Below are 458,678 nucleotides of genomic sequence, written 5' to 3'. Positions count from 1 at the left end.
GAAACTCGGTCATTTTGTCCGTGTATCCGGCGACAATCACCACAAGATCATCGCGCCGGTCTTCCATCAGCTTTAGAAGAGTTTCGATGGCCTCCGACCCGTAATCATTCTCGGAACGGCTAGTAAGCGCGTAGGCTTCATCGACAAATAAAATTCCTCCAGTTGCATTGTCGACGACACCACGCACTTTAACAGCAGTTTGGCCGACGAAACCGGCAACGAGCCCGGATCGGTCAACTTCAACCAGATGGCCTTTGGATACCAGTCCCAAGTGCTGATATATCCTCGAAATCAAACGTGCGACTGTCGTTTTCCCTGTTCCCGGGTTGCCGGTAAAGACCAAATGAAAGGTCACGTTTGGAATAGGCAACATCTTATTCCGGCGAAGGGATATGATCTTTGCAAGATTGATGAGGTTTTCGATTTCCATCTTGACGTTTTGCAATCCGACAAGGCCGTGCAATTCTTGTAGGCACGTTTCCAAGTTGTCTTCGCCATTGCTTCTGATCGTCTTATTGCCGCTAGCGCTGGTGGGAGCATTTGAAGGGGTAGGGAAATTCGTAGCAGCGGGGAGCTCTAATGCCGTCCTCTTTGCTTTCAGTTCGGCTTCCATTCCCTGGGCAATGCTTCGAAGTGGTCCAGTAATCTTGGAAAGCTCGTTGAGTTCCTGCTGATCTATGGTGTTGTCAGCAAGAAAAAGTGCATATGCCATCTTTTCCACAGTAGGAACAACGAGATCGTTCGCTGCGGCATAGTCGCCTGTCTGAGAAATCTGCCAGTTTGCTGCTAGCTGCATCATGGGTGTGAATAGGGAAATGACAGTATTATGCAGGGAATCTCGACTTTTCGCGTTATTCAAAATATTGTTGTAGTATTCCGTCGTATTTTCTGTCCGGAGGATTGTGTTGATTAAGACTGATTCAATGCCGCCGACGGGGCCATTTGCAGAACAAATTAAGCTCAGGAGAACGCCGGCTCCAAGCTCCATTGCGCGGTCAAAGTTCTCCAAATTGGGATCTTGTGCTAATGTCGGCGTTTCCATCTTAAACTGAATAATTGTTCGAGTAAGTATATTCCAAGCTGTCAATGCGTCCGATGTGGAGCTCATAATATATAAATGACCCTCATATCCGTGTAGTGATGGTGCATCTCTACCTATTATATTAATTGTCTTTATGTTGCACGCATCAGATGCATCTCGTCAATGGCTTTCATCGTTTGTCATTAGCCGTCGATTGCTTCCGCTTCTTGTCTTAGTCGATGGGCTGGACGACCACAAAAAGTCGACGCCATCGAATGTGAGCCCCGTTTCAAAGCGCAGCTTTAATCGTAGCTCCAAGCCGACAGCCATTTTTCCAGCGCATTTCCGAGAAAGCTTATAGCCGCGACAGCGTGGGATTCGACAAAGGGAGAGGGTGGTCGTGGACGCAAGGGTGACGCGAAAGGTTCCGTATTTCAGCCAGTGGGAAACGCCCGATATGACGCTGGCGGTCGTGGCGGAGGGGGCGCATACGGCCTTGCTGAAGGACCCGCTCTGGGCGTCTTCCGGAGCCGGCAGCGTCGAGGACTATGCGCGCTGGGCCGGCAACCTCTGCGGCATGGCCTGCCTGAAGGTGGTGCTTGCCGCCCGAACGGGCAAGGCGGTGCCGATCATGGATCTCGCCATGGTTTGCCGGGATTATGGCGGCTATGTCGAGGAGGCGGATGGTCGGATCAAAGGCTTGATCTACGCGCCCTTCGTTCCCTTCGTGCGGGATCGCTACGATCTGAATGCAAGGGTTTTAACCGGCGTTTCCGCCTTTGATATCGCAGATATCCTCGTGCAATCGGAGTTTTTCATCGCGTCGGTGCACCATTCGATCCGTTGGCCCGAGACCGAGCCGCCGGCCAAGGGCGGCCATCTCGTGCTGGTGACGGCCGTCGACGGAAAGAATATCCGCTTCCACAATCCGTCCGGTCACATCGATGCGACGCGCGAGAATGTGGAGATGCCGCTGGAGACATTCGAGAAGTTCTTTGCAGGCCGCGGGATCGCCATTGATCGCTAAGCATTTCCAGGCACAGCGGCGGAAACGCTCTAAAAATCAGTCTTCAATGGCGATCCCTTTAAAGGCCGGCATCAGGCCAGAGCCTGCAGGTAGCGCATACCGGTGACCGGACGCGGCTTGAAATCCATGTTTTCGTAGAAGCGGTGGGCCTGGAAGTTGCCTGTCGCGGCGCCGACTGAAAGGTAGCTGCAGCCGGCCTTGCGGGCGATATCGCGGGCGCGGTCGACAAGATGCTGTCCGACGCCGTGGCCGCGGTGGCCGTCGCGCACGAAGAGATGGTGCAGATCCATGCCGCGCTGGCCTTCCTGCGCCTTGTAGAGCGGCACGAGGATGGCGTAGCCAAGCAGACCATGTTCGCCTTCGGCAACGAGCGCCGTGATCCACGGTACCGGGCCGAAAAGATCGCGCTCGAGCTGCTCGGGCGTCGTGCCGGAGGGGTCGCCGTGATGGTCGGCGAGAAGCCGGATCATGTCGTTGAGCTCAGGCAGGTCGCGCGGCTGTGCGTTGCGAATGGTCAGAACAGGCGGTCGAAGAAGTGAGATGTCGCTATCGTCTAGCATGGCATTTGCGTCCTTGTTTTTCAGATGAGCCGTCAGGACGCTGCCGATACAACAAAGCCGCCTGACGGCGGCTTGTTGACATATGATCTGTCTTGGCCGCCCCTTACAGGTACAGCCAAAAATACGAGCAGTTGTGGAGCGCGTGCGTGATCATGGGCGCATCAATGATCCGCTTCAGCGGATTTGTCAATGGGGGCTTAGTGCTCGTGTTCGCATAGCCCGTGATCGGAGAGCGCACGGATCACATAGCAGTCTTCGATGCTGTGGCCGTCGCAATGCGAGACGATGCGTTCGAGCTCATGCTCCAGCCTCTTCAGCTGTGCGATCTTGATGCGCACATCTTCCAGGTGCTCCTTGGCGATGCGGTCGGCGCCGACGCAGGGACGGTCCGGATGCTGGCTGAGCGAGATCAGCTCCTTGATGGCATCGATGGTCAGGCCCAGATCGCGGCCATGGCGGATGAAGGCGAGGCGCTCCAGATCCGTCTTGGAATAGCGCCGCTGATTACCCTCACTGCGCTCGGGCTCCGAGATCAGCCCCATCTGCTCGTAATAACGGATCGTCGGCACTTTCACGCCGGTCCGCTTGGATAGATCGCCGATCGTCAGCATCGCTTGGCCTCCAACACCTCTAGTCTCTATAGCAATATATGCGGTCGTCGGTGAGAATTGCAAGGCCAGGTGGCCGCGGTAGCTGGCCGGGATACTTCGCCGACCACCTCATCGCCCGGTCATCGCCGCAAGAAGAAGAGGCTTTCAATCCATCGTCATAAATAGTATACCCCCCTATATTATAATAGAGGTCGCAATGTCCCATACCATTCGTCAGCAAGCCAAGCTCCTCTCCCGCATTCGCCGCCTCAAGGGGCAGATGGAAGCGGTGGAGCGGGCGCTCGAGGCAGAGCGTCCCTGCGGGGAAATCCTGCAGCTGCTTGCCTCCATTCGCGGCGCCCTGACGGGGCTGACCGGTGAAGTGCTGGAAGACCATCTGCATGAGCATGTGCTCCATGCGGAAAGCGAAGAAGCCCGCCGGCAGGCGGTCGATGAGATAGCCGACGTGCTGAAGACGTATCTGCGGTGACAGGTTTCAGGCGTTCAACGAGAGAGTGATGTCATGAGTATTTCCTCCGAAATGGGCCACAGCCATGTCTTTCTGGGCTCCGATCACCAGCGCAACGAACGCCGCATCTGGCTCGTCATTGCGCTGACTGCCGTCATGATGGTGATCGAGATCGGTGCAGGCACGATCTATGGCTCGATGGCGCTGGTGGCTGATGGCTGGCACATGTCGACCCATGCCAGTGCCATGCTCATCTCGGCTCTCGCCTATCTCTATGCGCGCCGGCATGCGCACAATGCGCGCTTTACCTTCGGCACCGGCAAGCTCGGCGATCTCGCAGGCTTTGCCAGCGCCATCGTGCTGGCGGGGATCGCACTGATCATGGGCTGGGAGAGCATTCTGAGATTACTTGATCCGGTGGCGATCAATTTCCGCGAGGCGATCGCGATTGCCGTGCTCGGCCTTGGCGTCAATCTGGTCAGCGCCTGGTTGCTGCGCGACGATCATAGCCATCATCACCACGGTCATTCCGGCCACGGGCACAGCCATGGCCACGCACATGATCATGACCATCATCACGATCATGACGACGGCCATCATCACGACCATGGCCAAAAGGGTGGCAGGGATAACAATCTGCGCTCCGTATATGTCCACGTCATCGCCGATGCGATGACCTCGGTTCTGGCTATCGCTGCGTTGCTGCTGGGCAGTCAGTTTGGCTGGACCTTCCTCGATCCGCTGATGGGTATTGTTGGCGGCCTGGTGATCCTGCAATGGGCCTGGAGCCTGCTGCGCGCCTCCGGCGCCGTTCTTCTTGATTTCATTCCAGCGGGCGAGGATCTGCCGGGTGAGATCCGCGAGGCCATCGAGACCGCCGAAGACCATATTACCGATCTCCATGTCTGGCAGGTCGGCCCCGGGCATCACGCCGCCATCGTCGCAATCGCAACACCCGTGTCGCGCGAGCCTTCCTTCTACAAGGAGCGGCTTGCCGATATTCACGAACTCTCGCACGTGACGATCGAAGTTACCGTCGACAAGGCGGCATAAAATCCGCTAGCAATCGGTGCGGACAGAGGCTTGCCATATTCCTCGCATAGCCCAAAATCTGCCCGATTCTGCTGGAGGCCCCTCGCATGCCCACATTGCTCACCCGCCGCCGCCTCATGGCAGGCTCGGCGCTGCTTCTCCCCGCCCTGACGCTCGGCCCCGATGCGCTTTTTGCTCAGGATAGCGGTGCCACGCCGCAGACGCCGCCCGCAACGGATAGCTCGCCGGCACCCGATACCAGTGGGCAGGGAACGGAAGGTGGAGCGCAGGACAATTCACAGCTCTCCGACGATGTCGACAAGCAGCTTGCTGATCTCGAAAAGAGGACCGGCGGCCGCCTCGGCGTCTCCGTGCTGGACACCGAAACCAATATTTCGCTCGGCCATCGCGAGGAGGAGCGGTTTCCCCTGTGTAGCACCTATAAGGCGCTTGCCGTCGGCTTCGTGCTGGCGCGCGTCGATCAGGGGGTGGAAAAGCTCGACCGTCGCGTCACATACGGCAAGGACAAGGTGGTCACCTATTCGCCGGCAACCGAAAAGCACGCCGATGCCGATGGGATGACCATTGCCGAGCTTTGCGGAGCCGCGATCACCTTGAGCGATAATACGGCCGGCAATCTGCTGCTCGACAGCTTCGGTGGCCCGGCGGCGCTGACCTCTTGGCTGCGCACGACAGGCGATACCGAAACGCGCCTCGACCGCAACGAGCCCGATGTCAACCAGGCGGTAAAGGACGACCCGCGCGATACGACGACGCCGGATGCTATACTGGATACGATCGGGCTGCTGACGCTCGGCAACACGCTGTCGGAAACCTCCCGGGATCAGTTTGTGAACTGGCTGGTCGCTAACACCACGGGCAATAATCGCCTGCGCGCGGGCCTGCCGAACGAATGGAAGGTCGGAGACAAGACCGGCACCGGCAACAACGGCTCCTATGCCGATATCGCCGTCATCTGGCCGCCGGAGCGTGGCGCGATCCTCGTCACGACCTTCGTTGCGGAGGCAACCGCACCTGCAAAAGATGTCGAATCCGTTTTCGCCGAGGTCAGCAAGATCGTTGTCGGCATGATCGGCCAATAGCGAGATATTGATAAAGAAAACAAGACGATACGAACGAGATGTGAATCAGCTTCGTATCGTCTTCATCCAACCTGGCAATTTGCTTAGACGAGCGCCAATGCCGAAGCCGCGCTGTCCGTTTCCTGATCGCTATCACCATCGGCGTTGCCGGCGCCCAGCTTCTGCTTGATCTCGTCGGCAATCTGGTCGTTGATCGCCTTCTGGTCGTCGGCCGACAGCGATTTGAAGGAATCTTCCGTCAGGCCGTGCGCCTCCAGATATTGCGCCCGGATCTTCTGGGCAGGCGTCATGTTCGCCCATTTGGCAAATTCGTCCAGAATATCCTGATCGGACTGCTCGCTTGACGATGTCGAGCCGCTTCCGCCCGACGCCGTCGCGCTATTCTGATCGCTGCCGTCGTCCGAGGTCGAGGACGCATCGCTACCGAACTGGCTGAGCCATAGGCCGGATGAAATGGAGGAGGGGACGCCGCTGGACGAGATGGAGGGCCCTTGCGAATCGTCCTGCTGGCCGTCGCTGTCGCCCGGCAGCGAGAAGGGCGTGCTATCGTCGCCGTCGCTGCTCTGCGAGCTGCGGATCGGCGTGCTGAAATAGTTTTGGGTGCTGCTGTGCACTTTCATCGTCATATCTCCCTATGGGTTGCGGAGACGATGACTCTGCAAGCCTGTCTGAGGCTTATGCGCTCAAGCTTCCTCAGGTGCCGCAGAAGGTCTGTAGCACCCGTTCCGCCGGCAATGGCGGCTCGCCATAGGGCGCAAAGGCGGGCTGATCCTCGTAAGGGGTCGCGAGCACCTTCAGCAGGGCTTCGAACAGTGAGAAATCACCATCGTCGACCGCAGCTTCGATGGCTTGTTCGATTCGGTGATTGCGGGGAATGAAGGCCGGATTGACTTTGCGCATCGCCGCCGTCCGTGCTGCTGGCGTCTGCGGATCGCGTGCGAGCCGCTCACGCCAGCGTTCGAGCCAAGGTGCCGCTGCTTGTGGGTCGTTGAACGTGGCGGCAAAATCGGTCACGTCCTCGTCTGCGGCGAGGGCGGCAAGCCGGCGAAAGGTGAGCGTGAAATCCGCTTCCTGCTGTTGCATCGTCGCCAGCAGCGACTGGATCAGCTCGAGATCGCCATCTTCCTCGTTAGTAAGCCCAATCTTGGCGCGCATGCCGGAAAGCCAATAGGCCTGAAAGCGTTCGCCATAGGCCTTGATGATGACATTCGCCAGCTCGATCGCCGTATCGACGGACGGATCGATCAGCGGAATCAGCGTTTCCCCGAGGCGCGCCAGATTCCATTGGCCGATTGCCGGCTGGTTGGCATAGGCATAGCGGCCGTTGCGGTCGATGGATGAGAAGACGGTGGCCGGATCATAGGTATCCATGAAGGCGCAGGGACCGAAATCGATCGTCTCGCCCGACACGGTCATGTTGTCTGTGTTCATCACGCCGTGGATGAAGCCGACATGCAGCCAGCGCGCGATCAGTGCCGCCTGCCGATCCGCCACGGCTTCCAGCAGTGAGAGATAAGGGTTCTCGCGATCTCTGATCTCCGGATAGTGGCGGGCGATGACATGATCCGCCAGCACCCTGACACTCTCGGTATCGCCCCGCGCGGCAAAGAACTGGAAGGTGCCGACGCGGATATGGCTTGCCGCCACGCGCGTAAAGATCGCGCCGGGCAGCACTTCCTCGCGGTATACGGGCTCTCCGGTGATCACGGCCGCAAGCGCCCGCGTCGTCGGGATGCCGAGCGCATGCATGGCCTCGCTGACGACATATTCGCGCAGAACCGGGCCGAGAGCGGCGCGCCCGTCACCGCGCCGGGAAAATGGCGTCGGTCCCGAGCCCTTGAGCTGGATGTCTCGACGCCCGCCGTTGCCGTCCTTGACCTCGCCAAGTAGGATGGCACGGCCATCGCCGAGCTGCGGCACGAAATTGCCGAACTGATGCCCGGCATAGGCCATGGCAATCGGCTGAGATCCCGGCAACAGCTCATTCCCGGAAAAGATCGCCGCCGCATTTTGCCTCAACGCTTCCACGTCGAGCCCCAGTTCACGTGCCAGCGCCTCGTTGAATTTGATCAGCTGCGGCGCGGTAACCGGTGTCGGCGCCTGGTCTGCGAAAAACTGCGGCGGCAGGCGCACGTAGCTGTTGTCGAAGGCGACCGGCGTCGCCCGAAGCGCGGTATCATCGTGAAGAGGAGAGCTCATATGCCTAAGGTAGGGCCGACAGGGAGGCGGCGCAAGGCGGTTGTTCAAGGAGGAGGATCACCCTTATAACTGGGAGAGGGCTTAGAGGGGGGAAATCATGCGCCTAAATCAAGTGACCGTGACGATGCCGAATCTCGATGCCGGGTGGAGCTTCTACCGCACCCTCGGCCTCAAGCCTATCGTCGATGCGCGCCCTCGATATGCACGTTTCGTCTGCCCTGACGGGGAAAGTACATTCTCGTTGCATCAGGGTGAAATGGGTGGCGGCGGGACGACCGTATATTTCGAATGCGACAATTTGGACGAGATGGTTGAAGAGTTAAAGGCGGCCGATATCAGCTTTACGAGCGGCCCGGAGGACAAAAGCTGGCTCTGGCGCGAAGCCGAACTTTTTGATCCAGGCGGAAACCGGATCATTCTTTACTTAGCAGGATCGAATCGTGTTGATCCTCCATGGCGAGTGAAAGAGCGATAGTGAAGGCGCCCTTAGCCCTTCTCCAGATCCCGCGCCATCTCCGCAAGCTTGCGCACCGTATTGAGATTTCTTGAGGTTCCCGCCTTCAGCGCCGGCAGCTTCAGTTTCGAGCGTCCGGAGCCATCGGGATAATGCACGTAGATTTCGCGGCCGGCGATATGCACTTCCTCGCCGCCCGGCGCGACGAGTTTGGCGAGGGCATCTTTTGGTGCCTCGTCCTGCAGGAAGGTCACCAGCAGGTAGTTCGGCTTGGCGTCGGGAAAGGGCGAGCCTTCCGCCACCCTTTCCAGAGTCTCGCGGCTGCGCAGGATCACGCCCGGGGATTTGCCCATCTTGGCGGCCAACGCCTCTTCAAGCCGGGCCTGCACCGTTGCCTCGTCTTCCCCGGTGCGGAAGACCACATTGCCGCTCTGGATGTAGGTGCGCACGTCTATGAAGCCGATCTCCTCGCAGAGCGCCTTGAGATCGACCATGGATAGCATGCCGGTGCCGCCGACATTGACGGCACGCAATAGAGCAACGAAGACGGTCATTCCTGCCTCCCGTCGTTGGCCTACATCTTTCCCGCGACCTTGACGGCGAAGGAATATTCGAACGCGACTTCCTCCAGGCGCTGGAAGCGGCCGGAAGCGCCGCCATGGCCGGCATCCATGTTCGTCTTCAGGAGAATGGGGGCTTCGCTCGTCGTCTTCTCACGCAGCCTGGCGACCCACTTTGCCGGTTCCCAATAGGTGACGCGCGGGTCGGTGAGGCCACCGAGCGCCAGGATCGGCGGATAGGGCTTTTCGCCGACATTGTCATAGGGGCTATAGGCGGCGATCTGCTCGTACTCTTCCTTGCTGTCGATCGGGTTACCCCATTCCGGCCATTCCGGCGGGGTCAGCGGCAGAGTGTCGTCAAGCATGGTGTTGAGCACGTCGACGAAGGGCACGGCGGCGATGATGCCGGCGAATTTCTCCGGCGCCATGTTGGCGACGGCACCCATCAGCATACCGCCGGCCGATCCGCCCTCGGCGATGATCTTCGCGTAAGAGGTGAACTTCTCCTGATTCAGATAGTCGGCAGCGGCGATGAAGTCCTTGAAGGTATTGGTCTTCTTTTCCATCTTGCCGTCTTCGTACCAGGCAAAGCCCTTGTCCTTGCCGCCGCGGATATGGGCGATGGCATAGACGAAGCCGCGATCGGCGAGTGACAGGCAATTGGTGTTGAAGCCGGCCGGAATGGTGACGCCATAGGCGCCGTAACCATAGAGCAGGCAGGGCGCGGAGCCGTCGAGCGGCGTGTCCTTGCGATAAAGCAGCGTCACCGGCACCGTCTCGCCATCCCAGGCGGGTGCGAAGACGCGGCGCGTCACGTAGTCCGCCGGATTGTGGCCCGAAGGCACTTCCTGCGTCTTCAAGAGGGTGCGTTCGCGCGTCACCATGTTGTAGTCATAGAGCTGGCTCGGCGTCGTCATCGAGGAATAGGAGAAGCGGATGACATCCGTGTCGTATTCCGCCGCGCCCTGCAGGCCGAGCGCATAGGCCTCCTCTTTGAAGGCGATGGCATGTTCCTCGCCGGTACGACGGTCGCGGATGATGATGCGCGGCAGGCCGTCTTTGCGCTCCAGCCAGAGGAGATGGCGGGCATAGGCGAGGTGGCTGAGGATCAGTGTACCCGGCTTGTGCGGCACGACCTCGCGCCAGTTCTCCTTGCCCGGCTCCTTCGCCGGCGCTTCCATGATCTTGAAATCCTTAGCGTCGCCGTCATTGGTGAGGATGTAGAAGGTGTCGCCGCCCTCGGTGATCTCATATTCGATCTCGGTTTCGCGCTCGGCTACGATCTTCGGCTCGGCGGTGAGGTCCGAGGTCGGGATGATGCGATATTCGCTGGTTTCGTGGTCGTGGATGTCGATGAAGATGTAGTCGTCGAGCAGTGAGCCGCCGACGCCCATGAAGAAGCCCGGATCTTCCTCTTCATAGACGAGCCGGTCGTCCGATTGCGGCGTGCCGATGATGTGATGGAAGATCTTCGAGGGGCGGTGGTTCTCGTCCTGCAGCGTGTAGAAGAAGCTCTTGCCGTCGGGTGCCCAGACTGCATCGCCGCCGGTGTTCTCGATCACGTCGGCAAGGTCCTCGCCGGTCTCGAAATTGCGGATCTTCAGCGTGAAATATTCAGAGCCCTTGTCGTCATAGCCCCAGATGCCATGGCTGTGGTCGGAGGAATGGTCGAGACCGGAAAGGCGGAAATAGGATTTTCCTTCGTTCTCCTTGTCGCCGTTCAAAAGCAGCTTGCGCTCGCCACCGTTGCGCGGCTCGCGGAAGAAGCGGGGCTGTTCGCCGCCGGTGACGAAAAACGTGCCATAGGCATAGGGGCCGTCCTTCATCGGTATCGAGCTGTCGTCTTCCTTGATGCGGCCCTTCATCTCGCCGAAGAGAACCTTCTGCAGTTCCTTCGTGTCCGCCATCGCAGCGTTCATGTAGGTGTTCTCGGCTTCCAGATGCGACCGGATTTCCGGCGCCAGGATCGACGGGTCCTTGAACATTGCCTGCCAGTTGTCGGCGCGCAGCCACGCATAGTCGTCGGTGCGGGTAATGCCGTGACGCGTGTCCGTGAGGGGCTTTTTCGGGGCGGCGGGCGGAGTGGGGAGATTCTTGAAAACTGACACGAGGAGCGCTTTCTCTGGAGTGAAAGTCGGATGTGAGGTGAAGAGAGAAATAGAGGGCGGCAGCGCGAGGTTCAAGCGGCAAGTCCATTCCTCAAGCTTCATGCAAGCGGTCGATATTAATGTTCCCCGAATAGGCAGGCTGCGGGAGACCGGATTGGGGCGCTGCCTTGATGAGACCACATTCTTTACCGAAGTCGGCATACAGTGCGTCGACACGAAGGCGGTCAAGGCCTTCCCTGATGGAACGAGCGCACTCAAATCCAAAACAATGCAAGGGACCGGTCTTCATGCTGAAACTCTTCGCCATCCTGATTCCATTGGCTTCTGTTGCCAGCTCCGCCTACGCCGTCGATCCGGCCATGAAGAAGCAATTGGAAAAGCTCGACCCATCGGAACGGATGGAGCAGGCATGCGATGCCGAAGCCATGAAACGGATCGGCACGGACAAGACCGGTTTCAAGCCGGACAAGGTGATTGCCTACACCTTCGGCGACCCCGCCATGAACCCGGATTCGATGAACGCGCCCGGCGCGGTCTTCCGCAGCAAGGGTGATTGGTACCATCTCTCCTACAGCTGCGTTACCGGGCCGAAACATATCCATGTCCGCGATCTGAGCTATCAGATCGGCGACAAGGTGCCGCGTGACGCCTGGCAGGAGCATTATCTCTACGATTGAGTTTTTCGGGACCGCCCGACGGATTACGCGGCGGCCACAGTCGGTCGTGCCCTCGTCCGGCAGCCTATCGCCGTCTCAACGCTTCCACGCGGGTGAGTTCCGATAGGATGTGATCCTGCACGTCGGACGGCTGCCGGCAGACGGCATCTGTCAGGTCGCGCAGCGTCGCTCTGATGCTGTGCAACTGATCGACCAGATCCATGACGACATCGACACCCGGTTCATTGACGCCCATCGCGCTGCTAAGGTCGAGGATAAGCCGGCCGCGCGCAATATCGGCGTCGCGGAAGCTACGCCCCTGATCCGTGACTTCGGGCACGACCCAGCCCTGGGATATCCAGACTTCCAGCACTGTGGTTTCGATCCGGAGGTGCAGTCGAAAGTCGCTCTCGTTCATCGCTTATCCTCCCATCGTCTTTCGGGGATCTTGCGTCTTGCCTGCTTCCCAATCGGAAACGAAGCGCGTCAGCTCGGGGTCCGGCGTATCCGGCAGGACTATTTTCAGCGAGACATATGCATCGCCATTGTCCTTGCCGCGCACCGGCGCGCCCTTGCCCTTCAAGCGCAGCACTTTGCCCGTATTGGAGTTCGGCGGCAGCGTCACGGTAACAGCGCCGGAGGGTGTGGGAACCCGGATCTTGCCGCCGAGCACGGCCTCGGTCAGCGAAATCGGCACTTCCATCCGGATGTCGTCGCCATCGCGGGTATAGAAGCGGTGCGGGCGCACATGCACGGCAATCAGCGCGTCTCCGGGCTTCCCGCCATTGAAGCCGGGGTCGCCCTTGCCCTTCAGGCGCAGCGTCTGCCCGTCGCGCGTGCCCGGCGGAATTTGAACGTCCAGCGCCGGCCCCTCGGGTAGGCTGATCTGCTTCTTTGCGCCGTTGATGGCGTCCAGAAAGTCGACCTCCATCGTATAGTGACGGTCTTGACCCTGCATCTGGGATTGGCCTCGGCTGCGCCGCGAAAAGAAGCTGGAAAACATGTCGTCGGCATCGCCGAAATCGGCAAAGCCGCCCGCGTTCTGATAGGGGCCACGCTGGCCCTCCTGCGCTGCATAATCGCGATAATAATTGCGCGGCGCCTGCTCGGCGCCGCTGCTGTCGATCTCGCCGCGGTCGAACCGCCCGCGCTTCTCCTCGTCGCCGAGAATGCCGTAGGCGGCCGAGACCTCCTTGAACTTTTCCTCGGCCTGCTTGTCCCCTGGGTTGAGGTCAGGGTGCAGTTTCTTGGCAAGCTTGCGATAGGCGCTTTGAATGTCCTTTTGCGGGGCGTCTCGCTTTACGCCCAAAACTTCGTAGGGATCGCGACTCATACATGTCTCTCTTCAGGAGCACGGAAAAATACGCAGATAGTGTTACGCCAATCTCATATCAATCGTAGCATAGACTGATCCGGCACGCTGACAATGTCCGCGATTACCACCTAAGTCATTGATTGTACGTCGATCTATCCCGCGAAATGCACCTAAAACCTGAGTTTCGCACCTGTAACGATAGCCCGGTTTCTTAGAGCTATCTGTTAACAAGACAAACAAAAACCCGCCGGTGAGGGCGGGTTTTGATAAGGCTGGCTTTCTCGGATCTTATTGATCGACGTCGTGTCGATAGTAAATTCTCGATTGGCAACTTTTGGCGTCTATGGCCGGAACGATGTTGCGGTTGTTGAGCTTGCGGAACATTTCGGTCGGCTTTTTCCCATTAAGTTTTGCAAGTGCTGTGAGTGAAATATGGCGGCGATTAAAGTCCGTCAGCAGCTCCTTCGTCGTAAGCAAGTGTGTCTGCTTCCGATGCTGAACGGGCTGAGACTTCAGAAACCCTTTTCTCATCAGCGCCATCGCGTCCGCTTCGCAGACGTCGATCTCTTCGGCCACGTCGTAGCAAGATACCCAACCTTGATCTGGCCCGTCAGCTTTGGCGCGCAGCTCCTTTGTCGAGACGTGAATCCCTTCGAAGAATTGATCAGGCACGAAGAACACCTGTTCGAGTTTGCCGTCGGCGAGCATTTCGATAACATCGTCGACAAAGCACAAGCCTGGACCCGCTGCTTCGCAAATACGACGCATGTCCGGCGTCTTGGTCTCACTTGCAATGCGAGTGAGTTTCGCAAGCAGGTTCTCCGCCTCGGTGATCGAGTAGAGGCGATTGATACCTGCGGGGTCCGGACGCGGCTTCAATGCATTCGGGCCTTGCTTTGCGAAGATCGCAGTATTCCGCAACCGCTCCAATCGCATGCGCTTCACTAGATCCATACGTGGCAGCAACTCCTGGCGTGGGAATGCGCGCTCGGCCAGTTCTGCATCAAAAACGATCCTGCTGTGAGCTTCACGGTGAAAGCCGCTCTGCGGAGGAATGAAGCCCTCTCGGGTAAGGTTACCTTCGGCCACGAGTGGGCTGATGCCGTACTCGCGTGCGAAAGAAATAACGCTATGCCACCGCCGCTTTTTCGGTGATCCCAAGAACGAATCCGTTGGACCGATAGGCAAGGCGTCAGTGGCGACGTCCCGAAGTAGATCGCGCAGACCTTTGTGGTCGTCGTCCTGATGGTTGTCCAGATAGCGGTAGAGGTTCCCAAATAGATGCTGGGCGCCTTTGGGACGCGACGAATGCCAGAACGCACTTGTCAGATTTTCGAGGTGCCACCGAAGACTGCCTGCGGTGTCCCCGATCAGATTAAATCCGCGTTCACGGACGACCGCCAATTCTTCAACAGAGGTGGGAACATGCGCATCGGGACCGCTCGCATCGAGGACCCCTAACCGTTCGCAAAGCTGCTTGGCCACGTAGTAGGGAAGCGCATCGAGATCAGGAACGGGGTCGGCCTCGTGATCGAGACGGGCCGCGAAGTAGCGGTCTGACTTGGAAAGTTCAAGCGGCTCAACGCGACTGGCTTTGAACTCGACCATCGAAATTCGCTCGGAAACAGCCTTCACGAACTCGCGGCGCAGTTCATCCGGACCGCTGGCATGGTCCAAGACGACTCCATGCTTGTGGCAGCCCGCAACGTCCCTGATTGTCCAAGAGAAACGTTCGAACGGACGAACGACCGGACGGCCGGTGCGCTTATCAATATCTTCCATAACGCAGAGCGAGCAGAAGCGAGGTGCAGATCGTGATACTGTGCGGCCGCTGACAACCGAACCCCCAACGTTGATGCTGAACTTGTCATGCCGGTGGATCGACGCTTTTGCGAATGTGTCCGCCGACATGCCCGTATAGGCGCTGAGAGTTTCGTACACGGGATCGCTCGGCCGGTCGAAGCCCATGTAAGAGATCCCAAGATGCCGGACCATGGCTCGGGCATTGCCCGAGCCATTGATCGCAGCAAGACGAGCGATGATGCTGAAGATCGTTTCGGAGGATGCGACCTCCACAGGCTTCAACATCATTTGCCACCTCGTTTACGGTTGCGCTCACCGGCTTCGATACGCGCATCGGCGACAGCCTGGCGCGCAACCAGTTCCGCAAGCGGCACTACAGGCGTCAGGTCCTTCCAGTCGGCAGCCAGGAAGATGTTGTGATGCGGCTGGCATCCTGTCAGGAAATCGTAGCACTCAACGAAGTGCGCGAGACCGACAACGTCCGATCCGACTTCGATCGCAAAATCACAGGCCGTACGAACCAAGTCGATGATGGTGCCGAAGCCACCTTCGGAAGCGTGGATCAGGCGGTGCACGAGATCCTCGGTCAAAGCCTTGCGAACCTTCTTGACCTTGCGCCCCCCTACAACATCTTCCACCTCCATGTCCTGCAGAAGCGCCCCGTCGACCTTCATGCCGGCGTGAGTTTCGATAATGCCCTGTGCAATGACGCGAATGCGTTCGAGGTCACCGGGGAAGGTGACGCGCTCGAGTTCCACGACCAGGCTGCGGTTGCGGAGCTGGGGTTCGTGCTCGATGAACTTGGCTAGGGCGGGTACGCCGGCCAAGACGAGGTGGAGCGGCCAGTCTTCGATCTGCAGCAAGCTCTTGAGGATGTCGGCAAGGTTGCGGATGGTCGCCTTGTCGGTCTCCTTCAGAGCATGCTGAGCCTCATCGATGAAGAGCACCAGCACCGAGTACTCCTTGAGCACACGCTTCGCCAATTCGAAGAGATCGTACTCAGGAATGCGATCAGCATTGATGAGCGGATAGCCGGTCGCCTTGATGATCTTGGTCGCAAGCAGACGCAGCTTTAGCGGCTTGGGCATGTCGAAGTAGATCATGGGGCTGATCATTTCACCCTCATCGTTGCGATAAGGCTGAAGCTCCGCGCGTTTGAGGAGCGTGTTCTGAAGAGCCGTCGATTTACCGGAGCCGCTTTCGCCAATGACAAAGAGCGCGCGGCGACGACCAGAGGTGCCGTGCACGGATGCCGCAGCGTTCTCGACGATCTTGGAGACGGCACGCTCGACACGCTGGTGGCGGTCGGAAGTAATGTAGGCCGAGTAGAGACCGCCGCGCTTCTTGGCGCGATCGGCGGCTTCTGGAGTGAGGACCGACAGCAAACGCGCGGCGGCCTTGTTGAAGAAGTTCTTGGCGTCAAAATTGGTCATAGCGTAGCCCTCCTTTAGAGCTGGATGTCGCTGGCAGACTTGATAGTGACCGGGGCCGCGGAGGCGGCAGCGATCGGCGCGGGGGAGACGTAGCCGGCGATGCCGGTGATCGGATCGACGGTGAGGATTTCATCGTTGACACCGGGGATGCCGTGCATCAGCGGATCTTCGGCGACGATGAGCGGCACCAGGATCGGATCGCGGTCCTCCAGATCATCGATGAGCGTGATCGGGTCGAAGTAGCGGAGCTGGAGCTCTTTCATCTTGACCGCATCCATCGAAACGGTCGCAAGGTTGGCGCGAGCGCGGGCCGCATCGCCGGCGAGACGCAGGCGGTTGACTGCGTCGAGCATCGTGGAGAGATGAAGCTTGCGGTTTTCCGCATTCTCCAGTGCGACTTCGCGGCATGCACCCGTCCACTCCCAGATCGACAGGTCGTTCGGGATGGCGGCGGTCGCATCGACGCTCAGCCAGCCGGTGCCGTTCCAGACGCTGATCGTTTTCAGGTCGTACGGATCGACACGGATATCGACCGTGGCCTTGGTCTTCATACGCAACGCCTGGAGTTCGCGGGACTGATAGTAGATCCCGAAGCTTTCGACGCCGTGGTCGGTAACGATGCGCGTAACCTTGGAGCCGAAAATATGGCGGCGAATGCGCGACGGAGGCGGCGGCATGACGCCGTACACCTTGGCCAGACGCATCCAGGCGTTATGCGGCGTCTCACCGGAGAGACCCTCGTGCGGGACATGATGATAGATATCGATGATTGCCTGGCCGAGGAGCGTGTTGACCTCGTCCATAGCCAGCGTCACGCGCTTCGTGGGATCAAGATCGCCCTTCTCGAAGATGTCGCCAAAGGTGCGGCCTTCGAACCAGTGCATGAACTGCTTCGAGAAGGTTTTGAGAACCGACTCGATGGCACCACGCATCTGGGGGCGGCCGGCCTGCGGGAACATGTGCATCATGCCCATGGCGCGGGTGACCGAACGAACACGGTAGTTGTTGAAGGCGCCGCCGTTATCGGTCACCAACAGCTCGGGCGTAAGATGATACGGCCACAGCGAGGTCGCACCACAAAGCTTGGCGAGATAAGCCTTGTCCGTCACCATCATCTCGATGGCATCGATGGCATGCTGTCCGTCAGCAGCGCCCTGCACAAAGCGTAGAGCAAGGATGCAGCGGGTCGCCACGTCAATTGCCACAATGACACGCATACGCGTCGATTTCAGCTTCGCGCGCTGCTCGGCAGTGAGATGGGCGACCATGCCGAGCCAGCCGACCCACTGGAGCAGATCGATCGTCCACTCGTCCATTTCGACGCGTTCGCCGGGGCGCTGGACATCGACCCCCTTGGAGCTGATCTGGTACTTGCGCAAAGCAACATCCATACCCTCGCGGGCCTGGCAGACATGGAAGCCGTCCATGTCCTTGATAAGCTTTTCGAAGACCTTGCGGGTCGGCATCTTGTGCGGCAGGAGAGCGTTGGCTGCGCGGGCCGCGTTGAGCTCGTGGAGCTTAGCTTCGAGCTCGCGATAGAGCACTGCCATCGTCGGTTTGCGCGGATCCGCAAACTCAGCAGCCTTCTCCATCCAGACCAGCATGTCGCCCGCATCATGCACGCTGGGGCGACCCTTGGAGCCGCTGCAGCGTTTCACGAGAGACATGGGTTCGTAGCCGCCTTCGATGTAGCGCTTATAGATACGACGGAAATGACGCTTGCCAGGCAAGGTGATAGTGGTGCGCTTGCCGGCACGCTGCTTGCCGTCCAGCTCGGCCTGGATGAGCGGCATGATGCGGTCAAGCGATTCGTCGCTGAGCGAGACGCGCGGCAACTTGCGGTCGGCGCGGGCTTCTTCCTTCATGCGAAGTACGATGTCGCATGCCGCCGCGTAGTAGGTAACACGGGCCTGCTCGTCGTCTGAGAGATCGACGACGCGTGCTTCATCGAAGCGTGCGCGAGACTTTGCGCGACCTTCGGCGAAGTGATCCTGGTCGAAGTCCAACTTGCCGGAGTGGACGAGATCGTAGATCTGGTCGTGCGTGAAGAACTCGCGCATGGCCGTGTTCTCGCATGGGACGAACACCTGCCCGATATCCGTCACCTGGTATGTGCGGTATTTGGTCTTGTCGATGATGATGAGCGCCGTCGGTGCGAAGTAGTAACGCTTGCTGGCGTCGACGAAATTGCGGGTAAAATTGGTCATGTCTGATCTCCTTTCGATCAGTTGATGTTCAGGGAAAGAGCTGGGTGGGCGGTGGCCGCGAACGGCATGCAGGCGTTGTCCAAGAAGGGCTTGCGACCGCGGCCGTGGTAATCGCCGAAAGCGTTGCGTCCGACCGGCGAAGTGAGCGAGCGCAATTCCTCCTCTGCTTCCTCGAATAGGTGCGGCCAGATCGAACGGCGGCGGCGTTTCAAGTTCTTGGAACGGGGGCGGGGCGTTTGGGCGCGCAAACTCTCCCAAAATTCTTCCAGGCTCTTCTGATCACGCATTGCTTTTGTCATCCCGTCAGCCTCCGCGTCGGTCATGCCGGACGAGCGGTATTCAACGCCGCCTTCGATGGTGCGGATCGCGGTCGAAGCAGCGTAGCTGGACGGAGAAACCGTAGGCAGGCTGGCAGTTTCGATGAGCAGATTCGTCATGTCTGATCTCCTTTCGATCAGTGAATGTTGATGATGAACTCGAGCGACTGAGCCGCCTTGGCGCGGGCGCGCTCGTATTCGCGCAGAGCGCGGCGGAAACCATGCGGGCCGGGCAAATCGTCGTTCGCGGTCGTGAAGCCGGAATTGAGGAGCACCGTCTTGACCTTCTTCAGAAAGTCTTCGAGCAGATCGTCGCAGCGGAATCCCTTCGGACGATTTGGGTCGTCCATCACCGAGCTTTCGAGCGTCAGGTAGATGCGGCACGCCTGGGCGAGGATCTTCGTGCTGCGTGTGAACGAGGCCTTGGTCTGAGCGCCGTGACCGACGCCACGCATCTGTTCAAGCATGCGAAGAACGGCGGTGCCGTGGATGAAGTCGGCCGAGCTGATGGAGTGCGTAGGCGTAGTCATGGAAGGATTCTCCTGTCCGATGGGGGAATTGGTTTCCGAAGCCGCCGGAGCGGCTGCGGACTTGTTCGGGGCGGCGCCAGCGAGGCGACGAAGCAGGCGGGAAAAAGCGGTCATTGGGAGCACCTGTTAGTTGGAGGTTGCGCGGCGGAGGAAGGAGAGGTCGTCGATGCGGCCTGTACCGACGGGAACCAGGACGGCTTCGTCGATGAGGTTCCAGAGCGCGATACGGCGGCCGGCAGAGCACTTCGCGCCCTGGAGAAGATCGTGGAAGCGGACCGAGCCATTGGTTGCGGAGACCAGTCCGAACGCCTCGAGGTATTCGGACTGATTGCGCATGCGTCGGGCATGCAGCTTCCAGCCGGCATTGAACGCTGCGTCGTGGTTCGCGTAGACTTCGGTGACGAGAGCGACGCGATCAGCGAAACCGCCGATGCCCTGGGCCTGCACCGCCGCCAACGTGTCAAGAATGCCGGAGCTGCGCACTTTCGACACGGGCTTGACTGCGACGGCGATACACGTTCCGTCGGCAAGGCGGATCCAGAAGTCGAACGTGGTCTCGTGAACCTCGCCGTGCTGATCCACCCATTCGACGCGTGGCCACTGGTCACGGATTTCAACGATGTCGCGGCGGCTCATCGCGATGACGATGAAGCGGCCCTCGATCGTGCTTTCCATCACGAGCTGGCGGTTGAAGTCGGCATAGTTCATCGCGCCGCGGAAACTTGCGGTGCTCACGAAATCTACGTCGCGGGTGCCGGTCGTCGAGCCGGGCTCGATCCACACCTCACCGGTGGGGGAGCCGTCCTTGGGCATCTGAATGACGCCGAAGTGGTTGCGGTCCGGTACGAGGTACGTGGTCGTATCGGGAATGGTGTTGTCCATAGTGACACCGGCACGGGTGTAGAGCACGCGCTTGAGCGCGGCTTTGGCCTTACGCATCAGGTTCTCCATCAAAGTGGCGAAGGAATTGAGGATGGTCGTCGAGCGGAGGCCGCCAATTGGCAGGCGTCCCTCTCCGGGATTGCGCTCCGCACTCGGCGCGAGCGGTTTTCCCGGACTGCGTTTCGCTCCGGTCGCGAGACCGTGGTCTAGGGTGGTGCCAAGGGCGGTTTTGGTCGTCGTGTTCATTTCGTGCTCCTTTCGAGGGCGCAGTTCTCCCGTCGCCGGAGTGGGCCGGACGCTTGAGGGGAGGTTTTGAATGGGGAGGAGATCTAGCCGGGGTCGGCTAGCAGTTGCGGCGAAGGCGTATCGTGCGATCCGGCATCATCTCGAAGGCGGCGAGTACAGCCTGCATGACGACAGCCTCGAGCTCCTTGGAGCGGATCGAACGCTTTCCACCCTTCGTCGCTGCGGTCTGCGCCGCGCCCGCGCTTTTCACGCGCCGACGGAAGGTGGTCTCCGACGGAACGATCGCGATGCCGAGACCTTCCTTTAAAGCCGTCCATTGGAGCTGGCGATGATAGTCACGCACGGACTGGCGACGGGCATTCGTCAGGCATTCCGAGACTGCCTCGTTGAGAAGCGCCAGCATCTTCTCGCGCGTCTTCTCGACGTTACGACGCTCCAGACGAAGGCATGCACGAGCAATGCGGCGATGAACTTCGGGCGGGGTCGGCTTTGCGAAGGGAACATCGGCATTGGCGAGGTTTAGGTGCGTAGTCATTGGCGCTCCTTTCAGGACGACCGTGGTATTCAGATGGAAACCGTCCCCGTCAGGCAGGCACGGCAAAGGGCATGCGTGTTCGTTCTGCGACACGGCAGTTCTCCTTGCAGGATTGGGATCGGGGTAAGTTAGAGGACGTGCAGGCTACCGAGCGGGGCGCGGGAGACCGTGCCAACTATTCGATCCGCCTTTGCAGCCAGTTCATGAGCGAAAATCGCCTTGACGAATTTCGGATTGCGAGGATCCGCGACGAGTGGTTCGCCACCGACGCGTGAGGCAGCAACATTGCGGATCTCCACCGCGAAGTTGGACCATTCCCGGAAAGTGGGAACGCGTTGGGGACGACGGCTGAGACTTGCAATGAGGCGGATCCGCATCACCACTTCCTGGTGGCGCTTCGCCGACGTCATATTGCGTTTCGTTAGTAACTGCGAAATCTCGGTCAGCATGAGGACGTGCGTGCCACTCACACGGCGCCCAAACCGTGCTTTCAGGAACTCGACAAGCGCTGGCTTGAACGTGTCCAGTTCAGTGATATCGAACATCTTCATCTGCGTACTCCTTACAAACCGCGATGAGCGTGTTGCTCAGCGTTGAGGGATTGGTAGCAGTGCATTTGCCTGCTCGTCTACAAGGAAAAAGCCAGCAAATTCCGGTCTTTAACACCTGTTGCATTGAGCGATGCAACAGGTTTTCGGGCCCAACGAATCCATGTTCGTTTCTGGGTTTGTTCTTTTTTGCGCAGGAGTTTAGGAATTTATTCCTTTGCCGGTTTCTTGGCTCAGGACGAGGGGGTTTTTACCCGCGACCGCGCGATCAGTTGGCCTGTGAGCCTATCGCCCGAAACGGGCTATGTATTCGCGCTATCTTCATCGGAAGGATCCGTGTGTTGAAGAACTCGCGTATATAAGGACGCCGACTGTCGCGGGCGTCAATGTCCGCATTTTAGTAAAATTTTAACTATGGTTAACGCGGCGATTTCCCGGCAACCCGATCAGGGGCTGTTCGCCGCTTTGGCTCGGCGGAGCGATAGACAGCTCTAACTCTTGATACACGCCGAATCCGTTTGTCTCATGCGAAGCACCCGGCGACGATTCTCGGATATCCAATCGAGACGAGGGCTTACGCAATGTACATCGAGAACAGATTCCGCGAGATTGAAGATGCACTTCGGCCGCTGCTGAAGGTGCTCCGCCTGGTGCCAGTACGCGACGAGTACGGACCGTATCATCGGATTTCGTTTCATCGACCGGGCGAGGGCGATTGGCGATCGCCGGTCATGATCATGTTCCCGAACGAGTATCAGACGCAAAAGGCCGAAGCGGAGTGGGAGGATGCCTATGGGGGGATCCAAGACTTCTCCGTCTACGACATCGGAACGAACGGCTGGCAGGCGTATAGATCTCACGGTATCGCCCACGGTCCGATCCTTGGCGGCAAGGACGCAGTTTTGAACCGCACCGCTACGGACCTTCGTGACTACGATCTGCGGCCGTTTGCGAAGGAAGTGCCATTCGTGATCGACAACTCGTACCTAATCGAGGGCTGGGAGAAGCTCAATCAATCCATCTATAACTTTGGTGTCACGGAGATGGAATGCGCCCGAGACGAGACCGGCGAATCCTTGACCTTTGAGTATGCGGGGCATGAGTTCGTTCTTGCTTATCCGGAAGATGGGAACAAGGTTATTCTAACCGTGGACGGCGAACTCGCCGGCGACCCATTGAAGCGTGACCAGAATGCCATCCGAATGTTGTTGGTTTCGACATTCATGGACATCGATCGACGGTCTCGCCCGACTATCTAATCGATATCGTGGTCATCAAAATCGGAGTCATATGGGCCGTATGGGCTTGGGAGGCCGAACTCCCTGGCCCACGCTTCTCTTAACTCGATCGCTGGATGCACGACCTGTCGAAGCGTCTTGCGTGGCTTGATTGGAACTAGCCGGGGATGAATGCCATAATATGAGTTCCCGAGTTTGTATCCGGCTGGAATCTCCGGAAGCAAAGGCTCCGACAGTGCTTTGGCGAAGTCGACCGGCCTGCCGGTCAGAGACGAGTAAATCGCGAGACCTATCATCTTGGCAACTGCTGGCGGCATCGACGAGGTCCCATTGAGTTCCTGTTCCAACGTCGCCCCTTGAATTGCCCAGCCGTGAGGATGCCCTTGGATCGTTTGCATCATTTTGATGGTGAGAGGAATTAGCTCGCCCGTTTTAACTCGAGGGTCGCTTGAGAAGCCCAATCCAAGTTTGGCCCACTCCTCAACGTTCCTTTCGTCGTCCGGTCCTTTGAAAAAGGGAGGCGCGATCTGGCCGGCGCAAAGGCTCAGCCACGTTGAATACCGTCGCGCCGCCGATGTGCGACCAAAGTGAGAGAGCTCCTTTTCGACCAGCTCGCCGATTACCTCGGGAAGAAAGCGGCGCGGAGCATCGGAGAAGGCTGGAAGGATAGGTTTGTCTATACCGCTGCGCACGCCGGTGATCACGCCGATCGTTCTGGACTGGGCAAGTCCGAAGTGGGCGGTATCAAGTGCGTGCCATGCTACGTCGAATCCTTCCCCGGCAAGATCGCGCTCGATTTCCGCACGGCAATGCACGGCTTTGTCTTCCAACATTGATGAGTGGACTTCGAAGAAAAACGCCTTTGGTCGCACTGCCGCGGTGGCAGCCAGGGAGCGCTGATAAAAAGAGCGTTGGTAGTCTTCAGACGTGGAAAATGGGCGCCAGACCGGAAGCGCAGTTATCAAATCGACTTGTTCTGTACAAAGTTTCTTTAGGTGCCATGCAGCGGGTTCTGATGCCAACGGCCACGATGGCCGATTTATCTGCACTGTCGCGAACGCACTACGCCAGCTCTCGTACAACGCCACGGTTCTGTATCCCGCGCTTTGCAAGCCAAGCGCTGCGCAACCGATGCCCGCTCCGAAATCGATGAACGTCAGATCGGCGTTTGCACGGCTAACTGGCGCTCTCTCGGTCGAAAGTGGGACGGCGACTGAGCGGCGGCCTGCGAGAAATTCGATCGCGGGCCGGACATTGTGCAAGTGGCCGGCTGAATTCTCGATATCCTCCCGATACAGCGGCGAGGTTTCAAGCTTCCGCAGAGCATACCAAGCGAACGCGATCGACGCCTGAACGTCGTTGACGAGAGCCAGATCGATCATGCTCGCCAAATCGGCATGTTGGTCGCCAAACAAAATCACAAACAGGGTTCGGGTGACGTTTGCACTGGAACGTATTGGCTCTAACAGGGAAGCTTCAGAGCACGGCTCTTCACAATCCATCGATGGGAGATAAACCACCACCTCATCAAGGCACTTTAGCAACTTCGAAGCGGCGTCCTCGAGTGCCGCAGTGAGGTCCGGCCCCGCAATGCGTCCAGCCGTCTCGAGCGTTTGACTCCGCCGTACGTCGCGCGCTTCTCCAACGGGAAGCCGGGAAAGGAAAGTATCCTGGCCGAGTTTTTCAACAAGCTCGGCATCGACACTTCGGCCCGATTGAAGGCGTGAGAAGAAGTCGCACCTAACTTCCTCGTCGCTATCAACCAAGCGATCGAGCACTTCGGATTGTAGGCCGGCATCCACAGTCGCCTGGGCGTTGTCACCTAAGCATGCTTTGAGCGATATGGCGGTGGTGGCCTCGCGCGGCGACATCCCGATCTCCGATACCAGCCATTCCTTGGTTCGCTCTTTCGTCCATTCCTGAGTTGTTTTCGTGGACTCTACAAGTTCTGCGGTTTCAACAAGGCACCGGGTCAGGTTCGATCGTGCCTTGAGCAGCGCCGCTTTAGCTCTCGTAAGGCGTCTCAGCCGGGCGTCGGCTTCTTTTCTCTCTGCTTTCGCCCTGGACTTCTCATCAGATGGTGCGGTCATTGCGGTCTCCTGTTGGAGACCTCTTACAAAAATCACATTGCGCTTCTCCCAAAAGAAAAGCTCAAGTTGTAGTCGTCAAGGTCAAGGTTCGGTAAGTGGCAAGGGACTTGATCGTGCTGCGCGAAATCCGCGGCGCCGGATTCCTACTGTCTTCGTGCATCGCTGAAAGAGGTCCACGTATGTCTTCGGCCTCGAATTCCGCGACAACGCCCGCGGTGGATGGGACTTGACCTCCTATAACGCAATTTCGATATATGGTCCGCGCCGGCCGGCTGCATCCCTTCCTCTTTAACAGCGAGCTTCGATGGACTATCAGATTGATGTGGCAGATGACGTTCGCATGGCCGAAATCGAGGCATGGTTGGATGCGGAACAGGTGGCATACGATATTGCCGCGCGCAAATGGAATGAAAGCGATTGGCAGGAGCCTCATCCGGTCGAGGGGTTCCGATGCAATTGGGACTCCGTCAAGAGGGCTTGGCAGGAAGGTTCGTCAACAATCCATGTACTCATCGTCAACGACGCGGCGGTTGGGTTCCTCGATGGAACCAACATCCTCGAAATCAGGCCAGACGTGCGCGACAAAGGTTACGGCCGCATTCTAGCTGGTTTCATGGAAGGGTGCGCGCGTGCGGAGGGGCGCTCCGTCCTCGAGATCGAAATTGCGCCGAGAAGCGCCAAACCATTCTGGAAGCGCATGGGCTTCATCCCTGTTGAAGAAAGCCGCGTTGTGAACGGACTCTATGCGTTCAAAGTCTTGCAACGCAATTTCGCTCTGGGTCGTGGCGATCGCGTGCCGTACTCGATCTCGTTCTTTGAGCAGGAAGAGCGGTTTAAGGAAAATCCGACGCCTTTATCCGAACACGTGGGTGAGGGTGAGCGTCTGCCCGATGGTACGATTCAGTTGCCTGAGCGCGTCTTCTGCTTCAACCCGCTGAACCCGCGATACATCGACTACTTCGTGAAGGTTGAGGTGCACGGCGCGGAAATCCTCTACGACAAAGCCAAGTATCCGGAGAGCAAGAAAATCGGAGTGGAGTGCGATCTGGGAGGGATCTTCTTCATTGAGCGGATCGACCTGTGACGACCTAGTCTGATAGCTCCTCCCGCGTAGCGAGCATCAAGTTCGACTGTCGGCGACTTACTTCCGGACCGATTTCGTGCCGTTTCGGTCGGTCGGTCGCAGAGAGCACGTTGTCATCGTTCGCATTGTTGTCCATTCCCCAGCCGACGGGAGGGCCGAGTACCCATTCGTCTATCTGAGGGTTGTAGAGACCGGGCAAGGGGAAGTGGCGATCGATGAGCACGAAGTCCTTCACGTTCATCGAAGCAATTGGCAGGCCGTAGGCAATAGACATCGCCGCGATCATCGCGTCCGCGCCGAGCTTGATCTTCTCATTTTTGAGGTGTTCGCCCCATTTGTTTATTTTTGGTTGCGTTTCGAACAATTGCCTGAGGTGAGAGCAGGCGGCCATTTCTCCCAATATCCGCGATGCTGGCAAGTTCATCTCAAGGAAGTACATGCGCGTGTTCAAAAGCTTCTCAAACCAATCCAGAACAAAACATGCGGTCTCGGAATTCGAGCGCTCGCACAACCGTATTCCATACTCTATCTCGTAGACCGTCACCCACGATATGGCGACGGCTTCTGGCCCCAGGCGGCGGAACCAATTGATCAGCCACGTTGGCGGCTCGGGTAGATGCGCGATGCTGACAACGTTGGTATCGAGTATGACTGCGCCCATGATTTGCCGGGTCCCGCGTGGGTCGATCGATATGGACCTAGGCTAAGGCGTCGGCATTTGCTAAGTGTTTAATTATTGAGTCCTTGGAGACACTCGATGGAATCTCGGAAAATCTGGACCGCAAAAGACGCGCAAGGAGACTTCGAGCGACTGCTTGACGCTGCCAGAAAAGTTGGACCTCAAGAAATTCAGCATGATACAGGCGTTTATGAGCTTCGAGTGAGGCTCGATAGAACCAAAGGCGAAGCGGCCGACTTCCTTGCTCGGCGTTCCTAGCCACGGATTTTCTGCGCGTTCTGGTAAGGATTCGTTAAGCATGAAACCCGTTTCATCCTGAAATACGATACCTACGAGTTCATAAACCGACCGGTCGGTCAGTCCGCCCCCTTCAGCTTCAAATTCCATCTTATGCTTCGAATAGACCACAGAGCACCGTCCGGCGCCTGCCTGGTGGAAGATCAGTACGCCTGCCTAGTCTCCCGGCTTTATGGCAGGGGTGCGGCCAGCGCGACGGCTTTTGATGAAGGTAGCGATCAGCTCGGCGGTCAGATTGGTGGCCTGGTCAAACGAGTCAATCAAGTCGAAAAACCATTCGTCGGGGCGGGAGGCATCCGTTCCTAGCAAGTGAAAAAAGAGTGTAGGGGTGTCAGCGCGAGACCACAGGCCTGTTTTGATGTGCAGCGCGGAAAGATGTACGTATGACGAACCATCCTCATACGCTTCCGTCAGACCCGGATATTGTTCGTTGAGCTTGCGATGAAGAAAAGCGTCGGTGAGGGGGTGGTTGTCCCGTGATCGAAGCTTGAGGTAGCTTTGGTCATTCATCAGCCAAGTGCCCGCGGCCTCTACATCGGCAACCAGCGATAGCCCGAAGATGCGCATGGCGGTGTCGAGTTGAAGCCTTACCAGAGCGGCAGCGGCTAACGTGTTCCGTGTTCGTACAAGGGCGCAGAAAGCGTGGCTCAGCGACGCCGTCTTCTTGATTGCCCCAAGCGCGTACCATTCCACGTCTGCAATAACGGTACCTTGAGGGCCAAGATAGTCTGTAGGAAGGTCCGACAGAGCTCGTGCGACACTCTCAATCCTAGAAAGGCGTTTATCAAGGCCGACAGTGTCGGAAATCGTCGCGTCCACTTGGATCGCCTCCAGCGCTACGCCGCGCACATTATTCAAAAAAGTGTGACGAGAAAGCTCGATGCACAATGCATCTCGGTTCAACACGGCTTCAGTGTAAATTCAAGGCAGAACTTCTGTTGGCCGGTTGTGTGGCATGATCTCACCGCACAACATATTATCGCCGCTCTATTTTAAAATTCCAATTGACGCCAAGAATTTTGTTCGTATTTTGTTCACCATGATGATCGCTCTCCTACGAATACGTCGAATACGTTGAGTCCTTAGCGCCGCATGACGCGGCTAGGGTCAATCATTGTTCGGGTATCGTTATGAGCCACCAGCATTTTGAAATGCCGCAGGCGCTCCATGCTGCGTACAAGCATGCCATTTCCCAAAAATTCTACCCGCTCGGCACCGTGAGGTGTTCCGGCGACGTGATGTTCCGAACTCAGGGGGCACGCGATCTTGGTTGCCTTTTAGATGTCGACGACGACATCGTTGCGTGGCTGTGCCTCCCGATCGAGTTCCCGACGTGCGATGGCGTCCACGTCCCGGATTTCATGGTCGACTACAGAAACGGTAGGCGCGAGTTCCTCGATGCCTGCGATCTGGATGGAGACGCTGCTGTTTCCGAAGGCGCCGCCTGCAGTCACATCCACCACCGTTTCATTTCTCGCGGGGAAATTGAAGAAGGATGGCGGTTGGCGAACGCGAAAGACATGCTGCGCTACGCACATTATCGAACGCCCTTGAACGACAGGCTCCGCATGCTAGCCGTCTTGGACGAGGTGGGCTCGATGGCTATCGGTGATTGCATGAACCTCTTCAGGGAGGTTCAGCCGATGACCGGGATTTCGTGGATGATCCTCAATCGCCTGATCTCTGTAGATCTCGACGAGCGCATGCTTGGACCCGAGACGGTGCTCCGGCGTTTCGTTGCGGGAGGTCCAAGATGATCGACCACCGCAGGGGACCAAGCATGCAGCCAACTTTGGAGCGCCTTGCCTATGGTGTCGCTCTTAAGCACGCCGTCCGCCTCGGCGGAGGCGTCAAGGTGCCCGATCACCGGCAGCATGTCGTCGTGCTACGCCTCCCAATCGGGGCGAACTGCAAGGAGTACGAGAGGGCCGCGCTTGATCTCGTGTGGCGGACCACCGAGCTATCGAACGTCGACGCGGTCTGGCCACGGGTCGATCGACGCGGCAAGCTCCAACTTGATTTGGTGCTTGATGCCATGAACGGCCGAGGGTCATTTGTGATCATTTGGCCGCCGGGCCACGATCTGCCCGAAGAGTTCGACGTTGCGGCTGATCAAATCATCGACGTCGATCCCGTCAGGCCCTATCACCTCGTTGCGGCTGCAAAGTCATTGTCAGGGCAGGTTCTCGGACTCGCCGACGCCAAGGCTCTCCTTGATTTTCCTCTCACTTCGATGTTTGCGGCGCTGCGATTTGGCAGGCCAGCCGAGGATGCGCTCGCGCGATTGCGGCGGATGTCGCAACTTTCTGTCCCGAACACTGAGAAACCAAATCTGGAGAATTTGGTCGGATATGGCGACGCCAAAGTTTGGGGGCTCTCGCTTGCCAAGGATATTCGCGACTGGACAGAAGGTCGTCTTTCCTGGAGCGACATCGACCGCGGTTTACTTCTGAGCGGGCCGCCGGGCACTGGCAAAACTATGTTCGCCGCGGCGCTCGCGACATCTTGCGGCGCCCATCTCGTCGCGACTTCGGCTGCACGCTGGCAATCTGCGGGCTATTTGAGCGATACGCTGACAGCCATGCGCCGAAGCTTCGACGAGGCTATCTCCAACAAGCCGTCGATCCTTTTTCTTGACGAACTCGATGCCATCGGGGATCGCGCTCGGTTGGGGAGCGATGGGCACGAGCTCTACTGGACGCAATGCATCAACCTGCTTCTCGAACTGATGGACGGTCACACCAAGCTGGAAGGGGTGGTGGTCGTCGGCGCGACCAATCATCCTGAGGCGATCGACGCGGCGTTGTTGAGACCCGGACGACTAGATCGGCATTTGAGGATCGGGCTACCCGACCTTGGCGAGCGAAAGCATCTCGCACGGACCTATTTTGGTAAACATCTCTCGGCCAAAGATGTAGATAGCATCGCCGCGGTTACGGCGGGTTTTACCGGGGCGACATTCGAGCAGGCCGGGCGCCAGGTAAGGCGCGAAGCGCGGCGTTTGAAATCTGAAGTCAGCATCGAGATGATCATGCGTGCCCTGCCGCCGGCGCGAAGGCTTGAGGGCCCGCGACGAAGGCTGATCGCTGTGCACGAAGCGGCTCACGCCATTCTAGCCCTGCACTTGCAGCTCGGCACGCTGGACCATGTTGTCGTGCTAGACGCTGCCAGTGGTCCACAGCCGGTTGGTTTCGCCAGGCTGATGGTCAAGGACGACAACGAAATGGATAGGCAGCTCCATCTCGATCGAATTGCGTTCTATCTTGCAGGAAGAGCAGCCGAAGAAGAGCTGCTGGGGACGGCATACGTCGGAGCCGGCGGAGGTCAGGGATCGGATCTCCAGATCGCAACCGACATCGCCACTGAAATGGAAATCTCTTTCGGCATGGGCGAGGGGCTGTCCTATTTCGAGGCTGGCACGCCTCTGCTCCGAGATCGCCTCCGTAGCAGCAATCCGGATATCGCCCTACGCGTCGAGCGGGTGCTCGTACGAGAAATGGCACGAGCCCGCGAGATCGTGAGGCGACGCCGCGCGGCGATCGAGGTGCTCGCTGAGCTCCTGGAAAGGCGGGGACATGCCGAAGGCATGGAGGTAGCGAAAATCTTGGCTGAAACGGAGGATCTTGCAGCATGAGACCGCCGTGGAAGATGATCGTTCGCACTCTAAAGCAGAAACCACCTCCGGTAGCCCGTCCCGCAGTGGCCGCTGCAATCTTGGAAGCTGGAGGGGTGCCACTCAAACTAAGACTAGCAAGGCGCAGCCTCTACCTTCTGTCGGTAACAGCCGAAAATGGGTCCCCGGTCGTTATCGAGACAGAAGGTGGTTTTGTCTGTCTCATTTCTCTCGATGATCTAGCTGAAGTCATTGTGGAGCCGTCCCCGTCCTTAAAGGAGGTGATGGAAGGAGCTGGCGTCACGAGGCGGGCACGACGCAAGATGTCTGAGCGGCGCGGTACCCGGCCACCTTGATGAATTTCTTCAGTCGAGACCGACCAAGCGGAACGCGTGGATATCTAGCTGCGTGGACAACTCTGGCCGTGATCTGTCTGGCCGGCTGTTCCCAGATCACATTTTATTGTCGTCGCCGCGCCGTAACAAAACGAGCTCTTCTCGCGTAGAGCTGAGTATCGCTATATTCACGACGATATAGCGATCCAGAGTTAAACACCCTCAACGCGTCCTACGTCCGGGCGCAGTGGGCTACGCGAGGAGATCACGACTATGGTCAACAGACGTCACGTTCTTACCGGTGCGGGGCTCGGCATCCTCGCACTTCGCTTCGGTTTCACAGGCAGGGCCATAGCCGCGGAAAGCTTTGCCGTGTCGCATACGGATGCGGAATGGCAAAAACTGTTGTCCGCGGATCAATATTCCGTTCTCCGCAAGGAAGGAACCGAATACCCGTTCACCAGCCCGCTCCTCAAGGAACACCGCAAGGGCAACTTCGCCTGCGCGGGCTGCGAGCAGGACGCATTTTCATCGACCACGAAATTCGAAAGCGGCACGGGCTGGCCCAGTTTCTGGGTGCCGCTCGATGGTGCGGTGGCAACGACGACGGATACCTCGTTCGGCATGGCCCGCACCGAGGTTCACTGCAGTCGGTGCGGCGGTCATCTCGGCCATGTCTTCGATGACGGTCCGAAGCCTACCGGTCTTCGCTACTGCATGAACGGCGTCGCCATGACTTTTCATCCGGCTTCGGCCTGATCGCACAGAGACCATTCCATGATCCTCTTCATCCTTGCATATCTCGGCGGCGTCCTGACGATCGTCAGTCCTTGCATTCTTCCGGTGCTGCCGTTCGTTTTCGCCCGCGCTGGGCAGCCTTTCATGCGTAGCACCCTGCCCATGCTCGTGGGCATGGCGGCGACATTTGCCGCTGTCGCAACGCTTGCCGCCTTGGGCGGCGGATGGGCGGTACGGGCGAACGAATATGGTCGCTACGCGGCAATGGCTTTGCTTGCGGCATTTGGCATTGTCCTGCTGTTCCCAGCACTCTCCGACCGTTTGACGCGCCCCATCGTTTCGCTGGGCGCGCGTCTTTCGCAGTCTGCCGACAAGGATGCCCGGACGAGTGGATCGACAATCGTCTCGTCGCTTCTTCTCGGTATTGCCACGGGTCTCTTGTGGGCGCCTTGCGCCGGCCCGGTTCTCGGCCTCATCCTCACCGGCGCTGCTTTGCAAGGCGCAAGTGTCGGCACCACGCTGCTCCTGCTTTTCTATGCACTCGGCGCGGCGACCTCACTTGCCCTGGCACTGCTCGTCGGCGGCAGGGTGTACCAGGTCATGAAACGGTCCCTCGGCGTCGGCGAGTGGCTGCGGCGCGGCGTAGGCATTGCCGTCTTGGTCGCTGTCGTCGCCATCGGACTGGGCCTGGACACCGGATTTCTGACGCGGGCCTCCGTTGCAAGTACGGCGTCGCTGGAGCAACGCCTGATCGACAGTCTCCAGCCGCGGCATCCATCCTCGGTCGTCATGAGCAAGAATGATACAGGCGCCATGATGATGAGCGGCAACCCGGCCATGATGAGCGGGTCGAATGCGATGATGATGCAGGCAAAACCGAAGGCTGGCGCCGACGTCCTCCCTGTCGAAGGCACCATGCCGTCGCTCGACGGTGCCGTTCAGTGGTTGAACTCGCAACCGCTTTCTGTCTCCGCGTTAAAGGGCAAGGTCATCCTCGTTGATTTCTGGACCTATTCCTGCATCAACTGCATCCGCGCCATCCCGTACGTTAAAGCTTGGGCTGAGAAGTACAAGGATCAGGGACTGGTCGTGATCGGCGTGCATGCGCCGGAGTTCGCTTTCGAGAAGAACGTCGACAACGTGAAGAAGGCGGTCGGCGATCTCGGCATCGCCTATCCGGTGGCGATCGACAACGACTACGCCATTTGGCGCGCTTTCGACAATCAGTACTGGCCGGCGCATTATTTCATCGATGCTCAAGGGCGCGTGCGGCATCACCATTTTGGGGAAGGCGAGTATGACCAGTCCGAGAGGGTCATCCAGCAGCTCCTTGCGGAGGCCGGCAAGTCAAACGTGGCCGGCGATGTCGTTGACGTGATAGCGACGGGTGCCGAAGCAGCCTCCAACGCGAGCGATGTCCAGTCTCCTGAAACCTATGTCGGCTGGCAGCGCTCGGAGCACTTCGTCGATGCCAAGGGCACCACCAACGACGCGCCGCACGTCTATACCGCCGCCGAACCTCGCCTGAACGAATGGGGACTGACGGGGAACTGGACCGTCGGCGCTGAGAACGCGGATCTGAACGACAAGGACGGCAGCGTGTACTTTCGTTTCCACGCCCGCGATCTGCACCTTGTCCTCGGCCCCGGCGTCGATGGCAGGCCCGTGCGCTTCAAGGTCACGGTCGATGGGAAGGCGCCGGGCGACAGCCATGGTGTCGATACCGATGCGGATGGGAACGGCACGGTGACCGGGCAGCGACTTTATCAGCTTTTGCGCCAGCGCGGGCCAGTAGCCGATCATACGTTCGAGATTCGCTTCCTCGATCCCGGCGTACAAGCCTACGCCTTTACCTTCGGCTGACGGAGACTGCGCATTGGGCGCTCGCAAGGGCGGGGACAGGCTCACGAGGACTAAGCCTGATCCCGTCAAACTTAGATTTGTTATCGCGCACAGATCAAAGACGTGAGCGAGCCGGCGGACCCATCGAATCCTTCAACTAGCCCTGCCATTGCATCATCCATGAACCCTGACCGACGGCGCAGTCCCTTGGCTATTCCAAGACGATCTTCGACATTCTGCTCTTGACTGAGCTTGGCGGTCAAATCGGCTGTTTCGATCCTGACGCGAAACCCGCGAATGAGTGCAGACCACGCCGCATAGGTTTCGGTAGCGATTTCGTGGAACTGCCAGCCGCCACCCGGTTCGAGCTTTTGGACCAGGTCTCTTATCTGGTCTCGAAGCTCGGTCGTGTTCAATGGCGTCACGCGCCCGGTCACGACGAGGTTCAGGTAGTTGTATGTCGGTGCGGTCCGGCTCCGGTCGGCGTCCCTGGTGGGGAAGCGGCCCTCGTACCAACTGGGCGAGATCGCTGTCGATGGCCCGTGAAAACATACGGTGACGAAAGGATCCGTCTGCATCGTCTCGAACGCCGGATTTGCCACGGCAATATGAAACTCCAGGCTCTCAGAGCCATCGGCGCCAGTGCTCAAGGTTGCCGGCGCGTGCACAGCGAGCGGAGAGGTCGGGCCGTTGACCATGATGGTCGCAAAGGGGAAGGCTGAAACCATGGCTGGGATCAGGTCGGGCTCGTTGAGCTTGAATTCGGCGTAGTGCATGAATCACCTCGATCCGAGCAATGGTGATATCGCATCGATCAGGACGCCGAGCGCGGATGCATCCTTATCGTCATCGCCAGATGCCTCGAACTCGGCGAGTTCAATGCCGACGATCTGCTGTGCCGGAATTTTCTCGAATATGGTGCGCAGCGTCTTCGGCAGCAGGCCATCCCGCACGGCGTAGGCGGCAGGTACGAAGCCAGGTTCCATTGAATCCCAATCGATATGGATCCATACAGGGCGATCGCCGATAATCGACAGGATCGAGTCCGGATTAGTTTGCGTCGGTGAAAGGGATCGGACACCAGCGCGCTCGAGCAGTCTAGCTTCCACAGGATCGATATCTCTTGCTCCTGCAATTACGATCCTGGTGGGATCCACGCCTTGGCCAAAGCCGCTTTCCCAGAAACCACACACCGCGGCGAGGACCATGCCACCCAGGTATCCGCTCTCGGTGGTGTCCGGCGTATTGAAGTCACCATGCGCATCGATCCAGAGGATTGTCGCTTCGGGAAATAGACGCGCAACAACCGGCAATGTCGCCAAGCTCGCGGAGCAGGTGTTCATGGCCATCAATGGCGTGTTGCCGCGGCCGAAGATATCGACCACCTCGGTCTGGAGCTTGGACAGACTGTCGCGCGCGTCCGGCAGGCTGTTCGACCAGTCGTCCTGTTTGGCCGGTGACGGCGTTCCGATGGAGCACGCAGACAGTCCGGTTAGATCCTGAAGGGCCTTCGCCGTCTTGGCCGCGCCCGTGATGGCACCAGGTGTTCGGTCGGCGATGCGTCCCTGCGAAACAATTATCTCGAACGTCAAATCCATACTCCCTGCTTAAGCCTGCCGGCGGCCAGCCGCTGTTGCGCCGCTAAGGTGATCGCTATATTCCAACGGATATATCGACCAGCACGGCGGTTGCAACTCAGAAGTTTTCGGCCGCAAGCACATAGAGGCGTTCATGTCCGACCCGAAGATCCACCTTTTTTCCTACGGCACTTTGCAGTTGGAAAACGTCCAGATGTCGTCGTTTGGGCGGCTCCTCACCGGGCGACCTGACGCCATGCCGGGTTTCCGCAAAGAGATGGTAGAAATCACCGACCCTGATGTGCTCGCGAAGAGCGGCGAGCGGTTTCACCCGATTGTTATTCTGTCGGACAGCTACGGCGACGCGATCGCCGGCACAGTCTTCGATATCACGGCTGCTGAGCTCGAGGCTGCGGACGCTTACGAGGTGTCCGACTACAAGCGGATCGAAGTTGTGCTCGCCTCGGGCACAAAAGCCTGGGTCTACGTAAAGGCGTGAAGCGACACCGCCTCAGACTGCTCCCTCGCGGCCGGCGCCCGGCAGTTCCATCGTCATCAGGGCTTGTTCGACACAGATCAGATCGAGCGAGGACAACGTGAGAGCGGGACACCGGTTACGATCCACTTTTTGGATCGATAGAACCAAAAAGTGGATCGATAAACGCAAAGTTTTCGTCCCTTCAGCTCGACGCTCCTCCGTGCGGATAATGAAACCTTCTATAGCGTGGCGACATTAGGCATTTCTCTGCGCAGAGACACTTGAACGAGGAGGATATTTCTCTCCAGACGGGTGCCGAGACACGTCCAACACGACTACATCTATGAACGCTCGCAGTTCCGCCGGCATCGTTTCCTCAATCCGCGTGCGAAGATCACTCGCGGTTCGCAGATCGTGGCCGACGCGATCGGCGACTTTGACGTCAGGTCCAAACCAGAAAACCAAATACACGCCTTGGGACTCAGCATCGTGATGGGTGGCGTAGCGTTCGTTTAATTGCTCCGCGGCGGCCGAAAATAGTTTAGGGTGCCACTGCCCCTTTGCTTCAACCACGAGAAGACGGCGCCGTCCCTCGATCATTGCGGATGCTGTGAAATCACATCGATTACTGTCCGCCATGTGATGCTCGATCACGATTGGCATGTTCATGGCCGTCATACGGTGCCTCAGTACGTCCACAACGCGATTGCGCGCAGTGTTTTCGTCGACGTGCAAGTCGTCACGGTAATAAGTTTCGAGCGCGTCAGTCTCCGCAGTACGAAGCCAATCCTGAAGATTTTCCAGCTCTTCCACCATGAGTGCCCGCAAATCTTCCACGCTTGCGACGCCTGCGACGTCGAACAGCGATGAAATCTCCCTGGCAGTCGGTGCAGTAAAGCCTGAAAGCGCCAATTTTTTGAGAGTTTCCGCACGCATCGTCGATAGTGCCTCGTCGAAACCGGCGAACCGCCGATCGGCAATTAGTCGATCAAGCACCGGTAACGCGCGATCAGGAGCGTCGCGACTTATCCTCCAAACCTCGTCTCGCAGGAAGCGGTAGGCGCGCTGTTCATCTGGATCTCCTGTGCCCCAGGTATTGGGAAGGTGAACCTCTGGCCACTCCTCGACGAAAGCGTCGAGGATCTTGTAAATCTTTTCTGCAGAAAGGCCTGGCCAGCCCTTGTTCCCGTCGCTTAGGCGCCCGGCTTTGTCATCGATGGCGAAAATTGATTTAGGGTCGAACCTAAGATCGTCCCATCCGTCGTTATCCTCACTTTCAAAGAAAAACCTCCTGATCCTCCAGAAGCGCCTGTCCAAATGGCGATCGTTAGCTTCGGCAGCCATTTCGCCATCCGACCATGCCTCAGCACGCGCGCGCTCGCCAATCAGTGCCAGAAGGCTATGGCGATCTTTCGTCATTATAGCCAAGTTGAACAGTGTCTCCTGAGCAGAGGCGGGCATGTCTGGGAATCTCCACAACCATTCCCGCGCCAGTTCCGAACGAAACGTCGAGCACAATTGCGTTCTGACGAGCCACCAGACGTGCGTGAATCCTTCCCTCGGCCCCATCAGCCCAGGTTCTATGTAGCCCCGAGCAAAGGCCTCCACGTCGCTGACGGTTTTGAAAAGACGTTTTTCGAGCTCATGCTCGAATCCTTTGAATTCGCTTTCGTCCATCCAGCCAGATCTGTTCGCTTCCACATAAGCGGCAAGCAGAAACGGCGTGTCGATCCGGTCCAAAGCCCCTCCCTCACAGGAGTGGATCCAAGTCGATGCAAAAGCAGCGCGTGCGCCTCGAAGATTTCGCCCAACAGCGAGCTGGGCCAATGATGGCACGGCGAGATGGTGGAGACAGTTTTTTAGACAATTCTCGGCAATCACTTTTTCTCCGTTTGAATCGGAGAGGCTCGCTCGGTCGGAGAGATATCGGTTGGTGAAATAGTTGACCCATCCCCAGTCTCGACCGCTTTCTATAAGTTCACGTTCTTGAAATAGCTTCGCCTGATACTGAAGCTCTTGCTGCCTGTCTTTCCTCTCCCTCCGACGGAGACGTCTGCTTTTCGTCGACCGATCCTCTGCGAACTGCAGTCGGAAGCGCCTCTCTCGCCGCGCCCATTCCGCCGCGAAAGTCGGCTTTTGTGCTGCTTGCTCTCGCAGACGCCGACGGCGCTCATCCGGGCCTTGGTTCTCGCCTGAGGAGCGCGGCCGATGCCATAGGACAGCCCAGACATGCACGTTGTTGATTTCGAACGCGTAGTCAGTCAGCAATCGGTCATCGTCGCTCCTCAGCAACAATCCACTGTGGTGATGACCATCCCAAAGGCTCCATCGAATATCCCATGCTGTGTCAATGCTGTCGGCATTGATGAACGCTAGCCTATGTACATAGTGGCGAAGTCCGTCGTCGTTCACGAGTAACCGAATTGCGGCGTTGGTCTTGGCGTCTCCCTGATGTTCATACCAAAGCGCCCGGATCCACTTCCAAACATTTTGCGGATGGTGTGGACCCACTATGTCCGTGAAATAGCGGTCGAGCAGTCGTCCAGCGACAATGCTCACGCCGCGCCTGCATTGACAATCGTGGTTTGGTCGACCGCAAGAACAAGCGAGGTTCTCTGTTAGTCTATCTAGTTGAAGAGCTATCCGTTGGGGTGCGAACTTCGCCAGGACATTCTTGAGCTCGAATGAAGCCATCCATATGGCGTCGTCACGAATGCGACGTGGCGGCTGCAGGTGGAGAATGAGGACATCGAGAAACTTCGCGAACAGTGTGTCAGAAAACGCATCTGCTCCCGCTTCATGAACCATATCAACAGCCACGCCTAACGCCGCGGCTGTTCCTTCGTCGAGGAGTCTTTGAAAATCTGCTTCAGGCTCTTGTCCGGAAATTTTGATAAGTGCACGCGACGCCCAGACGCGCGTGTGCTGCGCTGCGGAGACGTCATGGAGTATTTTGCTAACTTCACCAACCAGCACTGTCGGACCACCGGCCACCACCAGGAGTTCCAAAAGCAAGTCGGTAAGAGGCGAGTTCACAGACAACCTGCGTAGAAGGCAGACCACATCCTCTGCCACCTCGTTGCAAAAGAACCCGTTGACGCTGAACTTTCGAACGTAATCGCCGCGCCGAAAGCCGGGGTTCATCGACGCCGCTTTTTCCAGCGCTTGGAGCAGGCGTCTTTTCGAAGAAGTAGCAAGTCGCGAAGGATCGCCGTTGCCCAGCACTGCGTAAGGATCCAACTCCACCGCTTTCCACTGGATAGCCTCAGAACCTACCGTTGCTAACCATCCTACCAGCCCCCTCAGTTCGTCGCGCACGAAGCCATTGGGTGCGATCACGGCGAGAATTCTTCGAAGTGGTAGTGGATTTCGAGCGTCCGATACCCGACCAACGATGTACCGCGCCGCGCAATATTCGGCGACGATCCGGTGGGCCGGTTCGTGATGGTCGGAGTGGGCGGTAGGCTTGAATAGTTTCGTATCCAGCGCTGCGAATGACTCAGTTACCTTGGAGTTCAACAGCAGCGGGAGGTAGGGAAACTCCGAGGTTGCTTGCTGCTCTTTCGTGGCTGTGCCCGATGTCCCCGAGAGTAGGAGCTTCGCCATGATTTCGGACGCGGCAGCGACGATGTCTTTCGTGGGCGCGCGCCTTTGACCAGCGATCGGTCCTAGCTCGAGCGCAAGCCTGTCGACAGCATCCTCGAATATTTGAGTTCTGGAACTGAAGCGCCGACCACCCTGAACAAATGCATCTGCGAGAAGCTTGAGAAACTGCGGATTGCCCAGCAAATCTGAAAGCCCGAAACGCTCGACCTCTTTCGAAAAGTCACTAAAGGATTCGCCATGCAGATGTGTGTCAAAAAGCCGCTTCTGCTCCTCGTCAGAAAACGCCTCGATTCTAACGATTATCGGGTCAGTGCCGAAGCAATCCCTGACCAAGCGTGTACGGTCTTCCGCCCATTCCGACGATCTACTGGCGAATACGACGCGACCGTCACATGCCTCCCGTGCCCGAACAATTATTTGGTCTACTGCCGACTGATCGATCCTCGCCGCTTCGTCCACGGCGTCAACAATCAAGGGTGTTGTCTGCGCGGTCCTAGAGCTATGGCGAAACAGGCTTGCCCGGACCGGTTTCACGCCCCAGATTCGACCCAGCTCGCCTAGCAGCTCGGTCTTACCCGCTCCTGGTTCAGCTAGGACGACAAACACCGAGCCGCGATCCAAAACCTCCTGCTCTGACAGGTGTTCGAGATCAATGACTAGGCGGCGGTTAATGTAGAAATCGACCATTGAATATCGATAGCCAATCGGCGGGCGCAGATCCATGCCGACCGAGCTGTCGGCCATGCCAATCAACAGAGCTTTTCAACTAAGAGTTCGAACGCAAGACCCCGTTAAGTCCGGGCCCCTTTTGTTGATTGTCTGTCGTTCCACCAGGTGAATCAGAGTGCGTCCCCACAAAGTGCGCTTCATCGGATTTCCCGAACTGTTATTCGGATCCTCCGAACAATCGACTGACCGTCTGCTTTCTCATCACGGCTCGGATTCGATGCCCACTCAGATATCCGCGGGGAAGGCGCCTGCTAGTGCAAATCTATTGGTCGCGCAATCCGCACTGCGCTGCTTTATTGTTCCGACTCCCCGAATAATCTCCCGTTCCGGCTCAAACTTGCTCGAATTCTAGTGAAGTTCTGTCTAAAAGTAGTGAAGTAAATTTTCATCGGCGTAAATTACGTATATTTTTCAATTGCTTGCGCGGGTTCCCGAAATTGCGAATATAGGAATCATATAACACGCATGTCCGCCCGAGCGGCTGCCTATAGGGCGCGAGCGGATTAAACCTGTTGTGAAGTTGAAATCGGCGCGCCATCCTCGATTAAATCGAAATGGAGGCGCGACGAGTGGCGGAAACACAACATGCGGTGCAGCAGCACAACCCTCGACAGATGTCGATCCATCGCCGGTTCGGTTCATTCAAACAGAGCCGACCCCATCGAGTCTTTGGGAGGTCAGATAGGCCTGATCACGATCAGCAAATACATCGTCAGGCTTCCACTTCCTCTCGAAGCGCGACAGAGGGTTCCAATGGTGGTGGGTCGATAATCGGACGTTTTCGGCGGACGTCCTCAGGCCACAGCATGGCTTCGATATCAAATTCGACATGTTCCAGCGCGGAATACAGAGCCAGTCCGAATGCCTGTGCCATCCTGGGAGCGACAGCATTGCCAATCTGCTTTGCGACCGATTCTTTTCCGCCGACAAACTCGAATTCGGTCGGGAAGTTTTGGAGAACTGCCCTCATGCGGATCGTCAAGCCCGGCACAAAGTCCGGTCCATTTCTGCGGGCGAGCTCATCGGTCGGGGCCGCGTCAGGAACGCCGGACGGATCGAGACCACTGCGCTTCCAGCGGAGTGCCTCCAATTTTCGCGCTTTACCCTTTCTGCCAAGAAGTGTGAACGCCTGCGCACCTTGGACGACGGCGCCGTCGTCGAGTTCAAAGGTGGCGGTTCGGCAATATTCGGCCCAATTTTTCGCTTCGCTCCAACCATTGGCGGACATCAGATCGTAAAGAGTCTCGCCGACATTGGCACGGCGCTCTGGGAACCGGCTAGGCATTTCAAAGTGGCGGCGGTCGCGCGTCCGAAGTCCAATGAACAAAATACGAGGGCGGTTCTGCGCGATCCCGTAGTCTTGCGTGTTTACTTCGACGATCTGGACATCGTATCCCGCTTCGTTCAACTCCTTCAGAAAGCGCGCTATCTGGTCGGAATGTTTTGCGAAAAGAGCACCACGGACATTTTCAAAGAGAAATGCTTTGGGCTGGATCTCACGTACGGCGCGGGCGCCCTCAAGCAGTAGATCTCTCTCGTCCGCATGTCCCTTGCCTTCGCCTTCTTCGGAGTAGGGTTGACATGGTAGACCTCCGCAAACGAGGTCAATCTGGCCGGCATATTGGGTGAAGTCGATCGTCGTTAGATCCTTTTCGACAACGGGCCAGTTAGGACGATTGCGTCTCATTGTAGCCGCTGCGTTTTTATCAAACTCGATAAGGGCTACGTGTTCAAAGCCGGCGGCTTCCAACCCAATCGCCATACCTCCGGCCCCCGCGCACAGTTCCAGGGTCCGAAGGCGCTTTGTCGGCAGCTTCGTCAGCGGTTGCCTGGGCGGCGGCAAAATCCCTGACATGAAGTGGTCGTTTCCGGTAAATCGGGCCAAGGTCCCAAGGGGGCCAGTCGCGAGCGTGGAAAGCATGTGCGACCGGATTTTCTGCGACCGTGGCGATCCTTCGGCCGCCGATGCGAGGTTGCCCAATGCGCGATGGGTTGTCGCGACCTCGCGGGCTGCGGGCTTGAGCGATCGCCATTCGGCGTCGCCGTGGCGGGCGTGCGATGATCCGAAGGCTGCTTCAAACTTCGGCATTAGCTTTTGAGCTTTGTCGGCGATGGAGGCAGCCGAACTGGAAGGTGAGCCGTCTACAGTCGACGGGTTCAAGCCAGCTATTTCGTGCATCAGGTCTGTTGCACCGGTTTCGAATTCAGCAATCACGGTCTTCGCGTGTCGCTTTGCAAAAGCGTGCATCATGCGTTTGCGCATCGAGACCGAAATTTCGCGCGCGGACATTGCGTCGTCCGCGATCCGCTTTCGCAGTACGCGAAAGTCGGACAGGTCGAAACGTGCACCGGAGGCGATCGATGCCAGTGCGCGGCCTCGCACGCTTTCGCGCGCTGAAGCCAAGCTCCTGATCATGTCGTAGGAGACACCGTTGTTCCTGAGCACATCGGTGTATGGCGCAAGCCTTCTCGTCACTTTTCCGTAAAAGGCAATTTCTGATCGCGATAAATTGCATCGGGCGACGAGGAATTCCCGTGCATCAGCAGGGGCGATCTGGCTCTCAAGTTCAGAGATCTTCGTCGCGAGTTCCAATGCCTTGTCGACCATTGCCTTGCGGAGCTTGATGATCTCTGATCTCGTTTTGCTGAGAGCTGCAGCCGTCTCGTGCATCGCGCCATTCCGTTGTGTCAGTTTGATACGCACATATCGCACCACAGCTTTCCAGATCTGCAAGGCAATTGCTAAAACTTGAGTCGAGACGTGCCAGCGATGATCCCCCGTTCAAACAAATTCAACCGATCAAACAAGTGATCGCTAATACGGCGCGGAAGGTGGCGGTGTGTGGAGGCTCAGACGAACGGGGTCGGGTGGTGAGTGTTCGGGCGGAGATGGTCACAAGGCTCAACGAGCTTTTTCGAAAGCCGCACTACCTCATGGTGTGCCGGCAAGATGATAGAGCACAGTATTTCGCGACGCTGATCTCGGCTCAGCTCAACAAGATCGCCCTAAAATCGTTGACATTCGTCCCGGTCGGACCTGTTTCGAATAAGTCGCCAATGGCGTTGAAGGCCGTGAAACTGTCGTTGGCATCAAGAATGCGTCGCGCGTCCAGCGCCGTCAAACGCAGTCGCTTGACGGTCGTGCCATCGGCAAAGGCGCCGGCGTTGGCCTCCGAGCCGTCGATGCCATCGGTGTCGGCGGCGATGAGGTGAAAATCGTACCCGTCGAGCGCAATCGCCGCCGCCAACGCGAACTCGCCATTTCGCCCACCTTTGCCGCCCATTTTTCGAATGGTGACCGTCGTCTCGCCACCGGAGAGGATCACAACAGGTTTGGAAAACGGCCGATTGCGGGCAAGGATCTCCTTGGCGATGGCTGCGTGCACGAGTGCCACCTCGCGAGCTTCCCCCTCTACGGCATCCGACAGGATCGCCGCCTCTATGCCGTTCGCTCTAGCGAGTTGCGCGGCAGCCTCGAGAGAAACGCCGGCCGAGGCGATAACGTGGTGACTGTTGCGTACGACCGCAGGATCGTCGGGCCGCGGCGCGTCGGCTGCCGCCGAGTTTAGGTGGTCGATTGCCGCCAGCGGCAATGTGAGGCCGTATCGGGCAATGATCTCAAGAGCATCGTGTCGGGTTGAGTAATCCGGCACAGTAGGGCCCGATGCAACATGGGCGGGATTGTCGCCCGGAATGTCAGAGACTATGAGGCTCACGACGCGCGCTTTAGTCGCCGTCGCCAGGCGGCCGCCCTTGATAGTTGACAGATGTTTACGCACGACATTCATCGCGGAGATGGGCGCGCCCGAAGACAGCAGTGTCTCGTTCAAAGAAATTTCGTCCTCAAGCGACAGACCTTGAGGCGGAGATGGGAGCAGAGCGGAGCCGCCGCCACAGATGAGAGCGATGACGAGGTCATCGGCGGATAGATCCTTGACCGTCTCGATCAGGCGCTTCGACGCGGCGAGCCCCGCAGAGTCTGGTACTGGATGCGAAGCTTCGATGACTTCCACATGTCTGGTCTCACAGCCATAGCCATATCTGGTGACGACGACGCCTTCCAGTGGGCCGTCCCAAATGCTCTCCAGTGCGCGCGCCATCTGAGCCGCGCCTTTGCCCGCGCCGACGACCACCGTCTTGCCTTTCGGCCTTTCCGGAAGATGCCGCACAACACCGTTCAGTGGGTCGGCAGCCGTTACAGCCGCCTTGAAAAGGGAGGTTAAGAAGCTCCGTGCTTCAAAATCCATATCGTGTATTCCCTAGGTAAGTGCCGCATGGGGTTGAGCTCGCATGCCGGACTTGCATTGCTCGATGTGGCTGGCGGCCAAGGCCGTGCTGGCTCGCCAATGAAAACGTGGTAGTCTGTCGCTCCGGCACGCGGCGATGCGAAGGCAACCACCGCCGCATCGCCCTTCGTCGACTACTTCAGGCCCACAAAGCCCTCAGGAGTTTTAACCTCCACAATCGTGAAGCCGTCCGAGGTCTTCTTCGCTGCCGGCCTTGCATCCAGAGGTTTTCCGGTCTCGATAAAGGAAACGATATCCTTTGCTACCGCCTCGGGTGCTCCCCATTGCACATTATGTCCGACATCGCTCTCCTGCGCGCCTGACGCAGGCAGGGGGATCATTCCATACTGCTTCCAGAAGTTTTGGCCGCCCCTACGCTTGGCCGCTTCTGTGAGAAGCTGCCTCACCTGCTCTTGGTCTGAAGCAGGGAAAATGTTGTCCTGAGAACCCCAAATCACGAACGTCGGAACGGACAGCTTTTTCAAGCGCTCAGTATGATCAGTTGCAAGCAGGGCCATGGTGGCGCCGATCCAGGTACCGAGTCGCACATGGGCTGTCTCGGGAAGATAGGGCCGCAAGAAGCTATCAGGAGCTAGTGGATCGACATCCCAGTTCGCGGCCAACCACTTCTCCACGTCCTTATCGGCGCTCGCTGGAATTTCGTCATAGAAGTCGATAGGGTATCTCTTACCCCTTGCTTCAAGGGCCTTCTTCCAACTTCCCTCTACCGGCTCATTGAGCACGTAGTCGCGCAGCACAGCATTGTCGGTGGCCTTCGCGGCTGTCGCAACGAGAACGGCGCCTCGGACCATCGAAGGACTGTCGAGCGCGATTTCCTGAGTGACGAAGGTGCCGAGCGAGTGACCTACCAAGAAAGTGCTGTTGATTTTTTTCGCTTTCATGAACGCGGTTACGTCGTCTGCGAAATCTTTCACTTCAAAGCACGATTCAGGCTCGGTCGCGCAGAGCCTACGCGGCGGCATCGTGCTGCCGCCGTGACCGCGCAGATCGACAGCAAAGATATGCAGCTTACGGTCAAATCGGAGGAGAAAGGGAATCGTCGTCGACCATGAGCGAACACTATCCGTCAGGCCATGTATCAAAATGACGGGCGTACCGCTTTTCGGCCCGAACTCCATGTACGACATTGTGATGCCGGTAGAGAGCGGCTGCTTGCATCGATTATCTATGTCGTCACAGGAACTCTTCGCCTCAGCGCCTGTCGCGATCGTGAGTGCGGTTAGAACTGCCAGCATTGCTGCAGTCTTTCGAAGCATTCTCATGAACTCGATCCCCTTTTTTATGTTTGAATCCGAGCTACGCACGGTGGCTTGTGCGTGCGACAACATCTTAGCTCCTTCCCGTTTCCTACGGGTCATGTGATTGCGCCAAACTCTGGTGGATTCAATCTCCCGCAACTACCTGTCCCATCTCCATTCGGGTCCGGACGGATCACACTGCCGAGGCCACAACACCTTCGCTTATCGCGTTTCGAACTTTTACGACACTATAAGAACCACATTTTGTGCAATATAACTGTGGCTATATGTGGCTTTATGTGCCATTTGGCAAATTCATGGCTCAACGGAAGTTTGGACTGCGAACCATGCAACATGCGCCAAAACTTGATAGCCCTTTGGTATATGATTCCGTGCGACCTCGTCACCGCGCGTGCATCATTGTCGCCGATGGATTCAACCTGTTTTCCTTCACCGCTGTCCTCGAGGCATTGAGGATCGCAAACCAATGCTCCTCCGAGCCGGCATACGGGTGGTGGGTCATGTCGCTGAACTCGGCCGATGTAGTCAGCGACGCGGGCGTGAAAATCGCCGCGGACTCTACTTTTTTGCATAGGTCCGGCGAAGGACGGGGGAATTTTTTCGAAAGTGTCTATGTCATTTCCTCAAGCGTCAGTCCCCAGACTTCCAAACTGCTCGGGCGTTTTCTCAATAAGGAACGGACTTTAGGCGCGAGAATTGTCGGTATTGAACGGGGCGTGTTCGAACTCGCCCGTGCCGGTCTGGTCACTGAGGCCGCCCTTCATTGGGGCCACGCATCGGAGTTTCTCGCCGAGTTCGGCGCGGCGGTCCCTGCGAGATGGGAGCTGTTCGTGGAAAATCAAGATGTTGCCACCTGCGCAGGTGGTTCTGCCGTTGTGGATATGATGGCCCACTTGGTGGGATCTGCTGGCGGTCAAGCCGTAGCTGCTCATTTCTGCCAAGCTGCAATTGTCGAGCGTGTGAGGCCAAGTGGCGAATTGCAGTCGAGACCATTCGCAAGCAGGCATCCAGCGTCGCACCCAACCGTCGTGGCAGCGATCAAGCTGATGGAGACCCACGTTCTGCCGATGCTTACGCTAAAGGAGATCGCCTTCAACGTCGGGATCTCCCGGCGCCAGTTGGAGAGACTCTTTCAAACACATGCCCAATGCACCCCGGCTCGGTATTATCAAAGCGTGCGTTTGGAGCTTTCGAGATATCTGCTGTCGAGCAAGAACATCCCGATTGGCGAGATCGCCAGCCAATGCGGCTTCATCTCGTCCTCTCATTTTTCGAGAGCTTATTTCGAACACTTTGGTCTGAACCCTCGCGCGACAAGGCTTAGGTCGCTTGGATATGCCGAATTTCCACACCAAGGCGTGACAAACGCTCGAATATCCACACTATAGTGCGGTTATGTGTGGGTTTGCGTTGACATCTGCGGAGTTTGTAGGTAGTAAAACACCAATTCGAACACCCGGTTGTGATGAGGATGCCGGCGTGGTGGTTCAAAGGAGAGGCGCTTCAATGAAGGTATTGGTTCCGGTCAAAAGGGTCGCGGATTTCAACGTGAAGATCCGGGTGAAGTCCGACGGATCGGACGTCGATCTCGCCAATGTAAAAATGGCGATGAATCCCTTCGACGAAATATCGGTTGAGGAGGCTCTGCGCCTGCGTGAGGCTGGAACGGCCTCTGAGGTCGTTGTGGTATCGATCGGAGCGTCAAAGACCGAGGAGACTCTTCGTACGGCTCTGGCCATGGGCGCCGACCGCGCGATCCTAATCGAAACCGATGATGTTACGGAGCCGCTCGCAGTCGCGAAAATCCTCAAGGGCGTGGTCGCTGAGGAGCAGCCGGGGCTGATCATTGTCGGCAAGCAGGCGATCGACGATGACGCAAACCAGACGGGTCAGATGCTTTCGGCATTGCTCGGCTGCGCCCAGGCGACATTCGCTTCAAAAATTGAAATCAATGCCGACTACGCCATGGTCACCCGCGAGGTTGATGGCGGCCTGCAGACAATCAAGGTCAAGCTGCCTGCCGTCGTCACTTCAGATCTCCGGCTGAACGAACCGAGATATGCGTCGCTTCCCAACATCATGAAGGCGAAGAAGAAGCCGTTGGACAAGAAGACGCCGGCCGACTTCGGCGTCGATACCAAAGCGCGTTTGAAGGTGCTCAAGGTCGAGGAGCCTGCTGGACGCAAGGCCGGCGTCAAGGTCAAGTCCGTCGCGGAACTGATCGAAAAGCTCAAGACCGAAGCGCGCGTTCTCTAAACGGATATCGGAGTATCTCTTATGTCAATTCTCTTGCTTGCTGATCATGACAACAACACCATGTCGGACCAATCGGCTCGCGCGCTCGTCGCAGCCACGAAGATCGGCGGACCCGTCCACGTACTTGTAGCGGGAAACGGCGCGCGCGCTGCGGCGGACGAGGCTTCGAAGTTCGCGGGCGTCGACAAGGTCCTTTTCGCTGAAAGCCCAAGCCTGGCAAACGAGCTGGCAGAGCCACTCGCCGACCTCATCGTCGGGCTTGCCGCAAACTACGACGTCGTTATTTCGGCAGCGAATTCTGTCGGCAAGAGCGTCCTGCCTCGCGTCGCCGCCCTCCTCGACGTGCCGCAGATCTCGGAAATCATCGAGGTTGTTTCGTCCGACACGTTCAAGCGCCCGATTTATGCTGGAAATGCCATCCAGACAGTCCAGTCCGTCGATCCGAAAAAGGTCATAACCGTACGCACGGCGTCGTTTCCCCAGCCCGCTCAGGGCAACTCGGCTGCCGTCGAGGCCATCTCGACGGCAGCTCTTTCCTCCGAGCTTTCATCCTTTGTCTCGGAAGCGATTTCTTCCTCGGATCGTCCAGAACTGACCTCGGCGAAGATCATCGTCTCAGGTGGCCGCGCCCTTGGCTCCTCGGATAAGTTCCAGGAGGTGATCCTACCGGTCGCCGACAAGCTCGGGGCCGCTGTCGGCGCCTCGCGTGCCGCTGTCGATGCCGGTTATGCTCCGAACGATTGGCAGGTTGGCCAAACCGGAAAGGTCGTTGCACCGGACCTGTACATCGCGTGTGGCATTTCGGGTGCGATCCAGCATCTCGCAGGCATGAAGGACTCAAAGGTCATCGTCGCTATCAACAAAGACGAAGATGCACCGATTTTCCAGGTTGCCGACTACGGCCTTGTGGCGGATCTTTTCGAGGTACTTCCCGAGTTCCAAAAAGCGATCTAGGGAGCGCTATGGTGTCGGCAGCGGGAGGATGGTCAGTGAGAAGTAACGCCGACCTCTTGGTCGCTGACACGATAGCGCCGAGCCAGGAAACTGCCCAGGCGGGCGGCCTTAGGGGCCGTCCGCCGTGCCTGCAGGAAGCGCTCGACTGCATTTACAACATCATGTTGGCGAGCGAGAGTACGATGATGGCGAAATTCACCGCCGCAAAAGTCGTCCATAATCTCTCCAAGCCAGGTAGATCGAGGGCGGCGTCGGCGGCTATCGCAACTTCCCTGACCGAACCTTTTGCGCAGGCATTATCTGAACTTTCCGAACTTGGTACTCGGTTCAAGGGCCTAGCCGAATCTCTCCGGCATATCTCTTCCAAAGTGGACTGGTATCCGTGCAAAACCGGCCTTTTCGCCAGTGTGAACTTCGAGCACGCGAATGCGCAGGCAATCCTTGTCGGTCCTGGTGGAATGGAGGAAAGAGGCGACGTAAGGATCGGTATCATGCTGATGGCGCCTTACACCCGCTTCCCGGACCACACGCAATCGCGCGCCAGAACGTTTCTTGCCTTGTCAGACGGAGAATTTCGGATCGGAGAAGGGCACTGGACGCGCATGGGTATCGGCTCGATGGCTTTCAACGATGCGGGACGCGGCCTCGCGATCAGATGCACCGCAAAGCCTTTCCTCGCTGTCTGGTGTCAGTTGGAGCGATAGGGCGACTGGAGAGCTCCAGCCAGATGCAGCGAGCCTGTCACCAAGACCCATGAGTTCAATTCTGCCGCAGCCTCGACTGCTTTCTGATACGCGGCCTGAGGGTTTTCTTGGGCAACGAAGCTGATATTCAGTTCAGCGCAAATGCCTTGGAGGTCAGATAGTGGGCGCGAGCTTCTGTTGACAATTGTTCCCACAACCAATGTGGGACAAATGACCGCAAGGGTTGCCAACAGACCGTCTGCATCCTTGTCAGACGCGATTGAGATAACGACGACGGGCCGGGTGCTGCATTCCGGTCGAACCTGCAGGTCTTGCAGAACGGCAGCCAGGTTGAATGGCACGTGGGCACCATCGACGATTACAGGCACCGACGTTAGCCGGTCTCGTGCGCGGAAACGTTCGGTAAAGGCTTCCAGCCGCCCCGGCAGCCTTACTGAGTTTGCTGTGTCTTTGTCGATAAGCCAGCCTCCGACGGAAAGGCGGGGAAGGGCGCTTCCAAGGGCGTCAAGTGTCGTGCATGCCACGGATCTGTTCCTGTCCGCGATTGTTTGCCCAGCGTCTACTTCTGCTAAAAAGAGCCTGCAGCCAAGCGAATGGGCTCGAGCATGTACTATGCTCCCCGCTTCGTCATCGCTGGCCAGCGTCGTGACCACGACTGAGGCCGGCTTTATGATGCCGGCTTTTTCAAATGCGATAGCTGACCTCGTATTGCCCAGAACTTCCGTGTGTTCAAGGTGCACGTTCGTGATGACGGCGACGTCAGCGCGCGCGATGTTGGTAGAGTCCAGCCTTCCACCAAGCCCAGTCTCAACTACGGCGACGTCGATACAAGACTGTGCAAATGTGAGGTATGCAGCAATGGTCATGAGGTCAAACCACGTAGCATGCCGACCTAGCGTTCCGTCTTCGACCGCGGCGGAGTGGGCACGAAGCGCTGCGTTCAACGCGACACCTAGCGTGGTGTTGTCGATGGTCGCCCCGTTCAAGGAAATTCGCTCGTTGACCCGATGGACATGAGGCGAGCCATATCGACCTACGGAAAGACCCGCTCGGAGAAGCCCCGCCTCGATCAGCGCGCAGGTCGACCCCTTTCCTTTTGTGCCGGTCACGTGGACGATCGGGTAGCCGCGATGCGGATTGCCGAGGCGATCCGCCAGATCCTCTATTGCGGAAAGGCCAACGCGCATGTCTCCACGTGGCCGCTGTTCCCAGTTCGTGAGCTCGTCCATCCTTTGCAGGGCCAAAGCCAGCGGTAGTGGAGATGACATCGCAAGTTCACCGTCTTACATGTTCGGATAAACCGGCCCCTCGCCACCCTGCGGCGGCACCCAGTTGATGTTCTGATTGGGATCCTTGATATCGCAGGTCTTGCAGTGGACGCAGTTCTGGGCGTTGATGACGTAGGTCTCCCGTCCATCCTTTTCCACCCACTCGTAGACGCCTGCCGGACAAAACCGCGTCGACGGGCCGGCATAAACTCCTAGCTCTGAGTATTCCTGCAGCCCTATATCCTTGACCTTCAGATGCACCGGCTCGTTCTCCTCGTGGTTGGTGTTCGACAGGAACACCGAGGAGAGACGGTCGAAGGTCAGCACGCCGTCGGGCTTCGGATAATCGATCTCCTTATGCTTGGAAGCCGGCTCCAGCGACTGGGCGTCGGTCTTGTCGTGGCCGAGCGTGCCGAAGAAGGAGAAGCCGAAGAGCTGGTTGGTCCACATGTCGAGACCGCCGAGCGCCACGCCAACAGCCGTGCCGAACTTCGACCACAGCGGCTTGACGTTGCGGACCCGCTTCAGGTCCTTGCCGATGTCGCTCGAACGCCAGTCGTTCTCGATCTCGACCACTTCGTCATTGGCGCGACCTGCGGCAATCGCTGCCGCGATCCGATCCGCCGCCATCATCCCTGACAGCACCGCATTGTGGCTGCCCTTGATGCGGGGGACGTTGACGAAGCCGGCGGAGCAGCCGATCAGCGCGCCGCCTGGGAAGGTCAGTTTCGGCACCGATTGGTAACCGCCTTCGGTGATGGCGCGAGCGCCGTAGGACAGCCGCTTGCCGCCCTCGAAGGTGCGGCGAATAGCGGGGTGAGTCTTGAAGCGCTGGAACTCCTCGAACGGAGAAAGGTAGGGGTTCTTGTAGTTCAGGTGAACCACGAAGCCGACTGCGACGAGATTGTCTTCCAGATGATACAGGAACGAGCCGCCGCCGGTCTTCATGCCGAGCGGCCAGCCGAAGGAGTGCTGGACGAGACCCTGTTTGTGGTTCTCCGGCTTGACCTGCCAGAGCTCCTTGATGCCGATGCCGAACTTTTGCGGCTGGCGCCCCTTGGAAAGACCAAACTTCCCGATTAATTGCTTGGCCAGCGAGCCGCGCACGCCTTCGCCGATCAGCACATACTTGCCTAGCAGTTCCATGCCGCGGGTGAAGTTGGGGCCGGGCTCGCCGTTCTTCTCGACGCCCATGTCGCCGGTGGCGACACCGATGACGGCGCCCTCGACGTTGTAGAGCACTTCGGTGGCGGCGAAGCCTGGATAGATCTCGACGCCCAAGGCTTCCGCGTGGCCCGCCAGCCAGCGACAGACGTTGCCGAGCGAGACGATGTAGTTGCCGTGGTTGTTCATCAGCGGCGGCATGGCAAAATTCGGAAGGCGGATCGAGCCGGCGGGGCCAAGCAGCAGGAAGTGGTCGTCTTTCACCTCGGTCTTGAAAGGGTGATCTGCCTCCTCGCGCCAATCGGGCAGCAGGCGATCGATACCGATGGGGTCGACGACCGCGCCCGAGAGGATATGCGCGCCGACTTCGGCACCCTTTTCCAGGACGACGACGGAGAGATCCGGATTGACCTGCTTCAGCCTGATCGCCGCCGAAAGGCCGGCAGGACCGCCGCCGACGATCACTACGTCGAATTCCATGCTTTCGCGTTCGGGCACATCAGTCATCGTGTTGTTCCATTAACGTGTTTCGTCATATGCTGCGTGCGCACGGACCGTTTGAAGTCTGACAGTCTTTCCGACAGCATGAACGCGAGTTCGACGGACTGGCTTGCATTGAGGCGCGGATCGCATTTGGTTTCATACATAAGCGGCAAATCCTCGTGTGAAAGCGCGTGCGCTCCGCCAAGGCACTCGGTGACGTCGCGGCTCGTCATTTCGATGTGAACGCCGCCAGGATATGTTCCTTCGGCCTCGTGAATATCGAAAAAGGATCCGATCTCGCCCACGACGCGGTCGAACGCGCGTGTCTTGTAGCCGCCGGCCTCGATGGTGTTACCGTGCATCGGATCACAGGACCAAACGACCTCACGGCCTTCGCGCCGTACATGTTTTACGAGCTCGGGCAGTCGATCCTCGATGCGGTCCGTGCCCATTCTGGCGATGAGGACGATACGGCCGGGCTCGTTCAGCGGATTCAGTATGTCGAGGAGACGGATCAGTTCGTCGGCGCTGATCGAGGGGCCGCACTTCAACCCGATCGGATTTTGAACTCCCCGACAAAACTCGACATGTGCATGGTCGAGCTGTCGTGTTCGGTCTCCGATCCAAAGCATATGACCGGAGGTCGCGTACCAGTTGCCCGAAGTGGAGTCTGTCCTTGTCAGCGACTGCTCGTACCCCAGGAGCAGGGCCTCGTGCGAGGTGTAGAATTCTGTACTGCGGAGAGCGGTGGCATTCTCCGCGTCGATACCGCACGCTGCCATGAATCCCAATGCTTCCGATACACGGTGGGCAAGGCTTGCGAAGCGTTCGCTGGCCGGTGTTCCGGCTACAAACTCCAACGTCCATTTGTGGATGTTTTCATAGTTTGCGAAGCCACCGGACGCAAAGGCACGCAAAAGGTTAAGGCTTGCGGCGGACTGCCTGTAAGCTGCTTCCTGTCTTTCTGGATCCGGCGTTCGCTGCTCCAGTGTGAAATCGTATCCGTTGACAATGTCGCCCCTGTAAACGGGCAGTTCAATACCTTGGCGGCGTTCGCTCGTGGAGGAACGAGGCTTTGCGAACTGGCCCGCGATGCGGCCCACCTTTACCACTGGCTTTGAGGCCCCGAAGGTGACGATAGACGCCATCTGCAGGAAGACGCGGAAGAAATCGCGGATCGTGTTGGCGCCATGATCGTCGAAGCTTTCGGCGCAGTCTCCACCCTGGAGAAGAAAGGCCTCACCTTTGCAAACCGTAGCAAGCCGCTGCCTGAGCTGACGAACTTCCCCGGCGAAAACTAGCGGCGGATAACCGGCGATGCGGTTCTCGACGGCAGCAAGGCTTTCGACGTCCGGATAGTCGGGTATCTGCTTTGCAGGTAAGCCGCGCCATGTTGCAGGTGTCCAAGTCGACATGTTCCATTCCCTCCCAAGATGCGCCGCCTTACGAGGCGACGCATCCGTCTGGTCAGCTCTACAGGCGACCCGCCAGAGCATCCTTGTAAAGCTTGCCCAGATTTTCTGCGTTCACGGCTATCGGATTTCCGCCGCAAGACGGGTCGTTTTCTGCCATCTTCGCAAGTTCGGCGATGTGTTCTTCCTTCACGCCCACAGCATCGAGAGTATGAGGGATGCCGATCTGCTCGCGGAGCGAGAGTATCCAATTGAGGACCGCGTCGAACGAGGGATTGGGGAGATTCAAATAACGGGCCAGAGCGACGATGCGATCCTCAACCGCCGAGCGGTTGAACTTCAGCACGTAAGGCATGACGATTGCGATCGTCAGGCCGTGATGAGTGTTGAGAAGCGCGCCGCATGGATGCGACAGCGAATGCATGGCGCCAAGCCCCTTCTGGAAGGCCGTGGCCCCCATGCTGGAGGCGACCATCATTTGCGAACGCGCCTCAATATTCTTGCCGTCTTGCACCGCTGTCGGAAGGTAGTTTTTCACCAGGCGGATGGATTCGAGAGCAATACCCTGAGCCATAGGGTGGTAGAAGGGGCTGCAATATGCTTCCAGGCTATGCGAAAGCGCATCCATTCCCACCGCCGCCGTAATCTTGGGAGGAAGATCGACCGTTAGGCCGGGATCTGCGATGACGACGGCAGGCATCATCTTGGGATGGAAGATAATCTTCTTCGTGTGATCGCTTTCGTCGGTGATTACCGACGCACGACCGACCTCCGAGCCTGTCCCGGACGTTGTTGGAACAGCCACCACTGGCGCCATACCCTCGGGATCGACACGAGTGAACCAATCCTCACGATCTTCAAAGTCGAACAGCGGTCGCGTCTGGCCGACCATAAGTGCGATTGCCTTCGCCGCATCCAGGCCGCTGCCTCCTCCGAAGGCGATCACGCCGTCATGGCCGCCCTTCTTGTAGATCGAGACGCCGTCTTCCACGTTCTTGCCGACTGGGTTTGCCTGAATCTCTGAAAATAGACCGCATGGAAGTCCGTCACGAGCGAGAAGGGCCAACGTGTCGGTGACGACCGGAAGCTTTGCAAGGCCGGCATCGGTGATGAAAAGAGGATTCGACATCCCCAACGAGCGGCATGTCTCGGCGAGTTCGCTGATGCGGCCGGCGCCGAACCGGATCGAGGTTGGGTAATTCCAGTTGCCACGGAGGTTTGTAGGCTCGCTCATTTTTCCATCTTTCGGGTTCGCAAGAAGAACGACTTTGAGAGGCGAAGCAGCGGTGACGAAAATCTGCGCGTTGCAGGCGGTTTAAAGCCGCCGAGCATTCCGTTCCCACCGCTTTCTTGATGTGGATTTACGTTTCGAAAGCCTCGTCTGTCAACACAAAACCACGGAAAGTGATCAATTATCGTTGGATATTGTTGCTTTTAGTCGTTCTTGGTGTAACAAGTTTGCCCGTCATCGGATCGGCAAATAAGAATCTGGGAACTGAAAACATGGCCAAGGACGACCTGCAGGGAGCAGTCGAACGAATTGAATCCCTGAAAATATGGAATGGCAACATCGACGTCAGCCCCCTTGCGGGAGGGCTTACCAATAGGAACTATCGCGTGGTGGACGGCCCCGACACCTACGTTGTCAGGTTCGGCGACGACATTCCGGTGCATGGAGTGATGCGATTCAACGAGGCGGCGGCGGCGACCGCTGCCTATCATGCTGGTGTCTCGCCGGAAGTCGTGCACGCCGTGCCGGGCATGATGGTGAGCCGCTTCGTTACAGGAGCGACTCTCACTCCTTCGGATGTCCGCAACAGCGGGCGGATCGAGCGTATCGTCGGACTGATAAAACAGTACCACACGGGCATCGGCGACCATTACACCGGTCCGGTTCTGGCATTCTGGGTTTTCCAGGTCGTGCGGTCCTACATTGCGCGCCTTAGACGGGAAGGCAGCCGACTGGTGCCACGACTCGAGAAGCTTGCTGCTCACTGCCGAATGCTCGAGTCGTCAGTCGGGCCTGTCGACATTGTGTTTAGCCACAACGACCTGCTTGCGGCGAACTTCATCGACGACGGGAAGCGGCTTTGGGTCCTTGACTGGGACTATGCGGGATTGAACACCCCACTCTTCGATCTCGCCAACTTGTCCTCGAACAACGAATTCGATGCGTCGCAGGACGTGCTCATGCTTGAAACATACTATGGCGAGAAGCCGGACGGGGCGCGGGTGAGGGCGCTTCATGCCATGAAGTGCGCGTCGTTGCTCCGTGAGGCGCTGTGGAGCGCGATCTCGGAGCATCACTCCGAAATATCGTTCGACTACGAAACCTATACCGAGGACTACCTACAGCGCCTTGAAAAAGCGATGGCGAGACTTTCGGCTTAGGTAGAGAAGTCGGATGGCGGCGCTCGCGGGTAATCCCGCGAGCGCTTTTTTGTTAGCGCGCTAGCGCCTTGAGCGCTTCATCGTGCAGCCAGGGACTTGCTGCCGCGACCACGTGTTCTCCGGAATCAACTGTAAGAGGCTTGCCATCCCAATCGGTAATGCGGCCGCCCGCGTTTTCAATTACCGGAACCAAGGCGAGAAAGTCGTATGGCATGAGCGACGCCTCGACCACCAGGTCGCAGAATCCGGACGCCAGCAGAGCGTACTGGTAGCAATCCCCGCCAAAGCGCCGGATAGCAGCCAACCGGCTCATTCGATCGTACCGCTCCCAATCTTCCGCCGAAGGGAAGAAATCAGGCGATGAGGTGTAGACTCTGGCATCCGCCAGAACCTTGCAGTTGCTTACGACTGCTGGATCGCCGTTGAGCGTTGTCCCGCCCTTTTTGCCGACCCACCGTTCGCCCAGCGCTGGCATTTCGATTACACCGACCGATGGCTCTCCATTTTGCAGAAGCGCGATAAGTGCGCCGAATAACGGCATTCCCGTCAGGAAGCTCTTGGTGCCGTCTATCGGATCCAAAACCCACAGCTCCTTGCCGCCTTCCGTTTTGCCAGTTTCTTCGCCAAAAACGCCATGCGTTGGATAGCGCCGCTCGATTGCTTCCCTCATGGCGCGCTCGATCGCCTTGTCCGCGATAGTCACTGGGCTTTCATCCTCCTTGCGTTCGAACTTCACCGTCTTCCTGAAGTGCTGAAGTGCCAGCGAACGGGCGAGATCCGCCAATTCCTCCGCGAATTCCGAATAGTCTTCCATTCCGTTTGAAAGCATTGCCGTCTCCATTGTGCTTATTGTGGGTTTGTACAAAGGTTTGCCTACATAAACCACGTATATGCACAATTGTCGCTCAAAAAATGTGGATACATGTTGACTTTCCAACCGTAACGGGGCACCAATCTCCACAAGATGTTGCACGACTTAGCGCTGCATCCGTACAAGAAAGCCATATGCGCAACGCGCGAGAGACGGGGGAACCCAAATGACGAATTTTCCAACGCAGGCCAGAGCCGTCATCATTGGCGGCGGTATCATCGGCACGTCGACGGCGTATCATCTGGCCAAGCTTGGCTGGACTGACGTGGTGCTCCTGGAGCGCAAGAAGCTGACATCGGGCAGCACGTGGCATGCGGCAGGTCTGGTTGGCCAGCTTCGCTCGAGCGCCAACATCACGCAGTTGCTTGGCGAGTCCGTCAAGCTTTACAAGACCCTGGAAGCCGAGACCGGACTGGCGACCGGCTGGAAAATGAACGGTGGCCTACGCCTTGCATGTAATGAAGAGCGCTGGACGGAAGTAAAACGTCAGGCAACCACCGCGCGGTCGTTCGGCCTGGAAATGCATCTGCTCACCCCGAAGGAAGCGCAGGACCTTTGGCCTCTGATGGACATCTCCGACGTCATCGGCGCAGCGTTCCTGCCGACCGACGGTCAGGCAAGCCCATCTGATATCACCCAGTCGCTCGCCAAGGGCGCGCGCAGCAACGGCGCCCGGATCATCGAAGACACCGACGTGACTGAGATCGTTGTGGAAAAGGGGCGGGTGAAGGCGGTCGTTACGAACCGCGGCCGGATCGAGTGCGAGTATGTAATCAACTGCGCCGGCCAGTGGGCGCGCGAGGTTGGCAAACTCGCAGGCGTTAATGTTCCTCTGGTGTCGGTCGAGCATCAGTACATGGTTACAGAGCGCATTGAAGGGGTCGCATCAAATCTCCCGACGCTACGCGACCCCGATCGCCTTACCTACTACAAGGAGGAGGTCGGCGGGCTTGTCATGGGCGGTTACGAGCCCAATCCGATCCCGTGGGCCGTCAAGGGGCTGCCGCGCAACTTCGAGTTCCAGCTTCTTGAGTCCAACTTTGGCCATTTCGAGCAGCTCATGGAGCTCGCGCTCGGACGCGTTCCGGCGCTCGAGACGGCAGGCGTCAAGCAGCTTATCAACGGGCCCGAAAGCTTCACTCCGGACGGCAACTTCATCCTGGGCGAGGCGCCCGAGGTGGATGGATTCTTCGTTGGCGCAGGCTTTAACGCTTTCGGCATCGCCTCCGGCGGTGGAGCGGGGAAGGTGCTTGCGGATTGGGTCGCCGGCGGCGAGCCTCCTTACGACTTGTGGCCGGTCGATATTCGCCGGTTCGGCCGCAATGCCCAGGATATTGGCTGGGTTCGCGAGAGAACGCTCGAAGCCTACGGCAAGCACTACACGATCGCCTGGCCGAACGAAGAGCACAAAAGCGGGCGTCCAGCTCGCCGCTCTCCTCTCTACGATCGCCTCAAGTCGCAGGGCGCTTGCTTCGGAGAGAAGCTCGGCTGGGAGCGCCCGAACTGGTTCGCGCAAGAGGGTGAAGAGCCAGTCGACCAGCACACGTTCCAGCGTCCGAACTGGTTCGGCGCGGTGGGCCGCGAGCACAGGGCGACCCGCGAATCCGTCGCCGTCTTCGATCAGAGCTCGTTCTCGAAGTTTCTCATGGTCGGCAAGGACGCCGAGGAGGCGCTCTCCTGGATCTGCGCCAACGACGTCGCCAAGCCGGTCGGCAGCTTGATCTACACCCAGATGCTCAACAGCAAGGGTGGCATCGAGTGCGACCTGACTATCGGGCGCATTGCCGAGAACCAATTCTACATCGTCACCGGCACCGGCTTCGCGACCCACGACTTCGACTGGATCCGTCGTCATATTCCAAAGGGCTTGGACGCGAACCTGATCGACGTGACGTCTGGCTACGCCGTTCTCAGCCTAATGGGGCCGAACGCCCGTAAGGTCATCGAGAAGCTGACGGAGGATGACGTTTCGCATGCCGGCTTCCCCTTCGGCAAGGTCCGAACGATCCATGTGGCGGGTGCTCCGCTGATGGCGCTTCGCGTCACCTACGTCGGCGAACTGGGTTGGGAGTTTCACTTCCCGGTCGAATTCGGGGCGACGGTCTACGACGCGATCATGCAAGCCGGCGCCGAATTCAACATCATCAACGGCGGCTATCGCTCAATCGAGAGCATGCGTCTCGAAAAGGGCTATCGCGCTTGGGGGTCGGACATCGGTCCGGACTACACGCCTCTCGAGGCGGGTCTCGGCTGGGCCGTGAAGCTGAAGAAGAACACTCCGTTTCTTGGACGCGAGGCGCTCGAAAAGCAGCGTGACGGCAAGCTCAAGCGTATCCTGGCAACCTTCACCGTCGACGATCCCAAGGTCATCTTGCTTGGCCGCGAGACGGTCTACCGTAATGGTGAGCGTGTCGGCTGGCTGAGCAGCGGCGGCTTTGGGCACACGATCGGAAAGTCGATCGGCATGGGTTATGTCCGCCAGCCGCAGACGGGTCTCGACGAAGAGTTTGTGAAAACGGGTTCCTACGAGCTCGAGGTGGCGGGGGAACGGGTGAAATGCTCGGTCCATCTGGAACCGCTCTTCGATCCGCGCATGGAACGCATCAAGGTGTAATTCCGTCTTCTCACCATTGCCAGCGGGACCTGCCCCCTGCAGGTGGCGCGAGGCGACCACCGGTGTCTGGCCGCGACACCGGTGGTCTTTTCACAGGCCTATTCACCATATGCTGCAAGACGACGACTTTGCTTACTTCCAATCTCTCATGGCTGATTTCGCAGAGTTCGGCTCGACCCCTCGCGGCGGCGTCTGTCGATTGGCGGGATCTGATGCCGACCGTGAGGCCAGGGATTTCCTGGCCGCGAGGTTCAGGGTCGACCTGGGGGTGGAACCGATCATCGACGGGATTGGCAACATGCTGGGCATCGTCAAAACCGCGCCGGGAGCGGAGACCGTCGTTCTCGCCGGGTCGCATCTCGACAGCCAGGTCACGGGCGGTCGCTTCGATGGAACCTATGGTGTCGCGGCGGCGATGACCGCGGTCCGAGCGCTGCTTCGCAACGCTCACGGCATATCCTTCCGGCACAATATCGCGGTCGCGAATTGGACCAACGAAGAGGGTGCAAGATTTCAGCCCAGCTTACTAGGAAGTTCGGTCTTTGCCGGCAAGATAACGATGATCGATGCATTGAGGATCCGCGACGACGCCGGATGTTCCGTAGCAGAGGCGTTGGATCGAATTGGATATCTCGGACGGGGCCGGATGTCGCTCAGACCAGTCCGAGCACTCGAACTTCATATCGAACAGGGCGACGTTCTCGAACGGGCGGGCAGGCTTGTCGCGGTTGTCGACGGTGCTTGGGCCGCAAGGAAGACTACCCTGGAGTTCATCGGCGAAGCCGCCCATACTGGACCGACCCCAAACCGTCGGCGCCGCGACGCTCTCAGGGCGGCCGCGCGATGCATCACCGAGTTTCATGAGCTGTGCGGCGGCGAAAGTGAAATACATTCTTCCGCCGCCTCAATTCGGGTCTTCCCAAACTCACCCAACGTCATTCCATCGTTGGCGGCCGTCACGTTCGAGATCCGAATGAGAGAGGCGCCGGCCTGCAACGATTTGGGCGACCGTTTCATTGCTGCAGCATCCGAGTTGTGTTTGCCGCTTGGTGTAGAATTGAAAGTGGCAGGCGACAATCTCCGCCCACCAGTTGGCCTGTGCCCGGATGGTGTTAAGTTCGCAAAGAGTGCCGCCGCCGATCTGGGGATGCGTCTTCCTGTTATGAAGACCGTAGCCGGTCATGACGCGCTTGCCCTCCAGCACAGCGTGCCCTCGACACTTCTCTTCGTGCAGACGCGCGACGGCTTAAGTCACAACGAGGCCGAAGACGCCAGCCCCGAATCCGTGAGGGCAGGGCTCAAGGTTTTCTATCAGACCCTGAGGGGCTTCGTGGCATGAATGGTCAGCTTGCCTTTTCGGTGAGGTGGTCTGCGGCGGTGAGCAGACGCACCTCCGCCTCGCGGCACTTTCGTTGAAACTCAACAGGAGGCAAGTCGTCGCATACGATCGTATCGACGACAGAAAGCTCACATACCTTGACGGGAGCGGCCCTGCCGAACTTGCTGTGGTCCGCGATAACCCAGGTCTCCTGTGCCTGTTTCATCGCTGCACGGCTGAATTCAGCCTCGAATAAATGAAAATCTACGAGTTCCCCGCGATTATTGATGCCCCCGACGGAAATGAACGCGTAACGGACCTCGAACTGCTGGACGAACTCGATCGTTGACGGTCCAAAGGCTGAAGCGTCGTCGCCGCTCAGTTCTCCGCCCGTGATAAACACCCTGTTTCCGTTACGCGAAGCAAGGCGGCAGGCAATCTCCGCAGAGTTGGTAACGACGGTCAGGTTGGAATGATGAGACAGGGCTTCGGCGACGTAGGTGGTGGTGGTTCCGTTGTCGAGGATGAGGCTGTCGCCATCCTTAACGACTTCGGCGATCATTCCTGCGACGCTACGCTTCGCGTCCTTGTTGACTTGCATTCGACGCTGGAATGGCGGTTCGTCGACGTGATCGGGGTCCATGATGCCACCATGAAACCTAATGAGGCTTCCACTGTCGATCAGCGGCTTGATATTGCGCCGAATGGTCTCGGTCGATACGTGAAGCTTGTCTGCGAGCTCCGAAATGCTGTAGCTCCCGACATCGCGTACGGCCTGCAAGATATCCGTCTGTCGTTTGAATGACATTACTATGTCCCTTTGAAGGTCGGACCGTGAAAACCACAATCGCTTGAGTCGATATTTCATGGTTCTTTGTGGGATTGCAAGGATCCGAATCCCACATTTTGTTCGCTATTGCACAAAAGTCACGCATTTTGAGCATTTATTAGTATCAGCCTGATGAATGCCCCCTCAAGGCGGCCTTAAGGGCTGTGGGAAATGTTGGATTTTGGGTATGTATTCAACTGAGATAATGTGGGCAATTCAGCCAAAGATAGTCTTATTCGCAACAAATAACCACAAAAATCGGCATGTGGTGGCAACAAGATGTCGCAGATATGACTGCGATTGACCCTGACCTGACGTTAGGATTGCCCCGAATTGAACAGATTGGATCAGGCTAATGACCGAAGAATTGAAAACGCAGAGGCTTCAAGCGATCGCCCTGACCGAGAATGGCGCTCCGGCCGCGCCTTCCAATCCGTTTTTCGGCGTCGGGCCGATCACAGACGCGACGACGGACGAGCTCGACGCGCGTCTGCGTAGGCTTGAATTTGATCATTGGCTCGAGGCGAACTACCGCAAGTTCGACGACATGGGGCACGAGATCGGCGGCTTTACCACCTCGGAGATGAGCCGGAGCATGCATCGCGGCTACCCGGCCGACAAGGTGCTGGTCGACATGATGCGCACCATCCATCGGTATTTTGAGTTCCCCAAGCAAAATCGGCTCGCGGTTGGTCTTGGCGGCGGCCATAGCGGCTTCACCGTGTCCGTGCAGCACCTTCTGAACGCCAACGACCCGAACCAGCGGGTCTACATGGACACCCCGCGTCCAGAAAGTGATCTCGCTGGTGGTGCGGGCTTTTTCCGCCAGTCTTGGGCAACGCAGGTTATCGAGATGCATCGGTTCGCCAAAGCCGGCGACGAAACCCGTCTGCATTTTGCTACGACCGAGGGCGCGATCCCAACCGCAAACGAACTCGAACAGCTCGGTATATCCATCTTCATCGGAGTTGGTCACGAAACGACTGGAGCGAACGCCTACAAGACCGAGGAAATCGTCGAGCTTCTCAAGTGGCTCGATGGCGACCCGCAAAACCGGCATGCGGTCTTCGACGCGACGTCGATGCTCGGTGCGATGCCGTGGGGCCACAGTCTAGTGCGCGCCGCGGTCGCGAAATGCTGCCTGTTCATGCCCTTCCAGAAAGCCATCGGCGGAATCTCCGGCTACTTCGTGAACTCGTTCACTCCGTCGGCTTTGAGCCTTATCGAGCAGAACCAGCAAAACCCGTCCTGGGCAATTCCCCGCCAGCTCAAGATCGCTCCGCCAATCGACGCCAAGCAACCATTGAGCGCCAAGCGCTCTGTCGATGTGGGCCCTTTCTACGACGCGACCGAGGACAAGATGCTAGGGGGTGTCATCAACACATTCAGCACGCTCGCGTTCGCGGAAACGACATTCAATCTGCTTCAGATGGAGGCGGCGATTGGACCGGTCGCCGAGCTCAATCGGCGCTCGGCGGAAAACCGGGATGTCGTTGATCGTTGGGTGGAAAATAACAGCCTTCTGTCGCTTGTGGTTCCCGACAAGGATCGCCGCGGCGCTGCAGTGACCTTGCTGAAGGTAAACGACGCTGGCGTAACCGATCCGGCGATGCACGCGAGGATCATTGCAAAGTCCAAGCAGCTACTCGGCTATGAAGGACTAACTCATCCAAATGGCGAGTACGAAAAGGGCCTAGACGCAGCGCGTTACGTCAATGCGTTTCCTGGAACGCCAGGGGATTACCGGGCGTGGGTCGGCGGCATTCGCGAGCCGTCCGACGTCGTCGCGCTGCTGGAAAACCTCAGCTACGCCTATCTTCGCGCGAAGATCGTCGTCCTCGAGGAGGAACTTCATGCGAAGGGCGTCAATTTCGCAACCAGCAACGCGGGAGCCTCCGAGGACAGCACTGGAGAAACGTACACCGTTCTCGTCGTTGATCCGGTCGGATTGCGCCTGCGGCCAGATGGAACACAGGACTATAGCGAGGCCGCGGCTTATATCGCGGAAAAGGGCGGCCAGCTCCATGCCGGTCCGCTCGACGAGGGGACGGAGCTCGAAAGCGGAAAGACGCATTTCTTCTATCAGCCGCACCTTAGCACTGCCGACGAAATTCTGGCGCAGACTGCCGATGGCCGCTATGATGCGGTGGTCGCCGCAGCGACTTTCATTCCCGCGGAGTCGAAATTTCGCCTGGGTGGCGTCCGCATCGGCGCCGGTACAGGGAACATGGCTTCGAATTCGTGGGGTGGCCCGAACGGCGACGGCGGCGAGGCAGCCCTCATGAACACGCCGGGCATCAACAGCCGCGCCACCGCTCAGATGGCAATGAAGGCCCTATTGAAGGTAATGCCAGACCTTCCAGTGGACGAACTGCACGCGCGGGTCTCTTCGGGCGACTTCGATACCGGAAAAAACCTCGCCGAATATCCCACCGAGAAGCTCGAAGGCAAACGCGTCGCCATTCTCGGCTATGGTAACATTGGCCGGGAATTCGCCAAGCTCGCGAAGGCGTTCCACATGAACGTCGTCGTTTATGCTCGGTCGACCCATAGGGCCAATGTCGTGGCAGAAGGATATGAATTTGCAGAGACCGTGATCGAAGCGGCGAAAGGCGCTGACGTGTTGTCGGTACATCTTGGTCTGGGGCGCAAGGACGAGGTCACTGGCCGGTTCTCCAACTTCGACGTAGTCGATGCCAAAGTCCTGAACGCGCTCAATGACCGAGCCGTGCTCATCAACTACGATCGCGGCGAACTTGTGGATGTCGTCGCCCTCGAACAAGCGCTGTCGGTCGGAAAGGTTCGGCATGCGGCGATAGACGCCGATATCTTCCAGGGAGACGCCGGCCCAACAGGACCGCTCAAGCCATACCTGCCGCTCCTCGAGAAGCATGGATCCAAGCTGGAGCTACTTCCACACGCTGCCGCCGACACCGATCACCCGACCAGAGTGGCAGGCGCCAAGCAGGCGGTCGATCAAATTCTCGCTCTCCTGCACCGCAAGACGGTGGTCAACCGCAAGGGGGATCTTCCCGCAGGATATGTCTGTGGAGGCACCCAAAAGCCCAACGGAGTTGGTACCGTTTCCGGAGAGGACCTTCTTTCGGTCGCGCAACATGATGGTCTTATCGGAGAGCTTCGCGAAGTTTCCGAACGCATCAGTTCCATCATAGGCGCGCTCGACGCCGTGTCGGGTGAGCATGCCACCACTGCAATCGTTCAGCGCTACGTCGGATTGTTAACTCAGACCGCTATGCGCCAGAACAATCTCCTTCGCGCCGCGGGCCTTCTCGCGCCATCGGCATAGATGGCATTGCGGCTCCCCAAAATGGGGGGCCGGCTTGCTTTCAAGTTCGAGACGGGTCAGCTACGGTGTTCAGTACACATTGAGACGCTGTCGTGACCCGAACCGCCAATCCCACTGCGATAAGCAAACAAATCAAGAGTAGCCGCTGGGGCCCGACAGGCGTGATCCTGTCGGGCCTCTATGCGTTAGCACTTTGCCTCAACGAGCTGGGAGACATGCTCGCGGGGGTTTTCGCGCCGCTAGCGTTTCTTTGGCTTTTTTCCCGACGATGATCCAAGGCCAGGAGCTTCAGCATTCCCGCAGGGTGATGAGCGAACAGGTGGGAGCGGCGGCGCGCCAGGCAGATGCCGCGCACGAGCAGGTTCTGTTTCTCGAACGACAGATGCAGGCAATGCAACTGCAGAATGAGATCGCCAGACATTCAGCAGGCGCGAACTACCAGTTCGCCTTGTTTGACAAGCGGGTCGCGATTTACGGCCTGCTCGACGCGATCGGATTCAAAATCATCAGCGACGGCACGGTCACCACGGTAACCCATCGTGACGTGATCAGGACGGTACAGGCGGCGAAATGGATCTTCGACGAAGCGGTACGCGAGTGGCTGAGCGAAATAGCAAACCGTTCGTTCGAAGGTCTGAGGGCGCAGGGCAGGGTAGATCGCCTAAACGAAAACATGCTAGCAAGGGCCTGACGGCGGAGGACGACGCCAGGCACGTGCAGCTTGTCGAACGGGTGGAAGAGATCAGTGACTGGCTGGAAAAGGAGCTTCAACCACAGTCGATCGATGCCCGGTTAGGTCACTTTCTCTCACTACCGGCTGCCATCGGACCTAATAGTGCTCCCGGAGGTGGAACTTGAGCTAACGTCGAAGAGACGCCGCCCTCACCGTATTTGCCATAAGCATCGCTATTGTCATGGGTCCAACGCCGCCGGGGACTGGCGTAATCGCTCCGGCGACCTTGGAGCAATCTTCGAAGTCGACGTCTCCAGTCATCCGGTTCTTCCCATCCGCTTCCACGATGCGATTGATCCCCACGTCGATGATCGTTGCACCCGGCTTGATCCACTCCGCTTTAACCATTCGAGTCGAGCCTACGGCGGCGACAACGATATCCGCGTTGCGAGTGAGCGATGCGATGTCCTTCGTGCGGGAGTGTGCAGTGGTCACTGTGGCGTTGGAAGCCAGGAGAAGCGTTGCCATCGGTTTTCCGAACAGGTTCGACCGACCGATGACCACGGCCTGAAGGCCTGATAAGTCGGGTCCGTGCATCTGCCTGACCAACGCCATGGCTCCGGCAGGAGTGCACGGGACCAGTCCGGTGTCGAGATCGCCCGTCGCGATCTTTCCCGCGTTGACGACGTTGAGGCCATCCACGTCCTTGGACGGATCGATGGATTGAATGATGGGGTCGGACTTCAGGTGGCGCGGAAGCGGCAACTGGACCAAAATGCCGTCGATCGAGGGGTCGCCGTTCAATCGCGCGACGAGTTGGGCGAGTTCTTCCTGTGACGTTTCGGCGGGCAATGTGGCCTGAACCGAATGAAATCCACATTCCTTGGCCATACGGGATTTGGCGGCCACATATGCGTGGCTCGCCGGGTCGTCCCCGACGATAACGACCGCGAGACCTGGTTTCCTACCAGTTGCTACAAGACCGGCGCTCAATCGCTTGACTTCCTCGACGACGATTGCAGCGGCGGCCTTCCCGTCAATGATCGTCGCCATGTTCAACCCATCCTTTCAGACACGTAAGAGCCTGGGCTTGCAGGGAAGACGATCGTCTTGTTGCCGTTCATGAAAACGCGGTGATGAATATGCGCGTGGATCGCGCGTGCAAGGACCTGGCTTTCGACGTCGCGACCGATGGAAACGTAGTCGGCGGAGGACTGGGCGTGGGTGATACGCGCAACATCCTGCTCGATGATCGGTCCTTCGTCGAGGTGTTCTGTGACATAGTGGGCAGTCGCGCCGATCAGCTTGACGCCGCGCTCGAAGGCTTGCTTGTAGGGATTGGCACCCTTGAAGGACGGAAGGAAGGAATGGTGGATGTTGATGATGCGGCCTGACATCTTCTTGCACACCTCGTCGGACAGCACCTGCATGTATCGGGCGAGCACAATCAGCTCCGCACCGGAAGTCTCCACGATTTCCATGAGACTAGCCTCGGCACGAGGCTTGTTCTCCTTCGTCACTACGACATGATAGAAAGGTATGTCGTGGTTCACGACCACCTTCTGGTAGTCGAAATGGTTCGACACCACGCCTACGATGTCGATCGGAAGGGCGCCAATCTTCCAGCGATAAAGCAAGTCGTTCAGGCAGTGGCCGAACCGAGAGACCATCAGGAGCACCTTCGTGCGCCGACCGGCGTCGTGGAGTTCGTACGACATGTCTCCTTCGGACGCGAGCGCCGCCAAATCGCTGACGATCTTCTCGTCCGCGCCGGTCGTCGACGTGAAGCTCACCCGCATGAAAGACTTGTCGCATTCGCGGTCGACGAACTGCGATGTATCGATGATTTCGCTGTTCGCGCCGGCTAGGATGGCCGTAATCTTCGATATGATGCCAACGTTAGCGTCGCTCGTGACGTTTAGCACGTAGTTTGTCATTTCGTTCACCTCCATATTGGTTTTTTTAGCGCGACAGCGGCCGTTTGCTCGGCCCCTGTAGTAGATGTCAGCACTCGGGAAGGTTTACCGCCAAACCTCCCAGGCTGGTTTCCTTGAACTTGGAATTCATTTCTTCGCCGGTCTGCCGCATCGCGCGGATGCAGTTGTCGAGGGGCATGAAGTGCGTTCCGTCGCCGCGAAGGGCCAGCGACGCGGCCGAAACGGCTTTCATCGCGCCCATTCCGTTCCGCTCGATGCAAGGAACCTGTACGAGGCCTGCGACGGGATCGCAGGTGAGGCCGAGATGATGTTCAAGAGCTATCTCGGCAGCGTTCTCGACCTGCGCGGGGGTGCCGCCCAGCACGGCGCATAGGCCCGCTGCAGCCATCGCCGCAGCGGACCCGACCTCGCCTTGACAGCCGGCCTCGGCGCCAGAAATCGATGCGTTATGCTTGATCAGTCCGCCGATGGCCGCCGCAGTCAGCAGGAACTCGTGAATCTTTTGGCGATCGTCGCCGCCACAATGGCTAATGAAGTATTTCAACACGGCTGGCACGACGCCGGCCGCGCCGTTCGTGGGCGCGGTCACCACTCGTCCGCCTCCAGCGTTTTCCTCGTTAACCGCCATCGCATAGACGCTCAGCCAGTCCGCTACCACGTGTGGATGAGCCTGGTTGGAGCCGCGTTCGCTCAACAACTGGCGATAAATGGCACTGGCGCGACGCTTTACCTTGAGACCTCCGGGCAATTCGCCGCTGGTGCGCAATCCTCTTTCGATGCAGTCATCCATGACGCGCCAAAGGCGGTCGAGCCCGTCGTCGAGATCCCTGGCTGTGGCCGAGACCAGCTCGTTCGCACGTTTCATCTGAGCGACGGAAATGCCTGCAATGCTTGCCATCGCTAGCATGGAAGCCGCTGAGTGGAAGGGAAAGGGGCGGTCGCTGGCAGCCAAAGACTCCTTAGTCGTTAACGCCTTTTCGGACGCGGTGACCACGAACCCCCCGCCGATGGAATAGTAGGTTTCTGAAAAGATCGTTTCACCCGCGCGACCGCACAAGTCGAACGTGAGCCCGTTCGCATGGCCGGGAAGCGGATCGCCGTAGTCGAATACCACATCCGTCTCCGGATCAAATGTGATCGGCGGAAGACCGGGCGATCGCAGGGTCTTACCGTCCTGAAGGTCCTCAAGGAGAAATCCGGCTTCGTCGATATCCAGGTCGGCGGGTAGCAAGCCGAGCAAGCCAAGTGCCACTGCGCGATCGGTGGCGTGTCCACGGCCGGTAAACGCGAGCGATCCGTAAAGCTTCACGCGAATACGAGTTCCAAACGGCACTTTCTGGTCGCGGATCGCGGCTAGAAATCGCACGGCGGCGGTCATCGGACCCATCGTGTGGGAAGAAGAGGGACCAACACCGATCTTGAAAACGTCGAAAACGCTTAGAAACATGGACTATCGCCCCAACCCATGGCCGGTTGCGCTACAAATCCGGCCATGGTTTCGCACCTTCCCACTAACCGTAGATCGGGAAGCGTTCACAGAGTACCTGCACTTCCTTCAAGACAGCCTGTTCAACCGTCGGGTCGCCTTCGCTCCCCTTCGTCGCAAGCGCTTCTATGACCTGAAGGATGAGTTCGCCGACTTTCTTGAACTCAGCGACCTTGAAGCCGCGGGTCGTCCCGGCTGACGTCCCAAGCCTCACGCCCGAGGTGATCGCCGGCTTCTCCGGGTCGAACGGAATGGCGTTTTTGTTGCAGGTGAGCCCGGCCCGCTCAAGCGCGTATTCCGCATCACGGCCCTTCACGCCCTTCGGTCTCAGGTCCACGAGTACCATGTGGCAATCCGTTCCGCCGGAGACGATATCGAGTCCACCGGCGACCAGGACTTCGCTCAGCGCTCGGGCGTTGTCGACGACGTCCTTGGCGTATTCACGGAACTCCGGCTGCAGTGCCTCGCCGAACGCTACCGCCTTTGCAGCGATCACATGCATCAACGGACCGCCTTGGTTTCCAGGGAAGACCGCCGAGTTGATCTTTTTCGCGAGTGCCTCGTCATTGGTCAGGATCATGCCGCCACGCGGACCACGCAACGTCTTGTGCGTCGTCGTCGTGACGATGTGCGCGTGGGGCAGCGGATCCGGATAGACACCGGCAGCGATGAGGCCCGCATAGTGCGCCATGTCCACCATCAGGTATGCGCCAACTTCATCCGCAATTGTGCGGAACGCGGCGAAGTCGATGGCGCGCGGGTACGCGGAGGCGCCGGCGACGATCAGCTTGGGCCTGGTTTCGAGCGCACGCGCACGAAGGCTTTCGTAATCGATCTGCTGATCAGTTTCACGAACCTCGTAGCTGACGATGTCGAACCATTTTCCAGACATCGTTACGGGCGAGCCGTGCGTCAGATGTCCCCCGTGGGCGAGCGACATCCCCATTACGCGATCACCAGGTGTCAGGAGAGCTAGGAAGACCGCCTGGTTGGCCTGGGCGCCGGAGTGAGGCTGGACGTTCACGAACGAGGCGCCGAAGAGTTCCTTTGCACGGTCGATCGCGAGGGTCTCTACCTCGTCTACGAATTCGCAACCGCCGTAGTAGCGCTTGCCGGGATAGCCTTCGGCGTACTTATTGGTGAGCACCGATCCCTGTGCGGCGAGGACGTTAGGCGAGACGATGTTCTCCGACGCAATCAGTTCAATCTGAAAACGCTGGCGGTCGAGTTCGCGTGCGACTGCAGCCGCAACGGCGCTGTCGCCGATCTCGGACTTGGGAAGTATCTGAAGCATGTTGTCTCCTTCAGGACGTGTTGTGGTTGTTCCCTGGCGCGGACGTGAGGGAAGAATTCTATTCAGTGTTTAGCCGGAAATGATGCGACTTCGGACGCGTCAGATGATCGAACCCGAGCACGCTCAGGGTTACGCCACGACCGCTGTCTTTCACTCCCGTCCAAGCAAGCGAAGGATCGAGATGGTCGCAGCGGTTCAGGAACACGGTGCCGGTCTCGATCTTGTCAGCCAGGTCTTCGGCCGCCGCAACGTCGCTCGTCCAGATCGATGCCGTGAGGCCGAAGTCGCTATCGTTCATGAGATTGACAGCCTCTTCGTCGGTTCCCACGCGCATGATGCCAACGACAGGTCCAAAGGTTTCCTCTGTCATGAGGCGCATGCCGTGGTCGACATTGGAAAGGATTCGAGGCGACACGAAAGCGCTCTCAGGGCGATCCTTCTCGAAGGTCGTAATGGGAACGAGATCCTTCGCGCCCTTGGCAATAGCGTCATCGACCTGTCCGCGAATGAACTTGGCGGCGGAAGCGCTGACAACAGGCCCGAGATTTGTGCTCGGATCCATGGGGTCGCCCAGCCTGTATTCCTTCGCGATTTCCACCGCGCGTTCCACGAACTTGTCGTAGACGCTTGCGTGAACGTAGATTCGTTCGATCCCGCAGCACGACTGGCCGCTGTTGAAGAACGCGCCGTCGACCAGATTCTCCGCTGCAAACGCGATGTCGGCGTCAGCGCGGACGTATGCTGGGTCCTTGCCTCCGAGTTCAAGGCCCACGCTGATGAACCTTTCGGCCGCTGCTTTCTGGACGAGGTGGCCAGTGCGAACCGAACCGGTAAAGGCAACATGGTTGATCCGTCGATCACCGACGATGCGCTCCGCGTCGGCGTGGTCAACCACCAGCGCCTGAAACACGTTTTTCGGAAGACCGGCGCTTTCGAACGCCTTGGCGAAAGCGTCGCCGCAGAGAGGCGTCTGGGCCGCATGCTTGAGGACGACCGCGTTGCCTGCCAAGATTGCAGGAACGATCGTGTTGATTGCGGTGAGAAGAGGATAGTTCCAAGGTGCAATCACGTAAACGACACCGACGGGAGCGCGCCGGATGAATCGGTCAAAGCCGTCGCGCGCCTTTGGGCGGACGTCGGCGAGCCCTTCAGGTGCGAGCTCGATCATGGTACGCGCGCGATCCACGCAACCACGTACTTCACCTGGCGTTTGGGAAATAGGACGGCCCATCTGACGCGTGATGTCGAGCGCTATTTCTTCCTGATGATCGAGCAGATACTGGGCGAACCTCTCGCAGATCTCAACTCGTTCAGCTAGAGTTGTAGCCTTCCACGATTTTTGCGCCCAAACGGCAGCGTCCAAGACAGCGTTGATTTCCTGCGAGGCAGCATATTTTCGTTCGACGACGACTGTCCCGTCGACAGGGGAAATAGTGCGCTGGGTATCGGTCATTTCATGGTCCTCAGATAATTTCGAAGTAGCGGGAAAGCTCCCAGTCGGTGACTTGCTTCCGGAACTCGCGGTCTTCCCAGTCGCGGGTTGCTGCATAATGCTCGACGAAAGTCTTTCCAAAGATCTCCTTCGCCTCCTCGGAATTGTTGAGCGCCGCAGCCGCGTCGGTCAGCGTCCGCGGGAGTTGCTGATGCTCCGGGGTGGGGATCTGGTATGCGTTGCCCGAAAGCTCCGTCTCCGGCTTGATGCGGTTTTCGATGCCCCAGAGGCCTGCGCCAAGTGCGGCCGCCAACGTCAGATACGAATTGGTGTCCGCGCCGGGAATTCTGAATTCGACGCGCTGCGACTTCGAGCTTCCGGTGATCGCGCGAATTGCGACGGTCCGGTTGTCCACGCCCCAGGTCGCCGCCGTCGGAGCCCAGTACCCCGGCACGAGCCGTCGGTATGAGTTGACCGTTGGCGCGGCGAATGCTGCGAGGGCGGGCGCCAGTCTCTGGAGGCCGCCGATGAAGTGCAACATGGTCTCGCTGATGGCACGATCCGCACTGGGGTCGTGGAATACACCTTTGCCGTTCTTGTCGACGAGCGATACGTGGACGTGCCCGCCCTGACCTGGGAACGAGCTGTCCCACTTGGCCATGAAGCTTGTGAAAAGGCCGTTCCGCTGCGCGAAGATCTTGGCAAAAGTCTTGAAGAGGTTTCCCTTGTCCGCGGCGGACAGGGCGTCGTCTACGCCGATCGCTGCTTCAAGCGCTCCCGGACCGGTCTCTTCGTGGAGTCCCTCGATTGGGATGCGCATGTCCTCGAAGAGATCCAGCATGCCATGATAGAATGGTGTGTTGACTGAATTGCGGATAACGGAATAGCCGAAGTTTCCGACGCCGAGCGGCGATAAGTTGCGGTAACGCTTGTCGGAAAGGGACTTTGCCGTTTCTTCGACGACAAGGAATTCGAACTCGCATGCCGCCTTGGCTTGAAAGCCTAGTTCTTCGGCCTTTTTCAATACACGTTTGAGAACGCCGCGGGGGCAGAGCGGTTCAAGTTTGCCCGCGAACTCGCCCAATACGAAGAGGGTGTCGGGCTCGAAGGGTATTTCCCGTGCAGTTTCGGGGAGGATCCTGACCTGCGCGTCACCATAGCCGGTATGCCAACCGGTGAGCTTCGTGTTGTCGTAGAGTTGGTCGCTCGAATCCCATCCGAGAACGACGTCGCAAAATCCGAACCCATTTTCGATGGAAGAAAGGAACTTGTCAGGCGACATGTACTTTCCGCGCAGCACGCCGTCGATGTCGAACACGCCGACCTTGATGTGCCTATAGGGCCGCTCCTGCAGCAACTGCTTCAAGCCCGCAGCATCTTTGACGTCTGAAAATTCCATGGGGTTCCCTCGAGATTTTGTTGGGCGTCGCCGGAGCCTCGCCGCATCCCGATCGCGGTGCTGGTCGAAGCAAAAGCGATGAGGGAATGTGTTGAGGTGTCGATCGTTGAATCGCAGCTAAAACCCCAAAGCCTCGCATGTCAATACAAATCCACATAATGCCACATTATATGATGGTAATAGTGACTTTAAGGCGCGCTTTTTGAGGTTATCTCTTTGCATTGGAGACGCATGCGACGCGTAAGGGGCGCCGCATGCAATGAGCGTCAGGGTGCTAAAGGGACGCTTCGAGTACCTTGGATAGATACTCTGCCATGGCGAGCTGTCCGGCATCGTCGGTTATGAGATCATTCCGGATTTCGATCATTACGTTTTCCAGCCCCGTCGCGATGCCGTGGATTTGTAGCGTGTGGGTGACGCCGTCCTGAGGTCCGTAAGGAGCATTTCGCTGAGTGTTGAATTGCTTGGAGTCCTTGGTTGCATCCAGCATTCGGTCGGCGAGGCGTGCGTCCGCATCGTGAAGAATACCGAGTTCAACGTCTCTGACCGCGCCGTTGTACACTTTCGTGAAGCTATGAATTGTCACGATCACAACTTCGCGCCCCTCGGACGCGCGGCGTGCGATCACGTCGGACACCGCGTGATGAAACGGCCAGTAGATTTCGCTGGTCCGGGCGAACCGCTCGGCGGCGGAGAGGTTTGCGTTCCCCGGAATGCTGTGAACTTCGCTTTTTGCTGGCATGGCCGTTGCCGACGTCGGCGGGCGGTTGCAGTCGTATACAAGCCTCGAGAAGCGCTGTTGTACCAAGGTCGCATCGAGCTTTTCGGACATCTTAAGCGCCGTTTGGAGGGCTCCGGGATCCCAGGCCGCATGGCTCGACATCGTCTCGGATGAAGCGCCCAATTGCTTCAAGCTTTTTGGCAAGCTGTTCGACGCGTGTTCACAAAGAAGGATAATCGGGCTCCCCCCGTCGGGGCGATGCACGGAAAAGGCAGGCCCGTCGTCTGGTCCCAGCAGTTGAGACTGGCTTATTTGAGACATTGTCTTCTCCGGTATTTGAGAGGGGTAATTAGTCGTCATGCTGCCTGCTGGGTCGCGACGTCACCCTCGGCACGCACGGATGGTTGCTCGTCGCTCTCCGAAGAGGACAACTGCTTGACCGCAGGGCCGGCTAGTGTCTTGGCAAGCAGGAAGCCGGTTGCGCCGCCGCCAAGCTTGCCTAGGAGGATGAACGGGATCAGCGCCGGCTGGAAGTTCGCCGCAAAGGCGAGGTGGTCGCCGAACGAAAACGCCGCACAGACCGCGAATGCGATGCAAAGGACCTTGTCCATCGGCTTCATCGAGGCAATCAGCCGATAAAGTGCAAGAATGTTCGCTGCGCCCGCAATCAGGCCCGCAGCGCCTGCAGCTCCCAGGCCGATGCGTCCGCCGATCGCTTCCATCGGCGCCGAAAGATACCGCTTGATCAAATAGACCATCGGAAACGCGCCAGCGAGCATGATACCAATGTAGCCCGCTATCTCCAACGCGCGGAACTGGTCGGCGCTATCCGCAATGATCGGATCGAAGCCCCAGCCGCCAAAGATCTTTTCTGGCAATCCGGTGAAGTACTGGACCACCGAAAGAACAAGGACGATGGTGATTGCGGCGTACATCATCCGGCCAAAGAGGAGGAATGCCGCCACGACGATACGAGGCGCCAGGCGAAGGAGCATCGCGAGCAAGATGCAGAAAACCGCAAGTGGAGCGAGGTTTGCCAACACCGTCGGCATGTCCAGCAAGATGGGCTGAGTCGCGCCGGTAATGCCTATCTCGGCCCTCATCGGAGGCTGAAACACGAGTATCGCCAGGCAGGAGAGGAATACGCCGACGGGAATGCTCAAGAGGCCGTACATCACGCCGAGCGCCATGTAACGGTGGTCTTTTCTTTCCAACATCGCCAAACCGACCGGAATTGAAAACACAATGGTTGGTCCAGCCATGAAGCCGATGACCGTAGCGACAACCCATCCATTCGGGCTTGTGGCCAGCGCGTGGGCGAGCTGGTAGCCGCCCATGTCATTAGCGATCACGCTCGTAGCGGCGATCGCCGGATCGGCGCCGACCGCTTGCATCAACGGACCGACGTATTCTCGCACGAACGCCGAGAGGTAAGGCGCAGATGCCATAATACCGGCCACCGGAACGAAGATAGGTCCAATGCTGTGGAGTCCTTCGAGAAACTCCTTTCCAAGTCCGTCCTGGTCGTTGCGAATTGCTGCCAACGCCCCCAGTACCGCGCAGAACATGATGACGTAGATCACATAGGTTCCGATTTGATCCACCTTATTTCCTCCAACTGATCTTCGCTTAAAGCGAATTGACCAGCTTTAGTGTAAAGTGAAGCCACACAACACCACATGATTTTGACGACTTCAATCGTATTTGCGCACATTTTATGAGGCTAAGAGTGGGAGTTAGTGATTTTGTAAAGGTAAATTGACTAGTTTGCGGCTCGCGGGCCGTCGGGGGCCTGGGTTGTTTGGAGGAAGCAATGTTTGTCAGGACCGCAACTGCAAGGAATATGGTGGGGATCGTCGCTGCCGGAGTCGTAACAACGGTCGCCACCGCCGGAGTTCTACTGGGACTGTCCTACAAGGCGCTTGAAAGGCACTCTATTTCCGAAATGACGACGGTCGCCCATGAGAGCGCCGGAAGGGTACAGGCGGTCTTTGCGCGAGCGGAAAGTCTAGCGAATCAGGCGAGTTCGGCGATTGCTGCCATTCAAGACGGTCCTGAGCCGAATCGGGAGTTGGTGACCCGAGTGTTCTCTCGAATGATCGCGGAAAATGAATTCGCACTCGGTTTGAGCACTTGTTGGGAGCCAGGCGCTTTTGACGGCAGAGATAAAGCCTTTGTCGGCACGACGACCTCCGACGGGACCGGCCGGTTTATCCCCTATTTCGTGCGGGCAAAGGGAGAGGTGAGCGTGACGCCGCTTGTCGATTACGACAAGCCTGGCGCGGGCGACTGGTATCTAGTGCCCAAAAGCACCAAGCAGCGGCTCCTTATGGAGCCGTATACCTATTCTATCGACGGGGCGGACGTCCTGATGACGTCGTTTATGGTCCCACTCGTCAAGGGTGACCAATTTCTTGGTACGGTTGGGGTAGATTTGGCGCTGGACGCGCTTGCGAGCGATCTCTCAACTCTTCGTCCACTAGGAAGCGGACACGTCGCGCTTGTTTCGGCTAGTGGGATGATCATCAGTCACTCCAATCCTGCCGCGCGCGGCAAGAGCCTTGAGGCAGCGGGTCTGGACGCGCAGGGTTGGCGCGAAATAATCGCCCACCCTGGCGTGACTGGCGTCCTGCCGGGCGCGGATGGCAGCGGTCCTGACGTGGCCCTGGCCGTTCCTGTCGATCTTCTGCCTGGGACGACTTGGTACGCCGTCGTCGTGGTGCCAAACGCCGTACTTTATGCGAGCGTTCAGACCCTGGCCATTACGTCGTTTGCCATAATCGCCATCGCGGCCGTGCTGCTTGTTACGATCGCAGCGGTGCTGGCAGGCCGGTTCCATCGGCGTTTGAGCCGGGTAATCGCCGCGACCGCCGACATTGCCGCAGGGCGAACGGTTGGGGAGCTGGCTGATTCCCTTTCGCAAGACGAAATCGGTGAAATGGCTCGAGCGCTCGGCGTTTTGGAAAGCGCTGCACGCGCGAAAGATTCTCTGGAACGGCAAGCAGAGCAGAACCTCGCAAGAGAGGATGAAGAGCGGCAGGCGCGGAGCGCGGAAGCGGAAATGCGGGAGAAGCAAACGCGCTCGGCGGTGACCCTGCTTGGTGATGCGCTTCACGCACTGGCTGGGGGCGACACGACATGCCGGATTGGTGAGCCATTTGCGGGAAGCCTCGACGAAGTGCGGCAGAGTTTCAATGCATCTGCGGAGAAGCTCCAGGCCGCGCTAAATTCGGTGGGAAAGAACGCCCACGCGATCGCCGCGGGCACTTCGCAAATCAGCAGCGCTGCGGACGACCTCGCGAAACGCACTGAACAGCAGGCAGCCTCGGTCGAGCAGACGGCTGCTGCTGTCGAGGAAATCACCTCTTCGGTCCGTGACACGACAAAACGTGCGGAGGAGGCTGGCATGCTTGTCGAAACCGCACGCGCTAGCGCCGAGCGATCCGGGGCGATAGTTCAGCGAGCCGTCTCGGCGATGGGCGAAATCGAAACGTCGTCTCGCGAGATATCGAACATTATCGGCGTAATTGACGATATCGCGTTCCAGACGAATCTCCTTGCATTGAACGCGGGCGTTGAAGCGGCGCGGGCCGGCGAAGCTGGAAAAGGGTTCGCCGTAGTAGCTCAGGAAGTCCGGGAACTCGCACAACGTTCTGCCTTGGCAGCACGCGAGATCAAGGCGCTGATCGCCCGCTCGAGCGATCAGGTTAGCGCCGGCGTCGATTTCGTCGGTGAAACCGGCGCTGCGCTGACAGACATTGCCAGCCAGGTGCAAGAGATAGATCGTCACGTCGCAGCGATCGTGCTCGCGGCGAGGGAGCAATCGACATCGCTCCACGAGATCAGCACATCAGTGAATTCGATCGATCAAGGGACGCAACGCAACGCTGCCATGGTGGAAGAACAGAACGCTGCGGCTCATTCTCTGATGTCTGAGGTCAGATCGCTGAACGACCTGCTCGCACAGTTCAGACTTGATCGCCTTCCTACGTCAACCGCACTGCGTTTCGTGGCATAGTTCAATGACCGAGCGCGCCGCTCCGTTGCACGAACTCCACCGACGATTTCGGATCGCCGGTGGAGCAAATTTCCCACAGATAGCCACGAAACCCTGCGACTTTGATAGGTGTTGACCTCGTAAATTTGCAGAATTTGCCACAACGTTCCCACAAAATACGTTGACATCCGTGGAGATCGGCCACAAAGTCCCCCTCAAGAGCGCGACAAGCGCCGATTTAGGTAGCCAACCAATAAAGGGGTTCGATATGTCAAACTGGAGAAGAGTCTTTCAGGTGGTCGGTTTTGGAGCTGCATTGCTCACGGCCACGCATTCCTACGCTGTGGAATCGCCCGATCCGATCAAGCTCACGCTTAACGACTGGTCGGGCCAGCTTCTTTCAACCAAGATAATGGGCGGCGTGCTCAAAGCGGCCGGCTACAATGTTGAGTATGTTCAAGCCGACTACCTCGCTCAGTTGACCGGCATGCAGTCGGGAGACCTGGACGTCGCTATGGAAATCTGGGCCACCACGGCTCGTGACGCGCTGGAGGCCGCCGTCGCGACTGGCAAGGTGGTCAACCTGGGCGAGACCGGAATGGTTGCCAAGGAAGAGTGGTGGGTTCCGGAATACATGATTGCCAAGTGCCCCGGCCTTCCGGACTGGAAGGCTTTGGACAAGTGCGCTGACCAGTTTTCGACCCCGGAAACCGCGCCCAAGGGCCGCTATCTCGGCGGGCCGGTGACTTGGGGTGGATACGATGAGGAACGGATCGCCAATCTGCCGATCAACTTCGACGTGATTCACGCAGGTACCGATGCGGCGCTTTACGCCGAGTTGGACGCCGCATATGCCAAGGAGGAACCGATCGTCCTGTGGGTCTACTCGCCGCACTGGGTGCCAATCAAGTACAAGGGCGAATGGATCAAGTTCCCGCCGTACACGCCGGACTGCTATGCCAGCAAGTCCTACGCGTGCGCGAAGCCGAGCGGGCCGGTTTGGAAGGCTGCCTGGGTCGGACTGGAGAAAAAGTGGCCGGGCGCGGCAAAGGCTGTGAAAGCGTTCCATATCACCAATGAGGACATGGGCGAGCTTATCAAGCGCGTGGACGTCGATGGCGAGAACCTCGATACAGTGGCTGCGGATTGGCTGAAGACCCACGAAGACACGTGGAAGCAGTGGCTTAACTAAGCCCGACGCGCGTGCGCGTTCACGCGCACGCGCCCCCGAATCCATCCTAAAATTATTTTAAACCGGGAGTCTGTCATGGCCGGTTCGATGATCACCTGTGAGAACGTGTGGAAGGTCTACGGGCCGCCCTACGTTCCGGGAGAAGAGCCCACCGACGCGCACGTCGTAGCCCTCAAAGCCGCGAACTTTACGATCAAAAAAGGCGAATGCTTCGTCATTATGGGCCTTTCCGGATCGGGGAAATCGACCCTGGTTCGGTGTCTCACCCGGCTGATAGAGCCGAGCGAAGGCCGCATTAACGTCGCGGACAACGACGTCACCGGTGCGAGCCCGAAACAGCTCATGGAAATCCGCCGCAAGGTGATGGGCATGGTCTTTCAGAACTTCGCTCTACTGCCGCATCTTACCGTTCTGGAAAACGTGGCGTTTCCGCTTTCGGTTCGCGGCGTCGATATGAAAACCAGAACCTCGAAAGCACGCGAACTTGTAAAGACCGTCGGACTTGCCGGCCGCGAGAACCACTTTCCGTCCGAACTGTCGGGAGGCCAGCAGCAGCGCGTCGGCATCGCCCGCGCACTATCCTCTGAACCTGAAGTCCTTTTCATGGATGAGCCGTTCTCGGCGCTGGATCCGCTTCTGAGACGTGAACTGCAAGATGAATTCATCCGCCTCAGGCACGAGTTGAAGAAGACCATCGTCTTCATCACACACGACTTCGATGAGGCGATCCGACTGGCAGATCGCATCGCGATCATGCGCAATGGAGAAATTCTGGAGATAGGGACGCCAGAGCAGCTCGTGATCCACTCCAAGCACCCTTACGTCACGGAATTCACCCGGCATTGCGACAGATCAAGCGTGCTGAGGGCAAGGACACTTGCACGACCGCTCCGGGCGAATTTCGAACCATCGGTCAGCGTCGATGGAAACGAGCTGGTCGCGGATGTCGCCGCGAAGGTTCTAGGGGGGCGTGAGGACGCCGGCGTCCTGGTTGACGGTAAGCTGACAGGGATCCTGACCAAGGGCGACGTAATCGCCTCCCTTACTGGCAAGCCAATTGAGCTTGAGGCGGTCTGATGACGATGGCAGTTAATTCATCCGCCCCGGAGGGGCGGGTCCTACGGGTCCCGCTTGCGACCATCTCGTTCTTGCTGTTGGCAGGCTCGTTCTTTCTTCCTGCCGCGATAAAAACCTATCCTCGCGAGTACGTCGTGCCGTTTTCCGGATGGATCCAGTCGGCAATGGCCTGGCTTACGCAGGATGCTCCACAGATTTCCGGTTTGCCGCCGATACGCGTGATGACACGTGCGATCGCCGCGATGCTCGACGCCCTACTCAATGCCGTACAGGGCATTATCGCTACGGGTTTCCGCTTTACACCCGGCGACGGAGCGCCGGACATCGCGCCTCTACCCTGGTTCGCCGTCACGACGATTTTCCTTGTAGTCGCATATCGGCTCCGCGGTCGCCCGCTGGCGCTCGTCACGGCGCTTGGCCTGGGATTCATCCTGATCACCGGAAACTGGGCGTCGTCTATGGTGACTTTGTCGTCGGTACTCGTCGCAGCGTTCATTTCGGTCGTTTTCGGGCTCCTGCTCGGTATCGTCGCTTACCGTGTCCAATGGTTTGCGCGGCTCATTTCACCGGTGCTCGACCTGATGCAGACAGTACCCGTCTTCGCATATCTGGTTCCGGTTCTGATCTTGCTCGGCTTTGGTCCGGCGTCGGCGTTGGCAGCGACCATAATCTATTCGATGCCACCGATGATCCGAAACACCGTTCTGGGGCTGGGGCGCGTTCCACCGGAAATCTCGGAGTTTGGGTCGATTGCAGGCTGCACTGAGAGGCAGCTCATCTTCAAGGTTCTTGTTCCATCGGCGATGCCATCGATCATGGTTGGCGTAAATCAGGTTGTGATGATGACGCTCAACATGGTCATCATCGCGTCCATGATTGGGGCCGGCGGCCTGGGCTTCGACGTGCTTACCTCGCTGCGCCGACTGGATATCGGTACGGGCATGGAAGCGGGCCTTGCAATCGTCGCACTCGCCATCCTGCTCGACCGGTTTTGCCAGGCGTTCGTCACAAGAGCTCGTGAACATCACCACGATGATCAACGCTCCTTTTGGGTCAACAATTGGGGCTGGGTCATCGTCACTGCCGTGGCAATCGTCGGCTACATCATCGCCGTCGCACTACCGAGCGCGACCTCATTCCCTGTGTCTTGGGTGTTCACCGCAAAGCAGCCACTCAACGAGTTTGCTCGCTGGCTCACCTTCAACCTGTCTACACCACTCGACGCGTTGAAGAATGCGATACTCCTCAACGTGATGGTTCCTGTGCGCATCTTCATGCTCGGGCTCCCATGGTTTGCACTTCCGCTGCTCGCCGGGGTTGCCGCATGGCGCCTGTCCGGACCCACGCTTTCCGCGCTCGTGTTCGTTCTGATGTCCGCGATTTTCATGGCTGGTCTTCAGCAGCCGGCGATGATGACAATCTACCTCTGCGGAATAGGAACGGTCCTCTCTTTGCTTATCGGCTTCCCACTGGGAGTGCTGGCCGCTGTAAACGAGAGAGCTCATCAAGTGTTGAACGTCGTCTGTGACACGCTCCAGACGCTGCCGACCTTCGTGTACCTGATACCCGTCGTGATGCTCTTCAAAGTCGGAGACTTCTCCGCGCTGGTGGCGATCGTCGCTTTCGCTATCGTGCCGGCCATTCGATATACGGATTTCGGCATACGGCATGTGAAAGAGCATTTCGTCGAAGCGGCGGTCATGAGCGGCTGCACGCCGACCCAGACTTTGTTCAAAGTCAAGATTCCTCTGGCCGTGCCGGAAATGCTGCTTGGTTTGAGCCAGACGATTGTCATGGCGCTTTCGATGCTCGTCATCACTGCATTGGTGGGTACCCGAGACCTTGGTCAAGAGACCTATATCGCACTGACCAAGGCCGACGCCGGACGTGGCGTGGTGGCGGGGCTGGCCATCGCTTTCATCGCGATCGTCGCGGAGCGGCTCATAGTCGCTTGGCGGCTGAAATTTTCCAAACGGCACGCGGCCTGAACCGCCTTGCCTGAACACCATCGACATCTCATTGGAGGCTAATCATGTCGAAAACCTTTGACCAGCACTATCGGATCGTCATCATCGGCGGCGGTGCTATTGGTTGCTCGCTTGCGTACAATCTTTCTCGCCGCGGTGAGAAGGACGTGATCGTTCTTGAGAAATCGCAGATCACCAACGGCTGCACCTGGCACGCGGCAGGTCTCGTCGGCCAGCTCCGCGGCAAGAAGAATCTCACCAAGTTGATGCAGAACTCTGTAGCGGTCTATGATCGTCTTGAGGAAGAGTCCGGTCTGACCATCGACTGGAAGAAGGTTGGCTCCCTCCGCCTTGCCTCCTCGGAAGCCCGTTGGAGCGAAATTCGCCGTTCGATGACGCTCGCAAAGAGCTTCGATTTCGAATGCCACTCGCTTTCTGCCAAAGAGGCCCAGGAACTCTTCCCATACATCGATCCGGAAGGCGTGGTCGGCGCCGCCTTCATTCCGTCGGACGGCTACATCGACCCCTACGCGTTGACGCACGCTTACGCGGCCACGGCTCGTAAGAACGGCGTCAAGATCCAGGAAGGTGTCACGGTCACCGAATTCATCAAGGAAGGACGCCGCGTTGTCGGCGTCGCGACCGACCATGGTACGATCGGCTGCGACATCATCGTCAACTGCGCCGGTCTGTGGGCCAAACGCATCGGCGACATGGCCGGTGTTCCGCTCGCCGCCGGCGTCGTTGAGCACCAGTATTTCCTGACTGAAAAAAAGCTCGACCTACCGAAGAACCTTCCAACTCTGCGCGATCCGGACAAGAACTTCTACCTCAAGCCGGATGTCGCCGCCTTTGCGATCGGCGGATGGGAGGACGGCACGAAGGGATGCTGGCGCTCCAAACCACCGTTCGAATTTGGACGTGAACTCTTCCCGGAAAACATGGATCGATTGGAACTGTTCGCGCTGCCTTGCGCCGAGCGTCTTCCTGTCCTCAACGAGGTTGGCATCCAGACCGTCATTAACGGCCCGATTCCGGCCTCGGCCGACGGCGAGCCGATCATGGGCCTGGCTCCGGAACTCGACAACTTCTTCGTCGCATGCGGCTTCACCGCCGGGATCGCGGCCTCCGGTGGCGCCGGTGAGGCAATGGCGAATTGGATACTTGACGGCGATCCGGGGATGGATCTGTGGTCCTTCGACGTGCGCCGCTTCGGCGCTCCGCACAGCCAGGGTCGCTACCTCGAGGAACGTGCAATCGAAGCCTACGGAAATTACTACAAGATCCATTGGCCGGCCGAAGAAAACCAGGCCGTGCGCAATCTGCGCCTCTCGCCGTTCAAGGCTCAGCTTGAAGCGTCCGGTGCAATCTTCGGAAGCCGCTTTGGTTGGGAGCGAGCCAACTGGTTCTCCCGTCCATCCGACGACAAGTTTGACAAGCCGAGCTTCGAAGGAAAGCCGAACTGGTTCGATGCGGTTGGAGCCGAGTGCGAAGCTATTCGCAACCGCGTCGTCCTGATCGACCAGTCGTCGTTCTCGAAGTTCGAAATCACTGGAAAGGGCGCGCAGGCAGCACTTCAGCGCATCGCTGCAGCCGACATTTCCGGGGCGCCGGGCAAAGCCGTCTACACCCAGCTTTGTAACGAAAACGGCGGAATCGAATCCGACGTCACCTTCATGCATCTGGACGACGAGAAGTTCTTGCTAGTGACCGGCTCGGCGTTCGGCGTGCGCGACAGCGCCTGGGTGCGCCAGCATCTGCCCGAAGGCGTGACCATCCGCGACGTGACCGGCAGCTACGCCGTTCTCAACATCTGCGGTCCGAAGTCGCGCGAGGTGCTTCAGAAGGTCACGGACGACGACGTTTCCAACGACGCGTTGCCATTCTTCGCGGTTCGCACGATCGAAATCGGCTATACCCGCGCTATCGCGGCCCGTGTCGGCTACGTCGGCGAGCTCGGCTATGAACTCTACATTCCGATCGAATACGGCGCGCATGTCTACGACACGCTTTGGACGGCGGGCCAGGAGTTCGGCATTCAGAACGCCGGCTATCGCGCCATCGACTCTTGCCGCATGGAGAAGGGCTATCTCTACTGGTCCGGCGACATCACGCCCGACTACAACCCTTACGAAGCGGGTTTGGGCTTCTGCGTGGCGTTGGACAAGCCGGATTTCATCGGGAAGCAGGCGCTGGAAAGGATCAAGGCTGAAGGTGTCACGAAGCGCCTGTGCTCGTTCACCGTCGAAGGCTTCGCACCATTCCATGGAGGCGAGGCGATCATCCTCGATGGCAAAGTCGTGGGACGGACCACAAGTACGGCCTATGGCCATTCGATGAAGAAGACTATCGCTTTCGGCTACCTCGATCTCGAGAATGCCTCCGCTAAGTCCTTCGAAATCGAAGCTTTTGGAAACAGCTACGATGCAGAGCGAGGCCCTCGTTGCCTTTATGATGCAAAGATGGAGCGTCTCAAGGCCTAAGCCACGCGGGAGGAGGTTCTATGAAAATGAAAGGGGAACAACCGGACATGGAACGAGTGCAAAAAATCGTCGAAGGCCTTCCGGAAAAGTTTCGCGTACAGACGGTCACCCGCTTGGGAGGCATGACCAATGTCGTCTACCACGTCGAGACCGACAAGGACGAACTATGCGTGAGAATACCGGGGGTCGGCACCGAGGCCTACATCAATCGACGTTACGAGGCTCGCGCGGCAAGGGAGTCCGCGCGAGTAGGGGTTAGCGCCCCGGTGCTCTTCTTCAACGAAGTAAGCGGTGAGAGCGTCACGGCCTTCATAAAGGGTGCTGTGACGATGTCGCCGGAAGAGTTCGCCAGTCGCGAGGGTTCGGCGTTTCGGGCGGGCGAGGCATTCAAACGCCTGCATAGCAGCGACGCCACGTTTGAAAATCGATTCGACGTCTTTACGCTCATTGACGAGTACATGGCCTACCTTGCGACCAAGGATTCCACTGTGCCCGACGGATATCGCGAGGCCCTGGCCTCGGCCGAGCAGGCACGTTCAGCCCTCAACGCTAAGCCACTGCCGCTGGCGCCCTGCCACTGCGACCCTCTCAGTGAAAACTTCCTCGACGTCGGTGATCGGATGTGGATCGTCGACTGGGAATACTCGGGCATGAACGATCCCTTGTGGGACCTGGGAGATTTCATAGTCGAGGCCAGCCTCTCGGAGGAGAAGGAAGGCGAGCTGCTCAACGCCTATTTCGGCCGTCTCCCAACCGACGCGGAGTATGGACGGATAGTCATCTACAAGGCCTTGTGTGACTTGGTCTGGACCTTATGGGGCCTCATCCAGCATGCAAACGACAACCCGGCGGAGGACTTCTGGGCCTACGCGATGCATCGCTTCCAACGATGCACCGCGTTGATGGCCACCGCCAACTATAGCTCCGCAGTCGCGGCGGTGGCCCAGGCTTGATGCTCAGACGGCGCCCCGATCAGCGAAAGGCGATCGGGGCGAGAGCTTTAATTTATTCGCCGGCGTTGCTTCCTACCAACCTTGGACCGTTGCCCGCACGCGCGACGGCGGGAATGCGTCCGCGCGGGCATCAGTTGTGGGACGCGTGCGCGTGTCATTGAAAGCCGTCGATGATCCTATTCGGCATACATGAGATCGCGAAGCTTTTCGCGTCGCTTGGCGCTGAAGGATTCGGCACATCTTTACGAGAGCTTATCGCCAGCAGAGTAGATGTTGGTCACTGCCTGCTTGTGACCTCATCCTTCATCGGCGATCTGACGGTTCTCTATCGCGGCCCGGAGGGTACGCCCGGCGTGTCCTCGGGCGACCTGAATGAATTGCTTGATCTCGCTCGCACCAGGGGTGAGGGAGATCGAGTCATTTCGCGCCCAGACAGCGGAATCCTTATTTTGGAAACGTCGCCTCAGTGCACCGTCGTCCGGTTCAAACCCTCCGACCCCCCTCCGGAATATATTGCCTATACGATGTCGCTGTCAGCGCAGTCGACGGCGACCCTCATTTTAGGTTTGGACGAAAGTCTCGTCGGGATCGAGGCTTGCCTTGCCTGCGCGCCAATCGTGGGCGAGGCTGTGCGATCGCATCTCGAAAAGCTCGAAATGTCCAAACCCGATCAAGTCCGATCCGTGGATTTCGATCAGACGGAAGGCAGTTTTGATGACCTCTTCGCCGACAGCCTTACGCCTGCACAACGAGGTATCGTTCGACTCATCTTGCGAGGTCACGGCAGTGCATCGATCGCGTTGCATCTGGGGGTGTCGGAAGGCACGGTGAAAGTCCATCGTGCGAACATCTACCGAAGGCTCTCCATCAGCAGTCAAGCTGAACTTTTCAAAATGTACATAGACAGAATGCTGAGGCCATGAAGGACCGGCGGGGTCTGTTTTCGGTCGGGGGAAAGCAGGGAAAAGCACGCGCTGTATCGCTCACCGTGGTTGACTGCGTCGCCCTGAACACACAACTTACAGGATATTTTCGAGATGTGATTCGCAGTTTGGGAAGTGCGCTGAATGTCAGTAACGGATAAGCTTGCCTGCGTCCGAGAAATCGTAGACGCCAACAAATCCAGAGACCGCAACGAAGCGGAGACGAGACACAAAATTATCGATGGCATCATTCATGACTGCCTATCTTGGCCACGCAATCGTGTCTCAGTCGAAGAGTATATCGCGCCGGGATTTGCCGACTATGTGCTGAAGAAGGCAAATGGCGATCATCTTCTGTTCATCGAAGCCAAAAAAGCTGGCGTCTATTTCGACCTGCCTTTCCCATATGTCGACAGCGAGACGCACTGCTACATGTCGATGTCGAAGCTGATGTCGAACGAAAACATCAAAGCGGCGATCAACCAGGTCAAAGGCTATTGCTTCGACACCGGCTGTGAATACGCCTGCATCACCAATGGTCACGAATGGATCTTCTTTAAGACGTTCGAAAAGGGGAAACGCTTTGAAAACCTGCAGGCCTTCGTCATTCGGAGCCTGGCGTTCTTCGACAAGGATTTCACAAAAAGCCAAAACATGTTTTCCTTCGGGGCGATCTTCGATCGCGCTTCGCTCAACGAAGCCCTTTCAAGCTCGCCTCCCAAGGACAGACATATCTTCTTTCCGAAGGAGAAAATCCCTTCGTACGGCCACAAGATCAATTCGAACAGGCTTGCCGGTACGCTCCGGCCGATCGTTAATCATTACTTCGGCGTGATCGGGGACGACGACACGGAGTTCATGGAGCGTTGCTACGTCTCGCAGAGCGACTACACGCAAATGTCCGAGGGGATCAACGTTCTCATCGAGGATTCCTTGAGCCCCTATTTCAAGGGCTACGGCGTCAATCAGTTAGAGAACACCGGAAGGGGCGGGCAGCTTGGAGGTCGTCTCACCAAGAACATCAAGCGTGGCAGGAGGGGCGAGGTCCTCGTACTTTTCGGCGGCAAGGGCGCCGGCAAATCGACTTTCGTGAAGCGGGTCCTACGGCACAATCCGCCAAGGTGGCTTCGCGAGCATTCGGTCATCGCTATCGTAGATCTCCTCAAAGTTCCGGAAGACCAAAGCGTTATCCGTGAAACGATATGGTCGAGCTTGGTCGAATCCTTAGATGTCGACGGATTGCTTCAGTCGGCACGTGATAATCTGTTGAAGGAGCTGTTCGCCGACCGCTTCGAGATTGCACGAAAGCAGGATCTGGAAGGATTCGACAGAAAGTCCGAAATTTACAATTCCCGTCTGAACGCACTCGCCGCCGAATGGAAGCAGGACAAGCCGTACTGTGCCGCCAGGCTCGCGTCTTATTGGGCGTCGAAGGGAAAAGGCGTGATCGTCGTTGTCGACAACACCGACCAGTATTCCCCGGAACTTCAGGACTTTTGCTTCACATCAGCCCAGGAGATCAGCAACCTGCTGAATTGCGTCACTCTGATCTCGATGCGCGAGGAACGCTTCTACAACTCAAAGATTCACGGACTTCTGGACGCATTCCAGAATTCGGGGTTTCACATCAGCTCCCCCAAGCCCTCGACTGTGTTCAAGAAGCGAATAAGCTACGTGAATTCGCTGCTTAACGAACCGCAGCGCCGTCACAAGATCGGCCTCGAGGATACAAATGGGAAGATCATCGATGATTCGATGAACTATCTGTCGATCATTTTTAGGGACTTCAACAGCGAGCAGTCGCCGTTGAACGCTTTCTTGACAGCGTGCGCCCATGGCGACACCCGGTTGTCTCTCGACCTCTTCAGAAGCTTTCTGCTATCCGGCTACACCAACGTCGACGAAATGTTGAGTTCGGGAAATTGGGTCTTCAAGATCCACCAGATCATCAAGCCGGTGATGATCCCAAACCGCTACTTTTACGATGAGGCTCTGTCGGACATCCCGAACGCCTATCAGGTTAGGAATTCCCGGCATGGCTCGCATTTCACCGCGCTTCGGATCATGCGGAAACTGGCCAAGAGCATAGAGCGCACGACTCCTTCCTACGTCTCAGTCGCGGAGCTCAAATCTTATTTCGTGAACACCTTCAACATGGGTGACGACTTCACAGCGAATCTCGACGTTCTCCTGAAGCACGGCTTTGTCGAATCCAACAATCGATTGGACCAGTACTCAGACCAGGTCGACAGCGTTAAGATCACGACCTACGGGCTCTACATGGTCCGCGAACTCGCATACTTCTTTTCATATCTCGATCTCGTGTGCACCGATTGCGGCATCTTCAGCGAGCAGGTTAGCAACTATCTGGTCGACGCCGCCAGACAGGAATTCGATCTGTTTTCGAAGGGAGAGCGTCTCGAGCGCGTCAAAATCAGGCTCGATCGCGTTGAGAAATTCATCGAGTACCTTGCGGAAGAGGAAATGAGGGAGCGAGAGCTTTATTCGCTTGGGATGAAGGAAGAAGACATGTTCACACATACCTTGCGGAAATCGTTCGAGGAAGAAAAGCGCGTCGTAGCGAAAAGCGCCAAGCGCAACTCGGCACAGCGCTCCAACAAGCACTGGTCGCGCGGCCGCCGCTGACAGCGCCTCGTATTACCTTGGTGATATAGACCGGCCATCCGCCCGATAGCTAGTTTCCTTATCACGGACTTCGCCGGCAAGTGGTTGGCCGTCCGAGCGAAAGGAAACACATGACCTCTCTGCTCCCCCCAAGACCCAGTCGGGTACTCCGCCCCGCGCACCGTGCGCTTCCGATCGGGACGGAGCGCTACCTGGCGAAGGGTGGCGGCTCCCTTGCGGTCACCGTGAAAGCTGGCGACGCCGTCAAGATCATTGATAGAGAAGGGCTGCAGCGCGCGGAGGTCAGGCCGACCGACTTCGAGGGGCGTGATGACATTTCCATTCTTGGCCTTTCAGGCGGCGAAGGAACGTTTTGCATTTTCGGATCTGGTCGAGCCGGGGAAAGCGCCGAATTTATCGTGCAGCGCGACGCAACCCTGCATATCTCAGCCCCGGCGGACCAGATGGAGGTGACAGGACAAAACACGGCGACCGATCTGGAGGTGTTTATCCAACGCGCAAACCCAACTGCCGTGAAGGCGGGCGGGGCGCCGCTTCCGAATCCGCTTCGCGATCCGCTGCAGGAAATACGCATTCGCGCGGCGTCTGCTCAGGCTTTTCTTGTCAAGGCGGGCGAGTACATCCAGGTGCTTGACATCGATGGTCGTCAGATGACCGACTTTCAGTGTTTCTCTGCCCGCAAGTTAGATGCAGGGATCGAACACGCGCTCGACGCGACCGTCACGCGCACGCTTACCCATCGTGCGATGCCCATTCCGGGCTTGCCGTCCAAGGCATTTGCGTTCGATTTCGAGCCACTCGTTGAGATCGTTCGGGACACAGTCGGTAGACACGACGCCTTCGCGACGGCCTGCAACTCTCGCCAGTATGACGACATGGGCTATCCAGGCCATATCAATTGCACGGACAATTTCAACGGCGCTCTCGATCCCTACGGCATCGCCGCGCGCAAGGGGTGGGAGGCTTTGAACTTCTTTTACAACTCGAGAATCGACGCGCACGATCAGATCATTTCGGACGAAGCTTGGTCTCGTCCCGGCGACTACGTGCTGATGAAGGCGTTGACCGACATCGTGTGTGTCAGCTCCTCGTGCCCGGACGACATCGATTCAGGAAATGGATGGAATCCCACTGACATTCTCGTCCGCACTTATGCTGCCGACAACAAGTTTTCACGCGCGATCGCCTATCGCCCGACCCCAGATGCGGAACCACAGATGACTAAAGAAACGGCTTTTCATCCGCGCCTCTCCGCGCTTACCCGCCATCATACGGAGTATCGCGGATTCTGGCTTCCAACTCGCTTCAACAACGAGGGTCCGACGGCCGAGTACTGGGCATGCCGTGAGCAATGTGCCGTGATAGATCTCTCGGCGTTGCGGAAATTTGAGGTAACGGGGCCGGACGCCGAGGCCTTGCTTCAGTACTGCCTGACCAGGGACATCCGCAAGCTGGCTGTGGGCCATGTGGTCTACACGGCGATGTGCTACCCGAATGGCGGGATGATCGACGACGGAACAGTCTTCAAGCTCGGTCCCAACAACTTTCGTTGGATCTGCGGTGACGATTACAGCGGCGTCTGGCTTCGCGAGCAGGCGCAGAAGATCGGATACGAAGTCTGGGTCAGATCCTCGACAGATCAGATGCACAACATCGCTGTCCAGGGACCAAAAAGCCGCGATTTGCTGAAGGAGGTCATCTGGACCGCACCCGGCCAGCCGGCACTAGGAGAGTTGGAGTGGTTTCGCTTCAGTGTTGGAAGGATCGGTCATTTCGAGGGCGTGCCCGTGGTGGTCTCGCGCACAGGTTACTCTGGTGAAATCGGCTACGAGATATTCTGTCACCCCAAACACGCACTTGAGGTGTTCGACGCTGTTTGGGAGGTCGGAAAGAACTTTGGTCTGAAGCCAATGGGGCTGGAAGCGCTCGACATGCTTCGCATCGAGGCCGGATTGATTTTCGCCGACCATGAGTTCACGTCCGAGACCGATCCGTTCGAGGCGGGTATTGGATTTACCGTTCCTCTGAAGTCTAAGGCTGACGACTTCATTGGTCGGGAGGCACTTCTTCAACGTAAGGAGCATCCTCGTTACAAGCTCGTCGGGCTCGACTTAGATTCAAACGACGAGGTTGGCCACGGCGATGCCGTCTTTATCGGAAAAGCCCAGGTCGGCGTTGTGACGAGCAGTACTCGGTCGCCAATCCTTCGCAAAAACATCGCTCTTGCACGCATCGACGCACTCTCGTCGGCGATAGGTACTCAAGTCGAGATCGGCAAGCTCGATGGGCACGCGAAGCGGCTGCCTGCGACGGTAGCAAGATTCGCGCACTACGATCCTGAGAAACTGCGGCCCCGCTCGTGAGCGGTAACAAACTTCATGGGCGATGCCGCGAACCGACGTTAAGGCCATGTGTCGCTGCGGCGATCAATGGGCCGAACCTCGCTTCGAACGCCTCCCATAGTAGGTCGTACACGCCATCAAGCTGCCGTTCCAGCGAGCGTACCTGCGTATTGAACTCGCGCTGCATGGTTACGAGACCGGCGCGGAAAGCAATGTCGAGATCAAGTTTGCGGCCGTGTCGGTCGCGGCCGCGCGTTCCGTTGTAGCGATCTATGAAAAGTGAGGCGGTCTCGAACGTCGCATCGTCGTCGGTGAGCTCTAGTTCGACACCGCGGTGAACGCGACTATTTCGCTCAGAACGAACCAGTTCCTGGCTATCTGCGATCGCCTTGAGTTGCCGCCGTAGTTCGGTCGGGATGTCCGCCTTGGCAACTCGTTCGATCGTGCAGGCGCGTTGCGGGAGCCCCATCTCGAAAACCTCGTTGATCAAAAGCAGCGCGCAGTCGACGACGGATACATACCTGACAAGGAAAACATCCTTGGTGATCTGAAGCCACTGGTATCTTGTGAGAGGCATTTTTCTGAAGTTTGGTGGCACTGGGTCGAGCCACAACATGTCGCCAACGATGTTCAGGGATTCCACGCGCCGGGTTAGTGTCTTCATCCACCGCCCAGTGTCATAGGCATATTTGCAGTCAGGATGGCGGCAGAGCTCCTCGTAGCTGTCGAAGTGGTAGGCAACGATGCCCAGCTCCGACAGACGCGTGATGAAACTATGATGGTCGGAGGTCGCGATATGACGTTTCAGAAAGCGTGTTTGGCGACGCGGAGGTCTACTGCGAACGGCAGGTGAGGCCCGATCATTCATTGAGGCAATGGACCACCAGTTCCGCGAACGTGTCCCACAGCGCCGCGAGATGCTCCGATGTTGGAGCAAGGTTTGACGAGTGCACATACTTGTTGAGGGTGTCGACGGATATGATGGCGTCCATGGTCCGAGCCTTACGCACGACCTCGAGATACCGCTTGTCGACCTTCTCCCGCGAACGAAGGTCTTCCGCAACGGCAACGATCTTTTTGACGAGCGGGTCGTTTTCCACCGCCGTAGCGAGCGTGGTTTGCTTGAGGTAATTGTCGACCGACAACTCGATCAACACGCGGCATAGGACGGCGATTGCATTGGGGTGCTCTTCAAGGTCGAGCTTGAACTGAAGCTCCTCCCATATTGCTCGCTGTCGTTGCAGGCGGCCCGTCCACGCGACCCCGGAATCATGTTGAAGGATCAGCGCCGTACGCTTGGTCGGCCGAGGTGCGGTGGTGATCGAAACGACGGTAGCGACGCCACTATTTGTGGCCGCACTTGGCGAGGCGCCGGTCACTGGTTTGGCCGGCTTTGTCCCTCTGGACCCAGGAGAAGGCAAAGCGTCTGCTGCGGTCGGGAGCACTCCCTCCCGTTCCAACGCGTCGAGATAGGCGAGCTTTCGGTCAACGTCCCAAACGTCGTCCAGGGTTTTGCGCTTGGATACGAGATCTTCCGCGATCCGCGATAAAGCCTTCAGCGAAGCCTCTTCGTTGCGAATAAATTCGAAGCGGCCTCTCGCCATCGAAATGCCTACGCGGTTCCGGAATGCTTCTGCGGAAAGAAGGCGACTGAGATTGCTGCGCGGTATCTGACCTGATTTCGGAAGCAGGTCTGCAGCCCTCAATCTGGTTTCAATTTCGTCCGCGATGTTGAACTTACCGCCCTTACCCGTCCGGTTGACGAACGTCGTCTTCATCCGGCCTGTCCACGTGCTCTGTCCGACGCCGGACTGGCTTCCCGTATGACGGCGGTAGAGGATTTCATCGATCACGTCCCTATCGGGTTCAACCCGGCAAAGGATTCGATCGGGAAAATGTCCGACCCACTGGGATCGAAGTTTTTCAAAATACTCTCGAAGCTCGGCGTTCGGCGCACGCTTTGGATCCGCCAACACCTTGAGGCAAGTCGTCCGGCGGTTCCCATCGAATACGATGAACTGACGCCCTTCCTGATAGACCAGAGGCGGCTCGAAGAGCCCTTTGGACTTCACGATGTCTTCGGCAAGTTTTCGCATCTGCCCAAGATGATTGGAGAAAAGCCAGCCTATGGCTGCAGTCTCGTTCTCTAATTCACCGTGACGATCGTTCGAACGATTAACAAGTAGCTCGCTAAGTGCGATAGTACGATATGCCATGTCACCCCCGCCCATGTCGATAAACTTGGAGTATATTCACGCTATAGATGCAAGATCTTTCCGTGAATTGCATCTCATCGACATGGTGTTGTTCACTGAAAAGCGGAGGCAAGGATTCGAAGCGATGTTTGAAAGCTGTGACTTCGCATTGGGAGGCGCTGATCGAGACATCGTCTCCCGCTGCGAGTGCTTCGAATGATTCAGCGACAGTTTAGGCGGTTCGCGTCTCCCTTCCGGTGACGCTGCGCATTTTCCCTGCAGCCAGACCGATTACCCTGTTAGCGACTATTCCGATGATCGCGATCGACAGCCCAGCAAGGAGTCCCCGACCAGTGTCGACCTCGGGGAGCGCCTTGAGGATTTCCTGTCCAAGATCTCGGGATCCAATGAGCGCGGTGATGGAGGTCATGGCGAGAGCCATAAGGATCGTCTGGTTCAGGCCAAGCAGGATTGCTGGCATCGCCAAGGGCAGTTCAACGTATCTGAAGCGCTGTCTTCGGGTTGTCCCACTGGAGATCGCCGCTTCGATGATGGTGGGGGAAACCCCGGAAATGCCTAGATACGTCAGTCTTACAATTGGAACTGTTGCGTACCCTATAATCGCGATGATCGATGCCAGGTCTCCCACACGGAACAACATCACTACCGGGATGAGGTAGATGAACGACGGAAAGGTCTGGAGGGTATCGCAGATGGCCAGCACGCCGCGTGCTAAGCGCGGACTGTGCGCCGCGGCGACGCCGATCGGTACGCCGATCACGATGCAGATGATCACGGAGATGGTCGTGAGATACAGCGTCAACATCGCGGGCACCCATAACCCGGCGACGCCGACGACGGCCACCATGGCGATGTTCGGCAGCGCGAAGTTCAGCCCGCCCATACGATACGACAACCAGCCAAGCAGAAACAAGGTCGCCGGCCATGGTGCGGCGACAAATGCCTTTCGAACCGGAATGAGCACATAAATCGTCGCAAGGTCGCGAAACTCGCCCAACGGGTTGGCAAGCGTGATCGAAAGCCACCGAACGAACGTGTCCCAAACGGGAGCGGTGGTTACCGTCATTGTCCTGGGGAGAACTTGGACCGCGGGGAAGAATTGAGCGAGGGTTACCGCCACGATCAGCGCGCACATAACAATGAGCAGGTGCCCGTGTCGCACGAAAAGGTTCGTTGGCTTCACGTGGTAGTCCGCGGCTTTTCGTGCCCAGGCGCGGGTCAATCTATCCAGAGTGATCGCGATTATTACGATTGCGACCCCACTTTCCAAGGCTCGGCCAATTTGAAGTTGCTGCAGTGCCACCAAGAGGCGATGGCCCAAGCCCGTCGCGCCAACGAGTGCCGAGATCACGGTCATAGCCAACGTCTGCATAACCACCTGGTTGAGGCCCACAAGGATCTCAGGCAGGGAGCTTGGCACTCGGACACGCCAGAGCAGTTGCCACTCTCGACAACCTGCGACGCGGGCGGCTTCGATGGCACTCTCCGGAACGCCGCGCATCCCAAGCAGCGCGCAGCGCGCCATCGGCGGGAAGGCGAAAATCGAGCTTGCGATCATCGCAGGCACAGGGCCGAAGCCGAAGAAGACCGCGATGGGCGCTAGGTATGCGAGATGAGGCGTCGCCTGCATCGCGTCCATGACCACGCTCGCACCTCGTTCCACGCGCTTGTTGCCGAACATCGCAATGCCGAGCATCAGGCCAAAGAATGCCGAACTTGGAACTGCCATAAGAATGAGTGAAAAGGTCCGCATGGCATCTTCCCACAGGCCGAAAACCGCTAAGTATAGGACGCTCGAGCCACCAAGCAGCGCTAACGCTCTTCCGCCTAGCTTGTGACCGATCACCGCGACAGCTATAGCTACGAACGCCCATGGCAGAGGCGGGATGGAATAGGGACGGAAGCCGCGATATAGAAGTCCTTCGAGCAGCCCCAGAGGCGCAGAAATTCCCGCAGCCACAAGGCGGGTCACATCTCGCACGGTCACGCCGTAAACGCTGATGTCGCGCGCGACCCAATTCACGCCCTGCGTCACGTAACGGCCTAGTGGAAATGTCATGATCTCCGGCCATGCCGCGAGTGACTGCGAAAATCGCGAGGCGAGGAGGAGTAGCAGCGAAACAACCACTGCCGGGATCCAATACGGCAGTCGCATTCCCGGAGAAAGCTGCAGGCTCAAATCTGGTTGAAGCATCTTCATTGCGCCATCTCCTCTGGGAAGAGGGCAGCGATCATGCCCTGGCGCGTGATGCGGCCGACCGGCTGGTTTCGGTCGTCCACGACGGTGACGTCGAACTCCGATCGCAAAACACGCGGTGCGGCTTCCTCGATAGAAGTGGACGCCGAAATCGATAAACCATGCGGTACGCCGACGCCCGGCAGCATGATCTTCCCGACAGTCACCAGCTTTTGTCGAGGCGCCGTCTTGGTAAACGCTCTGACGTAGTCGGTCGCCGGGTTCGTGATCAACTCCTCCGGCGTGTCCAACTGGACGAGGACGCCGTCTTTCATTATCCCGATCCGGCTTGCCACTCTCACCGCTTCGTCGAAGTCATGAGTAATGAACACGATCGTCTTCTTGAGGAGGCGCTGCAATCGCAAAAACTCGTCTTGCATCTCACGTCTGATCAGCGGATCGAGAGCAGAGAACGGCTCGTCAAGAAACCAAAGCTCCGGGTCGCCGGCCAGCGAACGAGCGATGCCGACGCGTTGTTGCTGGCCTCCCGACAGTTCATGGGGAAAATAGCTTTCTCGCCCATTGAGCCCGACGAGCTTGAGAAGGTTATGCGCCTTGGTCATTGCCTCCTCAATTGAAAGACCTCGTATTTCCAGTGGGAACGAAACGTTACGTGCCGCGGTTCGGTGGGGTAGAAGCCCAAAATTTTGGAACACCATTCCAAGCTGCCGGCGACGCATGTCTATGAGACGCGACTCGTTAGCCTCGGTGATGTCTTCGCCATTGAATTTGACGGCCCCCGCCGTCGGGTCAATCAATCTGGACAGACACCTTATGAGCGTTGATTTTCCCGAGCCGGAAAGGCCCATGATCACCAGGATTTCCCCCTGTTCGACAGTGAAGGACACGTCGCGGCACGCTCCAACATATCCTTCGCCCGCAAAATCGGCCTCGGACGGATTGTTTTCATGACGGCGCAGGAATTCCTTGGGATCGGCCCCATAGATCTTCCAGATATTTTCGCATGACAGTTTGGGCGTCATCGTTGTCTCCTGAGATTAGGAGTGGGGTCCCTCGTTCGGGACCCCACAGCTTCATTTCATCCAGGCAGTCCATACGGACTCGTTCTCAGCGACCCATTTGGCGGCCGCGTCCTCCGAGGTAAGCCCACTGACATCGACCATCGCCGAAGCGGCTGCGATTTGCTCGTTCGTGAAGTTGATCTGCTTCAGCACCTGAGAAGCGGCTGGCCATTTCGTCTCCAGACCTTTCCACGCGGCCTTTTTGAGGTAGCCGTTGGCTGGCGCGCCGCAGTCATACACGGCGTCAGGGTTGCTTCCCCATTTGGGGTCAGAGAGGCATTCGGCAGAGTATTGCGGGAATTCTACGAATTCGCCTTTGAAGCGAGCTTCAATGAAGTTCGGCGTCCAGTTGAAAAGGACGATAGGCTCTTTGCGATCGTAAGCCGCCTGTAATTCCGCCCAAAGCGTCGCTGCTTGTCCTACAGGCACTTCCTCGAAATTCATCTTCAAGGCCGCAATTCGTTCCGCATAGTGCTTGCCCCAATCGGCAGGGGGTCCGACAAAACGGCCCCTATCGCCGGTTTCTGCCGTGGCGAACAGTTTTGCGCATTTGTTCAACGCCTCCCAGCTCGGAAGGCCGGGGCAAACGCCCTTGACGTATTCCGGATACCACCAGTCTTCTCGGGTGGTCGCAGCGTGGGTCCCGTAGTCCACCAGATTGCCGGTGGCCAGGGCATTGTTGAATGCGGTCAGATGCGAGCCTTCCCACACCTCAATCTGGAAGTCGAGGTCGCCGTCGGCAATGGCCTGAAACTGAAGCTGACCGTCTGACGGGATGTATTCGACCTCGAAACCCTTCTTCTCAAGAAGAATGCCTGCGACATGGGACAGCACATTCTGGCTGGTCCAGTTATTCATGGAGATTTTGATAGGTTCATCTGCCCGAACGAGGCTAGCGGCTGTCATCACTAGCGAAACCGCAATAAGGCCTGCTTTTACCAATGTTGTCATGTTGCTCCCCTTTTTTGAGTTTGGCGCCGCCCTGGGTTCCCATGGGTTCAGAGCGTAGCGGGGAGGCTAGGCGTCAACATGCGGGAGGCACATATGCCTAAATATATAGGCATTTTTGTGCGACATCCCGCTATAAAACCTCAAAAAACTTTGATATATGTGGTTTTGTGTTGGCATCTCGACGCATTCTGAGGTAATGAAATGTCGCAGCCGCAATTAGTGCACTGGGAGGATTCAAATGGACCGTTTTTTTCTCGGGCAAAGTCCCTCGATCGACGCCGGGGCGGTAACCTCCATCTCTTTCCTGATTACCGACCGCTTCTCAATCCTGAGTTTTTCGGCTGCTACGCAGGTTCTGAAGACTGCAAACGATGTGCTGGGCAGAAAGGCCTACGAGTTTGACATCGTCGGATCGGATACGCTCGAGGTAACGAGCGACAGTGGCGTAGTGGTCAGGGCGGACTATTCTTTGAGCGACCTGAGAGTGGAGCCGAGACGGCGACAGCCTGATATTATCTACCTTTTCGCCGGAGCGATCGTCGATAGCACCGACCGTAGGCAGGTGAGCGCTTGGCTGCGAGAACTCGTACGTCGAGGCGGAAGAATCGTAGGCTTCGACACCGCAGCGTTCTGGATCGCAAGCGCCGGACTGCTAACCGGGAAAGTCTGCACGCTGCACTGGGAGTCCATCCCGATTTTCGAGGAGCGTTTCGGCATGCACGTTGAAGTCAGTCGCGACGTCATCGTCGAGAGCGGCATGATTACCACATGCGCCGGTCAGGCGTCAGCCATCGACTACGTCCTTCATCTCATCGCCCGTGACCATGGAGAGCTCGTTGCAACGCGCGTTTCGGAGGCAGCGCTGGTCGACCGTGTCCGGGCGTGCAACGAACCACAACGCGTCCCACTCCAAATCAAACTTGGAATTGCTAACGACCGGCTGGTTCACGCAATAGAATGCATGATGAAAAGCCTAGACCGCCTCGTCGTCATCGATGACATTGCAGACGCCGTCCACGTCTCGCGAAGACAATTGGAGCGCCTGTTCAGGGCGGAGTTCGGGTTGTCCCCATCTCGATACCATATGGTTCTTAGAATGGAGCGGGCACATCTTTTGCTGAGCAGGTCGAATCTTTCGGTCTTGGAAATCGCAGCGAGCTGCGGCTTTGGTTCCCCGCCGCACTTTTCCAAGACCTACAAAGGGATTTATGGCGTGCCGCCACAACAGACGCGTCAGTTAGCGCGCGGCGCCGCGTCCGTCAGCGAGACAACTCAGTCCAAACTGGGCCTTCAACGGCCGATTGGCGCGGCACCCGACGAAATTCCCGAACCCCAAGAGCGGATGCTGGCTCAAGCATCTTAGGACAGGAGAGAAAAGTGTACGACGATTGCAAGTTGGCAATTTTCGACATCGATGGCACCCTTACAGACACTGTAGCGGTTCACCAGGCGTCGTTGCTGGAGACATTATCAGCGTACAATTTCAGCGAATTGAATACCGATTGGGGATCTTACCGTCATCATACCGACAGTGCCATTTTCTATGATGCTTGGAGGGACGGTACGGCCTCGCCTCCCTCCGCTGAAGACAGCAGCGTCTTCTTCGATACTCACGTGGCCTGCTTTAGACGGTTGGCTGAAGCAGGTATCGAAGAGATAGCCGGAGCCAGCGCATTCGTGGACGCTCTCGCTCGCAACGGGTGGGCGGTAGTGTTCGCCACGGGCAGCATACGTCCGTTGGCGATTGACAAGCTCTCCAAAGCAAACATTCCGTTTGACTCCGACGCGCTGGTGACAGCGTCGGAGTTCTATTCCAGGACTGATCTGGTCAGGGAGGCAATCAAGACCGCGGATAGGCTGTTCGGAAAACGCGAATGGCGCGCGGTGTCGATTGGCGACGGTGCGTGGGACCTGAAAACGGCCCGACTTCTCGACATCCCGTTCGTGGGGATCGGCTCGGGCCTGGGCTGCCAAGGGGGCGATTTCCCGGTCCTCGATGATTTTACCAGCATTGACGCCGCGGTACGCGCGGTGGAGGGCGCCGTCAGCAGGAATTCACTCTTGATTTGACAACTCGAACCACAACTCGAAATCGGCATATGACCTGAAAGTGAGGGGCATACTGTGAGACACTCCAATTTCGCCTTCATCAAAGCGGCCTGGCATTCCGAAGTCGTCGATCGTGCGCTGGATGGTTTTCTCGAGGTGGTGAGCGAGAGGCAGGTGGAAGTGTTCACCGTTCCCGGTGCATTGGAACTTCCGCTTCTCGCGCGCGACCTTGCTGCAACGAAGCGCTTCGACGCAGTGGTCGCAACTGCGTTCGTTGTCGATGGAGGAATATATCGTCACGACTTCGTCGCGCAGGCGGTGATCGATGGGCTCGTGCGTGCCGGCCTTGAGACGGGCGTACCGGTGCTGTCGGTATCGCTCACCCCTCACAACTACCAAGAGACGGAGTTTCACACGGCGATCTATAGAGAGCATTTCGTCACTAAGGGGCGAGAGGCCGCCGAGGCGGCGCTGAAAATAACAAGGCTTCGAGCCGAATGCGGGCTTCCGCCCGCTTCGACGGGCAAAAAAGACGAGGTCCGATATGCATGACCACTCTCAGGATAACCTTTCCGGCGCATTTGCCGCGCGAGCTGCAGCCGATCTCGTGAACACCTATGCCAATTGGTCCAGCACCTACGATGACGAGGCGATGAGGCTCGGCTACTGTCTGCCGTTTGTCATAACGGCATGGGTTGCCCGATATGCTGAAAGCCTCGAAAGCAAGATTCTCGATGCTGGCTGCGGTACCGGACTGACTGGCCCATATCTTGCGGCGCTGGGCTACGGCGACTTGCATGGTCTGGATTTTTCTCCTGAGATGCTTGAGCGCGCGGGTCGCCGGGGAGTGTATCGATCACTCACAAGAGGGGAGCTTGGAAAGGCGCTCGACTGGCAAGATGCCACGTTCGATCTGATCCTTTCTGCTGGCGTTTTCACACAGGGGCATGCGCCGGCAAGCAGCTTCGACGAACTTCTTCGGATTTTGAAACCGGGCGGCTATCTTACGTTCACAATCCGAGACATCACACTGGAAACTCACGAGTTCGATGGTGCTTTAAAAGCGATGCTCCACCAACGGCGGGCGAGTCTTGTCGAGAAAAGCCCGCCGTTCAGATCGTTCACGACATCGAACCCAGACATTGCCGTGAATGTCATGGTCCTCCAAAAGTTATAGTGCGCGTGCGTTGATCTTTGTTCCTCGCGAGCGGTGGAAAACATGACCCCGCCATTGTCCCCAGCGAAGTTGACCTCTGCGATCGGCGTCTGCGGCCTCTGACATCTGCAGGGCCTACCCGATACTGGACGAGGTTCTGTTGCGCCGGCCAAGGATGTGTAAAATATTGATCTGCATATCCGGCCTGAAATCTCCAAAAGCGGGAACTCAGGGAAACGGTTCGGCGTTCCCCCCGCAACTGTAATTGACAAGATTTCATTAGTCGTTTGAAGGAATTGCACCGAAATGAGGAAAACCTATATTAAAGCTTGAACGTAACCGCGATACGTCAATCAAGCGTTGACACTTGTGGTGGTAGTTTCTAGGAGTTGGTCAATGAAGCGGAAGGAGTCGACCATGACATTCGTTCACAACATGCGTATCGTGGCGTCCGCCGCTCTCCTCGGCGCTGTTTTGGTCGGGGCGGTTTTGAGCGGTGCCGACGATGGACACTTTCAGGATATGTTGAAGTATGGCGGCGCGTTTATAGGTGCCGCCCTCGCATTGATCGTTCGGTTTAGTCGCTGAGTTTGCATCGGGGACGGGTCGCGGTCGGATATGCCTTTACTTGACGCCGTCAACCGTTTTGCGGACGGAAGCTGGTTCGACATAGTGTCACTTGTCGTGGCGATCGTGTACGCCGTTCTTCGTTGGACGAAATGTAGCGGGGCTTACAACCTGGTCTCGAGGACAACAGGCTTCGACGTCCTCAATGGCGTCAGTATATTTCCTTTGTTCATGCTTGCTTTGTCGGTCGTTTCTTGAAGCGTTCTTGCATCGATCCTCACATCGAATAAGCTCATACTTTCCACCGCGGGCTTAGTCGCGCTCTTCGCCGTTCTGGAAGATGTCAATCCCAGCAAGAGCGAACGTTAGGCCAGCCTATCGTCGTCGGTGTGAGCATCGGCGAAGAAGCTCCGCCTTTAAAGCGGAGCTTCTTGTAGTCCTACTACTTCAGGAATGCGTCGATGAGTTCAGCGGCACGCTTGGGCTCTTCCCAAAACATGTTGTGGCCGTTTGACTTGAACGTCTCGAATTTAGCTTCTGGGAAAGCGGCCTTGAGCCTCTCTTGGTGAGGTCCGTCGAACATGGGATCCTGGTCGCCCCAAAATATCATCAAGGGCGCTTTAAGTAGAGAGGCGGTGCTCCGCATGTTGCCCACGGAGACATCCCAGAGAGTTTCCTTCCACACTCTGAGTGGAACCGCAGTGCTCTCAGCGCGCATGTGCTTCAGAAATTCCTCATCGACCGGATGCGGGCTCCAGTACCAGTCGAGCATGAATTTACTGTCAGGATCGAATGGCTCTTTCACAGGCATCACGTTGTCCCACAGCCAGGTTCCAGGGCCGCCCGCGATGTCAAACGTCGAGGAAACAAGCACGGCTTTGTTGACCTTTTCCGGATAGCGCTCAGCGAGGGCCTGCGTGGTGAACGAGCCGAGCGAATGGCCCACAACGTCTGCTTTGTCTATGTGGACGGCATCCAGAAATAATTTCGCGTCCGTCGCGAAATCGATAAAGGAATAGCAGCATTCAGGTGCACTGGTCTTTCCATGGCCTCGAAGATCGATCGCGTAGATGTGATAGTCGCCTTTCAGATAAGGAATCATAAGCGACCAGGTGCGCGCGTTGTCAGTAAATCCGTGGATCAACAAGAGCGGTTTCCCAGTCGTATCCCCGATCTCGTTGTAGGCCATCATAACACCGTTTGGCAGTGCGATGGTCTTTTTTGCTCCAGCCCATTCGCTCTGGGTTGGGATGGGAAGTTGTTGAGCGGAAGACATTGTCGGTGCGAGTGCCAGACCGATAAGAACAGACAATAGTTTAACTATTTTCATTGAGTTCCCCTTCGTTGCTAGGTTGACGATTCAGCGGTCGATTTTGCGGGGGAGGCGCGTACAGAGTCTGGTGGGGTTGATTTGCGGCCCCACCAAGGCGATGGCGAAAAATCTTTCAGCTTTTCCGGCGGTCTGGGCGGCCGCGCCAATTGAAATCGCGAAACTCCAGTCGACGGCGCCATCGTGAATATCGCGAAGCGTGCTCGGCCGATATCGGGCGTCTCAGCGATGTGTATGATCGGGTCCGGCGCTGCGCTTGCGGCTCTGCTCGAAAGAAGTTGATTATGGATAACGACGACAAGCTCGATCTTAAGAGGATTCTGTTCGACGTTTTCGTCGGCACGTGGTCGGTCAGGCGCGTCATTCTGGACAGGCTTGGCATGGGGCGTGTCATGTTCACTGGGTTGGCGACGATCGCAACCGATGACTTCGAGGAGCGCGGCGAGACGTTGCTCGGTGGCGGTTATCGCTCACAAAGCAGTCGGCATTACCGTCTACTGCTCTCTGGAGCCAAGCTCGTTGTCTCGTTTCCCGATGGACGCGAGTTTGTTGAAATCGGTGGCCAGCCGGCGCAGTATGTTCGGCACGAGTGCGGCGAAGATACCTATCTCGGCAGGTTCTTTTTCCCTGCGCCAACGGCCTGGGTCGAGGCCTGGTCCGTCAGCGGGCCACGCAAAAATTATCGTAGCTTGGCAAAATATACGCGGCTCGACGATTCATCAACGGCGATGGAAAATACTTAAAGCCTCGAGAGTGCTCAGCGTGGTTGCAGCTTCTTTCGCGGCGTCCGCCGGATCTGCTGCTTTGCCGACCCGTTAAAGTGCTGTCGGTGTTTTAGATTCGTACTGCCACGTCGGCTGTTGGTTGGCCTTTTAGCGGGCGCCCATCAACGCCGCGACGTCCAGCATCCTCGTCGAAAATCCGAATTCGTTGTCATACCATCCGAAGACACGTAACAGACCACCGGGTGCCACCGAAATCTCGGGCCCACAGATAACCAAAGATTCCGGGCGGGCCCGCAAATCTACCGATACTAGCGGGCGGTCGGTCCAGCCCAACACCGAAGAAGCTTCCGCTGCCTGACACAACTCCATCCGAACCTGATCGAGGCTCGGCCCAATTCGAGTTGATACGGTTAGATCGATTGCAGATACGCTCGCCGTTGGCACTCTGATCGCTCGTGCCTCGATCTTGCCCGCCAACCGGGGCAAAACTTTTCCCAAGAGCTTGTGAGCACTCGTGCTTGTCGGCACCATCGACAGCGCTGCGGCGCGACTTCTCGCAAAATCATCGCGTGGCTGGTCAACTGTCGGCTGACTGCCGGTGTAGCAGTGAACGGTCGTCATCTGTCCTCCTGCAATTCCGTAGGCGTCGTCGATGATCTTTAACAGTGGCGCAAGTGCGTTAGTCGTGCATGAAGCATTCGAGACGATCTTGTGGTCACCGATAGCTTCCTCGTTGGCTCCCAGGACAACCGTAACGTCTGCGGCTTCGGCGGGCCCGGCAATGAGAACCCTGGATGCACCCGCCTGAAGCGCACGAGATACAAAATCCCGGCTAGAAGGTTGCCCCGTACATTCAAGGAAAATGTCGACGTCGGTTAGGTCCAAGCCCCGGACGTCGAGTTCTCGGTGGAAGGGTATGAGGCGGGACCCGATCGTCAATGCGCCTTCGAAGCTGCCAACCGGTTGCGGCCACGGTCCGAAGACGCTGTCGTACTGAAACAGGTAGGCGCAACTCTCCAGCGGCGCGACGTCGTTTATCATCACAAGCTGAAACTCGGTTCTTGAATTCAGCAGTATGCGAAGAATGGTGCGGCCTATTCGGCCGAAACCGTTGATCGCAATCCTAATAGGCTTTGTCATTCCACTCGCTCCCCTTTGGCAATCCCCGTTGTGTCGGCTCCTGCCATCTTTTTCAATTCACGCCCGCGCCAGCCCGTTACTCCAACACGCCTGTGCCGCTCCTGATGTCGAGTCCCCGACGAAAATTGATCCAGGCTGGTGGCGCGCGAGCCGCGTCGACCCAGTCTGATGGCTTCGCTAGAACATTCGAGCGCCCCCAGTCCCTAGTTCAAAGGAGCTTGTCGCGCCAAGGGAATAGCTGTGCCGCAGGCATCAACGCCAACCGATTTGGAGGAGCCGCAAACGAGTTATCCAACTGCAGGGAACCTTGCGGTGGTCAGGGAATGGACCGCTCAAATCCGTATGCACGCCGTAGCTCTTAATTTCGGTGTGTGGCCGGCTTGCATCCTCGACAGAAGGGTCGGCAGCATTTATCTATGAATAATGACCGCTGCCACCGAAGACACGCTCGCCAACCGCATCAGCCGCGTTCTCGCGGAGCGTATCGTCACCGGCGCGCTCGAGGCGGGCAGCAAGCTGAGGCAGGACCACATCGCCGACGAGTTCGACACCAGCCACGTACCGGTGCGGGAAGCATTCCGTCGCCTGGAGGCTCAGGGTCTGGCGATCAGCGAAAGTCGAAGGGGGGTTCGTGTTTCCAGCTTTTCGAGGGCCTCTGTCGAAGAGGTCGCGCTCATGCGCTCGGTTCTCGAAGGGCTGGCATTGCGGCAAGCCGCGCCGCATCTGACGGCGTCCATGCTCGACGAGGCAATGTCGGCGGTGGTCGCCGGCGACACGGCGCCGGACGCGCGAGCATGGGATGAGGCGAACCGTCGCTTTCATCAACTGTTGCTCGCACCATGCAAAATGCCGCGACTGCTCACGACGATCGATGATCTGCAGATGGTCGGCTCGCGTTACGTGTTCGCAGCCTATGGTGCTGACTGGACCCCGCGGATAGACTTTGACCATCACTCTATTCTTGATCATCTGCGGCGAGGTGAGGTCAACCACGCCGTGGTGGCTCTTGAACGACATGTGCAGCGGATCGGTCCGATCCAGCGCTGATCGGCGTTTCCGTAAGCGCAAGCTGCGGTCGCGCTGACTCCCGCCGCACTTGCACAAATCTTATCCCTTGTTTCGCCTCATGATTGATTTCCTGCCTCGGTAATTCCCCGGCAGGTTTGTTGCACAACTGCCCCGTTGTCAATTTTATAGATAATTATAGATTCTATCTATCATAAATGACTGGAGGCAAGACATGATGCAGGCGCCTGAGGTGATGGAAGCCCGGATGAGCGATAGTGATGCGACAATTATCTATAATCTTCCGTTCAATGATCTTCTGTATCGGGCCCAGCAGGTCCACCGCGAGACTTTCGATCCGAACGTTGTTCAGATGAGCCGCCTCTTGTCGATCAAGACTGGCGGCTGCGCAGAGGATTGTGGCTATTGCAGCCAGTCCGCTCACTATCCGACCGGTCTCAAAGCTTCGAAGTTGACAGAGATCGAACGAGTCGTCGCCGAGGCTCGCCACGCGCGCGACGGTGGCGCGACGCGCTACTGCATGGGTGCTGCATGGCGTAGCCCCAAGGACCGCGACATGGATACGCTTGTCGCAATGGTTGAGGGCGTCAAGGCGCTTGGCATGGAAACCTGCATGACGCTGGGAATGCTGACACCAAAGCACTCCGAGCGTCTCGCCGATGCGGGTTTGGACTACTACAATCACAACATCGATACCTCTGAACGCTATTATCCAGAGATAATCACTACCCGCACTTTTGGGGAGCGTCTGGAAACCCTCGCCAACGTCCGCAGCGCCGGAATCAAGGTCTGTGCGGGCGGCATTCTTGGAATGGGGGAGACCGTCGGCGACAGGATATCCATGCTGGTGACATTGGCCAACCTGCCAGAGCCGCCAGAGAGCGTACCAATTAACATGCTGATCCCGATCCCCGGATCGAAGCTCGCCGATGCCGAGCCGATCGATCCGATCGAGTTCGTCCGAACCGTGGCGCTGGCCCGCATCCTGATGCCAAAGTCGCATGTCCGCTTGTCAGCCGGGCGCACCGACATGAGCGACGAGATGCAGGCGCTCTGTTTCTTTGCTGGCGCCAATTCTATCTTCGTGGGCGACACACTACTCACGGCTGACAATCCCGGCGAGGACAAAGATGCTATGCTGTTTCGACGCCTTGGCCTTGAGCCTATGGCGTTGGAGCGCCAGCTTTGAGCGTGGTCGCGCTTGCCCGTGTAGAGAAGACGCTCGCCGGCCTTGAGCGAAAGTCTCGTTTCCGTTCCGTGGCCTTGGGATCGGGCATCGATTTCGCCTCCAATGATTATCTTGGCCTCGCTAGCTCGCCGCGTCTCAAGACAGCGATCAACACCGCGATCAAACGAGGCGTGCCCGTCGGGGCGGGCGGCTCGCGGCTCCTGCGCGGTCACCATATCGAGCATGAAATGCTCGAAAACGAGGCAGCGCAATTCTTCGGGGCGGAGAGGGTGCTCTACTTCGCAAACGGATATGCCGCGAACTCTGCGCTCTTCTCGACCCTACCACAGCGCGAGGACCTGATCGTCTACGATGCGCTGATCCATGCGAGCGCATTGGAGGGGATCCTGGCCAGCAAGGCAACGGCGACAGCCGTGCCACACAACGATGTCGACGCCTGCGAGCTCGCGGTCCGGAAATGGCGCCGCCAGGGAGGAAAGGGCGTGCCATGGATCGGGGTCGAAAGCCTCTATTCGATGGACGGCGATAAGGCGCCTCTCGTCGGACTGGCCGAAATCGCCGAACGACATGACGGCTTCCTTGTCATTGATGAAGCGCATGCGACCGGTGTCTTTGGCAAAGATGGTCGCGGGCTCGCCGCCGACCTCCCGACGAGAAATAACATCCTTACACTGCATACCTGCGGCAAGGCGCTCGGGGCCAGCGGTGCGTTGCTGGGCGGCCCAGCCATCATCATCAATTACCTCGTCAACCGCGCCCGCAACTTCATTTACTCAACGGCACCGTCGCCATTGATGGCCGCTGCGGTGCGCGAGGCGCTCCACATTCTGGCCGACGAGCCGGAGAGGCGGGACCATCTGGAGAGGCTGATGGCTCATGCAGGCGACCGACTACAATTGCAGTTGGCCAAGACGCCGAGCGGGTCACAAATTCTTCCCGTGTTGATCGGCGACAACGGTCGCGCGGTTTCAATCGCCCGCCGGATGCAGGCCGAAGGATTCGACGTCCGTGCAATCCGCCCTCCGACCGTTCCCGAGGGAACTGCGCGGTTGCGGGTCTCCGTTACGCTGAACGTCGATGAGGAAAAGATTTCAGCGATGTTCGAACGGCTTTCATTAGCACTTATGGAATCTACACCATGATGGCTCGCTTTGTTGTCAGCGGTACCGACACTGGAATTGGCAAGACAGTCTTCTCGGCGGCCCTCGCCAACGCTCTGTGCGGCTACTATTGGAAACCTGTGCAATCCGGCCTTGATGAGGAAACGGACACGCAAACAGTGCGACGGTTGGGCGATGTGCCAGAGGAGCGCATTGTGTCTGAGGCCTACAGGCTCGCTACCCCTGTTTCGCCGCATCTCTCGGCCCGAATTGACGGCACCTCGATTGACGCGCAAAGGCTGGTCCCGCCGCAAGTCGATGGGCCGCTCGTCATCGAAGGCGCAGGGGGGCTGATGGTTCCGCTGGCAGAGAACCTTGTATTTGCCGATGTGTTTGCTCAATGGCAGATCCCTGTCATCCTTTGCGCAAGAACTACCCTCGGCACGATCAATCACACTCTGCTTTCTATTGAGGCCATGCATCATCGCGCGATCCCGATTTTTGGCATCGCATTCATCGGGGAGGCGAATCCAGAAACCGAGACCGTCATCGCCCGCTTGAGCGGCGTACGGCCGCTCGGTCGACTGCCAATCCTTGCAAGCCTGAAGGCGTCGACCGTGAGCAAGGCTTTTCATGAGAATTTCGATCTCAATAGTTTCGCGGACGCCCGCCCATGACAAATTCGATCATTTGGCATCCATTCACCCAACATGCGTTGGAACCACCAATGAAGCGGATCGCCTCTACGGACGGCGCCTACCTCGTCGATGAGGAAGGAAATCGAATTCTCGACGCAATATCGTCATGGTGGGTCATCACCCACGGCCATCGCCATCCAGTCATCATGGAGGCCATACGCTCGGCGACGGAATCCTACGACCAGATCATCTTTGCAGAGTATTCGCACGAACCGGCAGAACGTCTGGCAGAAGGACTGCTTCATGTCGCTCCAGCAGGGTTGAGGCATGTCTTCTTCTCGGACAGCGGCTCGACCTGCGTCGAAGTCGGCTTGAAGATGGCACTCGGCTATTTCCACAACGTTGGCGAAATGCGTGATCGCATCGTCGTGATGGAGCACGGCTACCATGGAGACACCATCGGCACCATGTCCGCCGGTGAACGTGGCGTGTTCAATGCCGCATACGCTCCAATGCTCTTCGGTGTCGACCGTATTCCCTTTCCCGAACAAGGTCGCGAGCAGCAGACGCTGGACGCCTTCGAAGTCTACTGCCGGACAGGTCGGGTCGCGGCCATCTTGGTGGAGCCGCTTGTTCTGGGTGCAGGTGGTATGAAGATTTACTCCGCTGACGTCCTCAGGTCAGTTCGGACAATCGCGGACCGTTACGGGTGCCTTGTCATAGCCGACGAGGTGATGACCGGATGGGGCCGGACAGGAACCATGTTCGCGTGCGAGCAGGCGGGGGTCTCGCCAGATATCCTATGCACATCGAAGGGCCTTACGGGGGGCGCACTCCCCCTAGCGGCAACACTTTGCACGTCCGACATATTCGACGCGCACCTGTCGAGAGAACGGAGCAAGACGTTCTTCCATTCCAGCTCATACACAGCGAACCCCATTGCGTGCGCCGCGGGCGTTGCGAACCTGGCGGTGTGGAAGCATGAAGACGTAAACGCACGGATCAGGAGCTTGGGCACGCTCCATTGCGAGCACTTGCGAGAATTTGAGGATGACGACCGGTTTTCCAATGTCAGGCAGATGGGAACCATCGCAGCGCTCGATCTGAACGTGACCGCAAGCGGTTATCTGGCCGATGTCGGTCCGCGTATGCGCAAGCTATTTCGTGAACGTGGCTTGCTCATCCGCCCGCTCGGCAATGTGATTTACCTCATGCCGCCTTATTGCGTCAGCGCCTCCGAGCTCGCTCATGCCTATGATGCCATCGACGAGGTTTCCTCCATTGTTCTCGGGAGATCGCGATGAAACAAGCCGCTTCCTCGCGCATGGTCGGGTTCGGGCATGCCGTGCCCGGTCGCCGTGTGTACAATGGTGAGATCGAGAGCTCGTTAGGTCTCGAATCTGGGTGGATAGAACGCAGGACAGGTATTCTAAGCCGCTATTGGGCAGGCGACGGCGATACTCTCAGCGCGCTTGCGGCAGAAGCGGGCCGGATGGCAATCGACAATTCGGGTGTAGCGCCTGACGACGTAGCGTTGACCTTGCTCGCTACGTCGACTCCAGATCATCTGCTTCCGCCGTCGGCGCCGCTGCTCGCCCATCACCTGGGCCTTGTCCGATCAGGCGCGATCGATCTCGCAGGCGCATGCTCGGGCTTTCTCTATGCACTCGCTTTGGCGGACGCCTTCGTCCGCCTGCACGGACGCCCGGTACTGGTGGTGGCGGCGAATATCTTATCACGTCGTATCAACCCCAATGAACGCGCCACCGCCGTGCTGTTTGCCGACGCAGCGGGCGCCGTGCTGCTCGCTCCATCCGACGAGTCAAACGTCGGCTTGATGGCGGTCGAACTCGCCTCCGATGGCAGTGGATACGACTTCATCACCATTCCGGCTGGCGGTAGCAATAGGCCCTTTACCGCCGAGTTGGCCGGCGAAGAATTTCTGATGTCCATGAAGGACGGGCGAGAGGTGTTTTCACGTGCCGTCGAAATGATGTCTAACTGTTCGCGGCGGGCGCTTGTGAGCTCTGGAATTTTGGCATCTCAACTAGATCGGTTTATTCCGCACCAGGCTAACACGCGGATTTTCGATGCCGTCTGTGGAGAACTCGGCATCGAGCCCTCCAGGACAGCGCGAACGATCGAGGCGTTTGGGAATTCGTCTGCTGCGACGATCCCGCTCTCTCTTTCCGTCGCCAATGCGACCGCCCCATTTGTACTCGGTGAACGATTGCTGCTTGCTTCAGCCGGTGCAGGAATGATTGGCGGAGCTTGTGTATGGGTTACATAGTCTACGACGGCTGGTCCGCGCCGTTCACTGGTTGAGTTCCTATGGCCACTGTTGACGCCGAAGCGCATTTTATGGCCGCATATCGAAATGGACAGTGATGATGGGCGGGCGCAACCCATGATGCGTCGGGAGATTTTACACTCCGACGTGAGCGTTTCGCAATTGTTCAGGACGACGGCCGACCGCTTTCGATGCCGAACACCACCGTCATGGCGTTTCGCTGAATATCTTCAGAGTAGTCTCCTTCATAGACTGTCCACTCATGCCAAGATAGTCTCCTACGGCCTCCCAGGTCTCGTCATCGTTGTCGAGTGGCGATCGGAGTTTTTTGCCTATGACAAGATATGTGCGAAGCTCGAACAAGGTTTCCATATGCTCTTTTTCGAAGGGGAGACGGGAGCAACTTGCGGCGAAATGGAATCCTTTACGTATATCGAACAGAACGTCGACGACAGCGCTTCGTAGGTCACCGAATGACTCGAGCATCACGTCTCGTGCCTTGATGACCTCAAGTTGCCAGGCCGATCGGAACTCTTCCACCGGGATGCTAGAGACTATCGTCGCCAGTCCGCTGTCGCCCTCCGCTTCGAGCCATTTCTCGGTTGTACGAGTGAAATAGAAGATCTTAATGGCGTCGCTGCCGTGAATCCTGCTGGCCCTCATTCCGATGCCTGTCACAACAATGTCCTCTTCAGAAATCAACTTTAGTGTCAGTGATCTCTATAGGCCGTGATTGTGAATTCGAACTTGTGAAGATCAACGGCTTTTGACAGATCGTGAGATTGTGTCACGTGAAGGTCGGTTTCGGAGGCGTTTGGCGAGATAGGGCCGTGACGTGATCGAAGATTGAAACTTCTTGCAGGACGGGCCGCTTTTGAGCGTTGCGGCAGGCAGTATGTTCGGTTGTAACGTTTTCGCGAAAACGTTACAACCGAATGAAATCATACTGTTATAAGCGCTGTAGGGCTCCTGTAACCGGAAATAGCTCAACCTTGACTTTGGGTCTGGGGGTGGACCGAAGTGCCGCGCAAAAGCCACTCAGACACCATGCGAACGATTTTGAGCGCGCGATCATCAAAGCGTCACCGCCACATGGGATCGGGCAACCCGTAGGTCGTTAGAGGTTTCGCTGCCGCAGATTAGTCAAATCCGACCTCCAAACCCGCATCCGCAGCTCCCTCAATCTTCGTAGAGCTAAGGCCTAAGCCAAGATATTAACTTCAACGGCAGCGTCCTGGAAGGCTTGACGCGCCTCCGCAAGTGAACCGTAATGCTCGACTGCCAGCCTGCAGGACACTTTGGCGATCTCGAATTTTGGGCCGCGCTCAGCCGGCCATCGATTCCAAAGATAGTCCAGGGCCTCCTTAGGACCATCGATCGGCTCGGTCATACCTCGCCCGATCCGTACGAACACGGGCGTCTCCCACAGTATGACTTCCGAAAAATGATCTTCACGCTCGCTCATTTTCTCCTCCGATCTTCAGTTTTCGGAGCGTAATTTTAGGGCAGCGCGATCGCTCAGCAATAAAAAATGACAAGCGAACCGCTACCTTTTTTTGGGGGTTCATCGACGTCGGGTGACGCCCCTTGTCAGCCGCTCGGTCCTAGACGTCTACGACGCGTTTCCCGATGCTCATTGTCGTCATGATAGGATGGCCGGGGGCCGAACATGCGCTTCATCATCCAACGAGACATGATGGGAACCGCCTTTATTGGGCGGTCGTCGAGCACAGAATAGACATGGTCGCGCAACAATTCGGCGTTCGCCTCGAGGTCAATTGCCACCACGAATTCGACCAGGATATCCGCCCTTTCGAAATACCTCATAAGCCGGGCTCGCAAGCCGGTCGTCAAAGCCGCAGCACAGATAATAAGGCGGTGAATTTGCACTTCCATCTGTAAGCGCGAGATAATAGTCTGCACTTCGAATTCATCCGCTATTACTGATTGGCAGAACGCAATGGTCGGCCTGAGCGGAAGGGGCTCAATCACCTCTTGCGTTACGCAAAAGTTTCGGAACTCATTCGCAACACGATGAGGGAAGATGTGCGTCCATATACCTGCGGCGCCGATCAGTTGGGCTCCAAGTTTATCGGCCACCTTTGCACCGAACTGATCCAGGTCGGGGCCGGAACCAACCACGTATGCTGGCTGCCCGTCCAGCCTTGCGATGAGTTCGTTCGCCGCGAGTTCCGCATGCATCTTTAGCTCAAGCGCAGCGCTTTTTCGATCGGTCAAGGCAAACAAACGATCAATCGACTCCGTCATAGTATTCATCTTCGAGTTCCGTCTCACTTCCGAAGCCACTGATCTTGTTCCAAAATTCATATGGATCACGTGGAAAGTCGTCCCAAAAATCGTCTTCAACCGACGATAGGAGTATGGCAAGCGGGAGGTAAGTCCTTCCTCTTCTCCCGGTAATGACCAGGGTCTGACCGTCGGCGGCAAAATACAAACTCGCACCTAGCGCCTCGTTAAGGGACCATACGAGCTCATTGGTCTCCTGTGTGGACGGCGTGAGCGAACTTATAATATGGCCAGATGAACGACTGAGGTCCTCGAACAGCTCATGTAGTGTGCCCGTCCGCTCCCAATCATGAATCCAGACCGAGTATATGTGATGCCAGATTGCGGCGAAGAACGTTGCGTAGGGTGGCACCAAGCTCAACGCGTCGATATGCCGACATATTTCACGGTCGTGATGAGGCCGCCGGCGAAGCGACATGTCAACGTGCTCAACGGTTACGAAAGAGAGCTCGTAATTGTGTCGCTCAATCTCGAGTTTTTCTGCGAGGTTCGACCGGTGAACTGTTAATCGCAAGTCAGCACGTGGATTCTTTCTGTGCTCGACGATGAACTGCAGTTGCAAATCGGTGTCCCAACCAAGATTCTCTACTGCTTTGATTTGGTGCCGGCGTGAATGGGAGTTCTCCGGCCAATCCATGTGTAAATCATCTGTTTTTGATCCACGTTTCTCTTGAGTGATAAATGGATCATCGGATGGGCCAAGGCAGGTCGAAGCGCTCTCGAGTATCCTAATTACGGCAACCATATCTTGGAAGTGGTAGCCTTTTCCGCCTGCAACGCCACCAATATGCTGTCTCTCTGAGGCAGAGACGATCTCAGCCAGTATTTCATCTTCTGTCGGTCTGCTGCGCATTGTGCCCCCGATAACAAAAATTCGGGGCCGGGATAATGCTACTAGATTAATGAAATCCACCTACGCCGTTCGGGTTGTAACCATCCTTTTTACTGCGGCGCGAGTGCATGTCGGAATGCTTTTGCTGTAGCAAATAACCAGCACCGGTCACTCACAGCGAGGAAACCTCTCAAACGGGTACAATACTGGAAGGCTAACTTCCGGCAATGAATATAATTAAACACAATCATACACTTAGGGCGCAGGTGATATTTTTCCTTCGATTCCGGGCCATCGTTTCAGGTGCAATAGAACCCTTTCGGAGGTTCGTACGGCCATTGTGGGCGACCCGGATCATAGACGCGGTCAGGTTGAAGCCCGCACTTTACAGCTTTCATGCCTGGTGCATTTGTGACGTGAAAAGGGTACGCCGCCGCAGGTTTGCCATATTTCCGGCGTGTTGCCGGATAAAGGCGAGCGTTGCGGCAGGGATGACGATCCTTGCCCACGAGTTTTCGTTTGTTTGATTGAACCGGTGGCTGCCCGATGAAACGCCTGTTGCTGACATCCATGATCCTGCTCGCTGCAAGCGTTGCCTTTGCCGCCCAGCCGGAACAGCCGCCCGCGGGTTGGCCGCAACTGCCGCCGAAGGCGCCGGTTTCGAAGATAAAGCTTGTCGAGCCGCATCTGCATGTCGACCGCGCAGGCAAGGGCGCGCCCCGCATCGCGCTCACCTTCGATGCGTGCATGGGCAAAACCGATCCGCGCATCCTAAGCACCCTGGTCGATCAGCGTATTCCCGCGACGATCTTCGTCACCGCGCGCTGGCTGCGCACCAATCCCGATGCGCTGAAGGTCTTCCTCGCCCATCCCGATCTTTTCGAGCTGGAAAATCACGGCCAAAATCATATCCCCGCCGTCGATGTCCCGACCAAGGTTTACGGTATCGCTGCAGCCGGTTCGCCGCAGGCGGTCGCCCAGGAAGTCAAGGGCGGTGCCGATGCTATGGTTGCGGCCGGCATTCCGCAGCCGCGCTGGTTCCGCGGCGCGACCGCGAAATACACGCCCGCCGCCATCATGCAGATCCGCGGCATGGGCTACCGGATCGCCGGCTATTCGGTGAATGGCGACAGCGGCTCGCTTTTGCCGGCCAAGATGGTGGAAAAGCAATATGCCTCCGCCAAGGACGGCGACGTCATCATCTCCCACATCAATCAGCCGACGCACGCGGCAGGCGAGGGGGTCGCGGCCAGCATCCTCGCGCTGAAGGCAAAGGGCGTCAACTTCGTTCGCCTGCAGGATATCGCCGAAAAGGGCGACGACGACACCACGAACTGAACGACGGGCCAGCTGCAGCATTTTCAGGAAAAATGCGCAGCGGCTTCCCATTCCGAATGCGTGAGGACAAACCGATCTAGCCCGGCAATTGCGGCTGGGCTTTTTCTTCGATGAAAAGCTCGTCGATGACGGTCATGACGATCAGCGACAGCGGCAGGGCGAGCATGGCGCCGACCGCGCCCCACATCCATGTCCAGAAGATGATGGCAAGGAAGACCACAAAGGGATTGAGCTCCCATTGGCGGCCCATGACCGCCGGAAAGACGAGGTTTTCCACGGTCATATGTACCGCGAAGAAGGCGACGGCGGGTGCGAGCCCGAAAATGATGTCCGAATGGGTGATGATGCCGGCGATCGCCAGCGCGATCGTCATCATCGCCACGCCGAGGAACGGAATGAAGCTGGATACGAAGGCGAAGACGCCCCAAAGCACCGGCACGCTCATGCCGCCGACATAGGCGATCACGGTCATCGCGACACCGATTCCGGCATAGATCAGCGAAGCCGTGGCAAAATAGAAGCCGAGCACTCGCTCCACCGCATTGATGATGCGGATCGCGGTCAGTCGGGATGGCCTGCTGGAAAAAGCCATGATGATCGTCTTGCGCAGGCTCATTCTGCCGGCAAGAAAGAGCAGCAAGGCCGCAAAGAAGATCAGGATCTGCACGATGGCCGGCGTCAGGCTGGTGGATACGACATGCAGCACATTGCCGCTGTTTTCGAGCAGCGTGCTGATCGAGATCGGGCTGCCCTGAAAGGTCTCGGAAGAAATGTGCAGCCATTTGAACCGATCGAGATAGGGCATCAGCCGGTCGGAGGTCCGCTGGAAGAAGTCGGGCGCCTGCTGCGCCAGTTTTGCCACGGGCCCGGCGAGCGCATTGATGATGAGGAAGATCACCAGCGCAACGCCGGATGAGAGAATGACGGCATTCAGGACGCGGGGAACGCCGAGCTTGCTGAGCTTCTCCGCCGCCAGACCAAGGATCATGCCGACGACGACGGCAAGCGTCACCGGAATGAGGATCAACGACATCGTATAGACGGCGGCGAGGGCCAGCAGGAGGAAAATGCCGATCGTGGCCCAGGAGGCCGCGCTTTCGAGCTTGTCTCGTCCTTGCTCGTCGGCAAGGTGGGCAATTTCCGCGTCACCACTCTGTCCGCGCGATGTGTCGCTGCGGGCGCTCGAACCAGCGCCCTGCGCTGCTGTCGCATCCGATCGGCCGGCGGCCACTTTGTCGAATTCCATGCGCCGAAAATTCCCGAAGGCAGGATCGCCTCACCACCCAAACGCGAAAAGCCCGCTGCGGTTCCGCAACGGGCTTTTTTCGGAAGGATATTCCGGGCCGGCGTCAGGCGACGAGATTGAGGCCGATGCCCCATGGGTCGCGCAGCGATACGCCGCCGTCGCGCTTTTCAGTCTTGATTTCGTGCTGCTCCAGGGCAGCGACGGCCTTGTCGAGGGCAGCCTTGTCATTGAAGCGCAGCGTATAGTCGGAAAGGCCGGTCATATGCTCGGTGCGCACGCCGGCGCCACGGCTGTTCCAGGTATTGGCGCCGAGATGATGGTGGTAGCCGCCGGTGGCCAGGAACGTGGCGCCGGGATAGCGCGCCGCCATGACGTTCATGCCGAGCACGTCGCGATAGAAGGCATTGGCTTCGGCGACATCGCCGACCTGCAGGTGGATATGGCCGATAGCCGATCCCTCGGCCATGCCGTCCCAGCGATCCTGCGGGGCGCTTTCGTAAAGCTTCTGCAGATCGAGCCGGAGCGTGGCCATCTCGACTGTTCCGTCGTTGTGAAAGGTCCATTCCTCATGCGGACGGTCGGCATAGATCTCGATGCCGTTGCCTTCCGGATCGGAGAGGTAGATCGCTTCGCTGACGATGTGATCGGACGCGCCTTCCAGCACGACATTGTTTTGCGCTGCATGGCGGAGCCAGCGCGCAAGCTCAACGCGGCTCGGCAGCAGGAATGCCGTATGAAACAGGCCGGCGGCCGTTCTCGGCGCTCGCGTTGCGGCCCGATCCGTCGTCAGCGTCAGAAGAGGGCGGCCGGCAACGCCTAGGACTTCGCCGCTCGCGGTCTTCTCGATCACCTTCAGCCCCAGCATGTCCTGATAGAAGCGCGATACCAGCGGCAGGTCTGTCACGACGAGATGGGATGCGCCGACATAGGCGGGGCGGGTCAGGGCGTAGGAGGGGGCGGTTTCGGTCATGGGATCAGTTCCAACCTCGATGGTCTTTGAAAGGGCAACCGGCGTCGGCGGCAATGGCCGCCAGCGGCGGGCAGGAGGGTTTCGCCGGTTGATATGCCTCTTCGGTCCCCTGGCCCGCTGTACTTATACATCCATATGGCGGATTCTGATTGTTCACAGAAGGCCAGAAATTGCGGATTAAGCGTTCGCTTTCCGTTGACGGCCGTCGACGCGGAGAGCGAGGGGCATTCACGAAGATTTATCGATGTGCTCGTCTGGCGCGGTTGCTTCCTCGTCTCTCAGGTGCAAGGATCGCCCCGGACGGAAACGGAACCGCATGCGATGACAGAATATAGAGGCATCCGTTGGGCCTATGATCGTTATGAGATCATCGCGGACGGCATCGTCAACGGTGTCGGCGTGGTTTTCGCGCTGATTGGCGCCACCGTCCTGATTTTTTATGCGACTGTCTGGAGTTCCTATGGCGCAATTGCCGCCGCCTGGATCTATGGCGTTGGTCTGGTGCTGACGCTCGGAATGTCCTTCACCTACAATCTGTGGCCTGTCTCCCGAACGAAATGGTTTCTTCGACGCTTCGATCATTCCTTCATTTACGTTTTGATCGCCGCCACCTACACACCCTTTCTCCAGCGAGGGGCGGAAGATCCGTTGCTGCTTGGCGTGCTGATTGCCGTCTGGGTTTTCGCCGCATTCGGCATCGTCCTGAAATGTCTCTTCCCAGGCCGTTTCGATCGACTCGCCATCCTGCTCTATCTGGCGATGGGCTGGAGCGGCATCCTCGTCGCCAGGCCGATTTCGGATTATATCCCGTTTGCCTCGCTGCTGCTGATCGTCATTGGCGGAGTGATCTACTCGCTCGGCGTCATCTTTCACGTCTGGGAAAAGCTGCGCTTCCAGAACGCCATCTGGCACGGCTTCGTCGTGGCCGCCGCCGCCGTGCATTATTCGGCTGTCCTGACCTGTTTCAGCCTGTCGCCGGAAAACTTTTGACGATCTCGGCCGTCGGCGTACACTTTTTGGTCGAGCGCAGGCTGCGCACCAGACGCATGACGACGGCGTCGTAGCGCTGCATGTCCGTCTTGGAATAGTCCATCTGGAAGAAGGCTGCGGCCCCATTGCAGAGCGCGACCCCGCGCACGTAGACGATGCGCCCCTGCCTGGTGCCCGAAAAGCTGATGCCGCGCGAGTTCGATTTGGCGTAGGAAATCTTCCAGCCTTCGTCCCTGGCAAGCGCCACGCGCCCATTCGCTTCCGTGGCAAAATCACCGTTGGCGATCATCGTGCCGAAGACCTGCAGCGAGGCGGAGCGGTCCGCGGGCGATAGCGATAACCGGTCGCTATCCTCGGGGGTGATCGAGAGATGGAATTCCGATGGCAGCTCGATTGCGTAGCCGAAACCTGCATTGTCATAGGACCACCAGTCCGCGGCAAGGGCTGAGGCGGGAGAAAGAAGCAAGAGGATGATCAGGCGGGCGAGCATTGCGGTTTCCGAGGGGCAGGATCTGCAAACCGATCAAGATTAGCGCATTTTCCAGCGCAACTTCCATAGCGATTCAATAAATGCGCGTAATTTAGCGTCAATTCATTACAGCTTCATTGCGAGCCATGCAGAATTGGCAATGTGGTCTACACATCAGGTGACACGCAGGCGGATATCATGAGTTTCCGAGCAGGCCGGGCCATCCTGCAACCCTTGCGAAGACCCGCATGGATAACGATTTCGGTGGTTTATGCCCGGTTTTCCCTCCCCAGGGCTTGAGGCGGTGTGCTCTTTCGCCTATCCCTTCGACACGCTCCGGCTTTGCCGGATTCCGCATGAACGTTCAGTAAGGGGGGGACATGGCCGCTGCCGCTGCGGGCCTGACATTCCTGGCTCTTTGCCTGCCCTTTATCGGTGCGCTGATCGCGCCCGTTGTTGTTTGGCGGTTGGGCCATAATGCGGCGTGGCCCCTGGCGCTGCTTCCCGCTCTCGCCTTTCTGCATTTTTCGGGCTTCCTTCCGGCCGTGGCGGATGGGCGTACCGAACTCGGCGGATTCGATTGGGTGCCGAGCCTTGATCTCAGGTTTTCCTGGCTGATCGACGGCCTGTCGCTGACTTTCGCCCTGCTGATCACCGGCATCGGCACGCTGATTGTCCTCTATGCTGGTGGTTATTTGAAGGGGCATGTCGATCTCGGACGTTTCTTCTCTTTCATCTTCCTGTTCATGGGCTCGATGCTCGGCCTCGTCGTCTCGGACAGCTTCCTGACGCTATTCGTCTTCTGGGAGCTGACCTCGATCACCTCCTTCCTGCTGATCGGTTTCGACCATCGCCGGGAAGCGTCGCGCCGGGCGGCGCTGCAGGCGTTGGTCGTGACAGGCGGTGGCGGATTGCTGTTGCTGGCGGGCCTGCTGCTGATCTGGCAGGTGACCGGCATCGGCTCGATGTCCGATCTCCTGAAGGCCGGCGACGTCCTGCGTGGGAGCCCGCTTTATCTTGCCGCCCTCATTCTTGTACTGGGCGGGGCCTTCACCAAATCGGCGCAGTTCCCGTTTCATTTCTGGCTGCCGAACGCCATGGAGGCGCCGACGCCCGTTTCCGCCTACCTCCACTCGGCGACGATGGTGAAGGCCGGGGTTTACCTGCTGATGCGGCTCAATCCGGTGATGGGCGGTACTATGGCCTGGCAGACGATCCTGCCGATCTTCGGCGCGGCGACTTTGCTTGTCGGAACTCTGCTCGCGATCCGCCAGACCGACCTGAAGTTGAAGCTTGCCTATACGACGGTTTCCTCGCTTGGCCTGCTGGTGATGCTGACCGGCTTCGGCACGGATTATGCCATCGAGGCCGCCGTCCTCTATCTGGTGGCGCATTCGCTGTTCAAGGGCGCCCTGTTCATGGTGGCCGGCATCGTCGACCACGAGACGGGGACGCGCGATATCACCCGGCTCGGCGGTTTGCGCTCCGCCATGCCGCTGACCTTTGCCGCCGCTCTGGTCGCTGCCGTGTCGATGGGCGGCCTGCCGCCCGCCTTTGGGTTCCTGGCCAAGGAAGAGATCTACGCCGCGCTCGCGCAGGCATCGCCGGCCGCGATCGCCCTGACGGTCATCGCTATCGCTGGCAATGCGCTGATGTTCGCCATCGCCTTTGCCGTCGCTTTGAAGCCCTTCATCGGGCCGCTTGTCGAGACGCCACGCCATCCGCACGAAGCGCCGCCGCTGCTCTGGCTCGGGCCGGTGCTGCTTGCTCTGCTGGGCCTGCTGGCGGCTTTGTTCTCAGGTCCGTGGCATGATTACCTTTCCTCGCCGATGGCAAGCGCCGTCGGGGGGAAGACGCTAGAAATATCGGTTTCACTTGTCCCGCATATCGGCGTGCCCCTGGCGCTGTCGGTTATCACCGTGCTGATCGGTGTCGCCGTTTACTGGCAGCTCGATCGAGCCCGTTTCGCGATGTCCGTTATCCTGCGTGCCCTCGGGCCCGGGCCGGATCGCGGCTTTGACGGCTTCATGTCTGGCCTGGTGCGGCTATCGCATGGGATCTCGCGTCTGCTGCAGCCTGGCCGGCTGGAAATCTACGTGACCGTCACCTTTCTCTGCCTGGCGGCGATGCTGCTGATCCCTCTCGTTGTTCATGGCGAACTGCCGGTCATGCCAGCCTGGCCGGACCTGCAATGGCATGAGGCGACCATCTTCCTGATCGCCGTCATCGGCGTTGCCGCGGTCGTCTTTGCGCGAGACCGGCTGACGGCCATCGTGTCGCTCGGCATCCAGGGTTTTGCCGTCGCGGTCATTTTCCTGCTGTTCGGCGCCCCGGATCTGTCCTTTACCCAATTCATGGTCGAGACGCTTTCGGTCGTGATCCTGGCGCTTGTAATGACGCGGCTGCGGCTTTCGCCTTCGGATCGCCGCCCGCCGCTCGCAAGGATCGGCCACGCCGCGCTCTCCGTTGCCTGCGGCACCGGTTTCGCGCTTCTTCTGCTCAAGGCAACTCAGGCGCCGTTCGACCTGACGCTGACCGCCTTTTTCAATCAATATTCGAAGCTGATTGCGCATGGCGACAATGTGGTCAACGTCATCATCGTCGACTTCCGCGGCACGGATACGCTCGGCGAGATCGCCGTCGTTGCCATGACCGGCCTTGCGATCCTGGCGCTGATCCGCATTCGCGCCGGCGGCGAGCGCAAGCTTGCGGCCAACGATCCTGATCTTGAGGAGAAGCCGGATCTTGGCGACAGAATGAAGGCCGAGCGCTCATGAATACGCTGATCTTCCGCACCGCCGCGCCGTTTCTGACGGCTTTGATGCTGCTCTTCTCCGTTTTCGTGCTGCTGCGTGGCCACAATGAGCCGGGTGGCGGCTTCATCGGCGGCCTGATCGCTGCCTCGGCCTTTGCGATCTACGGGATCGCCTGTGGCGTCACGGCGGTCCGGCGCGCAATCATCTTTCATCCGCTGGCGATTGCGGGTTTCGGCCTGCTTGCCTCGACACTTGCAGGGTTCATTTCCATCTTTGCAGGCGTTCCATTCATGACCGGGCTGTGGATCTACCCGCATCTCTTCGGCATCGAAGTGCCGCTTTCCACCGTCACGCTCTTCGATATCGGTGTCTATTTCGTCGTCCTTGGAGCTTTCACCTCGATCGCGCTTGCGCTCGAAGAGCGGGAGGTGGATTGATGGAGGCTGTGTTTGCCGTCGTCGTCGGCCTGTTCTTCTCCGCCGCCATCTATCTGATGCTGTCGCGATACTCGATCCGCATCATGCTTGGCATCGCCATCCTCGGCAATGCCGTGAATCTTCTCCTGTTCACCACCGGCCGTGTGACTCCGGATGTGCCGGCCATCATCCAGAAGGGGGCGAGCACGCTCGATAATGCGGCCGCCAATCCGCTGCCGCAGGCGCTGATCCTGACGGCGATCGTCATCTCCTTCTCGTTCCTCGCATTTCTGCTTGTCCTGACCTATCGGGCCTATCAGGACCTCAAGACCGATAACACCGGCGAGATGCAGCTTGCCGAACCGGACGAGCGGCCGCTGCCGCCCTTGGGGTACTGACGCAATGGCTGGACCCACGGACACCGCAGTCGACCTCTCCCATGCGCTCGTTGCCGCGCCGATACCGATGGGGCATTGGCTGGTCGTCTTGCCGGTCGCCTTGTGCATCGGGCTCGGCGCGATCCTTCTGATGCTGCGCAACCGGACGGAGTGGCACGCCGCGATCGCCATTCCAGGCTTGGCGCTGCTGGTGCTGATCGATGCGGCCTTGCTCTATCGGGTCGCAAGCGAGGGAGCCGTGACCATGGTCATGGGACGATGGCTGCCGCCCTTCGGCATCGCCTTCAGCGTCGATATTTTCGGCGCGCTCATGGCCTTGACGGCGGCGATCGCAGCACTTGCGGCAAGTGTCTATTCGCTCGGTGAAATCACCGCGAGCGGTCGGCGATACGGCTTCTTCCCCTTCCTGTTGTTGCTGTTGGCCGGTGTCAGCGGTGCCTTCCTGACGGGCGATGTCTTCAACCTCTATGTCTGGTTCGAGGTGCTACTGATTTCGTCCTTCGGTCTGCTGATCCTTGGTTCGGAGCCGGAACAGATCGATGGCGCGCTGAAATATGCCGTGTTGAACCTGATCGCCACCACGCTCTTTCTCGTCTCCGTCGGCTATCTCTATGCCGTCTTCGGCACGCTCAACATGGCCGATATCGCCATGAAGGCGAAGGCGGGCGACGGCCATGCGCCGTTGATGACGCTGGCCGGCTTGTTCCTGCTCGCCTTCGGCATGAAGGCGGCGGCCTTCCCGGTCAATTTCTGGCTCCCGGCCTCCTATCATACGCCGCGCATTACCGTTTCGGCCCTCTTTGCCGGCCTGCTGACCAAGGTCGGCGTCTACGCGCTTATCCGGATTCTGGTCATGCTGTTGCCGGTCGAGCGGGCGGGGCTTGGCCCGCTCATCACCGTCATTGCTATCGCAACCATGCTTGTCGGCGTGGTGGGGGCGCTGGGCGCAAGCGATATACGCCGCATGCTCGGCTATATCGTCATATCGGGTATCGGCACGATGCTCGCCGGCGTGGCGCTCGGCAGCGCCGATGGCCTCAGCGGCGCGATCTTCTATGCGCTGCATTCGATGGTGCTGATGACCGCGCTCTATCTGATCGCCGGGCAGGCGGCTCGCCTTGGCGGCAGCTTTTCGCTTGCCGCCCTTGGCGGGCTTTATCGCCGCAGCGGCTGGTTTGCCGTACTTTCGCTGGTGCTGTTCTTCGCCATCAGCGGCTTACCGCCCTTTTCCGGCTTCTGGCCCAAGGTGGTACTGGTCAAGGCGGCGCTGGCAACGGGCGCGTGGTGGCTCGCCGCAACAATCCTTTTGGCCGGTTTCCTGACGACGATTGTTTTCGGGCGGTTGTTCCTGCTCGCCTATTGGCGCCCGGCGCCAGCCGATGCCGCTGCCGCTGCCGCGATGGCGGAACCGATCGGCTGGCGGGCAGCGGTGCCGCTTCTGGCTCTTTCGCTGCTCGTCGTCGGCTTCGGCCTGTTTCCGGAAGGGCTTCTCCACTTGACGCGGGCCGCCGCCCTCGGCCTCGAACAGCCATCGGCCTACCTGCAGTCCGTCTTCCCCGTAGCGGGAGGCGCCGAATGATCCTGTTCGTCTTCAATCTGGTGCTCGCCATCGTCTGGGTTGCCATTACAGGCAGCGCCTCCTTCATCAATCTCGTGTTCGGTTTCGTGCTGGCGGCGATAGCGCTTGCGATCGTTCGATCTTCCTATGGCGGCGTGCTTTATCTCAGCCGTGTCAGGCGAATCCTCGTGCTTCTGCTGGTGTTCATATGCGAACTCACCAAGTCAGTCTGGGCGGTTGCCGTCGCTGTCATGAGCCCGAGGATGGATGTGAAGCCGGGGATCTTCGCCTTTCCGCTGACCGTCGACCGCGATTTCGAAATCACGCTGCTTGCCAATCTCATTACCCTGACGCCGGGAACACTGTCCGTCGACGTCTCCGATGATCGCAAGACGCTCTATGTTCACGCGCTCGACTGCTCCGATCCGGATATCCTCAGACGCGGTATTGCCGAGGGTTTCGAGCGACGCATCATGGAGGCTTTCCGATGATCGCGGCATCCATCGTTTCGGCCGCCGCCATGGTGGCGCTCGGCATCTTAAGTATAGCCTTCCTCTTTACCGTCTATCGCGTGGTGGCCGGCCCGACCTTGCCGGACCGGGTTCTGGCGCTCGATATGCTGGTCGCGATCGCCATCGGCTTCATTGCCGTCATCGCCATCAAGACGGGCTTCACGCTCTATATCGATATCGCCATTTCGCTTGGTCTCGTCGGCTTTCTCGCCACTGTCGCCTTCGCTCGTTTCATTCTGACGCAGGCACAATCGAATGCTGCGGAACGGAGCGATCCTCGACGGAATGACGGCGTCGCTGCCGGGGGCCGCAAGACGTCCAAGCACGACCGGCGCAAGAAGGGAGGGCGGTAGTGGATCTGCTTTGGGCCATTATAGTAACGGCACTTCTACTTTCAGGCGCGCTGTTCTCGCTCATAGCCGCCATCGGCATCGTGCGTTTCCCCGATCTCTACAGCCGGATGCACGCCGCGTCGAAGGCGGGCACGGTTGGCTCCGGTCTGTTGCTACTTGCAGTCGGTATCCACTCTCAGGACATGTCGATCCTGGCTCGAGCGCTGGCCGGGTTCGTTTTCTTCGTGCTGACGGCGCCGATTGCAGCACATCTTCTCGCGCGCGCGTCACACAAAGCCGGCTATCGGCTGACACCGCCTTCAGTACGGGATGAACTGTTAACACAGGAGCAGATCACGAAACGCGCGTATAGAAAGAAGGGCTAACAAACGCGGAGATTGTTCATGAAGGAATAGCTGTTCGCGTTATTAGTTATCTATTTTTTAGTAGATGAATTTTTTGCGAAGAAATGTCGGGATTAAAAACTGGACATTTGGGTAAAGAGTGCTAATTCAGATTCAAGTAGAGTTCTGATGTTGAGTTAGTCTCGACCGGGTTTAAGCTCTCAATGCTTTTATCTTTCTTTGATGAAAAGCTGAGCAAAACTTTCTTCCGGTAAGCGATTAAAGATCGCTATCGCGGTCGCTAATTACGATATCAGGCGGCAAGGGGCGGTTTTCTCTCGCATGAGGTCTAGGGGTGGATTTCATGCGGTACGAAATTTGGCTTTATCCACCGTTTTCTTGCTGGTGACTGCTACGAATACGAGCAATGCGTTCGCGCGGATTGTTCGGCGCTGGGACATAGCGAAATCAACAGATTTCCGTAGCCAAGCGCAAATCATATAGCAACGTTGTGCCTTGCGGACTCTTTGGAGGCGTGGGTGCAGCAGGCAAGCCGATGAACAGGAGAACACAATGACAGATGCGGCCCTTGGCAACGGGCAGGAGTTACTGGTTGAACTGACTGCCGACATCGTCGCGGCTTATGTCAGCAACCATGTCGTACCGGTCAGCGACCTTCCGAATTTGATTTCCGACGTACATTCCGCCTTGAGCAACACCTCGGCTCCGGCACCTGCCGTAACCGTGGTCGAAAAGCAGAAGCCGGCCGTATCCGTTCGTAAATCCGTGCAGGATGATCAGATCACTTGCCTGGAATGTGGTGGCAGCTTCAAATCGCTGAAGCGTCACCTCATGACCCATCATGGCCTCTCGCCGGAAGAATACCGCGAGAAGTGGGATCTGGCAGCCGATTATCCGATGGTGGCGCCCGCCTATGCGGAAGCACGTTCGCGCCTTGCAAAGGAAATGGGTCTCGGTCAGCGTCGCAAGCGCGGCTCCCGCTGAAGATTCCATGGTGAACTGAAGAAGACCCGGCCTGGGGCCGGGTTTTCTCGATATCTGCCGTGAAACCGGCCTATGCCGCGGCCCTGAGCCGGGCCTCTTCGCGAATGCGCTTGATCATGGAGCGCAAGCCGTTAGCGCGCTGCGAAGAAAGATGCTCCACCAGCCCGATCTTGCCGAAGACGTCGAGCGCGTCGAGAGCCGCAATCTCCGAGGCCGGCTTGCCGGAATAGGTGGCGAGTACGATCGCCACCAGCCCGCGTACGATATGCGCGTCTGAATCGCCTTCAAAGGTCAATATGGGGTTGTCCGGATCGCCCGAGGCGTGCGTGACGAGCCAGACCTGACTTGCGCAGCCCTGCACCTTGTTCTCCAGCGTCCGCTTTTCCTCCGGCAGATCGGGCAGTGCCTTGCCGAGCTCGATCACAAAGCGATAGCGATCCTCCCATTCGTCCAGGAAGGAAAAGTCTTCGATGATCTTGTCGAGCGGTGTCATTGCAGCAGTCCATATTGTCCGATGTCTTGGATATAGGCGAAACAGCCGATGATTTGAACCCAGGACAATAAAGAACGCCGCCGACCATCGAAGGTCAGCGGCGCTGGAGTTGGGGCCAATGTAAGATACGTCAGATGCGCGGGCGCGGCATCGGCAGTGGAATGGAAGACGGCAGCTTGACGGTGCCGGTAACGACGACGTCGGCCGTTTCGGTGCCGGAGATGCGCTTGGCCGGCATTGGCTGGGCAATGGCGGCAAGCTGATCGGCGTTTGCGTGTACGGTCGCGGTGCCGGCCTGAGCCTGGGCGGTTGACGCCTGATCCTTGAAATGGCGGCCGAGCATATCGTAGGCGACGCGGGCGCCGTCACCGACCTGATAACCGAGGGCCGTCAGCGTTTCGCCGCCCTTGAGGCAGACATCCGGCTTCTCGGTGCACATGGCGCCGACATATTGGACGACACCCGACGCAGCCGAAATCGCATCGGAGACCTGCACCGTCGGTTCGCCGCCCGGCCGGGGGGCACCCTCGGGTTTTGCAAAGATCGGCAGGAACATAAGGACCAGCGAAAACCAGAACCCTGCTCTAATCAGAAACCACATAGCCTAGCCCATCCTCTCTGTCGCTCGGTTCGAGCGCCGATTCGGACTGACCCGTCCGATCTGGTTCGAACCCTATCCGGCAGAGGACAACAGTGCTTTTCAAAACTCGGCAGCATTTTCTGCAATTTTGATTCAAATTTTAGCTTTCCAGCTTTGAGCAGCATTTGGTTCAAATTGTAGCGATTGATGTTAAGCATGTCTCGCCGGATGCTGTTGATATGCAGGGCTTTGCGCATATGCTGCTTGTTACAAAAGTTAACGCGCAGCGGAAATACGAATAAAATCCGTTGCTTACCCGCTGTTAACCACAAAGAATAAAGGTCCCGCATTCTGCGCCAAAACGGGATCTTGAGCCTCTTTCGGCCGCTCGGCGCGTTCCTTCTTTATTCTTTCTTTAAGTCGGCGAGGCCTATTGTGCAGTCCAATAAGTGACCGTTTTGACGGGTTGTAGTGTGCGCGTATTGAGTGACATTTCTGTCGGGGCTGTAGCTCTCGTGGACCGGGTAGGCCGAAGCTGGCTGTCCCGGACGAGCGGGAGTGGTGAAGTCCGTGGGCAGGAGCTGGCGATCCTGCGCCGGCTTGCGCTTGCTTCTTCCGTCGCGCTCCTTGCCGTTCCGGCGGGCCTGTCCTTCGTCACCAGCCCGGCCGTGGCTCTGCCCGCCGGTGTGGCCACGGTCTGCGCCGCCTTCCTCTTTTCTGCCGTCGGCAGCATCGCGCTCTCACGCCAGCGGCCTGCCATCCTTCCGGCAGAGGCTGTCGTCGTCGAGCACCGCGATCTGATGCTGGAGTCGGCGTTCGGTCTCATCCTGCTGCTCGACCCGCAGGGTAATGTCACCACGGTCGGTGGCCGCGATCGAACGGAATTCCTCAGCTGGATGCGCGACCCCACCGGGCGCGGCTTCATCGAGCAGATCCATGTTTCCGATCGGATCGTCTTCCTGCAGGCGATCGATGTCCTTCGCCAGGGCAGGGATGCGCATGGTGCGGATCTGCGTCTGGAGCGCTCCGCGGTTGCCGGCGGTGACGAGCAGTTCGTTTACGTGCGCATGGAACTGACAGCGCGCCGTGACGTGGACGGCCGCCTGACCGCGATTGTCAGCCAGCTGCGCGATATCTCCCAGGATCAGCAGCTTCGCGAGGATGCGGCGCGCAAGACCGCCGAGGCGGAATCGGCAAATGACGCCAAGTCGCGATTTCTGGCCGCCGTCAGCCATGAGCTGCGCACGCCGCTCAACGCCATTCTCGGCTTTTCGGATATTCTCAGCGGCGAATATTTCGGCAAGCTGGAAAACGACCGTCAGCGCGAATATGTTGGCCTGATCCGCCAGTCGGGCGCGCATCTGCTGTCGGTGGTCAATACAATGCTCGACATGAGCAAGATCGAGGCCGGCCGCTATGAATTGCTGCTCGAATCCTTCGCGATCGAAGACACGATTGCGACATGTGAGGCAATGCTCGGGCTGCAGGCGAAGGAAAAGGGGCTGACGCTTACGAGCCGCATTCAGCGCGGTCTCGGCGAGATCGTCGCCGACCAGCGTGCGATCCAGCAGATTCTCATCAACCTCGTCGGCAATGCCATCAAATTCACCGATGCGGGCGGCGCGATCACCATCGACGCGGCCCTGACGGATGGGATGCTGAAGCTGTCGATCGGCGATACGGGTATCGGCATTGCCAGCGAGCGGCTGGCGTCGCTCGGCCAACCTTTCGTCCAGATCCAGAACGATTACACACGCCGTTATGCCGGGACCGGCCTCGGCCTGTCGCTGGTCAAGGGCCTTGTCGGCCTGCACGGCGGAAGCTTCTCGATTGCGAGCGCGCCGGGTGAGGGCACGGTCATCACCATCCTCATTCCGTTTGACGGCTCGGGCGCCGTGACGATGCAACTGCCTGTGGATGTCAATCGCCCGGTCGATTTTCCGCCGCGCCTGAAACATACTGTGGAGATAGATGAAGGGCGAAACAAGGAACTGATGAATGGCCCCGCAAAAGCGAAAATCGCCTAAGGGAAGAGGAAAGGGCAAGCGCAAGCAGCCCGGTCTCGCTTCCCGTGGGGCGGTTGCCCTTGGCAGCCTGAGCCTGCGCGGCAGCACCGCGCTGGGCGGCCTTGGTCTTCGCGGCGCGGGTGCGCTCGGTTCTCTGATCGGTAGTGCGGTTGGCCGTCATCCGGCGATTGCCGGTGGTGTCGCGCTCTTCTTCGGAGTTTTCGGTTTCGTCACCGCCAACGCGCTCTGGTATCAGACGGGCGCACATCCGTCTCCCATATTGCGCACCCGTGATCCGGCTTCTCCCTATCAGATCCCCGGCCGCAAGTCCTTCCTGCACGCGCAGCAGGCCGATGCCGGCAATGTCACGACGTTCCGGATCGAACGGCAGGATTCGGTTTCCGATCCCGCCGCGTCATCGCCAAACGGGCAGGCGGCAAGCTCTGCCACGGCTCAGCCGTCCTCCGCACCGTCGAAGCTGATTGCTAACATCCAGGCCGAACTGATCCGTCACGGCCTCTATGACGGCGCTGCCGATGGAAAGCCGGGGTCGCGCACGACGTCGGCCATTCTCTTCTTCCAGGAAGCGTCCGGCCTGGCGCAGACAGGCGCGCCGACGCCGGAGCTTCTGGCCGCTCTCAAGGCCAGCAATGCCGCCAATACGCCGCCAGCAGGCGGCGGGACGATTGCTGCGGCGGCTGTGCCTGCCCAGCGCCCCATCAATGTTTCCGCGACGGCGGCTGCGATCGACCCGGTCGCCGCCGCCATCCAGAATGCCGAGACAAACATGAAGACCGGCGCCGTCGTTGCCAAGGCGACGCCGGGCGATGCGGTCAACAAGGTCAATATGGTCATGCAGATCCAGAAGGGTCTGAGCAACATCGCCTACAGCAATGTCAGCATCGACGGCGTTGCCGGAGAGCAGACGAAGGCCGCGATCCGCCGTTTCCAGAAACATTATCGCCTGCCGGAAACCGGGGAGCCGAACATGGCTGTTCTCAAGAAGCTGCAGGATATCGGCGCGCTTTGAAGCCTGCCGTGTAAACGATGGTGAATTATACCCGAGGGCGGCTTCAATTGCCTTGGCGGGTCTCTCCCGCTATAGCTCGCCCATGAGATTGCGCAGCGACATATTTGTTTCCGCTCTTGTCCGCCGCCTGTTCGCTCGCGGCGATTTTGCCGCCGTCGAGCGCAAGGGGGAGGAGCATGCGGGCGCGATCTTCATCCGACAGCGTTTCCGCGACGGATCGGAAACCCTCTATGCGCCCGCTCCGCAAAGCCTGTTCGATGAGGAGGAGAGCGGAACGCGGCTCTTCGAAATCCGCATCGACCGCAAGGAGCCGCAGGAAATCCGCGAGACCCTCGATCGCGAGCTGAAGTTTGATCCTGATCTGTGGGTGGTCGAGCTGGAGACGGACGATATTGCGGATATCGTCCCTTTGGCCGGTTTGCGCGCCAATCCGCTGGATTGACCCGTCTCTAGCGCCGGTTTGCCACGCGCAATTCGCGGATCGTACCGGATTTTGCGCCGAACAGGGGTGCTGCAGGACGCTGCGCGGGTGCGGGCTTTTCCCGCGGCAGATAGGTATAGCTGTCGGCGCGGCGCCATGCCTCGACGCGCGCCTGGCTTTCTTCCGAGTCGATGTCGTCGAGCACCAGCCACGCGCGGCTGACGCTGCCATGCCGTTCGGCCAGATGCGGATAGAAGCGCTCGAGCGAGTATACGGCGTCGGCAATGCCCATGCCGAGGCTGGTGAGGGTAACGGCGAGCTGCTGGCCCGATGTGTCGAGCAGAATGCGTTCCGCGAGCCAGTAGCTGGAGGAAAGGGCGTCGGCGAGCGTCGTTGCAAATTGCAGCGCATCGCGTTCCCTGGCAAAGCGGACCAGCAGTGCTTCCTGTGTCTCGTTGAGACTGCGTAGGCCGAGCCGGTCGTTATCGTCGCGAGCCAGATGACGGGCGGCCTGTTTGATCTGCTGGCGCAAGATCTCTTCGCGCGACTGCCGCTCGGTTTCCGCCACCTCCGCTCCGGATGATGCGACATTGGTCGGCTGCTCGATCATGGTCATGCCGCGTTCCGGCTCGGCCTGATGCAAGCCGACGAGGGCATCGATAACCTTCGGCGAGAGAGATGGCCTGCGCACGATTGCCCGGGCATGGGCGGCTCCCTGCGTGCGGGCGATGGTGATGAGCGTATCGTCATCGATTGCCGGAGAGCTCGTCAGGAAGGGAGCGGCGATGGCGATCGGCTGACAGCCGATGAACAGGGCGACTGCTTGGGGCACGGTTTCACATTGGGAGAGGGCAGCGACCGCCTGCCGCTTCGCTTCATCCGACGACGCCTGGAAAACCGGGGTAAAGAGTTCGGCGAACTGGCGGAGCTCCGATTTGGACGGATGGCCCATGCCCTCGAAACTGGTGATCGTCGCCATCAGAACCACGTCCTTCTTACGGACAGTCGCAGGCTCTTCCAGGTCTCGAAACCGATCACGCACGCCAACACCCATACTGATACGCTGAACAAAAAAGCAGGGAGCCCGATGGTCGACCAAGCGTTTCGTCTCGCCTCGCTCCAGTCGTGCCGGACAACCCTTTCGATGAAGAAAGTGTGTTCGGCAGCAATTGTCGAAACGGGTTTGGACACGGTCGTCCTTATCTGGCTTTCGCGAAAGACTAAGGCCGCCAAGGTTAATGGTTGGTGAAAACTTTATTAAAATCCGAATAAAAATTGCGCGTTAAGCTTGCGCTTGGGCGGCATCGGGATTTTGACCGTGTCAACGGCAGTTCGGCGCGCATCGCAGCCTGTGGAAAACCTTTTCCGACACGCGCACCGGAAATTGCACTCAACTTATTGGTGTTTGTGCTGGAAAGGTATCGGGACGTTCAATCACCCTGTTGTCGGACGGCAACCGGGCTTCAGTCAGTCCTTTAGCGTGAATGGGGGATGTCTTCAGATGCCCTTATGCTCGCGCAGGGCTTCAAGCAGCTTTTCCGAGGTATTGTAGCCGGATTGAAAAAGGCCGATTGCCGCCGTGGCGGCGAACTGGGCTTCCGTACTTTTTATATCGATCCGCTTTTCCAGACACCATCCATCCAGCGCATTGCGCAGGACGATGACATCCTCCGGAGAAAAGACGGAACTGCCCGTCGCAAACATTGATCGCCCTCGAATTTCGGCCCTACATTACGTTAATTTTTGATGAGCGCAAATAATATTTGCGTGACGCTTTTCTGCAACGCAGCCGGTGTTCCTTCCATTTGCCTGCGATACCATCCGTTTATCTAAGAATATGATATTATTCGACTTCGCGGTCAAAACGGCTCCCGCAATTTTTCCTCGGCCTATGAAACCAAAGCCCTCGTCGCAGCGTTAATAGAGTATGACGAGCGATGCCAGGGACGACGAGCGACAAGAATTAGCATTCTGTTAACTGCGATATGTCTGAATTCCGGTTGAAAGCAGCCATTGGCAGAATGTGATCAAGTGTAATGACAGCATGGAAGCCGAAATCGGTGCCCATGCCACGGTGTAAGGGAAAGGCCGTGAGAAGGCGCGGATGCCTCCATTGAAGCCAGCAGGACAAGGCTGGAATGGAGGGAAGCGCTAGCCCGCTTCAGCGGCGGGCAGGGTGAAATCAAGTCGCAGGTTCATCCGTCTCGAGACGTAAATGGAGACGAGAATGGCAAAGATCATATCTTTTTCGGATTGGCGATTACGCCAGCCGCCCCGCGCTCAGAAAGAGCCAGTAGAGGCGAAGATACTTCTGTTTACCGGCGTGCGGTACGAGCATCTCGATACGCCCACACATCGTCCCGGGACGGGATCGAAGCGGGCAAAGGGAAAGTAACGTCGCCTTGAAGATGCGTATCGGGACGTGTGCCTGTGCGCGCCCCTCGGTCGCCACCGCAATCCGGTCGGACACCGCTTGTTACGGCTCCCTCCGTGGAGTAGCGCTGGCGCCGTCGTCCCAGACTCAATTCCGTATTTCAGTCCCCGTACTCAGCCGGCACATTCAGCCATTGTCGAATTCGTCGCAGCCCGCCTCCGAGAGAAATTCTCTGGCCGCGTCGTCGAAGCTTGCCTGGGGCGCCATCGTGTGCAGCACGGCATATCCCTGTGCTCTAGGCACTTCCACCAGGATCGACTGGGCGAGGGCGGGTGGCAGCGCCTTGCGGATGCCGGTCAGTTGCACGGGCGATGCCAGCAGCAGATCGAGCGTGCCGCCGACCGACGTACGGTCGCTCATGCTGAACACCTCATTGGATGCCGCGTCATAAATGGCCAGCGACCAGAACGGCACCTTGCCCTTTGCAGTCAGGTGAACGGGTGTGTCCTCGATGTCGAAGGCACAGACGGCGGTGCGGATATACGGATCGGTGTTGGAAAGCCCCGCTTCGTCATCCTTGTTGTCGAGCATGTAGAAATGGTTCTCGTCGCCCTCATCGGAGACGCGCGTATAAGCATCACGGTCGGAGAAATGCGGCAGCGACAGGATGATGATGATGTGCAGCAGTGCGGCACCGAACAGGCCGGTCAGGATCGCGAAGACGAATCTAAACATTGCCGCACCCGATCTTCTCGAGTTTCGGCATGCCGAGATCGATCAGCCCGGAATTGCTGGCGGCCGGCGAATCCAGCAATGTCCATACCAGGCGGAAATTGCCGGACGGTGGCAGGGCGAGCCAGTTGCCCGCCTGCGCATTGGGTGAGACCACGATGTTGAACGTCGAATCCGGCTTGCGCAGCACGACCCAGGAGTTGATGGTGGAAGGGCGGCCGGCCGCGTCTTCGATCGGCTGGCCGTCATTGCCGGCGATGAAGAGGGTCCATAGCCGCGCCGGCGGCGTCTGGCCGCTGATGCGATAGCTGCAGCTCGCCGTCAGGCGCGCGCCGCCATCGTCGTCGGAAGCGGTAAAGACCAGCCCCTCGGCCGTGCCGTAAAGCAGCCGCCCGCCGCGCGCCCTGTGAGATTTCGCATAAGGGTCGGCATCCGCCGTCTGCATTTCCGGAAAAGCCTGCCAGGCACCGAGCTTGATCGCCCCGAAACCCGAGGTCGCATTCAGCGCCAGAAGCGTGAACACGATACCGCCGCCAAAAGCGATAACAAGCGAAAGCGCAACAAGAAGGGGAACTCGGAACACCCTGGGATCGTCCTCGTGACAAATCGGTGTCGATTTATCCCTGATTCTGGCGACAGGGGGAAGGGCAGGCCGTCGTTTGAGGGCATTATGCGAACAATAGCAGGGATCGGGGACGGCAGCGTTCATGCGAATCGACGGCTTCCGCCGGATCGTTCTGCCGCGAATTGCCGCTGTTACAGGCGTCGCATTACAGTCCGGTCGAGATGAACGAAGTCGAGGCCACCACGCGCGGCGCAGCCGCTGCGGAAAGACCTCTACTCCGCCGTCGCCACCTTTTGCGCGCCAAGCGGTGCAGCCGCTTTCAGCCTTTCGCCGATGTCGCGCAGGATATTCGTGGAGTCGACCGAGAGCGAGCGCGGGCGCACCAGCGGCGGCAGGCCGCTAGCGGCGGGGTCGGCGGGTTTCTTGGCGGCCACGGTTTGCGGCTTCTGCACGGGGAACGGGTTGCTGATGCCGGGGATCGGTTTGAGCACGATACCCTGATTGGCGTAGTCCATGATCTTCTTGAAGGTCATGGCCGGCAGGGTGCCGCCTGTCATGTTGTTCGTTGATGTGTAGTCGTCGTTGCCGAACCAGACGGCGCAGGTGTAGTTGCCGGTAAAGCCGATGAACCAGGCGTCGCGGTAGGCCTGGGTTGTGCCGGTCTTGCCACCGACGACGATGCCGTTGTCCAGAGCCGCCTTGCGGCCGGTACCGATCACCGGAACCTGCGTCAGCATCTGGTTCATGTAGGAGGTAGCTTTTTCAGTCAAAATCCGCTTGGCAGGTGGTTCGTCACGGCTGAAGTCGTAAAGCACCTTTCCGTCATAGCCGGTGATCTGCTCAATGCCGTGGCGGCGCGACTGCATACCGTCCGCCGGGAAGACTGCATAGGCCGTCGCCTGGTCGAGCACGGTGACTTCAGACGTGCCGATCGGAATGGTCTTGTCGTTGCGGATCGGCGTCTCCACGCCCATGGCCTTGGCCATATCGCGGATCGGCTGGATACCGAACTTTTCCTTGGCAAGCCGGACGGGGATCGTGTTGATCGACTGCGTGAGCGCCTGGGTCAGCGTGACCTTGCCCTCGTAGCGGTTCTCGTAATTGTGCGGGCTCCAGTTGCCCCAGGTGATCGGCGCATCGACGATGGTCGACGTCGGCGTCATGCCGTTCTCCATCGCCACCGAATAGGTGTAGATCTTGAACGACGAACCCGGCTGCCGCAGCGCCTTGGTGGCACGGTTGAACTGGCTTTCGCCGTAGTCGCTGCCGCCGACCATGGCGCGCACGGCGCCGCCGCTTTCGATGACGACGGAAGCGCCCTGTTTCGCCTTATAGCGTTCGCCGAACTCCATCAGGCTGGATTGGACCGAATCCTCCGCCGCCTTCTGCAGCCCCATATCGATAGTGGTGCGTACGATCAGCGAGCGCTCCGGGAACCGGTTCGAAAGCCGCTGCACCTCGTCGAAAGCCCAGTCGAGGAAATAATCCGGGGATTCGATCTGGGCGCGGTCGACCACCGAAGCAGGGTTGCGCCGTGCCGCGATGACCTGTCCTTCCGTCATCAGCCCGCTCTGGACGAGATTGGAGAGCACGTCGTTGGCGCGGGCGCGTGCCGCCGGCAGATTGACGTGCGGCGCATACTTCGCCGGCGCTTTGAAGAGACCGGCGAGCATCGCGGCTTCCGCCAGGTTGACGTCCGTAATGCTCTTGCCGAAATAGAATTGCGCCGCGGCCGCTGCGCCGAAAGTGCCTCCGCCCATGTAGGTTCGGTCGAGATAGAGGCTGAGGATCTCTTTCTTAGAGAGATTTGCCTCGAGCCAAATCGCCAGGAAGGCCTCCTTGATCTTGCGGTCGATGGAGCGCTCGTTGCTGAGGAACAGGTTCTTGGCGAGCTGTTGCGTCAGCGTCGAGCCGCCCTGGACGACGCCGCCGGCCTGTGCATTGACGGTGACGGCGCGGAACAGGCCGATGACGTCGATGCCGAAATGGTCGAAGAAGCGCCGGTCCTCGGTCGCCAGCACCGCCTTGATGAAATAATCTGGCAGCTGGTCGACCGGCACGGAATTCTCGTGAATGATGCCGCGGTGGCCGATGACATTGCCGTAGCGATCGAGGAAGGTCACCGCGAAGTTGCCGCGATTGCGCCAGTCGCCCTGTGTGGCTTCGAAGGCCGGCATGGCAAGCATCAGCATCACGACGGAGCCGGCTGTGCCGAGTGTCATGCCTTCGCCGAGCAGTTCGAAAAGAATGCGCTTCCAGCCGCGAGCGCGGAAACGACGGAAGAAGATGGTAATGTCTTCCCAGGCTTCGGTAAGGCGGAAACCGGCATTCCAGAGGGTGGAGTCGATCCATGAATCGAGGCGCAGGAAGAAATAGCGCTTCCTCCGCCGCGGCTTTTCAGCCCCGCTATCCCTAGGCGTCTCGGGCGCGTTGTTCGGCCCGTTTTCTGGATTGGATGGGTCTTCCACGCTCTACTTCCCGACCACATTACAGCCGCGCGTCTCCTTGTGGGACACGCAAAGCCCATTATCTCATAGAACGGCTAATTGAATAATTGGTTGATTTAGAGAAAAGAACAAGAGACATGCATGCCGCAGCCCGAATTCCCCCTCTATCGGGTGGCGAGGACGACGATGATGACAGACGAGATACCCTTCTGGAAAAGCAAGAGCCTGACGGAGATGAGCCCGTCGGAATGGGAAAGCCTTTGCGACGGCTGCGGCCTCTGTTGTCTCAACAAGCTCGAGGAATGGGATAGCGGCGACGTCTATTTCACCTCGATCCGCTGCAAGCTGATGGATGGCGAGAGCTGTCGTTGCACGAGTTATCCGAACCGCTGGGATTTCGTGCCCGATTGCGTGCAGCTGACGCCGGAAAAAGTGCCGGAGCTGGAATGGCTGCCGCCTACCTGCGCCTATCGTCTCGTCAATGAAGGCCGCGATCTCTACTGGTGGCATCCGCTGATCTCCGGCGATCCGGAAACGGTGCATATTGCCGGCGTGTCCGCCCGCGGACGCACCGTCAGCGAAAATGACGTCGATCTCGACGACTTCGAGGATTATGTCGTCGACTGGCCACTGACCGTCGAGGACGATATGATGCCTAATCCTCCGGCAAAGCCATAGTTTTCGGCGCCACGTTTCGCCACGCCCGTCGAACCAGCGTCCTGACCTCTTCATCGTCGGCATCGCGGTGAAAGAGCCGCGTCGAGCCTTTCAGGCCCCAGCCGCCCGGCACGGCGGCGACATGTTCCGGCATGGTTGCGAGTGCCATCTGCTGCTGGTCCGGCGTCAATTTGACGACGCAGAAATCCGGCCCGGGAAGGGTCATGAAGATCTTGCCTCGCACGCGAAAGTCGCGGGTGCCGAAATGCGAGCCCTCCGCCGTATCCGGCAGGTCGAGGGCAAGGGATACGAGTTCCTCGTCGGTCATGGTCGTGACAATATCATGTTCTGCTCCCGAGAGGTAAATGATGGTGCTTGCAGGCTGCGAGCAAACGGTCCCTCGGCCGGAATAGCCGGTTCATTGAATTGAACCCATGCGCGTGGTATCGCGCCATGCCCCGCATATGCACAAGGAGCCGCTGCGTGATCCGCCATATCGTCTTCTTCACCGTTCCCGATCGCGCCAGGCTTGAAGAGGTTCGTTCCGGCCTCTCGATCCTCACGGCCATTCCGCATGCGCGGTTGTTGGAGATCGGCACGAATGTGAAGACCGATCAGCTCGGGACCGACGTCGATCTGGTGGTCTATGGCGAGTTCGATGACGAGGCGGCGCTCGCGGCTTACAAGGCTCATCCGAATTATCAGCGCTCCATCGAACGAGTTCGCCCGCTGCGCGAAATGCGTATTGCCGCAGACTACGAGACGGCGACGGCCGTCCATGAGCCGTTCTGAAAGCAAGGCACAGGAAAGGGCAAGCCTCCGCCAGCGATTTCAATGGATTGAGCATTCGAACGGAATCGGTTTGTCGGCAGCCGGATTCTTCGTCTGAGCTTCTTGAATCAACTTGTGAAGCGCCGGACTCATGTTGAGAGGAAATTGCCGCAAGCGATTCAAAGGACTCAGGGAAATCCTCGCGCCTTATGTCGATAAGGCGTCCGAAGGCCGGTTGCATTGGCCATGGCGCGGCGACGGCTCATGTCGCGTCCATAGGCCGATGATAAGCAGGAATGATTAAAAATGACTAAGTCCGTGCGGGCGAGCCTGGCGCGCACGAACCCGGATATGCGTTGATTCTGGCATATCGCTGATAGATTGTATCGTTGGCGGATGCTGGAGCGCCAAGCGGTTGCCCTTTTGACGATGCCTCGGTTTCGTACTCAGTAATTTCAAAGACTTAAAGTATCGTTCGCGCCATCCATCTGCCCCGTTGGCCGAAAATTACAGCCCATTCATTTGCCATTCAGGCGTGTTTGGGTAAATAATCGGCCTAGTTAATGTCCCTGTGGGAAGTCCGAAGCATGGCCTCATTTTCAAGCATAGCAGCAGCGGCCCTCGTTTTGGCCGGCTCGTCTGTTCTGCCGGCGCCAGCGCCGACGTCGACCCTGGTCGCGCGGGCCAACGGCGATTGCAGCGAGGCAGCCGAGGAGGTCGTCGCCAAGACCGGTGGCCAGCTTCTCTCCGCACAGCCGTCCGGCGACAGCTGCATCATCACCGTTCTCGTTCAGGGCAACGGGCAGCGGCCGCGCAAGGTAACGATGAAAGTGCCGATGTGACGACAGGGCATTTGTGACGCCAGCCTAAAGCCTTGAATCTCACACAAAATCTTATTGTTTCCGTGATTCCACTGTAGCGCGATTTACAGTACTGTTTCTCGAACCGGGGAAATTGGATTCAGACATGCGCATTCTGATAGTCGAAGACGATATCAACTTGAACCGCCAGCTTGCCGAAGCCTTGAAGGAGGCGGGCTATGTGGTCGATACGGCCTTTGACGGCGAGGAGGGCCATTTTCTCGGCGATACCGAGCCCTACGACGCCATCATCCTGGATATCGGCTTGCCCGAAATGGACGGCATCACCGTGCTGGAGAAATGGCGCGGGGCAGGGCGCGCCGTGCCGGTGCTGATCCTGACCGCCCGCGACCGCTGGAGCGACAAGGTGGCCGGCATCGATGCGGGAGCGGATGATTACGTCGCCAAGCCCTTCCATGTCGAGGAAGTGCTGGCGCGCATCCGCGCGCTCATCCGCCGCGCCGCCGGCCACGCCTCTTCGGAAATCGTCTGCGGCCCGGTGCGGCTCGATACCAAGAGCTCGAAGGCGACCGTCGACGGCAAGCCGCTCAAGCTCACCTCGCACGAATACCGCCTGCTTGCCTATCTCATGCATCACAAGGGCGAGGTCGTCTCGCGCACCGAGCTGGTCGAACATATGTACGATCAGGATTTCGACCGTGATTCCAACACGATCGAGGTTTTCGTCGGCCGCCTGCGCAAGAAGATGGGCGTCGACTTGATTGAAACGGTCCGCGGCCTTGGTTACAGAATCCAAGCTCCAACCAATGCGAATTAAGTCGCTCACCGCTCGCGTCCTGCTATTGACCACACTCTGGTCCGCCATGGCGCTGGTGGTGATCGGCCTCGTCATTTCCAACATCTACCGCAAGAGCGCCGAGCGTGGTTTTCAGGACCTGCTGCGGGCACAGCTCTCCAGTGTAGTCAACTCTGTCACGATCAGCGATCAGGGTGGGCTATCAGGCAATCCACAGCTTGGCGACCTGCGTTTCGCCCAGCCGAAGACCGGCTGGTATTGGATAGTCGAGCCGCTCGGCACCTATACCGCGACACCGCTGGTATCGTCGTCGCTGGGCGCGTCGAACCTGCCGGTACTGTCGGTGCTGGAGGCGCCCTTCGACAAGCGTTACGAGCGCTATTACGTCGTCAACGATGCCTTCGGAAACCGTGTGCAGGTGGCTGAAACCGAAGTCGTGCTCGATGGGGATGGCCACGCGGCCCGGTTTCGCGTCACTGGCAATGTCGCCGTGGTCGAGGATGACGTCCGCAATTTCTCCCATAGCCTCTATCTCGCGCTCGTCGGCTTCGGTGTTGGCAGTCTGATCGTCAATGCGCTTGCGATTCTCTACGGGTTGAAGCCGCTCGATAAGGCACGCGCCGCGCTGGAACGAATCCGTGCCGGCGAAAGCGAACGGCTGCAAGGCAATTTCCCGCGTGAGATTCTGCCGCTTGCCAACGAGATCAATGCGCTGATCGACAGCAACCGGCGTATCGTCGAGCGCGCCCGCATGCAGGTCGGCAATCTCGCGCACTCGTTGAAAACGCCGATCGCCGTGCTGCTGAATGAATCCCGCGTCTTGGAGCGCTCGCACGGCGATTTGGTGAAGAACCAGGCCGAAGCCATGCAGGGACAGGTGCAATCCTATCTCAATCGCGCCCGTATCGCCGCGCAGCGTGAATCCGTCCTGGCCCGTACCGATGCCGAACCGGCGCTGGAGCGCCTCGTCCGTGTCATGCGGCGGCTTAATGCGGATAAGGAGTTTGAGCTTGCCGTCTCGCCCAATCTTTCGCTTGCCATGGAGCAGCAGGATCTGGAGGAGACGGTCGGCAACCTCCTCGAAAATGCTGCCCGCTTTGCCGAGCATAAGGTGCGCGTGGTTGCAAACGAGGCGCCGGCCGAGGTCAAGGGTATCGATCCGGCGCGGCGTCATTGGGTGGAACTGGTGGTTGAAGACGACGGCCCCGGTCTGGAGCCGGATGAGATCCGCGAAGCCATGAAGCGCGGGCGCAGGCTGGATGAGAGTAAGCCGGGCACGGGGCTTGGGCTATCGATCGTGAGCGAGATCACCAATGAATATCAGGGCCGTTTCGAGCTCTCCAGGGGCACCTGGGGCGGGCTTCGGGCGAGCCTAATTTTGCCAGGCCTGACGAAGGATGTTGCGTGAGGCACGGCATGATGCCAAAAAGACGTTGTGGGTCATGATGATGCCGCAGCGCAGTACCTATGGTTTTGCTTTTTGATACTGGTTCGGTTGTATGAAGCTTCGTACCTTTTTTCTGGTCGTCCCCTCTCTTTTCGCCGCGATTGCGCTTTCCGGTTGCTCGACGACGAGCGGCACGGGGAGCGGCAAGAGCTTGTTTTCGTCTGCGAAGCCTCCGGCCTCGGCAACCTTCATCAATGCTCTTGATGGTGGCATCGTCGAACGCACCGGCATCAAGCTCAACGACAACGACAAGCAGCGAGCGCTGGAAGCGGAATATCGGGCGCTTGAGACCTCGCCGCTCGGTCAGCCCGTGGCTTGGAAGGGTAGGGACGCCAGCGGTGAAGTCATCGCAGCCGCACCCTATCAGGTGGGTTCGCAGAATTGCCGGCAATATACCCATACGGTTACGGTCGAAGGCAAGCCGACCATGGCACGCGGTGCGGCCTGTCGCAATGATGACGGTACCTGGACGCCGCTGAACTGAGATCTCATCTTTGCGGGAGAGAGTGCGGCAGCGCTGCAACGAGGCCGTTGCGCTGTCGAACTGCTCTCGGATATTGGGTCAATCGTCGTTTCATTCGATCTTTGGGCACTGTGCACCTGCCTGGAAAAACATACGCCAAGCGCGGCCAAACGCCTCAAATCTTCGTCAGATAGCCTTTCCCGGTTGGAATAAGCGCGCCGTTAAAGTATTGGGCGTTTATGCTGTTCTGGATTCTCGTGGCCGTTCTGACGGCTGTTGTCGGCGCTGTGCTGCTCTACCCTCTTCTGCGTGGTGCGAAAGAGGCGGAGGACTGTCGTTCCGGAGAGGCCGAGGTCTACCGGGATCAGCTTCGCGAGCTGGACCGCGATCTGGCTGGTGGTCTCATCTCGGTGCAAGAGGCCGGCTATGCCCGCGCCGAGATCGGCCGGCGTCTCATTGCGGCCGCCAAGGACGAGAAGACGGAGGCGAAATCGCCTGTTCATGGTGGCTATCGTCTCGCCCAGGCCTTCATCATTGTCATTCTTCCGGCCGTAGGCCTCTGTCTCTATCTCGCCAATGGCGATCCCGGCTTGCCGGCGCAACCGCTGGAAGCGCGGCTTGAAAAGCCCGGAAACGATCTCGCCATTTCGATCGTCAAGATCGAGCAGCATCTGGCCAGGAACCCGGATGACGCCAAGGGCTGGGAGGTTCTCGCGCCGATCTACTTCAAGACAAACCGTATCGGCGATGCCGAGCTTGCCTATCGCAACGTCATCCGCCTGTTGGGGCCGAATGCTGCGCGTCTCGGCGATCTGGGTGAAGTTCTCGTGGTGAAGGCCAACGGGGTCGTGACGGCGGAGGCGCGGGGTGTGCTGCAGCAGTCGCTGGCGCTCGATGCCGCAAATCCCCGTACGCTTTTCTATCTGGCACTGGCGCTGGAACAGGAGGGTAAGGCAGCGGACGCGAAGACGGCCTTCGAGGCTCTGGCGAAACAGTCGCCGCCGAGTGCGCCCTGGCTCGCCGCCGTTAACGAGCATATCGTCAAGAATGGGGGCCAGGCCGTGGCATCCGCGAATGCCAACGCTCCCGGCAATCCAACCGCGGAGGATGTCGCCGCGGCGAATGCGCTGAGCAGCGGCGATCGCCAGCAGATGATCCGGGGCATGGTCGATAGCCTTGATGCCAAGCTCAAGGAAGACCCGAAGAATTTCGAAGGCTGGATGCGGCTGATCCGCTCCTACGCCGTCTTGAACGACCGGGATCGTGCCGTGGACGCGCTGAAGCGCGGCCTTGCGGCTTTCCCGGCCGATGGAGGAGAAGGTCAGCAGCTTCTGGCGCTGGCCAAGGAATTGGGACTGCCGACGGAGGTGACGCAGCAATGACCCGCAAGCAGAAACGCCTGGCAGTCATTGCCGGCGGCATGGGTTTCATAGCCGCCGCCGTGCTGCTCGTCCTCTTCGCCTTCAGCCAGTCGGTCGCCTATTTCTACATGCCAGCGGATTTGGCCAAGACGCCGGTCGGCGCCGGAACGCTGATCCGCTTGGGCGGCCTTGTCGGCGAGAGGTCGATCGTTCGTGGTCAGGGCACGCAGGTTCAGTTCACGGTGACCGATGGTACCGATACGATCAAGGTCAAGTATGACGGCATCCTGCCGGATCTGTTCCGCGAGGGGCAGGGGGTCGTGACCGAAGGCAAGTTCGAGCCGGGCAGCGACGTTTTCGTTGCCGACAGCGTGCTCGCCAAGCATGATGAGCGCTACATGCCGAAGCAGGTCGCCGACAAGCTGAAAGCCGATGGCGTGTGGAAGGGCGAGGAGGCCAGCCAATGATCATCGAGCTCGGACATTATGCCCTGGTGCTGGCGCTCGCGACCGCCCTCATCGTCTCCATCCTGCCCGTGATCGGTGCCCGGCGCGGTGACGTGTCGATGATGGATATCGCGCCGATCGGCTCGATCGTCATGTTCCTGCTGGTTGCCTTCTCCTTCGCCGTGCTGACCTACGCTTACGTCGCCTCCGATTTCTCCGTCCTCAACGTCTGGGCCAATTCCCATTCGCTGATGCCGCAGATCTTCAAGATTTCCGGCGTATGGGGCAATCACGAGGGATCGATGATGCTCTGGCTGCTGATCCTGGCTCTGTTTAGCGCGCTCGTCGCGCTTTTCGGACGCAATCTGCCTGACGTGCTGCGCGCCAACGTGCTTGCCGTGCAGGCCTGGATCTCCTCGGCCTTTCTGGTCTTCATCCTGCTCACGTCCAATCCCTTCATTCGACTGAACCCGGCACCTGCCGAGGGCAAGGACCTCAACCCCATTCTTCAGGATATCGGGCTGGCGATCCATCCGCCTTTGCTCTATCTCGGTTATGTCGGCTTCTCCGTTTGCTTCTCCTTTGCCGTTGCAGCGCTTCTGGAAGGCCGTATCGATGCCGCTTGGGCGCGCTGGGTGCGGCCATGGACATTGGCCGCCTGGAGCTTCCTGACGCTCGGCATCGCCATGGGCTCCTACTGGGCCTATTACGAGCTCGGCTGGGGCGGCTGGTGGTTCTGGGACCCGGTGGAAAATGCCTCCTTCATGCCCTGGCTTGCCGGCACCGCCCTACTGCATTCTGCGCTGGTCATGGAGAAGCGCGACGCCCTGAAAATCTGGACGGTGCTGCTGGCGATCCTGACCTTCTCGCTCTCGCTGCTTGGCACCTTCCTCGTCCGTTCCGGCGTGCTGACATCAGTGCATTCCTTCGCCAGCGATCCGACACGCGGCATCTTCATTCTCTGCATTCTCCTCGTCTTCATCGGCGGTGCGCTGTCGCTCTTTGCCCTGCGCGCGCCGAAGCTTGCCGCCGGCGGCCTGTTCGCGCCAATCTCGCGCGAGGGCGCGCTGGTGCTGAACAATCTGATCCTGACAGTTGCCTGCGGCACGGTGCTGACCGGCACGCTCTATCCGCTCGCCCTCGAAACGCTGACCGGCGACAAGATCTCCGTCGGCCCGCCCTTCTTCAACATGACCTTCGGGTTGCTGATGACGCCGATCCTGATCGCCGTGCCGTTCGGCCCGCTGCTTGCATGGAAACGCGGCGATCTTCTCGGCGCGCTGCAGAGGCTTTATGTCGTCGCGGGCCTTGCATTCCTGGCGGGCCTTGTCCTGTTCTATATCAAGCACGGCGGACCGGTGTTGGCTGCTCTCGGCCTCGCCGCCGGCTTCTTCCTGGTCTTCGGTGCCTTGGCCGATCTCTGGTATCGCGCCGGCGTCGGCAAGGTGGCGGCCGGTGTCGCCTGGCGCCGGCTGAGCGGGCTGCCGCGCTCTGCTTTCGGCACGGCACTTGCCCATGCGGGTCTTGGTATCACCGTACTCGGCATCGTCGCTGTGACGACCTTCGAGGCGGAACATATTACCAGCATGAAGCCGGGCGAGACGGCGGAGCTGGGCGGCTACAGCCTGCGTTTCGACGGGATGCAGCCGGCGGTCGGCCCGAACTATACGGAGGATCGAGCACATTTCACGATCAGCCGCGGCGGAGTCGCCTTTGCTGAAATGTCGTCTTCCAAGCGTGTCTTCACCGCGAGCCGCACGGCCACCACCGAATCCGGCATTCTGACACTGGGTCTCAATCAACTCTACGTATCGGTCGGCGACGCCAGCCAGGATGGCGGTATGGTCGTGCGCATCTGGTGGAAGCCGTTCATCCTCTGCATCTGGATGGGGGCACTCGTCATGGCGATTGGCGGCTTCGTATCGCTGAGTGATCGCCGCCTGCGCGTCGGCGCGCCGAGCCGCAAGGCGAAGCCGGTTCGCCCGGCGATGGAGCCCGCCGAATGAGCAGCGATCGGGCGAGATCGCGCTTTGCCCGCTTTCGGGGTCTCGGCGGCACCATGAGGGTGCTTCTCTGTCTTGTCGGGCTTCTGTTGCCGATGAGCGCCTTTGCCGTCAATCCGGATGAGGTCCTGCCCGATCCGGCTATGGAAGCGCGGGCGCGAACGATCTCCGCTGAGTTGCGCTGCATGGTTTGCCAGAATCAATCCATCGATGATTCCAACGCCGATCTCGCCCGCGACCTGCGCTTGCTCGTGCGCAAGCGCCTCACCGATGGCGATAGCGATCAGCAGGTGCTCGATTATATCGTCTCCCGCTATGGCGAATTTGTCCTGCTCAAGCCGCGCCTGAGTGAAAAGACCTATATTCTCTGGGGCGCGCCGATCGTGCTCTTCGTCGTAGGCGGACTGGCCCTTGCCGTCTATGCGCGCCGTCGTGCCGGCAAACCCACCGGCAGACCCCTGAGCGCCGAGGAAGAAGCGCAATTGAAAGACATCCTGGGAAAGTGACGCGGCCGTCATCTTTCGTCACGTCATTGCAACGATTTCCTTACATTACGAATTTTTCATGGGGCGGACAGTTCGCTGTAAGGTGTCACGCCCTATATCTGTACCATGACGAACCATAGCCGGTTGCGCCGGCGCAAATCCGACGAGAAAAGAAGAGGTAACTCGCATATGTTCAGGAATATCAAGGACACCTTGTCCCGCAGCACCGCTATGAAGGCTTCCGTCGTCGCCGGCCTCGCTGTCGCTGCTCTGGCTACGGGTGTTCCGGCTGTGGTCACCGGTGCCTACGCCGATGCCGTCAATGTTCAGGCGCCGCAGGTTCCGAGCTTTGCCAATGTGGTGGATGCAGTGTCGCCGGCCGTCGTTTCGGTTCGTGTCGAATCCCGTATCAACCCGGTTGCCGATGACGATGATTCCTTTGGTCTCGGCCGTGGCTTCGATGATCTTCCTGATGACCACCCGCTGAAGAAGTTCTTCCGCCAGTTCGAACAGCAGCAGGGCCGCGGTCAGCAGCATGGCCAGAACCAGCCCAAGAGCCCCGAGGACAAGGGCCGACTGCGCCCGGTCGCTCAAGGGTCCGGCTTCTTCGTCTCGGAAGATGGCTACATCGTCACCAACAATCACGTCGTTTCCGACGGCGCCGCCTTCGTCGTTGTCCTCAATGATGGCACCGAACTCGATGCCAAGCTCGTCGGCAAGGATAGCCGCACCGATCTTGCCGTCCTGAAGGTCGATCCCAAAGGCAAGAAGTTCACCTATGTCGGCTGGGCCGACGACTCCAAGGTCCGCGTCGGCGATTGGGTCGTTGCCGTCGGCAATCCCTTCGGTCTCGGCGGCACGGTGACCGCAGGTATCGTATCGGCTCGCGGCCGCGACATCCATTCCGGCCCCTATGACGACTACATTCAGATCGATGCGCCGGTGAACAAGGGCAATTCCGGCGGCCCGACCTTCAACCTCAACGGTCAGGTGGTCGGCATCAATACGGCCATCTTCTCGCAGTCGGGCGGCAGCGTCGGCATCGCCTTCGCCATTCCGGCCACCACCGCCAAGGACGTCGTGACCGATCTGATCAAGACCGGCACGGTTTCGCGCGGTTGGCTTGGCGTACAGATCCAGCCCGTCACCAAGGATATCGCCGAATCCCTCGGCCTTTCCGAAGCGAGCGGTGCGCTCGTCGTTTCCCCGCAGGACGGTTCGCCGGGCCAGAAGGCCGGCATCAAGAACGGCGACGTCGTCACTGCCGTCAATGGCGATCCGGTCAAGGACCCGCGCGATCTCGCGCGCCGCATCGGCGCCATGCAGCCGGGCTCCAAGGTCGAGGTTTCGCTGTGGCGCGGCGGCAAGTCGCAGTCGGTCACGGTTGAGCTCGGCACGCTGCCGGCCGATCAGAACCAAGCTTCCAACGACGATTCTCAGCAAGATCAGCAGCCGCAGCAGCCGTCTTCTGAAAAGGCTCTCGCCGACCTCGGTCTTACCGTCGGCCCCTCCGATGATGGCAAGGGGGTCGCGATCACTGCGGTCGACCCCGACTCCGATGCCGCCGACAAGGGCGTGAAGGAAGGCGAGAAGATCACCTCGGTCAACAACCAGCAGGTTTCGAACGCGGGCGACATCGCCAAGGTCATCGAGCAGGCGAAGAAGGACGGCCGCACGCGCGCCCTGTTCCAGATTCAGTCCGGTGACGGCAGCCGCTTCGTTGCCCTGCCGATCAACGCCGGCTGATCTCCTCAGTCGATAGAATGCATTTGGGAAGCCGCGCAGGCCACGGCTTGCGCGGCTTCCTTTTTGAACATGTCAAAGATGACTGGCTCCAAGGCAGGTGAAAGATGACAACCGCTGGCCAACATGCCGTGAACTCTTCCGATTCTGGTTGTGCCGAGGCTGCCTCGGCAGGTAATGTCGCTCACATGAAGATTCTGATCATCGAAGACGATCTCGAAGCGGCGGCCTATCTCACCAAGGCGTTTCGCGAGGCAGGCATCATTGCCGATCACGCGAGCGACGGCGAGAGCGGTCTCTTCATGGGCACCGAGAACACCTACGATGTCGCCATCATCGATCGCATGTTGCCGCGACGCGACGGGCTGTCCGTCATCAGCGAACTGCGCCGCAAGGGCGTGCATACGCCGGTCCTCATCCTTTCCGCGCTCGGCCAGGTCGACGATCGCGTCACGGGCCTGCGCGCCGGCGGCGACGATTATCTGCCGAAGCCCTATGCTTTCAGCGAGCTGCTGGCACGTGTCGAGGTGCTCGGCCGCCGCAAGGGTACGCCGGAGCAGGATGTTCTCTACCGTGTCGGCGATCTCGAACTCGATCGCCTCTCGCATGAGGTGCGCCGTGGCGGCAAGGAAATCCTGCTGCAGCCGCGCGAATTCCGCCTGCTGGAATATCTGATGAAGAATGCCGGCCAGGTCGTGACCCGCACCATGCTGCTCGAAAATGTCTGGGACTATCATTTCGATCCGCAGACGAATGTGATCGACGTCCACGTTTCGCGCCTGCGTTCCAAGATCGAGAAGGATTTCAGCCAGCCGTTGCTGAAGACGATCCGCGGCGCCGGGTACATGATCAAGGACGAGGGATGAGCCGCTTCCGCGTCCTCTTCAAGTCCACTGCAGTCCGACTTTCAGCCCTTTACATCCTTCTCTTTGCGCTTTGCGCCGCGACGCTTGTCTTTTACGTCACGGCCATGTCCGAACGGCTGCTGACGGGGCAGATCCGCGACGCCGTCCAGCAGGAGGTCAATCAGGTCAAGCGCGCGTACGACATCGGCGGGCTGAACCTGCTTCTGCGCACCATGGAGCGGCGTGCGCGCCAGCCAGGCGCCAACCTTTATGTCATTGCTGGCCCCTCCGGCGATATCCTGGCCGGTAACGTCGCCTCGGTGCAGCCTGGCGTGCTTGGCGCCGCCGGTTGGACGGAACTGCCCTTCATCTATGAGCGCTATACCGACGCCTCCAACGATCCGGAGCGCCAGCACTTGGCGATCGCCAATATCTTCATCCTCGACAATGGTCTGCGCATCCTGATCGGCCGCGACCTTGGCGAGCCGGAACGGTTCCGTGTGCTGGTGCGCCAGGCGCTGATGCTGGCTCTGGCGATCATGGGTCTCGGCGCGCTGGTCATCTGGTTTGGTATCGGCCGCAACGCGCTGAAGCGCATCGACCGCATGACGGATGCCAGTCGCAAGATCATGGCGGGCGATCTCTCGCAGCGCCTGCCCGTCGGCGGCTCCGGCGACGAATTCGACCGCATGTCCGCATCGCTGAACGCCATGCTCGGGCGCATCGAGAAACTGAACGAGGGGCTGCGGCAGGTCTCCGACAATATCGCGCATGACCTGAAGACTCCGCTCACGCGCCTGCGCAACAAGGCCGCCGATGCGCTCGACAATGCCGACACCGACGGTCGCCGCACCGCGCTTGAGGGTATCATCGGCGAATCCGATCAGCTGATCCGCACGTTCAACGCGCTCCTCATGATTTCTCGCGTCGAGGCGGGATCGGTGGCTGCCGAAATGACGGCCGTCGACCTGTCCTCCATCGTTGCCGATACGGCCGAACTCTATGAGCCGGTCGCCGAGGAAGCAGGCCTGACGTTGACGGCTGATATCCCGCCCGAGGTCGAGGTGCAGGGTAATCGCGAGCTCATTGGCCAGGCGCTTTTCAATCTGATCGACAACGCCCTCAAATATGCGACGGGCTGCAATGGCGAGCAGACGATCACCTTCAAGCTGGCGCATACGAGTGAAGCCGTGACGCTTGCGGTCGCCGACCACGGGCCAGGCATTCCCGCGCATCAGCGCGCCGATGTCGTCAAGCGCTTCTTCCGTCTGGACGAGAGCCGCTCCAAGCCGGGTACGGGCCTTGGCCTGGCGCTGGTGGAGGCCGTCATGGAGTTGCATGGCGGCCGGCTGGAGCTTTCGGACACCGTTCCCGATAGTCCGGATGCAAAGGGATTAACGGTCACCATGATCTTCCCCATGCAGAAACAATAGGTTAATCCTGCAGTATCCGCCTGCTGTTGGGGAGAACTGCATGACGACGACGCAAAGCGACTTGCTGCGGGATGTTTCGCCCGGACGGTTGCGCCCGCTGAACCAGACGGAAGCGAAGTCTACGCTTGCGGATCTCAAGCAGATTGCCGGGGCTGAGCCTGTCGTCGCCGATCTGCTTGCAGGCGAGAGCCCGTTGCGGGATTTTGTCGTCGCCGCGCTTGCCCTTTCTCCTCATCTGCGAGAAATCGCCAATCTCGAACCGCGGCTGCTCGTCGCCGCGATCGAGAAGCCGTTGTCGCCGCAGATCGAAGCCTTGGTCGAGGCAGCCAGGCGCGCCTGGTTGCCGGCGGAAGGCGAAGACGCTTCTCCTTCCGAATCCGAGGTGATGAGCCGTTTGCGTATCGCCAAGCGCCGCGCCTCGTTTCTGGTCGCGCTCGCCGATCTCGCGCGCATCTACGATGGCAAGGTGACGACGCGCTGGCTGAGCAGGCTTGCGGAGGCTTCCATCTCCGCTGCCATCGATCATCTGCTGCTGTCGGCGCACGAGGCCGGCAAGATCGTGATTCCCGATCCTGCCGCGCCGAGCCAAAGATCCGGCCTGATCGTGCTCGGCATGGGCAAGCTCGGCGCGGAAGAGCTGAACTATTCCTCCGATATCGATCTGGTCGTCTTCTTCGACGAGATGGCGGGCATCGTTCCCGATCCGGATGACGCGATCGACATCTTTCCGCGGTTGATGCGGCGGCTGGTGCGCATCCTGCAGGAACGTACGGCGGACGGTTACGTCTTCCGCACCGATCTTCGTCTGCGTCCCGATCCCGGCTCGACGCCGCTTGCGATCCCGGTGGACGCTGCGATGATCTATTATGAGGGCAGGGGCCAGAACTGGGAGCGCGCCGCCTTCATCAAGGCGCGTCCCGTTGGTGGCGACATTGCCGCCGGTCAGGCTTTCATCCGCGATCTCGTGCCTTTCGTCTTCCGCAAGTATCTGGATTATGCCGCGATTGCAGACATCCATTCCATCAAGCGCCAGATCCATGTGCACAAGGGACATGGGGCGATCGCGGTCAAGGGCCACAACGTCAAGCTTGGCCGCGGCGGCATCCGTGAGATCGAGTTCTTCGTGCAGACGCAGCAGCTGATCGCCGGCGGCCGCATGCCGGCATTGCGTTCGCGCTCGACGGAGCAAACCCTTTCGGAACTGACCGAGGCGAAGTGGATCGATGCGGAAACGCGCGACGAACTGACCGCGGCCTACTGGTTCCTGCGTGATGTCGAGCATCGCATCCAGATGGTGCGCGACGAGCAGACGCATCTGCTGCCGGAAACAGATGCGGAGCTTCGGCGCATCGCGTACATGATGGGTTTCGCCGATGTGCCGAGCTTTTCCGAAGCGCTGGTGGCGACATTGAAGACGGTCGAGCGTCGTTATGCGCGCCTGTTCGAGCAGGAAACCAAGCTTTCGTCCGAAACGGGCAATCTGGTCTTTACCGGCCAGGGCGACGATCCCGATACGCTGGAGACGCTGCGCCGCCTGGGCTTCGAAAGGCCGTCCGACATCGCCAATGTCATCCGCACCTGGCATTACGGCCGATATCGCGCCACGCAATCGGTCGAAGCGCGCGAACGGCTGACGGAACTGACGCCGGAGCTATTGCGGGTCTTCGGCGAAAGCAAACGGGCCGACAAGGCGTTGCTGCGTTTCGACAGCTTCATATCCGGCCTGCCGGCGGGCATCCAGCTCTTTTCGCTGCTCAGCACCAATCCGGCGCTGCTTTCGCTGATCGTCAACATCATGTCGTCGGCGCCGCGACTTGCCGAGATCATCGCAGCCAAGCCGCATGTCTTTGACGGCATGCTGGACCCGAGGCTCATGGCCGAGCTGCCGACGCGCGATTATCTGGCCGAACGCTTGAAGAGCTTTCTGGCTCCGGCAAGGCATTATGAAGAGACGCTGGACCTGCTGCGCATCTTTGCGTCCGAACAACGCTTCCTGATCGGCATTCGGCTGCTGACGGGTGCGATCGGCGGCATCATGGCGGCCCGCGCCTTTACCTTCCTTGCCGATCTGATCGTTGAGGCAGCGCTGGACGCCGTCATGCAGGAAATACGTGCGGCCCATGGCGAATATCCCGGCGGCCGGGTTGCCGTCGTCGGAATGGGCAAGCTCGGCAGTTTCGAACTCTCGGCCGGCTCCGACATCGATATTATCCTCCTCTATGACTACGACGATGCGGCAGGAGAATCCTCCGGTCCCAAGCCGCTGGACGCCATGCGTTATTTCACGCGCATCACCCAGCGCCTGATTGCCGCTCTTTCCGCGCCGACGGCCGAGGGGGTGCTCTACGAGGTCGACATGCGCCTGCGGCCTTCGGGCAACAAGGGCCCGGTCGCCACGCGCATTAACTCCTTCGAGAAGTATCAGCGCGAGGAAGCCTGGACCTGGGAGCACATGGCGCTTTCGCGGGCGCGGCTGATCTGCGGCGACGAGGAATTGGTGAACGATGCCGAACGCGTCATCGGCGAGGTTCTTTCGACAAAGAGAGACGTTACCAAGATCGCCAAGGATGTCCGCGAGATGCGTGCGCTCATCGAGCAGGAAAAGCCGGCGGAGAGCATCTGGGATCTGAAGCTCATCCCCGGCGGCCTGATCGATATCGAATTCATCGCGCAATATCTGCGCCTGATCGCGCCCGTCCGCGGCGTCGGCATCGATGCAAACGGCCTCAGCACGGCCGAAGCGCTGAAATTGCTCGGCGGCAGCCTGATGGACCGCAATGATCTGGACGTCTGCCTCAAGGCCCTGCACCTTTATACGGAAGTGTCGCAGCTGATCCGCCTCTGCATCGACGGCACCTTCGATCCGAAGAATACGCCGTCCGGCCTGATCGAACTGGTTTGCCGCGCCGGCGACTGCCCGGACATCCGCACGCTGGAAGCGGAGTTGAAGCGCTTGTCGAAGGCGGTGCGCAAGGTGTTCCAGGCGACGGTCGGAAGCTAAAGCATGTCGCGCAAAAGTGCGCAGCGGTTTTGCGATAACGACATGCGCAAAATCAAGGGCCTAAAGCGCCAGAACCGAATCTGAAAGGTCGCGACGCGCTTTAGCGCTGATCCGGGATGCGGATCGCGATCACCGTGCCGATGCCTTCGCGCGAGCGGATGCGCATGCGACCGTGATGGAGCGCTGTCAGCGACCGGGAAATGGCGAGCCCGAGACCGGAGCCGCCCTTGCTCTTGGCATATTGGCTCTGCACTTGCTCGAAGGGCTGACCGATCTTGCTCAGTGCCGATTTCGGAATGCCGATGCCCGTGTCGGCGATGACGAGCATGACCGCATCCTCGGTTCTGCGCGTACGAACCGCGATGCGACCGCCATCATTGGTGAACTTCACGGCATTGGAGAGCAGGTTGAGCACGATCTGCTTCATCGCGCGCCGATCTGCATTCAACTTGATGTCGGATGGAATGGTCTGTTCGACGAGGATGTTCTTCTGCGCGGCCGGAATGCGGGTGAAACGCAGGCATTCCTCGATGAGCGGTGCGAGATTGATCTGCTCGCAGGAGAGCTTCATGTGCCCGGCTTCGATCTTCGACATGTCAAGAATGTCGTTGATGACGTTGAGCAGATGCTTGCCGCTGTCGTGAATGTCCTTGGCATATTCGTTGTAGCGGGCGGAGCCGAGCGGACCGAACATCTGGTCCTGCAGGATTTCCGAGAAGCCGAGGATTGCGTTGAGCGGCGTACGCAGCTCGTGCGACATGTTGGCGAGGAACTCCGATTTCGCCCTGTTGGCGGCTTCGGCGCGTTCTTTTTCCGCGAGATAGTTGGTGTTGGCGGTCGAAAGCTCCGCCTTCTGCTTTTCCAGAATCTGCCGGGAGGCGGAGAGATCGTTGATGGTTGCCATCAGCCGGCGCTCGGACTCGCGAAGGCGTTCCTGGTTGCGCTTGAGCTGGGTGATATCGGTGCCGACGGAGACGAGGCCGCCGTCACGCGTGCGGCGTTCGTTGATCTGCAGCCAGCGTTCATCGGCAAGCTGCACTTCGGTTGTCTGAGAATGGTTGGAACGGCCGGGATCGACGATGCGGCGCTCGATGACCGGACGCGCTGCCGCCGCATTGACGACGGCGCGTTCCGTGCCCGGTACGAGCACGGTGTCCGGCAGTCCGTAGGCCTGCTGGTAATGCGCATTGCACATGACGAGGCGATCATTCTTGTCCCATAGCACGAAGGCTTCGGACGTGCATTCGATGGCGTCGGCGAGGCGCTGGTCGGCCTCGGCGTAGCGCTGGGCAAGCCGATGCTGCTCGGTGACGTCCATGGCGATGCCGATCATGTGCACGCGGCCGGAATTGGTGCGGATGACCTGGGCGCGGGCCCGCATCCAGACATAATGCCCCTTGGCGTGGCGGATGCGCAGGATCTGATCCACCTGGCCGGCATTGCCGCGGGTGACGGTGCGGGCAAGCATATGCAGGCTGTTATCGTCGGGATGCATCAGCCGGGCGGCATCCGTAAAGGCGAGCGGCTTGTCGGCGACCGGAAGCCCGAGCATGTCGTACATCGACCGCGACCAGAAAAACTGGCGGCTGGTGAAATCGAAATCCCAAAGGCCGCAGCGCCCGCGAGACAGCGCCGTCTCGACCCGCAGGTTGGATTCGAGGAAGATCTCGTCCGCGTCGCGGGCCCGCCTAACTTGGGTGTAATAGGCGTAGAGAATGACGAGCAGGATCGAGGAAATGCCGGCAAACAGCGTGACGTTCAACGTCAGCTCGTCGCGCCAGAGCTTGTCGATCTGATCCATCGATGCGGCCGAGAGAATGAAATCGCCCTTGTCGCCGATCAGGGAGATCGCCGCATAATAGGGCTCGCCGCCGATCATCGTCTCGATCACGCCGGCATGGTCGCCGAAACTGCGGATGGCCGTCACTTCCGGAAAGAAATCGGAGACCAGCATGCCGATATAGCCCGAGCCGGCGGCGGAAGAGCCGAATACCCGGCCTGTCGATTGCACCAGCAGCACGAAGGCGCCGGTATCCAGCCGATCCTGCGGCAGGTAGGAGGACAGCTTACGTTCCGCGCCGCTGCGGTCGCCGGCTTGGAACAGGCTGGCGTCGTTCGAAAAGGCGGCGGATGCGGCGGCAATCGAGAGCGACGTCGTGCGGCGAGCCGAAGCCGCCATCCGGCTATGCTCGGTGATCATGCCGAAGAAATGCGATGCGGCGACGACCATCAGGAAGGAAACGATGAGGACCGGAATGATGCGCTTGAGAATATGCTCCGTCTGCGGGAAGCGACGAGACATCGTCTCCATCCGCACTCCGGTTCGATCGGTAACGCCGCTATGCCAGGATTTCAGACCGTCGAAATTAACACGCAGCCGTCCATCGGCCGCGGTTGCCCGCCGCACGTCCACCATCGCTTTAGCCTTGTCCCTCGTATGATTCGCTGCGCCGCTCGCCCGAATCTGCCTTAATGAATCATTCGTGATTCGGCTTGTCCAGAGGGTGAAGTAAAACTTTCTTAACCATCTGCAATTTCAGTATATTTTACACACGCAGCGGTAAGTTGCATGAATTCGGGACTCGTTGAAGCTGAAAAGGCCGATGCAAATCGGCCTTCAAAATCGGTGACGCGAGCGCTTCAGATCACTCCTTGAGGATGCGGTCCACGATATCGCGCACGTCGGTCGAGAGATTGTTCGAACGCTCGATCCGTATCAGTGCCGAGCGGGCGTGGTCGGCACGCACCGGTTCGAGCAGCCTCCAGGAACGCATCGAGGTCAGGATGCGCGCGGCAAGCTGCGGATTGCGCTGATCGATCTCGAGAATTTCGTCGGCCAGGAAATTGTATCCGGCGCCGTCTGCCCGGCCAAAACCTGTCGGGTTGGCGAAGGCGAAGGTGCCGACGAGCGCGCGCACGCGGTTCGGATTGGTGCGCTTGAAGAGGGGCGTTTCCATCAGCAGCCGAATGCGCTCGAGCGCGCCGGCGCCGGGTATCGCCGCCTGGATGGCGAGCCATTTGTCGATGACGAGGGCATTGTCTGCGAAGCGGTCACGGAAATGCGCTAGCGCTGCCGCCGTCTCTGCCGAATCCGGGAAGCGCTGCGCCAGAATGGTCAGCGCGGCGCTGAGGTCGGTCATGTTGTTGGCAGCGTCATAGGCAGCCTTCGCTCGTGTCGGCGTCTCGTCCAGTTGGGAGAGATAGCCGAGAGCCGCATTGCGCAAGGCGCGGCGGCCGGCACTCGCCGCATCCGGGGTGAAGGGGCCTGGCGTCCGCATGCCGTCATAGAGGTCGGTGAAGACATCCTGTCCAGCTTCCGCCACCAGCTTGATAATCGTCTGACGCGCGGCATGAATGGCGTCCGGATCGTTATTGCCGCCAAGCTCGCGGGCAATATCGGCCTCGCTCGGCAGGGCAAGCGCCTGAGCGCGGAAAGCCGGCTCGAGGCTTGCGTCGGCCGCGGCTGCGATCAATGCGTGGGTGAAGGCTGGATCGCAGGTGATATCAAGGCCTTGGCCTGCATCGCGCACCGCCTGCAGAAGATTGGGCAGGCCGAGGTCGATCAGTGCCTGCCAACGGGCGAAATGATCGGTCTCGTAGCGCGCGATCAATGCGAGATCGCCGGTGCTCTGGCTGAATTGCAGATTGATCGGCGTCGAGAAGCTGCGATTGAGAGACAGGACCGGCCGTGACGGAATGCCGTGGAAGGTCACGGTCTGTGTCTGCTTCGTCAGGTGCAATACGTCGTCGGTCAACTCCGCTCCGGTAACGGATGCCGGCGTAATGGCGGCGCCGCTTTCCGTGAGCAAGCCCATGCGCAGCGGAATATGCATCGGTTTCTTCGCGGTCTGGCCCGGCGTTGCCGGCACCATTTGCTCGAGCGACAATGTGAATGTCTTGGCATCGGCATCATAGGCGCCGGATGCGGTGACGAGAGGCGTTCCGGCCTGATGATACCACAGCGAAAACTGCGCAAGATCGCGGCCGCTGACATCCTCGAAGCATTTTACGAAATCTTCGATCGTCACGGCCTGGCCGTCGTACCGGTCGAAATAGAGGTCCATGCCCCTCTTGAACAGATCCCGGCCGAGCAGCGTCGCGATCATGCGCGTGACTTCGCTGCCTTTCTCGTAGACTGTTGTCGTATAGAAATTGTTGATTTCACGATAAGTCGTCGGGCGGACGGGGTGGGCGAGAGGGCCACTGTCCTCCGGAAACTGTTCCGACTTCAAATGGCGCACTTCGGCGATGCGCTTCACCGGACGCGAGCGTTGATCGGCCGAGAATTCGTGATCGCGATAGACGGTCAGGCCTTCCTTGAGGCAGAGCTGGAACCAGTCGCGGCAAGTGATGCGGTTGCCGGTCCAGTTGTGGAAGTACTCATGGGCGATGATGGCTTCGATATTGGCATAGTCGGCATCGGTCGCGGTCTCGGGATCGGCCAGCACGTATTTGTCGTTGAAGACGTTGAGGCCCTTGTTCTCCATCGCTCCCATGTTGAAGTCCGAGACGGCAACGATCATGAAGATGTCGAGATCATATTCGCGGCCGAACCGCTCTTCGTCCCACTTCATCGAACGCTTCAGCGCATCCATGGCGTAGGCGGCACGCGGCTCCTTGCCATGCTCGACATAGATCTTCAGCGCGACTTCGCGGCCGGACAGGGTCGTGAACGTGTCGTCGACAACGCCCAGATCACCTGCGACGAGCGCGAAAAGATAGCTCGGCTTCGGATGCGGGTCGAACCATGCAGCGAAGTGCTTGCCTTCGCCATAGCCGGCGCCCCCGAGGAAATTGCCGTTCGACAGCAGCAGCGGGTTGGCGGCCTTGTCGGCGATGATGTTGACCGTATAGGGCGCGAGCACGTCCGGGCGATCGGGAAAATAGGTGATGCGGCGGAAGCCTTCGGCCTCGCATTGCGTGCAATAGATGCCGCCGGTGCGATAGAGTCCCATCAGCTGCGTATTGGCTTCCGGGTTGATCACGGTGGTGATCGTCAGCTCGAAGGGCGTGCTTTCGGGCAGATCGCGGATGGTCAGGCTCTCGGGTGTCGCATCATATTGTGCAGCCGGAAGTTCCCCCTGATCGAGCAGCAGGCCGGAAAGGACCAGTTCGTCGCCATCGAGCACGAGGGGTGCCTGAGGATCCACGCCTTCGCGGCGATGGAAGATCAGCCGAGCCTCCACCTTGGTCTCTGTCGGATGCAGATCGAAGGTGAGGTCCACGCGTTCCAGAACGAAGTCGGTGGGGCGATAGTCTGCCAGATTGACGATCTGGCCGGTGTCTGTTCGCATGGTCTATCCTGATCAGGCTATGCTATGGCGGGCACTGTCCGAAGCCCTCCTCCGGACTGAAAGTGGCGGCATCATTACATCGAAATCTGAACCAAAGTTAAAGTCATATCGCAACATCGACATGTTTTGTTACGGCACAGAAAGTATTCGTCCGTGGCACCGCTTTCGTTTCAGCTATTGGCTCGACAGGCGGCAATTCTCTGCCTGCATTTGCAGGCCCGCAGTACAATTGCTACCATGCCGTTCAGAACGATCATCATGACTGCATTGCCATAAAATGCAGGCTGTTACGGTAGGGAAACAATAATTTAAAGTAAATTATTTGTTTAACCCCTTGCGATATAAGACCGTTTGCATAACTATAGCATGCTATTAGATATCGGAATTATGATCGATTCCGGTGATTTTGTTCACAAAAATGAAACATCCTCTTTCTGTCGCTTTTTAAGAAGGGCACCCCAAGGAGGCCCGATTGAGTTTTTCTATCGAGCAACTCGCTCGTCATCCCAGGTTCGTAGTGGCCTTGCGCTTTCTCTCCGAGGCATTGCGTAATCGCTATGATAGCGGCCCGAGGGTTGCACGCATGCTTGCCTCGCATCAGCGCTGGCTTTTGAGCCAGTCAGCCTATGCGCTTCATCTTGAATATGATTCCACGATTCCGGGCTCGGGCCTGACCGTTGTCGCCTTGCGCAACCTCATCACGCATTACCGCGTCGCCAGCCGCAATACGGTCCTGAGTTTCGTTGAGGAGTTGCTGACCTATCGCTTTCTGGAGTTGGCTCCAGGTCCTGCACGTCGCCCGCGCCGCTACGTGCCGACTGAAACCACCTACTCGGCGATGTTCGGTTGGTATCTTGCCAATCTGGCGGCGCTCGATCTGATCGACGATGGTGGTCGTGCGGCGGCGCTGGCTTCCGCGCCGATGCTGATGGACCGGGCGCAGCCACGCATGGCTCGCAATTGCCTGGCGACCGATATCTGGCGCGAACCTCCCGAAAGCGTCGGCCTGTTTCTTTGGACGGAATCCGGTGGCCTTGTCGTCGATTACATCATGTCCAAGCTGGACCTTACCGGAGAGGCCGGCGATCGGATCGATATCGGTCGCGTCGACGCGCGAGCCCTAGCGGCGCATTTCATGATATCGCGCACCCATTTGCAGCGTCTTCTGCGTAAGTCTGCCGACCGCGGCGATATCGGTTGGCATGACGAAGCCAAAAAGACGCGCATGTGGATATCGCGTAATTTTCTGGATGAATATTGCGGATGGCAGGCCATCAAACTGATGGCGGTCGACGAGGCTTTCGCCTGGGCGCGCTCCGCCTGAAGCGCATTGCGGTCGTTGGGATTCGCTTCCCGGATTTAGGTTATGGATTTTCCAAGTCCGCTATCCGGGAGCGGCCACACAGTTTTGCGCAGCCTGCGTTGCTGTTTCTTCAGCTCATGCAGCGGCAGATAGCGGGGAGGGGAAACTAACCGGTCCGGCGCGCGATTGGCCTGTAACGCGCAGCGCGTTCTGCCGGCCAGATTTCAAAGAGGAATGCCGGCCGCTGCGATCCGAGCGGCTCGTGAATCGCGGCCTTCGTCCTTGCGAAAATTGCGCGCGCGCTCGAATTCCTCAGCAGCTCGTACCGCCGAGCCGATGTGGCCGACGGAATCGAAGAGGGCGATGAATGAACGCAAACCCGAAGACATGATATAATTCCTGATAGTCAAACATTATGCTGAATCGCGCGCGTCATGCGCGCCTGTCGATCAGCAGGCGCGGAAATCCGCGAAAATGGTCGTCGGACGGCTGACGCGAGCCGAAACGCCGGTGCCGCGTGCGGTCATCTGCTCATTGGCGGCGATGCCGAGGTTGCGATGTCCGCTTGTGGCGCGAACTGGCTCTATGGCGCGGCGCAGGGTGTCAAACCCGCAGTGAATAGGACGAAAACGTGCAGTCATGGCCTTGGTTCCTTTTGAGATTCCTCCCAAGACACCCCGATATATTGCAACGCAACATGAGTTTTGCAATGCACAACAAAAGAATACTGCCATGTGAAAAACGCATGGCAACTGTCATTTTTCATTAATTCTAGCGAAAATCAGCCTAATATTTCAGCGTCGATATAATTCTTGAAGGCCAGCAGGTCGCTCCAGGCCAGGCGCTTGTTGATCGGGGCGGTCAGCAGTTCCTGGGGGTGCAGGCTGGCAATGGCAGGCACGGTTCGGCCGAGAATGCTGATTTCCCGCCATTGTCCGCGCAATCCATGAATGGTTTCGATACTCCCGAAGAAATGCCGGGCGGTGAAATTGCCGAGCAATAGGATAGCCTTCGGCTCGGCAAGTGCGATCTGCCGTTCTATGAACGGGCGGCATATCTCGATTTCGGGTGGAGAAGGGGCTCGATTGCCGGGTGGTCGCCACGGGATGACGTTGGCAAGCAGGATCGCATCACGCTGTAGGCCGATGGCGGCGAGCATCCTGTCGAGCAGTTGTCCCGCGCGGCCGGCAAATGGCGCACCCTCGCGATCGTCGTCGGCGCTCGGCATCGGACCGATCACCATGATCCGGCCTTCCGGCGTGCCGCTGGCAAAGATCGTCGAGCGGGCGCTGTTCTTGAGATTGCATCCATTGAAGGCTTCGATCGCGGTTTTCAATTCGCTGAGCGACCGAGCGCTCTCGGCCGCGAATCGGGCCTGTTCCACAGCCTGCTCATCGGGAATGGCGGGCGCGGCCCGCGGCGGTGGCGCAGCAGCAGGAGAAGCCGCTGGTCTTGCGGCCTGACGGCGCTCGGGTTGCGAGCGTGGAGCCGGTGCCGGAGCTTCGGTCCGTGGCTGCGCTGCCCGTGCGCCCTGTCTTGCGGCACGCATCGCTTCGAATTCCGCAAAACGGTCTACCGGTTGCTCTTCCAGCAGCCAGTCGACGCCGGCATCCGCATGAAAATGCAGAAGGGCGGCAAGTTCGGCTGGTGTGAGGTCGCTGGCGGAGATCATGAGCAAACTCTAGCCAAAGCGGCGCGGGAACGAAAGGGCAGGGTGGTCGGCTATCTCAAGCCGTCCACTGTGCGATGTCCTCGCGCTCGCCGATCAGCGCAAGACCATGGGCGATCGACAGCAATTCGCCGCCCGTCTCGATGCGCTCCTGGCCGAAGCGCTCCGTGAAGATGCGCCGCACCGCCGGCACGAAGGAGGTGCCGCCCGTCAGGAACACCTTGTCGATCGCATCGGGCGATGTGTTCGTGGTCGTCAGCACGTCGTCCAGTGCCCCTTCGATGCGGGTGAGATCTTCCGCAATCCACGTCTCGAAGTCGGCGCGACGAACGTGCTTGCGGCCGGCCTTGCCAAGCGGCGGAAAGTTGAATTCGGCCTCTTCCTCGCTCGAAAGCGCCATTTTCGTTGCCGATACGGCCTGGTAGAGCGGATAACCTTCGTCATGCTCAACGAGTTCGATGAAGGTTTCCAGCTTCTCCGGCTCCAGGCTGCTGCGCACCAGCGTCTTCAGATCGGCATATTCGCGCGAGGTCTTGAAGATTGAAAGCTGGTTCCAGCGGCCGAAATTGGCGTAATAGGATGTGGGCACTTCAAGCAGCTTGTCGAAGCTCTTGAAGAAGCTGCCCTTGCCGATCGCCGGCGAGACGATGTTGTCGATCATCCGGAAGTCGAAATGATCGCCGGCGATGCCGACGCCGGAATGGCCGATCGGGGATGCCGTCAGCTTTCCGCCATGGGTTTCGAAGCGGATGAGGGAATAGTCGGTCGTACCGCCGCCGAAATCGGCGACGAGCACCGTCGCATCCTTCTTCAGATGCTGTGCGAAATAGAAGGCGGCCGCCACAGGCTCGTAGACATAATGGATCTCCGGAAAGCCGAAACGCGACAGCGCGGCGTTGTAGCGTTCGGTGGCAAGGGCCGGGTTCGGGTTGGCGCCGGCAAAGTGCACCGGTCGCCCGGTGACGATGCGCGAGACGTTCTCCGGCCATCCCTCTCCGGCATAGGCGCGCAGGCGACGCACGAAGATTTCCATCAGGTCCTCGAAACTATGGCGCTTGGCGTAGATCAGCGTGCCCTGGAAGAGGGCGCTTGCCGCAAAGGTCTTGATCGACTGCAGGAAGCGACAGTCGCCGGGATTGTCGATGAACTGCCGGATGGCTGCATGCCCGGCCTCGACCTTCAACGCCGCCGCACCCAGCCCCGGGTCCTTCATGAAGGAGAGCGCCGTGCGCATGCTGTCGGCCGTGCCGACAGCGCTGTTGAAGGCGACCGATTGCGTCGCAGACCCATCGGCCATCGCCAGGACCGTATTCGTCGTGCCGAAGTCAAAACCAAGCGCCCGAGCCATGCCCGCACTCCCTTCCGTCTAAATTGTCTGGATTGGGGCCGAGTCCTTGGAAGGCCCCTATGCGGCGCATAACGCACCTTGTCGCAAAGAGGGCGCGTCATGACATGGCTGGGCTTCAAGTTCAAGACGTAGTGGCGCCTTTATTTGCCCCCGCGCTGCCTCTGTCGGCTATGCGCGACATGCAGTGCATTTCGTCTTTCTCAAAAGGAAACGGGCGCCCTTGAGCGCCCGCTGATGTCATTCGGCGGCGATGGCCGCTGGCGGGTCCTTGTGATGCGGATCGCTGTCCTTGCGCTTGCCGAAACGGCCGAGGAAGTCGTTGAGGCGGTTCATCTCGAGGAAGATGACGGGCGTGATGAACAGCGTCAGAAGCTGAGAGACCACCAGGCCGCCGACAACCGCGATGCCGAGCGGCTGGCGAAGCTCGGAGCTCGCACCGCCGCCGACGGCGATCGGCAGGGCACCGAGCAGGGCGCAGAAGGTCGTCATCATGATCGGGCGGAAACGGCGGACGCAGGCTTCATGGATCGCTTCCGCGGGCGATATGCCCGTACTCGAGCGCAGCGTTTCGAGGGCCACGTCGATCATCATGATCGCATTCTTCTTCACGATACCGATCAGCATCAGCAGGCCGATGAGCGCGATGATCGACAGGTCGAAGCCGAAGACCTTCAAGGCAAGCAGCGCGCCGAGAGCGGCAGCCGGCAGGCCGGAAAGAATGGTCAGCGGGTGGATGAAGCTCTCATAGAGAACGCCAAGGACCACGTAGATCGTCAGCACGGCGGCCAGGATCAGGTAAGGCGTGCTGCCCTGCGACTGCTGGAAGATCTGTGCGGTGCCGCCGTAGGACGTGAAGATGTCCGCCGGCATGTTGATGTCCTTCTTGATCTGATCGATCCGTGCCGTGGCGTCGCCAAGCGCTTCGCCGGCCGGCAGGTTGAAGGAGACCGTGGTCGACACGAGCTGACCAGTCTGGTTGATCGTGACTGGGCCGGTTGTGCGCTGGACATGGGCGAAATCGGACAAGGGAACCAACGCACCGTTTGACGAGGCAACGTGGATGTCTTGCAGCCTCTGGTCGTCCCAAGGCTTGCTGGTGTCGAATTCGACCATGACGTCGTAGCTGTCGCCGGTAGTCTGGATTTGCGCGGCATCATAACCGCCGAACGCTTCCTCCAGCGTCGTGCGCAGCTGATTGTTGTTGATCCCGTATTGGGCGGCCTTTTGCGTGTCGATCACGATGTTGGCCTGCAGAGCGTTGTTCTGCTCGTCCGAGGCAACGTCGGTGAAGCTCGGGTCGCGACGCATCGCATCCAGCATCTTGTTTGCCCAGAGATTGGTCTGGTCGGCGCTCAGCGCCTGGATGACGAGCTGATACTGGCTGGCAGTCTGACGGCCACCGAAACGCAGGCTCTGCTGCGGCGTAATATAGGCCTTGATGCCGGGTATGGTGGCGATGCTGGTGCGCAGTTCGCGCAGCGTCTGGTCCAGCGGCGGCCGCTGGTCCTTCGGCTTCATTTGGACAAACATGGTGCCGTTATTCAACGGCTGGCGGACACTGCCGCCGACGATTGACATGACGTGGTCGACGGCGGGGTTCTGCTTGACAAGCGCCGCTGCCTGGTTCTGCAGGTCTCGCATCGCCGGATAGGAGATATCCTGCCGCGCCTGGGTGGAGATTTGCAGGCGGCCGATGTCTTCGGTCGGAAAGAAGCTCGCCGGCAATACCATGAAGAGATAGACCGAAAGTGCCACCGAGCCGAGGAAGCTCAAGAGAACGATGCCGCGATTGCGCAGACACCAGGCGACGCCCTTGTCGTAGCCGCGCTGGGTCCAGTCGAAGCCGCGGTTGAAGAGGCGCACCGGATAGGGAGGCTGGCTGTGACCGGCCGACAGGCGCGAACTCAGCATCGGCGTGACCGTGAGCGACACGATCGCGGAAGACACGATGGCGATGGCGACGACCATGCCGAACTCGTTGAAGATACGACCGACGACGCCGCCCATCAGCAGGATCGGGATGAACACCGCGATCAGCGAGATGGACATGGAAATGATGGTGTAGCTGACTTCGGCCGAGCCTTTGATCGCCGCCTGCAACACCGGCATGCCTTCTTCGACATGCCGCAATATGTTTTCCAGCATGACGATCGCATCGTCCACCACAAGGCCGACGGCGAGCGTCAATCCGAGTAGTGAGATGTTGTCGATACTGTAGCCGAGCACATACATCATGCCGAAGGTCGAAATCAGCGACAGCGGCACGGCAAGGCCCGGGATGATCGTGGCGGTGACGTGGCCCGTGAAGAGATAGATCACGAGAACGACGAGGCTGATCGTCAGCAGCAGGGTGAATTTGACGTCCTTGATCGCATCGCGGATCGGCTGTGCCGAGTCGTTCATGACATGCGTCTGCACCGAGGCCGGAATTTCCGCATGGAGTTGCGGCAGCTTGGCGTTGATCGCATCGACCACGTCGACGGTATTGGCGTCCGGCTGACGCTGGATGGCGAGAATGATCGCTTGCTTGCCGTCGTACCAGGAGCCCGCATTGGTATTCTGCACGCTATCCTGCACGTCGGCGACATCGCTCAGATGGATCGGCGCGCCGTTGGGATTGGCAATCACCAGCGACTTGAACTGTGCGGCATTGGTATTCTGCGTGTTGGCATTAAGCGTCATGCTCTGCTTGTTGTTCTGCAGAGTGCCGACCGGAACCTGGCTGTTGGCATTGACGATCGCAGTGTTGACGGTGTCGATGCCGATACCGCGGGCCTGAAGCTTGTTCGGATCGACTTCGACGCGCACGGCGTAGGTCTGCGCGCCATAGACAGTCACTTCCGCAACGCCAGGAAGCGTCGACAGCGACGGCGAGATGATGTCTTCGGCAATTTCATCGAGCTTGCTGCGCGGCATCGTGTCGCTCTGCACGGCAAGCAGCATGATCGGCGCATCGGCCGGGTTGGTCTTCTTGTAACCCGGCGGCGTGGTCAGGTTGTTGGGCAATTGACGCGTCGCGTTCGAGATTGCGGCCTGAACGTCGGCGGCCGCGGCGTCGATGCTGCGGTTGAGATCGAACTGCAGCACGATGCTCGTATTGCCAAGCGAGTTCGTCGCCGAGATTTCACTGATGCCTGGGATGGTTTCGAACTGCTTGATCAGCGGCGTGGAAACCGAGGTCGCCATTGTCTGCGGCGAGGCGCCAGTCAACTGCGCCGAAACGTTGATGGTCGGAAAGTCCACCTGGGGCAGAGCCGCGACGGGCAGGAGCTGGTAGCCGGCAAGGCCGGCCATAACCACACCCAGCGCCAGAAGCGTGGTCGCTACCGGTCGTTGGATACAGAATTGTGGGATCATTGCTGTGCTCCAACCGAAATCGTTTCGCTCTTCTGGCTCGACTGATCGCTGGCCGCAGCGACGTTTTCAGACTTTTCGTCGCTGAACTGTTCGACGACGTTCTGGCCGTCGATCAGCTGCACCTGCCCTTCGACAACGACATGATCTCCCTCCGAAAGGCCTTTGGCAATTGCGGTGTAGGCGCCGTTTTCCCGTTCTACCGTGACCGGGGTCAGATGAACCTTGTTGTCCTTGACGACATAGGCATAGAAGCCATCGGGGCCGGGGCTGATCGCAACCGTCGGCGCAACGATCACAGGATCGTTGTCTGTGAGATGAACGACGACATTGACGGAGCGGCCAGGCCACATTGCGCCATTGGCGTTGTCGAACTTCGCCTTGACGAGGATGGTGCCGGAAGAAGGATCGACCGTATTGTCGAAGAAGCTGACCGCGCCCTGGCGGGATTTACCCTTGCTTGAGTTCGGAACGGTGCTGACCGGCACGGTGCCGCCCTTCAGCGATTCCTCCAATTCCCGCAGCTGATTTTCCTGCATGTGGAATTGCACATAGATCGGATTGTACTGCGTGATGGTCACGATCGCCGTGCCGGGCGTCACATAGGCGCCGGGGCTGGGGACGACGTTCCCGAGGCGACCGTCATAGGGTGCGCGGATTTGGGTGTTCTCCAGCAGCACCTGATCGGATGCCAGCTGGGCCTTGTCGGCATTGACGTCGGCCGCCGCGGTATCGCGGGCTGCCACTGCCTGATCGACGGTTTGTTGCGTTCCCGCGTTTGCAAGCAGGCTCTTGGCCCGGGTCAGGGCTGATTCCGCGGCCACGAGGGTCGCCTGATCCTTGGCGATGGTCGCCTGGTCCTTGTCGACAGCGGCCTGCGCGGTCCGCGCATCCAGCCTGGCGATCAGGTCGCCGGCCTTCACCATCGCGCCGTCTTGTGCCTCGATCGATGTGATGATGCCCGATTCCTGCGCCGCGATCGTCGTGGCATTTTGCGCCACGGCCGAGCCGGTCGCTGTAATGTCGTTCGGCAGAAGTCTCTTCTCCACCGCGGCCGTCTTGACGACCGAGGTCAGGGCCTGATGTTTCTGCCCGCCTTTCGCAGGCGTCTTGGTATTGTCTTTGGTTTCAGCGGAGGCCTGATCGACAATTGCGGAGAGGAAAGGAATACGGTCGCGATAGCCCCATACGGCAAGGGCTGCGACGACGAGAAGGCCGAGGGGAAGCCAGAATTTTTTCATATTAAAGAACCGGTCGAGGCGAGTTGCAGGAAACGCGGTCACGGGTGAAGTGTATTTATTGCGTCGCACAACAAAGACGAGCTTCGCCGCAATCCATCACATCGCCGTTGCCGCTAACGTTCGGTAATTCTGTCCCTTTAACGCGAATTTATGAACGCTGATGGTTTGCAATCTATCACAGTTCTGCCCGACGAAAAATTAAAGCTTGGAAAGCTTTCGGATTGCTTGGGTCTGTGCAGTGCAGCAAATAGTCAAATGGCTATTTTTTGATTGCCGTTATGTAATAATTGGGCGGCATAACGGTCGTAGCGGCATTTATAGTGCAAAGACCCGCCGTCGGGCGCATAGGCGTGCTATCGCCGTTCACGCAATTGTGTTGTCGGCCCCTGTGCTGGCAAGGGGCCGATTTGTTGCTTGCTCTTAATGATTTTAAAGAGAGCGGGCCGCGCCGCCATCGCAGCGGACCATCGTGCCCGTCACGTAGCTTGCGGGTTCGCTGCAGAGAAAGGCGGCGGTTTCCGCGAATTCCTCGACGCGGCCATAGCGGCCGGCCGGAATGCGCTGCTGGCGCTCGGCGCTGACATCTTCCAGGCTCCGGCCGCCACGTTTGGCCGTAGCCGAATCGAGCTCCGCCAGCCGGTCGGTCGCGATGCTTCCAGGTAGAAGCATGTTGACGGTAATGCCATGCGCCGCCACTTCGCTCGCCAGCGTCTTGCTCCAGCCGGCAAGCGCCGGGCGCAGCGTGTTGGAAAGCGCGAGATTGGGGATGGGTTCGACGACGCCGGAGGATGCGACCGTGAGGATGCGCCCCCAACCCTGCGCCTTCATATCAGGCAACAGCGCATTGGTGAGAGTGATGATGCGCGAGACCATGGAAATGAAATAGGTCTCCAGCCGGTCCGCGCTCATGTCTTCCGTCGTTCCCGGCGTCGGGCCGCCGCTGTTGTTGACGAGAATGTCGAGGCCCCCGAGTTTCTCGGTGACGGCCCTTGTCACGACATCCACGAAGTTATCGTCGCTGAGGTCGGCCCAGACCCAATCCGCCCGGCCCCTGCCTTCGGCATTGATAGCCTTGCAATTGCTGTCGAGCCTTTCGCCGCTGCGGCCGCAGAGCAGAACATTGACGCCCTCGCGGGCCAGCGCCACGGCGATGCCGTGCCCCAGCCCCTTGGACGAGGCAAGCACCAGTGCGCGTTTCCCGCTGATACGAAGATCCATTTTGATCACCCTTCATGCTATCCGGAATTTTCGGCTAACACTTATAGAGTCCCATCGGCCGTCTTTGAAAGTCGCATGGTCAGCGAAACGGGTAAAAGTCGTCGAAATATTGACGTTAACGTAAGGGTAATTTAACTTCACTTCAACCTTGGGCGAATTGGAGGATTGCCTGTCGCTTCCCGGCTCGACAACTCTCTCTTGTTTTGACAAGAGATAGACGAAGCGGGGAAGACGCCCAAAAGGGGATAAGGCTGCGTTCGGTGTTCGGGCGTCAGCCAAGCGGAGAGAGTGTATGACTGACGCGAGCGAGCTGCCGGAACGCGAGAGCATGGAATTCGACGTTGTGATTGTCGGCGCAGGTCCCGCGGGCCTGTCTGCTGCGATCCGGCTGAAGCAGATCAATCCGGATCTGACCGTCGTCGTACTCGAGAAGGGGGCCGAAGTCGGCGCGCATATCCTGTCGGGCGCCGTCGTCGATCCGATCGGCATCGATCGTCTGCTGCCGGACTGGCGCGAAGAGGAGGGGCATCCCTTCAAGACCAAGGTCACGGCGGATCACTTCCTGTTCCTTGGGCCTGCCGGCTCCATCCGCCTGCCGAATTTCCTGATGCCGCCGCTGATGAACAATCACGGCAACTATATCGTCTCGCTCGGCAATGTCTGTCGCTGGCTGGCCGAGAAGGCGGAGGCCCTCGGCGTCGAAATCTATCCAGGCTTTGCCGCGACCGAAGTCCTCTACAATGACGAGGGCGCCGTTATCGGCGTTGCCACCGGCGACATGGGCATCGAGAAGAACGGCGAGCCCGGCCCTAACTACACGCGCGGCATGGCGCTCTTAGGCAAGTACGTGCTGATCGGCGAGGGTGTGCGCGGCTCGCTCGCCAAGCAGCTCATCGCCAAGTTCGATCTGTCGCGGGACAGCGACGTGCCGAAGTTCGGCATCGGCATCAAGGAGCTTTGGGAGGTCAAGCGCGAGAACCACAAGAAGGGCCTCGTGCAGCACTCCTTCGGCTGGCCGCTGGGCATGAAGACGGGCGGCGGCTCGTTCCTCTACCATCTGGAGGACAATCTGGTCGCCGTCGGCTTCGTCGTGCACCTGAACTATAAGAACCCTTATCTCTATCCCTTCGAGGAATTCCAGCGCTTCAAGACGCATCCGGCGATCCGTGGCACCTTCGAGGGCGGCAAGCGCATCTCTTACGGCGCCCGCGCCATCACCGAGGGTGGCTGGCAATCGGTGCCGAAGCTGACCTTCCCCGGCGGCGCGCTGATCGGCTGCTCCGCCGGTTTCGTCAACGTCCCCCGCATCAAGGGCAGCCACAATGCGGTGCTGTCCGGCATGCTGGCGGCCGACAAGATCGCCGAGGCGATCGCGGCCGGTCGCGGCAATGACGAAGTGATCGAGATCGAGAACGAATGGCGCCAGACGGATATCGGCAAGGATCTGAAGCGCGTCAGGAACGTCAAGCCGCTCTGGTCGAAGTTCGGCACGGCGGTCGGCGTGGCGCTCGGCGGCCTCGACATGTGGACGAACCAACTGTTCGGCTTCTCCTTCTTCGGCACGCTGAAGCACGGCAAGACGGATGCCCAATCGCTGGAGCCCGCCGCCCAGCATCAGAAGATCGATTATCCCAAGCCGGATGGCGTTTTGACCTTCGACCGCCTGTCGTCGGTGTTCCTGTCGAACACCAACCATGAGGAAGACCAACCCGTACACCTCAAGGTCGGCGACATGGCGTTGCAGGTATCGTCCGAGCACGACGTCTTCGCCGGACCGTCGACGCGCTACTGTCCCGCGGGTGTCTATGAATGGGTCGAGAAGGACGGCAAGGAAACCTACGTCATCAACGCCCAGAACTGCGTTCACTGCAAGACCTGCGACATCAAGGACCCCAACCAGAACATCAACTGGGTTCCCCCGCAGGGCGGCGAAGGACCAGTTTATCCGAATATGTGAGATAGAATGACCGAAATCGGACGCGGAACCTGGATGATCCGCTCAGCCAGGGCCGACGAGCTGCATTTGCTCGCCGCCATCGAGATCGATGCTTTCTGGGCTCTGCACGAGGCCGGCGCCGTCGCCTGCGAGCCAACATCTCTGCCTCTCGATGTTCTCGATCAATCTCTGACGGAAGACTTGCTCTTCGTTGCCGTCGACGGCGAGGATCGGCCGTTCGGCTTCCTGGCCGGTGTCCGCAAGGATGGCTCCGTTCACATCGCGGAAATCGATGTTGTCAGGCGCTGGCAGAAGCAAGGCGTCGGCCGACGTCTGATAGAGACGGCCATTGCCGCCGCTCGGGCACAGGGAGCCCTAGGCGTTACCCTGACGACGGACCGGCAGGCGGCCTTCAATGCGCCCTTCTATGCCTCCGCGGGATTTTGCATATTGGAAGACGGCGATCGGCCGGCCGTTCTCACGCAGATTCTTGAGAATGAGATCTCGCACGGCGCCGACCCGGCCCGACGCGTAGCGATGGCGCTTCGATTCTGATCCTTGCGCCATGAGCGGCTAGGAACAGACAGAGAAAGGGCCCGGCGCCTTTTGAAACGCCGAGCCCTTTCTGCTTCTGCACGATATCAGTTTTAGTGTTGGGCAGACTTCCGGGCGAATAGGCCGGTGGAAAGGGCAACGCCAGCGCCGGTCACGATAGCGGCTGCAATGCCGGCCATTCCGATTTCTTCGCCGAGCAGGAAGCCGCCGCCGATCGTGGCGAGAACCGGGGTGATGGCGGTGAAGGCTGCAGCCTGCGTGCCGCCGAGAGCCTGGACGGCGAGGCCATAGGCGAGGGTGGCGGCAAGGCCCGACAGCAGCCCCTGACTGACGAGCTGCAGGCCGATTTCCGGCAGCGGCACCGAGGTCAGCGAGCTGCCGAAGATGGCGGCAAGGCCAAGGTGGATCAGGAACGACCAGACGGCGATGATGGCGCTCGACTGTACGGCGCTCAGCCCGGAGCGGCGGAAGGCGTGCGTATAGGTTGCCCAGAGCAGTGCGGCAAGCGGCAGCAAGGTGAAGCCGGCCCAGGAGATCTGTACGCCATAAAGACTGCGGGCCAGCAGGATCACGACACCGGCGACGATGCCGCCAAGGCCGAGCCAGCGGGTGATGTCGAGCCGCTCGCGAAACAAAAGCACGCCGATCATGGCGGTCGCCAGCGGCATGGAACCACCGAGCAGGATGCCGGCCGATGAGGCGGGCGTGAACTGGATGGCGAAGGTGGTGAGCTGGAAGAAGAGCGCGCCGGAGCCGCACACCATCAGTGCCAGAAGCCGCAGCGGCACGCCCTTCGGCAGCAGGCCTGTGCGCCACCAGACCGGAGCCAGCACGAGCGCCGGCACGCCATAGCGGATCAGGCCGAGGTCGATCGTCGTCATCTGCGTTTCGGCCGTGTGACGCGTGGCGAGAATCCAGTTCGCCCAGATCAGGACGGTGACGACGGCGCCGGCATAGCCGATCGCAGTGGGGGTTGCCTTGCGGGTGGAGAGAGACAAAGCGGTCATCGACATATCCTTTCCAACGATCCGATTATCTTTCGAATGAGGAAAAGATAGCGCCGAATGCCGAGGCATGTCCTTGCTAGTTGTGGCTGAGAAATCGTGATATTGGCAATAATCTGCCAATATTTATAATTGGATTTCGCAAATATGCCAAAACTGGATAAATTCGATATTGCGATCCTAAACTGTCTTCAGGAGGATGCGCGCGCCACCAATGTCGAGATCGCCGAGCGCGTGAATCTCTCACCATCTCCCTGCCTCAGGCGCATCCGCAATCTGGAGAAATCGGGACTCCTGCGCGGTTACCGAGCGGATATCGACCGCAAGGAGGCCGGTCTTGGTCTTACGGTTTTCGTGGAGCTCAAGGTCGGCCACCATTCGAAGGAAAATTCCGAACTGCAGCAGGCGGCACTACTTGCCATTCCGGAAGTCGTCGCCTGTCATCTGATTTCGGGAACGGCCGACTTTCTGGCGGAGGTCGTGGTGGCGGATCTTGCGGCCTATGAGAAGGTATTGTCGGAGAAGCTTCTGGTTCTTCCCGGCGTGGTCGATCTGCGCTCGCATTTCGCCATCCGCACCATCAAGACCAATGGCGCATTGAAGTTGCCGGTGCCGGAGTGAAAAGAGAAGGGGCCGTTTCCGGCCCCTTTGTCATAGGGTTTTTTCTTGTCCCTAGAGCATCGTGCCGCTGAGAATGAGCAACGCCACGGAGAAGTAGATCACCAGGCCGGTGACATCGACCAGGGTTGCGACGAAGGGCGCGGATGCGCTGGCGGGGTCGAGCCGCAGCTTTTGCAGGATGAACGGCAGCATCGAACCGGCGAGCGAGCCGAACGTCACGATGCCGATCAGGGCCGCGAAGACGGTCAAGCCGACCAGCTGCCAGTGCGGGCCGTAATCGAAGAGGCCGAGGGTTTGCCAGGCCACGATGCGGGTGAAGCCGACGAGGCCGAGGATTGCGCCGAGCACGATACCGGTCGGCAGTTCGCGCAGCGCAACCCGCCACCAGTCCGAAAGCTTGAGTTCGCCGAGCGCCAGCGCCCGGATGATCAGCGACGTCGCCTGCGAACCGGAATTGCCGCCTGAGCTCATGATCAGCGGGATGAAGAGCGTCAGCACGACGGCCTTCTCCAGCTCGCCCTCGAAATGCTGCATGGCGCTTGCCGTCAGCATTTCCCCGAGGAAGAGCGCTGCGAGCCAGCCGGCGCGCTTGCGGATCATGCCGGCAAAGCTGATCTTCATATAGGGCTGGCCGAGCGCTTCCATACCGCCGAATTTCTGGGCGTCTTCGGTCGTATCGGCGATCATCGTGTCGATGACGTCGTCGACCGTGACGATCCCCAGCATGTGGCCCTTGTCGTCGACGACGGGGAGCGCCAACAGATCGTGGCGTCGGATCAGGCGCGCGACATCTTCCTGCTTCATCAGCGGCGGTGCGGTAACCGGCGCACCCTTCTGGGCGACGGTCAGAATGCAGGCGTCCGGCTCGCCGGTGATAAGGCGGCGCAGCGTCACGACATGCAGCAGCACATGGGTTTCGTCGTCGAGCACATAGATGGCATAGACGGTTTCGCGGGTGCGCTCGACCTGGCGAATATGATCGAGCGTCTGGGCCACGGTCCAGCTTGCGAGCACGCTGACGAATTCCGTCGTCATGATGCCGCCGGCGGTGCGCGGCGGATAGCCCATCAGGCCCTGGATGGCCAGCCGGGCATGTTCGTCAAACGTGGCGAAGAGCCGCGCGCGCGTCTCGACATCCATCTCGAGCAGCACGTCGGCGACGCGGTCGTTCGACATGCCGTGCAGCAGCCGCGCGGCGTCTGCATTGCCCATGACTTCGAGGATGGCCGCGGCATTGCGCAGTTCCGGCCGATCGAGAATGTGTACGGCGCGCTCTTCCGGCATTTTCGCAAGAATGCGGGCAGCTTCCGACACTTCGACTGCGTTCAGAGCCTCGACACGTTCGGCAATGGTTATGGCGCGATTGTTATTGATAAATGCGCGAGCGGCATTGCTGGCTCGCATCGGGAGGCTGTTCATGTTCATTATAGCTCGCCTTTCCGGTCGATCCGCCGTCGTAGCGGATCGTGGCGAGCCGACAGGAGTCGGTTAGTGCACGAATGCTACTGACGGCAAAGGCAATCGACTACTACTGTCGCTAGGCATCTAAAGATGGCTCCGGTTAATCGGCATGGAAAAACGGCGTTCCCCACGTCGCGAGAAGTCGCGCCGAAGGCATAAAAAGTCAAGAGGTGGTCGTGCCTAAACGCACGATCTTGCGATAAAAATTTGTTTAGGCGGCTGCAAATTTTTGCGATGCAACAAAGCATGTTTCCTGCGCGTTAAAACAATGCGGCCGGACGACATGCGCCCGGCCTGATTAGCCGCGAATTTCGGCGGCTCAGAAGCCCGCCAGGACGACCTTGCCCTTCATCTTGCCGGTCTCGACAAGAGCGTGTGCCTTCTTCAGATTGGCCGCGTTGATCGTGCCCGCAGTCTCCGTCAACGTCGAACGAATCTGGCCCGTATCCACGAGTTGCGCGACCTTCGTCAGCAGCTTGTGCTGCTCGATCATGTCGGCCGTGCCGAAGAGGGGGCGAGTGAACATAAGCTCCCAGTGGATCGAGACGGCCTTGCGCTTGAAAGGCACGACATCGAGCGTCTTCGGATCGTCGATCAGGGCGAAGCGGCCCTGCGGCGCGATGGCGTCCACGATTGAGCTGATGTGATCTGTCGTGTTCGTCGTCGAGAAGACGAACGCCGGTGCGCCGATGCCGAGCGCCTCGATCTCAGGCGCAAGCGGCTTCGAATGGTCGATGACGTGATGGGCGCCGAGCTCCTTCACCCAGGCCTGCGTTTCCGGCCGCGACGCCGTTGCGATGACGGTGAGGTCGGTCAGTGCACGGGCAATCTGGATTGCGATCGATCCGACCCCACCCGCACCGCCGATGATAAGGATGGCATGAGCAGCGCCGGGAACGCGATTCTGCACCTTCAGGCGGTCGAACAGCGCCTCATAGGCAGTGATCGAGGTTAGCGGCAGTGCGGCAGCGGCCGGAAAGTCGAGGCTCTTCGGCTTGGCGCCGACGATACGCTCATCGACCCGATGGAATTCGACGTTCGATCCATCGCGGTTGATGGCGCCCGCATAGAAGACCTCGTCTCCCGGTTTGAACATGGTGACATCGGGACCAACAGCCTTGACGATCCCGGCGGCATCCCAGCCGAGGATCTTGTATGCGCCTTCGCTCGGCGCGACGTTGGCGCGGACTTTGACATCGACCGGGTTGACGGAAACGGCCCTTACTTCGACGAGCAGATCGTGGCCTTTCGCCTCGGGCGTCGGTAGTTCGACGTCGATCAGGGATGTCTCTGCGGAGATGGGTTGCGGTTGCTTGTAGGCGACTGCGCGCATGGGAGAAGCTCCTGGGTTTGTTGCACAGTGGCTAGATGCGCATTATCCTCAAAAGGCGCAAGAATGCACAAATTCTGTATGTAGGTACAAAAAGGATACTGTCGATGTCGGTTCCCCGCTCCAAGCTTGTCAGAAATTTCCCGGGCTGCCCGGTCGAGGCGACGCTGAGCCTGCTCGACGGCAAATGGAAGGGTGTGATCCTGTTTCATCTGTTGGGGGGCACGCTTCGTTTCAACGAAATCCGCCGCAAGCTGCCGTCGGTGACGCAGCGCATGTTGACGAAGCAATTGCGGGAGCTGGAAGAATCCGGGCTGGTCTCACGCACCGTCTTTCCGGTGGTGCCGCCGCGCGTGGATTATGCGCTGACGCCGCTTGGCACCAGCCTTGGGCCGATCATCAAGGCGATGGCCGTGTGGGGCGAGGAGAATGTGTTCTGCCATAACGGCCGGCAGGAGCTTGCCGCGCCGTCGATGTCATGCGTGACCGGTGCGACGCTCCAGGCCAACTGAAAGGGCAAAGACGGCGAGGCCGCCGACGGAGAGAGCCGCGCCGACATATCCGGTCGCCGCAGCCGTGAAGCCCCATGAGATCACCAGGCCGCCGAGCCAAGCGCCGAGCGCATTGGCGATGTTGAAGGCGGAGTGATTGGAGGCGGCGGCCAGCGTTTGAGCATCGGCGGCAACATCCATCAGGCGGGTCTGTACGGCGGGGCAGGCGGCAAAGCCGCAGCCGATCAGGAAGACGCAGAGGCAGAGCATGACGGGATTGGCGGCCGTCAGCGCGAACAGCGTCATGATGATGACGTTGAAGATCATCATCCCGCCGATCGTTCCCTTGATCGAGATGTCGCCGAGGCGCGAACCGACGATATTACCGACATTCATGCCGATGCCGAAGAGCGCAAGCACGACGGGCACCATGGCGGTGCCGAGGCCGGCGACCTGCGTGGTCGTCGTGGCCACGTAGCTGAAGATCGAAAACATGCCGCCGAAGCCGACGGCGGCAACACCAAGCGTCAGCCAGACCTGAATGCGCTTCAGAGCCCCCAACTCACGCGTGATGCTTGCACCTTCCTCGACCTTGTCCTTCGGCAGGAACAGGGCGATGAGCAGCATGGTAACGAGGCCCACCGCGCCGACCATCATGAAGGCGGCGCGCCATTCGAGCATCTGGCCGAGGAAGGTGGCGATCGGCGTGCCGATCAGCGTCGCGATCGTGAGACCGAGCATGACCTGGCCGACGGCTCGCACGCGGCGATGCACCGGCACCATGGAGGCGGCAACGAGCGCTGCAACGCCGAAATAGGCGCCATGCGGCAGGCCGGTGATGAAGCGCAGTGCCGTGAAGCTTTCGAAGGTCGGCGCAAAGGCGCTGGAAATATTGCCGGCGGCAAAGATCGCCATCATCAGCAGGAGCAGCGTGCGGCGCGCCATCTTCGCGGCGAGCACGGCGATGATCGGCGCGCCGACGACGACGCCGAGCGCATAGGCGCTGATCACGTGGCCGGCTTGCGGCGTGGTGACGCCGAAGGTATCGGCGACGTTGGGCAGAAGCCCCATGATGACGAACTCACCCGTTCCGATGCCGAAGCTGCCGACAGCCAGCGCCAACGTCACCAGCGCAATGGCGGTGCGCGACGGCGCTTCCAGAGCGGTTTGGGTATCGAGGACCTCGACGGCAATATCGCTCACGACAACTCCTTGGGCGGTAAATCGGGCAAGCGCCGCGAATCAGGCAGCGAACCCCGGCTTCGGCGCTCAGTGCATCAAAATGGAATAAGGGACTGGCGGGGCATGGACATGCCTCCGCTGGTACTATCAATGACGGCGGTTCTTCTGTCGCGTGCATTTTTTGCAGTGCAGCACGTCGTATCCTGCATAAGTCTGCTGCGTCCGATCCGGCGAATGGGATGCAATTCTTGAAATCGCTCTATCCAAAACCATCTGAGAAGAAGCGCACGGGGGCTTCAGCCCCTCAGAAACACAATTTGCGGAAAGACCGAGAGCCCCGATGAAGTTGATCGGCTTTTTCAATCGTGACGGCGGCACGTTCCGCACAACCGACATGGCTGCCTATGAAAAGAGGGCGGAACAGGTGTTTCGTGATGCCGGGCACGATTTTGAGGCCGTCGTCGTTGAGGGGCGTAACATTGTCTCGGCGATGGAACGAGCCGCACGCCGCGATGACATTGACGGGATCGTCGCCGGCGGCGGTGATGGCACGATTTCGGCCGCAGCCGCGATCGCCTGGAAGAATGACGTCGCCCTCGGCGTCATCCCGGCCGGCACCATGAACCTCTTTGCCCGTTCGTTGCGGTTGCCGCTCGACATCTGGCAGACGCTCGGCGTGCTGGCGACAGGCGAGGTCGACAATGTCGATATCGGCAGCGCCAACGGCCGCGCCTTCGTGCATCAATTCTCCGCCGGTCTGCATGCACGGCTGGTGCGCTATCGCAACAGCTATACCTATCGCTCGCGCTTCGGAAAGATGTCGGCCAGCACCCGGGCCGCCTTCGGTGTCATTGCCAACCCGCCGGAATTCGATGTTGACTTCGAGGCTGGCGACATTCGCGGGCGCCGGCATGTCTCGGCAATCTCCGTCTCCAACAATCCCTTCGGCGCCAATGCGCTACTCTATGCCGACAGCCTGCGCAGCGGCGAGCTGGGTTTCTACACGGCAAAGCCCCTGCGGCCGCTCGGTGTCGCCCGGCTTGCCATCGACATGCTGCGCGGGCGGGTCCGCGAGAACACCGATGTCATGGTCATGCATGCGCCGGAAGTGCATCTGCACTTCCCGAAGCTGCGCCAGCTCGCCAATTGCGTCATGGATGGTGAGCTTCTGCCGCTCGAGCGCGATGTCACGCTCAAGGTGCATCCCGGCGAACTCAAGGTCATGGTCCGCCAAGGCACCGCCGCTCTTGTCGAGCGGGAGGGAAGGGTCGATAGCCTCGCCGTCTGACGCGATCAAAGGCGCGGCAGATAGGTCCTGTAGTCGAAATCGGAAACGCTGCGCAGATAGCGGATCGCTTCCTTGTGCTTCGTCTCGCCGTAGAGCTTTTGATACCGCTCACTGAAGACGTCTGAAATGAAGGCGGAGGCGCGGAAGCGCTCGACCGCCGTCAGGAAATCATGCGTCAGCCGCGGTGCATCCGCCGGGACATGAGACGGCGTGGTTTCCACGCCGGGATCGAGGTCGTTCTCGAGGCCGAGCAGCATACCGCCGAGGATGGCCGCCAGCATCAGGTAGGGATTGGCATCGGCGCCAGCGACGCGATGCTCGATGCGCGCGCCAGGTCCATCCTTTTCCGGGATGCGGATCGCGGTGCCGCGATGGCCAAAACCCCAGGTCAGGTCGATGGGGGCGAATGAGCCCGGCTGGAAGCGGCGATAGGAATTGGCATAGGGCGCAAAGACGAGTTGCGCATCCTGCAGCGTTTGCAGCAGCCCCGCGCAGATCGACTTCAGTTTCTTCGGTTCGCCGCCTGCTGCGTCGAGGACGTTGCGGCCCTGGGCGTCGATGATGCTGGCATGTACATGCAGCCCCGAGCCGGCATGATCGGTATAGGGTTTTGCCATGCAGGTGGATTTCAGCCCGTGCTTGCGGGCGGCCTGTTCGGCGACGCGCTTGAGCATGATGCAATCGTCGGCAGCCGCCAGCGCATCCGGTCGATGCAGCAGGTTGACTTCGAACTGGCCGGGGCCGAATTCAGCAGTCGTCGCATCGGCCGGCAGATCTTGAGCCCGTGCATAGGCGCGCAGCGTTTCGAGGTAGTCGTCAAGGAGATCGACAGCATCCATGTCGTAGAGCTGGAAGCCATTCGGTTCGCCCCGATAGGTCAGGGCCGCCGGCGGCGAGGGGATGCTTCTGTCGCGCCAGTCTCCATCAAGCAGATAGAATTCCAGCTCGGTTGCGATGACGGGCGTCAGGCCAAGCGCCTTGTAGCGATCGACCACGGCGGAAAGAATGGCGCGCGGGTCCTGAAAGCTCGGGCTGCCGTCGAGCTCGTGCATGGTCGCCAGCACCTGTTTCGATCCCGGCGGCGCCCAGGGCATATCGGTTAGCGTGCGCTCGTCGGCAACGCAGGTTCCGTCGGGATCGCCGATCGTCAGCGACAGGCCGGTAATATCGTCATTGTCGTCGCCCCAGATGTCGAGCGATTGCGTCGAGGTCGGCAGCCGCACGGCGCCGGACCAGACCTTCTTTTCAGCCGAAATAGGGATCTGCTTGCCCCGCAGTCGGCCGTTCATGTCCGAGATCAGCACCTCGATGCGCGCGTTACCTTCGGTTGCGTTGTCGGCCGCCATGCTCTTGTAAATCCCCAATGCTCACGGCATGGTCGTAAACCATGATAGCTTTCAGTCAAGTGTTGCTACGTTGCGGCTTTGTGCCAAGCCTCTCACTCTGACCCTCTCGTCGCAATTGCGGGGAGAGGGCCGGGGTGAAGGGGCCATGCACATAATTGCGGCGTCGCCGGGCTTGCCTGACAAGCATCAATTCAAAGAGGGATCGAATAAATCATGTCCGACACGTCAAGCCGCTCCAATCTCGCCGCCCTTGATGCCGCCCATCACCTGCATCCCTTTGCCGACATGAAGAAATTGAATGCGGATGGTGCGCGGATCATCCAGCGTGGAGAGGGCGTTCATATCTTCGATGCGGAAGGGCGGAAATATCTGGACGGGTTTGCAGGCCTCTGGTGCGTGAACATCGGCTATGGCCGCACCGAAATCGCCGATGCCGTTGCCAGGCAGATGAATGAACTGCCCTATTACAACACCTTCTTCGGCACTACGACCACGCCCGCAACGCTGCTTGCCGAGAAGATCTGCGCCCATGCCGGTCCGCGGTTCAACCATGTCTTCTTCACCAACTCCGGTTCCGAGGCCAACGATACCTGGTTCCGGATGGCCAGGGTTTATTGGGGCGCCGTGGGCAAGCCGACGAAGAAGACCATTATTGCCCGCAGGAACGGCTATCACGGCTCCACGGTTGCCGGCGCCAGCATGGGCGGCATGAAATACATGCATGAGCAGGGTGATCTGCCGATCCCGGGCGTCGTCCATATCGGCCAGCCCTATTGGTATGCCGAAGGCGGCGATCTCCCGCCGGAGGAATTCGGCCTGAAGATTGCCCGCGAACTGGAAGAGAAGATCGACGAACTGGGCGAGGATAATGTCGCCGCGTTCATCGCCGAGCCAGTGCAGGGGGCAGGCGGCGTTATCATCCCGCCTTCGACCTATTGGCCGGAGATCGCGCGCATCTGCAGGGAGCGGAACATTCTGCTCGTTTCCGACGAGGTCATCTGCGGCTTCGGCCGTCTCGGCGCATGGTTCGGCCATCAGCATTTCGGCGTCGAGCCCGATCTCGCTCCGATCGCCAAGGGACTGTCGTCAGGCTATCTGCCGATCGGCGGCGTGCTCGTCAGCGATCGCATCGCCGACGTGTTCATCAACGAAGTCGGCGAGTTCAACCACGGCTTCACCTATTCCGGCCATCCGGTCTGCGCGGCCGCGGCTCTCGAAAACCTCCGGATCATCGAGGAGGAGCGGCTGGTCGAGCGCGTCCGCGACGACATCGGCCCTTATTTCGCCAAGGCGTGGGGCAGTCTTGCGGATCATGACATGGTCGGCGAAGCCGTCAGCATCGGCCTGATGGGTGCCTTGCAGCTTGCCGCCGACAAATCCACCCGCCGCCGCTTCGAGAAGCCGGATGCCGTAGGCTCCGCCGTGCGCAACCATGCTCTCTCGAATGGCCTCGTGCTGCGGGCAACCGGCGACCGTATGCTGGCTTCGCCGCCGCTTATCATCAGCCATGAGGAAGTGGATACGATGGTGCGGATCGCGCGGCAGGCGCTTGATGCAGTTTGGGCGGAGATGAAATCCTAATCAGAGATTGGGCGTCGGCACGCTCCACTTGCCCGCCTTATGAAGGGCAAGGGTCAGTGCCGCGACGTGGATCATCTGGATCATTTTCCCTTCCAGCGCCAGCTCGATCGCCTGCCGGATCGGCATGCGGATCAGGCGGATGCGCTCCGTCGGGTCATCCGCCGGCTTGGCGGTTAAGGCTACATTGCGGGCAATGACGATATGCGCGAGGTTGGTGTGCGTGGCCGGGTTGGGCGCAAGCTTGCCGACATAATCCCAACCGGTGGAGGAGAGCCCGGTTTCTTCGCGCAGCTCGCGCGCAGCCGCCTCGACTGGACTTGCATCGCTCACATCCATGGCTCCGCCCGGAAGCTCGAGTGCCACGACGCCCAATCCATGACGATATTGCTGGACGAGGTAGATATGATCCTCGGCATCGAGCGCGATGATCTCGACCCAATCGGGATATTCCAACACATAATAGGGCGCAATCTCCACGCCCTCCGCCGTCAGGCATTTGTCGGCACGAACTTTCAGCCAGCGATCATGAACGAGATGCGTCGAACCCGTCGTCCGCCACGGTGGCAGGTCTGCTGTGTCCGACAGCAGGCTTGCAATATCGTCCTTCGAGCTCATGCGCGGCTTAGCTCCTGTTGCGGACGGCCTCGTGTATGGGGGCGAGATGCCTATGCATCCTGGTGGTCACGATCGAAGATCTTGCGCACGATATAGTTCGGCGAGAGATCGTCGCGGTAATAGATGCGGGCGATCATTTCGGCGAGAATACCAGTCGTGATCATCTGAACCGACGACAGCAGCAGCACGACGCCGACCATCAGCAGCGGACGGCTGCCGATATCGTCGCCGAAGATGAACTTGTCGATGAACAGCCAGAGCAGAATCACGGCTGCGAGCGCACCGAGCCCAAGGCCGAGCGAGCCGAAGAAATGGCCCGGCCGCGCCTTGTAGCGCATGAAGAACATCACCGACAGCAGATCGAGGATGACGCGGAAGGTGCGCGAGATCCCGTATTTCGAGGTGCCGTGCTGGCGGGCATGGTGGGTGACCGGCACTTCGCCGATGCGCGAGCTAGGCACCACGCCGGCAACCCAAGCCGGGATGAAGCGGTGCATCTCGCCCATAAGCTTGACCTGCTTGATGATCGAGGAGCGGTAGATCTTCAGGCTGCAGCCATAATCGTGCAGCTTGACGCCGGTGATGCGGCCGATCAGGTAATTGGCGCACCAGGAGGGGATCTTGCGCAGCAGCAGGCCGTCCTGACGGTTCTTGCGCCATCCCACAAGCAGATCGAGCTGCCGCCGCTCCAGTTCCTCGACCATCGAAGGAATGTCCTTCGGGTCGTTCTGCAGGTCGCCGTCCATGGTGGCGATGAGGCGGCCGTTGGCCGCATCGATGCCGGCCTGCATGGCTGCCGTCTGGCCGAAATTGCGCTGAAGCTCGACGATGCGCAGGATCAGCCCATCGCGCGAAAGTGAGCGCCGTGCATTGGCAAGCGTGGCGTCCGTGCTGCCGTCATCGACCAGGATCAGCTCCCAGGATTTGTCAAAGCCGGTCATGGCGGTACAGATGCGCTCGATGAGCGGTCCGACACTTTCTTCCTCGTTGAAGACGGGCACGACCAGCGAAAGCTCTAGTGGGCTTGCCGGATCGGCCTGGGGGAGGGTCGACTCTGCCGTTGTCTGCAACACTTGTTTCTCCTAAAAGACCGGCAGTACCTGCCGGACGAAACGAGCGAAAAGTCCGGTTTCAGCCTTCCGCTCGCATTTGGGTGCCCTAACTACATGAAGACTCCGACGGTTGCCAGCCGACAGAATTGGTTTATTCGCAACCGAATGACGCTGCTGACGCTCGGCGTCGTGGTCGCGTATGCGGCCTTCATCGAATGGTTCTGGGGCTGGAGCTCCATCCTGGCGCAATGGGGCAAGGTCGGCGCCTTGCCAATCCTGCTCGCCCTCGCGCTTCTGACCGGCACCTATTTCCTGCGCACCTGGCGCATCTACGATTACTTCCCGAAGGAAACCTCGGGCCATTTTGCGGCGTTGTTCCGTGTAACGCAGGTCCATAATCTCCTGAATATCATGATGCCGTTTCGCACGGGCGAAACGAGCTTCCCGGTGCTGATGCGATCCGAATTCGGCATTCCCTTGGCGCGGGGCACCTCGGCGCTGTTCGTCATGCGGCTGCTCGATCTCCACGCGCTGCTGGCCGCCGCGGGCATCGGCCTGGCGCTAGCCTCGCCCCATCATGTCCTGGCCTGGATCGTATGGGCGGCTTTCCTGTTGCTGCCTGTCGTGGGCTTCGCTTCTCGCCGGCCGTTGATCCGTCTTGCCGCGCGCATCCTGCCGAAGAAGGCGCAAGGGCTGGTGCATGAGCTGGAGCGAGGGCTGCCGGTCGATATCAGTGCCTTTGCGCGTGCCTGGCTGACGACCATCGTCAACTGGCTGGTCAAGGTCGTGGTGCTGGCCTGGGCGCTCGGCCTGATGAACGTTACCCCGCTCTCGGCAAGCTTCGGCGGTGCGCTCGGCGGCGAACTGTCATCGGTCCTGCCGGTCCATGCGCCTGGCGGCGTCGGCACCTATCCGGCCGGCATCACCGCCGGGGCGATGGCCTTCGGTGCTTCGAGCACGAAGGAGGCCATCGAAAATCTCGCGCAGGCCAGTATCAACGCTCACCTGCTGATCGTCGTGTCGGCACTGACGGGAACGGCGATCGGATTGTTGGTGTCGCGTAAACGCATCTGACCCGGCTAGCGCTCGGCCGCTTCATCGAGTTCGCTCAAGCGCTTGCGCAGGAATGCCTGCTCCGGCCCCTGCTGGCAGAGCGATAATGCCGTTTCGTAGGATTGCCGTGCCTCGTCATGTCGTCCGAGCTGGCGGAGAAAGTCCGCTTTTGCCGCATGGGTGAGGTGATACCGCGCCATTCGCTCCTCCTGCAGCAGCCGGTCGACGATGGAAACAGCCGCCGCCGGACCGTCACACATGGAGACGGCCACGGCTCGATTGAGTTCGATTACCGGGGAAGGGCTCGCCGTCAGCAACAGGTCGTAGAGTGTGACGAGCTGCCGCCAGTCGGTATCGTCGGCAGTCGCTGCGCGGGCATGTTCGGCTGCGATCGCGGCCTGCAGGGCGTAGCCGCCGACGCTTTCGGCCGCCATGGCGCTTGCCGATAACGTAAGTCCTTCGCGGATCTGGTCGTGATCCCAGAGTGCGCGATCCTGATCGGCAAGCAGCACCAGATCGCCGGATTGGTCGATACGGGCAAGACGCCGCGAATCCTGCAGCAGCATGATCGCAAGCAGCCCTTCGACCTCGGAATCCGGCAATAGCTGCAGTAACAGCCTGCCGAGCCGGATGGCTTCCGCCGCAAGATCGGCGCGCACGATCGCAGAGCCTGAAGAGGCCGAATAGCCCTCGTTGAAAACCAGGTAAATGACATGCAGCACCTGCGCCAGCCGCTTCGGCAGTTCGGGCTTGCCTGGCACTTCGTAGGGAATATGGGCGGTACGAATGCGGTTCTTGGCGCGGACAATGCGCTGGGCGACGGTCGGAGCCGGGATCAGGAAGGCGTGAGCGATCTCTTCCGTCGTCAACCCGCAGACCTCCCGAAGTGCCATCGCCGTGCGTGCTTCGGCCGGTACGAGCGGATGGCAGCAGGTGAAGATCAGCCGCAGCATGTCGTCTTCGATCTCTTCGCTGTCCGACGTCTCCATTGTTTCGCCCTCCGGATAGAGGCTGTCGGCGATATCGGCCTGGGCTGCATCGAAGCGCGTTCGCCGGCGGATATGATCGATGGCGCGAAAGCGGCCGGCGGAGACGAGCCAGGCGTAGGGATTGGCCGGGATCGTCTCGTCAGTCCATTGCTGCGCCGCTGCCGCAAAGGCGTCGTGAAGTGCTTCCTCCGCCCGGTCGAAATCTCCGAGCAGGCGGATCAGCGTTGCCAGCACGCGACGCGAGTGGCTGCGATAGATGCCGTCGATGGTCCGGTTCAGCGACACGGGCGTCAACTATTCTCCGCGAGATCTCCATGAAGGGTCAGGATGCGCACAGGCCGGATCTCGATGGCGCCGTAACGCGCCGAGGGGATGCGCTTGGCAATCTCCGTTGCTCCTTCGAGATCTGGAGCTTCGATGAGATAGAAGCCGGCCAGATGCTCCTTCGTCTCCACGAATGGCCCGTCCGTTACGGAAAACCCGTCTCCGTCCGGGCGGATGACGATCGACTTGTCTCGAAGTGCCAGCGCGTCCGAAACGATCAGGGTGCCATCCCGCTGCAGGCCCTCGTCAAAGACGAAGTGCTCGGCGATCAGATGGTTCATCTCGTTGGACGTCAATCGTCCGTCGACATCGACGGATGTGTGGATCAGGCATAGAAACCGCATGTCTTTTCTCTCCTAGCTATTCGTCCGGAAAACGGATGTCGAAGGCGCCACGCACCTCTATCATGCCATAGCGTGCCACAGGGAAGGTGGCGGCAATTTCAATCGCCTCCTCCAAGTCCCGCGCCTCGATCAGCACGAAGCCGCCGAGATGTTCCTTGATTTCGGCGAAGGGGCCGTCGGTTACGGCGGTTTCGCCCCGGCGCACCCGAACGGTCTTTGCGGTCTGAGGCTCGCGCAGAGCGTTGGCGACGATGATATGGCCGCTGGCACGCAGCCGGTTGTCGTTGTCGATCGAATCCTGCGTCAGCTTTCGCCCTTCCGCTTCGGACAGCTTGGCGATCTCTGTGCTGTCGAACCACACTTGGCAAAGGAATTTCATCAAAGCCTCCTCAAGCATCCGGGCCGAAGAAATGGATCGGCCGCACCTCGATGGCGCCGAGCTTGGCGAGCGGAATGCCGGCGGCAACGCGGATGGCATCGTTCAGGTCTTTTGCCTCGATCAGGATGAAGCCGCCAAGATATTCCTTGGTTTCGATGAAGGGGCCATCCGTCACCGACGTCTCGCCATCGCGGACCCGCACCGTCACCGCGGAACTCGGCGGCTGCAGCGCCTGGGCGTGAATCATGTGGCCGCTTGCCACCAGGTCCCGATCGTAGCTGAGAGAATCCAGGCCGAGCCTATGCTTTTCCTCTTCTGTCCTCGCGGCGAGCATCGCACCATCGAACCAGACCTGGCAGAGATATTTCATCGCAGCGTCTCCTCTTTCAATTTGCTGACGGCCCTAGACGAGCGGCCCACATGCAAATCGACATCCCGATCCCCAACATGGCAAAAAATCTTGGCGCTGTCGAAAAGGCGCGGGCTCGGTCGACCATTTCCGTCCTCACCAAAGGAGCAACGGAAATGTACAGTCTGGAAGCCGCAATCGTTCACTACTGGCAAAGGAAGACCCTGTCGGAAGAGGAACTGCTCGACGCAGCCGATGTCGGAAGGGTCGTTTTCCGCACCTGGCTCGGATTTGCGGGCTTTGCTCTGCTGATCCTGTGCCTGAGCTGGGGTGCCCAGCCAAACGATGAGCGGCGGCCGCAAGTCGCGGCCGCCGCTCAAATGAATTCACTATCTGCCGATGGGCAATAGGGTAAAGGCCCTGTTGCTTACTGAAACGCCGTTTCGAAGAAGCTGCGCAGCTTGCGCGAATGCAGCGCTTCCGGCGGCATGGCTGCCAGTTTCTGGATGGCGCGGATGCCGATCTGCAAATGCTGGTTGACCTGGGTGCGATAGAAGGCCGTCGCCATGCCCGGCAGCTTCAATTCGCCATGCAGCGGCTTGTCCGAAACACACAGAAGCGTGCCGTAGGGAACGCGGAAACGGAAGCCATTGGCGGCGATCGTTGCCGATTCCATGTCGAGAGCAACGGCGCGGGCCTGAGACAGGCGCTTTACCGGGCCTGCCTGATCGCGCAGTTCCCAGTTGCGGTTGTCGATGGTGCCAACCGTACCCGTTCGCATGATGCGCTTCAGCTCGAAGCCCTCGTAGCCGGTGATTTCGGCAACGGCCGCTTCCAGCGCCACCTGCACTTCGGCAAGCGCCGGGATCGGCACCCAGACCGGCAGGTCGTCATCGAGAACATGGTCCTCGCGCATATAGGCGTGCGCCAGGACATAGTCGCCGAGGCGCTGGCTGTTGCGCAAACCGGCGCAATGGCCGAGCATCAGCCAGGCATGCGGGCGCAGCACGGCGACATGGTCGGTGATCGTCTTGGCGTTGGAGGGGCCGACACCGATATTGATCATGGTGATGCCGGCATGGCCCTTCTTCTTCAGATGGTAGGCCGGCATCTGCGGCAGCCGCGGCGGCGTGGTGTCACCCTCGGGCTGGCTGGCGCCGGCTTTGGTGATGATGTTGCCGGGCTCGACGAATTCGGTATAGCCGTCGCCACCGCTTGCCATCAGCTCGCGTGCCCATTTGCAGAATTCGTCGATGTAGAACTGATAGTTCGTGAACAGCACGAAATTCTGGAAATGCGCGGCGCTGGTCGCCGTGTAATGGACGAGACGGGCCAGCGAATAGTCGATGCGCTGCGCGGTGAACGGCGCAAGCGGCGAGGGCTCGCCCGGCGGCGGGATATATTCACCGTTGGCGATTTCATCGTCCGTCGTGTTGAGGTCCGGCGTGTCGAAAAGATCCCGCAGCGGAATGTCCTCGAAAACCGTGGCGGACGCTTCGACGTGAGCGCCTTCACCGAAGGCGAAGTGTATCGGGATCGGCGTCGTCGATTCCGATACGACCACCGGAACGTTGTGGCTGCGCATCAGGAGCGTCAGCTGCTCCTTGAGATAATGCTTGAAAAGCTTCGGGCGGGTGATCGTCGTCGTATAGATGCCGGGCGCGGTGACATGGCCATAGGAGAGGCGCGAATCGACATGGCCGAAGCTCGTCGTCTCGATGCTGACCTGCGGATAGAACGCGCGATAGCGCGCCGTGATCGGCGCGCCTTGGGCAAGCTTGGTGAAATTGTCGATCAGGAACGCGGTGTTGCGCTCATAAAGCTCCGTCAGCGCGTCGACGGCCTTGCCAGGATCATCGAAGGTCCGGGGCTGAAACGGGCTGGGGGAGGAGATGTCGAGGGGTGAGAAGGGAGAGATTCTGTTGCTCATGAGCTATTATAGAGTGTCGTTGGTTACAAGCAAACGACGTTGCAAGTGGCGGCTCGGATTCTCGCAGCTATTTTGCGGCCGTCTCGAGGTCAGCGCGGGTTCGCCGCGCCGACCTTGTTATTGTACCGTCGTGCAGTAAGGCGTTGCTGCCTGCAAACAGGTGAAACTTGCGCCGAAATGTGATTGCGCGCCGCTGCGGCCGGCGTGTTCGACCGCAACCGAGAAGCTGAATGCAAAGACGGCGGCAAACAGCATGATGATGACGAAACGCCGTGCCATGATGATCGAGTCCATGTCCGTGGCCCTACCCGTGCCCTATACTGGACACTGTTTTGCCATGGTCAGGCTGAACAGGTGCTGAGATGCCGGTTCATCCGGCGTTCAGAAATATTACCCGGCTTTGAATGGTGTCTGCGGGCAAATAGCATAGGCCCGCCGGCTGATCGCGGGCAGGCCCCATAGTATTTCTGATGAGGGGGAGGGCCTTTTCAGAGCCTCGTCCAGGTCTGCGACTTGCAGAATACCTTCAGCACGCAGCCTTGCATCTTGATGCTGCTGCCGCTGATCGTGCCGGAGCCGCTATAGGTCTTGTCTTCGGAGGGATCGGTCAGCTGGCCGGTATAGCTGTTGCCCTTGCCCTGCATCTTGCCGATCTGCTTGCCGGCATATTTGCCCGTCTTCAACGTCACGCAATAGCTGTCGCCGCAGGGCGCGATGACGGCGGTATCGCCAGCAACCGTTTTCCAGTTGCCGACGATCGGCTCTTCGGCAAAGGCCGCATTCGCGCTCAACAGCATTGCAGCAGCAAGAATGGTGGTACGGATCATGATGTCATTCTCCCCCAGGCGCCATCCGGCCTCATAGCCGGGAATGCAGCGAGATTATCTAACGCGAACGTAAAGGTAAATATGGTTTTCGAGGCCCAAATCCCCGTCCTATCGGGTATCTGCGCCGCGTCGAAACACGGCATCGAATTGAACCGCGCTCTTTTTGTGGTGAACGAAGGGTTTAAATCCAAATCCTAACGGAAGGTTAAGCTCGCCCGAAAATCCTTAATTTGCAAGGGATGCGATGTTTAACAAAATCCCAAGTTTACCAAGCATTTGCACTTTGTTTGCATCGAATTAATCATGCATTTTAGGCGTTTTTTGAAAGCCGTCTGCGATAGTGAAGCCATCAAACGAGCGGGGCAAACCCGCCGGCCGGAAGAACCGGAAAGCCGCGGATGACGGCAAGGTTCAGACGGAAAACAGGGCAGATACGAACAGAAGTAAGACAGGGACAATAACAATGGCACGCTTCGAAACGACGATGTCTGGAAATGCCATGATGGGTGGTAACAGCGCCGATGCCCTTTGCGAACTGGGCGTGAACTACGCGACCGGCAGGGGCTGCAATGCAGACCTCGTTGCCGCCCACAAATGGTTGAATATCGCCGCCATCCGTGGCAGCGAGCGCGCCGCCGAGCTTCGTGCCGACGTCGCCGCGACATTGACGAAGATGCAGCTCGCAGCCGCGCTGCGCGCCGCCCGCGAATGGATGACGACACACTGAGGCGTGCCGCAAACAAGGCGACTTACTGACTGATCTCGAAGGAGGGGATGTCGGCGGTCGACGGGAGGCGAGCGCCGATACGATGAAAACCGCGACCAGCTGGAACAAGGCTGGCGCGGTTTCGTCGTTTTGGACTATGCGGGTCTCATTCCATTCATGCCGGTGGCGTACGACGTCAATATGTTCGGCAATATCGCAACGGAGACTGGCGATCATGGCTCAACGTCGCTAAGGTATCGGCGGCTTAAGCTAAATTATCAGCGCGGTACGACGCGCAAATTCAATGATCTTGAATGTCATCGACCGACGACAGCGCCGCTATCGTTGGAAACGTGTGAACGCAATCATCGAAGCCGTAGAGCATGACAATAGCTGCGCAGACGCAGACCTGGCGGATGAGTCGCCGCCGGGCTTGACCATCGACTACGCGAGCCGGGACGATGTGTCCGTTCACGAAGCAATCCAATGGGCGAACCAGCAGCACTGTCCGGTAACGCTGTATATCTACGACGCGGATGACGGAACAATCTCTGCGCATTTTCATGGGTGCGGAGAGCGGTTCTGGCAACACGATATGGGCGACTCATAATTTCGTAATTCGGCAAGGTCCAGAAGGTCAGCCGATCGCCTTCAGCACCTTCGGTAACGCCTCGGCAAGCAGGTCCAGATTCTGTTTTGGGCCGACGCTGACGCGGATGCAGCGATTGAGCGAGGCGACCCCCGGCATGCGGATGAAGACGCCGTGCTGGATCAGCCCGTCGACGATGGCACGGGCGTACAAACCGTCCCGGCCGCAATCGATGGCGACGAAGTTGGTGGCGGAAGCGAGGGGCAGCAAACCGTTCTCGCGAGCTATCTTCGCGATAACGTCGCGTGCGGCGGAAATCTTGTCGACCACCTCGGCGAGATGGGCCTGATCCTTTAGCGCGGCGAGGGCGGCCACGGTCGCAAGCCGGTTCATGCCGAAGTGGTTGCGGATCTTGTCGAAGGTCAGGACGGTTTCCGGTGCGCCGATGGCATAGCCGACGCGGGCGCCGGCAAGGCCGTAAGCCTTGGAGAAGGTGCGGGTACGCAGCACGTTCGGCAGATCGATCAGAGCCGAGATCGCGGGAAGAGAGCTTGCCGGTCCGGTTTCGCTATAGGCTTCGTCGAGGATCAGTAGGCAGTTTTCCGGCAATGCGCGGGCAAAGGCGACAATCTTATCGGCATCCCACCAGCTCCCCATCGGGTTGTCGGGATTGGCGAAGTAGACCAGCGGCGCGTTTTCTCGCTTCACTGCCTCCAGCAGCCCATCGAGATCCTCGCGATCATCGACATAGGGCACGGTCACCAGGCGGCCGCCGAAACCGGCGACATGGAAATTGAAGGTGGGATAGCCGCCAAGCGAGGTGACGACCGGCGTGCCAGGTTCGATCACCATACGAGCGATCAAGCCAAGCAGACTGTCGATGCCTTCTCCGACCGCAATATTGGCCGGCTGAACGCCGAGATGCGCCGCAAGCGCCTGCTTCAGCTCGAAATTTTCCGGATCGTTGTACATCCAGATCTCGCCGGCTCGCTCGCGCATGGCTGCGATGACGGAGGGCGCAGGCCCGAAGCCGTTCTCGTTGGCGCCGATGCGGGCCTTGACGCTCGAGCCGCGCTGGCGCTCCAGCGCTTCAGGGCCGACGAAAGGGACGGTGGAGGGCAGGGCGCTGATCAGCGGCGTGAAGCGCGAGAAGGCGGACATGCTGGCTTTGTTTCCCGAATTCAGTTGCAGGGTGCGGCAGAATAGGCGCTTGGCGGGTGGTTGCAAGAGCGGAACCCGTCTGATCCATCTGCATTCTGCGGCAATTCCCTTCGGTCGCTTCGAGGCCTCAAGCCCGACCGCAACGTCAACGCTTTTCCAGTGGTGCCGACATCGCCGCGATCTTCCTTTCAAGCTCGGCGATCTTGCGGTCCTTCTCCGCCAGCAACGCTTGAACGGTGGCCGCATCGATAAGTTGCGGTATGTGCTGTGGGCAGTTCATATCCCATGCAGTTACCGTGAAGAGAATAACCTGCTCGACACGGGCATTGTATCCAGCCGGAAAGAGCTGTTCGGCAAGCTCGGCGTCACCCTCGACCACTCTTGCCTCACCCCAGATTTTGACACGTTGCCGATAGGTATAGTCCATCAGAAACAGGTGAGCCCTGGGGTTTTCAAGGAGATTCCCCTGGGTGATGTACTGACGATTTCCAGCGAAGTCCGCAAAGCCGATGGTCTTTCGGTCAAGCACTTTCAGAAAGCCGGCGGGACCGCCCCGATGCTGGATGTAAGGCTGGCCGGCCGCGTTTGCCGTAGCAAGGAACGCGCTGGTCCGGCTCTCGATGAAGGCGGCGATCTCCCTCGTGATACCGGTCTGCCATGATCCGCCCGCTTCCATCCTCGAATAGGCGCGCCGCGAGCCCTTGCGGCTCTGGATAGCCTTTACGGTGGGCGTGAAGGCAACATCGCTCGAAAACTCGAACTCTGCGCCGGGTTCCCCAGACTCAAGACGGCTCATTGCACACTCCATGAATTTGAAGACCGGCCCGATCGCAGGCGAAATCGATCGGGCCGTCATTCCTGCCTGACGATCAGGCAGCCTTCCTTGTCGTGACGATCGGGAAATCGATCTCGGTGTCCGCTACCTTGTTGATGTAATTCGTCCAGGTGTTCAGCGTGACGTGGAGAACAATCTCGATGATTTCGGCGTCGTCATATCCGGCAGCCTTCACCGCTTCGACATCGCCTGCGCTGACGCTGCCACGTTCACGGGCGACCTTGGCGGCAAAGCGGATGGCGGCATCGGCCTTGGGATCGTTGGACTTGCCATCGCGATTGGCCTCCATCTCGGCATCGTCGAGCTTGGCGAGGTTGTGACCGAGATAGGTGTGGGCGGAAAGGCAATAGTCGCAGCCGTTGATTTCGGCAACGGCAAGCGCGATCCGATTGCGGGTCTGAACCGAGAGCTTGCCCTTTCCGAGCGCCCCGAACAGACCAAGATGACCCTCCAGGGCCTGAGGACTGACCGCCATCAGGCGGAACAGATTGGGAGCGACGCCGAGCTGTTGCTTGACTGCCGTCAGCATCTGCTGAGAGGCGGCCGGAGAAGCTTCGATCGTGGCGGGGATTGCGATTCTGGACATTGGACTTCCTTTCGCTTCAAGATTGATGGATCGAAGCTATCCTCTTCCGATTTACGGCAATATCTGCTAATTTCAGGAACAATCCTCCCATTTTCTGGAAGCCATGCCTGATCGTCTGGAAGCCATGTCCGTTCTTCTTGCCGCAGTGGACGCCGGAAGTTTATCTGCGGCGTCACGCAATCTCGGCCTGCCGTTGGCGACGGTCAGCCGCAAGGTGTCGGAACTTGAGAGCCATCTGGGAACGCGTCTCTTCCAACGCGCCGGGCGCGGCCTTGTCCTGACCGAGACGGGGCAGGCTTATGTCTCCTCCTGTCGGCGTATTCTGGAAGATGTCGCCGAAGCCGAGCGCACGGCTGCAGGTGAGTTCAAGACTCCGAAGGGTAATCTGGTTATTACGGCGCCCGTCGTCTTTGGGCGGCTTCACGTTCTGCCTGTTGTCACGGAATTCCTGAAGACATACCCCGAGATCGACGTCCGGCTCATCCAGTCGGACAGACTGGTCGACCTGCCGGAGGAGCACGTCGACCTGGCGGTCCGAATCGGCAAGCTGCCCGACAGCCGGCTGGTCTTTCGAAGCGTGGGGGAGATCAGGCGCGTCGTGTGCGGAAGTCCCGAATACCTCCGGGAGCGGGGCACCCCCGCAACTCCGGATGACCTTCGGGGCCACGATTGCATCACCTTCGAAAACCTGATGTCGGTACGGTCCTGGTCCTTCCACAAGGCCCAATCTGAAACCAGCGTTGCGGTCCACTCCCGGCTCGTCGTCGACACAGCCGAAGCGGCCATCGACGCTGCCGTCGGCGGCCTCGGTCTTGCCCGTGTGCTTTCGTATCAGGTGAGGGAATTCATATCCGATGGCGCGTTGAAAAGCGTTCTCGACGATGCCGAACAAGATCCATGGCCGGTCAGCCTGGTCTATCCGCAACGCGGACTCATGCCCTTGAAAGTCAGAGCTTTTCTGGATTTTGCAGCCCCTCGGCTAAGGGAAAGGCTCGGTGGCCTCAATGGGCCGAAAGCAACCGCAAACGTCGTCGCCAGATGATACCGGATCGAGCCTATTGTCTCCTGCCGCGCGCAGCCATCGCCTCTGCATTGCCGATCATGAAATCGGCGCGCACGACGCGGCGTAGAGTCTCCGGTTCGATCAGGTTGATGAAGCGGACGTGGACACGATTGCCGTTGCGGCTGACTTCGGCGCAGGCGATGCGATAGGCAAGGCCGAGGATGTTCAGATAGTAGTGGGTCGGCAGGCCGACCGTCGTGGCGACGGTGAAGCTCGCGCCGCCGCGCGAAATGTCTGTAATCTCGGCGCTGCGGACGGAAATACCCGTCAGACAGGGACGAACCGCAACGAGACGCGCCGGCCTCTGGACGTAGAACCGTTCCCAGCTGCGTTCGTAGACTTCGGATTTGACTTTCGCCAGATGAGTTGCGCGAAGCATTGTCATTCCCTGTTGAAGAACAGACCGAATTCATTTCGGATACTCCACCAACCTTGCACGGAGGTTTTGCCGAAGCGTCAATTGTATTGGTAGAATTTTAACGGGTTCGCCTTTTGTGCCGATTTGGGTGCATCTTGACAGCGGGATCGGCTTCGATCATACGGATGCTCGGTTCGAGGCGCCTGCCGCTCGCGGATGAAAATCCAAGGTGAAGTCCTCGCTGTTTTAGGTCACAGCCATGTAGGGCATGCTGACTGACGGTAATGCGAGCTCCGTTTCACGGTCGTAATTGCGTGCCTTAGCAAAGGCTGATCCTATGATGACGTATCCGTCCATAGATGAACTGAAGGCTCAGGCCCGACGCCTGCGTCAGGCCATGGCCGAGCGCGGGGACGACATGAGCCACTCGACGGCGCTGGAACTCATCGCCAAGCAGCACGGGCTGCGCGATTGGAACACGCTGTCGGCGCTTGCGGCAAGGCCCAATGACGGGCCGGATGCGCCCTTCGATGTCGGCTCCGCCGTGCGTGGCCGCTACCTGAACAAGCCCTTCACGGGCAAGGTTCTAGCGATGTCGGCGAAGTCAGGCGGGCTTTATCGGATCACCATTCATTTCGACGAACCGGTCGATGTGGTGGAATTCGAGAGCTTCTCGGCTTTCCGTCAGCGCATCAACGCCCAGGTCGATGCCGACGGCATTTCGCCGCGCAGGACATCGAACGGCGTGCCGCATCTCGTTCTCGACATCTAACCTTCATCCTCTATCGATAGGCCGCTATCTTCGCCGATGGCGAGCGATTCTGTCCGGATACCACCATGACACGTCATACTGAAAACAACATGTTCCTCACCGGCTGGCTGCCCGGCGTCTTCATCAAGACCGCCGCGCCGATCGTCATCATCACCACGGTCAGCGGCCTGTTTGCCGTCGTCGATGCCTATTTCCTTGGCGTCTATGTCGGGGCAGACGCGCTCTCCGCCGTCAGCCTCATATTCCCCGCGCTGATGCTGCTGGTGGCGCTGCAGACACTGGTTTCGAACGGGATGGCAAGCATTCTCGCCCGCCGCCTCGGAGCTGGAGATCGCGACGGGGCGAAGTCAGTGTTCACCGGCGCCCACACGCTGGCGATCGCCGTCGTGGTGGTCGTCAATGTCGTCTACTGGCTCGCCGCCCGGCAGTTCATTGCCGTGGCTGCGGCGGGAAATGCCGATGTTGCCAGGAGCGCCGAGGCTTTTATGGGCGTCATGATCGCCTTCGCGCCGATCAGCTTCTTTCTTTCGATCCATCTCGACGGACTGCGTTGCGAGGGACGGCTCGGCTTCATGACGCTGGTGACGCTTGCCTCGACGCTGCTCAACATCCTGGCAAACTGGTTGCTGATGGCCGTCGCTCATTGGGGCGTGGTCGGCTCGGCCGGCGGCTCGATCTTGGCGCAATTCATCTGCCTGATGATTGTCGTCATCTATCGCCTGCGTCGGCCGAATGGGCTTTGGGTCGATATGGGTCTGCATATCCGTGAGTGGCGAGGCATCTTTGCCTTCGGTGCACCGATGAGCCTCGGCTTCATCGGTATTTCGCTGAGCTCGGCGGCGATCCTCTTCAACGTGTCGATCTGGCACCAGGGAGATTATGTCGCGACCGTCGGCGCCTATGGCATCGTCACCCGCGTGATGACCTTTGCCTATCTGCCGCTGCTGGGCTTGAGTATCGCATTGCAGACGATCTCCGGCCACAATCACGGTGCGGCGCTTCCCGCCCGCGTCGGCCACAGCGTTGTCATCGCCATGATCTCGGCCCTGGTCTATTGCGCCGCTGTCGAATTGATCGTCGAGCTGCTGGCGGGGCATCTGGGCTCGATCTTCGTCGCCGATCCCGTGATCGTCGCGGAAGTCGGCCGCATCCTGCCCTGGACGATCGGCGCCTATTTCCTGTTCGGGCAGGCGATCGTCCTGTCGTCCTATTTCCAGTCGATCGGCGATGCGAAGCGCGGAGCGATCTTCGGTCTGTCACGGTCCTATCTGTTCACCTTGCCGCTGACATTCCTTCTGCCGTTCGTTTTCGGCGAAAGGGGGATCTGGATGACGCCGATCTTCGCGGAAGCGGGGATGATCCTGCTCACCTGGCTGGTGCTGTCGCGCAACGCCAGGGATCGCGGCTGGCGCTACGGCCTGCTGCCCGCATGACATGGAAAAGGCCGCGCTCTCGGGCGCGGCCTTTTCGTATGAGCTTATGTCAGAGGACACTCAGGACTTGAGCAGCCACTCATGCTCAACGGCATTGTGGAATTTCCAGATGCGCTTCGGGCCGGCCATGACGTTGAGATAGTAGAGATCGTAGCCATGGCAGGCGGCGCAGGGGTGATATCCCTTCGGCACCAGCGTCACGTCGCCATCCTCCAGTACCATGACTTCGTCCAGCGAGCGATCATCCGTATAGACGCGCTGGAAACCAAAGCCCTGCGGCGGATTGAGGCGATGGTAGTAGGTTTCCTCCAGGAAGCTCTCGTTCGGGAGATCATCCTGATCGTGCTTGTGCGGAGGGTAGGACGAGGTGTGCCCGCCCGGCGTGATCACTTCCACGACCAGCAGCGAATGCGCCGCGCCGTCATCTTCCGGCATGATGTTGTTGACGTAGCGGACATTCGTGCCTTTGCCGCGCGTCAGCGCCGGATGGGTGCCCGGCGGAATGGCGCGGGCTTCATGGGAACCGCCGCCCGGTGCCGAGCAGACGGCGAGTTCCAGATCGGTCTCGGCCGTCACCGACCAGCTCGATCCAGAGGGAATATAGAGCGCGTGGGGCGCGCCCTCGAAGGGGCTCATGCGCTCGCCGAGCGAGCCGAAATCCTTTGCGCCGGCCTTGGCGCTTCCCTTGCCGCTGACCCAGACGAGGCAGACTTCGCGATCGCCGGTCTCGGCCGAAGCGGTTTCGCCCGGCTTCAGGCGGTGGAGATCGAAGCCGACATAGGTCCAGCCGGCGCTTTCGGGCGTGACATGGGTGACGCGGCCATGGGAGCCGTCAGGTTTGACCTTGAGATTGGGCATGATTCTTCCTCCATTGCTTGGAGAGTGCCCCTCGCCAGCCTTAAACCGGGGAGGGGTACTCATCTCTTGAGCAATTCCAGGAAAAGTGCGCAGCGGTTTTCCGCCCGGAATTGCTAGATAACAAAGAGCTAGAGCGCTTTCGTTATTCGAAGAAAAGCGGAAGCGCTCTAGCTATCCCTTGGGAAAGCCTTCGGTTTCCACCGTATAGCCCGCGGCCGTCATGACGCGCATCAGCTCGGCATGGCCGATCTCGGCCATCTTCTGCGGCGGCGCCTTGCGCGGATCCTGTTCGGCTTCGACGACGAACCAGCCCTCATAGCCGTAATCGGCGAAACGCTTGACGATGGCGCCAAAATCCAGCGAGCCATCGCCCGGCACCGTGAAGGCGCCAAGCGCGACGGCATCGAGGAAGGATTGGCGGCTGCGATCCAGTCCATCGACGACGGACTTGCGGATATCCTTGACGTGGACGTGGTTGATGCGGGCGTGGTGATTGTCGATGGCGCGCAGCACGTCGCCGCCGGCAAAGGCGAGATGGCCGGCATCGAGCAGCAGCGGAATGCCTGCGCCGGAGTTGCGCATGAAGGCGTCAAGTTCCGGCTCGGTTTCGACAATCGCAGCCATGTGATGGTGATAGGAGAGCGGCATGCCCTGTGCGGCGCACCATTCGCCGAACTCGGTGACGCGGCGAGCATAGGCCTTCATCTCGTCATCCGAAAGGCGCGGCTTGGTGGCGAGCGGCTTGGAGCGGTCGCCCTGAATCGAGCGGCCGACTTCGCCATAGACGATGCAGGGCGCGTTGACGGCCTTGAACAGCTCGATCATCGGCGCGATGCGATCCTTGTTGGCGGCAAGCTCCTCGTTGACGAGGGTGCCGGAGAACCAGCCGCCGCAGAGCGTCACGTCGGCAGCGCGCAGGATCGGCAGCATCTCCTCCGGATTGCTCGGAAAGCGCCGGCCCTGTTCCATGCCGGTGAAGCCGGCGCCGCGCGACTGGCGCAGGCATTCCTCGAGCGATACGTCGTCGCTGAGCTCAGGAAGGTCGTCGTTCCACCAGGCGATGGGCGACATGCCGAGTTTGGCCTTCATCAATGGTCTCCTTGAAAACATGATTGGAGGAGCCGCAAGCTCCTCCAGAAAAATGACGGAAATGGATCAGCCGATGCGCTGGTCGGCACGTGCTTTTTCGTAGGCGGCGCGCGCCTTGTTCACCTCGGCACGCGGGCTGACCTCGGGAACGGCGACGTCCCACCAATGGCCGCCTTCGTCCGTGGTGATCAACGGGTCGGTGTCGATGACGATGACGGAGCTGCGGTCGTTCTTTTTCGAGGCTTCGATCGCCTGTTCCAGCTCGCCGATGGAGGAGACCTTCACGGCAATCGCGCCCATGCTGGCCGCATGTGCCCGGAAGTCGATCTCCGGCATTACCTCGAACCGCGAGTCCTTCAGGAGATTGTTGAAGTTCGCGCCGCCGGTCGCCATCTGCAGGCGGTTGATGCAGCCATAACCGCGGTTGTCGAGCAGCACGACGGTGATCTTCAAGCCGAGCATGACTGACGTCGCCAGTTCGGAATTCAGCATCATGTAGGAGCCGTCGCCGACCATGACGACGACATCCTTGTCAGGCCGTGCCATCTTGACGCCGAGGCCGCCGGCAATCTCGTAGCCCATGCAGGAGAAGCCGTATTCCATGTGGTAGCTGCCAGGTGCCGTCGCCGGCCAGAGCTTGTGCAACTCGCCAGGCAGGCCGCCGGCGGCGCAAACCAGGATGCTGTTCTCGCCGCCGAGCGTGCGGGTAACGGCGCCGATGACCTGAGCGTCGGAGGGTAGGGCGGCATTGGTCGTCGCCAGCGCCTTGGCGGCTGCCTCGGCCCAGATCTTCTTCTCCCGCGCCGCCTTCTCGGTCAGCGATGCCGGGGCGCGCCAGCCCGCCAGCCCTGCGGAGAGCGCCTTCAACCCCTCGCGGGCATCCGTCACCAATGGGTGACTATTGTGCTTAAGGGCGTCATAGGCGGCGATATTGAGGCCGATCATCGCCAGCTTCTCGTTCTTGAACAGCGCCCAGGAGCCGGTCGTGAAATCCTGGCAGCGCGTTCCCACAGCGATCACCAGATCGGTATCTTCTGCGATCGCGTTGGCGGCTGATGTGCCCGTCACGCCGACGGAGCCGAGCGCCAGCGGATGCGTCTCGTCGATGGCCGATTTGCCGGCCTGTGTGACGACGACGGGAATACCATGCGCTTCGGCGAAGGCGGTCAATTCCTTCGTCGCCTGCGAATAGAGCACGCCGCCACCTGCAAGAATGACAGGCTTTTCCGAGCGGCGGATCAACGCGATCGCGTTGGCGAGTTCGTCGGCATCCGGCTGCGGGCGGCGCTGCGTCCAGACGCGCTCTTCGAAGAAGCTTTCGGGATAATCGAAGGCCTCGGCCTGCACGTCCTGGCAGAGCGACAGCGTCACCGGGCCGCAATCAAGGGGATCGGTCAGCACTTGCATCGCGCGCTTTAGCGCCGAGATGATCTGCTCGGGGCGGGTGATGCGGTCGAAATAGCGGGAGACCGGGCGGAAAGCGTCGTTGGCGGAGACGGTGCCGTCGCCGAAATCCTCGATCTGCTGCAGCACCGGATCGGGCGCGCGATTGGCGAAGACGTCGCCGGGCAGGAACAGGACCGGGATGCGGTTGACGTGTGCGACGCCGGCAGCCGTGACCATGTTCAGCGCGCCAGGGCCGATGGAGGTCGTGCAGGCCATGAAACGCTGGCGAAAGCTCGCCTTGGCATAGGCGATGGCGGCATGGGCCATGCCCTGCTCATTGTGGGCGCGGAAGGTCGGCAGCTCCTCACGCACCTGATAGAGCGCTTCGCCGATGCCGGCGACATTGCCGTGGCCAAAGATCGCCCAGACGCCGCCGAAGATCGGCTGCTTCTGCCCGTCGATAACGGTCATCTGCTTCTTGAGGAAATGCGCGACGGCCTGTGCCATCGTCAATCGGATCGTCTTGCCCATCGGGCGCCTCCCAAATGCTCTAATTTCACAGGCCGCGGGTTTTAAGCCACGCCGCCGTCAATTGCCGGAAGCGGCCGGCCATGTCGGCAATCGCTTCCTCGTCGTTCATGCCGCCCGAAAGCCATGCACGGGCCGCGTCGGAGAAGATGGTCCGCCCGACGGCGAAACCCTTGACCGAAGGGGCCGCCAGCGTCGCCTCGAAGCTGCGGATCAGTTCCTCTGCCGGCGCCTCCAGGCCGAGCAGCACGATACCGCGGCACAATGGATCATTTTTGGCGATCACGGCATCGATTTTTTTCCAGGCAGCGGCCGATTCCTGCGGCTCCAGCTTCCACCAGTCCGGCTTGATGCCGAGCGCATAGAGCTCTTCCATGGCAGTCGGGATGGTGTCGTCGGTCAGGGGACCGTTCTTGCTCGCGATGATCTCGACCAGAAGCTCCCGCCCGACCTTGCGTGCGGCTTCAAACAGCGTCCGCAGCTTCTCCTGCTGCTCCGCCTTCAAATCCTGCGGATCGTCCGGATGGTAGAAGCACAGGCATTTGATGCAGTGATGGAGCGGCCATTCGACGAGCTGCGAACCGATATCCTGGCTGAACTCGAATTTCAGCGGCTTTGATCCCGGCAACTCCACAGGGCGGCCGATCCACGAAAAATTCTTGGTGGCGGCATCGAAGAAAGCATCACGCCCGAAGCGCTCATCGATCAGCATGCCGTAGCCCGGCCGGCCGTCCGCTACCCGTGCCGCTGCCTCGACGGCGAGCCGCTTGAAGGCGACGATCTTCTCGTGGCCAAGGCCCAGTTCATCACAGACGCTGACGAGCTGTGAGCGATGATCGATCGCCAGCGCCATCAGCAGCGGGATCTCGTCGGCGCGGCGGGTCGTCGCCCAATGGATGTGATTGATCGCCTCGTCCTTGCGCAGCGCGCGATGCTTGCTGCCGGTCTTCAGGAAGAAGTCGAGTTCCGCCCAGGTCGGATATTCCGGAGAGCAGAGCAGGCGGGAAACGGCAAAGGCGCCGCTGGCATTCGCCCAGGTGGCGCAGGTCTTCAGCGGCTCGCCGCGCAGATAGCCGCGCAGGAAGCCGGACATGAAGGCGTCGCCCGCGCCGAGAACATTGAACACCTCGATCGGGAAACCCTGGCCGACGATGCCGGCTTCCAGATCGTCCGAGATCGCGCCTTCATAGACGATGCAGCCCATGGCCCCGCGCTTCAGCACGATGATCGCGGACGAGAGGCGGCGGATTTCCTTCAAGGCGCCGAGTACGTCGTCGGCGCCAGAGGCGATCATGATTTCTTCTTCCGTGCCGACGATTAGATCGCAATCCGGCAGCGTCTCTTTCATCTTGGATGAGACGCGGTCAGATTTCACATAGCGCTCGAAACCTTCGGCGTGGCCGGCAAGGCCCCAGAGGTTCGGCCGGTAGTCGATATCGAAGATCACCCTGCGGCCGTTCGCTCTAGCGATGCGGATCGCCTTGCGCTGTGCCGCCTCGGTATTGGGCTTGGAAAAATGCGTGCCGGATACGAGTACGGCGCCGGAGGACTTGATGAAGTTCTCGTCGATATCATCTTCGTTCAGCGCCATGTCGGCGCAGTCGGAACGGTAGAAGATCATCGGCGAGACGCCTTCGGCCTCGACAGCCAGAAGCACCAGCGCCGTCAACCGCTCCTTGTCCGTGGCGATCCCGTCGACTGCCACGCCTTCACGGGCCGATTGTTCGCGGATGAAGCGACCCATCTGCTCGTCGCCGACGCGGGTGATGAGGCCGGATTTCAGGCCGAGCCGCGCAGTACCGATGGCGATATTGGCCGGGCAGCCGCCGACAGACTTGGCGAAGGAGGCGATGTCCTCAAGTTTCGAGCCGATCTGCTGGCCGTAAAGGTCGACGGAGGACCGGCCGATGGTGATCACATCGAGTTTCGTCTCCGGCTCGGCGCCAGGATTGTCGTGTGCCATGATGTCCTCCCGTCGGGGCATGACCTCTTTTGCTTTTCAGCCTGCGCCGAGATCATGCATTATTGAAAGTGCCGGTGTTAGTTTCGTCCCGGTTGCTGTGGATCGACCGGCCATCTCCTGCAGCCGTGATCCCGGTTGTAATGAAACATTGGTTCCGATATTTTGTCAATTCGGAATGTTTATTCCATTTTCGTTTTATCGGTTTTTGTCGCACCTTTTCGCCGGCGCTCGGCGATGGCGACGGGAAAGGCCATGATAAGCGCCATGGATGCCGACAGAGAGCGGAAACCGGCAAAATCGGCCTCCGCCACTTCAAACCAGTAATCCGAGCAAGCGGTAAGCGGAGAGAAGGCCGAATCGGTGATGGCGATGACCGGAACGTTGCGCGCGGCGAGGTCCTGCGCCTGCGCCAGGCTGTCGGCGGCATAGGGCGAGAAGCTCGCAGCGATCGCCGCGTCCTTCTCGGTGGCGAAGCGGGTGATTTCGCCGTCGATGCCGTTGGGGGAAGCGACGATCTGATGGCGGATATTCAGCTTGGAAAAAGCGTATGTCATATGCGCCGTCAGCGGATAGGATCGGCGCTTGGCAATGAGATAGATCGTTTCGGCGGCGGCAAGCACATCGACGGCCTTGGCGAAGGTGTCGGTCTCGATGGTTGCGGCGAGCTTGTTGACGGACTGGCTTGCCGCAGACAGGAAGCCTGAGAGAATGCTGGCCTCTTCATTTTCGACGCCGGAGCGTTCAAGCGTAACCAGTCGCTCCTCATAGCTCAGCGTTCGGTCACGGAGCCGCTCGCGGAAGATGCTCTGGAGGTCTGAGAAGCCTTCATAGCCGAGGTGATGGGCGAGGCGCACCAGCGTCGAAGGTTGCACCTCGGCCGCGGCTGCAATGCTGGCCGTCGTGCCGAAGGCGATCTCATCGGGATTGCTGAGCGCGAAAGCGGCGACCTGGGCCAGACGCTTCGGCATGGCATTCTTGCGCTCTATGATGGTACTGCGCAGACTTTCGAAGTCACGCGGTACCTTGGTTTGCGTCTCGATAGTGTTATCCATGCGCCGCCCTTTAGCTTCCCCAACACCCACAATGAAACAAATATTCCATATTCGCAACGATACCGGATTTTGAATCATTCAGCACGAATAATTTTAAGATTATGATTTTAATCATATAAATATGGATTCTCGCCTTTGGAAGAGATTGCGAGGCCATGGGGGCGCTTGTCAAAACGGTCTAAATATTCCAAAAATCCCTGACTGCGGGAGCGGATTTGAGGAGGATGGGCAAATGAAGCCATTGGGCGTTGGATTGATCGGCACCGGTTATATGGGCAAATGCCATGCGCTGGCATGGAATGCGGTCAAGACTGTATTCGGTGATGTCGCGCGGCCACGCCTGGTGCATCTCGCCGAAGCCAATGCCGATCTGGCAAAGGCGCGCGGCGATGAATTCGGCTTCGAAAAGGCGACGGCCGACTGGCGCGCGCTCGTTGCAGATCCTGAGGTCGACGTCGTCTCCGTCACGACCCCCAATCAGTTCCATCCGGAAATGGCGATCGCGGCGCTTGAAGCCGGCAAGCATGTCTGGTGCGAAAAGCCGATGGCGCCCTCCTATGGCGATGCCGAGCGTATGCTGGCGGCCGCCAGGACTTCCGGCAAAGTCGCCATCCTCGGCTACAATTATATCCAGAACCCGGCGATGCGGCACATCAAGGCGCTGATTGCCGAAGGCGCCATCGGCGCGGTCAATCACGTCCGCGTCGAGATGGACGAGGATTTCATGGCCGATCCGAACGGCCTCTTCTATTGGAAGAGCGAGCTTGCCTCTGGCTACGGCGCTCTCGATGACTTTGCCGTGCATCCGCTTTCGCTGCTCTGGTTCCTCTTCGGTCATGTGGAGGCCGTCATTACGGATATGGTGAAGCCCTATGCCGAGCGGCCGCTGAAGGATGGCGGTCGCCGCACCGTCGAGAATCACGATCTCGCTAATGTGCTGATGCGCCTTGGCGGCGGCATTTCCGCCGTGCTCATGGCCAATCGCTCGGCCTGGGGCCGCAAGGGGCGGATAGCCCTGCAGATTTTCGGCTCCAAGGGTTCGATCTCTTACGATCAGGAGCGCATGAACGAGTTCGAGCTCTATCAGGCCGAGGGCAGGGATAGCGAGCAGGGTTTCCGCAAGGTGCTGGCCGCACCCGCCCATAAGCCCTACGACCGCTTCATCCCGGCACCCGGCCATGGCCTCGGCTTCAACGACCTGAAGATCATCGAATGCCGCGAGCTGATTCGCGCCATATCGGGAGATGCTGCGTCAGTCGTGGCTTTCAAAGATGGTCTGCGCATCGAGAAATCGGTGCATGCGATGGCGCAATCCTTCCACGAGCGTCGCTGGGTCGAAATATCAGGCTGAGCCTTTCGGCCTAATTTTTTCCCGATCCGGGGTGCAGGGTCAGTCATGATTGACGCTTGCAAGTGCAAGCGTTACCCCTGAAGCCCATAGGCGTCCTCCACATCGCGCGGGGATCGCTATAATAACAATGGAGTACGGATCGTGACGGGCAGATTGGTCATTGTCGGGGCCGGGCAGGCGGGTTTTGCGCTTGCAGCCAAATTGCGTGGGCTGGGCGATTCCAGGCCGATCACCATCGTCGGAGCCGAGGAAAACCTTCCCTATCAGCGCCCGCCACTGACCAAGAAGTACCTGCTTGGCGAAATGACCTTCGATCGCCTGCTGTTCCGGCCCGAGCATTGGTATGCCGACAATAATGTCGAGATCCGCGTCTCCACCTGGGTGGAACAGATCGATCGGGCGGCAAAGCAGATCGTCATGCAAGACGGTTCGAGGCTGGATTATGAGACGCTGGCGCTCGCGACGGGCTCGACGCCGCGGCGTCTGCCGCCTGCCGTCGGTGGTGCGCTGGAGGGTGTCTATCTCGCTCGTGACAAGCGCGATGCTGATCTCCTGGCCGGCGAGATGCGCCCCGGACGCCGGGTGCTCATCATCGGCGGCGGCTATATCGGGCTGGAAGCGGCCGCCGTTGCGCGCCATCGTGGCCTCGAGGTGACCCTGATCGAGATGGGTGACAGAATTTTGCAGCGCGTGGCTGCCAAGGAAACGGCCGATATCTTCAGGGCCATTCACCAGAAGCATGATGTGGTCATTCGCGAGAAGATCGGGCTGAAACAGCTCATCGGCCGCAATGGTCATGTCGCGGCGGCGGAATTGTCCGATGGCTCGACCATCGATGTCGATTTCGTCGTCGTCGGCATCGGCGTCGCCCCGAATGACCGGCTCGCCAAGGAAGCCGGTCTTGAGGTCGGCAATGGCATTGTCGTTGATTCGTTCGCGCGCACCTCCGATCCCTCTATTTTCGCCATGGGCGATTGCGTCGAACTCCCATGGGAGGGCGGCCGCATCCGGCTCGAATCCGTGCAGAATGCCGTCGACCAGGCGGAAGCTGCGGCGGGAATCATAGCCGGCAACGAAAAGGCCTATGATCCGAAACCCTGGTTCTGGTCGGATCAATATGACGTGAAGCTGCAAATCGCCGGGTTCAATCTCGGTTATGACGAGACGCTGCTGCGCCCCGGCATGCGCGAGGGGGCTGCGTCCATATGGTATTTCAAGCAGGGCCGCTTTATCGCCGTCGACGCCATTAACGACGCAAAGGCCTATGTTACCGGCAAGAAGCTGCTGGAAACCGGCGCCAATCCATCTAGGGATATCCTTGCCGACCCGGCCGCCGACTTGAAGCAATTGCTGGTTTGATATGAGTTTTCGAGTCGGCCGGACCATGCGCCGGCCGACAATCGCTCGTTGCTTATTCATGGAAAGAACGGGCACAACAGCGAAAAAGCGCTTGCGTCGATAAATGAATGGCCCTATCAGGGCCGCACCGGAGAGGTGGCCGAGTGGTCGAAGGCGCTCCCCTGCTAAGGGAGTATACCAGAAATGGTATCGTGGGTTCGAATCCCATCTTCTCCGCCATCCTGAAATCATTAGCAGATAGTGATGGCATTTCCGCAGGCGACACCTGTCGCGTTCGCTTCACATCCCTGATGGCCTCTTTGATGGCTTGCACCGCGGCCACCCAGCTCCTCCGAATCCGCAGCGATGTCCGCGATATTGCCGCTCGAGTGGTGGGCTCGATGGGTTTCTTCCGAATCGATGGGGCGAATCATTTAGGTACGTGCATCGATTTGAGACAGCCGGCGGCACGGATCATCCGCCGCTCCTGCCGGGTGGCGCGATGCGAAATGCCCAAAATCACCCGCAAGCCATCTTGAAAACCCCGAAATCGCCGCAGGCCGGCCACTTTGTCGCTCCGATGTATTTCTTGCGCTTTAGTTGAGGCACATTTCTAAGTGGTCGTAGATTAAGGACTTTCTTAATAGAACCTAAATAATTGCGGCGCCTGTGTTGCTGACTTGTGTCCTTTCAGCAACAGGACTTGCGGAAGGCTTACGCAAATCCCCCTTTCCGTGAAGATGTCGATTGCGTGACAGTGCGCGTCTTGTATTTTCAATCTCGGAAGCGAGGGCGATTGATCGTCCACTTCTTGAAACGCGAGGATGGGACAGGGAATACCTTCGGGTAGTTCTCATTCTTGATAAAAACTTTGACTGGAGGTCAATATGAACATCAAGAGCCTTCTCTTGGGCTCCGCTGCTGCGCTCGTGGCAGTTTCCGGCGCTCACGCGGCTGACGCCATTGTCGCTGCTGAGCCGGAGCCGTTGGAATATGTTCGCATCTGCGACGCATATGGTGCTGGTTACTTCTTCATCCCGGGCACGGAAACCTGCCTCAAGATCGGTGGTAAGGTTCGTACCGAAGGTGAATGGTACGATGCCTACAACCCGAACTCTCGTTTGGGCACGCTCTGGCACACCCGCGCTGAGCTTCGCCTGCAGACGGCAACCGACACCGAATATGGCCCGCTGAAGACCAACACTGAAATTCGTTGGGACTGGAACGACGGCGGCTCCACGGGCACCAACCTGCTGCACGCCAGCATCAGCCTCGGCGGCTTCACCGTTGGTAAGGAAGACTCGGAGTTCAACGTATTCACCGGTTATGCCGGCGACGTCATCAACGACGACGTGATCTATGACGGCCCGTACGAACTGAACCAGATCACCTACAACTACGATGCCGGCAACGGCTTCACGGCTGTGATCTCGCTCGAAGACAGCAACTCTGGCAAGGGCGCTACCGGCGCTAACGGCGAAGACAGCTCCGATCACTATGCTCCTGACGTTGTTGCCGGTCTCGGCTACAAGGTTGGCGCTTGGGGCTTCAAGGTCGTTGGCGGTTACGACTCGATCGTCAAGCAGGGCGCCATCAAGGCTCGCGTCGATGCCGACTTCGGCGTATTCTCGGCCTTCTTGATGGGTGGCTGGAACACCGACGGCGACAAGCTCAACAAGTACGCCGGCGCGAACGGTGCTGGCGACGCAGCTGGTATCGGCTGGGGCGACTGGGCAGTTTGGGGCGGCGCAAGCGTTCCGATCAACGAAAAGCTGAAGTGGAACCTCCAGCTCGCCTATACCGACTCGAAGATCTTCGCCGCTACGACGAACCTCACGTTCAACCCGGTTAAGAACCTGACCATCCGTCCGGAAGTTTCCTACACCAACTGGGACTCCATCAATCAGGACCAGTGGGCTGGTATCCTCCGCTTCGAGCGCGCATTCTAATCTGATCTGACTTCGGTCATTTGAGATTTTCACTATAGTGATGGAAAGCCCGGCCACTGGCCGGGCTTTCTATTTTTGCGAGTATCGACAGGTTAATGCGTAGTCTCGCTGGTGCTTAGTATATTTTATCGCGAATGCTACCTTAGGGTTCTTTGTATTTTTAAAGTAATCATAAGTAGATTTCGGTTTCTGGCATATTGATGACATGACATTTTTGCGACGTGATTTTTGTGCAACGCACCTTTTGAAACAACCGTCACAATTGTTCATAGTTTATCTCTGATATTGCTCTGAAAAAAACGATCTGTAGGTTCCAAATCGGAAGCAAGGCTTAGTGTCTTGGTTCTCCCAGATCAGGGGTCAACTTAAAACCGGGTGGGGTAGGGCGCGTCGATTTTCTCGGCGTGAATTCTCATACCTAATCGATATTGGAACTGGAGTTACTATGAACATCAAGAGCCTTCTTCTCGGCTCCGCTGCTGCGCTGGCAGCAGTATCCGGTGCTCATGCTGCCGACGCGATCGTCGCTGCTGAGCCCGAGCCGATGGAATACGTCCGCATCTGCGATGCCTATGGCGCTGGCTACTTCTTCATCCCCGGCACTGAAACCTGCCTCAAGATCGGCGGCATGGTCCGTACCGAAGGTGGCTGGTACAATGCCTACAACCCGGGCCCTGGCGGCAACCGCGGTACCTACTGGCATACCCGCGCTCAGCTGAGCATCGACACCGCGACCGACACCGAATACGGTCCGCTGAAGACCGACACCGTCTATCGTTTCGATTGGAACGACGGCGGCTCCACCACCCCGAAGCTGCTCTGGGCCAATATCAGCCTCGGCGGTTTCCTCGTCGGTAAGCAGGACTCGCAGTACAACCTGTACACCGGCTACGCCGGCGACGTCATCAACGACGACGTGATCTATGACGGTCCGTACGAACTCAACCAGTTGACCTACAACTACGACGCAGGCAACGGCTTCACGGCTGTCGTCTCGCTCGAAGACAGCAACTCGGGTTCGGATTCGACGACTTACAGCGGCGCTTGGGTACAGTCCAAGGCTAATCACTACGCTCCGAACGTTGTAGCCGGTGCTGGTTACAAGGTTGGCGGCTTCGGCTTCAAGATCGTCGGCGGTTACGACTCGATCGTTGAAGAAGGCGCCATCAAGGCTCGTATCGATGCCGACTTCGGCTTCATGACGGCCTTCTTGATGGGCGGCTGGAACACCAATGGCGACAAGCTCAACCAGTATGCTGGCTCGAACCTGAATGCATCGGCTTGCCCGGCTAACCGTGGCGATCTCTGCGGCTGGGGTGACTGGGCTGTCTGGGGTGGCGTTGGCGTTCCGATCAACGAAAAGCTGAAGTGGAACCTCCAGCTCGCCTACACCGACTCGAAGATTTTCGAAGCCACGACGAACCTCAAGTTCACGCCGGTCAAGGGCTTCCTGGTCGAGCCGGAAGTTACCTACACCAACTTCGATTCTGTGAACCAAGATCAGTGGGCTGGTATCCTGCGCTTCCAGCGCAGCTTCTAATTCGGTTCGCCGAACGAGTTTGACAAATCTTCCGATCTGACCTCCGATCGGAAGAGGAAAGGCCCGGTTTCCCAACCGGGCCTTTTGCTTTGCCTAGATATCGAGTGGCGAGAGCGCTTTCGGTCAAAACTCCGATATGAAAGACCGGATCGCATCCGGAATATCGGCGAGATGCAGAATGGGGGCATGACCTTGCCCTCTCGCGATCTTGATGACCATGCCCGGATGGCGGCTTGCCATCTCATCCGTGGTGCTCTGGACCAGAAGCTTCGAGTTTTCGCCGCGAATCACCATCAGCGGGATATCCTGAAACCCTTGGAATTGCGGCCAGAGGTCCGGAATCGGCGCCTCCAGATCGAGCGCCTGCATCTGCGCGGCGATGGCGGGATCGTAGTCGGGAACCGGCTTGCCGTCGCGAGGCGCATAGATTGCAAAAGCCATATCCCGCCAGTCGTCTTCGCTGAGCGCACTGAAGGCGCTTCCGTGATTTTCCCGCAGGATTTCGACCGCATCGTCCCAATCGGAAGGCTTCTTGTCCCGGTTGAGATAATCGCGAATATCCGCCAGTCCCCGCTTTTCCAATACCGGGCCGATATCGTTGAGTATGACCGCCTTCAGGATGTCGGGACGGCTCGCTGCGATGACATGCAGGACCAAGCCGCCGCGCGATGTACCGATGAAGATGGCGTGTGGCAGCGCAAGCGCGGAGCAGACCGTCAGCACGTCCTGGGCCTCAACCACGAGATTGTAATGGGACTTGTCCGCATCCCATTCCGATGCTCCCCGTCCGCGGGCGTCGAGCGTGATCACCCGGCGCGGATTGGCCGCATCCCGTGACAGAAGCAGCGCCAGCTGATGAAAATCCCTCGAGTTGCGCGTCAGCCCCGGTAGGCAAAAGATGGCGGGCCGCATCCCGGTCGCTGCTTCGTCGCCGACATAGTCGCGGACATGAAGCTTCAGCCCGTCCGCGGCCGGTATCGTCCTGGCAAGGAAACCGCTTTCATCATCGCTGCGCATGCGTCATCCCTCGTGCTTGAAATATCACGCGGGATGTAACGTCATTTTCCGAGGCCGCACAACCGCATTGCCCGCCTAGAGCATGTCGCGCAAAAGTGCGCAGCGGTTTTGCGACAACGATATGCGAAAAATCAAGAGCTTAAAGCGCAAGGAGCGAATCTTGGAGATCGCGACGCGCTTTTAGCCGCGGCCGCTGACCAGATCGTGTACGATGTCGGCCTTCTGTCCGAGCCGTGCCTTGTAGACCTGATAGTTTTCCATCACCCGCTGCACATAGTTGCGGGTCTCGGGGAAGGGGATGCGTTCGATCCAGTCGATTACGTCGTCGAGCGATTTGCCGCGCGGATCGCCGTAGCGGCCGATCCATTCCGGCACTTTGTTCGGCCCGGCATTGTAGGCAATGAAGGTGAGTATGTAAGATCCGCCGAACGTATCGATCTGTTCGCCGAGATAGTGGGCACCGAGCGTGGCGTTGTAGCCGGCATCCTGCGTCAGCTTGTCGGCGGAGTAGGACATGCCGTGCCGACCGGCAACGGCCTTTGCCGTCTTCGGCAGCAATTGAAGCAGGCCGCGGGCATTGGCGGAGGAAACGGCAGCCGGATTGAAGGCGCTCTCCTGCCGGGCAATGGCATAGGCGAGCGCCTTGCCGGAGCCTGAAATATTGGCATTGTCCGGAATGACGCCGATCGGGAAGGCGAGCGCTGCGACGTCGACGCCGCGTCCATAGGCGATCTTGCCGATCTGCAGCGAAAGCTGGTGATTGCCGGAGCGCTCGGCCCGGGCAGCCAGCAAGGCAACCTCGCCGGGGCTATCAAGCTGTTTTGCCAGGGCGCGGTAGAGCGCATCGGCACGCCAGCCGTGTCCAGCGGCCTCAAGCCGCGAAATTGCCTGGACGGCCTCGCGGTCCTGGAAGCGCTGGCGATCCGTCCCCGACGGCGAGGGATAGGTCACGTTCAGGGTGCGGCGACCAAGCTTCTCGGCGGCGAGCTGACCGTAGAAGGTGCTCGGATAGGAGGCGGCCTTCGCATAGAAATCGGCAGCCTTGCCGGGGCCGCCGGCCTCGGCGGCGCGGCCGAGCCAGTACCAGCCGCGCGATTGCGAGATCGGCCCGTTCGATACCTGCAGGATCTTGCGGAAATGGATCGCGGCGTTCGTACCGTCCTGCAGGCCGCGCAGAGCGTACCAGCCGGCATGGAATTCGGCCTCGCCGACATCCTGCGGGCTTTCCGCGACGCTGGCATCGACGATGCGGTAGGCGGACTTGAAATCGCCCTGATCCACCAGGCCGCGGCTGACGATGCGCTGCTCGCTCCACCACGCGCCGGGGCTGACGAGCACACTGCGATCCTTCGGCATTTGCGCCAGTAGGTTAGCGGCGTCGTCATATCTGTTCTGGCGGCGCAGGTTTTCGATCCGCATGAAGAGATAGGCGGGGTCCTTGCGCCACTGCGCGTCGACGGCTGTTATCAGTCCGTCCGCCTTCGGCGAGCGGTCGTTGACTGCGGCCCAGGCCTTGTAGAGCGACTGCGCCCTGCCGAGATCGCCGAAGCGCTTGGCTTGGGCGGTTCGGTCGCGGTAAAGGAGGTAATCCATGCGCGCCTTGTGATCGGCAGGCGAAAGCAGGCTTGGGAACTCGGCTAGGATCTTGTCCTCGAGAGACTTGTCCAGCGGTTCGTTGCGCCAGATCTTGCGGATCAGAGCTCCCGCCCGTGCCGACGAGCCACGTGCCATCAGCGCGCGAGAGAGGATGATGCTGCCTTCCACGGTCTCCGGCTGGGTGTTGCCGAACGCGGCAAGCACCTGATCCGTCGCCGGGTTTTCATTGTAGAGTGCCCGTTCGGAATTGGCCCGCAAACTGCCGAGCCCCGGCCAGCCGACAAGCTCGCGGGCGGCAGCGGCAATTTCCCCGGAAGGAATGCCCGGCTGGCCCGAAGTGGCGATCGCCCAAGTCAGGATATGGCGATCGAGCGTACCTTCTCCCATGCTATTGCGGATGGCGAGCGCCTGCATCGGGTTCTTGTTCGAAAGGGCGTCGAGACCTGCCTTCAGATCGCCGCTGACTGGCAGAACGGCGCCATTGCGCGGGATGGCGGCCGTGCTCATCGGGTCCGTCGCCATGGCGACGTCGGCGCGTGCTGGTGCCTGCTGGCTGGTAAGCTGCGAGGCAACCGCCCCCCAGGCAACCGCCAAGCCCACCGCGGTCCAGATCATGACGGGTTTCTTCATTCGGCTACTCACAAAACAAATAAGCCCTTTCCATTTGCCAAATGCTATATTAACGAAACCTTACCGGTGGTCCGAATTTCAATCAATTATGATATCGGAAACTGCCCTCTACCATTCAAAGCGTGCTTGTCGCCGTCAAGCCGGCGCTTTATGGTGCGCGGATTCATAACCATGGATTGCGGCTGAAGCATGAAGGCAGCGCCGCTAGGAGACTTGTATGTTCCAGGGGTCCATTCCCGCACTCGTTACGCCCTTTACTGACACCGGCAAGGTGGATGAGGCTTCCTTCGCCTCACATGTCGACTGGCAGATAAAAGAGGGCAGCAAGGGATTGGTGCCGGTGGGCACGACGGGCGAATCTCCGACCCTGTCGCATGATGAGCACAAGCGCGTCGTCGAGCTCTCCATCGAGATTGCCAACAAGCGTGTGCCGGTGATGGCGGGAGCGGGTTCCAACAATACCCGCGAGGCGATCGAACTGGCGCAGCACGCCGAAAAGGTCGGCGCCGATGCGGTTCTGGTCGTGACGCCCTACTACAACAAGCCGACCCAGAAGGGCCTTTACGCGCATTTCGCGGCCGTTGCGGAAGCCGTGAAATTGCCGATCTATATCTACAACATTCCCGGTCGCTCGGTGGTCGACATGTCGCCGGAGACGATGGGCGCGCTCGCGAAATCCTATTCCAATATCGTCGGCGTCAAGGATGCAACCGGCAAGATCGAGCGCGTATCCGAGCAGCGCATCAGCTGCGGTCGCGATTTTCGCCAGCTTTCGGGCGAAGATGCCACCGCGCTCGGCTTCAATGCCCATGGCGGTATAGGCTGCATCTCGGTCACGGCCAACGTCGCGCCGCGACTGTGCGCCGAATTCCAGGCGGCGACGCTGGCCGGCGATTATGCCAAGGCTCTGGAATATCAGGATCGTCTGATGCCGCTGCACAAGGCGATCTTCCTGGAGCCGGGCCTCTGTGGCGCCAAGTATGGTCTTTTCCGCCTTGGCCGCATGAGCCGCAACGTGCGGTCGCCGCTGCTGTCGACCCTGGAGCCGGGCACGGAGGCTGCGATTGATGCAGCCATGCGCCATGCCGGCATTTTGAACTGACGGCATTTTGCGCCTGTTGCCGAACTCTGCAAGGCCGCTCTCTTCACAAGGAGGGCGGTCTCGCTTATTTAGGGGGCAGGAACGCAGCGCATCTCTGGTTGCTGCCGAAATGACGCAAGAAAAGAAGAAGAATCATGGCACCCAAAGGCAGCCAGCGCGTAGTGAACAGGGTCGTGGCGGAAAACCGCAAAGCTCGCTTCAACTACGAGATCATTGATACCTATGAGGCGGGGCTCGTGCTGATGGGCACTGAGGTCAAGTCGCTGCGCGAGGGCAAGGCCAATATCGCCGAGTCCTATGCTTCGGATGAAGGTGACGAGATCTGGCTGATCAATTCCTATCTGCCGGAATACCTGCAGGCGAACCGCTTCAATCACGAGCCGCGTCGCCGACGCAAGCTATTGCTGTCCAGCCGCGAAATCGGCCGGCTGCGTTCTGCCATCAATCGCGAAGGCATGACGCTGGTGCCGTTGAAGATCTATTTCAACGACCGGGGCCGCGCAAAGCTCGAATTGGCGCTCGCCAAGGGCAAGAAGCTGCACGACAAGCGCGAATCCGAGAAGGAACGCGATTGGAACCGGCAGAAGAGCCGCCTGCTGAAGGATAATGGCTGACGCGCATCGCGGTCGCTCGGATGGGCTTCCGACGCTTTAGATCATCGATTTCCCGTGCGTTGGCGCGGTAAAGCCGCCGTGCACCTGTTGTCGACTGATCTCAGTGCTCGTCGGAATCGGCGGTGGCGTGAGTTGGCTCGACGTTGCGTGGCGTGCGCTCCGAGGCTTCCCTGCCGATCTCGGCCTTCAGCGATACGAGATCGATGAAATGGTCAGCCTGCCGGCGCAGGTCGTCGGCGATCATCGGCGGTTGAGTGGCCATGGTCGAGATGACCGAGACCTTTCGTCCGCGGCGCTGAAGGGCTTCCACCAGGGTGGTGAAGTCGCCGTCGCCCGAAAAGATCACCAGATGATCGACGGTCTCGGATTGCTCCATGGCATCGATCGCCAGTTCTATGTCCATGTTGCCCTTGATCTTGCGGCGCCCCATGGAATCGGTGAATTCCTTCGCCGGCTTGGTGATGACCTTGTAGCCGTTATAGTCGAGCCAATCGATCAGCGGACGGATCGAGGAGTACTCCTGATCTTCGATAAGGGCCGTATAGTAATAGGCGCGCAGGAGATATCCGCGTTTCTGAAATGCTTTCAGGAGCTTACGGTAATCGATATCGAAACCGAGGCTCTTGGATGCAGCGTAGAGATTGGCGCCATCTATAAAGAGTGCAATTTTTTCGCGTGGGTCAAACATCGCTTACATATCCACTGTTATAAAAACGTAATCACTTCATTCAAAGGCTAGCTAAAACAATGCCTTGCAGGGCGCTGCAGAATAATTCGTATTACTTTATGAATTATTCATATAATCGAGATTTAGGGCACGAAATGCGATATTCCAAGCAACCAAGGGTAGAAATAGCGAATTGACTGGACTAATTTTAACACTTCTAAGACGGGGTGCGAAGGCACTCAATCAGGAAAAACTTGAATTTGCCATCGTTTGCTTGTATCGGCGTGCTACTCCGAGACATGATGACGACATCACGACCGCAAAGGACAGGCAATGGCCCGTGTCACAGTAGAAGATTGCATTGATAAAGTTGAGAACCGGTTCGAGCTCGTGCTGCTCGCCAGCCACCGCGCCCGCCTGATTTCGCAGGGCTCCTCGATCACCATCGATCGCGACAACGACAAGAACCCGGTCGTCGCGCTGCGCGAAATCGCCGACGAGACGCTGTCGCCTGACGATCTCAAGGAAGACCTGATCCATTCGCTGCAGAAGCACGTCGAAGTGGACGAGCCCGAGCCCGATCCGGCAAGCCTCATTGCAGCCGGCGCTTCCGCCACCAGCGAAGAGGAAGAAGACCTGCCGGAAACCGTCACTTTCGACCAGATGTCGGAAGAGGAACTGCTGGCCGGTATCGAAGGCCTTGTTCCGCCGGAAAAAAGCGACGATTACTGATCGTCGAGCTTGATGCTCCGGGCAGGAGCGATATGATGGCAAGATGCGTGCGCCGGTCACATGACTGGCGCGCTTTTGTTTTTGCGGGAGTAGCTTTGGAATGATGCGGCAATACGAGCTTGTTGAGCGCGTGCAGAAATACAAGCCAGATGCCAACGAAGCTCTCCTCAACAAAGCCTATGTCTATGCGATGCAGAAGCATGGCCAGCAGAAACGTGCCAGCGGCGATCCCTATATTTCCCATCCCCTCGAAGTTGCTGCCATCCTGACAGATATGCGTCTGGATGAATCGACCATCGCGGTCGCTCTTCTCCATGACACGATCGAGGATACGACGGCCACGCGCGCCGAAATCGACGAGATGTTCGGCGAGGATATCGGCCGCCTGGTCGAGGGCCTGACGAAGATCAAGAAGCTCGACCTCGTCACCAAGAAGGCCAAGCAGGCGGAAAACCTGCGCAAGCTGCTTCTCGCCATCTCAGACGACGTGCGCGTGCTTCTCGTCAAGCTCGCCGACCGCCTGCACAATATGCGCACGCTCGATCACATGTCGCCGGAAAAGCGCGCCCGCATTTCCGAGGAGACGATGGAAATCTATGCGCCGCTCGCCGGCCGCATGGGTATGCAGGATATGCGCGAGGAGCTGGAAGAGCTTTCCTTCCGCCATATCAACCCGGAAGCGCATGACACCGTCACCAAGCGGCTTGAGGAGCTTTCCCGCCGCAACGAGGGGCTCGTCAAGAAGATCGAGACCGAGCTGCGCGATCTGCTCGTCGCCAACGGTCTTGCCAACGCTATGGTCAAGGGCCGCCTGAAGAAGCCTTATTCTGTCTTCCGCAAGATGCAGTCGAAGTCGCTCTCCTTCGAGCAGCTTTCCGATGTCTACGGCTTCCGTCTCCTCGTCGACGATATCCCGTCCTGCTACCGGGCGCTCGGTATCGTGCATACACGCTGGCGCGTCGTTCCCGGCCGTTTCAAGGACTATATTTCGACGCCGAAGCAGAACGACTATCGCTCGCTGCATACGACCATCGTCGGTCCTTCGAGCCAGCGCATCGAGCTGCAGATCCGCACGAAGCGTATGCATGAGATCGCCGAATTCGGCATCGCCGCCCACACGCTCTACAAGGACGGCACCAACGGCAATGGCGAAACCGACCTGGCGTCGCGCGAAAGCAACGCCTATTCCTGGCTGCGCCACACCATTGAGGCGCTGGCCGAGGGCGACAGCCCGGAAGAATTCCTCGAGCACACCAAGCTCGAACTGTTTCAGGATCAGGTCTTCTGCTTCACGCCCAAGGGCAAGCTGATTGCCCTGCCGCGCGGCGCAACGCCGATCGATTTCGCCTATGCCGTCCACACCAATATCGGCGACACCACGGTCGGCGCCAAGATCAACGGCCGTATCATGCCGCTGGTAACGCGTCTGAACAACGGTGATGAAGTCGAGATCATCCGCTCGGGCGTGCAGGTGCCGCCGGCCGCCTGGGAAGAAATCGTCGTGACCGGCAAGGCGCGCGCCGCCATTCGCCGCGCCACCCGCCTTGCCATCCGCAAGCAATATGCCGGCCTCGGCCACCGCATTCTGGAACGCACCTTCGAGCGTGCCGGCAAGGTCTTCTCGCGCGATGCGCTGAAGCCGGCCCTGCATCGCCTCGGCCAGAAGGACGTCGAGGATGCGATCGCCGCCGTCGGACGAGGCGAGATGTCGTCGCTCGATGTCCTGCGCGCTGTCTTTCCCGATCATCAGGACGAGCGTGTGACCGTGAAGCCTGCCGGCGACGAGGGCTGGTTCAACGTGCGCAGCGCTTCCGGCATGATCTTCAAGATCCCCGGCAAGAACAAGGCTGATGTCTCCGACGGCGCTGATCTCGACGCGCCGCCGATCCGCGGCATCTCTGCCAATGTCGAGGTGCATTTCGCGCCGACGGGCGCCGTTCCGGGTGATCGCATCGTCGGCATCATGGAAAAGGGCAAGGGCATCACCATATATCCGATCCAGTCGCCGGTCCTGCAGCGCTTCGATGATGAGCCGGAACGCTGGATCGATGTGCGTTGGGATCTGGACGAGGCAAACAAGTCCCGGTTTGCCGCGCGTATCCTAATCAATGCTTTGAATGAGCCGGGCACGCTGGCGAAGGTGGCGCAGACCGTCGCCGACGTGGACGTCAACATTCGTGTGCTCAATACCGTCCGCGTCGCCGCCGATTTCACTGAGATGGCCCTCGATGTCGAAGTCTGGGATCTGCGCCAGCTCAATCAGGTGCTGGTCCAGCTCAAGGAGCTCGACTGCATCGCGACGGTGAAGCGCCTTTACGAGTGAGGTTGCACGACCTCACTCTCGATCCGGGGCGGGCTGCACATTTTGTGATCATTTTATGACCAAAAACGAGCAGCTTTCGGGATTGATATGCATAATACGCATGGCTGAGTGTATTTTCGAGCGGTGGTAATTAACCCTTGCCAGGCCTATCTTCTGGTCGTTGAAGAAACGAAACTGAGAAGAGAGAAGACAATGTTTACCCCGATCAAGAAAATCGCCCGCGCCCTGCGTGTCCCGAGTGTTGAAGAGCGCGAAATGGCTTACCTGAATGGTTCGCATGACCGTTTTGACCTTGAATATCGTCAGCGCCAGATCGACCGCGGCCTGTTCCGTATGCGTTAATCGCCTTTAATACTTTCAAGACCAGGAGGGGCGCGTCGTTGTTGCGCCCTTGGAGCATCCCGATCTTGCGGGATTGCTTCCCGCGAATGAAGAGGGCGCCCACTTTCTGCTGCCTGTGCAGCCGGCGTTCCAAAAAAGGGCCGTACTTTCGGTTCTTAATCAGTGCGTGATATGTTTGGCCGCTCTTGTCATGACGGCCCCCCTTGCACTAGATAAGCCGCATGCTATTTCGTCGCCGAAAACCACTGACATTCAAGGAAAAGTTGCGGGAACACCTTTGGCCCCGCAAGGGTTTCGTCCGCTCGTTTCAATATTTCGGCAAGCGCCTCGTTCGCCTTGCCGCTTCGCCGCATTCGGTTGCGGCCGGTTTTGCCGCGGGTATTGTCGTATCCTGGACGCCGTTCATCGGTGTGCATTTCGTGATGGCGATCGTCATCGCTTATCTGGTCGGCGGCAACGTCATCGCGTCGGCGCTCGGCTGTCTGGCGGCGGGCAACCCCATCACCTATCCCTTCATCTGGGCGCTCACGTGGGAAATCGGCCATCTGATCCTGTCGCGCGACAGCGGCGGACAGGGCGGCAGCATCGATCTGCCGGCATTGTGGCACAAGGGCGACCTCTCGCAGATCTGGGACCCCGTTTTGAAACCGATGCTGATCGGCGGCATTCCGCCTGCCATCGTGACCGGCGTGATCGTCTATGCGCTGACCTATTATGGCGTGAAGACGTTCAAGACGCGCCGCAAGGAGCGCCTGATGGAGCGCGCCCGCGAGCGGCTGGCGCTTGCCGAAAGCGCATCGAGCGTCTGACGGCCTGACCTCGTCCGGGCCGCCAGGAGGGCCTTCCCATGATTATCGGCATCGGCAGCGACCTCATCGACATCCGGCGGGTGGAAAAGACGATCGAGCGTTTCGGCGAGCGCTTCACCGAGCGCTGCTTTACTGACATCGAGCGGGCCAAGTCCGAGGGCCGCAAGAACAGAGCCGCCTCCTATGCCAAGCGCTTTGCCGCCAAGGAGGCCTGTTCCAAGGCCTTGGGCACCGGGCTTGCGCAGGGCGTCTTCTGGCGCGACATGGGTGTCGTCAACCTGCCAAGCGGCAAGCCGACGATGCAACTGACAGGCGGCGCCGCCGAAAGGCTGGCCGCCATGCTGCCAGCAAATCATCGCGCCGCCATTCATTTGACGATAACGGATGATTTTCCTCTTGCTCAGGCTTTTGTGATCATCGAGGCGCTGCCGATCGACGGCTGAATCTCCGCCGTGTGTTGCTTTTGGCGTCCGCGCCATTGCCGCGATGGTGTGAAGCGAGTAGACAGTGCCAGAATGCAAGTGCGCCGGTGGGGTGCGAAAAAGGAATAAGACTGCGTGTCCGAGAAAGCCGTAAAACAGCAGAACGCCCTGTGGGAGAACATCAAGGTCATCGTTCAGGCGCTTGTCCTGGCCATGATCATCCGCACGTTTCTCTTTCAGCCATTCACCATTCCGTCCGGCTCGATGATGCCGACGCTTCTTGTCGGCGACTATATCTTCGTCAACAAGTTCGCCTATGGCTATTCGAAATATTCGATGCCGTTCTCGCCGGATCTGTTCAGCGGCCGCATTTTCGGCAGCGAACCCCAGCGCGGCGATGTCGTGGTCTTCCGCTTCCCGCCCAATCCGGATGTCGACTATATCAAGCGCGTCATTGGCCTGCCCGGCGACCGCGTCCAGATGAAGAATGATATCCTCTATATCAATGGTCAGGCCGTGCCGCGCGAGCCGCATGGCACATTCGCGTCGGATTACAGCCAGGAGCCGGGCGACCATATTGCCGTCTACAGCGAGCGTCTGCCGGACGGCAAGGTCTATGACACGCTGGATCTTTCGCCGAACTCGCGTGGCGACAACACCCAGGAATATGTGGTTCCGCCGGGCCATTACTTCATGATGGGCGACAATCGCGACAATTCCGACGACAGCCGTTTCGATGTCGGCTATGTGCCGGCTGAGAATCTGATCGGCCGCGCCAGCATCATCTTCTTTTCGCTGGGTCACGACACCTCCTTCCGTGAAATCTGGAAGTGGCCGACCAACATGCGTTGGGATCGTATCTTCAAGGTTGTCGAATGACGAAGGCGCAGACGCTCTCCCAGGCGGATCGTGCCAGGCTTGAGGCTGTCATAGGCTACGAATTCGCCGAAAAGGAGCGTCTTGACCGGGCGCTGACACATGCCAGCGCCCGCACCCACAAGACGGGCAATTACGAGCGGCTGGAATTTCTCGGCGACCGGGTTCTTGGCCTGTGCATCGCAGAGCTGCTCTTCAAGACCTTCGGTGCGGCGACGGAAGGCGAGCTTTCGGTTCGCCTCAACCAGCTCGTCAGCGCTGAAACCTGCGCCGAAGTTGCGGATGAAATGGAACTGCATCTTTACATCCGCACGGGCGCCGATGTGAAGAAGCTGACCGGCAAGCGCATGCTCAACGTGCGCGCCGACGTCGTCGAAAGCCTGATTGCCGCGATTTATCTGGACGGCGGCCTTGAAGTGGCCCGGGCCTTCATCCTGCGATTTTGGGAGAGCCGCGCCATTCGGCCGGAAGGCGCGAGGCGCGACGCCAAGACGGAATTGCAGGAATGGGCACATGCGAAATTCGGCGTCACTCCGATCTATCGGGTTGATGATCGCAGCGGACCGGATCATGATCCTCGCTTCACGGTGACCGTGGAAGTAAAGGGAACGACGCCCGAGACGGGAATAGAGCGCTCCAAGCGTGCAGCCGAACAAGTGGCCGCGACGCGTATTCTGGAGCGCGAAGGTGTATGGCAGCCTCAATTGACTGAGAAGTAACTGCTAGAGCATGATGCCGAAAAGTGTCACGGGATTTCGCACGACATCATGCTCTACTTCTTTGAGTTTGGAGCGGATTCGGATTTTAGGTCAGTTCGATCTAAAATCATCCGACTCTAAGGAATGACGGAAAAAATGAGCAATCAGCAGGACACGCCCGCCGAAGACGGCGCGGTTGAACATATCGGCCCGACGCATTCGGGTTTCGTGGCTCTCATCGGCCCCACCAACGCCGGCAAGTCGACACTGGTCAACCGCCTCGTGGGCGCCAAGGTCTCGATCGTCAGCCACAAGGTGCAGACGACACGCGCGATCGTGCGCGGCATCGCCATCCATAACAATGCGCAGATCGTCTTCATGGATACGCCCGGCATCTTCAAGCCGCGCCGCCGGCTCGACCGCGCGATGGTGACGTCGGCCTGGGGCGGCGCCAAGGATGCCGATCTTATCATGTTGCTGATCGACAGCGAACGTGGCCTGCGTGGCGATGCCGAAGCCATTCTGGAAGGGCTGAAGGAAGTCTCTCAGCCAAAGATTCTGGTGCTGAACAAGATCGACCGCGTTCGCCGCGAGGATCTTCTGGCGCTTGCCGCCGCCGCCAACGAGAAGATCGCCTTCGAACAGACCTTCATGATCTCGGCGGAAAATGGCTCTGGCTGCGATGACGTCATGGATTATCTGGCGAAAACCCTACCGGAAGGGCCCTGGTATTATCCGGAGGATCAGATTTCGGATCTGCCGATGCGCCAGCTTGCCGCCGAAATCACCCGCGAAAAGCTGTTTCTGCGCCTCCACCAGGAGCTTCCCTATTCCTCGCATGTCGAGACGGAAAAATGGGAAGAGCGCAAGGACGGGTCAGTTCGTATCGAACAGGTGATCTATGTCGAGCGCGAAAGCCAGAAGAAGATCGCTCTCGGCAAGGGGGGCGAGGCGATCAAATCGATCTCGACCGCATCGCGCAAGGAGCTTTCCGCGATCCTGGAGCAGCCAGTGCATCTCTTCCTCTTCGTCAAGGTCCGGGAGAATTGGGGAGACGATCCCGAGCGGTTCCGGGAAATGGGGCTCGACTTCCCGCATTGATGGAACTTTGCACCCCTGAATGCTTTATATTACAGCGGTTTATCGGGCAGATCGCCCAGGCCGCTGCAACTCAGGGGAGCGTTTCATGGCAAAAGCTGCAGCGACGATGCATGGGCAACGTACTCCATGCCAACAGTGTCCGCTAAAGTCCCTGCCGCATTTTCGCGCGTTCGAGCGCGACGAGCTGAATTTCATCAGCAGTTTCAAGAAGGGCGAGCTTCTTGTCGATGCCGGCGCGACGATCTTTCTCGAAGGCGCGCACAGCGCCCATCTCTTCACGATTCTGTCGGGCTGGGGGTTTCGTTACAAGACGCTGGAGGATGGACGCCGGCAGATTCTCAACTATGTGATGCCCGGTGATCTCATCGGCCTGCAAGGCTCGATCATGGGCGAAATGCAGCACTCCACCGAGGCGCTTTCGCCGATCTCGCTCTGCGTCTTCGAGCGCACCGAGTTGATGACGCTCTACAATTCCCACCCGCCTCTTGCCTTCGATCTGACCTGGATCGCAGCGCGCGAAGAGCGGATTCTGGATGAGCACCTGCTCAGCATCGGCCGCCGTTCGGCGGTCGAGCGAGCCGCCTATCTGATCGCATATCTGCATCAGCGCGCCAGCGCGCTTCACTTGTTCAACGGCCGCAAGGTCATTCCGATCACGCAGCAGCACGTCGCCGATACTCTGGGTCTGTCCGTCGTTCATACCAATAAGACATTGAAAAAGCTGGCAGCTCGGAAACTGCTTGTCTGGCAGGAGCGGGGCTGTGAAGTTCTGGACGGTGACGGGCTGGCCGAACTCGCCGGCTGGGACGGGCTCGATTCGGGCAAGCGTCCCTTCATTTGAGCGCGTGATCTTCCTGCAAGCATCATGTCTTTTTTAAATGCTGACGGCACCTGTATCAGCATAGATTATTGTCACGGTCACTTTTCCACCAGTTTCACCTTTTACTAACCCCGGCGGCAAAAGCGATTGGAGCACGTCGACGAGCCCGTAGTACCGCGGTGCAAAAAGTGCGAAGCGGTTTTGGAGGCAAGGTCATGTCACAAGAGACTGAGCCGGCACGGATGGGGAAAGCCATCCATTCAATACGGGCCGATGATTGGCGCCGGAGGGATCGATGTGGGACTTTTTACGTGGAGCGCCAACCGGCGCGGGCATGCAAGGATGGCGCTGATATGACGTTTCGGCGCGTCCTTATTTTGGAAGACAATCTCATTATTGCGATGGAAGCGGAAGAAATACTGCACCTCGTCGGGATTCAGCAGGTTGAGATTGCTTCGAATCTGGAACAAGCGGTCAACGCTGTTCATTCCGAACATTATGATTTCGCGATGCTCGATGTGAATCTCGGGGAGTCGACAAGCTTCGGCTTCGCTCGATTGCTGATGGAGCGCGGCATCGCATTCGGCTTTGTCAGCGGCTATTCCGATACACTCGATTTTCCGGCCGATCTGCGGCATGTGCCGCTTTTGAACAAGCCCTTCGACGAACAGGCCATGCGTCTCTTCGTCGAGACGTTAGCGGGCGGCTCTTCCCTCGCCATGTGACAGCGGCAGCCATTTATCCTAAACTCGAATCACAAAAATCTCTCAAGGCAACCGGCCGATGCAATGGCAGGACCATGCGATCATTCTGGGTGTTAAACGTCTCGGCGAGAGCAGTGTCGTCGCCGAGGTGATGACGCGCGCCCGTGGCCGCCATATGGGGCTGGTGCGGTCAGGCCGTTCGCGCGCCATGCAGCCGGTGCTGCAGGCCGGCAATCTCGTTGAACTCACCTGGCGGGCAAGGCTGCACGAGCATCTCGGCGAGTTTCGCATGGAGCCGGTTACGCTCCGCGCCGCGCGACTGATGGAAACCGCGACCGCCGTCTATGGCGTGCAGGCGATGGCCGCGCTGCTGCGGCTGTTGCCGGAACGCGACCCGCATCCGCATCTCTACGACGCGCTCGATGTCATCCTGGAAAATCTGCAAAATCCGGCCGACGCCGGCGAACTCTTCGTCCGCTTCGAGCTTGCCGTGCTGAACGATCTCGGCTTCGGCCTCGATCTGACTGAGTGTGCGGCGACCGGCGTGCGCGAGGATCTGGCCTTCGTCTCACCCAAAAGCGGGCGTGCCGTTTGCCGTGCTGCCGGCATGCCCTGGGCCGACAAGATGCTGGCGCTGCCGCCGTTTCTGACGACCGGAACCGTGATCGCAGCGGATCGGGAAAGCCTTGCTGCCGCCTTTCGCCTGACCGGTTTCTTCCTGCATCGCCATGTCTACGAACCACGCGGCATAGAGATCGCGGCAGCGCGTGATGGCTTCATGCAGGCTGCAATGAAGGCGGTTGCACTGGTCTCGGAAGAAAAGCCGGCCGGCGCGACTATCGTGGCAATAGAGCGCTGAGGCCGCTCTGCGGTCTCAATTCGGAAGAATCCCCTGCTTCTTTGCATAGGCGGCAAGCGCTGTCGGGATATCTTCGCTGTCAATGGCGTCGCTGAATGAATTGAGCTTGTCATCCCATGTGTTCCATTCATGTTGAAAGGAAACGCGGCGGCGCTCTTCCGTCGAAACCGGATAGGGCTTCGGAAACATGGCGATGGCCGTCTCGATCATGGCCGCAGCATCATTCTCGCCCACGTCACGCAAGGCCTGCGGGACATATTCGGCGAAAGCCCCGCTGGAATTATAGAAGAATTGGTGTGTCCCGCCGTTAAAGACCTCGCCTATCAGGATGATCAGGACATAGGCCGTGCGATAGTTCGGCGGCATGGTTTCTATCCGTGCCTTGATCTCGGCGGTCCCGCCAAAGCCGGATGGCCCTGGCAGCAATTGATCCTGCAGGTATGATAGGCGCTGCTCGTCGGTAAGGGTCTCGCGCGCATGCTTCAACGCGGCCGCGATGGCCGGATCGCGTGCGACATAGGCCTCCAGTTCGGCGCGAAACGCCCTCTTGTTCGCAAGCTTCGTTCCGAGTTCCCGCAGTCTGGTGTCGACGGCTGTGGGCGGCTTCGAAAGATCGGGCACGATGCCTTCCTGGATACGCAGAAAGCTCTGGGCAAAGAAATCCGAGCGCACCTTGTCGTCGACCGGATAGTTTGGTCCGAAGGCGGCTATCGCTTCCGCAACGACTTCGGCGCGATCGGAGAAGCCGGCCTCCTGCAGGGCGACGAGCAACTGTGGCGCCAATGTTCCGGCAGGAGCGCTGAAATAGCCATGCAGCCCCTCGGTCGAGGCGTCGTATGTGTATTCCCCAAGGCCAAGAAGCAGCCGCAAGCGCTGAATAGATGCGGGATCGCGGCTCATTTCCGCGAGGTAGCGATCCCGCCCGTTCGCGATGAGAAGCCCCAGATTGGGCGGGTAAGCAAGCGACAGGACATCGTAATCCGGAATGTGCTGCAAGGAACCCTCTTGAAATCGATAGCTGTCCTCCGAGGAGGCGTCTTGCGCGACGCTCGGGGCGACAACTGTTGTGTTGAGGATGACAAGGGAAAGGATACAGGCCGCTGCCGCCGAAAGATGATTTGGCTGTGTTGGGGCATTTAAGCCAATCGAGCGGAGGAGCGATTTGATGAACAAGTCTGGCTCCCGTTCCGGGCTTGGCGCGACAGCATGCGGTTTGGCAATAGTTTTGACATACCGAATGCTTGTACTAGCTAGGGGAATCCCGGCCTCGTCAAGCGGGCAGTCCCGAATTATCAGGCATTTACCTACGCTTCAGCGCCCAGCCTTCCGGCCGTTCCTCAAGCACCGTTACCGTGTCGCCGATCTTCACCGTGCCTTCGCCGCGCGGCACCGTATTCCAGCCGAAGAGCGGGCCGGGGACGCGCCGGTCGGCGGACATGCGGATGCGGCCCATGGCGGGCATGGGATTCGGCACGTCGCGCGAGCCGGTCTGCTGATCCTGCGTCGTCATGATGCAGCGGGCGCATGGCTTGACGAGATCGAGGCGAATACCGCCGATCTCGATCGCCGCCCAGCGATCCTCGGGCCATTCCTCGTCGATATCGATGACGATGTTCGGGCGGAAGCGCTCCATGCCGACAGCGCCTTCGCCGTGGCTGGCAAGATTGGCATTCAGCGCCTTCAGCGAGCCGGTGGTCGTGACGAGGATCTGGAATCCGTCGGCAAAGCTAACAGGCGTGTCCTCGCCCGCCCATTCCGGGCTGGCAATACGCTTGGCAAGTCTGTCGAAGAACACCATCTTGACTTCGCGATCCAGCCAGGCCGACAGCGCCTTGTTGGTTTCCTCATCCGCAACGGAGGCATTGACGGCTGATTTCCAGACGACGATGTCCATGCGGTTGTCGGGGTGCGGAGGCGGCACGATGATATCGGGCTTGCCCTCCATCTTCAGACGCAGATGGGAAGGCGCCGGCTGGATATCGATCCGGGCCAAGGCCTGCAATTCGCGCTGGGTAATGAAGTTGCCCGAGGGGTCGACCAGCATGGCGCGTCGATCCCCCGCAAGGCCAAAGGCGTCGATGGTTGCCGACGGAATGGCGATGCCGCGCGCGCTCTTGACGGGATAGATGAAAAGATCGCTGACGCGCATGGATAGCCCTCAGATTTCGTCGATGAACATTGCCAGCACGGTCTTCAGCCGGTCATGCCGTGCCTCGGCAAATTTGGCCCCGGTCTCGGTCTGGAAGCCATCCGCCAGTTTGAACAGCTTTGTCTCGAAATGGTCAATGGCGAAGCGCTTGTCGTCAAGAGGCCGCTCGCTTGCCAGCGGATCGAAGGGGTCGTAGAGGCCGGAGCCGAGACGCCCGGCAATGTAGAAACAGCGGGCAGCGCCGACCATGCCGATCGCATCCAGCCGGTCGGCATCCTGCAGGATCTTCGCTTCCAGCGTCTCCGGCGGCAGGTTGGCGGAGAAACTGTGCGTGGTGATCGCATGCGCTGTCGCAGCTATATCCTCTTCCGCCCAGCCGAGCTCTCGCAGGATGCCCGAGGCCTTCTCGGCCGCGAGCCGCGAGGCCTGCGTGCGATGTGGCGAATTCTTTTCCACTGCAACGCAATCATGCAGCAGCACGGCGGCGGCGAGAATGCGGGCATTGCCGCCTTCCTCAGCCTGGACCGCCATGGCATTACGGAAGACGCGCAGGATATGGGCGATATCGTGCGAGCCGTCGTCGCCATCGGCGGCATGGGGGATGAGATCCGCAGCCAATGCTTCGAACGGGGCAAAAGCCCGCGCCATCTTGTCGGTATTCATCGTCGAGCTCGTTCCGGAATGATCAATAAGCAGGTTCTTTCCTCCTACCGGGCGAATGGATTCGCCGCAATCATTCCGTTGCCTTCTTGCGCGTCAGGATCTTCTGGTAGAACAGGCCGATGCCGATCAGCACGGCGCCGAGGCCGATGAAGGACAGCGCCCGCAGGAAGCCTTCGAGGTTTGCCATGTCGATCAGGAAGGCCTTGACGACGGCGATGAAGACCAGCACCGCCGAGGCGATGCGCAGGCTCCTTGCCTCGAAGCGGGCGCCGAGCCCGAGAAGCGCAATGCCGATCAGCAGCCAGACGACGGAGTAAGAGTAGAGCTCTCCCTGAATGAAGCCGTTCCAGAAGGGAATATATTCGCCCTGCCAGAAGCGGCGCACCGACAATGTCGCCCACGCGAAAGCCATGACGGCCGCCGCGACTGCCAGCATGCTGACATAGGGCACGGGACGCCGATTGCGGGCAAAGAGCGCCAGCCCGCCATAGGCGACAGCGGGCAGGAGGTAGGCGAGCAGCAAAAGATTGAAGAGCGAGATACGGCCCGTGCTCTCGCCTGTCATGAACGGGTTCAGCCCGAGCAGATGCAGCGTGAGGATCATGACGACCGAGATGACGCCAAGCGCCATGCCGCCGTAACGGAAGACAGGACTTGCCGCGCTCAGATCGAGCGCCATCAGCGTCGCGGAGGCGCCGATCGCCAGCAGCGTGTAGATCGACTGCTCGCCAAGCGTCGGAACCGCATCGTTCAGGACGCCGCCGTTCATGGCATGGCGTACGAGGATGGCAATGGTCAGCAGCACGAGGAAAGAGGCGAGCGCCTGCAAGGCATTGCGCAGCCGCGGGCTCTGCGAGTGACGGGTGATGAAGGCCGAGAGGACCGCAAGCGCCGCCGGAATGCCGTAGCCGGCAAGCAGCATGTTGAAGACGGGCGTCGTGCCGAGCTCCGAGGGATCGACGATCGTCGGCTGCCAGGCGATGCGCCCCATGGCGATAACCAGTGCTGCAACCATGGCCCACGGCAGAACGGGCCAATTGCGCAAGCGTCCCGCCAGCAGATAGACGAGACCGAGGACCGGCAGCAGGATCGTTGCAGTGGCATGATGTGCAAGCGTATGCAGGGCGAAGACTGCGGCGGCAAAAGAGCCGACAGCAAGGATGTTCGTCGGCATGCTCAGCCCTTCGCCGCCGCGGCGATCCTGCCATTCCGCAAGCGCGATCAGCACGAGGGCCAGCCCGATTCCGTAAAGCCCGTGCAGCCAGTCGACCGTCCAGTTGCCGAAATTGACGAAGCTGATGGTGGCGATCGCCAGCGGCGTGGCGGCCATGACCAGGCTCCAAAGCGCCGCATAGGGTTTTTCTTGGCCCGCGAAGCGCCGGAGGAAGAAGGCGCCTATCAGCACAAAAAGGGCGCCGAGGCCGAGGACCTCATAGAGCACCGTGCTCTCTAGGCTGACGGTGCCGTTCGTGCTGCCGGTTTCGATCCCGGCGATCCAGTTGGTCAGCACGCCGGACGTGCCGACGACGGCGACGAGCGCGGAGAGGATCGTTGCCCAGGCCGCTTGCAGGCGGCCGGCGCCGAAGGCCGCAACAGCTGCAACGATCGCCGCAAACATGAATGTCGCGTCGACAATGGGATATCCCTGCTGAAGGCTGTAGGTGATGAGGCAGAGCGACACCGTGAGCGCGCCGACCGCCGCCGTCAGCGTCATGCCGAGTGGCTGTCGGGTCAGAAATGCTGCCCATTCCATGCCGGCACCGGGTCGTGGAGGCGTATCTTCGGCGCGCGCTGTAACAGCGTCTTCGTTCATTGCTTCGGAGACCGGGTAGCGGTCGGGCCACAAGAAGATGGTGCCGGCCATCATCGCCAGCATGGAAAGCGTAACCGGCGTCAGATCGACGGCTGGGCTAAAGGTAATGTAGAGCAGGGGCCAGAGGCTCAACAGTCCATTGGCGAAGGACGGGGCGATCAGCCAGCGCCGCAGGCGCGATGCCAATAGGGTGGCAAGCCAGGTCAGAACGAGATAACCGAAGAGAATCCAGGGCCGTGGCGCGTTCGATGCGATCAGGGCGGGGGTCGCCATCGATGCCAGCAAGCCGAGTCCGGCAAGCGCCTGTCCGTGCAGGAGCGAGAGGCCGAGCGTCGCAAGCGAGATCAGGGCAAGGATAAGGAAGGCCGGGGTCGGCCCGATGAAGCCGTAGATGGCATGCGCCGCATAGGTGGAGCCGAACAGGGCGACAACGCCGGCGGCTGTCAGCACGCCGGGGATCATCGCATTTTGAAAGGCATTATCCAGAACCGGCGCGATGCGGCGACGGATCACTTCACCTGCGCCGATCAGGATAAGGCCGAAGAGTGCCGCAAGGATCAGCCGGACGCCCGGGCTGAGGAGACCGCTCTCGATCGAATATTTGACCATGAAGATGGCGCCAAGCGCCAAGGCGATGCCGCCGACCCAGACGGCCCAACGCGCGCCGATCGTGCTTTCCAGGCTTTCCTTGCCTTGGGCGGCCATCTGGCTCGCAAGAGGAGCTGCCGTTGCCTCGGCCGCATCCGCGGTGTCGCGTGCGGCGAGGGCGGGTTCTTCGCTCTCGGGTTCGGAAACCTCCTCGATCGCGGCTTTCGGCACGTCCTCGACAGGCTGCTCGCCGGTGCGAACCACTGAATCCGCCACAGGAACCGATTCGCTCGCATCCGCAGCCAATACCTTGCCCGTGAGCGCGTCTTGCAACTCCTGAACGCGCGCTTCCAGGCGCTTTATCCTCAGATTGTAGCCTCGCAGCACCAGAATGCCGACAATCAGGATGACGAACGGCAACAATTCCATCATGTCCTCTCCATGGCGATCCATCGCACCATATACGAAACCATTCGCCCGATAAGGCTAGATAGTGGGATTCGCCTATGATTCCAGGGGATTATACCGAACGTGGCTACGAGTTGCCGCAAAGAGACATTAGGGAGACCGGATTTACGAATTGGGAACTATGGTTAATAGCCATTAATAATTTGTCTTTACCGGCAACGCGAAGCAGCTTAATAGCGGTTCATAGTCCAACTCTGAATGTATTGCGTACAAACGACGTCGCATGAGGCGGCTCCTACCTCAGGAGGTTTGTATGTCCCATGTTTCTTCCGTAACCAATGGCTCGTATCCTTATCGTGGCACTCTATCGCGCCTCGATGCGAACGGTGACGGCCTTCTAAGCCAAGAGGAGCGCGCGGTGGACGATCGCCCCGGCATTCTCGCGGCTGATAATGCCGGCGCTGCTGCTGATAGTTCGAACAATGCACTGAGCGGCCTTGTCGCCAAGCTTTTGCAGTTGCCGAGCGCCGATACCGCCTCCACGGCCAGGTCGCCCGAATCCAATGTCAATTTCGATCTGGATTTGATGTCGCCGATGGATGCCTACAACAGCACCTATGGCCAGTATGACCTCGGCAGCATAGCAGCCTGACGAGCCTCATAGTTCGATGATTGGGTGGTCTGTCGGCGCGCCGGCGAGCCATCCTATCATGTTGATGTCAGTTCATTTTCCCGATTGCTGGAACACTCGCGCCTGCCATGCGTTGGACAATTGCCACGCAGAACAGGGAGGGCCTTCCATGAAACGGATGATGATCGTTGCAATTCTTACTCTTGCCGCAGCCATGCCCGCGGCAGCGCAAACCCAGAACCAGAATACCGCCACCGCCGATTTTATTGGCTCCGATGGCAAGCAGGCCGGGCGAGCGACCTTGACCGAAGGCAAGAAGGGCGTGCTCATCGAAATGGAAGTGACCGGCTTGCCGGTCAATCGCTGGGTCGCCTTCCACATCCATGAGAGTGGCCATTGCGATCATGCGCACGGTTTCGAATCGGCCGGCGGCCATTTCAATCCGACGAAAGCGGAGCACGGTTTCCTCGCCGCCAATGGGCCGCATGCCGGAGATATGCCCAATCAGTATGTCGATCAGGATGGCAAGCTGCGAGCCCAGGTGTTCAACGGCATGGTGTCGCTGAACGGCAAGGACGGTATCCGCGGTCGGACACTGATGATCCATGCCGATTCCGACGATTATCGCAGCCAGCCCGTCGGCGGTGCCGGAAAGCGCCTGGCATGCGCCGTCATTCAATAGCGAGACGGTCGATAGAAGCGCAAAAGTGATTCGGGCATTGCTGTGGCGGGCGCTCAAGCAACGGTTGTTCCGACTGGATGAGAACCCACCCGCAATATGATTCGATAGCTGTCAATTATGGTTAATGGTGAGTTAACACCAATCTTCAATCGGCAGGGCAAAAGGACCTATTCTACCCGCAGATGACTAAGCGTGCCGGGGTCAATTGAACACGCGATGGCATTTGCCGTAGGAGATTTGGATGAGCGGGGTTTCTTCAATTGGAAGCAGCATGACGGCTGCCTCGTACAGTCCCCTGGATAAAAATCAGGACGGCGTCGTGGATGCTCAGGAGTTGGAGGCGGCGGCACAGTCTGGCCTGCTTTCGGCGAGCATTGCCAACGACGAAAACGACGACGGCAGCAGCGATCCGAGCGCCACGGATGTCTTTTCCGGCAATCTGGCGTCGATGCTGTTGCAGATGCAGCAGAACAGCCAGTCGAGCAGTTCGACGTCGACGGACGGCTCTTCCAGCGAATCCCCCATGGATCAGCTGTTTGCCAGCCTCGACACCAACCAGGACGGCACGATCTCGCAGAGCGAATTCGTTGCCGGGCGGCCGCAGGACATGAGCGAGAGCGATGCCGAGGATCTGTTCAAGAGCCTGGATACGCAGAATACCGGCTCCTTGACCAAGGATCAGTTTGCAGAAGGTCTCGATGTGCTGAAGTCGTCGGATGCTTCGGCGGCCGACATGGTATCGCTGGAGCCGAGCACGAGCGACAGCAATCCAACGGATTCTGCGACGCTCGCCGAGGATCAGGCGCTGGATGTCTTCCTGAACGATATGCAGAACCCGTCGTCGCTCTACCAGAACACCTATGGCCAGTATGACCCGGATCAGACGGATAGCGTCGCTGCGTGATTGCGGTGGTCGATTGTCATGAAATGAAAGGAGATCGCCGAACGCGATCTCCGTCTCTTAGGCGCCAGCGCCCAATTCGGCCAGAGGCAGCATGAAAGGCGCGTTGCCGTCCGCATCGGCGCCACGGCCGATCTCCTTGACTGCGGCAACCAGGCGTCCCCGGCGTCCGAGCATGTCGTCTGCGATGGCGACGAGGCGGGCGTTCGGCGTGGCAAAGGGCGAGCTTGCGCGCAGGCGACGGGCAAGCGCCAGATCATCCTGCTCGGGGTGAACGGCCAGGGCCGCAATCAAAGCCGCCGCCGGCGAGCGGGAGACGCCCATCCAGCAATGGATGAGCAAAGGCGCGCTTCGATCCCATCCGACAGCGAAATCGATGATGGCGCGCACATGCGTTTCCTGAGGAGCGACGAGATCGCCCGTTCCGGCGAAGCTGATGTCATTCATAGTGAGGAGCAGATGCCGGTCCGCCCTGATGACGGCCGGCCGGTGAAAGTTCTGCTCCTTCGCCATCAGGCTGATCATCTCGTGAGCGCCATGACGAACGGCGATTTCGGCGATGCGTGCAAGCGGCGATACGAGGATCGCTGTCACGCGCCGATCCTCATGGCGGCACGTTCTGCCTCGATCGCCTCGAAGCGTTTGAGGAACAACCGCTGCGCTTCGATCGCCGGCATGGGGTCGATCGGCAGCATCTCGCGCGTGATGTCACGCGGCTGGCCGAAGAATTTGCGCGCCTCCTCCGGCGAGAAGCCAGCAAGCAGCGTCGCCTCGAAATAGGCCGAGATCGTATCGGCCTTCTTGATCTTTTCCTTGAGCCGCGGTGCGCAATGCGGGGGCAGGGCGAACCGCCGGTAGACGGCGGCCTCCAGCCGCTTCTCCACGAGCTTGTAATCGCCGCCGACCACCGACTTGAAGGGCGATATCATGTCGCCGATGACATATTCGGGCGCGTCATGCAGCAGTGCTGCCAGCAATTCGTCGGGAGTAGCGGGATTGAGATGGCGAAAGATCGCTTCGACGACAAGGCTGTGCTGCGCCACCGAGAAGGCGTGATCGCCTGATGTCTGCCCGTTCCAGCGGGCAACGCGGGCAAGCCCGTGCGCGATATCGCTGATCTCGACATCGAGCGGCGAGGGATCGAGCAGGTCAAGCCGGCGTCCGGATAGCATGCGCTGCCAGGCGCGCAGGGGCTTGGCCGATATCATGCAGACGCCTCGTCGGTGCCAGCCGGAAACGAGAGCCCGGACCAGGCCGGAAGCGACACGGTGACATCGACGTCGTCAGCCTTGATCGAAACCTTTTCGGCGATCGCTTCACCGGCCCGATCAATGCGGACGATGGCGAGGCCCATCTTGCCGGCGGTCGAGCCGAGCGTGCCGATCGGCTTGCTGCCGACAGTCAATTCCGTGCCGGAAGCGGGCAGTTCAGCGCTACCCTCGACGGTAGCGACGCGTCTGCGCGCCGTGCCGCGATGATGCATGCGGGAAACCACTTCCTGGCCGATATAGCAGCCTTTCCGGAAGCCCAACCCGCCGTTCAGATCCATCAGCACATCGTGCGGGAAGGCGTCCTGCAACGCGAAATCACGGCCCGAAACAGCGATGCCGTTGGCAATCCGCAACGCGTCATAAAGTGCCTCGGGGTCGCTGCCATGCTCGCCGGGCGTGCGCGTCAGCACAATTCCAGCCTTGGCGAAGCGACTGTCTTTCGGCCCATCGGCTGCGTCATCTCCCCATGCCACCGTGACGCCCTGTATGTCTTCTGCGACGAAATCGACCTTGGCCCGCAGGCGATACATGGTGAGCCGCTTGAGCAAGCCCTCCCGCTGCGTCGCGTCGGTTTCGAGCAGAAAGCCGGGACCGTCCCGCCAGATCATGAAGTCGAACAGGATCTTGCCCTGCGGCGTCAGCAGCGCACCCGGGCGCGCTTCGCCGACGTCAAGCGAGACAAGATCGGTGGTGATGAGATTATGCAGGAACGTCTCCGCCTCCGCGCCGGTGATGCGGATGAAGGAACGCTCTCTCAGGAATACGGCTGGCATGATGATTCCGCTGATTTGGCCTGAAGCACGTCGCGATCTCTGACATTCGCTTCCGGCACTTCAGGTCTTTGATCTCACGCATGTCTTGGTCGCAAAACCGCTGCGCACTTTTGCGCGACATGCTTCATCACGCAGAGGTAGGGCCTTCGGCGGGGAACCGCAAGTTCCCCGGCTGGATCATTCGCCCGAGGTGAAGAATTTCCAGCGGCCGTCCGGCGTGATACCGACGCGATAGAAATTATAACCGCCGAATTCCAGCATGTCGGCATAGTCGCCGGCCGTCACGATACGCATCAGATCGACCTTCTCCGGCGTGGAGAGCGTCTTGATGTCCTTCTCGGCGAAATAGGGCCAGACGTAGACTTCGTCGGGTGTTCCCTGGCCGACATGGGCAAAGCCGGTCGACATGATGTCGAGGAGGATGGACAGGATCTCGATACCGTCGGGATCGCCCGAAAGGTCATGCAGCGTCTTGATCGGATCTTCGCCGGGATCGTCGGCCGTGACCTGTGTCTGCTTCAGGCCGCCACCGATGTTCATCAGCGGGCGCAGGCGCTCGAGATCGCCGGAAGCGGCGGCCTCCACGATCGCGGCGCGGAGCTTCTTGACCGGCTCGGGGGCCTTGTCGATGTCAAAGAGGAATTCGACGGATTTATTGGCATTGGAGGCGTCGCCGCTGCTCTGGCCGGCCTGCTTGTTGATCAGCGGATCGGGCATCGGAAGCGCGTTGTTGGCCGGTGCTTCCAGCGCCTGCTCGATCGGCTTTTCGTTCTTCTGCTGTGCTGCGTCTTTCGCCTGGGGGGCTGGCGGATTGAGTTGAGAAAAGGCGCTTGCCGGTAGCGGCAAGGCGGTGCTGCCCAGAATGAGGGTCACGGCAGCCAGTGAGGCAATGGAACAGGAGAGCGCATTGCCTGGAAATTTACGCATAAGCAATCTCTGGTGGTTATTGCAGGGTTCGGTTCGGAGAAAATTCACCCGCGAGCATGCGTTCGCGCAGCGATTCGAGCAAGGCTTCGGCGCCCTGTTCTCCCTGAATCCGGATCGTCTCGCGAATCGCATGGGCAATAGCGGCATCTGCGATGATCTCAGGCTCGATGCCGTCAGCCATACCGTCGGCCCAAGCTTCATTCTGGTATTCCAGCGCTGCCTGCATCTTTTCATGAACGATCATGTCGTCGATTTCGTTCAGGCTGGTTTCCATTGTTTCTTTCCTCGAGACGTTCATGTCCTTACCACTTGCTTAATAACTCTATCAGCCTTTTCCCAAAACGACACGGCTCGGTATGAAAAGAGGTTAATAAATCGTCAATTTCCAAAGCGTGCGGTGATTTCTGTCGCCAGTGTTGCACCTTCGTTACGGTATCGCTCTTCGGCAACAAGGGCCTGCGGCGTGCAATTCGTGTAAACCGATGCAAAGGACCGATATCCACGGTTGAAGGCCGCGGTCAGCCTTTCTTTTCGCTTCGGCTCGCTCTTGGTTTCCGTGTCCAGCAGCTGCTGCATATCGCCGCGCCAGCCGTCTTCCTGCGTCGGGCTGCAGAGATTGCGCAGATAGTCGATCGAGCCGAGAATTTCGGAGAGCCGGGATAGTTGTGCGTCGTAAGGAGCCGGCTGCTCGGCATTCGCGCTATCGGGCGCCTGCGCCGGCGGCACGCTGGCTGCCGGCTGTGCAGCAGCGGGAAAGGCTGCGGCAAGCGCGATGCAGATCAGAAGCGGTCGGCCAAGCTCGTTATGAATCATGTAACCATGTTGACCGGACAAGCATGACGGGAACAAGGCGGGGCGGGTGGTTTCCACGCCGATATTGCTCAGCATCGTTAATTTCGGGGCCGGGCTTCAGCTTTTGCGGCCACAAGCCGCTCCACGCATTCGAGCACGCTGGCCGGAACGGGCAGGGTGCGCACCTCCTCCAGCGTGTACCAGCCGATGGCGGCGGCATCGTCGGCGGCTTCGGCAACGGCATCCTCGTCGGCATCAACGAGGAAGACCGAGAGCAGAAAGTGGCTCGTCAGCGTTCCGTCCGACGCATGGGAGCGAAGGTCGTAGGTCTCGAACAGGCGGGGATTGCGGGCGATAATGCCGGTCTCTTCCTCGAATTCGCGCAACGCCGCGTCGGCCGGGGTCTCGCCTTCTTCGGCCCGCCCGCCCGGAAAGGCATACATATCGGCGGATGGCGGGTTGCTGCGCAAGACAAGCAGGAAGCGGCCGTTGCGTTCGAGAATGGCGGAGGAGGCGGGACGGGGAATGGAGGTCATGGATCGCTTTGCATTCGGACGGGGAGATCGATGTGCGGGGGCAAGAAGCCACCGGCGACCAACCTCTACAGGAAACGACGCTTGCTGTCCTCCGGGAAAGCCCCTTAAGTCGCTCCCGACTGGGGCAACGATTCGTATGCCGACTATTGGGGGCGATCGGGGATGATCTACGGGTTATATGTTTTGGCGGCGCTCGCCGAAATCGCCGGCTGCTTTGCATTCTGGGCATGGCTGCGCCTGGCAAAGTCTGGCTGGTGGCTGGCACCCGGTCTGGTATCCCTAGCACTCTTTGCCTGGCTGCTCGCCTTGGTGCCGAGCGAGGCGGCCGGACGCACTTATGCGGCGTATGGCGGCGTCTATATCGTCGCATCCATTCTCTGGCTCTGGCTCGCCGAAGGGCGACTGCCCGACCGATGGGATATTTCCGGCGCCGTTATTTGCCTTGTCGGCGCCGGGATCATTCTGCTTGGACCACGCGGCTGAGCTGAGGCTTGACCCGTCGCCCTGCGGGTGCAAAACAAGCCCTATGTGCGGACGTTTCGCTTTGACATCGACGGCAGACCAGGTGGGGGACGCGCTCGGCGTCCTGCTCAATGAAGGCTTTCCCGCGCGCTACAACATCGCGCCGACCCAGCCGATCCTGATCGTCATGTCAGGCAACAAGCAATTGCCGGGCAGCAATCTGCCGGATCGTCGCGTCTTGCTCGTGCGCTGGGGCTTTTTGCCCGAGTGGGTGAAGGACCCCAAGGAGTTTCCGCTGCTGATCAATGCGCGGGCGGAAACGGCAATCGGCAAGGCCTCTTTCCGCGCCGCCATGCGCCATCGCCGCATTCTCGTTCCGGCATCCGGTTTCTACGAATGGCATCGTCCTTCGAAGGAGAGCGGGGAGAAGGCGCAAGCCTACTGGATTCGTCCCCGCAGCGGCGGCGTCATCGCCTTTGCCGGCCTGATGGAAACCTGGTCGTCCGCCAACGGCTCGGAGGTCGATACGGGCGCGATCCTGACGACGGCAGCCAACGGCGCCATCCGATCCATCCATGACCGCATGCCCGTCGTCATCAAGCCGGAGGATTTCGCCCGTTGGCTCGATTGCAAGACGCAGGAACCGCGCCAGGTCCTTGATCTGATGAAGCCGGTTCAGGAGGATTTTTTCGAAGCTGTCCCGGTCTCGGATCGCGTCAACAAGGTCGCCAATATGGGGCCGGAATTGCAGGAGCCGGTCGCGCTCGATCCGGTCAGGACGCCGCCGAAGAAGGCGGAGCCGGATGACGGCCAGTTGAGCTTTCTCTGAGCGGCCGCCATTCGGCGGCCAGCGGACCGGAATGCAGCCTGCCGGCATTGGCCGGCGGCGGACAGTGCTTTGTTCTTAGGCGATCTTCTTCTTGAGAGGCTTGGCCTTCAGCATCAGATGGGCGGCAAGAACGGCTTTCAGGCCGAGCGGGCGGTAATGCTTGCTGGGATCGATCTTTGCCTGCGGTTGTGCCGGCTGGTCTTTCTTTTGCGTCATGTTTCACTCCTCACCATGCTCCCCCGGAGCACTTCGCGATTCACAGTCGAGTAGTGCTTTTTGTCGTAAATCATGACAAATCGAAGGCGTTTGCCAATCAGCTTTTGTAAACAACGACCATATTTCGAGAGATTAGCGCCGAATCCTCGTGTAGAATCCGCACTGCCGCAATGTTTGAATCCGCTGAAATGCCGCATCGAGACGAGCGACCATGCAGCAGGTCGTCAGCGGTCAGCACCCCAATTGATAAGGGAAGCTTACAGACTTGAGGTTGCAGCATGGCATGGCCGGCAGTAGTTCGCCGAGCTGTGGCCGGACTTGCATAGCCTAGATATGCCGGCCGATATCGTCGTTGGAATCGTCGACATTGGGATCGCCGGGACCGTCTATGGTGTAGGTGCCGTATTTCTTCGCCCAGGAGCGGGCGCCCAGGGGCAGGGATAGCAGATAGACAACGACGGTCACGACCATCACGTGCCACGTATAGCTCATCAGCAGCGCCACGTAGACGACGATGCCGAGCATGATCGGCAGGACGAGGTCGCGTCTGATGCCGTTGCCTTCCGATTTGCCGGACCAGACGGGTAGACGGCTGACCAGCAGGAAGCCAATCACAACGGTGTAGGCCGCGCCCCAATAGGCGAAGGTGCGGTCCGGCGTCAGTCCGAGAAAGCCGAGATAAACCGGCGCGAGCACGAGCATGGCGCCGGCGGGTGCCGGTACGCCGACGAAATATTCCGACTGCCATGACGCCTTGTGTTCGCGCTCGGCCATGACGTTGAAGCGGGCCAGACGAAGGCCGGCGGCGATCGTATAGATCAGCGCGGCGATCCAGCCCAGCGAATGCGCCTGGTCGAGCAGAAAGACGTAGACGACGAGCGCCGGAGCGACGCCGAAATTGACGATATCCGCGAGCGAATCCATCTGCGCGCCGAATTTCGAGGTGGCCTTCATCAGCCGTGCGACGCGCCCGTCGATACCATCAAGGAAGGCGGCAACCAGGACCGCCGCCACGGCAAGCTCGTACCGGCTTTCGAAGGCGAGGCGAATACCCGTCAATCCCGCGCAGATCGCCAGAATAGTGATCATGTTCGGCACGATCAGCCGCAAGGGGATTTCCCTGAGGCGCGGTCCTCGCGCTTCATCATTGGGCCCATGCGGCTCGAAAGGCGGAAAAGGCGTCTTCATCTCGCTCGTGTTCCTAGAGCAATTCCAGCAAAAATGCGAAGCAGGTTTGCGTCCGGAATTGCGTGAAAACAATGATATGGAGCATTTCCGCGACACTGTCCAAAGCGGAAATGCTTCAGGTTCAGCTGCGGCGGCTAATGGTTGCGCCCTTTGCAGAGCCGAATTCGGCAATGACGGTTTCGCCCGCGATCGCCCGCTGGCCGACGGCAACGCGCGGCGAAGCGCCTTCCGGCAGGAAGACATCGAGGCGCGAACCGAAGCGGATGAGGCCGATACGCTCGCCGGCATCCAGCGGTTCGTTCGGGTGGACGAAGCACAGAATGCGGCGGGCAACCAGACCGGCGATCTGCACGACGCCGATTTCGCCGTGCTTGGTTTCGATCACCAGGCCGTTGCGCTCGTTCTGTTCGCTGGCCTTGTCGAGCTCGGCATTGAGGAAGCTGCCCTGGCGATAGGCGACATTGGTGATGCGGCCGCGCATCGGCGAACGGTTCACGTGGCAGTCGAAGACGTTCATGAAGATCGAGACCCGCAGCATCGGCTGGCTGCCGAGATTGAGCTCGGCCGGCGGCACCACCATCTGCACGCCGGAAACCTTGCCGTCGGCCGGTGATATCGCGAGATCGTCGTCCTGCGGCGTCATGCGCTCGGGATCGCGGAAGAAGTAGGCGCACCAGAGCGTCAGGATCAGGCCGATCCAGAAGAGCGGCTTGAAGATCCAGCCGAGCACCAGCGACGCGACGAAGAAACCTGCAACGAAGGGATAGCCTTCCTTGTGTACGGGAACGATGACGTTGCGTACGCTGTTCAATAAGCTCATCTATGGCCTGCTCCGTTAGGGCAATCCCGGCGGGAACCAGATTTCCGGTCGCCGGACGAGATCGTGCCAGTCAAAAGAATGAGAACAAGATAAGCGGTCTTGCTCTGATTACCAGTTGAGGGTGACTACAGGCAAACTCCGTCATGGGCAATGCTTTCGCGGGCTCGCCCCCAGCGCAATCCGCGCGAAAGCAAGGCGAGAACTATCTCCGGTTGAGGATATGGTTCAAGGTAGCCAGTGCAAGCAGCAAAAGCGAAGGCCGCCGGTGGAAGCGGCGGCCCTGTATGCCCTGCAGTGATCTCTAGCAATTCCAGAAAAAGTGCGCGGCGATTTTTCGCCCGGAATTGCGTGAAAGCAAAAAGATCGGGCGGTTCAGAGAGCCCGTGAAAGGCTGAACCGCTCTGACTGGATCAGAGGCCGAGAGCGGCGCGCAGCTCCGCCTTGGCGCCCTCGTATTCGGTCTTGTAGTCGTCATGCGTCATGATGGTTTCGGCGATGACGGTGCCTGCAATGCGGCCGGCTTCGATGTCGGAGGCGTAGTGGATGCCGCCGACGACGCGGTTATGACCATATTCCCAGGCGCGAGCCATGATGACCGCGCGCTTTTCCGGCACCATTTTGGCAAGCACGATGCCCATCAGCGTGCCGACCGTGGTATGGCCGGACGGATAGGAGCCGGACTTGGAGAGGGGCACGATCGGCTTCACGAGGTCGCTGTAGAGATGCGGGCGCGGACGCTTCCAGACATCCTTGGCGGGGTCGACGACGGCGCCTTCTGTCTCGACGACGCGATCGAAGAAGGCCGAGAACTTCGGCAGGTTGTCCTTGGTGAATTTCGGATTGTCGATGACGTCGGAGAAGCGCCAGACGTTCTCTTCGGCATCGGCGACGGCGCGGGCGGCCATTTCCGGCGTGCGCGTCACCTGGATCGTCAGGATTTCGCCAAGCTCTGCCTTCATCTGCGCGGAATCATTGGCGGGCGGCGGCGGCAGCAGATCGAGGAGATTGATTTCCTTGGCGTCGGCGAATGGCTTTGCATCGTCGGCGAAGACGGGCGTGGCGAGGCCGACGACGAGCAAGAGGCTGAAAGCTTTGGCAAAACTACGCATTTGGGGCTCCCTTGATTGTGAGAGCCGTACCTAGCAAGCTGTTGTCTCAGCCTCATGACAACCGCCGGTGCATAATCGACGTGCCCTGATTTCCGCGAGCGACCGCACGCCGCGATCCTTCGCGAGATCTCAGCTTGCCGGTGCCAACCGGTTGACGACACCCAGATCGTCGTTTTCGCGCACCTGCTTCAAATGCTCTTCGGCCTGCGTTGCCTCGCGCTGGCGGCTCCACATCGAGGCGTAGAGCCCGTTCTGCGCCAAGAGATCGGCATGGGTGCCGCGCTCGGCGATGACGCCGCTCTTCAGCACGATGATTTCATCCGCGCCAATCACGGTCGAGAGCCGATGCGCGATGACGAGCGTCGTGCGGTTCTTGGAAACGACATCAAGGGCGGTCTGTATCTCGCGCTCCGTCGTCGTATCCAGCGCCGAGGTCGCCTCGTCGAGGATCAGAACCGGCGGCGACTTCAGGACGGTGCGGGCGATCGCCACGCGCTGCTTTTCACCGCCGGACAATTTGAGGCCCCGTTCGCCGACCTTGGTCTCGAAGCCTTCTGGCAGATGGCGGATGAACTCGCCGATCTGCGCGATTTCGGCCGCAGCCGTCACCTCCGCCTCGCTTGCGCCCGGCCGGCCATAACGGATGTTGTAGGCGATCGTGTCGTTGAAGAGCACCGTATCCTGCGGCACCATGCCGATCACCTTGCGCAGGCTCTTCTGCGTCACCTTATGCAGCTCTTGTCCGTCAATGGTGATGGTGCCGCTTTGCACGTCGTAGAAGCGATAGAGCAGGCGCGATAACGTCGATTTTCCGGCCCCCGAAGGTCCAACGACGGCAACCGTCTTGCCGGCCGGCACTTCGAAGGAAATCCCCTTGAGGATCGGCCGCGCCGGATCATAGGCGAAATGCACGTCCTTGAACGAGATGGCGCCGCTGGCAATGACAAGTTCCTTCGCATCGGGCGCATCGACCACTTCGGGCTTCACTTCGAGCAGATCGAACATCTCCTCGATATCGGTGAGCCCCTGGCGTATTTCGCGGTAGACGAAGCCGATAAAGTTCAGCGGCACGGAAAGCTGCAGCAGCATGGCGTTGATGAAGACGAAGTCGCCGACCGTGTGATGTCCGTTGAGGACGGACCAGCCGGACATGACCATCATGACCGTCGTGCCCAGGCCGAAAATCACGCCCTGGCCGAAGTTCAGCCAGCCGAGCGACGTCCAGACGCTGGTGGCGGCCTTCTCATAACGCGCCATCGACTGATCGAAGCGCTTGGCCTCCATCTCCTCGTTACCGAAATATTTGACGGTTTCGAAGTTCAGAAGGGAATCGATCGCCTTCGTATTTGCGTCCGTATCGCTGTCGTTCATGGTCCGGCGGATGGAGATGCGCCAGTCGCTGGCCTTCACCGTGAACCAGATATAGAGCCAGACCGTGACGGCCGTCACGGCGAGGTAGGAAAAGCCGTAGCCGCGCCAGAAGATGATGGCGGTCAGCAGGAATTCGATGAAGGTCGGAAACGTGTTGAGGATCGTGAAGCGAACGATCGTCTCGATGCCTTTTGTTCCGCGCTCGATGATGCGCGAAAGACCACCCGTCTTTCGCTCGAGATGGAAGCGCAGCGACAGCTCGTGGATATGCACGAAGGTCCTGTAGGCCAGCTGGCGAACGGCATATTGGCCGACGCTCGCAAATAGCGCATCGCGCAGCTGATTGAGGCCGAGCTGGATAAGGCGCGTCACGTTGGTGGCGATGATCAGGGCGACGGCGCCGACCATGAAAGCCGGCAGGATGCCCTGCATGTCGAGCTTGCCGTTCAGCGCATCGACGGACCATTTGAAGAAATAGGGAACGAGCAGCAGGAAGAATTTCGAGATCAGCAGGAAGACCGTGGCCCACACCACGCGCATCTTCAGGTCCATTCGGCCGGCGGGCCACATATAGGGCCAGAGATTGATGAGGGTGCCTAACGGATTGCTGGAATCCGCCGATATGGTTTTCTTGACGTCTGCCATGTCCGTCTCCGGCCGATTATTGAAGCAGCCGGGTGCGGCAACCATTGCGCAGCCGACTGGGAAACCTTCGCGGCCAGGATAAGGCCATTGGGTGAAGGCGATGAGGGTCGGGCGACGCTTATACTATTTTTATGCCGTATAAAAGCTGCGGCCAGGCGTTGGGTGCGCCTGGCCGACCTGTTGCCCGCAAAAGGCGTTCCGATGCTAGAGATGCTCGCCCGAAAGCCGCTTGCGATGAAGCTCCTCGGCATTCGGCAATGCGTCCTTCGGCAGGCCGAAGACCTGACCCGGCAGAATCCGGTCCGGGTTGTTGATCTTGTCCTCGTTGGCCAGATAGATCGTCGTATAGCGCACGCCGGCGCCGTAGACGCGGCGCGAGATCTGCCACAGCGTATCGCCGCGACGGATGATGACGGCATTGCTATCCTGCGACAGCGGCGCCTGCTCGATCGTCTTCGGGCTGTTGTCGCTGGAGGAGACTTCCGCATTCGGCTGCGCCGGCGTCGTCTGGGCAGGTGCAGTGATGACGGCGATCATCCGCTCCAGGCCGGGCAGTGCCGCTCCGACCGATTTCGGGTCCTTCGGCAGAGCGACAAGGGCAGCAAGCGCCCTGGCCGCTGCGCTGGAAGCATCGGCTGCCGCCTTCTTGAGCGCGGCGCTGGCTGCAATGGTCGGGCGGAATTCCGACAGCGACTTCAGCGCGATTTCCGTGCCGGATCGGGCGGCCGCGAGTTCTTCCGCATTCGGTTGCTTGCCGTCGGTGAAGAGGCCCTTGAGCAGCGCGAAAGCCTTGCCGGCACCTTCCTTGAGCTTGGCTAGCTCGCCTTCGTCGAGTGGCACCATGCTTGTCGCAGCCGACTGTCCCTGACCGTTGGCGGCAGCCGGCGTTTGCGCCGCGACCGTCACCTGATTGCCTTCAGGGCGCGTAAAGTTGACGCTGGTGCGCACGACGACCTTGCCGGCGCCATCAAGCACATCGACGCGAATCTTGTGATCGCCGACGGCAAGCGGCATCGGCCCGTCGACGACGAAATGGCCGTCCGCGCCCGCAACATTCTCGCCAATGAGCTTGTCATCGGCATAGGCGCGCACTTTGGCATTCGGCTTGGCGCTACCGGCAACGAAGATGTGGTCGTTTTCGATCTCTACCGCATTGACCATCACGTCCTGATCCGCGTCCGTCTTTGCCGCTGGCGGCGTTGCCGCGCCTGCGGCGGGATTGGCGGATGCGACTACGCTTCCGTCCGGTTGCGGCTTGGCATCCGTCGCGGTTGCCGGCTGATCCATTGCCTTGACCTTGGCGTCGGCTGCCGGTGCATCGTCTCCGCCTGATGTCACGCGGCCCTGCTTGGCCGAAGGCGCGGTAATGATGCGGCTTGCGGTGCCCGGCTTCGAAACCATGGCGAGAAGCTGGGTGGAATCATCCTTCGGCACGGAGATGGTGGCGACTTCCTCGGAATTGACTGATTTGCCGTCCTTGCCCGTGGCGCGCAGCACCAATTCGTGGTCACCCGGCGGCAGTGGATTGTCCAGGACGGCGGCAAAGTCGCCGCTCGGGCCGACATTCGTCGTCGTGACGACCTTTTCGCCGTCGACGATCTCCAGCTTGGCATTCGGCTCGGCGGAGCCGGCGATAACGGTGGAGCCATCGGGCTCGACGCGCAACACGTCGAATGACGGTAGGCGAGGCTTGGCGGCCGCGTCGGTCTCAGGTGCCGGCTGGCCGGTCAGGGCGGCAAAGGCCTTGTCGATCGCGGCGCTGGCTTCGGCGGCGTTGTCGGGAAGCGATTGGATGATGGCGAGCGCCTTGCCGGCGCCGTCCTGCGCCTTTTTCACGAGGCCTGTCGTCGTTGCGTCAACACCTGCGGGCAGCGCGAAACCGACGATCGATTGCAGTGCGGTCATCGCCTTCGTCTTTGCAGCCGTGAAGACATCCTGGGCCGGGGTGCTGCCGTCCTTGAACAGAGCCTTGAGATCGGCAAGCGAGGCGGTTGCCGCACCCGTCAGCCCCGTCAGCTTCTTGGCGATATCAGCGGTGTTGACGGCGGTCGCGACAGCATTCTGCGTGGCCTTGGTGGCGTTCTCGGCGGTTTCGCCGGCCTTCTGCGCGTTTTCGTCGATCGTATTCTTCACCGTGTTGCTGGCCTGATTGACGGCGTCGCCGATCGGGTTCTTGTTACCGTTAATCCGCGGCATCACGAAGAAGACCATCAACAGGGTCGCAGCCACCAACACCAACAGAGCCAGCCAACCGGCACGGTTCTTCATCATCATTCATCTCCACGCGGCGCAGTCGTCGCAACTCCTGAAATTGCTAGCGATTTCGCCTGCTTTTACAAGCTTTCTCAGCCATTTTCGCATGTTCCGACGCAAGTTTTCCGTCGAAAAATCTTGACTGAGCATTTGCAGCATAGTTGTTATGCATCCATGACCGACGATTCCACGCCAATCCGATCCATCTGCGTCTATTGTGGCTCAAGGCCGGGGCGCGATTCTTCCTACATGGCTGCCGGCCGCGAACTGGGCAAAAGCATCGCCGAAAATGGCTTGCGCCTGATCTATGGCGGCGGAACGAAGGGCATCATGGGCGCTGTCGCGAGCGGCGTGCTCTCGCACGGCGGTCAAGTTACCGGCATCATTCCGGAATTTCTTGTCGATATGGAAGCGACGCGCCATTCGCTCGGTCAGCTCGATGAGCTGATCATAACCTCAGACATGCATGAGCGCAAACATGGCATGTTCGAACGGTCGGATGCCTTCGTCGCGCTGCCCGGCGGCATCGGCACCCTGGAAGAGATCGTCGAGATCATGACCTGGGGCCAGCTCGGCCGTCACGAAAAGCCGATGGTCTTCGCCAATATCAACGGCTTCTGGGATCCGATGATGGAAATCGTCCGCCATATGACGGAAGAGGGCTTTATCCACACCGCCCATCGTGTCCAGCCGTTGGTCATCGACAAGATCGCCGACATCATCCCGGCAATCCGCAAGCACGCCGCAGAGACCCGCGGCGACCGTGATGGCGAAGAGGCCGTGATCTCCAAGCTTTGATTAGAGATTTGCTAACCATGTCTGCTGGTTAGCGCGTTCTGCTCTGACGCAGCAGCGACCAGCTGTAGAGGACGAGGCCGGCCCAGATCAGCGAAAAGGCGATCAGCTGTGGCGTGCCGAACGGCTCCTTGAACAGAAAGACGGCGATCAGGAAGACCATCGTCGGCACGATGTACTGCATGATGCCGATGGTCGACATCTTGAGCAGCTTCGCGCCATTGGCGAAGATCATCAACGGAAGCGCGGTCACGAGCCCGCAGCCGAGCAGGAGCGCGGTATCCGAAAGGCCGGTCTGGTAGAAATGGCCTTCGCCACGCGCTTCGAGATAGATGATGTAAAGCGTCGCGGGAATGCAGAGCAGCAGCACTTCGATGAAAAAGCCCTGATTGGCGCCGACGGGCAGCGTCTTGCGGAAAAAGGCATAGAAGCCCCAGGAGAAGGTCAGCGACAGCGCAACCCAGGGCAGGGTCCCGGCCTCCACGGTCAGGATGATGACCGCAATCGCCGCAAGGCAGATAGCGGCGATCTGCGTCGGCGCCAGCTTTTCCTTGAGCAGGATGGCGCCGAGCGCGATGCTGAACAGCGGATTGATGAAATAGCCGAGGGCCGCATCGAGCGAATGGCCGGCGCCGATCGCCCAGACATAGGTTCCCCAGTTGATGGTGACGAGCGTTGCCGTCAGCGATGCCATGGCAATCGTTCGTGGGTTGCGAAACGCCGCCCTGACGTCGCCCATGCGCCCAAGTGCCAGAAGCACGATACCGGCGACCGGAACCGACCAGAAGATGCGGTGTGCGATGACTTCGAAAGCGGGGATATGCGCCAGCGCCTTCATGTAAAGCGGCAGGATGCCCCAGAAGAGATAGGCGGTCATCGCAAAGCCGAAGCCGCGGATAGCGTCGTTGTTCTTGATCTCAGGTTCGACCGCGTCGGTGGCCATGAATTTTCCCGTCACTCTCTGTTATTTGAGAGGGGATTACTCCAATACCTGACGCGTGGCTAATTCATTTCCTTGACGGCATCGTCAAGCTTTTTGATAGGCGGCGGATCACTCCGCCGCGATCTTGCCCGCCATATGCCGGTTCTTCATCAGCTTGTAGATGACGGAATCCATCAATGCCTGGAACGAGGCGTCGATGATATTTTCCGACACGCCGACCGTCCACCAGCGCACGCCGTCGCTGTCGGTGGATTCGATCAGGACGCGGGTGATGGCTTCCGTGCCGCCATTGAGGATACGCACCTTGAAGTCGGCCAGTTCGAGGTCGTCGATCTCGTGCTGGTATTTGCCGAAGTTCTTGCGCAGCGCCAGGTCGAGCGCGTTGACCGGGCCATCGCCTTCGGCAACCGACATGATGGTCTCGCCGTCGATGATGATCTTGACCACGGCTTCTGAGACGATCTTCACGCGGCCGTGGGAATCGAAGCGGCGCTCGACCATGACGCGGAAGCCGTCGATCGCAAAGAATTCCGGGATGGTGCCAAGCGTGCGGCGAGCGAGCAGTTCGAAGCTCGCATCCGCGCCTTCGTAAGCGTAGCCTGTCGCTTCACGCTCCTTGACGAGCTGGATCAGCTGGTCCAGCTTCGGGTCGTCCTTGCCGACTTCAATGCCACGCCGCTTCAGGGCATTGATGAAATTCGACTTTCCGCCCTGGTCGGATACCATGACCTTGCGGAAATTGCCGACGCTTTCCGGCGTCACATGCTCATAGGTGCGCGGGTCCTTCAGCAGCGCCGAGGCATGAATGCCGGCTTTCGTCGCAAAGGCCGACGCGCCGACATAGGGCGCCTGATGGTCGGGAGAGCGGTTCAGCAGCTCGTCGAACGCATGCGAAAGGCCGGTCAGGCCCACGAGCCGTTCGGCGTCGATCGTGGTCTCGAAACGCTCGCTATAGGCTCTCTTCAGCGCCAGCGTCGGGATCAGCGTCACCAGGTTGGCGTTGCCGCAGCGCTCGCCGATGCCGTTCAGCGTGCCCTGGATCTGTCGGACCCCGGCCTCGACTGCGGCAAGCGAATTGGCGACCGCTTGCCCGGTGTCGTTATGGGCGTGGATGCCAAGACAGTGCCCCGGAACGCCGCAGGCGATGACAGCCTCGACGATGGCGCGGATTTCCGGCGGCTGCGTGCCGCCATTGGTGTCGCAGAGCACCACCCAGCGCGCTCCGGCGTCATAGGCCGCTTTGGCGCAGGCGAGCGCATAGGTTGGATTGGCCTTGTAGCCGTCGAAGAAGTGCTCGCAATCGACAAGCGCTTCCTTGCCGGCATTAACGGCTGCCTTGACGCTTTCGGCGATGCTTTCGAGGTTCTCCTCGTTGGTGCAGCCGAGCGCCACTTTGACGTGATAGTCCCAGCTCTTGGCGACGAAACAGATCGCATCCGATTTCGCCTGCAGCAGGCTCGCTAGGCCGGGATCGTTGGAGGCGGAGATGCCGGCGCGCTTGGTCATGCCGAAGGCGACAAAGGAGGCTGACTTTGTACGCTTCTCATCGAAGAAGGCCGTGTCGGTCGGATTGGCGCCGGGATAACCGCCCTCGATATAATCAAGGCCGAATTCATCCAGCATGGTCGCAATCGCAATCTTGTCCTCGACCGAGAAATCGATGCCGGGCGTCTGCTGCCCGTCGCGGAGCGTCGTGTCGAAGAGATAGATTTTTTCGCGTGTCATACTGTTTCCTCCGGCGAACCGGTCATTGATACTGGGGCGGCTGGCCTATGCTTTGCCTGCAAACTTGTCCGTCGCGCGAACCAGTTGATCGAGAATGCCCGGCTCCGACGAGGCATGGCCTGCGCCTTCGATCAGATGAAATTCTGCTTTCGGCCAGGCCTTGTGCAGTTCCCAGGCATACCGTGCCGGGCAGGGCATGTCGTAGCGCCCATGAACGATGACGCCGGGAATATCCTTCAACTTGTGCGCATCGCGCAGCAACTGGCCTTCCTCGAGCCAGCCGGCATTGACGAAAAAATGGTTCTCGATGCGGGCGAAGGCGTGCGCGAATTCCGCATCTTCGAACTGCGTGCTGACGGATGGCTCCGGCAAAAGGGTGATCGTCTCGCCTTCCCAGATCGACCATGCCTTGGCGGCCTCCAGGCGGGCAGCCTTTTCGGGATGCGTCAGCAGCCGGTGATAAGCGGCCATCATTTCATGGCGCTCTTCCGGTGGGATGGGCGCGACGAAGCGCTCCCATTTGTCGGGGAACATTTCCGAGACGCCGAACTGATAGTACCAGTCGAGTTCGGCTCTCGTCAGGGTATAAATGCCGCGCACGACCAGTTCGGAAACGCGATGCGGATGGGTCTCCGAATAGGCGAGCGCCAGAGTCGACCCCCAGGAGCCGCCGAACACAAGCCATTTTTCCGCGCCGGCCATGTCCCGCAGCCGCTCGATATCGTCAACCAGATGCCAGGTCGTATTGGCCTCGAGGCCGGCATGCGGCGTCGACCGCCCGCAGCCGCGCTGGTCGAACAGCGTGACGTCATAAAGCGCCGGATCGAACACGCGGCGATGGTTTGGCGAGATGCCGCCACCCGGGCCGCCATGCAGGAAAACCGCGGGTTTGGCGCCGGGCGTTCCCACCCGTTCCCAATAGATCACATGGCCGTCTCCGACATCGAGATGACCGGAAGCATAGGGCTCGATCTCCGGATAGAGTGTCCGCAGGGCCTCCGTCATATCTTCAACCCCTCGGCCGGCCAGACATCCGTATCGTGATCGGGATGCTGGAAGGAAATGATCTGTTCCTGCCGCGCGTAGAAATCCGGGTCCAGATGGACGGGCTTCTCGAAGATCGTCTCCACCCAGGGCAGGCGGTAGGCATGGTTGACCTGGACCTGCGGGGCGAGATCGTCGCGCTCGTCGAAAGCACCGATGGCGATTTCGAGGCCACCCGGATGGCGGTAGGTCATCGGCGTCCCGCAGTTCTTGCAGAAGCCGCGGTCGATGTTGACGGAGGACTGAAAATAGGTCGGCGCGCCGCGCGTCCATTCAAGGCCGTCGTCCGGTGCCGTCACCAGGGCGGAGAAGAAGCTGCCGAACTGCTTCTGGCACATGCGGCAATGACAGATCGACGGCCGGCCGAGCTCGCCGCGAATGCGAAACCGCACCGCGCCGCATTGGCATCCTCCGCTTCTGGTAGCTTCACTCATGGCTCTTCTCCTCCGGCCAGGTTTGGGTGTCGTAATCGGGATGTTGGTGATTGGAGAGCCTGATCGATATAGCTCGATCCGAGCCATCCTCATCCGGTTCCATTGGCAGCACGTCGAGTGCATGGAACCAGGGCATCTTTCCCGTGCGGTTCGATTGCGCGACGGGTTGGACCAGCGCTGGTTCATCCAATGAGCCAAGTGTCACATTGATGGAATCCGTGCCGGGCACATCATAGAACAATGGCGTTCCGCAGGTGCCGCAAAAGCCGCGGCGCACAAGATCCGACGAATGAAACCACGTGGGCACGCCGCGCGTCAGCTCGAAATCGCCGCGTCTGGCGCTGCCCAACGGCAAGGCGTAGTTACCGGATGCTTTCTGACACATGCGGCAATGGCAAAGATGCGGATAGCCGAGCGGGCTGGCGGTACGATAGCGAACCGCGCCGCATTGGCATCCACCGCTATGTCCCGCCGTGATTGTCATTTGCCGCTCTCCGGTGGCCATTGCGCGGTATCGTGATCGGGATGCTGGTACGACACAAGTTCGAGCACGAAGGGCGCTTGCTCGGCATCCTCTTCCGTCCGGTGTCCCGGCAGCAAGTGCAATGTATCGACAAAGCCGATCTTGGCTTCCGTACCGTACTGGATGACGGGCGGCAGTTGCGAGGGATCGTCGAAGGCCCCGGCGGCGACGGCAATGCCATCCGGCGCCTCATAGGTCAGCGGCGTGCCGCAATCCCCGCAGAAACCGCGCTTCACATAATTCGATGATTGGAACAGCTTCCGCTCGCCGCGCGTCCATTGAAGCTCGGCGCCACGCGTCGAGACCAGCGGCGCATAATAGGCGCCGAAGGCCTTCTGACACATGCGGCAATGACAGATCGAGGCATCCTTCAGTTCGCCCCGCACCTGGAAGCGAACCGCGCCGCACTGACAGCCGCCGGTGTGGGCTATACTCACCGCTTGACCTCCCAGCTCGTGGTCCGCTCGCCCGTCGCCGCATCCTTGCCGTCCTTGAGCTGAACACCTCTTGCCGTCAGCTCTTCGCGAAGCTTGTCGGCCTCGGCGAAGTTCTTGGCCTTCAGCAACTCCAGGCGCTGGCGCACCTTGGCATCGATCTCCGTGACGACGGCGTCGTCGACCTCTGCCTTCTTCGGCAGCAGGCCGAGAAGATCGGCGCTGGCCGCGAAGACGGGCAGGAGGCTGGCGTCGGCATTGGCGGCTTGCGCCAGTGCATGCAGCGCCTGAATCGCGGCAACCGTGTTCAGATCATCGCCGAGAGCGGCAAGAACCGTCTGATCCGGTGTCGCATCGCTGACGTCCGCCGCCGGCCATTTGGCAATCAGCCGCTCTGCCTCTTCCAGCCGCTTGACGGAAAAGTCGATCGGCTCGCGATAATGCGTCATCAGCATGGCAAGCCTCAGCACCTCGCCCGGCCATGTCCGGCCGCCGAGCTTGTCCGTCTCGAGCAACTCGTAGATGGTGACGAAATTGCCTTCCGATTTCGACATCTTGCGGCCCTCGACCTGCACGAAGCCGTTGTGCATCCAGACATTCGCCATGGTATGCGTGCCATGCGCGCAACGCGACTGGGCGATCTCGTTTTCATGGTGCGGGAAGATGAGGTCCAGACCGCCGCCATGAATGTCGAAGACGTCGCCGAGATAGCGCCCGCTCATGGCCGAGCATTCGATATGCCAGCCCGGACGGCCGCGGCCCCACGGGCTTTCCCAACCCGGCTCGTTCTCGTCCGACAGCTTCCACAGCACGAAATCGCCCGGGCTCTTCTTGTGGGCGTCGACTGCAACACGGGCGCCCGCCTGCTGCTCGTCGAGATTGCGCTTGGAAAGCTGGCCGTAATCCGCCATCGATTTGGTGTCGAACAGCACTTCGCCGGCGGCGCGATAAGCATGGCCCTTGGCGATCAGCGTCTCGATGATCGCGATCATCTGCGCGATGTTGTCGGTTGCGCGCGGCTGCACCGTCGGCTCCAGGCAGCCGAGTGCCGTGGTATCCTCGCGATACTGCCGCTCGGTTTTTTCCGTCACCAGGCGGATCGCCTCGTTCAGCGGCAGGCCGGGATGGTCGCGCAGCGCGCGCGCGTTGATCTTGTCGTCGACGTCGGTGATGTTGCGGACATAGGTGACATGGCTTTCACCATATAGCTGTCGCAGCAGCCGGAACAGCACGTCGAAGACGATCGCCGGGCGTGCATTGCCGATATGGGCGAAGTCATAGACCGTGGGGCCGCAGACATACATGCGGACGTTGTTGCGGTCGATCGGCTGGAAATCGACCTTTTCGCGCGTCAGCGTGTTGTAGAACTTCAATTGCGGCTCGGCGGCCATGTCACTCTCCCAAGGCATAAATCCGAAAAAATACCGTCACCGGCAGGCCGGACGTTTGTCATCTTGGATTTTGGGAGACGAAAACGGCCAGGCCAGCGAAACGCTAGCGAATAATCTTCCGGCAGATAATGCAGATAACCGTTTTCATGGGCGGCTTTATCGCGCGCCGGAAGAATTTGGTCAAGTAGGGAGAAAGCCTCTCGCGCAGCGGGAGAGGCTGTTTTTTATTCCGGCATCCGGTAGTCGACGAGCTTGTTTTCGCGCACGACGAAAAGCTTGCCGGTTTCGGTGACATCGGGACCGACAAGCGGCAGGATCGCCTGGGCGACCGCGCGAGGGTGCGGCAGCGTATCGGGATCTTCGCCGGGCATGGCCTGGGCGCGCATGGCGGTGCGGGTCGCGCCCGGATCGACGCTGGTGACGCGCAGCGGCGTATTCTCCGCTTCGCCGGCCCAGGTGCGCGCCAGCGCCTCGACGGCGGCCTTGGAGGCGGAATAGGGACCCCAGAAGGGCCGGCAGCGATGGGCGGCGGCCGAAGAGAGGATAACGGCGCGGCCGGCCTCGGAGCGCATCAGCAGCGGCTCGACCGAGCGGATCAACCGCCAGGTGGCTGTCACGTTGATGGTCATCACCTTCTCGAAGACCTTGGCTTCGACATGGCCGATCGGCGAGATCACGCCGAGGACGCCGGCATTGGCAACCAGAATATCGAGCTTGCCCCAGCGTTCGAAGATCGAGGCGCCGAGCGCGTCGATGGCATTCATGTCGGCGAGATCGAAGGGGACGAGCGTCGCTGAGCCGCCGGCCGCCTGGATGGCGTCGTCCAGTTCCTCAAGGCCGCCGACCGTGCGGGCGCAGGCAATCACATGCGCGCCCGCCTTGGCCAGTTCCAGTGCGGTGAAATAGCCGATACCGCGCGATGCGCCTGTGACGAGGGCGATCTTGTCCTTGAGATTGACGCTCATGCTGTCTTGATCCGGATATGTTGCGAAGGGATAGGGGCGGGACGCCCCGTCAACCTTTTTGGGGTCAACCGCTTATGAGGTCAACCGTTGCTGGCGAGAACGGAAAGCTTGCGCACGTTGCTGGTGCTCTCCTTGTCGAGCAGGCGTGTCGGATAATCGCCAGTGAAGTAATGGTCGGTAAACTGCGGCTGCGCATTGTTGCGCGGTTCGCCGCCGACGGCGCGATAAAGCCCGTCGATCGACAGGAATTCCAGCGAATCGGCACCGATATAGTCGCACATGGCTTGCAGGTTGCTGTACTGGTTGGCGAGCAGCTTGTCGGCATCCGGCGTGTCGATGCCGTAGAAGTCCGGATGGAAGATCATCGGGCTGGCGACGCGGATATGCACTTCGCTGGCGCCGGCATCGCGGATCATCTGCACGATTTTCACCGAGGTCGTGCCGCGCACGATGGAATCGTCGACCAGCACGACGCGCTTGCCCTCGATGATGGCGCGGTTGGCCGAATGCTTGAGCTTCACGCCAAAAGCACGGATCTGCTGCGTCGGCTCGATGAAGGTGCGGCCGACGTAGTGATTGCGGATGATGCCGAGTTCGAAGGGAATGCCGCTCGCCTGCGCATAGCCGATGGCTGCGGGCGTGCCGCCATCCGGCACCGGTACGACCACGTCGGCGGCAACGGGCGCTTCCTTGGCAAGATTGATGCCCATGTTCTTGCGGGCAACGTAGACGTTGCGGCCGCCGACGACGGAATCGGGGCGAGCGAAATAGACATATTCGAACAGGCAGAGACGCTCGGGCCGGGAAACCTCGGGTTTGCGGGCGTCGATGGTGATCGAACCGTCCGGCTGGATCTCGCAGATGACGACTTCGCCGTTCTCGACGTCGCGAACATATTTCGCGCCGATGATATCGAGAGCGCAGGTTTCCGAGCAGAAGATCGGCTTGCCGTCGAGTTCGCCCATGACTAGGGGCCGGATGCCGATCGGGTCGCGGGCGGCGATCAGCTTCGTGCGCGTCATGGCGAGCATCGAATAGCCGCCTTCCATCTGCCTGATGGCGTCAATGAAGCGATCGGAAGAGGAGGTCTGCTTGGAGCGGGCAATAAGATGCAGGACGACTTCGGTATCCGAGGTCGACTGACAGATGGCGCCGTCCGCGATCAGCTGCCGGCGCATGGTCAGGCCGTTGGTGAAATTGCCGTTATGGGCAATCGCGATGCCGCCGACTTCAAGCTCCGCAAACAGCGGCTGAACATTGCGCAGGATGGTTTCGCCCGTGGTCGAGTAGCGTACATGGCCGATCGAGCGGTCGCCGGGCAGGCGGGCGAGCGTGGCAGGGTCCGTATAGTGATCGCCGACAAGGCCCATCCGCCGCTCGGAGTGGAAGCGCTGCCCGTCGAAGGAGACGATACCGGCCGCTTCCTGGCCGCGATGCTGCAGGGCGTGGAGGCCGAGCGCCGTTAGCGTCGCCGCGTCCGGATGTCCCAGAATGCCGAAGATGCCGCATTCTTCATGCAGCGTATCGCCGTCGATGTCGTCCTCGAAGGAAACGGAATGGTTCATGGCTGCGGGCCTTTGCTCTCAACGTGGGCGGATCGGGGCGGCGTCACGAGTGACCATTAAAATAGCTGAAAATCCGGCCGGAAAAAATATCGGGCCGGATCTTTCATTGTCACGCCGCTCAAATGGCGATTCTCGGGCGGCAGGTCAAGCCTGTAAACGCACCGTCAATTGTTTGTCTGCGGCGCCGGCGCATCGTCAGACGGCGCGGTATCGTTCGGCGCGGCGTTGTCGCCACCGGTCTGCGGCTGCGTCTGTTGCTGCTGGTTCGGCGCGATCTTGTTGATGATCTCCGGCGGCAGCATGGCCTGGACGTTTTCAGGCAGCGCCGACTTCAGCTTTTCGACCATTGAATCGAGGAAAGGCTTGGACTTGGCATTATTGACCCAGTCCGGACGGGCGGCAGGCGCCACCAGCCAATTCCAGAAAGCCACGACGACCACCATCAGGAGCAGGCCGCGAGCGGCCCCGAACAGGAAGCCGAGGGTCCGGTCAAGCGCGCCGATGCGGCTGTCGATAATGAAATCGGCAATCCGGATGGTGATGAAGGAAATGATGATCAGCGCCAGCAGGAAGATGACGGCGGCAGACGCGATCGTCGCGATCTTGGTGTCGGCCTTGTATTGCAGGGCATAGGGAACGAGCAGCGGATAAAGATAGTAGGCGGCGACTGCCGAGCCGCCCCAGCTGACGATCGAGAGGATTTCGCGCGAAAAGCCGCGAACCATGGCCAGAACGGCGGAGAAGAGAAGAACGCCGATAACAATACCGTCGAAAATCGTAATGGGCATTTATAATCCACTTCAAGACTTGCCGGACCTTATGGTCGGCATCGGCCTCAATCATGAGCCTCTTCTTCGCCAAGAACGGCTGAAGTAAGGCTCAGTCCTCGTCTTCCGCGCGCTTGAGCGCACCCTTCGATCCAGCAATGCGCGCCACCAGATCCGGCAGGCTGTCGATCTCGCTCCAGCGTCCGCCATTGACCTTCGGCAGATCGGCGGAAGCGGCAGGCAGGACAGCCCCGGAAAATCCCAGCTTCTCGGCTTCCTTGAGGCGCTGGGCGGTGTGCGCAACCGGCCGGACGGCGCCCGACAGGCTGACTTCGCCGAAATAGACGCAATCGGCGGGCAGAGCAAGACCGGCCAGGGAGGAAACCAGTGCAGAAGCGACGGCAAGGTCCGCGGCCGGCTCGGAAATACGGTAGCCGCCGGCAATATTGAGGTAAACATCGTGCTGGCCGAGCCTGACGCCGCAATGCGCTTCCAGAACGGCGAGAATCATCGAAAGGCGGGCCGAATCCCAGCCGACGATGGCGCGGCGCGGCGTGCCGAGCGATGTCGGCGCGACCAGCGCCTGCACTTCCACCAGTACCGGGCGCGTACCCTCGATACCGGCAAAGACAGCTGCACCCGGCGACTTTTCGTTGCGTTCTCCAAGGAAGAGTTCAGACGGATTGGGCACATCGCGCAGCCCGGCGTCGGACATTTCGAACACGCCGATCTCGTCGGTCGGGCCGAAGCGGTTCTTCACCGTGCGCAGGATGCGGTAATGATGACCGCGGTCGCCCTCGAAATAGAGGACGGCATCGACCATGTGTTCGACGACGCGCGGTCCGGCGATCTGGCCGTCCTTGGTAACGTGGCCGACCAGCACCATGGCGGCCCCAGTCTGCTTGGCAAAGCGGATCATCGCCTGGACGCCGGTGCGCACCTGCGTGACCGTGCCGGGCGCGGATTCGGCAAGCTCGCTCCAGAGCGTCTGGATAGAATCGATGATGACGAGATCCGGCCGCTTGCCTTCCGAAAGCGTCGCCAGGATATCCTCGACATTGGTTTCGGCCGCGAGCAGCACGTCGGTGTCGGCCGCTTTCAGACGCTGGGCGCGCAGGCGAACCTGCGCCACGGCCTCCTCGCCCGATACGTAAACGATCTTGTGCCCTCGGCGGGCGAGTGCCGCAGCCGCCTGCATCAGCAATGTCGACTTGCCGATGCCGGGATCGCCGCCGACGAGAACCGCCGAGCCGCGCACGAAGCCGCCGCCGGTGGCGCGGTCAAGCTCGGAGATGCCGGTATGGATGCGTGGCGCTTCCTCGATCTCGCCCGAAAGCGATGTGAGCGTGACGGGCTTGCCCTTGCGCGGCGTCTTTGCGGGACCGCCGCCGATCCCGCCCATCGGATCTTCCTCGACGATGGTGTTCCATGCGCCGCAACCGTCGCACTTGCCGGCCCAGCGATTGTGGACCGTGCCGCAGTTCTGGCAGATGAATTGTGTGCGGGCCTTGGCCATCGGATGCTGTTCTCGAGTTCAAATGCGTCGCTTTTCGCAGCGAATCGCGATCGGCTGACAGATAATGTCTTTCCCCGCCTATCAAAACTAATGATTTCCGTATCAATGGCGATCGTGTCAGTTTTTATGCCGGGTTTTTATGGATGATGACGAATGTTTGACTATTCGCTTGCGCACTGGATCGGATTTCTCACCGCCGCGATCCTTCTTAACTTGTCGCCGGGGCCGGATCTCGCCTACATTCTCGGCCATACGATCAGAAGCGGCATCCGCTCCGGCTTCGCGGCGCTGTTCGGAATCTGGACCGGGGCGTGCCTGCATGTGCTGATGGCGGCCGTTGGCCTGTCGGCGATCCTCGCCGCATCTGCGATGGCCTTCTCGGCAATCAAATGGGTTGGCGCCGCCTATCTGATCTGGCTCGGCATCCAGGCGCTGCGCTCCAAGGGCGAGGGGGCATGGATCAAGGAGGCTGGCAACGCTTTGCCCCTCAGCCGCCTCTATCGCCAGGGCATCATGGTTTCGTTGCTCAATCCGAAGATGGCGATCTTCTTTCTGGCCTTCCTGCCGCAATTCGTCGTTGAAGGCGCAGGCCCCGTCTGGGCGCAGCTTATGCTGCATGGCAGCCTGATCATCGTCGTTGCCGCCTTCATCGAGCCGCCGATCATCCTGCTCGGTGGTCGCCTCAGCGAAGCCTTGAGGCGCAATCGCAGCTTCGGCCTATGGCTCGATCGAGGCCTCGGCTCGCTGTTCGTCGCGCTTGGCGTCCGGCTAGCGATCATGGATCGCTAAAGCATCTCAGGAAAATCAGGCTGCGGCTTTCCATCCGGAAAGCCGGGCTATTCCTCAGCCTCTTCCGAGATATACCGGCGCTCGTGCCGCAGCCCCATGCTGGTCAGCATCTCATAGCCGATGGTGCCGGCAGCCTTTGCGGCCTCGTCCACCGGGATGTTGTTGCCGAAGAGTTCGATATAGTCGCCGGCGCGGGCAACGTTGTCAGGCAGGTCGGTGACATCGAAAATGGTGAGGTCCATGGTGATGCGGCCGGCGACCGGCACCTTATGGCCGGCAATGAAGCCATGACCGCCGGCAACGCCGGTCTGGCGCAGAGGCACGCCGCCGCTCGACTGGCTGCGCATGTAGCCGTCGGCATAACCTGCCGAGACGATCGCCAGCCGGCTGTCGCGGGTCAATTGCAGGGCGCGGCCATATCCCACCGTTTCGCCTGCCTTGACCGAACGGGTCTGGATGATCCGCGCTTCCGCCGTCGCGACCGGACGCATCGGATTGGCCATGCCGGGAACCGCCTCGCCGCCATAGGTGGCGATGCCGGGGCGGGTGAGGTCGAAATGATACTCCGATCCGAGAAAAATGCCGGCCGAATTGGCAAGGCTCGCCTCGATGCCTTCGAAGGCAGCGCTGACCTTGCGGAAGGCTTCGAGCTGCTGCCTGTTCATCGCATTGGCGGGATCGTCACCGCAGGCAAGGTGGCTCATCACCAGAACCGGCGCAAAACTCGCCGGGCGGGAGACGTCGTCGGCAAGCGCGATCGCATCGTCCATCGGCAGTCCGAGCCTGTTGAAGCCAGTATCGACCTGCAGCGCGCAGGGATAGTCGCCATAGTCCGATAGTACCGACATCCAGAAGGTCAGCTGCTCTTCCGAGGCAATGACCGGCACGAGGTCGTTCTCGAAGAACCGGCGCTCCAAGCCCGGCCAGATGCCGCTGAGGACGAAGATGCGTGCCTCGGGTGCATAGAGCCGCAAGGTCGCGCCTTCGTCCGCAGTGGCGACGAAGAAGTCGCGAGCGCCGGCGGCATAAAGGGTTTCGCCGACATCCTCGATCCCGAGCCCGTAGGCATCGGCCTTGACGACCGCCGACGTGCGGGCCTTCCCCGAGCGACGGCCCAGGTCGCGCCAGTTTTCGACGAGCGCGCCGAGATCCACGGTCAGCCTTAGGCCGGCGGAAGCGAAAGCATCATCGTCATCGAAGTTGTCTGTCATGGAGCTGCCTGAACAAGGAAATGGCCGGAGGTGATTTGGCTCCGGCCAGAATAATGGTCATTGATGAAAAGAAAAAGTGCCGCGGCGCACAGATGCGCCGCCAAGTTCCTGCCTCAGTGTTCCTCGTACTGAATGAATGAGGAATCGGCGAGGTCCGCAAAGCGCGTGAATTCCGACTGGAAGGCAAGTTTCACCGTGCCCGTCGGTCCGTGACGCTGCTTGGCGATGATGACGTCGGCCGTACCCTTCACACGCTCGAAAAGGGCTTCCCATTCCGCATATTTTGGATCGTTCGGATCGCGCGGCTCCTGGTTCTTGACGTAATATTCCTCGCGGAACACGAAGAGAACCACGTCGGCGTCCTGCTCGATCGAGCCGGATTCGCGAAGGTCGGAGAGCTGCGGCCGCTTGTCGTCGCGGCTTTCGACCGCACGCGACAGCTGCGAGAGCGCGATGATCGGAACATTCAGCTCCTTGCCGAGTGCCTTCAGGCCGGTGGTGATCTGGGTGATTTCCTGGACGCGGTTCTCGTTCGATTTCCCCGAGCCCGTCATCAGCTGAACGTAGTCGACCACCAGCACATCGAGGCCGCGCTGACGCTTCAGACGGCGCGCGCGCGCAGATAGCTGGGCGATCGAGATGCCGCCCGTCTGGTCGATGTAGAGCGGCACCTTCTGCATCATCATCGAGCAGGCCACGAGCTTTTCGAAGTCGGCGTCGTTGATGTCGCCGCGACGGATTTTCGACGAGGAGACTTCCGTCTGCTCGGAGATGATACGGGTGGCGAGCTGTTCGGACGACATTTCCAGCGAGTAGAAGCCGACGACGCCGCCGTTCTTCGCCTTGGTGGTGCCATCGGCCTGCACTTCGCCTTCGAAGGCTGCGGCGATGTTGTAGGCGATGTTGGTGGCAAGAGAGGTCTTGCCCATGCCGGGACGACCGGCAAGGACGATCAAGTCGGAGCGCTGCAGACCGCCCATCTTGCTGTCGAGCGTATGGATGCCCGTGGATATGCCGGAGAGGCCGCCATCGCGCTCCTTGGCGACGGCCGCCATGTCGATCGCAAGCGCCACGGCATCGTTGAACGACTGGAAGCCGCCGTCGTAGCGGCCGTTTTCGGCCAGTTCGAACAGCCGGCGCTCGGTATCCTCGATCTGCGTCTGCGGCGGCATGTCGAGCGGCGCGTCATAGGCGATGTTGACCATGTCCTCGCCGATGGTGATCAGTGCTCGACGCAGCGCCAGATCGTAGATGGCGCGGCCATAATCCTCCGAGTTGATGATCGACACGGCCTCGACGGCAAGACGCGCGAGATATTGTGCAACCGTCATGTCGCCGACCTTTTCGTCGGCCGGCAGGAAGTTCTTGATGGTGACCGGGTCGGCTCGCTTGCCCATGCGGATGATGTCGCCGGCGACCTCGAAGATCTTCCGGTGCAAATGCTCGTGGAAATGGATGGATTTCAGGAAGTCGGAAACGCGGTAGTAGGCATCATTGTTAACGAGGATGGCGCCAAGCAGGGCCTGCTCCGCCTCGATATTGCTGGGCGCTTCGCGATAATGCTGGTCGGCGGCAGCAATGGCGGTGAGCTTGCCCGGAACTTCGTTCATTTTCCATCTCTTCATACTTTAGGGTGTCGACTGGTTTGCGATGATCCGATGTCATGGTCAACCGCGCAAATGGGCGGGCACCCGGAGTGGAGCGAATAGGCCTGGCCTATCAACGTTTTTCCACTCGTCCACAGGGACAGATTTCCGCCACGTAAAAAATCTCTTGTGGCCACTTTGCAACGAAAAGATCGACACACGAATCACATATGCAAACCATTCGTGGGGAATATTTTAGCCGGGTCTTTCGCCGTGTACATCAATTGTTGCGGCTATCATGCTTGAAAAGCCGGGAAAATCCGGGTATTTCCTTTGAATTAGGGTAGGATGCTAATAGTATAAAGTTGTAATAATGCCAGGTGCGCCATCAAGACAAGAACTCTTCGACGACCTTTCTGCGTTCAATCGCAAGCTGAGGGCAACTTTTGATGCGCTCGTTCGCGAACACGGAATGACTCTCTCCCGCGCGAGGGTCTTTCGCAAGCTCTCCCGGCGGGACGGAATCAACCAGAGAGAGCTTGCCGACGAGCTGGAGCTGGAAACGCCGACGCTGGTGCGCATCCTCGATGCCATGGAGGCGCAGAACTTCATCGAGCGTCGCGCCGCCGTGTCGGATCGCCGTGCCAAGCAGATCTTCATGACGGAATCCGGAAAAGTGGTCGCCGCTGAGGTCGAGGCTCTTGCCACCGGTGTCCGCGCGGATATCTTGGAGGGGATTTCGGATGAGGATGTCGGGATGGCGCTAAAGGTGATCCGCGCCATGACCGCCAATCTTCAGAATGTGGGCAAATCATGAGGTAGCGCATGAGCGGCGAGCCAGGCTCGGTCCCCAAAGAGGAAGCCAACGCCGTTCCTGCCGCTCCACCGCCCGTGCCTGGCTGGAAAGTGCCGCTTTATATAGCGGCATCGGTAATGTTCTTTCTGACCCAGGGCCTGGGTCTCAATCTCGCCTTTGCCAATCTCACGCAGATTCAGGGCAGCATCGCCGCGACGACCACCGAATCCGTCTGGCTCTCGGCGGCCTACATGGCGCCGAATGTCAGCCTCGCCATCGCGCTGGTGAAGATCCGCCTGCAATATGGCGTACGTAATTTTGCCGAGGTCAGCATTCTCGGCTTCGTGCTTGCTTCGCTGCTCAATCTCTTCGTTTCCGACCTGCATTCGGCCATCGTCGTCCGTTTTCTCAGCGGCATTGCCGGCGCGCCGCTCTCGACGCTCGGCTTCCTCTATATGCTGGAGGCCTTCGAGCCCGCCAAGAAGCTGACGGTCGGCGTCAGCCTGGCCATGATGAACACGTTGCTTGCCGCTCCGATTACCCGGCTGGTATCGCCCTCGCTGCTGGATTATGGCGAATGGCGTGGCCTCTATACGCTCGAGATGGCGCTGGCGCTTCTGGTCATGCCAATCATCTACCTGCTGCCGCTGACGCCGCCGCCGCGCGTCAAGGTCATCGTTCTGGGTGACATCTTCAGCTATCTGCTGGTTGCGATCGGCTTCGGCTGTCTGGCGGTCGCCTTGTCGGTCGGGCGCCTCTATTGGTGGCTGGAGGTGCCATGGCTTGGCATTGTGCTGGCGGTCAGCATCGCATCCTTGACCCTTGCGATCGTCGTCGATCTGAGGAGATCGACACCGCTCATGGACGTTCGCTGGCTGCTGCGGCCGGAAATCCTCCATCTGACGGCGATCCTTCTGATTTTCCGCTTGATCGCGGCCGAGCAGACCTACGTCGTCATGACCTTTTATCAGAATGCGGTCGGCCTGCTCTACGACCAGCTGGCCATGCTCTATTGGATCATCCTGGCCTTTTCCGTCATCGGCGGGCTCATCTGCACGGTATTCATGAGCTATGGTTTCGGCTGGCAGATCCAGTTCGTGGCGCTGATCCTGATGGGCGTCGGCTGTCTGATGGATTCGCAGGTGACAAACCTGACGCGACCTGAGCAGATGTATCTCAGCCAGGCGCTGGTGGCAGCCGGCGCGGCTCTGTTCCTGCCGCCATCCATGTCGGAGGGTTTCAAGGCGGCGCTCGGCAAGGGGCCACCCTATCTGGTGACCTTCTTCGTCGTTTTCATGTTTACGCAGAGCATAGGCGGCCTCATCGGCTCGGCCTTCTATGGCACGCTCATCATCATCCGCGAAAAGTTTCACTCGGCCGTGCTGACCGAGCGCGTGCTGCTGACCGACCCGCATGTCGCCGAGCGTGTCAGCCAGCTTTCATCCTCCTATGGCAAGGTCATCGGTGACAGCGCGCTCCTGAAGGGAGAGGGGATGGCGCTGCTCGGCGCGCAGGTAAGCCGCGAGGCCAATATGCTTGCCTATGGCGACGCGTTCTTCGTCGCCGCCGTGATCGCCTTCCTTTCGCTTGCCGGCCTGATAGTCCATGTCTTGTTTCGCTTCGTCAGAGCTCGCCTGGCCGAGCATCAGGCGCAGGTCGTGACATCCAACCCATGAGGATATGAAATAGCTCCATGTCGAGGCTCGTTCGCTCCCCAATCGAAGTCATTGCGGTTCTTGCCGGCATAGGCGGCGTCATGCTGGTGCTCTATGCCTGGCATCTGCCGCCGTTCAAAACCTCGGTGGAAACCACCGACGACGCCTACGTCAAAGGTTACGTCACGACGATCAGCCCGCAGGTCAGCGGCTATATTACCGACGTACCGATCAAGGACTACAAGCTCGTCAAGGAAGGTGATGTGCTGGCCCAGATCGACGACCGCATCTACAAGCAGAAGGTGGCGCAGGCGAACGCCACGCTTGCCGGGCAGAAGGCGGCGCTCGCCAATTCGCAGCAGCAGGAGCAGGCCGCCAAGGCCGGCATCGCCTCCAGCCAGGCGCAGATCGACAGCGCCGATGCTGCGCTGAAGCGCGCCCAGCTTGCCGCCGATCGCGTCACGACACTGGTCTCGAGGGGCGTTTCGACGACAAGCGATTCCGAGCAGGCGCAGGCAACGCTGCAGCAGGCGCAGGCGTCAGTCAATCAGGCAAAGGCCGCTCTCGATGTCTCCCAGCAGAATCTGACGACGATCATCGTTAACCGCGCTTCGCTCGAAGCTGGCGTCAGCGGTGCGGAGGCTGCCGTGCAGCTTGCCGATATCGATCTGGACAATACGACGATCAGGGCACCGCAGGACGGCCGCGTCGGCGAAATCGGCGTACGCCTCGGCCAGTATGTGACTCCGGGCACGCAGCTGATGAACCTGGTCCCGAAGGACGTCTGGGTCATCGCCAATTTCAAGGAAACCCAGCTTGACGGCATGAAGCTCGATCAGCCCGCCACGATCTCCGTCGATGCGCTGGGACACCGCGAGATCAAGGGCCGTATCCAGCGCTTTTCTCCGGCGGCAGGCTCCGAATTTGCCGTCATCAAGCCCGACAATGCGACAGGGAATTTCACCAAGGTCGCCCAGCGCCTCGGCGTCAGGATCAAGGTCGAGGATGGGCAGCCGCTCGCCGATCAACTGGCGCCGGGCATGTCCGTTGTCGTTTCGATCGACAAGGATTCCGCTCCGCTTCCGGCCGTCAAGGACAGTGACTGACCGAGAAAGCCGCATTCCTCTTTCAGACGAACAAAATAGGCCTGGGTCGAAAGACCCAGGCCTATTCATTCTCAATTCTGCGAAAGCTTGAAGATCAAGCTTCGTCTTCGGCGTTGCCGTCAGCTTCCGGATCGAAGAAATCTTCCGGACGGAGCGCGTCTTCGTCAACGCCGTAGATGGCGTCAGCGGAGGTGAGGGTTTCGCCCTTGGACTGACGCTCGGCTTCTTCAGCGGAGCGGGCAACGTTGAGCTCGACCTTGATTTCGACTTCCGAGTGAAGCGCGATTGCAACGTCGTGCAGGCCGATGGCCTTGATCGGCGTGTTCAGGTGAACCTGGCTGCGGCCGATGGTGAAGCCTTCCGCGGCGAGGATTTCGACGACGTCACGGGCAGCGACCGAACCGTAGAGCTGGCCGGTTTCGCCTGCCGAGCGAACGACGATGAAGGACTTGCCGGCGAGGACGTCGGCGACCTTCTGGGCTTCGCTCTTGCGCTCGAGGTTGCGGGCTTCGAGCGTTGCGCGCTCGGATTCGAAACGGGCCTTGTTGGCGGCGTTGGCGCGCAGCGCCTTGCCGAGCGGCAGCAGGTAGTTACGGGCAAAGCCGTCGCGAACCTTGACGGTTTCGCCCATCTGGCCAAGCTTGGAGATGCGTTCGAGGAGAATGACTTCCATTTTCGTTGTTCCTTTCGATTTCAGAGTTTCGTGTCTTGTTTGGGTGTGTCGGCATTCTTGTTCGGGGTGAGCGATATCGCCTTGCGGGTATCGTAAAGGCCGAGAACGAGAATGACCAAGAGCGGCAGTGTCAGCAGGAAGGACATCAGGTAGCAGATGATCAGTGCCGGCAGGCGCCAATCCTTGCCGCGCGTCCGGTAGTGCAGCGATGCGAAACCGGAAACGATGAAGCCCGCGCCAAAGGCACCGACCACGGCGGCGGCGATGAGGGCCAGGACGCCGCCGAAGAAAATCACGACGATCGCCGCGAGAAAGATGAAGATCGCATTGCGGTTCATGCGCAGCGCCGAGGGAATGTCCTCGCGCGGGCGCAGATTGTGGCTCGAAGCCGCGACGATGCGGGTCGCCACATAATAGGCAGCCAGCAGCATCATGACCCAGATCATGCCCCAGGCGATCGGGATCATGTAGAGCATCAGCGACTTCGTCTTCGCGATCGCAACCGGATTGAGCTGAAGATCGGGTGACTGCTGGTTCACCGCGGTCATGTAGGCGTCGACGACTTGGCCCACCAGATCGGCACCATAGCCCATGACCGCACCGGCTACGATGATGACGAGGGCAGCGAGGCCGCACAGGTGCAGCATGATATCGGAGAGCGGATACCAGGCCATCAGATCGTCCGGTCCCCCGAGTTCGGAGGCCGGGCGCGCCAGATTGGCGATATGGCTGAGCCATGCCGGGATCAGCGTCAGCAGAACGACGAACAGCCCGAAATAGAACGATTGCGTGATCGTTCCGACGATGCCTGCGGCAATGACGGCGACAATGACCGCCATGTTGCCCCAGCCGAGGCCGACGATCAGGATGGGAAGTGCCGAGAGCGCGCCGAACAAAATGAACAGCAATGGCTGTATCGTCGCGCCGTACACGAGTAGGGCGGCGGTCAGACCGGCGAGCGCGCCGATGCCAAGCTCTTTTGCGTTCAACTTTTTCACGTCGCTGTCCTGCTTCGTATCGAGCAGTTAGAGGATGCTTCCAGCACTCGGGCCAGAAAGCCGTCCCCAACATGGGGTTTCAAGGTTCCGATCCGCGCCCATCGCGAAAGGGAGAAGGGAAGGCATTGCTGCCTTCCCCTGTATTCAGTCTGCGTCAGGCGCTATTAAGCGACGACGTAGGGCAGCAGGCCGAGGAAACGGGCGCGCTTGATCGCCTGGGCGAGTTCGCGCTGCTTCTTCTGGGAAACGGCCGTGATGCGGGAAGGAACGATCTTGCCGCGCTCGGAAATGTAGCGCTGCAGGAGGCGAACGTCCTTGTAGTCGATACGCGGCGCATTGGCGCCCGAGAACGGGCAGGTCTTGCGGCGGCGATGGAACGGACGACGGACCGGTGCGGAGGAAACTTCAGACATACTCAAATCTCCTTATACGCGGTCTTCGCGCGGACGGCGCGGACGATCTTCGCGGTCACCACGATCCGGGCGCGGACCACGATCGCCGAAGCTGCGCTCCGGACGGTCGCCGTCACGACGCGGACGGTCGTCACGGTCGCGCTTCTGCATCATGGCAGACGGGCCTTCTTCGTGCTTTTCAACAGCGATCGTCATGTAACGCAGGACGTCTTCGCTGATGCGCATCTGGCGTTCCATTTCCTGGATCGCAGCGGCCGGAGCATCGATGTCCATCAGGGCGTAGTGAGCCTTGCGGTTCTTCTTGATGCGGTAGGTGAGGGACTTGAGGCCCCAGTTTTCGATACGCCCGACTTTACCGCCGTTAGCTTCGATAACACCCTTGTACTGTTCTACGAGGGCGTCGACCTGCTGTGCGGAAATATCCTGTCGGGCAAGGAATACATGTTCGTAAAGAGCCATGGATAGCTTTGCCTTTCTTGCGTTGGTCTGAACCCGATATTCGGCGGCTAAGCCTCAACGACTGCTCCTGATAGGGATAAACCCAGGCAAGAAAAGCGTTTCCGAGACGGTCGAGAGCGGAGACACGGGAGGCTGGAACGCTTCCGTTCCGAACGATTCCCCTCTCGGAAAACCGGCCCTCCGTTCAGCCACCAGCCAGAAGACCGGGTTGCGAACAGGGCGGCTTATACGGATTTTTCTCGGAAAGGCAAGGGTTGGGGCGAAATTATGCGGTTTTGCCTGCGAACGGCGTCGATGCCCGGGCTAAATTGCGAGCGCCCGCCAGCAGCAGCGTTGCACCCGCCACGCTCTCCAATATGATGAGTAGCGAATGGCGGCAATAGGGATGGCTCATGCGTATTTTTCTCGTTCGGCACGGCGAATCCCTCGGCAATATCGACGACCGCGCTTACCGACAGTTCGGCGATCACAATGTTCCGCTGACCGAATGGGGATATCGGCAGGTGCTGACGGCGGGGCAGGCGATATCAGCGTATCTGAAGGAGCTGCCATCAGCCGAACTGCGCAGGCTGAGCGTCTGGTACTCGCCATTCCTCAGGACGCGGCAGAGCAAGGATGCCCTGCTCGAAATTCTGCCCCCTGAACTGATCGAGGATGTCCGGGAGGATTATCTGCTGCGCGAGCAGGATTTCGGCCTTTTTACCGAAATCTACGATCATGCCGAGCAGAAGCGGAAATTCCCCGACGAATTCGAGAAATGGGCAAGGCTGCGCAACAATAACGGTAAGTTCTACGCGCGTCCGCCGGACGGCGAAAGCCGCGCCGATGTCGCCCAGCGCGTCCGCCTGTTCCTGCAGACCGTTATGCACGATGCCGAAAGCGGCAGAAACAATGTCATTATCGTCGGCCACGGCGTCACCAACCGCGCCTTCGAGATGAACTTCCTGCATCACCCGGTCGATTGGTTCGAACGCTCGGACAATCCGGGGAATGCCGATGTCACCTTGATCGAGGGAAGCAGTCCGGAAGGCTACCGCTCGATCCTGCTGCACAAGTCCACGGACCGGGTGAAGGGACAGGACGAGTTGCGCGAGGCTCATGCTTCCGAATTGGCGATCGCGCCGAAGGCGGAGCTGTAGATCGCTTGCGGCGGTCTGGGTTTCCCTCGCAGCTTTATAAGTCTGTTCCCGCCTATCCCACGGGGCCTGACCTTTTGAACATGCGCTGCGATCATGACTTGTGAAGCGACTGGACCTGTGGAATTCATGGCTTGGCTGACATGGGGGTTGGGCTGTGGGGATACGGAGTAAAGGTTTTGCTTTGGGGGTCGTTGCTTTGGGCTTTGCCCTTCTCGGTCAGGATGCTACGGCAAAATTGAGCTACGACGTTCGAGCCGCGGATGAGGGAATTACTTATATCACGGTGAGCGGCAGCTTCGAAGCCGACGACGATTTGAGCCTATTTCGTGACAAGGCAGTTTCCAGCCATGCTATTTTCGTCGGCTTCGACAGCGGCGGCGGAAATGTATCCAAGGCATTGGAACTCGGCCGGCTGATTAGATCCCTGGGGCTCAGCACCCTCGCTGTACGAAGCGCCGAATGTTCCTCGGCTTGTTCCTTGTCATTTCTCGGTGGAGTAGGCCGTTTTGCCGAACCGGGCTCGATCGGCGTTCACAAATCTTCGTTCAGCGATACAAAAGGAATGGACGTCGAGGCTGCTGTTGCAGCCGTTCAGCGGCAGACCGCCGACGTGATTACCTATATGAACGAGATGGGCGTCGATCCAGGCCTGCTGCAACTCACGCTCAGATACGACAGCAACGATATGCGCTATCTGTCCTCGAGTGAAATGACAGAGTTTCGGGTAACGACTATGTCATACCAGGAGGTTCTGGAATTGGAGGCAAAGTCACCGTCCAGGAAGGCTCCGGCGGCGAATGCTGAAGCGCGCAAGGAAGCACAGCCACTAAGCGAGGATTCGCCGCTTCTGCAAATTCCAATTCCAAGAAACGGCATTGTTCAAGACGACACAGGGGCGGCCCCGCTAAAGACTAGCCGGAACATGAGCGCGAAGACGATTGCCACTTTTCCGAATGGGAGCGAGCTGACGATCGGGAAGAGCATCGGCGACTGGTATCGTGTGTCGATCGGCAAAAAGTCCGGCTATATGCGTCAGACGTCGGTGTGGGTGCGCGAGTTCGAAGAAAATCGCTTTGGCAAACAATATATCCAGATACTTGTCGATCCGTCGTTGAAGACAGCTATACAGTTGGCCAAGGGGGCAAATCCTCCCATGGCGGTCCATTTGACCGTGCAGGGGCGGTATGCTCTTACCGTTAAAGACGCCTACGACAAAAATATCGCTCCGCTGGTATATCAGCACCTTATAGGGAGTAAAAAAATCCCCCTCGGTGCCACTATCACCCACGGCAATAATTACGTCTGCGAAATCTGCTGCGGCGTTTCCGCCGCAACAGCCGAATAAGCGGGCAAACGTGCCCGCTTATTCGCTTTGAAACCTACCGGCAGGCTCCTCACATCGGCATCGGATATTTCCGATGCACCTGCTCGATCTCGGCCAAAGCCTCTGCCGGCAGCGTCACATAAGCGGCAGCCACATCGGTCTCCAGCTGCGCCATCGTCGTCGCACCGATGATGACGGAGGCCATGAATGGCTTGGTGAGGCAGTAGGCGAGCGCCAGTTTCGAGGGATCGATGCCGTATTTGGCGGCGATCTCCAGATAGGCCTTTACCGGCGGTTCCTGCAACGGCTGCAGGCGGCCGCCGATGTCTTGGTTGATCGAGCCGCGCGAGCCGGCCGGGCGGGCGCCGTCAACATATTTGCCGCTGAGGATGCCGCCGGCGAGCGGCGAATAGGCGAGCAGACCGACATCTTCGTGATGCGAAAGCTCGGCCAAATCGAGGTCGAAATGCCGATAGAGCAGGTTGTACTCGTTCTGCGTGGTGGCGACGCGCGGCAGGCCCTTCTGTTCGGCAATCGTCAGATATTTCTGGATACCCCAGGTGGTCTCGTTCGATAGGCCGATGGCGCGGATCTTGCCGGCCTTCACCAGTTCGCCCATCGTCTCCAGGATCTCGGTGATGTCGGCCACAGCCTTCTCGCGATCCTGGTTGAACGGGTTGTAGCGCCAGTTCTGGCGGAAGTGGAAATGGCCGCGCGTCGGCCAATGCACCTGATAGAGATCGATGTAGTCGGTCTTCAACCGCTTCAGGCTGGCGTCGATCGCGGCATTGATATTGGCGGCATCCGGGCCTTGTCCGCCGCGCAGATATTCGCGGCCCGGGCCAGCGACCTTGGTGGCGAGCACGACATCCCCGCGCTTGCCGGTTTTCTCGAACCAGGTGCCAATATACTCCTCCGTGCGGCCTTGGGTCTCCGGTCCCACTGGCGTCGTTGGATACATTTCGGCCGTGTCGAAGAAATTAATGCCTTTATTGACTGCATAGTCCATCTGCTCGTGAGCTTCGGCTTCGCTGTTCTGCGTGCCCCAGGTCATCGTGCCCAGGCAAATCTCAGAAACGGAAATATCGGTGCGGCCTAAATTCTTATATTTCATGGGAAAACCTTGGGGGATGGGAGAAAGCCAAAATGAATGAGGTCGCGCAAACTTAGGCCCGATCTGAGCAAGCGCAAGAAAAAAATCATTGCGCTTCGCAGACGCAAAAGCCTGTGGCGACAGGGCCTGCGCTATTGACTCCGGCGCAAACAATGTCATTGGGAAGCAAAACGACCCCCAAAAGGACGCTTTATAATGACTGTTGCTTTCACATTTCCCGGCCAGGGCAGCCAAGCCGTCGGCATGGGCAAGGACCTTGCCGACAATTTCGCCGAGGCGCGCGCCGTCTTCGAGGAAGTCGATGAAGCGCTCGGTGAAAAGCTCTCCGACATCATCTTCAACGGCCCGGAAGAGACATTGACCCTGACGGCCAACGCACAGCCGGCGCTGATGGCCGTGTCAATGGCCGTCATCCGCGTGCTGCAGGCGCGTGGCCTCGATCTGAAGAGCAAGGTCGCCTATGTCGCCGGCCACTCGCTCGGCGAATATTCCGCGCTCTGTGCCGCCGGCACTTTCTCGCTGGCCGACACGGCGCGCCTCCTGCGCATCCGTGGCAACGCCATGCAGGCGGCAGTGCCCGTCGGCGTCGGCGCCATGGCTGCGATCATCGGGCTCGAGCACGCCGATGTCATCGCGGTCTGCGAAGAAGCGTCCGCGCTGGGCGCCTGCCAGATCGCCAACGACAATGGCGGCGGCCAGATCGTCATCTCCGGCGAGAAGGCCCCGGTCGAAAGGGCGGCGGAGCTTGCGACGGCCAAAGGCGCCAAGCGCGCCATCCTGTTGCCGGTCTCCGCTCCGTTCCATTCCTCGCTGATGGCGCCTGCCGCAGATGCCATGCGCGAGGCGCTTGCCGGCGTCGCCAAGGCCAATCCGGTTGTGCCTGTCATTGCCAACGTCAAGGCTGCTCCGGTCACGGATGCGGACGAAATCGCCAGATTGCTGGTCGAGCAGGTCACCGGTCAGGTGCGCTGGCGCGAGACGGTGGAATGGTTTGCCGCCAACAATGTGACAACATTATATGAAATTGGCGCCGGCAAGGTGTTGACGGGCCTGGCTCGCCGCATCGACAAGTCGGTCAATGGCGTCGCCGTCAACAATGCTGCCGATATCGATACGGCGCTCGGTGCATTGCTCGGCTGATAGATTAAGGAACGAGGGACAAACATGCTTGATTTGACCGGCCGCAAGGCCCTGGTAACCGGCGCATCCGGCGGCATCGGCGAAGAAATTGCCCGGCTCCTGCACAAGCAGGGCGCCATCGTCGGCCTGCACGGCACGCGCGTCGAAAAGCTCGAGACGCTGGCGTCCGAGCTCGGCGATCGCGTCAAGATCTTCCCGGCCAATCTGTCGGACCGCGATGAAGTCAAGGCGCTCGGCGCCAAGGCGGAAGAGGAACTCGGCGGTGTCGATATTCTCGTCAACAATGCGGGTATCACCAAGGACGGTCTGTTCGTTCGCATGAGCGACGAGGACTGGGATGCGGTTCTCGAAGTCAATCTGACGGCGGTCTTCCGCCTGACGCGGGAACTCACCCATCCGATGATGCGCCGCCGCTACGGCCGCATCATCAACATCACCTCCGTCGTCGGCGTGACGGGCAATCCGGGCCAGGCCAACTACTGTGCCTCCAAGGCCGGTATGATCGGCTTCACGAAGTCGCTGGCGCAGGAAATCGCGACCCGCAACGTCACGGTCAACTGCGTTGCTCCGGGCTTCATCGAAAGCGCGATGACGGGCAAGCTGAACGACAAGCAGAAGGAAGCCATCATGGGAGCCATCCCCATGAAGCGCATGGGTACGGGGCAGGAAGTCGCTTCCGCGGTTGCCTATCTCGCCTCTTCGGAAGCCAGCTACGTCACGGGTCAGACGATCCATGTCAACGGCGGTATGGCGATGATCTAAAGGAATTGCTGTTGGGGGGAACTTTCCCGCCAATAGCATGTTGAGCAACCCGGAGCCGGCTATTTTCTGGCTTTGCGACGGACTTAAACCGTGTTAAGCGGGCCATGACTGTGAACAGTCGTCCGGAAAATTCAGGCGGACTGGGCCACATTCAAGGCGCTGGACCGGATCTCAATGCCGGGTTGAACGGGTTTGCCAGCGGCGTCGGAGCAGATGCTGCAGGTTTGAATTAGGGTAGGGATGTCACAAGGCATTCTGATCAGGACATAAAGTCGAGGAAACCGACATGAGCGATATCGCAGAACGCGTAAAGAAAATTGTTGTTGATCATCTTGGCGTTGACGCCGACAAGGTTGTTGAGAGCGCAAGCTTTATCGACGATCTGGGCGCGGACTCGCTCGACACCGTCGAACTGGTCATGGCCTTCGAAGAAGAATTCGGCGTTGAAATCCCGGACGACGCTGCTGACTCGATCCTGACGGTCGGCGACGCGGTAAAGTTCATTGAGAAGGCTCAGGCCTAATCTTCTGCGCTTTTTGACGGGGCGGGCTCACGAGTCCGCCCTATTTCGTCCGGTAAGGCCGGGCGAGGTGTTTTTATACGCATATCATCATAAAAAGACGGGGGTCTGCGGGCGATGAGACGTGTCGTTATCACGGGTACCGGCATGGTATCACCTTTGGGCTGTGGCACGGAGGTGTCCTGGACGCGTTTGCTCGCTGGGCATAATGGCGCACGCCGCGTGACGGAATTCGAGGTCGAGGATCTCCCGGCTAAGATTGCCTGCCGCATTCCTGTTGGCGACGGCAGCGACGGCACCTTCAATGCCGACGATTGGATGGAGCCGAAAGAGCAGCGCAAGGTCGATCCCTTCATCATCTACGGCATGGCGGCTGCCGACATGGCGCTGGCCGATGCACATTGGCACCCCGAAACGGACGAGGATCAGATCGCGACCGGCGTCATGATCGGCTCGGGCATCGGCGGACTAGAAGGCATCGTCGAAGCCGGCTACACGCTGCGTGACAAGGGTCCGCGCCGCATTTCACCTTTCTTCATCCCCGGCCGTCTGATCAATCTCGTATCCGGTCAAGTTTCGATCCGCCACAAGCTACGCGGCCCGAACCACGCGGTCGTCACCGCGTGCTCGACGGGTGCGCACGCCATCGGCGACGCGGCTCGCCTGATCATGCTCGGCGATGCCGACGTCATGGTGGCCGGCGGCGCCGAAGCGCCTGTCTGCCGTATCTCGCTTGCCGGTTTTGCCGCTTGCAAGGCGCTGTCGACGGACTTCAACGATACGCCGCTGAAGGCCTCGCGGCCCTATGATCGCGATCGCGATGGTTTCGTCATGGGCGAGGGTGCCGGTGTGGTCGTTCTCGAGGAACTGGAACATGCCAAGGCGCGCGGCGCCAAGATCTACGCCGAAGTCGTGGGCTACGGCCTCTCGGGCGATGCCCATCACATCACCGCTCCGTCCGAGGACGGCGAAGGCGCATTCCGCTGCATGACCTCGGCTTTGAAGCGTGCCGGCCTGACCTCGGCCGATATCGATTATATCAACGCCCACGGTACATCGACCATGGCCGACACGATCGAGCTTGGCGCTGTCGAGCGGCTGGTCGGAGATGCCGCGTCGAAGATTTCCATGTCGTCCACCAAGTCGGCGACCGGCCATCTTCTCGGGGCCGCCGGCGCCATCGAGGCGATCTTCGCCACGCTCGCCATTCGAGACAATATTGCCCCGCCGACCCTCAACCTGGACAATCCGGAGCGCGAGACCGCCATCGATCTCGTTCCGCACAAGGCCCGCAAGCGCGAAATCAATGTGGCGCTGTCGAACTCCTTCGGCTTCGGCGGTACGAATGCGTCGCTTGTCCTGCGTCGCTATGAGGCTTAATAACAACGCGTAACTGTTGGGGCGGGGTGCCTTTCGGCAATCCCGCCCGCATCCTTGATTGTTGCTGCACCTTCGTCTTTCTCGGGAATGCGGTGTGGAAACGCCTGATCAGTCGAAGTCGGAGCTTAGAGTTCCGCCTTGTCTTCTGAACCTGCTTTTTGCCGCATTGCTTGGCCAAAGAGCAGGCAATCATAAAAGGGAAGGGATTGCCGGTGAGCGATACGAACCAGAACAACGGAACTCCGAACGGGCAGAAAGGGCCGATTATCCCGAAATCAGCCAATGAAGCCTTGCGTCCGGAGCGTGTTCCGGACCCGCCGAAGCGTTCGCGCAAAGCCCGCAGCCAAATGGTCATCTTCCTGAATTTCCTGATGACGCTGGCGGTGTTTGTCGCCGTTGCGGCTGTCGGTGGCGCCTATTATGCGTTTTCGATCTACCAGGGGCAGGGTCCGCTGACGACCAACACCAATTTCATCGTGCGCAACGGTGCCGGTCTCAGCGAGATCGCCAATCGCCTCGAAACCAATAACATCATCACCGATCAGCGCATTTTCCGCTGGCTGACCGCGACCTATCTGCATGACGGGGAAACGCTTCGCGCCGGCGAATACGAGATCAAGGCCGGCGCCTCCATGAAGGACATCATGGAACTGCTGAAGTCCGGCAAGTCGATCCTTTATTCTGTCACGCTGCCGGAGGGGCTGACCGTGCGGCAGATGTTCAACAAGCTGCAGGCCGATCCCGTGCTGGAAGGCGACCTGCCTTCGGCCCTGCCGCCGGAAGGCAGCCTGAGGCCGGACACCTATAAGTTCACGCGCGGCACCAAGCGCACCGAGATCGTTCAGCAGATGGCGGCAGCGCAGACGAAGCTGGTCGAGCAGATCTGGGACAAGCGTGACTCGAGCGTGCAGCTGGCCAACAAGCAGGATTTCATCACGCTGGCCTCGATCGTCGAGAAGGAAACGGGCCTTGCCGACGAGCGTGCCCATGTCGCCTCCGTCTTCCTGAACCGCCTCGGCAAGGGTATGCGCCTGCAGTCCGATCCGACGGTCATCTATGGGCTTTTCGGTGGCGAAGGAAAGCCGTCCGATCGTCCGATCTATCAGTCCGATCTGAAGAAGGACACGCCGTATAACACCTATCTCATCAAGGGCTTGCCGCCGACGCCGATCGCAAATCCGGGCAAGGATGCGCTTGAGGCCGTCGCCAACCCCTGGAAGACGCAGGACCTTTATTTTGTGGCTGACGGCACCGGTGGGCATGTCTTCGCAGCGACGCTGGACGAGCACAATGCCAATGTCAGACGCTGGCGCAAGCTGGTCGCCGAAAAGGGCGAAGATCCAAGCGCCATTGCCGTGGACGGTCAGCCCGACGACGCAGCCGTAGCTCCCGGCTCAGGCGCGCAACAGAAGAAGAAGACCAACTGATCCTGACCGCGTCGTGGCATACTTCGGGAGCCCGGCGCGGATTCTCTTTACATTGATCCATAATCCGAGGATTTTCGTCGGACTGGGGATAGGAATTATCGGAGGCTTGCATGGCATTGCAGTCCATGACCGGTTTCGCCCGGCGTGAGGGAACGAGTGGTCGTGGCCGCTGGGCATGGGAGCTGCGCTCGGTAAACGGCAAGGGGCTGGACATCCGCCTACGCCTGCCGCCGGGCCTCGAGCGCCTCGAGGCAGATGTCCGCAAGTCGATCGCGGATCGTCTCTCACGCGGCAACCTGCAGGTCAGTCTGTCGCTGTCAGTCGAAGAAAGCCGCGTCGAGGTGGTCGTGAATCAGGATGCGCTGGCGGCCGTCCTGGCATTGCGCGATCAGTTGGCTGGTATTGTCGATCCCGCCCCGTTGAAGCTGGAAAGCCTGATGGCCGTGCGCGGTCTCGTGGAGTTCAGGGAGGCCGAGGAAGACGAAGCGGCGGTTGCCGCCCGTGATGCCGATATCATGGCCGGTCTTGAGGCGGCACTCGGCGATCTCCGCGATATGCGCAGTCGAGAAGGTGACGCGCTCGGCAAGGTGCTGCTCGGGCAGGTCGCAACCATCGAGGGGCTGACATCAACTGTCGAGCGCGACCCTTCCCGTTCGCCGCAGGAAATTGCTGCAAGGCTGGCGACGCAGGTATCGATGCTCCTGGGCGGCTCATCAGGTCTTGATCGCGACCGATTACATGCCGAAGCCGCTCTGCTCGCCACCAAGGCCGATCTGCGCGAGGAGATCGATCGCCTGAAGGCACACGTGGCGGCTGCGCGCGATCTCATCTCCAAGGGTGGCCCTGTCGGTCGCAAGCTCGATTTTCTTGCACAGGAATTTAACCGGGAGTCGAATACTATCTGTTCGAAGTCGAATGCCGCGGCCGTGACCGCCGCCGGCATAGAGCTGAAGGTAGTCATCGACCAGTTCCGCGAACAGGTCCAGAATTTGGAGTAGGCCATGAAGCCGGCGACATCCACATCCATTCCGATCGCCCGCCGGGGGCTGATGCTTGCCATCTCCTCTCCGTCAGGCGCGGGCAAGTCCACGATCGCGCGCACGCTGCTCGATAAGGACAAGCAGGTGAGCCTCTCCGTCAGCGTCACGACCCGGCAGCGCCGGCCGAGCGAAATCGAAGGCGTGCACTATCATTTCGTCTCGCAGCGCGAATTCGAGCGCCTTCGCGATTCCGACTCCTTGCTCGAATGGGCTGAGGTACACGGCAATTTCTACGGCACGCCGCGCGAGCCCGTTGAGACGGCGATGGCGGAAGGGCGCGACATGCTGTTCGACATCGACTGGCAGGGCGCTCAGCAGCTGCAGGAGAAGATGCCGGCCGATGTCGTTTCCATCTTCGTGCTGCCGCCGACCATGACCGAGCTTCAGTCACGGCTGCATCGCCGTGCAGAAGATTCAGAAGAGGTCATCGCAATGCGTCTCGCCAATTCAAGGGCCGAGATCGCTCACTGGCGCGAATATGACTATGTCATCGTCAACGACGACCTGAATGTCGCCTTCGACGCCGTCCAGTCGATCGTCAAGGCCGAACGCCTGCGCCGCGATCGGCGGCACGGCATGTTCGATTTCGTCCGGGACTTGCTGGAAGAGACGCCGCAACTCTGAGCTTACAAACGGGGCTCAGAGCTTATAGGCAGTTTGCCAATCGGCAGAACTCTTCCACCGAAAGCGTTTCGGCGCGGCGCTGTGGATCGATATCCGCCTTCAGCAAAAGCGCCTCGCCGCCAATCGGCTTCAGGCTCTGCCTCAGCATCTTGCGGCGCTGGCCGAAGGCGGCCTGAGTCACCTTCTCCAGCTTGTCGACGGCACAGGGGATGGGGTTTTCATTCGGTATCAAATGCACCACCGTCGACGTCACTTTTGGTGGCGGCGTGAAGGCCTGCGGGGATATGTCGAAGGCCATGTGAGCTTCGGTCCGCCAGCCACAGAGCACGCCGAGACGGCCGTAATGATCGTCATCCTCCTGCGCCACGATCCGCTGGCCGACTTCCTTCTGGAACATCAGCGTCAGGGACTGCCAGAAGGGCGGCCAGTGTGCCGGCAGCAGCCAGTTCACCAGAAGCTGTGTCCCGACGTTATAGGGCAGGTTGGCGATGATCTTGACCGGCCCTTGCGGGGCAAGTGACGCGAAATCCGTCTTCAGTGCATCGCCCTCAATCACCTCAAGCCGGCCGGGATAGTGGTCGGCGATTTCCGCCAGCGCAGGCAGGCAGCGCGCATCGCGCTCGACGGCGATGACCTTGGCTGCGCCAAGCGCCAGGATGGCGCGCGTGAGGCCGCCCGGTCCGGGCCCGACTTCGAAGACGGTGACGCCCTCGAGCGATCCGGCTGTGCGTGCAACCTTCTGGGTGAGGTTGAGGTCGAGAAGAAAATTCTGGCCGAGCGCCTTGCGCGCATCAAGCCCATGACGCTGGATCACATCGCGAAGGGGCGGCAAGCCGTCAAGAGCGGGCATCAGCGATCGCTTCCGATCTTGCCGCTGATTTCGCTTGCCAGCCTGAGGGCGGCCACGAGGCTGTCTTCCTTCGCAATGCCTTTGCCGGCGATGCCGAACGCCGTCCCGTGATCGGGTGAGGTGCGTACAAAGGGTAAGCCGAGCGTGACATTGACGGAATCGTCGAAGCCGAGCGCCTTGGCCGGGATCAGGGCCTGATCGTGGTACATGCAGATGGCGACATCGTAACGGCGGCGGGCTTCCTCATGGAACATGGTGTCGGCAGGCAGAGGGCCGAACGCGTCGATCCCCTCGCTGCGAAGCGTATCGATCGCAGGCCGGACGATCTCGTCGTCCTCCTTGCCGAGCGCGCCATTCTCCCCGGCATGCGGGTTGAGACCGGCAACCGCGAGGCGCGGCTTGGAAATGCCGAAGCGGTTCCGCAGGTCATGATCGGTGATCCGGCAAGTCTCGGCGATCAGATCGGAGGTCAAAGCCTCGGGCACGTCTTTCAGTGGGATATGGATAGTGACCGGGATGGCGCGGAGCTTCGGACCAGCGAGAAGCATGACCGGCATGACCGGCTTACCCGTCGCGCGCATCGCAAGATCCGCCAGGAATTCCGTATGGCCGGGAAAGCCGAAGCCTGCATCGTAGAGCACCGATTTTGCGATCGGATTCGTGACGACGGCGGATGTCTGGCCGCCCATGCTGAGGGAAACGGCCATTTCGATGGCGGCAATCGTGCCCTTGGCGGTCGCCACATGCGGTTTGCCGGCAACGACATCCATTCCCGCTTCGATCTGCAGGATCGGTAACGCGTCAGGAAAAATATCGCAGGCATTTGCCGGGTCGGCGATTGCGAGCGGTACGGCCAGGTCAAGCTCGGAAGCCCGTGCCTTGAGCACTGCGGCATTGCCAAGAAAGAGGAAGGGCGGAAGATCCAGCTCGCCGCGGCGAAGCCAGGCGGCGAGCGTGATGTCGGGACCTATGCCGGCCGGGTCCCCCTGCGTAAGAGCAAGGGGGAGGGAAACGCGCGATGGCATCGTCAATCAGCGATAGACGATCTGCGCCTTGGAGCGCAGTTCATCCATGTATTTCTTATCGTTGGCACTGACGCCGTCCGGCGTGGTCTTGCCGAGATCCTCGGCACGGAATACGGCAGCCGCAGCAACGTCGTCGTTCACCTGACGCTGCGAGCAAATGGCGATATATTCGACGCCGCGATCGGTGACGACCGGAGTGGTCGTATTGCCGGAAGCCTTCTCCAGCAGCGGCTTCCACATTTCCGGAACTTCGGGCGCAAGCACGCGGCCGAGATCCTGAACAGAGACGTCACGCATGGTCGCCGCAAAGACCTTTGCTTGATCGCAGCCGGGGAACTTGGCCCGCGAGGCCTCGGCTTCCGCCTTGCGCGCATTCAGGATCGCGTTCCTCTTTGCCGTCGGGACGACGAAGACGATCTGCTTCAGGAAGTATTCCGTCGTGACCGGCTTGGTCTTGTTCTCCGTCATACGCGTCACGAGATCGTCGTTCGACATCCGGCTTCTGGCGCCGAAGCGCGCATTGACGATGCGCGGCCAGCTCATGGAAACGGCGATATAGGACTTGAAGTGGTCGACGGTGACGCCGGTCTTGTCGAGAATCTGACCTAGCTGTGCCGGCGTCATCTTGTTGCTGGCGGCGAAACGGGCAAAAGCGGCATCGACATCCGTCGTCGAAACGGACATGCGCAGGCGGGAGATTTCCGCGCGCTTCAGGGTTTCATCGACAAGCTGATCCTTGGCGAGCTTGTTCAGATCGCCTTTCTGACGCTGCAACTTGAGGAAGGCGACGCGCTTTGCAATGTCGCCGGATGTGATCACCTGGCTATTGACGAGGACCTTCACTTCGCTTGCTGCGAAAGCAACGTCGCTGCTCGGCACGGCGAAACTTGCCATAACCAAAGCTGCTGCTCCGAATAGCAGAGCGCGCATCGGTGTCTTTCCAGAAAACATCAACTACCCCTTCCCAAAGGTATTTCCTGCCAGCATTGCGCCGTATTGGCATGTCTGTCGCGCAATACGGCAACTTTGCGCCACATGTCTACATCAAGCGCGATGAATTGCAAAATCCTTGCGGCGAAACAATGACGTCGGCCATGGCAAACCTGCATCGACGCAAAAGAGCCGGCGGTGAAGCCGGCTCCGTGCAGTTTCGATTTCTATCAGAACGTTGCGTCCTGGCCGTTGCCAAGGTTGACGTCGCCGAGTGTGCGGAAGGTGATGCGAGCGCCGACCGACCAACTGCTTGCCGAATTGTCGAATGTATCTTTCTTGTCGAGGAAGGACACGGTGAAGATCGTGCATTCGTCCTCGTAGGAAAGCCCAACGCCCTGGCGAGTCACTTGATTGTTGTTGAGATCGTAGCTGACCGTACCGAAGACCGACCAGTATTCCTTGAACTTGACCTGCGCACGCGACTGGATTTCGTCCTGGTTGGACGTGAAGCCGTATTGCGGCTGGGCGGCAATATGGGTGTAGATCAAGGACGTTTGGAAGACATCGTTAGAGAAGCCCACGGATGTATCGCCGCGCTTGAAATCGAAATTCTTCTCGTCGAAGCGATAGGATGTCGATAGCGAGATCCCTTGCGGAGTCGTCAGACCGAACATGGTAACATAGTCGGAACGGGTCGTTTCAAGCCCCGAATCCGAACCGACGCCGGCCAGGTCGGTCGTCGCGAAGGAGTTCCGTCCAGCGAGCTGGTAGGATTGACCGAAAATGTGCTGCAGCTTGTAACCATTGTCGAAGCTGCCGGTGTAGCGCCATCCCACATTCGCTCGCGTGCCGCCTTCGATGCGGTCGAAGCCGGAGAACTTGTCACGATCGAACAGGGTGGTCGCATCGAAAACCAGGCTCTGAGCGTCCTCGTTCGGCAAGCGTCCGCCAAGCTGCTCGTCCGGTCTCACATAGATCTGTGCTATCGGCTCGAACACATGCGTGCTGTTGCTTGTCGTGATGAGGAAAGGATACTTGGCTTCCAGACCGAGCGTGGCCATGCCGCGCGTGGCATAGTCACTGTTGTCGTAGTTGCCGGAGTAGGTGCCGGCCGCGGGCCCATTCATGTCCAGGCCATAGACGTCACCACGAAGTGCCGCCAACGGTGTCAGCACCAGGCCTTGATCCGTGGTGAAGGTCCGTTGCCACTGCAGCTCGCTGCTCAGACGCGTATAATCGCCGGAAAGACCGAGATAACGGTCGTTCAGATTGGGATTGCCAAGATCATTCGTCGCGTCGAGCACGGATGTCCTGTCACGCGACAGATGCGTGAAATTCATCGTTGCCGACAGTTCGCCGCCATAGACCGATTTCGGATCGACATAATGATAGTCGATGCTCGGATAGACATATGCCTGCTGCTTCTGCGCGGTAGCACTATTGTCCGTGTCCTGCACGTTATAGTAGAACGCACGCATATCGAAGAAATTGCGATTTCCGATACCGGTCAGATAGGCTTGGTTTGTGTGGGTACTCTGGTTCAACCCGTTCAAGCCATAGGTGCGCGAGAAGTTGTTGTCACTCTGCGCCATGACGTCCCAGCCGAAGGTCCAGCGAGGATTGATCCTGAAATCCGCCTTGGAGTTGATCATGCCGCGAGTTTTGTGTTCGGCATCGGTCGTACCAGCCGTGAAGGAATCCGGACTCATCTGATTGATGCCGGCGACACGCAGAACATGCGTACCGTTTTCAAAGCGCTGGCGGAATTCACCCTGAAGCAACAGGCCTTGGTTTGTATAGCCGGTTGCGGTGACCGTCGCATCCATGCTCGGCGAAATGACGTAATAGTAAGGAACTGTTACACCGACGCCAAGATTCTGAGAAACGCTCATCGACGGGAACAGAAAGCCCGACTTGCGCTTGACCGTGTTGTCGGGAACCGTAATCCACGGCACATAGGCGATCGGCAGCCCGAACAACTCGAAACGAGCGTGCTCGAGGCGAATAGTGTGAGTCACGCCGTTCTGGACGACACGCTGGGCCTTGACCTGCCACAGCGGCGCGCGGCCCTGTTCGGAACAGGCCATACAAGCCGTATAGACGCCCTTCGTCAGAATCATCTGCGTGCCGCCGACCCGCTCGCCCTTTTCGGCGACCATACGGGTATTGTCGGGCATTTCGATGCGCAGGGCATTCACGAAGCCGTCAGAGAAGCTGTCGGTGACGTCCATTTTGTCACCGTACATGCGATTACCGTCAGGGGTGATCAGCTCGACATTGCCGAGAGCCGTCATCCGCCCGGACTTCTGGTTGTATTCGACCTTCTGGGCGACCATCCTGTAGCCGCCATAGTTGATCTGGACCGCACCGCTTGCGGTGACGATCTGCGTATCCTTGTTGTAGACCAGTTCGTTGGACGACAGGACTAGCTTTGCACCTTCCGGCACCTTCACCTTGATAGGGGAGGCGGCAGTGCCGGCGCTGCCATTGTTATTGCTGGCATTATTAGTGTTCGCCTGGGCGTAAACGACGACCGGGCTCATAATATATGCACACGCGGCCGTGCCCGTAACGAGGGCAGCCACAAACCTACTGATACTCTTGCGGTTGCCTGCCGCCACTTAGCCGTCCTCCTGATGAAGCAGGATCGTTGCCCCGAATGCCAATGCGACGATCACGGGTATCCATGTCGCCACATAGGGAGGAACCACTCCGCTGCTCCCGAATGCCTTTACAAGCACGGTGACAACATAAAGCACGAAGCCGGAGAGGATTCCACCCAGAATCACAGAGCGCGATTGATTGAATCTGCTGAACTTTAGGGACACAGTTGCTGCGATTAGTGTCATCGCCACAAGAAGGAATGGTTGTGACAGAAGCGAATGAAACTGTGTCTCAAGTGCGTTGGTCGATATGCCGAAGTCGCGCGCGACCTTTATTCGATTAGAAAGATCATAAAAAGCAATGGTTTCCGGTTGAGCCAAACGTTGCGAGACGAAATCTTGTTTCAGATTCGTACGGACTTGTACCGAACTCTTATGGTCAGGAATTTCTCCCGGCCGCCGTTCGACGACATTGTTAAGAAGCCAGTAACCATCTTCCAACTTTGCCGAGTCGGCATCCTGTCGCAGGACGATATTTCCCTGTGAATCGAAGTGGATAAACACGACACCCGTCAGCGTCGTTCCATTGTTCAGAATGGCTTTGGCACCGATGATCGTATCGTCATTTCCGTTCGACTGGCGTAGCCACGGAATCGAAAGTGTGTTGCGGTAGGACGGGTCGCCGCGCAGGTCGGCCTCGAGCGCTTCGGCGTGTCGCTGGCCCGATGCCGCTATCGGATTGAGCGCAAGCATGGTCAGCAGCCCGACGCAGAATGCACCCATCAGGAAGGGCATCATGAACTGCCAGACGGAGATGCCGGCGGCGCGTGCGATGACCAGCTCGCGGCGTCGATTTAGGGCTATCAGTACCGTCATGCCTACGAAGAGCGCGATGAACGGCACCGTCTGTTGCAGGATGAACGGCAGCCTGACCGCCGTCATCAGCAGGCCGATGGAGACGGTATAACCGGGCAGGCCCGCAAGCCGCCCCGCGGTTTCACTGAAATCGACGAGGTAGACGATCGAGATGACGCCGAGGAAGAACCAGAACGTCGTCACGATGTAGCGCACGAAGAAATAACGCCCGAGCGTACCGAAAATCATGCGCCGCCCCCGTTCGACCCGCCCGGCGCGGTCGGCATGCGGTCCTGAACTCTTTGACGCCAGTTGCTGAGGCGGTTGCGGAGTGAGACGGGCATCGTCATCTTTCGGCTTCGCAACAGCAGCGCGATCGCGATGACTGCCGCGGTGATGTTGATCCCGTAGAGAACGCCGATGAATCTGCCTGAATTGTCGATCTGGTTGGCAGCGTAGAAATCCGCCCAGCGCAGAGCAAAGGATAAGGTCAGCGCTGATACCATCGGATGCAGCCGTGCTTCGCGATGAGATCGCGCATCACCCGCGATGACAAGCGATATGAGAGCAAAGATCGCGGGCAGTGCCCAGTCGTTGAGACGACGGTGCAACTCGGCCCGGTAATCGCCAGGTCTTTGCTTGTAGTCCGGATCGTTTGTATCCGGATTGAACAGGAAGCCGAGGCTGCGATCGCTGGCGCGCGCATTTGGCTGGCCGCGGCTCTGTGTCATGTCGGACAGGTCGAAGGAGTAAGAATCGAACTTGATGACCGAGACGGTGCCATCAGGCGTCTTGCGATGAACCTCGCCGTCCTTCATCAGCAGCGACGTGCCGCTCGGATCGACGGCGCCTTCCTTCGCATAATAGATGAGATCGAAGGCCGGATCGCGGGAATCGACCACGAACAGTCCCTTGAGGATTCGACCCGACATGCGCTGTGAGATCTGGACATAGAGCCCGTCTTCGATACGTCGGAAGTTCTTCTCTTCGATCACCGTCGAAAGAAGGTCGGCATAGGCCTCGGCCACCATCTGGCGAGCGGCGACGCGCGCCCTGGGCTCGACCACATTGTCCACAAAGAAGGAGAATGCGCTGATCGCGATGGCAAGAATCATGATCGGGCGGATAATGATGCTGCGCTTGGCGCCGGCGGCCTCCATCACGGTCAGCTCGGAATCGCTGTTCATCGCGGTCAGGGTCTGCGTGATGCCGATAACGAGCGCAAAGGGCAGAACGATCGGAATGATCGTCGGAAGAATGAGCGTCGCGAGCTTCGCGAACGAGCCCATCGACTGGCCGCTATCCGTCACGAGATTGATGCGCTGCAGGACCTGTGTGGTCCAGATAATGGCGAGCACTGGCAGCAGGGCTACCAGGAACATCATACCGACACGCCGTACGATATATGTTTCGAATAACTTCATGCCGGCCCTTAAACGCAACAGCCGCCGGGCGAGCCGACAGAGATTCACCCTCCTCTACGCTGTTTAAGTTTTTTTGGCGACAACCAACTCGAAAAAAATCGTTAATTTTCTGAGATTCTTCTGCCGTGTGTCGTTTGAGATAATGCCAGCAGAGCGGCGAATATGACGAGCGAGGAGAGCCAGCCGAGGACGGCATCGGAGAGATAATGTCCGCCAAAGGCTACCCTAAGCGCGGGAATCAGCAGGGAAACGGCAGCGATCGGAAGGGCGGCCGCCGATCGAAGCGGTTGCGGGATGAGGAAGATCAGGCAGAATAGCCAGCCAGCCGCCGCGGCTTCGCCCGAGATGAACGAGCAGTTGCTGACACATTTGCCGGCGAAGGACCCGGCATGCACGAAATCGAGCGTGCCGCCAAACAAATCCGTCTGCCGCGGGCGCGGGCGACCCGAGAAGGCTTTCAGCCAAAGATTGACGACAAGAACCGGGCCGAGCAGCAACGAGCCGAGCGCAATCTTGAGGTTACGCGCCCGGAGCCGATTGAAGGTCGCTCCGTGATGCTGCCAGCACTGGAGCAGCATCCAGACGAGAATGGCCGCTATGATATAGGGGAGTTGGAAGAATATCTCACGAAGCATTTGCATATGCGTGTCGGAGCTGTAGGGAAAAAAGCCGCATATCTGGTCGGGGCGGGCGCTTGCCAGGCAGTCTCGCTGTTGAAAAAACAGGTTCGCGACGACGAGGTCGATCTGTGGAAAAGTCGAAAAGAGACCAAGAAGAGCCCACCAGAGACAGAAGAGGGCGATGAAGGCATCGCCTGCGGTGCGCGGACGCAAAGTTTCCGGGAAGCGATCTTCGCGATCGCGGCTGTTGAAATCTATGATCAAGGCGGCTTTCCGACAAGAATTGTGCCGCCTAAAGCGGCTAAAACACCATCGCGAACAGCCTAACCGCGCTAAATGACAGGGATTTGAAGATGGCAGGCGGCTTGCGGGGCGAATGCTGCGCCGGAAGCTTGTATTCCTTAGCAAGACCTTGAATGATGGTTGTGCAAAGTTTTCGCACTACGACGCATATTTATCGGAGCAGAAATGTCTGTGAAATTCGAGATTTCCTTCACCAAGTCGGCTCGCCTCAACGGCGGTCTGGCCATTCTCCTGAAGAGCACGGACAGTGAGCTGCCGGCCGGTGCCGAGAGCGCCGATCCGGCGAATGTTTTCGCCAAGGCGGCGCCCGTCTCCGGTTTCAAGAGCAAACTATTGACTGCCCTGGACATCATCGCTCCAGAGGCAGCGTCCGTCGACCGCATCATCGTCATCGGTGCCGGCAAGGCCAAGGACCTGACCGCCCATGACTGGCTGAAGCTTGGGGGCGCTGCCGCGGCAAAAATCCGCAACACGGAGAAGGTCACGATCTTCCTCGATGCGCCGAACGTTGATGTCGGCGCCAAGGAAGCTGCCGATTTCGCCTTGGGTATGCTCCTGCGCGCCTACAGTTTCGATACCTACAAGACGAAGAAGGGGGATGACGACGAAAAGGGCGCCTCCCGCAAGGCTGTGAAGGTGGCGATTGTCACCCAGGAGGCGGCGGCCACCAAGAAGCTTTACGCGACCTCCGAGGCGGTGGCCGGCGGTGTGATTCTTGCGCGCGATCTCGTCAACGAACCGCCGAATGTTCTCGGCCCCGTGGAGTTCGCAGCCAAGGCCAAGGAGCTGGAAAAGCTCGGCGTGGAAATCGAGATCCTGACAGAGCGCGAAATGCGCCGGCTTGGCATGGGCGCTTTGCTCGGGGTCGCGCAGGGCTCGGCCAGGCCGCCGAGGCTGGTGGTGATGCAATGGAAGGGCGGCAAGACGAAGGACAAGCCGGTCGCCTTCATCGGCAAGGGCGTCGTCTTCGACACCGGCGGCATCTCCATCAAGCCGGCTGCCGGCATGGAGGAAATGAAGGGCGACATGGGCGGCGCGGCCGCCGTCACCGGTCTCATGCATACGCTTGCCGCACGCGAAGCCAAGGTCAACGCCATCGGCGTCATCGGTCTTGTGGAAAACATGCCGGACGGCAATGCGCAGCGCCCGGGCGATATCGTCACCTCCATGTCCGGCCAGACGATCGAGATCATCAATACCGATGCCGAGGGCCGGCTCGTCCTCTGCGATGCGCTCTGGTACACGAACGACCGCTTCAAGCCGCAGTTCATGATCAATCTGGCGACGCTCACCGGCGCCATCCTCGTTGCGCTTGGCAACCTGCAGGCCGGTTTGTTTTGCAATGACGACAAGCTCGCCGGCGAACTGACCACAGCGGGTCTTACGACCGACGAGCGCCTGTGGCGCATGCCGCTCGGCAAGGATTACGACAAGATGATCGACAGCAAGTTTGCCGATATGAAGAATACCGGCGGGCGCCATGCCGGTTCGATCACCGCTGCCCAGTTCTTGAAGCGTTTCGTCGGAGAGACGCCGTGGGCGCATTTGGATATCGCCGGCACGGCCATGGGCTCGGTTCAGGACGAAATCAATCAGTCTTGGGGTTCGGGCTTCGGCGTACGCCTGCTCGACGAACTTGTCCGCACCAATTACGAATCGTGACCGGTCGTGCTTTGTGAGATAGAAGGGGCGCCATGACCGACGTTCTCTTCTATCACCTGACGGAATCGAAGCTGGAAGACGCCCTGCCGCCGCTGATCGACAAGAGTGTCGAACGCGGCTGGCAGGTTGCCGTCCAGATGCGCGAGCCGGCGCGGCGCGATCTTCTCGACAGCCATCTGTGGACCTATCGCGAGGACAGCTTTCTGCCGCACGGCACCGATGAAGACGAGATGGCAAGCCGGCAGCCCGTTTTGCTAACGGTTTCTCCCGACAACATAAATAATGCGACGGTCCGCTTCTTCATCGACGGCGCGGAGGCGAGTGGCGTCGAGGGCTATCAGCGCGTCGTGCTGATGTTCGATGGCTACGATCAGGAGCAGTTGGAAAGCGCGCGTGCCCAATGGAAACGCCTCAAGGGCGAGGGGCATAATCTCACCTACTGGCAGCAGACGCAGGATGGTCGCTGGGAAAAGAAGGCCTGAGCTTCTCGCGCGTGGTGAAGAGTTGCTCTATTCGCCTTCCGAAAGGATCTTCTGGATGAAGTCCTTTTTCGCAGCGGTGTAGGCCGCGCGATCATTGGCGTATTTCGCCGCCAGCTCGACTTTCAGCGCCTCATAGGCATGCGCCAGCTCCGGCTCCCGGCGCATTCGGTCGCGAAACTTGAGGAAGTTGCACCAGGTCGGGCCACCATATTCGACGACATGCACCAGATGAGTGCGGGTGTCTCCCGCAATGTCGCGGCCGAAAATATGATCGTCCGGTACGATATTGCTGCCGGCGTAGACGTAGCCGATGGATGCCATCGGCTCGATGCAGGCGAGGCCGTCGTCGAAATGCCGCACCCCCACCGCGATATCGATGATTGGCTTGGCCTTGATCTCCGGAATGGAGGTGCTGCCGAAATGCTGGACATCCACGGCAAGTTCGCCGAGAGCGCCGCGGATGGCAGCCTCTTCCAGCAAATAAGCCTCGTGCCAACTTTGATTTGGCTCGGCGAGCCTGACAGATTTGTGACCGACGCCGAGCCCGAAGGACTGTTCATGTTCCGATGCCATAGGCATCATCTCCGATGAGGACTATACGCTACGCTAGCACGTTGCGGAGCGTATTGTCTTCACCGGGAAGCGTGTATCAATCGTAAAATGCTTCGACGAATTTGCGTTTGCCGAGCATGAAGGCGTCGGCGACATGACGCAGCGGCGAAACGTCGACGTCCGAAGTGCCGGCTTTGACGATCTCGGCAAAGCGGCGATAGAGCGAGGGATATTCAGCCTCTGGTCCTGAGAATTTCAGCTCTCCGTTGACGGAAAGCTTGGAGCCGCCATCGGCCAGCACCATCTGGCCGGCTTCCGTCTCGGCGATGATATCCCAGCTCTGCTTGCCGGTCTGCCGCCAGTCGAATTCGGCATGGACGGGAAGTCCGGCTCCGCTCTTGAAGTGCAGGTCGGCCGCGATCGGCGAATCGCGGTTCTCCGGGAACTCGAGCGTCGCGCCGGTCAGGAAGAGCGGCGGCAGGATGTGGGTGACGATCGACAGCGCATTGATACCGGGATCGAAGACGCCGAGGCCGCCGGCCTGCCAGATCCATTCCTGGTTCGGGTGCCAGTGGCGCACGTCTTCCTTCCAGATGACGTGGGCGCTGTGGATGGTTGTGGCGGCAAGGAACGCCTTGGCCGCTTCGACGGCCGGCGCATAGCGCGAATGCCAGCTTGCAAAGAGCGACACGCCCTTGGATTTCGCCAGGTTTTCGAGATCGGCAACTTCGCTCAAGGTTGCACCCGGCGGCTTCTCCAGGAAGACATGCTTGCCGGCCGACAGCGCCTTGTAGGCGGCTTCGTAGCGATATTGCGGGGGCATGCAGAGCGACACGGCATCGATTTCAGGCACGGCATCGAGCATGGCTTTGATGGTCGTGAACGCCGGAATGCCGTCGACGGTGCCATGGCGGCTCGCCGTCGCTATGAGTTCGAAATCCGCGTTGTTCGCGATGGACGGAAGATGCTGATCGCGGACGATCTTGCCGACGCCGACGATGGCGAGCTTGATGGGGGACATGGGTGTCTCTCGATTAGTATGATTATTGATGCGATCTTTAACAGAATGCCGCCGACGGGCAAGGGCGGTTGATTGCGATGGAGCGGCGCGTTCGAGCGCCGCCCTGGCCAATCGCGCCCTTCACCATGCTTTCAGCGCATGTGAAAGGGTATCGGGGATGGATCAGACGCTCTTCGCTTTCACGATCGTCTCCCGCAGGAAGCTATATCCGAGCGCCGTTCGTGCGGCCAACTCCGTCGAGGCGCCGTCGCCGCCATGGCCGCCGGAACCGAATTCGTGGAAGAGCGGGTGATGCCCGAGCTCTTCCAGCCGCGCGGCAAACCGGCGTGCATGGGACGGATGGACCCGGTCGTCGTTGCTCGAGCTCTCGATATAGATCGGCGGATAGATGACTTCTGATGCAAGCTTGATGTTGTGCAGCGGTGAATAGGATCGCAGATAGTCAAGATCGGCCGGATCGTCGGGATCGCCATATTCGTCGATCCAGGCTTTCCCGGCGGGGAAAACGTGAAAGCGGGTCATGTCGAGCACGGGCACCTGGCACCAGATGGCGCCGAAATCCTGCGGGTATCGCGTCGCCATGACCCCGGTCAGCAGCCCGCCATTGCTGCCGCCGTTGCCGGCGATGCGGGATGGTTTGGTGTAGCCGCGCTGAACGAGATCGCGGGCGACCGCGGCGAAGTCAGCAAAGGCCTTGTGCCGGCCATGCCCCTTGGCGGTGCGGTGCCAGTTCGGCCCGAATTCGCCGCCGCCACGAATGTAAGCCATGACATAGGCGTTGCCTTGCTCCAGCCAGCGGCCGATGACGCCCGAATAATACGGGCCAAGCGAAGCATCGAATCCGCCGTAGCCATACATCAGCACCGGCAGCTCGCCCTTGGTCCAGCTCTTCGGCAGCACGATATGATAGGGAACTTTCGTACCGTCCTCGGAGGTGGCTTCAAGCAGGAAGGACGTCATGCCCTCGCTGTCGAAATAGCTGGGGGAGTTGGCGACATGCCTGAGTTCCAGTGGCTCCCGGCGATTGCTGAGGTTCAGGTGATAGCACGAGGGCGTTTTCAGGAAGCCTGAGCCATAGATCTGCAGCGTGTCGTCTCCGAGATGCAGGTCCGAGTAAAGCGATTGGAAGGAGATGGCCTGAACATCTTCGGGCAGTGCGATTTCCTGAATTTCGGCGTTCTGCCTTGTCAGGTCCAGAACGAAAAGGTGCGGCTGCAGATTGTCCGAGACGATGAAGACGCACCATTCGCGCATCAGCAGGAATTGCGAAACCGATTGCCGCTCGCCGAGCGAGAACAAGATGCGTGGCGCCCCGGCATCGGCGGCATCCGCCTTGAGCGGCAAGGGTTGCAGCGCCAGGCTTCCGGCCGGTATCCGCTCGTCGGTCTTGGCAAGCCAGATGAGATGAGAGTGGTTGAAGTCGAAATCGATCTCTTCGGGCAGATCGATCTTTCGCAACGAACCGTCCTGATCCTCGATGAAGTGGCTGGCTTTGCCGATTTCGTGGCTGGCAGTGAAGATGCGAATCGGCTTGGTGGTGGCGTCTCCTGCAAGGCCGGCAAGTGCAGGGTCGAAAACCGCGCAGGAGCCGTAGACGTCGCCGTCGGCGGCGGCATAGAGGATCGGCGCATCCGCAGGCGCCTGGCCGCGCTTCAGGCGGCGGCCGACCCGCGGCCAGCCGGAGCGTGTCGCGGAGTCGCGGTCGATCGAGCCGAAATAGGCGATTTCATCGCGGCTCAGCCATGTCGCGTGGCTTCGCACCGCCGGCGTATCGAAGCCGCCTTCGACGATGCTCTTGGTCTCGCAGTCGAATTCGAGCATGCGGATGGGATCGGAGCCGCCGTCGGAAAGGCAGATCAGCACGCGTGTCGGCTCCCAGGGGCAGGTGAGCGCGCCGCGCCAGAGCCACAACTTGTCTTCCTGCGCGCAGAAGGCGTCGAGATCGAAGATCGGCTCCCAAGGCGCATCCGGCAGGGGAGCAAGATCGGCCGGCAGTCGATACCAGCGGCCGAGCGGGTGATCGGCACTGCGATGAAAATCAAACAGCCAGTTGCCGCGCCGGGTCGGGGCGATCAGCCGGTCCTCGCGCTCGATCATCGCCTTGATGGCGTCGCGATCAGCCTCGAATTCCGGCGTCGTCAGAAGCCGCTCGGACTGGGCATCCTTCTCGGCGACGAATTGCAGCGTTTGCGTATCGTCGTCGCGTTCAAGGTAGAGGTGCATGGAGGTTCGCCATTCCATTGTTGGTGGTGGTCGCCTGCCAGCAAATCAAAATATGGGCGCGGAGGCAACCGTGCCTCCGCGCTCGATATGTGCCTTTCCGGATCGATCGGCCTCAGCGCACCATTTTGGTATCGGCCTGGGCAATCATGTTGGTCGCAGGGGTGGTATTGCGCTTGTATTTCAGCGTCACGACCTTGTAGCCCTCCTTCTCCAGGCGGCTCAGGAGAACCGGCAGCATCTTCACCGTGCGCTGGTGAATGTCGTGCATCAGGACGATGCCGCGGCCGCGCTGGTGAAGCTGCTTCATCGTGCGGTCCACCACGGCTGCGGGCGTCGAGGTGAAATAATCCTTGCTGTCGATATCCACGTCCATGACGATCATGTCGCGGGCGGCAATGGCGGCGCGCAGGCGCTTGGAGTCGGCAAGATAGGGGAAGCGGAAGAACGGGACATCCGTGCCGATCGCCTTGGTGACGGCGTCCTTGCCTCGGGCGATTTCGGTCATCGCCGCGTCGAACGTCATCTTGTCGAGGTCGGGATGGCGGAAGGTGTGGCTGCCGATCGCATCACCATGCGCAAGCACCTCACGCGCCGTCGCCGGATGTGCCTGCGCCATTTCGCCGACCATCATGAAGGCCGCCTTGACGCCGAATTTGTCGAGCGTGGCGAGAATGCGTTCCGTCTTGCCGGGAGCAGGACCGTCGTCGAAGGTCAGGATGACCTCCTTGTCGGCGAGCCTGATATCCTTGAGCGAGGCGACTTCCAGCGTCCGGCCGGCAAGATTGTGCGGACCGTTCAGGCCTGCCAGATCATCTCGGGTTTCGAGATCGGCGACGAGCCATTTCTTCGGCTCCATCTCCACGGGGGCGCTGGCTTTAAGCGGCTTGTGACGCGGTTCCTCGGCGGCATAGCCGCTCTTGAGCGAAGCTTCATTGCCCGGTTTCGTCGCGCATCCTCCGAGAGCCAGAGACACGGCAAGGCCAGCCAGCAAAACACGGTAGTTCATCAGAATCGCTCAACAATATGTCTATGAAAGTTGAGCGCATTTTCTGCAGTTATGGTTAATGATCGGTTAGGATCGGCTGTGAATTCCTTAACAGGCGGTCAGTTTCAGCCGGCCATGGCGCTTTCATATTCGGAAGATAATTCGAGCCATTGCTCTTCGGCGGCGGTGAGCTTCTCAGCGGCGTCCGCGCGCTGCTTTGCCTTCTCCGCGGCCTTGGCCGGTGCCTTGTCATAGAGGGCCGGGTCCGCAAGTTCCGCATCAAGTGCCTGAATCAGTTTCTCAAGCTTGCCGGTCAAGGATTCGATTTCGTTGATCTTCTTCTTGAGCGGCGCGAGCGATGCGCGCCGATCGGCATTGAGCTTGCGCTGATCGGCCTTGGAAACGGAATCGTCGCTGACGGCAGCCTTGCCCTTGTCGTCCTTCGACTTAGGGCTGGCGACAACGAGGCTGCGGTATTCTTCGAGATCGCCGTCGAAGGTCGAAACCGTGCCGTCGCGCACCAGCCAGAGCCGGTCGACGGTGGCCTCGATCAGATGGCGGTCGTGCGAGATCAGGATGACCGCGCCGGAATAGTCGTTCAGCGCCTGGATCAGCGCATTGCGGCTGTCGATATCGAGATGGTTCGTCGGTTCGTCGAGGATGAGAAGATTCGGCGCGTCGAACGCGGCAAGGCCCATCAGCAAGCGAGCCTTCTCGCCGCCGGAGAGATCCTTGACCTGCGTGTCCATCTTCTCGGTCGCAAGCCCCATCTGCGCGACGCGGGCGCGCACCTTGGCTTCCGGCGTTTCGGGCATGCGGCGGCGAACGTGTTCGACGGCGGTCTGATTGGGGATGAGGTCGTCGAGCTGGTGCTGGGCGAAGAAGCCGATCTTCAGGTTCGGTGCCAGCCGGACCTCACCGCTCTCTGCACCAAGCCGGCCGGAGATGAACTTCGCGAAGGTCGACTTGCCGTTGCCGTTCGAGCCGAGGAGGGCGATCCGGTCATCGGCATCGATACGCAGGTTGAGGCGCTTGAGGATCGGCTTTTCCGGTTCATAGCCGACGGCGCCGCCGCTGATTGCGATGATCGGCGAGGCGGGTTGTTTCTCCGGCTCCGGAAAGCTGAAGCCCATCACATGGTCTTCGATGACAGCAGCAACCGTCCCCATGCGCTCCAGTGCCTTGACGCGCGATTGCGCCTGCCGCGCCTTCGAAGCCTTGGCCTTGAAGCGGTCGATGAAGCTCTGCAGGTGCTTGCGCGCGGCGTCGTTCTTCGCCTTCGCCTTCATCTGCAGCTCGTCTGCTTCGGCCTTCTGCCGCTCGAACTGGTCATAGGAGCCGCGATAGAAGGTGAGTTTCTTCTGGTCGAGATGCACGATGGAGTTGACCGCCGTATTTAGGAGGTCGCGGTCGTGCGAGATGATGATGACCGTGTGCGGATAGCGGCGGATGTAATCCTCCAGCCAGAGCGTGCCTTCGAGGTCGAGATAGTTCGTCGGTTCGTCGAGCAGCAAGAGATCCGGCTCGGAAAACAGCACGGCCGCAAGGGCGACGCGCATGCGCCAGCCGCCGGAGAAGGAGGAGGCCGGGCGCTTCTGTGCCTCGTGGTCGAAGCCGAGGCCGGCCAGGATGCTGGCGGCGCGCGCTTCAGCCGAATGTGCGTCGATATCGGCAAGCCTGGTCTGGATATCGGCGATGCGGTGCGGATCGGTGGCGGTCTCTGCTTCCGCAAGCAGGGCGGAGCGTTCCTTGTCCGCAGCAAGGACGATATCGATCAGCGGCTCCTCCGTGCCCGGGGCCTCCTGCGCGACCTGCCCGATGCGCGCGTTGCGTGGGATCGAGACCGAGCCGCTCTCGGCGGCGAGATCGCCGGTAATGATCCTGAACAGCGTGGATTTGCCGGCGCCATTTTTGCCGACAAGGCCAGCCTTCGTGCCCGCCGGAAGCGTCACGTTGGCATGATCGATGAGAAGGCGGCCGGCGATGCGGGCGGAAAGGTCTGAAATCGAAATCATGGCGCGGTTTTGGCCGAACTCGCCGCCGAAGGCAAGAGCGCCGAGGCGTTCAGGCGCCCGCGTTTTGCGAGGATGTGGTAAGGTTCGCGCAGTTGCGCAGCCGCTCGGTCAGCTCCGTTTCGTAGAGCATGAGATTGCTGAGCGTCGCGTTGAGTGTGTCCAGAGCATCGTTGACGTGCTGTGCCGCCTCGGTCTCGCGAGCAAAATACTGCTTCTTCATCAGCCCCTTGGCCAGTTGATCCGCGACTTCGCGCAACATCTCGGCCGCATCGCTTTCGGATTTGCGTGCCACCAGCCCGCAGTGGCTGACAAGGCGATGCTTCAGGCCGATCTCGTCCAGCCCGCTTTGCGGGGGAAGGGGACCGAGCGCTTCGATCTCTTCGGCAAGACAGCGGTCTTGCCCGTAAAGCGCCTCGTGAAAGAGCTGGTAATTGCGCGGCAGGTTCTTGATCTTCAGCCGCGTCATGAAGCGACCGATGACCTCAAGCTCGGTTTCCGTTTCATCATCATCGATGGATTGTGCCGAAACGCGTGTCTGCGAGTTCTTCATGCCTGCTTCTGACCGTGAGCTGATATATCTTATCAATCTGCGGGCGGCCAGGTTAAGGGAACATGAACAAAACGGCCTATCCACGCCGCAACGCAACAAAATGAGGCATGTGATCAACGCTTGAGCGAAATCGATAAATATCCGCTCGCCTCTTGGCTACAACCAGCGCTGTCCTTCGCTCCGCAGAAAGTGCAGAAGATCCAATAAAAGCGACGGTTTGCCCAAGGATGTGAGGATTGTATGGCACTGGCCGCGATGGTGTGTGTGGTGGTTGAACATATGTGCCATCGCCGCATGGAGAGGAACGGTGATGGCGCCCGGCCTCAGGACGGATGTATAGGTGATATCGGTGGCCAGAGCATCGGTATCGAGCGTTTCTATCCACGCGATGATATTTCGATCTTCCGCCTCTCGCACGGCGCGAAGTCCCTTGAGATCGTCATGCAGGACAGCATCAAGTGACGCTGGCACCCCGCCGGTGCCGTTGAAGCGATGCATCCACAACCGGTCCGCCACCAGCAGATGGTTCAGCGTTCCGTGGAGCGAGCCGAAGAAGGCGCCGCGATCCTCGTGGAATTCCGCGTCGCTGAGATCTGCCGCGGCATCGTAGACCTGAACGTTGGCCCAGCGATTGTAGTCGGCAAGCATCCTGAAATGTCTGAGCATATGCGTCTCCTCCATGGTGGTGATAATGTTATCGGGAAGTTCGGCGATGGACAGCCGCCTCATCACCCGCCGATCGCGAATCGGTCGCCCGGACTGTGACAGCGGCGTGAAATTGGGCGATCCCCCTTGTTTTCGGGCCTTGGGGCAGGTAAAGACCGCCCACTTTTCTCTGAATTACAAGGAATGGACCCATGGCGATTGAACGTACTTTCTCGATGATCAAGCCGGACGCAACGAAGCGCAACCTGACCGGCGCCATCACCAAGGTTTTTGAAGACAACGGCCTGCGCGTCATCGCCTCCAAGCGCGTCTGGATGAGCAAGCGCGAAGCCGAAGGCTTCTATGCTGTTCACAAGGAACGTCCGTTCTTCGGCGAACTCGTCGAAGGCATGATCTCTGGCCCGACCATCGTTCAGGTCCTGGAAGGCGAAGGCGCCATCCTGAAGAACCGCGAAATCATGGGTGCGACCAACCCGGCAAACGCTGACGAAGGCACGATCCGCAAGACCTTCGCCCTGTCGATCGGCGAAAACTCCGTTCACGGCTCGGACGCTCCGGAAACGGCAGCTGCCGAAATCGCCTACTGGTTTTCGGAAACCGAAATCGTCGGCTGAATCAGCCTCTCAGCTTTAACGCTGAACGATCTGAAATGACTCATGAAAGCCGGGATAACATCCCGGCTTTTTTCGTGCCGTACATAAGAGACTCCCTCTCCCCGCAGCTGCCTTCACGCCGGGCAGGCCATATCCTTCCCGTAATCGGCGCTGCCGTCCCCTTTGAAAATATCCGGATTGGCCGTATAGGCAGGGCCGACGACCAGGGGTTTTGTCGGCAGCACAGTCTGGTCGAGATCGGATTTGACCTCGGTCTTGATGGTCTGGATCGTCTTGTCGCTGGCATCGACCAGCTTGATCGAGACGGAATAGGGTCGGTCTTTGCGCACGCAACGCAGGTCAGGGCTTTCGAGGGTGATCTTGTCCCAGAAGGTATAGATCTTCTGGTTGACGACAAGCGGATTGCCGCCGGCCGGATTTTCGAATTCGGCGACGGCCGTCGTTCCCTCGGGGATTGGGGCGATCTTCTTGAGCGTAATCATGTAGCTCGCGCTCGCGACGCGGTAGTTGAAGACAAAGAGGCGGCCGGTGAGCTGGGTCGGGCCCTCGTCGTCCTTCCGCTGGCAGCCGGCCAGCCCCAGGGCGGCGATAATCGCGACGCTGATCGTTGTCAGCATGATCCATTTCATTGTCATGGCGCAGTCTCCTCCTTCTTGCGCCGGTAGTGCCGGCTGGCCTTGGCTCGGTTGCCGCAGACCGCCATGTCGCACCAGGCGCGGCTCTTGTTCTTGCTGCGGTCGATGAAGAGCCAGCCGCAGTTGCGGCATATTTTCATCCGCTCGGGATCGGGCATGGCGATAAGGCGCAGCGTCGAATGCACGGTCGCCGCATCGAGCCCGTCTGCTGCAGCGCGCTTCAGCACCTTCGCCAAGGCCGCAAGCAGATCCGCAAGCAGCAGATCGGCCAGCTCACCGAGAACGCGCGCCCGGAAATAGCGATCGATCATCTCCCGCAATGAGATGAAATCGGCCCTGTTTTCCCGCCGCACCGGCAGGATATCGCCGAAAAGCGCCCGTTCGGCGCAGAAATTGGCGGCCGCTTTCGGAAAACTCTCCAGCTGCCCTGTGGCTTCGAAGCGGTCGATGCGGCGCTCGTCGTCATGGCGCAGGATCACGCTGTTGGCGACATCGAGCGCAAGCGCGCCACCGGAGAAGCGATGTGGGGTCCAGGAAAAACTCATGACCAAAATTATAACTGGTAAAATGAATTTTGCCAGTTACTATTTACCTGTTCTTCGGAGGGGTGAATGGCCTATCTTCTGCAACAGCTGGCGAATGCCGTTCCGCTGGCGGCGCTCTATGCGACGCTGGCCTTCGGTTATTCCATTGCGTTCGGGGTCATGAAGCGGGCCGACATCACCTATGGCGCGCTATTCGCCTTCGCCGGCCAGATGCTCGTGCTGTTCACGGATGTCGGCTACACCAGAATGTATCTGGTCCTGCCGGCCGCCTTCACCTTCGGCGCCGTCATTGCCGTTGGCTACACGATCGGCACCAGCTTTCTGGTTGGCCGTGCGATCATGCTGCCGCTATCGCGCAAGTCTCCGAACACGGTCATCGTCGCGGCACTTGGCATGATGATCATCCTGATGGAAACGGCGCGTCTGGCGTCGAATACGCGCGGCATCTGGCTGCCGCCTTTCCTGAACGGTGCAATCGTCTTCTGGGACAGCGGCGATTTCCGCGTGACGCTCACCGAAATCCAGCTGCTCAATACTACGCTGATGATCCTCGTCATACTCGCGGGCGCCTATGTGCTGAAATACACGGGCTGGGGGCGTATCTGGCGGGCGGTGACCGACGATGCTCTCGCTGCCGAACTTTGCGGCGCCAGCGCCAACCGCGTCTTCCTGCTGGCCTATGTCGCCTCGGCCTTGGTCGCGACCATCTGCGGCCTGCTGGCGACTTCCTACTACGGAACCATGGATTTCGGGGCAGGGCTGATGTTCGGGCTCAAGGTGCTGATGATTGCTGCGGTCGGCGGCTATTCCGATCCGTTGAAGTCGGCAGCTGGCGCGGCACTCCTTGGCCTCACCGAGACGATGTGGGGTGCCTATGGCCCATTCCTATGGCGCGATTTTGTGATTTTCTCGCTGCTCGTCCTACTGCTGGTCCTGAGCCGGCGCGAGCGGGTCGTGCCCTGACCTACTTGTCGCCGGCCCATTTATCGCGCGCGGCATCATCGGCATCCCTGGCCGAGACCCAGCCGCCTTCAGCGCCGTCGCGGCCATGCTCCTTCTTCCAGAAGGGGGCGGAGGTCTTCAGGAAATCCATGACGAAATTGGCACCGTCGAAGGCGGCCTGGCGATGTGAGGCAGCGGCGATGACGAGGACGATGTTCTCGCCGGGTAAAATCTTGCCGTAGCGGTGGATCGCGGTCAGGCCAAGAAGTCCGAAGCGTTCGATGGCGAGGTTGGCGATGCGGGTGATCTCCGCCTCCGCCATGCCGGGATAATGCTCGAGTTCAAGCGCGCCGAGCGCGCCGCCTTCGTCACGGCAAAGCCCGGAGAAGGTGACGACCGCGCCGATATCATGCCGCCCCGCCGTCATCAGGTCGATCTCCGTCTGAAGGTCGAAATCCTCATGCTGAACGCGGACCATCGGCTGCATGGCCATCGGCTTACCCCCCGGTCATCGGCGGGAAGAGCCCGATCTCCCGCGCTCCGGCGATCGGCTCGTCATGCTCGACGTGCTCCATGTTGATCGCCACGCGGATCGCGTTGGGAAATTGAAGCGCCGTCTCGTATTCTTCGCCCAAGGTCTTCAAATGACTCAGGAGATCGTCAACCGTAACGACCCCGGCGGGAAGGGAAATCTCCTCCTCGGCCTTGCCGATCCGCTCACGCACCCAGGCGAAATAAACGAGCTTGGTCATCATTCTTCATCCACGACATGTTTCAGACCGGCCCGGAAGTAATCGTAGCCGGTGTAGATGGTCAAAAGTGCCGCGATCCAGAGCAGGCCGATGCCGATTTCGGTGGTGTAGGGTAGCACCTTGTCGCCCGCCGGCCCAGCCAGCAGGAAGGCGATGGCCACGAGCTGGGCGGTCGTCTTCCATTTGGCGATGCGCGTTACGGGAACACTGACCTTCAGCGCCGCCAGATATTCGCGCAGGCCGGAGACGAGAATCTCGCGGCAGAGGATGATGATGGCAGCCCAGAGCGACCAGCCGGCAATAGTGCCGTCGGCTGCGACCAGAAGCAGGATCGCGGAGACCAGCAGCTTGTCGGCGATCGGATCGAGCATGCGGCCGATATTCGAGGTCTGGTTCCAGATGCGCGCGAGATAGCCGTCGAGGAAGTCGGTGAGCGAAGCGACGACGAAGATCCAGAGCGCGACCCATCGCGCGAAATCGGAACCTTCCAATTTGCCTTCGATGAAGAAGCAGAGAACGATCAGGGGTACGCAGAGAATGCGGCCATAGGTGAGCAGATTGGGAATGCTGTAAGCGCGCGAAGCCATGGAAATCGTTTCGTCTCGTTTGTCTCGACCAAGCCGGATAAGGTTCTGTTATTTCCTATCCCGCTTTGGTCGCGTGATTGAATGTGATTCCAAAAACCGCTCCGCACTTTTTGGTGGTCACACCTTAGATGATGGTTTGGTCAGTTTGTCGTCAATATTGTTTCTGTTTTTTCACCGCTATTGCGTGGAATTTGCGACCAGCTTTTCCTATTTCGCGGCGTCCTCGTGAAAATGATTGTAGACCTGTCGGGCAACGGCCTCGGAAATGCCTTCCACCGCCATCAGATCCGAGAGCGCGGCGCGCGACACGGCTTTCGCGGTGCCGAAATGCTGCAGCAGCGCCCGTTTGCGTGACGGGCCGATGCCGCCGATCTCGTCCAGCGGGTTTTTCACCATCTCCTTCTTGCGCCTCGCACGGTGCGAGCCGATGGCGAAACGGTGCGCCTCGTCGCGCATGCGCTGGATGAAGTAGAGCACGGGATCGCGGGGCGGCAGCGAGAAGCTTTCACGCGATGGGGCGAAGAAGCGCTCGCGCCCGGCCTCGCGGTCGACACCCTTGGCGACGCCGATGGCAATCACGCTGTCGGTGATCCCGAGCTCCTCGAGAATGGCGCGCACAGCGGTCATCTGCCCTTGGCCGCCATCGATGAGGATGATGTCGGGCCAGGCAGGGAAGGGGCGATCGGCGGCATCGACGGTCGCATCGGCCGAAACACTACGGTCGGGCTTGCCTTCTTCCTTGAGCAGCCGGGAGAAGCGGCGGGTCATGACCTCCCGCATCATGCCAAAGTCGTCGCCCGGCGTGATGTCGGTCGATTTGATGTTGAACTTGCGGTACTGGCCTTTGACGAAGCCTTCCGGCCCGGCCACTACCATGCCGCCGACGGCGTTCGTGCCCATGATGTGGGAGTTGTCGTAGATCTCGATGCGCTGAGGCACATAGGGAAGCTTGAAGGTTTCCTTGAAGCCTTCAAGCAGCCGCGATTGCGAGGCGGTCTCCGCCAGCTTGCGGCCATGCGCCTCGCGGGCATTGGCGATGACATGCTCGACCAGATCGCGCTTCTCGCCGCGCTGCGGCACGAGGATTGCGACCTTGTGGCCGGCTTTTTCACTCAGCGCCGCCGCCAGCAGATCGATTTCCTCGACCGTCTCCGACAGCAGGATCTGCCGCGGCACGGGTTTGTCGTCATAGAACTGCGCCAGGAAAGCGTTCAGCACTTCCGCGCCCGAGAGCGAAGGATCGGCCTTCGGGAAATAGGCGCGGTTGCCCCAGTTCTGGCCCGTACGGAAGAAGAAGACCTGGATGCAGGAAATGCCGCCCTCGTGATGGATGGCGAAGACATCGGCCTCCTCGACGCCGGCCGGGTTGATGCCCTGATGGCTCTGGACGTGCGAAAGTGCGGCCAGGCGATCGCGGAAAATCGCGGCGCGCTCGAAATCCAAATCCTCGGCAGCGGCATTCATCGCCTCGGCCATATGCGCCTTAACGTTCTGGCTCTTGCCCGAAAGAAAGTCCTTCGCTTCCTGCACCAGCTCTCCGTAGCCTGCATCGCTGATCTCATGCGTGCAGGGCCCGGAACATCGCTTGATCTGGTAGAGCAGGCAGGGGCGGGTGCGCGTCTCGAAGACGCTGTCGGTGCAGGTGCGGATGAGGAAGGCGCGCTGCAACGAGTTGATGGTGCGGCCGACGGCGCCGGCAGAAGCGAAGGGCCCAAAATAGTCGCCCTTGCGGGCACGGGCGCCGCGATGCTTGAAGATCGCCGGCGCGCGATGATTGCCCGTGATCAGGATATAGGGGAAGGATTTGTCGTCGCGCAGCAGAACGTTAAAGCGCGGGCGCAAGCGCTTGATGAGATTCGCTTCCAGCAGCAGCGCTTCGGTTTCCGTGCGCGTGGTGACGAATTCCATGTTCGCGGTTTCGCGCACCATGCGGGCAATGCGGTTGGAATGCACCTTGCCCAACGCATAGTTGGAGACGCGCTTCTTGAGATTCCGCGCCTTGCCGACGTAAAGCACGTCGCCGGCCTCGTTGAACATGCGGTAGACGCCGGGATTGTTGGGCAGGCGCTTGACGAACTCCGCAATCAGCTCCGCGCCGCGAAGCCCGGTCTCGTTCTTGCCGCCTTCGTTCCAGTCGATGGACGCGGCGGGGCTGGCGGCGGCATCGCTCTCCACCTCGATGTCGTCGTCGGTATCTTCTGATTCGTCGTAGAGAACGCCGCCGTCAGGCAGCTTTCTTCCATTCATTCCGCACTCTCCGACACATCTGGCGTCTCCCAGGCAAGGTGCTGGCCGCCATCGAGCGCTATCATTTGGCCCGTGATCGAGGGCGTGTCAAAAAGAAAGCGGATGGTCCGGCCGAATTCCTCGAGCCCTGGCGCCGCCTTTAATATGAGGCCGTCGATCTGCGCTTGAAAGTCCTCTTCGGTCTGTCGCACGCTGCGCACCGTCGGGCCGGGCCCGATCGCATTGACGCGGATGCGCGGTGCAAAGCTCTGTGCCATCGTCTGCGTCGCGGTCCAAAGGGCTGCCTTCGACAGCGTATAGGAATAGAAGCGCGGATTGAGCGCCCATACGCGCTGGTCGACGATATTGATGATCAGACCCGGATGCGGCTCGGGAAGCTGCCGGACAAAATCAGCCGCGAGAATCGACGGTGCCCGCACGTGGATTGCGAAATGCGCCTCGAAGGCCCCGGCGTCGAAGCGGTCGGCGGAATCGCCGAGGAAAGCGGAGGCGTTGTTGACCAAAAGATCGAGCGGGCCGAGCTCGGCCGTTACCCTTTCGACAAGGGTTGATGTCTCGCCCAAATTCTGCAGGTCCGCCTTGATCGCAATGGCCTTCCGACCCATTTGCCGCAGTTTTGCCGCAATTTCCATCGCTTCGGGCAGCGACTGATTGGCGTGCAACGCCACCGCGAAGCCATTAGCCGACAAATCCTCGGCGATTGCCTGACCTATTCTTTTGGAGGCGCCCGTTATTAGTGCCGTGCGTAGTTTTTCCTGGCTCAAGAGATCGCCTTTTGCTCGTCGTTACCCAACCGACGCTCATATAGGGCGTCGATACACCATATGGGAAGATGGATGATTAAATGATGTCGCGTGAGGTTTCTTGTGTAAAACTTGAGTTATAGTTAGATTAAAATAAGTATACACGCTTTAACCATTGGTTATGGTTAACAATTCATCTGTTGCGGTGAAGCAACATCGAAATTCAGCCATGTCTGTGCCACAATGATATCATATTTTGGCTCTTCCAATTCCTCATTTGCATTCCAATTTCAACCTCGATCCGGGAGGGATATTTTTAATTACTCGTGGCGCTTCGAAGTCAAGGACAGTAAGCGAGGCACACGGGATTGAAAGGAGAAAAGTATGCGTACTCTCGTCACGACCCTCATGGTCTCCGCTCTTGCCCTCGGCGGCTACACCGCAGCTCATGCTGCTGATGCTGTCGAGCAGATCCCGCAGCCGCCTGTCGCTCAGGAAGCTCCTCCGGCCGTCAACAACTGGTCCGGCTTCTACATCGGTGGCGCTGGCGACTGGAATGCTGGCCACTTCAACCGCAACGGCGACGCTTACGCCTGGGGCGGTCAGGCTTTCACCGGCTACAACTGGCAGCAGGGCCAGATCGTATACGGCGTTGAAGCTGACCTCGGCTACTCCGGCGCTGACAGCACCCGCAACGGCCTGACCGCCAAGAACGGCGTCAACGGCTCGGTTCGCGGCCGTATCGGTTACGACTTCAACCCGTTCATGCTGTACGGCACGGCCGGTCTGGCAATCGGCCAGAACAAGCTCTCCGACGACACCTCGTCTGACAGCAAGACGGCTGTTGGTTACACGGTCGGTGCAGGTGCTGAAACCTTCATCACCAACAACATCACCGCCCGTCTCGAATACCGCTACACGGACTACGGCAAGGAACACTTCAACCTTGACTCCGGCAGCTTCTCGCGCGGTTACGACGAGCAGAGCGTCAAGGTCGGTATCGGCGTCAAGTTCTGATCATTCGAGGGCGTTAGCCTGAAGAAAAAGCCGGGGTTTTCGACCCCGGCTTTTTTGTTGTCATGATATCGGCTCCTGATTTCAGGCTTAGCCTGATCCGGGGAAATCAGCTATGCGGCTTCATCGCCGGATAGTCGGGGAAATGCTTCTCGAACTTGCGGGCCCAGTCGATCAACCCGACATGATCGGCCTCCCATTGTCCTTCGAAGCGCAGCTGCAGGTAGCCGATAAGCGCGGCAAGCGCGAAGTGGCCGGCATGTAGCTTCTTGCCGATCTTCGGCGTTTCCGCATCGAGATGGATGAGGGCGCGTTTTGCTTTCGCCCACTGACGATCGATCCACGGCTGATGCTGCTTTTCCATTTCGCGAAAGCGGCGTTCGTAGACGATCGACAGGAGGCACTCGTTGGTACCGTCGATCAGCGCTTCGAGCACCTCGATTTCCGTGCGCTTGCTCTTCTTCGAGGGATAGAGCCCGCCTTTCTGCCGGTCGAAATAGTGCATGATCGCGCGGCTGTCGAAAATTGCCTCGCCGTCACCGGTCAACAATGTCGGGATCTTGCCGAGCGGATTGTTGTCGACGAGAAGCGCTGGTCCGGCATTCGTATCGACGTGGATTTCCTCGAGCTTGATGCCGAGATGGCGTGCCGCCATACGCACCTTGCTGGAGAAGGGGGAGGTGGGCGAGCAGAGAAGTCTCATGAAATCACCTGTCAGATATGAAGGAAACTCAGTGTTCGCCGCGCAGCCAGAAGGCGCGCTGCGAGGCGAAGCGGTCTTGCGCCAGCATGTCCTTCAGGGCAGGCAGTAGCGCATGCAGTTCGTCCTTCAGCGTGAAGGGCGGGTTGACGATGATGAGACCGGAGCCGGTTAGTCCGGTAAAGCCGCGGTCGCTTTTGACGCTGAGCTCGGCGCAGAGCATCTTCGGAATTTCGAGCGCCTGCAAGGCCTCGTGAAACGGCTTGATCGGCGCATCCTTCTTGATCGGATACCAGAGGCAATAGGTGCCGCCGGGGAAGCGTCGCCAGGCCTTTGCTAACCCATCGACCAGCCGCTCATATTCGCCTTCCCCTTCGAAGGGCGGATCGACGAGCACGATGCCGCGCTTTTCCTTCGGCGGCAGATGCGCGCCGAGTGCCAGCCAGCCGTCCAGTTCGGTGATGCGGGCATGATGATCGCCCTCGAACAGCCGGTGAAGACGCTGGAAATCGTCGGGATGCAGCTCCATCGCCGAAAGCCGGTCCTGCGGGCGGAAGAGCATACGGGCAAGCTTCGGCGAGCCGGGATAGAGCCTGAGGTCGCCTTCAGGGTTCAGCTCGCGGATGGCCGTGAGATAGGGCTCCAGCAACTCGGCCACCTGCGGCACGAGGTCCGCCTCCAGCACTCTGCCGATGCCTTCGCGCCACTCGCCCGTCTTCTGCGCCTCTTCCGATGAAAGATCGTAAAGCCCGATGCCGGCATGCGTGTCGAGAACGCGAAAAGCCTTGTCCTTGTTCTGCATGTAGCGAACGAGGCGCGCGAGAACAGCGTGTTTCAAGACATCGGCAAAATTGCCCGCGTGGTAGATGTGCCGATAGTTCATCGTCGTTGAAGTCCGCATGAATTGTTGAGATGGGCCGGATTGTCTCTAGTGGCCGGTCCCTGCTTGAAATATACAAACCTCATGAACATTGCGACCCCCATCCAAGCCAAATCGCGCATTGGCCACACCGCCTGTCCGCACGACTGTCCCTCCACCTGCGCGCTGGAGGTCGATCTGACTGAGGATGGCAGGATCGGCCGGGTTCGCGGTGCCAACGACCATTCCTATACGTCAGGCGTCATCTGCGCCAAGGTCGCGCGCTATGCCGAGCGGCTCTACCATCCCGATCGCCTGATGAAGCCGTTGCGCCGCGCCGGTGCCAAGGGCGAGGGGCGCTGGCAGGAAATCTCGTGGGACGCAGCGCTGGACGAAATTGCCGAAGCCTTCGTCAAGGCCGAAGCCAAGGACGGCAGCGAGGCGATCTGGCCCTATTTCTATGCCGGCACGATGGGCTGGGTGCAGCGCGATTCCATCGAGCGGTTGCGCCATGCCAAGCGCTATTCCGGTTTCTTCTCGTCGATCTGCACCAATCCGGCATGGACCGGTTTCACCATGGCGACGGGCGTGCTGCGCGGTCCCGATCCGCGCGAGATGGGCCGCACGGATTGCGTCGTCATCTGGGGCACCAATGCCGTGGCCACCCAGGTCAACGTCATGACCCATGCGGTGAAGTCCCGCAAGGAACGCGGCGCCAAGATCGTCGTCGTCGACATCTACGACAACCCGACAATGAAGCAGGCCGATATGGCCTTGATCGTCAAGCCGGGCACGGATGCGGCACTGGCTTGCGCCGTCATGCATATTGCCTTTCGTGATGGCTATGCCGACCGCGCCTATATGGCCAAATATGCCGACGATCCCGCTGGCCTCGAAGCGCACCTGAAGTCGAAAACCCCGGCATGGGCCGCTGACATCACCGGCCTTTCGGTCGATGAGATCGAAGCCTTCGCCAGACTCGTGGGGACGACGAAGAAGACCTATTTTCGCCTTGGCTATGGCTTCACCCGCCAGCGCAACGGCGCGATCGCCATGCATGCGGCGGCGTCGATCGCCACGGTCCTCGGCTCCTGGCAATATGAAGGCGGCGGCGCCTTTCATTCGAACAGCGACATCTTCCGCATGGATGCGAGCGAACTCACCGGCCGCGCCATGAAGGATATGGATATCCGCATGATCGACCAGTCGCAGATCGGCCGCGCCTTGACCGGCGATGCCGTTGCGCTTCGTCATCGCGGTCCGGTCACGGCCATGCTGATCCAGAACACCAATCCGATGAACATCGCGCCGGAACAGCGGCTGGTGAAGCGCGGTTTTGCCCGCTCCGACCTCTTCGTCGCCGTGCATGAGCAGTTCATGACCGATACGGCTGACATGGCCGATATTGTCATCCCCGCCACCATGTTCGTCGAGCATGACGACATCTATCGCGCCGGCGGCCAGAACCACATTCTTCTCGGTCCGAAACTCGTCGATCCGCCGCCGACGGTGCGCAGCAATCTCTTTGTGATCGAGGAACTGGCCAAGCGCCTCGGTATCGCGGATCGGCCCGGCTTCGGCTTCTCCGCCCGCGAGATGATCGATCGTGTTCTGTCCAGAAGCGGACTGCCTGACTACGATTATTTCCTCGAACACAAGTGGTTCGATCGTCAGCCGGATTTCGAGGATGCGCATTTTCTGAAGGGCTTCGCCCATCCCGATGGCAAGTTCCGCTTCCGCCCCGATTGGGCCAACCAGCCGGCGCCGAACCGTCCGCCCGCAGCTGTCGGCTTGCTCGGTCCCCATGTCGAGCTGCCGGAATTTCCGGATCAGGTCGATGTTATCGAGGTGGCCGATCCCGAGCATCCGTTCCGGCTCGCGACCTCGCCCTCGCGCAACTTCCTGAATTCGAGTTTCGCTGAGACCAAGACGTCGCGGCAGAAGGAGGGACGTCCTGAGCTGATGGTCAATCCGGCCGACGCAGAGGCGCTCGAGATTGCCCACGGCGATCTTGTGTGTGTCGGCAACAAGAGAGGCGATATCCGCCTCCATGCCCGCGTGACGACGGAAGTGAAGCAAGGCGTCCTGATCGCCGAAGGGCTTTGGCCGAACAAGGCTCATGTCGACGGCGAAGGCATCAACGTGCTCACCGGCGCTGATCCGGTTGCGCCCTATGGCGGTGCGGCTGTTCACGACAACAAGGTATGGCTCCGCAAGGATATGGCATGAGTAAATTCGAAAAGGCGAAAGCCGAAATCGCCGGCGAAAAGACACTGGCGGATCAATGGACGCGGCTCAGCAGCTTCGACCTCGATTACACGGATTCGCGCGGCGAAAAACACCGCCTTAAGCGTGAGGTCTATCATCGCACGCCAGCTGCTTGCGTTCTGCTCTATGATCCCAGCCATGAAACGGTGGTGCTCGTTCGACAGTTCCGTCTGCCGGCCCAGCTTGTCGGCGAGCCCGGCTGGATGCTGGAAGTGCCCGCCGGCCTGCTTGACGGCGACGACCCGGAAGCGGCCATTCGCCGTGAGGCCATGGAGGAGACCGGATTTCGCGTGCGCGACGTCCGCTTCCTCTTCAAGGCGCTGACGTCGCCCGGCTCCTCGACCGAAGTCATCCATTTCTTCGTCGCGGTGATCGATACCTCCGATCGGGTTGCCGATGGCGGCGGGCTTGCCGAGGAACATGAGGATATCGAGGTGCTGGAGGTGCGGCTTTCGGAGGCCATGGCGATGATCGAAAGGGGCGATATCTATGACGCCAAGACGATCATGCTGTTGCAATGGGCTGTCTTGAACGTCGCGCGTTTGCGGTAGACGTCGAGCGGCGCGGGAGCTTTGTCGAAAACTCTGCTCCCCGTTCATCACAGTGTCACGAATCGAGCTTACCGGGGCGTGCTGGCCGGAAACATTCGAATGTTTCCGAGCCTCCTTCAATTTGACGCTGTTTCAGGAGAAAGCCGATGTGGCTCAGCAATTTCACGCTCGTTCTTCCCAATGAAGTCGTTGAAAAGGGTGCAGTGCGCATCGAGGACGGCATGATTGCCGAAATCCGCTCCGAGCCGGTCGAGCACCCGACCTTCGACGGCGGCGGTCGCTTGCTGATGCCGGGTTTCGTTGACCTGCACTGTGATATGATCGAGCGCGAGATCGCTCCGCGGCCGAACGCCATGATGCCGATCGATTTCGGCATTCATGAGTTGGACAAGAAGCTGGCCGCAGCCGGCGTGACCACGGCCTTTGCAGCACTCTCCTTTGCGACCGAAAGCGTCTACGGTCATGTCCGCTCGCTCGAAACCACCTCGGCTGTTATCCGTGGCATCGGCAGCCTGCGCGATGAACTCCTGATCGACCATCGCGTCCATGCCCGCTACGAAATCACCAATCTGGGTGCTGCCCCGACGCTGGAGCGGCTGTTGGAGGAGGGTGCTGTCGACATGGTTTCGCTCACCGACCACACGCCGGGGCAGGGCCAGTACAACGACATCGAAAGCTATATCCGCAGCATGTCCGAGCGCCGCTCCATGTCGCGCGAGGCGGCCGAAGAAGTCGTCGCGAAGCGCATCGCGCAACGCCAGGACCCAGAGATCGAGCGCAAGCTGCATGACGTGGTCGAACTCGCGCTGAAGCACAAACTCTCGCTGGCTTCGCATGACGATGACAGCGCCGAAAAGGTTGCCGCGATGCACGATCTCGGCGTGACGATCAGCGAATTTCCGGTAACGGGGCCGGCTGCCGAAGAAGCTTGCCGCCGTGGCCTGTGGACGCTGATGGGTGCGCCGAATGCACTGCGCGGCCAGTCCATGTCCGGCAATCTCAGCGCCCTGGATGCGGCTCGCTCCGGACTGCTCGGTATCATCGCCGCCGACTACCACCCGGCCGCCTTCGTGCCGGCGATTTTCAAGATTGCCGATGTTGTTGCAGGCGGTTTGCCGGCAGCCGTAGCGACGGCAACCTCCAACGCTGCCCGTTCGGCTGGTCTGACGGATCGTGGTGAGATTGCTGTTGGGCAGCTCGCAGATCTGGTTGCCGTCGAGCCCGGTTCGGTTCATCGCATCCGCGCAACCTTCCGTGGCGGTCGCATCGTCTATAGCGACGGTACGCTGCATCCGCTGATGGCGATGGCGGCGTGAAAATTAGCCTACATCACCAAGCAGTGACACGATCTGCCGCCCCTGGGCGGCAGATGTCTCGGCAAGGCTCACGGCCTTGCTGTCTTCCATCCTGACCTTGCCTTCCGCCACCAGCCGCAGCGACTGCGGATAAATCTGGTGCTCGATCGTAAGCACGCGGGCGGCAAGGCTGTCTGCGGTGTCGTTGTTCAGCACAGGCACCACAGCCTGGCCGACGACCGGACCTTCATCCATGCCTTCGGTGACGAAATGCACGGTGCAGCCGGCGACGCGCATACCGGCGTCGAGGGCGCGCTGATGCGTATGGAGGCCGGGGAAAAGTGGCAGTAGCGAAGGATGGATATTGATGATCCGACCTTCATAGGCCTGGATGAAGCGGCCGGAAAGAAGCCGCATATATCCGGCAAGACAGATAATGTCGGGAGAGAGGGCTTCGAGCTGCGAAAGCATAGCCTCTTCATGGGCTTCCTTGCTGGCAAATTCCTTGCGCACGAAGGCGAATGTCGCGATGCCCTCGGCGGCAGCTTTTGCCAGTCCGCCGGCATCCGCCTTGTCGGAGATCACGCCAACGATCTCGGCCGGATAGTCCGCGGCCTTCGTGGCTTTCAGAAGAGCCAGCATGTTGGAGCCGCCGCCGGAGATGAAGACGACGACGCGTTTACGCGGCGCGCTCATAGAGCCAGCGTGCCCTTGCAGACGGTGCCGTGGGCGCCTTCTTCGCGGGCGATCATGCGGCCGAGCGTAACAACCGCTTCACCTTCGGCTTCAAGCGCGGCCTTTACGGCTGTGACGTTTTCCGGAGCGACGACGACGATCATGCCGATGCCGCAGTTGAAGGTGCGCAGCATTTCCTTGGCCTCGACGCCGCCGACCTTGGCGAGCCACGAGAAGACCGGCGGCACCTTGACGGCGGCAAGATCGATTTCGGCGGCGAGATGCTTCGGCAGCACGCGCGGAATGTTTTCCGGGAAGCCGCCGCCGGTGATGTGGGCAAGCGCCTTCAGAGCATGTGTCTCGCGGATGGCCTTGAGCAGCGGCTTCACATAGATGCGCGTCGGCGTCAGCAGCGCCTCACCGAGGGCTTTGCCTTCGGCGAAAGGAGCCGGCGCATCCCAGCCGAGGCCGGAAAGCTCGACGATCTTGCGCACCAGCGAGAAGCCGTTGGAATGAACGCCAGACGAGGCGAGGCCGAGAATGATATCGCCTTCGGCAATATCGCCTGACGGCAGCAGCTGGCCGCGCTCGGCGGCGCCGACGGCAAAGCCCGCCAGATCGTAATCGCCATGGGAATACATGCCCGGCATTTCCGCCGTCTCGCCGCCGATCAGCGCGCAGCCTGCATCGCGGCAGCCGGCAGCAATGCCGCCGACAATCGCTGCACCCTGGTCGGGGTCGAGCTTGCCGGTGGCGAAGTAATCGAGGAAGAACAGCGGCTCTGCGCCCTGGACCACGAGATCGTTGACGCACATGGCCACGAGGTCGATGCCGACGGTGTCATGATAATTGGCGTCGATCGCGATCTTGAGCTTGGTGCCGACGCCGTCATTGGCGGCGACCAGCACCGGATCGGTAAAGCCCGCCGCCTTGAGGTCGAAGAGGCCGCCGAAGCCGCCGATTTCGCCATCCGCACCTGGCCGGCGCGTCGAACGCACCGCAGGCTTGATCTTTTCGACGAGCAGGTTGCCGGCATCGATATCGACGCCCGCATCGCTATAGGTCAGACCGTTTTTTCCAGACTGGCTCATGCTTCCGCCTCCGATGGCCGCCTGTCCATTATGACAGGGCTTTCATCGGGTCGCCATTGCATGATAGGGGCCGTTATGCAAGGCGCAAGCGCCGCAACACCCTCGATTTTCCCCGCTTCCCATTGCTTGAGGCAGATTTCCGCCCGCAGACTTGACCATAATTGCGGCATCATCCTATGTCCTAAGCACACGGCAAACGGGCTGGGAACAACGGGGAAGACGATGGAGCAAAAGGTCAGCGGGGCGAGCCTCAAGCGTCAAGTCACCTTCTGGGTGATCGTACTCGTCGTCTTCATCAGCTTCGTCTACATCTTCAGTACGATCCTGCTGCCGTTCATCGCCGGCATGGCGGTCGCCTATTTCCTCGATCCGATCGCCGACCGGCTGGAGCGGATCGGCCTCAGCCGCCTGATGGCGACGGTGGTGATCCTCGTCTCCTTCATACTCATCTTTGCGCTGGCGCTGACGATCTTCATTCCGATCATCGTCAACCAGTTCAATGATTTCATCCAGCACATCCCGACCTATGTACAGCAGGTCCAGCAGCTGATCGCCAAGGCACAGACGATGGTGCTGCCGGACTGGATTCGCAATCAGCTCGGCGCGATCAAGGACAATTTCTCCAGCATCATGTCCGAAGGTTTGAGCTTCGTCGGCGGCCTGTTCGCGCAGCTCTGGAGTTCCGGCAAGGCGCTGGTCAATATCCTCTCGCTGATGGTCGTGACCCCCGTGGTCGCCTTCTATATGCTGCTCGATTGGGACCGCATGATCGCCAAGGTGGACGACTGGATTCCGCGTGATCATGTCGCGACCGTCCGCGAGATCGCCCGCGAGATCGATCAGGCGATTGCCGGCTTCATCCGGGGGCAGGGTTCGCTCTGCATCATCCTCGGCGTTTATTACGGCGTCGGTCTTTCGCTGGTCGGCCTGAATTTCGGCCTGCTGATCGGCCTCTTCGCCGGCATGATCAGCTTCATCCCCTATGTCGGCTCGATGGTCGGCCTCGTTCTGGCCGTCGGCGTCGCGCTCGTCCAGTTCTGGCCCGACTATCTCTGGGTCGGCCTGACGCTCGTCGTCTTCTTCACCGGCCAGTTCCTGGAAGGCAACGTGCTGCAGCCGAAGCTCGTCGGCGAAAGCGTCGGCCTGCATCCGGTCTGGCTGATGTTCGCGCTGTTTGCCTTCGGCGCACTCTTCGGCTTCGTCGGGCTGCTGATCGCTGTTCCCGCTGCCGCCGCTTGCGGCGTCCTTGTCCGCTTTGCCCTTTCGCGGTACCTTCAAAGCGAACTCTATCACGGACGCTCGGAGGCCGGCAGAGTGCGCAGAGCCAAGGCCGGCAAGCCCGAGAATAACTAGACATGACTGATGCAAAGAATGCTGATTTGAGGCGCAGGACCGCCGAACAGCTGCCCTTGGCCTTTACACACGATCCCGCCAGCGGCCGCGACGACCTGCTCGTTGCCGATCCGCTGACGGCTGCCGTGAGGATCGTCGATTCCTGGCCGCACTGGCCATCGCCGGTCGTCATTCTGGCGGGGCCTGTCGGTTCGGGAAAATCGCATCTTGCCAGCATCTGGGCCGAAAGATGCGGAGCGACATCAATTCATCCGGTGGCGGGCTCCAATGCCGCGATCGCAGCCGCGAACGGCCCCATCGTCTTCGAGGATGTGGATCGTCTGGGCTTTGACGATACCGAACTCTTTCATGTCATCAACAGCGCGCGGGAAAACGGCACCAGCCTGCTGATGACGACGCGTCTCTGGCCAATGTCCTGGCCGGTGACCTTGCCCGACCTGCGCTCCCGCCTGAAGGCGGCGACTGTGGTCGAGATCGGCGAGCCGGACGAGGAATTGCTGTCACAGGTCATCGTCAAGCTCTTTGCCGACCGCCAGCTTTATATCGATGACAAACTCGTCCTTTATATCGTCAATCGCATGGAGCGTTCCCTCAACGCCGCGCAATTGATCGTCGACAGGCTCGACAGGCTGGCGCTCGGGCGAGGAACAAGAATTACACGCCTGTTGGCCGCGGAAGTATTGAACGAACTGGGCAGCTCCGATCAGCCGGGTTGAACCGTCATCGACTGTCACAGTTCCGTCGTCAAACTGATATACGTCGCACAAGGTTAGATAAGGGGTAGGTGGAACATGGACTCGGCACTCTCGGAACATCAGGACGCCAACCAGGAATCCCCGGAGGCCGCTCCTCCTGTCAATGAATTGCTGACCAGCCCCGAGCGCTTTATCAACCGCGAATTTTCCTGGCTGCAGTTCAATCGCCGCGTCCTCGAGGAAACGCTGAACACCGCCCATCCGCTTCTGGAGCGCGTTCGCTTCCTCTCGATTTCCGCCGCCAACCTCGATGAATTCTTCATGGTGCGTGTTGCCGGTCTCGAAGGCCAGGTCCGCCAGAAGATCCTGGTACGCACGCCCGACGGCAAGACGCCGGCCGAGCAGCTCGACGACATCCTGCGCGAGATCGACAATCTGCAGATGGAGCAGCAGGCCTCGCTTGCCGTCCTGCAGCAATATCTCGCCAAGGAAGATATTCTGATCGTCCGCCCGGCCGCCCTGTCCGATATGGACCGGCAGTGGTTGCATACCGAATTCGAACAGGCGATCTTCCCGGTCCTGACGCCGCTCTCCATCGACCCGGCTCACCCGTTCCCGTTCATTCCGAACCTCGGCTTCTCGATCGCGCTGCAGTTGAAGAGCATGAACGGCCGCGAGCCGATGACGGCGCTGCTGCGCCTGCCGCCGGCGCTCGACCGCTTCGTCCGCCTGCCTGACGCCAGCAACGTCATCCGCTACATCACGCTCGAAGACGTGGTGAACATCTTCATCCACCGCCTCTATCCTGGCTACGAAGTGCAGGGCTCGGGTACGTTCCGCCTCATTCGCGACAGCGATATCGAAGTCGAGGAAGAGGCTGAAGACCTCGTGCGCTTCTTCGAAACCGCGCTGAAGCGCCGCCGCCGTGGCTCGGTGATCCGCATCGAGACCGATTCCGAAATGCCGCTGGAACTTCGCCAGTTCGTGGTGGAATCGTTGAACGTCCCGGAAAACCGCATCGCGGTTCTGCCGGGCCTGCTGGCGCTCAACACGCTCTCCGAAATCTGCAAGGCTCCGCGCGACGATCTTCGCTTCGAGCCCTACAATGCCCGATTTCCTGAGCGCGTCCGCGAACATGCCGGCGATTGTTTCGCCGCCATCCGCGAAAAGGACATGGTCGTCCACCACCCCTACGAATCCTTCGACGTGGTGGTCCAGTTCCTTCTCCAGGCTGCTAGGGACCCTGATGTTCTGGCGATAAAGCAGACGCTCTATCGTACGTCGAACGACAGCCCGATCGTCCGCGCGCTGATCGATGCTGCCGATCTCGGCAAGTCGGTCACTGCGTTGGTGGAACTGAAGGCCCGGTTCGACGAAGAGGCAAATATCCGTTGGGCGCGCGATCTCGAACGCGCCGGCGTGCAGGTCGTCTTCGGCTTTATCGAACTCAAGACCCATGCCAAGATGTCGATGGTCGTGCGCCGTGAAGACGGCAAGTTGCGCACCTATTGCCACCTCGGCACCGGCAACTATCACCCGGTCACCGCCAAGATCTATACCGACCTCTCATATTTCACCTGTGACCCGAAGATCGCCCATGACATGGCGAATATCTTCAACTTCATCACCGGCTACGGCGAGCCGGAGCACGACATGAAGATCGCGGTTTCGCCTTACACGCTCCGCAGTCGCATCCTCCAGCATATCGAGGGCGAGATCGAACATGCCAAGAGCGGCCAGCCGGCGGCCATCTGGATGAAGATGAATTCGCTCGTCGACCCTGATATCATCGACGCGCTCTATCGCGCCAGCAATGCGGGCGTCGAGATTGATCTCGTCGTGCGCGGTATCTGCTGCCTGCGTCCGCAGGTGCCCGGTCTTTCGGAGAAAATCCGTGTCAAGTCGATCATAGGCCGCTTCCTCGAGCATAGCCGCATCTTCTGTTTCGGCAACGGTCAGGGCCTGCCGTCGGAGAAGGCGCTGGTCTATATCGGCTCGGCCGACATGATGCCGAGAAATCTCGACCGCCGCGTCGAAACCCTGGTGCCGCTCACTAACAAGACCGTGCACGAGCAGGTGCTTTCACAGATCATGCTGGGCAATATCATTGACAACCAGCAAAGCTACGAGATATTGCCGGACGGGACCTCACGGCGCATGGAAGTGCGCAAGGGAGAAGAGCCATTTAATGCGCAGCAGTATTTCATGACCAATCCCAGCCTGTCGGGCCGCGGTGAAGCCTTGAAATCCAGCGCTCCGAAACTGATCGCTGGACTGCTGTCGGGCCGCAACACATAAATTGGACCTGCATGGTTGAATCAGAAGCCCAGGGACGCCTTCCGGGTATCGCCCCTGTCTCCGTTGTCGATATCGGGTCGAACTCGGTCCGTCTCGTCGTCTATGAAGGCCACTCGCGGTCTCCGACTATCCTTTTCAACGAGAAAGTGCTGTGCGGCCTCGGCAAGGGCATAGCGCTGACGGGGAAGATGGACGAGGAAAGCGTGGCGCGGGCGCTTGCCGCGCTGCACCGTTTCAAGGCGCTCTCCGATCAGGCGCGCGCCTCAACGATCTATGTCCTGGCGACGGCGGCGGCACGCGAAGCGAGCAATGGCCCGGAATTCATCCATCAGGCGGAAGCCATCCTCCAGCGCAAGGTGCGCGTTCTGTCGGGGGAGGAAGAGGCGCGTTTCTCGGCGCTTGGCATCGTCAGCGGCTTCTTCCATCCGGATGGCATCGCCGGAGACCTCGGCGGCGGTTCGCTGGAACTGATCGACATCAAGGATCGGGAGATCGGCAAGGGCATCACGCTGCCGCTCGGTGGCCTGCGCCTGTCCGAATATGCCGGCGGCTCGATCGAAAAGGCCCGCGCCTTCGCGCGCAAGCACGTCAAGACCGCCAAGCTCCTGGGCAAGGGCGAGGGCCGCACCTTCTATGCGGTCGGCGGCACATGGCGAAATATCGCCAAGCTGCACATGGAAATCCGCAAATATCCGCTGCACATGATGCAGGGGTATGAAGTGCAGCTCGACGAGATGGTGCGCTTCCTGGATCAGATCGTCGAATCGAAGGATTCGAAGGACCCGGCGCTACAGGCGGTTTCCAAGCATCGTCGTTCGCTACTGCCTTTCGGCGCGGTTGCCATGCGCGAGGTGCTGACGGCAATGAAGCCGTCGATCATCTCCTTTTCCGCGCAAGGTGTGCGCGAGGGCTATCTCTATTCGTTGCTGACCGAGGCGGAGCGCAACAGCGATCCGCTGCTGGTGGCGGCCGGCGAGCTTGCCATTCTGCGAGCGCGTTCGCCGGAACATGCCCGCGAGCTGGCGGAATGGACCGGGCGGATGATGCCGTTTTTCGGGATCACCGAGACGGAAGAAGAGAGCCGCTATCGCCAGGCAGCGTGCCTGCTTGCCGACATCAGCTGGCGCGCCCATCCGGATTATCGCGGCCTACAGGCGTTGAACATCATCGCCCACACGTCTTTCGTCGGCATCACCCATGCCGGCCGTGCGTTCATCGCGCTTGCCAATTACTATCGCTTCGAGGGATTGAACGACGACGGTGCGACGGAGCCGCTGGCGACGATCGCAACGCCGCTCTACATTGAGCGCGCCAAGCTGCTCGGCGGCCTGCTGCGTGTCGTCTATCTGTTCTCGGCGTCGATGCCTGGCATCGTGCGCAACCTGTCGTTCCGCCGCTCGACAAACCCCGATCTGGATCTCGAATTCGTCGTTCCCGCCGAATATCACGATTTCGCGGGTGAGCGACTGGACGGGCGCCTGCAGCAGCTAGGCAAGCTCACGAACCGTAGGCTGGCCTTCTGCTTCGAATAGATTGTCCGCTTCGAGCGGGTCTGAAGCCTCTCCCCACATGGCAGGGAGAGGCAATTTCGTTGCGGCTTACTTCGCGTTCAGGAAATCGCTGACTTCAAGCAGGCTGAACTCATTGTCATCGGCCTTGTCGACGGCGCGGCCGGCAGAGAAGGGCAGGTTGTTGTCGTTGCCGACGATGATGTGGTTGGCATCGACGCGGTCAACGTTCTCGATGGTGACGAAGGGCATGTCGTAGAAGCCTTCGCCGCCGCCCTGGCGACGCTTGTGGTCCGGGTCTTCGATGCGCATCAGGTCGATGTAGCCGATCTTGCGAACGGACTTGCCGACATTGGCGTCGCTGAATTCGATTTTGTAGACGCGCTTCAGTTCGGCCGGCGCCTCGAAGCAATCCGGCTTCGGCTGCTTGGGGTCGGCGCAAGCCTTGTCCTTGGTGCCGGCGCCGTTATCGCGCTCGAGGACCAAAGCCGTCGTCTCGTCGAGCATGTTGAAATCGCCGATGGCGATGCCCTTGTCGGCGAAGGGATAGAGCCAGCTGCGGCCGGTCCAGCTCTTGGAGGCGACATCGAATTCGATGACGCGGATGGCCGTCTTGCCGTCCACGCTCTCCACCTGGCCGTCTTCCTTGTAGATCGGGCCTTCCAGCAGACCATAGAGCTTGGAACCGTCCTTCGACATGGCGAGACCTTCGAAGCCGCCGGAGCGCTTCAGGTTGAAGGCCGGCATCTTCTGCGTGGGGTTGCCGGGCAGCTGCAGCAGCGGATTGTCGGGCGACATGACGGGCTTGCCGTTGACCGTCGTGGCGATGACGTCGGTCAGCTGGCCGTTCGTATCGAACTTCAGCAGGTAGGGACCGAATTCCTCGCCGATCCAGAAGCCGTCGGCAACCGGCTGGATCGATTCGATGTCGAAATCGGCGCCGGTCAGATAGCGCTTGTCGGCGCCTTCCATGACGATCGGGAAGGGGGCCTTCTTGTTCGGATCGGACAGGAACAGGTTCTTGATCACTTCGACCTTGCCGCTGTCCCAGTCGAACTTGAGCTGATGCAGGAAAAGCATCGCGTCCGAGGAGTTCTGCTTGGAGCCGAAACCATTGTCGGACAGTGTCCAGAAGGTGCCATCGGGCATGGTCTTGATGCCGGAAAAGCCCTGGACCGGCTGGCCGGCGAAGGGCAGCTTCACGTCGGTGACGCGGGCGCCATCCTTGCCGGCTATGGTGCCGAGCGCTTCGGTGCGCTTTCGGTCAGGCGTCGTGAACTTGCCTGACGTCTTCAGGAACTCCGGCGCGTCTGCAGGCGCGTCGGCGATCGTGTTGGCCGGCAGGATGGCCTGTCCAACGAGCTTTGCCTTGAATTGCTGCTCGTCGGCCTGGGCCGAAGCGGCAAGCAAGAGGAAGAGTGCCGTGGAGGCGGAAAGAATTCGGGTCATCGTGTCACCTTATTGGTGTGGAGTGGTGAAAACACCCTCCGCTTAACAGGCGAGCTATGTCCGCGAATTAACGCTTAGGTGAAGATTTGGTGACTGTGGACAACCCATGGGGTGTGAAGCTTTGGCGGGTATCGATATGAAATGCAGCTAATGATATGCATCACTTACGATCTGCCGCGAAGCGTTTTCAGCGCCTGTCGGTCCTGCGTATGAAGCGCGATGACGCCAAGGGTTTGATCCCGGCCGCGAACGACATGCTCGCCCAACTCCTCCTTGAGGACCCCCTCGGGAAGATCGAGCCGTCTGGCGAGATCGCTGGAAATCAGCACCTGGCGCTCCAGCGTCTTGCAGAGCGACTCCAGCCTTGCCGTCGTGTTCACCGTGTCGCCGAAATAGGCGATCTTATGGTGATCGACGCCGATTTCGGCGGTGACGATGCCGCCGCCGTGCAGGGCGGCTCTGAGGCGCGGCACTCTGCCATAGGACTTTAACCAGCTCTCCGCATTCGCCTCGATATCGTTGAGAATCGTGAAGACGCAGCGCACGCAATTGGCATTCTTGACGCCGCGGCGAAGCGGCCAGGTAATGATGGCGGCATCGCCGATATAGTCGTCGATCGCCCCTTTGTGCCGGCGCACGGGCTCCGCCATGGCGCCGAACACCGCGCCCAGAAATTCCTGCGTTTTCAGATCGCCATGCTCTTCCGCAAAGGCTGTGGAACCGACGAGATCGATGAAGAGGAAGACGCGTTCCTCCTGTACCGGATTGCGGTAGCGGCCGGTCAACAGGCTGAGGAAGACGTCGCGGCCGAGCAGTTCCCGCACGCGGCCGATGAAGATGATGACGGCGGTCACCAGGACGGCATAGATGTAGACGTCTATCTTCAGCAGCGTCAGATCTTCCCAGGACCCGTCGACCAGGCCCAGAAGCTTCATGATGCTGCCCGCCATCGCATAGCCGACGCTCATCAGGAGGAAATCGACGACGAGGGCCGAGAGGATGAAGGCCGGCGTCGGTAGCCGGTGCATCCAGTCGTTCAGCCGCGGCAGGATCATCCGGCGTTCGAAGACGAGCAGCGGCATGCCGCAGAACAATGCGAAGATGGCGCCGATATACATCGGCGCCTGCGGGAAGAACAGCTTGCCGTAGAGGACGCCGGTCGAGGCAACAAGCAGCGACGTCAGAATCCAGTTACGTGTCGAATGGACAATACCCATTCATTTTTCCGCCGAGAAACGACGCCTGTCATCGACGCGGGATTGCGCCGGCAAACCGGAACGTCATCGAATAGAACGATTACATAAGACGTTCATTCCACGAGATTTGCGGCGCAATCGTGATGACGACCGACGCCCAGATGCGCGAATCATACGCAATCGCAAGGCGCCGGGAAAGGAGAATGTCGCAGCTAGAGGGTGACGGTCTCGATGCGCTTGCCGACGAAGCGCAGGGCCACCTGACCCTGGATCAGCTGCAATGCCGTCTCGCCGAAGAGATCGCGGCGCCAGCCGGTCAGAGCCGCGACATCGGCCTTTTCGCCTTCGGCGGCGATCTTGTCCAGATCGTCGCTGTTGGCGATCACTTTCGGGGCAACGCCATGCTTTTCGGCAATCAGCTTCAGCAACACCTTCAGCAGTTCCGAAGCGGCAGCCGTGCCCTCCGGCGCCTGCTGATGGCGCGGCGGATGCGGCATTTCGGACTTTGGCAGAGCCAGCGCTGCGTTGATCGCTTCGAGGACGGTAGTACCGCCGGCCGACCGTTCCCAACCCTTGGGGATGGTGCGCAGGCGCGCCAGCGCCTCGGTATCCTTCGGCTGTTGCTGAGCGATTTCGTAGATCGCGTCGTCCTTCAGCACCCGGGCGCGCGGAACGTTGCGGGCGCGTGCCTCGCGTTCGCGCCATGCGGCAACATATTTGAGGACGGCCAGCTCCTGCGGCTTGCGCAGCCGCATCTTCAGCCGCTGCCAGGCATCGTCGGGATGCAGGTCGTAGGTTTCGCGCGCCTCGAGGATCGCCATTTCTTCCTGGAGCCAGGAGGCGCGTCCCTCGCGCTTCAGCTGCTCAGCAAGCGAAAGGTAGACATCGCGCAGATGGGTTACATCTGCGAGCGCATAGTCCAGCTGCTTTTCCGAGAGCGGTCGGCGGCTCCAGTCGGTAAAGCGCGAGGACTTGTCGATATGGACATTCTTGATACGGCTGACGAGCTGGTCGTAGGAAACGGAATCGCCGAAACCGCAGACCATCGCCGCGACCTGCGTGTCGAAGATCGGATGCGGAATGAGATTGCCGCGATGGAAAATGATTTCGATATCCTGGCGGGCAGCATGAAACACCTTCAGCACCGATGGATTGGCCATCAGTTCGAAGAAGGGTGCCAGGTCCAGCCCCTTGGCCAGCGGGTCCACCAGCACTTCGGTGGTGGGGCTTGCCATCTGTATCAAACACAGTTCCGGCCAGAAGGTCGTTTCTCGCAGGAATTCGGTATCGATCGTAATAAAATCCGACTTGGCCAGCTCTTGGCAGGCCGCCTCCAATTGGGCGGTAGTTTCGATCATCTCAACACATTCAATCGGTAAAATAGTTCTTTAACTTCCTTCTCCTTTCAGCCGGATATGTCAATACTTTCGCGGACAAAGCCTTTGCCGCATTTCGCTTTTGGTTGAATTTGCCGGGAACTGTGACGTCATCGACCTAAACCGGGTACGATGGAGCTGGCTCTCGACCGCTCAGGCCACGCGCACGTAGCTGGTCATGCCGGTCTTCTGGTGCTCGATGATATGGCAATGCAGCAGCCAGTCGCCGGGATTGTCGGCAACGAAGGCAAGCTGCACCTTTTCATCCGGCTGAATGAGATAGGTATCGGATACGAAGGGCTGTACCTGCTTCGTCGATGACGAGAGGACCGTAAAGCTCATTCCATGCAGATGGATCGGATGGCTATGCGGAGTAACGTTCTCCATGTCGATGACGTAGCTCTTGCCGAGCTTGAGCTCGGCAAGCGGCGCGGTCGGGTCGGGCGTGTCGCCCGGCCACGGCACCTTGTTGATCGCCCAGAAGCTGTAGCCGAGCGAGCCGCAGATCGTGCTGTCGGCCGTATTTTCCGCCGTGGCGCTGAGGATCAGCGGAATATGGGTGGCCGAACCCAGATCGGCCTTCTGCACGGGATTGGCCTCCAGCGGAGCCAGATCGCGGACATCGCGTTTCAGGGAAGCGCCAACCGCGCGCAATGTCGCCAGCACTTTCGGATTGGTGCCCTTGATATCTTCGAGCTTGACGATCGCGCCTTCGCTATCCGGCATGCGCACGGCCAGTTCGAGCCGCTGTCCCGGCCCAAGCTGCAGGACATCCAGCGGAAACCGTTGCGGCACGGGATTGCCATCGATGGAGATCACCGTGCCTTCCGCGCCATCCATGCGGAACGAGAAGATGCGCGTGACGTCGGTGATCGCCATTCGCAGACGGACGAGGCCGCCGGAAGGGGCATCATATTGAGGCTGCTGCTGCCAATTCGCGGTGCGCACGGTGCCATAGGTGCCGGACTTCGCCGCATCGCGCGGGCGGAACTGGGCGATGAACTGTCCGTCTCCCCCCAGCCGCCAGTCGCGCAGGTTCAACACCACTTCCGAATCAAATGCCGGGTCCTTGGGATTTTCGACGACGATGACGCCGGTCATCCCGTGGCCCATCTGCTCCAGCGTGTTGCAATGCGGGTGATACCAGAAGGTGCCGGCATCCGGCGGCGTGAAGGCGTAGTCGAAATGATCGCCCGTATAGACATAGGGCTGGGTCAGGAAGGGCACGCCGTCCATATTGTTCGGAAGCCGGATGCCATGCCAGTGAATGGTAGTCGGATCGTCTATGCCGTTGATCAGCCGCGCGGCGAAGGATTCGCCCTTTTTCATCCGCACGACCGGTGGCATGCCTGCCTCGCCATAGGTAAGCACGCTCCTTGTGACGCCGCCGTCGATGAGATTGGCTTCGATCTTGGCCGTCTTCAGCACGCGCGGCTCGGCCGCGGCGGCCTTTCCGGCAAACTTTCCGGCGATGCAAAGCCCGATACCATAGGCGCCGGCAACGGCTGAGGCTTTCAGGAGATTGCGGCGGGTCAGGATCGGCATGTCAGGCTCCGGGGGCGAAGAGGTATGATGCCTGTTTAAAGTTGACCTTGTCGTTCAGCAATAGCATTGAGGTAGCCAAACTGCCACAGCGGCTACTTGCGGATGTCGATATGGGCGACGATTGAAAACAGCTTTGAGGCGACTTACGACGTTCGAGCCTTGACAAATCGGGCGTGCCATGCGCTTTTCCGCCCGATTTTCTCGTCGGCAGGCGAGGGGCTTGCATGTCCTTTCGCCGCGGTCCGCCAAGTCCAGGATATATACTATGCATCGCTATCGCAGCCACACATGCGCCGCCCTGCGCAAGTCCGACGTCGGTTCGACCGTCCGCATCTCCGGCTGGGTCCATCGCGTCCGAGATCATGGCGGCGTGCTGTTCATCGACCTGCGCGATCATTACGGCATCACTCAGGTCGTGGCCGACCCCGATTCTCCGGCCTTCAAGCTTGCCGAAACCGTTCGCGGTGAATGGGTCATCCGCATCGACGGCCTCGTGAAAGCCCGCACGGACGACACCGTCAACAAGAACATGCCGACCGGCGAGATCGAGCTTTACGCTCAGGAGATCGAAGTGCTCTCCGCCGCCAAGGAACTGCCGCTGCCCGTCTTCGGCGAGCCCGACTATCCGGAAGACGTTCGCCTGAAGTATCGCTTCCTCGATCTTCGCCGCGAAACGCTGCACAAGAACATCGTCAAGCGCACGCAGGTTATCTCCTCGATGCGCCGCCACATGGGCGACGTCGGCTTTACCGAATATACGACCCCGATCCTGACGGCATCGTCGCCGGAAGGCGCGCGTGACTTCCTCGTGCCGAGCCGTATCCATCCCGGCACCTTCTACGCGCTGCCGCAGGCGCCGCAGCAGTACAAGCAGCTGCTGATGGTTGCAGGCTTCGACCGCTACTTCCAGATTGCACCGTGCTTCCGCGATGAAGACCCGCGTGCCGACCGTCTGCCGGGCGAATTCTACCAGCTCGACCTCGAAATGAGCTTCGTGACGCAGGAAGACGTCTGGAACACGATGGGTCCGCTGATGACCCAGGTGTTCGAGGAGTTTGCCGAAGGCAAGCCGGTCACCAAGGAATGGCCGCGCATCCCCTATGACGTCGCCATCCGCAAGTATGGCTCCGACAAGCCGGACCTGCGTAACCCGATCGTCATGGAAGCCGTCACCGAGCATTTCGCCGGCTCCGGCTTCAAGGTCTTCGCCAACATGATCGCTTCCAACCCGAAGGTCGAAGTCTGGGCGATTCCGGCCAAGACCGGCGGTTCCAGAGCATTCTGCGACCGCATGAATGCGTGGGCGCAAAGCCAGGGTCAGCCGGGCCTCGGCTACATCTTCTGGCGCAAGGAAGGCGAGAAGCTCGAAGGTGCTGGCCCGCTTGCCAAGAACATCGGCGAAGAGCGCACGGATGCGATCCGCACGCAGCTCGGCCTCGACGATGGCGATGCCTGCTTCTTCGTCGCTGGCGATCCCTCCAAGTTCTACAAATTTGCCGGTGAAGCCCGCACCCGGGCCGGCGAAGAGCTGAATCTGGTCGATCGCGACCGTTTCGAGCTGTGCTGGATTGTCGACTTCCCGTTCTTCGAATGGAGCGAGGAAGAGAAGAAGGTCGATTTCGCTCACAACCCGTTCTCGATGCCGCAGGGCGGCCTTGAGGCGCTGCAGAACCAGGATCCGCTCACGATCAAGGCGTTCCAGTACGACGCCGTCTGCAACGGCTTTGAAATCGCTTCGGGCTCGATCCGTAACCAGTCGCCGGAGACCATGGTCGCTGCCTTCGAAAAGGTCGGTCTCAGCCAGACCGACGTCGAAGAGCGCTTCGGCGGTCTCTATCGCGCCTTCCAGTACGGCGCGCCTCCGCACGGCGGCGCTGCCTTCGGTATCGACCGTATCGTCATGCTCCTGGTTGGCGCCAAGAACCTGCGCGAAATCTCGCTGTTCCCGATGAACCAGCAGGCACAGGATCTGCTGATGGGCGCTCCTTCGGCCGCAACGCCGACGCAGCTGCGCGAACTGGCCATCCGCCCGGTACCGCCGGTCAAGAAGGACTAAGTCCTCTAAGGTTTGATGAAATACAAAACCCGGCGACCGAAAGCGCCGGGTTTTTTGCTTGCCTGCTTGTGTCAGTTAGAGCGCCGCGTAGACCGCCTTGGCGAGATCCGTCGTGAATTGCCCCCACATGCCCTCCAGCGCCGTATTGGTCAGGGCAACCACCGTCAGGCCCTTTTCGGCGTCGACGAACCAGCTGTGACCGTAGACGCCGCCCCATTTGATCGTGCCCGCCGAGAAGGGGACCTGCGCCTCCACGGGATCGGTGATGACGGACCAGCCATAGCCGAAACCGACGCCGGCTTGCAGCGCCTGCATATGGCCGCCTGCCTGATCGGCCATCATCGTCTTCACAGTATCGGCCGACAGCAGCGGCGTGCCGCCTTTGCGGATGGTGTCGAGAATGGTCAGAATGTCGCTTGCCGTCCCGGCCATGCCCGCGCCGCCGGAGTGATAGGAGGCGAGATCGAATATCCTGCCGGGCGCAAAGCGGATCACACCGTCGAGTATCGGAACAAGCGTGCCGTCTTCCATTCGTTGCGGCTCGGGATCGCCATTCACATAATTGGCGGCGAGGCGGCTTCGATCCCGGACCGAGAATGCCGTATCCGAAAGGCCGAGCGGCTTCATGACGAGTTCTGCTACGGCATCGCCGAGAGCGCCGCCGGTTTCCTTTTCGATGATGCCGCCGATCACGTCCATCGCCAGGGAATACCGCCAGTTTTCGCCGGGTGCAAAGAGAAGCGGCGCGCTGGCGAGGCGCTGGAGGTTATCAGTGACCGAGCGACCGGGCGTGTCGAGACCGTCGGAGACGCCGGCGCGGTGATAGGGGCCGTCCTGCTCTTCCGCGAAAGTGTAGCCAAGCCCGGAGGTGTGCGTAAGGAGATGCCGGATGAGAATTGTGGCTTCGCCGCCATCCGGCAATCGCGGCCGGAAATCCGGCAGCCATTTGGTGATGGGATCGTCAAGGCCGATACGGCCCTGTTCGACAAGCCGCATAGCGGTAATCGTGGCGATCGGCTTGGTGATCGAGGCGAGGCGGAAGATGGCATCTTCACGCATCGCAACGCCATTCTCCCGATCCGCCAGACCTGCGGCGCGGTTGTAGACCAGCTCTCCGTCTCGAGCGATCAAAACGACGGTTCCGACCAGCCTCTTGTCAACGAGGGCGGAATTGATGGCGGCATCGACGCCTTCAGCAAGGCTGCCGTCGCCGGAACGAGCGGAATTTTCCAGGGGAAGACTCATGGGGCAAAACCTTCTATAATCACAATGACCATTCCTGAATAACGCAGATCGGGAAATAATTCTAGAGTGACCATTGTGAAAAATAAGGAAGAGATGGAAAATTCTTCGCCGCGCAAGCGTGGGCGCCCGCCGGCCTTCGATCGCGAGACTGTTCTTGCATCGGCGCGCGACACCTTCTGGAAACATGGCTATGACGGTTCCTCCATCGCCGATCTGACGGCCGCGATGGGCATCACGCCGCAAAGTCTCTATGCCGCCTTTGGCTCGAAAGCGGAGCTGTATCGCGAGACGCTCGAGCAATATCGGCGCATGCCGCGGCCCGAACCCGGCAATCCCTTTCAGGACAGCCTGGATACGGTGACGGCCTTCGAGCGCTTTCTGATGAATTCCGCCAAGATCTTTACGGCGCCGGAGCATCCGAAAGGCTGCATGATATCGACCGCGGTGCTGAATTGCGCCGAGGAGAACGAGCCGATCGCCCATCACGTGGCATCCATGCGTCTGCAGACGCTGGATATCTTCGTCAAACGGATCGAAAGGGGCATTAGCGAAGGAGACATGCGGCCGGATACTGACGCCCGCTCCCTTGCCCGTTTTCTGGGCGCCATCGTGCAGGGCATGTCCGTTCAGGCGCGCGACGGCGCGACCACGGAAGAATTGCTGAGCCTGCTGGCTCATGCGCTGAGCGAGCTCAGGATGCATCAGCAGCGATAGAAAACCTGCGCTGCGGACAAAGAAAAACCCGGCGACCGAGATCGCCGGGTTTCGAGATGGTTCGATGAACGTAGATTAATTGTTCGAGGACACCGTCAGGCCGATGACCTGCGGGATCGTCTGCGGTGCGCCCATGGCCGCACCGATGATCATCGGCACCGGCACCGGCTTGCCCGGAGCGGCCGTCACCGTCAGGTTCTTCGGATTGTCGAGATAGGAATTGACGGCAGCCGATACGGCGTTTTGCAGGTCCGGAACGTTGAGCTGCGCCATCATGATCGGCGTCATTGCCTTCAGCGTGTCGGCGAGCTGCTTGCCGGTAACGCCCTGCTGCTTGCCGGCGAAATCGAGCGCGCGAGCCGTGATGGACGCATCGTCGAAGCGGATCTGGGCGCTATTGAAGGTCAGCTGCTGCAGCAGGCCGAGCATGGCAAGGCCGGCGGACTGCTGTGCTTCCTGCTGGTTCGGATTGGAGCGAACCGTCTTCAGCGCTTCCTGCATCGACTTCGCGAAGGCAGGCGTGTAGCCGGAAATGCTGAAGGCCAGGTTCAGCTTGCCGATATCCTTGAAATCGAAGGAATATTCGCTGATGTTGATCGTGCCGGGAGCGATCTCCCAGCTGCCCTTCATGGAGACAGTGCCATAGAGCTGCTGCAGCTTGAGCGCTTCGATTGCGTCCTTGGTCTTCTGGTCGTCGACCTTGCTGAGATCGGCCTTGATGCCGTTGATCTTGGCGTCGAAGTCGAGGCCGGACTTGTCGTCGCGCTTGTTCATGGTAGCGTCGGCGCCTTCGATGGAGAACACTTCGGTGTCATCCTTCGTAACGGATACCGCGCCAGCATGAGCGCTCTTGTAATAGAGCAGGGAGCTGAGGTCGCCCTTGGTCGTGTCCGCCGGGATTTCGACGCCGTTCAGCTTCAGGTCGGTGGCGGAAACGGAAGCGCCATCCTTGCTGAAGTCGACATCGGCGAAATCGATCTCTTCGATCGTGTAGCCGCCGTTGTTTTCTTCGACGCCGTCCAGGGTGATGTCGCCGAGCGGAATGCTGTCGTCCATGCCGGGGGCCTTGAAGGTTGCGCCCTTCAGCGTCACCGTGCTGTCGTCGACATCAATGCTCGTTGCGGCGATCGAACCGCCCTGCTGGCCGTAGACGTCGTTGATCTTTTTCAGTAGATCATTGCCGTCAAGCGCGAAGGCCGAGCTGGCGAAAGACAGGATTGCGGCGCTGCAAAGCATCATCCGCGTGGTCCGATAGAAAGTCATAATGGCGTTTCCTCGTTGGGCCGGTGATATTGGCGGGGGTGTACCGATTGAGCGTGTACTGCGCTGACTTATATTGATCTTTCTTGAAAAATCCAATGAGAATGAGAATTGAAAGCAGGTGCAGCAAAAATGCACCGGTCGCCCTCTCGTAAGGCGCCTGAAATGCCTTCATCCACAGGTGCTTTCGGCCGATTTCTTGCCGGGAATCGCCATCTCCGATAGTCAAGGGCCATGGGAAAAAATCTGACACCGCCGCCCAGTGACGGCGACGACAACATCGTTCCGGTCGATCTGAAGGCCGCGCTCGAAGAGCGCTACCTGGCCTATGCCTTGTCGACGATCACGCAGCGCGCGCTTCCCGACGTTCGCGACGGGTTGAAGCCGGTGCATCGACGCATCGTCTATGCGATGAGCGAGATGGGGCTGCGCCCGAACGCCGCCTTCCGCAAATGCGCCAAGATCGTCGGCGAAGTGATGGGTAACTATCACCCGCATGGCGACCAGTCGATCTATGATGCGCTGGCGCGCCTCGCGCAGGATTTCTCGCAGCGCTACACGCTGGTCAACGGGCAGGGCAACTTCGGCAATATCGATGGCGATAGCCCAGCCGCGATGCGTTACACCGAATCCAAGATGACGGCGGTTTCCGAACTGCTGCTCGAAGGTATCGATCAGGACGCGGTGGACTTTCGCGACACCTACGACGAGTCGAACTCCGAGCCGATCGTTCTGCCCGGCGCCTTTCCGAATCTGCTTGCCAACGGTTCCTCCGGTATCGCCGTCGGTATGGCGACGTCAATCCCGCCGCACAATGCCCACGAGCTTTGCGATGCGGCTCTGCATCTGATCAAGGATCGCGATGCGACCGTCGAGAAGCTGGTGGAACTTTACATTCCCGGTCCGGATTTCCCGACCGGTGGCATTATCATCGATGATCGCCAGAGCATCATCGAAAGCTACAAGACCGGTCGCGGCGGTTTCCGTGTTCGCTCCAAGTGGGAAATCGAGGATCTCGGCCGCGGCGGCTATCAGATCGTCGTCACGGAAATTCCGTTCCAGGTGCAGAAGTCCCGGCTGATCGAGAAGATCGCCGAACTCCTGATCGCCCGCAAACTGCCTTTGCTCGAAGACATCCGCGATGAATCCGCCGAGGATATCCGCGTCGTCCTCGTGCCGAAGAGCCGTACGGTCGACGCCACCATCCTGATGGAATCGATGTTCAAGCTGACGGAGCTGGAAAGCCGCTTCCCGCTCAACATGAACGTCCTGTCCATGGGCCGCATCCCGAAGGTCATGGCGCTGAACGAGGTGCTGAAGGAGTGGCTGGACCATCGCCGCGAGGTGCTGTTGCGCCGCTCGCGCTTCCGTCTGGCGGCGATCGAAAAGCGGCTCGAAATCCTCGGCGGTTTGCTGGTTGCCTATCTGAACATCGATGAGGTCATCGCCATCATCCGCGAGGAAGATGAGCCGAAGCCCGTCATGATGGAGCGGTTCGGCCTTACCGACAATCAGGTCGAGGCGATCCTCAACATGCGGCTGCGCTCCTTGCGCAAGCTGGAAGAATTCGAAATCCGCAAGGAATTCGACGGCCTGACCAAGGAGAAGGCCGATATCGAGGCTCTCCTCGCTTCGGACGAAAAGCAATGGCAGACGGTTTCCTGGGAAATCGGCGAGGTGAAGAAGAAATTCGCCAAGGCGACTGAAATCGGCCGCCGCCGCACGCAGTTTGCCGAAGCGCCCGAAGCCGACGATGCAGCCATCCAGCAGGCGATGATCGAGAAGGAGCCGATCACGGTAGTCGTCTCGGAAAAGGGCTGGATTCGCGCTCTCAAGGGCCATATTTCCGATACGTCGTCGCTGACCTTCAAGGAAGGCGATGGCCTCAAGGTTGCCTTCCCAGCGCAGACGACGGACAAGATCCTGATCATCACCACGGGCGGCAAGGCCTATACACTCGGCGGCGACAAGCTGCCCGGCGGCCGCGGTCATGGCGAGCCGCTGCGCATCATGATCGATATGGAAAACGATCAGGACGTGCTGACCGCTTTCGTCCACGATCCCCAGCGCAAGCAGATGATCGCGTCGACGGCCGGCAACGGCTTCATCGTTGCGGAAGCGGAACTGGTCGCCAATACCCGCAAGGGCAAGCAGATCATGAACGTCTCCTATCCCGACGAGACCAAGCTTCTGGTTCCGGTTTCGGGCGATCACGTCGCCGTGGTCGGCGAGAACCGCAAGATGGTGATCTTCCCGCTTGAGCAGGTGCCAGAAATGTCGCGCGGCAAGGGCGTGCGCCTGCAGAAATACAAGGATGGCGGCATTTCCGACATCCGCTGCTTCGTGATGGCCGATGGCCTGACCTGGGAAGACAGCGCCGGCCGCACCTTCACCAAGACGAAGGACGAGCTGGCGGAATGGCTGGGCGACCGCGCCGGCGCCGGCCGCGCCGTGCCGAAGGGCTTCCCCAGAAGCGGCAGGTTTTCTGGGTAAGCAGTCCGGCTAAGTCCAGGCAATCGACCCGCTGGGTCGATTGCCGCGACGAATGCTCTGAGCCTTGGCGAAGGGGAGGGTGGTGCGTCATTTCGACGAGCCTGAGCCGTGCCGAGGGCCGGTCGTCGTGGCAGAGGTTCAATCGGTGAAGGGAACGCAGACGTCGCGCAGGAAGCGTGTCGCTCCCTTTTTGTCGATTTCTCCTGCGGCCACGGCTACGACGAAACTGTAAAGATTGGCGTCCGTCGTTTGAATGCGGTAGCCATTGTCCATAAGAAAGACTGCGGTCGCCACGATGGCGATGCGTTTGTTGCCATCTATGAAGGCATGATTTTTCGCCAGCCCGAATAGATAGGCCGCTGCCAGTTCGATGATATCATCGCTGCCATATTCGGCTTTATTAATGGGGCCTGCCAAGGCGAATTCAAGAGAACCCTCATCTCGCAGACCACGGGAGCCGCCGAATCTTTTGATCTGTATCTTGTGCAATTGCTCGATGAGCCGCTTGGTCAGAAAGATCCTCGGCATTATTCAGCCAGCTTCTTGAGCGCCACTTTGTATTGATCCATGAAGCGCTGCGCGTGCTCCATCTGGCGGGCAAAATCCGCGTCGGTCGGCTGCATCAGCAATCCGCCGTCTTTCAAGCTGAGTTCCAACATATCGCCAGCGCCAAGCCCCAGCTGATCGAGAACTTCCTTCGGAATAATCACGCCTTCGGAATTGCCGATCTTGCGGATGGTGACGTTCATCTCGTGGCTCCAATGTAATAACCTTGTTATAACATTGGGCAGGCATTACTTGCAATGTGCAAGGTCCTGCGTCGCCAGCGCCGCTCTTGCCTTCACCCGCGCCTGCCAGAGCGAGTGCGCGGCCAGCGCGAGGATCAGGATCGCGCCGCCGGCGAGTGTCATGTTGGTCGGCGCCTCGGCGAAGATCAGCCAAACCCAGATCGGCGCCAGGATCGTTTCCAGAAGATAGAACATCGCCACTTCCGGCGCCGAGAGAAAGCGTGTGCCTGTTGCAAGGCACCAGAAGGAAAGCGGCATCAGCACGCCGCCGTCGAGGAGTATCCAGCCGGGATTATCGATGGAAAAGCCCGACGGAGCGACATGATAGAGGCCCACGGCGGCCGGAAGGATGGCCGCCAGCAGCGAGGCGAAACCCATGTCCCGCCGGGAGGCGCGGCTGATGGTGATGGCGCAGGCGATGGAAAAGGATGCGAGCACGGAAAGCGCATCACCAAGCAGGTGGCCGCCTTCCATGCCGTCTCCAACGATCAGGCCGACCCCCAGGATCATGACCGCCATGGTGACGAATGTCGAAAGAGCGGGACGTTCCTTGAGGAAAATCCAGGAAAGCAGCGCCGTGAACATCGGGTTCAAAGCGATGATGAACACCACATTCGCCGCGGTGGTGTAATAAACGGCGAGAATAAAGCTGATCGTCGTCAGCCCGTAGAAGAAGCCGACCAGAATTCCGAGCCAGCCCGGCAGCACGCCTCGCACCGAACCGGTGACGCGGCGAATGAGGAAGAGGGCGGCAAGCGCCACGACGACGGTCGCGAGACTGCGCGCCGACAGCACCGACCAGACTTCGCCGCTGGAAAGCCTTATCAGCGGTATGTCCATCGACAGAACCAGGCCGCCGAACGTGGTCAGCAGCAGGCCCTTTCTATGGTCGGAGAGATTGGCGAACATTCAGCGCGAGCTGTCTTTGTCGTTGTTCGCAGCAGGGTCGAACCGTTCCCAGCCGCGCGGGGTCAGATGTTCCTGTGGCTGGAAACGGGTCTTGTAGTCCATCTTGCGCGAGCCTCTGACCCAATAGCCGAGATAGACATGCGGCAGCCCAAGCGCCTTCGTCCGCTTGATATGGTCGAGGATCATGAAGGTGCCGAGCGATCGCTCGTCGAGATCGGGGTTGAAATAGGAATAGACCATCGACAGCCCGTCGCTCATGACGTCGGTCAATGCGGCCGCCAGGAGCTCGCCCTTCGGACGTTGCTCCAGTCCGGAGCCTTCCTCGCGGCGGCGATACTCGATGATGCGCGTATTCACATGCGTATCCTCGACCATGATCGCATAGTCGAGCACGGTCATGTCGGACATGCCTCCGTGCTGGTGGCGATAGTCGAGATAACGACGGAACAGGGAATATTGCTCGCTGGACGGCTGCGCCGGAAATTCGGTGGCGATGATGTCGCTATTGGCGGCTAGCACGCGCTTCATCGAGCGGCTGGGCTCGAATTCCTGAGCCAGAATGCGGACCGATATGCAGGCCCTGCACGATTCGCAGGCAGGCCGATAGGCGATGTTCTGCGAGCGGCGGAAGCCGCCTTGAGTGAGGATATCGTTCATCTCGGCAGCGCGCGGACCGACAAGGTGCGTGAAGACCTTGCGCTCCATCTCGTGCGGCAAGTACGGGCAGGAAGCCGGTGCCGTCAGATAAAACTGCGGGGATGGCGTCGACTGCGTGTTCATCTGCCGTTGATTGACCTTTCTTTCGGCACCTGTTTTCTACAAGCATGGCTCAAGTTTAGAAAACGTCAACTACGTCCTTTGCTAAAGATCGAAGTTTCCTAATTGATCATGCACATAAATCTCTCCCACGCGCCAAAAGGCTCCGCGGTAGATCATGTGGTGTCCGATGATTATGCGTCGTTTTAAGCCGTTCGGGCGATGACCGTGCCTAGCAGCAGGTCGTGCACCAACCGGCTGCGGTCAGTGAACAGACCCACCAGCAGGATGAGCGGCGTCAGGACGGAGTTCAAAATCCAGAAGAGCGCCAGATGGACGATCGCCGTCAGGAAATCCATCCGCCGGCCGTCGACGCGGACCATGGTGAGGCCCATGGCGCGCATGCCGAGCGAGGCCTGATAGGGTCCGCCGAGCGTCCAGCCGAAATAGAGGCCGGCGACAAGGATGAAGAGCACGGGATAGAGGACGAAACCGAGCCCCAACGTCAGGATCGAAACGAAAAACAGAAGCACGGCTGCGGGAATGCAGAGCAGCGCGACGATGATGTAATCGACGATGAACGCGAAGATACGCCGGCTCAGCACGCCGCTATAGGCGCGCCAGTCTTCCGGTGCTGCATAGAGCGGGCTGGGGTTCAGGCTCATTGCTTTTCTCCTTTGCGCATGCCCCTTCCGTCGTTCTGATCGGTAGAGGGCATGGGCGGATTGAAGATCCCGCCGCATCGCGCTCCAGCGTGAAGGCGCGCTGCGGCAGGGAAACATTTGCCGAACATATGGTATCGGAGGCGGCAAATACAATAAGCGGATGGCCTGAAGCTATTTCTTCGCCAGATGTCTTGCCACATCCATCGCGAAATAGGTGAGAATGCCGTCGCACCCGGCGCGCTTGAAGGCGAGCAGGGTTTCGAGCATCACCCGGTCGCCGTCGATCCAGCCGTTGGCGGCGGCGGCCTTGATCATCGCGTACTCGCCGGAGACCTGATAGGCGAAGGTCGGAAGGCCGAACGCTTCCTTCAGCCGCCAACAGATGTCGAGATAGGGCAGGCCCGGCTTGACCATCAGCATGTCGGCGCCTTCTTCGACGTCGAGCGTGGCGTCCCGCAGGGCTTCCGTGCCGTTGGCCGGATCGATGTAATAGGTCTTCTTGTCGCCCTTCAGCAGGCCGCCGGTCGAAATCGCCTCGCGATAGGGGCCGTAGAAGGCCGAGCTGAACTTCGTCGCATAGCTCATGATGCCGACATTCTGGTGCCCGGCGGCATCCAGCGCCTGGCGGATCGCGCCGATGCGTCCGTCCATCATTTCCGAAGGCGCGATGATATCGGCGCCGGCATCGGCCTGATAGATTGCCGCCTGCGCCACCTGCTCGACCGTCTCGTCGTTGACGATCTCGTTGCCGCGCAGGATTCCGTCATGGCCGTGGCTGGTGAAGGGATCGAGGGCGACGTCGGTGATGACGCCGATATTCGGAACGGCCTTCTTGATTGCGGCGCTGGCGAGATTAATGAGATTGTTCTTCTCGAGACTATTGGAGCCGGTCTCGTCGCGCAGCTCCATTTCGATGTTCGGGAATGTGGCGAGCGCGGGAATGCCGAGATCGGCTGCTTCCTTCGCCGCTTCCACGGCCTTGTCCACGGTCATGCGATTGACGCCGGGCATGGCGGGGATCGGCTCAAGGATGCCGGTGCCGGGAATGAGGAAGATCGGCCAGATCAGATCGTCGACCGTCAGCCTGTTTTCCTGCACGAGGCGGCGTGTCCAATCGGCCTTGCGGTTGCGGCGCATGCGCCGATGGCCGGTGATCTCGTCAACGAGATGCGTCTTGTTCTCCATGATGCCGCCATCCTTCTTCGTCTATCTAAGGCCCATTATATATGGAGAGCGTACCTATCACGCTGTCCCCAGGATTCAAAACCGGGCGAAAGGCCGCAGCCAAGATCTCGCTGGCGGGGCGGATGCCTCCTACGTATTGTTCGCGCATGGAATCTGATTCTTCGACCGTACCCAAGAATACGCTGACGGACATCCTGTTCGTGCTGTTCCTGCGGCTGATCGCGATCGCCTGCTTCTGGCTCGGCCTGCAATATTGGGCGATGTTGGTCGGCTATTCACTCGGAGGCCATGCACGCTTCGATCTGCTGGCTCTGCCCTGGAAGGTGGCGGGCGCGGGGCTTGCCGTCGTATTCCCGGTCGCGGCGCTCGGATTATGGCTCACCGTATCCTGGGGGCCGGTCATGTGGGTGCTGGCCGCAGGCGGCCAGGCATTGATGTATGGGGTATGGCCGGAGATATTCGGCTCCAATCCGCTGATCATGATTTTGCATGCCGGCGTGGCCGTGATCTATTGCCTTTTCCGGGTCCTGCTATGGCAGGAAAAGCGCCGTCGCCGTCAGCAGCAGGTAATGGTTGATTTACCCTGAGACAGCAACACTTCCTGGTAAGATGCTGTTAAGCCTGCAGTTTAAGTAGAATTTTATGTGTATTCGATAGGGTCTCACTCAAGGCGGGAAGAAAACGACACCGCCAAACAAAACAGAGTGAGGCCAAGTCATGATGAACACGAAAATCAAGCCGCAGGCAGTTGCGAACGCTCGGGACCAGCAGGTTGACGATATCCGGGCTCTCTACATGGAATCCCTCCATCTGGTCGAGCGTTTGCACCGCCGCCTGCTGGACGTCATCAAGGACGAGTTCGACCGTCAGGGTCGCGACGACGTCAACGCCGTCCAGGCACTTCTCCTTTTCAACATCGGCAATTCCGAGCTGACGGCCGGCGAACTGCGCTCGCGCGGTTTCTACCTCGGCTCCAACGTTTCCTACAACGTCAAGAAGCTGGTAGACCTCGGCTTCATCAACCACCAGCGCTCGCGCATCGACCGTCGCTCGGTCCGCATCAGCCTGACGGAAACCGGCCAGGACATCGCCGAAACCGTTGCCAAGCTCTATGACCGCCACATCGGCTCGATCGACAAGGTCGGCGGCATCGGCACCGACGAATTCACCCAGATGAACAAGCTCCTGCAGCGTCTGGACCGCTTCTGGAACGACAGCATCGCCTACCGTATGTAAGTTGCGGCGAGGAACCGATCATACGACCTTCCGGTACAAGCAAGCTGGACACGTTTCCCTGCGTGTCCGGCTTGAGCGTGTCTCCAGCACGGCCGTTGTGCGCTTTTTGCCACGTCGGCTCTTCACCTTCCGTCACATCCGCTGTGCAGAACCGCTAAGCCATTGACGTCATGTCAGGACACGCTATGAACCACGCGCAGTTGTGGTATTTTAGCAGATGCGACATGGCTTTTCTTCCGCGCTTGCATAGCAAGGCAAGTTTCATGCCGGGCGACACGAATTGGCCATATTGCTATGACAGCGGAAGTCGACTGCAAGCAACGTTCTCGAAATACGATCGTCCGACCTGAAGGTCTTGGCTTCGCGATATTGTGATAGTTCGTGGCCAAGTTTTTGGTGGTGCATTAAGGGAACGGATTGATACTGAGCGGCGTTATTTGGCGCAGGCTTGCGCTACTTACTGCTTCCTCTCTTGGCTGCGCATGATTGGATCGCAGCGTTGAACGGTTGGGATATGTCGAAGAAAAACGGAATTGAACCCTTTTCGCGCCGCTCTTTCCTGCGGTCGGCTGCAACTCTTGGCGCTGCCGTGCTGGCCGCTCCCGCGCTTGCGCAAAATGCGACGCCGCTTGAAGCGCTGATCAATGATCCCTCTCGCGGCAATTGGGACGATCAGTTCGACGCCAAGGCCGCAGCCCGCACCGCGGCCGCCGTCCAGTCGAACACGCCGATCCTCGGACCGGATTCCGTGCCGAACATTCAGCAGGCGATTGCCCAGTATCAGAGCATCGTTGCCAATGGCGGCTGGCCGCAGATCAATCCGACCAGCCAGCAGCCGCTGCAGATCGGCGTTACCGATCCCGCCGTACAGACGCTTCGCCAGCATCTGATGGTTTCGGGCGATCTGCCGCGCGAAGCGGGCATTTCCTCGTCTTTCGATTCCTACGTGGACGGCGCCGTCAAGCGTTTCCAGGCACGCCACGGTCTGCCGCCGGATGGCGTTATCGGCGATTTCACGTTGAAGGCGATGAACATTCCCGCCAATGTCCGCCTGCAGCAGCTGAACACCAATCTCGTTCGCCTGCAGACGTTCCCGTCCGATCTTGGCCGCCGTCACGTCATGGTCAACATCCCGGCGACCCGCGTCGAAGCCGTGCAGGATGGTCAGGTGGCGCTGCGCCACGAGGCGATCGTCGGCCGGGAGTCGCGCCCGACCCACATCATCAATTCAAAGATCTATGAGGTCATCCTCAACCCTTACTGGACAGCGCCGCGCTCGATCATCATCAAGGATATCATGCCGCTGATGCGCAAGGACCCGACCTATCTGGCGAGGAGCAACATCCGCCTTCTCGACGGCAAGGGCCAGGAAGTGGCACCAGAGACGATCGACTGGAATTCGGACAAGGCACCGGATCTGATGTTTCGACAGGACCCGGGCAAGACCAATGCCATGGCGTCCACGAAAATCAACTTCCATAACCCCAACAACGAATACATGCACGACACGCCGGAACAGGGCCTGTTCAACAAGCTGATGCGTTTCGACAGCTCCGGCTGCGTGCGCGTTCAGAACGTGCGCGACCTGGCGACCTGGCTTCTTTCGGAAACTCCGGGCTGGCCGCGTCAGCACATCGAGCAGGTCATCTCCACCCGCGTCAACACGCCGATTACTCTGGCGGCGGAAGTCCCGGTCTACTTCGTCTATATCTCCGCCTGGAGCGCCCGCGACGGTATCGTCCAGTTCCGCGATGACATCTACAATCTCGACGGCAATTCCCAGTTGGCGCTCGACACGACCCAGGGCATGGAGCAGCCGGTTCAATAATCGGCATCCCAAATTGCAATTCTTAGGGAAGCCGCATCTTCGGATGCGGCTTTTTCTTTAGCTGGCGGCGCTCTGCGTAGAATGCCCAGCAAATGTCGCTCGTCGTATTGCTCTCCGGCGACCCGGACGCTAATACCGTTTGCATTGCCGTTCCGGCCCGTTCAGGAGCTTTCACGATGACCAATGCGTCCACCGAACCCTTCTTCAATCGCTCGCTCGCCGATACCGATCCGGAAATCTTCGGCGCGATCGGCAAGGAACTCGGTCGCCAGCGGCACGAAATCGAACTGATCGCTTCGGAAAACATCGTCTCGCGCGCCGTGCTGGAAGCGCAGGGCTCGATCATGACCAACAAGTATGCCGAGGGATATCCGGGCAAGCGCTACTATGGCGGCTGCCAGTACGTCGATATCGCCGAAGAGCTCGCCATCGAGCGCGCCAAGAAGCTGTTTGGCGTCAACTTCGCCAACGTTCAGCCGAATTCCGGTTCGCAGATGAACCAGGCCGTCTTCCTGGCGCTCTTGCAGCCGGGCGACACCTTCATGGGCCTCGACCTGAACTCGGGTGGCCACCTGACGCACGGCTCGCCGGTCAACATGTCCGGCAAGTGGTTCAACGTCGTGTCCTACGGCGTGCGCGAGGGTGACAACCTGCTCGACATGGATGAAGTGCAGCGCAAGGCCGAGGAAACCAAGCCGAAGCTGATCATCGCCGGCGGTACCGCCTATTCCCGCATCTGGGACTGGAAGCGCTTCCGCGAGATCGCCGACAGCGTCGGCGCCTATCTGATGGTCGACATGGCGCACATTGCCGGTCTCGTTGCCGGTGGCCAGCATCCGTCGCCGTTCCCGCATTGCCATGTTGCCACCACGACCACGCACAAGTCGTTGCGCGGCCCGCGCGGCGGCATGATCCTGACCAATGACGAGGATCTGGCGAAGAAGTTCAATTCGGCTGTCTTCCCCGGCCTTCAGGGCGGCCCGCTGATGCACGTCATCGCCGCCAAGGCCGTTGCCCTCGGCGAAGCGCTGCAGCCCGATTTCAAGGATTACGCTGCCCAGATCGTCAAGAACGCCAAGGCTCTTGCCGAGACCTTGATTTCCGGCGGCGTCGACGTCGTCTCCGGCGGCACGGACAACCACCTGATGCTGGTCGACCTGCGTAAGAAGAACGCCACCGGCAAGCGCGCCGAGGCAGCACTCGGCCGCGCCTACGTCACCTGCAACAAGAACGGCATTCCGTTCGATCCTGAAAAGCCTTTCGTGACCTCCGGTGTCCGTCTCGGTACGCCGGCCGGCACGACGCGCGGCTTCAAGGAAGCCGAATTCCGTGAGATCGGCAACCTGATCATCGAGGTGCTCGATGGCCTGAAGGTCGCCAATTCCGACGAAGGCAATGCCGCCGTCGAAGCTGCCGTGCGCGAGAAAGTGGTCAAGCTCACCGACCGCTTCCCGATGTACGGCTATATGGGCTAAGGAGAGCGCATGCGCTGCCCTTACTGCGGTTCTGAAGATACCCAGGTCAAGGATTCTCGCCCGGCGGAGGACAATACGTCCATCCGCCGTCGGCGCATTTGTCCGGATTGCGGCGGCCGCTTCACGACATTCGAGCGTGTGCAGCTTCGCGAGCTGATGGTCATCAAGAAGACCGGCCGCAAGGTGCTGTTCGATCGCGACAAGCTGGTGCGCTCCTTCGAGATCGCATTGCGCAAGCGCCCGGTGGACCGCGACCGGATCGAGCGCGCCGTGTCCGGTATCGTTCGTCGCCTCGAAAGCTCCGGCGAGACTGAAATCAGCTCCGAGCAGATCGGTCTTCAGGTGTTGGAAGCGTTGAAGAGCCTCGATGATGTCGCCTTCGTGCGCTATGCCTCCGTCTACCGCGATTTTTCGCATGCGGAAGATTTCGAGCACGTGATCGACGAGATCAACGCCAAGATCGCCCGCGATCCGCTGGACCCTTGACCATGGTACTGCTGCCCGAGGACGAGCGTTTCATGGCTGCGGCCATCCGTCTGTCGCGCCAGCATCTGGGATTGACCTCCACCAATCCGTCCGTCGGCTGCCTGATTGTCAAGGACGGCGTCATTCTCGGCGGCGGCGTAACAGCGCTTGGCGGGCGTCCGCACGCCGAACCTCAAGCACTGGCCGCTGCGGGCGAGGGCGCGCGGGGTGCCACGGCTTATGTGACGCTCGAACCCTGCTCACATTACGGCAGGACTCCGCCCTGCGCGGAAGCATTGATCGCCTATGGCGTCGCTCGCGTCGTTATCAGCGTCACCGATCCCGACCAGCGCGTTTCTGGACGCGGTATCAACATGCTGCGCGAGGCCGGCATCGAGGTCGATACCGGCATCCTGGAAAGGGAGGGCAGGCGGTCTCTCGCCGGTTATCTCATGCGCCAGACGAGAAACCGGCCCTATGTGACTCTCAAGCTTGCCGTTTCCGCCGATGGCATGATCGGCAAGACGGGCGAGGGCCAGGTTCGCATCACCGGCGACATCGCACGGGCGCAGGTGCAAATGCTGCGCGCCGAAAGCGACGCCATTCTCGTCGGCATCGGCACGGCGATCGCGGACGATCCGGAATTGACCTGCCGGCTTCCCGGCCTAGAGGATCGCTCTCCCTTGCGCATCGTCATCGATGACGAGCTGCAGCTTCCCCTTGGCAGCAAGCTGGTCCGCACGGCCCGGCAATATCCGGTCATCGCGGTTGCCGGCCATCCGCCGTCCTTCGACGAGAATACAGATGCGGCTTTCCTCGGGCGCCGCGCGGTGCTCGATGCCGCCGGCGTCGAAGTGCTGCAGTCCAATTCCAGCGAACCGGGAGAGCTGCTGGAGGCGCTCGGTACGCGCGGCATCTCGTCTCTGCTGGTCGAAGGCGGTGCGAGGACCGCGCAGCGTTTCCTTGATGCCGGAATGGTCGACCGCATCCTGCTGTTTCAGGGGCCGGCTGATATCGGCGAGGGCGGTATTGAATCGCCGGTCCTCAAGTCCAATATCCCAGCTGATTTTATGCACGTCGGGGAGAGCCGCTTCGGCGACGATCTCTGCGACGAATACGAAAGAGGTTTTTGATGTTTACCGGAATTGTTACCGATGTCGGCACGGTCGAATCCATTTCCCCGATGCAAGAGGGTATCAAGCTGCGCGTTGCCACAAATTACGATCCGGCGACGATCGACATGGGCGCCTCGATTTCTCATGCCGGCGTCTGCCTGACGGTCACCGGTCTGCCGGAAGAGGGCAGCAACGGGCGCTGGTTCGAGGTCGAGGCCTGGGAAGAGGCGCTCCGCCTGACGACCATCGGCAGCTGGGAAGCGGGCGCCAGGATCAATCTCGAGCGTTCCCTGAAGATCGGCGACGAGCTTGGCGGTCATATCGTGTCCGGCCATATCGATGGCAAGGCGGAAATTCTGTCCGTGACATCAGAGGGCGAAGCCACGCGCTTCCGCCTGCGCGCGCCGGAGCATCTGGCAAGATTCGTGGCGCCGAAGGGTTCGGTCGCGCTCGACGGCACCTCGCTGACGGTCAATGCCGTTGAAGGCACGGAATTCGACGTGCTGCTGATCCGCCATTCCCTGGAGGTCACGACCTGGGGCGAGCGCAAGGCCGGCGATTTCGTCAATTTCGAAGTCGACACCATGGCGCGTTATGCCGCACGGCTGGCGGAATTCCCGGTCGTTCGCGAATCCTGAGTTCTATGGATAGGCTGCCGGAGAGGTGCCCGTGGGCGTCCCCGTACCCTATGCGAGCCTCTTTTCCATCAGAAAATTCGCCAGCGTCTGGCCGCGCTTTTGCACTTGCTGCGCGGCCAGGACGACAAAACCCTTGCGCTCGAAGAAGGGACGGGCAGTCAGGCTCGCCTCGGTGAAAATGCGCTGAAGTCCCTGTTCTCGGGCAGCTTTTTCGACAGTTGCGAGCAACAGGCTGGCGACGCCCTTTCCCTGATAATCCGGCGAAACGAACATCATGTCGAGGCAACCATCGGATTTCAGATCGGCAAAGCCGATGGGTTGGGAACCATCCATTGCAAGCCAGGTCGGCCGATTTGCCCGATACCGTGCCCAGACCTCGGCGTCTTCTACCTTTGCCCAGGCCGCGATCTGCTCCGGGTTGTAATCCCTGGACGCGATCTCGCGAATGGCCCTGAGAAAAATGTCGATCGTGGCCTGGGCATCATCCGGTTCGTAAGGTTTGATCGAAAACCTATCCCGCGGAACCGCCATGATATCCTCCCGGCGCTGTCTGGCGTTCGAATAGGGCGTTGTGCCTGTCCTTGATCGCGATTTCGCCGATACGGCGGAAGCCGATCTTCTTGGCAACCCGCAGCGACGGCTGGTTCTCCAGATCCACGATGCAAGTCATGCGTCGGCCTGCAAACTGCCTGTCCGCCCAGGCGATCGCCGCATTCATGGCTTCCGTTGCATAGCCCTTGCCCTGCATCGGCGGCGTAATGCCCCAGCCGGCTTCCAGCGTACCTTCCGTCATCGGCGTCATCTCGCGATGCAGATCGAGAAAGCCCACTTCGCCGATCAGCCGGCCGCTCTGGCGCTCCTCGACGGCGAAGAAGCCGAAGCCGAGATGATGCCACAGGCCGGCATAGCGCAGCAGGCGGGCCCAGACCTGCTCGCGCGTCGGCATTTCCCCGCCGATAAAACGGACCATTTTCTCGTGTTTCCAGAGAGCAAGGAATTCGTCGAACTCGTCGAGGCGATGTCCGCGCAGCAGCAGCCGGTCGGTTGTCAATGTCGGAATGAGGGTCATGGAGAATGGATCTTTGCTGAAAATATCTTTTGGTGATGGTCAGTCGCTCGAGGCGCCGGGTTCGCCGTCCCAGTAATCGAGGTTGGTGGTGGCAGCGCGGCCGATCGCTCGGAATGTCGCTTTGCCGTCGCTATTGGTCTTGGCCAGGAACTTGCCGGAATCGGGATATTCGACGATTTCGGTTCGAGCCTTGGTGGAAATGGCAAGATAGGTCAGCACGCCGGGGCCGATATTGATCAGCTGATGCGCGGTTTCCGGGCCGCCGGCCGGAGCCCCCAGCACATCGCCCTTGCTGACTGCGATACGCTGATCGCCGAAGCGATACTCGCCTTCGCCGTCGAGAATGACGAACATTTCCTCCTCGGCATGGTGATTGTGGAATGGACAGCCGGATTTGCCCGGGGGCACCTCGTTATAGCTGATACCGAGCTGCTTCAGCCCGAGTTTCGCCCCGAAGGAGGTGTCGCTGCCGGCAAAGAAACTGCCTTGCTGCCAATGTTCCAGTTCAAGCTCGCCGACATTGACGGCGGGTATCGATTTTTTGGTCATGAACCTCCCCCTCGCAGGCTGGGAATTATTATCGAAGCGGTTGCGCGCGCGGAAGCCACAATTTCCGCAGCGCGCCGATCATTTCCAAATAGGGTCGGAATCGGCGCGGGCCATTGAAAAACACTTGCCAAGCGAGGCCCGCCGTGGTTTGACCCGGCCTAACAAGGTGCCGCGCCCTCTCAAATCGCAGGTGATGTATGACCAGCTCTTCCAATGCTCATATCCTTATCGTCGAAGCCCGCTTCTATGACGATATGGCCGATGCCCTGCTCGACGGCGCCAAGACCGCACTCGACGAGGCCGGCGCGACCTATGATGTCGTCACCGTGCCCGGCGCGCTGGAAATCCCGGCCGCTATTGCCATGGCGCTCGATGGCGGCGACAATGGCAATGTGGTTTATGACGGCTACGTCGCTCTCGGCATGGTCATCCGCGGCGAGACCTATCATTTCGATATCGTCGCCAATGAATCCTCGCGGGCGCTGATGGATCTGGCCGTCAGTGAATCCCTCGCGATCGGCAACGGTATCCTCACTGTCGAGAACGACGAACAGGCTTGGGCTCGCGCCCGCCGTTCGGACAAGGACAAGGGCGGCTTTGCTGCCCGCGCGGCGCTGACCATGATCGCGCTGAAAGAAAAGTTGGGTGCATAATAGATGAGCAATCAGGATAACGAGCGACCGGCAAAGCCCGCCAATCAGCGGGGCGCAGCGCGTCTTGCGGCGGTTCAGGCGCTCTATCAGATGGATATCGGCGGAACCGGCGTTCTGGAGGTGGTGGCTGAATACGAAGCCCATCGTCTCGGCCAGGAGCTGGATGGCGAAACCTATCTGAAGGCCGACGCATCCTGGTTTCGTTCCATCGTTTCCGGCGTCGTGCGCGAGCAGACCCGTCTCGACCCGCTGATCGGCTCCGCCCTTCAGGACGACTGGGCGCTGTCGCGTCTCGACAGCACCGTGCGCGCCATCCTGCGTGCCGGCACCTTCGAGCTTATCGACCGCAAGGACGTACCGGTTCCGGTCATCGTCACCGAATATGTCGAGATCGCGCACGCCTTCTTCGAAGAAGACGAGCCGAAGCTCGTGAATGCCGTGCTCGACCGAATCGCCAAGCAGGTTCGCGGCGAAGCGAAGAAATAAGCCTCGTCGGACGCTCGGATCGTGGCGCGACGCATTTTCGTTTCCTTCGTTCGCGCCTGATTCCATCTTCGAATATTCTTTTGAACCTCCTGCGGGTGTTTTACCCGCGGGCGGTCTTGACGCGACGTTTTCCCAACAGCAATCTCGCAACTGCACAGCGGCCGATCCCCTGGAGGAGGGGGCCGACCGTTGTCGCAGGCGGCCGGGGGATGGAGTGAACCGCCGGCTTTTTTGGAGGGAAAAAGCGAAATGTCGATTCTTTTAGGAGTGATCGCATGCGGACTGCTCTCGGTCATCTACGCCGTATGGGCAACCCGGTCGGTGCTCGCTGCCGATCAGGGCAATGCCCGCATGCAGGAGATTGCCGGGTATATTCGTGAAGGAGCGCAAGCCTATCTGGCGCGCCAATATAGAACCATCGCCATCGTCGGGGTCATCGTTTTCATCGCGGCCTGGCTCCTCTTGTCGGCCGAAGCCGCTTTCGGCTTCCTGATCGGCGCAATCCTCTCAGGCGCCGCAGGTTTCATCGGCATGCATGTCTCCGTGCGCGCCAACGTCCGCACCGCACAGGCTTCGTCGCAGAGCCTGTCTGCGGGCCTCGATATCGCCTTCAAGTCGGGCGCCATCACCGGTATGCTGGTTGCAGGCCTCGCCCTGCTCGGCGTCTCCATCTATTTCTATGTGCTGACCGGCATTCTCGGTCATGAAGCAGGCTCGCGCGATGTTATCGACGCGCTGGTCGCGCTCGGCTTCGGCGCATCGCTGATCTCGATCTTCGCCCGCCTCGGCGGCGGCATCTTCACCAAGGGCGCCGACGTCGGCGGCGACCTTGTCGGCAAGGTGGAAGCCGGTATTCCGGAAGACGATCCGCGCAACCCCGCCACCATCGCCGATAACGTCGGTGACAATGTCGGCGATTGCGCCGGCATGGCGGCTGATCTGTTCGAAACCTATGCGGTGTCCGTCGTCGCGACCATGGTGCTTGCCGCGATCTTCTTTGCCGGATCTCCGCTGCTTGGCTCCGCCATGATCTATCCGCTGGCGATCTGCGGCACCTGCATCATCACCTCGATCATCGGCACCTTCTTCGTGAAGCTCGGTGTCAATGGTTCGATCATGGGGGCTCTCTACAAGGGCCTGATCGCGACCGGCGTGCTGTCGATCGTCGGTCTTGCCGTAGCCACGTCGCTGACCATCGGCTGGGGTTCGATCGGCACCGTCGCCGGCTTCGAGATTACCGGTACGAAACTCTTCAGCTGCGGCATTGTCGGCCTGATCGTCACGGCGCTGATCGTCGTCATCACCGAATACTATACCGGCACGAACAAGCGGCCGGTGAACTCCATCGCGCAGGCGTCGGTCACCGGTCACGGCACCAACGTCATTCAGGGTCTCGCCGTCTCGCTCGAATCGACGGCGCTGCCTGCAATCGTCATCGTCGGTGGCATCATCGCCACCTATCAGCTCGGCGGCCTGTTCGGTACCGGCATTGCAGTGACGGCCATGCTCGGCCTTGCCGGCATGATCGTCGCTCTCGACGCCTTCGGTCCCGTCACGGACAACGCCGGCGGCATCGCGGAAATGTCGCACCTTCCGCCGGAAGTGCGCAAATCCACCGACGCGCTCGATGCGGTCGGCAACACCACCAAGGCCGTCACCAAGGGTTACGCCATTGGTTCGGCCGGCCTCGGCGCTCTGGTCTTGTTTGCGGCCTATGCAAACGACCTGCAGTATTTTGCCGCTCACGGCGACAAATACCCGTATTTCGCCAATGTCGGTACGATCTCGTTCGAGCTTTCGAACCCTTACGTCGTCGCGGGTCTGCTGTTCGGCGGCCTCATCCCCTATCTCTTCGGCGGTATCGCCATGACGGCCGTCGGCCGTGCCGCCGGGGCGATCGTGGAGGAGGTTCGTCGGCAGTTTCGCGAAAAGCCCGGCATTATGCAGGGCACGGAGCGTCCTGATTACGGCCGCGCCGTCGACCTTTTGACCAAGGCGGCCATTCGCGAAATGATCGTCCCGTCGCTCTTGCCAGTCCTGGCGCCGGTCGTCGTCTATTTCGGCGTCCTGCTGCTGTCCGGTTCCAAGGCCTCGGCCTTCGCCGCTCTCGGCGCTTCGCTGCTTGGTGTCATCATCAACGGCCTCTTCGTCGCCATCTCGATGACGTCTGGTGGCGGTGCATGGGACAACGCCAAGAAGAGCTTCGAAGACGGTTTCGTCGACAAGGACGGCACACGTCACATGAAGGGGTCGGAGGCTCACAAGGCCTCGGTGACGGGCGATACCGTCGGCGATCCCTACAAGGATACGGCAGGCCCGGCCGTCAACCCGGCGATCAAGATCACCAATATCGTCGCCCTGCTACTGTTGGCCATTCTGGCCGGATAAGGGAACGCAGACCGAACACATAAAGAAAACCCGCGGGGCGAAGTGCCTCGCGGGTTTTTCTTTGAGCTGCTCCCCGGTTTATTGGCCGGGGTTGAGGTTGTTGAGGAAGTTCCTCGCGCCGTTGACGCCGCCGGCGGCACCGCCCTGGAGGATCTGCTGCAGGAAGGTGATGTCGCGACCGCCTGTCGGTGTCGTGCGGCTGATCATGTCGAAGACCTTGCCGTCCTTCAGCGTGTAGTTGGCTTCCTGCTTCACGACGCCGGTCTTATCGAAATAGATCGCCAGAATGTTCTGGTCGACCAGCTTCGGCTTCATGAAGGCAACGGCGCGCGTGCGCTTCTGGGAGATGTAGTAGAAGACTTCACCGTCGAAGGTCGCCGTGGTCGAGGGCGTGCCGAGCGAGAGCAGGACCTGCTCGCGGCTCGAGCCGACCGGCGCAAGCGCCAGCGACTGCGGATCGAAGATATAGCCGTTGTTCATGACCTCACTGGTCTTGCAACCCGAAAGTCCCATGGTCGCAATCACCAGGGCGATGGCGGCAGTGCTGCTGAAAGTAATGTCAGACTTGAAATACCGTCTGGTCAACGACATCTCATCTCCCCTAATGAATCAATCCGATGGCCGGGTGGCCGGTATGACCTTGCTGTACATATCATTGTGGCCTTTCCGCGATGGGAAAAGGTACAATCATGTTGTTCGGCACTCTTCGTCACCGATCATGCACAACATGACGACGATAAGGGCTGGAGCCTCGAAGCGGGCACAAACGGCATTGCAATTCGCGCCTGCTTCGGTAAACCAGCTTTTGCGTGGATGCAACAAGGCCAAGCAAAAACGGCGCGCTCCAAGGGAGCCAATTCCGGGAATTTTCATGATTTTTGGGCTCTTCCGCAAAAGAAATCACAACCAGATCATCGTCGTCAGGCAATATGAGATCCTGACATCCATGGCGCGGCAGCCGGTTTTCTACACCGACTATGATGTGCCCGATACGGTGATGGGGCGTTTCGAATTGCTCTCGGTCGTCATGATCCTGTTTTTCCGCCGCACGCGTTCTTCGGTCACGAGCGGTCAGGAACTGGCGCAGGAAATCGTGGATGCCTTCTTCGAGGATATCGATTATTCGATCCGTGAACTCGGGATCGGCGACAACAGCGTGCCGAAGCGGATGAAGAAGCTCGCGGGCATGTTCTACGGACGCCTCGAAAGCTATGCCGGGGCCATGGATGGCGCTGATCGCGCCGCGCTTGCTGCAGCGCTTCAGCGCAACATCTATCCCAAGGCGGATGAAGGCACGGCCTCCATGGGAGCATTGGCCGACTGGATGATGATCGCCGAAGCGCACCTCGCGACAGTAACCGAAAATCAGATCGCCACGGGCTCGGCGACGCTGCCGCTACCAGATGAAGTCGGCCAGCGCGCCGGTTAGGAGATAAAAATGAAAAGACACGACTCCGATGAAACGCCGTTTTCCTATCCGGTAAAGGTAGGGCATATCTCCGCCAATCCGGTGGATGTGCATCTCGAGGCCGATGATCGCGAGCTTGCCGGGCTTGCTGCCCTTTGGGATGTTCTCTCGGTCGGCAAGCTCGCTGCCGACCTCAAGATTTCGCGCTGGAAAGGCGACGGCGTCCGTATCAAGGGCAATGTGAAAGCCAGGATTGTCCAAGCCTGCGTTGTCACACTCGAGCCAGTCGAATCTGATATCGACGAGGACTTCGAGCACATTTTCGTGCCCGAGGATTCCAAACTGGCGCGCGCGCCGTCGGTGGATGCTGGAGAAATGGTGCTTGATCCCGATGGCCCGGATCTTCCCGAGACTTTTACCGGCGATACGATCGACGCCGGTGCGGTCGTGGCGGAGTTCGCAGCCCTCGCCATAGATCCCTATCCGCGTAAGCCCGGTGTCGAGTTCGAGACGCATATTGAAGACAACGGCGAGGACGACAAGAAGCCTTCGCCCTTCGCCGTTCTGAAAGACTGGAAAAAGGAATAGGCCCCGGTATTCGAGCACAATTCAGTTGTAACCGGGGGAGAAAACGGTATTTTGACGCCAAATTCGCCCGTCGCGGCGAAGAAAAAGGACTAGGGACGCGTGATCAGAATTTCTCTTGACCTAATGGGTGGCGACTTCGGCCCTGAGGTTGTTGTTCCCGGCGCGGCCAAGGCGCTGGATAGGCATCCCGATATCACATTCATCATGTACGGACAGAAGGAGCGCTGCGAAGCGATCCTGGCGAAATATCCCAAGCTTCGTGAAAAATCCGTCTTTCACGAGTGCGAAGTTGCGATCAGCATGGATGAAAAGCCGAGCCAGGCGCTTCGCCGCGGCCGTTATGTCTCCAGCATGTGGCGTTCGATCGAGGCAGTGAAGGCGGGCGATGCCGATGTCGTCGTCTCTGCCGGCAATACCGGCGCGCTGATGGCGATGGCGAAATTCTGTCTCCGTACGATGGCCAATATCGAACGTCCGGCGATCGCCGCGATCTGGCCGACGCTGCGTGGCGAAAGCATCGTGCTTGATGTCGGCGCGACGATCGGAGCCGATGCGCAGCAGTTGCTCGATTTCGCCCTGATGGGCGGTGCCATGGCGCGCGCGCTCTTCGAGATCGAGCGCCCGACCGTCGGCTTGCTGAATGTCGGCGTCGAGGAAATCAAGGGTCAGGAAGACGTCAAGGATGCTGGCCGTCTCATTCGCGAGGCCAATCTCGAGTCGCTCGAATATTCCGGCTTTGTCGAGGGCGACGATATCGGCAAGGGCACGGTTGACGTCGTGGTCACGGAAGGCTTTTCCGGCAATATCGCGCTGAAGGCTGCAGAAGGCACCGCAAAGCAGATCGGCGCCTATCTGCGCGCTGCCATGTCGCGCACGCTGCTTGCGCGCATCGGCTACGTATTTGCCAAGGGCGCTTTCGATCTGCTGCGCGAGAAGCTCGATCCGAGCAAGGTCAATGGCGGCGTCTTCCTCGGCCTCAACGGCATCGTCATCAAGAGCCACGGCGGCGCGAACGCCGAAGCCTTCGCGGCCGCCATTGATGTCGGCTACGATATGGCCAAGAATGGGCTCACACAGAAAATCGAAAATGATTTGAAGAGATATCATGCCAAACGGCTGCCCCCCATCGGGCCGGAAGCGGCATGAGAGACGGGGTACAAGCAGAATGATCCGTTCAGTTGTTCGCGGTTTTGGGGCGGCGCTCCCCAAGCGCGTCATGACCAATGCCGAGATGGAGCAGGTTGTCGATACCAGCGACGATTGGATCGTCCAGCGTTCGGGCATCCGTCAACGCTATATTGCCGGTGACGATGAAACCACGGCCTCCTTGGGCGAGCAGGCGGCGCGCGCTGCGCTTGCCAATGCCGGAATGACGCCCGACGATATCGACCTGATCATCGTCGCAACCTCGACGCCGGACAATACCTTTCCCGCAACCGCGGTGAATATCCAGAACCGTCTCGGCATGCATCATGGCTTCGCCTTCGATGTGCAGGCGGTCTGCACCGGTTTCGTCTATGCCGTGACCACGGCCGATGCCTATATTCGCGGCGGTCTTGCCAAACGCGTGCTTGTCATCGGCGCCGAGACATTTTCGCGCATCCTCAACTGGACCGACCGCACGACCTGCGTTCTCTTCGGCGATGGCGCGGGCGCGCTCATCCTGGAGGCCGGCGAGGGGAGTGGCGCCAATACCGATCGCGGCGTGCTGACCGCAAGCCTGCGGTCCGATGGCGCCCACAAGGAAAAGCTCTACGTCGATGGCGGTCCCTCTACGACGGGAACCGTCGGTGTCCTGCACATGGCGGGCCGCGAAGTGTTCAAACACGCCGTCGGCATGATCACCGATGTCATCCAGGCCGCATTCGATGCGACGAACACCACGCCGGACGATCTCGACTGGCTCGTGCCGCATCAGGCCAACCGCCGCATCATCGACGGTTCTGCCAAGAAGCTCGGAATCGCGCCCGAGAAGGTTGTGGTCACCGTAGACCTTCACGGCAACACGTCGGCCGCATCGATCCCGCTCGCACTCTCGGTCGCAGCCGGCGATGGTCGAATCAAGAAGGGCGATCTGGTCATGCTGGAAGCGATGGGCGGCGGCTTCACCTGGGGCGCCGTGCTGTTGCGCTGGTAGCGTCAAATCTCTAAAAGCCGTTCCTAACAAGAGCTTGACCGTTTGGCGCAAGGGCAATAGTCTCGCAAAACTTGAAGAATATTACGCAGCAAGATGGGCGGGGAGCTATGACGGGCAAGACAGTGACGCGCGCAGATTTGGCGGAGTCGGTATTCCGGAAAGTCGGTCTCTCCCGGACGGAATCGGCTGAACTCGTCGAAACCGTGATCGATGAGGTTTGCAACGCCATCGTGCGCGGAGAAACCGTGAAACTCTCCTCGTTCGCGACCTTTCAGGTGCGCGACAAGAATGAGCGCATCGGTCGCAACCCGAAGACCGGCGAGGAAGTACCGATCTCGCCGCGTCGCGTCATGACCTTCAAGGCGTCGAACGTGCTGAAGACCCGCATTCTGAAGGCGCATACGAGCCGCAAGGCCAAGACCAAGCCGGCTAATCCTGCCTCCTGATCCAAATCTGGTATTTCTGTTTTCGGCCGGCCGCACGCCCAGTCTTGCGGTCGTTTCGTAATGGCTTGCTTTCGGATTTGTTGCTCAGCCTGTGCAACAGCCGAAGATGTGACTTGAATTTCCGCCGCCAAACCGTTGAAATATGGTGAGTCGTATCATGGAATGGTGCGAATGCCGACATCCGCTTTGCGTGATCCGGCTAAACGGCACCGCATGTGCAGTGTGGGAGTATGGATGATGGACAAGAGCCCGGATGCATTTCGCACGATCAGCGAAGTCGCGGAAGACCTTGATCTGCCGCAGCATGTCCTACGGTTCTGGGAGACCCGGTTTCCGCAGATAAAGCCGATGAAGCGCGGCGGTGGCAGGCGTTATTATCGACCCGAGGATGTCGATCTGCTGAACGGCATCCGCCATCTGCTCTACGATCATGGCTACACGATCAAGGGCGTCCAGAAGCTTCTGAAGACCAACGGCAACAAGTTCGTCATTGCGGTCGGACATGGCGATCTGGCCAGTGTCGAAGCGCTTGCCGCCGCGCAGGAGCCCGCGAGCGTCGAGCCGCGTGTCAACTCCGCCAATAGCGACGAGGACCAGATTGTCGGTCGCGCCAAGGCGCCGATCAGCCGCCGCTTCTTCAATTTCGTCAGCGGCGATGACGGTGTGCCGGATGTTTCCATCGGCAAGTCCAGCGTCGGCAAGGAGGATCGCGCCCTGCTTCAGGAGACGCTCTACGATCTTCTGGAGTGCAAGCGTCTGTTGGATCAGGTTCGGTAAGGCTTTATCTCGCTTGCCTTGGGGATTGCGGCAGAAGCGTGTTGTATTTCTTAAGCGCGCAACTATAGTATGTATCATCCCGTGCGCTGCGTGTATTGGATGTGCGTTGCCGGTGCGTTTTGTTGCTGCAGCATGTAAGTGATATTTTTATCACGCCAACCACTCTTCTACGTTGTAAAAATTAGTTCGGCAGCCTTATTAACTTGCTGCAACAAGATTGCGGGTTCAGTTTGGCGGCGAAGCTTGTTTGCTTCGCCCTGTATGAGGGGAACAGTCAGTCAGGCTATGGAGGGGCACGCTGCTGCCTGCCGGGAGACTCCATTTCTGACGGATAGTCAAATGGAGACACCATGAACATCAAGAGCCTACTACTTGGCTCCGCCGCTGCCATCGCCGCAGCGAGCGCTGCCCATGCCGCAGACGCAATTGTTGCTGCCCAACCGGAACCGCTTGAATATGTCCGTATCTGCGATGGATACGGAACAGGTTATTTCTATATTCCCGGCACTGAAACCTGCCTGAAGATCGGTGGAAAAGTTCGTACCGAAGGCGAGTGGTATGATGCCTATAATCCGAACAGCAGGGTCGGCACGCTCTGGCACGAACGCGTCGAGCTTAACGTCGATACGGCGACCGACACCGAATACGGTCCGCTGAAGACCAACACCATCTTCCGCTGGGAGTGGAACGATGGGGGGGCGACGTCGCCCAAGCTCCTGTTCGCCAATATCAGCCTTGGCGGCTTTACGGTCGGTAAGCTCGACTCCCAGTTCAACCTGTACGTAGGTTACGCTGGCGACGTCATCAACGACGACGTGATCTATGACGGTCCGTATGAACTGAACCAGCTGACCTACAAATATGATACCGGCAACGGCTTCTCTGCCGTGATCTCGCTGGAAGACTCCAACTCCACCTCTGACGGCGAAGCGTCCTACGGTGCCGGCTGGTGGACGGACGACAAATCCAACCATTACGCTCCCGACGTCGTCGCCGGCGTCGGATACACGACGGGCGACTGGGGCTTCAAGGTTGTTGGCGGCTATGACTCCATCGTCGAGGAAGGCGCCATCAAGGCTCGTCTCGACGCCAAGTTCGGCGGCGTGGAGGCCTTCCTGATGGGTGGCTGGAACACGGACGGCGACAAGCTGAACAAATATGCCGGTACGAACCAGGACATCTCGGCCTGCACGGCATCGAATGGCGTCGTCAATCCGGCCAAATGCGGCTGGGGCGATTGGGCATTGTGGGGTGGCGTTGGCGTTCCGATCAATGACAAGTTGAAGTGGAACCTGCAGCTCGCCTACACCGACTCGAAGATGTTCGAAGCGACCACCAACCTCAAGATCTATCCGGTCAAGGATTTCCTGATCTGGCCGGAACTCAGCTATGTGCATTACGACTATATCAAAGATGATACGGTCGCCGGCATTCTTCGCTTCGAGCGGAACTTCTGATCGAAGACAGGGATCCTGCAGCTTCGAAACGCTGTGGTGTGTAAATAGGATGAAAAGGCCCTGCCATTGCGCGGGGCCTTTTCATTTTGCGCGAACGTGCTATTCGCTTCTTAAGGATGATGCTATTTCCGCGTGCATTTTTGCCACAGTTTGGCGGATTTTCGCGCCCGGCTTGATAAGGTTGGCTTGCTAAAGCTTACCCTTGGCTGTAGTCGGTTTTTCCGGGGTTGTATCTAAATTGCCGGAGGGAATATGCGCATACGTGCCACCATGGCGGCGAGCCTCGTCGCCATATCAACTATTTTGTCGAGCTGTCAGACGCCGCAGGAATCCGCGATGAATGCGGAAATGACCTGCCAGTCGCAAGGGTTCCGCCCGGGAACGCAGCGTTACAATCGCTGCGTCGGCGCGACCTATCAGGCAAATCGCGCCCAGGCGCAACAGGCTGAAAACCAGGCGGCCGCCCTCGCTGCGGCCGGCATCATCGGCGGCGTCCTTGTCGGTGCCGCTGTCAGCGACAATCGTCATCATCGCGGCTATTACGGTCGTCCCTATTATCGCCGTTGCTATCGCTGCTGGTGAGCCTTTCTTTGACCCATCGCCGCCCGATGCTCCGCCGGCTCGCGCCGGCGGAGTTTTAGAAAAGAATCCGACACCGCATTCCCGCTGTTCTTCGAATGGCGAAGATAATTATCCTATTGTCTCTTCACGCACTCCGGACGGAGAACTGCCGCGTACTTTTTCCGGCAAGACTCTAACCTTCTGGGGTCATTATCTGACGATTGACAAGTTTCAGACTTCGGTCCGGCTGGACAATGTAGGTTTCGACGACATCCTCACCCCATCGGTTGGTGAAGTCGTGGCGGAATTGCGCACCTGGGGGCGATTTCGTCAGCTTCATATGCGGCTGGCCGCCATAGGTGATGCTGCCCGGAATGGGCTGCAGCGGTTCGGTTGTGTTGCACGCGGCAAGCAGCGGCGCGCACAGCAGGAGGGGTACTATATAGGGCTTCATTGCCTTGACTTTCCGCGCACTTTCCGCCTTTCGAAATCAGTCGCACAATAAAGGCGGAAGGGCATCTATGAGTGTGGCTTCAAATCACTATATACAGATAATGACGGCGCGCTCGGCAGCAAGGTTTCCGTGCTGATTTACTTGACGACGCCGACGGTTTTCGAAGGAGTCGCATATGTTTACGATTGCCAGATCGATAGCTGCAGCGGGTTTTGGTCTCTTGTTGGCGGCCGGCGCCGCCATGCCGGCCGGTGCCATCACCATGCCGGCCCTGTCCGTGCCTGCAGCCGCACAGTCGGACATCATCCAGGTTCGCGATCACAGCCACGGCCATTGGCATCATCACAACCGTTGGGGCAGCGGCCATCGCTTGCACGGCGATGACAGTTACTACGACGATGATTCAGGCAGCGGCCTCCTGTTCAAATCTTTTGTGACCGGTACGCTGTTCAACAGGCAGGGCTCGCAGAGCTACTACGACGGTCATGCGCGCGACTGCGCAAGCCGCTATCGCTCTTACCGCGCCTCGGACAACACCTATCAGCCGAGCCACGGACCAAGACAGCTGTGCCGCTGAGCGGCAACTTTTTCTGAGCAGACCGCTACTTTTCGCTTGCGTCCGGAAACGCTAAACTCTAAACGAAACAAGCCGTTTCGGCAGGTCGGGGCGTAGCGCAGCCCGGTAGCGCACTTGACTGGGGGTCAAGGGGTCGCTGGTTCGAGTCCAGTCGCCCCGACCATTTATCTCTTTGAACTCCCAATCGAATTTCTGAAAATCAACTGCACCAGGATGTAGCCCGGCCGCTCCAGCGGCGGGCAAGACCTTCTGATATCATCTGGTCGCCCAGCGAGCGTCCAGCGCGCATGGCGATGCGTAGCTTGCCGCCATTGGGATCGTCGCGGCGGTTGCTGCCGGAAAGCACGAAGCTTCCATCGTTGAGAATGGCCTGCAGGCGCAGCTTTGCGGCCACGCCTCTCTGTTTCTCGCTCGGGCAGCGTGCGGTACCGGCGTCCGGCACATCGATATCGGCCAGCTGGATTCGGATGCCGTCTTGCCAGAAGGTATTGCCGTCAACAACGCAATTCGTTCCCGAACCGGCACCGCAAATCACGAAACGGCCGCCGGTCTGGGCTCGCGGGCTGGTTATGGGCCGCTCGACAGGTATTCTGGCGACCGGCATCGCCACGGGGATAGCGGCGGGCGGCACCGGCAGGCCAGATGTCGCGCGCGGTTCCGGAGTGATTGCCGCGGTTTTGATCTGTGGCTTTGCCGCCGGTACGGGCGCCTCCCGGGCCATTTGCGGCATGCCGGCGACCGCGCCGGCGTGGGCCAGCATCGACGGCATGTCCTTCCGGTGCTGATAGGCGTAGATGCCGGCGATCGTCGCCAGGCCGACAACGCCCCATAGCCACATCGAATTGCCCGCCTTGGACTGCGGCTTGCGCCGCGTGCGTCGTTTCGCTTTCGCCATGGTATCGTCCCTCAATTGCGAGAGGGATTATCGCCGCCATTTCTTACCGATCCGTTGGCTTCGGCGGAGATCATGAATTGCGATGGGGCAGGGCTACTTCCCAGCAGCTGCCGGCGGCTTCAGTTTCACCGACATCGTCACCTGTCCGTTGATGGAAAGTCTGGCGCCGCGATTGTCGAGGTTGTTGATGGAAGTGTTGCTTGACATGGCGCTGATCTCGCAGGCATCCGCGATGGTATCGAGCAGGGTGGCGCAGCTGCTCGCCGCAATCTTGTAGAAGGATTTCAAGGCCTTCTCCTGCTCTTCCTCGCTGTCGCCATCGGCTACCGGATAGGAAATAGATATTCCGGACTGAACTGTAATATATCCTTCCGGCGCCTGGCGGGGATTGCGCAGCGGCAGATTCGAAAAATTCTGCGCCAGCGCCGGCAGGGCTGTTGCCGCAAGTGCCAGGCCGAGAGCGGTAGAAATCAGAAATCTGGTCATCGTCGTGCCTCCGTTTTTTCCGCTTATCGCAGATGTGGATAAAGGCTTGGTGAGGCGCTGACTTAAAATTGTATCCTTGGCCAATTCCATTGCAGAACTTGCGAATCAGAAGTGCTCCGGGCTGAAAAGCTTCCTTGCCAAGCCTGTGGGCAAGGCGCATAGTCCCCTCCTGTCGTCGGGGATAAACGGGTGCCGACGAAGTGTTGCGTGCTTCTGCCCGACAGACGACGAGACGCGCAAATGCTGGACACTCCTATCCATCCACGAGATCTGCCGCTATTTTCAGACGATCTGGATCGCCTCGAGAAGGTGCTGGACACCGTCTGCAAGGATCGTGGCATGAGCCCCCGCAGCCCAGAAGCCGAGCGGCTCGGCGCGTTGATCATTCAGCTCTATCGCCAGGGCGTGAAGGACGACGCAAAGCTCATCGCGCTTGCACGGGCTTATTTCTGACGCAGGTGCGTTTTTTTGTGGTCGGAAATCTAATCGATTTAAGCTGATTTCACATAGCTGCAATGATGCTTTGTGCCTGTTCGAAGTGGACCGGCCTCCCTATATTTGCTGCGTTGCACAAAGAGATTCGATTTCTCGATGTCACTGATTCTCGAAAGGAACAGTGCGCGCCAGCCAGCAGCGGAAGAAAAACCGACCGTGGCTGGCGTGGATAGAAAGGTCCATGATGAATTTTAAAGTTCCGAGCCGGCTTCGCCGCTTGCTCGTTGATTCCGTCGAGCTGCCGCAGCTCAAATTCCCGATGACGCAGCCGCTGTCTCAGCCGTCGCGCCGTCGCGTTTCCACGCGCCCGTCGTCGCAGCGGTTGACGGAAGTTTTGTGGTTTGGCCGCAATCCTGGCAATCTGCGCATGCTCGAATATGTGCCGCCGGGTGTGAAGGCCCCGATGCCGCTCGTTGTCGTCCTGCACGGCTGCCATCAGAATGCCGAGGATTTCGATCGTGCGAGCGGCTGGACGGCGCTTGCCCGCGAGCATGGCTTTGCCGTGCTTTACGCCGAGCAGAAGGCATCGAACAATCCCAATCTCTGTTTCAACTGGTTTCGCCCGAGCCTGGTCACGCGCGATCGCGGCGAGCTCGGTTCTATCCGCGAAATGATCGATTTCAGCCGTCGCGTGCATTCGATCGACGATAGCAGGATTTTCGTCATGGGCCTGTCAGCCGGCGGCGCGCTGGCATCTGCATTGCTGGCGACCTATCCGGAACTCTTCGCCGCGGGCGCGATTATCGGCGGCCTGCCTTTCGGTGCTGCCCGGGATGCCATGTCTGCGCTTGACGTGATGAAGCGCGGCTCCAGCCGCCCGGCGGAAAAGTGGGGAGAGCTTGTTCGCGAAGTCTCTCCTGAAGCCGCGCGCTATCCGGTTGTCTCCATCTGGCACGGCGATGCCGATGACGTGGTGTCCTTCGCCAATGCGGAGGCATCTGTCGCGCAGTGGCTGGCCGCCCGCGAGCGTCCTCGAACCAAGGGCCGGCTGCGTCTTTTCGAAGGCGGCGAGCGGCGCGAATGGCGCGACGACTATGGTCATATGATCCTGGAGCTCGTCACGCTGACTGATTTCGGCCACGGCTTGCCCGTTGGCTCCGTCGTCGACGGCTGGGAACCGGCCAACGACACCGAGCGCTACATCCTGCCGGCTGCCCTGTCGGCGCCGGACGAGCTTGTCAAAAGCTGGAAGCTCACAGCTTAAGGCAGGTCTCGGAGGCAGCGATGCGCCTCAGAGATCAGTCGTCATTGGTGGCATTCAGGTTTTCCGGCCGGATGCCATCCCCCTCAGACCAATGCTTGAAGCGTATGCCGGGGCCACCCATGCCGTCGCTGCCGCCGGCAAGGAAAAGAACGCCGTGGTGCTCGAGGACGGAGCGAACCGCCGCAAGCGCTTTCATATCCGTCGAAGCGGCCTCGGCTTCCAGTGCCTCGATCGCCGAAACCGGGAGTTTGCTCTCGTTGGCAAGCGTCTCCGCCGTCAGTCCGAGCATGGCGCGCGCACCGCGCAATTGTGCTGAAGTAATCATGAGTTAAGTCTATCGCATCGGCTCGAAAAGCGGAACCGATTTCCAAGGAAAATCGCCAGCGGATTTAAAAGGCGGCGGCGCTCTTCCCGCGCTCTTCAACCGTATTGTCCAAAGTGGAATTGGCCACCAGTTCCAGCGGCGCCGGGGAAGGGTAGCCCAGCAGGTCGTGGTAGATTTTCTCGGTCTTGTCGGCCATGCCCGTGAGCGTATAGCCATCCTTGCGGCGGCGGGCTTCGGCAGTGAAGCTTGCAAGCAGCGCCGGATCGGCAAGGCGTGCCATTGCGGCCGCCAATGCTTCCGGATCGTCGCTGTTTGGCACGATATAGCCGTTCCTGCCATGCTCCAGCACGGTGCGCGCGCCGCCGACATCGGCGAGCAGCAGCGGCTTGCCGGCTGCTGCCGCCTCCAGCATCACATAGGACATCGCCTCATAGCGGCTTGGCATGACCACGGCGTCGAAGGCGTTGATGGCCGTCACACCGGGCACGCTGCCGTCTAGACGGGCACGATCTTCCAGCCCCGCGACCTTGATCATGTTGCCGACGCTTTCGGCCAGCTCGCCGATCCCGATCATCAAAAGATGGGCCTGCGGCACGTCCGCGGCGATGCGCGCGAACGCTTCGACCAGCCGCTCCGGCGCCTTCTGCCGGGTCATCCGGCCGACGAAACCGAAGAGCAGCGCGTCTTGCGGAATGCCGTAGCGCCTGCGAATGGCCGCGCGCTGGCTGAGAGGCGGTGCGCTGACGCCGTTGACGACGACGCGCAGGCATTTTTCCGGGATGCCGAGGGAGAGGGCGTGGTTATATTCATCCTGCGAAACGCAGACCAGACGGTCCGTCAGCAACGTGCCGAGAAGGCGTTCGATGCCGCCATAGATCAGGCGGCCCTTCGCACCGAGCGTCGGGTCCATGGTGCGGAAGGCATGCGGCGTGTAGAGAACGGGCACGTGCCGTCCAGGTAGCCGCAGCCGCGTCAGTGCGCCGGCCTTGGAGCTGTGGCCGTGGATCAGGTCGAAGGGCCCATGCGTGGCAGCGATCTTGCGGAGACGCCACCATGCCGTCAGATCCCAGGGGCCGGGAGCGCGTCGCATGGCGAGCGGTATGACACGGTCGAGGCCAATGTTTTCCAGCTCGGCGACAAAGGCGGGCTCGGCGCGAACAGGCGAATAGACGGCGGTGACGGAGTGACCGCGATGCTGCATCGCCCGGCAAAGATCGAGAAAATGCCGTCCGGAACCGCCGCCGCTCGGCTCGAGAACCTGCAGCAACGACAGGCGTTTGACGTTGGTGCGAATGTTCACGGGGCAGCTTCCCTTCTGTTCAGGTCGCGCTGATACTTCTGCTCCAGGGCGCCGCAGCCCCAGACGATGCCGATCAGCATGTAGAAATGGCGCCAGTGATCGGTGTCGATGACATTGCCGATACCGACATGGCCGAGAATGACGATCCAGGCGATCATCACGTAGGGCTGCCAGGGCCGTTCGCGCAGCAAGTTGCGGAAGCCGATATAGATGGTCCAGCAGATCATGCTGATCCACGTCACGAAGCCGATCCAGCCATATGTCGTCAGCGTCTTCAGCCAGGTATTGTGCTCGTCCTCGCGAAAGATCTGGCCGAAGACCAGCGGCCCGATGCCGAGCGGCCGCTCCATCGACATCATGAAGCCGATGCCGTGACGTTCGAAGCGGCCGAGATGCCCGCCGTCATAGCTCTGCACGAGTTGCAGGCGCGTCGAGAACAGGTCGCTGACCTGCGGAAACTGCAGCGCGACGACGAGCAGGACAACCATGAGAATGATTGCCGCCAGCGACATCACCAGGATGCGCAGCCGGAACGTATTGCTGCGATGCTTCAGCAACATGCAGAAGATCAGCATGACCGATGCAAAGGCGAAGAGGGCCCAGGCCGCGCGGGAGAAGGACAGGAAGATGCCGAAGGCAAGCACGAACAGGCAGATGCCCTTGATCGGTGCTTTCTTCAGATCGCCGATCAGAAGGCCGTGCATGAGATAGAGGCTTGGCGCCACCAGATAGGGGCCGAAGACGTTCGGGTCCTGGAAGGCGCCCATGGCACGGTCGTAGCGGGTGAAGATGTCGAAACCCGGAACGGCGTGGAAATAGCCGAGGATGCCGAGGCTGGCCGTGATCAGCGCCGCGACGACCCATGTATTGAAGATCAGCCTCAGCCGTCTTTCATTGTCTTCGGTAATGGCCGCATAGAAGACGGAACTCAGCGCGAGAAAGGTCGAGACGGCAATGTAGATCGGGCCGTCGAGATGGTTGCCTGCGGCAAGGTCGTGCATTTGCGTGATTGAAAGCATCCCGCCGACGTTGAAGGTCAGGAACAGGGCGAGGAGCGGCGCCACATTGCGCGATATCTTAAGCCCTAGAATGAACCAGGTGCCGATAAGAAAGGCCAGCCACAGTTCATAGGGTGCCGGCTCGGCGATGACGAAGCCCGAAAGGAACACGCCGATGGCGACGCTCGCCGTCCCGATCAGCCGCATGGCGGCAAGCTGCGGCTGCGCGACGCGGGGCGATGGCAGGTCGAGCGTGGTCAATAGGCGTTTTCCGTATTGAGCAGGCGGAACGGCGTCAGGAACAGGATCTTCAGATCGAAGAGCAGCGACCAATTCTCGATGTAGTAGAGATCGTAGGCCGTGCGGAACTTGATCTTGTCGTCGCTGTCGATCTCGCCGCGCCAGCCGTTGATCTGCGCCCAGCCTGTCACGCCCGGCTTGACGCGATGGCGTGCGAAATAGCCTTCGACGACGTCGGAATAGGTGCGATTGTGGCTGGCGGCAAGCACGGCATGCGGTCGTGGGCCAACGAGCGAGAGGCTGCCGAGCAAAACGTTGAAGAGCTGCGGCAGCTCGTCGATCGACGTCTTGCGAATGAAGCGTCCGACGGGAGTGACGCGCGGATCGTTCTTCGTCACGGCATTGCGTGCCGACGGATCGCTCATATGCGTGTACATCGAGCGGAACTTGAAGACGTTGATGATCTCGTTGTTGAAGCCGTGGCGCTTCTGCATGAAGAAGACCGGCCCCCTCGAGGTGACCTTGACTGCAATTGCCGCGCCGAGCATGACCGGCCAAAGCAAGGCAAGCGCGACCACGCTGAAGAAGATGTCGAAGATCCGTTTGGCGACGCCGTCCCAATCTCTGATCGGCTTGTTGAAGATGTCGAGCATCGGCACGGCGCCGACATGCGAGTAGGCGCGGGGACGGAAGCGCAGCTTGTTGGCGTGGGCCGCCAGACGAATGTCGACGGGCAGCACCCAAAGCATTTTCAGCAATTGCAGGATGCGATCCTCGGCGCTGATCGGCAGCGCGATGATCAGCATGTCGACGCGCACGAGCCGGGCGAAATCGACCAGTTCCGCCACGTTTCCAAGCTTCGGATAGCCGGCGACCATCACTGGCGAGCGCTTCTCGCCGCGGTCGTCGAAAATGCCGCAGATGCGGATGTCGTTATCGGGCTGATGTTCGAGCGCGCGGATGAGTTCCTTTGCCGGCTCGCCGCCACCGATGATCACTGCGCGCCGTTCCATGACGCCGTTACGGGCCCAATGACGGATGCCATAGGCAAAAAGCAGGCGGGCGACCAACAGGAAAGCTGCGCCGGCCGCGAGCCATAGGCCGAGAAGAGGGTACGAGTAGATATTGCCGATATCGAACGGCAGAAGGGCGATGACCATGACCGCGAAGGCTGCGACCCACGATCCGAGAATCCGGTGCAGAAAGCGGTGCGGCGAGCGCAGGACCGGGATCTGATAGGCATCCGAAATCTGCAGAAAGACGATGGCAAGGCCACTGAGGGCAACGGTCACCAAGGCTTTCGACACGAAGGGATGATTGTCTGTCGTCCCGAAGAAGAGGATCGCCAGCCCGAATGCGAGCTGCGACAGAAGTTCGAACAATCGGTATTGTCCGACGATGATTGCCGGAGACTGGTTGGTTTCGCGAAGCTGTTCGGCGATCTGCCGGGCATAGGCATTCATGCCGTCCGGGCGCTCGCTGTTGACCTCTCCGATGTCGCGCGTGCGGATTTCAGAAACCTGCTTGCGAAGATTGTCCAAGTTAAATTGCTCGGACTTTTCACTTGTGTTCATGGCAATTTATCCGGTCGTTACCGGAAAATGGCTATCAGAAATCAGCTAAGAAACACTTACAACACTTGCTGGTATTCTAACCGTCGTTGTCCAGGCCAAGTATATTTTGATACAGCTGCAAAGTATCCCGTGCCATGACCGAGGCGGAAAAATTGGACCGGATCGTCCCTATATCTGGCATGTTGCGCGCGCCCCAGTGAAGCTCCGTGATCGCTTCGGCCATGATGCGCGAGAGATCGTCGGCATCCTCCGGCTTGGCGAGGGCAGGGCTGTTTTCGCCGAGCGCTTCCGCAACGCCGCCGACGCGGGAGGCGATGACGGTCTTTCCGGCGGCGAGCGCCTCCAGAACGATATAGGGCATCGCCTCGGCGCGCGAGGGAACGATGACGTTCTGCGACACAGTAAAGGCTTCCTGCACGCGCATGGCGGGCAACATGCCAATACGATGGCCAAGGCCGCGTTCGACCATCATCCGGTGATATTTGTCCCTGTCCGGTCCGTCGCCGATCATCAGTGCCGAGAGCGGCCTGCCGATCCGTCGTTCCGTTCTTGCAAAAGCGTCCACAAACAGATCGGGACCTTTGAGGTCCCGGAGCATGCCGATATAGACGAAATGCACGGAGTCTGATCGCGTCGGCACGGTTCGGAAATCCCTTTCGCTGATGCCATTGTAGATCATCATCGAGCGGGTACGCGGCTTGCCGATCTTGCGTTCATAGGTGCGGCGTTCGAAATCGCAAATGAAGATCAGGCCGTCGGTCAGAAACTCCAGCATCCGTTCCAGGCTATGCACCAGCATACCCTGGAGCGAACGGCGCGGGAAATGCAGGCTTCCGCCATGCGCTGTATAGAGGCGGGCTACGCGATACCTGTTGACCCGCAGGATTGAGCCGAGAACGCGCGCAAGCAGGCCGCCTTTGGCGCCATGCCCGTGCAGCACATCCGGCCGCAAACTCTTGATTTCCTTGTAACTGCTCCAGAGAGTACCGACATCCCAAAGGGTGATTTGCCGCCGGATCGGCAGGCGGATGATGCCGAGCGCCAAGAAGGGCGCGATATCGTCGAACAGACGATCCTCATGCGCGCCGCCCGTCAGGCTGTCGCAAAGAATACCGACCTCGTGGCCTGCCTTGCTCTGTTCCTCCGCCAAATCCCGGACATGACGGAAGACTCCGCCGACCGGCGATCTGAAGCAGTGAAGGATACGAAGTGGTCTGGCCATGAGCGGACGCGGTTAGAACAACCGCTCTCTGACGTAGATGGTGTCGCCTGCCAGTACCGGATCGGAAATGCCGACCCGTCCCGTCATGACATGACCGTTGATCTTGCGGGTGACATCGGCATTGGATTGGTTGGCTCTGCTGCTGAAGCCGCCCGCAACAGCGATCGCGTTCTGGACCGTCATGCCCGGCACGTAGGAATATTGGCCGGGCTGCCCGACTTCACCCATGATATAGACCGAGCGATAACGGTCGATGTCTATGGTGACGTCGGGGTCGCGGATATATCCCTGCCGAAGCTTCTGCGCGATCTGGCCGGAAAGCTGCTGCAGGGTCCGGCCGCGGGCAGCGACCTGACCGATCAATGGGAAGGCAATGTAGCCGGCCTGATCAACCGTATAGGTATTGGTCAGCCCGGTCTGGTCGAACACCGTCACGCGCAAGCGGTCGCCGCTGTCAAGCGTATAGGGCTGGATCGTGGCTTCGCTGAAGGCTTTGGGCGCCGGCTGATAGGTGTTGCAGCCGGTGAGCGCGGCGCTCACGGCAGCCATGCCGAGTGCAAGGACAATCTTTGACTTTGCGAAGGGCATTTCGCGCTCATTAGAAAGGGAAAAGACTAGCGTCGTTATCAATCCGTTAGGGTTAACGGTCGGTAAATAGCAAAGGAAATTCCAGGAAAAAATTAGCGATGCCAAAAATAATGCTGGCGAAATACTATTAACGCTTGGGTTACCATAGTCGTTTACGCTTAATTTTGGCTTTCTATTATGGAGTTTTTGCCTATGTCCGGTGTCAACAACACCCAGCAGGATGTGGACATCGATCTCGCTCAGCTCTTTCGCGCGGTGTGGCAACGGCGGGTGCGCGTCATTGCCATCACGCTGGTTGGCGCGTGTGCGGCATTTGCGATTGCCAAGGTGATGTCGCCGGAATATCGTAGCGAGGCTCGCATCCTGATCGAACAGCGCGCGCCGGCCTTTGCGGCAACGACATCCGGGAATGACGCCGGCGCCGGCCCATTGCTGGACGAATTGAATATTGCCAGCCAGGTGCAGATATTGCAGTCGGCGGATCTGGTCAAGCAGGTCATCACCAATCTCAAGCTCTACGACCGCCCTGAATTTGCCGCCGGCAACAACGACTCCGCGCTCTCGGATATTCTGATCAAGCTGCATCTTAAGCGGGCGGTCGCCGACAAGGCCCCGGAAGAGCGGATGCTGGACGCCTTCAACAGCCGGCTGCAGGTCTATCAGATCAACAGCTCGCGCGTGATCGGCATCAGCTTCACCTCCCGCAACCCGGATCTGGCCGCCAGCGTGCCGAACGCCATGGCGCAGGTGTATCTGTCCATGCAGAGCGGCGCCAAGCTTGATTCCAACAGCGAGGCGACGCGCTGGCTCGAGCCGGAGATCGCCAAGCTGCGCGATAAGGTCAGCGAGGCTGAAAAGAAGGTCGCGGACTACCGCTCCGCCAACGGCCTTCTCCAGACCAGCCAGAACAACAATTTCGCCACGCAGCAGCTCGCGGATATCTCCACACAGCTGGCGCAGGTTCGTGGTGACAGAGCCAATGCCGAGGCTCGGGCGCAGGCGGTGCGCAGCGCGTTGTCCAGTGGCCGTTCCACCGATACGCTCGCCGATGTCGCGGGGTCGCAGACCATCCAGCGGCTGAAGGCGACCCAGTCGAGCCTGGAGTCGCAGATTTCGGATCTGTCGACGACATTGATGGATGGGCATCCGCGGCTGAAGAGCCTGCGGGCACAGCTCGCCGATATTCGCCAGCAGATCGACCGCGAGACCCAGAGGATTCTGGCAAGCATAGAGAACGAGACCAAGGTCGCGCAGCTGCGCGAGCAGCAGCTCCTGGCGCAATCGAACACCCTGAAGGCCGACAGCGCCCGGGCAGGGGAGGACGAAGTCGGCCTCAATGCGCTGGAGCGTGAAGCCACCGCCGAGCGGCAATTGCTCGAAACCTATCTCGCCCGCTATCGCGAGGCGGCCTCCCGTGTCGACAAGAATTCCAGCCCTGCCGATGCACGTATCGTGTCAACGGCCGTCGAGCCGGTCGATCCGTCTTTCCCGAAAGTTGGCCCGATCGTCGTCGTCGCCACGCTTGCCACCTTCATCCTCACTGCCATTGTCATCATGCTCGCGGAGTTGTTCAGCGGACGCGCACTGCGCCCGGTCGGAACTTCCCGCAAGGAGGACGCCGTACCGGGTGCAGCAGAGCGCGCTCAACCCGTCAGCGAGCCGGCTCCGGTTCGGACTGTTGCCCAGGCCATCAATGTCGAGGCGCCGGCAAGCATGCTCTCGGTTCCGGCAGAGGAGCCTCCTGTCGCGGCCGCTACAATTGTTTCGGAGGCTGCAATTGCGCCTGCCGCCGCAACCGCTACCGAGAATGCCATCGCTGCGGAGCATGAAGCCGAGCATCCTGTTCATGCGGAAGAGGAAGATGAGGATTTCTCCATCCAGTCCGTCGCTGACTATCTGATCGACAGCGGCTCGCGGTTGGCCATCGCCATATCTCCGACCGGTGACAATGGTTCGACGGCAACCGTCATGCTGGCTCGAACCATTGCCGATGCGGGAAGCCGCATCGTGCTGGTCGACATGACCGGCACCGGATGTCCCTCTCGGCTTATGGCCGAGCATGATGAGCTCCCCGGCGTCACCGACCTGCTATGCGGCGAGGCAGCCTTTGCGGATACGATCCATCCGGATCGCCTGTCGGATGCCCATCTCGTGCCGCAGGGCATGAGCGATCTTGCCCGCGCGATGCGCGGTGCCGACCGCCTGTCGCTGATCCTCGATGCGCTCGGTTCGGCCTATGACATCGTGCTTGTCGAATGTGGCGCGGCCGAGGTCTCCGGCGTCGCGCGGTTGACGCGCAGCAAGGACACCGAGATCGTCCTGTCGATGCCGGAGCCGGATGAGACCCAGTTCGTCGCAGCCATGACGGAATTCCAGAAGGCAGGCTATGAGCACATCATCCTGATGTCCGGCTGGCGCGAGGAGCACGATCCGGATACGCGTCGCGACGCAGCTTGATCAATCGCCGTCCCCGCCACCGTCGCCAGTGTCCGCCGTTGCTGTGTCGCCGCCTTGGCGCGCCCGCAGTCGCTGGATGAAGGAATAGAGCTTTCGATTGGACTTGATCGCGGTCTTGGTGCGCGTGATGCCCCGTTGCGTCATTGCCGCCAGATGGCCCAAGCCCGAGATCGGCAAGAACAGATCGTGTTGCACCGTTTCCATCGGGCACCAGGATCGCTTGTAGGTCTGGTTGCCGATGCCGAAATCGAAAAGAGCGACGCCTTCGCGATGCAGTCGTTCGATCATCAGCCAGAACAGCAATTCGCCTGGGCTTGCCTCCGCGACCAGAGCTTCATCGATGGAAGCAAACTGGCAGATGACGTGGTCTCCCTTGCGCGACAGCGCGGCGATTGCCGGAATATGGCCTTGATGCTCGCCCTTCAGCCGCAGGGCATGCATCTGCAGCGTCGCATCGCGACTGCCCGGTTCGCGCCGGTCTAGCATCGCGTAGAGCGCCGCCTTGATCCGGGCGTCCTTGAAGGCGTTGGGCAAACCGGCTTCCTTGAAGCGGATCGCTTTCTGCCGGAAGAAAAGATCGAGAAGGGCGCGCTGCTCCTCGCCGTCCGCGATCACATGCTCATAGCCGCCTTTGGCATCGAGAATTCTGCTTTGATGCTTGAACTTCTTGCGCCGGCGCTTGGCATTCACCTGCTTCAGACTTGTTTCGAAACTGCCGAGAAACGGCATCTGAAAGGCATGGTTCTGGTTTTCGATCGAGGTCAGCGATGCAAGCGGGCTTTCGCGGCCGCGCCATTCGAGCGGGATATTGCGCAGGATAACGACGTCGGCCTTGCCGCGCAGAGCAGCCGCAATCGCGTTTGCCTGAAGGGGCGCTAGCCTTCCGCTTGCCAGGAATCGGGGCGAAAACAGGCCGGTATTGATATTGTTGTGATGGCCTCCGATGAATTCGGCTCGCCTTATTCCGCGGCTGCGGATGATCTCAAGCGGCAGTATGAAGGCGGTTTCGTCTCCGATGGAGCCGCGGACGATGACGAGAGGACGTTCGAAATTCTCCGCCCAGGCGGCACACCAGTCGTAACTCTGGTGCAGCGAGGAGAGATCGTCCTGTTCCAGCGCCCGCCATGCGGCTTCGAGCGGTGCCATTCTGTCGAAGATTTCGACCCTTAGTTGATCGGAGGCGTTACGTGGCAGCCCGATGGGCGCGGTGCGTTCATCCGCAGCTTCGGCGGCGATGCGGGTGATGTCTCGCGTCTGGGTCTGCATCCGATCTCTCCGCTGTGGCGGCATTCGAGCACAGTCTGGCGCGAAACGGCTTATTTTGGCTTAATATGGGACATTCGCGCCGGATAAGGCGGTATCAGGGTTAGTCTTGTGTAAATCGCGCCGCGGAAGCCCTCATTGCGGGCGTGGTCCGGCCATCCACTTGATGATGCCCATCGCCGGCAATACCCAGATGATGCCGCTGAAAAAGAAATACAGGAAATGCACCCAGCCGGGTTGATCTGCAAGCGTTCGCACTGCAACGATCATGGCAACGATCGCATAGATTGCAACCAGCAGCACGAGCAGGATCATGCCAATGAATTTGCGCAGGCGAAGGGGCACGGGGTTTTCTCCTCATTATAACGACATGCCGCGACGGCATGCCGCAAACTCCCGGGACTTGTTTTGCACGGCCCTATCGGGCAAATCAACAGCCTGATCGAAGGGAGAAGCCATGGCTGCCACTAATTTTACGACCGAACAGGCTATTTTGAAGGAAGTGGCTCGTCAGGACCGAAATCGCCGCGCCATCCGCATCTGGCTTGCCTGCGTGCTTCTGGTTCTCTTCGGCCTCGTGCTGGTGGGCGGCGCCACGCGCCTCACCAATTCCGGCCTGTCGATCACGCAATGGCAGCCGATCCACGGCGTCATCCCGCCGTTGAATGCGCAGGAGTGGCAGGACGAGTTCGATCTCTACAAGCGCATTCCGCAATTCCAGATCATGAACAAGGACATGACGGTCGAGGAGTTCAAGGGCATCTTCTGGTGGGAATGGGCGCATCGTCTGCTTGCCCGCACCATCGGCGTCATCTTCGGCGTGCCGCTGCTGTTCTTCGTCCTGACGGGCCGCGTCGAGCGCAAGCTCTGGCTGCCCTTGGCGGGCATTTTCCTGCTGGGAGGTCTCCAGGGCGCGATCGGCTGGTGGATGGTCTCCTCAGGCCTGGAAGCGCGCACGGACGTCAGCCAGTACCGCCTTGCCACCCATCTTGTGACTGCCTGTCTGATCTTTGCCGCCTGCATGTGGTTCATGCGTGCCCTGTCGCCACATTCGAACGAACCGCCGCCGACACGCTATTCGGCGAAACTCGCCGGCTTGATCGCTTTCATGGCGCTGTTCCAGATCTATCTCGGCGCTCTCGTCGCAGGTCTCGACGCCGGTCTCAGCTACAATACCTGGCCGCTGATGGATGGCGCCGTTGTGCCGAGCGATCTTTTCATACAATCGCCGGCCTGGATCAATTTCTTCGAGAATCCGAAGACGGTCCAGTTCGTCCATCGCCTCGGCGCCTACGCGATCTTCATCGTCGTTGCCATCAACATGATCGTCTCGCTGCGCGCGGCCCCGCAGACGACGCATGCGCGCCGTTCCGTCGTGCTGTTCGTGCTCGTGCTGATCCAGGCAATCCTCGGCATTTCGACGCTGCTGCTGCATGTGCCGCTGGACCTCGCTCTGGCGCATCAAGGCGGTGCGCTGGTGGTCTTCGGCTTCGCGATTGCCAATTGGCGCGGCTTCTATGGTGAACTGCCGCGCCAGACGTCGATCGTGGTTAGAGATTGAGGCGCATGGCGCCTCGATCCTTCAGGGCAGTTGCGGGAAAGTACGGAGCGATTTTCCGTCAGGAATGGCGTGACGACAAAAGGTTCTAGCGCGAGGAGGCGACGCTTGCCGCCGACGACACCCGCGAGACGACTTTCAGGCGCTTGATTTCACCGCGTCTGAAGGCAGCCAGGAAGCGGTTGTAATCCTTGAAGACCACGCAGCCATTCGATTCGCCACGACCGCCTCTGAGCATGTACGTGTGCGCCAGCAAGCCATCGCGGCCATAGACGCGGGCACCGTTTGCCGGTGTCAGGCGCAGAGCCTGTACGCCATGGAACAGGCTTTCCCTATAGGTCAGGTTATAGGTTTCAGGCGGCGTCGGGCCGGTGTTCTTCCGGTCGACATAGCGGGGATTATCTCGCATGTGGCCGAGGCCAGAATGAGCCTCAAGGCGCTCGCCGCTCGGCAGATAGACCGTCTTTGCCTCGATATCGTAGATCGCCGTGCCCGCACCGGGGCTGATCGCAGCAAACGGGTTGATGAACGGCTTGGTCTTGCGAACGGAACTATCGTCCGGATCGGCATAGGCCATCAGACGCGACGGCGGCTGGGTCGTGCTGGCATCGTTGCCGGTTGCCTTGGCGATAGCGCTTGTGGCACTCGCGCGCTGCACGACCGTTTCGCGGGCAGGGCGCGCCATCGGAATGACATTCAGAACTGCTTCGGCGACGGCAATGTCCGCGTCCTTGGCAGGCACCGGCCTGGCTTCAATAATGGTGGGCAGGCTTATTTCGGGCGCTAACGAGGCGACTGCCACGGGCTCTTCGGTCGCCTTGACCGGGCCTGCAGCCGGCATAAGAGCGGCCATGTATTTCGCCTGGTTGAACGATTGCACGGCTGTTGCGAAGTTTATGGCGATCACCTTGCGGAGATGATCGACCCGCTCCGGCGGCGCTGCGGCCACTTCGACGCGGCCGCTCTTGATGCTTGCCGCCGCATCCTGCGCCTGCTTCATCTCGGAGGTCTGCTGTGCAAGCGCGTAGGCCAGTTGCAGGCGAACCCCATCCGTGCTGTCGGCTTTCGTTCGAACCTCCGCCTCGGCGGCGCTGCCGAAGCGGCTTTGTCCGTGAAGCGAATTCGTCTGGCTGGCGAAGCGGGCGGGGCGCATCGCCGGATTTTGCGGAACGATGAATGCCGATGCGCGCGGCACCAGGAAGCCGTCCGCCGATGTTCCCGCGCCTGGAAGCGACAGCACCATCGACTGCGTCGTTATCAGGGTCGCAGCGACCCAGGCGAAAGCCGCCACCGCAACCCCGGTTGCCAGGGTGCTGGGACGGATGTTGAAGGATTTTTTTGATCGCGAGGCGTAGCCGGAGCGCGAATTGAAGTTACCGAACGTCCCGGTCGCAAACGCCATGATACTCGTCATCCAAACTACACAGACACTAAGCCGGCTCAAAGACGCACACACGCACTGACGCGAAAGCCGCGCCGGGTCGCCAAGTTGCCGACTGTCTGGAAGCATGCCGAATTATGGTAACCAATTCCTTTACGATGGCTCATTCTTGGATATTCATTGAAAAAAGGGATAGCTTTTAACGCCCCACTCATCCGGTCAGCGAAGCCGTTACAGAGGAAATCCGGCCGACAATTGGTCCCGGAGCCTCACGGTGGATCACTTTTCCGTGTAGCTTCGGCTAATTTAGAGCAGCGGCAAAAATATGGCCGGGAGCAATTGCAGAGTCGAAATCGCATAAAACTCCTTACTGCCATGAAAAAGCCCGGCCTGATCGATCCCATAATGGAATGAACGAGCCGGGCCTATCAGGCTTCAATTTGCGTCAGGCAATTAAGCGCTTAGCATCAAATCCATGTTCTGCACGGCGGCGCCCGAGGCGCCCTTGCCGAGGTTGTCGAGCAACGCAACGAGATTGACTTGTGCAGCGCCCGGCGTGCCGAAGACGAACAGCTTCATCGTGTCCTTGCCGGCAAGCTCCACGGCGTTGACGCGGGGCAGGGTGCGGCTCTCTTCGAGCGAAACGACCTGAACGATATCCTGGCCGGCATAATGGCCGACGAGCGCGGCGTGAATACTCTCCAACGTTGCGCCTTCCGCCAGATCGCCGAGATGCAGCGGCACCTGCACGATCATGCCTTGCGGGAAGCGGCCGACGGACGGCGAGAAGATCGGCGCACGCTCCAGCAGGCCATGCGTCGTCATCTCGGGCACGTGCTTGTGGGTCAGCGGCAGGCCGTAGAGGAAATGCGGCGCGGTGATCGCATCCGGATGATCCGGGTTTTCCATCTGGGCAATCATCTGCTTGCCGCCGCCGGTATAGCCGGACACGGCATTGACGGTGACGGGATAGCCGACCGGGAGGATGCCGGCGGCGCGCAGCGGCCGGATGAGGCCGATCGCACCCGTCGGATAGCAGCCGGGATTGGCAACGAAGCGTGCCGCCTTGATCTTGTTGCTCTGGTTGCCATCCATCTCCGCAAAACCATAGGCCCAGTCCGGATGGACGCGGAAGGCGGTGGAGGTGTCGATGACGCGGACATTGTTGTTGCCCGCCACCATCTTCACCGCTTCCTTCGACGCGTCGTCGGGCAGGCAGAGAATGGAGATATCGGCGCTGTTCAGCATGTCCTCGCGCATGGCGGCATTGCGCCGCTCGGCTTCCGGAATGGACAGCAGCTCGACATCGCGGCGGTCGGCCATGCGCGTGCGGATCTGCAAGCCCGTGGTTCCGTGTTCGCCATCGATGAAGATCTTCGGTGCCATCTTATTCCTGCTCTTTCAATAGGTTGAGGGTGTTTCCGGACTCAGTTTGCCATGTCGTTGATTCATTTTCATAACAGCCGCTTCGGAAGCGACAGGACAGCCTTGGGAAGCTGTCGTGCCTGTCACGAAATCTTGTCTCAGCGGCCGCTCGCACGTCGTTCGGCGTGGAGACCGAGCATATACATCGCCACGGTCGCCCCCGCAATGGCGGTGATGTCGGCGTGGTCATAGGCGGGGGAGACTTCGACGACATCGGCGCCCCGAATATCGAGCTGATGCAGCCTTTGCAGCACCGAGAGGATCTTGGCGCTTGAAGGGCCGCCTGCGACCGGCGTTCCCGTGCCCGGCGCATGGGCCGGATCGAGACAATCGATATCGAAGGTCAGGTAGGTAGGGGCACCCTTGGTATGGGAGATGATCGTCGAGGCGATATCGCCGGCACTCATGTCCTCGACCTGATGGCCATGAATAATGTGGATGCCGAAATCGTCGGGCGCATGTGTGCGGATACCGATCTGGATGGAGCGGTCCGGGTCGATCAGCCCGTCGCGCACAGCGCGGGCGACGAAGGAGCCGTGGTCGATGCGCCGGCCGTCATCGAACCAGGTATCCTGATGAGCGTCGAACTGGACGAGCGCCAGCGGCCCATGCTTGGCGACATGGGCCTTCAAGAGCGGCCAGGTGATGAAGTGATCGCCGCCGAGCGTTAGCATGAAGGCGCCGCTGTCGAGGATCGCCGTCGCCTGGCGTTCGATGGCGTCAGGCGTGTCCTGATGATTGCCGTAGTCGAGCAGGCAGTCGCCATAGTCGATGACGGCCATCTCGGCAAAAAGATCGCGATTGAAGGGATATTGCGGGTCGTTGTCGAAGATTGCCGACGCGCGGCGGATCGCTTGCGGCCCGAAACGCGTCCCAGGGCGGTTGGAGGTCGCAGCGTCGAAGGGGATGCCCCACACGACGGCGTCGACACCCTCAAGCGATTTCGTAAACCGGCGGCGCATGAAGGAAAGCGCGCCGGCAAACGTGGGATCGCTCGCGGCCGAGGTCAGGCTGGTCGCGGTGAAGGCGTGATCAATCGACGTGCTCGGCAAGGGCGTCTCCTTTGTCCACCTGAAAGTCATAGGCCCGTTCTACCCGTCCTATGCGAACCTTGTATTGCTCATACCAGCGTTCGCGCCCGAGTTTTTGGGCCGCCAGATGGGCGACGACGTTCTTCCAGGCGCGAATGCTTTCCTCGTCCCGCCAGAAGGAGTTGGTGACGCCGAAACCGTCAGCGCCTCTTGCGCTTTCAAGCCCGAGACAGCCGTCCTGTGCCAGCGCCATTTCCTCCATGCGCTCGCCCATGGCGCCATAGCCATTGTCGCCGGCCGTGCGAACTGAGGCGAAGGAGACGATGTAGTAGGGCGGCTCGGGAGTGGCCGCAAAGCGGGATGCCTTGTTGGTGCTCATGGCGTGCCTCATAGGATGAAACGAAATTCCGTTATGTGAATCACGGATGGGTTTTGCTCGATGCTTATTTGCCCGATCTGGCGGTGCATTCATATGCCTTTTTCACGCAAGCGATCTGCGGCGTCGAGCAATCAGCCTGCCCATCGGTCACGACACAATAGGAGCAACTGTCGTTGAATTGGCGACAGTCCGGGTTTGCCTGGAGAAAATCCTTCATGCTCTGCATATCCGCGACCTTGTCGGCTGGCGGAACTGGCTGGGCATCGTCACACAGAACGGGTGCGGCGCTGGCGATCAAAAACAGAAGCGAAAAGATGAATCCACGCATTGAACTCTCCCGATGCTTGTATCAGGACTTTGCCACAAAATGCGCCGCTTGCCTTGGCGGATGTGCATCTTTCCCATGCCGCCAAAAGAAAAAGGCCGGGAAAACCCGGCCTTTCCAAAAATCCGATCTCGGATAAGCGATTAACGCTTGGAGAACTGGAACGAACGACGTGCCTTTGCACGGCCGTACTTCTTACGTTCAACAACGCGGCTGTCGCGGGTCAGGAAGCCACCCTTCTTCAGGACCGAGCGCAGGCCCGGTTCGAAGTAGGTGATAGCCTTGGACAGACCGTGACGAACGGCACCGGCCTGGCCGGAAAGACCGCCGCCGGCGACTGTTGCGATGATGTCGAACTGGCCGTCACGGGCAGCTGCGACAATCGGCTGACGCAGGATCATCTGCAGCACCGGACGGGCGAAATAAGCCGTGTAGTCCTTGCCGTTGACGATGATCTTGCCGGAGCCGGCCTTGACCCATACGCGGGCAACGGCGTCCTTGCGCTTGCCGGTCGCGTAGGAGCGGCCGAGCGAATCGACCTTGCGGACGTGAGCCGGAGCAGCAGCTGCTTCCGATACCGTGCCGAGATCCTTCAGGGAAGAGAGATCAGCCATTATCAGGCGCTCCTTACGTTCTTCTTGTTCAGCTTTGCGACGTCGAGGACGACCGGCTGCTGGGCTTCGTGGGGATGGTTGGAGCCGGCGTAGACGCGCAGGTTCTTCATCTGGCGACGGCCGAGCGGACCGCGGGGAACCATGCGCTCGACGGCCTTCTCAACGACGCGCTCCGGGAAGCGGCCTTCGATGATCTGGCGAGCCGTACGCTCCTTGATGCCGCCGGCATAACCGGTGTGCCAGTAGTAAACCTTGTCTTCGTACTTCTTGCCGGTGAAGACGACCTTGTCGGCATTGATGACGATGACGTTGTCGCCGTCGTCGACGTGTGGGGTGAAGGTAGCCTTATGCTTGCCGCGCAGACGCATTGCGATGATAGAAGCGAGACGGCCAACGACAAGCCCTTCGGCGTCGATGAGAACCCACTTCTTCTCCACCTCTGCAGGCTTCTGGGAGAAGGTTGCCATGTTGCATACTCTCTTTTTGGACCCTTGGCCCGAAGGCGTCTGGGCGTTTCTTGTTGCTTGGTTTGGCGTGCTAGATGCATGCCAAAAAGAAAGCAGCCCGGAAAGGCTGCGATCTGCGGCGGCTTATAGAGGGAATGAGCGACATGGTCAATATCGACGCACCGAGCGATCGTAAAAATTATGAAGTAAAATCAATAAGTTGAGCATGTGGTATAATAAAACCACACAATTTGTCATCAACCAAGCCGCAAAACCAACACTCCGGCAGCAATAATGCCGCCGGCAATATAGCGCCAGATGCTGGACCGCTCCTTCAGGACGACGACGGATATCACCAAGGCAAAGAGGATCGAAGTTTCGCGCAAGGCGGCAACCATGGCGACCGGCGCCTTGGTCATCGCCCACAATGCCAGTCCGTAGGACGCGATCGAGCCGCCGCCGCCGATGAGCCCGCGCCACCAGTTATAACGGACATGGGCGGCGACGGCATTGACGCCGCGCTGTGAGATCGCCCAGGCGAACAGAAGGACAGGGGGCAGCAGCGCCATCCATAGCGTATAGGAAATGGAATTGCCCGAAATCCGCGCACCGATGCCGTCGACATAGGTGTAGGTCGCGATGACGACGGCATTGGTAAGGGCGAGAACGATTGCCCGGCGGCTGCCCTTTCGCGCCTCGAAGGCGAGCGTCAATATGCCCGCGCAGATGGTCATGGTGCCGATCAGTGCGCCGCCCGACAATGTTTCCTTCAGGACAAAGCTGCTCGTGGAGACGATTATGAGCGGTGCGACGCCGCGCATCAGCGGATAGACAAGCCCGATATCCCCGGCGCGATAGGCGCCGGCAACAAGCTGGAAATAGGCGAACTGCAGGATGGCCGAAGCGCCGATGAACGGCCAGGCCCCGGAGGCCGGCAGTGGCAGGAACGGCAGCAAAGGCAGTGCCGCGACCGCGCCGCCAGCCGAAACGAGTGCCGCATCGAGCGACTTATCGGTCCCGGCCTTGATGATCGCGTTCCACGTCGCATGCAACAGGGCGCCGAAAAGAACGAGCGCGATAACGTCAAGGGACACGGAAGACCTCGGAAAATGGCAGACGGGACGGCAATGCTTGGTATTTTGTGGGAGTGAGGCCCCATATGATCCGCAATACATCGAAAAGCAACGAAATATCGGCCATTATGAAGGCTTGTTGGGCTTGAGAGTGGCAGCCGCGGGTGTCTGGTCAAATGTTCTTGCTACGTTCCAGGGCGTCCTTTCTGACATTATAAATAACTAATTTATCGGAGTATGAAGCGCGAACAAATATCGCATGTCCTGTGAACGCGGGAGTAGCATTAGACACTTCTTACATAAAAACGACAGAAGGCGATGGCGCCAGCGTCGCCATATGTTGCCACTAGCAGCCCGATATCTGAGAAACCCGATGAAAACCCTCGCGACGATCTCTCTTGCGCAGGTGAATGTGATGGATAATTCTTCAGGCGGTGAAAATTATTACAGTTAACGCCGGTCGTGGTGGATAAAAAACGTATTAAAAATTACCTATATCTTAAGTATAGAATCAGAAGGCCGAAAAATCGTGGGGTATATCATTGCGGGAATACAAAAATTATTCTGTGGGAAAATTATGAAATAGCATATGTTTCGTGTTCACAATCGGTTCTCGTTTGAATTCATTGTGCATGCGATCTTTCTAATTTATATGTGAATAAATAGCGAACAAAGATTGCATTTCACGAGAACGCAACTCCGGAGCATCGGAGAAATCTTTGAAAGCGCTTTGAAGACCGGCTGAAGGACAGGCACGCAATGATGCGTTCACGGCCGCTTTGCCGAAAGCGAACCGTAGCTGGGACAATCAATGGTCGCATCGGACTAGTGAGTCGTCCACCACATCCAGCCGTAGCGCATTGTGCTCAGCGTCGGAAAATCAAATCATCGTCATCGAGGTCGGTCGTCGGCCGGCATATGTAGACCGGGCAGGAGGCGCGGTCTTTTGTGGGAAGATAGTCCTGCGAGGCGTAGTAGCCGAGATCGCATGCGCCGCTGTCCGCGACATAGCGGTCATAGAGCGTCATGTTCGGCGTTCTTCTGGCCGGGTAGCGCATGATGACGGCGCGCTCGCGGTTGATGACGGCCCTGGCCTCGGCGCAGGTCATGGACATTGAATTATATCGCGAAATGGCCAGCGCCGGCGTCGCCGCCGATGTGATGAGCAGGCCGAGCAGGATGAATTTTTTCATCTGAGTAATCCTCCCTGAAGTTGTTATAATACGGTATATACGTGGAGGCCGCGGTCGCGGTTTCCATAGTTGTGACAAATGCAGGTGTGATCGAGGTGGGAGGCTTCGTGATGAACCACGATAGTTATGACGATTCATATATAGCCGATATCCTCTTGTCCGTAAGGACCATTGCGCTCGTCGGCGCTTCGCCCAATCCTGCGCGCCCGAGCAACGGTGTGATGGCCTATCTCCTGAACAGGGGCTATCGCGTGATCCCCATCAATCCCGGACAAGCCGGCAAGGAAATTCTGGGGCAATGGGTCTATGCGCGCCTGGCGGATATTCCCGAGCCCGTCGATATGGTCGACGTTTTCCGGGCGCCGGAATATCTCCGGTCGGTCGTGGAGGAGACGATCATGATCGAGCCTCGGCCGCCGGTCATATGGGGCCAGCTCGGTGTGCGCGACGATGCCGCCGCCGCAAGAGCCGAAGCCGCGGGCGTGAGGGTCATCATGGACCGCTGCCCGGCGATCGAATATCCGCGTCTGGTCGCCTGATCCGAGATCGAGCGCGACGACGCGGTCCGGCCGTTTATCGCGCGATCTCACTGAAAGATGGCAAGTTTTTTCCGTGAGCCGGGACGCACGGCAAAGTTCGCGGTTAACTTTCACATGTCAGGCGCTATGATTTTCCCGACACGAACAAATTCTGGCGGGAGGAAGAATCATGCCAACGAACAATCCTGGATTCGACACGCTTGCGATCCATGCGGGCGCGCAGCCGGACCCCACGACAGGTGCTCGCGCAACGCCGATCTATCAGACCACATCCTTCGTCTTTCAGGATGCCGATCACGCCGCGGCTCTCTTCGGATTGCAGCAGTTCGGCAATATCTACACCCGTATCATGAACCCGACGCAGGCCGTGCTCGAAGAGCGCGTGGCCGCCCTTGAAGGCGGAACCGCGGCTCTGGCGGTCGCTTCCGGTCATGCCGCGCAGTTGCTTGTCTTCCATACGATCATGCAGCCGGGCGACAATTTCGTCGCCGCCAAGCGGCTCTACGGCGGCTCGGTCAACCAGTTCGGGCAATCCTTCAAGAATTTCGACTGGCGGGTTCGCTGGGCCGACCCCGCCGATCCCTCCACCTTCGAGGCGCAGATCGACGGCCGCACCCGCGGCATCTTCATCGAAAGCCTTGCCAATCCCGGCGGCACCTTCGTCGATATCGCCGCGATCGCCGCAGTAGCGCATAAGCATGGCCTGCCGCTGATCGTCGACAACACCATGGCAAGTCCATATCTCATCCGGCCGCTGGAACATGGCGCCGACATCGTCGTGCACTCGCTGACGAAGTTCCTCGGCGGCCATGGCAACTCCATGGGCGGGATCATCGTCGACGGCGGCACCTTCGACTGGTCCGCCTCGGGCAATTACCCGATGTTGTCTTCGCCGCGCCCGGAATATAACGGGATCGTGCTGCATTCGACCTTCGGCAATTTCGCCTTCGCCATTGCCTGCCGTGTTCTCGGTCTGCGCGATCTCGGCCCAGCCATCTCGCCGTTCAATGCCTTCCTGATCCTGACGGGCATCGAAACGCTGCCGCTGCGCATGCAGCGCCACTCCGACAATGCGCTGGCCGTCGCTCGCTGGCTGAAAGGGCAGGAGAAAGTGGCATGGGTGAACTATGCCGGCTTGGAGGAAGATCCGAACCACGCCCTGCAGCAGCGCTACTCACCGAAGGGCGCGGGCTCCGTCTTCACCTTTGGCCTGAAGGGCGGCTATGAGGCCGGCAAGGGGCTGGTCGAAGGCCTGCAGCTCTTCTCGCATCTCGCCAATATCGGCGACACGCGCTCGCTCGTCATCCACCCCGCCTCGACGACGCACAAGCAGCTCAGCGATGAGCAAAAGGTTGCCGCCGGTGCCGGCCCGGATGTGGTGCGGCTGTCGATCGGCATCGAAGACGTCAAGGATATCATCGCCGATCTCGAGCAATCGCTGGCAAAAGTCTGAGGATGGCGTCGGCCAAAGGCCGAAAAAGCCCGATGGCCATCTTTGAGGGCCGCAAGTTTCGTGTTTCTGTCGGTCCGCGAGCGCTCTGAAGACGCTTGCGGACTTCGTGCTTTGCGGCCGAGACTTGATCAAGGGGAGACCGGCGTGACGACCTATGTGCGACTGGATATGGACGGCGTCGAGCCAGAAATGGGTGCGCCCGCGCCGGACCGGCTCGTTTCGGGAGCTCCGATCTTCCGCAGCTGGAACATCGACGAGGCCGAAGGGGGGCTTTACGCCGGCATCTGGGAGGCGACTCCGGGAACATGGAAAATCGCCTATGACGAGTGGGAATATTTCAACATTCTCTCCGGATATTCCATTGTGACAGCCGATGATGGCGAGACCTTTCATCTACGCGCAGGCGACCGGATGATCTTGAAGCCGGGCTTCAAGGGGACCTGGGAAGTCGTTGAAACGACTCGCAAGGACTATGTCATCCATCTTTGAGTATGATGTTGATTCAAAACATGAAGATCGCTGCCCCCTGTGGACGGACGCAAGCCTTTCCATGCGGCTCCGCAAGGGTCATAGTGCTTGCTGCAAGTTGTGTCACCGCCGCTTCATTAAACTGTCATCAAACTGAAACAATGCGGCATTAGAGCCATCATTGTCGCCAGGAGATTGAGGTCGGGAGGTTCGTTTACCATGGGTATCTCGCGCCAATCTCCTGCTCGCCATCCTTTCATTCACTCGAGGAAGTGAGTCCAATCATGTTGAATCAGAAATTTCGTTCGCTTTGCCTGACTGCAGGCTTCATTGCAGCTATGTCCGTTTCGGCCTCCGCTGCCGACATCACGGGCGCCGGCTCGAGCTTCATCGCACCGGTTCTGTCCAAGTGGGCCGAAGGCTACAAGGCTGCGACGAACAATGTCGTCAACTATCAGTCGGTCGGTTCGGGCGCCGGCATCAAGCAGCTCCTCGACAAGACGATCGTATTCGGCGCTTCTGACAAGCCGATGAGCGACGCTGACCTCGAGAAGAACGGCATTGCCCAGTTCCCGATGATCTCGGGCGGCATCGTCGTTTCCTACAACGTTGAAGGCGTAAAGCCGGGCGAACTCGTCCTCGACGGCAAGACCCTGTCGGACATCTTCCTCGGCAAGATCACCAAGTGGGACGATGCAGCCATCAAGGCTCTCAACCCGGAAGTAAAGCTGCCCTCCACGGCGATCTCCGTCGTTTACCGCGCCGACAGCTCGGGCACGACCTTCAACTTCACCGACTACCTGGCGAAGGTTTCGCCGGAGTGGAAGGAAAAGGTTGGTTCGAACACGGCAGTTGAATGGCCGGTCGGCTTCGGCGCCAAGGGTTCCGAAGGCGTTTCCACGACCGTCAACCAGACGGCTGGCTCGATCTCCTACGTTGAATACTCTTACGTTGTCGCCAACCACATCGGTTTCGCGAAGATGAAGAACGCTGCCGGCAAGGTTATCGAGCCGAGCCTCGAAACGTTCAAGGCTGCCGCTTCCAACGCTGATTGGGCTCACGCAAAGAACTTCAACCTGATCATCACCAATCAGCCGGGCGAAAAGAGCTGGCCGATTGCAGCTTCGACCTGGGTTCTGCTTTACAAGAAGCCGGCTGATGCTGCTAAGAATGAAGAAGCGCTGAAGTTCTTCAAGTGGTCCTATGAAAAGGGTCAGAAGGACGCAACCGAGCTGTCCTACCTGCCGATCCCGGACAGCGTTGCAAAGGTTGTCGAAGAGTCCTGGAAGAAGGACTTCGGCACGAAGTAATTTGTGCTGACTGAAAAGTTGCGGCGGACAGGGTTTAGCCCTGTCCGCCTTTCATGATAGGACAAGGGGAAATCGATGGCTGATGCGACTCAGACGGCTGGCTTCCAGGCACTGGATACCTCCGCGGCTACCAGAAAATTCCGGATGCAAGATCGGATTTTCTATCTCATGACGCTTGGCTCGGCTGCTCTTGTCGTGCTTCTGCTGCTGGCAATTCTTGTCGTTCTTGTCATCGACGCCCTGCCGACCTTCCAGGCTTTCGGCCTTTCGTTCCTCTGGGGAACGAAGTGGAGCGCTCCCGCCGATATCTATGGCGCTGTGCCTGCCGTGGTCGGTACGCTGGTGAGCGCACTCATCGCCATGCTGATTGCCGTGCCACTTGGCATCGGCATCGCCATCTTCCTCACGGAATTGTGTCCCGGCAGTCTGCGCCGTCCAATCAGCACGGCCATCGAGCTTCTGGCCGGCGTTCCCTCCATCATCTATGGTATCGTCGGTCTGTTCATTCTCGTGCCGCTGATGCAGAACTATATCCTGCCCTTCCTTATCATGACGATTGGCGAGGTACCGGTGATCGGCCTGCTGTTCCAGCCGCCTGCGCCCGGCGTCGGTCTGCTGACCGCAAGCCTCGTGCTGGCCGTCATGATCCTGCCGTTCATCACCGCAATCTCCCGCGACGTATTCAGCACGGTGCCGCCGATGCTGCGCGAATCCGCCTACGGCATGGGCATGACCACATGGGAAGTGGCTCGCCACATTCTGATCCCCTATACGCGCCGCGGCCTCGTCGGCGGCATCATGCTCGGTCTCGGCCGCGCGCTTGGCGAAACCATGGCCGTCACCTTCGTCGTCGGTTCCGTGAGCCGCCTGCAGTCGTCGATCATCTCGCCGTCCACCACCATTTCCGCTCAGATCGCGAACAACTTCGGCGATGCCGACGGTCTGCAACTGTCGAGCCTGATCGCGCTTGGTCTGCTTCTGTTCGTCCTTTCCTTCTGCGTGCTTGCGCTGGCGAGGTGGATGATCGGACGCGGCGACTCGCACTGAGGAAAAAAACCATGGAAAATGCAATTCGTCAGAATCTCGTGTCGAGGCGTTATACAAAGAACAAGGTGATGATGGCCTTGTCCTTCCTCGCGGCCATCCTCGGTATATTCTTCCTCAGCGTGATCCTTGTCAGCCTGGTTTTTCGCGGTGTGTCGGCGCTTAGCCTCGACGTGTTCACCATGTCGATCCCGGCCCAGGGCTCGCGTGGTGGCCTGATCAACGCGATCTACGGCACCGTGCTGGTCACCGGCTGCGCCATCCTGATCGCCGCTCCGATCGGCATTCTCGCCGGCACCTATCTGGTGGAATATGCCAACGGCACCAAGCTTGCCGAAGTGGCCAAGTTCATCAACGACATCCTGCTCTCGGCACCCTCGATCATCATCGGCGTGTTCGTCTACGGCGCCGTGGTCGTGCCCATGCGCGGCAATTCGGCCATCGCCGGCATCCTTGCGCTGGCGCTGATCGCCCTCCCGGTCGTCAACCGCACGACACAGGATATGCTGTTGCTGGTGCCGAATGCGCTTCGTGAGGCGACCGCCGCACTCGGCGCGCCGCGCTGGAAGTCGATGACGCTGGTGATCTACCGTTCCGCCTGGACGGGCATCCTCACCGGCATCCTGCTCGCCGTCGCCCGCATCAGCGGCGAAACCGCGCCGCTCCTCTTCACCGCCGGCTACAGCAAATTCATGAATGCGGGCCTGACCGGTCCAATCGCCACGCTGCCGGTTGCCATCAACACGCTTGCAGCCGATCCTGGCGAGGATCTGAAGCAACTGGCCTGGGCCGGCGCGCTGATTATCACCGTTGCCATCCTTGCCCTCAACATCCTTGCCCGTCTCTTGAGTGGGCGCCGCCAATGACGCAGACGCCGAACGATAGGAATGAGACCATGAACATGAGCGACAGCAATTTCCAGAGCGTCAACGCACAGTCCGGGAAGGATGCTTCCCTGTCGGATCTCGGCGCGCTCGCGAAGCTTGAGGTCAAGAACCTCGATTTCACCTATCAGAACGGCCATCGCGTTCTGAAGAGCGTGAACATGAACATCCGCAAGAATGCGGTGACGGCCTTCATCGGCCCTTCGGGTTGCGGCAAGTCCACGCTGCTGCGCACCTTCAACCGCATGTATGATCTTTATCCGGGCCAGACGGTTGCCGGCGAGATCCTGCTTGACGGCCGCAATATCCTCACCAAGGACGTCGACCTGAACGATCTGCGCGCTAAGGTCGGCATGGTGTTCCAGAAGCCGACGCCGTTCCCGATGTCGATCTATGAAAACGTCGCTTTCGGCATCCGGCTCTATGAAAAGATTTCCAAGGCGGAAATGGACGTCCGCGTCGAAGCGGCGCTGACGGAAACCGCCTTGTGGAGCGAAGTGAAGGAAAAGCTGCACCAGAGCGGCCTTGGCCTTTCCGGCGGCCAGCAGCAGCGCCTCTGTATCGCCCGCGCCATTGCCATTCGTCCTGAAGTTCTCCTCCTCGACGAGCCGACCTCGGCTCTCGATCCGATCTCGACCGCCAAGGTCGAGGAGTTGGTATCGCAGCTGAAGGGCGATTTCACGATCGTCATCGTCACGCACAACATGCAGCAGGCAAGCCGTATCTCCGACAGCACCGCCTTCATGTATCTCGGCGAACTGATCGAATATGGCCAGACCGAGCAGATCTTCCAGGCACCGAAGGTCAAGCGCACGGAAGACTACATCACCGGTCGCTACGGCTGATATCGGCCGGAGATCGGCTACAATTTGCGATGGCGCGCCGTTCAAGCGCGCTTTCTGCATTTACGGATATCGCTTTTTGCCGAGTGGATAGCCCGGTCTCATCGCCTGAAGAGCCTACGGACTGGGCTTTCCGTAGAGGCCCTGGTCACATTCTCGCGAGCGTGCCCATGCGCCGCAGGGCGTGGATCTGGTCGTCGAGCGTCGGCACCAGCTCGCCTTCGTCGGCAACAGGCGTAGGGTCGACGTCCTTTGCGGTCTCCATTTCATTGAAGACGATGGTACAGTTGCGGCCAGCGCGTTTGGCAGCGTAGAGCGCGCGGTCTGCGAAGGAGACCAGCCGGTCCCAGCTGACCGCATCGCGGGGCATGATCGCAACGCCGATGCTGACCGTTGCCGGCACCAGCGAGCGACCGGCAAGCAGCGGTACGCGACAGAAATCGGCACGGATGGTTTCCGCCAGCGCTTCGGCCTGCGACTGTTCGTTGATAGGAACGAAGGCGACGAATTCCTCTCCGCCCATGCGGCCGAAGGCGCCGCTGCGCGGCACGAACTGACGGGCGATGCGGGCGAACTCGACCAGCACCGTATCGCCGGCCTGGTGGCCGTAGTGATCGTTGATCTTCTTGAAGTGGTCGAGGTCGAACAGCAGCGCGGCGAGCTTCTGCGGTTTCTGCGGCCCTTCGCCGACGAGGATCTCGTAGCTTTCCTGAAGTCCCCGCCGGTTCAAGACGCCTGTCAGCGTGTCGGTGATGGAAATCGCGCGCCAACGGCGTTCGGCGCGTTCCATGAGGAGCTTGCCGTTGAGAACGATGGCAACGATCACGAGCAGCGCGTAGCCGAGCGCCATGTAGCCGCGATAGATCATGGCCTGTTCCAGCCGCGGGGCCATGAATGCCATCCAGAGGGCCGAACCGAAGCAGAAACAGGCGAGTGCCACGAAGATGATGCCGAGCTGCGCGCGCGCCGGCTCGCGCCGGCCGTCGCCCGGCTGCACGGCGAAGGCGAGCAGGGTTGCGCCGACCGCGCCGGCAAGGTCATAGACGATGACGCGATGGACGAAATTGCCAGTCACCCAGGGCAGGCTGACGCCGATCAGCCAGATGGCGGGTGGCAGGAATGCGGACCATTCCAGCCTGCGCTTGTCCATGAACCGGAATCCGATGATCCAGGCGCTCTCGCCGAGCAGCGCGACGGCATTGCCGATCTGGATCGACCAGATGTCGGGAAGGATGCCGCGCGCCGCGACCAGAGCGAAGCCGACGGCGCTGACCGCGAAGCCGAGAGCCCATATCAGATAGAAGGGCGATTTGCGGTCATGCCGCCAGGCGAGGAGGAGAACGGTCGCCAAGGTGACGGCTTCCGAGCACCAGATGGTCAGGCCTGTGGTCATATTCAGCACGATCGGCACTTCTCCGCTGTTTTCCAGTCGCCGATGCAGACAGCGCTGCGATTTCCGCGATTGGCTCATCCTTGCCCAATAAGATGGTAAGTTCCTTAAATGAGTTGGTAAATTTTGCTTGTGCCAGAGATGTCAGCCGGGTCGAAGCAAGCCTTCACGCTTCCTTCACCTTGAGCCCGGGAAATGCGGTGGGTAGCGAACGGCGCGTCGTTGTGGCGTCTTGGCATCGGACGAGCGGTGTTTAGAAATGCTTTGTCAACGCTTCGTGGGGCATTAGTGCTTTTTGACGTTATGCTTTCGGGCGTCTTGAAGTGCAGGGCAGGGACACTCTATGTAGGAGTAAAGGATTTTTACTCCGATTCCCGGCGTTTCCGTCGCCGGGACAAGTTTGATAAAGGACGCACATGAGAAATCCAGTCGATACAGCTATGGCTCTGGTGCCGATGGTTGTCGAGCAGACCAACCGCGGGGAGCGGTCTTATGACATCTATTCCCGCCTGCTGAAGGAACGCATCATCTTCCTGACCGGGCCGGTTGAAGACCATATGGCGACCTTGGTGTGCGCCCAGCTTCTCTTCCTCGAGGCCGAAAACCCGAAGAAGGAAATCGCGCTCTACATCAATTCGCCGGGCGGCGTGGTTACCGCCGGCATGGCGATCTACGATACCATGCAGTTCATCAAGCCGGCCGTTTCGACGCTCTGCATCGGTCAGGCCGCGTCCATGGGCTCGCTGCTTCTGGCCGCCGGCGACAAGGACATGCGTTTCGCCACCCCGAATTCCCGCATCATGGTTCACCAGCCTTCGGGCGGCTTCCAGGGCCAGGCTTCGGACATCGAACGCCACGCGCGCGACATCATCAAGATGAAGCGTCGCTTGAATGAAGTTTACGTCAAGCATTGCGGCCGGACCTACGAAGAGGTCGAGCAGACGCTCGATCGCGACCATTTCATGTCCTCGGATGAGGCCAAGGAATGGGGCCTGATCGACAAGGTGCTGACGTCGCGTACCGAAATAGAGGGTGAAAGCGCCTCGTGATTTATCCACGAGGCGGTGACTTCTACGCCACAGTTCTATCCCATTTGTGATTGAATAGGGGTTTAATGTGGAACGGAACGCGGTAATAGTAAGCATTAATGCTATGTAGCGTTTTTATGACATAGCATTCGGCATTCGAAGGGGGATTCGTTGCCACGCAGTTCCGGTTGGTTGCCTGGCCTGCGTTCAGTACCCTGAAGGGCGCCGCGATCTGCAAACGAGGGGCAGGTCCGGCGGGCGCATAGAGTGGACCGCGATTTCAGATTGGAAATTTGCGGCGTGCTGGAAGGAAAATGATATGAGCAAAGTCAGCGGCAGCAACGGCGGCGACTCAAAGAACACGCTTTATTGCTCGTTCTGCGGTAAGAGCCAGCATGAAGTCCGGAAGTTGATTGCCGGACCGACCGTATTCATCTGCGACGAGTGCGTCGAGCTATGCATGGACATCATCCGCGAGGAAAACAAATCCTCGATGGTGAAGTCTCGTGACGGTGTTCCGACCCCGCAGGACATCATCAAGGTTCTTGACGAATACGTCATCGGCCAGCGGCAGGCGAAGAAGATCCTCTCCGTTGCCGTGCACAATCATTACAAGCGTCTCGCTCACGCATCGAAAAACGGTGACGTCGAGCTGGCGAAGTCGAACATCATGCTCGTCGGCCCGACCGGCTGCGGCAAGACCTATCTTGCCCAGACGCTCGCCCGCATCATCGACGTTCCCTTCACCATGGCCGATGCAACGACGCTGACCGAAGCCGGCTACGTCGGCGAAGACGTCGAAAACATCATCCTCAAGTTGCTGCAGGCAGCCGACTACAACGTCGAACGCGCGCAGCGCGGCATCGTCTACATCGACGAAGTCGACAAGATTTCCCGCAAGTCGGACAATCCGTCGATCACGCGCGACGTCTCGGGCGAGGGCGTGCAGCAGGCGCTTCTGAAGATCATGGAAGGCACTGTGGCTTCGGTTCCCCCGCAGGGCGGCCGCAAGCATCCGCAGCAGGAATTCCTGCAGGTGGACACGACCAACATCCTCTTCATCTGCGGCGGCGCTTTCGCAGGCCTCGACAAGATCATCTCCGCCCGCGGCGAGAAGACCTCGATCGGCTTCGGTGCGACCGTCAAGGCGCCGGATGACCGTCGCGTCGGCGAAGTGCTGCGCGAGCTGGAGCCGGAAGATCTGGTGAAGTTCGGCCTCATCCCGGAATTCATCGGCCGTCTGCCCGTTCTGGCCACGCTGGAGGACCTGGACGAGGATGCGCTGATCCAGATCCTGTCCGAGCCGAAGAACGCGCTCGTCAAGCAGTATCAGCGCCTGTTCGAGATGGAAGACGTGGAACTGACCTTCCACGAGGATGCGCTGCGCGAAATCGCCCGCAAGGCGATCGTCCGCAAGACGGGTGCCCGCGGTCTGCGCTCCATCATGGAAAAGATCCTGCTCGACACGATGTTCGAGCTGCCGGCGCTGGAAGGCGTCCGTGAAGTGGTCATTTCCGAGGAAGTGGTTCGCGGTTCGGCCCGCCCGCTCTACATCTATGCCGACCGGCAGGAAGAAAAGGCCAACGCAACGGCCTGATCCACTATTCGTGGTCATGAATCGGGGCTCGCCATCGGCGGGCCCCTTTCTGTTTGAAAAATCGTACAGTTTGCTGATAAAGTCTTGGATAAGCTTATCGGAACGCCGTCGGAGCCGGTTGTGAATGACGGTCGCGGCAGCCATGATGGCATGATTCTGGAGCACTAGGCGGACAGGGCGCAGCCCCGGCGTTTTTCTTCGGATTTGAGCGTTGCCCGCGGTGTTCGAGTTGCCGGGCTTTGGTGTTTTGTTGTTGCGTTCCTCCTCGCGAATACGCAAGGATCGCCGCCTCGTGGCAGGCGCTTCCTGTGACTTGAAATAGGCAGTGTGAAGCTCCACTTGTTTACCAAGTGAGAGAGCCGGCTAAATCCCCCCAAGCCGGCAGAGAGCCCGGGAACGGGACGACGGAAAGGAAATGACATGAGTAAGAAAACGTCTGCGACACAAGACAGCATTGCCTATCCGGTATTGCCGTTGCGCGACATCGTGGTCTTCCCCCACATGATCGTGCCTCTGTTCGTCGGACGGGAGAAATCCATTCGCGCGCTGGAAGAGGTCATGGGTTCGGACAAGCAGATCATGCTCGTCACCCAGATCAATGCCAGCGATGATGATCCCGCGCCGGACGCCATCCACAAGGTCGGTACCGTTGCCAATGTTCTGCAGCTGCTGAAACTGCCTGACGGCACCGTGAAGGTGCTGGTGGAAGGCCGTGCGCGCGCAGAGATTGACGAATATACCGGTCGCGAAGACTTCTACGAAGCCCTCGGCCATGTTCTGCATGAGCCGGAAGAAGACCAGGTCGAGCTCGAAGCATTGAGCCGCTCGGTCGTCTCCGAATTCGAGAGCTATGTGAAGCTCAACAAGAAGATTTCGCCGGAAGTGGTCGGCGCCGCCAGCCAGATCGACGACTATTCGAAGCTGGCCGATACCGTTGCATCGCATCTGTCGATCAAGATCACCGAAAAGCAGGAAATGCTGGAAACCACCAGCGTCAAGGCTCGCCTGGAAAAGGCGCTCGGCTTCATGGAAGGCGAGATTTCGGTTCTGCAGGTCGAAAAGCGCATCCGCTCGCGCGTTAAGCGCCAGATGGAGAAGACGCAGCGCGAATACTATCTGAACGAACAGATGAAGGCGATCCAGAAGGAGCTCGGCGACGGCGAAGAAGGCCGCGACGAGATGGCCGAACTGGAAGAGCGCATCTCCAAGACCAAGCTGTCGAAAGAAGCCAAGGAAAAGGCCGATGCCGAGCTGAAGAAGCTCCGGCAGATGAGCCCGATGTCGGCTGAAGCGACCGTCGTACGCAACTATCTCGACTGGTTGCTGGGTATCCCCTGGCACAAGAAGTCGAAGGTCAAGGCTGACCTCAACAATGCCGAGAAGATCCTCGAAGCGGATCATTTCGGTCTTGAAAAGGTCAAGGAGCGTATCGTCGAATATCTGGCCGTCCAGGCTCGCGCCACCAAGATCAAGGGCCCGATCCTGTGCCTCGTCGGTCCTCCGGGCGTCGGTAAGACCTCGCTCGCTCAGTCGATCGCCAAGGCGACCGGCCGTGAGTATGTCCGCATGGCGCTTGGCGGTGTTCGTGACGAAGCAGAAATCCGCGGTCACCGCCGCACCTATATCGGCTCGATGCCCGGCAAGGTCATCCAGTCGATGAAGAAGGCGAAGAAGTCGAACCCGCTGTTCCTGCTTGATGAGATCGACAAGCTCGGTCAGGACTATCGCGGCGACCCGTCTTCGGCCCTGCTTGAGGTGCTGGACCCGGCCCAGAACTCGACCTTCATGGATCACTACCTGGAAGTCGAATACGACCTGTCTGATGTGATGTTCATCACGACGGCGAATACGCTGAATATCCCTGCGCCTTTGATGGACCGCATGGAAGTCATCCGTATCGCCGGCTATACCGAAGACGAAAAGCGCGAGATCGCCAAGCGGCACCTGCTACCGAAGGCCATCAAGGAACATGCGTTGCAGCCGCAGGAATTCTCGGTCAGCGATGATGCCCTGATGGCGATCAGCCAGCAGTACACCCGCGAAGCCGGCGTGCGTAACTTCGAACGCGAATTGATGAAACTCGCCCGCAAGGCGGTCACCGAGATCATCAAGGGCAAGACCAAGTCTGTTGCGGTTACCGCCGAGAATATTTCGGACTATCTCGGTGTGCCGCGCTTCCGCCACGGTGAAGCCGAGCGTGACGATCAGGTCGGTGTTGTCACCGGTCTCGCCTGGACTGAGGTCGGCGGTGAGCTGCTGACGATCGAAGGCGTAATGATGCCGGGCAAGGGCCGCATGACGGTCACCGGCAACCTGAAGGAAGTCATGAAGGAATCGATCTCGGCGGCGGCCTCCTACGTCCGCTCGCGTGCTGTCGATTTTGGCATCGAGCCGCCGCGCTTCGACAAGAGCGACATCCATGTGCACGTGCCGGAAGGCGCAACGCCTAAGGATGGTCCGTCGGCCGGTGTCGCCATGGCAACCGCGATCGTCTCGATCATGACCGGCATCCCGGTTTCCAAGGATGTCGCCATGACCGGTGAAATCACGCTGCGCGGCCGTGTGCTGCCGATCGGCGGCCTGAAGGAAAAGCTGCTCGCAGCTCTGCGCGGCGGCATCAAGAAGGTGCTTATCCCGGAAGAAAACGCCAAGGATCTGGCGGAGATTCCGGACAACGTGAAGAACAGCATGGAAATCATCCCCGTGTCGCGCATGGGCGAAGTGATCAAGCACGCGCTTGTTCGCCGGCCTGAGCCGATCGAGTGGGATGGCACCGTTGAAACGCCCGTGATCGCAACGGTCGAAGGCGTCGACGAAGTGGGTTCGACTATCGCTCATTGAGGCGCTTCGCCTCAATTCCGTCGAATTGACTTAAATGGACGAAAAGACCGGCATTTTTGCCGGTCTTTTTTTGTGAAAAGCGTATGGCAACGCTTGCTTTTCCTTGGTTTGCAGGGTTTTTGGGGTTGCGGCGGGTAAGAGCATTCCATTTGCACCCCGCTTACTGATAAGTCGTTTCATACCAGAGAAAGGGGTGGAAACATGAACAAGAATGAGCTCGTGTCCGCAGTGGCCGAGAAGGCCGGTATCACGAAGGCTGACGCTGCTTCCGCTGTCGACGCTGTTTTCGATACTGTCCAGGCCGAACTGAAGAAGGGCGGCGACATTCGCCTTGCTGGTTTCGGCAGCTTCACCGTTTCCCACCGTGCAGCCACCAAGGGTCGTAACCCGTCCACCGGTGCTGAGGTCGATATTCCTGCCCGTAACGTACCGAAGTTCACGCCCGGCAAGGGCCTGAAGGACTCGGTCAACAGCTAATTCGTTTTCACCCGCTGCGAGGCTTTTGTCTTGCGGGTGGATAGCATGAGGGCCCGCTTTGGCGGGCCCTTTTTGTTTTCATGCACCAGATGCGCCAGTGGCCCTCCTCGGTCGAAGGGACTCTAAACCTGGGGCTCGGGCCTATCCTTGGAAAAGTCACGCATAGGTGATCCCATAGGTTCCGCCCTTTCTCTCGATGTGCGCGAAACCGAGTTCGCCAAGGTGCATGCCAGCGATCAGCAGCCCCTCCGAACTGGCAAGATCCAGCAGCCTCGACCGCGTTTCTGACGCGAGATGCGAATCCTGATCGAACGCGATCGATACATCCGGTCGCGGCACCTGGATTGAGGGGAAGTGGACGATATCTCCCCAGACCAGCAGAGACCTGCCGCCGGAATCGAGACGATAGCCGCTATGCCCGGGAGTGTGGCCCGGAAACGGCATCGTCGTTATCCCCGGAAGCACCTCGCCGCCGGCATCGAAGATGCGCAGTCTGTCGCGGTAGCTGTCGAATGCCCGGCGCGCCAGGAGGAAGCTGCCATGGGCGCGCTCGGGCGTCCGGCTCAGATTGCCGTCATCCTGCCAGAACGCGACTTCCCGATGGTGAGCGACGAGCTCGGCATTCGGGAACATGGCGTTTCCCAAGCCGTCCGTCAGCCCTCCGACATGATCGGGATGGGCATGTGTCAAAAGGATCGCCTCGATCTCGGAAGGCTGGATGCCAGCCAGCGCCAGGTTGGTCGTCAGCCTGCCGCCCCATTGCTTGAAGCCACCGGCTCCCGCATCGATCAGGGCCGTGCAGCCGCCGCCACGCACCAGGTAGCAGTTGATATGGATCGAGGTATGATCCCTTGCCCCGGCGCTCTCCAGCATCCGGGACGCATCTGCCGGGTCGATATTCGAGAGGAGATCGAGGCTGGCGGCGAGATAGCCATCGCTGATGGCGGTGATCGTGAAGTCGCCAACCTGTCGACTGGGAAATGCAAGATTAGTCATCTCTGTCTCCGGGCTGCTCTCAATTGCGCGCATGAATGTTTGATGCTGCATGGCCGAAACAGCGGATACGCGCGGTGAAGGCGGTAGTGTTCCTGATGGCGTCGTCCAGTCCCTCCATGAACCGATCCATGACCGGCGGCGTTCGAAAGGGTTCAAGACGATACTGGATATCCACAAAGACCGGATGTCCCCGGCCGTGGCGAACGGCGACATAGATGACATGCACATTCGCCAGCGCGGCATGCAGGATGTTCGTACAAAGCTGGGTGCATTGCTCCGTGAGGTCGGCGAGGGCCTCGTCCGGCGGCATCCTGTCGGCGGGGATGAAAATCGTGACGTTCGGCATCGGCGTTTACCGCGCCTTCCCGAAAGCGACGCCTGCGTCGCTCGTCAATTGCATCGTCATCGGCTCGTAGATATGGACATCCTCAGGCAACAGCTCGATGTCGTCGATCTCAGTGCGCTTCACCTTGGCGAGCCAGCGGTGTTCCGGGAACTTCTCCATTGCCACTGCTTGCATGGCGTGCGGCGTGAAGCCCAGTCGGGTGAGGGGCTCGGGTCCCTTGGCGCTCAACGCAAGATATTCGTCGTCGCCAATGGCCGGCGCTCGCGCGATGCCGTCGTAGAGGTTTCGGTGCCAGTCGGTGATATGCTGCTGCCAGCGGGCAAAATTGCCGCCGCCCTTTCGGCGATATTCCTCACCTGTCAGGATATCGAGGCCATCGATCGAATGCATGGCGAGATAGACCGGGCAGCCGCGGCTCAACGCCCTCAAACGCTGCGAGGTGTGGAAGCCGCTTACCGAAATGAGGGCCGGCAGCTTGTCCAGGCTATAGAAATCGTTCCATTCCGCTTCGCTGGCTGGATCAGCAAAGCTGCATTCTACCGTATAGATCATCGTCTCACCTCCGACCGCAAGCATCGTGCTTCCGGTCTTGTTTCTCATTGATATTTGATCATGATAAGCCGCCGATCATCGCTAATATATCGATATTGGTTCATGCTTCAGTGATCTAATATCAAGGTGGCGGTGGATCGAATGCCGATCCATCGTGTCAGGAGCCCGTCATGCGCCGCAAGATCCCAAGCAATTCCGCGCTGATGGCGTTCGAGGCTTCAGCCCGTCATGGAAGCTTTGCCCGCGCTGCCGACGAGTTGGCCCTGACCGAAGGGGCGATCAGCCGCCAGATCGGCCGGCTGGAAGCCTTTCTAGGTGTGACGCTGTTCGAAAGGGTCGGCAATCGCGTTCGGCTCCTGCCGAATGGAGAGCGTTATGCAGTTCAGGTTCGCGAGTCCCTCGACCGGCTGGAGCGCGACAGTCAGTATCTGATGGGGCAGCCGAGCGATGGCGCAAGTATCGATATCGCGACCATCCCGACCTTCGCCGCCCGCTGGCTCATCCCCCGCCTGACGCGATTTCGGGAGAAGCACCCGAATGTCATCGTGCATCTTGCCGAGCAGATGGAGCCCTTTGTCCTTGCGGGAAGCGGTTTCGACGCCGCGATTCACTATGAGCACCCCGCATGGACCGGGATGCGAACGCACCGGTTGCTGCAGGAGACGCTGATTCCGGTCTGCCATCCTGCGCTTCTCGGTAAAGGCGAAGAGCCGCCATCCCTCGATGAACTGCCCCGCCTGCACCGGCGCCAGAACCCGGACGCCTGGCAGCATTATGCTCGAGAGACCGGGATCGCGCTGACCAATCCCGCAATCGGCCCCCGCTATGATCTTCACATCATGCTGATTGAGGCGGCGCTGGCGGGGCTGGGCGTCGCGCTGGTGCCGCGCCTTTATGTCGAAACAGAATTGGCGGAAGGCCGCCTGGTCGCGCCTTGGCCCGAGGGTCAATCGATCTCCAAGACCTTCTGTCTCGTCTTGCCGGAGCCAATCCGTTTGAGCGACGGCCCGCTACAGGCCTTTGCAAATTGGCTTCTGGCGGAAGCGCGGACGGCTAGCCCGCCGCTCTGAAGGCAATGGCTGCCTATTTGTCGCTACCGCGCAGATAAAGGCAGCACCCATACGGAACCGTTTCCGCCGCCTTCGGGAGATCAGAGCAGCGTCCGGCCGCCGTTGACGGCGAGCTTCTGGCCGGTGATGAAGTCCGCCTTGGCCGAGGCAAGGAAGGCGACCGCGGCGGCAATGTCCTCGGGCCGGCCGAAATGGGCAAGCGGCGTATGCGCGAGATAGCCGTCCTTGGCCTGCTGTGAAGCTTCGGCATGGCGCTCGACCGGTATCCAGCCGGGGGCAACGAGATTGACGGTGATCCCTTCCGGCGCCAGCTCTCTGGCCCAGGAGCGCGTCATCGCCAGCATGGCGCCCTTGGCGGAGGCATAATTGCCGAAATTGGGATTGCCAAGCTCCGCAACCTCGGAACCGATGTTGATGACCCGGCCGGACTTGCGCGCCCGCCAATCGGGCAATACCGCTTGAAGCAGCTCCAGCGGCGCTTTGACGAAGAATTCGAGTTGATCGAGATAGGTCCGCCAGGATTGCTCCATGAGCGGCATTTCCGGCTGCGGTCCAGTCGCGTTGTTGACGATCAGATCGACCGGTCCCAGTGACGTCTTGATCTTCTCCAGGCCGTCGGCAATCTGGGGCTTGTCGATCACGCTGAATTGTGCGGCTGAAGCCCGCCCGCCTTGCTGCCTGATGGCGTCGACGACCCTACCTGCGCCCTCGCTATCCCCAGCATAATTGACGGCGACCGCCCAGCCGGCGATAGCAAGCTCCCGGGCGATCACGGCGCCCAGGCCGCGTGAGGCGCCCGTTACCAGCGCTACTTTCATGGCATTCCTCCTCCAGGCCCGGTCTGAGCCTTTTTCTCGTTTTCTCCACCCAAAGGCTTGGATAGCCGGAAGCGGATTCCGGCTATCCATGTCAAAATCGTTTTACCAGCGATGATGGACGTGCGGCGCGATCAAGCGCTCGTAGATCTCGCGCGTCGCTGCCATAACGTCGGCCGAAAGGGGCGCGAGGTCGGCCGCGGCGGCATTGGCCTTGGCCTGCTCGGCGTTGCGGGCGCCGGGGATGACGACGGTAACGGCTTCGTTCATCAAGATCCAGCGGAGGGCGAAGGCGGCCATGCTGGCGCCAGCCGGAACCAGCTTGCGCACCTCCTCGACCGCCTGCAGGCCGACTTCGAACGGCACGCCCGCAAAGGTCTCCCCGACATCGAAGGCCTCGCCATGGCGGTTGAAGTTGCGGTGGTCGTCGCTGGCAAATTGCGTGTCGCGGGTGATCTTGCCCGACAGCAGGCCGGAGGCGAGGGGAACGCGGGCGATGACCGCCACGTTCTTCCTCTTGGCTTCCTTGAAGAACAGATGGTCGGGGCGCTGGCGGAAAATATTGTAGATGATCTGGATGCTGAGGACATCAGGATATTCGATCGCCTTCAGCGCTTCCTCGACCTTCTCGACGCTGGCGCCGTATCCCCTGATCTTGCCGGCCTTCTGCAGTTCGTCGAGCCCGGCAAAAACCTCCGGCCGATAGAGAACTTCGGTCGGTGGGCAATGAAGCTGCACGAGATCGAGGCTTTCGACGCCGAGGTTCTTCAGGCTGCGGTCGATGAAGCCTTCGAGATTGGCCTTGGTATAGCCGTCGGCCACATGCGGGTTCAGCCGGCGGCCGGCCTTGGTCGCCACCATCGGGCGCTCGCCGCCGCGTGTCTTCAGCACATTGGCAATGATCTTTTCCGAGCGGCCGTCGCCGTAGACATCGGCCGTATCGATAAAGGTCATGCCGGCATCGAGGGCGGCGTTCAGCGCCGCGCGGCCGTCGGCCTCGCTGACATCTCCCCATGCGCCGCCGATCTGCCAGGCCCCGAAGCCGACATCGGTCACGATAAAGGGCGTCCGTCCGAAAGCATGATGTCTCATGAGATGTCTCCTCTCTTTTGCTCGCAAGATGATAGGGCAGTAGCAGCCGTCCGACAGGGCCACAAGCGTACATCGGCGATCGAGGATCGCAATCGTGTGACTGGGAAACATGGCGGGCACGGGCCGGCTTGCGAAACCCTTGGATGAAGCCGCCGGCGCGGTATTCACAGCGCCTTCGTTTCCTTAAAAGGGGAGATCGGATTTCTGACGACATCGGAGCTCATGCCCTCTTTCAGCTTCATCCACGCCGCCGATCTGCATCTTGGCAGCCCGTTCCAGGGCCTTGCCTTGAAGGACGCCGCCGTCGCTGCCGTCTTCGTCGAAGCGAGCCGCAAGGCCTTCTCGACGCTTGTGGGGCTGGCGATCGAAAAGCGTGTCGATTTCTTCGTCATTGCCGGCGATGTCTATGACGGCGACTGGAAGGACAACAAGATCGGCCTGTTCTTCAATCGCGAGATGGCGCGGCTGGAGCGGGCGGGCATTCCGGTCTACCTGCTGCGCGGCAATCATGACGCGGCAAGCGTCATCACTAAGACCATCACATTGCCGCTAAACGTTCATGAGTTTCCGACCGGCAAGCCGGGCAGTGTCAGGCTGGAGGCGCTGAAGGTGGCGCTGCATGGCCAGGGCTTTGCCGAACGCTCCGCCAACGACAATCTGGCGATTACCTATCCAGCACCCGTCTCCGGCTGGTTCAACATCGGTATTCTCCATACGTCGCTGACCGGTCGCGAGCCACACGCGCCCTATGCGCCTTGCTCCGTCGACGACCTGCGGTCGCGCGGCTACGACTATTGGGCGCTCGGCCATGTGCATGACTATGAAGTGGTGGCGCAGGACCCATTAGTCATCTTTCCGGGCAATCTGCAGGGCCGCAATATCCGCGAGCGCGGCGCCAAGGGCGCGGTGCTGGTAACAGTCGAAGACGGACGTATCGAACATGAGCGCATCATCGTCGACGAGGCGCGGTTCGCGCAGGTCGACATCGTCGTCGGTCCGGAGGATGACCAGGCCGCGATCCTCCGTCATGTGGAGCAGGCGGTGCAGCCCTTGGCGGACGAGATGGATGGGCGCATGACCGCGCTGCGCGTCCGGCTTTCTGGGGTAACGCCGCTGCATGGCCCGATCGCCGCCAATCGTCAGCAATGGCGCGATGAGGTGGAGGCCGCCTGCCATCGCGTGCATGAGGATATCTGGCTGGAAAAACTGGAGCTGCGGCTGGAGCCGCCGTCGGAGAAGGCGGCGGATGCGGACGGCGCGCTCGATCTGCGTCAGCTTCTGGCTGAGCATGCCGGCGATGCCGATATCTCGGCGGAAGCAAGCCGCCTGATCAACGAGATTGCCGTGCGCCTGCCGGGCGGCCTCGGCGCCACCGAGACGCCGCTGGACGACAACATCGACACTCTCATTGAGGAGGCGCGGCAATTGCTGCTGGCGCGCGGGCAGGGGGCAGGCTGATGCGCTTTACCCGGCTCGATATTCTCCGCTATGGCGCGTTGACCGACCGCGCGCTCGATTTTCGCGCAGGCGCACGGCTGCATGTGATCTACGGCCCGAACGAGGCGGGAAAATCCTCTGCTTTGAGCGCGATCTCCGATCTCCTGTTCGGTTTTCCGACCGCTGCCGAGCAAAGCTTCCTGCATGAGCCAACTACCTTGCGGATCGGCGCCGATATCAGCGCGCGCGATGGCGCCAAGCTGAGCTTCCGCCGCCGCCGTGGCCGCAAGGGAACGCTTCTGGCGCCGGATGACAAGGAAACCGCGCTGGCAGAGGATGCGCTTTCGCCCTTCCTCGGCAATTTGAGCCGCGATGTCTTCGAGCGCGCCTTCGGGCTCGACTCGCAGCGACTGCGGCAGGGCGCGACCGCGATGCTGCGCAGCGGCGGCGAGATCGGCAGCCTGCTGTTCTCAGCCGCGTCGGGGCTGACCGGTCTGTCACGCCTGCGCCAATCGCTGGAAGGGGAGGCCGACGGCATCTATGCGGCCCGACGCTCGAAGGATCGCGGCTTTTACCAGGCCCTCGACCGCTATGAGGATGCCCGCAAGGCCGAGAAGGACAACGAGCTGAAATCCGGCGACTGGAAGAAGCTTCTTGCCGAAGCGGCAGAGCTGGAGACGGAGCTGGAGCGCCTGCAGACCGAGCGTCGCGGTACGCGCGAGGCGCTCGATCGGTTCAAGCGGCTGAAGACCCTGCAGCCCTTGCTCGCTGAAATCGATGCGGAAACCCTTGCACTTGATGGTCTGTCGGATCTTTCCGCCATCCCGGACGGCTTTGCCGACAGGCTTGAACAGCGGCTGCGCGACAAACAGGCGAGCGAAGAGGAGTTGCACCGGGCGCGACAAGCCGTTCTGCGCGCAGAGGAAGATCTATCGCGCATCCAGGTCGATGAAGCGCTGCTGCAGATGTCGGGCGATATCACGCAGCTCTTTGCCGATACCGGCAACTATCGAGCCCAGAGGCACGATCTGCCAGGCGTTGATCGAGAATTGGCGGATTTCGAAATGAAGTTCACACAGCTCTCCCGCCGTCTCGGTCTTGCCGAGGCTGAGCTGGAGCGGCAGCAGCCAAGTGATATCGACCGTGCGCGCCTGTCAGAGCTGGTGGATGAGGGCAGACAGCTTGCGCGGCAGATGCAATCGCTTGCAGAGCAATCCGAAAGTGAGCGCGGGCAGCTCGCGGCCCTTGAAAGGGATAGCCTTGCCGGCCGGCTGATCGACCCACGGCCCTATATCGATCAGCTCGAGGCGCTGGCCGGAGACCTCTCGGCCTTGGCTCGCCTTGATGGGCTGGAAACGCAGATACGCCGCATCGAATCCGATCTCGGTGAGGCTGCTGGACGGCTGCAGCCACCGGTCGGCGACATCGATATGCTGTTCTCCGTACCCCTGCCGGAGATGACGGAGATTACCGGACATCGCGACGCCATCGACGCCGCACAAACGAAGGTGCGCGACGCTGCCGGCAAGCTGCAGGCCTATGACGAACAGCTGGCCGAGATAGAGCGAACGCTCGCGGATGCCGAGCGTACCGGGCCGATCGTTACCAGCGAGCAAATCCTCGCCGCGCGCAAAAGCCGTGATGGGCAATGGTCCTCCATCCAGCAAAAGTGGACGGAGGGCGCGGCTCCGGACGCCAAGGTGCTCGCGGCATTGACCGTCGGCGTGGCCGAGGCGGACCGTCTGGCCGATGCCGCCCTCAGCGATGCGGATCGCGTCGCGCGCCATGTCGACTATCGGCTGCGGCAGGCGCGTCTGGTACGGGAACGGCAGGAGGCCCTCGATCGGCTCAAGGGCTGCGAGAAAACGCTGAAGGGCGCGCAGGCAAGCTTTTCCGCCGTCTTCGAACCCTGCAGCATCGATGCCCTCGATCCATCGACCATGCTCGAATGGCGGCGCGGAGTGGAACTGCTGCGGCGTGAACGCAAGGCATTACGAGATCTGCTGGACGAACGCGACGAGAATGCGCTGGCGGAGGGCCGAGTCTTGCCTGCCCTGCAGGATATCGTTGAGGCGACCGGCTATAAGAGCGGCCGCCTTCCGCCGGCCGCGATAGCGGAAGGCTTGCGCAAGCATCTGCGCCTTCTTTCGGAACGCTGGAGTGAAAGCCGCACGCGCGAAGGGGAAATTGGCGCGGCGCGTGACCGGCTGGCCCGCTTCGCTGATCAGCAGCAGAGTTTGGAACGACATCAAGTCGGTTGGCGCGGCGGCTTCTCTAAGGCCGTTGAACTCGTTGGCTTGCCGGCCGACACGACCCTGGACATGGCGAATGCCGCCCTGAAGGCTTGGGAAGAACTGCCCGATGTTCTGGCGGAGCGCGAAAACCGTCTGCGCCGGGTCAATGGCATGCGCCGTGACATGGCGGATTTCGAGCGGCGGCTGGCGACCCTTGCCGCCAACAGCGGCTATGAGCTGGATCATCTGCCGCCGGATGCCGCCGCCGAGGCGTTGCACACCCGCGTCAACGCCATGCGTGGCGAGCTGAAGAAGCGCGACGGTCTCGAAGAGGAACGGCAGCGTGGGGAGGGGCTGGTGGCACGCCAGGAGGCAGCACTCGCGACCATCGCCACCGATCTCGACCAATTGACCGCGGACCTGGGCGGTGTCGACGATCTGCCGGCACTCCTTTCTCGCCTGCGTGAACGCTCGCGTCTCGCCACGCGTCTCGTCGAAAGCCGCGATCGTTTCCGGCAGCAGGCCGATGGCAAGGCAGAAGACGATCTGCGAGCTGAACTAGCCGGCTTCGAGCGGGTCGCGGCCGATCTCGAAATCGAGCGGTTAACCGAGGAGGATCAGCGGCAGTTTGCAGCACATGGTGAGCTTTCGGCACGCCTGGCGGAAAACCGCCGTCAGCGACAGGCCCTGGAGACAGGCGTCAGCGCCGAATATGCGGTTTTCGAAAAGCTCTCGGCCGAGCAGGAGGCAAAAGACCTCGCGCGGCAATGGGTCGTGCTGAAGATTGCTGCCCGCATGCTGGCGGGCTCGATGGAGGCGTATCGCGAGAAGCAGGCCGATCCGGTCATCAGCCGTGCCGGTGAACTGTTCTCGCAGCTGACGGGCGGCCGTTTCTCCCGCCTCGTCGAAGCCCATGATGAAAGCGATGCGCTGCAATTGCTGGCGGAACGCGCTGCAGGCGAACGGGTGCCGCTGGATGGCCTGAGCGAAGGCACGGGCGACCAGCTCTATCTCGCGCTGCGGCTGGCGTTCCTTGAAGACTATTCCGCTCGCAACGAGCCGGCTCCCCTGATCGTCGACGATATATTCCAGACCTTCGATGATGAGCGCGTCCGCGCCGGACTGCAGGTGCTGGCCGCAACGGCCGATCGTTTCCAGACGATTCTCTTCACCCATGAAAAGAGCGTGGTCGAGATCGCCAAGGGCGAGATCGGTCGGGATCTGGATCTGATCGAGCTCTAATCGAGGCTTTTGATTGCTCGATCTCCTTGTTTTCCGGCAGTTCCGGACAGAAAGCCGCTACACACTTTTCCTGGAATTGCTTCAGGACATCGAGGGGATGCGCAGTAGCGTCGGCGGGACGATCCTCGGGTCCGACTTGTCGCGGCTGTAGGCCGGATTGAGCGCGCGGTCGATGAAACCCTGCGTGGCATGCAGCCGCCGCAGATTCTGCTTTTCCTGTTCGAACCGCTTCTTCCGCTCCCCCGATTTATCCGAGCCGCGCGACAGCGATTCATGGTGATAGAGGCAGGCGAAGGGCGTCCAGACGATGCGATAGCCTGCCTTGTAGGCGCGCAGGCAATAGTCCACGTCGTTGTAGGCGACCGCGAAATTCTCCTCGTCGAACAGGCCGATTTTCTTCAGGCATTCGCCTGATATCAGCATCACCGCGCCGGTCACGCAGGTCAGGGTGTTGCGCACGTGCAGCCGGTTCATCGGGCCACCGAACTCCTTTGGCTTGTTCATGTACCAGTGGCCTGCCAGGCCGCCGAAGCCGATGACCACACCGGCATGCTGCATCTTGTCATTCGAAAACAGCAGCTTGGCGCCGACGATTCCGGTCCTGTCATAGGCGAGACATGAGACCATTTCCTTCAGCCAGCCCGGCTCGATGACCTCCACATCGTTGTTGAGGATCAGGCAGTGTTCGCCGGTAGCCGCGCTCAGGCCGCGATTGACCGAGCGCGAAAAATTGAAGGCCTCCGGATTGATGACGGCCGAAAAGCGAGGCTGAGTCTTGCGATAATGCTCATAGAGATCAAGCACGGCCTTATCGGTCGAGCCATTGTCGATCACCAGAACTTCGAAATTGGGATAATCGGTCTTTTCGAAGAGATCGCCGAGGATGCGCTTGATCAGGTCGAGATTGTCCTTGCTCGGAATGACGATCGAGATTTTCGGCCATTCGTGAGGCGCCTCGAACATGATCCGATGCAGGGTCTTGGTGAGGGCGCCGTCAACGCCAATCGCCTGCTGTCGCCGCTCGAACCTTTCGACGAGCGCCTTTCTCGCATTCGCGGTGGCGGCATCCATGAACTTGCGCGAATAGGTCTTGCCGTTGCGGCGCCACCAGTAGGCGGGATAGGGCAGGTGGAGGACGCTATCCTCGGGTATGCCCTCCAGATAGCGCAGCAGTAGATCGTAATCCTGCGAGCCGTCGTAGCCGGTGCGGAGATAGCCAAGTTCCCGAAGCCGACTGTGGCGGTAGATCGAGAAATGATTGATGTAGTTGACGCCCGTCAACAGTACGGAATCATAGGCCGGTTTCAGCATGACGCCGGTCGGCTTCAAGGTGTCGTCGACCACAAGTTCGTCCGTATAGACGAAATTTGCCTCCGGATTTTGCTCCAGCGTATGTCTTATCACCTTGAAGGCATGCGGCGCGACGACATCGTCATGATCGAGAAAGGCGATCCATTGACCCTGTGCTTGGGACAGCCCGGCATTGGTCGCGGCCGCGATGCCGCCGTTGCGCTCGTTCAATACGAGGCGGATATTGTCTCTTGGTCGCTGGCCTTGATACCACTGCCGCGTTTCCGGCGATGTCGAACCGTCGTCGCTGAGGATGAGTTCTGCGCCTTGCTCGTTCTGTGCCTCGAAGGATTTGACGAGATCGTCCAGATAGCGCGCCGGCGCATTATAGACCGGGACGACGACGCTGAGCCATGTCCCGGCGGTTGCCGATATTGGGGCAGCGGCCAGCTCCGAGGCAAGCCGATAGCTCGCATCGGCATATTGTACCGTCAGGCTCGCCTTGCGTCGCCCGAGACGCAGCTTGGGCAATTTCAGCCAATACTGAGGCAGTCTGCCAAGATCGATGCGCTTGCTCCGCGCATCCATTTCGAGAATGCCCGAAATATATCTTTGCGCCGATTTTTCCGATGAGAATGCCTTGGCGGTGAACCGGAATGTCGTGGGGAAACTGGCCGGATCTGCACGCAGAGCGCAAATGGAACCGACCGAACCGATATCCGCGGTGATGACGAAACCACGTCCTTCAGGAAGGGAAACTGTATCCTTCTCGCGGAAGCCGTAGCCGCGATTGACGTAGAACTTCGGATCTATCGGCTCGTCAGTCGCAACGACATGGAGGACGAGCAGCTTCTTTCTGACGGGTGAGAACCTGATTTCGAATGCGGGATCGTCCCCCAAGGACTTCCACAGGTCCGCATTGGCGTCGACGGATACTTCCCGTTCGAGATCGGCGTTCGGTATAATTTTGAGTGTCATCGAAATATCGGTTTCATCTAAGCTTGGGGCATCGTTTTACGAATTTTCAGCTCTAGCCTGCGTCACTAAGAGCTTTAAAACGTATGCCGGGAAATGTCGGGCTTGTATGCCGCCGCATCCTCTCGATTGAATTCCTCGTAGCATCGCGGGCTGCGCGCCGGCGCTCGCGGTCACTCACCAGCAGGTCGATGGCGGCGAGCCACTCCTCGGCGGTGTTGCCAATGTGAAATTCTCCGGCGACGGCGCAACGTTCAAATGTCGGGCATCGGGAAAATACGGCCGCCGCTTGCAGGCGGTTGATGTCGATCCGCTTGGTATCGGAACGGCTGGCATTCGTCCTTCCCGAGAGCAGCGGAGCCAGAGCAATATCGGCGTGGTGGTGCGTTGTCTTTGCCAGATATGCTGGCCAGGGTAGCGGCGGAATGATCGCCATTCTTGCTGGGTCGATCCCTTGCCGACCCCAGCGGCGTGCAAGTGGACCGGAGGCAAAAACCTCGAAATGCAGATTGCCGTGCTTTTCCATCGCGGCTTTGACGATCGGCATCAGGAACTCATGTTCGCGGCGATGGACGCCGGTGGCATGGTAGATCATTCTGAGCGGCGTGACGCCGTCATCCTCGCCGCTAGTCGCGACTTCAGGTGAATCGGCTGGAAGAGGGGGCAGAATATCGATCCGCTGGCTTCTCAGGGCGAGCGCGCTCGCCAGCGTCTCGGTCGAAGTCCACACATGGGTCAAAAGCCGATTGACCCTCGGCATCGGGCGAACAGCCAGTTTCAGCAGTCGGAACTTATAGGGCCAGCTTGCTTCGTTGCCGGTCAGGACGGCCGGAATATCGTCGTCGACGAAATAAGCGACCCCGGCAAGTCTGCCTTGATTTTCCTCCAGCCAACGTAATTGCGGCGGCTTGATATAGCGGCAGATAATTACGAAGAGGCCGTCGCTGTCGATAGCGTCGAGCGGATCGTCAAGCCCTTTCGTGACAACCGGAATATCACCGAGCGTCTTGGCGCGCTCGTCGAGATAGTAGCTGAAGGTCGGATTGGGATGGCGCGACAGAATGAGCAGGCACCGCGCAACGCGTTCGCCATCTGCCGCCGGCGCTCCGGATGGCCGTGGTCTTGGAAGCAACTGATAGACGAGATCACGTAAAATTTGCATGGGGCTTCCGTGCAAAACTACGCCAGACGACTTCGGATATTGGTAAGGATGCCGAAAACAGCACCCCATGCAAGGAGCGTTACGCCAAAGATGCCGCTGATCCAGAGCGCCCTCTGGGGATACTCGGCTTCGTCGGGCAGGCTGGGCGCCAGGAATGTATCGAGGTAAATCAGCTGCTGCTTGCTGACGAACTTGACCTGCTCCAGCGTCTTCATGCTCGTTGCGAATTGTTGTTCCGCGAGGCTCTGCTCCAGTTCGCGCTGGGACATATCCACGGAGACATCGGCAAGATTTTGCTCCGACTTGTTCTGCCCGGCCACTTGACTGTTGAGCTCGTCGATCTGCTTTTGCTTGCTGTCGATCTCGCGCTTGAGAACGCGCATCTGTGGCGCATCCGCGGAGACCGTTCCAAGCAGAGCGTCATATTTCTGCTGGAGGTCTATCCTTTCCTTCTGCACCGACGAGATCAGGTTCGTTAGAACGGTCGACGATCCCTCGACGCTCAGAACGCCGGTTTGGTTGCGCGCCGCGAGAAGCTGATCGCGCGCCTTTTGCAGCTGGTTCTTTGCATTGTCCAGGTTCGCCTGGGCAGTCGCGATGACGTCGCGCCAGATGCGGGTATTGACGTCGTTGACCACGACCTCGGAAGCCGCAACGACCGCATTCAATACTTGCCGGGCATCGGCAGCAGTGAAGGCGCGTGCCTTGACCGTCACGATGCCGCTGTTTGCGTCGATCTTGACCGACACCATGTCTTCCCAATAATCGAGAAGCTTCTCCGAACTCGCATCCTTCTTGAGGCGCGCAATCCGATCGATCGAGTCATTGCCATAGATCTTTTGAAAGTCGACCTTGTCCTCAAGCGCGGCGACCATGTCCTTGCTCTTGATGAAGTTGGTGACGATCAGAGTGTCCTGCACGATCTGCGCCGGCGGTAAGCCTGTCACCTTGGTAATCTGATTGCTTCCGAGCGCCGGCGTCGACGTTCGAACGGTGAAGCGCGTTTCGGATTGATACTGATCGGATGCGACGCAGGTGAAATAGTAGACGGAAGCGATATTCGGTATGACGAGCAGCAGAAACGTCGATGCCAGGATGGCCTTGCTGATGATCTGCTGCATCGGCCGCGGCCGCAGGCCCACGGCCTTGAACAGCTGGCTGCGCCTCGATGTCGAGAAACGCAGCTTCCGCGCGGTCACGGACAGATTCGTGGCCACGTTCCGGCTATGCTCCGTCGCGCTGAGCTGTATCGTCTGAGGCGCGTTTTCGGTATCGTGAGCCATATTGGGCCTTACTGTCGATCCCTGATATTCTAGCGGTTCAATCTATAATAGGCTTCGATAGCCTGCTCTACCTTATCGAAGACGATAAGTCTGCCATCGACAAGTACCATACCTCTGTCGCAATGCGCACTGATCATGCTCATGCTGTGCGATATCATGATGATGTCGGAACTCTTCCGCCTGTTCTCGAATGCAATGCGGCAGCGCTCCTGAAATCGGGCATCTCCGACGGCAAGGACTTCGTCCACCAGATAGCATTCGAACTCGATGGCCATTGAAAGCCCGAACGCCAATCTTGCTCCCATGCCGGAGGAATAGGTGCGTACGGGAGCATCGATATAATCGCCCAGTTCGGCAAATTCCTCCACGAAACGAGAGACGCGTCTGACGTCTTCGCCGTAGGCGCGGGCAACGAAGTGAACATTGGCCCGCCCTGTCATCAAAGGATTGAAGCCGCTGCTCAAGCCGAGAGGCCACGATACGCGGACATCCTTGCTGATCTTGCCCGAATTCGGCAGCATCGTGCCGGCGATCATGCGCATCGTCGTCGACTTCCCGGCACCGTTCACACCCAAGAGCCCATAGGAGTAGCCGGATTCGAACTCGCAATGCACCCGGTCGAGAATGACCTTCTTGCCGCTCGGGGTCTTGAAGTGTTTCGATACGTTCTTGAAGCTGATCATGGCGCTTCCCCATTCATATCCGGTGATCCTCCACGGAGGCCCAGATGAGGGAGAGCGTCGCCCAGGTGACAACAAGGGCAAGCAATATGATCAGCGGCGTGCTGACGCGGCGCGGAAATGTCGACTCGTCCGGCAATGCCGGCTTGACGAAAACGGCAAGGTACAGTGTCTTGCGCAACGCCTCGGCGACCACGGCATCGTAGTTCTTCTGCGCACTTTCGTAGAGTTTTTCCGCGATCATGCGATCGGTTTCGAGCCGGGAATATTCCAGCAGAGCCTTCGCAAGGCTCGCATTCTCAGGTCCGGTCAATTCCGATCGCATCTTCTCGATCTGCGCGTCGAGGCTGTCCTTGGCGAGACTGAGCTGTTGATAGGTCGGGGAATTCTGGGCGTTGGATTGCCGCATGACGAAGAGGCGCGTTTCGAATTCCAGCTTCTTCGCCAGCAGGCCGGTCAGGATCGTGCCGCTATTCTTGGCCTGCGCTTGCGGGCTGAGAAGGCCGGATGCGTTTTGAAACTGATTGAGGGCAACCAGGGTGTCGCCATAGGCCTTGCCGCTCTTCTGGACGTCGCCCTTCATGCTCTGCACGATGTCGTTGCGCGCGCGTTCGGAAAGCTCGTTGATGAGCTTTTCGCTTTCCTCGATGATCGCATCCGCAAGCTTGACGGAATCGTCCGGCGCGAAGGTTCTGACCTTGAGCGTGATGATGCCTGACGTGACGTCGATATAGGCGGTGACGTGGTCGTTCCAGTATTTCAGGAACTCTTCGTCGGATTGCGAGGAGCGGAATCGCGACAGAAAATCCGCGTCTTGCCGGGCAAACATCGATCGATAGTCGAGTTTCTTGCCGATTCGATTGAGGATTTCCGTCGAGTGGATGAAGCTGGTGACGACATAGGCATCCTGCGAAGCCGAACGCATGTTGAGAGCGCTGGTGGCGTCCCCGGAACTGCTGGTATCCTCGGCTCCGGACACTGCCCTGACGGCGAAACGCGCTTCCGCCACATATTGGTTCGACGCGATGAACGCATAATAGACCGAGCTTGCCAGGAAGGGCAGGATCACGAGCAGCAGAAAGCCGATAAGTCTGAGCGGCGGCTTGCCGCCCGAGCTCGTCTCCGGCTCATTCCCATCATGCACCGGTATGTATTCGATGTCTTCGATATCCGTGCGGGCACGTTGCGCCGGCAGCCTGCGCCGAAACAGCGAAGGCAGGAGATGGCGGCTGGTTTTTACCCGCGGGGAGTCCTGAACTATCGCGTCGTCAATGATTGTCTTCGGCATGTCAGCTTGCAATCGTTTCCGGCAGTTCGGGCGCGGTTGGTTTCATCGCCTGACGCACATAGTGGTCGAAAATCAAGTCCTCTTCGAGCATAAGCTCGGCAATATGCAATGAACGCAGCCGCGTCGCAACGTCTTCAAGCGTACTGTGTCGGGGCGGCAACGGAAAATCGTCGATCGAGATACCGATGAGCTCGCTGACCGCCTGCTGAAAATAGAGGCTGTCTGTATCGAAACCGACAACGGCAAAGCGCGACAATAGGTCGATCGCGGTGGCAACGTCGCTGCGCGTTACCGCCTGTTCCGGTATGGTTGTGGCCAATTGCCGGGTAAGTGGTGAAGCCAGAACGTTTGTGACATTCTGCGGCGCTTTCTTCAGGGCAGCCTTGAGAGAGGCCTCGTCTTCCAGGTTTACCTCGGCAAAATGCTCCGCGGCAGGCGCCAAGATGATCTTGTCGCGATCGCCGAAGAATGAAATCTGAGTCTTAGCCATTCGCTTCAGAAGGAATATCCTCAGGGCAAGTTCATAATAGGGATCGGTGAGCAGGGCGATGGCCTTGAAACCCTTGTCGAAGAACTCTTCATAATTGCGCATCAACAGCCGGCCGCTAATATAGATCGACTGGATGGCGTTCAGATGAAAGGCCTGAAGGGTCGTTTCGTGTCCGAACCGTTCGACGGACGAAAGCTCGTATTGAAAGTGGCGGCCACAATGATAGTCGAACTTGACCATTGGCAGTAGCTGCGCCTCGAGCCGCACGATCTTTAACGGAATCGTGCTCGCCACCTGCGGCCTGCGGTAGATCAGCAGACCCGACTTGGCGTCATGAATCATCAGCGATGTGCGCTCGGTCAGATCGGGGATGATTGTCGTATCGAGCCTGAAGCCGACGAGACCATCTTCGTGTCGTCCTGAATCGATAACCGCCTGTTTGACCTGATCACAGGGAAGAATCATCAGCTCGCCGTCGGCGTCCGAGACCCTGATCTGTGGCTTGTCGGAAAACCCATCGGGGATCAGATAGCCCTCGATAAGGTTGCCATGATCATATTCGAGGTTAAAAAGCACGGACCTTCTCCGGCGTTTTCACCCGATCGGGGCAGGACAGAAATTGGCAATGGAATGGTGTCATCCCGGCCTGCATAGCATCACATGCATCAACATGCCTATCGATATCACAAATATCGCGCTTCGGCATCCGAACCTCGTCAGGTATCGCCGGGCGCTTTTCGCGCCAGCAGCGAAAAGCTGGGACCGCCGGGATGGCTCAGGTTTTCATCCCTGATGGTAATGTCATCAAAACCGAATGCGCGGAGCAGCAGCAAGATGTCGTCTCGATGCATCCAAAAATGACGGTCCTTCATGCCACCGCAGAAAGATGCATTGGCGTTGGCGTGATGGTAGCTGCGTTCGTAATAGCGCACCGGTATGTCATCGATCAGCCTCGTTTCCACTTTGCCGCTGAAGGGTAGCCACCGCACATCGCCTTCGGGCATAGCGTCCTCCAGGACGAAGTGCGTCCAGATGAAAACCGCATTGGATCGCTTTGACAGCAGACGAAGAAACTCGCCGGGCTCGGCCATATGGTAGAGAACTCCGGATGCGAGCGTAAAGTCGTAGACGTCTTCGCGTTCCGTCAGCCACGCCTGTATGTCGCCTAGCATGAAGGTGGCGGTGTCGATATTCAGGATTTGCTTGCTGACCAGGCATCTCAGAAAACAGAGACGATTTGCCTCGATTGCATCGATCCGCGCCGGCCTTTGGCCATTCAGCATATGGGTGTGCATTCCCTCGAGTGGGCCGACCTCGAGAACGGTCTTGCCCTCTATCGAACCGAAAGTCCGCATTGCCCAATCGATGCGGTCGTCGGCATACAGGGGCAGCTTTCCGGCGTTGAGGCCAAATTCCGGCGGAAATGCACAATTCCATCCCTGAAGGGCGTCGATGGCATTTTGGTGGGTTGGTCTGCCTTGCTCGTATTGATCGAATGTCTCCAGGGGACTTTTCGATACTTTCTTTTGAGAGCGTTTTGAAAAACCGAGCATTGATACATAACCTTCGTTCTAATCGGCACCTTGCCGATCCGGAGAAATAGCGGAATCGTTCTCAAACGGACGTACAGCGGCCCCCGAACCGGTTTACATCCCGAAAGCATATTCTAGGCAGGTTGGCGGAGTTTGCGAATGTCGGCGAACAGTCGAGGACGGATGCGGTTGATTCGACGGTAGCCATTGATACTTATCTCGCTGAAGGCAGAAATCCGGCAAGCTGCGGTTGTCGTGGTTTATCATTTCCGCATGTGTTGCAGGTCTGGACTTGGTTCTCTTACAGGCAATAACAATCTTATGGAAAGCGGAATAAGTGCGAATCTGTGCAACTTAATGTCATCCATCCAGCATTTTTCTATGGAGGCCATTACTTAACGGTTCCTTTTCGTCTTTCAGAGAATTTTAATTTTAAATCTCCAAACAATACTCTCGCAAATTGCCTTGTGCGCCATTGGCCCTTATAAAGCCGATCTGATCGGGCGCTCCTTGAATTCCGAGTGTGTTCAGAGGATCGCACTCGATTTTTTTGATGGTACTCTCGGCGTTTGGGCTTGTTGACGCGCGCCGGTTATGCTTTTCAAGGCGCCGATAGATTTGATGCATTCCATGTCGATGTATGCCATCAGGTAGTCACGGCAGCTAATAGTTTGAGGATTTCAATTGTTCCGTATTGGCGCCGTACTGTGTTGCGTGGTTTTGGCGGGATGTAATTCCGTATCGAGCGAAGGTCCGTTGGCTGGCGCCATTCTTAGCGATGCCGGCCAGTCCGGGGCACAATTGGGCCGCAGGAATGCCGCAGTTTTTGATATCGTCGACATCGACAGCCGCAGTGCGCGCCTCGTTTCCGATTATGTGTCTTCCACGCTCAATCGCCGTTTTGGCATGGGTGGCGGTGTTGGCCCCGTCGTTATCGGTGTCGGCGATGCGCTGAAGGTCACGATTTTCGAAGCAGGCTCCGATGGTCTGTTTTCGACGTCGCAGTCTAAGCAGGTATCGCTCGATATCGTCGTGCAGCCTGACGGCACGGCGGCAATTCCCTATGCCGGTTCGGTTCGATTCGTCGGCAAGACCCTCGACCAGGCGCGCAAGGCCATTTTGGCTGCCCTGGCGACCAAGGCCGTGGAGCCGGATGTTATCGTGACGAGCATGGGCACCCCGTCGCGCACCGTGACCGTTTCGGGCGCGGTCGGCCGTCCTTCCATGGTGCCGTTGGATCTGACGAAAGAAAAGATCACGGAGGTCGTTGCCAAAGCCGGTGGACCGTCCACGCAGCCTTATGAGACCTATGTCACGCTGGTTCGGGGTAATAAGACCGGAACGGTTTTGCTGAAGTCGATTATCGAGCATCCTTCCGAAGATATCTACGTCCAGCCGGGCGACCAGATTTTCCTCGTCCGCGATCCCAGAACCTTCACCTTGCTCGGCTCCGTTCGTGGCGATGGACGCATCGAGTTCGGAGCGAACGATCTCAATCTTCTTGAGGCGGTTGCGCTCGGCCATGGTGCGATCGACGATTCGAGCAATGCGAAGGGCTTCTTCCTGTTCCGCTATGAGGAGCCGGAAATCGCCAAGATCCTGCTCGGTCCGGCTCGCTTCCAGGACTTGTTGCGCAAGGGAATGGTGCCCGATGCGAAGGGCCGCTATCCGATCGTTTATCGCTTCGACATGTCCAATCCCGACAGCTTGATTGTAGGCCAGACTTTCCCGATCAAGAGCCGCGACGTCATCTATGTGTCGCGCCATCCTTCTGTCGATATCAGGAAGTTCCTGACGCTCGTCGGAACGCCACTGGGCATTGCGGCGCAGGGTGCAGGGACGGCGGCTCTTCTAAACCAATAGTTGCGCAGCGGATATGGCGGCCCGGTTGGGCCGTCCACGACACTCGGCAACGGCCGATAGAGGTCGGCATTTGTATGATGCTGACGGATCATGCCTTGTCGGCAATCGGAATTCATCGCGAAGTGAGTTGCGGAAAAGGTTGCAACCATCGCAGGCGGAGACTGCGATCCTTAAAGTGGATTGAAGGTTTAGGAGATCGCATATTGCGTCGATTGTTGCGCTGCCGCATATTGACCGCCCGCGATTTTTTCTATCTGTGACAACCACAGATAATAGCAAGCGTGTGTAGTTGATGTTGAACTTGGCCGATTTGGTGCACTTCTTCAAATATTGCTGAGAGATCATGACAGTTGAAATTATCGGACGCGCAAGCGTTGCCCCTGGGGCGGGTTCGATCGAAGAGCTGCAGCTTATCCTCAAGGAGGGACGTTGCACTGTAAGCCGTATACCAGAGGAGCGCTGGGATCTTGCGCGCTTTTGGCATCCGGCTGTGGGTGTTCAGGGAAAGACCTATAGTTTTGCAGCCGGCGTCTTCGATAATGTCTACGCATTCGATCCTGCGGTCTTCGGACTTTCCCAGCGCGAAGCGATGCAGATGGACCCGCAGCAGCGCATCCTTTTGAATATCGTCTGGCGTGCCTTGGAGGACGCAAACCTGCCGATCGACGGTTTCGAGGGGCAGCGGGTCGGCGTCTATGTTGGCGCGTCCTCTCTTGAATATGGCAACCTGACGCTGGAGGACCCTGCCTCGGGCAGCCCGTATTTCATGACGGGCAACACGCTCTCCATCGTTTCCAACCGCATCTCGCACATATTCGGATTGCGCGGGCCAAGCATGACGATCGACACGGCCTGTTCGTCGTCGCTGGTGGCGCTCGACCAGGCGGTAAAGGCGCTGGAAGGTGGAGAGATCGATACTGCGATCGTCGGCGGCATCAATATTCTGCTTAACCCCATGTCCTTCGTGGGCTTCGCGCAGGCGCGAATGCTGTCGCCGGAGGGGCTTTGCCGTGCCTATGACGACGATGGACGTGGTTACGTTCGCGCGGAGGGTGGTGCGGCGATCGTATTGCGGCGCACGGACGTTGCACTGCGTGAGAAGGATCGCAGCTATGCCAGGATACATGCCGTAGGCGTCAATTCTTCGGGACGCACCAACGGCATTTCCATGCCATCCCGTGAGGCGCAGGCTGCCTTGCTTCAGTCGATCTATGAAGGGCGCAACATCGACGTCAACCGCATCGCCTTCATCGAGGGGCATGGAACGGGCACGAAGGTCGGCGACCCCGCCGAAATATGGGCGATAGGCGAAATCATCGGGCGAAATCGACGTGCGCCGGTGCCGATCGGTTCTATCAAGACGAATATCGGCCATACCGAACCCGCATCCGGCCTCTTCGGTCTTTTGAAGGCCGTCATCGCGTTGGAAAACAATTTCCTCCCGGCTTCGCTGCATTTCGACCATCCGAACGAGAACATCGATTTCGAAGGCTTGAATGTTCGGGTCAACACATCGACGATCGAGCTTCTCCCGGCAAAGCAGGCACGTTTTGCCGGGATCAATTCCTTCGGTTTCGGTGGAACCAACGCTCACGTTGTCATTAGCGATCCCGATCCGATCGCACCGCCGGAACCGCCGATGCGCGGCGAGGGGGTCGTTTTTGCCGTCAGTGCTCATACGGCGTCCGCTCTCTCGAGCCTGCTTCAGGAATACAGGACCCGTCTTGAAGCGGCAGAGCCCAAGGAGGCTCGCCAGATTGTAGCTTCTGCGGCTGCCAATCGTGAGCCGATGCGCCATCGCTTCGCAGCCCGCGCCAGGGATGGCGCGGCGGTGCTTGCCGCCATCGACGCTCATCTGTCGGGCGAGAATTCGATTGGCGAGGCAGGCGAAGCGCCAGCCCAGGCCGCCAAGATCGCCTTCGTCTTTTCCGGCAACGGGTCGCAATGGGCGGGAATGGGCGTTGGTGCCTATCAGGAAAACCGCCATTTCCGGCAGTGTTTTCAGTCTTTCAGTGCGCTCTTCGAATATTATCTCGGCGAGAAGCTTACCGATGTTCTGATCGCTTCGGATCTTTCCGTACGGCTGGCCGATACCAAGATCGCCCAGCCGTTGCTATTTGCGATCCAGGCGTCTCTTTCGGATTGTCTCTGGTCCATGGGCGTCAAGCCGGATGCAGTCTTCGGTCATTCGGTCGGCGAAATCGCGGCCGCCTATGCCGCCAAGGCGCTGACGGCCGCCGAGGCGGTTGCAATCGTTGCGAAGCGCTCACTGCATCAGGATCTTCTGGCCGGTGAAGGCAAGATGGCAGCCGTTGTCCTCGGCGAAGACGCCGCGCTGGCCTTCGCGAAATCCCGGGGCCTCGACAACATATACATCGCGGCAATCAACGCGCCGAATTCGGTAACGATCTCCGGTCCGGCCGATGAGATAGAGGCCTATCGGGATGCCGCGCGCAAATCCCAGATCGTCGCGCATGTTCTGGATATCAATTATCCGTTCCATCACCCCATCATTGATCGCGCCAAGGAGGCGTTCTTCGCGGACCTGCCCGATCTTGCGCCCGACAGCGGAACGGGGATCTTCATTTCGACGGTAACGGGCGAACTGCGCGATGGACGCCTGCTCGATACGCAATATTGGTGGCGTAATGTTCGCGATCCCGTGCTCTTCAAGGCTGGCTGTCAGGCCGCTATCGCCATGGGATGCAATCTTTTCATCGAAATTTCGCCGCGCCCGATCCTGTCCAATTACGTGGCGGAGATCGCCAAGCAGGCATCCGTTCAGGTCATTGCGATCCCGACCCTGTTGCGGGAGCCAACCGTGGCCGGCCACGACCCGGTTTCGCAGTCGTTTGCCCGCGCAGTTGCCAACGGTGCGCCGGCGCTCCGCGCGCGCGGCAGCGCCACGCGCAACGCCTTCGTCAATCTGCCACCTCTGCCTTTCGAGCAGGTGGAGCTTCGCACCCATCCGACGACAGACGAGATCGACATTTTCGGGCGCGATCACAAAAGTCCCTATACGCTGCTCGGCTGGCGCACCGACCTCAATGGTTCGAATTGGAAGAACCACCTCGACGCTCGCCTTTTCCCGGACCTTGCCGAACATGTGGTTGATGGCAAGGCAATCATGCCCGGTAGCGGCTTCGTCGAAATCGCCGTAACGGCCGCGCAGCGCTACTACGGGACGGATGAGGTCGAAATCAGCAACCTCGAAATCATCCGGCCGCTCGAATTATCCCAGGATCGAATGGCCGAACTCTCGACCAGTCTGTCGCCGGAGACCGGTGACATTGAAATCCGCTCGCGCGAACGGCTCAGCCATGACGAATGGACGGTTCATGCGGTCGGTCGCTGCCGCAAGCCGCTCGCGGGCGAGGGAAGCAGCAGATCCATCGATCGCTCCGGCAAGGAGCGCAAGTCCACACTGACCGCTGATGTGACTTACGAAACGGCGGAACGTTTCGGATTGCACTATGGCCCGCATTTCCAGCTCCTGTCGAAAGCAGTCGCATTTGGTCATCATGTGATCGAAGTGGATTTGAAGCCCGCCGCCCTGCCGTCCCACCCTTTCGCCGCGTATAATCTCAACCCGATGTCGGTCGACGCGGCATTTCACGGCCTCGTCGCATTGTTCGATCAGTTCTCCGGCGATGAGGCCGGGGCGCCCTATATTCCCGTTCACTTCGGTTCGGTGAGGGTTTTCGGCAAGGGAAGGTCGATTGTCAAAGCCGTCATCGAGATCGAGCGTTTCAGCGCGAATTCGATCAAGGCGCGTTTCACCTTGTTCGACGCAGATAACAAGGCGGTTGCCGCTCTCGATGATTGCCGTTTCCGCCGCACGCAGTTGCGTCGTAGAGCGACGCTCGATTCCGTTGCCTTTCATTATCAGAGCCTGCCCTCCGCTCTTTTTGCCGGCGGACGGAAAGCCGGTGCCGATACGCGGCGGATTGCAACGCAGCTTATCTCCGATGAGAAGCATGCGCCGAACAATGCGAGCCTTCTTCTCGATGCCGCAATCTATCGCGCCTGCCATGACATTGCGCTGAAACTTGCCGACCGCAACGGCACCGTCGTGTTCGCCGGCCTCCCGGGCGATCCCGAGTTCCGGTCTTTCCTGGTCAATTGCCTTTATATTCTGGAAGACGCCGGCATCGCCGAAACGGGGGATGGCAAGTGGTTTGTTCCGCTGGGGCCGACACTGCCTCCCGTCGCCGAATTGCTGCAGGAGATCTATCGGGAGGACGCCGGGCGCGTGGCCGAGAGTGTCCTCGTTGGCGATGCCTATCGCGAGACGCTCGATCATCTGGCGATGATACGGCCGCATGTGTTGGCCCGTGAGCCGGCAGCTCATGGAACAAACATTCCGGGTGGTGCGACGCTTGAGCACGTGCTCGTTCATTCTCCCTTGAGCGAGAGACGGCTTTCGATGCTCGCGGAGGCTCTGGCTTCTGCTATCGATGCCGATGCAGGGGCGGTCGGATACGTTCTGGAGATCGGTTCTGTATCGGCCGCTTTCAGTCGAAAGCTGGCGACGATTGCCGCGGCTGCCGGTGCGAGCCTGGTGATTGCCGAGCCGCGCGAGCAGCCGCGCCGGGCATTGGAAATTGCTTTCGAGCGCGATGCGCATGTCATCGTGGTCGATCCGGCCAAGCTGACAGACGGTCATGTAGCCGACATCGTGGTCGCGTCCGGCGATCAGAGCCAGTACCTGATGCGCCACAACGACGATATCAAGCGGATTGTCCGGACGGTCGCAGGCCGCGGCGCCCGGTTGCTGCTGGCGGATCGTGCGCCGAGCGCCTTCAACGATTTCGTCTTCGGCCTGTCCGAAGGCTGGTTTGCCGATAGCCAATCGCCGGAATTCCCGGTCGGACGGCTTGGCACACGAGAGCAGATTGCGGATCTCCTGGGTAGTCTGGGCTTTGCGAAGCCTTTTGTCCGGGAGCGGATTTTCCCCGAGGGGGCGCTTGTGACGGCGTCGGCCGTGTCCGAGTCGCAACTGGCGGCTATCACTGCCACAGACGCCGCCGAACCGATCGTGCTCCTTTCGGAGCAAGGCAGGAAAGACCTCGGCAAGCTTGGCAAAAATATAACGGTCGTTGATCTTGCTGCACCGTCCCTGGATCTTGCGAGTGCCCTCGATGTGATCGACCGCGAGAGCGGTCGAGTCGTCTATCTCGCCGGCACGACGCGCGGCGATGCGGCGGAACGTTCGCTGTCGCGTCTCTCGATCCTGACTGAATTGGCGAACCTGTTGTCGCAGAATGGCGCCGGAGCACGGGCTCGACTGGTCATCGTGGCGCCCGGCGGCTCGCCGCTGTCGGCCGGTCTCATCGACGAGGCCAATGCCGGCCTGTGGGCCTTTGGCCGCGTCCTTCAGAACGAGTATGACGCCTTTGACGTGCATCTGCTGGATACCGATGCGGATCGAATGCTTCCCCTCGTCGATTCCCTGATGACGGCGGAAACGAATAATGGAGAATGGTTCCAGGATCGCACGACCGGAAAGGTCCGCGAAATCCGGGCTGCCGCCGGCCCCTTTGACGCCATCGACGCCACTCGCCGCGATTTCGCTGCCGCAACGATCCGGCAGCATGTTGGCGGCCGCCTGGATAGTGTCGCCTGGGAGGAGATGAACCCTCCCGCGCCCGATGAAGGCGAAGTTGTCGTCTCTGTCGAGGCAACCGGCCTCAATTTCCGGGATGTCATGTGGGCGATGGGCCTGCTGCCCGAAGAAGCGCTGGAGGATGGCTTTGCGGGCGCCACGATCGGCATGGAGTTCGCAGGGCGAATTCTCGCCGTTGGCGATGCCGTCGATGACCTCAAGCCAGGCGACAAGGTGATGGGAATCGGGCCTGCCGCGTTCTCGACCCATGTCCGGGTCCGCCGTGATGGCGTGACCAAACTGCCGGAGCAGATGGAAACCGTCGCTGCCGCGACTGTGCCGGTCGCTTTCCTGACCGCCTATTACGCCATGGTCGAACTCGGCCGCATTCAGCCGGGTGAAACCATCCTGATCCACGGAGCTGCCGGCGGCGTCGGTCTGGCGGCGCTCCAGATCGCCAAGCTCAAGGGCGCCAAGGTGATTGCCACCGCCGGCACGGTTGAGAAGCGCGGCTTCCTCGAAATGCTGGGCGCCGATCATGTACTCGATTCCCGCTCTCTGGATTTCGTTTCCGGCGTACGGCGTCTGACGGGCGGTGAAGGTGTCGATCTCGTTCTCAATTCGCTCTTTTCCGAGGCGATGGAACGCAGCATCGAGCTGGTCAAGCCTTTCGGCCGCTTCCTGGAGTTGGGCAAGCGCGACTATTATGCCGACCGCAAGATCGGCCTGCGCCCGTTCCGCCGCAATGTCAGCTATTTCGGTATCGATGCCGATCAGCTTCTGGTCAACGTACCCGACCTCACCAGGCGCATTTTCACGGAAATTGGCCAACTCTTTGCCGATGAGAAGCTGACGCCGCTGCCGTACCGCGCCTTCGCTCATGACGAGATCGGCAACGCCTTCCGATTGATGCAGAATGCCGGCCACATCGGCAAGATCGTCGTGCGGCCGCCCGTTTCGGGCGTCGACACCGTCTTGCGGGCGCCTGCGAAATCCCTGCGCTTCGACGCCAAAGGCATTTTCCTGATTGCGGGCGGCATTGGCGGCTTCGGCCTGTCCGCTGCCGAATGGCTCGTTTCGAAGGGTGCGCGCCGTATCGCGCTGTGCTCGCGCCGAGGCATTGCCGATGCTGAAACGAAGAAGGCGGTGGCGGAATGGGCAAAGCGGGGTGTCGTTACCACGATGCACGCCTGCGATATTACCGATACCGCCGCGGTCGAGACGTTGCTGGCTTTGCTCCGCGCCGAAGGGCCGCTGAAGGGTATCATTCATGCCGCCATGGTTCTGGACGATGCGCTTCTCGCCAACCTGACGCCGGAACGCAATCGCCCCGTTCTCGACGTCAAGATCCGCGGCGCTGAAATCCTCGATTGTCTGACGCGGGACGACAAGCTGGAGCTGTTCCTGCTGTTCTCCTCGGCAACGACCATGCTCGGCAATCCCGGTCAGGCCAATTACGTCATGGCGAACGGCTATCTGGAGGGCCTTGCGCGCAGCCGCCGTGCTGCCGGAAAGCCCGCGCTTGCCGTCGGCTTTGGTGCCATCGCCGACAAGGGCTTCCTTGCCCGCAACATCGAGGTCAACGACCTCCTCTCCAAGCGTATCGGGAAAGCGGCGCTCAAGGCGCGCGATGCACTGGAACAGGTCGAGCGCTACATGCTTGCGGATAGAGGCGCCGTCGATGCCGCGGCGGTCATGATTGCTGAAATCGACTGGAATGCCGTTCGCCTGTTGCCGATTTCCGGCCGGGCGCTATTTGAGCCGCTCATGCGCCATGCAGGCAGCCATCAGGCACTGAACGAGGGAGACAGCGTCGACCTCAAGGAACTGATCAAGGGCAAGTCGGAAGAGGAAGCCCAGGCCGCGTTGCATGCGCTCGTTGCTGCGGAGATCGCTGCCATCTTGCGTGTGACCGAAGACACCGTGACGCCCGACAAGGTCCTGAAGGATATCGGCCTCGATAGCCTGATGGCCATGGAGCTCGGCATGAGCTTCCAGCAGAAGACGGGATTCGATATTCCGTTAAGCGGAGTCGGCGAAGGCACGACCGTCGGTGATGTCGTCAGCCGCTTGCGCGATCGTGTCATGAATCGCAACGGCGACGAAGCCGCCGGCGACACGGCAGGCGATGACGGAGTGGTGCAGCGCCTGGCGCGCAGCCACGCCGCGGAAGAGGAAAAAAGGGCGATCCAGTGACAATGCATGATGCCGATGGTGGCAAGCCGGCGGGGCAAAAGAGCAAGCTGCTCGAAGAAATGCGCCGTGTCGGTGAATCCTCCGGCCGCAACAGGGCCGAACGTCTCAACAGGCAGCCGCAGTCACAGCCCCGCCAGGCGGCTCGCTTCGAGGATCTGCCCGAATATAAGCGCGTCGCAACGCAGCGCATGGCGGGCGAATTGCTCGGTGTTGCCAATCCCTTCTATCGGTCGCACGACGCAGCCGCGGGAGCGACGACGCGTATCGGTGGCCGAGAGTTTATCAATTTTGCCTCCTACGATTATCTGGCGACCAATACCGACCCGCACGTCGCCACGCGCGCCAAAGAGGCGATCGACCGTTTCGGAATCTCGGCTTCGGCCAGTCGCCTCGTTGCCGGCGAGCGGCCTGGGCATGTTGAACTCGAACGCAAGCTCGCCAAGGTCTACGGCGTCGATGCAGCCGTCTGCTTCGTCAGCGGCTATCTGACCAACGTCGCCGCGATCGGCTGTCTGATGGGGCCGCAGGATCTGGTGATCCACGACGAATTCATTCACAACAGCGCGCTCGCCGGCATCAAGCTTTCCGGCGCGGCACGGCGGCTGTTTCAGCATAACGACGTGGAAAATCTCGAAACCATCCTGAAGACGCTGTCGTCGGATTTCCGGCGCATCCTCGTCATCGTCGAAGGCATCTATTCGATGGATGGCGATATCGCCAATCTGCCGGCGCTGCTGGAGTTGAAGGCGCGCCATGGCTTCTGGCTGATGGTCGACGAGGCGCATGCGCTTGGCGTTCTCGGCCAGACGGGGCGCGGCACTTTCGAGCATTTCGATCTCGATCCACGTGAGGTCGATATCTGGATGGGCACGCTGTCGAAGACGACGTCGAGCTGTGGCGGTTATATTGCCGGCAGCGCCGCGCTTGCCGATATTCTGAAAGCGGAAGCCGGCGGCTTCGTCTACAGCGTCGGTCTTTCGCCCGTTCTCGCCGCCGCTGCCATTGCCGGTCTCGATATTCTCCAGTCCGAACCGGAGCGAACCCGGCGTCTCAGGCGCAATGGCGATCTCTTTCTCGAACAGGCCAAGGCGGCTGGCCTCGATACGGGCCTTAGCATGGGCCATTCGGTGGTGCCCGTCATTGTTGGTGATTCGCTTCGGGCGGCGCAGCTTTCGAACGATCTCCTGGCAGAAGGCATCAATGTGCTGCCCATCATTCATCCGGCAGTACCGGAAGGCATGGCGCGCCTTCGCTTCTTTATCACCTGCAATCACACCGAGGAGCAGATCTGCCACGCAGTCGCGCTCACGGCGGAAAAACTCAAGAGCTTGAAGGATCGCAACTTCGGCCTTGCTTCGCTGGATATGGACAAGATGATGCAGTTGCTGCCCATGGCCCAGGCTCCGGGCGGCTCATAAGTTCGGGGCGATCGTCTGATGCACGTTATCGTCACGGGAGGTTCGAGCGGAATTGGTCTGGCGATAGCGAAGCTTTATGCGGCCAGAGGGTATCGGATTTCGCTTCTTGCCCGTCATCCGGGACGTCTTGAGGAAGCGCGCGCCGAGATTGCGTCGCTCCCCGGTGTCGATGCTGCTTTTGTTCAGGCGATCTCTGTCGATGTGGCCTCTGCCGCTCAGATGGCGGAGACGGTGAGGTTCTGCGAGGCGTCTTTCGGCCCTTGCGACATCCTTATCGCCTCTGCGGGGATCGTCGAGCCCTGCGCCTTTGATACCATGCCGACATCGGTTTTTGACGAGCAGATCTCCATCAATTTTCTCGGGACCGCCAATGCGGTTCGTGCTGTCTATAGCGGCATGAAAAGCCGGCGCAGCGGCCGGATCATGATGATCTCCTCGGGCGCCGCCTTGATCGGCATCTTCGGCTATACGGCCTATTGCGCATCCAAATCTGCGTTGGCGGGTTTTGCCGAGGCCTTGAGCGCCGAGGCCGCCGCTTCGAATGTGCAGATTTCCATCTGTTTTCCACCCGATACGATGACGCCGCAATATCGCCGGGAGATCTCTCTCAGGCCGCGCGAAGCGGAGCTTTTGATGGGAACCGTCAAGCCGTGGAGCGCGGAAGCGGTCGCGGCGAGAATCGTCCAAGGGGTCGATCGCGGCAGCCGGAGAATTCATTTCGGATTTTCGCTGACAGCGCTCGCTTTTTTCGGGCCGCTGATAAAGCCGCCGCTGCTATGGTGGCTTTCGCGCAAGACGCGCAAAATATCTGGTGAACACGCAGATCACGGCCTTGCCGATGTCACGGAGCAAAGCTTTGATCGCGATAAGTAATATGAACCGGGTATCGGTGTTGCGCTGTCGGCGAAACAGGTGCAAGAAAAGGTAAGTCAGGGAATTGGCGGCCCATTCCTCGCGGATAAGGGAAATGCTGCACAGGCAGCGGGCATTTGGATGGCGCAATCTTGAAGCTTCATGATTTTCCAGTTCTTTTGACGCTTGCCTGCCTTGCGTTCTCCTGCGTCATCGTTTTTTTGACCGATCCTCTGGCGATGCCGGCGGCCGTCAATGCCGAAAATCGCACGAAAAGAGACTGGCGGCGGATGGCCTTTGATTGGGCTGCAAGGATTCCGGTCATCATATTGATCTATGCCGCCTTCTTCGCCATTTCCTGGCGCCCGATCTACAGCACGCAGGCCGTCATCAGCTTCTTCGTCATCTTCACCGGGATATCGAGGGCGAAGTTCGAATTCATCCGCGAGCCTCTGGTATTTTCCGACATCGCGCTCGTCGTGGATGTCTTCAAATACAAGGAGATCTTTTACGCGACGTCGCTGAACATCGTCTTCTGGATCATCGCCGTCGCTTACGTCTTCGGTCTCAGCGGCCTCTATATGTATCTTGAACCTTCGGTTCTGCCGGCGTCGAACGGCTTCCTTTGGATTCTATTGATGCTGGCCGTAGCCTTCGCGCCGTGGCTTGCCTTGTTCAGCCGGGTCATCAGTGAACCCGTCTGCCGATTCACGCAGAAGTTTCTCGGCAGGGTTGACGTCAAGATCGATACGGTGCGATTTGGCACCTTCGCCTCGGTCGTCTACCACTTCGTCATCTGGGTCGGCGTCAGGCGCGAGGCAATCGTCTCGGAATTGTCCGGACGCTTCATGTCGGCGCTTCAGGAACTGTGGGAACACGGCGAAGACGAACCGCTCATCGTCATCTGGCAGTCCGAATCCTTCATCGACCTCAGGCATTTCGGGGTCGACAACATCAAGCTTCCGAATCTCGACCGTCTTCGCGAGCAGGCCGCGCAGTGGGGTCGCATGACCAGCGTCTTCGAGGGCGGTTATACGCTTCGAACCGAATTTGCTGTCTTGAGCGGGCTGCTGCCCGAAAATGTCCATATCGATGCGAGCTATCCTTATCTGCGCGCCAGCCACTACAAGGACGTCGTCTGGCCCGCGCGGCTGAAGAAGGCGGGCTGGAAGACGCAGTTCATCCACCCCTATGACAAGACGTTCTTCCTGCGTCACAAGGCATTGCCGCAGCTCGGTTTCGACCGGATGATGATGCTGGACGAGTTCGATCACAATCCGGAGCGCGACGGCCCCTATGTCAGCGACCTCTCGTTGACGAAAAGCGTGATTCGCACGATCGACGATGATGGTACGAGCAAGAATTTCCTCTTCGTCGCATCGATGGCGAATCATGGCCCCTGGGAGCCGGGCCGTTGCGGCGACCTCGTCAATCCGGTGGATATCTATGGCGAGCTCCTGATGCGCGCCGATCATGCGCTCGGCAATCTTGCCCACCATCTCGATCGGTTGGATCGCCCGGTTTGGCTGCTCTTCTATGGTGATCATGCGCCCTTGCTGAAGGCATTTGCGGATCCGTTCCCCGACCCGCGAACCGATTATGTCATCGTTCCCCTCGGCCGTGCGCGCGCCCATTCACAGAAGCCGCAGCCGTCGCAGGAAGAGGCGCCCTGGAACCTGATTGGCACGTTGCTGCGCTATGCCGGCCTTGCCACCGAGGTTCCGGAGTGATGGCTGCCGGGGAGGGTGCGGCGCGTCCGCGCGTCTTCCTGTTCCTGCAGGGACCGTCCTCGCCGCTGTTCGTCGAGATCGCCAGGAGACTGGAAGTGGCCGGCAGCCGTTGTATCCGCATCAATCTCAATGCGGGAGACTGGATTTCCTGGCGCTGGCGCAATGCCAGCAACTATCGAGGCAATTTTGCCGGCTGGCGCGCGCATGTCAGGCAGCGAATCGCGTCCGAGGGCGTCACGGATTTGATTCTCCATGGCGAGGAGCGTCCCTATCATCGGGTTGCCATCGAGGAGGCCCGAAGCGCCGGCGTTACCGTCAATGTCGTGGAGATGGGATATTTGCGGCCGGACTGGGTGACGCTGGAGCGTGGCGGCCTTTCCTCCAATTCGCACTTTCCGACCGATCCTGCCTATATATTGAACGCGGCGTCCGACCTGCCGGAACCGGATTGGAGCCGCCGCTACCGCCAGACTTTCCTCGCGGAAGCGCTTTACGACCTCGCTTACTATCTCCCGACCGTCTTTCTGTGGTTTCTCTACCCGGGTTATCGGCGGCACGGCCTCTACCATCCGTTGATGGAATATGCGGGATGGCTGAGGAAGCTTCCCGGAAGCGGCAGTCGGGGGCGAGAGGCGGATCGCGTGATCGACGATCTGATTGCGGGCGGCACGCGATTCTTCGTCTATCCGCTGCAGCTTCAGACCGATTTCCAGCTCCGGGCGCACTCGCCCTTCCATCGGCAGCAGGATGCCATCCGGCTGATTCTCCGTTCTTTTGCCCAAAACGCGGCGGCCGACATGCATCTCGTCCTCAAGGTCCATCCGCTCGACCACGGGCTGGTGAATTGGGAGAGCTATGTCGATCGCATCGCCGCTTCGTGTGGCTTATCGTCCCGCGTCAATCTGATCGATGGCGGGAGTCTCGACCGACTGACCGCCGCGAGCCAGGGCATGGTCACCGTCAATTCGACGGCGGCGCTTTCGGCCCTGCAGGCGGGAAGGCCGGTCAAGGCGCTGGGAGCGGCGGTCTACGACATGGATGGCCTCAGCGACCAGGGTGATCTTGATCGGTTCTGGCTGGAGCCGGCACCGCCTTCGCCGGAGCTGCTTGGCGCGTTCTTTCGCCTGCTTGCCGCCGCAGTGCAGGTGCGCGGCAATTTCTGCTCCAGGGCAGGGGCAGACGCCGCCGCGCAGCAGATTGCGGAAAGACTATTGTCGCAAACGGTCAATTGCCCTGATGCCTACTTCGATCCTCCGCCGAGACCGCGGCCGGTGAAGCTTCATGTGTCGTAAGAACAACGAAATACAATGGCAGAAGAATCGACAACCTGATGGACGTGCAGGCTGAAATTGACAACGCGACGACTTACATGTGTCCTGATGTCGAACTCAGCGCGGCGATTCGACACTGGGAATGAATGCGGATAACGGTTTGCCGGGAGCAGACGCCATGGATGACAGCAAGATGGAACGATTCATGTTGAAGGAGCTGCTGATAATCATAGCAGCGCTCGTCCTTGTTTCCGTGGTGCTGCTGGCAGTCATCATTCTCGGTAATTACTGAGCCTTCGATATCACATACCAGCGGCTCGTTGGGATGGCATGATCCGCAGGCGGCTATCGGGCCGATGATCGAACCCGCGAGAATCGACCGAGCACCGCAGAATCTGGAAGCTCAAATTTCTTAAAAGCCTCCGACTGGTTCATTGAATTTATTCTTGAAAGCTAGAATGAACGATGCTGCATTTGTTGCGGCAGCTGAGCCTGTCGCGATTTCAACTGAGCTTCCAAGGGAAATCCTGCGCTTCTGCGTCCTGATTCGACGTCAAATTTTCGTGTTCTCTCCCATTATGTCGGCGACAGGCGGGCGGCTCGGCGGGCTCGGGCTGTGCCGATATGCGCCCGCGCGCAGCTGAGCCGTTGGCCGCGGAGATAGGAAAGACGCCGGCGGCGCGCTATGAGTTGAACGATGTTGAGGTGGTTTCCTATGAGATCCGTCCTCATTGCCAAGAAGATGTGCCAGGAAATCGGAGACCAGATAGTGATCGGTTGTTTGCCGCCATTTCTTCTGCTGCTGATCGGAGGCGTTATCGGGGCTCTTGTCGGCGGGAAGTATGGCGCGGCCTGGGGCGGTGGCGTCGGCCTCATTCTCGGCCTGGTCCTGATGGTCGCCCTGGTTGGATTGTTGAGGAACGCGCGTCACCGATGATTGTCGCCTTGAGCATGGCGTGTCTGCCCTTAGCTCAAGGTCGGTCTATTCTCACGACACTTGCAGAAGCGGCAGGCTTTGTAGCGATCACCGCCAAAAAGATCGAATCGCGAGCGCGAAGCCCGGTACCGAAGTCGAATCGAGCGAATGTCGGGATATCGCCATAGCCTGAGAGAAGGTCGGCAATGCCGGATAGGGGGCTTATATTCTTGGCCTTAGGCGCCTTGCCGGAAATACGAAACTCATTGCCGGACACAGGCGACAACATAAAGCCTTGCGGCACATAGTTTCCAAAATTTCAAAGGGATAGAATGGTGGGCGATGAGAGACTCGAACTCCCGACATCCTCGGTGTAAACGAGGCGCTCTACCAACTGAGCTAATCGCCCTTAAGCGAAGCGGGTCATTGGCCCGTCGCGTTCGGTGGCCGTGATCTATGCGGAACGCGGACAAACCGCAAGAGTGTTTGTGAAGATTTTTTGATTTTTTTGAATTTTGCGCATCGCCAGCCGCAGTCATCCACATGGGGAGATGGGAAGCCTGCCGGATTGTCTCTGTGGATATCTGGCGTTGATGAAATGCGTGAGGCGGGAACCTGCCATGTCAAATCGCCGGAACGGAAAACTGCAGGAAGGCTTGTCCAAAACAATTCGCACTCTGTCATCGATTTGTATTCAAACCTGCTTGACACCCAAACACGAACCCCGTAGTTAGCCGCTCATCGAACGGCGAGGGCCGCTTTGATGGGTGCGAAAGCATCCGGAATGCTTGAAATGAAATGCGGGTGTAGCTCAGTCGGTTAGAGTGCCGGCCTGTCACGCCGGAGGTCGCGGGTTCGAGCCCCGTCACTCGCGCCATTTCAATGCAAATTCCGGATTGGCGCTCGGCTGAAAGGCCAAACAATGCGCGGGTGTAGCTCAGTCGGTTAGAGTGCCGGCCTGTCACGCCGGAGGTCGCGGGTTCGAGCCCCGTCACTCGCGCCATTCTCCCAAGCCATTACAATCATACATCAATTTTTTGCGATTGCGAAAAGCCTGTTTCGGCTTTGCGCCGATTTGTCGCGTTGCCGTCGCAACACATTGATATCTACCGCTCGACAGTACTCCGAAGGACAGATTCAAAAGGCTTGCGCGCGCGCTCCGGCTGCGCTAACCACGGCTTTGTTGCAACGCTCTTTCGCTTGCTGGGCATTTGCTCACATGCGCCGCCCCGGCGCTCGCCGCAGGCAGGGATGGACATAATGACTGGACTGCTCAGTTCCTATATTCCGATAGCGATTTTCATTGGTATTGCCCTGGTGATTGGCCTGGCGCTGTTGATCACGCCGTTTGCCGTCGCCTTCAAGGCGCCTGACTCTGAAAAGCTTTCGGCTTATGAATGCGGCTTCAACGCATTCGATGACGCCCGCATGAAGTTCGATATCCGCTTCTATCTGGTATCGATTCTCTTCATCATCTTCGACCTGGAAGTCGCCTTCCTCTTCCCATGGGCTGTATCCTTCGGTGCGATCGGCTGGTTCGGATTCTGGTCGATGATGGTGTTCCTCGCGGTGCTGACCATCGGCTTTATCTATGAATGGAAGAAGGGAGCCCTGGAATGGGAGTAGCTCCAAGCAACACGACGCTCGTGGCGCCGCAGCCGAAGGGGATCATCGATCCCGCGACCGGCCGGCCGGTCGGCAGCAACGATCCGTTTTTCGGCGAGATCAACAATGAGCTCGCCGACAAGGGCTTTCTGGTCACTTCGACCGATGAGCTGATCAACTGGGCCCGCACCGGCTCCCTGATGTGGATGACCTTCGGTCTCGCCTGCTGCGCCGTTGAGATGATGCAGGTCTCCATGCCGCGTTACGACGTCGAGCGCTTTGGCTTTGCCCCGCGCGCTTCGCCGCGCCAGTCCGACGTCATGATCGTCGCCGGCACGCTGACCAACAAGATGGCGCCTGCGCTCCGCAAGGTCTATGACCAGATGCCCGAGCCGCGTTACGTCATCTCGATGGGCTCCTGCGCCAATGGCGGCGGCTACTATCATTATTCCTATTCCGTCGTACGCGGATGCGACCGTGTCGTTCCGATCGACATTTATATTCCGGGCTGTCCTCCCACGGCGGAAGCGCTGCTTTACGGCGTGCTTCTGCTGCAGAAGAAGATCCGGCGCACCGGCACGATCGAACGGTAAGGCAGGGGACAAGGTATCATGAGTGAAGCCCTGAACGAGCTCGCCGCCTACCTCACGGAAGTTCGCAGCGCCTTGATCTCGTCGAGCGAGATCAAGTACGGCGAACTGAATGTGACGACGACGACCGAAAACGTTATCGCCCTTTTGACGTTCCTGCGGGACGACGCCAAGTGCGGCTTCGTCAACATGACGGACATCTGCGGCGTCGACTGGCCGCAGCGCGCTGAGCGCTTCGACGTGGTCTATCATCTGCTGTCGCCGAAGAAGAACCTGCGCATCCGCATCAAGGTCCCGGTCGGCGAGGATCAGCCAGTTCCATCGGCCTGTGGCATCTATCCCGGCGCCGACTGGTTCGAGCGCGAAACCTGGGACATGTACGGTGTTCTCTTCACCGGGCATCCGGATCTGCGCCGCATCCTGACGGACTACGGTTTCGAAGGCCATCCGCTGCGCAAGGATTTTCCGACGACCGGTTTCGTCGAAGTTCGCTATGATGATGCCGCCAAGCGCGTCGTCTACGAGCCGGTGGAACTGAAGCAGGAATTCCGCAACTTCGACTTCCTGTCGCCGTGGGAGGGCACCGACTACGTGCTCCCGGGTGACGAGAAGGCGAAGGCCTGATCGATGGCGTGTGGCGGGCTTCTGCCTGCCATTCTCTGAAATTCTGAAAACGCGAGCATCGCCGCCATGACAGAACATAACGTTCGCAACTTCAACATCAATTTCGGTCCGCAGCATCCGGCTGCGCACGGCGTTTTGCGTCTTGTCCTCGAACTGGACGGCGAAATTGTGGAACGCGTCGATCCCCATATCGGCCTGCTGCATCGCGGCACTGAAAAGCTGATCGAGACGAAGACCTACCTTCAGGCCGTTCCTTACTTCGACCGCCTCGACTACGTCGCGCCGATGAACCAGGAACATGCCTATGCGCTGGCCGTCGAAAAGCTGCTCGGCATCGACATCCCGATCCGTGGCCAGCTGATCCGCGTTCTCTACTCGGAAATCGGCCGTATCCTGTCGCATCTCCTGAACGTCACGACGCAGGCCATGGACGTCGGCGCGCTGACGCCGCCGCTATGGGGCTTCGAAGAGCGCGAAAAGCTGATGGTGTTCTATGAGCGCGCTTCCGGCTCGCGCATGCACGCAGCCTATGTCCGCCCGGGCGGCGTTCACCAGGATCTTCCCGAAAAGCTCGTGCAGGATATCGGCGACTGGTGCGATCCCTTCCTGAAGGCGCTCGACGATATCGATGATCTTCTGACCGGCAACCGCATCTTCAAGCAGCGCAACGTCGATATCGGCGTGGTCTCGCTGGAAGACTGTTGGGCCTGGGGCTTCTCCGGTGTCATGGTTCGCGGCTCGGGCGCCGCATGGGACCTGCGCAAGGCTCAGCCCTACGAATGCTACTCCGATCTCGAATTCGACATTCCGATCGGCAAGAACGGCGATTGCTACGACCGTTACCTCATCCGCATGATCGAAATGCGCGAATCCGTCCGCATCATGAAGCAGTGCGTCAATCGCCTGCTGGGTGATGCGAAGACCGGACCGGTTTCGTCGCTGGACGGCAAGGTCGTTCCGCCGAAGCGCGGCGAGATGAAGCGCTCGATGGAAGCGCTCATTCACCACTTCAAGCTTTACACCGAAGGCTATCACGTGCCGGCCGGTGAGGTTTATGCCGCCGTCGAAGCGCCGAAGGGCGAGTTCGGCGTCTACCTCGTCTCCGACGGTTCCAACAAGCCGTATCGCTGCAAGATCCGTGCGCCGGGCTACGCGCATCTGCAGGCCATGGACTTCATGTGCCGCGGCCATCAGCTTGCCGACGTCGCGGCCGTGCTGGGTTCGCTCGATATCGTGTTCGGTGAGGTGGATCGTTAATGCGAGCTTGGCAGGTCGTCATTCCGGCGCTTCTGGTCGCCTCTGGTGCCTCGGCACAGCAGGCCGCCAAGACGCAGGGCCTGCCGAGCATCAATCTGCAGGGTTCGAATGCAATCAGCACGAATTCTGCGAAGGGTGGAAATGAGGTTGGGTCGGGCGGAGATTCGACCATGGCCGATCTCCTTTCCCGCGGTTACGAAATCAAGGCCGCTGTGCCGAACGGCGGCAAGTTCGTTGTGTTTATGCAGAAAGACCAGTCGGCCTATGCCTGCGAATTCTCGTCTCTGACGAATACGCGGTGTGGGTCCTTAAACTGAGATAAGGCGTGAAAGATGTCCGTTCGTCGACTAGCCGAAGATCAATTCCAGCCTGCTGCCTTCGCCTTCAACAAGGAGAATGCGGTCTGGGCTGAAAAGACGATCCAGAAATATCCTGATGGTCGCCAGCAATCCGCGATCATCCCGCTGATGATGCGCGCGCAGGAGCAGGAAGGCTGGGTCACGAAGGCGGCTATCGAAACGATCGCCGACATGCTCGACATGGCCTATATCCGGGCGCTGGAAGTTGCGACCTTCTATACGCAGTTCCAGCTGAACCCGGTCGGCACGCGCGCCCACGTTCAGGTCTGTGGCACGACGCCCTGTATGTTGCGCGGTGCCGAGGGGCTGATCAAGGTCTGCAAGAGCCGGATCAACGACCATGCCTTCGACCGCAACGCTGACGGCACTCTTTCCTGGGAAGAGGTTGAATGTCAGGGCGCCTGCGTCAACGCACCGATGGTGGTGATCGGCAAGGATACCTATGAGGATCTGACGCCGGCACGTCTCGAAGAGATCATCGATGCGTTCGCCGCAGGCAAGGGCCATGAAATCCAGACCGGTCCGCAGATCGATCGCGTTTTCTCGGCTCCGGAAGGTGGCTTGACGTCGCTGCTTTCGGATGAGGCGAAGGCAAAGAGCGTGGCGAGCAAGACGGCCAAGGCCACAGCCGAAGCCGTGGCGACGCCGCCGTCCGAAATCGCGCCGGAGAAGGCCGATGCTGCGAAGAAGCCGTCGCTTGACGACAAGGATCGTCCCGCTGGTATCGAAAGACCCGCGCAGCCGGATGATCTGCAGCTCATTTCAGGTGTCGGCCCGAAGATCGAGGGGACCTTGCATGAGCTCGGTATCTTTACTTTCGCGCAGATTGCGAGCTGGCATGAGGCCGAGCGCCATTGGGTTGACGGCTATCTGAATTTCAAGGGCCGGATCGAACGAGACGAATGGGTCAGGCAGGCTGAGGCACTCGCTAAGGGTGGCGAAGCGGAATATATCAAGGTCTTCGGCAAGAAGCCGCGGTAAGAGGTGAAGCATGTTACAGGATCAGGATCGCATCTTTACCAATATCTACGGCCTCAAGGACAAATCCCTCAAGGGCGCGATGTCGCGCGGCCATTGGGACGGCACGAAGCAAATTCTCGAAAAGGGCCGTGACTGGATCATCAACGAGATGAAGGCTTCAGGCCTTCGCGGTCGTGGCGGCGCAGGCTTCCCGACCGGTCTCAAGTGGTCCTTCATGCCGAAGGAAAGTGACGGTCGCCCGCATTATCTCGTCGTCAACGCCGACGAGTCCGAACCGGGCACCTGCAAGGACCGCGATATCATGCGCCACGATCCGCATACGCTGATCGAAGGCTGTGTCATCGCCGGTTTCGCCATGGGTGCGAATGCCGCGTATATCTATGTCCGCGGCGAGTACATGCGCGAGCGCGAAGCCCTGCAGGCTGCGATCGATGAGTGCTACGATGCTGGATTGCTGGGAAAAAACAACAAGCTCGGCTGGGATTTTGATGTTTACGTTCATCATGGCGCCGGTGCTTATATCTGCGGCGAAGAAACCGCGCTGCTCGAAAGCCTGGAAGGCAAGAAGGGCCAGCCGCGCCTGAAGCCGCCGTTCCCGGCCAATATGGGTCTTTACGGCTGCCCGACCACCGTCAACAACGTCGAGTCCATCGCCGTTGCTCCGACGATCCTGCGCCGCGGCGCCGGCTGGTTCTCGTCCTTCGGCCGTCCGAACAATGTCGGCACCAAGCTGTTCATGCTCTCCGGTCACGTCAATCGTCCCTGCACGGTCGAGGAGACGATGGGCATTACCTTCCGCGAGCTGGTCGAAAAGCATGGCGGCGGCATTCGCGGCGGCTGGGACAATCTGCTTGCCGTCATTCCGGGCGGCGCATCGTGCCCGGTCGTTCCGGCAGCTGACATCATCGACTGCCCGATGGATTTCGACGGCCTGCGCGACGTCAAGTCGTCCTTCGGCACGGCCGCCGCGATCGTCATGGACAAGTCCACCGACATCATCAAGGCCATCGCCCGCATCTCGGCCTTCTTCAAGCATGAGAGCTGCGGCCAGTGTACGCCGTGCCGCGAAGGCACGGGCTGGATGTGGCGCGTTCTGGAACGTATGGCTCGCGGCAACGCGCAGAAGCGCGAGATCGACATGCTGTTCCAGGTGACGAAGCAGATCGAAGGTCATACTATCTGTGCGCTCGGTGACGCAGCCGCATGGCCGGTGCAGGGCCTGATCCGCAACTTCCGTCCCGAGATCGAGAAGCGCATCGACCAGTATACCGCCAACGCGACGAGCCGCGGCGCGGTGCTGGAAGCAGCGGAGTAAGGATCGATGATGGCGAAGACCAAGGATATCAGGCAGGACAACGGAGCGACCGGTAATGCATCGGCCGATCTTGGTCGTGTCGCCGCCGGTATCTTTGGGAACGCGCCGATCATGCCGATCCACCCGCTGATGGCCCATCCGGCTGCAGCCATTGCTGCGGTCACTGCGATCGGCTTCGGCTTTTCCTCGCAGATGGCAGGCGCATTCCTGGGGGCTTTCCAGGGCGCCGTCGAAGCGACCACCAGGCTCGCCGAAGCTTTGGAAGACGAAAAGCATGAGCCTGAAGCTGCTGCAAAGCCGGCCGCTGCGAATGGCGGGGCAGGGGACGATAGGCCTGTCGAGGTAGCGACCGTTGCCAAGGCGGTTGCGCCGAAGCCAGTTGCACCAAAGCCGGCTGCTGCAAGGCAGAAGCCGGTTTCAGCGAAGAAAGCCGAGCCGAAGCCTGCTGTTACGGCGCCTAAGGTCGCGACGACAACTGCAAAGAAGACGGCTAAGGTTGAAGTTGCTACGCCGGCTGCCGCAAAGAAGGTTGAAGTTGCAGCGCCAGTCGCCGCAAAGACAGGTCCCGTGCGCGGCCGCAAGGCTGCCGAGAAGGCCGATGACCTGAAGCGGATTTCGGGCATCGGTCCGAAGCTGGAGCAGGTGCTGAACGGACGCGACATCAAGCGCTTTGCCGATATCGCCGCCTGGAGCGATGCGGATGTCGAGCGGATCGATGCGGAATTCGGTTTTGACGGCCGCATCCGCCGTGATGACTGGGTCGGTCAGGCAAAGGCGCTGCTGCCGAAGGGCCGGAGTTGAGATTTTCCTCGGCCGTATCGACGGGCCGGGGAGTGCGAATGAAGGCGGTGGAGACTGTGCGGGCAGGGCCTCGCATATCTTGATCGCAACGCGGGTCTTGTGGGGACAAGGCTTGGCAAAGCTTATTGTGAGCGAACCGGTGCCATGCGGTTTCAAGCCGCGCCGGTGGCAATCCGGTTTGCGATCATGAAATTGTCTGCGGCCAGGTTGGGCTGAAGACGTGACATAGGACTGAGTGGACGATGGTAAAACTGAAGATTGACGGTAAAGAGATCGAAGTTCCGGATCACTTCACGCTTATCCAGGCGTGCGAGGAAGCCGGCGCCGAAGTCCCGCGCTTCTGCTTCCATGAACGACTGTCGGTGGCCGGCAATTGCCGCATGTGCCTCGTCGAGGTAAAGGGCGGCCCGCCGAAGCCGCAGGCATCCTGCGCCATGGGCGTTCGCGATATCCGCGGTGGACCGAACGGCGAGCTTCCGGAAGTCTTCACCAACACGCCGATGGTCAAGAAGGCCCGCGAAGGCGTGATGGAATTCCTGCTCATCAACCATCCGCTGGATTGCCCGATCTGCGACCAGGGCGGCGAATGCGACCTGCAGGACCAGGCCATGGCCTTCGGCATCGATAGTTCGCGCTATCAGGAAGACAAGCGCGCGGTCGAAGACAAGTATATCGGCCCGCTCGTCAAGACCGTGATGAACCGCTGCATTCACTGCACGCGCTGCGTCCGCTTCACGACTGAGGTCGCCGGCATTTCCGAGCTTGGCCTCATCGGCCGCGGCGAAGATGCCGAAATCACCACCTATCTCGAGCAGGCGATGACCTCCGAGCTGCAGGGCAACGTCGTTGACCTTTGCCCGGTCGGCGCGCTGACCTCGAAGCCCTTCGCCTTCACGGCTCGCCCGTGGGAACTGAACAAGACCGAATCGATCGACGTCATGGATGCTCTCGGCTCGGCGATCCGCGTCGATACGCGCGGCCGCGAAGTCATGCGCGTTCTGCCGAGGGTCAACGAGCAGATCAACGAAGAGTGGATCTCCGACAAGACCCGTTTCATCTGGGACGGCCTGAAGACACAGCGCCTCGACAAGCCCTACGTCCGCAAGGACGGCCGCCTGCAGCCGGCAAGCTGGAGCGATGCCTTCGCCGCCATCAAGTCGGCAGTTTCCGCCACCAGCGGCGACAAGATCGGCGCCATCGCTGGCGATCTGGCTTCGGTCGAGGAAATGTACGCTCTCGGCGAACTGTTGAAATCGCTGGGATCGGAAAATCTCGACTGTCGCCAGGACGGGACGGCGCTTGATCCGTCGCTCGGCCGCGCAAGCTACATCTTCAACCCGAGCATCCAGGGTATCGAAGCAGCCGACGCGCTGCTGATCGTCGGCGCCAACCCGCGCGCCGAAGCAGCTGTCATGAACTCGCGCATCCGCAAGCGCTGGCGCCGCGGCAAGTTCCCGATCGGCGTAATCGGTGAAGCCGCCGACCTTCGCTATTCCTATGACTATCTCGGCGCTGGTCCGGATACGCTGGCCGATCTCGTCAGCGGCTCGCACAGCTTCGCCGAGGTGCTGAAGAACGCGCAGAAGCCGATGATCATCATCGGGCAGGGCGCCCTGACGCGCGAAGACGGTGCAGAAGTGCTGGCGAATGCCGCCAAGCTTGCTGCCGCCGTCGGTGTCGTCAAGGACGGCTGGAACGGCTTCGCGGTGCTGCACACGGCAGCCGCCCGCGTCGGCGGCCTCGACCTCGGCTTCGTGCCGGGTGCCAAGGGCGTCAATGCCGCCGCGATGCTGTCGTCGATGGATGTCCTCTTTTTGCTCGGCGCCGATGAGCTCGACTTCAGCCGCAAGGGCGCGAAGTTTACTGTTTATATCGGCTCGCACGGCGACAACGGCGCCCAGAACGCCGATGTCATCCTGCCGGCCGCAGCCTACACCGAAAAGTCGGGCACCTGGGTCAATACCGAAGGCCGCGTCCAGATGGGCAATCGCGCCGGTTTCGCACCGGGCGACGCCCGCGAGGACTGGGCCATCATCCGCGCCCTTTCCGACGTACTCGGCAAGAAGCTTCCCTTTGATTCGCTGAGGGAATTGCGCGCGAAGCTCTATGCAGCCTTCCCGCATTTCGCCGGTATCGACGAGATTGCCGAAGGCGATAGCGCCCAAATTGCCGCAGTTGCGAAAAAAGCCGGCGCGATGGGCAAATCGGCATTTGCTTCGCCGATCAAAGACTTCTATTTGACGAACCCGATAACGCGCGCATCGGCTGTCATGGCCGAGTGCTCGGCATTGGCCCGCAACAATTTCCACGTTGCGGCAGAGTAAGGGCACAGGACTATGGATTCATTCGTTTCGACCTATCTCTGGCCGGCGCTGATCATGATCGGCCAGTCCCTGCTGCTCCTGGTCTGCCTGCTGATTTTCATCGCTTACATTCTGCTTGCCGACCGCAAGATCTGGGCTGCCGTGCAGCTGCGTCGCGGCCCGAACGTCGTCGGCCCCTTCGGCCTGTTCCAGTCCTTCGCTGACTTGCTGAAGTTCATGTTCAAAGAGCCGATCATCCCGGCCGGCGCCAACAAGACAGTGTTCCTGCTCGCACCGCTGGTTTCCGTGGTGCTGGCGCTCTCCACCTGGGCCGTCGTGCCAGTGGCGCAGAACTGGGTCGTCGCCGACATCAACGTCGGCATTCTCTACATTCTCGCGATCTCGTCGCTCGAAGTGTACGGCATCATCATGGGCGGCTGGGCTTCGAACTCGAAGTACCCGTTCCTCGGCGCGCTTCGTTCGGCTGCGCAGATGGTGTCCTACGAAGTCTCGATCGGCCTCGTCATCGTCACCGTGCTGCTTTGCGTCGGTTCGCTGAACCTGACGGATATCGTGCTGTCGCAGCAGACGGGCCTCGGCACCAAGCTCGGCCTGCCGGCCTCGTTCCTCGACTGGCACTGGCTGTCGCTGTTCCCGATGTTCATCGTGTTCTTCATTTCGGCGCTCGCTGAAACGAACCGTCCGCCCTTTGACCTTCCGGAAGCGGAATCGGAGCTGGTTGCCGGCTTCATGGTGGAATACGGTTCGTCGCCGTACATGATGTTCATGCTCGGCGAATATGCCGCCGTCGTCCTGATGTGCTCGCTGACGACGATCCTCTTCCTCGGCGGCTGGCTGCCTCCGGTCGATATCTGGATCCTGAACTGGGTTCCGGGCATCATCTGGTTCCTGCTGAAGTCTTGCTTTGTGTTCTTCATGTTCGCGATGGTGAAGGCATTCGTGCCGCGCTACCGCTATGACCAGCTCATGCGTCTCGGCTGGAAGGTTTTCCTGCCGCTGTCGCTCGCCATGGTCGTTATCGTTGCATTCGTGCTGAAGCTGACGGGATGGGCATGATGATGTCGATCCTCGCTTCAAGCAGATTTGGAGGTTGAAGATGGCCGGAATTTCCAACGCCGTCAGCTCGCTGTTCCTCAAGGAATTTGTCGGCGCATTCTTTTTGTCGATGCGTTACTTCTTCAAGCAGAAGGCAACGATCAACTACCCGTTCGAAAAGGGGCCGGTCAGCCCGCGCTTCCGCGGCGAACATGCGCTGCGTCGTTACCCGAACGGCGAAGAGCGTTGCATCGCCTGCAAGCTCTGCGAAGCCATCTGTCCTGCCCAGGCCATCACCATCGAAGCCGGGCCGCGCCGCAACGACGGCACCCGCCGCACGGTGCGTTACGACATCGACATGGTGAAGTGCATCTATTGCGGCTTCTGCCAAGAGGCATGCCCGGTCGACGCCATCGTCGAAGGGCCGAACTTCGAATTCGCCACCGAGACCCGCGAAGAACTCTATTTCGACAAGGCGCGGCTCTTGGACAATGGCGACCGCTGGGAACGCGAAATCGCGCACAACATCGCGATGGATTCGCCGTACCGCTGAGCGGAGTTTTGAATATGCCGTGACAGGCGACCGATTGTCGCCGTCGCGGTTGAATCTAGACCGGAGCTTTGCCGGACGAAAGTCCGACCGAGCTCCATCGGGCAGGGGATACTCCCTGCTGCCCGGGGGAAGACGAAAAAGGCACCAACATGGGTCTGCAGGCTCTTTTTTTCTATATCTTCGCCTTTGTCGCTGTGGCGTCGGCGTTCATGGTCATCTCGGCGCGGAATCCGGTCCATTCGGTCCTGTTCCTCATCCTGGTTTTCTTCAACGCGGCCGGCCTGTTCCTCCTGATGGGGGCTGAGTTCCTGGCGATGATCCTGCTGGTCGTTTATGTCGGCGCCGTGGCGGTTCTCTTCCTTTTCGTCGTCATGATGCTCGATATCGACTTTTCGGAGCTCAGGGCCGGCATTCTGGAATATGCCCCGATCGGCGCTTTGATCGGCATCATTCTCGCGGCTGAGCTCATCGTCGTCATCGGCGGCAGCGTGATTTCGCCGACGATCGCCAAGTCCGTCGCCATGCCGATCCCGGCCGTGACGCAGCGGACGAACACTGCCGCCCTCGGCGACGTGCTTTACACCAACTACGTTTATTTCTTCGAAATCGCCGGCCTTGTGCTGCTGGTGGCGATGATCGGCGCGATCGTTCTGACGCTGAAGCATCGCACACACATCAAGCGCCAGAATATTTCCCAACAGGTCGCCCGCACGCCCGCGACCGCCGTCGAGGTGGTTAAGGTCAAGCCGGGGCAGGGCGTCTGAGGCGAGGCACGGGGATCAAAGGAACAAGAACATGGTCATCGGACTTTCCCATTACCTGACGGTCAGCGCCATCCTCTTCGTGCTCGGCGTTTTCGGTATCTTTCTCAACCGCAAGAACGTCATCATCATCCTGATGTCGGTCGAACTCATATTGCTCGCGGTCAACATCAACATGGTCGCCTTCTCGTCGTTCCTCAACGACATCGTCGGCCAGGTTTTCGCTCTGTTCATTTTGACCGTCGCCGCGGCTGAAGCCGCGATCGGTCTTGCAATTCTCGTCGTCTTCTACCGCAACCGCGGCTCCATCGCGGTTGAAGACGTCAACGTGATGAAGGGCTGATACAGCTATGTTCTTATATAAGGCTATCGTCTTTCTTCCCCTGATTGGCGCGATCATAGCAGGGCTTTTCGGCCGGGCGATCGGCGCCAAGGCTTCGGAATATGTCACCACCGGCCTGATGATCATCGCGGCCATTCTGTCGTGGGTCGTCTTCTTCACGGTGGCGCTCGGCCACACGGATGGTCCGATCAAGGTCGAAGTCCTGCGCTGGATACAGTCCGGCGGCATCGACGTCTCCTGGTCGTTGCGCGTCGATACGCTCACCTCGGTGATGCTGATCGTTGTGAACTCGGTTTCGACCCTGGTTCACGTCTACTCGATCGGATACATGCACCACGACCCGCATCGTCCGCGCTTCTTCGCATATCTCTCGCTCTTCACCTTCGCCATGCTGATGCTGGTGACGTCCGACAACCTCGCCCAGATGTTCTTTGGCTGGGAAGGCGTCGGTCTGGCCTCCTATCTGCTGATCGGCTTCTGGTTCAAGAAGCCGTCCGCCTCCGCAGCAGCGATCAAGGCCTTCATCGTCAACCGCGTCGGCGACTTCGGCTTCGTGCTCGGCATTGCCGGCGTCTTCGTCCTCTTCGGCTCGATCAATTTCGACGTGATCTTCGCTAACGCCCAGAGCTTTGCCTCGGGGCAGGGCGGCCAGTCCAGTGACATCGTGCTCAACTTCCTGGGCATGCATCTCGATCGCGGTCACGCCCTGACGGCCGTCTGCCTGCTGCTCTTCATGGGCGCAATGGGTAAGTCGGCGCAGTTCCTGCTGCACACCTGGCTGCCGGACGCCATGGAAGGCCCGACGCCGGTATCGGCGCTCATCCATGCCGCAACGATGGTCACCGCCGGCGTCTTCCTCGTCGCCCGCATGTCGCCGATCTTTGAACTGTCGCAGGATGCGTTGACCGTCGTCACCGTCATCGGCGCGATAACGGCCTTCTTCGCCGCGACCGTCGGCCTCGTGCAGAACGACATCAAGCGCGTCATCGCTTATTCGACCTGTTCGCAGCTCGGCTACATGTTCGTCGCCCTCGGCGTCGGCGCTTACGGCGCGGCCATTTTCCATCTCTTCACGCACGCCTTCTTCAAGGCTCTGCTCTTCCTTTGCGCCGGCTCGGTCATCCACGCCGTCGACGGCGAGCAGGATATGCGGCATATGGGTGGTCTTCGCACACACATCAAGAAGACCTACTGGATGATGATTATCGGCACGCTGGCGATCACCGGCGTCGGCATTCCGCTGACCCATATCGGTTTTGCCGGTTTCATCTCGAAGGATGCGATCATCCTGGCGGCTTTCGCCTCGCATAACGCAGCCGCCGGTTTCGCCTTCACGCTGCTGGTCATTGCGGCAATGTTCACCAGCTTCTACTCCTGGCGCCTGATCTTCATGACCTTCTTCGGCAAGCCGCGCGCTTCGCACGAAGTCATGCATCATGTGCATGAATCGCCGAACGTCATGCTGATCCCGCTTTACCTGTTGGCGATCGGTGCTGTCGGCGCCGGCATGTATTTCAACGCGGATTTCGTCGGCCATGCCTACGAGGAATTCTGGAAGCATGCGCTGTTCACGCTCCCGGACAACAAGATCCTCGAGGAAATGGAACATGCGCCTGTTTGGGTTGAGCTCAGCCCCTTCATCGCCATGCTGCTCGGCCTCGTGACCGCCTGGTATTTCTACATCAAGTCGCCGGAGACGCCGCGCAAGCTCGCTCAGCAGCAGCACGTGCTCTACGAGTTCCTGTTGAACAAGTGGTACTTCGACGAGCTCTACGATTTCCTCTTCGTCCGTTCCGCCAAGGCGCTTGGCCGCTTCCTCTGGAAGAAGGGCGACGTGGGCGTCATCGACACCATCGGCCCGAACGGCATCGCCGCCCGCGTCGTGGATGTCACCAACCGCGTCGTGCGCCTGCAGACCGGCTACCTCTATCACTATGCTTTCGCGATGCTGCTCGGCATTGCTGCCCTCGTTACTTGGATGATGCTCGGGAGTTCCCTCTGATGACCGATTGGCCCATTCTTTCAACGGTCACGTTCCTGCCGCTGGTGGGCGTCCTTCTCCTGCTGTTCACGCAGGAGAACGGTGCCAACGGCCGCCGGAACATCCTGAACATCTCGCTGGCGACGACCATCGTTACCTTCATCGTATCGCTGTTCGTCTGGATCTGGTTCGATAATGCCAATCCAGGCTTTCAGATGGTCGAAAAGCGCGAGTGGCTGACCACCGGCATCAGCTATCACATGGGCGTCGACGGCATCTCCATGCTGTTCGTCATCCTGTCCACCTTCCTGATGCCCTTCTGCGTGCTGGCAAGCTGGCTCTCGGTCGAAAAGCGTCTGAAGGACTACATGATCGCCTTCCTCGTCCTCGAGACGATGATGATCGGCGTGTTCGTCTCGCTGGATATCGTGCTGTTCTACGTCTTCTTCGAAGCCGGCCTCATCCCGATGTTCCTGATCATCGGCGTCTGGGGCGGCAAGGACCGCGTCTACGCCAGCTACAAGTTCTTCCTCTACACGCTGCTCGGCTCGGTGCTGATGCTGCTCGCGATCATGGCGATGTACTGGCAGGCCGGCACGACGGACATCCCGACGCTGCTCGCCTATAAGTTCCCGCCGCAGCTGCAGACGTGGCTCTGGCTGGCCTTCTTCGCCTCATTCGCGGTGAAGATGCCGATGTGGCCCGTTCACACCTGGCTTCCCGACGCGCACGTTCAGGCGCCGACGGCTGGCTCCGTGATCCTGGCAGGCGTCCTCCTGAAGCTCGGCGGCTATGGTCTCATCCGCTTCTCGCTCGGCATGTTCCCGAATGCTTCGGAATATTTCGCGCCGCTCGTCTTCGCGCTGTCCGTTATCGCCATCATCTACACCTCGCTGGTGGCGCTGATGCAGGAAGACATCAAGAAGCTGATCGCCTATTCCTCGGTCGCCCACATGGGCTATGTGACGATGGGTATCTTCGCGGCCAACCAGCAGGGCGTCCAGGGCGCGATCTTCCAGATGCTGTCGCACGGCATCGTCTCGGGCGCGCTCTTCCTCTGCGTCGGCGTGATCTACGACCGCACCCATACCCGCGAAATCGCGGCTTATGGCGGCCTGGTCAACAACATGCCGAAATATGCCGTTGCCATGATGGTCTTCACCATGGCCAATGTCGGTCTGCCTGGCACCTCCGGCTTCATCGGCGAATTCCTGACCCTGATCGGCGTCTTCCGCGTCAACACCTGGGTTGCGCTGTTTGCCGCGACGGGCGTGATCCTGTCGGCCGCCTACGCTCTCTGGCTCTACCGCCGCGTCATTTTCGGCGCGCTGGAGAAGGAAAACCTGAAGAAGCTGCTGGATCTGTCGCCGCGTGAACAGCTGATCCTTTATCCGCTGATCGCATTGACGATCCTCTTCGGCGTCTACCCGGCTCCGATCTTCGATGCCACGGCGGCGTCGGTTGATATGCTGGTGAACAATTATACCGCTGCCCTGCACGCTGCGCAGAATGTTGCGCTGTCGATGAATTGATGACGGGACCTATTCGACATGACTGCTGACACAATTCTTGCAAGCCTGCATCTTTCCATTCCGGAGCTCATCCTCGCGGTCGGTGCGCTTGCGTTGCTCATGATCGGCGTCTTCTCGGGCGAACGGTCGGGGCCAACGGTCACCGGTCTTGCCATCGCGCTTCTTGCGGTGGCAGGTCTCTGGATCATCTTCGTTCCGGGCGAGGGCCTTGCCTATGGCGGCGCCTATCTCGCCGACGGCTTCTCCCGCTTCATGAAGATCGTCGCGCTGATCGGCTCGATCGTCGCCATGTTCCTCAGCATGGGCCAGGCGCGCGAACAACAGCTCGATCGCTTCGAGTTCCCGGTTCTCCTCGTGCTCGCGACCCTCGGCATCCTGCTGATGATCTCGGCGCACGACCTGATCTCGCTCTACCTGTCGCTGGAACTGCAGTCGCTGGCCCTCTACGTCGTCGCTGCTATCAACCGCGACAGCCTGAAGTCGACCGAAGCCGGCCTGAAGTATTTCGTACTCGGCGCGCTGTCGTCGGGTATGCTGCTTTACGGCATGTCGCTGGTCTACGGCTTCACCGGCCATACGACCTTCGACGCCATCGCCACGGCTCTCAGCGCCGAGACCCGTTCGCTCGGCCTCGTCTTTGGCCTGGTCTTCGTTCTCGCCGGTTTGGCCTTCAAGATCTCCGCCGTGCCGTTCCACATGTGGACGCCGGACGTTTACGAAGGCGCTCCGACGCCGGTCACCGCCTTCTTCGCTGCCGCCCCGAAGGTTGCCGCCATGGCGATCCTGACACGTATCGTGGTCACGGCCTTCCATCCGGTGCTCGCCGACTGGCAGCAGATCATCGTGTTCATCTCGATCGCATCGATGGTGCTCGGCTCCTTCGCCGCCATCGGCCAACGCAACTTCAAGCGACTGATGGCTTACTCGTCGATCGGTCACATGGGTTATGCGTTGGTGGGTCTTGCCGCAGGCACCAAGACCGGCGTTTCCGGCGTCATGCTCTACATGGTCATCTACATGGTCATGACGCTAGGCACCTTTGCCATCATCATGGCGATGCGCCGCAAGGACGGCCGCCAAGTCGAAAGCATCGAGGATCTCGCCGGCCTTTCCACGACCAACCCCTTCATGGCGGTCGTGCTGACAGCGCTGATGTTCTCGCTGGCCGGCATCCCGCCGCTCGCAGGCTTCTTCGGAAAGTATTTCGTCTTCGTCGCGGCCATCCAGGCGCATCTCTATGCGCTCGCCATTATCGGCGTCCTGGCTTCCGTCGTCGGCGCTTACTACTATCTGCGCGTCATCAAGGTAATGTGGTTCGATGAAGCCAAGGACGAATTCGCGCGCACGGCTGGCTCGCTGCGCCTCGTCTTCGGTCTTTCCGGCCTGTTCGTCATCGCCTATGTCTTCTTCGGCGGCGCAATCGGCGGTGCTGCCGATCTCGCTGCTGCGACGCTGTTTTGATGACGTCTGACATGAACAGCCGGAAGTCGCTCGCCGACTTCCGGCATGATGCCCTCCAGGAAACCTCGTCCACGAACAGCGTGTGTCTTGAGCGCGCGCGCGTCGGCGATCCGGGAAACCTTTGGGTGACCGCAGAGCGCCAGACAGGCGGACGTGGTCGCCGTGGACGCCCCTGGGTGTCGGAAGCTGGCAATCTCTACGCATCTCTCCTTCTGATCGATCCCGCTCCCATGGACCGTCTCGGTTCGTTACCGCTTGCGGTCGCGGTCGCCGTTCATCGGGCCGTTCGCGGGGTGTTGCCGCTTGCAGCCGAGCCGGCCGAGATCAAATGGCCGAACGATATCCTGATCGGCCGCAAGAAGACCTGCGGCATCCTGATCGAAGGCGAGGCTTTGCCCGATGGCCGGTATGCGCTCGTCATCGGCATCGGCATCAACATTGCTGTCATGCCTGATAATCCGATGTACCCCGTCACCTGCCTCAGGCAGCAGGGCTCGATGGTCTCCCCGGACGAGCTGTTTGCTCACCTCTATGCGGCCATGTCCGACGCGCTCGATGTCTGGAATCGTGGCAAAGGCATTCGGGAGATCACCGCGCGTTGGCGCGAATTTGCTTGCGGCATCGGCGAAAAGATCACGGTGAACCTGCCGGATCGCTCGATTTTGGGCCATTTCTCCGGAATCGATGATAATGGCTTGTTGATGCTCGAGACCGAGGACGGCAGGATCATGCCGATCGCGGCGGGCGACGTTTTCTTTAGGTAATGGGTAGGGACCACATGGCGAAGCAAGATGAACTGGTGTTTCTGCCTCTCGGCGGCGTCGGCGAAATCGGCATGAATCTCGCGCTCTACGGATATGGTCCGGCGGAGCAGCGCCAGTGGATCATGGTCGACTGCGGCGTCACCTTCCCGGGACCGGATCTGCCCGGCGTCGATCTTGTCTTGCCTGACATCCGTTTCCTCGCCAAGGAGCGCAAGAACCTCAAGGGCATCATCATCACCCATGCCCATGAAGATCACTACGGCGCGCTGAACGATCTCTGGCCGGGTCTCAATGTCCCGATCTACGCTTCCGCCTTCACCGCTGGCCTTCTCGAGGCCAAGCGCGATTATGAGAAGTCGATGGGCGAAATCCCGGTTACGCTGTTCAAGGCCGGCGATCGCATCAATGTCGGCCCCTTCGAGATCGAGGGCGTCGCCGTCAACCATTCGATCCCCGAGCCGATGTCGCTGATGATCCGCACGCCGCTCGGCAATGTCGTCCATACCGGCGACTGGAAGATCGATCACGAGCCGTCGCTCGGTCCGCTGACCGACGAGACCCGCTTCCGCCAGCTCGGTGAAGAAGGCGTGCTGGCGTTGATGTGCGATTCCACCAATGCGCTGCGCGATGGCGTCTCGCCTTCGGAAAAGGATGTCTCCGAAAGCCTGCGCAAGATCATCGAGGATGCCGAGGGCAGGGTGGCGATCACCACCTTTTCGTCGAATGTCGGCCGCATCCGCACCATTGCCGAGGCCGCCGAAGCGGCCGGTCGCGAAATACTGCTGCTCGGCAGCTCGCTCAAGCGCGTGGTCGATGTCGCCCGCGATATCGGCCTCATGGAAGGCATCAAACCTTTCATCGCCGAAGATGAATATGGCTATATTCCGCGCGACAAGGTCGTGGTCATCCTGACCGGCAGCCAGGGCGAGCCGCGTGCGGCGCTTGCCAAGCTCGCCCGCGACGAAATGCGCCATGTCGCATTGGCATCGGGCGATATTGTCGTCTTCTCCTCGCGCGCCATCCCCGGCAACGAGAAGGCGATCCAGGACATCAAGAACGGCTTGATCGAACAGGGTGTGCATGTCGTCACCGACGCGGAAGCGCTGGTGCATGTCTCCGGTCACCCCAGGCGCAACGAGCTGCAGAAGATGTATGAGTGGACGCGCCCGAAGGCCGTCGTGCCCGTGCATGGGGAGGCGACGCACCTGACCGCCCATAAGGAGCTGGCCGAACAGAGCGGCATTTCCACCGTGCCGCGCGTACGCAACGGCGATATCTTGCGCCTCGCGCCGGGTCCGGTCGAAGTGATCGGCGAAGCGCCGCATGGCCGCATCTTCAAGGACGGCATTCTGATCGGCGACTTCGACGAGATGGGCATCGGCGAGCGCAAGAAGCTCTCCTATGTCGGCCACGTCGCCGTCAACGTGGTCCTCGATGCTCGCTACGACATCGTCGGCGATCCCGATCTCGTGCCGATCGGCCTGCCAGCCTATGATGATGAAGGCGAGGAGATGGAAGACACGCTCTTCGATGCCATCGTCAGCGCCATCGAGAGCATTCCGCGCGCTCGTCGTAAGGATCTCAATATGCTGCAGGAGGCCGTTCGCCGTGCGGTGCGCGCTGCCGCCAACCAGGGTTGGGGCAAGAAGCCTCTCGTTACGGTCTTCGTAACCCGTACAGGCGGCTGAGTTCGACAGTCGGATTGGGGAGGAGAGAGCCGTGTTGGGACGCATCAATCATATCGCCATCGCCGTTCCCGATATTGCCATGGCTTCCAGAACCTATCGCGAGACGCTCGGCGCCACGGTATCCGCCCAGCAGGCATTGCCGGAGCACGGCGTCACCGTCGTTTTCGTCGAGCTACCGAATACCAAGGTCGAGCTGCTTGAACCGCTCGGTGAAAGCTCGCCCATTGCCTCCTTCCTCACCAAGAACCCGGATGGCGGCATGCACCACATCTGCTACGAGGTTGCGGACATCCTCGCGGCGCGCGATCAGCTCGTCGCCAAGGGTGCTCGTGTTCTTGGCAATGGCGAGCCGAAGATCGGTGCGCATGGCAAGCCGGTGCTCTTCCTGCACCCGAAGGATTTCTTCGGCACGCTCATTGAGCTTGAGCAAGTGTGACATTAAAACGCTGATTGGTGCTTTGAAAGCGGACTGCTTTGCCCCTATAAGCAGCTTGGAAGAGGAAGAGGCGATGAAGTCGTCTCGAAGGGAGCATAATGGCACAGCAGATCGCCGCCGGTTTCGCCGTTTATTTCGTCATCTGGTGGATTACGCTTTTTGCCGTGCTGCCGTTTGGGCTCAGAACCCAGGCCGAAGATGAGCATGTGATCCTTGGCACTGTCGAAAGCGCGCCGACGAAATTTCGTGGCTGGCGGGTGGTTCTTGTGACAACGCTGGTGTCGGCTCTGATCTATGGAGCCTGGTATGTCGCTTCGCGTTATTTCGGGCTGAGCATAGATTCCATTCCCCAGATCGTTCCGAACTACAAGTGATCCTTGGAAATAGTGGAGTGAAGGCGCGGGAAGACTGCGCGCCTTGCAATCGCCATCAATTCGTCACACGCCTGTCATGAGGCTGGAGCAAATAATTTACAGCTTGTGTATATTATTTCGGCAGATGCATGAACCAAGTGTTCAATGCGAGCCGGAAGACGATTGATTGAAGTGGGGCTGAGAAAGCAAAAAAAAACAAGGCTATAAGCCTTGTTTTAAAGTATCGCGTGATCCTTATCCGTTACCGGGGCAGCGAGCGAGCGCGCCTAAGATCTGATCCTCCCAAGACTTGACCGCGAAACAGCAAGAATTAGCCTTCCTGCCTCTTTTGTGAGCTAAAATTAGCTCAAAGATTGAGCTTTGTCATCCTTTTTTTTGCTTTTTTGCTACAGTCGCGCAGAATTTTTCTGTCGACGGATTTTCGTCGTAAATCCTTATAAACGTGCGCTTTTTCGAAACATCGAAAATGGGCTCTATCCCTTGTATTCTCGGGCTTTTGTCAAATTCTTCTGTTGAAGAATGCGGGTTTCCTTCCTGCGCCGAAGCAGTTATGAACTGCCTCCAGTACATAATTTGCTAACGATTCCGCCAGGAGCGGAAGGTCAAACCATCTGGAACAAGCGTCATGCGTCTGTCTCGTTACTTCATGCCCATTCTGAAGGAAAATCCTAAAGAGGCTGAAATCGTTTCCCATCGGCTCATGCTGCGCACCGGCATGATCCGGCAGCAGTCGCAAGGCATCTATTCATGGCTGCCACTGGGCAAGCGCGTGCTCGACAAGGTCAACGCGATCATCCGCGAAGAGCAGAACCGCGCCGGCGCCATCGAGCTGTCGATGCCGACGCTACAGTCGGCCGAACTCTGGCAGGAAAGCGGCCGCTATGACGCCTATGGCAAGGAGATGCTGCGCATCAAGGACCGGCAGGACCGGCCGATGCTCTATGGTCCGACCAATGAGGAGATGGTCACCGATATCTTCCGCTCTTCCGTCAAGTCCTACAAGGACTTGCCGCTGAACCTCTATCATATTCAGTTGAAGTTCCGCGACGAGATCCGCCCGCGCTTCGGCACGATGCGCTCGCGCGAATTCATGATGAAGGATGCCTATTCCTTCGATCTGACGCAGGAAGGCGCTGTTCATTCTTACAACAAGATGTTTGCCGCCTATCTGCGCACCTTCAACCGTCTCGGTCTGAGAGCGATCCCCATGCGCGCCGATACCGGCCCGATCGGCGGCAATCTCAGCCACGAGTTCATCATTCTTGCCGATACCGGCGAGTCGGAAGTTTTCTGCCACAAGGATTTCGTCAACTTCGGCATCCCCGGCGAAGACACGAATTTCGATGATGTCGCCGGCTTGAAGGCTATCTTCGACAAGTGGACTTCGGTCTACGCCGCGACGTCGGAAATGCATGACGAAGCCGCCTTCAACGCCATCCCCGAGGGCGAACGCCTGTCCGCACGCGGCATCGAGGTCGGTCACATCTTCTACTTCGGCACGAAATATTCCGAGCCGATGGGCGCTAAGGTGCAGGGTCCGGACGGCAAGGAACACGCTGTCCACATGGGATCTTACGGTATCGGCCCGACACGCCTTGTTCCCGCCATCATCGAAGCATCGCATGACGAGAACGGAATCATCTGGCCGGCTTCGGTCGCGCCGTTTGACGTCGTGGTGATCAATATGAAAGCCGGCGATCAGGCGTGCGACGAGGCTTGCGAGGCGGTTTATGCCGCGCTCTCGAAGGCTGGCAAGGACGTGCTGTACGACGACCGCGACGAGCGGGCCGGAACGAAGTTCGCGACGGCCGATCTGATCGGCGTTCCCGTCCAGATCATCGTCGGTCCGCGTTCGATCGCGGGCGGCGAGGTGGAAGTGAAGGATCGAAAGACCGGCGCTCGCGAGACGATGACGGTCGAGGCTGCAATCAACCGGCTGGCGGGCTGATTGACGATAGATAGGATGGAAGGCGAATGGCGGTGAGCGCGGCAGTGGAACAGCAGGAAAATTCGTTCAAGGCCGGCCCATCGTCTCGTCCTTTTTCCGGATTCGAGCGGCTTGTCGCTTGGCGCTATCTCCGCTCCCGGCGCAAGGAAGCCTCGATCTCGGTCATCGCCGGTTTCTCACTGATCGGCATCATGCTCGGTGTCGCGGCCCTCATCATCGTTATGGCGGTCATGAACGGCTTCCGGGCCGAGCTCTTCAAGCAGATCCTCGGCTTCAACGGCCATGTCGTCGTGCAGCCGATCGATTCGCCGCTGAACGATTATGCCGAGCTGGCGAAGAAATTTTCCGCAGTGCCCGGCGTGACCATGGCTTTGCCGTTGGTCGAGGGCGAAACGCTCGCCTCCGGCCGCGGCGGCTCCGGCACCGGTGCTTTGGTGCGCGGCATCCGCGCGGAAGATCTGACCAAGCTCAAATCTGTTTCCGATCATATCATTTCCGGCGACATGGTCGGCTTCGCATCGGGGCAGGGCGTGCTGGTCGGTAGCCGTCTGGCGCAGCAACTGGGCCTGACCGTCGGCGACCAGATTACACTCACTGCACCCGATGGCGACGTCACGCCTTTCGGCGTCAATCCGCGCGTCAAGGCCTATACGATATCGGGCCTCTTTCAGGTCGGCATGTCGGAATATGATTCCTCCGTCGTCTTCATGCCGCTCGAGGAAGCGCAGCTCTTTTTCAACGTCCAGGGCATCGTTGAGAAGATAGAGCTTTTCATCACCAATCCGGATGATGTCGACGAACTCAGGCCGAAGATCGAGGAGGCGGCCGGGCGGCAGATCTTCCTGACCGATTGGCGGCAGGTCAACGCCACCTTCTTCTCGGCTCTGCAGGTCGAGCGCAACACGATGTTCATGATCCTGACGCTGATCGTCCTCGTCGCCGCGCTCAATATCATTTCGGGCCTGATCATGCTGGTGAAGGACAAGGGTAGCGATATCGCCATCCTTCGCACCATGGGTGCGACCTCGGGCGCGATCATGCGCATCTTCTTCATGACGGGCGCGGCGATCGGTGTCGTCGGCACGCTTGCAGGCGTGATCCTCGGGGTTGTGGTCTGCCTGAATATCGAATCGATCCGCCAGTTCTTCTCGTGGATCTCGGGCACGGTGATCTTCAATCCGGAGGTCTACTTCCTCAGCAAATTGCCGGCCCAGATGAATGTCAGCGAAACCGTCTCCGTCATCGTGATGGCGCTCACGCTGTCCTTCCTTGCGACCATATTTCCGGCCTGGCGTGCCTCGCGGCTCGATCCGGTGCAGGCGCTGCGCTACGAATAAGGAAACCGCATTTGATGAAACGCAACGTCGTTCTCCAGCTCTCTGGCGTGGAGCGTCATTACGGGCAGGGAGAGACGCGCCTGTCGATCCTGAAGGGCGCCGATTTCACCCTGCGAAGCGGCGAGATGGTCGCGCTTGTCGCTCCATCGGGCACGGGCAAGTCGACGCTTCTGCATGTCGCGGGACTGCTCGAGCATCCCGATGGCGGTGAAGTCCTCGTCAACGGTCAAGCCTGTGAAGCCCTGTCCGACGACAAGCGGACGGCGGTGCGCCGCAGCGAGATCGGCTTCGTCTATCAGTTCCACCATCTGCTGCCGGAGTTCTCGGCGCTCGAGAACATCATGATGCCGCAGCTCATTTCCGGCCTTTCGCGCAAGGACGCAAGCGCGCGTGCAGCCCAGCTCCTCGACTATATGCGCATCGGCCATCGTGGCGACCATCGCCCGGCCGAGTTGTCCGGCGGCGAACAGCAGCGTGTCGCGATTGCCCGCGCCGTCGCCAATGCGCCTCTCGTGCTGCTCGCCGACGAACCCACCGGCAACCTCGATCCGGATACGGCTCACTACGTCTTCGATGCGCTGGAAGCCCTGGTGCGTCAGTCAGGTCTTGCGGCACTGATCGCCACGCACAATCATGAGCTTGCCGCCCGCATGGATCGCCGCGTCACGTTGAGCGAAGGCCAGGTCGTCGAAGTTTGATTGTCTGTTAGGGAACGATCAGACCGCCGCGATAATCCAGTTCGTAGGCCTTGCGCCCTTTCACCATGATGGCCTCATGGCCGGTGAAATGGTCGCAGGCTCCCGTGCTTTGGTCGACATAGCGGCCGAATGAATGTTCGAGCTCGAAGCCGCCGAGAAAGCGTCGTTCATCCTGATAGAGGCGCAGCAGCGCCGCCTTGATGACGATGCCGGCGCGCGTTCCGTCGATCAGATCGGGCTCGATAATATGGCCAAAATAATTCATGGCCCATACCGGCTCGCCGTCGCACCAGACAAGTTCCTGGCCGGCGAAATCCGTGCCGCCGAAATAGCTGTCGAGATAGCGCCAGCGGCCGCTCGCATAGCCAATGTCATGAGAACCGCTGCGACAGGACGGTAGCCTCTCGCCGTCGCCGACATAGGTCTCCGCCTTGGCGATGACAATGAAATCGTTCAGCTCGGCAAGATCCGGCATGACCCTCTCCAGTTTTGGTGAGCAGTCATGATGTCATCGAGCGGAGTTTTTGTAAAGAACAAAAAGAGAACATTCGTGGTTACTGGTCGTTTCCGCAGGCTTTCTGGCCGATATCGTCCTGCCAATCCTGGATGCTGACGGTTCTGGCATCCGCCTTCAACGTCTTGCCGTCCTTCGTCACCTTGCCGGTCAGCACGTTGTAGTCGCAGCTATGACTGCTCTCCGGTTCGAGCGTATCGCGGGACTCATAGGTGTAGCCGGCCACCACGAAATTGTTGTTGCGATAGGCAAGCGTCAACGTCTGCTCCCAGCGATCGCGACCGATGCTGTCATTCTGCGAGGTGATCGCGATCGAACCGTTCGGCAGCGCCGAGATTGACGGCTCCTGGCCGACGACACCGCCGGGCTCGACACTGCCCCATATCTTATGCGGAGCGCTGACGGCCAGCTTCAGCAGGGAATGTTCGTCGTCGCGCAGATAGATGTAGACGCCGATGGGATTGTCGGCGTCATCGCCCGGGGCGGGCGCTACCAGAAGCGCGAGATCCGGCTTGCCGTCCTTGTTCCAGTCGCCGATGGCGGCATCGATGATGCGGCCGGACGCGACCGCGTCCTCGGCATGAGCGGCGGTTGCAGCTGAAAGAAGAATGAGAGCGCAGGCAAGTGTTTTCATCGTGATCTCCCTGTTCGCATCTCAATAGCGTCGGGCCGTTCCAGCGTCCATCCGAGGGCCGAAAAACCGGGTGATGAAATTTATTGATGCTTCTATTGACTCTCGAACAAAAATGGAACAAAAAAGAAACATAACGAGTAAGGAGCGCGTAAATGACCGATATCATTCGAGACGTTGCAGCATTCACCTCCATCGTGATGTTCGTTGCCAGCTTTTCCCTCATCATGATGGCGATGTAAGTTTTATCCCCCGTTTGCACATGCTGTTCCCATATTTGATGGGGGCAACTTATGGACTTTGCAGTTCGTAATGCCGAAAATGCTGCCGATTCATTGAGGCATGCGGAAGGGTATGAGATGGCGGACTTAGGTGGCAGCGGCGCGGCAGCGCCGGTCGGCGAAATGCCGGAATTCGTGCACCTCAGGGTTCATTCCGCCTATTCCCTGCTAGAGGGCGCATTGCCGCTCAAGAAGATATTGGCCAAGGCTGTCGGCGACAGTCAGCCGGCTGTCGCCATTACCGATACCAACAATCTCTTCGTTGCCCTCGAATTCTCGCAGAAGGCGATGGATGAGGGACTGCAGCCGATCATCGGCTGCCAGGTTTCGATCGACATGGAGGATGGCGGCGAGGGCGAGAAGCGCGGGCCACAACAGGCGTTGGCAAAGCTGCCGTCCATCGTGCTGCTTGCCGCCTCCGAACGGGGCTACGAACGGCTCGTGGATCTCGTCAGCCGCGCCTATCTCGGTGGCGAGGGCAACAACGCCGTTCATATCGCGTCGTCATGGCTGGATGAAGCCGGCACGGAGGGTTTGATCGCGCTTACCGGATCACTCACCGGCCCTGTCGACATGGCCCTTAAGGAAGGGCATGCCGCGCAAGCACTCTCCCGGCTGCTGACGCTGAAGCGCCAGTTCGGCGACAGGCTTTATGTCGAATTGCAGCGCCATGGTACCTATGATCGTCGTCATGAGCAGAAGATGATCGCGATGGCTTACGAGCACGAGATCCCGCTTGTTGCCACCAACGAGGCCTTTTTCCCGACGCGCGATGATTATGATGCGCATGACGCGCTGATGGCGGTCGCGCACAATGCCATCGTCTCCGACGATACGCGTTTCCGCCTGACGCCGGATCACTATCTGAAGAGCCGCGCCGACATGGCGAAGCTGTTCGCCAATCTGCCAGAGGCGCTCGAGAATACGGTCGAGATCGCCCGGCGCTGCGCCTTCACTCTCAATACCCGCAAGTCGATCCTGCCGCGCTTCACCGGCGCGACCGACGATGTGGAGGAGGCCGAGCGCGCCGAGGCGGCAGAGCTGCGCGCCCAGGCAGTCGAAGGCCTCGATGAGCGCCTCGCCTTGCTCGGCATGGCGCCGGGCTACGAGGAGAAGGAATATCGCGACCGGCTGGAGTTCGAGCTGAGCGTCATCGAGCGCATGAAGTTCCCCGGCTACTTCCTGATCGTTGCCGACTTCATCAAATGGGCCAAGCGCCACGATATCCCCGTCGGCCCCGGTCGTGGTTCCGGTGCGGGCTCGCTGGTGGCCTACGCGCTGACGATCACCGACGTCGATCCGCTGCGCTTCTCGCTGCTGTTCGAGCGCTTCCTCAATCCGGAACGCGTCTCGATGCCGGACTTCGATATCGACTTCTGCCAGGACCGGCGTGAAGAGGTGATCCGCTACGTGCAGGGCAAGTACGGCCGCGAGCAGGTGGCGCAGATCATCACCTTCGGTTCGCTGCAGGCGCGCGCAGCACTTCGCGACGTCGGCCGCGTGCTGGAAATGCCCTATGGCCAGGTCGACAAGATCTGCAAGCTGGTGCCGAACAATCCCGCCAATCCGACGCCGCTCAGCAAGGCGATCGAGGAGGAGCCGCGTCTCCAGGAGGAAGCGGACAAGGAGCCGGTCGTCGCCCGCCTTCTCGATATCGCCCAGAAGATCGAGGGCCTTTATCGCCACGCCTCGACGCACGCCGCCGGTATCGTCATCGGTGACCGCCCGCTGTCGAAGCTCGTGCCGATGTATCGCGATCCGCGCTCCGACATGCCCGTCACCCAGTTCAACATGAAATGGGTCGAGCAGGCCGGCCTCGTCAAGTTCGACTTCCTCGGACTGAAGACGCTGACCGTCCTGAAGACCGCCGTCGATTTCGTCGCCAAGCGCGGCCTCACCATCGACCTCGCCGGCATACCGCTCGACGACAAGCCAAGCTACGACATGCTCTCCCGCGGCGAAACGGTCGGCGTGTTCCAGGTGGAAAGTGCCGGCATGCGCAAGGCGCTGATCGGCATGCGGCCGGACTGCATCGAGGACATCATCGCGCTCGTGGCGCTCTATCGCCCTGGCCCGATGGAGAATATCCCGGTCTACAATGCCCGCAAGCATGGCGAGGAAGAGATCGAATCGATCCATCCGAAGATCGATTATCTGCTGAAGGAGACCCAGGGCGTTATCGTCTACCAGGAGCAGGTGATGCAGGTCGCCCAGGTGCTTTCGGGCTATTCGCTCGGCGAGGCCGATCTTCTGCGCCGCGCCATGGGTAAGAAGATCAAGGCTGAGATGGACCAGCAGCGCGAGCGCTTCGTCGACGGCGCCATCAAGAACGAGGTTTCGAAGGGACAGGCCGACGTCATCTTCGATCTGCTGGCGAAGTTCGCGAACTACGGCTTCAACAAGTCGCACGCCGCCGCCTACGCCATCGTTTCCTACCAGACCGCCTATATGAAGGCGCATTATCCGGTGGAGTTCCTGGCGGCGTCAATGACGCTCGACATGTCCAACACCGAAAAGGTCAATGACTTCCGCCAGGATGCCAAGCGGTTGGGCATCGAGGTCATCGCGCCTTCGGTGCAGAGCTCGTTCCGCCATTTCGAGACAGGCGACAATCGCATCTATTACGCGCTGGCGGCGATCAAGGGCGTCGGCGAATCCGCTGTGGACCATATCGTCGAGGTGCGCGGCGACCAGCCCTTTGCCGGTATCGAGGATTTCTGCCTGCGCATCGACCCCAAGCAGATCAACCGCCGCGTTCTGGAAAGCCTGATCTGCGCGGGCGCCTTCGATTGCTTCGAGATCGATCGCGCACAGCTGATCGCCGGTCTCGATCGGATCATGGGCTATGCCCAGGTGGCGCAGGAAAACAAGCGCAGTGGCCAGCACGACATGTTCGGAAGTGCCGCCTCAGGCCCGGAAAAGATCGTGTTCCCGTCCTACACGCCATGGCTCGCCTCGGAGCGACTATTGCGCGAGTTCCAGGTGCTCGGCTTCTATCTGACGGCGCATCCGCTCGATACCTATAAGAGCGTGCTCGACAAGATGCGCGTACAGCCCTTCGCCGATTTCTCGGCCGCGGTGAAGCAGGGCGCCAGCAACGGCCGCCTGGCCGGCACCGTCATCTCCAAGCAGGAGCGCAAGACCCGCACCGGCAACAAGATGGGCATCTTCGTCTTCTCCGATGCCTCGGGCCAGTTCGAGGCCGTGCTCTTCTCGGAAACGCTCAACCAGTACCGCGACGTTCTCGAAGTCGGTAAATCCTTCGTCATCACGGCGCAGGCGGATGAGCGTCCGGAAGGCATCAGCCTGCGCCTGCAGACGGCACAGTCGCTGGAGGAAAAATCGCTGCAGATGCAGAAGGCGCTGCGCGTCTATGTCCGCGATTCCGGCCCGTTGAAGGCCGTTGCCGCGCATTTGAACGCCAAGGGCGACGGCCTCGTCTCCTTCATCGTCATCAAGGAGGAAGGAATGCGCGAGGTCGAGGTGGCGTTGCCGGAGAAATACCGCATCACGCCGGAGATCGCCGCCGCGTTGCGCACGGCGCCGGGCGTGATCGACGTCGAGTTGGTTTAGCCCTTCTTGCCCAACGCGCCATTGTTGGTGATGGTGATGAAATCGGTCTCGTTGCCGGTTTCCGGCCCGATGCCGGTGTCGGAAATCGTCAGCGACGAGCCGGCTGTCAGTATATCCTCGATGCGATGGCGGACATCGTCGGGAATGGTGATGCGGCTGAGCGCCTGTCCGGCGGCATCGAAGGACTGCGACTGCTCCTCGCTGGTAATGCCGTACCGCTTCTTTGCCTGCTTGCTCAGATCTTCCTCCAGCGTCATGCCGAACCAGTCGGCCTTGCCGCTGATGCGGTCGATCGCGTTGGCGGTGAAGAAATGCACGCCGAGCGCCTCCTGCGGCTCGGCGATGATGGCCGGGCCCTCGAAGAGCGGTTTGAAGTTCTGTCGGACCATGATCGCACCGTTCGGCGGTTCGCCCTTGCCGGCGGCGGCGTAGACGGCTTTCATCAACGCGGGGCTGACGAGGCCGCCCGTCGTGTTGATGTCATGAGCCTTCTTGAAGTCCTCGATCGCCTGCACTGTCGCTGGCCCGAGCATGCCGTCGGGGGTTCCGGTGATGAAGCCCATGCCGTTCAGGATGCCCTGGAGGTCGCGGACATTTTCACGCAGGCCGCGCCGGGTAATGAGAATGCTGAGCGGTGCGGGATCGGGTGGCGGCGCAAAGATCTCCTGCGCCTTCGGTATCTGGATCGAGGTCACATCGTTGGTCGCGACTTGCAGGGGCTGTGCCTGCGGCAGGAAGCTTGCGGTCATCGGCCGAAGTTCGATGCCGGAAAAGAGTGCGGGCGGCGGCGCTACCAGGGGCTGGAACAGCGTTGCATTTTCAACGGGTTGCGGCACCAGTGGCTGATTGGCGATCACCACATGCACGCCGCGTTCGGTCATCTGGTAAAGCATCTTGGCAAAGGCCTTCGGCATGCGCACGCAGCCGTGGGACGCCGGATAATTCGGAACCGAGTTGGATTCATGCAGCGCGATCCCTGACCATGTCAGCCTTTGCATGAAAGGCATGGGCGCTGCCGAATAGAGATTGGACTCGTGATAGACCTTCTTTTCCAGGATGGAAAAGATGCCGCTCGGCGTCGTATGGCCGCGCTTGCCGGTCGAAACCTTCGAGGTCGCGATCACCTTGTCGCCGTCATAGACCGCAAGCGATTGCCTGTCCTTCGACACCACGATCTGCAGGGTACGGGCATCCTGCGCGGCAAAGGCAGGGTGAGAAAGGGCGGTGGCCGACAACAGCCCAAGCCCCAGCAACAAAAATGGCTTCATAGACACAACCAAAACGCAATACTCGTTGCACCCAAGGTTAGACTTTGAAGTTT

The 458,678-nt window shown here is 59.6% G+C and carries 416 protein-coding genes and 5 tRNA genes (1 of these 421 running past the window's edge); 210 read left to right on the top strand and 211 right to left on the bottom strand.

The window, feature by feature from the left end; translation table 11 throughout:
- Positions 1-1,042, bottom strand: partial view of an AAA family ATPase gene (locus BJ928_RS02390; protein ID WP_183079354.1) — the 5' portion only. The gene continues 377 nt to the left of window position 1, outside the view; the window shows 1,042 of its 1,419 coding nt (coding positions 1-1,042); the start codon lies at positions 1,040-1,042; its stop codon lies beyond the left edge, outside the window.
- A gap of 379 nt (positions 1,043-1,421) precedes the next feature.
- On the opposite strand from BJ928_RS02390, the gene BJ928_RS02385 reads away from it, so the two are divergent.
- Positions 1,422-2,048: a C39 family peptidase gene (locus tag BJ928_RS02385; RefSeq protein WP_281024098.1), complete on the top strand. Its 627-nt coding sequence runs from the start codon at positions 1,422-1,424 to the stop codon at positions 2,046-2,048.
- A 71-nt stretch (positions 2,049-2,119) separates the two neighbouring features.
- Here the strand turns inward: BJ928_RS02385 and BJ928_RS02380 are convergent, their stop codons facing one another.
- The gene (locus BJ928_RS02380; RefSeq protein ID WP_047627498.1) at positions 2,120-2,608 is read right to left on the bottom strand and encodes a GNAT family N-acetyltransferase; all 489 of its coding nucleotides are present in this window, start codon (positions 2,606-2,608) and stop codon (positions 2,120-2,122) included.
- A 197-nt stretch (positions 2,609-2,805) separates the two neighbouring features.
- A complete protein-coding gene (locus BJ928_RS02375; RefSeq protein WP_047627497.1) occupies positions 2,806-3,219 on the bottom strand; it encodes a helix-turn-helix domain-containing protein in 414 nt (137 codons plus the stop codon).
- Positions 3,220-3,415: 196 nt separating this feature from the next.
- On the opposite strand from BJ928_RS02375, the gene dmeR reads away from it, so the two are divergent.
- The 3 genes from dmeR to bla all read left to right on the top strand — a co-directional run bounded on the left by dmeR (position 3,416) and on the right by bla (position 5,802).
- Complete coding sequence (dmeR, locus tag BJ928_RS02370; protein ID WP_047627496.1) at positions 3,416-3,688, top strand: Ni(II)/Co(II)-sensing transcriptional repressor DmeR; 273 nt, start codon at positions 3,416-3,418, stop codon at positions 3,686-3,688.
- Between the two features lie 33 nt (positions 3,689-3,721).
- The gene (gene dmeF, locus BJ928_RS02365) at positions 3,722-4,720 is read left to right on the top strand and encodes a CDF family Co(II)/Ni(II) efflux transporter DmeF (protein ID WP_047627494.1); all 999 of its coding nucleotides are present in this window, start codon (positions 3,722-3,724) and stop codon (positions 4,718-4,720) included.
- 86 nt (positions 4,721-4,806) lie between these two features.
- Positions 4,807-5,802 (top strand): class A beta-lactamase, encoded by a 996-nt coding sequence (bla, locus tag BJ928_RS02360; RefSeq protein WP_047627493.1) that lies wholly within the window; start codon positions 4,807-4,809, stop codon positions 5,800-5,802.
- Positions 5,803-5,885: 83 nt separating this feature from the next.
- Here the strand turns inward: bla and BJ928_RS02355 are convergent, their stop codons facing one another.
- Together BJ928_RS02355 and BJ928_RS02350 are read right to left on the bottom strand one after the other, a co-directional pair.
- A complete protein-coding gene (locus BJ928_RS02355; RefSeq protein ID WP_047627491.1) occupies positions 5,886-6,422 on the bottom strand; it encodes a hypothetical protein in 537 nt (178 codons plus the stop codon).
- A gap of 73 nt (positions 6,423-6,495) precedes the next feature.
- Entirely contained in the window at positions 6,496-8,001 is a 1,506-nt protein-coding gene (locus BJ928_RS02350; RefSeq protein ID WP_047627489.1) for a protein adenylyltransferase SelO, read from the bottom strand.
- 97 nt (positions 8,002-8,098) lie between these two features.
- Between BJ928_RS02350 and BJ928_RS02345 the strand changes: the two genes are divergently transcribed.
- The gene (locus tag BJ928_RS02345; protein WP_047627487.1) at positions 8,099-8,476 is read left to right on the top strand and encodes a VOC family protein; all 378 of its coding nucleotides are present in this window, start codon (positions 8,099-8,101) and stop codon (positions 8,474-8,476) included.
- 11 nt (positions 8,477-8,487) lie between these two features.
- On the opposite strand, the gene BJ928_RS02340 is transcribed toward BJ928_RS02345, so the two are convergent.
- On the bottom strand, positions 8,488-9,009 hold the full coding sequence (locus BJ928_RS02340) for a DUF1697 domain-containing protein (protein ID WP_047627484.1): 522 nt from the start codon (positions 9,007-9,009) through the stop codon (positions 8,488-8,490).
- A gap of 20 nt (positions 9,010-9,029) precedes the next feature.
- Positions 9,030-11,123, bottom strand: coding sequence for a S9 family peptidase (locus BJ928_RS02335; protein WP_047628745.1), 2,094 nt, complete (start codon positions 11,121-11,123; stop codon positions 9,030-9,032).
- Positions 11,124-11,410: 287 nt separating this feature from the next.
- On the opposite strand from BJ928_RS02335, the gene BJ928_RS02325 reads away from it, so the two are divergent.
- Entirely contained in the window at positions 11,411-11,800 is a 390-nt protein-coding gene (locus BJ928_RS02325) for a DUF930 domain-containing protein (protein ID WP_047627482.1), read from the top strand.
- A gap of 64 nt (positions 11,801-11,864) precedes the next feature.
- On the opposite strand, the gene BJ928_RS02320 is transcribed toward BJ928_RS02325, so the two are convergent.
- The 10 genes from BJ928_RS02320 to BJ928_RS02275 form a co-directional block, all read right to left on the bottom strand.
- Positions 11,865-12,197: a chaperone modulator CbpM gene (locus tag BJ928_RS02320; RefSeq protein WP_047627480.1), complete on the bottom strand. Its 333-nt coding sequence runs from the start codon at positions 12,195-12,197 to the stop codon at positions 11,865-11,867.
- Positions 12,198-12,200: 3 nt separating this feature from the next.
- On the bottom strand, positions 12,201-13,112 hold the full coding sequence (locus BJ928_RS02315) for a J domain-containing protein (protein ID WP_047627478.1): 912 nt from the start codon (positions 13,110-13,112) through the stop codon (positions 12,201-12,203).
- 270 nt (positions 13,113-13,382) lie between these two features.
- On the bottom strand, positions 13,383-15,185 hold the full coding sequence (locus BJ928_RS02310) for a TniQ family protein (RefSeq protein ID WP_047627476.1): 1,803 nt from the start codon (positions 15,183-15,185) through the stop codon (positions 13,383-13,385).
- Positions 15,182-16,330, bottom strand: a complete 1,149-nt coding sequence (locus BJ928_RS02305) for a TniB family NTP-binding protein (protein ID WP_047627475.1) — start codon at positions 16,328-16,330, stop codon at positions 15,182-15,184. The genes BJ928_RS02310 and BJ928_RS02305 overlap by 4 nt, the downstream gene beginning before the upstream one ends.
- A gap of 14 nt (positions 16,331-16,344) precedes the next feature.
- Positions 16,345-18,537, bottom strand: a complete 2,193-nt coding sequence (locus tag BJ928_RS02300; RefSeq protein ID WP_047627473.1) for a Mu transposase C-terminal domain-containing protein — start codon at positions 18,535-18,537, stop codon at positions 16,345-16,347.
- 17 nt (positions 18,538-18,554) lie between these two features.
- Positions 18,555-18,974, bottom strand: a complete 420-nt coding sequence (locus tag BJ928_RS02295; RefSeq protein WP_047627472.1) for a hypothetical protein — start codon at positions 18,972-18,974, stop codon at positions 18,555-18,557.
- 17 nt (positions 18,975-18,991) lie between these two features.
- Complete coding sequence (locus tag BJ928_RS02290; protein ID WP_147413885.1) at positions 18,992-19,384, bottom strand: hypothetical protein; 393 nt, start codon at positions 19,382-19,384, stop codon at positions 18,992-18,994.
- A 126-nt stretch (positions 19,385-19,510) separates the two neighbouring features.
- Positions 19,511-20,512: a hypothetical protein gene (locus BJ928_RS02285; protein ID WP_052227463.1), complete on the bottom strand. Its 1,002-nt coding sequence runs from the start codon at positions 20,510-20,512 to the stop codon at positions 19,511-19,513.
- Between the two features lie 97 nt (positions 20,513-20,609).
- Complete coding sequence (locus BJ928_RS02280; protein ID WP_047627470.1) at positions 20,610-21,047, bottom strand: hypothetical protein; 438 nt, start codon at positions 21,045-21,047, stop codon at positions 20,610-20,612.
- A 128-nt stretch (positions 21,048-21,175) separates the two neighbouring features.
- On the bottom strand, positions 21,176-21,598 hold the full coding sequence (locus tag BJ928_RS02275) for a hypothetical protein (protein WP_047627469.1): 423 nt from the start codon (positions 21,596-21,598) through the stop codon (positions 21,176-21,178).
- Positions 21,599-22,176: 578 nt separating this feature from the next.
- On the opposite strand from BJ928_RS02275, the gene BJ928_RS02270 reads away from it, so the two are divergent.
- Positions 22,177-22,854 (top strand): hypothetical protein, encoded by a 678-nt coding sequence (locus BJ928_RS02270; RefSeq protein ID WP_047627468.1) that lies wholly within the window; start codon positions 22,177-22,179, stop codon positions 22,852-22,854.
- Here BJ928_RS02270 and BJ928_RS02265 read toward each other — a convergent pair.
- Positions 22,851-24,923 carry a DNA cytosine methyltransferase gene (locus BJ928_RS02265; protein WP_047627466.1) on the bottom strand — a complete coding sequence of 691 codons (2,073 nt, stop codon included), beginning with the start codon at positions 24,921-24,923 and terminating at the stop codon, positions 22,851-22,853. The genes BJ928_RS02270 and BJ928_RS02265 overlap by 4 nt on opposite strands.
- Positions 24,924-25,227: 304 nt before the next feature.
- Between BJ928_RS02265 and BJ928_RS02260 the strand changes: the two genes are divergently transcribed.
- Entirely contained in the window at positions 25,228-26,007 is a 780-nt protein-coding gene (locus tag BJ928_RS02260; protein ID WP_047627465.1) for a GNAT family N-acetyltransferase, read from the top strand.
- A 4-nt stretch (positions 26,008-26,011) separates the two neighbouring features.
- Here the strand turns inward: BJ928_RS02260 and BJ928_RS02255 are convergent, their stop codons facing one another.
- The 3 genes from BJ928_RS02255 to BJ928_RS02245 all read right to left on the bottom strand — a co-directional run bounded on the left by BJ928_RS02255 (position 26,012) and on the right by BJ928_RS02245 (position 27,886).
- Positions 26,012-26,668, bottom strand: coding sequence for a type II toxin-antitoxin system VapC family toxin (locus BJ928_RS02255; RefSeq protein ID WP_052227462.1), 657 nt, complete (start codon positions 26,666-26,668; stop codon positions 26,012-26,014).
- A gap of 72 nt (positions 26,669-26,740) precedes the next feature.
- Positions 26,741-27,073, bottom strand: coding sequence for a hypothetical protein (locus BJ928_RS02250; RefSeq protein WP_120296419.1), 333 nt, complete (start codon positions 27,071-27,073; stop codon positions 26,741-26,743).
- Positions 27,074-27,139: 66 nt separating this feature from the next.
- Entirely contained in the window at positions 27,140-27,886 is a 747-nt protein-coding gene (locus BJ928_RS02245) for a hypothetical protein (protein WP_130270583.1), read from the bottom strand.
- Between the two features lie 227 nt (positions 27,887-28,113).
- Here BJ928_RS02245 and BJ928_RS02240 point away from each other — a divergent pair, with 227 nt between their 5' ends.
- From BJ928_RS02240 to BJ928_RS02225, 4 genes are all read left to right on the top strand, one after another.
- Positions 28,114-28,740: a hypothetical protein gene (locus tag BJ928_RS02240; RefSeq protein WP_245432218.1), complete on the top strand. Its 627-nt coding sequence runs from the start codon at positions 28,114-28,116 to the stop codon at positions 28,738-28,740.
- Positions 28,737-30,617, top strand: coding sequence for an AAA family ATPase (locus BJ928_RS02235; RefSeq protein WP_052227461.1), 1,881 nt, complete (start codon positions 28,737-28,739; stop codon positions 30,615-30,617). Before BJ928_RS02240 ends, BJ928_RS02235 begins: the two co-directional genes overlap by 4 nt.
- 587 nt (positions 30,618-31,204) lie before the next feature.
- A complete protein-coding gene (gene msrB / locus BJ928_RS02230; RefSeq protein WP_047627461.1) occupies positions 31,205-31,690 on the top strand; it encodes a peptide-methionine (R)-S-oxide reductase MsrB in 486 nt (161 codons plus the stop codon).
- A gap of 18 nt (positions 31,691-31,708) precedes the next feature.
- The gene (locus BJ928_RS02225) at positions 31,709-33,532 is read left to right on the top strand and encodes a cytochrome c biogenesis protein DipZ (RefSeq protein WP_047627460.1); all 1,824 of its coding nucleotides are present in this window, start codon (positions 31,709-31,711) and stop codon (positions 33,530-33,532) included.
- Between the two features lie 80 nt (positions 33,533-33,612).
- Here the strand turns inward: BJ928_RS02225 and BJ928_RS02220 are convergent, their stop codons facing one another.
- Both BJ928_RS02220 and BJ928_RS02215 read right to left on the bottom strand, forming a co-directional pair.
- Entirely contained in the window at positions 33,613-34,287 is a 675-nt protein-coding gene (locus tag BJ928_RS02220) for an FMN-binding negative transcriptional regulator (protein ID WP_047627458.1), read from the bottom strand.
- A 3-nt stretch (positions 34,288-34,290) separates the two neighbouring features.
- The gene (locus tag BJ928_RS02215) at positions 34,291-35,109 is read right to left on the bottom strand and encodes an arginase family protein (protein WP_047627456.1); all 819 of its coding nucleotides are present in this window, start codon (positions 35,107-35,109) and stop codon (positions 34,291-34,293) included.
- Positions 35,110-35,242: 133 nt separating this feature from the next.
- Here BJ928_RS02215 and BJ928_RS02210 point away from each other — a divergent pair, with 133 nt between their 5' ends.
- Positions 35,243-35,587, top strand: a complete 345-nt coding sequence (locus tag BJ928_RS02210; protein WP_047627455.1) for a gamma-glutamylcyclotransferase family protein — start codon at positions 35,243-35,245, stop codon at positions 35,585-35,587.
- Between the two features lie 234 nt (positions 35,588-35,821).
- Here the strand turns inward: BJ928_RS02210 and BJ928_RS02205 are convergent, their stop codons facing one another.
- From BJ928_RS02205 to BJ928_RS02190, 4 genes are all read right to left on the bottom strand, one after another.
- Positions 35,822-39,859, bottom strand: a complete 4,038-nt coding sequence (locus BJ928_RS02205; RefSeq protein WP_147413884.1) for a hypothetical protein — start codon at positions 39,857-39,859, stop codon at positions 35,822-35,824.
- 754 nt (positions 39,860-40,613) lie between these two features.
- Positions 40,614-42,605 carry a DNA (cytosine-5-)-methyltransferase gene (gene dcm, locus BJ928_RS02200; RefSeq protein WP_130270587.1) on the bottom strand — a complete coding sequence of 664 codons (1,992 nt, stop codon included), beginning with the start codon at positions 42,603-42,605 and terminating at the stop codon, positions 40,614-40,616.
- 283 nt (positions 42,606-42,888) lie between these two features.
- Positions 42,889-44,148: a glycerate kinase gene (locus tag BJ928_RS02195; protein ID WP_047627452.1), complete on the bottom strand. Its 1,260-nt coding sequence runs from the start codon at positions 44,146-44,148 to the stop codon at positions 42,889-42,891.
- 173 nt (positions 44,149-44,321) lie between these two features.
- Positions 44,322-45,536: an alpha/beta hydrolase gene (locus BJ928_RS02190; protein ID WP_183079353.1), complete on the bottom strand. Its 1,215-nt coding sequence runs from the start codon at positions 45,534-45,536 to the stop codon at positions 44,322-44,324.
- Positions 45,537-45,793: 257 nt separating this feature from the next.
- Here BJ928_RS02190 and BJ928_RS02185 point away from each other — a divergent pair, with 257 nt between their 5' ends.
- The 4 genes from BJ928_RS02185 (at position 45,794) to BJ928_RS02170 (ending at position 49,381) form a co-directional block, all read left to right on the top strand.
- Positions 45,794-46,855 carry a helix-turn-helix domain-containing protein gene (locus BJ928_RS02185; RefSeq protein WP_183079352.1) on the top strand — a complete coding sequence of 354 codons (1,062 nt, stop codon included), beginning with the start codon at positions 45,794-45,796 and terminating at the stop codon, positions 46,853-46,855.
- Between the two features lie 118 nt (positions 46,856-46,973).
- Positions 46,974-47,723: an electron transfer flavoprotein subunit beta/FixA family protein gene (locus BJ928_RS02180; RefSeq protein ID WP_047627447.1), complete on the top strand. Its 750-nt coding sequence runs from the start codon at positions 46,974-46,976 to the stop codon at positions 47,721-47,723.
- Between the two features lie 21 nt (positions 47,724-47,744).
- Positions 47,745-48,677, top strand: a complete 933-nt coding sequence (locus BJ928_RS02175) for an electron transfer flavoprotein subunit alpha/FixB family protein (protein WP_047627446.1) — start codon at positions 47,745-47,747, stop codon at positions 48,675-48,677.
- Between the two features lie 182 nt (positions 48,678-48,859).
- Positions 48,860-49,381, top strand: a complete 522-nt coding sequence (locus tag BJ928_RS02170) for a dimethylsulfonioproprionate lyase family protein (RefSeq protein ID WP_183079351.1) — start codon at positions 48,860-48,862, stop codon at positions 49,379-49,381.
- Here BJ928_RS02170 and BJ928_RS02165 read toward each other — a convergent pair.
- From BJ928_RS02165 to BJ928_RS02150, 4 genes are all read right to left on the bottom strand, one after another.
- Complete coding sequence (locus tag BJ928_RS02165) at positions 49,366-50,568, bottom strand: Mur ligase family protein (protein WP_245432217.1); 1,203 nt, start codon at positions 50,566-50,568, stop codon at positions 49,366-49,368. The two genes, BJ928_RS02170 and BJ928_RS02165, sit on opposite strands and share 16 nt — an antisense overlap.
- Before the next feature lie 96 nt (positions 50,569-50,664).
- Complete coding sequence (locus BJ928_RS02160; RefSeq protein ID WP_047627442.1) at positions 50,665-52,320, bottom strand: electron transfer flavoprotein-ubiquinone oxidoreductase; 1,656 nt, start codon at positions 52,318-52,320, stop codon at positions 50,665-50,667.
- The gene (locus tag BJ928_RS02155) at positions 52,317-53,711 is read right to left on the bottom strand and encodes a 3-deoxy-7-phosphoheptulonate synthase class II (RefSeq protein ID WP_052227458.1); all 1,395 of its coding nucleotides are present in this window, start codon (positions 53,709-53,711) and stop codon (positions 52,317-52,319) included. Before BJ928_RS02155 ends, BJ928_RS02160 begins: the two co-directional genes overlap by 4 nt.
- A gap of 58 nt (positions 53,712-53,769) precedes the next feature.
- Positions 53,770-54,942 carry an iron-containing alcohol dehydrogenase gene (locus BJ928_RS02150; protein ID WP_047627440.1) on the bottom strand — a complete coding sequence of 391 codons (1,173 nt, stop codon included), beginning with the start codon at positions 54,940-54,942 and terminating at the stop codon, positions 53,770-53,772.
- A 269-nt stretch (positions 54,943-55,211) separates the two neighbouring features.
- Here BJ928_RS02150 and BJ928_RS02145 point away from each other — a divergent pair, with 269 nt between their 5' ends.
- Positions 55,212-56,099 carry a choline kinase family protein gene (locus BJ928_RS02145; protein ID WP_047627438.1) on the top strand — a complete coding sequence of 296 codons (888 nt, stop codon included), beginning with the start codon at positions 55,212-55,214 and terminating at the stop codon, positions 56,097-56,099.
- 52 nt (positions 56,100-56,151) lie between these two features.
- On the opposite strand, the gene hisN is transcribed toward BJ928_RS02145, so the two are convergent.
- On the bottom strand, positions 56,152-56,928 hold the full coding sequence (hisN, locus tag BJ928_RS02140) for a histidinol-phosphatase (RefSeq protein ID WP_047627436.1): 777 nt from the start codon (positions 56,926-56,928) through the stop codon (positions 56,152-56,154).
- A 208-nt stretch (positions 56,929-57,136) separates the two neighbouring features.
- On the opposite strand from hisN, the gene BJ928_RS02135 reads away from it, so the two are divergent.
- Both BJ928_RS02135 and BJ928_RS02130 read left to right on the top strand, forming a co-directional pair.
- On the top strand, positions 57,137-59,584 hold the full coding sequence (locus tag BJ928_RS02135) for an FAD-dependent oxidoreductase (RefSeq protein WP_047627433.1): 2,448 nt from the start codon (positions 57,137-57,139) through the stop codon (positions 59,582-59,584).
- 109 nt (positions 59,585-59,693) lie between these two features.
- On the top strand, positions 59,694-60,923 hold the full coding sequence (locus tag BJ928_RS02130) for a hydantoinase/carbamoylase family amidase (protein WP_047627432.1): 1,230 nt from the start codon (positions 59,694-59,696) through the stop codon (positions 60,921-60,923).
- 4 nt (positions 60,924-60,927) lie between these two features.
- On the opposite strand, the gene BJ928_RS02125 is transcribed toward BJ928_RS02130, so the two are convergent.
- A complete protein-coding gene (locus tag BJ928_RS02125; protein ID WP_047627430.1) occupies positions 60,928-61,710 on the bottom strand; it encodes a DeoR/GlpR family DNA-binding transcription regulator in 783 nt (260 codons plus the stop codon).
- Between the two features lie 376 nt (positions 61,711-62,086).
- Here BJ928_RS02125 and BJ928_RS02120 point away from each other — a divergent pair, with 376 nt between their 5' ends.
- Together BJ928_RS02120 and BJ928_RS02115 are read left to right on the top strand one after the other, a co-directional pair.
- Positions 62,087-65,038: an NAD(P)-dependent oxidoreductase gene (locus tag BJ928_RS02120; protein ID WP_047627428.1), complete on the top strand. Its 2,952-nt coding sequence runs from the start codon at positions 62,087-62,089 to the stop codon at positions 65,036-65,038.
- Between the two features lie 307 nt (positions 65,039-65,345).
- Complete coding sequence (locus tag BJ928_RS02115) at positions 65,346-65,729, top strand: hypothetical protein (RefSeq protein ID WP_047627426.1); 384 nt, start codon at positions 65,346-65,348, stop codon at positions 65,727-65,729.
- A gap of 168 nt (positions 65,730-65,897) precedes the next feature.
- Here the strand turns inward: BJ928_RS02115 and folD are convergent, their stop codons facing one another.
- From folD to eutH, 8 genes are all read right to left on the bottom strand, one after another.
- On the bottom strand, positions 65,898-66,764 hold the full coding sequence (folD, locus tag BJ928_RS02110) for a bifunctional methylenetetrahydrofolate dehydrogenase/methenyltetrahydrofolate cyclohydrolase FolD (RefSeq protein WP_047627425.1): 867 nt from the start codon (positions 66,762-66,764) through the stop codon (positions 65,898-65,900).
- A 2-nt stretch (positions 66,765-66,766) separates the two neighbouring features.
- The gene (gene purU / locus BJ928_RS02105) at positions 66,767-67,648 is read right to left on the bottom strand and encodes a formyltetrahydrofolate deformylase (protein WP_047628736.1); all 882 of its coding nucleotides are present in this window, start codon (positions 67,646-67,648) and stop codon (positions 66,767-66,769) included.
- Between the two features lie 67 nt (positions 67,649-67,715).
- Complete coding sequence (locus tag BJ928_RS02100; RefSeq protein WP_047627424.1) at positions 67,716-69,095, bottom strand: L-serine ammonia-lyase; 1,380 nt, start codon at positions 69,093-69,095, stop codon at positions 67,716-67,718.
- Positions 69,096-69,159: 64 nt separating this feature from the next.
- Positions 69,160-70,428 carry a serine hydroxymethyltransferase gene (gene glyA, locus BJ928_RS02095; RefSeq protein WP_047627423.1) on the bottom strand — a complete coding sequence of 423 codons (1,269 nt, stop codon included), beginning with the start codon at positions 70,426-70,428 and terminating at the stop codon, positions 69,160-69,162.
- 58 nt (positions 70,429-70,486) lie between these two features.
- Positions 70,487-71,881 (bottom strand): aldehyde dehydrogenase family protein, encoded by a 1,395-nt coding sequence (locus BJ928_RS02090; protein WP_047627422.1) that lies wholly within the window; start codon positions 71,879-71,881, stop codon positions 70,487-70,489.
- 10 nt (positions 71,882-71,891) lie between these two features.
- Positions 71,892-73,259 (bottom strand): glutamine synthetase, encoded by a 1,368-nt coding sequence (locus BJ928_RS02085; protein ID WP_047627420.1) that lies wholly within the window; start codon positions 73,257-73,259, stop codon positions 71,892-71,894.
- Between the two features lie 274 nt (positions 73,260-73,533).
- A complete protein-coding gene (locus BJ928_RS02080) occupies positions 73,534-74,301 on the bottom strand; it encodes an N-formylglutamate amidohydrolase (protein ID WP_047627419.1) in 768 nt (255 codons plus the stop codon).
- Positions 74,302-74,336: 35 nt separating this feature from the next.
- Entirely contained in the window at positions 74,337-75,584 is a 1,248-nt protein-coding gene (gene eutH / locus BJ928_RS02075) for an ethanolamine utilization protein EutH (protein WP_047627417.1), read from the bottom strand.
- Positions 75,585-75,793: 209 nt separating this feature from the next.
- Here eutH and BJ928_RS02070 point away from each other — a divergent pair, with 209 nt between their 5' ends.
- The 9 genes from BJ928_RS02070 to BJ928_RS02030 all read left to right on the top strand — a co-directional run bounded on the left by BJ928_RS02070 (position 75,794) and on the right by BJ928_RS02030 (position 91,581).
- Positions 75,794-77,998, top strand: coding sequence for a methyl-accepting chemotaxis protein (locus BJ928_RS02070; protein ID WP_047627415.1), 2,205 nt, complete (start codon positions 75,794-75,796; stop codon positions 77,996-77,998).
- Positions 77,999-78,293: 295 nt separating this feature from the next.
- Positions 78,294-79,169, top strand: coding sequence for an ABC transporter substrate-binding protein (locus tag BJ928_RS02065; protein WP_245432216.1), 876 nt, complete (start codon positions 78,294-78,296; stop codon positions 79,167-79,169).
- A 75-nt stretch (positions 79,170-79,244) separates the two neighbouring features.
- A complete protein-coding gene (locus BJ928_RS02060; protein ID WP_047627413.1) occupies positions 79,245-80,246 on the top strand; it encodes an ATP-binding cassette domain-containing protein in 1,002 nt (333 codons plus the stop codon).
- Positions 80,246-82,234 (top strand): ABC transporter permease subunit, encoded by a 1,989-nt coding sequence (locus tag BJ928_RS02055; protein ID WP_052227456.1) that lies wholly within the window; start codon positions 80,246-80,248, stop codon positions 82,232-82,234. The genes BJ928_RS02060 and BJ928_RS02055 overlap by 1 nt, the downstream gene beginning before the upstream one ends.
- 44 nt (positions 82,235-82,278) lie before the next feature.
- Positions 82,279-84,696 carry an FAD-dependent oxidoreductase gene (locus BJ928_RS02050; RefSeq protein WP_047627411.1) on the top strand — a complete coding sequence of 806 codons (2,418 nt, stop codon included), beginning with the start codon at positions 82,279-82,281 and terminating at the stop codon, positions 84,694-84,696.
- A 20-nt stretch (positions 84,697-84,716) separates the two neighbouring features.
- The gene (locus BJ928_RS02045) at positions 84,717-85,649 is read left to right on the top strand and encodes a phosphotransferase (RefSeq protein ID WP_047627409.1); all 933 of its coding nucleotides are present in this window, start codon (positions 84,717-84,719) and stop codon (positions 85,647-85,649) included.
- 170 nt (positions 85,650-85,819) lie between these two features.
- Positions 85,820-86,572, top strand: a complete 753-nt coding sequence (locus BJ928_RS02040) for a helix-turn-helix transcriptional regulator (RefSeq protein ID WP_052227455.1) — start codon at positions 85,820-85,822, stop codon at positions 86,570-86,572.
- A gap of 144 nt (positions 86,573-86,716) precedes the next feature.
- Positions 86,717-89,218 carry a hypothetical protein gene (locus tag BJ928_RS02035; protein WP_052227454.1) on the top strand — a complete coding sequence of 834 codons (2,502 nt, stop codon included), beginning with the start codon at positions 86,717-86,719 and terminating at the stop codon, positions 89,216-89,218.
- A gap of 110 nt (positions 89,219-89,328) precedes the next feature.
- Positions 89,329-91,581 carry an aminomethyltransferase family protein gene (locus BJ928_RS02030; protein WP_047627408.1) on the top strand — a complete coding sequence of 751 codons (2,253 nt, stop codon included), beginning with the start codon at positions 89,329-89,331 and terminating at the stop codon, positions 91,579-91,581.
- Between the two features lie 13 nt (positions 91,582-91,594).
- On the opposite strand, the gene BJ928_RS02025 is transcribed toward BJ928_RS02030, so the two are convergent.
- From BJ928_RS02025 to BJ928_RS02000, 5 genes are all read right to left on the bottom strand, one after another.
- Positions 91,595-92,428 carry a Cthe_2314 family HEPN domain-containing protein gene (locus BJ928_RS02025; RefSeq protein WP_047627407.1) on the bottom strand — a complete coding sequence of 278 codons (834 nt, stop codon included), beginning with the start codon at positions 92,426-92,428 and terminating at the stop codon, positions 91,595-91,597.
- Positions 92,421-93,776 (bottom strand): hypothetical protein, encoded by a 1,356-nt coding sequence (locus BJ928_RS02020; RefSeq protein WP_047628731.1) that lies wholly within the window; start codon positions 93,774-93,776, stop codon positions 92,421-92,423. Before BJ928_RS02020 ends, BJ928_RS02025 begins: the two co-directional genes overlap by 8 nt.
- A 211-nt stretch (positions 93,777-93,987) precedes the next feature.
- Positions 93,988-95,976, bottom strand: a complete 1,989-nt coding sequence (locus tag BJ928_RS02010) for an ABC transporter permease subunit (protein WP_052227453.1) — start codon at positions 95,974-95,976, stop codon at positions 93,988-93,990.
- Positions 95,973-96,995 carry an ATP-binding cassette domain-containing protein gene (locus tag BJ928_RS02005; protein ID WP_047627405.1) on the bottom strand — a complete coding sequence of 341 codons (1,023 nt, stop codon included), beginning with the start codon at positions 96,993-96,995 and terminating at the stop codon, positions 95,973-95,975. The genes BJ928_RS02010 and BJ928_RS02005 overlap by 4 nt, the downstream gene beginning before the upstream one ends.
- Positions 96,996-97,046: 51 nt before the next feature.
- Positions 97,047-97,985 carry an ABC transporter substrate-binding protein gene (locus tag BJ928_RS02000; protein WP_047627404.1) on the bottom strand — a complete coding sequence of 313 codons (939 nt, stop codon included), beginning with the start codon at positions 97,983-97,985 and terminating at the stop codon, positions 97,047-97,049.
- A gap of 238 nt (positions 97,986-98,223) precedes the next feature.
- Between BJ928_RS02000 and BJ928_RS01995 the strand changes: the two genes are divergently transcribed.
- The 5 genes from BJ928_RS01995 (at position 98,224) to BJ928_RS38695 (ending at position 101,778) form a co-directional block, all read left to right on the top strand.
- The gene (locus BJ928_RS01995; protein WP_052227452.1) at positions 98,224-99,348 is read left to right on the top strand and encodes a GlxA family transcriptional regulator; all 1,125 of its coding nucleotides are present in this window, start codon (positions 98,224-98,226) and stop codon (positions 99,346-99,348) included.
- Positions 99,349-99,362: 14 nt separating this feature from the next.
- Positions 99,363-100,055, top strand: a complete 693-nt coding sequence (locus tag BJ928_RS01990; RefSeq protein ID WP_052227451.1) for an HAD family hydrolase — start codon at positions 99,363-99,365, stop codon at positions 100,053-100,055.
- Positions 100,056-100,109: 54 nt separating this feature from the next.
- On the top strand, positions 100,110-100,586 hold the full coding sequence (locus BJ928_RS01985; RefSeq protein ID WP_052227450.1) for a 6,7-dimethyl-8-ribityllumazine synthase: 477 nt from the start codon (positions 100,110-100,112) through the stop codon (positions 100,584-100,586).
- On the top strand, positions 100,579-101,211 hold the full coding sequence (locus BJ928_RS01980) for a class I SAM-dependent methyltransferase (protein ID WP_047627402.1): 633 nt from the start codon (positions 100,579-100,581) through the stop codon (positions 101,209-101,211). Before BJ928_RS01985 ends, BJ928_RS01980 begins: the two co-directional genes overlap by 8 nt.
- A 396-nt stretch (positions 101,212-101,607) precedes the next feature.
- Positions 101,608-101,778, top strand: a complete 171-nt coding sequence (locus BJ928_RS38695; protein WP_156151427.1) for a hypothetical protein — start codon at positions 101,608-101,610, stop codon at positions 101,776-101,778.
- A gap of 421 nt (positions 101,779-102,199) precedes the next feature.
- On the opposite strand, the gene BJ928_RS01970 is transcribed toward BJ928_RS38695, so the two are convergent.
- On the bottom strand, positions 102,200-103,087 hold the full coding sequence (locus BJ928_RS01970; RefSeq protein ID WP_047627399.1) for an alpha/beta hydrolase: 888 nt from the start codon (positions 103,085-103,087) through the stop codon (positions 102,200-102,202).
- A 284-nt stretch (positions 103,088-103,371) separates the two neighbouring features.
- Between BJ928_RS01970 and BJ928_RS01965 the strand changes: the two genes are divergently transcribed.
- A complete protein-coding gene (locus BJ928_RS01965) occupies positions 103,372-103,830 on the top strand; it encodes a DUF6314 family protein (RefSeq protein WP_047627397.1) in 459 nt (152 codons plus the stop codon).
- A gap of 129 nt (positions 103,831-103,959) precedes the next feature.
- On the opposite strand, the gene BJ928_RS01960 is transcribed toward BJ928_RS01965, so the two are convergent.
- Positions 103,960-104,952 carry a glyceraldehyde 3-phosphate dehydrogenase NAD-binding domain-containing protein gene (locus tag BJ928_RS01960; protein WP_047627395.1) on the bottom strand — a complete coding sequence of 331 codons (993 nt, stop codon included), beginning with the start codon at positions 104,950-104,952 and terminating at the stop codon, positions 103,960-103,962.
- A 423-nt stretch (positions 104,953-105,375) separates the two neighbouring features.
- Here BJ928_RS01960 and BJ928_RS01955 point away from each other — a divergent pair, with 423 nt between their 5' ends.
- From BJ928_RS01955 to BJ928_RS01930, 6 genes are all read left to right on the top strand, one after another.
- Positions 105,376-105,999: a GntR family transcriptional regulator gene (locus BJ928_RS01955; RefSeq protein WP_047627394.1), complete on the top strand. Its 624-nt coding sequence runs from the start codon at positions 105,376-105,378 to the stop codon at positions 105,997-105,999.
- A 193-nt stretch (positions 106,000-106,192) separates the two neighbouring features.
- A complete protein-coding gene (gene bioB, locus BJ928_RS01950) occupies positions 106,193-107,167 on the top strand; it encodes a biotin synthase BioB (RefSeq protein WP_047627393.1) in 975 nt (324 codons plus the stop codon).
- Positions 107,164-108,309 carry an 8-amino-7-oxononanoate synthase gene (locus BJ928_RS01945; RefSeq protein ID WP_047627391.1) on the top strand — a complete coding sequence of 382 codons (1,146 nt, stop codon included), beginning with the start codon at positions 107,164-107,166 and terminating at the stop codon, positions 108,307-108,309. Before bioB ends, BJ928_RS01945 begins: the two co-directional genes overlap by 4 nt.
- Positions 108,306-108,944: a dethiobiotin synthase gene (gene bioD, locus BJ928_RS01940; protein WP_047627389.1), complete on the top strand. Its 639-nt coding sequence runs from the start codon at positions 108,306-108,308 to the stop codon at positions 108,942-108,944. Before BJ928_RS01945 ends, bioD begins: the two co-directional genes overlap by 4 nt.
- Entirely contained in the window at positions 108,941-110,209 is a 1,269-nt protein-coding gene (locus BJ928_RS01935) for an adenosylmethionine--8-amino-7-oxononanoate transaminase (RefSeq protein ID WP_047627387.1), read from the top strand. The genes bioD and BJ928_RS01935 overlap by 4 nt, the downstream gene beginning before the upstream one ends.
- Positions 110,206-111,195, top strand: a complete 990-nt coding sequence (locus tag BJ928_RS01930; RefSeq protein WP_047627385.1) for a beta-ketoacyl-ACP synthase III — start codon at positions 110,206-110,208, stop codon at positions 111,193-111,195. The genes BJ928_RS01935 and BJ928_RS01930 overlap by 4 nt, the downstream gene beginning before the upstream one ends.
- A gap of 207 nt (positions 111,196-111,402) precedes the next feature.
- Here BJ928_RS01930 and BJ928_RS01925 read toward each other — a convergent pair whose 3' ends face one another.
- The 4 genes from BJ928_RS01925 to BJ928_RS01910 form a co-directional block, all read right to left on the bottom strand.
- A complete protein-coding gene (locus BJ928_RS01925) occupies positions 111,403-111,873 on the bottom strand; it encodes a hypothetical protein (RefSeq protein ID WP_147413883.1) in 471 nt (156 codons plus the stop codon).
- Positions 111,874-112,396: 523 nt separating this feature from the next.
- Entirely contained in the window at positions 112,397-112,660 is a 264-nt protein-coding gene (locus tag BJ928_RS01920; RefSeq protein ID WP_047627383.1) for a DUF982 domain-containing protein, read from the bottom strand.
- 125 nt (positions 112,661-112,785) lie between these two features.
- Complete coding sequence (locus BJ928_RS01915; protein ID WP_147413882.1) at positions 112,786-113,472, bottom strand: hypothetical protein; 687 nt, start codon at positions 113,470-113,472, stop codon at positions 112,786-112,788.
- Complete coding sequence (locus BJ928_RS01910; protein ID WP_147413881.1) at positions 113,447-114,355, bottom strand: hypothetical protein; 909 nt, start codon at positions 114,353-114,355, stop codon at positions 113,447-113,449. The genes BJ928_RS01915 and BJ928_RS01910 overlap by 26 nt, the downstream gene beginning before the upstream one ends.
- 525 nt (positions 114,356-114,880) lie before the next feature.
- Between BJ928_RS01910 and BJ928_RS01900 the strand changes: the two genes are divergently transcribed.
- Complete coding sequence (locus tag BJ928_RS01900) at positions 114,881-115,672, top strand: polysaccharide deacetylase family protein (RefSeq protein ID WP_047627377.1); 792 nt, start codon at positions 114,881-114,883, stop codon at positions 115,670-115,672.
- A gap of 76 nt (positions 115,673-115,748) precedes the next feature.
- Here BJ928_RS01900 and BJ928_RS01895 read toward each other — a convergent pair whose 3' ends face one another.
- Positions 115,749-116,918 carry an AI-2E family transporter gene (locus BJ928_RS01895; RefSeq protein ID WP_047627375.1) on the bottom strand — a complete coding sequence of 390 codons (1,170 nt, stop codon included), beginning with the start codon at positions 116,916-116,918 and terminating at the stop codon, positions 115,749-115,751.
- Positions 116,919-117,021: 103 nt separating this feature from the next.
- Positions 117,022-117,888, bottom strand: a complete 867-nt coding sequence (locus tag BJ928_RS01890; protein WP_047627374.1) for a VOC family protein — start codon at positions 117,886-117,888, stop codon at positions 117,022-117,024.
- Positions 117,889-118,209: 321 nt separating this feature from the next.
- Here BJ928_RS01890 and BJ928_RS01885 point away from each other — a divergent pair, with 321 nt between their 5' ends.
- The gene (locus BJ928_RS01885) at positions 118,210-118,878 is read left to right on the top strand and encodes a hemolysin III family protein (protein WP_047628726.1); all 669 of its coding nucleotides are present in this window, start codon (positions 118,210-118,212) and stop codon (positions 118,876-118,878) included.
- Here the strand turns inward: BJ928_RS01885 and BJ928_RS01880 are convergent.
- Positions 118,853-119,368: a hypothetical protein gene (locus BJ928_RS01880; RefSeq protein ID WP_047627372.1), complete on the bottom strand. Its 516-nt coding sequence runs from the start codon at positions 119,366-119,368 to the stop codon at positions 118,853-118,855. The two genes, BJ928_RS01885 and BJ928_RS01880, sit on opposite strands and share 26 nt — an antisense overlap.
- 359 nt (positions 119,369-119,727) lie before the next feature.
- On the opposite strand from BJ928_RS01880, the gene BJ928_RS01875 reads away from it, so the two are divergent.
- The 8 genes from BJ928_RS01875 (at position 119,728) to BJ928_RS01840 (ending at position 126,668) form a co-directional block, all read left to right on the top strand.
- On the top strand, positions 119,728-122,124 hold the full coding sequence (locus BJ928_RS01875) for a putative monovalent cation/H+ antiporter subunit A (RefSeq protein WP_047627370.1): 2,397 nt from the start codon (positions 119,728-119,730) through the stop codon (positions 122,122-122,124).
- Positions 122,121-122,540 (top strand): Na+/H+ antiporter subunit B, encoded by a 420-nt coding sequence (locus BJ928_RS01870; protein WP_047627368.1) that lies wholly within the window; start codon positions 122,121-122,123, stop codon positions 122,538-122,540. The genes BJ928_RS01875 and BJ928_RS01870 overlap by 4 nt, the downstream gene beginning before the upstream one ends.
- Complete coding sequence (locus BJ928_RS01865; RefSeq protein ID WP_047627366.1) at positions 122,540-122,917, top strand: Na+/H+ antiporter subunit C; 378 nt, start codon at positions 122,540-122,542, stop codon at positions 122,915-122,917. Before BJ928_RS01870 ends, BJ928_RS01865 begins: the two co-directional genes overlap by 1 nt.
- 4 nt (positions 122,918-122,921) lie before the next feature.
- Entirely contained in the window at positions 122,922-124,496 is a 1,575-nt protein-coding gene (locus tag BJ928_RS01860) for a Na+/H+ antiporter subunit D (protein ID WP_047627364.1), read from the top strand.
- On the top strand, positions 124,493-124,966 hold the full coding sequence (locus BJ928_RS01855) for a Na+/H+ antiporter subunit E (RefSeq protein ID WP_047627363.1): 474 nt from the start codon (positions 124,493-124,495) through the stop codon (positions 124,964-124,966). The genes BJ928_RS01860 and BJ928_RS01855 overlap by 4 nt, the downstream gene beginning before the upstream one ends.
- Entirely contained in the window at positions 124,963-125,340 is a 378-nt protein-coding gene (locus BJ928_RS01850) for a cation:proton antiporter (protein WP_047627362.1), read from the top strand. The genes BJ928_RS01855 and BJ928_RS01850 overlap by 4 nt, the downstream gene beginning before the upstream one ends.
- Complete coding sequence (gene mnhG / locus BJ928_RS01845) at positions 125,340-125,705, top strand: monovalent cation/H(+) antiporter subunit G (RefSeq protein WP_047627361.1); 366 nt, start codon at positions 125,340-125,342, stop codon at positions 125,703-125,705. The genes BJ928_RS01850 and mnhG overlap by 1 nt, the downstream gene beginning before the upstream one ends.
- Positions 125,706-126,236: 531 nt before the next feature.
- Positions 126,237-126,668: a MucR family transcriptional regulator gene (locus tag BJ928_RS01840; protein ID WP_047627360.1), complete on the top strand. Its 432-nt coding sequence runs from the start codon at positions 126,237-126,239 to the stop codon at positions 126,666-126,668.
- 70 nt (positions 126,669-126,738) lie between these two features.
- On the opposite strand, the gene BJ928_RS01835 is transcribed toward BJ928_RS01840, so the two are convergent.
- Complete coding sequence (locus tag BJ928_RS01835; RefSeq protein WP_047627359.1) at positions 126,739-127,161, bottom strand: SufE family protein; 423 nt, start codon at positions 127,159-127,161, stop codon at positions 126,739-126,741.
- A 130-nt stretch (positions 127,162-127,291) separates the two neighbouring features.
- A complete protein-coding gene (locus tag BJ928_RS01830) occupies positions 127,292-127,762 on the bottom strand; it encodes a DUF5330 domain-containing protein (protein WP_047627357.1) in 471 nt (156 codons plus the stop codon).
- 452 nt (positions 127,763-128,214) lie between these two features.
- Here BJ928_RS01830 and BJ928_RS01825 point away from each other — a divergent pair, with 452 nt between their 5' ends.
- From BJ928_RS01825 to BJ928_RS01815, 3 genes are all read left to right on the top strand, one after another.
- Entirely contained in the window at positions 128,215-129,768 is a 1,554-nt protein-coding gene (locus BJ928_RS01825; protein WP_047627355.1) for an ATP-binding protein, read from the top strand.
- On the top strand, positions 129,740-130,777 hold the full coding sequence (locus BJ928_RS01820) for a peptidoglycan-binding domain-containing protein (RefSeq protein ID WP_047627354.1): 1,038 nt from the start codon (positions 129,740-129,742) through the stop codon (positions 130,775-130,777). The genes BJ928_RS01825 and BJ928_RS01820 overlap by 29 nt, the downstream gene beginning before the upstream one ends.
- An 82-nt stretch (positions 130,778-130,859) precedes the next feature.
- The gene (locus BJ928_RS01815) at positions 130,860-131,219 is read left to right on the top strand and encodes a DUF1491 family protein (protein WP_047627352.1); all 360 of its coding nucleotides are present in this window, start codon (positions 130,860-130,862) and stop codon (positions 131,217-131,219) included.
- Positions 131,220-131,226: 7 nt separating this feature from the next.
- On the opposite strand, the gene BJ928_RS01810 is transcribed toward BJ928_RS01815, so the two are convergent.
- The 5 genes from BJ928_RS01810 to BJ928_RS01790 all read right to left on the bottom strand — a co-directional run bounded on the left by BJ928_RS01810 (position 131,227) and on the right by BJ928_RS01790 (position 137,337).
- Entirely contained in the window at positions 131,227-132,240 is a 1,014-nt protein-coding gene (locus tag BJ928_RS01810; RefSeq protein WP_245432215.1) for a DUF2336 domain-containing protein, read from the bottom strand.
- Positions 132,241-132,695: 455 nt separating this feature from the next.
- Positions 132,696-132,902 (bottom strand): hypothetical protein, encoded by a 207-nt coding sequence (locus BJ928_RS01805; protein ID WP_047627349.1) that lies wholly within the window; start codon positions 132,900-132,902, stop codon positions 132,696-132,698.
- Positions 132,903-133,758: 856 nt separating this feature from the next.
- Positions 133,759-134,307, bottom strand: coding sequence for a membrane protein (locus BJ928_RS01800; protein ID WP_047627345.1), 549 nt, complete (start codon positions 134,305-134,307; stop codon positions 133,759-133,761).
- Positions 134,300-134,887, bottom strand: a complete 588-nt coding sequence (locus BJ928_RS01795; protein ID WP_047627343.1) for a DUF1214 domain-containing protein — start codon at positions 134,885-134,887, stop codon at positions 134,300-134,302. Before BJ928_RS01795 ends, BJ928_RS01800 begins: the two co-directional genes overlap by 8 nt.
- Positions 134,888-135,141: 254 nt before the next feature.
- Positions 135,142-137,337 carry a PBP1A family penicillin-binding protein gene (locus BJ928_RS01790; protein WP_047627342.1) on the bottom strand — a complete coding sequence of 732 codons (2,196 nt, stop codon included), beginning with the start codon at positions 137,335-137,337 and terminating at the stop codon, positions 135,142-135,144.
- A 168-nt stretch (positions 137,338-137,505) separates the two neighbouring features.
- On the opposite strand from BJ928_RS01790, the gene BJ928_RS01785 reads away from it, so the two are divergent.
- The gene (locus BJ928_RS01785; protein WP_047628725.1) at positions 137,506-137,994 is read left to right on the top strand and encodes a YcgN family cysteine cluster protein; all 489 of its coding nucleotides are present in this window, start codon (positions 137,506-137,508) and stop codon (positions 137,992-137,994) included.
- Here BJ928_RS01785 and BJ928_RS01780 read toward each other — a convergent pair.
- A complete protein-coding gene (locus tag BJ928_RS01780; RefSeq protein ID WP_047627341.1) occupies positions 137,972-138,301 on the bottom strand; it encodes an MmcQ/YjbR family DNA-binding protein in 330 nt (109 codons plus the stop codon). The two genes, BJ928_RS01785 and BJ928_RS01780, sit on opposite strands and share 23 nt — an antisense overlap.
- A 155-nt stretch (positions 138,302-138,456) precedes the next feature.
- On the opposite strand from BJ928_RS01780, the gene BJ928_RS01775 reads away from it, so the two are divergent.
- From BJ928_RS01775 to BJ928_RS01715, 13 genes are all read left to right on the top strand, one after another.
- Positions 138,457-138,765 (top strand): Dabb family protein, encoded by a 309-nt coding sequence (locus tag BJ928_RS01775; RefSeq protein ID WP_047627338.1) that lies wholly within the window; start codon positions 138,457-138,459, stop codon positions 138,763-138,765.
- Positions 138,766-139,331: 566 nt separating this feature from the next.
- Complete coding sequence (locus BJ928_RS01770) at positions 139,332-139,586, top strand: hypothetical protein (protein ID WP_047627336.1); 255 nt, start codon at positions 139,332-139,334, stop codon at positions 139,584-139,586.
- A 124-nt stretch (positions 139,587-139,710) separates the two neighbouring features.
- A complete protein-coding gene (locus BJ928_RS01765; RefSeq protein WP_047627335.1) occupies positions 139,711-140,382 on the top strand; it encodes a response regulator transcription factor in 672 nt (223 codons plus the stop codon).
- Entirely contained in the window at positions 140,372-141,769 is a 1,398-nt protein-coding gene (locus BJ928_RS01760) for a HAMP domain-containing sensor histidine kinase (RefSeq protein WP_047627333.1), read from the top strand. The genes BJ928_RS01765 and BJ928_RS01760 overlap by 11 nt, the downstream gene beginning before the upstream one ends.
- A gap of 91 nt (positions 141,770-141,860) precedes the next feature.
- Positions 141,861-142,292, top strand: a complete 432-nt coding sequence (locus BJ928_RS01755) for a membrane protein (protein ID WP_047627331.1) — start codon at positions 141,861-141,863, stop codon at positions 142,290-142,292.
- Positions 142,293-142,510: 218 nt separating this feature from the next.
- Positions 142,511-143,653, top strand: a complete 1,143-nt coding sequence (gene ccmI / locus BJ928_RS01750; protein ID WP_047627328.1) for a c-type cytochrome biogenesis protein CcmI — start codon at positions 142,511-142,513, stop codon at positions 143,651-143,653.
- Complete coding sequence (gene ccmE, locus BJ928_RS01745) at positions 143,650-144,099, top strand: cytochrome c maturation protein CcmE (RefSeq protein WP_047627326.1); 450 nt, start codon at positions 143,650-143,652, stop codon at positions 144,097-144,099. Before ccmI ends, ccmE begins: the two co-directional genes overlap by 4 nt.
- On the top strand, positions 144,096-146,084 hold the full coding sequence (locus BJ928_RS01740; RefSeq protein ID WP_047627324.1) for a heme lyase CcmF/NrfE family subunit: 1,989 nt from the start codon (positions 144,096-144,098) through the stop codon (positions 146,082-146,084). The genes ccmE and BJ928_RS01740 overlap by 4 nt, the downstream gene beginning before the upstream one ends.
- Before the next feature lie 53 nt (positions 146,085-146,137).
- Complete coding sequence (locus tag BJ928_RS01735; RefSeq protein ID WP_047628724.1) at positions 146,138-146,587, top strand: cytochrome c-type biogenesis protein; 450 nt, start codon at positions 146,138-146,140, stop codon at positions 146,585-146,587.
- A 168-nt stretch (positions 146,588-146,755) separates the two neighbouring features.
- The gene (locus BJ928_RS01730) at positions 146,756-148,312 is read left to right on the top strand and encodes a Do family serine endopeptidase (RefSeq protein WP_047627323.1); all 1,557 of its coding nucleotides are present in this window, start codon (positions 146,756-146,758) and stop codon (positions 148,310-148,312) included.
- A 185-nt stretch (positions 148,313-148,497) separates the two neighbouring features.
- Positions 148,498-149,175 carry a response regulator transcription factor gene (locus tag BJ928_RS01725; RefSeq protein ID WP_197070111.1) on the top strand — a complete coding sequence of 226 codons (678 nt, stop codon included), beginning with the start codon at positions 148,498-148,500 and terminating at the stop codon, positions 149,173-149,175.
- Positions 149,172-150,587, top strand: a complete 1,416-nt coding sequence (locus BJ928_RS01720; RefSeq protein ID WP_047627320.1) for an ATP-binding protein — start codon at positions 149,172-149,174, stop codon at positions 150,585-150,587. The genes BJ928_RS01725 and BJ928_RS01720 overlap by 4 nt, the downstream gene beginning before the upstream one ends.
- 40 nt (positions 150,588-150,627) lie before the next feature.
- Positions 150,628-153,588 carry a bifunctional [glutamine synthetase] adenylyltransferase/[glutamine synthetase]-adenylyl-L-tyrosine phosphorylase gene (locus tag BJ928_RS01715; RefSeq protein WP_047627318.1) on the top strand — a complete coding sequence of 987 codons (2,961 nt, stop codon included), beginning with the start codon at positions 150,628-150,630 and terminating at the stop codon, positions 153,586-153,588.
- A 100-nt stretch (positions 153,589-153,688) separates the two neighbouring features.
- Here BJ928_RS01715 and BJ928_RS01710 read toward each other — a convergent pair whose 3' ends face one another.
- Together BJ928_RS01710 and pepN are read right to left on the bottom strand one after the other, a co-directional pair.
- Complete coding sequence (locus BJ928_RS01710) at positions 153,689-156,004, bottom strand: PAS domain-containing sensor histidine kinase (protein WP_047627317.1); 2,316 nt, start codon at positions 156,002-156,004, stop codon at positions 153,689-153,691.
- Between the two features lie 229 nt (positions 156,005-156,233).
- Entirely contained in the window at positions 156,234-158,882 is a 2,649-nt protein-coding gene (gene pepN / locus BJ928_RS01705; RefSeq protein ID WP_047627315.1) for an aminopeptidase N, read from the bottom strand.
- Between the two features lie 472 nt (positions 158,883-159,354).
- On the opposite strand from pepN, the gene BJ928_RS01700 reads away from it, so the two are divergent.
- Positions 159,355-160,206 carry a hypothetical protein gene (locus tag BJ928_RS01700; RefSeq protein ID WP_047627314.1) on the top strand — a complete coding sequence of 284 codons (852 nt, stop codon included), beginning with the start codon at positions 159,355-159,357 and terminating at the stop codon, positions 160,204-160,206.
- 203 nt (positions 160,207-160,409) lie between these two features.
- On the opposite strand, the gene BJ928_RS38690 is transcribed toward BJ928_RS01700, so the two are convergent.
- From BJ928_RS38690 to BJ928_RS01670, 7 genes are all read right to left on the bottom strand, one after another.
- Complete coding sequence (locus tag BJ928_RS38690; RefSeq protein ID WP_183079350.1) at positions 160,410-160,574, bottom strand: hypothetical protein; 165 nt, start codon at positions 160,572-160,574, stop codon at positions 160,410-160,412.
- Positions 160,575-160,634: 60 nt separating this feature from the next.
- Entirely contained in the window at positions 160,635-160,826 is a 192-nt protein-coding gene (locus BJ928_RS01695) for a hypothetical protein (RefSeq protein WP_047627312.1), read from the bottom strand.
- A 140-nt stretch (positions 160,827-160,966) separates the two neighbouring features.
- The gene (locus BJ928_RS01690) at positions 160,967-161,857 is read right to left on the bottom strand and encodes a uracil-DNA glycosylase (protein ID WP_047627310.1); all 891 of its coding nucleotides are present in this window, start codon (positions 161,855-161,857) and stop codon (positions 160,967-160,969) included.
- 55 nt (positions 161,858-161,912) lie between these two features.
- Entirely contained in the window at positions 161,913-163,202 is a 1,290-nt protein-coding gene (locus BJ928_RS01685) for an Hsp70 family protein (protein ID WP_047627308.1), read from the bottom strand.
- A gap of 237 nt (positions 163,203-163,439) precedes the next feature.
- Positions 163,440-166,559, bottom strand: a complete 3,120-nt coding sequence (locus BJ928_RS01680) for an efflux RND transporter permease subunit (protein ID WP_047627306.1) — start codon at positions 166,557-166,559, stop codon at positions 163,440-163,442.
- Positions 166,556-167,797: an efflux RND transporter periplasmic adaptor subunit gene (locus BJ928_RS01675; protein ID WP_047627304.1), complete on the bottom strand. Its 1,242-nt coding sequence runs from the start codon at positions 167,795-167,797 to the stop codon at positions 166,556-166,558. Before BJ928_RS01675 ends, BJ928_RS01680 begins: the two co-directional genes overlap by 4 nt.
- 429 nt (positions 167,798-168,226) lie before the next feature.
- The gene (locus tag BJ928_RS01670; RefSeq protein ID WP_047627303.1) at positions 168,227-169,015 is read right to left on the bottom strand and encodes an SDR family oxidoreductase; all 789 of its coding nucleotides are present in this window, start codon (positions 169,013-169,015) and stop codon (positions 168,227-168,229) included.
- A 292-nt stretch (positions 169,016-169,307) separates the two neighbouring features.
- Here BJ928_RS01670 and BJ928_RS01665 point away from each other — a divergent pair, with 292 nt between their 5' ends.
- Entirely contained in the window at positions 169,308-170,972 is a 1,665-nt protein-coding gene (locus BJ928_RS01665) for an electron transfer flavoprotein-ubiquinone oxidoreductase (protein WP_047627301.1), read from the top strand.
- A 6-nt stretch (positions 170,973-170,978) separates the two neighbouring features.
- Entirely contained in the window at positions 170,979-171,506 is a 528-nt protein-coding gene (locus BJ928_RS01660) for a GNAT family N-acetyltransferase (protein ID WP_047627299.1), read from the top strand.
- Between the two features lie 92 nt (positions 171,507-171,598).
- On the opposite strand, the gene BJ928_RS01655 is transcribed toward BJ928_RS01660, so the two are convergent.
- Positions 171,599-172,513, bottom strand: coding sequence for a DMT family transporter (locus BJ928_RS01655; RefSeq protein WP_047628723.1), 915 nt, complete (start codon positions 172,511-172,513; stop codon positions 171,599-171,601).
- A 144-nt stretch (positions 172,514-172,657) separates the two neighbouring features.
- Here BJ928_RS01655 and BJ928_RS01650 point away from each other — a divergent pair, with 144 nt between their 5' ends.
- On the top strand, positions 172,658-173,131 hold the full coding sequence (locus tag BJ928_RS01650) for an Lrp/AsnC family transcriptional regulator (RefSeq protein WP_047628722.1): 474 nt from the start codon (positions 172,658-172,660) through the stop codon (positions 173,129-173,131).
- Positions 173,132-173,182: 51 nt separating this feature from the next.
- Here BJ928_RS01650 and mgtE read toward each other — a convergent pair whose 3' ends face one another.
- Together mgtE and BJ928_RS01640 are read right to left on the bottom strand one after the other, a co-directional pair.
- Positions 173,183-174,556 carry a magnesium transporter gene (gene mgtE / locus BJ928_RS01645; RefSeq protein WP_047627297.1) on the bottom strand — a complete coding sequence of 458 codons (1,374 nt, stop codon included), beginning with the start codon at positions 174,554-174,556 and terminating at the stop codon, positions 173,183-173,185.
- A 355-nt stretch (positions 174,557-174,911) separates the two neighbouring features.
- Positions 174,912-175,925 (bottom strand): zinc-binding alcohol dehydrogenase family protein, encoded by a 1,014-nt coding sequence (locus tag BJ928_RS01640; RefSeq protein ID WP_047627296.1) that lies wholly within the window; start codon positions 175,923-175,925, stop codon positions 174,912-174,914.
- Positions 175,926-176,029: 104 nt separating this feature from the next.
- Here BJ928_RS01640 and BJ928_RS01635 point away from each other — a divergent pair, with 104 nt between their 5' ends.
- The gene (locus BJ928_RS01635; protein ID WP_047628721.1) at positions 176,030-176,434 is read left to right on the top strand and encodes a helix-turn-helix domain-containing protein; all 405 of its coding nucleotides are present in this window, start codon (positions 176,030-176,032) and stop codon (positions 176,432-176,434) included.
- On the opposite strand, the gene BJ928_RS01630 is transcribed toward BJ928_RS01635, so the two are convergent.
- On the bottom strand, positions 176,399-177,616 hold the full coding sequence (locus tag BJ928_RS01630) for an MFS transporter (RefSeq protein WP_047627294.1): 1,218 nt from the start codon (positions 177,614-177,616) through the stop codon (positions 176,399-176,401). The genes BJ928_RS01635 and BJ928_RS01630 overlap by 36 nt on opposite strands.
- A gap of 319 nt (positions 177,617-177,935) precedes the next feature.
- Here BJ928_RS01630 and BJ928_RS01625 point away from each other — a divergent pair, with 319 nt between their 5' ends.
- Positions 177,936-178,883 (top strand): diacylglycerol kinase family protein, encoded by a 948-nt coding sequence (locus tag BJ928_RS01625; RefSeq protein WP_047627293.1) that lies wholly within the window; start codon positions 177,936-177,938, stop codon positions 178,881-178,883.
- A gap of 5 nt (positions 178,884-178,888) precedes the next feature.
- On the opposite strand, the gene BJ928_RS01620 is transcribed toward BJ928_RS01625, so the two are convergent.
- Positions 178,889-180,229 (bottom strand): glutamine synthetase family protein, encoded by a 1,341-nt coding sequence (locus BJ928_RS01620; protein ID WP_047627291.1) that lies wholly within the window; start codon positions 180,227-180,229, stop codon positions 178,889-178,891.
- Between the two features lie 213 nt (positions 180,230-180,442).
- Between BJ928_RS01620 and BJ928_RS01615 the strand changes: the two genes are divergently transcribed.
- Positions 180,443-181,810 (top strand): aspartate aminotransferase family protein, encoded by a 1,368-nt coding sequence (locus BJ928_RS01615; protein ID WP_047627289.1) that lies wholly within the window; start codon positions 180,443-180,445, stop codon positions 181,808-181,810.
- Here the strand turns inward: BJ928_RS01615 and BJ928_RS01610 are convergent, their stop codons facing one another.
- Positions 181,811-182,425, bottom strand: coding sequence for an NUDIX hydrolase (locus tag BJ928_RS01610; protein WP_052227449.1), 615 nt, complete (start codon positions 182,423-182,425; stop codon positions 181,811-181,813).
- 50 nt (positions 182,426-182,475) lie between these two features.
- On the bottom strand, positions 182,476-183,495 hold the full coding sequence (locus BJ928_RS01605; RefSeq protein ID WP_047628719.1) for a glycosyltransferase family 2 protein: 1,020 nt from the start codon (positions 183,493-183,495) through the stop codon (positions 182,476-182,478).
- A gap of 96 nt (positions 183,496-183,591) precedes the next feature.
- Here BJ928_RS01605 and BJ928_RS01600 point away from each other — a divergent pair, with 96 nt between their 5' ends.
- Entirely contained in the window at positions 183,592-184,551 is a 960-nt protein-coding gene (locus BJ928_RS01600; RefSeq protein ID WP_047628718.1) for a lysylphosphatidylglycerol synthase domain-containing protein, read from the top strand.
- A gap of 5 nt (positions 184,552-184,556) precedes the next feature.
- Here BJ928_RS01600 and BJ928_RS01595 read toward each other — a convergent pair whose 3' ends face one another.
- Genes BJ928_RS01595 through BJ928_RS01580 form a run of 4 tightly spaced genes read right to left on the bottom strand, consistent with a single transcriptional unit; the run spans position 184,557 to position 186,936 of the window.
- The gene (locus BJ928_RS01595; RefSeq protein WP_047628717.1) at positions 184,557-185,798 is read right to left on the bottom strand and encodes an RNA polymerase sigma factor; all 1,242 of its coding nucleotides are present in this window, start codon (positions 185,796-185,798) and stop codon (positions 184,557-184,559) included.
- A gap of 11 nt (positions 185,799-185,809) precedes the next feature.
- Entirely contained in the window at positions 185,810-186,187 is a 378-nt protein-coding gene (locus BJ928_RS01590; protein WP_047627287.1) for a YciI family protein, read from the bottom strand.
- Between the two features lie 16 nt (positions 186,188-186,203).
- Entirely contained in the window at positions 186,204-186,566 is a 363-nt protein-coding gene (locus BJ928_RS01585; protein ID WP_047627285.1) for a YciI family protein, read from the bottom strand.
- Positions 186,567-186,576: 10 nt separating this feature from the next.
- Complete coding sequence (locus BJ928_RS01580; protein ID WP_047627283.1) at positions 186,577-186,936, bottom strand: YciI family protein; 360 nt, start codon at positions 186,934-186,936, stop codon at positions 186,577-186,579.
- A 50-nt stretch (positions 186,937-186,986) separates the two neighbouring features.
- Here BJ928_RS01580 and BJ928_RS01575 point away from each other — a divergent pair, with 50 nt between their 5' ends.
- Complete coding sequence (locus BJ928_RS01575) at positions 186,987-187,325, top strand: hypothetical protein (protein ID WP_245432214.1); 339 nt, start codon at positions 186,987-186,989, stop codon at positions 187,323-187,325.
- Positions 187,326-187,342: 17 nt separating this feature from the next.
- Here the strand turns inward: BJ928_RS01575 and BJ928_RS01570 are convergent, their stop codons facing one another.
- The 3 genes from BJ928_RS01570 to BJ928_RS01565 form a co-directional block, all read right to left on the bottom strand.
- Positions 187,343-188,845: an AMP nucleosidase gene (locus BJ928_RS01570; RefSeq protein WP_047627282.1), complete on the bottom strand. Its 1,503-nt coding sequence runs from the start codon at positions 188,843-188,845 to the stop codon at positions 187,343-187,345.
- Positions 188,846-188,962: 117 nt separating this feature from the next.
- Positions 188,963-189,139, bottom strand: coding sequence for a hypothetical protein (locus BJ928_RS38685; protein ID WP_183079349.1), 177 nt, complete (start codon positions 189,137-189,139; stop codon positions 188,963-188,965).
- Between the two features lie 194 nt (positions 189,140-189,333).
- The gene (locus BJ928_RS01565) at positions 189,334-189,672 is read right to left on the bottom strand and encodes a DUF2147 domain-containing protein (protein WP_047627279.1); all 339 of its coding nucleotides are present in this window, start codon (positions 189,670-189,672) and stop codon (positions 189,334-189,336) included.
- Between the two features lie 463 nt (positions 189,673-190,135).
- Between BJ928_RS01565 and BJ928_RS01560 the strand changes: the two genes are divergently transcribed.
- Positions 190,136-190,399: a sel1 repeat family protein gene (locus BJ928_RS01560; RefSeq protein ID WP_047627276.1), complete on the top strand. Its 264-nt coding sequence runs from the start codon at positions 190,136-190,138 to the stop codon at positions 190,397-190,399.
- A gap of 283 nt (positions 190,400-190,682) precedes the next feature.
- Complete coding sequence (locus BJ928_RS01555) at positions 190,683-190,988, top strand: hypothetical protein (RefSeq protein WP_052227448.1); 306 nt, start codon at positions 190,683-190,685, stop codon at positions 190,986-190,988.
- A 27-nt stretch (positions 190,989-191,015) separates the two neighbouring features.
- Here the strand turns inward: BJ928_RS01555 and BJ928_RS01550 are convergent, their stop codons facing one another.
- From BJ928_RS01550 to BJ928_RS01540, 3 genes are all read right to left on the bottom strand, one after another.
- Positions 191,016-192,128: a pyridoxal phosphate-dependent aminotransferase gene (locus tag BJ928_RS01550; RefSeq protein WP_047627275.1), complete on the bottom strand. Its 1,113-nt coding sequence runs from the start codon at positions 192,126-192,128 to the stop codon at positions 191,016-191,018.
- Between the two features lie 145 nt (positions 192,129-192,273).
- Positions 192,274-192,924: a pyridoxamine 5'-phosphate oxidase family protein gene (locus BJ928_RS01545; RefSeq protein WP_047628714.1), complete on the bottom strand. Its 651-nt coding sequence runs from the start codon at positions 192,922-192,924 to the stop codon at positions 192,274-192,276.
- 73 nt (positions 192,925-192,997) lie between these two features.
- Complete coding sequence (locus BJ928_RS01540; protein WP_047627272.1) at positions 192,998-193,549, bottom strand: carboxymuconolactone decarboxylase family protein; 552 nt, start codon at positions 193,547-193,549, stop codon at positions 192,998-193,000.
- A 103-nt stretch (positions 193,550-193,652) separates the two neighbouring features.
- Between BJ928_RS01540 and BJ928_RS01535 the strand changes: the two genes are divergently transcribed.
- Positions 193,653-194,591, top strand: a complete 939-nt coding sequence (locus BJ928_RS01535) for a LysR family transcriptional regulator (protein ID WP_047627270.1) — start codon at positions 193,653-193,655, stop codon at positions 194,589-194,591.
- 13 nt (positions 194,592-194,604) lie between these two features.
- On the opposite strand, the gene BJ928_RS01530 is transcribed toward BJ928_RS01535, so the two are convergent.
- A complete protein-coding gene (locus BJ928_RS01530; RefSeq protein WP_047627268.1) occupies positions 194,605-194,997 on the bottom strand; it encodes a PilZ domain-containing protein in 393 nt (130 codons plus the stop codon).
- A 310-nt stretch (positions 194,998-195,307) separates the two neighbouring features.
- Here BJ928_RS01530 and BJ928_RS01525 point away from each other — a divergent pair, with 310 nt between their 5' ends.
- Both BJ928_RS01525 and BJ928_RS01520 read left to right on the top strand, forming a co-directional pair.
- Positions 195,308-195,742 (top strand): glyoxalase superfamily protein, encoded by a 435-nt coding sequence (locus tag BJ928_RS01525; RefSeq protein ID WP_047627266.1) that lies wholly within the window; start codon positions 195,308-195,310, stop codon positions 195,740-195,742.
- A gap of 65 nt (positions 195,743-195,807) precedes the next feature.
- On the top strand, positions 195,808-197,175 hold the full coding sequence (locus BJ928_RS01520) for an MATE family efflux transporter (protein ID WP_047627264.1): 1,368 nt from the start codon (positions 195,808-195,810) through the stop codon (positions 197,173-197,175).
- A 60-nt stretch (positions 197,176-197,235) separates the two neighbouring features.
- On the opposite strand, the gene iolB is transcribed toward BJ928_RS01520, so the two are convergent.
- From iolB to BJ928_RS01495, 5 genes are all read right to left on the bottom strand, one after another.
- Positions 197,236-198,033, bottom strand: coding sequence for a 5-deoxy-glucuronate isomerase (iolB, locus tag BJ928_RS01515; RefSeq protein ID WP_047627263.1), 798 nt, complete (start codon positions 198,031-198,033; stop codon positions 197,236-197,238).
- A gap of 171 nt (positions 198,034-198,204) precedes the next feature.
- Positions 198,205-199,122 carry a myo-inosose-2 dehydratase gene (iolE, locus tag BJ928_RS01510; protein ID WP_047627261.1) on the bottom strand — a complete coding sequence of 306 codons (918 nt, stop codon included), beginning with the start codon at positions 199,120-199,122 and terminating at the stop codon, positions 198,205-198,207.
- A 66-nt stretch (positions 199,123-199,188) separates the two neighbouring features.
- The gene (gene iolD, locus BJ928_RS01505; RefSeq protein ID WP_047627258.1) at positions 199,189-201,039 is read right to left on the bottom strand and encodes a 3D-(3,5/4)-trihydroxycyclohexane-1,2-dione acylhydrolase (decyclizing); all 1,851 of its coding nucleotides are present in this window, start codon (positions 201,037-201,039) and stop codon (positions 199,189-199,191) included.
- A 25-nt stretch (positions 201,040-201,064) separates the two neighbouring features.
- Positions 201,065-202,999, bottom strand: coding sequence for a 5-dehydro-2-deoxygluconokinase (gene iolC / locus BJ928_RS01500; protein ID WP_047627257.1), 1,935 nt, complete (start codon positions 202,997-202,999; stop codon positions 201,065-201,067).
- 179 nt (positions 203,000-203,178) lie between these two features.
- On the bottom strand, positions 203,179-204,051 hold the full coding sequence (locus tag BJ928_RS01495) for a MurR/RpiR family transcriptional regulator (RefSeq protein WP_047627255.1): 873 nt from the start codon (positions 204,049-204,051) through the stop codon (positions 203,179-203,181).
- Between the two features lie 232 nt (positions 204,052-204,283).
- Here BJ928_RS01495 and BJ928_RS01490 point away from each other — a divergent pair, with 232 nt between their 5' ends.
- The 6 genes from BJ928_RS01490 (at position 204,284) to BJ928_RS01465 (ending at position 210,229) form a co-directional block, all read left to right on the top strand.
- Positions 204,284-205,402: a Gfo/Idh/MocA family oxidoreductase gene (locus tag BJ928_RS01490; protein ID WP_047627254.1), complete on the top strand. Its 1,119-nt coding sequence runs from the start codon at positions 204,284-204,286 to the stop codon at positions 205,400-205,402.
- A 141-nt stretch (positions 205,403-205,543) separates the two neighbouring features.
- Positions 205,544-206,761, top strand: coding sequence for an FAD-dependent oxidoreductase (locus tag BJ928_RS01485; RefSeq protein WP_047627253.1), 1,218 nt, complete (start codon positions 205,544-205,546; stop codon positions 206,759-206,761).
- A gap of 129 nt (positions 206,762-206,890) precedes the next feature.
- Positions 206,891-206,980, top strand: a tRNA-Ser gene (locus tag BJ928_RS01480).
- Positions 206,953-207,279, top strand: a complete 327-nt coding sequence (locus tag BJ928_RS38505) for a hypothetical protein (RefSeq protein WP_147413880.1) — start codon at positions 206,953-206,955, stop codon at positions 207,277-207,279. The genes BJ928_RS01480 and BJ928_RS38505 overlap by 28 nt, the downstream gene beginning before the upstream one ends.
- A 348-nt stretch (positions 207,280-207,627) precedes the next feature.
- Positions 207,628-208,689: a porin gene (locus tag BJ928_RS01470; RefSeq protein WP_047627250.1), complete on the top strand. Its 1,062-nt coding sequence runs from the start codon at positions 207,628-207,630 to the stop codon at positions 208,687-208,689.
- Between the two features lie 445 nt (positions 208,690-209,134).
- A complete protein-coding gene (locus BJ928_RS01465; RefSeq protein WP_047627249.1) occupies positions 209,135-210,229 on the top strand; it encodes a porin in 1,095 nt (364 codons plus the stop codon).
- A 123-nt stretch (positions 210,230-210,352) separates the two neighbouring features.
- Here the strand turns inward: BJ928_RS01465 and BJ928_RS01460 are convergent, their stop codons facing one another.
- On the bottom strand, positions 210,353-211,246 hold the full coding sequence (locus BJ928_RS01460; RefSeq protein WP_047627247.1) for an alpha/beta hydrolase: 894 nt from the start codon (positions 211,244-211,246) through the stop codon (positions 210,353-210,355).
- A gap of 180 nt (positions 211,247-211,426) precedes the next feature.
- Positions 211,427-213,472 (bottom strand): lytic transglycosylase domain-containing protein, encoded by a 2,046-nt coding sequence (locus BJ928_RS01455; RefSeq protein WP_047627246.1) that lies wholly within the window; start codon positions 213,470-213,472, stop codon positions 211,427-211,429.
- 217 nt (positions 213,473-213,689) lie between these two features.
- Between BJ928_RS01455 and dapA the strand changes: the two genes are divergently transcribed.
- Both dapA and smpB read left to right on the top strand, forming a co-directional pair.
- Positions 213,690-214,574: a 4-hydroxy-tetrahydrodipicolinate synthase gene (dapA, locus tag BJ928_RS01450; protein ID WP_047627244.1), complete on the top strand. Its 885-nt coding sequence runs from the start codon at positions 213,690-213,692 to the stop codon at positions 214,572-214,574.
- Positions 214,575-214,708: 134 nt separating this feature from the next.
- On the top strand, positions 214,709-215,188 hold the full coding sequence (gene smpB / locus BJ928_RS01445; RefSeq protein ID WP_047627242.1) for an SsrA-binding protein SmpB: 480 nt from the start codon (positions 214,709-214,711) through the stop codon (positions 215,186-215,188).
- A 100-nt stretch (positions 215,189-215,288) separates the two neighbouring features.
- Here smpB and BJ928_RS01440 read toward each other — a convergent pair whose 3' ends face one another.
- Positions 215,289-215,876 (bottom strand): NYN domain-containing protein, encoded by a 588-nt coding sequence (locus BJ928_RS01440; RefSeq protein ID WP_047627241.1) that lies wholly within the window; start codon positions 215,874-215,876, stop codon positions 215,289-215,291.
- Positions 215,877-216,188: 312 nt separating this feature from the next.
- Here BJ928_RS01440 and rpoZ point away from each other — a divergent pair, with 312 nt between their 5' ends.
- The 11 genes from rpoZ to recO all read left to right on the top strand — a co-directional run bounded on the left by rpoZ (position 216,189) and on the right by recO (position 225,541).
- Positions 216,189-216,587 (top strand): DNA-directed RNA polymerase subunit omega, encoded by a 399-nt coding sequence (rpoZ, locus tag BJ928_RS01435; RefSeq protein WP_047627240.1) that lies wholly within the window; start codon positions 216,189-216,191, stop codon positions 216,585-216,587.
- A 100-nt stretch (positions 216,588-216,687) separates the two neighbouring features.
- Positions 216,688-218,910, top strand: coding sequence for a bifunctional (p)ppGpp synthetase/guanosine-3',5'-bis(diphosphate) 3'-pyrophosphohydrolase (locus BJ928_RS01430; protein WP_047627238.1), 2,223 nt, complete (start codon positions 216,688-216,690; stop codon positions 218,908-218,910).
- Positions 218,911-219,102: 192 nt separating this feature from the next.
- Positions 219,103-219,252, top strand: coding sequence for a DUF3563 family protein (locus BJ928_RS01425; protein ID WP_082011744.1), 150 nt, complete (start codon positions 219,103-219,105; stop codon positions 219,250-219,252).
- Between the two features lie 221 nt (positions 219,253-219,473).
- Positions 219,474-220,061 (top strand): DUF2062 domain-containing protein, encoded by a 588-nt coding sequence (locus BJ928_RS01420; protein ID WP_047627236.1) that lies wholly within the window; start codon positions 219,474-219,476, stop codon positions 220,059-220,061.
- A 38-nt stretch (positions 220,062-220,099) separates the two neighbouring features.
- Entirely contained in the window at positions 220,100-220,504 is a 405-nt protein-coding gene (gene acpS / locus BJ928_RS01415; protein ID WP_047627234.1) for a holo-ACP synthase, read from the top strand.
- Between the two features lie 114 nt (positions 220,505-220,618).
- The gene (gene lepB, locus BJ928_RS01410; RefSeq protein WP_047627233.1) at positions 220,619-221,362 is read left to right on the top strand and encodes a signal peptidase I; all 744 of its coding nucleotides are present in this window, start codon (positions 220,619-220,621) and stop codon (positions 221,360-221,362) included.
- The gene (gene rnc, locus BJ928_RS01405) at positions 221,359-222,078 is read left to right on the top strand and encodes a ribonuclease III (RefSeq protein WP_047627231.1); all 720 of its coding nucleotides are present in this window, start codon (positions 221,359-221,361) and stop codon (positions 222,076-222,078) included. The genes lepB and rnc overlap by 4 nt, the downstream gene beginning before the upstream one ends.
- A 135-nt stretch (positions 222,079-222,213) precedes the next feature.
- Positions 222,214-223,158, top strand: a complete 945-nt coding sequence (gene era / locus BJ928_RS01400; protein ID WP_047627229.1) for a GTPase Era — start codon at positions 222,214-222,216, stop codon at positions 223,156-223,158.
- Positions 223,159-223,243: 85 nt separating this feature from the next.
- A complete protein-coding gene (locus tag BJ928_RS01395; protein WP_047627227.1) occupies positions 223,244-223,999 on the top strand; it encodes a Crp/Fnr family transcriptional regulator in 756 nt (251 codons plus the stop codon).
- Positions 224,000-224,220: 221 nt separating this feature from the next.
- A complete protein-coding gene (locus BJ928_RS01390) occupies positions 224,221-224,703 on the top strand; it encodes a response regulator (RefSeq protein ID WP_245432213.1) in 483 nt (160 codons plus the stop codon).
- A gap of 58 nt (positions 224,704-224,761) precedes the next feature.
- Positions 224,762-225,541: a DNA repair protein RecO gene (gene recO / locus BJ928_RS01385; RefSeq protein WP_047627224.1), complete on the top strand. Its 780-nt coding sequence runs from the start codon at positions 224,762-224,764 to the stop codon at positions 225,539-225,541.
- 15 nt (positions 225,542-225,556) lie between these two features.
- Here the strand turns inward: recO and BJ928_RS01380 are convergent, their stop codons facing one another.
- The 4 genes from BJ928_RS01380 to BJ928_RS01365 form a co-directional block, all read right to left on the bottom strand.
- Positions 225,557-226,537, bottom strand: a complete 981-nt coding sequence (locus BJ928_RS01380) for a DUF4375 domain-containing protein (protein WP_147413879.1) — start codon at positions 226,535-226,537, stop codon at positions 225,557-225,559.
- 304 nt (positions 226,538-226,841) lie between these two features.
- Positions 226,842-227,690, bottom strand: a complete 849-nt coding sequence (locus tag BJ928_RS01375) for an MOSC domain-containing protein (protein WP_047627223.1) — start codon at positions 227,688-227,690, stop codon at positions 226,842-226,844.
- A gap of 9 nt (positions 227,691-227,699) precedes the next feature.
- The gene (locus BJ928_RS01370; RefSeq protein ID WP_047628712.1) at positions 227,700-228,338 is read right to left on the bottom strand and encodes an HD domain-containing protein; all 639 of its coding nucleotides are present in this window, start codon (positions 228,336-228,338) and stop codon (positions 227,700-227,702) included.
- An 85-nt stretch (positions 228,339-228,423) separates the two neighbouring features.
- A complete protein-coding gene (locus tag BJ928_RS01365) occupies positions 228,424-231,183 on the bottom strand; it encodes a DUF2339 domain-containing protein (RefSeq protein ID WP_047628711.1) in 2,760 nt (919 codons plus the stop codon).
- Positions 231,184-231,475: 292 nt separating this feature from the next.
- On the opposite strand from BJ928_RS01365, the gene BJ928_RS01360 reads away from it, so the two are divergent.
- The 3 genes from BJ928_RS01360 to BJ928_RS01350 all read left to right on the top strand — a co-directional run bounded on the left by BJ928_RS01360 (position 231,476) and on the right by BJ928_RS01350 (position 233,379).
- Positions 231,476-231,814 carry a hypothetical protein gene (locus BJ928_RS01360; RefSeq protein ID WP_047627221.1) on the top strand — a complete coding sequence of 113 codons (339 nt, stop codon included), beginning with the start codon at positions 231,476-231,478 and terminating at the stop codon, positions 231,812-231,814.
- Positions 231,815-231,962: 148 nt separating this feature from the next.
- Positions 231,963-232,475: a superoxide dismutase family protein gene (locus tag BJ928_RS01355; RefSeq protein WP_047627218.1), complete on the top strand. Its 513-nt coding sequence runs from the start codon at positions 231,963-231,965 to the stop codon at positions 232,473-232,475.
- A gap of 271 nt (positions 232,476-232,746) precedes the next feature.
- On the top strand, positions 232,747-233,379 hold the full coding sequence (locus BJ928_RS01350) for an EF-hand domain-containing protein (RefSeq protein ID WP_245432212.1): 633 nt from the start codon (positions 232,747-232,749) through the stop codon (positions 233,377-233,379).
- A gap of 57 nt (positions 233,380-233,436) precedes the next feature.
- Here the strand turns inward: BJ928_RS01350 and BJ928_RS01345 are convergent, their stop codons facing one another.
- From BJ928_RS01345 to BJ928_RS01310, 7 genes are all read right to left on the bottom strand, one after another.
- Entirely contained in the window at positions 233,437-233,970 is a 534-nt protein-coding gene (locus tag BJ928_RS01345) for a tyrosine phosphatase family protein (RefSeq protein WP_047627216.1), read from the bottom strand.
- The gene (locus BJ928_RS01340) at positions 233,967-234,584 is read right to left on the bottom strand and encodes an HD family hydrolase (protein WP_047627215.1); all 618 of its coding nucleotides are present in this window, start codon (positions 234,582-234,584) and stop codon (positions 233,967-233,969) included. Before BJ928_RS01340 ends, BJ928_RS01345 begins: the two co-directional genes overlap by 4 nt.
- Positions 234,581-235,420: a folate-binding protein YgfZ gene (locus BJ928_RS01335; RefSeq protein WP_047627214.1), complete on the bottom strand. Its 840-nt coding sequence runs from the start codon at positions 235,418-235,420 to the stop codon at positions 234,581-234,583. The genes BJ928_RS01340 and BJ928_RS01335 overlap by 4 nt, the downstream gene beginning before the upstream one ends.
- Positions 235,421-235,597: 177 nt before the next feature.
- A complete protein-coding gene (locus BJ928_RS01325; protein WP_047627213.1) occupies positions 235,598-236,347 on the bottom strand; it encodes a hypothetical protein in 750 nt (249 codons plus the stop codon).
- Positions 236,348-236,363: 16 nt separating this feature from the next.
- A complete protein-coding gene (locus BJ928_RS01320) occupies positions 236,364-236,621 on the bottom strand; it encodes a hypothetical protein (RefSeq protein ID WP_034507811.1) in 258 nt (85 codons plus the stop codon).
- 104 nt (positions 236,622-236,725) lie between these two features.
- Positions 236,726-237,160 carry a TIGR02301 family protein gene (locus BJ928_RS01315; RefSeq protein WP_047628710.1) on the bottom strand — a complete coding sequence of 145 codons (435 nt, stop codon included), beginning with the start codon at positions 237,158-237,160 and terminating at the stop codon, positions 236,726-236,728.
- Positions 237,161-237,237: 77 nt separating this feature from the next.
- The gene (locus BJ928_RS01310; protein WP_047627212.1) at positions 237,238-237,675 is read right to left on the bottom strand and encodes an NUDIX domain-containing protein; all 438 of its coding nucleotides are present in this window, start codon (positions 237,673-237,675) and stop codon (positions 237,238-237,240) included.
- A 162-nt stretch (positions 237,676-237,837) separates the two neighbouring features.
- Between BJ928_RS01310 and BJ928_RS01305 the strand changes: the two genes are divergently transcribed.
- Both BJ928_RS01305 and BJ928_RS01300 read left to right on the top strand, forming a co-directional pair.
- A complete protein-coding gene (locus BJ928_RS01305; protein ID WP_047627211.1) occupies positions 237,838-238,158 on the top strand; it encodes a YnfA family protein in 321 nt (106 codons plus the stop codon).
- Between the two features lie 43 nt (positions 238,159-238,201).
- Positions 238,202-238,966 (top strand): SOS response-associated peptidase, encoded by a 765-nt coding sequence (locus BJ928_RS01300; RefSeq protein ID WP_047627210.1) that lies wholly within the window; start codon positions 238,202-238,204, stop codon positions 238,964-238,966.
- A gap of 75 nt (positions 238,967-239,041) precedes the next feature.
- On the opposite strand, the gene BJ928_RS38680 is transcribed toward BJ928_RS01300, so the two are convergent.
- From BJ928_RS38680 to BJ928_RS01275, 6 genes are all read right to left on the bottom strand, one after another.
- A complete protein-coding gene (locus tag BJ928_RS38680; RefSeq protein ID WP_183079348.1) occupies positions 239,042-239,182 on the bottom strand; it encodes a hypothetical protein in 141 nt (46 codons plus the stop codon).
- 327 nt (positions 239,183-239,509) lie between these two features.
- Entirely contained in the window at positions 239,510-240,370 is an 861-nt protein-coding gene (gene pssA, locus BJ928_RS01295) for a CDP-diacylglycerol--serine O-phosphatidyltransferase (protein WP_047627209.1), read from the bottom strand.
- 121 nt (positions 240,371-240,491) lie between these two features.
- Entirely contained in the window at positions 240,492-241,190 is a 699-nt protein-coding gene (locus BJ928_RS01290; protein WP_047627208.1) for a phosphatidylserine decarboxylase, read from the bottom strand.
- A 410-nt stretch (positions 241,191-241,600) separates the two neighbouring features.
- Positions 241,601-242,299, bottom strand: coding sequence for a phosphatase PAP2 family protein (locus BJ928_RS01285; RefSeq protein WP_047627207.1), 699 nt, complete (start codon positions 242,297-242,299; stop codon positions 241,601-241,603).
- A 129-nt stretch (positions 242,300-242,428) separates the two neighbouring features.
- Complete coding sequence (locus tag BJ928_RS01280; protein WP_047628709.1) at positions 242,429-244,315, bottom strand: ABC transporter ATP-binding protein/permease; 1,887 nt, start codon at positions 244,313-244,315, stop codon at positions 242,429-242,431.
- 204 nt (positions 244,316-244,519) lie between these two features.
- Positions 244,520-246,586, bottom strand: a complete 2,067-nt coding sequence (locus BJ928_RS01275) for a LysM peptidoglycan-binding domain-containing protein (RefSeq protein WP_047627206.1) — start codon at positions 246,584-246,586, stop codon at positions 244,520-244,522.
- Between the two features lie 156 nt (positions 246,587-246,742).
- Between BJ928_RS01275 and BJ928_RS01270 the strand changes: the two genes are divergently transcribed.
- On the top strand, positions 246,743-247,366 hold the full coding sequence (locus BJ928_RS01270; protein WP_047627205.1) for a TIGR00730 family Rossman fold protein: 624 nt from the start codon (positions 246,743-246,745) through the stop codon (positions 247,364-247,366).
- A 28-nt stretch (positions 247,367-247,394) separates the two neighbouring features.
- Here BJ928_RS01270 and rarD read toward each other — a convergent pair whose 3' ends face one another.
- The 11 genes from rarD to radA form a co-directional block, all read right to left on the bottom strand.
- Positions 247,395-248,306, bottom strand: coding sequence for an EamA family transporter RarD (gene rarD / locus BJ928_RS01265; RefSeq protein ID WP_047627204.1), 912 nt, complete (start codon positions 248,304-248,306; stop codon positions 247,395-247,397).
- Positions 248,307-248,414: 108 nt separating this feature from the next.
- Positions 248,415-250,031: a citramalate synthase gene (gene cimA, locus BJ928_RS01260; protein ID WP_047627203.1), complete on the bottom strand. Its 1,617-nt coding sequence runs from the start codon at positions 250,029-250,031 to the stop codon at positions 248,415-248,417.
- 45 nt (positions 250,032-250,076) lie between these two features.
- Positions 250,077-251,036 carry a prolyl aminopeptidase gene (pip, locus tag BJ928_RS01255; protein ID WP_047627202.1) on the bottom strand — a complete coding sequence of 320 codons (960 nt, stop codon included), beginning with the start codon at positions 251,034-251,036 and terminating at the stop codon, positions 250,077-250,079.
- Positions 251,033-251,509 (bottom strand): GFA family protein, encoded by a 477-nt coding sequence (locus BJ928_RS01250; protein ID WP_047627201.1) that lies wholly within the window; start codon positions 251,507-251,509, stop codon positions 251,033-251,035. Before BJ928_RS01250 ends, pip begins: the two co-directional genes overlap by 4 nt.
- The gene (locus BJ928_RS01245; RefSeq protein ID WP_047627200.1) at positions 251,502-251,993 is read right to left on the bottom strand and encodes a GFA family protein; all 492 of its coding nucleotides are present in this window, start codon (positions 251,991-251,993) and stop codon (positions 251,502-251,504) included. The genes BJ928_RS01250 and BJ928_RS01245 overlap by 8 nt, the downstream gene beginning before the upstream one ends.
- Positions 251,990-252,469: a GFA family protein gene (locus BJ928_RS01240; protein WP_047627199.1), complete on the bottom strand. Its 480-nt coding sequence runs from the start codon at positions 252,467-252,469 to the stop codon at positions 251,990-251,992. Before BJ928_RS01240 ends, BJ928_RS01245 begins: the two co-directional genes overlap by 4 nt.
- The gene (cysS, locus tag BJ928_RS01235) at positions 252,466-253,857 is read right to left on the bottom strand and encodes a cysteine--tRNA ligase (RefSeq protein WP_047627198.1); all 1,392 of its coding nucleotides are present in this window, start codon (positions 253,855-253,857) and stop codon (positions 252,466-252,468) included. The genes BJ928_RS01240 and cysS overlap by 4 nt, the downstream gene beginning before the upstream one ends.
- Positions 253,858-254,081: 224 nt before the next feature.
- Entirely contained in the window at positions 254,082-254,822 is a 741-nt protein-coding gene (locus BJ928_RS01230) for an SDR family NAD(P)-dependent oxidoreductase (RefSeq protein WP_047627197.1), read from the bottom strand.
- An 80-nt stretch (positions 254,823-254,902) separates the two neighbouring features.
- Positions 254,903-256,387 (bottom strand): amidophosphoribosyltransferase, encoded by a 1,485-nt coding sequence (gene purF / locus BJ928_RS01225; protein ID WP_047627196.1) that lies wholly within the window; start codon positions 256,385-256,387, stop codon positions 254,903-254,905.
- Positions 256,388-256,551: 164 nt separating this feature from the next.
- Positions 256,552-257,175: a CvpA family protein gene (locus BJ928_RS01220; protein WP_047627195.1), complete on the bottom strand. Its 624-nt coding sequence runs from the start codon at positions 257,173-257,175 to the stop codon at positions 256,552-256,554.
- Between the two features lie 91 nt (positions 257,176-257,266).
- Entirely contained in the window at positions 257,267-258,670 is a 1,404-nt protein-coding gene (radA, locus tag BJ928_RS01215) for a DNA repair protein RadA (protein ID WP_047627194.1), read from the bottom strand.
- A 153-nt stretch (positions 258,671-258,823) separates the two neighbouring features.
- On the opposite strand from radA, the gene BJ928_RS01210 reads away from it, so the two are divergent.
- Positions 258,824-259,459, top strand: coding sequence for a LysE family translocator (locus BJ928_RS01210; protein ID WP_047627193.1), 636 nt, complete (start codon positions 258,824-258,826; stop codon positions 259,457-259,459).
- A gap of 47 nt (positions 259,460-259,506) precedes the next feature.
- Here BJ928_RS01210 and alr read toward each other — a convergent pair whose 3' ends face one another.
- Both alr and BJ928_RS01200 read right to left on the bottom strand, forming a co-directional pair.
- Positions 259,507-260,670 carry an alanine racemase gene (gene alr, locus BJ928_RS01205; RefSeq protein WP_047627192.1) on the bottom strand — a complete coding sequence of 388 codons (1,164 nt, stop codon included), beginning with the start codon at positions 260,668-260,670 and terminating at the stop codon, positions 259,507-259,509.
- A gap of 113 nt (positions 260,671-260,783) precedes the next feature.
- Positions 260,784-262,280 carry a replicative DNA helicase gene (locus BJ928_RS01200; protein ID WP_047627191.1) on the bottom strand — a complete coding sequence of 499 codons (1,497 nt, stop codon included), beginning with the start codon at positions 262,278-262,280 and terminating at the stop codon, positions 260,784-260,786.
- A gap of 349 nt (positions 262,281-262,629) precedes the next feature.
- On the opposite strand from BJ928_RS01200, the gene BJ928_RS01195 reads away from it, so the two are divergent.
- From BJ928_RS01195 to BJ928_RS01185, 3 genes are read left to right on the top strand one after another with little or no spacing between them, the layout of a single operon-like run.
- Entirely contained in the window at positions 262,630-263,073 is a 444-nt protein-coding gene (locus tag BJ928_RS01195) for a MarR family transcriptional regulator (RefSeq protein ID WP_047627190.1), read from the top strand.
- Positions 263,074-263,081: 8 nt separating this feature from the next.
- Positions 263,082-264,728 carry an MFS transporter gene (locus BJ928_RS01190; RefSeq protein WP_047627189.1) on the top strand — a complete coding sequence of 549 codons (1,647 nt, stop codon included), beginning with the start codon at positions 263,082-263,084 and terminating at the stop codon, positions 264,726-264,728.
- Between the two features lie 17 nt (positions 264,729-264,745).
- Entirely contained in the window at positions 264,746-265,813 is a 1,068-nt protein-coding gene (locus BJ928_RS01185; RefSeq protein ID WP_047627188.1) for an HlyD family secretion protein, read from the top strand.
- 94 nt (positions 265,814-265,907) lie between these two features.
- Here the strand turns inward: BJ928_RS01185 and rplI are convergent, their stop codons facing one another.
- The 4 genes from rplI to rpsF all read right to left on the bottom strand — a co-directional run bounded on the left by rplI (position 265,908) and on the right by rpsF (position 268,356).
- On the bottom strand, positions 265,908-266,486 hold the full coding sequence (rplI, locus tag BJ928_RS01180) for a 50S ribosomal protein L9 (RefSeq protein ID WP_047627187.1): 579 nt from the start codon (positions 266,484-266,486) through the stop codon (positions 265,908-265,910).
- Between the two features lie 20 nt (positions 266,487-266,506).
- Positions 266,507-267,484 (bottom strand): DUF2232 domain-containing protein, encoded by a 978-nt coding sequence (locus BJ928_RS01175; protein WP_047627186.1) that lies wholly within the window; start codon positions 267,482-267,484, stop codon positions 266,507-266,509.
- Positions 267,485-267,648: 164 nt separating this feature from the next.
- Complete coding sequence (gene rpsR, locus BJ928_RS01170; RefSeq protein ID WP_004122103.1) at positions 267,649-267,897, bottom strand: 30S ribosomal protein S18; 249 nt, start codon at positions 267,895-267,897, stop codon at positions 267,649-267,651.
- Positions 267,898-267,909: 12 nt separating this feature from the next.
- Positions 267,910-268,356, bottom strand: coding sequence for a 30S ribosomal protein S6 (gene rpsF / locus BJ928_RS01165; RefSeq protein ID WP_028753379.1), 447 nt, complete (start codon positions 268,354-268,356; stop codon positions 267,910-267,912).
- Between the two features lie 392 nt (positions 268,357-268,748).
- On the opposite strand from rpsF, the gene BJ928_RS01160 reads away from it, so the two are divergent.
- Complete coding sequence (locus tag BJ928_RS01160) at positions 268,749-269,495, top strand: phosphoglycerate mutase family protein (RefSeq protein ID WP_047627185.1); 747 nt, start codon at positions 268,749-268,751, stop codon at positions 269,493-269,495.
- A 235-nt stretch (positions 269,496-269,730) separates the two neighbouring features.
- Complete coding sequence (locus BJ928_RS01155; RefSeq protein ID WP_183079347.1) at positions 269,731-270,840, top strand: hypothetical protein; 1,110 nt, start codon at positions 269,731-269,733, stop codon at positions 270,838-270,840.
- A 49-nt stretch (positions 270,841-270,889) separates the two neighbouring features.
- Here the strand turns inward: BJ928_RS01155 and BJ928_RS01150 are convergent, their stop codons facing one another.
- Positions 270,890-271,933: an aldo/keto reductase gene (locus BJ928_RS01150; protein WP_047627183.1), complete on the bottom strand. Its 1,044-nt coding sequence runs from the start codon at positions 271,931-271,933 to the stop codon at positions 270,890-270,892.
- A 195-nt stretch (positions 271,934-272,128) separates the two neighbouring features.
- Between BJ928_RS01150 and fabD the strand changes: the two genes are divergently transcribed.
- The 7 genes from fabD (at position 272,129) to gmk (ending at position 278,826) form a co-directional block, all read left to right on the top strand.
- Positions 272,129-273,073, top strand: coding sequence for an ACP S-malonyltransferase (gene fabD, locus BJ928_RS01145; protein WP_047627182.1), 945 nt, complete (start codon positions 272,129-272,131; stop codon positions 273,071-273,073).
- A gap of 24 nt (positions 273,074-273,097) precedes the next feature.
- Positions 273,098-273,835: a 3-oxoacyl-[acyl-carrier-protein] reductase gene (gene fabG, locus BJ928_RS01140; RefSeq protein ID WP_047627181.1), complete on the top strand. Its 738-nt coding sequence runs from the start codon at positions 273,098-273,100 to the stop codon at positions 273,833-273,835.
- A gap of 286 nt (positions 273,836-274,121) precedes the next feature.
- Positions 274,122-274,358, top strand: coding sequence for an acyl carrier protein (locus tag BJ928_RS01135; RefSeq protein WP_004122114.1), 237 nt, complete (start codon positions 274,122-274,124; stop codon positions 274,356-274,358).
- A 114-nt stretch (positions 274,359-274,472) separates the two neighbouring features.
- A complete protein-coding gene (gene fabF / locus BJ928_RS01130) occupies positions 274,473-275,735 on the top strand; it encodes a beta-ketoacyl-ACP synthase II (RefSeq protein WP_047627180.1) in 1,263 nt (420 codons plus the stop codon).
- Between the two features lie 212 nt (positions 275,736-275,947).
- Positions 275,948-277,162 carry an endolytic transglycosylase MltG gene (mltG, locus tag BJ928_RS01125; protein WP_047627179.1) on the top strand — a complete coding sequence of 405 codons (1,215 nt, stop codon included), beginning with the start codon at positions 275,948-275,950 and terminating at the stop codon, positions 277,160-277,162.
- Between the two features lie 110 nt (positions 277,163-277,272).
- Positions 277,273-278,160 carry a YicC/YloC family endoribonuclease gene (locus BJ928_RS01120; RefSeq protein ID WP_047627178.1) on the top strand — a complete coding sequence of 296 codons (888 nt, stop codon included), beginning with the start codon at positions 277,273-277,275 and terminating at the stop codon, positions 278,158-278,160.
- A gap of 3 nt (positions 278,161-278,163) precedes the next feature.
- Entirely contained in the window at positions 278,164-278,826 is a 663-nt protein-coding gene (gene gmk, locus BJ928_RS01115; protein WP_047627177.1) for a guanylate kinase, read from the top strand.
- A 22-nt stretch (positions 278,827-278,848) separates the two neighbouring features.
- Here the strand turns inward: gmk and rsmA are convergent, their stop codons facing one another.
- The 7 genes from rsmA to BJ928_RS01080 form a co-directional block, all read right to left on the bottom strand.
- Positions 278,849-279,676, bottom strand: a complete 828-nt coding sequence (gene rsmA / locus BJ928_RS01110; RefSeq protein WP_047627176.1) for a 16S rRNA (adenine(1518)-N(6)/adenine(1519)-N(6))-dimethyltransferase RsmA — start codon at positions 279,674-279,676, stop codon at positions 278,849-278,851.
- The gene (pdxA, locus tag BJ928_RS01105) at positions 279,676-280,701 is read right to left on the bottom strand and encodes a 4-hydroxythreonine-4-phosphate dehydrogenase PdxA (protein WP_047628708.1); all 1,026 of its coding nucleotides are present in this window, start codon (positions 280,699-280,701) and stop codon (positions 279,676-279,678) included. The genes rsmA and pdxA overlap by 1 nt, the downstream gene beginning before the upstream one ends.
- A gap of 6 nt (positions 280,702-280,707) precedes the next feature.
- The gene (locus BJ928_RS01100; protein ID WP_245432236.1) at positions 280,708-281,595 is read right to left on the bottom strand and encodes a peptidylprolyl isomerase; all 888 of its coding nucleotides are present in this window, start codon (positions 281,593-281,595) and stop codon (positions 280,708-280,710) included.
- A 266-nt stretch (positions 281,596-281,861) separates the two neighbouring features.
- Positions 281,862-284,255 carry an LPS-assembly protein LptD gene (locus BJ928_RS01095; protein WP_047627174.1) on the bottom strand — a complete coding sequence of 798 codons (2,394 nt, stop codon included), beginning with the start codon at positions 284,253-284,255 and terminating at the stop codon, positions 281,862-281,864.
- Positions 284,256-285,341, bottom strand: coding sequence for an LPS export ABC transporter permease LptG (gene lptG / locus BJ928_RS01090; RefSeq protein ID WP_047627173.1), 1,086 nt, complete (start codon positions 285,339-285,341; stop codon positions 284,256-284,258).
- Complete coding sequence (locus BJ928_RS01085) at positions 285,338-286,516, bottom strand: LptF/LptG family permease (protein ID WP_047627172.1); 1,179 nt, start codon at positions 286,514-286,516, stop codon at positions 285,338-285,340. Before BJ928_RS01085 ends, lptG begins: the two co-directional genes overlap by 4 nt.
- Before the next feature lie 101 nt (positions 286,517-286,617).
- The gene (locus BJ928_RS01080) at positions 286,618-287,262 is read right to left on the bottom strand and encodes a phosphatase PAP2 family protein (RefSeq protein WP_245432235.1); all 645 of its coding nucleotides are present in this window, start codon (positions 287,260-287,262) and stop codon (positions 286,618-286,620) included.
- On the opposite strand from BJ928_RS01080, the gene BJ928_RS39270 reads away from it, so the two are divergent.
- The 3 genes from BJ928_RS39270 to BJ928_RS01070 all read left to right on the top strand — a co-directional run bounded on the left by BJ928_RS39270 (position 287,158) and on the right by BJ928_RS01070 (position 289,583).
- Positions 287,158-287,463, top strand: coding sequence for a hypothetical protein (locus BJ928_RS39270; protein ID WP_245432249.1), 306 nt, complete (start codon positions 287,158-287,160; stop codon positions 287,461-287,463). The two genes, BJ928_RS01080 and BJ928_RS39270, sit on opposite strands and share 105 nt — an antisense overlap.
- Before the next feature lie 141 nt (positions 287,464-287,604).
- Entirely contained in the window at positions 287,605-289,101 is a 1,497-nt protein-coding gene (locus BJ928_RS01075; protein ID WP_047627170.1) for a leucyl aminopeptidase, read from the top strand.
- Positions 289,102-289,133: 32 nt separating this feature from the next.
- Positions 289,134-289,583, top strand: coding sequence for a DNA polymerase III subunit chi (locus tag BJ928_RS01070; protein ID WP_047627169.1), 450 nt, complete (start codon positions 289,134-289,136; stop codon positions 289,581-289,583).
- A gap of 27 nt (positions 289,584-289,610) precedes the next feature.
- On the opposite strand, the gene BJ928_RS01065 is transcribed toward BJ928_RS01070, so the two are convergent.
- From BJ928_RS01065 to BJ928_RS01035, 7 genes are all read right to left on the bottom strand, one after another.
- The gene (locus BJ928_RS01065; protein WP_047627168.1) at positions 289,611-290,156 is read right to left on the bottom strand and encodes a GrpB family protein; all 546 of its coding nucleotides are present in this window, start codon (positions 290,154-290,156) and stop codon (positions 289,611-289,613) included.
- Positions 290,157-290,232: 76 nt separating this feature from the next.
- Positions 290,233-291,156, bottom strand: coding sequence for a Gfo/Idh/MocA family oxidoreductase (locus BJ928_RS01060; RefSeq protein WP_047627167.1), 924 nt, complete (start codon positions 291,154-291,156; stop codon positions 290,233-290,235).
- Between the two features lie 162 nt (positions 291,157-291,318).
- On the bottom strand, positions 291,319-293,379 hold the full coding sequence (locus tag BJ928_RS01055; RefSeq protein WP_047627166.1) for a prolyl oligopeptidase family serine peptidase: 2,061 nt from the start codon (positions 293,377-293,379) through the stop codon (positions 291,319-291,321).
- Between the two features lie 112 nt (positions 293,380-293,491).
- Positions 293,492-294,385, bottom strand: a complete 894-nt coding sequence (locus BJ928_RS01050) for a polysaccharide deacetylase family protein (protein ID WP_047627165.1) — start codon at positions 294,383-294,385, stop codon at positions 293,492-293,494.
- Positions 294,386-294,489: 104 nt separating this feature from the next.
- Complete coding sequence (locus BJ928_RS01045; protein ID WP_047627164.1) at positions 294,490-296,379, bottom strand: ABC-F family ATP-binding cassette domain-containing protein; 1,890 nt, start codon at positions 296,377-296,379, stop codon at positions 294,490-294,492.
- A 49-nt stretch (positions 296,380-296,428) separates the two neighbouring features.
- On the bottom strand, positions 296,429-296,929 hold the full coding sequence (locus BJ928_RS01040) for a hypothetical protein (protein WP_047627163.1): 501 nt from the start codon (positions 296,927-296,929) through the stop codon (positions 296,429-296,431).
- A gap of 156 nt (positions 296,930-297,085) precedes the next feature.
- On the bottom strand, positions 297,086-297,595 hold the full coding sequence (locus BJ928_RS01035; RefSeq protein WP_047628707.1) for a DinB family protein: 510 nt from the start codon (positions 297,593-297,595) through the stop codon (positions 297,086-297,088).
- A gap of 191 nt (positions 297,596-297,786) precedes the next feature.
- On the opposite strand from BJ928_RS01035, the gene ndk reads away from it, so the two are divergent.
- Entirely contained in the window at positions 297,787-298,209 is a 423-nt protein-coding gene (ndk, locus tag BJ928_RS01030; protein WP_047627162.1) for a nucleoside-diphosphate kinase, read from the top strand.
- A 113-nt stretch (positions 298,210-298,322) separates the two neighbouring features.
- Here ndk and BJ928_RS01025 read toward each other — a convergent pair whose 3' ends face one another.
- Positions 298,323-298,844: a hypothetical protein gene (locus BJ928_RS01025; protein WP_047627161.1), complete on the bottom strand. Its 522-nt coding sequence runs from the start codon at positions 298,842-298,844 to the stop codon at positions 298,323-298,325.
- Positions 298,841-299,389, bottom strand: a complete 549-nt coding sequence (locus tag BJ928_RS01020) for a CGNR zinc finger domain-containing protein (protein WP_047627160.1) — start codon at positions 299,387-299,389, stop codon at positions 298,841-298,843. The genes BJ928_RS01025 and BJ928_RS01020 overlap by 4 nt, the downstream gene beginning before the upstream one ends.
- A 66-nt stretch (positions 299,390-299,455) precedes the next feature.
- Here BJ928_RS01020 and BJ928_RS01015 point away from each other — a divergent pair, with 66 nt between their 5' ends.
- The gene (locus BJ928_RS01015; RefSeq protein ID WP_047627159.1) at positions 299,456-300,352 is read left to right on the top strand and encodes a branched-chain amino acid ABC transporter permease; all 897 of its coding nucleotides are present in this window, start codon (positions 299,456-299,458) and stop codon (positions 300,350-300,352) included.
- A 1-nt stretch (position 300,353) separates the two neighbouring features.
- On the opposite strand, the gene BJ928_RS01010 is transcribed toward BJ928_RS01015, so the two are convergent.
- The 5 genes from BJ928_RS01010 to BJ928_RS00990 all read right to left on the bottom strand — a co-directional run bounded on the left by BJ928_RS01010 (position 300,354) and on the right by BJ928_RS00990 (position 304,681).
- Positions 300,354-300,824: a molybdenum cofactor biosynthesis protein MoaE gene (locus BJ928_RS01010; protein ID WP_047627158.1), complete on the bottom strand. Its 471-nt coding sequence runs from the start codon at positions 300,822-300,824 to the stop codon at positions 300,354-300,356.
- Positions 300,825-300,828: 4 nt separating this feature from the next.
- On the bottom strand, positions 300,829-301,083 hold the full coding sequence (gene moaD, locus BJ928_RS01005) for a molybdopterin converting factor subunit 1 (RefSeq protein ID WP_047628706.1): 255 nt from the start codon (positions 301,081-301,083) through the stop codon (positions 300,829-300,831).
- Positions 301,083-301,670, bottom strand: coding sequence for a CDP-diacylglycerol--glycerol-3-phosphate 3-phosphatidyltransferase (pgsA, locus tag BJ928_RS01000; RefSeq protein WP_047627157.1), 588 nt, complete (start codon positions 301,668-301,670; stop codon positions 301,083-301,085). Before pgsA ends, moaD begins: the two co-directional genes overlap by 1 nt.
- A 207-nt stretch (positions 301,671-301,877) precedes the next feature.
- Entirely contained in the window at positions 301,878-303,917 is a 2,040-nt protein-coding gene (gene uvrC / locus BJ928_RS00995; RefSeq protein WP_047627156.1) for an excinuclease ABC subunit UvrC, read from the bottom strand.
- Positions 303,914-304,681, bottom strand: a complete 768-nt coding sequence (locus BJ928_RS00990; RefSeq protein WP_047627155.1) for an SDR family oxidoreductase — start codon at positions 304,679-304,681, stop codon at positions 303,914-303,916. The genes uvrC and BJ928_RS00990 overlap by 4 nt, the downstream gene beginning before the upstream one ends.
- 363 nt (positions 304,682-305,044) lie before the next feature.
- Between BJ928_RS00990 and BJ928_RS00985 the strand changes: the two genes are divergently transcribed.
- A complete protein-coding gene (locus tag BJ928_RS00985) occupies positions 305,045-305,677 on the top strand; it encodes an outer membrane protein (RefSeq protein WP_047627154.1) in 633 nt (210 codons plus the stop codon).
- A gap of 106 nt (positions 305,678-305,783) precedes the next feature.
- On the opposite strand, the gene BJ928_RS00980 is transcribed toward BJ928_RS00985, so the two are convergent.
- Both BJ928_RS00980 and BJ928_RS00975 read right to left on the bottom strand, forming a co-directional pair.
- On the bottom strand, positions 305,784-306,377 hold the full coding sequence (locus tag BJ928_RS00980; protein ID WP_047627153.1) for a glutathione S-transferase: 594 nt from the start codon (positions 306,375-306,377) through the stop codon (positions 305,784-305,786).
- Positions 306,378-306,405: 28 nt separating this feature from the next.
- Complete coding sequence (locus BJ928_RS00975) at positions 306,406-307,257, bottom strand: 23S rRNA (adenine(2030)-N(6))-methyltransferase RlmJ (RefSeq protein ID WP_047628705.1); 852 nt, start codon at positions 307,255-307,257, stop codon at positions 306,406-306,408.
- Between the two features lie 81 nt (positions 307,258-307,338).
- On the opposite strand from BJ928_RS00975, the gene BJ928_RS00970 reads away from it, so the two are divergent.
- The 3 genes from BJ928_RS00970 to BJ928_RS00960 all read left to right on the top strand — a co-directional run bounded on the left by BJ928_RS00970 (position 307,339) and on the right by BJ928_RS00960 (position 311,368).
- Positions 307,339-309,462 (top strand): molybdopterin oxidoreductase family protein, encoded by a 2,124-nt coding sequence (locus tag BJ928_RS00970; protein ID WP_245432211.1) that lies wholly within the window; start codon positions 307,339-307,341, stop codon positions 309,460-309,462.
- Entirely contained in the window at positions 309,459-310,052 is a 594-nt protein-coding gene (locus BJ928_RS00965; protein ID WP_047627151.1) for an NUDIX domain-containing protein, read from the top strand. Before BJ928_RS00970 ends, BJ928_RS00965 begins: the two co-directional genes overlap by 4 nt.
- A 146-nt stretch (positions 310,053-310,198) precedes the next feature.
- Complete coding sequence (locus BJ928_RS00960) at positions 310,199-311,368, top strand: alpha-D-ribose 1-methylphosphonate 5-triphosphate diphosphatase (protein ID WP_047627150.1); 1,170 nt, start codon at positions 310,199-310,201, stop codon at positions 311,366-311,368.
- Positions 311,369-311,371: 3 nt separating this feature from the next.
- Here BJ928_RS00960 and purN read toward each other — a convergent pair whose 3' ends face one another.
- On the bottom strand, positions 311,372-312,043 hold the full coding sequence (gene purN / locus BJ928_RS00955) for a phosphoribosylglycinamide formyltransferase (protein ID WP_047627149.1): 672 nt from the start codon (positions 312,041-312,043) through the stop codon (positions 311,372-311,374).
- Complete coding sequence (gene purM / locus BJ928_RS00950) at positions 312,040-313,113, bottom strand: phosphoribosylformylglycinamidine cyclo-ligase (protein WP_047627148.1); 1,074 nt, start codon at positions 313,111-313,113, stop codon at positions 312,040-312,042. The genes purN and purM overlap by 4 nt, the downstream gene beginning before the upstream one ends.
- Before the next feature lie 222 nt (positions 313,114-313,335).
- Here purM and BJ928_RS00945 point away from each other — a divergent pair, with 222 nt between their 5' ends.
- The 4 genes from BJ928_RS00945 to ppx all read left to right on the top strand — a co-directional run bounded on the left by BJ928_RS00945 (position 313,336) and on the right by ppx (position 318,991).
- The gene (locus tag BJ928_RS00945; protein ID WP_047627147.1) at positions 313,336-314,466 is read left to right on the top strand and encodes an AI-2E family transporter; all 1,131 of its coding nucleotides are present in this window, start codon (positions 313,336-313,338) and stop codon (positions 314,464-314,466) included.
- Between the two features lie 2 nt (positions 314,467-314,468).
- Positions 314,469-315,182: a DnaA regulatory inactivator HdaA gene (gene hdaA / locus BJ928_RS00940; RefSeq protein WP_047627146.1), complete on the top strand. Its 714-nt coding sequence runs from the start codon at positions 314,469-314,471 to the stop codon at positions 315,180-315,182.
- A gap of 75 nt (positions 315,183-315,257) precedes the next feature.
- Positions 315,258-317,459: an RNA degradosome polyphosphate kinase gene (locus BJ928_RS00935; protein ID WP_047627145.1), complete on the top strand. Its 2,202-nt coding sequence runs from the start codon at positions 315,258-315,260 to the stop codon at positions 317,457-317,459.
- Positions 317,460-317,470: 11 nt separating this feature from the next.
- On the top strand, positions 317,471-318,991 hold the full coding sequence (ppx, locus tag BJ928_RS00930; RefSeq protein WP_047627144.1) for an exopolyphosphatase: 1,521 nt from the start codon (positions 317,471-317,473) through the stop codon (positions 318,989-318,991).
- Between the two features lie 66 nt (positions 318,992-319,057).
- Here ppx and BJ928_RS00925 read toward each other — a convergent pair whose 3' ends face one another.
- From BJ928_RS00925 to BJ928_RS00910, 4 genes are all read right to left on the bottom strand, one after another.
- Complete coding sequence (locus BJ928_RS00925; RefSeq protein ID WP_047627143.1) at positions 319,058-320,416, bottom strand: esterase-like activity of phytase family protein; 1,359 nt, start codon at positions 320,414-320,416, stop codon at positions 319,058-319,060.
- A gap of 164 nt (positions 320,417-320,580) precedes the next feature.
- A complete protein-coding gene (locus BJ928_RS00920; protein WP_047627142.1) occupies positions 320,581-321,633 on the bottom strand; it encodes an adenylate/guanylate cyclase domain-containing protein in 1,053 nt (350 codons plus the stop codon).
- A 191-nt stretch (positions 321,634-321,824) separates the two neighbouring features.
- Positions 321,825-322,970 (bottom strand): ribonuclease D, encoded by a 1,146-nt coding sequence (gene rnd, locus BJ928_RS00915; protein WP_047627141.1) that lies wholly within the window; start codon positions 322,968-322,970, stop codon positions 321,825-321,827.
- A 171-nt stretch (positions 322,971-323,141) separates the two neighbouring features.
- Positions 323,142-324,533 carry a multicopper oxidase family protein gene (locus BJ928_RS00910; protein ID WP_047627140.1) on the bottom strand — a complete coding sequence of 464 codons (1,392 nt, stop codon included), beginning with the start codon at positions 324,531-324,533 and terminating at the stop codon, positions 323,142-323,144.
- Between the two features lie 265 nt (positions 324,534-324,798).
- Here BJ928_RS00910 and aspS point away from each other — a divergent pair, with 265 nt between their 5' ends.
- The gene (gene aspS / locus BJ928_RS00905; protein WP_047627139.1) at positions 324,799-326,589 is read left to right on the top strand and encodes an aspartate--tRNA ligase; all 1,791 of its coding nucleotides are present in this window, start codon (positions 324,799-324,801) and stop codon (positions 326,587-326,589) included.
- Between the two features lie 75 nt (positions 326,590-326,664).
- Here the strand turns inward: aspS and BJ928_RS00900 are convergent, their stop codons facing one another.
- Complete coding sequence (locus BJ928_RS00900) at positions 326,665-327,834, bottom strand: serine hydrolase domain-containing protein (protein ID WP_047627138.1); 1,170 nt, start codon at positions 327,832-327,834, stop codon at positions 326,665-326,667.
- 66 nt (positions 327,835-327,900) lie between these two features.
- On the opposite strand from BJ928_RS00900, the gene BJ928_RS00895 reads away from it, so the two are divergent.
- A complete protein-coding gene (locus BJ928_RS00895) occupies positions 327,901-328,548 on the top strand; it encodes a TetR/AcrR family transcriptional regulator (RefSeq protein WP_183079346.1) in 648 nt (215 codons plus the stop codon).
- 75 nt (positions 328,549-328,623) lie between these two features.
- On the opposite strand, the gene BJ928_RS00890 is transcribed toward BJ928_RS00895, so the two are convergent.
- The gene (locus tag BJ928_RS00890) at positions 328,624-329,811 is read right to left on the bottom strand and encodes a hypothetical protein (protein ID WP_047627137.1); all 1,188 of its coding nucleotides are present in this window, start codon (positions 329,809-329,811) and stop codon (positions 328,624-328,626) included.
- 231 nt (positions 329,812-330,042) lie between these two features.
- Between BJ928_RS00890 and parC the strand changes: the two genes are divergently transcribed.
- On the top strand, positions 330,043-332,301 hold the full coding sequence (gene parC, locus BJ928_RS00885) for a DNA topoisomerase IV subunit A (protein ID WP_047627136.1): 2,259 nt from the start codon (positions 330,043-330,045) through the stop codon (positions 332,299-332,301).
- 138 nt (positions 332,302-332,439) lie between these two features.
- Here parC and BJ928_RS00880 read toward each other — a convergent pair whose 3' ends face one another.
- The 6 genes from BJ928_RS00880 to hemB form a co-directional block, all read right to left on the bottom strand.
- Positions 332,440-332,829 (bottom strand): type II toxin-antitoxin system death-on-curing family toxin, encoded by a 390-nt coding sequence (locus BJ928_RS00880; RefSeq protein WP_047627135.1) that lies wholly within the window; start codon positions 332,827-332,829, stop codon positions 332,440-332,442.
- Complete coding sequence (locus BJ928_RS00875; protein ID WP_047627134.1) at positions 332,829-333,050, bottom strand: AbrB/MazE/SpoVT family DNA-binding domain-containing protein; 222 nt, start codon at positions 333,048-333,050, stop codon at positions 332,829-332,831. The genes BJ928_RS00880 and BJ928_RS00875 overlap by 1 nt, the downstream gene beginning before the upstream one ends.
- A gap of 45 nt (positions 333,051-333,095) precedes the next feature.
- Positions 333,096-333,998, bottom strand: a complete 903-nt coding sequence (locus BJ928_RS00870) for a DMT family transporter (RefSeq protein WP_047627133.1) — start codon at positions 333,996-333,998, stop codon at positions 333,096-333,098.
- Positions 333,999-334,778 carry an arginyltransferase gene (locus BJ928_RS00865; RefSeq protein WP_047627132.1) on the bottom strand — a complete coding sequence of 260 codons (780 nt, stop codon included), beginning with the start codon at positions 334,776-334,778 and terminating at the stop codon, positions 333,999-334,001.
- Positions 334,779-334,960: 182 nt separating this feature from the next.
- On the bottom strand, positions 334,961-335,419 hold the full coding sequence (locus BJ928_RS00860; protein ID WP_047627131.1) for an RDD family protein: 459 nt from the start codon (positions 335,417-335,419) through the stop codon (positions 334,961-334,963).
- Between the two features lie 171 nt (positions 335,420-335,590).
- Positions 335,591-336,604 (bottom strand): porphobilinogen synthase, encoded by a 1,014-nt coding sequence (gene hemB / locus BJ928_RS00855; RefSeq protein WP_047627130.1) that lies wholly within the window; start codon positions 336,602-336,604, stop codon positions 335,591-335,593.
- 146 nt (positions 336,605-336,750) lie between these two features.
- On the opposite strand from hemB, the gene BJ928_RS00850 reads away from it, so the two are divergent.
- The 7 genes from BJ928_RS00850 to BJ928_RS00820 all read left to right on the top strand — a co-directional run bounded on the left by BJ928_RS00850 (position 336,751) and on the right by BJ928_RS00820 (position 343,361).
- Complete coding sequence (locus BJ928_RS00850; protein WP_047627129.1) at positions 336,751-337,191, top strand: DUF6163 family protein; 441 nt, start codon at positions 336,751-336,753, stop codon at positions 337,189-337,191.
- A 133-nt stretch (positions 337,192-337,324) separates the two neighbouring features.
- Positions 337,325-337,840 (top strand): MarR family winged helix-turn-helix transcriptional regulator, encoded by a 516-nt coding sequence (locus tag BJ928_RS00845; protein WP_034489624.1) that lies wholly within the window; start codon positions 337,325-337,327, stop codon positions 337,838-337,840.
- Positions 337,841-338,354: 514 nt separating this feature from the next.
- Entirely contained in the window at positions 338,355-339,668 is a 1,314-nt protein-coding gene (locus BJ928_RS00840; protein ID WP_047627128.1) for a L,D-transpeptidase family protein, read from the top strand.
- Between the two features lie 176 nt (positions 339,669-339,844).
- Positions 339,845-341,143 (top strand): serine hydroxymethyltransferase, encoded by a 1,299-nt coding sequence (gene glyA / locus BJ928_RS00835; RefSeq protein WP_047627127.1) that lies wholly within the window; start codon positions 339,845-339,847, stop codon positions 341,141-341,143.
- 9 nt (positions 341,144-341,152) lie between these two features.
- Positions 341,153-341,629 (top strand): transcriptional regulator NrdR, encoded by a 477-nt coding sequence (gene nrdR / locus BJ928_RS00830; RefSeq protein WP_047627126.1) that lies wholly within the window; start codon positions 341,153-341,155, stop codon positions 341,627-341,629.
- A 2-nt stretch (positions 341,630-341,631) separates the two neighbouring features.
- Entirely contained in the window at positions 341,632-342,741 is a 1,110-nt protein-coding gene (gene ribD, locus BJ928_RS00825) for a bifunctional diaminohydroxyphosphoribosylaminopyrimidine deaminase/5-amino-6-(5-phosphoribosylamino)uracil reductase RibD (protein ID WP_047627125.1), read from the top strand.
- The gene (locus BJ928_RS00820; RefSeq protein WP_047627124.1) at positions 342,741-343,361 is read left to right on the top strand and encodes a riboflavin synthase; all 621 of its coding nucleotides are present in this window, start codon (positions 342,741-342,743) and stop codon (positions 343,359-343,361) included. The genes ribD and BJ928_RS00820 overlap by 1 nt, the downstream gene beginning before the upstream one ends.
- 48 nt (positions 343,362-343,409) lie before the next feature.
- Here BJ928_RS00820 and BJ928_RS00815 read toward each other — a convergent pair whose 3' ends face one another.
- The 3 genes from BJ928_RS00815 to BJ928_RS00805 are packed head-to-tail and all read right to left on the bottom strand — an operon-like array spanning position 343,410 to position 344,979.
- On the bottom strand, positions 343,410-343,892 hold the full coding sequence (locus BJ928_RS00815) for a GNAT family N-acetyltransferase (protein WP_047627123.1): 483 nt from the start codon (positions 343,890-343,892) through the stop codon (positions 343,410-343,412).
- On the bottom strand, positions 343,873-344,430 hold the full coding sequence (locus BJ928_RS00810; RefSeq protein ID WP_052227446.1) for a GNAT family N-acetyltransferase: 558 nt from the start codon (positions 344,428-344,430) through the stop codon (positions 343,873-343,875). Before BJ928_RS00810 ends, BJ928_RS00815 begins: the two co-directional genes overlap by 20 nt.
- 39 nt (positions 344,431-344,469) lie before the next feature.
- A complete protein-coding gene (locus BJ928_RS00805; RefSeq protein ID WP_047627122.1) occupies positions 344,470-344,979 on the bottom strand; it encodes a cupin domain-containing protein in 510 nt (169 codons plus the stop codon).
- A 197-nt stretch (positions 344,980-345,176) separates the two neighbouring features.
- Between BJ928_RS00805 and ribH the strand changes: the two genes are divergently transcribed.
- From ribH to BJ928_RS00790, 3 genes are all read left to right on the top strand, one after another.
- The gene (gene ribH / locus BJ928_RS00800; RefSeq protein WP_047627121.1) at positions 345,177-345,632 is read left to right on the top strand and encodes a 6,7-dimethyl-8-ribityllumazine synthase; all 456 of its coding nucleotides are present in this window, start codon (positions 345,177-345,179) and stop codon (positions 345,630-345,632) included.
- A 3-nt stretch (positions 345,633-345,635) separates the two neighbouring features.
- Positions 345,636-346,118, top strand: coding sequence for a transcription antitermination factor NusB (gene nusB / locus BJ928_RS00795; protein WP_047627120.1), 483 nt, complete (start codon positions 345,636-345,638; stop codon positions 346,116-346,118).
- 249 nt (positions 346,119-346,367) lie between these two features.
- A complete protein-coding gene (locus BJ928_RS00790) occupies positions 346,368-348,506 on the top strand; it encodes a sodium-translocating pyrophosphatase (RefSeq protein ID WP_047627119.1) in 2,139 nt (712 codons plus the stop codon).
- A 78-nt stretch (positions 348,507-348,584) separates the two neighbouring features.
- On the opposite strand, the gene BJ928_RS00785 is transcribed toward BJ928_RS00790, so the two are convergent.
- Positions 348,585-349,097, bottom strand: coding sequence for an outer membrane protein assembly factor BamE (locus BJ928_RS00785; protein WP_047627118.1), 513 nt, complete (start codon positions 349,095-349,097; stop codon positions 348,585-348,587).
- Between the two features lie 280 nt (positions 349,098-349,377).
- Between BJ928_RS00785 and BJ928_RS00780 the strand changes: the two genes are divergently transcribed.
- The 8 genes from BJ928_RS00780 (at position 349,378) to BJ928_RS00745 (ending at position 355,901) form a co-directional block, all read left to right on the top strand.
- Complete coding sequence (locus BJ928_RS00780) at positions 349,378-349,935, top strand: ubiquinol-cytochrome C chaperone family protein (protein ID WP_047627117.1); 558 nt, start codon at positions 349,378-349,380, stop codon at positions 349,933-349,935.
- Positions 349,936-349,944: 9 nt separating this feature from the next.
- The gene (locus tag BJ928_RS00775) at positions 349,945-350,502 is read left to right on the top strand and encodes a DUF177 domain-containing protein (protein ID WP_047627116.1); all 558 of its coding nucleotides are present in this window, start codon (positions 349,945-349,947) and stop codon (positions 350,500-350,502) included.
- Between the two features lie 99 nt (positions 350,503-350,601).
- A complete protein-coding gene (gene plsX, locus BJ928_RS00770; RefSeq protein WP_047627115.1) occupies positions 350,602-351,648 on the top strand; it encodes a phosphate acyltransferase PlsX in 1,047 nt (348 codons plus the stop codon).
- A 19-nt stretch (positions 351,649-351,667) separates the two neighbouring features.
- A complete protein-coding gene (locus tag BJ928_RS00765) occupies positions 351,668-352,639 on the top strand; it encodes a beta-ketoacyl-ACP synthase III (protein WP_047627114.1) in 972 nt (323 codons plus the stop codon).
- Between the two features lie 107 nt (positions 352,640-352,746).
- On the top strand, positions 352,747-353,085 hold the full coding sequence (locus tag BJ928_RS00760) for an integration host factor subunit alpha (protein ID WP_047627113.1): 339 nt from the start codon (positions 352,747-352,749) through the stop codon (positions 353,083-353,085).
- 237 nt (positions 353,086-353,322) lie between these two features.
- Positions 353,323-353,862, top strand: coding sequence for a MerR family transcriptional regulator (locus BJ928_RS00755; protein ID WP_047628702.1), 540 nt, complete (start codon positions 353,323-353,325; stop codon positions 353,860-353,862).
- Positions 353,863-354,212: 350 nt separating this feature from the next.
- Positions 354,213-355,319, top strand: coding sequence for a porin (locus BJ928_RS00750; protein ID WP_047627112.1), 1,107 nt, complete (start codon positions 354,213-354,215; stop codon positions 355,317-355,319).
- Positions 355,320-355,571: 252 nt separating this feature from the next.
- Positions 355,572-355,901, top strand: a complete 330-nt coding sequence (locus BJ928_RS00745) for a hypothetical protein (protein WP_047627111.1) — start codon at positions 355,572-355,574, stop codon at positions 355,899-355,901.
- Between the two features lie 172 nt (positions 355,902-356,073).
- Here the strand turns inward: BJ928_RS00745 and BJ928_RS00740 are convergent, their stop codons facing one another.
- Complete coding sequence (locus BJ928_RS00740) at positions 356,074-356,334, bottom strand: hypothetical protein (protein WP_047627110.1); 261 nt, start codon at positions 356,332-356,334, stop codon at positions 356,074-356,076.
- Between the two features lie 175 nt (positions 356,335-356,509).
- Here BJ928_RS00740 and BJ928_RS00735 point away from each other — a divergent pair, with 175 nt between their 5' ends.
- Positions 356,510-356,911 (top strand): BA14K family protein, encoded by a 402-nt coding sequence (locus BJ928_RS00735; protein ID WP_047627109.1) that lies wholly within the window; start codon positions 356,510-356,512, stop codon positions 356,909-356,911.
- An 86-nt stretch (positions 356,912-356,997) separates the two neighbouring features.
- Positions 356,998-357,074 (top strand) — tRNA-Pro (locus BJ928_RS00730).
- A gap of 36 nt (positions 357,075-357,110) precedes the next feature.
- Here BJ928_RS00730 and BJ928_RS00725 read toward each other — a convergent pair.
- Positions 357,111-357,806 (bottom strand): hypothetical protein, encoded by a 696-nt coding sequence (locus BJ928_RS00725; protein ID WP_047627108.1) that lies wholly within the window; start codon positions 357,804-357,806, stop codon positions 357,111-357,113.
- 93 nt (positions 357,807-357,899) lie between these two features.
- Entirely contained in the window at positions 357,900-358,382 is a 483-nt protein-coding gene (locus BJ928_RS00720; protein ID WP_245432210.1) for a hypothetical protein, read from the bottom strand.
- Positions 358,383-358,532: 150 nt separating this feature from the next.
- Here BJ928_RS00720 and BJ928_RS00715 point away from each other — a divergent pair, with 150 nt between their 5' ends.
- Entirely contained in the window at positions 358,533-358,745 is a 213-nt protein-coding gene (locus tag BJ928_RS00715; RefSeq protein ID WP_047627106.1) for a hypothetical protein, read from the top strand.
- 223 nt (positions 358,746-358,968) lie between these two features.
- Positions 358,969-359,991 (top strand): PHB depolymerase family esterase, encoded by a 1,023-nt coding sequence (locus tag BJ928_RS00710; protein WP_245432209.1) that lies wholly within the window; start codon positions 358,969-358,971, stop codon positions 359,989-359,991.
- Between the two features lie 34 nt (positions 359,992-360,025).
- On the opposite strand, the gene BJ928_RS00705 is transcribed toward BJ928_RS00710, so the two are convergent.
- The 6 genes from BJ928_RS00705 to BJ928_RS00680 form a co-directional block, all read right to left on the bottom strand.
- Positions 360,026-360,316 carry a helix-turn-helix domain-containing protein gene (locus BJ928_RS00705; RefSeq protein WP_047627105.1) on the bottom strand — a complete coding sequence of 97 codons (291 nt, stop codon included), beginning with the start codon at positions 360,314-360,316 and terminating at the stop codon, positions 360,026-360,028.
- A gap of 64 nt (positions 360,317-360,380) precedes the next feature.
- A complete protein-coding gene (locus tag BJ928_RS00700; RefSeq protein ID WP_047627104.1) occupies positions 360,381-361,616 on the bottom strand; it encodes a glycosyltransferase family 4 protein in 1,236 nt (411 codons plus the stop codon).
- Positions 361,613-362,875 carry an O-antigen ligase family protein gene (locus BJ928_RS00695; RefSeq protein ID WP_047627103.1) on the bottom strand — a complete coding sequence of 421 codons (1,263 nt, stop codon included), beginning with the start codon at positions 362,873-362,875 and terminating at the stop codon, positions 361,613-361,615. Before BJ928_RS00695 ends, BJ928_RS00700 begins: the two co-directional genes overlap by 4 nt.
- The gene (locus BJ928_RS00690) at positions 362,872-364,428 is read right to left on the bottom strand and encodes an undecaprenyl-phosphate glucose phosphotransferase (RefSeq protein WP_047627102.1); all 1,557 of its coding nucleotides are present in this window, start codon (positions 364,426-364,428) and stop codon (positions 362,872-362,874) included. Before BJ928_RS00690 ends, BJ928_RS00695 begins: the two co-directional genes overlap by 4 nt.
- A gap of 76 nt (positions 364,429-364,504) precedes the next feature.
- Positions 364,505-365,650 (bottom strand): glycosyltransferase family 4 protein, encoded by a 1,146-nt coding sequence (locus tag BJ928_RS00685; protein WP_047627101.1) that lies wholly within the window; start codon positions 365,648-365,650, stop codon positions 364,505-364,507.
- A gap of 12 nt (positions 365,651-365,662) precedes the next feature.
- Positions 365,663-366,238, bottom strand: coding sequence for a polysaccharide biosynthesis/export family protein (locus tag BJ928_RS00680; RefSeq protein ID WP_047627100.1), 576 nt, complete (start codon positions 366,236-366,238; stop codon positions 365,663-365,665).
- Between the two features lie 192 nt (positions 366,239-366,430).
- Between BJ928_RS00680 and BJ928_RS00675 the strand changes: the two genes are divergently transcribed.
- On the top strand, positions 366,431-368,695 hold the full coding sequence (locus tag BJ928_RS00675) for a Wzz/FepE/Etk N-terminal domain-containing protein (RefSeq protein WP_047627099.1): 2,265 nt from the start codon (positions 366,431-366,433) through the stop codon (positions 368,693-368,695).
- Here the strand turns inward: BJ928_RS00675 and BJ928_RS00670 are convergent, their stop codons facing one another.
- Positions 368,696-369,961 carry a GNAT family N-acetyltransferase gene (locus BJ928_RS00670; protein WP_052227445.1) on the bottom strand — a complete coding sequence of 422 codons (1,266 nt, stop codon included), beginning with the start codon at positions 369,959-369,961 and terminating at the stop codon, positions 368,696-368,698.
- A gap of 132 nt (positions 369,962-370,093) precedes the next feature.
- On the bottom strand, positions 370,094-370,303 hold the full coding sequence (locus tag BJ928_RS00665; RefSeq protein WP_047627098.1) for a DUF2842 domain-containing protein: 210 nt from the start codon (positions 370,301-370,303) through the stop codon (positions 370,094-370,096).
- Positions 370,304-370,415: 112 nt separating this feature from the next.
- Between BJ928_RS00665 and BJ928_RS00660 the strand changes: the two genes are divergently transcribed.
- Complete coding sequence (locus BJ928_RS00660; RefSeq protein ID WP_047627097.1) at positions 370,416-371,519, top strand: COX15/CtaA family protein; 1,104 nt, start codon at positions 370,416-370,418, stop codon at positions 371,517-371,519.
- Positions 371,520-371,604: 85 nt separating this feature from the next.
- On the opposite strand, the gene BJ928_RS00655 is transcribed toward BJ928_RS00660, so the two are convergent.
- From BJ928_RS00655 to BJ928_RS00615, 9 genes are all read right to left on the bottom strand, one after another.
- Positions 371,605-372,918, bottom strand: coding sequence for a tlde1 domain-containing protein (locus BJ928_RS00655; RefSeq protein WP_047627096.1), 1,314 nt, complete (start codon positions 372,916-372,918; stop codon positions 371,605-371,607).
- 432 nt (positions 372,919-373,350) lie between these two features.
- Complete coding sequence (gene argC, locus BJ928_RS00650; protein ID WP_047627095.1) at positions 373,351-374,283, bottom strand: N-acetyl-gamma-glutamyl-phosphate reductase; 933 nt, start codon at positions 374,281-374,283, stop codon at positions 373,351-373,353.
- A 137-nt stretch (positions 374,284-374,420) separates the two neighbouring features.
- Positions 374,421-375,374 carry an agmatinase gene (gene speB, locus BJ928_RS00645; protein ID WP_047627094.1) on the bottom strand — a complete coding sequence of 318 codons (954 nt, stop codon included), beginning with the start codon at positions 375,372-375,374 and terminating at the stop codon, positions 374,421-374,423.
- Positions 375,355-375,732, bottom strand: coding sequence for an antibiotic biosynthesis monooxygenase (locus BJ928_RS00640; protein ID WP_047627093.1), 378 nt, complete (start codon positions 375,730-375,732; stop codon positions 375,355-375,357). The genes speB and BJ928_RS00640 overlap by 20 nt, the downstream gene beginning before the upstream one ends.
- A 64-nt stretch (positions 375,733-375,796) precedes the next feature.
- Entirely contained in the window at positions 375,797-376,060 is a 264-nt protein-coding gene (locus tag BJ928_RS00635) for a hypothetical protein (protein WP_047627092.1), read from the bottom strand.
- Between the two features lie 140 nt (positions 376,061-376,200).
- On the bottom strand, positions 376,201-376,671 hold the full coding sequence (gene rpsI / locus BJ928_RS00630; protein ID WP_047627091.1) for a 30S ribosomal protein S9: 471 nt from the start codon (positions 376,669-376,671) through the stop codon (positions 376,201-376,203).
- Between the two features lie 2 nt (positions 376,672-376,673).
- Positions 376,674-377,138, bottom strand: coding sequence for a 50S ribosomal protein L13 (rplM, locus tag BJ928_RS00625; RefSeq protein ID WP_004122374.1), 465 nt, complete (start codon positions 377,136-377,138; stop codon positions 376,674-376,676).
- Between the two features lie 236 nt (positions 377,139-377,374).
- A complete protein-coding gene (locus tag BJ928_RS00620; protein ID WP_047627090.1) occupies positions 377,375-378,211 on the bottom strand; it encodes an EamA family transporter in 837 nt (278 codons plus the stop codon).
- Positions 378,212-379,056: 845 nt separating this feature from the next.
- A complete protein-coding gene (locus BJ928_RS00615) occupies positions 379,057-379,383 on the bottom strand; it encodes a hypothetical protein (protein ID WP_047627089.1) in 327 nt (108 codons plus the stop codon).
- A 110-nt stretch (positions 379,384-379,493) separates the two neighbouring features.
- On the opposite strand from BJ928_RS00615, the gene BJ928_RS00610 reads away from it, so the two are divergent.
- The 7 genes from BJ928_RS00610 to pstB all read left to right on the top strand — a co-directional run bounded on the left by BJ928_RS00610 (position 379,494) and on the right by pstB (position 385,926).
- Positions 379,494-379,922 (top strand): CoA-binding protein, encoded by a 429-nt coding sequence (locus tag BJ928_RS00610; protein ID WP_047628699.1) that lies wholly within the window; start codon positions 379,494-379,496, stop codon positions 379,920-379,922.
- Positions 379,923-380,091: 169 nt separating this feature from the next.
- Entirely contained in the window at positions 380,092-381,375 is a 1,284-nt protein-coding gene (locus tag BJ928_RS00605; protein WP_047627088.1) for an O-acetylhomoserine aminocarboxypropyltransferase, read from the top strand.
- A 144-nt stretch (positions 381,376-381,519) separates the two neighbouring features.
- Positions 381,520-381,864, top strand: coding sequence for a cupin domain-containing protein (locus BJ928_RS00600; RefSeq protein WP_047627087.1), 345 nt, complete (start codon positions 381,520-381,522; stop codon positions 381,862-381,864).
- 317 nt (positions 381,865-382,181) lie between these two features.
- A complete protein-coding gene (gene pstS / locus BJ928_RS00595; protein WP_245432234.1) occupies positions 382,182-383,153 on the top strand; it encodes a phosphate ABC transporter substrate-binding protein PstS in 972 nt (323 codons plus the stop codon).
- Between the two features lie 75 nt (positions 383,154-383,228).
- The gene (gene pstC, locus BJ928_RS00590) at positions 383,229-384,200 is read left to right on the top strand and encodes a phosphate ABC transporter permease subunit PstC (protein ID WP_047627085.1); all 972 of its coding nucleotides are present in this window, start codon (positions 383,229-383,231) and stop codon (positions 384,198-384,200) included.
- 11 nt (positions 384,201-384,211) lie between these two features.
- Positions 384,212-385,063: a phosphate ABC transporter permease PstA gene (pstA, locus tag BJ928_RS00585; RefSeq protein WP_047627084.1), complete on the top strand. Its 852-nt coding sequence runs from the start codon at positions 384,212-384,214 to the stop codon at positions 385,061-385,063.
- Positions 385,064-385,092: 29 nt separating this feature from the next.
- Positions 385,093-385,926: a phosphate ABC transporter ATP-binding protein PstB gene (gene pstB / locus BJ928_RS00580; RefSeq protein ID WP_082011769.1), complete on the top strand. Its 834-nt coding sequence runs from the start codon at positions 385,093-385,095 to the stop codon at positions 385,924-385,926.
- Between the two features lie 145 nt (positions 385,927-386,071).
- Here pstB and BJ928_RS00575 read toward each other — a convergent pair whose 3' ends face one another.
- Complete coding sequence (locus BJ928_RS00575; RefSeq protein WP_047628697.1) at positions 386,072-387,325, bottom strand: GGDEF domain-containing protein; 1,254 nt, start codon at positions 387,323-387,325, stop codon at positions 386,072-386,074.
- 404 nt (positions 387,326-387,729) lie between these two features.
- Here BJ928_RS00575 and clpP point away from each other — a divergent pair, with 404 nt between their 5' ends.
- The 4 genes from clpP to hupB all read left to right on the top strand — a co-directional run bounded on the left by clpP (position 387,730) and on the right by hupB (position 393,256).
- Positions 387,730-388,362 carry an ATP-dependent Clp endopeptidase proteolytic subunit ClpP gene (clpP, locus tag BJ928_RS00570; RefSeq protein ID WP_004122396.1) on the top strand — a complete coding sequence of 211 codons (633 nt, stop codon included), beginning with the start codon at positions 387,730-387,732 and terminating at the stop codon, positions 388,360-388,362.
- Between the two features lie 298 nt (positions 388,363-388,660).
- On the top strand, positions 388,661-389,938 hold the full coding sequence (gene clpX / locus BJ928_RS00565; protein WP_047627083.1) for an ATP-dependent Clp protease ATP-binding subunit ClpX: 1,278 nt from the start codon (positions 388,661-388,663) through the stop codon (positions 389,936-389,938).
- Positions 389,939-390,358: 420 nt separating this feature from the next.
- Entirely contained in the window at positions 390,359-392,779 is a 2,421-nt protein-coding gene (lon, locus tag BJ928_RS00560; protein ID WP_047627082.1) for an endopeptidase La, read from the top strand.
- A 201-nt stretch (positions 392,780-392,980) separates the two neighbouring features.
- Positions 392,981-393,256, top strand: coding sequence for a DNA-binding protein HupB (gene hupB / locus BJ928_RS00555; RefSeq protein WP_015339480.1), 276 nt, complete (start codon positions 392,981-392,983; stop codon positions 393,254-393,256).
- A gap of 156 nt (positions 393,257-393,412) precedes the next feature.
- Here hupB and BJ928_RS00550 read toward each other — a convergent pair whose 3' ends face one another.
- The 3 genes from BJ928_RS00550 to BJ928_RS00540 are packed head-to-tail and all read right to left on the bottom strand — an operon-like array spanning position 393,413 to position 395,150.
- Complete coding sequence (locus BJ928_RS00550) at positions 393,413-394,252, bottom strand: MBL fold metallo-hydrolase (RefSeq protein WP_047627081.1); 840 nt, start codon at positions 394,250-394,252, stop codon at positions 393,413-393,415.
- A 19-nt stretch (positions 394,253-394,271) separates the two neighbouring features.
- Positions 394,272-394,598 (bottom strand): hypothetical protein, encoded by a 327-nt coding sequence (locus BJ928_RS00545; protein ID WP_047627080.1) that lies wholly within the window; start codon positions 394,596-394,598, stop codon positions 394,272-394,274.
- 6 nt (positions 394,599-394,604) lie between these two features.
- Entirely contained in the window at positions 394,605-395,150 is a 546-nt protein-coding gene (locus tag BJ928_RS00540) for a hypothetical protein (protein ID WP_047628696.1), read from the bottom strand.
- 170 nt (positions 395,151-395,320) lie between these two features.
- Here BJ928_RS00540 and BJ928_RS00535 point away from each other — a divergent pair, with 170 nt between their 5' ends.
- Entirely contained in the window at positions 395,321-396,220 is a 900-nt protein-coding gene (locus tag BJ928_RS00535; RefSeq protein WP_047627079.1) for a LysR substrate-binding domain-containing protein, read from the top strand.
- Positions 396,221-396,300: 80 nt separating this feature from the next.
- On the opposite strand, the gene BJ928_RS00530 is transcribed toward BJ928_RS00535, so the two are convergent.
- Together BJ928_RS00530 and BJ928_RS00525 are read right to left on the bottom strand one after the other, a co-directional pair.
- Positions 396,301-397,038, bottom strand: a complete 738-nt coding sequence (locus BJ928_RS00530; RefSeq protein ID WP_047627078.1) for an SDR family oxidoreductase — start codon at positions 397,036-397,038, stop codon at positions 396,301-396,303.
- Positions 397,039-397,140: 102 nt separating this feature from the next.
- Positions 397,141-398,127, bottom strand: coding sequence for an aldo/keto reductase (locus BJ928_RS00525; RefSeq protein WP_047627077.1), 987 nt, complete (start codon positions 398,125-398,127; stop codon positions 397,141-397,143).
- A 222-nt stretch (positions 398,128-398,349) separates the two neighbouring features.
- On the opposite strand from BJ928_RS00525, the gene BJ928_RS00520 reads away from it, so the two are divergent.
- On the top strand, positions 398,350-399,585 hold the full coding sequence (locus BJ928_RS00520) for a DNA repair exonuclease (RefSeq protein WP_047627076.1): 1,236 nt from the start codon (positions 398,350-398,352) through the stop codon (positions 399,583-399,585).
- Positions 399,585-403,040: a YhaN family protein gene (locus tag BJ928_RS00515; protein WP_047627075.1), complete on the top strand. Its 3,456-nt coding sequence runs from the start codon at positions 399,585-399,587 to the stop codon at positions 403,038-403,040. Before BJ928_RS00520 ends, BJ928_RS00515 begins: the two co-directional genes overlap by 1 nt.
- Before the next feature lie 81 nt (positions 403,041-403,121).
- On the opposite strand, the gene BJ928_RS00510 is transcribed toward BJ928_RS00515, so the two are convergent.
- The 7 genes from BJ928_RS00510 to BJ928_RS00480 all read right to left on the bottom strand — a co-directional run bounded on the left by BJ928_RS00510 (position 403,122) and on the right by BJ928_RS00480 (position 411,761).
- Positions 403,122-405,308: a glycosyltransferase family 2 protein gene (locus tag BJ928_RS00510; RefSeq protein ID WP_047627074.1), complete on the bottom strand. Its 2,187-nt coding sequence runs from the start codon at positions 405,306-405,308 to the stop codon at positions 403,122-403,124.
- 52 nt (positions 405,309-405,360) lie between these two features.
- Positions 405,361-406,467, bottom strand: coding sequence for a hypothetical protein (locus BJ928_RS00505; RefSeq protein WP_047627073.1), 1,107 nt, complete (start codon positions 406,465-406,467; stop codon positions 405,361-405,363).
- A 17-nt stretch (positions 406,468-406,484) separates the two neighbouring features.
- Positions 406,485-407,684: a capsule biosynthesis protein gene (locus tag BJ928_RS00500; RefSeq protein ID WP_245432208.1), complete on the bottom strand. Its 1,200-nt coding sequence runs from the start codon at positions 407,682-407,684 to the stop codon at positions 406,485-406,487.
- 95 nt (positions 407,685-407,779) lie between these two features.
- Positions 407,780-408,433, bottom strand: a complete 654-nt coding sequence (locus BJ928_RS00495; protein ID WP_047627071.1) for an ABC transporter ATP-binding protein — start codon at positions 408,431-408,433, stop codon at positions 407,780-407,782.
- A 13-nt stretch (positions 408,434-408,446) separates the two neighbouring features.
- Positions 408,447-409,718: a capsule biosynthesis protein gene (locus tag BJ928_RS00490; protein WP_047627070.1), complete on the bottom strand. Its 1,272-nt coding sequence runs from the start codon at positions 409,716-409,718 to the stop codon at positions 408,447-408,449.
- Between the two features lies 1 nt (position 409,719).
- Positions 409,720-410,784 (bottom strand): hypothetical protein, encoded by a 1,065-nt coding sequence (locus tag BJ928_RS00485; protein ID WP_047627069.1) that lies wholly within the window; start codon positions 410,782-410,784, stop codon positions 409,720-409,722.
- Positions 410,785-410,924: 140 nt separating this feature from the next.
- Positions 410,925-411,761, bottom strand: coding sequence for an SAM-dependent methyltransferase (locus BJ928_RS00480; RefSeq protein WP_047627068.1), 837 nt, complete (start codon positions 411,759-411,761; stop codon positions 410,925-410,927).
- 663 nt (positions 411,762-412,424) lie between these two features.
- Between BJ928_RS00480 and BJ928_RS00475 the strand changes: the two genes are divergently transcribed.
- From BJ928_RS00475 to BJ928_RS00445, 8 genes are all read left to right on the top strand, one after another.
- Positions 412,425-413,603: a polysaccharide biosynthesis/export family protein gene (locus BJ928_RS00475; RefSeq protein WP_047627067.1), complete on the top strand. Its 1,179-nt coding sequence runs from the start codon at positions 412,425-412,427 to the stop codon at positions 413,601-413,603.
- Between the two features lie 343 nt (positions 413,604-413,946).
- On the top strand, positions 413,947-421,404 hold the full coding sequence (locus tag BJ928_RS00470; protein WP_047627066.1) for a type I polyketide synthase: 7,458 nt from the start codon (positions 413,947-413,949) through the stop codon (positions 421,402-421,404).
- Positions 421,405-421,406: 2 nt separating this feature from the next.
- Positions 421,407-422,822, top strand: coding sequence for an aminotransferase class I/II-fold pyridoxal phosphate-dependent enzyme (locus BJ928_RS00465; protein WP_047627065.1), 1,416 nt, complete (start codon positions 421,407-421,409; stop codon positions 422,820-422,822).
- A gap of 15 nt (positions 422,823-422,837) precedes the next feature.
- On the top strand, positions 422,838-423,695 hold the full coding sequence (locus BJ928_RS00460) for an SDR family NAD(P)-dependent oxidoreductase (RefSeq protein ID WP_052227444.1): 858 nt from the start codon (positions 422,838-422,840) through the stop codon (positions 423,693-423,695).
- 131 nt (positions 423,696-423,826) lie between these two features.
- Positions 423,827-425,404 (top strand): sulfatase-like hydrolase/transferase, encoded by a 1,578-nt coding sequence (locus BJ928_RS00455; RefSeq protein WP_120296442.1) that lies wholly within the window; start codon positions 423,827-423,829, stop codon positions 425,402-425,404.
- Complete coding sequence (locus BJ928_RS00450) at positions 425,404-426,696, top strand: capsular biosynthesis protein (RefSeq protein ID WP_047627063.1); 1,293 nt, start codon at positions 425,404-425,406, stop codon at positions 426,694-426,696. The genes BJ928_RS00455 and BJ928_RS00450 overlap by 1 nt, the downstream gene beginning before the upstream one ends.
- Positions 426,697-427,133: 437 nt before the next feature.
- Positions 427,134-427,319: a hypothetical protein gene (locus tag BJ928_RS38500; protein WP_147413878.1), complete on the top strand. Its 186-nt coding sequence runs from the start codon at positions 427,134-427,136 to the stop codon at positions 427,317-427,319.
- Positions 427,320-427,390: 71 nt separating this feature from the next.
- A complete protein-coding gene (locus BJ928_RS00445; protein ID WP_147413877.1) occupies positions 427,391-427,612 on the top strand; it encodes a hypothetical protein in 222 nt (73 codons plus the stop codon).
- Between the two features lie 312 nt (positions 427,613-427,924).
- Here BJ928_RS00445 and BJ928_RS00435 read toward each other — a convergent pair.
- A tRNA-Val gene (locus BJ928_RS00435) sits at positions 427,925-428,000 on the bottom strand.
- Positions 428,001-428,391: 391 nt separating this feature from the next.
- Here BJ928_RS00435 and BJ928_RS00430 point away from each other — a divergent pair.
- The 25 genes from BJ928_RS00430 to BJ928_RS00310 all read left to right on the top strand — a co-directional run bounded on the left by BJ928_RS00430 (position 428,392) and on the right by BJ928_RS00310 (position 452,358).
- Positions 428,392-428,468, top strand: a tRNA-Asp gene (locus tag BJ928_RS00430).
- Positions 428,469-428,517: 49 nt separating this feature from the next.
- A tRNA-Asp gene (locus BJ928_RS00425) sits at positions 428,518-428,594 on the top strand.
- 257 nt (positions 428,595-428,851) lie between these two features.
- Positions 428,852-429,217, top strand: a complete 366-nt coding sequence (locus tag BJ928_RS00420; protein ID WP_034489570.1) for an NADH-quinone oxidoreductase subunit A — start codon at positions 428,852-428,854, stop codon at positions 429,215-429,217.
- Positions 429,208-429,789 carry an NADH-quinone oxidoreductase subunit B gene (locus tag BJ928_RS00415; RefSeq protein WP_015339504.1) on the top strand — a complete coding sequence of 194 codons (582 nt, stop codon included), beginning with the start codon at positions 429,208-429,210 and terminating at the stop codon, positions 429,787-429,789. Before BJ928_RS00420 ends, BJ928_RS00415 begins: the two co-directional genes overlap by 10 nt.
- Positions 429,790-429,807: 18 nt before the next feature.
- Complete coding sequence (locus BJ928_RS00410) at positions 429,808-430,410, top strand: NADH-quinone oxidoreductase subunit C (RefSeq protein WP_047627060.1); 603 nt, start codon at positions 429,808-429,810, stop codon at positions 430,408-430,410.
- Between the two features lie 66 nt (positions 430,411-430,476).
- Positions 430,477-431,667 carry an NADH-quinone oxidoreductase subunit D gene (locus tag BJ928_RS00405; RefSeq protein ID WP_047627059.1) on the top strand — a complete coding sequence of 397 codons (1,191 nt, stop codon included), beginning with the start codon at positions 430,477-430,479 and terminating at the stop codon, positions 431,665-431,667.
- Positions 431,667-431,984 carry a hypothetical protein gene (locus BJ928_RS00400; protein ID WP_047627058.1) on the top strand — a complete coding sequence of 106 codons (318 nt, stop codon included), beginning with the start codon at positions 431,667-431,669 and terminating at the stop codon, positions 431,982-431,984. The genes BJ928_RS00405 and BJ928_RS00400 overlap by 1 nt, the downstream gene beginning before the upstream one ends.
- A 15-nt stretch (positions 431,985-431,999) precedes the next feature.
- Positions 432,000-433,007 carry an NADH-quinone oxidoreductase subunit NuoE gene (nuoE, locus tag BJ928_RS00395; protein WP_047627057.1) on the top strand — a complete coding sequence of 336 codons (1,008 nt, stop codon included), beginning with the start codon at positions 432,000-432,002 and terminating at the stop codon, positions 433,005-433,007.
- A 10-nt stretch (positions 433,008-433,017) separates the two neighbouring features.
- Positions 433,018-434,322 carry an NADH-quinone oxidoreductase subunit NuoF gene (gene nuoF / locus BJ928_RS00390; protein ID WP_047627056.1) on the top strand — a complete coding sequence of 435 codons (1,305 nt, stop codon included), beginning with the start codon at positions 433,018-433,020 and terminating at the stop codon, positions 434,320-434,322.
- Between the two features lie 9 nt (positions 434,323-434,331).
- Positions 434,332-435,123 carry an NADH-ubiquinone oxidoreductase gene (locus BJ928_RS00385; protein ID WP_052227486.1) on the top strand — a complete coding sequence of 264 codons (792 nt, stop codon included), beginning with the start codon at positions 434,332-434,334 and terminating at the stop codon, positions 435,121-435,123.
- Positions 435,124-435,365: 242 nt separating this feature from the next.
- Entirely contained in the window at positions 435,366-437,447 is a 2,082-nt protein-coding gene (nuoG, locus tag BJ928_RS00380) for an NADH-quinone oxidoreductase subunit NuoG (RefSeq protein ID WP_047627054.1), read from the top strand.
- A gap of 12 nt (positions 437,448-437,459) precedes the next feature.
- Complete coding sequence (nuoH, locus tag BJ928_RS00375; protein ID WP_047627053.1) at positions 437,460-438,503, top strand: NADH-quinone oxidoreductase subunit NuoH; 1,044 nt, start codon at positions 437,460-437,462, stop codon at positions 438,501-438,503.
- A 40-nt stretch (positions 438,504-438,543) separates the two neighbouring features.
- Positions 438,544-439,035: an NADH-quinone oxidoreductase subunit NuoI gene (nuoI, locus tag BJ928_RS00370; protein WP_047627052.1), complete on the top strand. Its 492-nt coding sequence runs from the start codon at positions 438,544-438,546 to the stop codon at positions 439,033-439,035.
- A gap of 149 nt (positions 439,036-439,184) precedes the next feature.
- A complete protein-coding gene (locus BJ928_RS00365) occupies positions 439,185-439,799 on the top strand; it encodes an NADH-quinone oxidoreductase subunit J (RefSeq protein ID WP_047627051.1) in 615 nt (204 codons plus the stop codon).
- A gap of 31 nt (positions 439,800-439,830) precedes the next feature.
- Positions 439,831-440,139: an NADH-quinone oxidoreductase subunit NuoK gene (gene nuoK / locus BJ928_RS00360; protein WP_007689961.1), complete on the top strand. Its 309-nt coding sequence runs from the start codon at positions 439,831-439,833 to the stop codon at positions 440,137-440,139.
- A 7-nt stretch (positions 440,140-440,146) separates the two neighbouring features.
- Entirely contained in the window at positions 440,147-442,141 is a 1,995-nt protein-coding gene (gene nuoL / locus BJ928_RS00355; protein WP_047627050.1) for an NADH-quinone oxidoreductase subunit L, read from the top strand.
- Entirely contained in the window at positions 442,141-443,652 is a 1,512-nt protein-coding gene (locus BJ928_RS00350) for an NADH-quinone oxidoreductase subunit M (protein ID WP_047627049.1), read from the top strand. The genes nuoL and BJ928_RS00350 overlap by 1 nt, the downstream gene beginning before the upstream one ends.
- Positions 443,653-443,670: 18 nt before the next feature.
- Positions 443,671-445,113 (top strand): NADH-quinone oxidoreductase subunit NuoN, encoded by a 1,443-nt coding sequence (nuoN, locus tag BJ928_RS00345; protein WP_047627048.1) that lies wholly within the window; start codon positions 443,671-443,673, stop codon positions 445,111-445,113.
- A gap of 11 nt (positions 445,114-445,124) precedes the next feature.
- On the top strand, positions 445,125-445,877 hold the full coding sequence (locus BJ928_RS00340) for a biotin--[acetyl-CoA-carboxylase] ligase (RefSeq protein ID WP_245432207.1): 753 nt from the start codon (positions 445,125-445,127) through the stop codon (positions 445,875-445,877).
- 14 nt (positions 445,878-445,891) lie between these two features.
- Positions 445,892-447,565: a ribonuclease J gene (locus BJ928_RS00335; protein WP_047628694.1), complete on the top strand. Its 1,674-nt coding sequence runs from the start codon at positions 445,892-445,894 to the stop codon at positions 447,563-447,565.
- Between the two features lie 31 nt (positions 447,566-447,596).
- On the top strand, positions 447,597-448,001 hold the full coding sequence (gene mce / locus BJ928_RS00330; RefSeq protein WP_047627046.1) for a methylmalonyl-CoA epimerase: 405 nt from the start codon (positions 447,597-447,599) through the stop codon (positions 447,999-448,001).
- A gap of 98 nt (positions 448,002-448,099) precedes the next feature.
- Entirely contained in the window at positions 448,100-448,375 is a 276-nt protein-coding gene (locus tag BJ928_RS00325; RefSeq protein WP_047627045.1) for a DUF1467 family protein, read from the top strand.
- 625 nt (positions 448,376-449,000) lie between these two features.
- Positions 449,001-450,323: a proline--tRNA ligase gene (proS, locus tag BJ928_RS00320; protein WP_047627044.1), complete on the top strand. Its 1,323-nt coding sequence runs from the start codon at positions 449,001-449,003 to the stop codon at positions 450,321-450,323.
- A gap of 26 nt (positions 450,324-450,349) precedes the next feature.
- Positions 450,350-451,660, top strand: coding sequence for a lipoprotein-releasing ABC transporter permease subunit (locus BJ928_RS00315; protein ID WP_047627043.1), 1,311 nt, complete (start codon positions 450,350-450,352; stop codon positions 451,658-451,660).
- Between the two features lie 14 nt (positions 451,661-451,674).
- A complete protein-coding gene (locus BJ928_RS00310; protein WP_047627042.1) occupies positions 451,675-452,358 on the top strand; it encodes an ABC transporter ATP-binding protein in 684 nt (227 codons plus the stop codon).
- 7 nt (positions 452,359-452,365) lie between these two features.
- Here the strand turns inward: BJ928_RS00310 and BJ928_RS00305 are convergent, their stop codons facing one another.
- Positions 452,366-452,833 (bottom strand): DUF5680 domain-containing protein, encoded by a 468-nt coding sequence (locus BJ928_RS00305; RefSeq protein WP_047627041.1) that lies wholly within the window; start codon positions 452,831-452,833, stop codon positions 452,366-452,368.
- A 79-nt stretch (positions 452,834-452,912) separates the two neighbouring features.
- On the bottom strand, positions 452,913-453,506 hold the full coding sequence (locus tag BJ928_RS00300) for a hypothetical protein (RefSeq protein WP_047627040.1): 594 nt from the start codon (positions 453,504-453,506) through the stop codon (positions 452,913-452,915).
- A 356-nt stretch (positions 453,507-453,862) separates the two neighbouring features.
- Between BJ928_RS00300 and dnaE the strand changes: the two genes are divergently transcribed.
- Positions 453,863-457,357 (top strand): DNA polymerase III subunit alpha, encoded by a 3,495-nt coding sequence (dnaE, locus tag BJ928_RS00295; RefSeq protein ID WP_047627039.1) that lies wholly within the window; start codon positions 453,863-453,865, stop codon positions 457,355-457,357.
- On the opposite strand, the gene BJ928_RS00290 is transcribed toward dnaE, so the two are convergent.
- Positions 457,354-458,625, bottom strand: a complete 1,272-nt coding sequence (locus BJ928_RS00290) for a L,D-transpeptidase family protein (protein ID WP_047627038.1) — start codon at positions 458,623-458,625, stop codon at positions 457,354-457,356. The two genes, dnaE and BJ928_RS00290, sit on opposite strands and share 4 nt — an antisense overlap.
- Positions 458,626-458,678 lie beyond the last annotated feature (53 nt).

It is taken from the genome of Rhizobium sp. WW_1 (genome assembly GCF_003610155.1).
GTDB classification, from domain to species: domain Bacteria; phylum Pseudomonadota; class Alphaproteobacteria; order Rhizobiales; family Rhizobiaceae; genus Rhizobium; species Rhizobium tropici_A.
The sequence above is the reverse complement of the archived record's forward strand: the minus strand, read 5'-3'. Positions and strand labels throughout refer to the sequence as shown.

What these genes read in the sequence shown, in the direction of transcription:
- BJ928_RS02380 (WP_047627498.1), bottom strand. Translation starts at nt 2,608, where the DNA reads ATGCTAGACGATAGCGACATCTCACTTCTTCGACCGCCTGTTCTGACC.
- BJ928_RS02375 (WP_047627497.1), bottom strand. Translation starts at nt 3,219, where the DNA reads ATGCTGACGATCGGCGATCTATCCAAGCGGACCGGCGTGAAAGTGCCG.
- dmeR (WP_047627496.1), top strand. Translation starts at nt 3,416, where the DNA reads ATGTCCCATACCATTCGTCAGCAAGCCAAGCTCCTCTCCCGCATTCGC.
- dmeF (WP_047627494.1), top strand. Translation starts at nt 3,722, where the DNA reads ATGAGTATTTCCTCCGAAATGGGCCACAGCCATGTCTTTCTGGGCTCC.
- bla (WP_047627493.1), top strand. Translation starts at nt 4,807, where the DNA reads ATGCCCACATTGCTCACCCGCCGCCGCCTCATGGCAGGCTCGGCGCTG.
- BJ928_RS02355 (WP_047627491.1), bottom strand. Translation starts at nt 6,422, where the DNA reads ATGAAAGTGCACAGCAGCACCCAAAACTATTTCAGCACGCCGATCCGC.
- BJ928_RS02350 (WP_047627489.1), bottom strand. Translation starts at nt 8,001, where the DNA reads ATGAGCTCTCCTCTTCACGATGATACCGCGCTTCGGGCGACGCCGGTC.
- BJ928_RS02345 (WP_047627487.1), top strand. Translation starts at nt 8,099, where the DNA reads ATGCGCCTAAATCAAGTGACCGTGACGATGCCGAATCTCGATGCCGGG.
- BJ928_RS02340 (WP_047627484.1), bottom strand. Translation starts at nt 9,009, where the DNA reads ATGACCGTCTTCGTTGCTCTATTGCGTGCCGTCAATGTCGGCGGCACC.
- BJ928_RS02325 (WP_047627482.1), top strand. Translation starts at nt 11,411, where the DNA reads ATGCTGAAACTCTTCGCCATCCTGATTCCATTGGCTTCTGTTGCCAGC.
- BJ928_RS02320 (WP_047627480.1), bottom strand. Translation starts at nt 12,197, where the DNA reads ATGAACGAGAGCGACTTTCGACTGCACCTCCGGATCGAAACCACAGTG.
- BJ928_RS02315 (WP_047627478.1), bottom strand. Translation starts at nt 13,112, where the DNA reads ATGAGTCGCGATCCCTACGAAGTTTTGGGCGTAAAGCGAGACGCCCCG.
- BJ928_RS02310 (WP_047627476.1), bottom strand. Translation starts at nt 15,185, where the DNA reads ATGATGTTGAAGCCTGTGGAGGTCGCATCCTCCGAAACGATCTTCAGC.
- BJ928_RS02305 (WP_047627475.1), bottom strand. Translation starts at nt 16,330, where the DNA reads ATGACCAATTTTGACGCCAAGAACTTCTTCAACAAGGCCGCCGCGCGT.
- BJ928_RS02300 (WP_047627473.1), bottom strand. Translation starts at nt 18,537, where the DNA reads ATGACCAATTTTACCCGCAATTTCGTCGACGCCAGCAAGCGTTACTAC.
- BJ928_RS02295 (WP_047627472.1), bottom strand. Translation starts at nt 18,974, where the DNA reads ATGACGAATCTGCTCATCGAAACTGCCAGCCTGCCTACGGTTTCTCCG.
- BJ928_RS02290 (WP_147413885.1), bottom strand. Translation starts at nt 19,384, where the DNA reads ATGACTACGCCTACGCACTCCATCAGCTCGGCCGACTTCATCCACGGC.
- BJ928_RS02285 (WP_052227463.1), bottom strand. Translation starts at nt 20,512, where the DNA reads ATGAACACGACGACCAAAACCGCCCTTGGCACCACCCTAGACCACGGT.
- BJ928_RS02280 (WP_047627470.1), bottom strand. Translation starts at nt 21,047, where the DNA reads ATGACTACGCACCTAAACCTCGCCAATGCCGATGTTCCCTTCGCAAAG.
- BJ928_RS02275 (WP_047627469.1), bottom strand. Translation starts at nt 21,598, where the DNA reads ATGAAGATGTTCGATATCACTGAACTGGACACGTTCAAGCCAGCGCTT.
- BJ928_RS02270 (WP_047627468.1), top strand. Translation starts at nt 22,177, where the DNA reads ATGTACATCGAGAACAGATTCCGCGAGATTGAAGATGCACTTCGGCCG.
- BJ928_RS02265 (WP_047627466.1), bottom strand. Translation starts at nt 24,923, where the DNA reads ATGACCGCACCATCTGATGAGAAGTCCAGGGCGAAAGCAGAGAGAAAA.
- BJ928_RS02260 (WP_047627465.1), top strand. Translation starts at nt 25,228, where the DNA reads ATGGACTATCAGATTGATGTGGCAGATGACGTTCGCATGGCCGAAATC.
- BJ928_RS02255 (WP_052227462.1), bottom strand. Translation starts at nt 26,668, where the DNA reads ATGGGCGCAGTCATACTCGATACCAACGTTGTCAGCATCGCGCATCTA.
- BJ928_RS02250 (WP_120296419.1), bottom strand. Translation starts at nt 27,073, where the DNA reads ATGGAATTTGAAGCTGAAGGGGGCGGACTGACCGACCGGTCGGTTTAT.
- BJ928_RS02240 (WP_245432218.1), top strand. Translation starts at nt 28,114, where the DNA reads ATGAGCCACCAGCATTTTGAAATGCCGCAGGCGCTCCATGCTGCGTAC.
- BJ928_RS02235 (WP_052227461.1), top strand. Translation starts at nt 28,737, where the DNA reads ATGATCGACCACCGCAGGGGACCAAGCATGCAGCCAACTTTGGAGCGC.
- msrB (WP_047627461.1), top strand. Translation starts at nt 31,205, where the DNA reads ATGGTCAACAGACGTCACGTTCTTACCGGTGCGGGGCTCGGCATCCTC.
- BJ928_RS02225 (WP_047627460.1), top strand. Translation starts at nt 31,709, where the DNA reads ATGATCCTCTTCATCCTTGCATATCTCGGCGGCGTCCTGACGATCGTC.
- BJ928_RS02220 (WP_047627458.1), bottom strand. Translation starts at nt 34,287, where the DNA reads ATGCACTACGCCGAATTCAAGCTCAACGAGCCCGACCTGATCCCAGCC.
- BJ928_RS02215 (WP_047627456.1), bottom strand. Translation starts at nt 35,109, where the DNA reads ATGGATTTGACGTTCGAGATAATTGTTTCGCAGGGACGCATCGCCGAC.
- BJ928_RS02210 (WP_047627455.1), top strand. Translation starts at nt 35,243, where the DNA reads ATGTCCGACCCGAAGATCCACCTTTTTTCCTACGGCACTTTGCAGTTG.
- BJ928_RS02205 (WP_147413884.1), bottom strand. Translation starts at nt 39,859, where the DNA reads ATGGTCGATTTCTACATTAACCGCCGCCTAGTCATTGATCTCGAACAC.
- BJ928_RS02195 (WP_047627452.1), bottom strand. Translation starts at nt 44,148, where the DNA reads ATGGATTTTGAAGCACGGAGCTTCTTAACCTCCCTTTTCAAGGCGGCT.
- BJ928_RS02190 (WP_183079353.1), bottom strand. Translation starts at nt 45,536, where the DNA reads ATGTTGTCGCACGCACAAGCCACCGTGCGTAGCTCGGATTCAAACATA.
- BJ928_RS02185 (WP_183079352.1), top strand. Translation starts at nt 45,794, where the DNA reads ATGCAACATGCGCCAAAACTTGATAGCCCTTTGGTATATGATTCCGTG.
- BJ928_RS02180 (WP_047627447.1), top strand. Translation starts at nt 46,974, where the DNA reads ATGAAGGTATTGGTTCCGGTCAAAAGGGTCGCGGATTTCAACGTGAAG.
- BJ928_RS02175 (WP_047627446.1), top strand. Translation starts at nt 47,745, where the DNA reads ATGTCAATTCTCTTGCTTGCTGATCATGACAACAACACCATGTCGGAC.
- BJ928_RS02170 (WP_183079351.1), top strand. Translation starts at nt 48,860, where the DNA reads ATGATGGCGAAATTCACCGCCGCAAAAGTCGTCCATAATCTCTCCAAG.
- BJ928_RS02165 (WP_245432217.1), bottom strand. Translation starts at nt 50,568, where the DNA reads ATGCGCGTTGGCCTTTCCGCAATAGAGGATCTGGCGGATCGCCTCGGC.
- BJ928_RS02160 (WP_047627442.1), bottom strand. Translation starts at nt 52,320, where the DNA reads ATGACTGATGTGCCCGAACGCGAAAGCATGGAATTCGACGTAGTGATC.
- BJ928_RS02155 (WP_052227458.1), bottom strand. Translation starts at nt 53,711, where the DNA reads ATGTCGACTTGGACACCTGCAACATGGCGCGGCTTACCTGCAAAGCAG.
- BJ928_RS02150 (WP_047627440.1), bottom strand. Translation starts at nt 54,942, where the DNA reads ATGAGCGAGCCTACAAACCTCCGTGGCAACTGGAATTACCCAACCTCG.
- BJ928_RS02145 (WP_047627438.1), top strand. Translation starts at nt 55,212, where the DNA reads ATGGCCAAGGACGACCTGCAGGGAGCAGTCGAACGAATTGAATCCCTG.
- hisN (WP_047627436.1), bottom strand. Translation starts at nt 56,928, where the DNA reads ATGCTTTCAAACGGAATGGAAGACTATTCGGAATTCGCGGAGGAATTG.
- BJ928_RS02135 (WP_047627433.1), top strand. Translation starts at nt 57,137, where the DNA reads ATGACGAATTTTCCAACGCAGGCCAGAGCCGTCATCATTGGCGGCGGT.
- BJ928_RS02130 (WP_047627432.1), top strand. Translation starts at nt 59,694, where the DNA reads ATGCTGCAAGACGACGACTTTGCTTACTTCCAATCTCTCATGGCTGAT.
- BJ928_RS02125 (WP_047627430.1), bottom strand. Translation starts at nt 61,710, where the DNA reads ATGTCATTCAAACGACAGACGGATATCTTGCAGGCCGTACGCGATGTC.
- BJ928_RS02120 (WP_047627428.1), top strand. Translation starts at nt 62,087, where the DNA reads ATGACCGAAGAATTGAAAACGCAGAGGCTTCAAGCGATCGCCCTGACC.
- BJ928_RS02115 (WP_047627426.1), top strand. Translation starts at nt 65,346, where the DNA reads ATGAGCGAACAGGTGGGAGCGGCGGCGCGCCAGGCAGATGCCGCGCAC.
- folD (WP_047627425.1), bottom strand. Translation starts at nt 66,764, where the DNA reads ATGGCGACGATCATTGACGGGAAGGCCGCCGCTGCAATCGTCGTCGAG.
- purU (WP_047628736.1), bottom strand. Translation starts at nt 67,648, where the DNA reads ATGACAAACTACGTGCTAAACGTCACGAGCGACGCTAACGTTGGCATC.
- BJ928_RS02100 (WP_047627424.1), bottom strand. Translation starts at nt 69,095, where the DNA reads ATGTTTCTAAGCGTTTTCGACGTTTTCAAGATCGGTGTTGGTCCCTCT.
- glyA (WP_047627423.1), bottom strand. Translation starts at nt 70,428, where the DNA reads ATGCTTCAGATACTTCCCAAGTCCGAGATCGGCGACAGCGCCGTTGCG.
- BJ928_RS02090 (WP_047627422.1), bottom strand. Translation starts at nt 71,881, where the DNA reads ATGACCGATACCCAGCGCACTATTTCCCCTGTCGACGGGACAGTCGTC.
- BJ928_RS02085 (WP_047627420.1), bottom strand. Translation starts at nt 73,259, where the DNA reads ATGGAATTTTCAGACGTCAAAGATGCTGCGGGCTTGAAGCAGTTGCTG.
- BJ928_RS02080 (WP_047627419.1), bottom strand. Translation starts at nt 74,301, where the DNA reads ATGTCTCAAATAAGCCAGTCTCAACTGCTGGGACCAGACGACGGGCCT.
- BJ928_RS02070 (WP_047627415.1), top strand. Translation starts at nt 75,794, where the DNA reads ATGTTTGTCAGGACCGCAACTGCAAGGAATATGGTGGGGATCGTCGCT.
- BJ928_RS02060 (WP_047627413.1), top strand. Translation starts at nt 79,245, where the DNA reads ATGGCCGGTTCGATGATCACCTGTGAGAACGTGTGGAAGGTCTACGGG.
- BJ928_RS02055 (WP_052227456.1), top strand. Translation starts at nt 80,246, where the DNA reads ATGACGATGGCAGTTAATTCATCCGCCCCGGAGGGGCGGGTCCTACGG.
- BJ928_RS02050 (WP_047627411.1), top strand. Translation starts at nt 82,279, where the DNA reads ATGTCGAAAACCTTTGACCAGCACTATCGGATCGTCATCATCGGCGGC.
- BJ928_RS02045 (WP_047627409.1), top strand. Translation starts at nt 84,717, where the DNA reads ATGAAAATGAAAGGGGAACAACCGGACATGGAACGAGTGCAAAAAATC.
- BJ928_RS02040 (WP_052227455.1), top strand. Translation starts at nt 85,820, where the DNA reads ATGATCCTATTCGGCATACATGAGATCGCGAAGCTTTTCGCGTCGCTT.
- BJ928_RS02035 (WP_052227454.1), top strand. Translation starts at nt 86,717, where the DNA reads ATGTCAGTAACGGATAAGCTTGCCTGCGTCCGAGAAATCGTAGACGCC.
- BJ928_RS02030 (WP_047627408.1), top strand. Translation starts at nt 89,329, where the DNA reads ATGACCTCTCTGCTCCCCCCAAGACCCAGTCGGGTACTCCGCCCCGCG.
- BJ928_RS02025 (WP_047627407.1), bottom strand. Translation starts at nt 92,428, where the DNA reads ATGAATGATCGGGCCTCACCTGCCGTTCGCAGTAGACCTCCGCGTCGC.
- BJ928_RS02020 (WP_047628731.1), bottom strand. Translation starts at nt 93,776, where the DNA reads ATGGCATATCGTACTATCGCACTTAGCGAGCTACTTGTTAATCGTTCG.
- BJ928_RS02010 (WP_052227453.1), bottom strand. Translation starts at nt 95,976, where the DNA reads ATGAAGATGCTTCAACCAGATTTGAGCCTGCAGCTTTCTCCGGGAATG.
- BJ928_RS02005 (WP_047627405.1), bottom strand. Translation starts at nt 96,995, where the DNA reads ATGACGCCCAAACTGTCATGCGAAAATATCTGGAAGATCTATGGGGCC.
- BJ928_RS02000 (WP_047627404.1), bottom strand. Translation starts at nt 97,985, where the DNA reads ATGACAACATTGGTAAAAGCAGGCCTTATTGCGGTTTCGCTAGTGATG.
- BJ928_RS01995 (WP_052227452.1), top strand. Translation starts at nt 98,224, where the DNA reads ATGGACCGTTTTTTTCTCGGGCAAAGTCCCTCGATCGACGCCGGGGCG.
- BJ928_RS01980 (WP_047627402.1), top strand. Translation starts at nt 100,579, where the DNA reads ATGCATGACCACTCTCAGGATAACCTTTCCGGCGCATTTGCCGCGCGA.
- BJ928_RS38695 (WP_156151427.1), top strand. Translation starts at nt 101,608, where the DNA reads ATGACATTCGTTCACAACATGCGTATCGTGGCGTCCGCCGCTCTCCTC.
- BJ928_RS01970 (WP_047627399.1), bottom strand. Translation starts at nt 103,087, where the DNA reads ATGAAAATAGTTAAACTATTGTCTGTTCTTATCGGTCTGGCACTCGCA.
- BJ928_RS01965 (WP_047627397.1), top strand. Translation starts at nt 103,372, where the DNA reads ATGGATAACGACGACAAGCTCGATCTTAAGAGGATTCTGTTCGACGTT.
- BJ928_RS01960 (WP_047627395.1), bottom strand. Translation starts at nt 104,952, where the DNA reads ATGACAAAGCCTATTAGGATTGCGATCAACGGTTTCGGCCGAATAGGC.
- BJ928_RS01955 (WP_047627394.1), top strand. Translation starts at nt 105,376, where the DNA reads ATGACCGCTGCCACCGAAGACACGCTCGCCAACCGCATCAGCCGCGTT.
- bioB (WP_047627393.1), top strand. Translation starts at nt 106,193, where the DNA reads ATGATGCAGGCGCCTGAGGTGATGGAAGCCCGGATGAGCGATAGTGAT.
- bioD (WP_047627389.1), top strand. Translation starts at nt 108,306, where the DNA reads ATGATGGCTCGCTTTGTTGTCAGCGGTACCGACACTGGAATTGGCAAG.
- BJ928_RS01935 (WP_047627387.1), top strand. Translation starts at nt 108,941, where the DNA reads ATGACAAATTCGATCATTTGGCATCCATTCACCCAACATGCGTTGGAA.
- BJ928_RS01930 (WP_047627385.1), top strand. Translation starts at nt 110,206, where the DNA reads ATGAAACAAGCCGCTTCCTCGCGCATGGTCGGGTTCGGGCATGCCGTG.
- BJ928_RS01920 (WP_047627383.1), bottom strand. Translation starts at nt 112,660, where the DNA reads ATGAGCGAGCGTGAAGATCATTTTTCGGAAGTCATACTGTGGGAGACG.
- BJ928_RS01915 (WP_147413882.1), bottom strand. Translation starts at nt 113,472, where the DNA reads ATGAATACTATGACGGAGTCGATTGATCGTTTGTTTGCCTTGACCGAT.
- BJ928_RS01910 (WP_147413881.1), bottom strand. Translation starts at nt 114,355, where the DNA reads ATGCGCAGCAGACCGACAGAAGATGAAATACTGGCTGAGATCGTCTCT.
- BJ928_RS01900 (WP_047627377.1), top strand. Translation starts at nt 114,881, where the DNA reads ATGAAACGCCTGTTGCTGACATCCATGATCCTGCTCGCTGCAAGCGTT.
- BJ928_RS01895 (WP_047627375.1), bottom strand. Translation starts at nt 116,918, where the DNA reads ATGGAATTCGACAAAGTGGCCGCCGGCCGATCGGATGCGACAGCAGCG.
- BJ928_RS01890 (WP_047627374.1), bottom strand. Translation starts at nt 117,888, where the DNA reads ATGACCGAAACCGCCCCCTCCTACGCCCTGACCCGCCCCGCCTATGTC.
- BJ928_RS01885 (WP_047628726.1), top strand. Translation starts at nt 118,210, where the DNA reads ATGACAGAATATAGAGGCATCCGTTGGGCCTATGATCGTTATGAGATC.
- BJ928_RS01880 (WP_047627372.1), bottom strand. Translation starts at nt 119,368, where the DNA reads ATGCTCGCCCGCCTGATCATCCTCTTGCTTCTTTCTCCCGCCTCAGCC.
- BJ928_RS01875 (WP_047627370.1), top strand. Translation starts at nt 119,728, where the DNA reads ATGGCCGCTGCCGCTGCGGGCCTGACATTCCTGGCTCTTTGCCTGCCC.
- BJ928_RS01870 (WP_047627368.1), top strand. Translation starts at nt 122,121, where the DNA reads ATGAATACGCTGATCTTCCGCACCGCCGCGCCGTTTCTGACGGCTTTG.
- BJ928_RS01865 (WP_047627366.1), top strand. Translation starts at nt 122,540, where the DNA reads ATGGAGGCTGTGTTTGCCGTCGTCGTCGGCCTGTTCTTCTCCGCCGCC.
- BJ928_RS01860 (WP_047627364.1), top strand. Translation starts at nt 122,922, where the DNA reads ATGGCTGGACCCACGGACACCGCAGTCGACCTCTCCCATGCGCTCGTT.
- BJ928_RS01855 (WP_047627363.1), top strand. Translation starts at nt 124,493, where the DNA reads ATGATCCTGTTCGTCTTCAATCTGGTGCTCGCCATCGTCTGGGTTGCC.
- BJ928_RS01850 (WP_047627362.1), top strand. Translation starts at nt 124,963, where the DNA reads ATGATCGCGGCATCCATCGTTTCGGCCGCCGCCATGGTGGCGCTCGGC.
- BJ928_RS01840 (WP_047627360.1), top strand. Translation starts at nt 126,237, where the DNA reads ATGACAGATGCGGCCCTTGGCAACGGGCAGGAGTTACTGGTTGAACTG.
- BJ928_RS01835 (WP_047627359.1), bottom strand. Translation starts at nt 127,161, where the DNA reads ATGACACCGCTCGACAAGATCATCGAAGACTTTTCCTTCCTGGACGAA.
- BJ928_RS01830 (WP_047627357.1), bottom strand. Translation starts at nt 127,762, where the DNA reads ATGTGGTTTCTGATTAGAGCAGGGTTCTGGTTTTCGCTGGTCCTTATG.
- BJ928_RS01820 (WP_047627354.1), top strand. Translation starts at nt 129,740, where the DNA reads ATGGCCCCGCAAAAGCGAAAATCGCCTAAGGGAAGAGGAAAGGGCAAG.
- BJ928_RS01815 (WP_047627352.1), top strand. Translation starts at nt 130,860, where the DNA reads ATGAGATTGCGCAGCGACATATTTGTTTCCGCTCTTGTCCGCCGCCTG.
- BJ928_RS01805 (WP_047627349.1), bottom strand. Translation starts at nt 132,902, where the DNA reads ATGTTTGCGACGGGCAGTTCCGTCTTTTCTCCGGAGGATGTCATCGTC.
- BJ928_RS01800 (WP_047627345.1), bottom strand. Translation starts at nt 134,307, where the DNA reads ATGTTTAGATTCGTCTTCGCGATCCTGACCGGCCTGTTCGGTGCCGCA.
- BJ928_RS01785 (WP_047628725.1), top strand. Translation starts at nt 137,506, where the DNA reads ATGACAGACGAGATACCCTTCTGGAAAAGCAAGAGCCTGACGGAGATG.
- BJ928_RS01780 (WP_047627341.1), bottom strand. Translation starts at nt 138,301, where the DNA reads ATGACCGACGAGGAACTCGTATCCCTTGCCCTCGACCTGCCGGATACG.
- BJ928_RS01770 (WP_047627336.1), top strand. Translation starts at nt 139,332, where the DNA reads ATGGCCTCATTTTCAAGCATAGCAGCAGCGGCCCTCGTTTTGGCCGGC.
- BJ928_RS01765 (WP_047627335.1), top strand. Translation starts at nt 139,711, where the DNA reads ATGCGCATTCTGATAGTCGAAGACGATATCAACTTGAACCGCCAGCTT.
- BJ928_RS01760 (WP_047627333.1), top strand. Translation starts at nt 140,372, where the DNA reads ATGCGAATTAAGTCGCTCACCGCTCGCGTCCTGCTATTGACCACACTC.
- BJ928_RS01755 (WP_047627331.1), top strand. Translation starts at nt 141,861, where the DNA reads ATGAAGCTTCGTACCTTTTTTCTGGTCGTCCCCTCTCTTTTCGCCGCG.
- ccmI (WP_047627328.1), top strand. Translation starts at nt 142,511, where the DNA reads ATGCTGTTCTGGATTCTCGTGGCCGTTCTGACGGCTGTTGTCGGCGCT.
- ccmE (WP_047627326.1), top strand. Translation starts at nt 143,650, where the DNA reads ATGACCCGCAAGCAGAAACGCCTGGCAGTCATTGCCGGCGGCATGGGT.
- BJ928_RS01740 (WP_047627324.1), top strand. Translation starts at nt 144,096, where the DNA reads ATGATCATCGAGCTCGGACATTATGCCCTGGTGCTGGCGCTCGCGACC.
- BJ928_RS01735 (WP_047628724.1), top strand. Translation starts at nt 146,138, where the DNA reads ATGAGGGTGCTTCTCTGTCTTGTCGGGCTTCTGTTGCCGATGAGCGCC.
- BJ928_RS01730 (WP_047627323.1), top strand. Translation starts at nt 146,756, where the DNA reads ATGTTCAGGAATATCAAGGACACCTTGTCCCGCAGCACCGCTATGAAG.
- BJ928_RS01725 (WP_197070111.1), top strand. Translation starts at nt 148,498, where the DNA reads ATGAAGATTCTGATCATCGAAGACGATCTCGAAGCGGCGGCCTATCTC.
- BJ928_RS01720 (WP_047627320.1), top strand. Translation starts at nt 149,172, where the DNA reads ATGAGCCGCTTCCGCGTCCTCTTCAAGTCCACTGCAGTCCGACTTTCA.
- BJ928_RS01715 (WP_047627318.1), top strand. Translation starts at nt 150,628, where the DNA reads ATGACGACGACGCAAAGCGACTTGCTGCGGGATGTTTCGCCCGGACGG.
- BJ928_RS01710 (WP_047627317.1), bottom strand. Translation starts at nt 156,004, where the DNA reads ATGGTGGACGTGCGGCGGGCAACCGCGGCCGATGGACGGCTGCGTGTT.
- pepN (WP_047627315.1), bottom strand. Translation starts at nt 158,882, where the DNA reads ATGCGAACAGACACCGGCCAGATCGTCAATCTGGCAGACTATCGCCCC.
- BJ928_RS38690 (WP_183079350.1), bottom strand. Translation starts at nt 160,574, where the DNA reads ATGTCTTCGGGTTTGCGTTCATTCATCGCCCTCTTCGATTCCGTCGGC.
- BJ928_RS01695 (WP_047627312.1), bottom strand. Translation starts at nt 160,826, where the DNA reads ATGACTGCACGTTTTCGTCCTATTCACTGCGGGTTTGACACCCTGCGC.
- BJ928_RS01690 (WP_047627310.1), bottom strand. Translation starts at nt 161,857, where the DNA reads ATGATCTCCGCCAGCGACCTCACACCAGCCGAACTTGCCGCCCTTCTG.
- BJ928_RS01685 (WP_047627308.1), bottom strand. Translation starts at nt 163,202, where the DNA reads ATGGCTCGGGCGCTTGGTTTTGACTTCGGCACGACGAATACGGTCCTG.
- BJ928_RS01680 (WP_047627306.1), bottom strand. Translation starts at nt 166,559, where the DNA reads ATGATCCCACAATTCTGTATCCAACGACCGGTAGCGACCACGCTTCTG.
- BJ928_RS01675 (WP_047627304.1), bottom strand. Translation starts at nt 167,797, where the DNA reads ATGAAAAAATTCTGGCTTCCCCTCGGCCTTCTCGTCGTCGCAGCCCTT.
- BJ928_RS01670 (WP_047627303.1), bottom strand. Translation starts at nt 169,015, where the DNA reads ATGGATCTTCGTATCAGCGGGAAACGCGCACTGGTGCTTGCCTCGTCC.
- BJ928_RS01665 (WP_047627301.1), top strand. Translation starts at nt 169,308, where the DNA reads ATGACTGACGCGAGCGAGCTGCCGGAACGCGAGAGCATGGAATTCGAC.
- BJ928_RS01660 (WP_047627299.1), top strand. Translation starts at nt 170,979, where the DNA reads ATGACCGAAATCGGACGCGGAACCTGGATGATCCGCTCAGCCAGGGCC.
- BJ928_RS01655 (WP_047628723.1), bottom strand. Translation starts at nt 172,513, where the DNA reads ATGACCGCTTTGTCTCTCTCCACCCGCAAGGCAACCCCCACTGCGATC.
- BJ928_RS01650 (WP_047628722.1), top strand. Translation starts at nt 172,658, where the DNA reads ATGCCAAAACTGGATAAATTCGATATTGCGATCCTAAACTGTCTTCAG.
- mgtE (WP_047627297.1), bottom strand. Translation starts at nt 174,556, where the DNA reads ATGAACATGAACAGCCTCCCGATGCGAGCCAGCAATGCCGCTCGCGCA.
- BJ928_RS01640 (WP_047627296.1), bottom strand. Translation starts at nt 175,925, where the DNA reads ATGCGCGCAGTCGCCTACAAGCAACCGCAACCCATCTCCGCAGAGACA.
- BJ928_RS01635 (WP_047628721.1), top strand. Translation starts at nt 176,030, where the DNA reads ATGTCGGTTCCCCGCTCCAAGCTTGTCAGAAATTTCCCGGGCTGCCCG.
- BJ928_RS01625 (WP_047627293.1), top strand. Translation starts at nt 177,936, where the DNA reads ATGAAGTTGATCGGCTTTTTCAATCGTGACGGCGGCACGTTCCGCACA.
- BJ928_RS01620 (WP_047627291.1), bottom strand. Translation starts at nt 180,229, where the DNA reads ATGGCGGCCGACAACGCAACCGAAGGTAACGCGCGCATCGAGGTGCTG.
- BJ928_RS01615 (WP_047627289.1), top strand. Translation starts at nt 180,443, where the DNA reads ATGTCCGACACGTCAAGCCGCTCCAATCTCGCCGCCCTTGATGCCGCC.
- BJ928_RS01610 (WP_052227449.1), bottom strand. Translation starts at nt 182,425, where the DNA reads ATGAGCTCGAAGGACGATATTGCAAGCCTGCTGTCGGACACAGCAGAC.
- BJ928_RS01600 (WP_047628718.1), top strand. Translation starts at nt 183,592, where the DNA reads ATGAAGACTCCGACGGTTGCCAGCCGACAGAATTGGTTTATTCGCAAC.
- BJ928_RS01590 (WP_047627287.1), bottom strand. Translation starts at nt 186,187, where the DNA reads ATGCGGTTTCTATGCCTGATCCACACATCCGTCGATGTCGACGGACGA.
- BJ928_RS01585 (WP_047627285.1), bottom strand. Translation starts at nt 186,566, where the DNA reads ATGAAATTCCTTTGCCAAGTGTGGTTCGACAGCACAGAGATCGCCAAG.
- BJ928_RS01580 (WP_047627283.1), bottom strand. Translation starts at nt 186,936, where the DNA reads ATGAAATATCTCTGCCAGGTCTGGTTCGATGGTGCGATGCTCGCCGCG.
- BJ928_RS01575 (WP_245432214.1), top strand. Translation starts at nt 186,987, where the DNA reads ATGCAAATCGACATCCCGATCCCCAACATGGCAAAAAATCTTGGCGCT.
- BJ928_RS01570 (WP_047627282.1), bottom strand. Translation starts at nt 188,845, where the DNA reads ATGAGCAACAGAATCTCTCCCTTCTCACCCCTCGACATCTCCTCCCCC.
- BJ928_RS38685 (WP_183079349.1), bottom strand. Translation starts at nt 189,139, where the DNA reads ATGGACTCGATCATCATGGCACGGCGTTTCGTCATCATCATGCTGTTT.
- BJ928_RS01565 (WP_047627279.1), bottom strand. Translation starts at nt 189,672, where the DNA reads ATGATCCGTACCACCATTCTTGCTGCTGCAATGCTGTTGAGCGCGAAT.
- BJ928_RS01560 (WP_047627276.1), top strand. Translation starts at nt 190,136, where the DNA reads ATGGCACGCTTCGAAACGACGATGTCTGGAAATGCCATGATGGGTGGT.
- BJ928_RS01555 (WP_052227448.1), top strand. Translation starts at nt 190,683, where the DNA reads ATGATCTTGAATGTCATCGACCGACGACAGCGCCGCTATCGTTGGAAA.
- BJ928_RS01550 (WP_047627275.1), bottom strand. Translation starts at nt 192,128, where the DNA reads ATGTCCGCCTTCTCGCGCTTCACGCCGCTGATCAGCGCCCTGCCCTCC.
- BJ928_RS01545 (WP_047628714.1), bottom strand. Translation starts at nt 192,924, where the DNA reads ATGAGCCGTCTTGAGTCTGGGGAACCCGGCGCAGAGTTCGAGTTTTCG.
- BJ928_RS01540 (WP_047627272.1), bottom strand. Translation starts at nt 193,549, where the DNA reads ATGTCCAGAATCGCAATCCCCGCCACGATCGAAGCTTCTCCGGCCGCC.
- BJ928_RS01535 (WP_047627270.1), top strand. Translation starts at nt 193,653, where the DNA reads ATGCCTGATCGTCTGGAAGCCATGTCCGTTCTTCTTGCCGCAGTGGAC.
- BJ928_RS01530 (WP_047627268.1), bottom strand. Translation starts at nt 194,997, where the DNA reads ATGACAATGCTTCGCGCAACTCATCTGGCGAAAGTCAAATCCGAAGTC.
- BJ928_RS01525 (WP_047627266.1), top strand. Translation starts at nt 195,308, where the DNA reads ATGATGACGTATCCGTCCATAGATGAACTGAAGGCTCAGGCCCGACGC.
- BJ928_RS01520 (WP_047627264.1), top strand. Translation starts at nt 195,808, where the DNA reads ATGACACGTCATACTGAAAACAACATGTTCCTCACCGGCTGGCTGCCC.
- iolB (WP_047627263.1), bottom strand. Translation starts at nt 198,033, where the DNA reads ATGCCCAATCTCAAGGTCAAACCTGACGGCTCCCATGGCCGCGTCACC.
- iolE (WP_047627261.1), bottom strand. Translation starts at nt 199,122, where the DNA reads ATGAAGGCCAAACTCGGCATGTCGCCCATCGCCTGGTGGAACGACGAC.
- iolD (WP_047627258.1), bottom strand. Translation starts at nt 201,039, where the DNA reads ATGGGCAAGACGATCCGATTGACGATGGCACAGGCCGTCGCGCATTTC.
- iolC (WP_047627257.1), bottom strand. Translation starts at nt 202,999, where the DNA reads ATGGCACACGACAATCCTGGCGCCGAGCCGGAGACGAAACTCGATGTG.
- BJ928_RS01495 (WP_047627255.1), bottom strand. Translation starts at nt 204,051, where the DNA reads ATGGATAACACTATCGAGACGCAAACCAAGGTACCGCGTGACTTCGAA.
- BJ928_RS01490 (WP_047627254.1), top strand. Translation starts at nt 204,284, where the DNA reads ATGAAGCCATTGGGCGTTGGATTGATCGGCACCGGTTATATGGGCAAA.
- BJ928_RS01470 (WP_047627250.1), top strand. Translation starts at nt 207,628, where the DNA reads ATGAACATCAAGAGCCTTCTCTTGGGCTCCGCTGCTGCGCTCGTGGCA.
- BJ928_RS01465 (WP_047627249.1), top strand. Translation starts at nt 209,135, where the DNA reads ATGAACATCAAGAGCCTTCTTCTCGGCTCCGCTGCTGCGCTGGCAGCA.
- BJ928_RS01460 (WP_047627247.1), bottom strand. Translation starts at nt 211,246, where the DNA reads ATGCGCAGCGATGATGAAAGCGGTTTCCTTGCCAGGACGATACCGGCC.
- BJ928_RS01455 (WP_047627246.1), bottom strand. Translation starts at nt 213,472, where the DNA reads ATGAAGAAACCCGTCATGATCTGGACCGCGGTGGGCTTGGCGGTTGCC.
- dapA (WP_047627244.1), top strand. Translation starts at nt 213,690, where the DNA reads ATGTTCCAGGGGTCCATTCCCGCACTCGTTACGCCCTTTACTGACACC.
- smpB (WP_047627242.1), top strand. Translation starts at nt 214,709, where the DNA reads ATGGCACCCAAAGGCAGCCAGCGCGTAGTGAACAGGGTCGTGGCGGAA.
- BJ928_RS01440 (WP_047627241.1), bottom strand. Translation starts at nt 215,876, where the DNA reads ATGTTTGACCCACGCGAAAAAATTGCACTCTTTATAGATGGCGCCAAT.
- rpoZ (WP_047627240.1), top strand. Translation starts at nt 216,189, where the DNA reads ATGGCCCGTGTCACAGTAGAAGATTGCATTGATAAAGTTGAGAACCGG.
- BJ928_RS01430 (WP_047627238.1), top strand. Translation starts at nt 216,688, where the DNA reads ATGATGCGGCAATACGAGCTTGTTGAGCGCGTGCAGAAATACAAGCCA.
- BJ928_RS01425 (WP_082011744.1), top strand. Translation starts at nt 219,103, where the DNA reads ATGTTTACCCCGATCAAGAAAATCGCCCGCGCCCTGCGTGTCCCGAGT.
- BJ928_RS01420 (WP_047627236.1), top strand. Translation starts at nt 219,474, where the DNA reads ATGCTATTTCGTCGCCGAAAACCACTGACATTCAAGGAAAAGTTGCGG.
- acpS (WP_047627234.1), top strand. Translation starts at nt 220,100, where the DNA reads ATGATTATCGGCATCGGCAGCGACCTCATCGACATCCGGCGGGTGGAA.
- rnc (WP_047627231.1), top strand. Translation starts at nt 221,359, where the DNA reads ATGACGAAGGCGCAGACGCTCTCCCAGGCGGATCGTGCCAGGCTTGAG.
- era (WP_047627229.1), top strand. Translation starts at nt 222,214, where the DNA reads ATGAGCAATCAGCAGGACACGCCCGCCGAAGACGGCGCGGTTGAACAT.
- BJ928_RS01395 (WP_047627227.1), top strand. Translation starts at nt 223,244, where the DNA reads ATGGCAAAAGCTGCAGCGACGATGCATGGGCAACGTACTCCATGCCAA.
- BJ928_RS01390 (WP_245432213.1), top strand. Translation starts at nt 224,221, where the DNA reads ATGGGGAAAGCCATCCATTCAATACGGGCCGATGATTGGCGCCGGAGG.
- recO (WP_047627224.1), top strand. Translation starts at nt 224,762, where the DNA reads ATGCAATGGCAGGACCATGCGATCATTCTGGGTGTTAAACGTCTCGGC.
- BJ928_RS01375 (WP_047627223.1), bottom strand. Translation starts at nt 227,690, where the DNA reads ATGCGCGTCAGCGATCTTTTCATCTATCCCGTCAAGAGCGCGCGCGGC.
- BJ928_RS01370 (WP_047628712.1), bottom strand. Translation starts at nt 228,338, where the DNA reads ATGGCGCGGGCTTTTGCCCCGTTCGAAGCATTGGCTGCGGATCTCATC.
- BJ928_RS01365 (WP_047628711.1), bottom strand. Translation starts at nt 231,183, where the DNA reads ATGGAATTGTTGCCGTTCGTCATCCTGATTGTCGGCATTCTGGTGCTG.
- BJ928_RS01360 (WP_047627221.1), top strand. Translation starts at nt 231,476, where the DNA reads ATGTCCCATGTTTCTTCCGTAACCAATGGCTCGTATCCTTATCGTGGC.
- BJ928_RS01355 (WP_047627218.1), top strand. Translation starts at nt 231,963, where the DNA reads ATGAAACGGATGATGATCGTTGCAATTCTTACTCTTGCCGCAGCCATG.
- BJ928_RS01350 (WP_245432212.1), top strand. Translation starts at nt 232,747, where the DNA reads ATGACGGCTGCCTCGTACAGTCCCCTGGATAAAAATCAGGACGGCGTC.
- BJ928_RS01340 (WP_047627215.1), bottom strand. Translation starts at nt 234,584, where the DNA reads ATGATATCGGCCAAGCCCCTGCGCGCCTGGCAGCGCATGCTATCCGGA.
- BJ928_RS01335 (WP_047627214.1), bottom strand. Translation starts at nt 235,420, where the DNA reads ATGCCAGCCGTATTCCTGAGAGAGCGTTCCTTCATCCGCATCACCGGC.
- BJ928_RS01325 (WP_047627213.1), bottom strand. Translation starts at nt 236,347, where the DNA reads ATGCGTAAATTTCCAGGCAATGCGCTCTCCTGTTCCATTGCCTCACTG.
- BJ928_RS01320 (WP_034507811.1), bottom strand. Translation starts at nt 236,621, where the DNA reads ATGGAAACCAGCCTGAACGAAATCGACGACATGATCGTTCATGAAAAG.
- BJ928_RS01315 (WP_047628710.1), bottom strand. Translation starts at nt 237,160, where the DNA reads ATGATTCATAACGAGCTTGGCCGACCGCTTCTGATCTGCATCGCGCTT.
- BJ928_RS01310 (WP_047627212.1), bottom strand. Translation starts at nt 237,675, where the DNA reads ATGACCTCCATTCCCCGTCCCGCCTCCTCCGCCATTCTCGAACGCAAC.
- BJ928_RS01305 (WP_047627211.1), top strand. Translation starts at nt 237,838, where the DNA reads ATGATCTACGGGTTATATGTTTTGGCGGCGCTCGCCGAAATCGCCGGC.
- BJ928_RS01300 (WP_047627210.1), top strand. Translation starts at nt 238,202, where the DNA reads ATGTGCGGACGTTTCGCTTTGACATCGACGGCAGACCAGGTGGGGGAC.
- BJ928_RS38680 (WP_183079348.1), bottom strand. Translation starts at nt 239,182, where the DNA reads ATGACGCAAAAGAAAGACCAGCCGGCACAACCGCAGGCAAAGATCGAT.
- pssA (WP_047627209.1), bottom strand. Translation starts at nt 240,370, where the DNA reads ATGAAGACGCCTTTTCCGCCTTTCGAGCCGCATGGGCCCAATGATGAA.
- BJ928_RS01290 (WP_047627208.1), bottom strand. Translation starts at nt 241,190, where the DNA reads ATGAGCTTATTGAACAGCGTACGCAACGTCATCGTTCCCGTACACAAG.
- BJ928_RS01285 (WP_047627207.1), bottom strand. Translation starts at nt 242,299, where the DNA reads ATGCGTAGTTTTGCCAAAGCTTTCAGCCTCTTGCTCGTCGTCGGCCTC.
- BJ928_RS01280 (WP_047628709.1), bottom strand. Translation starts at nt 244,315, where the DNA reads ATGGCAGACGTCAAGAAAACCATATCGGCGGATTCCAGCAATCCGTTA.
- BJ928_RS01275 (WP_047627206.1), bottom strand. Translation starts at nt 246,586, where the DNA reads ATGATGAAGAACCGTGCCGGTTGGCTGGCTCTGTTGGTGTTGGTGGCT.
- BJ928_RS01270 (WP_047627205.1), top strand. Translation starts at nt 246,743, where the DNA reads ATGACCGACGATTCCACGCCAATCCGATCCATCTGCGTCTATTGTGGC.
- rarD (WP_047627204.1), bottom strand. Translation starts at nt 248,306, where the DNA reads ATGGCCACCGACGCGGTCGAACCTGAGATCAAGAACAACGACGCTATC.
- cimA (WP_047627203.1), bottom strand. Translation starts at nt 250,031, where the DNA reads ATGACACGCGAAAAAATCTATCTCTTCGACACGACGCTCCGCGACGGG.
- pip (WP_047627202.1), bottom strand. Translation starts at nt 251,036, where the DNA reads ATGACGGAGGCCCTGCGGACACTCTATCCGGAGATCGAGCCCTATGCT.
- BJ928_RS01250 (WP_047627201.1), bottom strand. Translation starts at nt 251,509, where the DNA reads ATGAGTGAAGCTACCAGAAGCGGAGGATGCCAATGCGGCGCGGTGCGG.
- BJ928_RS01245 (WP_047627200.1), bottom strand. Translation starts at nt 251,993, where the DNA reads ATGACAATCACGGCGGGACATAGCGGTGGATGCCAATGCGGCGCGGTT.
- cysS (WP_047627198.1), bottom strand. Translation starts at nt 253,857, where the DNA reads ATGGCCGCCGAGCCGCAATTGAAGTTCTACAACACGCTGACGCGCGAA.
- BJ928_RS01230 (WP_047627197.1), bottom strand. Translation starts at nt 254,822, where the DNA reads ATGAGCGTCAATCTCAAGGACAAGATCGCCCTCGTCACAGGCGCATCG.
- purF (WP_047627196.1), bottom strand. Translation starts at nt 256,387, where the DNA reads ATGAACCATTCCGTTTCCTTCGAGGACGACATCGACGGCGATACGCTG.
- BJ928_RS01220 (WP_047627195.1), bottom strand. Translation starts at nt 257,175, where the DNA reads ATGCCCATTACGATTTTCGACGGTATTGTTATCGGCGTTCTTCTCTTC.
- radA (WP_047627194.1), bottom strand. Translation starts at nt 258,670, where the DNA reads ATGGCCAAGGCCCGCACACAATTCATCTGCCAGAACTGCGGCACGGTC.
- BJ928_RS01210 (WP_047627193.1), top strand. Translation starts at nt 258,824, where the DNA reads ATGTTTGACTATTCGCTTGCGCACTGGATCGGATTTCTCACCGCCGCG.
- alr (WP_047627192.1), bottom strand. Translation starts at nt 260,670, where the DNA reads ATGACAGACAACTTCGATGACGATGATGCTTTCGCTTCCGCCGGCCTA.
- BJ928_RS01200 (WP_047627191.1), bottom strand. Translation starts at nt 262,280, where the DNA reads ATGAACGAAGTTCCGGGCAAGCTCACCGCCATTGCTGCCGCCGACCAG.
- BJ928_RS01195 (WP_047627190.1), top strand. Translation starts at nt 262,630, where the DNA reads ATGCCAGGTGCGCCATCAAGACAAGAACTCTTCGACGACCTTTCTGCG.
- BJ928_RS01190 (WP_047627189.1), top strand. Translation starts at nt 263,082, where the DNA reads ATGAGCGGCGAGCCAGGCTCGGTCCCCAAAGAGGAAGCCAACGCCGTT.
- BJ928_RS01185 (WP_047627188.1), top strand. Translation starts at nt 264,746, where the DNA reads ATGTCGAGGCTCGTTCGCTCCCCAATCGAAGTCATTGCGGTTCTTGCC.
- rplI (WP_047627187.1), bottom strand. Translation starts at nt 266,486, where the DNA reads ATGGAAGTCATTCTCCTCGAACGCATCTCCAAGCTTGGCCAGATGGGC.
- rpsR (WP_004122103.1), bottom strand. Translation starts at nt 267,897, where the DNA reads ATGTCTGAAGTTTCCTCCGCACCGGTCCGTCGTCCGTTCCATCGCCGC.
- rpsF (WP_028753379.1), bottom strand. Translation starts at nt 268,356, where the DNA reads ATGGCTCTTTACGAACATGTATTCCTTGCCCGACAGGATATTTCCGCA.
- BJ928_RS01160 (WP_047627185.1), top strand. Translation starts at nt 268,749, where the DNA reads ATGCGTATTTTTCTCGTTCGGCACGGCGAATCCCTCGGCAATATCGAC.
- BJ928_RS01150 (WP_047627183.1), bottom strand. Translation starts at nt 271,933, where the DNA reads ATGAAATATAAGAATTTAGGCCGCACCGATATTTCCGTTTCTGAGATT.
- fabD (WP_047627182.1), top strand. Translation starts at nt 272,129, where the DNA reads ATGACTGTTGCTTTCACATTTCCCGGCCAGGGCAGCCAAGCCGTCGGC.
- fabG (WP_047627181.1), top strand. Translation starts at nt 273,098, where the DNA reads ATGCTTGATTTGACCGGCCGCAAGGCCCTGGTAACCGGCGCATCCGGC.
- BJ928_RS01135 (WP_004122114.1), top strand. Translation starts at nt 274,122, where the DNA reads ATGAGCGATATCGCAGAACGCGTAAAGAAAATTGTTGTTGATCATCTT.
- fabF (WP_047627180.1), top strand. Translation starts at nt 274,473, where the DNA reads ATGAGACGTGTCGTTATCACGGGTACCGGCATGGTATCACCTTTGGGC.
- BJ928_RS01120 (WP_047627178.1), top strand. Translation starts at nt 277,273, where the DNA reads ATGGCATTGCAGTCCATGACCGGTTTCGCCCGGCGTGAGGGAACGAGT.
- gmk (WP_047627177.1), top strand. Translation starts at nt 278,164, where the DNA reads ATGAAGCCGGCGACATCCACATCCATTCCGATCGCCCGCCGGGGGCTG.
- rsmA (WP_047627176.1), bottom strand. Translation starts at nt 279,676, where the DNA reads ATGCCCGCTCTTGACGGCTTGCCGCCCCTTCGCGATGTGATCCAGCGT.
- pdxA (WP_047628708.1), bottom strand. Translation starts at nt 280,701, where the DNA reads ATGCCATCGCGCGTTTCCCTCCCCCTTGCTCTTACGCAGGGGGACCCG.
- BJ928_RS01100 (WP_245432236.1), bottom strand. Translation starts at nt 281,595, where the DNA reads ATGGCAAGTTTCGCCGTGCCGAGCAGCGACGTTGCTTTCGCAGCAAGC.
- lptG (WP_047627173.1), bottom strand. Translation starts at nt 285,341, where the DNA reads ATGATTTTCGGTACGCTCGGGCGTTATTTCTTCGTGCGCTACATCGTG.
- BJ928_RS01085 (WP_047627172.1), bottom strand. Translation starts at nt 286,516, where the DNA reads ATGAAGTTATTCGAAACATATATCGTACGGCGTGTCGGTATGATGTTC.
- BJ928_RS39270 (WP_245432249.1), top strand. Translation starts at nt 287,158, where the DNA reads ATGCGTGTCGGAGCTGTAGGGAAAAAAGCCGCATATCTGGTCGGGGCG.
- BJ928_RS01075 (WP_047627170.1), top strand. Translation starts at nt 287,605, where the DNA reads ATGTCTGTGAAATTCGAGATTTCCTTCACCAAGTCGGCTCGCCTCAAC.
- BJ928_RS01070 (WP_047627169.1), top strand. Translation starts at nt 289,134, where the DNA reads ATGACCGACGTTCTCTTCTATCACCTGACGGAATCGAAGCTGGAAGAC.
- BJ928_RS01065 (WP_047627168.1), bottom strand. Translation starts at nt 290,156, where the DNA reads ATGGCATCGGAACATGAACAGTCCTTCGGGCTCGGCGTCGGTCACAAA.
- BJ928_RS01060 (WP_047627167.1), bottom strand. Translation starts at nt 291,156, where the DNA reads ATGTCCCCCATCAAGCTCGCCATCGTCGGCGTCGGCAAGATCGTCCGC.
- BJ928_RS01055 (WP_047627166.1), bottom strand. Translation starts at nt 293,379, where the DNA reads ATGCACCTCTACCTTGAACGCGACGACGATACGCAAACGCTGCAATTC.
- BJ928_RS01050 (WP_047627165.1), bottom strand. Translation starts at nt 294,385, where the DNA reads ATGAACTACCGTGTTTTGCTGGCTGGCCTTGCCGTGTCTCTGGCTCTC.
- BJ928_RS01045 (WP_047627164.1), bottom strand. Translation starts at nt 296,379, where the DNA reads ATGATTTCGATTTCAGACCTTTCCGCCCGCATCGCCGGCCGCCTTCTC.
- BJ928_RS01040 (WP_047627163.1), bottom strand. Translation starts at nt 296,929, where the DNA reads ATGAAGAACTCGCAGACACGCGTTTCGGCACAATCCATCGATGATGAT.
- BJ928_RS01035 (WP_047628707.1), bottom strand. Translation starts at nt 297,595, where the DNA reads ATGCTCAGACATTTCAGGATGCTTGCCGACTACAATCGCTGGGCCAAC.
- ndk (WP_047627162.1), top strand. Translation starts at nt 297,787, where the DNA reads ATGGCGATTGAACGTACTTTCTCGATGATCAAGCCGGACGCAACGAAG.
- BJ928_RS01025 (WP_047627161.1), bottom strand. Translation starts at nt 298,844, where the DNA reads ATGACAATGAAATGGATCATGCTGACAACGATCAGCGTCGCGATTATC.
- BJ928_RS01020 (WP_047627160.1), bottom strand. Translation starts at nt 299,389, where the DNA reads ATGAGTTTTTCCTGGACCCCACATCGCTTCTCCGGTGGCGCGCTTGCG.
- BJ928_RS01015 (WP_047627159.1), top strand. Translation starts at nt 299,456, where the DNA reads ATGGCCTATCTTCTGCAACAGCTGGCGAATGCCGTTCCGCTGGCGGCG.
- BJ928_RS01010 (WP_047627158.1), bottom strand. Translation starts at nt 300,824, where the DNA reads ATGGCCATGCAGCCGATGGTCCGCGTTCAGCATGAGGATTTCGACCTT.
- moaD (WP_047628706.1), bottom strand. Translation starts at nt 301,083, where the DNA reads ATGACCAAGCTCGTTTATTTCGCCTGGGTGCGTGAGCGGATCGGCAAG.
- pgsA (WP_047627157.1), bottom strand. Translation starts at nt 301,670, where the DNA reads ATGGCTTCGCGCGCTTACAGCATTCCCAATCTGCTCACCTATGGCCGC.
- uvrC (WP_047627156.1), bottom strand. Translation starts at nt 303,917, where the DNA reads ATGAATGGAAGAAAGCTGCCTGACGGCGGCGTTCTCTACGACGAATCA.
- BJ928_RS00985 (WP_047627154.1), top strand. Translation starts at nt 305,045, where the DNA reads ATGCGTACTCTCGTCACGACCCTCATGGTCTCCGCTCTTGCCCTCGGC.
- BJ928_RS00980 (WP_047627153.1), bottom strand. Translation starts at nt 306,377, where the DNA reads ATGAGACTTCTCTGCTCGCCCACCTCCCCCTTCTCCAGCAAGGTGCGT.
- BJ928_RS00975 (WP_047628705.1), bottom strand. Translation starts at nt 307,257, where the DNA reads ATGAACTATCGGCACATCTACCACGCGGGCAATTTTGCCGATGTCTTG.
- BJ928_RS00970 (WP_245432211.1), top strand. Translation starts at nt 307,339, where the DNA reads ATGAACATTGCGACCCCCATCCAAGCCAAATCGCGCATTGGCCACACC.
- BJ928_RS00965 (WP_047627151.1), top strand. Translation starts at nt 309,459, where the DNA reads ATGAGTAAATTCGAAAAGGCGAAAGCCGAAATCGCCGGCGAAAAGACA.
- BJ928_RS00960 (WP_047627150.1), top strand. Translation starts at nt 310,199, where the DNA reads ATGTGGCTCAGCAATTTCACGCTCGTTCTTCCCAATGAAGTCGTTGAA.
- purN (WP_047627149.1), bottom strand. Translation starts at nt 312,043, where the DNA reads ATGAGCGCGCCGCGTAAACGCGTCGTCGTCTTCATCTCCGGCGGCGGC.
- purM (WP_047627148.1), bottom strand. Translation starts at nt 313,113, where the DNA reads ATGAGCCAGTCTGGAAAAAACGGTCTGACCTATAGCGATGCGGGCGTC.
- BJ928_RS00945 (WP_047627147.1), top strand. Translation starts at nt 313,336, where the DNA reads ATGGAGCAAAAGGTCAGCGGGGCGAGCCTCAAGCGTCAAGTCACCTTC.
- hdaA (WP_047627146.1), top strand. Translation starts at nt 314,469, where the DNA reads ATGACTGATGCAAAGAATGCTGATTTGAGGCGCAGGACCGCCGAACAG.
- BJ928_RS00935 (WP_047627145.1), top strand. Translation starts at nt 315,258, where the DNA reads ATGGACTCGGCACTCTCGGAACATCAGGACGCCAACCAGGAATCCCCG.
- ppx (WP_047627144.1), top strand. Translation starts at nt 317,471, where the DNA reads ATGGTTGAATCAGAAGCCCAGGGACGCCTTCCGGGTATCGCCCCTGTC.
- BJ928_RS00925 (WP_047627143.1), bottom strand. Translation starts at nt 320,416, where the DNA reads ATGACCCGAATTCTTTCCGCCTCCACGGCACTCTTCCTCTTGCTTGCC.
- BJ928_RS00920 (WP_047627142.1), bottom strand. Translation starts at nt 321,633, where the DNA reads ATGGGTATTGTCCATTCGACACGTAACTGGATTCTGACGTCGCTGCTT.
- rnd (WP_047627141.1), bottom strand. Translation starts at nt 322,970, where the DNA reads ATGATCGAAACTACCGCCCAATTGGAGGCGGCCTGCCAAGAGCTGGCC.
- BJ928_RS00910 (WP_047627140.1), bottom strand. Translation starts at nt 324,533, where the DNA reads ATGCCGATCCTGACCCGCCGCAATCTCCTGAAAGCCTCAGCCGTTGCC.
- aspS (WP_047627139.1), top strand. Translation starts at nt 324,799, where the DNA reads ATGCATCGCTATCGCAGCCACACATGCGCCGCCCTGCGCAAGTCCGAC.
- BJ928_RS00900 (WP_047627138.1), bottom strand. Translation starts at nt 327,834, where the DNA reads ATGAGTCTTCCCCTGGAAAATTCCGCTCGTTCCGGCGACGGCAGCCTT.
- BJ928_RS00890 (WP_047627137.1), bottom strand. Translation starts at nt 329,811, where the DNA reads ATGACTTTCTATCGGACCACGCGGATGATGCTTTGCAGCGCCGCAATC.
- parC (WP_047627136.1), top strand. Translation starts at nt 330,043, where the DNA reads ATGGGAAAAAATCTGACACCGCCGCCCAGTGACGGCGACGACAACATC.
- BJ928_RS00880 (WP_047627135.1), bottom strand. Translation starts at nt 332,829, where the DNA reads ATGCCGAGGATCTTTCTGACCAAGCGGCTCATCGAGCAATTGCACAAG.
- BJ928_RS00875 (WP_047627134.1), bottom strand. Translation starts at nt 333,050, where the DNA reads ATGAACGTCACCATCCGCAAGATCGGCAATTCCGAAGGCGTGATTATT.
- BJ928_RS00870 (WP_047627133.1), bottom strand. Translation starts at nt 333,998, where the DNA reads ATGTTCGCCAATCTCTCCGACCATAGAAAGGGCCTGCTGCTGACCACG.
- BJ928_RS00865 (WP_047627132.1), bottom strand. Translation starts at nt 334,778, where the DNA reads ATGAACACGCAGTCGACGCCATCCCCGCAGTTTTATCTGACGGCACCG.
- BJ928_RS00860 (WP_047627131.1), bottom strand. Translation starts at nt 335,419, where the DNA reads ATGAGCCTGAACCCCAGCCCGCTCTATGCAGCACCGGAAGACTGGCGC.
- hemB (WP_047627130.1), bottom strand. Translation starts at nt 336,604, where the DNA reads ATGGAGAACAAGACGCATCTCGTTGACGAGATCACCGGCCATCGGCGC.
- BJ928_RS00850 (WP_047627129.1), top strand. Translation starts at nt 336,751, where the DNA reads ATGGAATCTGATTCTTCGACCGTACCCAAGAATACGCTGACGGACATC.
- BJ928_RS00845 (WP_034489624.1), top strand. Translation starts at nt 337,325, where the DNA reads ATGAACACGAAAATCAAGCCGCAGGCAGTTGCGAACGCTCGGGACCAG.
- BJ928_RS00840 (WP_047627128.1), top strand. Translation starts at nt 338,355, where the DNA reads ATGTCGAAGAAAAACGGAATTGAACCCTTTTCGCGCCGCTCTTTCCTG.
- glyA (WP_047627127.1), top strand. Translation starts at nt 339,845, where the DNA reads ATGACCAATGCGTCCACCGAACCCTTCTTCAATCGCTCGCTCGCCGAT.
- nrdR (WP_047627126.1), top strand. Translation starts at nt 341,153, where the DNA reads ATGCGCTGCCCTTACTGCGGTTCTGAAGATACCCAGGTCAAGGATTCT.
- ribD (WP_047627125.1), top strand. Translation starts at nt 341,632, where the DNA reads ATGGTACTGCTGCCCGAGGACGAGCGTTTCATGGCTGCGGCCATCCGT.
- BJ928_RS00820 (WP_047627124.1), top strand. Translation starts at nt 342,741, where the DNA reads ATGTTTACCGGAATTGTTACCGATGTCGGCACGGTCGAATCCATTTCC.
- BJ928_RS00815 (WP_047627123.1), bottom strand. Translation starts at nt 343,892, where the DNA reads ATGGCGGTTCCGCGGGATAGGTTTTCGATCAAACCTTACGAACCGGAT.
- BJ928_RS00810 (WP_052227446.1), bottom strand. Translation starts at nt 344,430, where the DNA reads ATGACCCTCATTCCGACATTGACAACCGACCGGCTGCTGCTGCGCGGA.
- BJ928_RS00805 (WP_047627122.1), bottom strand. Translation starts at nt 344,979, where the DNA reads ATGACCAAAAAATCGATACCCGCCGTCAATGTCGGCGAGCTTGAACTG.
- ribH (WP_047627121.1), top strand. Translation starts at nt 345,177, where the DNA reads ATGACCAGCTCTTCCAATGCTCATATCCTTATCGTCGAAGCCCGCTTC.
- nusB (WP_047627120.1), top strand. Translation starts at nt 345,636, where the DNA reads ATGAGCAATCAGGATAACGAGCGACCGGCAAAGCCCGCCAATCAGCGG.
- BJ928_RS00790 (WP_047627119.1), top strand. Translation starts at nt 346,368, where the DNA reads ATGTCGATTCTTTTAGGAGTGATCGCATGCGGACTGCTCTCGGTCATC.
- BJ928_RS00785 (WP_047627118.1), bottom strand. Translation starts at nt 349,097, where the DNA reads ATGTCGTTGACCAGACGGTATTTCAAGTCTGACATTACTTTCAGCAGC.
- BJ928_RS00780 (WP_047627117.1), top strand. Translation starts at nt 349,378, where the DNA reads ATGATTTTTGGGCTCTTCCGCAAAAGAAATCACAACCAGATCATCGTC.
- BJ928_RS00775 (WP_047627116.1), top strand. Translation starts at nt 349,945, where the DNA reads ATGAAAAGACACGACTCCGATGAAACGCCGTTTTCCTATCCGGTAAAG.
- BJ928_RS00765 (WP_047627114.1), top strand. Translation starts at nt 351,668, where the DNA reads ATGATCCGTTCAGTTGTTCGCGGTTTTGGGGCGGCGCTCCCCAAGCGC.
- BJ928_RS00760 (WP_047627113.1), top strand. Translation starts at nt 352,747, where the DNA reads ATGACGGGCAAGACAGTGACGCGCGCAGATTTGGCGGAGTCGGTATTC.
- BJ928_RS00755 (WP_047628702.1), top strand. Translation starts at nt 353,323, where the DNA reads ATGGACAAGAGCCCGGATGCATTTCGCACGATCAGCGAAGTCGCGGAA.
- BJ928_RS00750 (WP_047627112.1), top strand. Translation starts at nt 354,213, where the DNA reads ATGAACATCAAGAGCCTACTACTTGGCTCCGCCGCTGCCATCGCCGCA.
- BJ928_RS00745 (WP_047627111.1), top strand. Translation starts at nt 355,572, where the DNA reads ATGCGCATACGTGCCACCATGGCGGCGAGCCTCGTCGCCATATCAACT.
- BJ928_RS00740 (WP_047627110.1), bottom strand. Translation starts at nt 356,334, where the DNA reads ATGAAGCCCTATATAGTACCCCTCCTGCTGTGCGCGCCGCTGCTTGCC.
- BJ928_RS00735 (WP_047627109.1), top strand. Translation starts at nt 356,510, where the DNA reads ATGTTTACGATTGCCAGATCGATAGCTGCAGCGGGTTTTGGTCTCTTG.
- BJ928_RS00725 (WP_047627108.1), bottom strand. Translation starts at nt 357,806, where the DNA reads ATGGCGAAAGCGAAACGACGCACGCGGCGCAAGCCGCAGTCCAAGGCG.
- BJ928_RS00720 (WP_245432210.1), bottom strand. Translation starts at nt 358,382, where the DNA reads ATGGAATTGGCCAAGGATACAATTTTAAGTCAGCGCCTCACCAAGCCT.
- BJ928_RS00715 (WP_047627106.1), top strand. Translation starts at nt 358,533, where the DNA reads ATGCTGGACACTCCTATCCATCCACGAGATCTGCCGCTATTTTCAGAC.
- BJ928_RS00710 (WP_245432209.1), top strand. Translation starts at nt 358,969, where the DNA reads ATGATGAATTTTAAAGTTCCGAGCCGGCTTCGCCGCTTGCTCGTTGAT.
- BJ928_RS00705 (WP_047627105.1), bottom strand. Translation starts at nt 360,316, where the DNA reads ATGATTACTTCAGCACAATTGCGCGGTGCGCGCGCCATGCTCGGACTG.
- BJ928_RS00690 (WP_047627102.1), bottom strand. Translation starts at nt 364,428, where the DNA reads ATGAACACAAGTGAAAAGTCCGAGCAATTTAACTTGGACAATCTTCGC.
- BJ928_RS00685 (WP_047627101.1), bottom strand. Translation starts at nt 365,650, where the DNA reads ATGGCCAGACCACTTCGTATCCTTCACTGCTTCAGATCGCCGGTCGGC.
- BJ928_RS00680 (WP_047627100.1), bottom strand. Translation starts at nt 366,238, where the DNA reads ATGCCCTTCGCAAAGTCAAAGATTGTCCTTGCACTCGGCATGGCTGCC.
- BJ928_RS00675 (WP_047627099.1), top strand. Translation starts at nt 366,431, where the DNA reads ATGTCCGGTGTCAACAACACCCAGCAGGATGTGGACATCGATCTCGCT.
- BJ928_RS00670 (WP_052227445.1), bottom strand. Translation starts at nt 369,961, where the DNA reads ATGCAGACCCAGACGCGAGACATCACCCGCATCGCCGCCGAAGCTGCG.
- BJ928_RS00660 (WP_047627097.1), top strand. Translation starts at nt 370,416, where the DNA reads ATGGCTGCCACTAATTTTACGACCGAACAGGCTATTTTGAAGGAAGTG.
- BJ928_RS00655 (WP_047627096.1), bottom strand. Translation starts at nt 372,918, where the DNA reads ATGGCGTTTGCGACCGGGACGTTCGGTAACTTCAATTCGCGCTCCGGC.
- argC (WP_047627095.1), bottom strand. Translation starts at nt 374,283, where the DNA reads ATGGCACCGAAGATCTTCATCGATGGCGAACACGGAACCACGGGCTTG.
- BJ928_RS00640 (WP_047627093.1), bottom strand. Translation starts at nt 375,732, where the DNA reads ATGAGCACCAACAAGGCATCCCGCTTTGCGGCCACTCCCGAGCCGCCC.
- BJ928_RS00635 (WP_047627092.1), bottom strand. Translation starts at nt 376,060, where the DNA reads ATGCGTGGATTCATCTTTTCGCTTCTGTTTTTGATCGCCAGCGCCGCA.
- rpsI (WP_047627091.1), bottom strand. Translation starts at nt 376,671, where the DNA reads ATGGCTGATCTCTCTTCCCTGAAGGATCTCGGCACGGTATCGGAAGCA.
- rplM (WP_004122374.1), bottom strand. Translation starts at nt 377,138, where the DNA reads ATGGCAACCTTCTCCCAGAAGCCTGCAGAGGTGGAGAAGAAGTGGGTT.
- BJ928_RS00615 (WP_047627089.1), bottom strand. Translation starts at nt 379,383, where the DNA reads ATGAAAAAATTCATCCTGCTCGGCCTGCTCATCACATCGGCGGCGACG.
- BJ928_RS00610 (WP_047628699.1), top strand. Translation starts at nt 379,494, where the DNA reads ATGAACCACGATAGTTATGACGATTCATATATAGCCGATATCCTCTTG.
- BJ928_RS00605 (WP_047627088.1), top strand. Translation starts at nt 380,092, where the DNA reads ATGCCAACGAACAATCCTGGATTCGACACGCTTGCGATCCATGCGGGC.
- pstS (WP_245432234.1), top strand. Translation starts at nt 382,182, where the DNA reads ATGTCCGTTTCGGCCTCCGCTGCCGACATCACGGGCGCCGGCTCGAGC.
- pstC (WP_047627085.1), top strand. Translation starts at nt 383,229, where the DNA reads ATGGCTGATGCGACTCAGACGGCTGGCTTCCAGGCACTGGATACCTCC.
- pstA (WP_047627084.1), top strand. Translation starts at nt 384,212, where the DNA reads ATGGAAAATGCAATTCGTCAGAATCTCGTGTCGAGGCGTTATACAAAG.
- pstB (WP_082011769.1), top strand. Translation starts at nt 385,093, where the DNA reads ATGAACATGAGCGACAGCAATTTCCAGAGCGTCAACGCACAGTCCGGG.
- clpP (WP_004122396.1), top strand. Translation starts at nt 387,730, where the DNA reads ATGAGAAATCCAGTCGATACAGCTATGGCTCTGGTGCCGATGGTTGTC.
- clpX (WP_047627083.1), top strand. Translation starts at nt 388,661, where the DNA reads ATGAGCAAAGTCAGCGGCAGCAACGGCGGCGACTCAAAGAACACGCTT.
- lon (WP_047627082.1), top strand. Translation starts at nt 390,359, where the DNA reads ATGAGTAAGAAAACGTCTGCGACACAAGACAGCATTGCCTATCCGGTA.
- hupB (WP_015339480.1), top strand. Translation starts at nt 392,981, where the DNA reads ATGAACAAGAATGAGCTCGTGTCCGCAGTGGCCGAGAAGGCCGGTATC.
- BJ928_RS00550 (WP_047627081.1), bottom strand. Translation starts at nt 394,252, where the DNA reads ATGACTAATCTTGCATTTCCCAGTCGACAGGTTGGCGACTTCACGATC.
- BJ928_RS00545 (WP_047627080.1), bottom strand. Translation starts at nt 394,598, where the DNA reads ATGCCGAACGTCACGATTTTCATCCCCGCCGACAGGATGCCGCCGGAC.
- BJ928_RS00540 (WP_047628696.1), bottom strand. Translation starts at nt 395,150, where the DNA reads ATGATCTATACGGTAGAATGCAGCTTTGCTGATCCAGCCAGCGAAGCG.
- BJ928_RS00535 (WP_047627079.1), top strand. Translation starts at nt 395,321, where the DNA reads ATGCGCCGCAAGATCCCAAGCAATTCCGCGCTGATGGCGTTCGAGGCT.
- BJ928_RS00530 (WP_047627078.1), bottom strand. Translation starts at nt 397,038, where the DNA reads ATGAAAGTAGCGCTGGTAACGGGCGCCTCACGCGGCCTGGGCGCCGTG.
- BJ928_RS00525 (WP_047627077.1), bottom strand. Translation starts at nt 398,127, where the DNA reads ATGAGACATCATGCTTTCGGACGGACGCCCTTTATCGTGACCGATGTC.
- BJ928_RS00520 (WP_047627076.1), top strand. Translation starts at nt 398,350, where the DNA reads ATGCCCTCTTTCAGCTTCATCCACGCCGCCGATCTGCATCTTGGCAGC.
- BJ928_RS00515 (WP_047627075.1), top strand. Translation starts at nt 399,585, where the DNA reads ATGCGCTTTACCCGGCTCGATATTCTCCGCTATGGCGCGTTGACCGAC.
- BJ928_RS00510 (WP_047627074.1), bottom strand. Translation starts at nt 405,308, where the DNA reads ATGACACTCAAAATTATACCGAACGCCGATCTCGAACGGGAAGTATCC.
- BJ928_RS00505 (WP_047627073.1), bottom strand. Translation starts at nt 406,467, where the DNA reads ATGCAAATTTTACGTGATCTCGTCTATCAGTTGCTTCCAAGACCACGG.
- BJ928_RS00495 (WP_047627071.1), bottom strand. Translation starts at nt 408,433, where the DNA reads ATGATCAGCTTCAAGAACGTATCGAAACACTTCAAGACCCCGAGCGGC.
- BJ928_RS00490 (WP_047627070.1), bottom strand. Translation starts at nt 409,718, where the DNA reads ATGCCGAAGACAATCATTGACGACGCGATAGTTCAGGACTCCCCGCGG.
- BJ928_RS00480 (WP_047627068.1), bottom strand. Translation starts at nt 411,761, where the DNA reads ATGCTCGGTTTTTCAAAACGCTCTCAAAAGAAAGTATCGAAAAGTCCC.
- BJ928_RS00470 (WP_047627066.1), top strand. Translation starts at nt 413,947, where the DNA reads ATGACAGTTGAAATTATCGGACGCGCAAGCGTTGCCCCTGGGGCGGGT.
- BJ928_RS00465 (WP_047627065.1), top strand. Translation starts at nt 421,407, where the DNA reads ATGCATGATGCCGATGGTGGCAAGCCGGCGGGGCAAAAGAGCAAGCTG.
- BJ928_RS00450 (WP_047627063.1), top strand. Translation starts at nt 425,404, where the DNA reads ATGGCTGCCGGGGAGGGTGCGGCGCGTCCGCGCGTCTTCCTGTTCCTG.
- BJ928_RS38500 (WP_147413878.1), top strand. Translation starts at nt 427,134, where the DNA reads ATGAACGATGCTGCATTTGTTGCGGCAGCTGAGCCTGTCGCGATTTCA.
- BJ928_RS00445 (WP_147413877.1), top strand. Translation starts at nt 427,391, where the DNA reads ATGAGATCCGTCCTCATTGCCAAGAAGATGTGCCAGGAAATCGGAGAC.
- BJ928_RS00420 (WP_034489570.1), top strand. Translation starts at nt 428,852, where the DNA reads ATGACTGGACTGCTCAGTTCCTATATTCCGATAGCGATTTTCATTGGT.
- BJ928_RS00415 (WP_015339504.1), top strand. Translation starts at nt 429,208, where the DNA reads ATGGGAGTAGCTCCAAGCAACACGACGCTCGTGGCGCCGCAGCCGAAG.
- BJ928_RS00410 (WP_047627060.1), top strand. Translation starts at nt 429,808, where the DNA reads ATGAGTGAAGCCCTGAACGAGCTCGCCGCCTACCTCACGGAAGTTCGC.
- BJ928_RS00405 (WP_047627059.1), top strand. Translation starts at nt 430,477, where the DNA reads ATGACAGAACATAACGTTCGCAACTTCAACATCAATTTCGGTCCGCAG.
- BJ928_RS00400 (WP_047627058.1), top strand. Translation starts at nt 431,667, where the DNA reads ATGCGAGCTTGGCAGGTCGTCATTCCGGCGCTTCTGGTCGCCTCTGGT.
- nuoE (WP_047627057.1), top strand. Translation starts at nt 432,000, where the DNA reads ATGTCCGTTCGTCGACTAGCCGAAGATCAATTCCAGCCTGCTGCCTTC.
- nuoF (WP_047627056.1), top strand. Translation starts at nt 433,018, where the DNA reads ATGTTACAGGATCAGGATCGCATCTTTACCAATATCTACGGCCTCAAG.
- BJ928_RS00385 (WP_052227486.1), top strand. Translation starts at nt 434,332, where the DNA reads ATGGCGAAGACCAAGGATATCAGGCAGGACAACGGAGCGACCGGTAAT.
- nuoG (WP_047627054.1), top strand. Translation starts at nt 435,366, where the DNA reads ATGGTAAAACTGAAGATTGACGGTAAAGAGATCGAAGTTCCGGATCAC.
- nuoH (WP_047627053.1), top strand. Translation starts at nt 437,460, where the DNA reads ATGGATTCATTCGTTTCGACCTATCTCTGGCCGGCGCTGATCATGATC.
- nuoI (WP_047627052.1), top strand. Translation starts at nt 438,544, where the DNA reads ATGGCCGGAATTTCCAACGCCGTCAGCTCGCTGTTCCTCAAGGAATTT.
- BJ928_RS00365 (WP_047627051.1), top strand. Translation starts at nt 439,185, where the DNA reads ATGGGTCTGCAGGCTCTTTTTTTCTATATCTTCGCCTTTGTCGCTGTG.
- nuoK (WP_007689961.1), top strand. Translation starts at nt 439,831, where the DNA reads ATGGTCATCGGACTTTCCCATTACCTGACGGTCAGCGCCATCCTCTTC.
- nuoL (WP_047627050.1), top strand. Translation starts at nt 440,147, where the DNA reads ATGTTCTTATATAAGGCTATCGTCTTTCTTCCCCTGATTGGCGCGATC.
- BJ928_RS00350 (WP_047627049.1), top strand. Translation starts at nt 442,141, where the DNA reads ATGACCGATTGGCCCATTCTTTCAACGGTCACGTTCCTGCCGCTGGTG.
- nuoN (WP_047627048.1), top strand. Translation starts at nt 443,671, where the DNA reads ATGACTGCTGACACAATTCTTGCAAGCCTGCATCTTTCCATTCCGGAG.
- BJ928_RS00340 (WP_245432207.1), top strand. Translation starts at nt 445,125, where the DNA reads ATGAACAGCCGGAAGTCGCTCGCCGACTTCCGGCATGATGCCCTCCAG.
- BJ928_RS00335 (WP_047628694.1), top strand. Translation starts at nt 445,892, where the DNA reads ATGGCGAAGCAAGATGAACTGGTGTTTCTGCCTCTCGGCGGCGTCGGC.
- BJ928_RS00325 (WP_047627045.1), top strand. Translation starts at nt 448,100, where the DNA reads ATGGCACAGCAGATCGCCGCCGGTTTCGCCGTTTATTTCGTCATCTGG.
- proS (WP_047627044.1), top strand. Translation starts at nt 449,001, where the DNA reads ATGCGTCTGTCTCGTTACTTCATGCCCATTCTGAAGGAAAATCCTAAA.
- BJ928_RS00315 (WP_047627043.1), top strand. Translation starts at nt 450,350, where the DNA reads ATGGCGGTGAGCGCGGCAGTGGAACAGCAGGAAAATTCGTTCAAGGCC.
- BJ928_RS00310 (WP_047627042.1), top strand. Translation starts at nt 451,675, where the DNA reads ATGAAACGCAACGTCGTTCTCCAGCTCTCTGGCGTGGAGCGTCATTAC.
- BJ928_RS00305 (WP_047627041.1), bottom strand. Translation starts at nt 452,833, where the DNA reads ATGCCGGATCTTGCCGAGCTGAACGATTTCATTGTCATCGCCAAGGCG.
- BJ928_RS00300 (WP_047627040.1), bottom strand. Translation starts at nt 453,506, where the DNA reads ATGAAAACACTTGCCTGCGCTCTCATTCTTCTTTCAGCTGCAACCGCC.
- dnaE (WP_047627039.1), top strand. Translation starts at nt 453,863, where the DNA reads ATGGCGGACTTAGGTGGCAGCGGCGCGGCAGCGCCGGTCGGCGAAATG.
- BJ928_RS00290 (WP_047627038.1), bottom strand. Translation starts at nt 458,625, where the DNA reads ATGAAGCCATTTTTGTTGCTGGGGCTTGGGCTGTTGTCGGCCACCGCC.